Genomic DNA, 461,373 nt, shown 5'->3' on the forward strand with positions numbered 1-461,373 from the left:
CAGTTCATAGGTTGTCCCTTCAATTTCGAGATGCCCGTTTGCAATTCGGTTACCACATCTTCCAATAATGGCTCCAAAATAAGGGTAGCTGCTCAGATATTCATCACTTAAATATGTTTCAAGATCGTCGAATCCGCAAACAATATTTTCTATACTGCCATTTCTGTTGGGCATGTCTATGGAGGTAATTATGCCACCATAGTTGGTTATTTTAATGGTAATTGAATTATTCTCAAGTGTAAAAAGAAGCACTTCGGTTCCATTGTTCAGGTTCCCAAATTTAGTTGTTGTAATCTTCATCATTTATAAGGTTTTAACCGGAATAAATATATTCGTTTTGTATTGATAGAAATGTTAATTGACAAATTTGCAAAAAAAGCTTTTTAACTGGTAGGTACTGGTAGTGTTTTAAAGCATGTTTTTATACAGAAAAACTTCTATTTTTGCATTTCATAATTATAACCAATGGCTAGCAAACGTATTATTCGAATCGATTCCCGTTCGTCACGGCCGAAATACCGGCAGATTATTGATTCTATATACCAGGCCATTGAGAAGCGTTTAATCAAAAAGGGAGATAAAGTTCCCTCCATCAATGAAATATGCGCCGATTTTAACCTGAGCCGCGATACGGTTTTGGTCGCTTTCAACGAGTTAAAGGCCAAAGGGATTATACGTAGTCAGCCGGGAAAGGGGTATTATGTGGCCACCACTGAGGTACAGATTGAGGAAAAGGTATTTGTTCTTTTTGATGAATTAAATGCGTTTAAGGAAGACCTTTATAATTCCTTGTTTAATACGCTGAAAGGACGGGCCACCGTAGAAGTATATTTCCATCATTTTAATTACAAGGTTTTTAAAAACCTGATCGCAGAATGTATCGGAAATTATACTTCCTACATTATTATGCCGGCTACTTTCGACAATATAAGTCATCTTATTTCAAAGCTTCCGGCTGACAAGGTTTACATTCTTGACCGTTTAAAAAAGGACTTGAAAAATTACCCTGTGGTTTACCAGGATTTTGAACAGGATTTGTACGATTCCATGGTGGAGGGTAGCGCTTTACTGAAAAAGTACCGGAAGCTGATCTTTGTAAATCCGGGAGGAAAAGAACCGGCGGAGCGCGTTGCCGGCTTTGTGAAATACTGCACCGAGCGGAACATTGAACACGAAGTAATTAAATCGTTGACAGGTGTAAACCCATCTATGTACGAAGCCTATTTTTTGATTTCGGACCGCGACGTGGTGGAAATGGTAAAAATGGCCAAGAAATATAAATATAAACTGGGAAAACGGTTTGGGATTGTTTCGTTCAACGATACTACGCTGAAAGAAGTGGTGGCAGGAGGAATTACTACGATCTCTACTGATTTTAATGAAATGGGGAAGACCCTGGCACAGATGGTACTGACAAAAAGAACAGGACAGGTTCGTAATCCGGCGAAACTGATAGTCAGGCATAGTTTGTAAGTTGAATGAGAGGAAATTGAATAGAGAGAAAAAGAAAATCAATAAGGATAATTAACAAAAAAATTATGGCAAACATTAGCACGTTATTGGAAAAGATCAACGGGGGAAATAATCCTGTATTTCAGGAACTGTACGGAATCGATTCCAAGGTATTGAAAGAACAGGCCGACAGATATGCGGCCTTGATGAATGAATTTGTTAAAACATACGGAACGGAAGATCTGACTTTGTTTAGTTCGCCCGGTCGTACCGAAATTGGAGGTAACCATACCGACCACAATTACGGACGGGTTTTGGCCGGCGCGGTAAACCTTGATAACATTGCAGTGGCTGCGGTAAACGGAAGTGATACCATCCGTATCAAATCGGCAGGTTATCCCGAATTCCAGGTAGATCTTTCTGATTTAAGCATCGACGAATCAAAATTCTATACTTCAGGCGCACTGGTAAAAGGTATTTGTGCCAAAATGAAAAAGAACGGCTACGCAATCGGTGGTTTCGACGCTTGTATTGAAGGCCGTGTTCCCAAAGGTTCCGGGCTAAGTTCATCGGCTTCGTTCGAAGTTTTAATTGGTGCCATTATCAACGAGCTGTTTAACGACGGGAAAATGTCGGCAGTGGAGAATGCAATCATCGGCCAGTGGTCAGAAAATAATTACTTCGGAAAACCTTGTGGTTTGATGGACCAAACGGCGTGTTCGGTAGGTGGTTTAATCACCATCGATTTTGAAGATCCGGCCAACCCGATAGTAAAGGAAGTTGATTTTGATTTTGTTTCTACCGGGTTTGCATTGGTAATTACCGATGTGGGCGGCGGCCATGACGATCCGGCTTCGCAGGCAGAATATGCTTCGCTTCCAACCGAGATGAAATCGGTGGCAGCAGAGCTGGGAGCCAAAGTGTTGAGAGAAGTTACGCTGGAACAGATTGTCGAAAAAATGCCTGAGATCCGCAAGAAAACGGGTGACCGTGCTCTTTTGCGTGCTTACCACTTTCAGGGAGATAACCAACGCGTGGTGGATCAGGTTGCGGCACTAGAAAACAATGATTTTCAGTCGTTCCTGAAAATGGTGGTTGAATCGGGTTATAGTTCCTACATGTACAACCAGAATATTTTTGACGTGGTACATAAAGATGAGCAGGTAGTTTCTTTGGCACTGGCATTAAGCGAAATGATACTTAAAGGATCGGGTGCGTGGCGTGTTCACGGAGGTGGTTTTGGAGGTACTATCCAGGCATTTGTTCCGCAAGACAAACTGGACGAATATGTAAAAACGTTGGAACATGTTTACGGAGAAGGCGCTTGCCACAAGCTGTTTATTCGTTCAAAAGGATCGGTAAAACTTGACCTTTAAAATGTTTTATTGAAAACAAAAGGAGAATTACTGGTGTAGCTAAGAAGAGGATTTCACCACATTCGAAAATGCAGAGGGTGGTTAAAAGTCAATAGCAGTGCTACAACGACGTGAAAAAAAACAGTTGAAAAGTACGATGATTCGAATGTTATTTTAACTTTGGGGGCGAAAGACGATTTCGGTTCCTTTTGAGGATTATCGAGGTTGTTTTTCGACCTAAATTGACTAAAGCATATTTTACATGACTTTCGATTTACAAGACCAACCTTACCCAATGTGTTTCCTGCAAACAGTGAAGGCGTTTTGTTATTATGCTGCGTTGGTTTATTCTCCCGGATATTTTCAAGTTAAAATTCAAGTATATAATAAGAATCTATAACTACTTAAATCAATTTCATTTATTATGGAGACTAAAAAGCAAAATTTTGCATTGCCGATTTTTATGATGATCCTGCTTTTCGGTATGATCGCATTCGTAACGAATTTGGCAGCGCCAATGGGTATTGTATTGAAAGACCAATTTGGTGCGACCAACTTTCAGGGATTGTTAGGAAACATGGCAAACTTTATTGCCTATGCTGTAATGGGGATTCCCGGTGGTATTCTGTTGCAACGTGTTGGCTATAAGAAAACTGCTCTAATCGCTATTGCCGTAGGTTTTATTGGTATCGGCATTCAATACCTTTCAGGGTATGCCAGCCAGTCTTCTGCTTTTACTGTATATCTTTTGGGTGCTTTTGTAGCAGGTTTTTCAATGTGTCTGTTGAATATTGTTGTAAACCCAATGTTGAATACATTAGGCGGTGGCGGTAACAAAGGAAACCAGCTTATTCAGGTGGGTGGATCATTCAACTCAGTAATGGCTACTTTCACTCCTACTTTTGTAGGTATCCTGATTGGCGAAGCTACCAAAGCTCAGATTACTGACGTATTCCCGCTTATGTACAGCGCAATGGGAGTTTTTGCAGTTATCTTCTTTGTATTGATGGCCGTACGTATTCCAGAACCTCATGCTGAACAAGCAACTGAAAAACTGGGTGATTTAATGAGCGGTGCATTGAAATTCCGCCATTTTGTTTTAGGTGCCGTTGCCATTTTTGTATACGTAGGTGTTGAGGTTGGTACTCCAGGTGTTTTAAACCTGTGGCTTTCTGATAGCCCCGTAGGTAAAACAACTGCTGGATTTGTGGCTGGTACTTACTGGTTGCTAATGTTGGCCGGCCGTTTGGTTGGTGCTTCTGTTGGTAGCAAAGTGTCAAGTAAAATCATGTTGGGTGTTACTTCTTTCGTAGGCTTGATTTTCATCCTTGGTGCTATATTGGCGCCCACTTCAATTGAAGTTTCATTGCCTCTTTTCCAAAGGTCGGCTTCAGGTGCACTGTCTTTCGGATTGGCTGAAGTTCCGATCAACGCAATGTTCATTGTTTTGGTAGGTCTTTCTACTTCTATTATGTGGGGAAGTATCTTTAACCTGGCTGTTGAAGGTTTGGGTAGATATACAGCTGCTGCTTCGGGTATTTTTATGGTATTGGTTTGTGGTGGAGGAATCCTTCCTGCTATCCAGGGTAAAGTAGCCGACATTGCAGGTTATATCCCAAGTTACTGGGTAATCTTTATTGGTTTGGCTTACTTGCTGTATTACGCACTAATCGGTAGTAAAGTTCACCGTAGAGCTGACGACTTAGTTATCTAAGAAAATATAAAACTGATCTTGTAAAAGATTAGTTCGATCAATTCGGAATTATCCGATGAGCCATTTTGTCTTACGACAGAATGGCTTTTTTTATTTTTGCAGCTAGGCGTTTGCTCGGTTTTTATCAGGGTGAAAATTACTGTTTTAGGATGATGATTATTTATAAAAACGATGTTTTGTTTTAATAAATAAAAGTTATTTTTACGCTTAATAAAACTAAATTCAAACCATAAACGTGAAAGTATGAGCACTCTCGACTGGATTATTCTGGGCCTTTTTTTTCTAGGGCTAATCGGTATTATTGTATGGGTTCTTCTGCAAAAAGAAAAAGATACTTCCGACTATTTCCTGGCCGGTAGAGATGCTACATGGATTGCCATTGGCGCTTCAATTTTTGCGTCAAACATTGGTTCTGAACACCTCGTAGGTTTGGCCGGTGCAGGTGCCGAAAGTGGCATGGCAATGGCCCACTGGGAAATGCATGGTTGGATGATCTTAATGCTGGGATGGTTGTTTGTCCCGTTTTATGCCCGAAGCAAAGTGTTTACCATGCCCGAGTTCCTGGAACGACGTTATAATCCGCAAGCAAGATCTTTTCTTTCTATTATTTCCATTGTAAGTTATGTACTCACTAAAGTTGCCGTAACAGTTTACGCTGGAGGGGTGGTTTTTAAAGATGTTTTTAATATTGACTATGTTACTTTCTTTGGCTATAATATTGACTTTTTTTGGATTAGTGCTATCGGGCTTGTGTTGCTAACCGGGCTGTATACCACATTTGGTGGAATGAAAGCCGTGCTTTATACATCGGTGCTTCAAACTCCGATTTTATTGATCGGTTCCATTGCCATTCTGGTTCTGGGGCTTATCAAAGTAGGAGGGTGGAATGAATTGATGGAAATTACCCGAGCCAATGTAACCGTTCACGGCGATGAAATGACCAGCCTGATGCGCTCGCACAACGATCCGGATTTTCCGTGGACGGGAGTTATACTTGGATCCGCAATTATTGGCTTCTGGTATTGGTGTACCGATCAGTTTATTGTGCAACGCGTGTTGTCAGGCCGCGACATGAAACAGGCCCGACGCGGAGCCATTTTTGGTGCCTATCTGAAACTTACGCCTGTTTTTATTTTCCTGATACCGGGAATGATTGCCTATGCTTTAAATCAAAAAGGTATGATTACCCTGTCGTCGAACGATGCAGCATTTTCTACGCTCGTAACCGAATTGCTGCCCATTGGATTTAAAGGGATTGTTATCGGGGGAATTTTGGCCGCTCTAATGAGTTCGCTGGCTTCTTTGTTTAATTCATCGGCTATGTTGTTTACAATCGATTTTTATAAGAAATACAAACCCGAAGCATCGGAAAAACACTATGTGCTGGTGGGACGAATTGCTACCGTTGTTATTGTAATGCTTGGAATTCTTTGGATTCCGGTGATGAAGGGAATCGGGAAAGTGCTGTATGAATACCTGCAGGATGTTCAGTCGTTACTGGCACCGGGGATTGCGGCAGTTTTCCTGCTGGGAATACTATCCAAAAAGACAACACCGGCAGCCGGCTTGTGGGGATTGATCATCGGGTTTACGCTCGGAATGCTTCGACTGGGGCTAAATATCTTCTCCGGATCGATTGAAGAAACATCGTTTATTTATAAAATGATATTGTCGCACAACTGGCTGCATTACGAGATTTACCTGTTCTTCCTGGTAATTATTTCAATGGTTATTATCAGTTATTTTACCAAACCCAAGGATCCTCATTCCATTGTTGGGCTTACTATGGGATCGGCAACAGCAGCGCAAAGGGCCGAAACAAGAAGTTCGTATAATCATTGGGACGTAATAAATTCGGTTGTTATTATTTGCATCATACTTATTTTCTATGCCTATTTCTGGTAGAAATTAAGTGGTAAATTAATTGGGAAAGTAGCTGTTTGCTTAAGGCAGACAGCTACTTTTTTTTAAATTCGCCTTTCTATACTGAAGTAATATGTACGATATTATCGGAGATGTTCACGGACAGGCAGCTTTACTCAAAAAGTTGCTGCTGAAAATGGGGTACGAAAAAGCAAACGGCAGTTTCTCTCATCCCTGCCGGAAAGCCATTTTTGTGGGCGATTTTATCAATCGTGGTACCGAAATACGCAAAACCATTAAGATTATTCGATCGATGGTTGAAAGCGGAAATGCTTTTGCCATTCTTGGAAACCACGAGATCAATGCTATTATTTATCACCTGACAGATAACCAGGATTCATTATTTGTTAAAAGGCCCAACAGGTATTACCCTGCCTTGATCAAAACCATTAAAGAGTTTGGTTCTCCAAGGGAGGCGGAGTGGAAAGACAATCTAAACTGGATGCGTACTTTGCCATTATTTCTCGACTTTGGTGACATCAGAATTGTGCATGCCTGCTGGTCGGATGAGGCTGTGGCAATAGCAGCTTCGGTTTATGAAGAGGGGAGGATCAAGAAGAAAATCTTCCGCACCATTCATAAAAAAGCCGACGATGACATCACCAAAAGCGTTTGGTTGCTGACAAAGGGAATTTTGTTAAAAATGCCATCGGATTTGCACGTGGTAAATAATAAAGGGGTTGCTCCGCGTTCATTCAGGATGCGTTGGTGGGAAGAAACAGCGGGAATGACCTTTCGCGATCTGTCGTTTGAAAGCAAATATACCTTGCCTGATTATACTGTTCCGGTGCAGATAATTCCTGAAAATGAGCCATATCCGAATGATGCGCCCATTGTGTTCTTTGGGCATTACTGCAGGGGGAGAGGCCCGATTGTGGTAAAGCCTAATATCTGCTGTGTAGACTCCTGCGTTACAGGTAGTGGCGTACTAACAGCCTATCGTTGGAGCGGAGAAAAGCAACTGGATGTGGAGAATGTGGTGCAGGTGAAATGATTTCGGTATCTAATGCGTTGTTAGTCAGTTGTTTGTGAAAAATTTCAAAAAAATATTATTTTGTATTGCCGGAAAAAAAAGAAAGTATATATTTGCAACACCTTTGACAAGGGTAGTTCTTTAAAGAATATGATTAAAAATGGTGCGGTAGTTCAGTTGGTTAGAATATCGGCCTGTCACGCCGGGGGTCGCGGGTTCGAGTCCCGTCCGCACCGCATTTTTAGTCAAATCTTTACATAACATTTGGTGCGGTAGTTCAGTTGGTTAGAATATCGGCCTGTCACGCCGGGGGTCGCGGGTTCGAGTCCCGTCCGCACCGCAAAAAGCAGTTCAGAACAAGAGCTGCTTTTTTTGTTTCTGATGGCCTATTTTGTTTACATATTGCAAAGTGAGCAAGACAGAAGTTATTACATCGGTTTTACTTCGAACCTTGAGATCCGTCTGGAATACCACAACTCCGGGAAATCACGATATACCTCGCGAAAACTACCGTGGAGGATTGTTTACAGTGAAAGTTATGCAACCAAATCGGATGCGCTGAAACGTGAGAAATTTCTAAAGCAACAACGCAATCGTGCGTTTTATGAGCGATTGATAAAAAGCGATGAATAGATCGCGGGTTTCCCGAGTGCTCGGGATCCGCACCGCAAAAAGCAGTTCAGAACAAGAGCTGCTTTTTTTGTTTCTGATGGCCTATTTTGTTTACATATTGCAAAGTGAGCAAGACAGAAGTTATTACATCGGTTTTACTTCTAATCTTGAAAGTGATTGCCTACAAACTCATACTAATCAGGAAAGTGGCTGCGAAGGCAATAATGGCATATAATTCAGGAAATACGGCTAGCACCATGGTTTTTCCAAAAATATCATGGCCAGATCCAATGCCTGCAATTCCATTTGAAGTGACAGAACCCTGGTTGAGCGCTGAAAAAAAGCCGACTATCCCCAAAGTAAGGCCTGCAGCGAGTATGGCTACTCCCTGAAGCATGGTCATCTCAGCGGAGATTATTCCCTGGTTGATAATGATGAAAAATCCTGCAAATCCGTAAAGTCCCTGCGTTCCGGGCAAAGCACTTAAAAGCAGGTAACTTCCGAATTTTTCCGGTTCTTTCTTTAGTGCGCCAACCGTGGCATTCCCGCCTTTCGAAACACCGATGGCACTGCCAACACCTGAGAAAATAAGCATAATGGCCAGACCGATGTAAGCTAAAATTACTGCAGTTGTCATGATGATTTATTTTAATGTTTTGTTTTTCATATTTCAATCATTTGGTAAAGGGTTTGTATGCCCTGCCTCCGCCTTTAAATCCGGCATTTTTATAAAACTCCACAAAAGTCAGACGCATCGGATGAACAAACGAACCAAGCGAGGAGATCAGAATATTCAGTGTATGGCCGAGAATCAGGAAAATAACAAAGAATACCGGCCCCAGAGTTTTGGAGGAATCCAATATTTGCAAGGCAATGTCGTTAATCACAAAACCGAGAATGGCGCTCGACAGACCCAAGGCAAACAAACGGATGTAAGACAGCAAATCACCAAAAATGCCGGTAACCGTGGAATATACATCCCAGATTCCTTTACTGACACGCGCAAAAACATTGACTTGCGGATCGCTGAAGAAAAGAATAAAAAAGCCTCCAACAGAGATGATGGTGTATAAAATAGCGGCGTTATTCAGGATCACGCCCAGTTTTGCAAGAAGTGTATACACAAGTATACCTAAGATTATGATCAGCCAGCCGCAAGTCGATAATGCATAGCGGTACCCGAATTGTTTGATCTGGTTGGCCGCCTTCAGAAACAATCCGAGAATAATTTGTACGCCGCCCAGTGCCAGCGAAAGCTGAAACATTTTATTGGGATCGAGAAAAAGGTTTCTGAAATTTTGGGTGAGAGAAAATTCGGCTTCAATTAAATTGATGCCAAAGAAAGTGCCGGATACAATCCCGAACAGGAGGGTAGCAGCACCTAAAAACTGTAAAAGACTCAGGTAAGGCAAAAACTTTTTATCGGCAAAAGGTTTGTAAATACCGGCACCCACAAGGAATAATAAACCATAACCGGCATCGCCCAGGCAAAAGCCAAAGAACAGCATAAAAAAGGGGGCGAAAAAGACAGTTAGATCAATTTCTGCATAATTGGGTAAGGAAAACAGGGAGCCGATCGGTTCGAACAAGCTGCTGAACCGGTTATTTTTTAGTAACACCGGTATTTTATCTTTGGGTGTTCCCCTTCGTCGTACATAAAGAACTCCGATGTCTTCGATGTACAAATTAAAAATGTCTGATTTCGATCGGGGGATCCAACCTTCCAACAGCATTAGTTTATCGTCGGCATTTTTTTCGGTGGTTACTTTTATCTTTTCAAATTCGAGTTCATTGATGAAGTCCGCCATTTTTTGCTCCAGCCGTGCGAGTGAAAACTTAGCATATTCATCGAGCTTTTTATTAAGCTGATCAATTTCGGCCTTTGCAACTTCTGTTTGTTTCTCCAGTTCTGAAGCTGGAATCTCCGGCAAATTCAAAGGCTCTAAATCGAGATCAAATTCTATGTCCTTTGTTCGGATCAGCACGAAATAAATGCGGGAACTTTTTTCTGAAATCAAAATGACGGGAAGTCCGGTATTCTCGAGTTCGCGGAACTTTCTGGACGGTGCAGTGTAAAATTCGGGGAAGATATCTTCAGCTTTTAATTGTTGAAGCAATTGCGGTGAAAAGTTACCCCACAAACGGGCTTTTTCATAGGCTGCTTTCAGTTCTTCAAGCTTACTTTCAAAGTTCCCAATTCTTACTTCAGTATCGAGGATGGCTTCAGGGAGCTTCTCATCCTTCACAATTTGTTCCACGTTTTGTTCCGGAATATTCCTTTTTTTCAGTACCCGAATGGCCTTTTTATACGTTTTTATTTCATTGAATTTATCCTTTAATTCTTCGGTTAAATCGGCTTCTTTTTCAATAATGTGCAGTACACCAAGTTTTTGAATATCCTTGAGAAAAGCGTTGTATTCTTTGTAAAATACCAGAAATGAATATTTTATCATCGGAACAATCATAACTGCATTTCTTTTTGTTGTTGCTGCCGTTTTTTGACAAGTTTCTGAGCCGATTTCGAAAGATTTACTTCGTCTTCTAGGAAGCGTTTTATCTTACGAATCGCATCTTCGTAACCCGGGATCTGCACTTTTTCATAGAGATTCACTTTTTGGGTCGTTTTTCTCCGGGCATGATCGAGCAACATCATTTTTTGCTTTCCGAAATTAAGCCGTGTTACAATCAGCGCCACTTTTTTCAGAAAAGTCAACCCTTCAGGAAACCACTTGGGGCGTTCAAACAAGCTGAATTTCATTTCGCTAAAAAGAATCTCTTCCAACACCGGTATCGAAACTCCTGCCACCTTTCTTTCTGTTGTCCTCACTTCGGTGATGCTGAGCAATTCGGGCATGAATTCATTCCACAGATTCACCGAGTCGCTGTGCTGTGTAATTATTTCAGTCAGTTCATTTTCTGTTTCAAGCACTTTGTCTTTTGCCTTTTTTACTTCCAAACGTAGGGCCGATTCCTTGTTTTTTAACGTAGGAAGCGCCCTGGTCCGGATCTTCAGTTGTTTATCCAGGCGCTGAAGCTCCGTTTTGTTGTATTGAAAGCTGATAGCCAATGGTTAGGATTTAATGTTTTACACCGGAAATATCAGCATCGGAATCTTTTTGCTTGAAACCATGGCTTCTACAAGGTCGCTGTGAAACATTCTGTAAAAGGCCGAATGTTTCTGTTTGGATAATGAAATGAGATCGATATCGTGCGATTCCATAAAATCGTCCAGGCCTTTGGGCACACTTTCGCTTTCGGTTGAAACACAGGTAATGTCCACGTCCGGATAATCGCTTTTCAGGAATGTATTGAGCTCGTCAATTTTTTCCTGGTGGCTTAGATCCTTTTTTGTTGCAATGTGGACACAGTAGATTTTCTTGTCGTACGACTTAAGTATCTCCAACAGTTTATTAAGCGAAGAATTGTCCGACTCATAAAAGTCGGTGGCATACATTACATTGATTTTTGCTTTGCCTTTAAATTTGGCACCCTCGGGAACTCCAAGTACCGGATACTGAGTGTTCTCAATTACTTTCATCAATGTTTTTCCACAAAATTCTCCATTTCCTTCTTTATCCTGTCTTGTTCCCATTACCACAACATCGGGTTTATACCTTCTGCACGATTCAGTAATCACATTCACCGGTGTTCCCTTCAACATTCGGTAGTGAACTTTTACCGCACGCATCAGCTCTTTTGGAATGCGCTCTTTCAGTTCTTTGCTGAATTCAACCAGTTTTAACTGCGCCTTGTCAAAAGCTTCCTTTAGCTGCATGTTCACGATTTTCTCCCACGACGTGGTGCTTTTTTGCGAATCGGCGAACGTCGGATCGGGGTAGACATACAGGATTTTGACTTCTGCATTTTGTCTGCTCGCCAAACCAATGGCATACTCACACAAATCGAAACAACAGTCGCTTATTTTGACGGGAACCAAAATCTTTTTGAGCTGCTTTACTTCTCCCATATCCCGTATTTCATCGAGATCATACTCCTTGTGTAACTGCAGGAGTGTAGCGATGGCTTTTTCCGACTGCCCGGCTTTGACTTTTAATAAAACCTCCCTCGGATCGTACTTTTCGCCAAGTGTCAGACCTTCATTTGTAAAGAATACCTCGAATCCGTGTTCTTCGAGTTTATCTTTCACAAAACTGCCTAAATAGGCTGTTTTAATCCGTAATAATGTAATCAGTTGATTTTCCATGACGGTTAGTTTTTATGCTGATTGATGGTGCCGTATTTTTCTACCAATTCGGCTTTAATCCCTATTTCTGCATACGAGAAATATTTACCGAAAAGTTTCCAGGCCGTGTCGATCATCGTATCAATTTCAATATTTATGTCAATCGCCAGGAGCTTTTCCGAGTATTCGCGGGCAAAACTCATGGTTCTTTTGTCGTAATCGGTGAGGTCGAAACCATTTTCAATCTTTGTTTTCGCATTGGCGGCGTCGGCATAAAGTCGCACGGCCGTATTCATGACCTGCGGGTGGTCTTCCCGCGTTTTCTTTCCAATTACGAGTTGTCTTAGGCGGGAAAGGCTGCGGAACGGATCGACAATGACTTTCCCGATATCCGTGTCTTTTCTCAGGAATAACTGGCCTTCGGTTATATAACCGGTGTTATCGGGAATGGCATGCGTAATATCGCCCCCCGAAAGCGTTGTAACAGCTATGATAGTTATCGAACCTCCATCGGGAAACTGAACTGCTTTTTCGTACAGTTTGGCCAGGTCGCTGTATAAGGAACCGGGCATGCTGTCTTTCGACGGGATCTGGTCCATGCGGTTCGATACAATGCTCAGGGCATCGGCGTACAAGGTCATGTCGGTAAGCAAAACCAGTACCTTTTGTTTTTTTTCGACAGCAAAATATTCGGCGGCCGTGAGTGCCATATCGGGCACCAGCAGACGCTCTACAGGAGGAGCTTCGGTGGTATTCACAAAGCTGATGATACGGTCGGTAGCACCGGCATTTTCAAATACATTTTTGAAAAACAGGTAGTCATCGTTGGAGATTCCCATACCGCCTAAAATAATTTTATCGGCCTGGGCCCGAAGAGCTACCATGGCCATCACCTGGTTGTAGGGCTGGTCGGGATCGGCAAAAAACGGAATTTTCTGACCGGTTACAATCGTGTTGTTCAGGTCGATTCCTGCAATGCCGGTGGCAATTAGCTCCGAGGGTTGTTTTCTTCGCACCGGGTTTACCGAGGGACCACCAATTTCAACCAGTTGCCCTTCTACTTCCGGCCCGCCGTCAATTGGCTGTCCGTAAGCGTTGAAAAACCTTCCGCACAATTCTTCGCTCACAGATAACTGCGGTGCATGGCCCAGGAAAATCACTTCTGAATTGGTTGGAATTCCCTCGGTTCCTGAAAAGATCTGCAAGGTGACGAGGTCTCCTTCAATTTTGACAACCTGTGCCAAACGATCGTTTACCTGCGCCATTTCTTCGTTTCCTACACCGGTGGCATGCAACGAGCAGGTGGCTTTGGTTACCTGACTGACGCGCGTGTATATTTTTTGAAAAGCTATCGGTTCCATCTTTTTGATTTATACAGCTTGCTCTTCAGTTTTTCTTTTTTCGTTAATGATGCTTTTCAACTCTTCTTCATAGTTCCTGAACGGTTCAGATTGAAACTCTGAATAATTCATTTGTTTGAAAACGTTGATGATCCGCTTGAAATAGGGATTCACTTCCTCAAACTTGTTGAAAGTGAAAGCGGTATTGCATACTTCCAGTACTTTATCCATCATGTATTTCTGACGAGGAATGGGCGTGGAAGCGTCGATATTATCAAAAGCATCCTGCTGCAAAATGACAAAGTCGATCACCTCCGATTTCCAGAATATTTCGTGGTAATGAATCGGGACTCCGTCATCTCCAAGAATGTTGATCTGTTCGTAAGCTTCGTTTCCGCGGATCAGAATATTCTTGACTTCAAGTATCTGGTCGATCCAGTTGCTGCCAATCGATTGGGAAACGAATTCAATAAATTCGGGATATTCCAGGTATTTGGAATAACTGTCCACCGCATCGATGGCGGGATAGCGTTTGCTGTCGGCCCTGTTTTGCGAAAGGGAATAAAAACAACGCGCGGCTTTTTTAGTGGCTTCGGTCACGGGTTCTTTTAAGTTGCCACCGGCAGGTGAAACGGTCCCAATAAATGTGACGGATCCGGTTTTCCCGTTGTGCAGACGAACATAGCCGGCGCGTGCATAAAAGTTGGAAATAATAGCCGGTAAATCCATAGGGAAAGCATCGGGGCCGGGAAGCTCTTCCATTCGGTTCGACATTTCGCGCAAAGCCTGTGCCCAGCGTGAAGTAGAATCGGCCAGGAGGAGAATTTTTAAGCCCATTTGCCGGTAATATTCAGCAATGGTCATGGCGGTGTAAACCGAAGCTTCACGGGCCGCCACCGGCATATTCGACGTGTTGGCAATGATCGTGGTTCGCTCCATCAGTTTTCTTCCCGTTCGCGGGTCGTCCAGTTCCGGGAATTCAGAAAACAGTTCAACCACTTCGTTGGCGCGTTCTCCGCAGGCTGCCACAACTATCATATCGGCCTCCGCCTGTTTCGAAAGCGCGTGCTGCAACACTGTCTTACCAGTTCCAAAAGGTCCGGGGATAAAGCCGGTTCCTCCTTCCACAATCGGATTAATGCAGTCGATCACACGGATTCCGGTTTCCATAAAATTGAAAGGCCGGGGCTTTTCTCTGTAAGCTTTTATGGGGATTTTAATGGGCCATTTTTGCACCATCGTTACCCTATATTCTTCGCCTTTGCCATCTTTCAGTAAGGCAATGGTATCATCAATTTTGTAGCTTCCTTCGCTATTGATTTTTGAAACTTTGTATCGACCATCCAGTATAAAAGGGACCATAATTTTGTGAGGAATCCAGTTTTCAGCCACCTCACCCAGCCACGATCCGGCAACTACTGTTTCGCCCTTTTTGGCAAGCGGTTTAAAGTCCCATAGTTTGTCAGGTTCAAGCGGGTGTGTGTATTCGCCTTTCCGAAGGAAGATACCTTCCATTTTATTGAGGTCGTTTTGCAAACCATCGAAATTTTTCGACAAAATTCCCGGGCCGAGTGTTGCTTCGAGGAGGTGACCAGTAAATTCGACTTCGGTTCCTGTTTTTAGACCACGGGTGCTTTCAAATACCTGGAGGTAAGCATAAAACGCTCCAATGCGAATCACCTCGGCCATGAGTTTGACTCCGGCAAAGTGGATGTAGCAGATCTCGTTTTGAGAAACCGGTCCGTCAACCTTTACCATTACGAGGTTGGAAATAATACCCGCCACTTTACCTGTTGTTGCCATAAGTCGCTATGTCGTTTGACTTAAATCCACTGCTAACTCATCGGTCTTTGCAAAGTCGTCGATTAGTTTTTTCAGTAATTCTTCACCACTTTTTTTATCGAGTTTTGTCCATCGTTCCACCATTTTTAGTTTGAGGATATAACCCAAAATCTTTTCGATGGTGAAATAGTAGAAAAACGTATACTCGTCGAGGTAATCCCATTTCAATTTATCCAGTGCTTTTTCCCGCTCCATCCAACTCCGGGAGGATTCGGTTATTTTAAAAATTTCGCGATGGTAAGGGATTTCATCCTCGAACCATTCAGGTTTAAATTTTCTGCTTGCCAGTAGTAAGTACACATTTTTATTCCCATTTACCCGGATGAGGTGTTCTTCGGTGCTGTAATTGAATTGGATGCAATTCACTGCAGTTAGGATATTTTTCAGGTTAAGTTGAAAAAGAAACCAGTTTCTGAGAAACTCATTATTGGTTTGCAGAATGTATTCGTAATAAAGCTGTTGCAATATAATTTCTGCATTGAGATTGAGCTCTTTTTGCTCGGTTTCTTTTATCCATTCCAGGAATTGCAGCATGTATTCCGGTAACTCCGGCAACTCATTTTCGGGAGAAAGTTGCTGACTCAAATAGGATTCGGAGAAATTGCCTTTGGGATTGAAAGAAGCTTTTTTGCGGAGGAGAAGGTTTTGCAGATTTTCGTTGTCGGCTGTCAGGTAGATCAATTTTACGAGTTCATAATCCGACGGAGAAAGCTCCATCTTGAACTGGTGGTGCAGATCAACACTGTCTGTTACGAGTTTATTTTCGTTAAAAAACAAATCGGGTAATCCTGCCACCAAACAATGATATTTTCTTTTTAGCATGTCCGAAATTTACAGGTGAAACATTCTAAACCCGGCGTAACTAATGCATCGTTATGTCTTTATCACTACTCTTATCAGGTATTTTATCTTCGCTTTTTTCGAATGAATCGAAAAGTAGTTGCTGTGTACGTTCTCTCAGATAGCGTTTGAAATAATTTATAAAATCCTTGTCGGTGAAGCTGATGAAATAGGTGCCGTCTTTGGGGCTGATTCTGAATCCGGATTCGATCTGCGGATCAAACCGAACCTCCACGCTTTTATTCATCACTTCCATGGCTTTGGCATCAAAAAAGGCAGCGAGTTCCTTTCTTTTCTTTTCAGGAAGTAAAACCAGCAAGTCGGCATCGTCGTCCTGTTTCCAGTTTTGCACAGCGGTCAGTATCATTTCCTTTATGAAAGCCAGGTCTTTAAAATCTTCTTTTATCTGGTTTTCTGTCTGTTGGGTAGTAATCAGTCCGTTTATTTTTTGTTTCAACGCGCTGATGAACTGCCGTGCCGCAAGTTGCAACTCTACCTCGGTTTTCTTCTTTATTTCTTCCGCATTCTGTTGTGCCTTTCTGATCATCTCTGCTTCCTGTCTTTTGGCCTCATTTAAAATCTCTGTCGCTTTTGAAGTGGCTTCAGAAATGATTATCCGGGCGTCTTCTTTGGCTTTTACAACACCTTCATTATAAATTTTCTGCGTTATTTCTTCAATTCGGTCGGCCATGGCTGTGTGGAATAATTGAATGTCAAATAGAATGGATATCAAAATTCTGGGTTACACCGCCCACTGTAAATACAGGTACCGGGCAACCGTGTAGAATCCCCGAAACAAACTTTCCGATTTTTCTTCCCGAAAAACGAATCTCCTGGTGCGTCCTGATGATTACGAGGCCTGGTTTTTCCTCTTCGATATACTCCAGCACCGCGGTGTGAATCTCTTTGTCAAGTACTTTTATAATTCTTACTTCACTGGAAACACCTCTGGCCTCCAACATCGTTTTTAGGTTTTCCGCATTTTTGTAGGCCAGGCTTTTGGTTTCTTTGATATCGATGTTCAGTGCCGAAACGATCTGTATTTTTGCATGAAACTTTTTGGCAAAAAAAGTGGCCCAGTAAAGCCTTTTTTGGGTTCGTTGCGAAATATCGATCGGAATTACAATTTTATCGATACGATCAACCGGGTGGTCTTTGTCGATCAGAAGAACCGGGCAAAAAGATTTGCTTACGCAGCGGTCAACTTCAGCACGGGTAAGCCCTTCGGCATTCTTTCTCTCGCTTTTATCCAGCATCACAAATTCGTAGCCGCCCCGTTCCGATTCGCTAATCAGGGTTTTGACTACTTTCCCCCAACCGATGCGCGGGACAACATCGGACGGGATTTTCTTTTCCATCGCTTTCCCGATGAATTCAGTGAATTTGTTGAGTTCATTTTTATGCCTGAGTTGATTCTTTTGAGATTGCAGCCGGGGAGCAAAAAAGGTTCCTGTGCGGATGATATCCAGCAGGAAAATCCGCATTTCGAGCGCTTCTTTGAAGAAAAGAGCTTGTTTTAAAATATCGATACCAGCCGGAGTTTGAGGAATATGCGCCAAAATGCAGTTCGATCTGTATTGCATGACAATAAATCTAAAGGTAGCACATCGTTAACTGTACTTTACAGCTGATTTGAGTAATTGTATATACCCCAAAAAGAGGAATAGGTTTCACAAGCCTTCCTAAAACATATTCGGAAAGAATGTAAAATGATTGAACAGTATTTTACTGTTGGTGTGGGGCAGGGGAGAATATTTTATTACTGAACCGGAAGCTCACGTATCCGAAATGCATCGGCAGGAGCGCGGAAAAATAGCTGGAACAGATCGAACTGAGCGATACCTGCTTTTTCCATGGCCGGTATAAGGTATGTTTCGATGTCACTGTAACCTCTGAAATCGCCACCATCGGGTTGTCCCGGAGAGTACCAGCCGGCATCGTGCGAAAGTAAAACCTGCGGAAGCTGTCCGTGTTTTTTCATGTACAGAATAAAATCGAGGTATTCGTCCACTTTGTCGGGTTTGAAGCCATCGAATGCAATGAAAACGCCCATTCTTGCCGCCTCCAGTAGTTTTTCCCAGTCTTTTTCGTTGTTGGCGTGTGTCCAGATAAACGCAGAAGGATCTACACCATATTCCTTTAAAATTTCCAGCTGTTGCAAGGCAGGCAGCGCCGGGCCTGTGTGCGACATAATCACCAATCCGGTTGCCTTGTGGGCAATACAGGCGGCTTCCACTACTTTTCGGTTGAGTTCGCTCAATGGTCCACGTTCCACGGCTATTTTGATAAATCCCGGATAAACCCCGGTTCCTTCAATTCCGTTTCTGGCCTCGTCGATCCAGATGGCAGCAAGTTCTTCGGCCGTTTTCTTTTGCAGTTCCTCCGGAATGTATTTCCCTTCGTAAGCTGAATACAGCCCGGTATTGGTCACAAAATACATCCCGGTTTTTTCGGAAAGCATTTTTAACAGCACCGGATCGCGCCCCAGGAAAGCCGGAGTACATTCCATAATCGTTTTATACCCCAGATCACGGGCTTCTAAAAGGTAGGGCAGTACTTTTTTCACCACTTCGTCGCGGTTCCAGCGATGATAACCGGTACTGTCGGCACCGATAAAGTCAACCAAAATATGTTCGTGATGAAGCGTTTTTCCCATTTTTTTTATTGAAACAGGACCCGTGACAGTCATAATATCCGGTGGTTCCGGGCGACAGGAAACAAAGGCAATAAAAAGTACAACGAGAATGAAGTAAGAAGCTCTGATCATCTGGAAAAGTTTTGTTCCAAGGTAAACAAAATAAGTTGATCAGGGTTTAAGCGCCGACTCGTCTTTGTCTGAATTTTTACCTTAAAAACCACCAACATCGCAGGGGAAGAACAAGTAAATTCCGGCTTTGCATTTTGGAAAGAAAGGGGAGAATTTCACTTTGATTTTTTAGAGCAAACCTGGTTTGGGAGATAGCTTTGAATGAAAAGAGGCAGTCATTTGAACTGCCTCTTTATATCGCTACACTTTTGTTTTGTTGATCAAAACAAAAAATCGGTATCAGAAATTTCTAGTTGATCCACGGATCATTCATCGACTTTAACAAGGCTGCCAGTTCCTGTTCCATTTTTTGATCAAGGTCTTCGTCCTGTCCCCAGATATTTTTCATTTGGAAAGGATCAACCGCATCGTGATACAGGTAATAGTATTTCTCCCCGTTTTTATTTTTAACCACGGCAAAGGTGTATTCGTTGTTCCGGAAGCCTCTGGCGCCCGAAGACGGGTCGGAAGGTTCTGAGCCAAAATACAATTGTTTGTCGGGACGGTTAACCGCTTCGTTAAAAAGTACTTTTGAATAATCCTGTCCTTCCACCGACGAAGGGATTTTATCTTCCAGTCCCATTAAGCCCAGCAGGGTAGGCATAAAATCGGGAACATTGATCAGGAGGTCTTCTGTTTTTGCGCTAATCTTTTGGGGGAAGTGAACGATGAACGGAATCTCGTAGGCCTCGCGGAACCACACATTTTTGTGCATTAATCCCTGGCTGCCCAGCATTTCTCCGTGGTCGGCAGAAAAAACGATGATGGTGTTTTCATACAGACCCGATTTTTTCAGGGCTTCAATCACGCGGCCAATCTGGTCGTCCACTCCGTTGATACAGGCAAAGTAATCAGGTGCCTGGTCAATGCTTCTTTCCACACCTTTGTCGCCCCGTTTTAAATCATCTGGATACGTAAATTTAACATTTTCACGGTTTAGCAATGAATGGTAATCCTCGTCTTTGTAATGATTTCTGTATTTCTCCGGCACTTCTTTAAAAGGAGTATGGGGTGGATTTATGGACCAAAACATGGCAAAAGGAGCGTCTTTTTCCCGTTGATTGTGGTTGTTCTCCAGGTAGCTGATCAGGATGTCAGCTTCGTGTTCCGGCGACCATTTGTTGATCGTCGTTTTCTCATCTTTCCCGGCATTCGTCGTCCAGTAATAAGGATCGTTGTGCCGGTTGTGAGTGCCATAAGCGTACCAAAATGAAAAACCGTGGCGGTTTTCCGGTGGGCACCAGGCATCCCAGATAACTTCTTCGCCCGGAGCCGTTGGTTCGGGGCCGTCAAGATGCCATTTCCCCAAATACGCTGCACTGTAGCCGTTTTCAGCGAGCACATCCGAAAAGCATTCCTGTTCCGGTTTGAGAAAGTTCCCGTAAGCTGTACGGGCCGAATTACAATTGGCAATTACGCCGTTTGAGAGCGGATATTGCCCCGTCATCAACATTCCGCGATACGGGCTGCAAAGCGGGTGGTTGGCCACTGCCCGGCTGAAAAATACTCCATCAGAAGCCAGTTTGTCGATGTTGGGTGTAAGCACGGGGTCCTCATTCAAAAAGCCCAGTGCAGGCCGCCGGTATTGATCGGCAAAAATAAACAGCAGGTTGGGTTTTGTTTCTTCCTTTACCTTGCTTTTCTGCATGGAGCAGGAAGATAAAACCATGACAAGGAAGATCAGGTATATTTGTATAGCTTTCATATTTTATTTCTATTTGATTACGAGTCTGTTTCTTTTTTTCATGTGCTGGTATAGTTTATCCTGTAAATCCGTTACCAGCTCCTTGTTTTCTTGTTTCTCTGAAATATTTACGGTCTCTTCAGGATCGGTAACAAGGTTATAAAGCATCCGTGTGTATCCTTTCTCTTCTCCCTTTCTGAACCATTCGGTGTAGGTGTGGGTTTGCGTGATAACGGTTTCGCCGTCAATCCAACGGGAATACACCTCTTCTTTCCACGGCATTTCCGGGTTGTCAAGCAGCGGGACCATGCTTCTCCCCTGCAAATGAAAGGGTTTTTCGAGGCCGGCCAACTCACACAGCGTAGGATAAATATCTACATATTCTACCAAAGCATCGGTGTGTTGGGCGTTCTCTTTTCCCGGAGCTTTTAAGATCAAAGGAGTGTGTAACACTTTTTCGAAATTACAGTGTTTGCACCATAGGTCGTGTTCGCCTAGATGCCACCCGTGATCGCCCCATAAAATAACAATCGTATTTTCTGCCAGTCCCAGTCTCTCCAGCTCACTTAAAACTTTGCCAATCTGGGCATCGGTATAACTTACGCAGGCATAATACCCGTGAATAAGTTTTCGCATAAACTCCTTGTCCATTGGCCCTTTATCGGGGACATCGGTATAGTTTCTGAGCTCCCCAAACGGATGCATGCATGCGTCGGGTGCATCTTTGGGTTTATACATGTTATCCGGAAGTTGGATCTTCTCATGATCATACATATCCCAGTATTTTTTGGGAGCATTAAAAGGCAGGTGAGGTTTTAGAAAACCAAGCGCAAGAAAGAAGGGCTGTTGACTGGTTTTTAAGTCATTCAGCTTTTTGATGGCCTGTTGTGCGATCACTCCGTCGGGGTAGATGTGATCCGGACCCTCGGGGGCTTCAAAAGAAACACCGTTGATGCCAACCCCACCTTTTCTTGGTTCAATCTGTTTTTTAGCTTCCTCTGTAATGTAGGCTTGCCATCCTTCCCAATCTCCGCTTGGATACCAGGGCTGCTCCGACCAGCTTCCTTTTCCATCTTCCCGGTGATGATAGATTTTTCCCAACGAAAGGGTGCTATAGCCATTGTTTTTAAAATACATGGGCAAGCTAACCACGCCGGGCACATCTTTATCCTGCCAGCAACTGAAGTTTAAAAACCGTTGCCGGTCTGGCCTGATGCCGGATAACAAACTGGCCCGGGAGGCACCGCACACCGGAACATTACAGTAAGAGCGGTTAAAAACCATTCCTTCAGCAGCGAGCTGATCAATATGGGGCGATTTAATGTGTGAAGCTCCATAACATCCTAATTCGGGGCGTAAATCGTCCACCGCAATAAACAGAATATTGGGGCGCGCCTCGTCTTGTGCCTTTGCAAAAAGAACAAAAAGCAGTAAGCCAAAGAAACAGACGATTTTTTTCATTTGAGTCAGACTAAAACTTTTCACCTTTTTCCAGTTTTTCTTTGCGGTACATAGCTTCCAGCAGGTAATAATCGGCATACACCAACGGAACATCAATCTCAACGCCGTGCGGAATACTGCCAACACTATGGTTGAGGATGAAATACTTGTTTTTGCCGTGAACCGACAGGTAATCGGGACTAAGAAGCGACGCAACCATTTTATCGGCTTGTTCCGAATAACCTTTTTCCGGAACATAGATCGAAAGCTCGTACAAGGCCGAAGCTGTTACTGCTGCAGCCGAAGCATCGCGCGGTATCTCCGGATAATCAGCCGTGTCGTATTCCCATTCAGGCACAAAGCCTTCGTCTGCCACATTGTAATCCCAGTAAGGAATTAAGTCTTCGGGCAAGTTCTTGTGGTGAAGCATATACACGGCAATGTTTTCAGCAAAATCCAGAAATTTCTTGTCTTTTGTGTACCGGTAGCACAACACATAACCGTACAAACCCCAGGCTTGTCCGCGTGCCCAGGCCGATGCATCGGTGAAACCCTGGCAGGTTGCCTTGTCCAGAACGGCGCCGGTGATGGTATCGTAATCCACCACGTGGTAACAGGAATAATCGTCGCGGTAATGGTTTTTCATGGTGGTTTCGGCGTGTTGCACCGCAATGTCCCTGTATTTGTTGTTGCCGCTTAAAATACTGGCTTCAAACAACAGTTCCAGGTTCATCATGTTGTCGATGATCACCGGGAAGAACCACTCTGTTTTTTCGTCCCAGGCTTTGCGGTAATCCCACGATTCAATGGCCAGTGTTTTTTCGCTGTAACGCTTGCTCAGCGACTCCGCAGTTTGTACCAGGATATCTTTGTTGTCGAGCCCGGCAAACTTCATCCCGTTCCCATAGCTACAGTACATCATAAAACCAACGTCGTGGTTCCCGCTCCAGTACTGGATGGTATCCAGGGCTTCGGTCCACTTAATCGCCTCGGTTTTCCATTTGTCATCTTTGGTTAGTTCGTACATGTACCAAAGGTTTCCGGCAAAAAAGCCGCTGGTCCAGTTATAGATTCCTACGGTTTTCAGGTTACCGTTCTCATCAATGGTTCTGGGTATTTTTGTTGAATCACTTTCTGCCTGCAAAGTATTGTCGAACTTTTCAGCAATGAAAGCCATTGTGTCAAACTGATCTTTTTCATTCGTTTTTGTAGTGCAAGCCGATAAAATGGCAAGCACACAAATCATCCCAAGTAATTGTCTCATCGTTAAATCGTATTAGCGTTTCTGTATCGTAATTTTATAGTTATCTCTCAGTTTTTGTTTGCGGGCGTTCAAAGATAAACGATAGACCTGATTGCCCCATACTTTTGTTAGCCTCGGATCGGTAACTTCAACTGTTTCAACCCCGGGCTCGAATTGTTGCGGGTCGTATTTCAGCTGAATGCTTTTGCCATCTTTTTCAATGGTAATAATACCTGCCTTTTCTGTTTTGGGCAGTCCCCAGGTCATAAAAATGAGCTGATTGGCACCCTTAGTTTCTGAAAGCGAGAATTTATCTTCAAGCAGCAGTTTGTCATCTTGAAGACGGTAAGTTCTTCTCCAACTGTCAACTTCTGCTTCGTCGGGATAGGCGTTTGCCAAATCAACTGAAAAGCTGGATTTGCTTTCGTTTGCCTCTGTGTTTTTTGAACGATACCGGGCACCAAAAGCCTGCGCCTCGCCGTTGATCATTGGCAGGTTGTGGTAGTTGCCTTGCATGGTCCAGATCGAATACCTTTCGCTGCTAAAAGTCTGACGGGTATAGGTTCCCACACCAATATCAATAATCATGGGAGTATTGTCCACATAAAGCGAAAAAGTCCCCATGTCGTTGTGGTTGTGGCTCTCGTTGTTGTAACCACCTTTGGCGGCGAAAAAGAATCCCGAAGCATTTCGCATGTAGCAGAATTCGGTTTCCGGGTACCAGGTAAACGGCTCCTGCGGAATAGCCGGGCTGGTTTCCGACAATTCGTTGTATGACAAAAGATTCTCGAGAGTGCGGTACATGTCACGGCCAGACTGGTAGGCGTTTTTACCACCGTCGCGCTCAAATAAATAAGCTGCAAATTGCTTCATTTCAGTACTTTTTACAGCTTTTCCGTAGCGGAAAATCAATCCCGGTTGGCCACCTCCACGTGCAGAAGCATCGGCAAAGTTTACGACCCAGCCACTCCCAACGTAAGATTTGGCAATGTATTCCCCCATATTTTTGATCATGGGCTGATCAAAAACAGACACCTTGCCATTGGTTGCCTGACTGAGCAAAGCCAGGTAATCGTACATTTTCCCGGCTGCATGTCCCCAATACGAAGGGCCTTCTTCACAGGCACCGTCTTCATGCGTATAATTGATAAATTTATCTACCGATTCCATGGTTCGGTAAACAGCTTCTGCCAGTTTATCCGGATTGTTTTCCAGTAGCAGAAAACAGGTCAGAACATTAAAATTACACCACGGATTCCAGTTGTTGACCATGGTTTCTGGTGTTGCGTTGGTAGCCATCCACCAAAAGGTGCGGTTCATAAACGGATCGAGAATACGCGTCTGAAGATTCTCGCGAAGACGTTCGGGAATCAGCGGCTGAACTTTGGCCAGTTCATCTTTCAGAAAATAATAGGTCCAGGCAAAAAACGATCCCATGTCGCCGGCAGTCAGGTCAATGATATTTTCTTTATAGGAGGGTAGGGAAGTGTTTTCAGCCTGCTCGCGCGAAACATGGGCCGACAGCGCCCATGAAGTCATTTCGCAACTCAGCCATATTCCGTTGGAGATCTGGTCCAGAAAGCGTCCTTTTCCTTCTGCCAGTTCTGCCAGTACCAAATCAGCCAGTGCTAAATTATTCCGGCCAAAGGGGCTTTGCATAATATCGCGCGACCCGCTTCGCTCAAATTCCAGGTAATCTGTAGCCGATACAACTTCCCATTCGTGGCTTAGGGCCTGTTCGCCCCGCTCAATGATTTCTTCTTTGACACCCACGGTTAGTTTATCCCATCCCTGGCGGTCGTTGTAGGCCGGGTAGCTGACCCATTTCTGATGGTTGATCAAGCAGGATTTTAACTGAGCCAAATCTGCCTTTTTCTGAAGCAGGTTGCGTTCCTGCCATCCAAATCCGTTGAATGATAGCACAAGTAACAATAACAGAAGATAGTGTCTCATTGTGGTTTATTTGTTTTTAATTGGTTTATAAATATATACATACTCAGGTAATAAATGCTTTGTCAGATATCGTGGTAAACGGGTTTCATCCTGAAAACAGGTTTTTATTTCTACCTGTCGTCACGACGAAGATTGTTGCTTGTCAGTGTTGAATGATCATTTTTTGTGTTGCAATCTTTTTCCCATCATTTATTTGAAGAAAATAGTAACCGGAAGCAAAGCGACCTCCAAGATTTATCTCCAGTTGATTTTCACCCGGATGTACATTTGAAATCCACCTTTTCTTTGGTTGCCCCGATGCATCCAGAATATCAATTGTTATTTCTGAATTTTCCACTGAACGGTAGTTTATGTGCAGCAGATCTTTTACCGGGTTGGGGTAAAAATCAAAATTTCGGGCAGAGTTCCCTTGTGGGAATATGGGAATGGAAGTTACTTCCGAATCATCATATTCGATCAATAGCTTGGGCTGATCCAGCTGGTTGCTCTCTTCTTTGCTGTAAAAAGTTAAACTTGCTCCGCCGGCTGTCGACGAGTTTAACTGGAGGGAAATGGCTCCGTCAGCCAAATCGTTTTTCAGCTGAGTGGTAATGTCCCATTCCATTGTATGGCCGGAAGCCAGACCTTGGGCACTGGCAATTACTGTCCCAATTGATGGCTGATTATCCCATGTCAGGGATTCTTCTGTCCACGAGTCGTTGCTTACGTATTTTAAATCGAACGCAACCGATTCGGCTTCGGTATTGGAGCTTTGAACTTTCAGTTGCAGTTTGGCTGACTTAATATTGCCGCTAACAGTACTCATCCCAAACTTCAAATAAGCACGACGGACATAAGGTGTGGTAAGCCCTTCTTTAACTGTGATCTTTGTTTCGCTGCCGTGCGTTTTGGCGGTACCATTGTCAGCACCGTACACATAGCTGTCGTCCAGAGGCAGAATTGTAAGAAGTGTATCGGTTTGATTGTCTGGCAATCCAACACCTTCGTACACACGCACATAATCTACGTAAGCGGCGTTGGGGAAAGTGCCGGTATGGGCGTTACCATCGCCCCAGCTGGCTCCAGTTGATAAGATTATATATTCAAGTGCATCGGAAACACCTTCACCTGAATAAGTTGATTTAAGAACGCCATCGAAATAGAATTTGTAATAACCGGGTCCCCATTCAAGGCCATAGGTGTGGTAATTTCCATCATGTACCGAACCACCGGCGCTTTGTGCCCAGCTTTTGTGATCTGCGCCATATCCGTCCCAGTGTAGTGCAATGTTGTATTTATTGGTAATGTAGGCAGACTCCAGAATGTCGATTTCAGCACCATCGCTTCCGCCATTGCCAACATTGCCCATTGTTTTGCTTTGCAGCCAGAATGCGGTATGGCAACCATCGGCAGTCGGTGCTGTTTTTATCGATGCTTCGTAATAGCCGTACTTTCTTTCGAACAGGTTAATGGAAGTAACTGCCGCTGCCAGCACAGTATCTTTGCTTGTTGTTACGCGGGTGTTGGTTAAAACCAGTTTCCCATCTGCCAGAGAGACATTGTCGTCTTCGTAGCGCCAGTAAATGGTATAGCCATCGTGGTTTCGTGTTGTGCGGTATCCTTCTCCGCGCGAAGCCCATTTGGTCGCGTCAACAGTAGTTCCGTTAAATTCGTCCTGCCAGATTAACGACCAGTCTCCGGGAGGTACCTGGGCAGATGTAAAAATGCCTGCCAGAATAAAGGCGAATAAAACGCAATACTTCATTTGTTTGAATTTGTTAATTGATGAGGTAGCTGATTCTTTTCAGTAGAATTTGCCTGAAATACAATCGTTTTCCAGTTTGCTGACATATTTCATCTTACTTCTCTGAAGGAGTTATTCCGTTTTCAGGAATACCAGAGCCTGTTTTATATTCCAAATCAGGCGATGCTATTGGAGCACAGAATAGGAAAGTTAACGAAAGGCTTCCAATTGGAAGCCTTTCGAATAACGCCTTATTTAACCAGACTATTCCGGATAACCCGGGTTTTGTGTCAAATTCGGATTGATTTCTCTTTCCTGCTGTGGGATAGGCCACCATTTGTGGTAATCGAAATACTGGCAGGTAAGGATCGGTGAATCTGCAAAAGTACAGATGTCTCCGTTGGTTTTCATTCCCATCAACTTAAAGCCATCGTTTAGCTTCAGCCAGTCCCAACGTTTGAAACGGGCATACAACCAGCCTTCCATTGCCAGTTCACGAATGCTTTCGTTGCGTATGTTTTCGATCATTTCTTCTTTGGTAAGCGAACCAACTTCGTATAACGGAAGTTTGTCGGATGCTCTTGAACGAACCTCGTTGATGGCATCGTAAACCGAAGCATCGGTAATGGTTCCGCTAAGTGTTTCTGTTTTTGCCTCAGCATACATCAACAATACATCGGCTAAACGGAAAAGTATCCAGTTGTTGGGTGAGTCGTAAGCAATACCGCCATCGCCTTCGATAATGGTTTTACGAACGGTCATACCCGTGCGGCTGTGTGTGTATCCTGTAACTCCGTATGGATAAAGCATGTCTACATTGCCTTCACCGATAGTGTGGGCTCCCGGACGAATGATTGTCCAGTCCAAACGTGGGTCGCGGCCTTCGAAATAGTTGTAAACCTCCGGTTGAATGCGGGCATCTTCAATGGTATATTCCGGATTTTCATCGATGCGCTCGAATTTATCCACCAACCACAGCGATGGGTGAATCCAGGTCCATCCCCATGACGAGTGTGCACGGGTGGCATACATTTTATCAAAACAGTTACCGTCTTGCACAAACGAGATAAACTGGATATCGAAAATCACCTCTGAGTTGTTTTCATTCTGCATATTAAACACGTCAGGGAAACTGGGTTGCAAAGTATAAACATCGCTGTCGATAACGGCCTTTGCACTGATAGCAGCACCGGCAAAATCTTCTTCAAGCAGCTGAACTTTTGTTTTCAGCGTAAGGGCAGCACCTTTTGATGCGCGGGCAATGTCGCTTCCCGAATAGCTTTCAGGAAGTGAGTTGATGGCTACATCCAAGTCATCGTAAATTGCATTGATTATCTGCGCCTGCGGTGTACGTTCAACCATTGCTTCCGAAACGTCCTGGATCTCGAGGATAAGCGGGACATCTCCGAAAATTAGCGTTAGCTGGTAGTAGTATAAAGCCCTCAGAAAAGAAGCTTCGCCTTTCATCCGGCTTTTGCGTCCTGCTTCGTTGTCGGCAAACGGAATCTCGTCGATGTGCATCAGAAAATCGTTGCAACGAACAACGCCTCTGTAGGCTGACGCCCATACCTCGGCCACAACTGCATTACTGGGGTCGAAGGTGCCGCTGGCAATCTGAAATCTTCCGCCGTCACGTGCATGAGCCAACGGCGTAAAGCAATCCATCATTCCCCAAAGTTCGTAACTCAGGTTTTTGCTTGTTCCAACGCATTGCAGCGCATCGTAACAGGCTTGTATACCGGCTTCGGCATCGGCAGGCGAGAGCCAGAAAGTAGCTTCAGAGATTTTGTCCAGGGGTTGTTTGTCAAGCACATTTTCGCATGCCGCCAATAGCATTACTAAAACTGCCAATAGTGATATCTTGATCTTCATAGTTCTTTCCTCCCTTTGTTAAAATGTAATTTGTGTACCCAGTGAAATTGTTTTCTGCAGCGGATATTGTGTAATACCGGTTTCTGTTGCACTTCTCTCAGGATCGTAGCCATCGAATTTGGTGAATGTGAACAGGTTTTCGCCGCTTACATACAGGCGGATTCTGTCGACACCAAATGCCTTTGTGTTCGGAACGGTGTATCCCACTTGTACCGATTTTACACGCAGGAACGAAGCGTCCTGTTTCCAGAAAGTTGAGAATCTGTAGTTATCCTGGTGGCTGCCAATGTTTACGATACGTGGCAAGGTAGCTGTTTGCCAGGTTGACTGATCTTCGGGGATGTAGCGATCTGTAAGCCATTCGGATGGAATTTGCCCGCGGTCGCCGTTAACTCCCATCGGGAATATTCCAACGCCTTCGAGGTATGAATCGCGGCCGGCAACTCCCTGAAGAAGCGCATTGAAATCCAATCCTTTGTATGTCAAGCCCAGCGAAATTCCATAGGTGTATTTTGGAATGGTGTTCCCAATAATTTCGCGGTCGTTGCTGTCGATTACTCCGTTGCCATCCAGGTCTTTGTATTTTAAGTCGCCGGGACGGGTTTTGTTGGTAATGAAGTAAGCTTTGTCGTTACCCGATAATTCTCTGGCTTTGGCATTTAATGCATCCAGCTCTTCCTGCGTGCGGATGATGCCTTCAGAAACATAACCGTACATCGACTGGTAAGGGTGTCCTTCCCAGGTTACAAAATTACCTCCTGAGCGTACTTCGCCCTGGTATTTGGTTACTTCGTTGTTTACGTTACTGATGTTAAACCCAAGCGAGTAATTCAAATCGCCCAGGTTGTCCTGGTAGTTGGCGCTTAATTCCCATCCGTAGTTTTTCACCTCGGCCAGGTTTACCACCGGATTGGTTTTGTTACCCATAGTTTTGGGTATCTGCATACCGATCAGAATACCATCGGTTAAGCGGCTGTAGTATTCGGCTGTTACACTCAGTTTTCCAAACAGGGTGGCATCAACACCAATGTTGCTGGTGGTGGTGCTTTCCCATACAATGTCCGAATTTACAACCGCAGTGGATGCAATACCCGAAGTTACACTACCACCCATCGTATAGTTTTGCCCGAGCGAGTAAACTGTTTGATAAGGATAATAATTCGGATTACCACCCAGCATAATATTCTGGTTCCCCAGTTTTCCCCACGAAGCGCGAAGTTTCAGGTTGTCTAACCAGCTAATGTCGTTCATAAAATCTTCTTCTGAAATACGCCAGCCGGCAGAGAATGAAGGAAAAGCTCCCCATTTATTACCTTGTCTGAAACGTGAAGATCCATCGTAACGAATGTTGGCTTCAAATAAGTATTTGCCTTTGAAATCATAATTCAAACGACCGAACCACGACATCAGTGTCCATTCGCTGGCCGTACCGTTTACTTGCGGATTTTCCAGACCTGCGTCCAACACCTGCAATTCGTTGTTATGAAATTCCTGGATGCTTGCGCCAAACTTGTCAAGGCGGTAGTCTTCGTAACTAAAACCCGCCAGTAAATTCAGGTTGTGGTTTTCCTTAAAGGTATTGGTGTAATTCAGCGTGCTGTAATTGGTAACCGTAAAGTTTTCGTTGTTGCTGTTGTTGGCTGTTTCCGGATTTCCCAGTTTCCGCATTACCATGTTTTCGCTGAAGTTCCACAATTCAACTTCGCCCTGGAAAGTACGGTTTGACAGGTTGTTGTAGTTAATCGCTATGTTCTCAGAAAATGTTAGGCCTTCCAGAATTTCCCAGTTTGCATAGAATTTTCCGAGGTAACGAATCTGACGTTCGTAATCATTGCGGCTTTCCCACTGAGCTCTTGGGTTGTTTACCGTTCCGGCTCCCAAAGCCTGTGCATAACCATAGCGTCCGTCTTCGTTGCGTTCGTAAGGAATACCCGGCATTTGATGAAAAATCTCGGCCCAGTCAAGGTCTTCCAGGTCTTTCCACGAACCCGACATGTTGGTTCCCACTTTCAGGTTGTCGAAAATTGAACCTTCCCAGTTCATACGGAAATTGTAGCGTTTGGCCCATGTATCGGGTGTAATACCTTTCTGATCGAGGTAACCCAGCGAAAAGTTGTACCGTGTTTTTTCTGTTCCTCCCGAAAAACCAAGGTGATGTGACTGCAAAGCGGCAGGATCGCCAAACCAAACGTCCACCCAGTCAACATTGGGTGTTAAAACCGGATCGGGTGAGCTTCTCCACAGGTCGATTTCCGATTGGGCAAACAGAGGCGCCATGCCAACATTGGCATATGCTTCGTTCCCCAGTTCCATGTAGGTGGCAAAGTCTGTTACATAGTCTTTTTTCTTGGTCACCGACTGAACACCGTAATAACCGCTGTACGTAACTTTTAAGTGTCCCACCTGGCCTTTTTTTGACGTGATGAGGATAACCCCGTTAGCTGCCCTCGATCCGTAAATGGCTGATGAAGCAGCATCTTTCAGTACCGAAATACTTTCAACGTCGTTGGGGTTGATATCACCCATCGATGATTCGATTCCGTCAATCAAAACAAGCGGGTTGGAATCGTTCAATGTTCCTACACCGCGAATGCGTATGGTAGCGCCGTCTTTACCAGGCTGGGCATCGCCTTGCGATACGTAAACACCGGTAGCCAATCCAGAGAGTGCACCCGACATGTTGGTAATCGGACGGGCATCCAGTTCTTTTGCGGTTACATTGGAAATAGCACCGGTAAGGTTTACTTTCTTTTGAGTTCCGTAGCCAATGGCCACTACTTCTTCCAAACCGATGGCATCTTCCAGCAATTTCACATCAATTGTAGTTTGATTCCCGTGTACAATCTCCTGGGTTTTCATACCCACAAACGAGAATACTAAAACTGCTTCGGCAGGCACATCGGTAAGTACGTATTTTCCTTCAAAATCAGAAATGGTACCGGTTGTTGTTCCTTTGATTAGAACGGTAACCCCGGGAAGTGGCTGGCCTTCGTTATCGGTTACTGTACCCGATATTCTTGATTGCTGTAAGCCTTTAAGGTCAGCCTGTTTTCTTGAAATAGCAATGTACTTATCGATAATGCTGTAACTGTACCCGGTATTTTTCAGTATGTCGTCAAGGATATCCGAAATTTGTGCATCCTTGCATATTACATCTATTTTCTTGTCCAGAATGTCTTCGTCATAACGCAGCATGAAAAAGAACTCAGTTTTTGCTTCCACTTCTTCAATGAATTCTTCAAAAGTTATTCCCTCCATCGACAGGTTTAACTTGGTAGATTGTGCATAAGAACTCGCAAAGGATTGGAAAGTGAAAACAAAAAGAAGAATCGCCGTTATCTTCATAATCCTCAATAGTTTAATTTGCCCTTGCCTTTTCGTGGCAATGTTACTTTTTTTCATAAATTTGTTTTTGGTAAATGATTTGCTTGCGATAGCATTGTTTATCACGATTGGTTTGTGTTAGCGCACAAACCTCTTTGAGCAGACTGAAAATATAGCCAGTATTTTCGGTCTGTTTCTTTTAGGACGTATTCGTTTTGTTCATAAGCAGGTATTTTCGGTTTAATCAAATATTGTTTTTAGTTCCAGTATATCAATGTTGGTTGGTTGGCCCGGGGGATAATTTCGTATTCCAGCGAAGTGGTCAGTTTAAATACTTCGAGTATTTGGTCGATTGGTTTGTTTTTCAATATGGTTCCAAAATAGCGCTCCTGTTTCAGCTTTTCGTCACGAATCACAATCTCCACGTTGTACCAGCGCTCAAGTCTTTTGGCAATATCTTCCAGCTTTTCGCTTCTGAAAGTAATCAGCCCTTTTTTCCACGAAGTGTATATTTCGGTATTTACCTTTTTTATCACCAGCTGTTTATCCAGCTGGTTCATACTGGCGTTTTCTCCGGGTTTTAACATGCTTAGCTCGTCGCCGTGTTTATTTAAAATACTGACACTGCCTTCCACCAAAGTGGCGGAAAAGCTTTCATCGCCGGGGTACGCTTCAATGTTAAACGAGGTTCCGTATACTTTAATATCCAGAAGCGGTGCCTTTACCACAAAAGGGTACTCCTTGTCTTTCTGAACATCAAAAAAAGCTTCACCTTCCAGTGTAACTTCCCGGTTTCCGTAGCTAAAATTGCTTTTGTAGCTAATAGTACTTCCCGAGTTTAACACCACCATGGTACCATCGGGCAGTTCAAGGTTGGTCATTTGCCCAAGCGGAGCTTTTACGCTGTAGCTGGCGGCATATATTTCCTGTTCTTTTTCGGTGCTTTTCAGCAACTGAGAAGCAACGACACCCAGCCCGATTAAAACGATGACAGCAGCTGCCTGTTTAAACACCTTAAACAATTGTGTGCGTCTGTTCTTCCTGTTTTCGCTTTGCCGAAACTGTAAATAGGCCGAGTTTTCATCCTCTTTGCCTTTCTCGGTAAGTGCCCATATCTTTTTTAATTCGGCAAATTCTTTTTTGTTGGCCGGATCTTCTTCCAACCATGCAAAAAACTGCTGCTTTTCGTCGGCGGAAGCAAGTCCTTGTAAATATTTTATGATGGTATTGTAATCCATATTAATGGTCTGTGATTATTGTACACTCAAGTGGGTGTATACCCTGTATAGATTGATGATTTTTTTTCATTTAGTGCTATTTTTTATTGGTGAATGTTAGTTTTCAGTATTTTATGGAAGGGGAGATGGGAGCATTTTTATAAATGGAGCAACAAAGCAATCAGGATGGTGAGGTACTCTGAAAGGCTTTTTCGTAAAAACTTCAGGGCCCGCGTCATATTGGTTTCAACCGATTTAAGAGCGATGCCCAAGTCTTCCGCGATTTCACGGTTTTTCTTTCCTTCGAAGCGGCTTTTTATAAATACCTCCCTGCATCTTTCGGGCAGTTCTTCAATGGCTTTTTTTATGGCTTCTTCCAATTCCGAAAACTCCATTTCATTCAACTGAAAAGAATTTAAGATATCGTGTGAAAGAAGAAACTCTTTTTCTTCGATGCTCTTTTGGTGGTATTTGCCTTCGATGTTCTTGTGACGCAGGTAATTCAGGCACTCTGTCCGGGCAGCGGTATACAGAAAAGAATAAATGCCGTTCGCGGTTTCCACTTTTTCCCTGTTGAGCCAAAGTTTCAGAAACGACTCCTGGGCAATGCTTTTTGATTTGTCCAGATCGAAAATAAACTGGTTACAAAAGCCCGTGATTTTATTGTAATTGGATTTGAAAATTTTCTCAAACACCTGGGCATTTCCTGCTTTGAACAACAGGAATTCCAATGACTGAATATTTGAATTACTTTCAGGCAACTTTGGTTAGTTAGTTACTTCACTCACTTTTCTAAGACGAAACGCAAAACTGTACTTCGTACTTATTCAAGAGAATGAAATATTTTCGGTGCAAAGCTAATTTTTAAATTTTAATGACGAAGCCCTGTTTTTAGAACTTATTCGATATCAATGGATTTTTCGTAAAATATTTTTCGATGTTGGCTTTTAAAGTTCGGTCAGCCTGCTGCCTTTTTTACTGGGAAACAAACAAGAAAACATTAGATTCGTGGAGGATTTTGTTGATTCCAGCGGTTTCCGTTTCGGAATAAATTCACGTTATGCCTGGGAAGTAGTGATAGGGCACTTCAATCTAAAAACTTTTTAACTGGCCTTAACATTGCTGTTTTGTTTAGGTATTCTTTTGTTTCCTGTTTTCCGAACTACCAGAATGGCGCCGGTAAAGACAAGTACAACGCCTGCGAGTGTTATCATCGAGAAGCGTTCGGGGGCGATCCACGAAACATTTAGCTCTGTTAGAATTCCCATGGTTATAAACGTAATCATCGGGTTCAGAATCAGTATAATGCTTACTTTGTTGGCTTCGGTGTACTTGAGTGCATTGGCCACGCAGGTATAGGCAATAAAGGTATTCATCCCTAAAAATACCAGCAGCAGCCACCACGACCAGTGCAGGTGCATCAGCGAGTGAAAATCAACAAAAGGAATGTAAGCAATGGCCGGAAAACCGAACAAAAACAGGTTGAGCGCATCCACCGGATGGTTTACGACAAGCTTCTTTTGCAGAATAGCGTAAACCGACCACGCAACCGCGCCCGAAATGGTTAAAAGGATTCCGATCTGGTAATCTCCGCGGCTGTCGAAAAAAGCGCTTAGCTGATCGTGGTAAAAAAAGGAAAAGCCAGCCAAAGCAATGGCAAAGCCGACGATCTGGTTTCTGCTGACTTTTTCCCTGAACAATACAAAACCCGCCGTGGCCAGAATAAGCGGGCCACTTTGAATAAAAAGCTGGGCGTTGCTCGGCGTGGTATGATGGATACCGAGCATGTAGCCCATGTAGTTCCAGGACAAAGCCATGGCGGCTACAATCAACAGAACGGGAGGTTTCACCAGAATGCGGAACGAAGACCTGTTTTTGATCCCCAGCCATACCGCAAGCATGATAAAAGCGATCACAAAACGGAACCAAACAATGGTTGGCGGATCCACCTCGCGAACAGCAACCTTTAATGCGATGGCCAGAAAACCCCAGAAAAAGGCGGTGATCGACGCGTAGATAATTCCTTTGGTGTGGTTTTGCATATTCAGGATAGCTGGAGAATCTCCATTAGATTTTGATTCAACTGCCGGACGTAATTCGATTCCAGCTCACCTAATTTCCCAATGACAAGATCTTTGTCGATGGTGGCAAATTGACTGACCCTGATTAAGGAAGCTTTTTTTATGCCATTAGCGCGGGAGGGAGTTATTGCAATATTGTGCTTTTCTCTCCATTGAAATTGAGTGGTAATAAAACAGACCGTGATATCGAGCGGAGAGGAACATAGTATTAAGGCCGGTCGTAGTTTCTTTCCGGTTAAATCGGAAAACGGGAAAGGCATTAATACTATGTCACCCTTTTGCATGTTCCTTTATGTTTACTGAATGTTCTCTATTCCCGGAGTCGGGTAATCATTTGTATTTTTCTTTCAAATCTTCAACAGAGTACAGATTTTCTTCATGCTCTAAATACTTAAATGCTTTTGACTCCGAAGTTAATTTTTGCATTCCTTCAGTTAGCAGCGCATCATCTATTTTAGCAAGAAGAAAATCAATAAAATTTTCTACTTCCGGAAGTTTTTCATCCGGTAAACGGTTCAGTTTCTGAATCGTACTTTTTATGGTAAAATCTCTGTCTATCATTCTGAAACAAAGGTAACACCAATTTGCGATTAACGCAACGAGGCTCCCAACTCACGGTCGAATGCGGCGATCAAGCGCTGCATGGTTTTGTCGATCAGCTTGTCGTTCAGTGTTTTGTTGTTGTCGCGCAGGATGAAACTAACCGCGTATGATTTTTTCCCTTCCGGTACGCCTTTGCCTTCGTACACGTCAAACAGGTCGACCTGTTGTAACAACTGGCGTTCGGTTTTCAGCGCCACTTGTTTGATCTGGTCGAACTTTACCGATTTGTCGATCAGCAGTGCGAGGTCGCGACGAACAGCCGGGAACTTGGATAGCTCCTCAAACAGAACGGTGTGTTTTTTATGCGCATCGAAAACATGATCCCAGTTAAAATCGGCATAGTAAACCGGTGATTCAATGTCAAATTTCTTCAGGAACTGACGGGCAACAACACCCAATTCAAGTACTGTTTTATTGTTGTAACTGTATGTCAAACCATCCGAAAAAAGTTCGCTTTCCGAATCTTTTACGTCCAGGTTGCGGTTTAGCAAGCCCAGGCGTTTCAAAATGTTTTCGGCATAGGTTTTCAGCTCGTAAAACGAGGTGGTTTGTTCTTTGGCTGTCCAGTTTTCAACTTCCTTATTTCCGGTAACAAACAATGCCAGGTGGTTTTCTTCCCAGTAATTGTTGGCCGGCTGGTCTTTTAGCTGTGTACCTTTGTAAAAGTAACAGTTGCCAAATTCGTAAAAGCGCAGGTTTTTATTCTGGCGGTTGGCGTTGTAGGCAATCGCTTCCAGTCCTCCAAAGAGCAAAGTCTGGCGCATTCCGTTCAAATCGGCACTCAGCGGATTCAGAATCATTACGCTTTGCTCTGCCTTGAAATCTTTCAGATCGGTATAATAAGATGCCTTGGTCAGCGAGTTCGACCAGATTTCGTTAAAACCACGCGCCGTCAGCATTTCAGAAACCAGGTTTTTAACACCGTCAGGACTTGGTTTCTCCGCTGTTTGCAGCGAGGCATTTACCTGGGTTGGGATTTCAATATTGTTGTATCCGTAAATTCGCAGGATGTCCTCGATCACATCGGCTTCGCGTTTTACATCCACCCGGTAAGGCGGAACCAGCAACGAAAGGCCGTTTTCATTTTCGGTAGTGATTTTTATTTCCAGCGAAGTCAGTATCTTTTTGATGGTATCAGCGCCCAGGTCTTTCCCAATCAAACGGGTGACATTGGCATACGTGATATCCACTTTAAAATCTTCGATCGGTTGCGGATACACATCCACAATTTCAGAAGAGATAGTGCCACCGGCAATTTCCTTAATCAACATTGCCGCACGTTTCAGAACATAAACGGTATTGTTCGGATCCACACCGCGTTCGAAACGGAACGATGCGTCGGTGTTTAAGCCGTGACGACGAGCTGTTTTCCGAATATAAACCGGATCAAAATAAGCGCTTTCCAGGAAAATATTGCGTGTACTTTCTTTTACGCCCGATTGAATACCGCCGAAAACACCCCCGATACACATTCCGCCATCGGCGTTGCAAATCATCAGGTCGTTTTCATTCAGTTCGCGTTCTGCTTCGTCGAGCGTGGTAAACTTGGTGCCCTGTTGCAACGTTTGCACAATCACTTTTCCACCGGTAATGTCATCGGCATCGAAAGCGTGCAGCGGTTGCCCGGTTTCAAAAAGCACGTAGTTGGTAATGTCAACCACGTTGTTGATGGGAGAGAGGCCAATCATTTTCAAACGGTTCTGCAACCATTCGGGCGACGGCTTAATTTCCACTCCTTTTATGGTAACACCGGCGTAACGCGGACAAGCTTCCGGGTTGCGCACTTCCACCGGAATTTCCAGGTCGTGATTATCAACCTTGAATCCTTCCACGGAAGGTTTGGTGTATTGAATCTCTTGTGTTTTGCTTAGAAATGCAGCCAGGTCACGTGCCACACCAATGTGTGAACCACCATCAATCCGGTTGGGCGTCAGGTCTACCTCAATTACATAGTCCGACTCCACCTTGAAATAATCTTTGGCTGCCGTTCCCACTTTTGCAGAGGGATCAAGAATCATAATCCCGTCGTGGCTGGTGCCCAGGCCGATTTCATCTTCGGCACAGATCATCCCCATGGAAGTTTCGCCCCTGATCTTTGATTTTTTGATCGTAAACTCCTGGTCGCCGTCATACAATGTGGTCCCTACGGTAGCCACCACTACTTTTTGGCCGGCGGCAACGTTGGGTGCGCCACAAACAATCGGAAGTACCTCGCCGGTGCCCACGTTAACGGTGGTAAGGCTCAGATGGTCCGAATTCGGGTGTTTCTCACAGGTCAGCACTTCGCCAATTACAAGTCCCTGCAAACCGCCTTTTACGGTTTCCACTTCTTCCATGCTTCCTACTTCCAGCCCGGTTTGGGTCAGAATGTCACAAATTTCCTGTGGTGTTTGCTCCAGTTTGATGTAATCTTTTAGCCAGGAATACGATATATTCATTTTGAATGTTTTTTTGTCGTTTTTTAAACGCGACAAAAGTAAGGATTTTATCCGATGATGGGAAAGTTGTGGCTTTGAAAGTGTGCTTTGCCTCCATTTCTTAAAGCTTTATCAAATCATGGGCAATGATTGCAGGAAACCTTGAATTCTGTCATTAGTGGTTGTATGATTAATTTTTATCTTCGGCCTTCAAAATAAAACTGAAGTTGTATGAGAAAAAAACTGCTCTTAATTGTTGTTTTAGCTGGTTTGGCGGTTGTTTCGTGCCAAAACCAAAAAACAGAAAGTAAAACTGACATGGAAAATCCATTTTTTACCGAGTGGAACACGCCTTTTGGGGTTCCGCCGTTTGAAGCGATCAAAGTAGAACATTATGTGCCCGCTGTGGTGGCAGGTATCGATGAACAAAAAGCCGAAATTGAAGCATTGGTAGCCAATACCGATGAACCGACTTTTGAAAACACGATTCTGGCCCTGGATAAATCGGGCAGCTTGCTGAACAAGGTTACCGGGGTGTTTTACCCGCTTAGCAGCGCCAATACCAACGACGAAATGCAGGCTGCAGCCCGCGAAATTTCGCCAATGTTATCGAAAAACCGCGACGAGATTTCAATGAATCCCGAACTGTTCAAAAAAATCAAATCGATTTATGAGCGCCGGAATGAACTGGGACTGGATGACCAGCAAATTCGCGTGACTGAGAAATATTACCAGGATTTTGAGCGCAACGGTGCCAACCTTTCGCCCGAAAACCAGGAAGTGCTAAAAGGCATCAATGGTGAGTTGTCGATGTTGTATCTTCAGTTTGGTGAAAACCTTTTGAACGAAACCAATAAGAATTTCAAGCTTGTTATTGACAAGGAAGAAGATCTGGCCGGTTTACCGGAAGATGTAATTGCCGGTGCTGCGGCTGAAGCCGAAAAAGCAGGCGAAACAGGCAAATGGGTTTTCACGATGGCCAAACCAAGCTGGACACCTTTCCTTCAGTTCTCTGAAAAACGCGAACTGCGCGAAAAACTGTACCGCGGTTATTTTATGCGTGGTAACAACGACAATGAAAGCGATAACAAAGAGATCATCAAAAAAATTGTAAAGCTGCGCGACCAGAAAGCCAAACTGATGGGCTTTACCAATTTTGCGGCTTACAAGGCTGATGTAAACATGGCGAAAACACCCGAAAACATCACGAATTTCCTGATGGAACTTTGGGAACCTTCGCTGAAAATGGCCCAGGAAGACGTAAAAGCCATGCAGGCGATTGCCGACCGCGAGGGAGCTAACATCAAAATCGAATCGTGGGATTGGTGGTACTATGGCGAAAAACTGCGCAAAGAAAAATACGACCTGGATGAAGCTGAACTGAAACCTTATTTTAGCCTGGAAACGGTTAAGGAAGGAATTTTCTATGTAGTTGAAAACCTGTACGGATTGAAATTTGTAAAACGCGACGATATTCCGACCTATCATAAAGAAGCTGAAGCATACGAAGTGCTGGAAGCCGACGGTTCGCACCTGGCTGTATTGTACATGGACTTTCATCCGCGTGACGGAAAGAAAGTGGGCGCATGGTCAACCGGTTTCCGCGATGTTACTTACCGAGACGGCAAACGCATGCCTTATATTGGCGAAATTGTAATGAACTTTACACGCCCGGCAGGTGATGCACCGGCTTTGCTGAGTTTTGACGAAGTGGAAACTTTCTTCCACGAATTCGGACATGCCCTGCATTTTATGTTTGTGGATGGCAAATACGACCGCACCATTGGAAGCGTTCCGCGCGATTTTGTGGAATTGCCTTCGCAGATCATGGAAAACTGGGCGGCCGATCCGGAAGTGATCAAAGTATATGCCAAGCACTATCAAACGGGAGAAACCATTCCGGATGAGCTGCTGAACAAACTGGTGAAAGCCGGTACTTTTAACCAGGGCTTTGTAACTGGCGAATACGTAGCAGCTGCGCTGCTCGATATGGATTACCACACTACTGAAAATACGGATATTTCGGATGTGAATCAGTTTGAAAAAGAGGCGATGGATGCCATTGGCTTGATTCCGGAGTTTGTTCCCCGCTACCGCAGTACTTATTTCTCGCATATTTTCTCGGGCGATGGTTATTCGGCCGGTTACTATGTGTACATCTGGGCGGCAGTTCTCGACACCGATGCTTACGATGCATTCAAACAAAGCGGTGATATTTTCAACAAGGAATATGCGGCCAAATTCCGTACACTGCTCGAAACCAGCGGTGCCTACGATGGTATGGATGTGTATCGTACATTCCGCGGACAGGATCCTTCGAAAGAACCACTTTTGCGTAAACGCGGACTCTTGTAGCCGTTGTTTCAAAAAACGATATCAAAACGTCGTGTCTTTTCCGGGCACGACGTTTTTTTTGAAAAGCTGTGAGCTGAGCCACAAGCTTCAAGTCACAAGTAGACTACAGCAACACCGGACTACAAGCCATTGTCAAATTGCAGAGCGCATGGGGCAAAGGGCATGGAATTTCGAGCGACGAGCCCAACGCTGAACTTTGAACCCTGAACTCTAAACACTGTGACAGCAGCACCCCCTCCGTCATTCCTCAACACTCTCTTTTTGGAAACAACGATAACATCCGAAGAAATAAGCATTCACTAAATGGAAACAGCGATGACATCTGAAGAAATAAGCATTCGCTAAATGGAAACAACGATGTCATCTGTAGAAGTAAATATTCACTAAATGGAAAACTCGTAGCTTATTCTTGCATTAAAGCATTTATGCATTCAAGCATTTTTCGTTTCAGGATGCAGCTTTAGCTTTTCATTCCACTTTCGTGATTAAGAGAACCGCAGCTTTCTTTATCCTTTGGCCTCTGTATCTTCCTTTTTTACAATGGGGAAGGGTTTGGTAACCTCACCGGTGTAAAGCGTAACATGCGGGAACGGGATTTCAATACCTTCGCGGTCGAAAGTTTCTTTTACGTCCAGAAAAACGGAATTTTTAACCGCCTGGTAATTGGCTTTTTCAAACCAAACCCCCAGGTGTATGTTGATGCTGCTGGCGCCAAACTCTTTGAAAACGATCAGTGGCTCGGGTTCGTCGAGACACAATGGGTTTTGCCTCACAATTTGCTCCAGTAATTCTCTTACTCTTCTCAGGTCTTCCTTGTAAGCAACGCCGATGTTAAAATCGAGCCTTCGGATGGGGAATTTGGTAACGTTGATCACTTCTGAACTGATCACGGTTTGGTTGGGAATACGTAGCAACAGTCCGTCGAATGTCCTGATTTTTATGGACAAAAGGTCGATGCTGTAAACCACACCCGATTTGTCGCCGATTCTAACCACATCACCAATCTCGAATGATTTTTCCGATACCAGGAAAAAGCCGCTGACAATGTTGCCAATGCTGGTTTGTGAGGCCACACCGAGTACAATCCCGATAATCCCGGCAGCTCCGAAGAACGGCGTCAGGTTGATATTCATTTCAGCAATAACAACAAAGGCAAGGATTATGTAGCCCGTATAATTGATCAAACGGGTAACGATCATCTGCCGTTGTTTCGACATGGATTTGGGAAGCAGCCTTTTAACAACCGACCGGATAGCATAGATGATCACCGTGCCAATGGCGATAATTATCAGTGCAATGATCAGGCGTTCGAGGTTTTCGGCGTTAAAGTATTTTGACCAGTCAAAGTTCATTATTCAAATCTGTAAATATTTCTGATAAAGTGAAAGTTTGCCTTTAACAAACCTTTTAAGTCGTTTGTTCGCGGTTTGGCCACCGTTTCGGGGTTTTCTCCGTGGAATTGTTTCGCTGTTCCGTAGGCCACCGAACTTATGCTGTCCTGCCCCTTGTATTCGAGTTTTACCACGCCTGTCACCAGCTGGCTATTGTTTTTGTAAAGGGGCAGGTTATCTGTTTTTATGATCAGGCGCTGTACTTCCAGCGTTTGATTCCAGTCGTTGAAAATACTGATCGGGCAGATGGCTTCGAATTCCGAAACTTTCATATCAGAAAACGAAAGAAAGTACTCGTTGCCAATCGAGTAAGCCGGAACTCCGCTGTCGGGCTCTCCAAACCAGGTGTCCGATAAACGGGTGGAGGGGATTTCCTTTAACAGGTTTTCGGCCTGCACCTTTGAGAAATACACCTGTAGCACCAGCGGGATCTTAATAAAGAAAGTCATTCGCTGGTGGGGCGCAATCATCATTTTATTGCCTTTAAAAACCAGTGGCTTTGATGGAAGTGCCGGACTGATCACAAGGCTGTTCGATTTGCCCGACTGAAAATATTCTCCGGAGCTGATTTCTTCCGCTTGAACAGTATCGGAGGCTGTGTTTTCTTCAAATACGCGTAAAAACCAGCCTTCTTTTTCCCGTTTTACGCCTATCAGAAAATTGTTACAGGGTAGCAGTGCTGTATCCCCGGGTTGTATGCTTTGTTTTCGAAAGATTGTTTCTTTTTCCATGAATATGAATTGAAAACTAAATGTACAAAATTTTGAAAACAGAAGACTACCGGGCAAAAAAAATCCGGGATAGTTCCCGGATTCTTAATTATTCGCTTTAAAAAGGCTATTCAAACTTGTCTCCAACATCGATGTTTACGGCTTTGGTGATTTTGCCGATGTTCTCAGGATCGATGATCCCGCTGATGCTGATCAGGGCATTGTCGTCGCCACCAACCACCAGCAGCAGGTCGGAGATTTTCCCGTTGCCGGCGTCGCGTGCCAGAAAGCGTACCACTTCATTTTCTTCGGTTACTTCCATCAGCACTTCAAAGTCGTTGTTTTTAAAGAAACCATCGGCTTCCAATTCCTTGTAGAAATCTATTTTTTTGTTGAGTTCATCGTCTTCTACCGAAAGCACACGGATGCCTTTCAAACCGGATAGGAGATCCTTGGTGGTTTCATCGCCGGTTTCGATCTGAGCGGCAAAGCCCAGCAGTTTTCCGGAAATGTTAACCGTGGTAAATCCCTTTTGGTTGGCGTATTTGGAAAATAACTTGTCAACCGGGTCTTTTTGTGCGAACACTGCGAGCGGCAGTATTAATGCTAGTACTAATATTAACTTTTTCATGACGTTTTATTTTTTACTTGTTATTACTCTTTTATGTTTCCTCCTGCCGGCTGCTAGCTACCGGTTGGCAGGTATGTTTTATTGATTAATGCTTTTCTATTTTGTTTAACTCGTCGTAGAATTCCACTACGGGCTCTGTTCCTTTTTTTATCGGGTCTGAAGCCTTGTGCAACATGTCGAAATTGGATAGCTGGGCCAAACCTTTGCTGTATTTGCCTGAAACAAACTCCAACGTTTTGGTGGCGTAGGCGTAGGCTTCGTCCGGATCCTGGAACGTATCTTTAAAGGATTTCTGCTGCTCCTGGTAGAACAGGAATCCTCCCAAAACAATGATCACAGAAGCCGCAATCCCGGTTACTACCTTCCACATCGAACGGTACCGGGTCTTTTCGCGGTGCTCGTTCTCCAGGATGTAATCCATTACATCTTCTTCAATGGTCGGGTCGTCGGCTATGTGGGCCAACTCTGAAATTCCTCCAAAGAACTCGGCATATTCAGCTACTTCTTCCGCCACTTCTCCCGACTGGAAATAGGCTTCCAGCATTCTTTCGTCGGCATCGGTGCTTTCGCCGTCAAAGTAACGTTGCAATAAATTTTTTACTTCTTCGGTTCTCATTGTCATTCATTTTTAAAAATTCATCCCGTACTTTTTTTCGGGCTCTCGACAGGTTCACCCTGATCGCATTCACCTGTAATCCGGTAATATCAGCGATTTCGTCGTAACTCAACTGCTCAATGTCGCGCATGTGCATTACGTTGCGCTGCAGGTCGGGCAGCCGGTCGATCAGCCTCCGGATTTGTCCGGCTGATTCGCTTAATTCAACTTTTGAATGAACATCGACCGTTTCTTCTTTCAGTTTCCGGTCCGTGTCTGCATCGATCGGTACAACCCGGTTGGCTCTTACGATATCGATGCAGTGGTTGCGTGTCATCCGCATGGCAAAGGCCTCCATGTTTTCGATTTCAGCGAGCGTTTCCCTTTTCTGCCAGAGCTTCAGGAACACGTCCTGAACAACGTCGCGTGCCAGGTCCTCGTCTTTCAGGAAGTGGGTGGCAAAGCGCAGCAGTTTTTTGCTTACCGGTAATACACTCGTTTTAAAATCTCGGGCAACCATGCTTTTTTGTTTGCTTTTCTGCTTCTTGTTTGTTGTTTTCAAAGTTAAGACGTCGGCCCCCGAAAAGCATTACATCATGTCGTGAAATTTTTAAAAATGAATTACGTAATTATGGCAGAGGATAAATTGTTTTTCATAGAAAAGAACTTAATCAGCATATTCATAAATTTATACTTTGTTTATATTATCTGGAAATGTTAGATTCTTAGAAGAATAAGAATTTTGTCCCATATTGAAACAATTTGGGTTGTGTGTATTTTTTTTAACAAAGTTTAACATTTTTGATGCGAAATTATTGGTCTATAGCAGTACCAATTTGCAGGAATTTTTAATTTTGCGTAACATTTACTGATAAAAATCATGTCCTCCATGATCAACATTAACAAAAGAAAAAGTTTAGAGCTCTATCGTAAGCTTGTCGTTAATCACAAAAGAAATAATAACTTAGGTTCATTTAATAACGATGGGAAGGATTATGCATTGATTTTGATGGAAGAAATTTTCAATGCATGTAAAAAGGAAATCCTAATTTTTGCCAAAGGTTTAGGAGGAGAGCTTGCTTCTGAAATAAATTACGTAAAAGCATTAAAAAAATTTGTTGAAAAAGGAGGCAAGGTTAGTGTATTGGTTGAAAATAATTATTTCTTGTCAGACAAAAAGAGTGCATTATTTTATTTATTGCAAGAAAAGAATAGTGGAAATTCTAATGTATCCGTGCGCATATTAAAGGATGGTTATGCTAGAGAGGTATACTCTCATTTTAAATTTATTCATGAATGTAATTTTTTGGTTGGAGATGATAAAATAACCAGAATAGAACTAAAACCGAATAACTTTAAAGCGATTGCCAATTTCCATAACGTAACTAGAGCTAAAAAACTGGTTTCAATTTTTAATAAATATTTTGTTGACCAAACATCAGAAGTCTTGAATGCAGCCTGACAATTTTCTATCAGATAATTCATCTATTATTGCATTTTATCAATTAATAGCTGCTATCTTTTTGGGGGGATCTACTTTAATTTTTACAAAAAATGTAATTGTTGAAAAAGTTGAAGAACTTTTAACTCGTTTGGAAATTTTTTGGGTTACTATTGATAATGTACCAAATAAATATCCTATTGTTAGTACTCGTGATTATTTGTCAAAGCGCTTTATTTCATTTCAGTTTAAGATTTTTAAGATTGATTTTGCTAGATTCTTTTTGAATATTTGTTTTAATCGATTTGTTAAAAGGAGTTTTGTTTATAGATATTTGAATTTAGGGTTATTATGTTTATTTGCTCTTTTGTTTTTTTATTACGTGTTTGATGAATCAAACCTATTTTTGTTTTTTAACCTTATTGTATTTATTTCAATATTTCTAATTACAATTGAATTTTTTAATTCAGATTTTAGATCATTTTTGTTATCACCCATAACATTTTCAGTTTGTATACTTCTATTTATTTTTATTTTAATGATAGCGGAACAGAAGGATATTCACTTCTTTGAATTGAATCTTTCTGTCATGATTCTACATGTTACGTTTGTTTCTTTTCTCCTTATAATCCCAACAATACATTTTATTGTTTTAAGTTTTATTTATAGAATTGATTCTGGAAAAGATGATATTTTGAATAGGATACAACGAATAATTGATGGATTTGATGAAGAATTTGACGAAATGATTGTTGTTTGACGGAGAATCCCGGAGATAAGACACTAAATAAAAAATCCGGGATATTGCCCGGATTTATCACCTGTATTTGCTATATGTTTAGCTGAAAATCAGCTTAGTCTCAAAACCAATATGGTGTCAATTTTGTCTCTTTTTTCCTTCGGAATAGTAAGTAGTATGCCCTCTTCTGTCTTCTTAAACTGCACTTTTTCGCCGCCGTCAAAATAAACAGCCGATTTAATTTTACCCGGCAACGAAGGGATCAAAAGTTCTTCGTCCTGCATTTCCAGCACGTGGATATACACATTGCCGTCTTTGTCAAGCGTAGTGGCTCCCCATTCCTGCGGGCGAATCGGACCTCTGCGTGTGCCGTAAATGGTTTCGCCGTATTTGTCGAGCCACTGGCCCATCACCATCAAAGTGTCAATGTTTTCGGGCTGAATTTTACCGTTGGGCATCGGGCCGGTGTTTAACAGGAAATTAGCTCCGTAACCGGCTGCTTTTACCATGGTCTGGATCAGCTTTTGCGATGATTTGTATTTCTGATCCTGCAGGTTAAATCCCCACGAGCCGTTCATGGTTTCGCACATTTCCAGCGGAAGTTCTGAAATGGTTCCGGTTTGGTTGAAGCCCATGGTGTTTTCGCCGGGAAGATCGCGTTCAAACATCTGGAAATCTTCGCCGGCAATCGGGTCCAGGTGGTGGTTGCTGCCGACCAGGGTACCGGGTTGCAGTTTGTGAATGAGCGAGTAAGTCTCGTCCAGGTGCCAGTTCTCATCTTTCTTGTCCCACATGCCATCGAACCAAATTCCGCCCACTTCGCCATAGTTGGTCAGCAGTTCCGAAAGCTGTGTATTCATGTAGTCGATGTAGCTTTTCCAGTTTCCACTTTCGGGTCTGCCGGTATATTCCTGGCCGGTTCTGCCAAGTGGAAAATAATCGGGGTGATGCCAGTCGAGTTGCGAGTAATAGAAGAAAAGCTTTACTCCTTGTTTGTCACATTCTTCCTTCAGCATTTTCAACACATCTTTTTTGTATGGTGTGCTGTCTATTATGTCGTAATTGCTGACCTTGGAATCATACATCGCAAAACCGTCGTGGTGTTTGCTGGTGATGGTAATGTATTTCATCCCGGCTTTTTTGACCATTGCCACCCATTCCGCCGGATTAAAATCGGTTGGATTAAAAAAGGCCGGAAGCTTTTGGTACTGGCGGATCGGAATTTTTTGCTGGTTCATTACCCATTCCCCGTCTCCGAGTATGGAGTAAACGCCCCAATGAATAAATAAGCCAAATTTGGCATCCTGAAACCACTCACGGTTTTCAATATTTTTTTCGGTGGGTTGATAGGCAGACTGGGCAAATAAATTGCTTCCTGAAAGCAGAATAATCAGGAGTAGGCTGGTTAAGTTCTTCATGTGATAATTCGTTTTTTGTGAAAGTTATTGGTCGCAAAATACAAATTAATGCATTGCCGGAAAATATGTTTCGTGGCAAGGACAGCTTCAGCACAGTTGTTTGAAACAGTGATCTTTTTTGTTGGGTGAAATTACCGTGAGCCGTAACTGATGATCAGGATCCCCAGAAGGATTCCCAGCAGATAAATCCCTTTGCGTTTGATGTTGTGTTCTCGGAAAAGAATGGCTCCTACCGAAAAAGCAACCAGAACACCGCCGCGCCGCAAAGCCGAAACAATGGAGATCATCGAATCGGGGATACTGAGTGCGTAGAAATACATGTAGTCGGCAAAAAGCAGGAAAATAGCAATCAGTGGAATGCTCCAGCGCCACTCGAACGGAGGCCGTTCCTGTCGGGGGTTTCGCCAGCGAAAAAGGGCGATTGCGGGCAACATTACCACCACCTGGTAAAACGAAAACCAAGCCTGAACCGCCAGCCGGTCGATGCGCCGGAGGAGGTATTTGTCGAACAAACCGCTGGCTGCGCCCAAAAGTGTTGCGGTAATGATGCAAAATATCCAGACGTTTCGTTTGAAATTGATGCCTTCCAGTTTTCCTGCCGTAGAAAGCAGGTAAAAGAAAACGAGGGTAATGGCAACGCCCGTCCATTGAAGCAGGTTGAGGTGTTCGTGAAAAATAAGGATCGCCCCAATCAATGTCCAGATTGGGCCGGTGGCCCGAATGGGAGAGATGATGGTAATGGGCAGGTTTTTCATAGCGTAGAAAGCAAAAATCCAGCTGCCGACCACGATCACCGATTTTATAAAGATCAACAGATGCTCGTGTGCGCTTACCGGCGGAACATACATTTGGATGGATTGAAAAAAATCGGGAAAGAAAGCCGATCCAAACACAAACGGAGCAACGGTAACCGCAGCCGTAATGGTGGACAGAAACAGCACCGGCAAAACCGCGTTTCCGTTTAACGAAAGCTTTTTAAGTACATCGTATAAACCCAGTAATACCGCCGAAATTAATGCAAGCGCCACCCACATATGCTGAATTTTAGCGTAAAGCTATCTAAGTTGGAGCGAACACTTTACTTAGGTTGGCAATTGAAAGGAAAGCTTAATCTTTACATAAGAAGGGGATCGGGTGCACGAGAGATTTCCTTTTTGTGTCAGAATAAAAGAAATAGAAAAAACTCGGCAAACCTCTGTGAAAGACTTCGTGTTCTCTGTGGTTAAAGATCAAGGAAACCACAGAGCACCACAGAGATTTCGCAGTGAAGGAAATTTGGCATGCCCCCAGTAAGTCTGGAGAGTGTTAAATGCTCAGGAGTTCAGTATTTTGAGAGAAGAAGCCGGAACGAAATAGGCCCCGGCTTCCAGCTCTCTTATAATGAATATTATTCCTCTTTCAGTTATTTTATTGAAGATATTTTAATGTTCCTGAAATAGATATTTGCCTCTCCGTGTTTTCCCTGAAAGCCGATGTAGCCTTTGGTTGGGAGTTCTGCAAATGGTTTCGGCAGCCACGAAGGGATATCTGTTCCGTCAGGGTTTTTGGTGCCGCTGGTCCAAAGCGCCATGTCCATGTCGGCAGAAACTTCCCCGTTCAGGGTAACCGTGATCTGTTGCCCTTCGCACCGGATGTTCATATGGTTCCATTCTCCGGGTTGTTTTACTAATGAGGAGCTTGGCGCCAGGTGCCCGAATATTCCGCCACACATAAAAGTTGGGTTCCAGCCTTGGTCTTTAAAGTGCTGGTCGTCGCTGATTTGTACTTCCACCGAATTGGGAATCCAGTTTTCTCGGTCGGTACAATATACGATCACCCCGCTGTTTGTTCCGGTTTCATTTTTAAATTCTAGATCGACCACAAAATTCTCATATTCTGTGTTTGTGAATATACAAGCGTCTTCCGAAGCAGTAAGAATGCCTTCCTGAATAGACCACACACCGTTAACATCCAGGGCATTTGAAAGATCGTCGTTGAACAGGGGGTGCCATTTCGGCTGGCAACTGCAGAGCAGGCCGAGTACAAATAATACTACAATACTTTTGGTTTGCATACTTTGTTGGTTTAATAGTTAATGGATAAAACTGTATCCCAATAGCGGGATGTTCAAATATAACCGGAATTTACTTAGGTGGCAAATGATGTGGCTGTTCGACGGGAGAAATGATTCAGAGTACCTTTGGTAAGGGGGGATACGATATTAAACGGCTGATAAGATCAAGAGTTTTATTATCGAAGCAGACTTCTGATTTTATTCCGGTCGAGTTTGAAAGATGCATTGCGCGGCAATTCTTCCACATAGAAAATTTCTTTTGGCAGATGATGTTTGGGGAGTGTTCCTTTCAATTCCTCTAAAATACCGGACTGCGCAGCTGTCTTATCTTTTTGCTCCAGCACCAGTACCAGCTTCGATCCCAGTTTGGCATCAGGCATCCCGATAAAGGCGCCGCTTAACCCGGTTGTTTTTGAAAGGAGTGCTTCCAATTCTTCAGGAACAATCTTGACTCCACCCGAGTTGATGAGGTTATCAAAGCGGCCCAGCCAGCGGAAAGTGTGCGTGTCGATAAATTCAATGAGGTCGTTGGTAACGATTGGATTTTCCATGAAATCAGCATAAATTACGAGGCAGCCTCTTTCATCCACTTCAAAATGAACTCCCGGAATAGCAGTAAAGAGCGCGCTTTTTTCTGGACCGTTTACCCTGCGCAAGGCCACATGCGAACAGGTTTCGGCCATTCCATAGGTCGCATAAATGGCGTTGGGCAATTGACTCAGTTGTTTCTCCAGTTCGGTATTAATTTCGCCACCACCAATGATAAGCCGCTCTATTTTTGTTAATGAACCTCCGGTGTTCAGTAAATTGAAAACCTGTAAGGGAACCATGGCGGTGAATCCGATTTTGTCATACAAACTCAAGTCGGGAGTTCCTGTTGGATCGGCAATCAACAGATTGATGCCGCTAACAAAGGCACGAACGATCATCATCTTCCCGGCAATGTAGTCAACAGGTAAGCAAAGCAACCCGGTCTGTTCGGATGTGATCCCCAGAATATCACAGGTTTTCCGGGCGGACGCGACCATTGCTTCTTTGGAAAGATGAAATTCTTTTTTTTGCCCGGTTGTTCCGGAAGATGTTTGAACAATGAAAGGAGTATCGCTGATCCAGTCGAGGATAAAGGAATAAATCTTCTTTTCCCAATACTGAATCATAGCGTCTTGCAGCTGAGAATGACAGTATTTTTCAAGTTCTTCACCAATCAGGTGCCGACTATCAATCGTTATTTTAATTTCTTCCTTCAATTTCAGCGTTTTCCTTCAAATCGTTAGTTCAACAGACCTTTATAACACAAAGAACACGGAGAAGGCACAGAGAACCACGAAGTTCTTTTATTAAATGCGAAAATAAGCACAGAATGCAAGTAATAGCATTGGACATTGAATATTGATAGTTGGATATTAAAATTTTCAGTCCTTCGGTCCTTCAATTCTTCTGCTTTTTGGTCCTTTTTCAAACCAGTTCTTCCACTTCCCAGTGCCGCTCTGGCGAGTAATAAAGCCTTTCTCCCTCTAAATTTAGCGGCGATTGGATGTTGTTTTCAAACAAGGCGCCGGTACTTAATCCGTGCGGCATATCTTTTTGCAGGGTGTAGGTCCACTGTGCAATGGCGTTTAGTCCAATGTTGGTTTCGAGCGCAGAAGTGATCCACCAACCTATATTTCGTTGGTCGGCAGCTTCTATCCATTCTTCACTTAGCTCAGTTCCTCCCAGTAGTCCGGGTTTCAGAATGATGTATTGTGGCTGAATTTCGTTTAGTAACTGTTCTTTTTTCTCCCTCGGGAAAATACCCAACAGCTCTTCGTCCAATGCAATCGGGATGGGCGTTTCGGCACAGAGCTTTGCCATTTCTTCGATCTGTTTCTGCCGAATGGGTTGTTCAATGCTGTGAACGGTTAACTCAGACAGACGCTTTAATTTCTCCAACGCTTCTGCTGGAGCAAAGGCTCCGTTGGCATCAAGCCTGATTTCAAGATCAGATGCAGGGTATCGTTTGCGAAGTTGAGTCAGTACTTCAAATTCGTCTTCAAAGCCGATGGCTCCGATTTTCATTTTCACACAGCTAAAACCCTGTGAAAGCTTTTGATCGATCTGATTTTCCATATCGCGGCGGTCACCCATCCAGATGAGTCCGTTGATACGTATAAAATCTTCACCTCGTGTAAATGCCGATGGGAAAAGCAGTTTTGTTCCGTTTGCCTGTAAATCTTTTTGTGCTGTTTCCAGCGCAAATTGGATGGATGGAAACTCCAGAAGGGGAGTGGAAAAATCAAACGTTCCCCGGTTGATGGAATCTACCACTGTTTTCAGTGTCGGCTCAAAATCCTCGCGGTCATCGATGCTTAATCCGGGAAATAAGGAGCACTCGCCGATTCCTTTTATCTGTGGATGGTCTTCGTCAAACAGCAAAATGAACCAGACATTCTTTTGCGTGTAAGTGCCACGCGAAGTAGTTGCCGGCCGCCGGTAAATAAATTCTTTGTATCTGAGTTCAGCTTTGAGCATTACAACACCATTGCAAGTCCGAAAACGATGGAGAAAAGAAAGGTACTCAGCGATAACTTTTTAAGCTCGCTGTTGAGCGCCTGCGGCTCTGAGTTACCGGCAACAACCGCCAGGTTCCAGGCAAAAAGCGGAATTGTAAGCAGGTAAATCCATTGTTTTGCCGAGTTGCAAAAATGCAGTGTGTACGCTACGCTCAGCAAAATGGCCACAACTATCAACGCAAAGTGATAAGCTTTGGCTCGTTTTTGTCCCAGGCGAACCACCAGCGTATGTTTTCCACTCTCCGAATCGTTTTCGATGTCGCGCATGTTGTTCAGGTTTAAAACTCCCGAACTAAGCAACCCGATCGTCGAGGCGGGCAATAAAATCCATGCTGAAAACTCGTGTGTGTGCAGGTAGTAAGTTCCCGCAACACCGATCAACCCAAAAAAGATAAATACGAAGAGATCGCCAAAGCCGGCGTATCCATACGGATTTTTCCCGATGGTATATTTGATGGCGGCAATAATGGAAGCGATCCCAAACACGTAAAACAGTATGATTTGCGTGATGTTTTGCAGCCCAAGGAAAATCAACAGGGAGCCGGATACCAGCGAAAGAAAGGCAAAAACGCCAATGGCAATGCGCATTTCCTTCCGGCTGACCTTGCCTGATTGTGTTACCCGCTGCGGCCCCAGACGGTTTTCGTTGTCGACTCCGCTAACAGTGTCGCCGTAATCGTTGGCCAGGTTCGATAAAATTTGCAAAAACAGCGTGGTCGACACCGTCAGCAAAAATATGATCCACCTGAATTTATCCTGCGACAAAGCCAGCAAACTCCCCATTACCGAGCACGAAAGCGCCAGCGGGAGGGTTCGTAAACGAAAAGCACTGATCCAGACACGTAATTTCACGGGTGTTACGGCATTTTAGGATATTTCGAAAAATCGGGTTTGCGTTTTTCCAGGAATGCTTTCTTTCCTTCCTGGGCTTCTTCGGTCATGTAATACAACATGGTAGCGTTTCCGGCCAGTTCCTGGATTCCTGCCTGACCATCGAGTTCGGCATTCAACCCGGCTTTGATCATGCGGAGCGCCAGCGGACTGTGCATCATCATTCGTTGTGCCCAGCGAACGGTTTCGTTTTCCAGTTCATCAAAAGGAACCACTTTGTTGACAAGCCCCATTTCAAGTGCTTCCTGAGCTGAATACTGTTCACAAAGGAACCAGATTTCACGGGCTTTTTTCTGACCTACCACACGTGCCAGATACGACGATCCGAAACCGGCATCGAAGCTGCCCACTTTAGGGCCGGTTTGCCCGAAAATGGCATTTTCAGACGCAATTGATAGGTCGCAAACCACATGCAATACGTGGCCTCCACCAATCGCAAAACCGTTCACCATAGCGATTACCGGCTTGGGAATGGAACGGATGAGTTTCTGAAGATCCAGCACGTTCAAACGCGGAACACCGTCTTTCCCGATGTAACCGGCAGTGCTTTTAACGTTCTGGTCGCCACCGCTGCAAAAAGCTTTGTCGCCTTCGCCGGTGAAAACCACCACCGAAATATCCGGGTTTTCGCGGCAAATCACCATTGCTTCACACATTTCACGCGTTGTGTCGGGCGTGAAAGCATTGCGGTAACGCGGACGGTTAATCGTAATTTTGCCAATGCCCTCCCAGTATTCAAACTTGATTTCTTCAAATTCTTTGATGGTTTCCCAATTTCTTGTTGTCATATCTGTGTAATTTTTTTAGCTGTTATTCTTTCCAATAAGGCGAAAGAAAGCCTCTTTGTTTATATGCTGATCGGTTTTTATTTCAAGCAGGGCAGGCCTTTCCGAAACTTCAAAGAAAGGTTTTAACTGCTTGTTTAATGACGCCGGATCATTCGCACAAAAATAGTTCAAATGAAATGCTTCTGCCAATTTTTGTAGCTGCACAGGATGATGTGCGACAAAAAAATCGTTAAAAGCCGCTTGTGACGAAGGTCCGGGAATCAATCCAAACAAACCGCCACCTTCGTTATTAAAAACAACGATTTTCAGGTTGCCCGCTAGTTCGCGGTTCCAGAGTGCGTTGCTGTCGTACACAAAACTAAGGTCGCCCAAAATGGCGAGTGTCGGCTGCCTGGTAGTCAATGCGGTTCCTACGGCAGAGGATAAACAACCATCGATGCCTGAAACACCGCGGTTGGCGTACTGAATATGATTTTTTACTCCCGGTAAAAGTTGCGAATAACGAATGACGCTGCTGTTTCCGAGTTCCAGAATCGTTTCTTCCGGCAGATTGTTTAAAAGGATCTGTAATGCCGCAGGATCAGAAAATGAAAGTCCGGAACTGATCTTTACTGCTTTTTCCCGGGCATTTTTATAGGAACTCAGCCAGGTTTGTTTGAATTCATTGTCTGCTCCGGTTTGTATATTTTCTGCAAGTTGGGTGTAAGCATCCGCAGCACTTATTTTGGCAAACTGATTTTGCTGCGTAAAAGTATCCATCTCAAACAGATCGATGCCAACGCGCCAGGTGTTTTTGATCTTCCATTTCCGAATCAGCACTTTCAGCTGTTTGGAAACCACCTGACCACCGGCATAAATCAAAAGGTCGGGTGCCGGTAGGTTTTCTTTATCGCTGTGCCAGATCATTAACTCAGGCTGATCGATAAGAATGTCGTCTGAAAGATTGGATATGTTTTCTGCTATGGCAACCATGCGTTTGTCGCTTGCCAGTGCGCTAAATGTTTGTTGTAATTTTTTGTTTGGAAAATCCTGTCCGTGGATCAAAAGAATGCTTCCAGCTTTTTCCCACTGTTCTTTTAGTTCAGCAGGAATTTGTCCCGGTTCTTCTGAATTTTCAAATGCATTGAAAAGCATTTCTGATGGTGCCGGAAGTTCGCCGTACAACGGTTCGTCAAGCGGAACGTTGATGTGAACGGGGCCACTCATCGCTTTTGCCAATTCGATAATTTCGGCTATATCCAGATGCGTTTGCTGCAGCGTTTCAGCTGTGTATTCTTCGGGAAGTGACAGGCTTTTTACAATGAAATTCCGGTACACCTCCTGTTGACGAATCGTTTGATTGTCCTGCTGGTCGATCCATTTTGAAGGCCGGTCGGCAGTAACGACAATCAATGGAATGCGCTGGTAGTAGGCTTCTGCAATGGCCGGACTGTAATTTAAAACCGCAGTCCCTGAGGTCGAAATAATAACCACCGGTTTTTGCAGGTTGCGCGCCATGCCCAGCCCCACATAGGCGGCACTTCGTTCATCCACAATGCTGTGGCAGCCTTTGCCAAAAGCGGCAAAAAAGGTATTGGTAAGCGGTGCGTTGCGGGATCCGGGCGAAATAATGATTTGCTCGATTCCGGCTTTTTTGCAAAGCACGCTTAAATCGGTAATATGCTGATGACGCCGGATCATTTACTGAATCTGATGAAGTATGGACAAAAGGGTATCTGCCTTGATCTCGGTTTCTTCCCATTCATCTTCGGCTACCGAATCGGCTGTGATGCCTCCTCCCACGTATAAAGCCAACTGCCCCTCCAACACCTTCATGCAACGCAGGTTGACAAAAAGCCGGAGTTCCTTGTCGATGCCCACCGGACCAAGATAGCCGGCGTAATATTCACGGTGGTGCTTTTCCTTCGATTTAATAAACTGAAGCGATTTTTTCATCGGCATTCCACACACGGCAGAAGTCGGATGAAGCGAGTCGATCAGCGAGGGGATCTTTTTGCCAACTTCTTCCATCGGAATAGTAAAGTCGGTGCGTAAATGCAGCAAACGTCCTGCCCGTTTGGTGTAAGGACCGCTTTTCTTGTATTGCTGAATGTTGTGCCGTTTCAACACATCTTCCACGTAACGCGTTACGTATTCCTGTTCCATTCGCTCTTTTTTGTTCCAGTTGGCGATTTCGGCATTTTCAGCCGAATACGGACGGGTGCCTGCCAGCGAAACTGTATAGAGCTCGTTGTCGCGCGAACAAAGCAAGGGCTCGGGCGTAGCTCCCACCCAGCAATGTCCCTGCATGCGGAACAAATAAACAAAGGCATTGGGATAAGTGGCGCACAGTATATGGAAGATCTTTTTCAGCTCCGGGAAATATTCGCCGGGATGGATCTTCACGTGCGATAATACCACTTTATCGTATTCGCCGCTTTGAATGGCACCGATCGTATCGTTGAGCAGATCGATGTATTCGTCGTGCGAGGTTTCGGCTGGAGGAATGTGTTCCATCCCGTTCAGCCCGCTTGGCGATAAAGCTTCAATGTTGTTGAAAGTATCCTTGTCGAGGCTGTTCCGAACCACAAAATCAGGTCTTAAAAGATAGGTTTTCTGTCCGTTATCCTTGTCAAAAGGAGCAATCAGAAAACCGCCTTTAGCCGGAATGCCCGTTAGGTTATCTACTTGTTGTAAGTGGTGGTCTTTTTGTACCACCAACGATACGTCCTCTTCACCCGGTAAGCGGTAAATGGCAAAGGTGAGTTTTTTTTGTAAAGCTGTTTTTAAAGCATCGAAAACCGAATATGCTTTTTTAATAACCTGCTCCATTCAATCCCTCTTCTGTTTTTTTTCGATGATCATATTGGTAACACGCGCCACCGAAATAAGTTTTCCTTCACTGGAGGTAATTTTTACATCCCAGACATGCGTTTTATTTCCGCGATGAACGATTTCGGCACGGGCAAGCACAAATCCTTCGCTAATGGTCGAAATGTGATTTCCGCTTACCTGCAGCCCAAGTACGTTAAACTGAGTTGGATCCACCAACAACATCGATCCGCCACTGGCAACTGTTTCTGCCAATGCCAGCGATGCACCTCCGTGTAGCAGGCCCGCCGGTTGCCATTTTTTCTGATCTACCAGCATACGGGCTTCCACAAAATCTTCTCCGTAACTCAGAAATTCAATGTCCAAATGCCCGATGAGGGTATTTTGGCAAAGTTTGTTTATCTCTTCAATCGTCATCAGCCGCCTGTCAAAATTAATCGTCAAATATAGCAAAACCCTGAAATTGAAAAACTGAATATTTACAGGCTTCTTGTTCGTGTTAATGTTCTTTCATTCCCATATTAAACCGTTGAATGGCACCTAGGTTTTCTCGTGCAAAACAAAAAAGACAGTTAATGTCGGTTATGCAGGACGGATAAACGCCGAAGTCATGGTAAGTGAACCGCCAAGGGCTTTGTCGTTAAAAAGCGATATTTCATCTTTCGCTTCTTTCAGACCAAGCACATAAAGCAAGGGCAAAAAGTGATCAGGTGTGGGAATTGCCAGCTGAAAGGCCTTTCCTTGTTTCTGATAGTCGACCAGCGACTGATGGTCTCCCTCCATGATCCATGTATTCATTTTCGAGCGGGCTTCCAGTGCCCAGTCAAACGCAAAACCGGGTGTTTCGAGCTTGTCCCAGGCCACCATTCGCAGGTTGTGCACCAGGTTTCCGCTTCCGATGATCAACACTCCCTTGCGGCGCAATGCGGCCAGTTCTTTCCCAAGCTGGTAATGAAATTCCGGGCCTTTGGAGTAGTCGATGCTCATTTCGATGACCGGAACATCGGCATCGGGGTAGAGGTGTTTGATGACGCTCCAGGCTCCGTGATCCAATCCCCATTTTTCGGTGAGGCCCACTTCGGTCGATTGTATCAACTCCTTGGTCATTTCCGCCAGTTCAGGACTTCCCGGTGCCGGGTACTGCACATCAAACAGGGCTTTGGGAAATCCTCCAAAGTCGTGGATCGTTGGCGGTTGCTCCATGGCCGTAACAAAAGTTCCGCGGGTTTCCCAGTGTGCCGAAATACACAAAATAGCTTTGGGTTTTTCAAAACGCGTGCTGATATCGCGGAAACCTTTGGTAAACTCGTTCTCTTCAATGGCGTTCATGGGGCTGCCATGTCCCAGAAACAGCAGTGGCATGGCCTCCGTGTTCTCAAAGGACGATGTTATTCCGGTAAGTTCACTTAAATTCATAGCTGCTCCTGTTAACGGAAGTAAGGACAATGTTTTCAGAAATTGTTTCCGTTCCATGCTTCCTGTGATTTACGATGTTTGTTTTACAAACTGAACTTCGGCCTGGATTTTTACTTCTTCGCTTACCAGCACTCCTCCGGCTTCCAGTGCGGCATTCCAGTTTAGTCCCCAGTCTTTGCGGTTAATTTTTCCTGACAGTGAAAAACCGGCTTTTTCGTTTCCCCAGGGGTCTTTGTTTATGCCGCCAAACTCCACGTCAAACGTTACTTCTTTGCTTACGTTTTTGATGGTCAGCAATCCGGTGAGTTTGTATTCATCGTCATCCACTTTTTTAAGATTGGTGCCCGCAAATGTCAACTGCTTGTAGTTTTCAACGTCGAAGAAATCGGCGCTTTTCAGGTGATTGTCACGATCGTTGGCATTGGTAAATATCGATTCGGCGTCGATGGTCGCACTGATTGTTGATTTTTCAAAATCTTCGCCGTCAATGCTTGCTGTAAATGATTTGAATTCGCCACGTACGTTCGAGATCATCATGTGTTTTACTTTGAAAGTAATTTCGCTGTGCGATGGATCCAATGTCCAGGTTGTTTTTGTTGTTTCCATTTCCTTTGTTTTAATGTTGTAACTGTGTTCAATTTTAATGACACAAAGTTGCTACATTAACCAAAGTGGGGGGTATCACTTTTCGGAAATAGAGTTATAAATTCAGGAAATCAGTTTGCCCATTTCTTTTCTGAAATCGCTGGGAGTTTGTCCCGCTTTGCGCTTAAATACGCTGGTAAAATACGATTTCTCGTTGTAGCCCAGCTCAAACCCGATTTCTGCGATCGTTTTGTCGGTGGTGAGCAAAAGGTTTTTGGCTTCAATCAGTTTCCGGGTTTCAATAATCTCCGAAACGCTTTGCTGCAGAATATTCTGGCAAATGATGTTGAGGTTGCGGCTGCTCATGAACAGCTTCTCGGCATAAAACTCCACACCCTCGGGGCGGCGAAAATTATCTTCGAGCAGCAAAAGGAAGTTTTTGAAAGTAGAGCTTTGCGTATTGGCTAAAACGGAATGGTCGGGATGTTTTTTTTTACGCTCCGACTCAACCATGGTAAACAGTGCGCTTAGCAAATGGCGGATGATCGAATAATCCGGGTTTTCTTGCTTCGTTTCTTCCTGCATCAGCTCACAAATGGTTTCCATGCGTTTGAAACAACGGTCGGGAGGAAGCGGAATATTGGCGTTGTTGTGGTAATAGGCATATAACTGGAAAGTAGTTTCGGGGATGAACTCGCTTTTAAACCGAATGGCCCAGATGTTACATTCGCCGTCTTTTAAATAAGGCAGCACGCGGTGCACTTTCCCTTTGGTAATAAAGCTGACAAAAGGCGCATCCATTTGGGTAGATTCAAAATCGATGAAATGTTCCAAACGACCTTTTACGCCGATCAGCAGTTCTTCGTATTCGTGTGCATGCGGTTCATTTTCCGACGACTGTATGCGTTTTACATGTTCCGGGAAAAGCTGAAATATTCGAAATGTTTCCTTCATCGTATGTTATTTTCGCCCGTTATAAATATAGACCGAAATCCATCATCCTAAAAGCCGGAAAGGGGGTTTTTGTTCAGTGTTCGTTTTATTGTTGTTTGAATGCCTCGGGTGAGGCGGGTTTTATTGCTCGTGGTGGTTGGTGCGTTTGGATTCCCAAAATGGTTTTCGATACCGGAGGTATCACATGTTTGTAGTCAGGGAAAGAATATAGTCGTACGACTCCGGTCGGAGTCGTATTTTTTCTGTTCATCGTATTGTCTATCAACCTGTGAATCCTCCGGATTCAGGAATGTGGAGAAATGTACCGTTTGTTGCTACTTCAAGGCTTTAGTGGGTGGCGCGGTTTTAGAAGACTGTTTTGGTGTGGTTGTATATCTGAACTGGGCATCAACTTTTGCGGGTTGTGCTCCGGGTGTAAATTGGCGGGAGGGGGAGGGCAGTGCGGTCGTATTACCAAAATGGTTTTCGATACCGGAGGTATCACATGTTTGTAGCCTGGAAAGAAATACAGTGGTTCGACTCCGGCCGGAGTCGTATTTTTTCTGATCATCGATTGTCTATCAACCTGTGAATCCTCCGGATTCAGGAATGCCGGGAAAGGTACCGTTTGTTGCTATTTCAAGGCTTTAGTGGGTGGCGCGGTTTTAGAAGACTGTTTTGGTGCGGTTATATATCTGAACTGGGCATCAACTTTTGCGGGTTGTGCTCCGGGTGTAAATTGGCGGGAGGGGGAAAATCCGGTATCGCTAGAAATGAAAGAACCTGTTAAAAACGCGAAAAACAGCTTATTCCCCTTCGTAGTTTTAACAGGTACTTAAAAATTAGAGGGTTGTGCAACGACTACATGTGTTATAAGACGTTTTTTTATTTATTTATAGCTAGTTTTTCAATTCCAACTAAAACTCCTGGACTAAAAGAATTAAATTCCCAAGTTGGAAGTTGTCTTTTCCCTTCTTTAAACTCAGCGATTAATAATTTCAATTCATCTGGAGATTCAATATTTAGAATACACTTCATTTTATCAAAATACATTTTGGATTGAGCTCTAGCAAATATTTCCAAAGCATTATAAGAGCGACTTATGTAAACCAAAGTATAAGGCCACCAACCACTATATAAATCACCTTTTTTATTTAATTCTGCATTTAAAAAACAAACAAAATCAGCTTGCATAATGTACCTAAACTCCAAACCCGAGCTGTCGGTTCTTTCTTTTAACATGTCTGCTCTTACAGAAAGTCTACGCAGTGAAAGTCTATTGTTTCGATGTTCTAATGATTTTAAATAATTACGAAATACAGTGAAAGACTTTAGAGTTTCTCCATACATTGAATTTTGAGCAACATAATATTTTTGTGACAGCAGAAAACTTACACTTTGAAATTTTTCGAATTTTAATAAAACGGCAATTGTATTTAGGAAAAGCTCATGAATAATAAATCTAAAAGTGTCGAAATCCCAATCCGTGTATCTATCTGGTGTATTATCATCTTTTTCGAGATAATGTATCAAGGATTCAAAGAATCGATGGATTGTTGAAGTGTTCTCCTCATTAATACCATACTGACCAAAGTTTAAAAGAACTTGAAGGAATTCATTTTTATAGGGTTTGAAAGCATCTATGGTTTCAACTATTAAATCGTCATATTCCTTTTTCTGTGGCTGTTGAACACGAAATTTCTCAAGATTTTCGCCCAATAATGTTAGATATTCATTTAGTGCTCCACCGAGTATTTCTTTTTTTTCTTTAATTGCAACAACCAACCTTTTTTGAGCAAATGATGTTCCTAATTCGATGTTTTGCTTTTCATCTAAGAATGCTGGTTTTTTCCCCAATGGAGGTTTTATATGAATCGGTTTGTCAAAAATCCATCTTAACAGAGCTTCAAAATTCTCTGCATATTTCTCTGATTCACTTAAATCAATATATATTCTAGATTTATAATAAGTTGGAAGATATGGTTTGCCATTTTCATCTTTTTCAGCTACTACAGCGACAAATTTATCTTGCTTTACATTATCATAAATTTCTTTCGATATTATTTGAGTTTCTGTTCCAACTCCACCATCACGTCCATTTGCTTTTTTTGAATATATTTTATCAGAAACTATTATAACTTTTTTGATGTCAGGATTATTAACCATTTCCTCCATAAATGAAACCGAATCGTGGCCCTCTTTTAAGTCCCATTTATCAAGAATCACATCAACTCCGGAATTTCTCAATTCTGTTGCTAATTCTAAAACCCATTTTTCATGAGTTGAACTAGACCATGAATATGAAATAAATGTTTTCATTTGTTTGATTTAAAATGTTTTATAACGCATGCCTAACGCATCATTTATGCAATTTATATTTTCTATATGTAAAACAAAAAGTGTCGTTTCCAATAATATATACTTGTAAATGACACTTTCTATGGTTTACTAATTTCTCTCTGTTTTTATGTGATAAAGCGTATTCAACGGTTTTCGATCATTTGTCGGTTAAATATAAACAGAAATTCAACTAAGATTTTTCATAAAAGGGGTATTATTCAGCATAAATCTCAGTCCGAAGTTCGCGGTTCTAAGTAAAACCCTCGTTAAGCTCGCTTTTTACCCCGAAAGGCTTGAAAAAAGTGAGCTTGTTCTCGCTTAAACTTAGAATGTTCTCGTTTTTAGTGAGAAAGTTCTCACTTTTTACAAGGAAGTTCTTGTTAAAAGTTAGGATGTTCTCGCTTTTTGCCAGGATGTTCTTGTTTGAAGTGAGAAAGTTCTCGTTAAAAGGTAGCTTTATCTCGTTCGGAGCTAGCTTCGCAATAGCCTGAAGTTCGGTGTTGCTGTGTTGCTGTATTTTGCTCGAAGCATTTCTTCTTTGTCCCCATTTTCGAGGGGGACGAGGAATTCCGGAGGCTCAGACGACGGAATGACGGAGGGGGTGATTCAGTAGGAGAGTTCAAAGTTCAGGGGTCAGAGTTGAGCTCGTGGCTTGTAGCTCCATGCTCTTTGCTCCATGCTCTCTGCAATTTAGCAATGACTGTAATTCGGTGCTGCTGTGTTGCTGTTTTGTACTTGCAGCTCGTAGCTCGTAGCTCGTGGCTCGCAGCTCGTAGCTAATTTTGCATTGCCGCAAAAGTCTTAATTGTCAAAAAAAGTAACTACGCCGGTTTCGACACTGTAAAGACCGCCGGTGATGATGATGTCTCCTTTTTCTTCCAGGTCTTTGATGATGGGACTTTGTGCGCGAATTTGGCGGATGGTGTGTTTTACGTTGGCGGTACTTACTTTACTCACAAAATCAGGATTGCTGCCGGTCCGGTTGTTTGTTACCGTGGTTTCGCTTTCAACAGCGGGCTTTATTTTATTCAGCAGCGAAGTAAGGTGCCCAATTTCCAGGTTGTTGCACGCACTGATGACCGCCCCGCAGTTGGTGTGCCCCAAAACAACAATAATCTTCGATTTTGCCAGGCCGCAGGCATATTCCATACTCCCCAGGATATCGGTGTTCAGCACATTTCCGGCAATACGGATGCTGAAAATATCGCCCAGCCCCTGGTCGAAAATTAATTCGGCCGATGTGCGGGAGTCGATGCAACTGAGTATGGTGGCAAAGGGAAACTGGCCTTCTGATGTGAGGTTGACCTGTTTGAGCAGGTTTCTGTCGGTTTGCAGGTTGTTTACAAAACGAAGATTACCTTCCTTTAAGTAGCCCAGTGCTTCCCGGGGCGTCATTTTTTCCTGCGATTCCTTGGTATGTGTCCACATTTGCTTTTAGTTCGTATGATTATTGTATTGATAGGCGGCTTTCTTAACGCGATCCATTATTGCCATGCCTAACCCCTTTTCAACAACCGGTTCTATAAAAATGTTTTTCACATGGGCATCTTCTTCCATGGTATGCAGGGCTGCAAACAAATTGGCGGCCACTTCCACCATGTTTCCGGTTTGCGATGTGTAGATCACTTTGCCGGCTGTGTAAGCATTGTTTGTGGCACTGTGTAAAATGAGTCCCGATGCCTCGGGCAGGGATTTCCCCGCTTCGTTTAAAATGTACAAAGGCTTTTTGGGGGAATAATGACTTTTTAACAAGCCCGGCGAAACCAGTTTTTCAGGTTTCGACTGGTTGAAAACAAAGGTGCCGGGGAATGCCTGCTCAATGTCTTCCTGCGTAATAAAACCTGGACGCAGCAACTGGCAAGTATCGCCTTCGATGGAAACAATGGTCGATTCGATCCCCACCGAAGTAGCTCCACCATCGAGTACGTAATCCACATTGGGTAACTGTTTTTTTACATGCGAAGCGCTTACCGGGCTCAGTTGCCCGAATTTATTGGCACTTGGGGCCGCTATGGGGCAACCAGAACTTCTGATCAGTTCCAGTGCCGTTGGGTTGTCGGGCATGCGGATCCCAACCGTGGGCAGTCCGGAAGTTACAATGTCGGGTACTTTGTCGCTTTTGGGCAGAACAATGGTCAGAGGGCCGGGCCAGAAATGTTTGGCCAGACGCACTACATTTTCGCCTGTTCCGCTGGTTAGCTGTTCAAGGTCGTCGAACGACGCGATGTGTACAATCAGCGGATCGAACGAAGGCCGTTCCTTTAGCGCAAATATTTTAGCAACAGCATACGGATCGAGCGCATTGGCACCCAATCCATACACTGTTTCTGTAGGAAAAGCAACCAGACCACCCTCCCGGATGATTTGAGCTGCTTTGCTCATGTTGTTATTTGTCATGTGCCAGATTATTATCGGCCTCCTCCAGCTCTTTTCTTTTTTTCTCCTGAAAATCGACAATGGCTTTTTGAACTTTTGGGTTCGACAAACCTATGATCTTGGCCGCGGCGAGGGCTGCATTTTCAGGACTCAGCACGGTTAGCGGCGCAACGCCCGAAGGCATCCGGATGCTTGAGTACAAATCGGCCCCTGCAAACTTGTCGCTGTAAGGCGGACAAGCAATTACCGGACAATGTGTTTGTGCATCGGTAAAACCACTCAGCGCATTGCTCATACCGGCGATGGTGATAAACACCACGTTTTCTTTTTCGTATTCTTTGATCAGGTTGTAGCATTTCAAAGGCACTTTGTGTGCCGATGCTATTCTTAAAACAGAATCAATTTCCAGGTTTTGTAAAGCCGTGCTAATTTTCTGTGCCCATTCAAGGTCGGCTTTAGAACCCATTATTATTACTACTTTGCTCATAGTCTTCTATTTTATTAAATGAATATTCGTATTGGAAACTCATGGGAACAATGTCGTTGTATTCATCAATCGACGCGTTCGACAAACAGGCATCAATAATGCGTTTCCCTGTATGCAGCAAGTCGGACTTTAAGTATTTCTGCAATTCGGTTCTGAAAAACTCTTTGAGTATTTCGGCTCCGGCATCGTAGCCTTCGGTACCAACTTCCTGCTGGTTATATACTTTTAAGAACCTGGAAGGTATTTTAGAGCCCTCAAGGGTGAGGTAATTCAACTCGTATCCCAACAGCGGACAACGCGCCGGCTGGTATTGGTCGGTACGAAGCTGTGCCGCGCCTCTTCTGGTAAGGTATTCGCGCATGAGCAACTGGGGCTTAAACCCAACCTGCCACACTCCGATGTTCTGGTTCGGAACCAGCGTAAACGTAGTACGCGGCGTGTCAATTATTTGTTTAAGCAGCATGTTGGCGTGAATAACGCGTTTCCCGGTGGCAAAAGGCCAATAAGAGCCTACGCCCTCGCTTTGCATGCCTCCCGAGCTAACGATGCTTGGGTTGTTGTGCCCGCGCGGCGCAACAAGTCTCCACAACCAGGCCAAAGCCGGCGGAAGAACATGAAACAGGCCGATGATTCCGTACGACGGATTTTCTTTGGTGCAAACGGGTGTCCGTATCCCAAAGCTCCGTATGTCGACCGGTGCAGGTCTGTTTATAACGTTGGGAACCGATTTGCGCGGAATGATCACACGCGGGTTGGGGCACGCTTTTCCGGGTTCATCCTGAATGTGTTCCCAGATTAAGGCGGTAGCACCCGGGTTGGTTTCAATATTTAAAAACAAAAGCGGGCTCGATGGATTAATCGTCGTTTTTTCCAGCGAAGGATCGTCTCCGTATTGTTTTACGCTGTCGACGCGAACAAACCAGGCATTTTCGGCATCAATGATCCGAAGCTTGCCATCCTTTTTCTGAACCGAAGGGTGGCAAAAAGCCATATCGTCGGCCACTGCATTAAACGAACAGAAGCGCGGAATGGTAATAAATCGTTCTTCGGCACTTACTAGATTGCGGCCAATGAGCACGCGTCCGTCGGTTTCGCGGATGATGTGCTGGTGCATCTCGCTTTTTCCGCCACCGCTGGCGCCTTCGTGCATAAAGGTGGTAATATTGTCGTACGGACTGACGGATTGAACTGCAGAACAGTGCGCAATAATCCAGTCTTCCTTTTCAGCCTGTGTAAGCATTACACCGTACAGTCCTTTTTTTGCGCTTGGCCCCGGGTATAAATTGTAGGAATAAAGCTCGTGGATGGATTCGGTACGGTTGTGAACAACCACCTGTTTCCCATTAAAATGAGTGTGTCGGAAAACCGGCGCTACAAAAATTACCGATTTGAGTTCGGCGTTGTCTTTTAGCTCGTCAACTGCCACCATTTCCTGGAGCATGGATAGTCCCAGCGCAAAGAAGGCTGCGTTGGCCGGAGCAATCGCAATGCCCAGTGAGCCGATGTTGACCCTTCCGGCAAAGTAGAAGAAAACAGCCAGGTCTTGTCCTTTCAGCCACTCAAAGGTTTCATCCTGCAAGTTGGAGAAGGGGTAACCGTATTTGTCAGTAAAACGTTTTTTATCGGTTGGTTTGTCGTCGGCAATCACCATGGTTTCCGGATCGCGGCGGCGCATGTAGGACTCGGTGTAATTGGCCGAGATTCCGTTTTTTACCCGTTGAACAATGGCTTCCACATAAGGGCCTTTTCCGGGGACGTCGTATTCCACCTCAAATTCTGCGTTTTCTTTTCCGTTGGTAGAGGCCTCGGCCAACTCTTCAGTGGTATTGAATACTGTGTAGCTTTTGCACTCATTCAGTAGTTGGGCAATATTATCCGGAACGATAATGTTTTTGCTTTTTAAAACAGAAAGTAAGTCATTCATAATTGGGTATTTCTAAAAAGGTTATTCTGTAATTTTAAAACGCTTCCACACATTACCGGCTCATTTTTGATTTTTACGCATTGTTTAATTTGTTGGTAATTTGTGGTTGAATGGCCATGAAAAGTTGGAAAGTACTCCTGCGGCAAGGCTGGCTTTTCCGGCTCCGGAAAACCATACTTTTGAAGCGATGCTTGTTTAAGGTAAACTGCATCGTTTGCGAAGGAGTTATTTCGGTACGAAAAAAATGCAGAATGTTTTGCCATTGCTTTAATAATTACAGCGGCAAAGATAATTCTTTGCTACTTAATTAATGAAGCAGTGCTTAATTTGATAACGAAAAGTTAAAAATGGGGAGGTGATTGTATCCAAAGGATTTCGCTAATGCCATCGAAGTGGTTTATGGCGTTGAATTGCGACTTTGCATTGAAGTAAATATTGTCTCCGGGCTTTAGGATGAAACTCTTGCCGTCTAAATCGAATCGCACTTCGCCCGAAAGAACATATGAGAATATTTGTCCGAATGCATTGGCGAAAAAACCATCAATGGCCGATGCTTTTGAAAAACGCACAAGGTAGGTATCCATCTGTTTGCTGGTGTCGTGTTGCGACAAAAGATAGAACATGGCTCCCGACTTGTTTTGTTCTATAAATTTAATGTCGGCCTTGTGTACTACCGGGTTGTTGGCCAGCGAGTCGTTTTCGCCGATAAGTTCACCCACCGTAGTGTGGAGGTTTTCGGCTATGGCTTTTAGCGTAATAATGGAGGGAAATGACTTGGCCTTTTCGATTTGCGAAAGGGCGCTGGGGCTGATCCCAACTTTTTCGGCTAATTCGTTTAACTGAAAATTAAACTGCTCCCTTTTTCTCTTTATTCTTTCTCCTATTCTTTTCATCTGACTGATCGTTTACTTATCAGGTTTTATCTGTTTGTCAACCGACCGGTAATCGCTTTGCCTGGTATAGTCAGGATGAAATTAGGGCTGCTAATTTCATTCGACTTCAGGTAATCGCGACAAAGATATAATTTAATTAATGAAGTAATACTTCACTTTTGTGATTGATTGCTGCACTTGATTGCCGGTTGTTTATTGTGCGTTGCGGTAGTTTTGCTTTCGGTCTTTACTTTTGTTTGGTGTCATAATTTCATGAAAAATGTCAAAAAATCACTTTAAGAATGTTGGTTTATGTCATTCTTTCATAGTTAGTTATGTGGTGTTTTGAGAGTGTGTTTTTGTCGGTTTTTATAAGCAGTTGTGAATCAGAAAAATGAAGAAACAGGTCGGAAATTGGACGGTGGTCTGGCACCGGCTTTGTATTTATCGGGGTGTAAAAATTAATTGAATGTCTAATTAAAAGATGGAGGAATAAATTATGGCACTACCAAGATTATTCAACAGTGATTATTCATCGCTTCCTTCGTTCTTAGACAAGTTTTTTGAAGGAAACCTGATGGATTGGAATTCCCGGAATTTTGCAGGAACAGATTCGACCCTGCCTGCAGTAAACGTGGTGGAGAACAAAGACGAGTTCCAGATTGATGTCGCAGCTCCGGGGATGGATAAAAAGGACTTTAAACTAAATTATGACAATGGCCGGTTGACCATTTCTTCGGAAAAGAAAGATGAAAAAGAAGAGAAAGAAGGGAAGGTGGTAACACGCCGTGAGTTTAGTTATCAATCGTTTCAACGATCGTTTACTGTGCCGGAAAATGTGATTAATGCCGAAAAGATCTCGGCTAATTACGACAATGGTATCCTTCACGTGATATTGCCAAAACGCGAAGAAGTGAAGCCAAAGCCGGCCAGGGAAATTAAAATCTCATAAGGCAGGAGGGAGTGAGTTTTCACTCCCTTTTTTTTAGCTTGAAAAACGTTCAAAAAAGGATTTAAGCTTTCGGTGTACATGGCGAGATAAAATGCAACTGTTCTGAGAGCCCGAAAGATCAGGAGTATAGGCGGTTTGTTTTTTGTTTCGATAAACTTTCGGGTGTTTTATTTTTAGATGCTACCGCGATGGAATTTGGATACTCGTTTTTTGTAAGCCAAAGGCCATTGGATGGCAATTTGTAGGTTTTATGTTAAGCACATTTGTGCTTTTGGTGCTCCGAATGTTAAGTATCTTAATTATATGTTGAAGAACAGTTTCTTGAATTTTCAGAAAGCAAGTATCTGCATAACTGCATATGTTGCAGGAATTTATAAAAATAAATTGTGGACCGTTTTGCGATAACGGCTTTCAAAATGTAAGAAATAACTAAAGTTTGCTTTCATTTCATAATTGTATTTTGGACGCAATTCGTGAATAAGCATAAATTTGCGCCTTTCAATTTAATAAGAACCAAAATGACCGACGCAATACAATTAATGCTGACCGGCATGGGTACCGTGTTTTTTATCCTGATCATGGTAGTGGTACTCGGCAACGTTATCATCCGGGTTACCAATACTTTTGCTGTAGTTTCGAATCAGCCGGGAGAACCTTCGACTTCCGGAGGGATTGAACCTGCAAAACTGGCCGCCATCGTTTCGGCGGTCGACGTGGTTACCCGTGGCAAAGGCAAAGTTTCTTCGGTAGAGAAGATCGACGAATAACCCGAAATCCAATAAAAACCAAAATTTTGACTGTAATGAAGAGAGAGATTAAATTTAGTTTGCTGTACCGCGATATGTGGCAGTCATCGGGGAAATATGTTCCCCGGGTAGATCAGTTGGAAAAAGTAGCTCCGGCGATTATCGATATGGGATGTTTCGACAGGGTCGAAACCAATGGTGGTGGCTTTGAACAGATTAACCTGTTGTTTGGCGAAAACCCAAACGTGGCAAACCGCCGCTGGACACAGCCGTTCAACGATGCCGGTATTCAGACTCACATGCTTGAGCGTGCACTGAATGCCATCCGTATGAGCCCGGTTCCGGCAGATGTGCGAAAACTGATGTTTAAAGTAAAGAAACTGCAGGGAACCGATATTGCGCGTTCTTTCTGTGGATTGAACGACCCGCGCAACCTTGAAAATTCGATCAAATTTGCCAAGGAAGGCGGTATGATTGCCCAGGCTGCTTTAAGTCTGACCATTTCGGAAGTGCACACGGTGGAATATTACACCAAACTGGCCGACCAGCTGATTGAAATGGGCGCCGACGAGATTTGTGTGAAAGACATGGCGGGTATTGGCCGTCCGGCGTTTATTGGCAAGATCATCAAAAACATTAAATCGGCACATCCCAAAACCATTGTTCAGTACCACGGTCACTCGGGGCCCGGCTTCTCCATGGCAAGTATCCTGGAAGCTGCACGGGCAGGTGTTGATTATGTGGATGTGGCCATGGAACCACTTTCGTGGGGTACCGGCCATGCCGATGTGCTGGCAGTTCAGGGAATGTTGAAAGACGCCGGATATGCAGTAAAAGACATCAATATGAAAGCGTACATGGAAGTACGTTCGCTGACACAGGAGTTTATCGACGATTTTCTGGGGTATTACATCAACCCAAAAAACCGTCATATGAATTCGCTGCTGATCGGTTCGGGTCTTCCGGGCGGAATGATGGGAAGTTTGATGGCCGACCTGGGCAACAACCTCGAAAGCCTGAATAAATGGCTGAGCAAACGCAACCGACCAACGTTAACGCAAGACGATCTGCTGATCAAATTGTTTGACGAAGTGGAATACATTTGGCCTAAACTGGGCTATCCGCCACTGGTAACTCCTTTTAGCCAGTACGTGAAAAACCTCGCGTTGATGAATGTTATTCAGTTGATAAAAGGCCGCGAACGCTGGAGTATGATTGCCGACAACATCTGGGATATGATCGTTGGTAAATCGGGTCAGCTTCCGGGAGAACTGGATCCGGAGATTATTGAACTGGCCAAAGCCAACGGAAAAGAATTCTATACCGGCAATCCGCAGGATCTGTATCCGGATAACCTGGACGTTTTCAAACAGGAAATGAAAGAAAACAACTGGGATTTCGGACAAGACGACGAAGAACTGCTGGAATTGGCAATGCATCCGGAGCAGTACCGTGCGTACAAATCGGGAAAAGCCAAAGCAGATTTCGAAGCCGATCTGGCTGCACAGAAAGCTGCCAAAGAAGCAAAACCCGAAAAGGTGGAAGTACCGGTTGGTAATTGCGAGCCCAAGTCGATGATCATTGATATCAACGGCGAGAAATTTAAAGTAGGTGTTTCTTACGGCGACATTGTTGCTGAAACATCCACGAATGGCAACGGCAATGGTAAAAGTAAGATGGCTCCCGCGGCAAAAGAAGCTCCGGTAGCAACTGCTGTGGCCGAAGCATTTGACGTACTGGCACCGCTGGAGGGGAAATTCATGCTGACAAAAGATACATCGGAAACGCCGCTGAAAGTAGGGGATACCGTAAAAGAGGGAGATTTGGTTTGTTACATTGAATCGATGAAAACCTACAACGCCATTGTAGCCGAGAAAGACGGGCAAGTAGTTGGGATTATGAAATCCAACGGCGACACGGTTGAGGAAGACGATGTATTGATTCAACTGGCTTAAGCACGCATTCGTATGGAAATATTGAGAGAACTGTTTAACATGACAGCGCTGGGAGATATTACCTGGCAAACACTGATCATGTGGGCGATAGCTTTTGTTTTGTTGTACCTCGGAATTAAAAAAGGTTACGAACCTTTGTTGCTGGTTCCCATTGCTTTTGGGGTATTGCTGGCCAACTTTCCGGGTGGACAAATGGGGGTTGTGGATGCCCAATTGATTGAACTTGAAGGGCACCGCTATATGAACCTTTTTGAGATTGCGCATGAATACGGGATCATGAATTACCTGTATTATTCGTTGATCAAAACGGGTTTGCTGCCCCCCATTATTTTTATGGGCGTGGGAGTGCTGACTGATTTTGGACCGATGCTTCGTAACCTGAAACTGGCTTTGTTTGGAGCTGCCGCACAGATCGGGATTTTTTCGATTCTACTGGGGGCTGTGGCGGTTGGTTTTACTGCAAAAGAAGCGGCTTCGCTGGGGATTATCGGAGGTGCTGACGGACCTACGGCGATTTATACCACCATTAAACTGGCTCCGCATTTGCTCGGGCCGATTGCCATTGCCGCGTATTCGTACATGGCGCTGGTGCCGGTTATTATTCCGCTGGTGGCAAAATTATTTATCTCCAAAAAGGAGTTTGCGATCAACATGAAAGAGATGGATCGGAAATACCCGGCCAAATACGAGATCAAGAACCTGAAAGCAGCCAAGATCATTTTCCCGATCGCTTTGGGAACGCTGGCGGCTATTATGGTTCCGTCGTCGGTACCGTTGTTGGGGATGTTACTTTTTGGAAACCTGATCAAGGAAATTGGTTCATCTACCAGTCGATTGGCCGATGCGGCACAAGGACCGATTATGAACACAGCTACCATCTTTTTGGGACTGACCGTTGGCGCCACTATGACCTCGGAAGTATTCCTTTCGGCCAAAACCATTGGCATTGTGGTAGGTGGTTTTGTGGCCTTTGCCATTTCCATTGCCGGCGGAATTCTGGCGGTGAAAATTTACAATACCTTCTCTAAAAAGAAGATCAATCCGCTTGTGGGAGCAACCGGTTTAAGTGCCGTTCCGATGGCCTCACGTGTTGCCAATGAGCTGGCTTTGAAATACGATAAAAAGAACCACATTTTGCAGTATTGTATGGCAAGTAATATTTCGGGTGTGATTGGGTCTGCCGTTGCGGCCGGTGTTCTGATATCGTTTCTGCAATGAGCTTCATGCAGTTTATAGTTATAATAGAATGAAAAACGGGGGCATCGCAAGGTGTTCCCGCTTTTTTTGTGATAAGGCCGGCGACTCTGTATGAAATTTGCTTTTCGGAAATTTAAATCAAATAGAAGACTGACAACTCAGATTCTACTGATTTTTGCTGTTTGTCAGTGAGTATTTGTCAAAATCATTGTCATCAGCGTTCTGTTTTCATTAACTACATAACAGAAATGTCTCACTTTTGGGTAATACAATGCCTCATTGCCTGAAAGTATAGACACAAAAAATGGGACCACCGTCAGGCGATCCCATTTTTACTTTATTCAATAACTTAATAGAAACTATAAATTTGCTTTTGCTCCTATTTTATTCTACTGAAATTTCATCTACAAACAACCAGGCGGGTTTTCCTTCGCCGGCATGTCCTTGCGGGCAGGTGCCAAGGTTTTTAACGGTAACGCGAACAAACCTAGCTGAAGCCTTCTTCTTTACCATAATGTCTTTGATCTGATTCGCACCGTCCATGGCATTTACTTTGTTTTTCACTGAGCCCACTTTCCTGAAGGTAACGCCATCGTTTGAGCTTTCTACCGTAACTTCAATAGGGTAGAAGATCCATGCTCCGGCATTTTGCAGTGTGCCAATGGTAACTTTCGAGAAAGAGGTTTCCTTTCCAAGATCGAGGGTAGCTACCAGGTCGTCGCCGTTAAATCCTTTCCAGTGGCCGTCGCCATGGTTCGATGAGCCTTTAATCCCGTCAACCAGCGCATATTCTCCGGTGGAGTTGTAGTACTTGCTGTTCGGAAACTTCATGCTTACCGGGCAGGCAATGGCCTTGTGCATGTAAAAAGTGGAAGACAAAGGTTTGGACATGGTTTGCCCATTTTTAACCACCACTGCTTTTACCGTTGTCGTTTTTTGAATGTCAAACGGACCGGTATACTTTTCTGAATTTACTCCGGGCTCCGAACCATCCGTTGTATAGCGGATTTCGGGTTGCCATGCTTCGGTTGACAGCGTTACTTTTACCGAGCGGTTTTCCGGGTTTAACTCGGGAGAACCTTTTACTTGGAAAGCACTGGTGGCATAATTGGCACCTGCTTTCTCAAAGCGTTTGTACTGGCTTTCCATTCGTTTTGAAAAGCTGCCCCAGTCTTTGGCATCTTTGGGCGACCAGGCAACTTCTGAAAGAGCAGTCATTCGCGGCAGGATCATGTATTCTGCATGTTCCGGTGTTGGAATGTGTTCAGTCCATAAATTTGCCTGTACTCCTATAATATGCTTGCTTTCTTCTTCGTTGAGTTCCTGAGGAACGGGATCAAAGCCATAGACCTTTTTTAATGTAATACTTCCGCCAAAAGCTTTGGGTTCCAGCGAAGGATCGCCCTGGTAATAATCGAAATAACAATAACCGGTTGGCGACATTACCACGTCGTGCCCGGCTTTGGCTGCTTCAATACCGGGTGCGGTACCTCTCCACGACATAATGGTTGCCGAAGGATTCAAACCTCCCTCCAGGATTTCGTCCCAGCCAATGAGTTGTCTGCCGCAGCTGTTCAGAAATTTTTCGATGCGCTTGATAAAATAAGCTTGAAGTTCGTGTTCGTCGGCCAGATGTTCGTCTTTCATCCTTTTCTGGCAGAGTTCACATTTCTCCCATTCTGTTTTGGTGGCTTCGTCGCCGCCAATATGGATAAATGTGGACGGGAAAAGATCCATTACTTCTTTCAGAATATCTTCCAGAACGTTAAAGGTTTCTTCTTTTCCGGCACAAAAAATATGAGTGATGGGCCAAACACCGCCCGACGGAACCGGCTGGTATTCGCCGGTACACGATAACTCAGGATAAGCAGCCAGTGCAGCCATTGCATGCGCCGGCATTTCGATCTCGGGCACCACTGTAACATGTTTCTTGCGGGCATATTCCACTACCGAGTTAATTTGTTCCTGGGTGTAAAAGCCGCCGTACTGCGGTTCGTTTTCTTTCACCGGTGCTTTTCTTGAATTCCAGTCCAGGTCTTCGCGGTCAGCACGAAAGGCGCCAATCTCGGTCAGCTTCGGGTATTTTTTGATTTCGATTCGCCACCCCTGATCGTCTACCAAATGCCAGTGAAAAACATTCATTTTGTGCATGGCCAGGTAGTCGATGTAGCGGTAGATAAACTCCACCGGAAAATAGTGGCGCGATACATCCAGCATCATTCCACGCCAGCTGAGGCGGGGATAATCGGTGATGTCCACACAGGGAATGGTTTTTCCATCGCCGGCAGTGAGCATTTGCCAAAGCGTTTGCACACCATAATACAAACCGGCGGTAGTGTTGGCATTCAGAAATACGCGGTCTTTCTCTACTCTTAGCGAATAGCCTTCCGTACCCGTGAGGGCATTTAGCGGATTGTTAAGCTGAACCAGGATATTTCCCGGAATGGCAGGGCCCGATACGGAAACAGCTTCGGGTTTAAACCCGTTGGCATCCATGAGCAGGTCCTGTGCCTGCGCCACAAATTCTTTCCCTTCAGCATTGGTAATGTTGAAAAGAATTTTTGTGGAGGGCGTCAGCGTAAAATGGCCATCCTGCGCAACCACTTTTGCCGGTTGCGGAATTACATCAACTGTTTGGGCGGAAAGTCCCAGGCTGAAAACAGCCAGGAATAACAGTGATACGAGTTTCTTCATTTCTTTACTTGTTTTTACAATTGCTTTTCCTTCCCTAAAATTACTAAAAAACAGGCTGTATTGTAAAGCTGAATTCATAGTTCTGGGCAGGAATGCTGTACTTTTTCATCGGTTTGGCACCCCATGAGTTATCACCGGCTACTCCCATTTGCTTCAGGTCGGTGGTAATGAAAACACCGTCTTTCTTTACAATGTCGTTGGTGTGGCGGTAATCGTTTTTATCTTCCATGTCAAAATCCTCGATCGGATTGTGCAGGGTTGAGAAGCCAACTGTTGGTGCGCCGGTAATTTTCAGGCCCACGCCGTTTTCATTTTTCAGTTCAAACCAGCGGGCATCGGTTTTGTAGCCGTTTTCCTGCGGGCGCACGTATTTGAAATACTGATCGGCTACCTTGCTTTCGTAAATTCCTACAAAAGCGCTGCGGTTGCGGTCGATGTAGTTTTCGTTCGGACCACGGCCGTAATATTTCAGGTTGTCGAAGTTCACCGGCATTTCCCAGCGAACGCCAAAACGTGGCAGGTCAGGAAGTTCTTCACCCGATACATCAAGCGAGCTGTTCACTTCGATCATTCCGTTGGGATAAACCGTTTGCACCAATGTGAGAGCCGAATTTACTTTATCAAGTTGGTAGGTTGAGGTAACCTGTACTTTTCCGTCAGCCAGAACTGCGCTTACGTTGGCTGGTTTCGCTTCGCGTGAAACTTCGCGCCAAATACCAAGACGCCCCAGCATGTTGCTTCCCTTGTCGTTGTCGTTCAGGGGACGCCAGAAATTAATTTGCGGACCTTTCTGAATCAATGCAACACCGTTTACTTCATAAGAAGAAAGTGCGCCCGATACGCGGTCGAATTCAGCCACAAAATTTTCGCCTTCAACTTTAATTACCTGATCATTTTCAACTATGTTCAAAGTTCCGGCTTCAGCAGAAGCAGCAGGCTGTGCATATTCTCCTTCCATTTTAAACTGCTCGTGAGCCACTTCAAATCCGGCGGGGCGGAAAGGCTTGTCCACTTTCAGTTTTACTGAAAAATCAACAAAACGCTCAATGCCGGGAAGCAAAGCCATGGCGGGTACCGGGAAATTCAGGATTTGACTTTCACCGGGTTTCAGGTTGAGGTTCTCAAACGTTCCGCCAAATTTTTTGATCCCGTTGTCTGAAATAGTCCACGTGATTTCGTAGTCAGCCAGATCAATAAAATCATGATAGTTGGTAACCCGGTAGCCTTTTTCTGTTTTATCGAAAAGAACGTACTGGTACGCATATTTTACTTCCTGCATGGCAGGGTGAGGCGTGTAGTCGGCAGAAATAATACCGTTGCAAACAAAGTTGTAATCGGTTGGCATGTTTTCTCCGTAGTCGCCTCCGTAAGCCCAGAACTCAGTTCCGTCAGCAGCTTTTTTTACCAGTGCCTGATCGATCCAATCCCAGATGTAACCACCCTGAAGCTGGTCGTTGCGGTCTTCGTTGAATACATCCCACAGATCGGCCAGGTTACCGTTGCTATTACCCATGGCATGCGAGTATTCGCTGGAGATAAACGGCAGCGTTTGTTTTTTCTTTTTGTAGTTGATGAGCGACTGAACACCGGGGTACTGCGGACAGAAAATTTCGGTGTTGGGCCCCATAATTGCACGTTCGTAGTGGATCGGGCGTGAAGGGTCGCGTTCTTTGATGCTTTTGAATACTTCGGTAAAAACTTCACCGTCGCCGGCTTCATTACCCATCGACCAAACGATCACACTCGGATGGTTTTTATCGCGTTCTACCATGCGCATGTTACGGTCTACGTGGGCCGCAGTCCATTCCGGTTTTTTAGCCAGCGAATGTTCGCCGTAGTACATTCCGTGTGATTCGATGTTAGCTTCGTCGGTAATATACAAACCGTATTCGTCGCACAAATCGTAAAAACGTTCGTCGTGAGGATAGTGGCTGGTGCGAACCGCATTAATATTGTATTGTTTCATTAATGCAATTTCGCGGATCATCGCTTCTTCACTAATTACATGTCCTTTGTACTCTTCGTGTTCGTGACGGTTAACCCCTTTGATGGCTACTGAAACTCCGTTGATGTAAAAGATGGCATCTTTTATTTCGATTTTCCGGAAGCCAATTTTAGACGTTACCACTTCAACGGTTTTGTCCTCGCTGTTTTTTAAACTGATGACCAACGAATAAAGATTCGGCGTTTCTGCAGTCCATTTCAGCGGGTTTTCAATTTCTTTATTGAAGGTAAGCGACAGTTCTTGTTTGCGGTTGATCTTTGCTTCCGCTTCATCCGAAGCAATTTCATGGTTGTGGGTGTCAAAAATCTGGTAGCTCACCTTGTAGTTTCCTGAGCGAAGTTTGGGAACCTGGCTTTTCAGGTCCACGTCAAGACTGAACTTTCCGTTTTTGTAATCAGTGTCAAGATCAGCTTTGGCAAAAAAGTCGCGCACTCTTACCTGTGGGGTAGAGTATAAAAATACGTCGCGTTCAATGCCGCTGATGCGCCAGAAATCCTGGCATTCGAGGTAGGATCCGTCAGACCAGCGGTAAACTTCCAGCGCTACCACGTTTTCACCTTCTTTCAGGTAGTCGGTAATGTCCCATTCAGCAGGTGTTTTACTTCCCTGGCTGTAACCTACTTTTTCTCCGTTAATCCAGATATAGAAAGCTGATTTTACGGCTCCAAACTGGATGAAAACACGGCGACCGTCCCAACTTTCCGGAACTGTAAAAGTGCGGCGGTATGAGCCTACCGGGTTGTAATCGGTGGGCACCTGTCCGGGATTGGCCGGATAAAGATTGTCAATGAACTGTATTTCTTTCGAAACCGGGGCTTTGTGGTCAGCAAATTCATATTGGTGGTTTACGTAAATTGGAATTCCATAGCCCAATAATTCCCAATTCGACGGAACAGGAATGTCGTCCCAATCGGCAACGCTGTATTCCGGTTTGTAGAAATCAACAGGGCGGTCGGCAGGCTTCCTAACCCAGTTAAATTTCCAGGTTCCACTTAACGTCTGGTAATAAACAGACTGGTGTTTTTTTTGTGTCAATGCTTCGTCAACCGTGCGGAACGGCATTAGCGTGGCGTGCGGTTTTTCTTTGTTCTGATCAAACATGGCCGGATTTTCCCAGGCGGGAGTTTGCGCATGTGTGATGCCGGATAATGCAAGGATTGCTGTAACAACGGTAATTAAGATGAACTTCATTAGATTTGAAATTTTTTTAAAAGTAATTAGTTCTTGAATTAATTTTTCGCTAAGATACATATTCTAAAATTACACGAAGGTGTCATTAATGAAATTTTGACTGATCTGACTCCACATCCGGTAAATTATTGATCAAAAGTCAATAATGGGGATTTGTTTCATGAAATAAAACTTGTAATGTTTCGATGGGTTATGTAAAATTGTAAAAATAATTAAGCCAATACTACCCATGCCAAAAACAGTCCGGTTTTTCCTGTTGATCTTCATTTTTACAGGATGCTTCAACAGTAGTTTTTCCCAGGATCTTTCTGCTTCCATCGATTCATCATTTCAGTTTTTTGCCAAAAGGCCGCCGATGGAAAAACTATACCTTCACCTCGATCGGAATACCTATTTCACCGGGGGGACGATTTGGTTCAGAGCTTACCTGGTTAGAGCGAGTGGAAATATGCCGGATGTGTTAAGCAATTTTATTTACGTTGAATTATTTGATAAGGCAGACTCGCTGGTTAGCCGGATAAAGATTAAAAAGACAGACGGTGTGTTCAGCGGAAATATAAAACTGGCTCAGGACATGGCGGAGGGCAGTTACTTTATCAGGGCTTACTCTACCTGGATGTTAAATGCTGGCACCGATTATGCTTTTCACAAGGGCATTTATATCGGGAATTTGCAAACTCACCGGATAAGTTCAAAAATAGAGATTGGAGAACGGGAGGCTGGCAAAAAAACAGCCACTATTTATTTTGCCGATAAAAAAGGGGAGCCGGTGACCGACACCCGAATTAAGTGCACTTTGCATTTGGGGGGTTCTAAGGCGGAAGTTTTAACCCGAAAAACAGGTGAGGACGGGAAAGTGAGTTTTGATTTTGTCCCGGAAAAGGATGCTTACTCCCATCCGTTTATCGAAGTGGCTTTTGAAGGTAGCTCTGCGGAGTACAGTACAAAATTCTTTCTGGACAGAGAGCCGGAAGAAAAGCTGGATGTGAAGTTCTTCCCCGAAGGCGGAGACCTTATTGATGGGGTTGGAAACAGGGTAGCGTTCAAAGCCATCGGTGCCGATGGTCTTTCGAAAAACGTTTGGGGAATTGTTTTGAACAGTAAAAACGATACCGTCACCACCTTGTCAAGTCAGCATCTCGGCATGGGGGCGTTTTACCTGCTTCCGGAAACCGGCGAAGAATACCGCGCCGAAATTTGGGATGCAGACAACAATGTGGCAAATTTTAAGCTTCCCCGCCACCTGGAAAAAGGAGCGGCATTGTCGCTGGTAAACAACCGGAAAGCTATTCTCTTAAATGTAAGGCAGCAAAATATGGAGACTGTTGGCTCGTATTACATTATGGCACACGCAGGCGAAAAATTGATTTTTACACAAAAGCTGGAGGATACCTTTTACAAAATTCCAACAGCTATTTTCCCGGAAGGAATAGTAAACTTTGTGCTGCTTAATGAGAAAAAACAGGCCGTTTCGAGCCGGCTCGTATTTATTAAGAAAGGAATGAATGCAAATCTTTTGGTGCAGCCTGACAAAGAAAATTACAAAAGGCGCGAGTTGGTTTCGTTGGCTCTTTCGCTGCCACAGGAAGACACAATCGCGTACGAAGGCAGTTTTTCGCTGACAGTTACCGACGATTTGGTGGTAGATGTTGATTCTTTATACGATAATATTTATTCCAATTTACTGTTGACTTCCGATTTAAGCGGGTATGTCGAAAATCCGGGGGCTTATTTTTTGGACGATGCCAACAGTACAAATTTTAATCTCGATTTGCTGATGCTTACCCAAGGCTGGAAACGCTTTGATGTAAATGAGTTGTTGCAGCGCGGGCTTCCCCCGGCAAAGTACTTTCTGGAACTGGGACAAGCCATTTCGGGCAAGTACGAGAAAATGCTGATGCACAGAAATAAAACAACCGAAATCACGGCCTTGGCGGTTGATCCTTTTATTTCTGTCTCTGCTTATACCGATGAGAACAGCAGCTTCCTGTTTAATGAATTGGATTTTCCTGACAGTACGGTATTTACAGTGCAGGCGCAGCGTTTTACCAATATCAAACAGGAGCCGGCAGGATTGATCCAGTTTGATAAAGATACTTTCCCTTCTTTCCGGCATTGGGGGATTGTTCCTGAAGAAACGGAAGGTTTTAAAGGCACAGCACTGAAAAATGCTACCGAACGTGTGTATTATGAAGATGGCGGAAAAATGATTGTGCTGGATGAAATTAGTGTGGAAGCTACCGATAAAACAAAGCATGCTTTGGAAAAAGAATACGGCTTATCGGGCAGTGTTTTTGATGAAGAAAGAATTTCGAAGTTTTTCCCTACTCCACGATTGTTGGACGCGGTAATTCGCACACTTCCCGGAGTTTCGCGAATTGAAGGTAGCAATGTGTACCTGTCCAGGGGGAATGGACCTGCAGAAATTCAGGTGGATGGAATGGAGCAAAGTCTGGATGATTTAAGAGACCTGTATTCGGATAACATCGATCATATTGCTTTGATCGTGGGTGCCGGTGCAGCAGTATACAGCCGGAAAGGTGGCGGCGGTGGCGTTATTATCATCAATCTGAAAGTAGGGGGGGCATTTAAGTACGAGCTGAAAGGCGTAAAAAAGATTATGCCTTTGGGGTATCAGAAACCCGTGGAGTTTTATGTTCCCAGGTACGAGATCGATTCTGTCCGGCTGGCGAAACAACCCGATATGCGTTCTACGGTATACTGGAATCCGAACATCTCGGTGCAGGCCGGCGAGGAAACGCCTGTTCGTTTTTATACGGCTGATCCGTCAACAAGCTATACCTATATTATAGAGGGAGTGGGGGAAGACGGCCGTATTTACAGATCGGTCGGGAAGCTCAGGCGCGAAGAGGATTGATAAAATGGTAGTCGTTTTCGTTTAACCTAAGTCCATTGCTAAAAGCTTGGGTTGTTTATTTCCGGGTTTGAGCCTGCGCGGTTGTTACTTATTTTGTCTTTGGTTCATATTTTTAAACGCATTTATTGATAGATCACAAAGGTTAAAGTCCGGGATTGGTGTAGTCATATTTTTTTCATGAAATCATTTTGCGATCTTACTTTTTCTTGTTGGATTCAAAATATAATTCTATTTTCGTGCACGTACACGGAAACGAGATTTGGATCAGTAACGTATCAATCTAAACAGTAAAAATGGAACTTGGAAAATACAGTTTTGGAGTAGGAGACCGCTTCAATCACGAAGGAGAAGCGCAGCTAAGTGCGCTTATCATTGCCACTTCAGAGGGAATAGAAATTACCCCGGTATGGAATAAATCGAATCGCGAGCACAACATCGTTCACTCCGAACCGGAAGGAACAAGAAGAGAAGCCGACAGTGCCGTTAAAAATCAGGGATGGGAAGGCCCTTATTTTGTGGATGCCGACCACATCAACCTAAGTAATGTAGATCGTTTTATCAATCATTGTGATTTTTTTACGCTGGATGTGGCCATGTATATTGGCAATGAAAGTTCAGCGGAGGATATTGCCAGCTTCAAAAACTCATGTAGCGTTTTGGGCATCCAGGTAGAGATTCCGGGAATCGCAGAACCGATCGTTATCACGGATTCGTTACTGGATGAAGTAGCCGGAAAGTACCTGGCAGCGGTAAAAGAGGCAGGTGAAATTTACCGGCACATTGAATCCTTCAAAGGAAAAGGCAAATTTGTGACCGAAGTTTCGATGGATGAAGTGGAAACTCCGCAGACTCCGGTTGACATGTTTTTTATCTTGAAAATGATTGCTGACGAGAATATCCCGGCACAAACCATTGCCCCTAAGTTTACAGGACGATTTAATAAAGGTGTGGATTACGTGGGCAATGTTGATCAGTTTGCAAAAGAATTTGAGCAGGATGTGTTGGTGATTGATTATGCCGTGAAAGAGTTTGGATTGCCCGAAGACCTGAAACTCAGTGTGCATTCAGGTTCCGATAAATTTACCATTTACCCGGTTATGGCAGAGATCATCGCGAAATACGACAAAGGCATTCATGTAAAAACAGCCGGAACAACCTGGTTGGAAGAGGTGATTGGCTTGGCCATTTCGGGCGATGAGGGATTGGCAGCTGCAAAAGAAATTTATGCAAAGGCACTGGCCCGCAAGGATGAATTGTGTGCACCTTATGCCGATGTAATAGATATTGATGATAGCAAATTGCCGACGGTGGAGGAAGTGGAGAGCTGGACGGGAGAAAAATACGGTGATACTTTACGCCACATTCCCGGTCATCCGGATTACAACCCCAATTTCCGCCAGTTGATTCACGTGGGCTACAAAGTGGCAGCAGAAATGGGAGAGAGATATACCGATCTGCTCAAAAAACACAGCGAAGTAGTTGGAAGCTGCGTGGAGGAAAATATCTACGAAAGACATTTGAAAAGACTTTTCGATTTACAATAGTTATAATTTCGGACACCGGATGGCCGGTTTCCGACCAAAAAATATCCTATGAAACCATTTATGGATAAAGACTTTCTTTTGCAAAACGATGTGGCAAAAGAATTGTATCATAACCACGCGGCGAAAATGCCGGTTTTCGATTACCACTGTCACATCAACCCAAAGGAAATAGCCGAAGACAAGCAATTCAAAAATATAACCGAAATCTGGTTGGCGGGCGATCACTACAAATGGCGGGCTATGCGCACCAATGGAGTGGAAGAACGCTATTGTACAGGCGATGCCAGTGATTACGAAAAGTTTGAAAAATGGGCCGAAACGGTTCCTAATACCTTGCGGAATCCTTTGTACCACTGGACTCACCTGGAGTTAAGACGATTTTTCAATGAGGAACGTTTGCTGAGTCCAGACACCGCCAAAGAGATTTGGGAAGCATGCAATGCAAAATTGCAAACACCCGAATATTCGTGTCGGGGGATTATAAAAATGGCCAATGTACATACCATCTGTACCACCGATGATCCGGTGGATTCACTGGAATACCACCGGGCCATTAAAGCCGACGGCTTTGAAACGCAGGTTTTACCTGCCTGGCGCCCTGACAAGGCCATGGCCGTTGAGAATACAAAAGTTTACAACCAGTATCTCGATAAACTTGAGGAAGCAGCCGGTGAAAACATTCGTACTTTCTCTGATTTGATGGATGCATTAGATAACCGGCACCAGTTTTTTCACGACAATGGTTGCCGTTTAAGTGATCATGGAGTTGAAACGGTTTTGGCCGAAGACTATACCGAAGCGGAAATTGAAAAGATTTTTGGGAAAGTAAGAGCCGGAAACGATCTTACGAAAGAGGAGATACGTAAGTTTCAGTCAGCCATGTTGTATGAATTCGGAATCATGGATCATTCGCGTGGCTGGACACAACAGTTTCATATCGGGGCACTGCGCAACAACAATACCCGTCTTTTCAAACGTTTGGGAGCTGATGTGGGATTTGATTCGATCGGCGACCTTGAAATCGCCCGTCCTTTATCCCGCCTGCTCGATCGGTTGGACATGGAAAACAAACTCAGCCAAACGATTTTGTACAACCTGAATCCCAAAGACAACGAGATGATCGGGACCATGATCGGAAATTTTCAAGATGGCTCGGTACCCGGTAAAATGCAGTTTGGCTCGGGGTGGTGGTTCCTCGATCAGAAAGACGGTATGGAAAAACAGATGAATACACTTTCCAACCTTGGTTTGCTAAGTCGTTTTGTGGGAATGTTGACCGATTCCCGCAGCTTTTTGTCTTATACTCGTCACGAATATTTCCGCCGTACACTGTGTAATTTGCTTGGGAAAGACGTGGAGAACGGCGAGATTCCGTACGATATGGATTTGTTGGGGAAAATGGTGGAAAACATTTGCTTCAACAATGCGAAAGAATACTTTAAATTTTAGTGAAATAAGTATTTAGTAGAAGCAACTGAGTAGAATATTAGCGTGGATTGCTATCTTTGCAATCGATTGCATAAAAATATAAAAACTGAATCATGGCCAAAATGAACATTAAACCGAAATCAGAATGCACCTATGATTGCATTTCTCTTGGGGAAGTTATGCTAAGACTGGATCCGGGGGAAGGTCGCATACGTACCACCCGTCAATTCCAGGCTTGGGAAGGCGGTGGCGAATACAACGTATCGCGCGGCCTCAGAAGATGCTTTGGGAAGAAAACAGCTATTGTCACTGCATTGGCTGACAACGAGGTAGGTGCTTTAATTGAAGATTTTATGCTTCAGGGTGGACTGGATACCCAATTTGTAAAATGGGTGGATTACGATGGCTGTGGCCGTTCTGTTCGTAATGGATTGAATTTCACCGAAAGAGGTTTTGGGATCCGGGGAGCAAAAGGTGTTTCCGATCGTGGAAATACTGCGGCGTCTCAACTAAAACCGGGTGATATTGACTGGGAATACATTTTCGGAACGTTGGGAGTTCGCTGGATGCATACCGGTGGAATCTTCGCAGCGCTTTCCGAAACAGCAGCTGAAACGGTTATTGAAGCCGTAAAAATTGCCAAAAAGCACGGAACGATTGTTTCATACGACTTAAATTACCGCCCTTCGCTTTGGAAAGCCATTGGCGGAGAAGCCAAAGCACAGCAAGTAAACCGCGAAATTGCCAAATATGTGGATGTGATGATCGGTAACGAAGAAGATTTCACAGCCTGTTTGGGACTCGAAGTGGAAGGCAACGATGAAAACCTGAAAGAACTGGATTTATCGGGTTATAAAAGCATGATAAAAAATGCGATCGCCGAATTTCCAAATTTCAAGGTGATAGCCACCACATTACGTACCGTAAAATCAGCTACCGTAAACTCATGGGGTGCCATTTGCTATTCCGAAGGTGAGATTCACGAAGCTCAGCATCGCGAAGACTTGGAGATAATGGACCGTGTGGGTGGTGGCGATAGCTTTGCATCGGGTCTGATTTACGGTTTCCTTGAATTTAATGACGGAGCCAGGGCCGTTGAATACGGTGCGGCACACGGTGCATTGGCCATGACTACTCCGGGTGATACAACAATGGCTACTTTATCAGAAGTGGAAAAAATAATTGGTGGCGGAAGCGCACGTGTCGATCGCTAATATAGAATAGTATTCAGTCGCAGTTTACAGTAACTAGCATATCTTGCTTCAAACGAAAACTGAAAACTGCGGCTGTCAACTGAAAACTCAAAAAAATGGCAAGATTTTCAAGAATACAAGTCGCACTGACAATGAAAGAAACCGGGATGGTTCCGGTGTTCTATCATAAAGATGTGGAAGTTTGCAAACAAGTGGTAAAAGCCTGTTACGAAGGTGGAGTTCGTTTGTTCGAATTCACAAACCGGGGTGATTTTGCCACCCTTGTTTTTGCGGAACTTAACAAATGGGCTATCCAGGAGTGCCCGGAAATGATTATGGGTGTAGGTTCTATTGTGGATGAGGCAACTGCAGCCATGTACATTGCGCTGGGGACCAACTTTGTGGTAGCTCCATTGGTCGATGAGGGAACCGCAAAAGTATGTAACAAACGCAAAATTGCCTGGAGTCCAGGCTGCGGCTCGGTTACTGAAATTGGCCGTGCGCATGAACTCGGGGCTGAAGTAGTAAAAATCTTCCCCGGTTCGCAGGTAGGGGGACCGAGCTTTGTAAAAGCCGTTAAAGGGCCTATGCCATGGGCGAGCATCATGCCAACAGGCGGCGTTTCTCCCGACGAGGAAAACCTGAAACAGTGGTTTGATGCGGGAGTTACCTGCGTGGGAATGGGATCGCAGTTGTTCCCCAAAGAAGTGTTGGCCGAAGGAAATTATGCCTACATTACCGAAAAATGTGCAGAAGCGCTGCAAATCATTCAGCGTCTTAAATCATAGACAATACACTTTGATCGTAAAAAATCAGACTTAAACCAATAAAAATGAAACCTGTTAGAATAATTATTGCCTTACTTTCTTTGGGGATTGTTATGGGATGCAGTAATGCAAGCCATCACAAAGTGCTCAAACTGGCACATGGCCTCGATCCCACACACCCGGTGCACAAAGGAATGGAGTTTATGGCGCAGCGTTTGGCCGAAAAATCAAACGGACAGCTTACCATCGATATTTATCCCAGCGGACAGCTTGGTTCCGAACAGCAGTGTGTGGAATTGTTGCAGATTGGGAGCCTGGCTATCACCAAGGTTTCCGCAGCAGTAATGGAGAGCTTTACCCCAAAATTCAAAGTACTTGGATTGCCATATATTTTCAGATCAAAAGAACATTCCTTTAATGTTTTTGACGGAGAGATCGGAAAGGAATTGCTGCTGGGTACCGAAGAATACTGGATTCGCGGCTTATGTTTTTACGATGCAGGTTTCCGGAGTTTTTATACCATCGACAAACCGATTAAAACCCCGGATGATTTGAATGGATTGAAGATCAGGGTGATGAAAAGCCAAAGTGCCATGGAAATGGTAAAAGCGCTGGGAGGTTCTCCAACACCTATTTCGTGGGGTGAATTATATACCGCGCTGCAAAGTGGGGTGGTGGATGGAGCCGAAAATAACCCGCCCAGTTTGTATACTTCGCACCATTACGAGGTGTGTAAAGAATATTCGCTTGACGAACATACCTGTGTGCCCGATGTATTGATCATTAGTACCAAAGTATGGAACAGCCTTACCGAAGAGGAAAAGAAATGGATGCAGGAAGCGGCGGATGAATCGGTGCCGGTTGAACGGAAATACTGGGCCGAGTCGGTGGAAGAATCGCTGCGGGTTGTGCAGGAGGCCGGTGTAAAAATTCATTATCCTGATAAAAAGTTGTTTGCCGATAAAGTTCAGGGGCTTTTGAATAAATACAAGGAAGACAAAGTTTTGGGCGACCTGATCCGAAGAATTGAGGCTGTGGAAGACTAACCTTTAACCGTTCTAGACTATGAGACAAAAAATTGACAAGATTATAGAAATTGTTTTAGTGGCGCTGATGAGCATCCTGGTTATCGATGTTTTGTGGCAGGTGTTCAGTCGCTACGTTCTTTCGGCTCCCAGTTCGTTTACCGACGAGCTAGCCGGATTCCTTCTGATTTGGGTAGGCCTGCTCGGCTCTGCTTACGTGGCTGGTAAAAACGAACACCTGGCCATTGACTTACTGCTTCAGAAAATGAAGGGGATGAAAAAACGCAGGTTGCAAATCATCATCAACAGCATAGTAGGACTTTTTGCTCTTTTTGTGATGGTAGTTGGTGGAGTTTGGCTTGTTTACACCCGCTTTTACCTGGGAGTTAACTCCGCTGCACTGGCTTTGCCGCTTGGTTACGTTTACCTGGTGGTTCCTGTCAGTGGCCTGCTTATTATATACTATTCGATCGATAATTCACTTAACCTAAATATTGAAGACTAATGGAATTCCTAGGCGTAATTGTACTGGTAGTAAGTTTTATATTCTTATTGGTGATCGGTGTGCCAATAGCCTTTAGTATTGGTATTTCCGGTATTTTAACCATGTTGGTGACCATCATGCCTTTACCGGCGGCCACCACTTTTGCACAGCGAATGGCAACAGGGCTCGATAGTTTTGCCCTTTTGGCGATACCCTTTTTTATATTGGCCGGAAACATCATGAACAAGGGAGGAATAGCGATCCGGCTGATTGATTTTGCCCGTGTTCTGGTAGGACGCTGGCCTGCCGGTTTGGCTTTTGTAAACGTATTTGCCAATATGCTGTTTGGTGCCATTTCTGGTTCGGCAGCTGCCTCTGCTTCTGCCATCGGTAGTATTATGATGCCCGAGTTGAACAAAGAAGGCTACGACAAAAACTTCAGCGCAGCAGTAAACATCACTTCTGCTACCACGGGGCTTTCGATCCCGCCGAGTAATATACTGATCGTATATTCACTGGCCAGTGGCGGGGTTTCCATTACAGCCCTTTTCCTGGCGGGTTATGCGCCTGGTATTTTAACCGGGCTCGGAATTATGGGAATGGCGCTGGCCATGTTCTCTTACAAACATTTTGGGGTGAAGGGAATGGTTCGGAACGTTTCAAAATTCCTGGCGGTATTGGTTGGAATAGCCCTGGTTGCGGTGGGAATATACAAAGTGAAATCGCTGGTTTCTCCGGGAGCTGCAACGGCTATTTACGGCGGACTTGCTGCTGTTTTCCTCGCTGGTTTTGGATTTTATGCGAGCAAACACAAACAAGGAGCGAAGAATGCGTTAAAAACGTTTCTGAATGCTTTGCCCAGTTTAATGTTGCTGGTAATTGTGATCGGCGGTATTGTTGCCGGTTTCTTTACCGCTACCGAAGCCTCGGCTGTGGCAGTTCTTTACGCACTGATACTGGCCTTTGTGTACCGCGAATTGTCGTGGAAAGATTTGCCCGATGTAATTCTACGTTCGGTAAAAACCACCGCCTTTGTATTGTTGCTTGTTGCTACCTGTATCGGCCTTTCCTGGATCATGGCCTACGAAAATATTCCGCAAAATGTAAGTGAAGCGCTCCTGGCACTCAGCGACAACAAATTTGTGATTCTGCTGATCATCAACCTGATTCTGTTGTTTGTGGGCATATTTATGGATATGACTCCGGCGGTACTGATCTTCACTCCGATCTTTCTTCCGATTGTTACCAACCTGGGGCTCGACCCGATTCACTTCGGAATCATTATGGTGCTGAACTTAAGCGTTGGTTTGGGAACACCTCCTGTGGGCTCCCTGTTGTTTATCGGTTGTAGTGTCAGCGAAGTAAAAATTGAAACCGTGATCAAGCCCCTGTTACCCATGTTTGCGGTAATGATTGTTACTTTGTTGCTGGTTACTTATGTTCCCGAAATTTCACTTTGGTTGCCCAAAACATTGGGATTTTAAGAAAACATCTGTTGAGATACCAAGAATATTTAGCGATAGCTTCACCTTGTGTGGGGCTATCGTTTTTATGTTAACGATAAAAATCCTTGCGTTATCGAAAAAAGTGGCAGAAAGGTTTTTGGCTTTCTACCTTTGAGTCAAAATCAAAAACAAAAGTGTCATGAAGAAGAAAGTATATATTTTAACAGCGTTGATCGCTCTTTTCTTTTCGGGTTGTGTGGTGTTTTCGTTTTACCCGCTTTACACCGAAAAAGATCTTTTCCCAAACGATATTTTAACGGGCGAATGGTTTGAAAACGACGATCAGGTAGTGAAATTCAACGAGGGGGAAGATGTATGGAGTTTTGTACATCCGTACGTCGATAAGGAAATGACAGAAGTAGACAGTTGCAGCTACGTTTTAACATTGCATTCGGAAGAGAATGGAGAAGAAGTTTCATCCACTTTTCTTGTTCACATCGTTAAACTTGCCGGGCAGTATTTTCTCGATTTCTATTTAAAGGAATATCCCAATGATGGTGAATTCAGACTTTCTACTTTTCACGTTATTCCGGTTCATACCATTGCTAAATTAGAGGTGGAAAAAGATGTGTTGAAGATTCGCTGGTTTAACCCCGACTGGCTGTCAAAACTGATCCGAGAGAATAAAATCAGGATACATCATGAAGCAAACGACGAGTTTATTTTGCTCACCGCCAAACCACAGGAACTTCAGAAATTTGTAACAAAATATGTAAATTCGGAGGAGGCCTTTGAAGATGGACTGGAAGTGATTCTACATCGGAAAAACTAATATGTGGCAGAAACTAAAAATATATTTTAACCGGCTGATCAGGAACAGGTTTTTGCAACACCTGTTCTTCTGGTGTCTATCGTTTTTGGTTTTGATGAACGTGCTGAAAGTTTCAGCCGAGGTAAAAACAATCGACCTGATTTATGCGGCCATTTTTCATATTCCTATTGTAGCCGTGGTTTACATCAACCTGCGCCTGTTGTTCCCGTTCTTTCTCGAAAAAGGCAAGTACCTTTTGTATTCTTTGCTGATTTTATCGCTGATTGCCCTGGGCTCCGGTTTTTACCTGGTGCTTTTTAATAAATGGGTCGATTATTTTTTTGAAGGCTACTACTTTATTGCTTTTTACGGGTTTTGGGACATTTCGCTGTACTTTGCAGTTTACCTGGTAGCTACCAGTTTACTGCGGCTGGCGCGTGGCTGGTTCCGCCTGCAGGAAATAGAAACGGAACGTAACAAGGCCGAGTTGAAAGCACTTCGCTCGCAGATCAACCCACATTTTCTTTTTAATTCGTTGAACAGCATTTACAGCCTGTCCAGAAAAAACTCAAAAGAAGTTCCGGAGAAAATAGTTCAGCTAAGCGATTTGTTACGCCACATTATTTACGATTCGGACCGTGATTTTATCCCGCTGGAAAAAGAAATGGAGATGATCAGGAATTACATAACACTTCAAAACCTGCGAACCGATGAACAGCATAAAATTAACCTGCAGGTTGATGGCGAAGAGAAAGAGAAAATGATCGCCCCGATGATCATTCTTCCTTTTGTCGAGAACAGTTTTAAACACGGGCTAAAAGGAGGCTCCGACAATGCTTTTGTCAATATACTTTTAACCATTTCGGACCACAAACTGGATTTGGAGATTGCCAACAGTAAAGGGAAATCGGCTAACGATACGGATCTTCGTTACCAGGGAATCGGAATTGAAAACGTTCGGAAAAGGCTCGAAATGCTTTATCCGGGCAAGCATAAACTGAAGATTACGGAAACCGAACAAACTTTTACCGTAGATTTACAGATCGAAATCAACTGACGTATGATACTGAACTGCCTGATTATTGACGACGAGCCCTTATCGCGGGATGTGCTGACTGATTTTGCCGGCATGTGTCCGGAGCTGAATCTGCTGGGCACGTGCAACGATGCCCTCGAAGCCGGGCAGGTGCTTGCGAAGCAAAAAGTAGACCTGCTGTTTCTTGATATCAACATGCCCAAATTAAGCGGGATCAGTTTTGTAAAAAGCCTGAGAGAAAGTCCGTTGTTTATCCTGGTGACGGCTTATCCCGAATATGCGCTGGAAGGTTTTGAAATCGATGCTGTGGATTACCTTTTAAAGCCCGTTTCGTTTGAGCGTTTCCGAACAGCGGTTAACCGGGCGGCGGAAAGGTATTCTTCGAACTGGGAAAATACGCAGCCGGCACACATTATGCTTCGCGCCGATAAAAAGGACTACCGGATTGAATTGGAGCACATTCTTTACCTGGAAGCCCAAGGCGATTATGTGCGTTTTGTCACCGAAAAACAAAACCTCACTGTTCACGGCACGCTCAAGGAATTTATCGAGATGCTTTCGGCTGCCTGTTTTGAGCGTATTCACAAATCGTATGTTATTGCATTAAATAAAGTTGAATACCTCGAAGGAAACCTGGTAAAAGTAGGAGAATACAAACTGCCGGTAAGCCTTCATTTCAGAGAAAACCTGCTGGCAAAGTTGAAATTGTAATGACGCTTGTTTGCTTGCACTCAAAGCTTTTCTTCAGTATAAATCTTAATCACAATCAACCTGAACATTTCTTGTGCCCATTGGTTTTATTTGCTGAATATAAAACAAGGGCATTCGAAGGGGATCCCAATTTTAAGAAGACTAATACAATTTTGACGCTGATCGCTATAAAATGCAGGAGAGGGGATAACTCCTTTTTAAATTTCGTGACCTGTGTGGCAGTTTTTAGTTTTCTTTGCAAATTAGTCAGAGATATTCATGGAACAGAAGCAGACAGGAAAAAAAACGAAAGGTAGCGGCAGAATGGGAATGATCAAACTCCTGAAACCTTACAGGAAGATGATCCTTTTGCTGATTGGTTTTACGCTGATCGGGAACGCTGCCAACCTGGTAATTCCAAAAATCATTTCTTACGGCATCGATGCCTATTCAGCCGGAAATTATGTACTGAACACCATTTTGATTCAGTTTCTAATTGTGGTAGCTGTGATCTTTTTGTTTTCGGTGCTGCAAACCGTGGTACAAACTTACGCGTCTGAAAAAGTGGGTTTTGATCTTCGAAAGCAACTTTCCGACAAAATATCGAAACAGAGTTATGCTTTTGTACTAAAAGCCAACCCATCGAAACTGCTAACCAACCTCACTTCGGATATGGACGCCGTCAAAATGTTTGTTTCGAACGGTGTTTCATCCATTGTTTCCTCGCTTTTTATGATTGTGGGTACTTCTGTGTTTTTGCTGGTCATCAACTGGAAACTGGGTTTGCTGGTGCTTTTGCTGATTCCGTCGGTAGGTTTTAGTTTTTACTTCATTTTAAAGAAATTACGGGTGCAGTTTGTACGTAGCCGTGAGGTGGTCGACTGGCTCAACAAAGTAATCAACGAAAGCATCCTGGGGGCGGCCATTATTCGTGTGATCAATTCGCAGCAAACCGAATATCAGAAATTTCTGAAAGCCAGTGCCGAAGCCCGCGATGTGGGGATTTCGATTGTGACGCTTTTTGCAACACTGATTCCGTTGATCACCTTTTTTGCCAACCTGGCCACCCTGACGATCCTGGTTTTGGGAGGTCACCTGGTTATTTCAGGAAACCTTTCGCTGGGTGATTTTGCGGCGTTCAACAGTTATGTAACGCTTCTGGTGTTCCCCATCATTGTTATTGGTTTTATCAGCAACATGATGGCACAGGCTTCGGCTTCCTACGAACGGATTGAGTCGGTGTTGCTCGCCGAAGAGACCGCCGATACCGGAACCATCGAAAAAGTGCTTGACGGCGACATTGAGCTAAAAGATGTGTCTGTTTTTTACGACGATAAACCAGCCTTGAAAGAGGTTTCTTTCCGTGTAAAAGCGGGCTCGCGTACTGCCGTAATCGGGCCAACTGCTGCCGGGAAAACACAGCTTTTGTTCCTGTTAACCGGCCTGATAAAACCCAACGACGGGGAGATTTTATTTGATGGGACCGATGTAAATGAATACAACAAGGAGACCTTTCACAACCAGATAGGATTTGTATTTCAGGACAGCGTAATGTTTAATATGACCCTCAGGGAGAACATTGCATTTAGTGAAACAGTTACTGATGAGTCGCTGAGTAAAGCAATTGAAACGGCTGAGTTAAAGGACTTTATTGATACGCTGCCGGCCCGCCTGGATACCATGGTTTCGGAGCGGGGTACCAGTTTGTCGGGGGGGCAGAAACAGCGCATTATGCTGGCACGTGCATTGGCGCTTAATCCTAAAATTTTGTTGCTCGATGATTTTACCGCACGTGTTGATTCGCAAACCGAACAGCGAATCCTGAATAACGTTCAGCAGAATTACCCGGAGCTGACACTGATTTCGGTAACACAGAAAATAAGCCCGGTGCGCGATTTCGATCAGATTATTTTACTGATGGAAGGCGAGGTTGTGGCTTCCGGCAGGCACGAAACACTGCGGGCTACTTCGCCCGAGTATGTTCAGATTTACGAGTCGCAAAAAAGCACCAGCCATTATGAAGTAAGCCACGATGTAGAGGCTGGGTAATTAATATCCAATCAGTTATTGTACAAATGAATTACAATTTAAATACAGGAAACGAGGATAAGAAAAAGAAACGGCTGGGTTTTCAATCGGTCAAAAGCCTGGTGGGGCACATGGTGGAGGAGAAGAAAACGCTTCTGATCGCTTTTGTGGCCATGGTTATTACGGCAGTACTCAACCTGGTGGGCCCAATAATCATAGGTAATACGGTGGATAATTATATTCAGACCAGCTGGTTTCACGGGGTGCTTATCAACGGTGCCATTTTGCTGGGGGCTTATGTAATTGCCCTTTTTGCCGGTTATTTGCAAACGCGTTTAATGGGATCGGTGGGGCAGAGAATGTTGTTTACCCTGCGGAATTCAGTATTTCAGAAACTCCAGGAATTGCCCTACGACTTTTTCAACCAAAATAAAACCGGAGATCTGATATCTAGAATCAACAACGACACAGAAAAAATCAATCAGTTTTTTGCGCAGTCGCTGATGCAGTTTCTGCGGATTATTTTGATCATGATCGGATCGGCCATATTCCTGGTATCAATTCAGTGGGAACTGGGTGTGGCTGCACTTCTTCCGGCCTTGTTGATTTGGATATTCACCAAAATAACTTCGCCGTGGGTGAAGCGAAAAAATGCCGAGAGTTTAAAAACGGTGGGAAGTTTGAGCTCCGAAGTGCAGGAGAGCCTGAATAATTTCAAGGTGGTGGTAGCCTTTAATCGCCGCGATTATTTCAGAAAACGTTTTGGGCAGGTTAACCAGGAAAATTACAAGGCAGCGATAAAAGCAGGCATTGCCAACCACATGTTTTTGCCCGTGTATTCGTTGTTTTCCAATCTGGGTTTGCTGATTGTGCTCACGCTTGGAATATATTTTATCTCGATCGGTCAGTTTACGGTCGGGTTGCTGATTAGTTTTATTGCCTATGTAAACAGCTTTTACAATCCGCTGAGGCAAATGGCCTCGCTGTGGTCAACCTACCAAGTGGCGCTGGCAGCGTGGGAGCGTATTCGTAGAATCATCGAGTTGGAAAACAACATGCCCCAAACCGATTCGCAAGGTGTGGATGATTCGGCTACTTTGCTCTCGTTTCGCGATGTGTCGTTTGCCTATCCAAATGGGAACAACGTGCTACATCAAATCACCTTCAACTTGCAAAAGGGAAAAACCTATGCTTTTGTAGGACCAACCGGTGGCGGGAAAACAACCACTGCTTCACTGATTGCACGATTGTACGACCCAACCAAAGGGAGTGTGTTGCTCGATGCCCGGGACATCCGTTCATTCAGCTCCGAAGAACGGGTAAAACGCATCGGTTTTATACTTCAGGATCCGTTTCTGTTTAGCGGAACCATCCGGGAGAATATTTTATACGGAAACTACGAACTCAAAGAAATAAGTAATGAACGTTTAATGCAGATTTTCAAAGACACAGGGCTGGAAAGTTTGTTGCAACGTTTTGAAAACGGCCTGGATACAAAGGTGGATGTTTCGGGCGATGGAATCAGTTTGGGACAGAAACAACTGATTGCTTTTATGCGCGCGGTTCTTCGAAAACCTGATTTGCTGATTTTGGACGAGGCAACCGCCAACATTGATACGGTAACCGAACAATTGCTGGATGAGATCTTGCAGAAATTGCCGGAAACCACTACCAAAGTTATTATTGCACATCGTTTGAATACAATCGCCAACGCCGATGTTATTTATTTTGTAAATACCGGAAAAGTTACGCGTGCCGGATCGTTAAAGGAAGCGGTGGATATGTTGATGAAAGGGAAGATGGCCAGCTAGCAGGGCGAGAGGCTGTAGTTGGATTTAACGGTTCAACGAGTCGGGGAATAATTAATTTGGAAACCCCGGCTGGATGTCTATTTTTGTTGAAAAATTACAAATCGATGAACAAACTCTTTTCGACCTTATTAATTCTTCTGTTAACTGTAACTCATACCATTGCAAGCCCCAAAGACAACAAAAAATACTTCAAGGAGTCGTACATCAAAAAAACAATGAAAAAGGCGCTCGACTGGCAGCTAAAGCATCCGAAACACCAGTTGTACGACTGGACCAACGGCGCTTTTTATGCCGGTGTTTTTGCGGCTTATGAAACCACTCAATCGCCCAAAATATGGAAAGCCATGTACGAAATGGGGGAGGCCAACGAGTGGAAGCCGGGGCCGCGCCTTCATCATGCCGACGACCATGCGATTTGTCAGACATACATTGACATGTACCGTATTTCGGGCGAAAAGAAAATGATTGAACCTTTTCAGGAAACGTTTGAGAAGTTTATAAATACGCCGTACAAAGGCGAAGGAATGCATAAAATTACCTGGTGGTGGTGCGATGCGTTGTTTATGGCACCTCCCGCATTTGTAAAGATGGGTGTCACTTTTCAGGACGACAAGTATTTTGAATGGAACGACAAATTGTGGAAAGAGTGCTACGATTTGCTGTGGGACAAGGAACACCACCTGTATGCCCGCGACATGTCGTATAAATGGAACGAACCCGGCATTGAAGCCAAAAAGGAAGCCAACGGAAAGAAGATTTTCTGGTCGCGTGGCAATGGCTGGGTAATGGGAGGCTTGGTGCGCGTTCTTTCTGAACTTCCGGCCGACTATCCCAACCGCGACTTTTATGTGACAAACTTCCGGGAAATGGCCGAAAGTATATTGGCTTTGCAACAGGAAGACGGGCTGTGGCGGGCAAGTTTGCTCGATCCTGCTTCGTACCCGGGAGGAGAAGCCAGCGGTTCAGGCTTTTACACTTATGCACTGGCTTGGGGAATCAACAACGGCTTACTCGATCGTGAAAAGTATTTACCGGCAGTTGAAAAAGCCTGGATCGGTTTAAACAGCCTGATTCAGCCCGACGGACACGTTGGCTGGTGTCAGCCTATCGGAGCTGACCCTAAAAAGAACTTCAAGGCCGAAAGCTGGGAAGTATACGGCACCGGTGCATTTTTGCTGGCAGGCAGCGAAGTCATTAAATTAGACCGATAAGTAATAGAATATCACAATACGAAAGAGGGGATCCAAAAGTAAATTTCACGCGAAGTTTTAGTGCAAAGTAAGCCAAGATAGAAAGCAGCAATCAGGAGGTTGCAACTTTTGTATGTTTTACGCCTTTGCGAGAACTTGATTTTTGGATTCCTTCTCTTATTTTGTAGTTTTCCAAATAGAATTTCTTTGGTAAAAAGTCCAAATGATTTCGTCCATTTTTCCCAGGTATTCATTTTAATGTTAAAACTTGTTTTTTCCTTCTTACTTATTCAGCTGAATGCGTTTACTTTGGCACCAGAATTGTGTTCAGGATCAGGAAATGAAGAAATTAGTACAACTTATGCTGCTCGCTGCCATTGTAGCTGTAACAGCATGTTCGCCAGCAGAAACAGCCGATAAGGGTTTAAGAACCATTGTTTTAAAAGAATCGAAAGACATACTTCCGATCTCCAGTTTTGTGGAGAAGGTTGATTATGTTGAATTGAAAGTGATGGAAGCTGGTATCGACATCGGTGAGATGGAAGAGGTGAAGGAGATTGGAGGCGATTTTTTGATTAAGCGCCGAATGGCCGGGAAAAGCAGTATCATGCGTTTCTCAAAAAATGGTGATTTTATTATTGAACTGGCTGGCGGCGTTAACTCGAAGATTAAAGAACCACTTGACATCGTTGGTTACGGAAAAGGCTATGCGATTCTTGCTTCCAATGGAATTCACGAAGTAGGGAAGGACGGGAAATACCTGAAGCAACTGGACCGCTCAAACATCGAGGGAACCTCTTTTTTTGTGAACAATGGTCGGTTTGTGGTAGTGAATGAAACAGACCCCGTACATGTAGTAAGCATCTACCCATCGAAAAGTAAAGCGAGGATAGCTCGTGTTACAAACGACCGGTTACGCCGGATGCTGTATTCCAATGTTGTTTCGGTGGCAAAAGACCAGGAGCATATCTTCACAACAATAAACGACACTGTTTTCACATATACTAATTCTGAATTGATTCCGGCTTATGTATTTCAGGGCGACGCATTGCCAACATTTGCTCAAACGTGGGAAAAGATTGATACCTTGAAGGATACAGATGCACTGCGTTACATGCACGATACCGAGCACGTGGAAGTAAAGAATTACCAGGAAAGCCGAAATTTTATTTACCTCGACTACTGGGTGGGATCGGCGGCAACCACTGCTATCGTTAATAAAAATACCTGGGAAACACGCTATTTCTCGCATGGCGTGAACGACGTTGACGGAGGAATGTGGGATAAAGTGGAGTTCCTAACCGAAAAGGACGAGCTTCTGATTCCGATCAGTTCCTATAAAATTGGGGGGCATAAAATTTCGAACAAAAAAGTAAAAGGCTTCGACGAGCTTCAGAAACGAATTGCCGACAGTGAAAATCCTGTTTTGTTGCGTTGTAAGCTACGCGGTTTATAGGTTTTAGATAGGGCATTCTTTTTACAGAATGTCTTCTTTTTTTACTAATACAAATTTGTTGTTGTCCAATTCGGAATAGCCCTGGTCGTACACAAAATAGTAAATACGTCCGCTGCGTGTAGTATACAAATGAGTATGGTAATCAAAGTCAAAACCATGTTTCTCGAGTGTGCTGCGGAAAGCAGTGGTTTTATCCTCCGGATTCAGCTCCCGTAAAATGGCGTGGTTCTTTTTTAACAAGCGGTTTATTTTGCGCATGTAATTCGACGATTTGCCCAGTTTATTGTTGTTGTAGGCATTTCTGCACAGGTCGTTGCAAAATTTTTGATCGGCTCTTCCTCTTAAGGGCTCGCCACATTCCATGCATTTTCTTGCTTCCATAACCGTGTTGTTCAGGTTAAATGATTTCAAACTTCTGCGGGTCAAAGGCATCGTTTCTTTCAAATGAATGAATCATTTTGGGTTTTGAGCTTATTGACTGGCAGAAAACACCCGATTAATTTAAGCATTGTTTTTGAAACTACCTGATTTCAGAACATAAAAGGTATTGGTATAGCAGGAATAAAGGGAAAGAAACAAACACTTTAAAGCCAGGAAGTTCGTCTGGGAAAGATGATTGTAAAACAGGTGTCAAGCCTTGCTGGAGATAAGCTTGACAACCTGTGTTTTAATAATTCGAAAGAATTTATTAGCTTATTTTTGCTCGGAATTTATCTGCCAGATAGCCCCGTTTCTGGTCGTATATTTCTTTAAATTCCCATTGGCTGTCTGCTCATCCAACATTTTTTCGCTTTGGTTTCTGGGTGTATCTGTTAGTTCTGAAAATTCCCTAGCGGTTAAGGTCTGGTATTCAGAAAACACAAAATCGAGGTTTTTTTCGTAATTCGCTTTTTGTGCCGCCGGATGAAGTTTTAGCACCGCAGCTTCAAAAAAGGAATAAGGCCTTGATCCATAAACGGTTTCTGTTCTTCCGTTGGCATCGGTAAAAAACATCGTTGGGAAACCTCTGACCCCCAATTCCCGGCCTTTTTTCAAATCGTCATCGAATAACTCGCGGGCTCTTCCGTTGTAATCTGCTTTGAATTGCTCAATGTTTAAACCGGTATTCCTGGCAGCCGTTTCCAGGTGTTCCCATTTGGAAATGTTCTTTTTTTGCAGGAAGACCATTTCACGTATTTCACGCAAAAATGCCAGGGCTTTTTCTTGGTCTTGTAATTGCGCGGCTTTAAAAGCAATGGACGGAGGATAAGAAGACGACAACGGGTCTTCGAGCCATAGGTCGCCGTCAATGGGCATATCGTAGTAAATGCTTACTTCGTCCCAGTGAGAAGCCACGTCGGAAGGCTTGCTGATACCGCCGCTGTTGTAACTCCAGTCGGGCAACAAACCACCCATCCGGTATTCGATTTCGAGGCTGTTCCCGTATTCCAGTTTTAATTTTCGCAGCTGCGGTTCAATTCCCCAGCACGAAGAACAAATCGGATCGGTATAGTAAATAACTTTTACCGGTTTGTCTTTTGATTGAATGTTGCTGGTGCCGGCGGAGTCTTGAGAATTTGCGGGTATTTCACATACTCCGCTTTCTGGGTTGCAGAGCAAAGGATTGCTTTGTTCGTTCATATTATTTCTATTTTGAGATTGGCAGCTTGTAGCGCCCAATGTTAAGAATGTTATTAATACCAGATGAGTCAACTTCATTAGATGGCTGTATTGTGCAATTTTTAACTTTGCGCAAAGTTTGGAATAGTTTAAGTGTTGTGCAATAAGTCAGATTTTTATGACCATCAGAAAGAATACAGAAGATAGCGAAACGTGTCCGGCACAGGCAATGTTGAAGTTGTTGGCAGGGAAATGGAAACCAGAGATCTTTCGGCTGGCAACAGATGGACCGTTGCGTTTTAGCAGCTTACTTCGCGAGATTGAAGGAATAAATAAACAGACACTTTCCGTTGCTTTACGGGAACTGGAAGAAGCCGGGTTGCTGGAAAAAGTTGTGGTTAGGGAAAAACCTCTGCACATTGAATATTACCTCTCCGAAAGTGGAAAGTCGCTTGTTCCTGTATTCCGGCAGCTGGAAAAGCTGGCTTAGTATTGTTTTTCCAACAGTCCGATTAAAATGCTAACGTAATAGTTTCGCGGGTCTCCGGGGTAATAATACCGGGGCGACGCACCGTTAAACGAAGGGGCATTAACCGCCAGCATCGAGGCATAATGCACGTCAAAAACATTCTGAATTCCACCTTTGATTCCCAGTTTCAATCGGCCCGTTTTTCCCTGGTATTTGAGTTCGATCCCGGTAATGCCAAAGGCTTTTGAAAAAGCGGAATTGGCATCGTTTACGGGCATTTTCCCGGTGTACTGGTGCCAGGCATTGAACGAAATATTTTTCATTGGGTTTAGTTGAGCCGAAAACGATAGCAGTTGCCGGGCGGTTCCGGGGAGCAGTTTCCCGCTGTAGTCTTTATTCAGGTCCACAAAATCGGTAAAATGATAATCGGCCAGTGTGGCACTTCCCTGAAGGATCAGCAGGTTTTTTCCGTGAAATGTTATGGCGTTCCAGGTAATTTCGGCTTCCACACCGGGATGAACCGATTGCCCCGCATTAACTCCAATGTAAGCGTCCTCTCCGGTGCGACGGGCCACCAGCAGGTTGTTGATGTAAATGCGGTAGTAACTGGCCGAAAGCCGTAACCTGTTTTTAAACTGTGAACGAAAACCAATTTCAAAATTCCAGCCGGTCTCGGGTTTTATATCCGGATTTACTTCGCCTTCGGGCAATAACGTTTCCTGAAACGATGGGGTAGAAAAGCCATGACTGACATTTCCAAAAACCGAAAGCTCGTCTTTTAACAACACGTTGATGCCCAGACGCGGCGATAAAACTGGTTTGTAGTTCTGTTTTCCCGACTGGTCGCCGTTATCCGTATAACGATCGGTGTAGTTAAAACGGGTAAGGTTTCCGTTGATTCCGGTAGAAATAAACACCCGGTCGTAGATGTTTGATTCGAGTTGAACAAACAGGTTTTCGTATTGCCGTTTTTCGTTGTTATCGGAAAGCAGGCTGTGGGTATCGTTGTTATGTGTACTCCAGTTAAAACTTTCGCGAAACATTTCAATTCCGGTGGTAAGAACAAACCGGGCATTGGGAACAGCCACTACTTTTTGCATTTCGGCCCGCCAACCCAGGTAATCCGACGATTCTTCGAGTTTGTTAAAGGGTCTTAGCTCATCGAGGTTGCGGAAGCTACCAAAAGCAGCTACCGAAATTTTGCCGTCGCGCATGGTAAAGCGGTTTAATGAAACGCCAAACTGAGCCTTTGTGTATTTCTCGTATCCGGCTACTGCCAGCCAGTTGGCTGCGGCACTTTTGGGGGCTGTATTGAATGTTTCCAGATCGAGCGAACTTGGGATATGCCCTTTCATTTTTGTGACCCGGATCAGCGCCTGTAAGTGTGTTTTTTCAGAGAATTTGTACACTGAATTCAGAAACAAACTTCCGCGGTCGGTTTCGTTATTATCGCGGTAACCGTTGCTGTTTAGCAGCGAGCCAAGAGCAAAAATATTCAGCTTTCCATCATTTATTCCGGCCGACAAGGTATTTTTTGAGGTACCAAAAGAAGCGGTTGTGTTGTTGTATTGGACAAAATCTTTGACGACATTTTTGGGATGAAACAAAATAACCCCGGCCAATCCTGCGCCATACAAACTCGACGAGGGGCCTTTGATGATTTCCACTCGCTGAATGGACAGGTTCTCGAGGTCTTCGAGGGTCGTTTCGCCGTCTCCGGCCGTAAGCGGAATATCACCAAAGTAGGCTTTAATCTTATTGGTTCCGTAAGGCGTTCTCGATCCAATTCCCCGAATGGTTAAGCGGTTGGTATTGAGTGTTCCGTGGTGCATCAGAATTCCCGGAATGCGGTTTAAGGCATCAACCGGGGTGAGCGCATTCCCGGTTTCCAACTGTGTACTCAGAATCAGGTTGACCGGTGCCGGTGTATTAAAAACATTGTAGGGAGAACGAAAAGCCGTTATGGTGATCTCCTCAATTTCGTCGTTCATAATCGTGGTGTCCTGTTCGGAGGGCGAACTCTGTCCAAGAGATGTTAGAGGTAAGAAACATGCGATACCGAAGCATAAAGAAGCCAGGATATGCAAAATCGAATTCATGGGCTTTTAGGTTATTGGTTCCTTGATCAAAATTACAAAAAAAGGTTTATACTCTCAGGTATTTGACAAGCTGGAATAGTTTTATGCCCTAATTATCTCAGCATATTTTCTTTTACTCTGAATGCTACTATTCTTCTGATCAAATCGGTTGGGAGAGGTTCTTCGATCGGAAACTGAACCGAACCTTTGCCCTGTTTGTAAACCGAAAGTTCGCTGGCAAACTCTTGATGACCGCTTGGTGTGGCATAAAACCCGATGTGCCTGGCGTAAGCTGCAAAATAAACCAGCGGCTTTTTGTTGAGTTTGTACGCGGGCATCCCGTAGGCGATGCTTTCGACAGCTTCCGGAGCGGCTTCCCGAATGCAGTTTCGCATTTGGCTTAACAAAACCTGAACATTTTCAGGAAATCCGGCGATGTATTTGTCTACTTCATTCATGGGGGTAAATTAACAACAGTCTTTCTAAAAACAATAATAAATAGGTAGGAACTTCAAAGAGAAATTGCTTCTTTTTTGCAGCTTCTTGCTTTTAATGAATTCGTTGGAATGTGTCAGGGATTCTATTGCTTCAGAAAAAATGCCACTTCCGTCGGCTGACAGAAATGGCATTTCCTTATCGCTCAAAGCTCGAAGCTTGTAGCTTGCGGCTCAATTACATACTCTTGATTTCGCTTACCAGTTTGGTCATGGTACCTTTGGCGTCGCCAAACAGCATGCGGGTTTTGTCGTTAAAGAACAGGAAGTTCTCGATACCGGCATACCCTTTACCCATACCACGTTTCATGATAATGATGTTTTTTGCCAGGTGCGCATCGATGATCGGCATACCGTAGATCGGGCTGCCCGGGTCGTCGTATGCTGCGGGGTTCACCACGTCGTTGGCACCCACCACAATGGCAACGTCCACGTTCGGCATATCGGGGTTAATGTCGTCCATTTCCACCAACTGTTCGTAGGGTACATCGGCTTCGGCCAGCAATACGTTCATGTGGCCGGGCATACGGCCTGCGACCGGGTGAATGGCGTATTTTACTTCAACTCCCTTGCTTCCCAGCAGACTGTCGAGTTCGTGTGCAATGTGCTGCGCCTGGGCTACGGCCAAGCCGTATCCGGGAATAATTACCACTTTTTGCGAGTAGCTCAGCAAAACAGCTGCGTCGGTCAAGGTAATTTCCTTGATACTGCCCTGTACATCGGCATGGCTGGCTCCACCGCCTCCAAACGATCCGATGATCACATTGATCAGCGAACGGTTCATGGCCTTACACATCTGAAGTGTCAGAATTGTTCCAGCAGCGCCTACCAAAATACCGCCCAGGATCATGGCTTCGTTCTGGTAAATAAAACCGGCCATGGCAGCTGCGATACCCGTTAACGAGTTCAGCAACGAAATAACCACCGGCATATCGGCTCCGCCAATGGGCATTACAAAGCTTACACCGTAAACCAAACTAATAACCAGCAATCCGAAAACCAGGTAAGTACGGGTTTGTGCATCAAAGCCTCCGAACAATACCAGCACGATCACAGCAACAATCACTGCCATGAACATCAGGTTCACATAGGTCATGAATTTGGCAAAAATGTCGCCTACTTTGCCGTCGAGCTTTCCGTAGGCAATCATACTTCCACTGAAAGCGATACTACCCACTACCAGTCCCAGGAGGCCAACCAGCACTGCCTGGTCGGGGTTTTTGGTGTATTCGATCAGTGCCACAGCAGCAGAGGCAGCACCTCCGGTGGCGTTAAAGAAAGATACCATTTGCGGCATGGCGGTCATTTTCACCTTGCGTGCCATAATGGACCCCACCACTGTTCCGGCGGCAATAATCAGCAGAATGGCAATAACGTTCCCCATCCCGATTCCTTCGCCGGCGCCGTTGCGGTTTAATATTAAGGTGGTAATCATCGGAAGAATCATACCCGAAGCGGCCCAGAAGTTTCCTTTACGGGCGGTTTCGGGGTGGCTCTGAAGCTTCAGCCCGATTACAAACATAATGGCAGAAAGAAGATAACTGTATTCCAGGACAACTTGTCCGGGCATTAATGTATTTAGTATAATCATAGCATTCATCGTTATTTTTTCTTCTTTTTAAACATTTCGAGCATTCGGTCGGTAACTACAAAACCTCCGGCCACATTCAGTGTAGCCATAAAAAGCGCCAGCGAACCCAGCACCCATTCAAAGGTGGTGGAAGCATGTCCTACCAGGATAATGCCCCCGATAATAATAACCCCGCTGATGGCATTGGCTCCCGACATCAGGGGCGTGTGCAATACCGACGGTACATTTGAAATAACCTCGAAGCCCAGAAATACCGATAAAACAATAATGAATATCGCATCTTTATTCGCGGTTAAAAAAGTTAATACGTTTTCCATATCTGGTTCTTTTATTTGGTTTCGATGACTGATTTAACGCGTTCGTTGTAAAGTTCTTTTGCATGCGTAATACAGGTGCCCTTTACAATATCGTCTTCAAAATTCAGGTTCAGGGCGCCTTCTTCCGCAATGATCAGTTTCATGAAGTTCAACACGTTCTTTCCAAACATGCGGCTGGCATCAATCGGTTTTTTAGCCGGATAGTTCGACTGCCCGATAATGCTAACTCCGTTGTAAACCACTGTTTCGTTGTCTTTGGTGAGTTCGCAGTTTCCGCCTGTGGAGGCTGCCAGGTCGATAATCACCGAACCCGCCTTCATATTGTCAACGGCTTCTTTGGGAACCAGCAAAGGAGCTTTTCTGCCCGGTATCTGCGCGGTACAGATCACCACATTGGCTTTTGCAGCGTGGTCGTTAATCGCCTGTTGTTGTTTTTTCTTGAATTCTTCGGTCTGCTCTACTGCATAACCTCCGGCAGCTTTGTCTTCGGTAGCGCCTTCCACTTCCACAAACTTACCGCCCAAACTCATTACTTCTTCCTTCACTGCCGAGCGAACGTCGAACACCTGAACCTGCGCGCCCAGTTTTCGCGAGGTGGCAATGGCCTGCAATCCTGCAACTCCGGCACCCAGTATCAGCACATTGGCCGGACGAATGGTACCGGCGGCTGTCATAAACATAGGGAAGAAGGTGGGAAGGTTGGCCGCGGCTTCCAGCACTGCCTGGTAGCCTGAAACGGTTGCCATCGACGACAGAATGTCCATCGCCTGTGCACGGGTGGTACGCGGGATCATGTCGAGGCTGAAGGTAGTTAGCCCCTTGTCGAGGAATGTTTTTACCAACTCGGTTTCCCACAGCGGGTTAAAAGCACTGATCCATACCTGCGTGTCCTTGATCTTGTCGACATCGCCTTCAGCCGTTGGCTGAATTTGCAGCAAAACATCTGCTTTGCCAAAAACATCTGCTCTCGAAACTGCTTTGGCACCCACTGCTTCGTAATCGGCGTCGGTGGCACACGCATGTTCCCCTGCACCTTTTTCTACCAAAACTTCTACTTTCAGATCTGTAAAGCTTTTTACGGTTTCAGGCAACAACGCAACACGTGTTTCAGTTCCATACTCTTTTAATAAGCCAAGAATCATAAACTGTAATTTAGATTTTGTTGAAAGGGTAAAACTAACAAATAAAGTAAAGCGCATCTACTAACGAAAAATGAAATTAATTATGATTTAAAATGATTTTTGTTAGCATGGTGTCATTTTGAAACGAATCTGCCCAAATTTTGCTGTTATCTGCGCAGAATGTGAATTCCCGGTTGGTTTTTGTTACTGGGAATATTTGGTTGGCAGAATTGCTGTAAAATAAAGTAAAATTTTACTGCGACAAATATTTCAGCGAATCCATCAGGTTACTGATTTCGGCAAAAGGTTTATTGTTATGATTTTGATAAATTTTGTGGTGGAAACTATCGATTTCTTCGAGGAGAGGGGTCATTTTTTTCCATCGGTTATTGATGGCTAAAAAGAACATTTCATTTTCTTCGAGTATTCTTTTCGAGGTTTGCCCCAGCACTTCTTTTCCTCTTTCGGTAATGGCCAGTAACTTAACTCGTTTGTCTTCGGTGCTTTGCACTTCTTTTATAAATTCCTTCTTAATCAGGCGGTGAATGGTATCCATCCCGGTGGTATATTCCAACAGGTGGATATTAATGAGGTCAGTCTTTTTCACCAGGTCAGAACTTTCAACGGTTTGCAGAAACAGAAACTCGAGCCGGGTATTGATATCGAGGTCCTGCAAGGCTTTCCGAACGTAAAATTCGTGGTAGCGGGCAATGCGCGCCACGTATTCCAGGAACCGGGTTTCCTGCCTAAAGTTTTTGATAGCCAGTGGACTGTCAGTAGCTTCCGTGTTTTTCCGTTGCGAAGGGTAGGAGATGCTTTCTTTTGTTTCGGCACTGTACTTACCAACTAACCAGTAGGCAAAATCCAAAATGTCAGCGGGTTGTTCAAGCTGTTCATACTCTTCCAGTAAGTCAATTGTTTGCCTTAGCAAGCTATAATTCATCGGTATTGTACTTTTTATATGGAAAGTAATAAAATTAATTTATATATTTACATCGGATACGATATAAAAATATCGGATGCGATTTATAGATGAGAGAAAAAGTAAATATACAAGTGCTGGTTTCAGGCGATCGTCCACTGTCAGTGGAGGGTTACAGGATCTTCTTTCCTGTAGCTGCCGGAAACGTGACAAGCCTTGGTATTTGCCATTCAGCTAGCCGTTTTTCGCGCTAGGATTATCCCGTTTTATTTTTTTAGTTAAAATTTAATCTATTAGATGATGGAAGATATTATAAAAGTTACAAAATTGGATTATGTGAGGTTGAACGGCATTATCAGTTCAATTAAACAGTTTAATAAAGAAGCTTCAAAAGAAGTTAGCTTTCTGGAGACTGAGCTTACAAGGGCCAAAAAGATCGATTCAAAAAAAATCGGGGCCGAATTTGTTACGATGAATACGCAGGTGGAAATTGTGGATATGGACACCAACAAATCAATGACCATTCGCCTGGTATATCCCAAAGATGCCGATTTTAAGAAAGGTAACATTTCTATTTTATCGCCCCTCGGAAGTGCCTTGCTGGGGTATAAAACCGGCAGTGTAATATCGTTTAAAGTTCCCGGCGGGCTTAAAAAGATGAAGATCTGCAACATCGTGTTTCAACCCGAGGCAAACGGCGATTATACTACCTGAACTTCAGAAAGTAACAGGGGCCGTAAAGTGCTGTACGAATTATAATTTGAAATACCTGCTTCCGGATAACATAATTTAAACCATGAAGTCAATGACACAGGAGAATGAGATCATCTCGGTTTTGGATTTTGAGAGAATTATGCGGAGCATTGTAACCGCAGAGAAGGAGTACGCCGATCAGATTGTAAATCTGAAACAGCTTAAAAAAAGGGTATTGGCTGCACAAAAGGTACAGGTTGACGAAATTCCGCCTGATATTATTACCATGGGGTCGGTGATTGAAATAAAAACCGACGACGATAATTTTACTTTTAAACTTGAGTTGGTTTATCCCGAATTCGAAAATGTTAGAGAAAATAAGATCTCGGTGTTTTCAAACCTGGGCTCGGCCATCTTTCTTCGTAAAAGCAACGATGTAATTACCTACCAGGCATGGGGGAAAGAGCATCGCATAAAAGTATTAAGTATTCATTATCAGCCAGAAGCTGTTGGTGATTTTAATATATAAACCTGTTTCTTATCCTAGAGAAACTTCGTTTAGCGATTTTTTAATTCATTCCGTTTTTTTAGTTCAATGCAGGTAACTGCATTTGGCAGGAAGGTTAGTTGGCAGTTTACTGTCAACTAATCCTTCTTGCTTTTTAGTTTTTTTTCCGCGGTGCAAATACCGGGGAGAAGTTGTTTGAACGAGTTGCTGGCTGTTGTCAGTCAGTGCTTTATAATACAGTATAAAATTCAATGTTAGTAGTAATCTAAAATTAAATGCTATGGCAAAGAAAAGAGACGGGCAGAAAGAAGCCCAAAAGAGTATCAAGGAAAAACGACAAGAGAAGAAAGAAAAGAAGCAGGAAGAAAAAGTAAAAGTGAGAAAGAACAAAAGATAGACTTCTTGAAGTTTTTGAGATTTTATATTTAACGTTAGTTTTTTTGAGCGGGGGTGTATACTTCCGCTTTTTTTGTTTGAGAGCTTCTCTAAAATCAACAACAAAATAGAGTTCTGAATATTCAAATTCATCTTGATTGTTCCTCCGATACAATGGTTTCTTTCTGCACTTCTTTTTATGATTCGCATTTAATGCAGGACAATATTATTTCGTCCGGGATTACAGACCATCACGAAACAACTTTCTTCGCCGGACGAAACATGGATGCTTATTTACCCGGTGCAAAGCGCCGGGTTATTGATATTCGACACCTTCAGTGTCGATTTGATCACCCTGGAAGGGTGAAACAATAATAACCGCGGGTAAACGATCCGTCAGTTGACAGACGGAGAGTGCAACCCGGGGGAGTGATCCGAGCTGGCAACAGGCGCAATCTCTTGGTATTTCAGCGATTTGAAGTTCCGTGCGCCGCACAGCTATCGTCCATTCGAAATAATTACCAAAGAATACCCGTATCGGAGAGCTATCTCCGGAGAGTGAGGAGTGGGAGGGTTAAGTTCGAAATCAATAGTACTTATATTTCTGTTGGTGACTGACCTGAATCCTGATTTTCGTTTAAAAACAGCTGCCCGAAAGGCAGGCAAGCCCGCCCGAAATGCCATGGCTAAGTACCACTAATTTATATCTTTGTCTGAAATTGTTGAAAATCATTTTTTAGGAGCGTGATTTTGACTCCATTTACGAATTAATTACAAATACTTCTTATGTTGTGTAAAAACTGGACGGCAGTATTGCTGGGATTTCTTTTGGCCTTTCAGGTTTCGGCCAAAGAGGGAATGTGGGTTCCCATTTTTTTGGAAAAGTACAACCTGGCTGAAATGCAGGAAATGGGTTTTAAATTGACTGCGCAGGATATCTACGATGTAAACCATGCAAGCATGAAAGACGCCGTGGTTATTTTTGGCGGTGGCTGTACCGGTGAACTTATTTCCGACGAAGGCCTGTTAATTACCAACCACCACTGTGGCTACGGTGCCATTCAGGCACACAGTTCGGTTGAGCACGATTACCTCACCAACGGTTTCTGGGCCATGAACAAAAGCGAGGAACTCCCAAACCAGCGGCTTACTGTCAGCTTTTTGGAATACATGGAAGATGTAAGCGACAAGGTGATGGAAGGAACCGAGGGACTCGATGAAAACGCTCTTCGTGATAAGATCCGTTCCAACACGCAAACTATTCTGAAAAATGCAGAGCAGGAAGGGAAATTCTCCGCATCGGTAAAACCGCTTTTTTATGGCAACCAGTACTTTTTGTATGTGTACAAAGTTTTCCGCGATGTGCGTTTGGTAGGCGCTCCGCCGTCGGCCATCGGAAAATTTGGAGGCGATACCGATAACTGGATGTGGCCCCGTCATACCGGCGACTTTTCGCTGTTCAGGGTGTACGCCGGCAAAGACAACGAACCGGCAGATTATTCGCCCGACAATGTTCCGTACAAACCCAAAAAGTTCTTCCCCGTTTCGATGAAAGGTGTTCAGCAGGGCGATTTTACTATGGTATTTGGTAACCCGGGAACCACCATGGAATACTGGCCGCACCAGGCGGTGGATATTACCATGAATCAGCGGGACCCCGATCGCATCATGCTGCGCGATAAAAAACTGGAGATCATCGGTGCCGATATGGAATCTGATCCGGCCATACGCATTCAGTATGCAGCCAAGTACCAGAGCATAAGCAATGCCTGGAAAAAGTGGCAGGGCGAGATAAAAGGCCTCGAACGTTTGGATGCAGTGAATAAAAAACTGGCTTACGAACAGGACTTTAAAAACTGGGCCGTACAAAACGGAACCTGGGAAAGTACCTACAAACCTGTTTTTGACGAGTTTGAAAAGCAATACGAGGTGTATGCCAAATATGTAAAAGCGAGTGATTACTATTCGGAGGTTGTGCTTCGGGGAGTGGAGGTTTTCCGGCATGCACAGGCGGTAAGTTCCATCATTAATTTTTTCGAAGGGAAGCAGGAGGAAGTGGCAAAAGTAAGGCGTGCAGCTGCGGTGGCCGGTTTGGAAGGTTTCTACAAAAACTTCAACCAGCCGACCGATGAAAAGCTTTTTGCTGAATTGATGCCCCTGCTGGCAGAGGGCTTGTCGGATGAGTTTGTTCCGGCTGAACTAAAGGAAATGGTGCAGAAATACAGTGGCCGTGAACTGGTCGAAAAAGTGTATCGTAAATCGGTTTTGTCCAACCGCGAAAAACTGGAAAAGTTGCTGCGGGATGGTTCCGACAAACAATTGCTGAAGCTGCGTAAAGATCCGCTTGTGAATCTGTACAAACAAATCGATTACATCAACGAAACCGCTGTTAGCCCCAAAGTAAGAGAAGCCAGTGCAGCCATTGATGCAGCCATGAAAATTTACATGGCCGGTTTAATGGAGAAGAACGTAGGAAAAGCATTTTACCCGGATGCGAACCTCACGTTACGCGTTGCATACGGAAAAGTGGAAGGTTACGAGCCTGTGGATGGGGTGGAATACAAGTATTACACCACCTTAACCGGCATCATGGAAAAAGACAATCCGGAGATTTACGACTACGATGTGCCGGATCGTCTGAGGGAATTGTACGAAAGCAAAGATTTTGGCGCTTACGAAGTGGACGGAACGGTTCCGGTATGTTTTACCGCTTCCAATCACACAACCGGCGGAAACTCGGGAAGCCCCGTGGTAAATGCCAACGGCGAACTGATTGGCGTGAACTTCGACCGTTGCTGGGAAGGAACCATGAGTGATATTATGTACGACCCAAAAGTGTGCCGCAACATTTCGCTCGATATTCGTTATGTTCTGTTTATTGTCGACAAGTTTGCCGGTGCCGGTTATTTGCTCGACGAAATGGATATTGTGAAATAAGCCGTGAGCCGCTGGCTTTGAGCTACTAGCCCAAAAAGTGAAGGCATCTTTTAACGAGATGCCTTCACTTTTTTATTTGACTCCAATGGTGTTCTTTCCACGCCAGCAGGAGAGGGGCTCAATGAGAATTCCTTAGCGTTAACAGCTTATTTCTCAGAAATGTCCGAAACCTGATAAAAAGACCTTTGCCATTTTTTTTCAGATAGCCGGTTCCTTCAAAAAATCCTGCCACTAAGAGAAGAAAACCGGCCAGGGCCAAAGCGAATTCAGTCTCGTCACTTGCCATCCCGGTTTTTGCAAATAATTGCTTGGATAGTCCGAAAAAGAGAAGCAAGCAAATTAACAGTATCTTTTTCATTGTACCGATTTTCTGATTACCCGTAAAGTTATTTAAAATTTTCGCCAATCGCATCCAATAGTTAAGCTTTTCGGAATGTGTAACTTGCTGTGAGGGTGTAGCAATAGGTTAAAATCAGTCTTGTGGAATATCCGCAGAATCACGATCTTTTTAGAAATAACAGACACTGTTGAGGTGCAATGAGACATAGTGGTAAGGAAAGGAGCATAGACAACGCACACCACTGCACCGCAATGCCATTTGCAACTCCTATAGGGCGTTTTTCCATTCTTCTATTTTCTTATTTGCTTTCTCAATGTATTTGGGATTGGTCTTTGGTTTTTCATATTGAAGGCATTCATTCATAGAGGCAATGGCATCATGTGCGTGTCCCATTTGTTTACAATAGTGAGCGTAAATGTATAAGTTCTCAAAATCTTTATGTAAATCAACGCTTGTTTTTGCTAATGTGTATCCAAAATCAATTTCGGTTTTATCTACTTTTTCAGAATTGGCAAGTATTATCCACGCTGCTTTGTAGTAATTTTTCCAATCGTCATAACCATATGTATGATATTCATGTGCTTCTTTTATAAAATTTTTCAATTTAGATTTTGAGTCCTTTCGCCAACTTGCTCTCTCAATCCACACTTCCATATCGACCTGATGAATTACTCTTTCACAAAGGGGGTGTTTGGTTTCTCGTAGTTTTTTCTTCATTTTGTTTCGTTGGACATCGTTTGCCCACCAAGCTGACCATTGATTAACCATAAAAACCCAACGACTGATTAGAAAATCATCCACTTCTTTCGCTCCTACACTTCTTCTAAATTCATCCTCGTGGGTAAGAATATAATTAAAGAAGGGACTTTTATAATGTGTAGTATTTTCCTTGAGTAATAACCACGTTTCAGAAGAGAACAATTGGTCTTGGCTGCAATTTGCCAGGTAAATGTTAATTAAAGAATCTTTTTCTGGTACATACCCAAAACTGAAATATTTACGTAGGTTCTCTGAACTTAAATCTCCCTCACTAACTTTTTGATGATAATAATTAAAATTGTTCGATTCATTGAATGCGGTTTCTGCAATTTGAATAAACTCTTTCGGAGTTCTGTAACCTTGGTATTTGTGTTTTAAATTGCCATTGCTATCAAAATATAAATATGCGGGATAACCACCCGGTAGATATTCGGAACTGAAATACACCCCCAGACTGTCAGTGTGAATATCTAAAGAAAGAGATACAAATAAATTATTGTAATATTCTCCGACCTCGGTTGTATTCAAAACATTTTTATCCATTCTCACACAATGGGGACAACCTTTATAATGTAGATATACGAAAATGTTCTTATCCTCTCTGGCTGCTTCTTGTTTTAGATCTTCAAGATTTTCAAGTTCTCGAAATTTTATTGCTGATTCCTGTCCAAACAAAATGATTTGTAGTCCTAATAAGATATAGACTGTAATAAGAGATGTTTTCATTTTTGGCTTTTTAGATATGGACAAAGAAAAAACAATAATATGTTAAGCCGATTTAAAAGGATGAAAGCTTTGTTAAATGGTTTTCGTTTTCCAAATGCCCTATAACGGTTACCTGTGTTAGCTGTTGTTATCTTATTTTTTCATTTCTTATTGCTACTGAAATTAGTTTATACCCATTGTCAGTTCGTAAAAATTCGTAATGATTTTGCGAAAAATCCTTTTTGTTTTTATGTGATATAATGATTGTCATTGTTGGATAAATCCATTCTTTGGCTTCACCACAATTATTGAAATATTTATCAAATTCAACGCCGTCAAACATAAATGGATTTAATCCGTCTTTTGATATAAAATACTCACAGTTAGGTTGTAAAATTTCAAATAAACCATTTTTTAGAATTGAGAAATTGTCGGTTATGAATTTTTCTCTGCTTGTTTTATCCCAACCTTCTGCAGATTCCCAAGTAATCGTATCTAAAGATGCATTTATTAATTTCTCAGGTGTAAGGTTATTGTATAAATCCTTTTTAAGCCATTGAACAAATTCTTTTTCAAAGTCAACAAATGAGTAGTAGCTTTCATCTACTGCTAAAAAAGATTTTCTTATTATATCGGAATTTGGAGTCTCTGTCTTTTCAAGGGAAAAGAAGTTTAAATTATTGTTGAGCTTAAAGTCATCAATTAGCACATTGTTGTTAGTGTCAATAAGAAGTTCCTGACCACCTATCCAACTGTAATGCTCTTCACCATCCCAATATTTTTTTTCTGCACCTTTCAGTGCGATTATCATTCCATTCCTGACTCTTGTCAAGTCGTTATATTCTGCTGGAATTACTATATCCCCATTTTTGTTAAACATTCCTGCTTTGTCATTTTTTTTGTCTCTAAAACGAATAAATCCTTCGCTTTCACAGTCAGGAGTATTATCAAATATGTGTAAACTGTCTCTACCTATTATTTTACCTTGTTTAGTTAGATAGTAACTTTTCCATCTATCGTTACTTTTTTCTACAACTGCAATTATATTTTCAAATTTTCCTGCACTCGTAAAGCCGGTAAATTTTGGTTCTATTTTCACAACACCATTTTCGTCTTTGTAACCTATCAGTGTCGTGTCTTTATTCCAAAATGAAGTCCAAGTGACATTACTTTGTCCAAGTATAGTCAAGTTTGAGATTGCTGTAAGGAAAATCAATATGTATAATTTTATTGTCATTTGTAGTGTCGTTCTATAATAACAGCTAACGGTCACTTGCCAGTTGTCGTTGCAGATTTCGGAGTTCGTTCCTGTCCTACAGTACTGAACTGCGATTCGAGGATCCAGCCTACGACACAGCACGAACCCCGCAATGCAATTTACAGTTTGTTATGCGTTCGATTTTTATTTTTTTATAATCCATTTAATCATTTCAATGATAAGTTTTACGGTTGCCCGAACAATAAATACTCCTAAAATGCCAATAACCAAGAGTGCTACTTTTACTAAAAAAAAAGTCAATTCCAAACCGTATCCACATTATAAATATCGACATTATTACAAGCAAGCATATGAAAGCAATTAAAAGAGTAACTTCCGTATTTCTGAATGTGGATTTCATTTGGTATTTAATCAGTTCGGTTCTGTCAAAAAGTTAAACTCTAATTTGTCGGTGTATTTTGCATATTGTTTTTGTTTGCCTGAATTGCCCTCGGTGCATGCAAATCGGCGCCAGCAGACGGACAAGGAACTGCGAAACGATCCCGAAGCCTCGGGACGCAGTTGGCGTAACACCGAACCCCGCCCTGCAATATGTACATGTTAGCCATTGGTGATTTTATTTACAATCAATTTATTTAAGTATTTCTCAACTTTCCCAAATGTGGTATTAGAGTACAATACACTTCTTCCCTCAATAAGTTCTATCCGCTCCACGTCTTGATTTACTAATTCAGAATCATTGCCTGTATTGTCTGTAAACTGATTTATTTGCATTGGAACAACGTTACTAACACTAAATGTTTTAATTAATTCATCACAGAATCCGCTACTCTTATTAAATGTTTTTACCGGAATAACTAAGTTGTATAAATGTCCAACATGTCTATTTATTAATGTATTAATGTGGGTGGATGAATATTTTATTCCATCAAGTTCATTTTTATTAATCCACTGTAACAATAGCTGTGGAATAATATATTCTGGTTTAAATGCAACATCACTTTCTGGTACTTTTATAGAGCAAGCTGCAATTAAAGGCCATACCATCACATAGTATAGCAATTGCCAACCATGCGCTTCATTTCCTTTGATTAAATGGCCATTTTGATAAATATCATTGGCCAAATCAAGCAATCTCAATTCCCTGTTATTACAAAATCTCGATGCCTGAATGTAATTATCCGACGGTCTTCCGAGTTCTTCCCATGCAACAAATAATGAGTTTGCAAGATATAGCGACGGCAACCCGGGTATACTAAATCTTTGAGTTGCCACTCTCTCGCGCAAATTAAAAGGGATATGAAATATTTCTTTTACTGTTATCGGATAGTTACTATTAACTTTCCTTATTCGATAGAAATTTGAATTTTCAGGAAGGTTAAAATCTTTATTCAAATATTGAACAACTGCACTCTCTTTTAAAGTACGAGCAATTATTGTATACGCTTTATGCGGATTACCTTCATAATAGCCATCAATAGTTTTTTTTTATTCCTTCAACCAATATATGATTCCTTTTTTTGAATACTTCATGGTTAAATTCAATCCCATTGACATTTCCTGATAAATTATTTGACTCTTGTATAATTTTATCAAAGGAATTTAACTTTTCGAAGAGATATTCGCGAAAGTCGTCTCCAGGCTTCCTTATTAAAGGAAGATTAGTCAATCCGTGTTGTATTATTTCAGTAAAGGTCATCTTTTTTCACTTATGGCTAACCAGCGCATATCCTCACCAGTCATGTTATTTTCATTATCTCATTTTTTTCGGTGCTTTTGCCCAATCCATACCTCGGCAAGACCTGTATATAGCGTAAATCCGTGCCCCGCTCCGAAAAGCGGGGGATATAATTATACCGGAGCAAGTGATTGCACGGCTGGCGGTGTTGTTCCTGTGTGGGCTTTATTTGCGGGCGTGTAGTCAAAAGGTTTTGGTTTTTAGCTCAATAAATATAAACATAATACTGATACGTGGTCCTCTTTAGTGCTGTTTTTTAGCCCACTGTTATGCGGTTGTAACTTGCTCTGTAGGTGTTCTTTGTGCTAAGTGTCGTGTTCAATGTTTTCATCCCGGAGTTCAATGTTTTACCTTCATAGTCGTATGTTTTGGTGGCGGAGTTAAATGTTTTAACCGGGTCTGTCAATGTGTCGGGTCCGGTGTTTAATGTGTCAGGCTTCGGGTTAAATGTTTTCATCCTGTCCATCTGTGCGAAAGCTTTGGAGTTTAATGTTTTACTCCCGGACATCTTTGTTTTACTCGCCGGGTTAAATGTTTTAATCGCGGAGTCGTTTGTTTTTTACTCCGCGATATTTGTTTTAAAAATTTTGATCATTGATTGACTTTAATCCACAATTGTTCGTGCCCGTTCGTATTCGCTGTAAAATTCGGTGTTGCAGTGCTGCTGTATTTTGCTTGAAGCTTGTAGTTCAGTGTTGTGCTCTTTGCACTCCGCTCCATGCTCTTTGAAAGAGTTGGCTTCGGTCTCCGCTTGTCCGTCTGCTGACGGGCGGATCCCTCGCCATGACGTCAAGGAGGGGGTGTTCCGGCAGCGGACAGCAGATGACAATTTCCTGTTACGACACAATAGGTCCGCTGCCAAACGAAAACAAAAAAGAACGTCATTGCGATTCGTCCGGCAGCCGACGGACGGAGAAGCAATCAGAAGGAGGGGTGTTGCTGTGCAGCCGTATTGCCATGTTGCTGTTTTGTACCCGTAGCTCGTAGCCTGTAGTTTATAGTTCAAAGTCATGCTCTTTGCTCTTTGCTCTCCGCTCCATGCCCTATGCAATTTATCAGTTTAACAGTTTTGCAATTTGACAATTTAGCCCAGCTCACAGCACTTCCCATTTGTCCCCATTCAGGGGGACGAGGAATTCAGGCGGCTTCGACGAAGGAATGACAGAGGGGGTGGTGTAGTAGCAGAGTTTAAAGTTCAGAGTTCAGTGTTGTGCTCTTTGCACTCCGCTCCATGCTCTTTGAAAGAGTTGGCTTCGGTCTCCGCTTGTCCGTCTGCTGACGGGCGGATCCCTCGCCATGACGTCAAGGAGGGGGTGTTCCGGCAGCGGACAGCAGCTGACAATTCCCAGCTACGACTCTCTATGTCCGCTGCCAAACGAAAACAAAAACGGACGTCATTGCGATTCGTCCGGCAGCCGACGGACGGAGAAGCAATCAGAAGGAGGGGTGTTGCTGTGCAGCCGTATTGCCGTGTTACTGTTTTGTACTCGTAGCTCGTAGCCTGTAGTTTATAGTTCAGAGTTGTGCTCTTTGCTCTCCGCTCCATGCCCTTTGCAATTTAACCGTTTTACAATTTTACAACTTAGCCCAGCTCACAGCATTTCCCATTTGTCCTCATTCAGGGGGACGAGGAATTCCGGAGGCTTCGACGACGGAATGACGGAGGGGGTGTTGTAGTCGCAGTTTACAGTCTCAGTATTCAGTTGGGAAATGAATATCTGACAAACTTGAAGCTTGTAGCTCGAAGCTCGCAGCTTGTTTTCCAATTTAGCAATTGCTTACCGTTCGGTGTTGCCGTGTCGCTGGCCCCTCGCAGTACGAAGCACTCTGAACTTTAAACGCTGAACCCTGAACTCAGTCCCTCCATCCTTCAGTCCTTCAACTGATCACTCCCTCAGCCTTGTATGCCGATAAGTTCACGCTAAGGGATAGATGCTTACGTAAATAAAGGTTCATTAAGTTTTCTTAGTAATTGTTCACCACTCTTAATAATTGCTAACATAATAAGTCTCTACTTTTGACCCCGTAAGTTGAACCTTGATTCATAAAACAACTCAAAAAAATCTATGAAACAGTTTTACCTCTGTAACGCATTTGTGTTTTTTTTCTTTTTCTCAAATGCGCAGAAAGTTACGATTAGCGGTTATGTTACAGACCTGTCAACCGGCGAAGGTCTGATTAATGCCAATGTTTACGACCTTCAAAAAGAAACGGGGAATGTCAGCAACGTTTATGGTTTTTACAGTTTAACGGTGCCTGCCGGAAAAGCGCAGATTCAGTATTCATTTGTGGGATACGAAAAGCAGGTGCTGGAACTGGACCTGAAAAAAGACACGGTAATAAACATAAAACTTAAATTGATGGGCGAGCTGGACGAAGTAACGGTACGGGCCAACAAATCGAACGTGGAACGCAGCCAGATGAGTATGGTGGAATTACCCACCGAAAAACTGGATAAGCTGCCGCTGATGTTGGGCGAACCCGATGTGCTGAAAGTGATCCAGTTATTACCGGGAGTGCAGTCGGGGGCCGAAGGAACGAGCGGTATTTACGTGAGGGGAGGAGGACCCGATCAGAACCTCTTTTTGTTGGACGGTGTGCCGGTTTACAACGCAAGCCATTTGTTTGGTTTCTTTTCGGTTTTCAATCCGGCAGCCGTTAAAACGGTTACTTTGTACAAAGGCGGTTTCCCGGCGCGTTTCGGGGGGCGGCTTTCCTCGGTGGTCGATATCCGGATGAAAGAAGGAAACGACCAGGAGTTTAAAGGGGAATTTTCCATCGGGCTGATTTCTTCGCGCTTTTCCATTGAAGGACCGATCAAGAAAGACAAAACATCGTTTATTTTCTCCGGAAGAAGAACGTATGTTGATTTACTGGCCCGGCCTTTTATTATGCTTGCCAACAAAGAAGCTGACAACGAAAAGATAACCGGGGGGTATTATTTTTACGATCTCAACGCAAAAATCAACCATAAGTTTTCGGACAAAAGCAGGTTGTTTCTTTCTACCTATGCGGGGCTCGACAAGGCTTACGCAAAAGAGGATTCCCGCTATTCAGAGAATAACATCCGCTACCTGGATAAGTATGACATGGGAATTGGCTGGGGAAACATTACCTCGGCGCTTCGGTGGAATTATGTGTACAACCCAAAATTGTTCAGCAATGTTACGCTTACCTACAGCGATTACAAGTTTGACGTACGCGAAGAATACAAGCTTATCAATACCAATGACAATACTTTTGATGAAGATTATTTCAATTACCACTCGGGCATAAACGATTTAACGGCCAAAGTCGATTTCGATTACTACCCGGGAGGCGGGCACTCCATTAAATTTGGGGCCTCCAATATCTGGCATAAATTTAAACCCGGGGTGAATCATGAACGCACGACTGGAGATTATTCAGAATATCCTTCAGAAAAAAACGATACAATTTATGGAAACAAAAACATCTCAGCCATAGAATTCAATGCCTTTGTTGAAGATAATTACGACATTACGTCCAAACTAAGGGCCAATTTAGGCGTGCATTTTTCTTTGTTTAATGTTCAAAATACAACCTATACCTCGCTGGAGCCGCGTTTGTCGTTGCGCTATCTTTTCTCCGATAACCTTTCGTTGAAAGCGTCCTACACAAAAATGAGCCAGTACATTCATTTACTGAGTTCTTCCACCATTAGTTTGCCTACCGATTTGTGGCTTCCGGTAACCAAAGATGTGAAGCCGCAAAAATCGCATCAGATAGCTGTGGGGGCTGCCTTAAAAACAGGCAAGGGTTATGACCTGACAATTGAGGGATTCTATAAAACGATGGATAACCTGATTGAATACAAAGAAGGCGCTTCGTTCACCGGCGTTAGCAAAGACTGGGAATCGAAAATTGAAATGGGGAAGGGATGGTCGTATGGGGCCGAAGTAATGCTTGAAAAGAAAACCGGCAAAACTACGGGCTGGCTTGGTTACACACTTTCGTGGGCCGACCGCAAATTTGAGAACCTGAATTTTGGAAAGAAATTCCCGGCAAAATACGATCGCCGGCACGACGTCAGTTTGGTATTGATCCATGAATTTTCGAAGAAATTCGACATCGGAATGGTGTGGGTTTACGGTACCGGGAATGCGACTACTCTTGGAAAACAACGATACGACTCAATGCTTCCCGGAGAACGGCCGCGTTATTACAACCAGAATCTTGTTTATTACGGAGAACGTAATAGTGTTACCGCATGCCTTCTTACCACCGGATGGATGTGAGTATGAATTTTCATAAGCAAAAGAAACACGGTATTAGAACCTGGTCGCTTTCATTTTACAACGCTTACAGCCGGCAAAACCCATTCTACCTGTATTGGGGCAGCGAAAGCATGGGAGCGTACGACCAGAACGGAAAATATTACGAAACTTCCAAGCCAGCACTCAAGCAGGTGAGCCTTTTTCCCATCATTCCTTCCATTAGTTACACCTATAAATTCTAAACCCATGCAAAAACATATTTTAGTATTTACAGTACTTTGCGCAGCGTTGCTTTCTGCCTGCGAAAAAACCATTGATTTTAAGGGTGAAGACATTGATCCCAAAATTGTAGTGAATGGCCTGGTGACTCCCGGAAAACCGATAGAGGTTCGTATAACCCGGAGCGAAAACCTTTTGTCGGAAAGCTACGCTTCGACAATATTAAAAGATGCAGTCGCAGATTTGTATGTTGATGATGTGTTGACTGAAAAACTGAGTATTAACGCCCAGTCAGATGCATCAGAGACCTACAGCATTCCTGTTTTTAGTTCTCAAACAATTGCAGAGTCGGGTAAAACTTACCGCCTCGAAGTGAGTCACGAAGGCTTGAAACCGGTTACTTGTGAAACCACAGTTCCCACACCTGTTGACATTGAAGTTGATACACTTTCTACATTGCTGAGCGGGAGTTGGGGAACAGGACTATACATAATGGTAAATTTGAAATTTTCGGATAATGCTGAAACGAAGGATTACTATCGGGCGCAAATGGATTTAATGAGAGGAGTTAATAAAGCTTACTATGATTCTTACAACAAACCTGAGGATTTGTCGGACACTGTGCTGATTCGTTTTACTGCCAGTGGAGTTGACATTAGTGATCCAATATTTAAGGGAAGCGATCAGGCCGATGATATTGTAACAGGAACACCCGAAAACAGGTTTGCTCTTTTCGATGATTCGGACATCAATGGAAAAGAATACATTTTGAAACTGGGTTTTATGGCGAATCCTAATTATTCTGCTGAGATTGAGGAAGGGAGCGGCAACTTTATCGAGCAGCAGATAATCCTTAAAACATTAACCCCTGAGTATTACGAATACCTGAATTCTGTCAACAGTCATTTCTGGTATGGCGACGATTATTTCTCGGAACCTGTTCCTGTCTATTCCAATGTAAAAGGAGGATTAGGTATTTTTGCTTCCGAAGCGTCGGCAGTTTACACCATTATTTTTGGAAACTATCCATTGGACGATAAAGTCTATATTGAAAACTACGACTACGGCGGTTATGGTTATGATTACGGATATTAAGGATTCAAGATAAATTGACTACTTCCCAAAAACATAGATGAGTGATAGCTGTTGCTGGTTGTCGAAGGTATCCCAGTCGGCCACATGCATGGAAATATTGAATGTGCCGCTAACGTTTTTGTAATTGATAAAATACCAGATCAGGTCGGTACGCCAGTAATTTTCGGCCCGGTAATAGCTGTCGCCCATCGCAAAGTTATGACCTCCGCCCGCATTCAAAACCGATTTTACGCCAAAATTCCGGTAACGTCCTTTGGCTTCGGCAAAAAAGCTGGTGCTTGTGTCGTAGCCGTCGGTAACACCGCGCTCGCGGTAGGTCGAATTTAATACACCGGCTTTTATATACCCTGTAACGGTGGCTGTTTCTGCTGTTCGCAGTCCTGCCTGAACCGCAAAACCCAGGTAGTCTTTAATGTGCAGGGGCGGGTTGTTGTGCAGGGTGTGTGCATTGTGAAACATCAGCATGTAATTCTGTAAAAACAGGTTTTTATGAAAGATCTCACCCGAGAAGCCTGCCATAAATTGCTCGCGTTGGGTTTCGGTTTGGCGGCCCACCCAATCTACAAATCCGTTTTGGTGGCCCCAATCCCATTTAACGTTTCCAAACAGGCCTTCCACGTTGGGGCGGTAATACAAAAGCGTGTCGCTTAACATAGCCAGCGGAAAGTCAATTTTATCACGGCGGGGAAAGGCACCAAACACAAATTCTGTCCGGTCGTCGAGGTATTGATAATACATCGTCAATTTGGGTTTTTGCGCATCCATTTCGCTCCCGAGTTCAAACAAGTGGCTTAATCCGCCGCGCAAACGGTGGTTATCCATCGAAACACCCAGTTCAAAGGCGCCCCTCGTTCCGATAATGGTTTGTGGGTTGGCATAAGGCTGTGTAAACTCGCGGTTGTCGCCAATGCCTTCAAAAAGAACCTGGTATTCAAAATTCTGGGCTTTTACAATTACGGCGGAAAGGAGTAAAATCAATGTTAGTGTCTTCTTCATACGATTGGTATTTCGTCTCAAAAATAGCAAATAGTTTAGAGGGATATGGCCGGATGCCGTTTTTGCCGATGTTTTTTGATCACTTAAACCACCACTGTCCGGTTAAATCAATGAGACTCTGATTTCAGGAGTGATAGAGGACTGAAATTATGAAGTAGAACTGATCCCGATCCGCCGACTGACGGATCGGGATCTAATGAGGTCTATATTCCCCGCCCCTTGGTGCGAATTGAAAAATATCATGTCTTTGGGATATCCCGTCTGCTCTGCGGCGGGGGTGTTCATTTTATGCACGATATATATCTTTCCATTCTTGTTATTCCGGAATGTTCCGCCCCTATGGGGCTTCTTTTTTCTCATTTGGAATTTTCTATAAATAGGATCGCAACGCTGTCGCTCAAAAAAACAGCTGCGGAGCAGCAAAATATTTATAGACAAAGAGATGTGGAAAACCCCTAAGCTGCAGCGCAGCGAAATAAATTTGATTGTCAAAATAATTCCCTTTTCACCGGCAGCAATGAACCCAAATATGGAGCAGATAGATGCTATTTCGTACAAGCGCAAACGGCTGCAACTCGCCGTAATTAATCATCTGCAATTTATCCGTTTCTCAATTTGACCATTTGATAATCAGTCACACAAAATATAATTATCCCTTCGCGGGTTGATCACCATTACGGGCAATTTGCCGGCTTGTTTAACAATCTTTCTTTCGGGGAGGCCTATCAGGTAATCAAGCGGGGTAATGCTCGAACTCCCAAGCATCACAAACAGGTTGCAGTCGGATACAAGCGCCATTTCGAGTGCTTCAAATACATTGCGTAAACTGGATTTTCCACCCTTGTAAATTTTGTGTGTTATGCCAAATTCGCGGTAAAGTTTGGTGCTCAGCTTTACGTTCCGGGCCACATTTACTTTGCCTTCTTTCGACGAATCGCTGGCCGCAACCGCCACAATCTCAGCCTGGTTAAAACGTCCGAAATACGAACACCAAAGCGAGTTGTCGCTGTTTTCTTTGCGCAGGTCAAGGGTTTGAACAATCCTGTTATAGTCTTCAATCGTAGATTCGGGGTGAATAAACAACCACGGGATGGAGCTTTCTGTTACCGAGCCCGAATGTTTCCGGAACTTTTCCGAATTGGCAACAATGATAATGCCTTCGTGGTTTTCAGCCAGCACATCGGACAGCCTGGATGTATTTTCAGAGAGGAGCAGTGTGGAAACTTTCATGCCCGGGAGTTCCTGTTTTACCACCCGTGCGTAGTCGCTTACTTTTTCACGGTAAGCACCTTGGTTCTTGCTTCGTTTCGGAGCGTTAAATGTGAGGCACAACTCCTTTTTAAAAATATAGGCGATTTTAAGGCTGTGCCGGATCAGTGCCTGATCGTTGGCATTTAACTCCAGCAAAGCGATAATTTTCTGTTCCTTGTGTTCCGGCATGCGGTTTTTGTTTCAAATGTAAAAATTTCGTTGTGCAGAAGCGGCAGATGTTGAAAAAAATCAGGAACCATTCAAGGGCTTTTACCTACTTTTATCCAATCAATCTGTAACACGAATTCCTTTGGCGAAAGGAAAACGGTCTAAATTAAAACATTGAAAATGATTCATGAAAAACTATTGAGACCCCGGAGTATTGTTGTGGTGGGAGCTTCAAACAATGTAACCAAACCGGGCGGTAAGGTCATAAAAAACCTGCTTGATCATCAATACAAAGGCGACCTGTTTGCCGTTAACCCCAAAGAAAGCAGTATTCAGGGAATTCCTTCGTTTACAGATGTATCCGACCTGCCGGATATTGACCTGGCGATCCTGGCCATTCCTGCGCGGTTCTGCCTCCATGCCGTTACCGAACTCGCCGAAGAACACGACACGAAAGCTTTCATCATTATTTCTGCCGGTTTTGGTGAACAGGACGCCAAGGGCAAAGAACTGGAAAAGCAGATTGTGGAGGTGGTGAATAGAAACGGGGCGTGTTTGATTGGCCCCAACTGCATTGGGGTGATGACACCTTACCATGCCAGCGTATTTACCACGCCGGTTCCTCCGCTAACGCCCGAGGGCTGCGATTTCATCTCGGGCTCGGGAGCCACGGCTGTTTTTATTATTGAATCCGGTATTCCGAAAGGTCTTCGTTTTGCCAATATTTTCTCTGTGGGGAACAGTGCGCAAACCGGCGTGGAAGATGTGTTGGCTTATCTCGATGAAAATTACGAGGAAGGGGTAAGTTCGAAAGTGAAATTATTGTATGTCGAAAATATCAACGATCCCGATAAACTGTTGTTTCATGCCTCGTCGCTGATCAACAAAGGCTGTAAAATAGCGGCGATAAAAGCCGGTAGTTCTGATGCCGGAAGCCGGGCTGCTTCGTCGCACACGGGTGCACTGACCAGCTCTGATGCCGCTGTGGACGCGCTTTTCCGTAAAGCCGGGATTGTAAGGTGTTATGGCCGCGAGGAATTAACCACCGTGGCCAGTGTTTTTATGTGCAAACCGCTGACCGGGAGAAAACTGGCGATTGTTACACATGCCGGTGGACCCGGCGTAATGCTGACCGATGCACTGGAAGACGGAGGTTTGAAAATTCCGGCCATTGAAGATTCGCCCACCAAAGATGCTTTGTTGCAGAAGCTTTTCCCGGGCTCTTCGGTCGAGAACCCCATCGACTTTCTGGCAACAGGAACCGCCGAACAGTTGGGAGAGATCATCGACGCCTGCGAAAACGACTTTGATGTGGACGGGATGGCCGTTATTTTTGGTAGCCCGGGTTTGTTCCCAATTGGCGATGTGTACGATTTGCTTTCCGAAAAAATGAAGGTTTGCCAAAAGCCGATCTATCCGATTTTGCCTTCCATCATTAACGTGAAAGAAGATGTGGCGCATTTTATTGCACGTGGTAACGTGAATTTTCCTGACGAAGTTTTGCTGGGGCGGGCACTCACCAAAGTGATGCACACGTCGCCTCCGGCTGCAGTTTCTGCTACAAATCCGTATGTTGATCAGGCCAAAGTCAGAGAAATAATTGCGCAGACACACAATGGTTACCAGGCGCCTGAGGTGATTCATAATTTGTTTGACGTGGCCGGTATTCCACGAGTAAAAGAACTGGTGGCCACCAGCGAAACAGAAGCAGTGCTGGCGGCCATGAACATTGGTTTTCCGGTGGTGATGAAAGTGGTTGGACCCGTACATAAAACCGAAGTTGGGGGAGTGGTCTTAAACATCCGGAATGTGGGCGATGTGCGAAAAGAATTTCACCATTTGGCCGGAATTGAAGGAGCAGAAGGAGTGTTGATTGCACAAATGGCATCGGGAATGGAACTTTTCCTGGGGGCTACTTACGAAGATACATTCGGGCACGTGATTCTTTGCGGTATGGGAGGAATTTACGTGGAAGTAATGAAGGATGTTGCTTCGGGACTGGCGCCTTTAACACTTTCCGAAGCGCATTCGATGATCCGGAGTCTGAAATCGTACAAATTGCTGAAAGGCTATCGGAAACAACCGGGAATTGACATCGACCGGTATGCTGAAATCATTGTCCGCTTGTCGTGGTTACTGCGGTATGCCACTGAAATAAAGGAGATCGACATCAATCCGTTGCTGGGAAATGCCAGTGAGATTCTGGCAGTGGATGCACGTATCCGTATTGAGAAATAAGAAGAAAAGCTATTTCAATAGAATTGTCAAGGTTCTCGCAAAGCAACAAAGTAGCACAAAGACCGCAAATTTATACTTTACGGTCTTTGTGTGAATTTCTTATTGATGAATTCCGGGTTTTTACACCAACTCAATCCCCACGGGGCAATGGTCCGAACCCATAACCTGGTCGAGGATGAAGGCGTCTTTTACTTCAGGAAGGAAACTTTCGCTTACCAAAAAGTAATCGATTCTCCAGCCGATGTTCTTGCCACGTGCTCCGGCGCGGTAACTCCACCACGAATATTTATCGGTAACATCGGGGTAAAAATGCCGGAAAGTATCGGTCAGTCCGCCTTGTGTAAAACGGTCCATCCCGTCGATTTCTTCCTGCATGTAGCCGGCCGATTTGTTGTAGTTTTGTTTCGGGCGGGCGAGGTCAACGGCTTTGTGCGCCACGTTAAAATCGCCGCAAACAACCACCGGCTTGGTTTTCTCCAGGTTTTTCAGGTAATCAAAAAACGCTTTGTCCCAGTCCTGCCGGTAATCCAGGCGTTTTAATTCGCTGCCCGAGTTGGGAACATAAACCGTTACCAGGTAGAATTTTTCGTATTCCAGGCAAAGGATCCTGCCTTCCTGGTCGTGGTCGTCGATTCCCATATCGCGGGTTACGGCCAGCGGTTCTGTTTTACTTAAAATGGCTGTACCGGAATACCCTTTCTTTTCGGCCGAATTGGAATAAATGTGGTAATCGTTGATTCCGGCCAGGGTTTCAGCTACCTGGTCGTCCTGTGCTTTGGTTTCCTGAAGACACAATACGTCAGGATTCATAAGCTGGAGATCGTTGAAAAAGTTTTTCTGAGCTACGGCCCTGATGCCGTTTACATTCCAGGAGATAATCTTCATAGTGCTATTTATAAAACAATGTTATTACAACAGAAAACATGAACGGATGTTGACTGCCGGTCGGTAAAAACAAATGTAAATAAATAAAAAAAGTTTCGATGGGTTTACTGAATTTCTTCCTTCATTAAACCTTCTTTGTAGCGGTATGCCGCACTTTCGTAATAGGCAATTGTTAAATCAACCAGTTTTGTATCCTGGTTTTTTAGTTTGCTCATCTCCTTTTTATCGGCTAACCACGAGTATTGATTTGCGTTCTTTTTGTCGGTGAGTTCGGTAAAAACAGCGCCTTTTAACAAGCCAACGGTGCGGTAGTTTCCAATCAGCGATCTTTCCTCTTCAGGGGCCATTTCCGAAATGTCTTTCCCGTAAAGCGATGTGCTGTAGTCCCAGTTCAAATAACCAAAGAGAGTTGGCATCACATCGATTTGCGAGCACAGCTTGTCCACTTTTTGAGGTGCCACATGGGGCAGGTTGTAGATCAGCGCGGGAATGTGGTGTTTATCCACCGTAATCTCCCATTTTCCGGCACTGCTGGCACAATGGTCGGCCACCAACACAAAAACCGTATTGTCGAACCACGGCTTGCTTTGGGCCTGTTTTATGAATTCTCCCAATGCATAATCGGTATAAGTAACGGCAGCTTCGCGGGTTCCGTTGGGCAAATCAATTTTTCCCTCCGGAAATGAATAGGGGCGATGGTTGGAAGTAGTCATCAGAAACGAGAAGGTTCTCTTTCCTTTTTCATAATTTTCATCGGCTACTTTCATCAATTTATTGTACATATCGCCATCGCAAACTCCCCAGGCATTTTCAAAACTCACTTCGTCGTCGGTAATATTGTTACGGGTGGTTTCAATTTTTTCAGACAGAAGATTTCCGCGGTTGCGGTCGTAAATATTAAATCCCTGACCGCCAAAAAAGCTGTTCATATTGTCGAAGTAGCCATCGCCGCCGTAAAAGAAGTTGAGCTCGTAGTCTTTCTGTCTAAAAATGCTTGCAATCGAACTCAGGTGCTGGTTGTTGAGCCTTCGCACAATGCTGTGACCGGGAGTGGGAGGTACGCTCAAAACAAGGGCTTCCATTCCTCTGACAGTTCGTGTACCCGTGGCATACATATCGGTAAACAAAATGCTTTGCTGGCTGATTTGGTCAATGTTGGGCGTCAGCTGTTTCTCATTTCCGAAAATCCCCAGAAAATCAGCACTCAAGCTTTCCACGCAAACCAGTATTATGTTTGGCTCCTGCTCCTGGCCGCTCGAAAGCGTATTTCGTTCTAAACTATACTCATTGGCAGGCTCATCAAAAGTCTGGTTATCCTGTACCAATTCATTTTTGATAGTCTGAAATGATTCTTCAACCGGCAAGGTTTTATAGAAACGATCGTAATCCAGTTCATTGGATCGATAGGCTGCAAATAGCGAGTAAACGCCGTTTTTCGACAATTCGTTGACATAAGTGTTGTCGCTAAACTCGGCTTGTTTGTTGGTGATAAATCCGGTGAAAAAAAGTGGAATTCCCAGAAACAGGCTAAAGTAAACCAGTCTTGATTTAAACGCTGTCCTCCCCGAAAATGCTGCCTTGATGGCTCCCAGTTTGTAAAACAAAAAGAACAGGGCAGCCGACAATAACACCAATCCGCTTACCAGCAAGGGAAGGGGATAGGACTGGTTAATATTCTCTACCACTTCATAAGTATAGATGAGGTAGTCAACAGCGATAAAATTGTAGCGAGTATTGAATTCTTCCCAAAAAGGAAATTCGCCCAAGAAACCAAACAATGACAGAAAGATGGTGAGGGCCAAAATAAAATAAGTCAGCACTTTATCTGGCAACGAGCCGACTAACTTCTGGGGAACAAACAGAACGTACAAAACATAGGGAAAAATAAAAAAGAAGGCGGTTCCAAGGTCAAAGAACAACCCGAAGGCATATATTTTCAGCAGGTTGACAAGCGAAAAGTCGATGTCGTGCACCGATAAAATGTAAAAGATACTGCGGGTGACGAATGAAATGCATAAATAAATGGCAATAAATGCAAAGCCAAGTGCATAGCGGTTGTTTACCAGTGTTTTAATTTTATTTTCCCCCATCTTCGTTGTTTTAATTTTGTGCTTGTATTAGTTGGATCGTGTCCGAAATTCTGACATTAAGAATGGTATCTGTTTTAACCAGCGGCTCTCCGTCGGTGTGGAAAAGAGAATACCGGGTGTCAACCTTGATTGTATCGGTTTTGTAATACCGGATGTATTTGGAATTTTTGCCTTTCCTCGAAAGCAATTTAAGGGCAATGAACGGAATCAGTGCCTTGTGAAATTTCCGGATAACCACCACATCGATCAATCCGTCGTGAGGATCGGCTTTGGGGGCTATTACTGCGTTGTTGCCAAATTGCCTGGTATTGGCAAAGCAAATCATAAAATAGCTGCCTTCTTCTGTGGTATTGTTAACGGTTAAAACAGCATCTACTCCCTGGAAGTTCCTAAAACCTTTGATGGTTTCAACGACATAGGTTAGCAGGCCTCTTTTTGAATTCTCTTCAAATCGTTTGGCAATAAAACTGTCGAAGCCAATACCGGCCACATTGCAACAATAAGTGTCGTTCACTTTTAGCACATCAATTTCCTGGGTATTGCCTTTTTTTATCCGGTCGATCGTGAATGCAACATCTTTTTTGTAGCCCAGTTCCCGTGCAAATCCGTTTCCTGAACCATTGGGCAACACGGCAAACACAAGCCCCGAGTTTACCGCGTACTTTAGCACGCTGTTTATGGTCCCGTCTCCGCCGCAAATTACAAGTACCTTGTATTTTGGGTCAATGGTTTCCAGAAAGGTTTTCGTTTCTTCTTTGCTTCGGGTTATAAAATGGTCTATCGCATTATCGTATTGCTGAATGGCTTTAATAATACCGAGATAATCACCGTTTCCGGATGACGGATTGATCAGAAATATAATTTGGTCAGAATTGAATGACATTTCCCTTGTCCGAAAAAATTTGCGCAAAGATGATAAAACTTTTTTACCTAAAATGATTCATCCTATGTTGAATTTGAATCAGATCATTAACGACTGATCCTGTAAATGGTTCAAATAAAAACCCGGACCAATGCCCGGGTTTTCTTTTTACAGTTTTCACTGTAGTCGTATTTCTCAAGTACGTATTCTAAAACGAAAATCCAAGTTCCAGTTCCAGCTGATTCATTTCAACCTCAATGGTTTGTCCCTGAGCCATGGGATTGTCTCCTTTTACACTGCTGTTCATGGCGTAGTTAACGGCGAAATGAATTTTGTTTCCCTTGCTGCCAACTGCTTTGGAAAGACCAAGGGCAAGCTGGTTTTCGATCACTCCCGGAGCCAGGATGTTAAACATAACTTCCGATTCAGGCACCGGATTTTTTCCGAAGGAAGCTCCGCATCTGAATTCCCATGTGTCCAGCCCGGCATAGTTCAAGCCCACTTTGTAAATCATAATGTTTTCCCATCCAAAACCGGCACCTTCATCGTCTCCCAAAGGACCTTGCATCAGGTTGGGAAGCATGGGGTTGCCAATCGATTTTACTTCGTTGTAATGAATGGCTTTCGCATCGGCTATCAAAGTCAGGTCCGGAACAAATTCCCACGAAATACCGGCTGTCCAGCTCGACGGAATGTCGAAATCGCCTTGTTCGGCAAACAAACCGGCGTAGTCTTTAAATTCGCTCATATACACTTTCGACTGGTAAGTAAGACCGATGGCAAAGTTGTCGGTTAAATGTCCGAGGTAGCCAATTTTGAATCCATAACCAAGTCCGTTGTCTTTACCGTTTCCTGAAAGTGCGGTTGCATCCGACGAAAATCCGCTGAACGAAGCCAGACCTTTTGCTTCGAAATACTGGTACGAAATAACTCCGGTTACACCAATGCTGTGTTTTTCGCCCAACTTATGAGAATAGGTAATGTTTCCAAATAACTGTGCCAGGTTAACACCTGTTGATTTGGATGATGGATCGCCAAAAGTCATTGTGGGATAATCGGTGTTCATACCACCGTTGCCAAACAATGCTGCTGAAATACTTGACTTCTCGTTTAGCATCCAGTTGGCACCTGCTGAAGGAAGCAAAAACAATTTGCTGTCGCTTTTAATCGTTCCCGGAGCCAGGGGAAACATGGCATCTGCCGCAGGACTTCCTCCAATGGTGTATTGTCTGTTCGGATTAAAAAAATCGATTCCAACCTGGTATTGCTGCCCCAGGAAAACGGTTGCAGCCGGGTTGCCGTTAATCAAAGAGCCTTGGTAAAAGGCAACACCAGCTCCCGCAAAACCTTTGTTGATGGTTCCGTAACCGGTTGAAAAATAACCGTCGGTTGCATAAGAATATAGTGCCACAAGCTGAAATGCTAAAAGAAGGCTGAATAGCCTGTAAGTTGCTTTTTTCATCGTTAATTTATTATGGTTTTTCGGCTTGCTAAAGTAGAAAAAGAAGTCAAAAAGTTTTTTAATCAGTCGGTTAAATTTATTGATATATGTCAATAGCTAGATAATAGGTCTAAAGAAGATTCCGTTAAATCTTTAATTACGGGCATTTGCTTTTATCTATAATCGTTCTGAATTGTGTAATTTTAGTGTTTAAAGAACAAAGCTTATCCTGTAACGGGTTTTTGAAGCAGGTAAAAGTGTTCTTTTCCTTTAAGCCAGGAAGTAACAGATAGACAGAAAAACATGAATTTCAACAGAGTGAATAATCAGAAGAACATGTTCCTCGTTCGCCAACGGAAATTGTAAATTGACTGGTTTACAAGGTGTGAATAAGTAGTTAGGATAAATGTAAAATTAGAAATATGGAAAATTCTCAGTTTTTAAATAAATCACGGAAGCAGATTCTGCGCGACAGGCGCGACATGATTCAGTTCATCAATCTGCAACTGGCTTCGCTCGGACAGCCGGTGTTTAACGACGATTCTGACTCGGATAAAAAATACGCCAATGCCAAGTTTTTGGGGCTTACCGAAGGATTGATCAACAGCTTTCGTCAGAAATCGAGGTTGCTGAGCGGGCATCTTTCTCCGGTTGACACACGTATTCAGAATTTTATTGATGACTACCTGAAAGAGGTGGATTTCAATAAAAACAACCGTTTACCCAACGATACGCTGGTGCTGAACCAAAAGGGAATGGCGCGCGAGTTAAGTTTGCCGCCTGATGGCGAGGAGTTCAAAAGCTGCCTTTTGAGCTCGTACCGTTTAAAACAGGGGATTCTGAACAACCCGGCGCACGACAAACGTACCACCAAAGGTACTTTTCACATTGTAAGGGGCGGCCTGCCTGTTCCGCTCGATAAGAAAGAAGTTCCAAAAATTACTTTTGCGCACTTGTTGCACGCAGCTTTGAACCCTTCGGACGATTTGAAGGTGCTGCCTTTTACCTCGAGCCAGGAAAAACAGGCCAAAGTAATGGTGTCGTTGTTGCTGCGCCCGGTGGTTTGCCCCGAAGTAAAAGGGGTGATTAGCCGGAAAAGCATGGAGATTCGTTTTTTTGCCCCGGGTAGTCTGGTGAGTAACCTCGATTTTGTGGAAACCATTTTTGGCAATGCCGGCGACCACAACCTGGCGGTAAACGATGCGGCTTTGGATGTGGAGCACTGGACCGGAACAACCGGCTGTATTATTCTTGCTCCGCAGCTTATCACACTGAAGAAAAAAGATGTGGGACTGCCGCATTACGACGATGCTTCGGCGCGCCAACGCAGGGAAGGCATGTGCTGGAAAGATGAGAACGAACTATACAACGACGGGGGAGCGTTTAAAATTACCTGCCGCGACGACCGCGGGGTGGTGATTACGCTGATTGCCGATAACTATTACGGATATTCCAAAAAGGAGATCAAAACACAGATCAGCTACTCGGCCAACCTTTTCGGCCTGGTGGAAGAAGAACATGCAGGCGGCGCCATTGCGTTCCCGCGAGGAAACATGAGCGACAGCGTGTTTGGAACTAATTTCACCAAAAAATTCGACCAGCCTTATTCGTTTGACGAGGTTAAAAAACTGCTGGCTGACAGAATCGACCTGCAAAAAGGCAACTACGCCATCGACAAAAAATACCCCGATATTGTTTACATTCCGGAGAATGCGGACATAGAAGTGGAAAAAAGCTCGGTGAGTTGGAGCTACAAAAACCAGGATTACAGTTTAAAACTTTCTCCCGGAAAAGTATATGTGCATCCAACCGGGCATAAGTTCCAGCTGGTAAAACACCCAACCCAGGCCATGTGGCGCATCATCGACACTGCCCCGGAAGGAGTGTTCTGCCACAAGCCCAGCACGGTTTCGGGCGGTGGAAAATCCGAGATTTCCAAATCGATGCAAAACGCGATTAAATATGGATCTTTTTACATCGATAACCTGGAGGAAGCCGAAGATAAAGTGGATGAAATCATCAACTACAATTATTCCAACCGCTGGAAAAACATTCGTCCGGATGCTGCACCTTCAAGGTCTTTCCTCAGCAAGGAGCGCACCCTGGGATCGGCAGTGAAACTGCTTACTCCGTCGGATCAGTATAGCGACGAATACAACCGTTTTCTGACTGAAATTCCGGAACACGTACGCACCCTGGCTTTCTTTGTAAAAAGGCATTACCGCGGAAACGAAGAGCTGGATATTAAATGGCGCGAGCTGTTTAACGTAGAAATTGTGAACGGACGTCCGGGCAATGTGTTGCGTTACAAACACAACCCCATTACCGCCAGCTACGTTCGCATTGGTTTCAATCCCGAAGGAAGATGGTACTTGCATAAACTGCGTTCCGACTTTGTTCCGTCGATGAAAATTCAGACCGAAGACGATATTTCGGCTACGATTACGGTTCCGGCCGGCAGGTTGAGCAACCTGAACAAGGAATATTCGAACCACAGTGTGAAACTGGTGGCCAACTGCGAAAGTTACCTGTTCCAGCGCCCGGACGAAGCGGTTATTCGGGGGTACGACAAAGAAGCCGAGCGGGAAATTGTGGACAACAACACGTTCCTGACCAACTACGAGCCGCTTACCCGTCAGAATGCACAGGACCTGATCGATAACGCCATCAGCTTTGAAAAATATACCGAGCCGGTGAAAGAGTTTATTACATCGGTGGCCAACAGCGACAGCAGCCATTACTTTGTAACGCCTTCACATACCCGCATTGTAGATGGGGTGCCCACCAACAACCCGCGTTACCTGCAACGGAATATTTTCAAGGAAGAAACACAGGATTCGTACCTGGCCGATATCGGCGTTCGTTTGTTCCGTAAAATCCAGCCGCAGGATCCGGTACACTGGCCTGTGAACGCTGTTTTGCCGGGGAGAAGAAACAATCCGGCCGACAAAGCTTCGGGTATCCGCCCGCTTGCGGTGTACAACCCGATCCACTACCAGGAGTTGCCCGAGTTGTTTATGGACTTTATCGCCAGTATTACCGGAAAGTCGCCTTCAACAACCGGCGCAGGTCTGGAAGGAGCCCTCACCAAAGGGCCGTTCAACATGCTGGTGCCCACTACCGATTTGAACAACGCTTTGCTTTCATACATTCTGACCGAGTACAATGGTTTTAGCTCGGCTGCCGGTTATATTGGCACAGAAAACCGCTTCGACCACGACATCAGTATCCTGATTCCGGAGATTTGGGCACGTTTGGTACCCGAAGACCGCGATCCGAAAAAACTGATCGAGAACGGCTGTCTGGAAAAACTCGAAGATTTTGAGTACAACGGAAAAAAAGTACTGGCCAGTCGTTTGGGTTACCGTATTACGCCAAATTTTGCTTTCCGCTGTATGAACCGTTTGTTCGACGAGCCGCTGGCGGTATTCAACGAGCGCATGCTAAAACCCGAGTTACAGGGAATGGAGGAATATGTGGACGGTATTAACAACATCACAGAAGCTATGCAGCGTGCAGCGCTTCCGTATTTCGAAGACGGAAGTGTGGAAGCGGCTATTCCGCCGTTAAAAGTGCTGCTGCATGTAATGGCCTACGGAAACTACGAAGGAAAGGATATGAACGATCCGGAACTGCGGAAGTTATTTGAGCGCGAAGAAGTGCTGAACGCTGATTGGTACAAGGAGCGTTTGGCGCTGAAACAGCAAAAGGATGTGGCCTTCCACCGGTCGCAGATTGAATACCTGAAAGAATTTATCGCCGACGAGCAAAATGCACAGTTGGTAGACGAATTGAATGTTGTGGCACGCTTGAAGTATGCCGAGCAGATGCTGGCGCATGCCGAATCGAAACAATACCTTGCCGAGCTGGTGGGGACGATCGGTGCCGATCCGCTGTTTAAGAAATAGCAAGATTTTATTTAGCGAATACAGAAAGGTTCCATTTGTCGGATGACAGATGGAACTTTTTCTTTTAGGGGATAGGCTCTACCCATAATTTCTTATGCGTTAAGCGATGTCCATTCGCTAAGCGCTTATTTTTTTGGTAATCACCTCCCAATTCATTAACCATTGATAACCTACTTGTGGTCGGTTAAACAAAACAGGGCAAAATCAGGTTATGTATTCCACTCCTTTGTCATCCGTCAGTTGACGAATGACATCTTCCCTGAAACCCAGTGGAGAATGTAAGGAAACCCCGTGGCAGGCCACGAGGAATTATTTGATAAAACGTAACAGAAAAACCTTTGTATTATGAATGTACGACGTATCTCGATCATTACCGGTGTCAGCTACCTGATCATATTTTTTGTAGCCATTTTTGCCAACTTTTTTATGCTCGAATCGCTCAAACAAAACCCGCTGGAAACCATTGCGGAGCAAAACATGGTGGTGCGCTGGGGGATCATGGCCTTTTTAATTGCTGCTGTATTTGATGTGGTGGTGGCCTGGGGGCTTTTCGAATTGTACAGCGGACATCAGCTTACCCGCCTAAGCACCTATTTCCGGATAATACATGCCGTAATTATGGGAGGCGCTGTTTTTTCGCTGGTACTTACGCTGAACTCCGGGTCAGCACCCGAAATAGCAGGCCATGTGGATACTTTCAACATCATCTGGCTGATCGGATTGTTTTTCTTTGGCGTTCATCTGATCCTGCTGTCCACTATCATTCCGAAGCCCAAATGGATCGCCTTTTTCCTGCTGGTATCCGGAATCATGTACATGGTTGATACCACCGCCCATTTTGTATTGCCCGAGTATGACCGGTTGGCCGGAATTTTCCTGGCCCTGGTAGCCGTTCCCAGCATTCTGGGTGAAATGGCGTTCACGGTTTGGTTACTGGTAAAAGGGGGGAAGGAATAAAGGTCTAAATGTGCTACGGGTTATGAGGTGCCGGCTGTGAGCAATTGTTAAATTGTAAAATGGCTAAATTGTAGTATGAGCTGCCAGCCACAAGCTACGAGCTGCGAGCTTTTACTGCAACGCAGCAATACGGCAACACTGAACTACAAGCCATTGCTAAATTGTTAAACGGTTAGATTGTAAAGAGCATGGAACTTCGAGCGACGATCTCACCTCTGAACTCTGAACATTGAACTCTGCTACGGCCTGAAATCCTCGTCCCTCTAAATGGGTATAAACCATTGCGCGATGAGGCCCTGAATATGATCAAAAAAATTGAACGATACTGAGTTTTTTCTGAAATCGGGTTGTTTCGCCTCCCGGTTTTTAGCTTTTATAAAAGATACCCGGCGTGGACTCCTCCGAAGTGGGACGTTGGGCTTCAGAGAAACTAATTTGGACCTCAGAAGAACTAATTTGAGCCTCAGAGCCTCAAACGAGAGCCTTTTTGCCCCGAATTTTAACAATTGAGCCTCAAGCTTGAGCCTAAGAGCTCAAAATTTTAACAATTGAGGCCCGCGCTTGAGCCTCAGAGCCCCGGCTTTTAACAAAAAAGGCTAAAATTAGTTCCTCGGAGCCTCAACGTTGAGGCTCCGAGGTCCAAACGCGGGCCTCCGAAGTGGGGAGGGGTACTTCCGAAGTACCCCCCATCGGACTGAAAACTACTGCATAACATATTACCCGGGGTACGATTAATTCTTTTTATGTTTATTTTCGGAAACGAAAAAGAACCAGATACATTGAAAAACTCTTGCAAAAAACAAACACTTGAAATACCAAATTTCAAAATATAAAGCACACGGCAACAGTAAATTACATAACTAATGATTAATGGATATAAGATGCATTGCAACTTACTCATACGTTAGCACACATATTAATGAAAATGAAAGCGATATTAATAATTATACTATTTTGTTCTTCTTGCGCAATTTTGGTTGACAAAGTAAATTTTATCGAGTCACAGGACACAGATAGAATTAGATTTAATGGATACTATTTTTATTCACTTGGAATTCCAAAATATGAACAGGACAGTATTTCTAAAGACAATAAAACAAAGACTACTTATAATAATATTGTCCCAATAGTTTTTTATAAAAACGGACTTGTTTTCTACAAAAGAAGAGGTATTACAGAAAAACAGAAATATACTGACAAAGGGCCATATTCAAGCCTACCACATAATGAGTTGAATTTTTATTGGTCTTCTATTAATGAGCATTCTTGCAAAACAAAAAAGGATTTAGTTGGATGGGGAAATTATTATATAAAGGGAGATTCCCTGACAATAGATTATTACGAGTATAAATCTCAACATCCTGGGTGGACATCCAACAAATTGATTTTAAAAAGAGTTTATGGAGAAATTATTAATGACTCTATTATTCAAATTAACATTAATGAAAATTTAACTCATAAATTATATTTCGTAGAGAATTCTAATATTCCTGATTCTGAAAAGTTTAGAGATAAAATGGAATGAAATACGTGTGGTAACAATGTATATACCAAATAGGTGAAACAGTAGTAAATTCAGCGTTTGTAGTCCGCTTCAACTTCTCAACGGTTTGATAAGTTTGAAGCCCGCAATCGCCTACTTTGCAAATACTCACCATTAGCATTAATTATGAAAAAGACTCTGCTACTACTATTATTCTTATCATCTATTCGAGTAAATAGTCAAACTATTTTTGAATATGAAAGAGAAATAAATGGAAAAGAAAACTACAGTTTCCACGAAATCGAATTTGAGAACTCAGATGAAAACATTAAACTCTCAGGAACTTTAATTACTCCAAAAACAAATTTTGATAAGTTATTCGTAATCGTTGCAGGAAGTGGTAAAGATACCCGCTTTACTCACCCGAAGCTTACGGAAAAATTACTACAAAATAATATCGCAGTTTACCGCTTTGACGAGCGAGGTATTGGGAAATCAGAAGGAGAATATAGTCGAAATGTAAGTACCTTAAAAAATGACTTAAAATTTTGTATTCTACAACTTCGAAAAACACAACTAATAGAAAATAAAAAAATAGGTATTATAGGGCATAGCCTCGGAGGAATGGCTTCAATAGGAATACTCGAATTTTATCCACCAATAGATTACCTTATTCAAATGTCAACACCTGTAAATCCAGGGCAATCATTTAAAAGTAAAGTTTCGGGAATTGATATATTCCAGAACACGAGTAGATCAATCGCAGAAATTGAAAGTCTTATTGATACTTTCAACTATGTTATTAGAACGACTGATGACTTTAAGAAGATTAGAAAACAATGCTTTCGAATTTCTGAAAAACTAAATTTTCCTGAATTTATTCCTAAATCATATATAAATCCTCAATTTGTTGATATGATTAAACTCGACACAGAACATTACTACAAAAATGTTGACAACCCTCTTTTGTTCATTATTGGAGAAAAGGACAATCAAGTAGATGTCAATTATGGAGTTAAAAAACTAAAAGAGTTTGATAATAAGTTTATAACGATTAAGGTCCTCGATGACATGGACCATTATTTAACATACAATAATGGAGAATGGCTTACAACAAAAGAGAGCAAGAACAGAGAAATAGAGGACATTGCTGTTAACGAAATTATCGAGTGGATAACAAGAAATAACTAAGGCTAACACGTGGATTAAGGCATGGCTGGGGATGGCGCCCCCCGATAGTTATCGGAACCGCCACGACCTTATACCATCACCGTTAGCCTAATATTAAAAAACAAAGCGACACCTATGAAAAACCTGATTTTACTAACATTACTATTTGCTTGTTTAACAACATTCTCACAGAGCGATAAAAATATCGACTGGAGTGCTGATATAGAATATATGAAAGTTGAACTCCCCAAAAATCATTATGATTTGTATATGGTTAAAAGTGAACAAGACTTCTTCACTGGACTTGATGACATCTCTAAAATCCAACATCAACTATCCGATTTTGAAGTAGCCGTTAAATTGCAACAGTTGATTGCAAGCTTTGGAGATTCGCATACTACTTTAAATTTAAAGCCATTCTTTGATTACAATAAAATCCTTCCTGTTGGACTGATGTGGTTTAGCGATGGGCTATGGGTGCAATCAACAACAAAAAGCAATGAAACCATATTAGGGGCAAAACTCTTAGAAATAAATGGAAATTCAATCAGCGAAATAATAGATTCATTAAGTACTATTTCCGCCATAGATAATCTGGCTTCGATAAAAAAAAGTGCTCCTAAAATAATACCAGCAATACAGTATTTAGAGTATTTTGGGTTTGCTGCACAACCTGAAACGAAATTAACACTTGAAAAAGATGGAGAAACAATAGAGTATTTAATTCATCCTGAACAGATGAATAATAACAACATGGTTAGAGTTCTTCCCAATCCTATACCACTATGCTATCAAAATACAAGACTTCCTTTTTGGAGTAAGGTTTTAACAACGGACAATGTATTTTACATTCAGTATAATAAATGTTGGAGTAGAGAGTATCCTCCATCTGGTTTTAAAGGAGACATTCAAAAGCTTCCTTCATTCTCTGCTTTTCATAGAGCAATAGTGGATAGTATACAGCAAAACGATTTCGATAAAGTTGTTTTTGATATTCGTTTTAATGGCGGAGGTAATTCTTACCAGGGAACAAAATTAATTGAAGAATTATCAACGATTGATAAAATTAAAAGTGAAGGAAAACTTTATGTAATTACAGGACGAGATTCATATTCCTCGGCTATAATCAATATTATGGACTTTACGATTATGACTAATGCAATTTTGGTTGGTGAAGAAACTTCCGGGAAACCCAATCATCTTGGAGAAATAAGAAGTTTTAAACTACCATCTTCAGAGCTTAGCTTGCAATATTCGACCAAATATTTTAAAAGAACCGACAACGATTTACAAACGATCACTCCTGATAAAATTATAGAACCGAGTTTTACCGAGTTTAAGAATGGTAGTGACCCCGTATTTGAATGGATTCTGAAACAGTAAAATACTATGACCAACACGTGGTATAAAGCATGGATGGATTCGATTGTTTTGGTCGGACAGTCAGGCTTTCACTTGATTGTATTCCACATAGCTAAGCAAATAGTATTTGATGATATTGAAAAACACATAAGAAACCTAAATTATGAATACACGTGAAATTCACCTGTCTCCAGAGTTCAAAGCTCAGGCTACAAAGGCAATTTTAGCAATAAGCGTTTTTATAGCCACCTATTTAATAATTCTGGTATTCGCTGTCTTGCTAACCGCCTTATGCATTGCTGCAGGTATTTCCTTAATTGCATTTAAACCCATGCTTGCTACCATTGCATTAGGAATCGGTTTGGCCAGCTTGGGAGTATTGATTTTGATTTTTTTACTAAAATTTATTTTCAAATCGCATAAAATAGACCGTTCACATCTAACGGAAATAAAAGAACACCAGGAACCAGAACTGTTTAAAATGCTTAGGGAGATTGTACAGGATGTTGGAACAAACTTCCCTAAAAAAGTGTATTTGTCATCAGAAGTGAATGCTTCGGTGTTTTATGACTCCAGTTTTTGGAGTATGTTTTTACCTGTAAAAAAGAATTTGCTGATAGGATTGGGATTGGTAAATACTGTGACGAAACAGGAGTTAAAAGCTATATTATCGCACGAATTTGGCCATTTTTCTCAGCGAACAATGAAAGTCGGAAGCTATGTTTATAATGTAAACCAGGTAATTTTCAATATTCTGTTTGAAAATGATTCGTATGAAAACCTTGTGCAAAGATGGGCGAATGTCAGTGGCTATTTTTCAATCTTTGTGGTTATCGCCGGAAAGATAAACGAAGGAATTCAGTGGATTCTTAGAAAGTTGTATAACGTGGTAAACAAGAACTACCTGGGGCTTTCACGGGAAATGGAATTTCATGCTGATGAGATTGCTGCCAGTGTTACCGGCTATGAACCATTAAAAAAATCGTTGTTAAGAATGGCATTGGCAGATAATTCGTTGGACAATGTTCTGAATTTCTACAACGGGAAAATTTCGGATAATATAAAAAGCGATAATTTATACCGAGACCAATCGTGCGTTCTAAATTTTCTTGCCGAGTCAAATAGTCTTATTATAACCAATGGCCTTCCCGATATTTCTTTGGAAGAACAAAGCAAATACGATAAATCCAAGTTGGTTATTAAAAACCAATGGGCTTCTCATCCAACAATAGATGAAAGGATAGATAGATTGGAAAAGACGGGTTTTTCTACCGCGGATAATTCTGATTCTTCCGCGAATAATGTATTTTCTGACATTGATCAATTGCAAAAGCAAATAACAAGCAAGCTTTTTGAAACCGTGAGTTATCAGGGAGAGACAACAGTTATTACATCCGATATATTTTTTGAAGAATATAAAAAAGAAGCTTTATCCAATTCATTTTCCAAAACCTACAATGGTTATTATAACAGTAAAAATCCCGTAACCTTTGATTTGAATCTTAGTCAACCGCATAATGATAAAATCACTTTAGATGAATTGTTTTCGGATAAGAAAGTTGATTTGGTTTATTCTGCCATTGCACTGCAAAATGACATTCAAACTCTAAATTCTATTTCCAATAAAGAACTAGCTGTAAAAACATTCGATTACGATGGTGTTAAGTATGATCGTAAAAATGCGGGAAAACTGCTTGAAGAGCTAAAACCGGAACTGGATAGACTAAATGAGCTTATAAAATGGAATGATTGTGCAATATATGAGTTCTTTATAGAAGAAGAGAAGCAGCAAGGTAAGCCCAAAGAATTAGAGCAGCTTTATCGCGATTTTTTTGAGTTTGACAAAGTTTTCGATTCAAAATATGAACTTTATACCGGTCTTTTAACCGAATTGCAATTTGTAAATGTAACGACACCATTTGAACAAATCACAACTAACTTTAGTAAAATAAAGCCTACCGAAGAGTTATTGAAAAAGGAAATAAATTTGTTATTGTCAGAGGCTGTATTGCAAACAGAACTTCCGTTCGAAGTCAAGGAAAAGTTAGAGCAATATACTTCTAAAACTCATGAGTACTTTGGTGTAACTTCGTACTTTGACAATAACCTCAATATGCTATTTGTTGCCTTGCATAATTATGGCTATCTGCTATCAAGAAAGTACTTTCTGATGAAAAAGAATATTCTGGCATATCAGGAAGAGTTGATAAAAGAATACGCACAATCTGTGGTATATTCCGGATAGGTTTCTTTACATTGCAGATGGGAGGATAGTTAGATTGCAAAAAGTAATTATTACCACTCATTAAAAGAAAGCAAGATATGATACGACGAATGACATCAATCCTGGTTCTGATAACCACGCTTATTGTAACAACAGCATTTGGAAACGATCCGGTATTTTCGGAATACAAGACAAAGGAATTTACGTTTAAAGGACACGATGCAAAAATTGTTTTTCCGACGAAAAAGAACCCAAACAATTACTGGATTTGGAGGGCACGCTTCTGGGGGCACGAGCCGCAGGTGGACAAAGCATTGTTGGAAAAAGGGTTTCATGTGGTTTATGTGGACGTTTCTGATTTGTTTGGAAACCACGAAGCCGTAAAACTGTGGAATGACTTTTACGATTTTTGTGTGGCTGAATATGGGCTAAATCGTAAAGTTGTATTGGAAGGAATGAGCCGGGGAGGATTAATCGTTTACAACTGGGCTTCCAAAAACACCGATAAAGTATTTTGTATTTATGCGGATGCCCCTGTTTGCGATATTAAAAGTTGGCCCGGGGGAATGTATAATGGAAAGGGCAGTCCCGAAGCGTGGAAGGCTTGTTTGGAAGCATACAATCTGGACACCATTTCGGTTAAAACGTTTGAGGATATGCCGGTAAACAATTGTGTGCAGGTTGCAGAAGCCGGAATCCCGGTTATGCATGTATATGGCGATGCCGATGTGGTAGTTCCCTATGAAGAAAACACCGCATTGCTGGCCGAAAAATTCAGAAGTGCAGGAGGCTCGATTGAGCTAATCGGAAAAGAAGGAGTTGGGCATCATCCTCACTGTTTGAAAGATCCTTCTCCGATTGTGGATTTTATTTTGAATAGTGTGGAGTATAAGGAATAGCGGGTGAAATCTAGTGCTTGCCACATACGTGCCTGTTTGTATTAGTTACTTAAAAATGAAAACCAATGAGAACTTTTAAAAGAATAGCAATTCTGTTTGTTGCCTTGTTTATGTTGTCCTCCTCAACACAGGTAAAAAAAACTCAGCCCAATGTGATACTGATCATGGCCGATGATATGGGGTATGAATGTTTGGGGGCCTATGGTTCCACTTCGTATCACACGCCCAACATCGATAAAATGGCTTCGGAGGGAATTCTTTTCTCCAACTGTGTTTCCCAGCCTTTGTGTACACCCTCGCGGGTAAAGATCATGACAGGCAAGTACAACTACAGGAACTATGATTATTTCGGGCATTTGAGCCTTTCGGAATACACTTTTGGAAACCTTATGCAGGAGGCAGGGTACGAAACCTGTATTGCCGGGAAATGGCAGTTGAACGGGCTGGCTTACAAAGACAGCATTGAGGATTGGAACGACAACACGAGGCCTCATAAATTCGGATTCGAGGAATATTGCCTGTGGCAGCTGACCAAAACCGGACGGGAAGGCGAAAGGTATGCGGATCCGTTGATCGAAGAGAACGGAAAGGTACTGGAACGAAACAAGGACGAATATGGCCCGGATATTTTTTCTGACTTTGTATTGGATTTTATCGAGCGAAAAAAAGATAAACCCTTCTTTGTATACTACCCAATGGTGTTGGTTCACGATCCCTTTGTTCCTACGCCTGATTCGAGGGTGTGGGAGAATCCGGAATTAAGGTATAAAAAAGACAACGCGTATTTTAAGGACATGGTGGCGTACACCGATAAGATCGTTGGCAGGATCATTCAGAAACTCGAAGAACTCAACCTAGATGAAAACACCCTGGTGATTTTTACGGGCGATAACGGAACCAATATTTCCATTGGATCTCATATCGGTGAGGAGCTGATAGTTGGTGGAAAAGGAAAAACAACCGATGCAGGTACGCATGTTCCGCTGGTTGTACACTGGCCCGCTCAGATTAAAGAAAAACTTGTGTTCAACGAGTTGATCGAGTTTAGCGACTTTTTCCCCACATTGGCTGAATTAACTGAAACAGATATTGAATCGGACGGGAAAAGTTTTTATCCATTACTGACTGGCGATACCTATCAGCCAAGGAAAACCGCATTTGTACATTATGATCCGCGATGGGGTGATTATGTAAACCGGCACAGAAATCAGTTTGTAAGAACACTCGAATATAAACTATATCCTGACAGCCGTTTTTATAACCTGACAAGCGATAAATTGGAAAAGAATCCGTTGAATCCTGACTTACTTAGCAACGACGAACTTATTATACGGACTGCTTTGGAAAATGAATTTAAGAAGCATCCGAAATGGAAATAACGCGATACAGAAAAGTTGCATGTTGATACAGAACGCCGGCTTTACTTCTGGATTATTTGGGATAGCTACGACATTTATCCGAACTGTAACTTTCGTCTTAGCCTCAGCCTTAGCCTTGTTCCCCGTTTTTTCTAATACCCCGCCGCCTGTCCGTCTTTACGCGATTCGGAAGCGCCGTAGTACACCTTGTTTTTGCTGTCCCAAAGAATGGCCTGGTAACCACCGTACGGGCCAAAGTCGAAGCCAATTTTATGTCCCATTTGCATCAGTGCCCGAATGGTTTCGTATGAAATGCCACTTTCGAGCGTTATCTGTCCGCCATCGGTCATCAGTTCTCCACCTGTCGGATCGCTGGAGCCCGTGTGTTGGATGCGTGGTGCATCTCCGGCTTCCTGTATGTTCATCCCAAAATCGATGATGTTGCAAATGATCTGCACATGTCCTTGTGGTTGCATATCGCCGCCCATTACTCCGAAACTCAGGAAAGGTTTTCCATCCTTTGTTACAAATGCCGGGATGATGGTATGGAATGGCCGTTTGTGTGGTTCGTAAAGATTCATGTGGCCATCTTCGAGCGAAAACAGTTCGCCACGATCCTGCAGGATAAAACCAAGTTTCCCCGGTGTCATGCCCGAGCCCATTCCACGGAAATTACTCTGGATGAGCGAAACCATGTTTCCTTCTTCATCGGCAGTGGTCAGGTAAATGGTATTTCCGTGTTCCATGCCCCAGGCAGGGTAGCTGCGTGCAGCCCGCTTTGGATTGATCATGGCAGCCTGATTCTTTCCGTAGTCTTCCGAGATCAGCTCTTCTACGGGCAGATCGTTAAAATCGGGATCGGAGTAATATTTGGCGCGGTCCTCAAAGGCGAGTTTTTTTGCTTCTACAAAATAGTGGATGTATTCGGGCGATCCAAAACCCATCGAAGTCACATCGAAGTTTTTTAGGATGTTGAGCATTTCCAGCGCTGCGGTTCCCTGTCCGTTGGGCGGCAATTCCCACACATGGTACCCACGGTAATTCACCGAAATCGGCTCCACCCATTCTGAATGATGGTCTTCAAAATCTTTCATACTCAGAAAACCGCCCTGTTCACGAATATAACTTACAATCTTTTGCGCAATTTCACCTCTATAGAACTCATCGCGGCCTTTTTGTGCAACCAGCTTTAGTGTATTGGCGAGGTACGGGTTTTTAAAGATTTCTCCTTTTTCAGGCGCTTTTCCTCCCGGCATAAATATTTCTTCAAAACCGGGATATTTTTTCAAACTCTGCGCATTCCTGCCCCAGTAATAGGCAATCAACTCACTTAGCGGAAATCCTTTTTCAGCATACGAAATGGCCGGATTCAGGACTTCTTGCATTGTCAGCTTGCCAAACTTGTTGTGCAGTTCGAACCAGCCGTCCACACAACCGGGTACCGAAACTGGAAGCGGTCCCAGTGCCGGGATTTTAGAGTAGCCGTTTTCCTTGAAATAGTCAAGTGTCAGATCGTAGGGCGAGCGTCCGCTGGCATTTAACCCGTACAGCTTTTTTGTTTTGGCATCCCACACAATCGCAAACAGATCGCCACCCATTCCGTTTCCGGTGGGTTCAACCAAGCCAAGAATTGCGTTGGCTGCAATGGCTGCATCAATGGCATTTCCCCCAGCTTTTAAGATGTCGAGTGCTGCCTGTGTGGCCAGTGGCTGACTGGTACAGGCCATCCCGTGTTGGGCAATCACTTCGCTACGGGTAGCAAAACTTTTGCCTGTGATCCGGTCTTGAGAATAAGAAAGCTGAGAAAAAAGAGTCGCTGCAAGAATGAGTAAATATTTTTTCATGAGTCAGGATTTTTAATTTGTCAGGTTCAATAAAAGTAGAAAAAATCTGGCACCCATTTCTTGTTAATTCAAACGAAACTGTGAACTTTGAAAATTGAACTCTGAACTATCGTATGGAACGTTTTCTCTCGCAATGTGCGCAATACATTTATAAGAAGCATTCAGAAGAATTAAAGGATGTCTGTTTGGTTTTTCCTAACCGCAGGTCTGGTGTGTTTTTTACTGCTTATCTTCAGAAGTGCATCGAAACGCCGGTAATTGCGCCCAAGGTGATTACGGTAAACGAGTGGATGAGTACTTACTCTGAATGGCACACCGGCGACAAGTTGCAATTGATTTCGCTCTTGTACGACGTATTTTGCAAACACACCAAAACCACCGAAACTTTTGATGAGTTCTATTTTTGGGGTGAAATTCTGCTGTCGGATTTTAACGATATCGACCGCTACCTGGTAAATGCGAAAGATTTGTTTACCAATATTTCGGACCTGAAAGAAATTGAATCGATATTTGACTACCTCACGCCCGAGCAGAAAAAGGCACTGGAGCATTTCTGGGGGAGCATGGCCGTGGCGGATAAAAAGGGATTCAGGGAGAAATACATTTCCATCTGGGATAAGTTATACCCAGTGTATGTCGGTTTTAAACAGGAGTTGCAGAAACAGCAACTGGCTTTTCCCGGGATGATCGACAGGAGAGTGGTGGAGCGTTTAAAAGAGGAGATACTGGAATTCCCATTCAAGAAATACTATATCGTTGGACTGAATGCCTTGAATAAGTGTGAGATCGAGTTCTTTTCGCATCTTCAAAAGAAAGGGAAAGCCGCCTTTTTATGGGATTACGACGATGCTTATCTGAAAGATGAGAACAACGAAGCCGGATTTTTTATGCGTGAAAACCTGCGACGATTCCCGGCTCCCGAAGATTTTGAATTAAATCCGGAGTTATTCAATCATCGTAAAAATATGAAACTGGTAGCTGTTTCGTCGGTGTACGGACAGTCGCAGCAAATTCCAAATTTTCTAAAGGAAACCACTAACGATTATCGCCCGGTATTTGACAACACTGCAGTTGTGCTGGCCGACGAATCGCTGTTGTTTTCGGCCCTCGGAGCCATTCCTGATGAAATCGGGAAGGTGAACATTACCATGGGGTATCCGGTGCGTAATTCGGTGGTGTATGGTTTTCTGATGTTGCTGGTGGCATTGCTAAAGAACAAGCGAAAAGGGGAGAAGGGATTTTCGGCTTATCACCGTTATGTCACCGATATTCTGAACCACCAGTTACTGTGCGAAACCGAGCCCGCAAAAGCAAAGGCTTTTGTGGCTGATCTGAAACTCCGAAACCGGATTACGCTGGAATTGGCGGAAATTGATTTTTCGCCATTGCACAAAGAAATATTCATCCTGCCGAAGAAGACTGATGGATATAGCCCTTATTTTTTGCGGGTGTTGGGAATGTTCTATCAGCAATTTAAAAAGGCCGAAAATGCGGATTCCATGCTGCTGGAGTTGATTTATTCGATCTATCAGGCCATTGAAAAGCTGGGGGCAGTGGTGAAAAGTACGCTTGAAAATCAACAGCGCGAAATCAGCGAAGCAGTTTATTTCAGGCTATTCTCGCAGTATTTGGGACAGGTTTCGGTATCGTTTGAAGGAGAACCGCTGAGTGGACTTCAAGTGATGGGGATACTGGAAACACGCTGTTTGGACTTTGAAAACCTGATTATACTTGGGTTGAACGAAAACAAATGGCCGCGAAAATTTACGGCTCCTTCGTTTATTCCTTTTAATATTCGCCTCGGTTTTGGTTTGCCCGGCATCGACGAACAGGATGCGATGTATGCCTATTATTTTTACCGCCTGATGCAACGCGCGAAGAATGTAACAGCAACCTACAGCGTAGTAAAAGAAGGAATTAATACAGGTGAACTCAGTCGTTACGGTTATCAGCTGCAATACGACACGGTGCATAAACCCGAAATGCTAAACCTCGATTTTGCTTTTGCCAACGATCCGGTGGAAGGCATTCAGCTGGAAAGTTCGCCTGAAATTGCGCAGCGTTTGCTGGATAAGAATACAGAGGATCATCCACTTTCTCCAAGTGCCATCAATACTTACCTGAATTGCCGGTTAAAGTTTTATTTCCGGTATGTGGCAGGTTTACCTGAGCCCGATGAGGTGAAGGAAGAAATTGACGGGGTGGTTTTTGGAAACATTTTTCACGATACCATGGAGGCCCTGTATGCTCCCTTTGTGGGGAAGGTGATCGATAAACCGGACTTGGACCGGATTCTGGCCGACAAGGTAAATCTCAACAATGAAATTACACGGCAAATTGCTATTCACTACTTGAAATTAAGAGAGCCTTTGAAGGGACCGGTAAAGCTGGAAGGCACCACCTTGCTGATCTTTGAAAACATAAAAACCTATTTGCGGCAGTTAATAAGACGCGACAAGGAGATTGCTCCGTTTACAATTATCAGTTTGGAGACGAAATACAAGCGAACTCTTCAGGTGCAGGGGCGACCGGTTTGGGTGGGTGGAACCATCGACCGGGTAGATCAGCTGGAGGGTAAATACCGGGTGATCGATTATAAAACCGGAAAAGTGGAAAGCCTGGTTTTAAACGATGTGAACGAGCTTTTTGAACGCGATGCAAAAGATCCGAAAAAGGTGATTTTACAGGCATTGATTTATGTGTGGGGACTGGAAGGAAATGGGGCAGACAAAGAGGTTTATCCGGCGATTTACGGTTTGCATAAGATTTTTGAAGAAAATTTTTCTCCTGATATCACGCTAAAAAAGGACAAAGCGGTGGTTGCTTTTGATGAACTGAGAGAAGAGTTCGAAGACCAGTTGCAGGACCTTGTTGCCGAAATTTATTCGGAACAGAACGTATTTTACCAAACAGAACACTCCGAGAAATGCAAATATTGTCCGTATAACGGCATCTGCCGGCGACACTAAAATCCTAAGTCAGATTGGCCAGGTATTCCAACACGGGAAGCGTTCGAATATAGGCTTCTTCGTTGCTTTCTTCTTCGTCGAGCTCGAGCGTTATGGTTGGAATGTTTCTTTCCACTCCGCAATAGGTTCCAAAAGAGCCGGGAGTGGGGTAACCAATATCACCTAAAACTGGATACCCACAGAGTTCCGAAATCTTTTCTGCTATTTCCTGTGCCGGGCCATCGTAGTTCACCACCTTAAAAGGAGCATGGATGGTCATAATCACATCTGGTTGAATGCGTTCAAGGATTTGAACCATGTAACGGGTTTCCTCTTCGCTGGCCGCACTTTCTCCGGAGAAATATTCGTTTTGCTCGGTTTTTTCCCAGTTTTTAGTCGGGTAATTCCGGTTCAGATCCACTTTGTTGATATTCTGGCGTGTATTGAGGCTCTTCCCCGAATGATTCAGGCAGGGAATAAAATAGAGCACATTCTTAATATCACTAAAGTCGCCTTCTTCTAAATAGCGGTTGATGATGTATTCTCCCTGTTGCTCGTCGCCATGAAAAACGCCGATGATCAGAATTTTTTTTGAGTGAAGTTTTCTGGTTGATCGCTCAATGCATTCAATTTCCGGATAGGTATTTGCGTCCATTTTAGTGTTTGGTTTATTCGCCTAAATATTTTTTGTACAGATCGGGTCTCAGTTTTTTGGTGCGTTCTACTGCCTGTTCGTGTTTCCAGTCGTCCACCAGCTTGTCGTTTCCGCTGAGCAAAATTTCGGGCACTTTCATTCCCTTGTATTCGGCGGGGCGCGTGTAAATGGGCGGACTCAGCAGATAATCCTGGAAAGAATCGGTGAGGGCAGAGGTTTCATCAGAAAGCACCCCGGGAATCAGGCGAACGACACTATCGACAATAATGGCTGCGGCCAGTTCTCCTCCGGTAAGTACATAATCACCGACAGAAATTTCTTTGGTGATATAGGTATCGCGGATACGCTGGTCAATGCCTTTGTAATGCCCGCAAAGAATGATAATGTTTTCGTAAAGCGAGAGAGAATTAGCTTCGCGCTGATCCAGCAAATTTCCGTCGGGAGTGGTAAAAATAATCTCGTCGTATTCACGTTGAGCCTTCAGCGTTTCAATTGCTTTTTCGATGGGTTGAATGGCCATTACCATTCCGGCGCCTTTTCCAAACGAATAGTCATCCACACGGCGGTGTTTATCCTCGGAATAATCCCGCAGGTTGTGCAGGTGTATCTCGGCCAGTCCTTTTTCCTGCGCCCTTTTGATGATGGAATGACTGAATGGGCTTTCCAGAATTTCCGGCAAGACGGTTATGATGTCGATACGCATTTTTTCAAATTTTGCCCAAAGGTAAAAATAAAATCAGCGTCTCAATCGCTTAATAAATACATCCAGAAATCTAGATAGTATGACAATAAGGCATTGGTTTTTGTGCAAGCATGACTATGTGTCATTTGTTTTTTGATGATTTTGCCGGATTTGACTTGAAAATTGGCTTTGGAATAGGAGTTGATTTAAATAGGGCAGATTCGGTTATCGAACGGAAAACAAAAAATTAATTTAAAGAATAGGAGATTAAGTCATGAATTTAGTAAGATTTCAGAACCCACGTTACAGCACAAACAGAGTACTGGTTGACGAATTGTTCAACAACTTTTTCAAAAACGATTACCACGAAAACTATGTGAAAAATTGTGCTTCACCGGCTACCAACGTTTTTGAAACGGAAAAGGAATTCAAAATAGAAATTCAGTTACCGGGCTTCTCAAAAGAAGATTTGCAATTGAATTATCAGAATAACCTCTTATCCATCAAAGTGGAGAAAAAGGAAGAAAAAGAAACAAAGGAAGAGTATAAATACGCTCACCGCGAATTCGGAGCTTACAATTTCGAGAAACAGTACCGGGTACCAAAATCGGTTGATGCAGAGAAGATTTCGGCACGTTTCGAAAACGGAATTTTAGTAATTGGTCTTCCCAAAAAGGAAGAAGCGCTGGAAAAAACTCCGATCGAAATTAAGATTTCATAATAGGTTTATTTGGGATAGGTTGATTTAAGTAGGCCCGTTCATCATTGATGAACGGGTTTTTTGTTTTAAATCTGTAACCAATTACTTGAAATACTTAGCTGTAAACTTATTTCATACTTCATATGTAAGTGTTATATTTACGCTTAAGTTGACAAACTACCGATATTGATGAATAAAACTGAACTGTTATAAATGCTCACTACCTTCTGATTTCTGTTATCTTAGAAAGCTAAACGGAAACGTTTTTTCAGAGCGGTTGTGGAAGGCAACGGACAGGAAATAAAAAGGAGTTGATATGCTTGAAAAGTTAAAGGAAGAAGTATTTCAGGCAAATCTAGATCTGGTAAAGTACGGATTGGTGATTTTTACCTGGGGAAACGCAAGCGGAATCAGCCGTGAAAACGGGTTGGTTGTAATCAAGCCGAGTGGCATATCCTACGAAAAAATGAAACCAAAAGATATGGTCGTTCTGAACTTGTATGGCCAGGTGATGGAGGGAAACCTCAAACCATCAAGCGATGCTCCGACGCACCTGGTGCTTTACCGACAGTTTCAAAATATTGGAGGGGTAGTGCACACACATTCCGAATGGGCTACCAGCTGGGCACAGGCCGGGAAAGGCATTCCGGCGATTGGAACAACACATGCCGATTATTTTTACGGGGAAATTCCCTGCACGCGCAAAATGAGAAAAGAAGAAATTGAAAAAGAATATGAACTGGAAACCGGAAAAGTGATTGTTGAACGCTTCAACGGGCTTAATCCCGAATCCATTCCGGGAGTGTTGGTAAATAATCACGGGCCTTTCTCCTGGGGGACCGATGTGCACAACGCAGTTCATAATGCGGTAGTAATGGAAGAGGTCGCGAAAATGGCTTTCCGTAGTTTTGTTCTTAACCCGAAAACTACCATGGATAAGGTATTGCTCGATAAACACTTTCTTCGCAAACATGGAAAAGATGCTTATTACGGACAATAACTGAGACTTCGTTTAAAACACAAAAAATCAATAATAAAATCAAATTAAAACTCAATGGCAAAATACACTATTGGACTGGATTATGGCTCTGACTCGGTGCGATCGCTGATCGTAGATGTTGAAACGGGAGAAGAAGTGGCAAGTGTTGTTTTTAATTATCCGCGCTGGCAAAAGCAGGAATACTGTAATGCGCACGATAACCGCTTCCGTCAGCATCCGAAAGATTACCTGGAAGGATTGGAATACACGATTGTAGAAGCCCTGAAACAGGTACCTCAGGGAGTTGTCGAAAACATTGTGGGTATTTCGGTTGACACAACCGGATCTACCCCGGTGGCAGTGGATGAAAAAGGTACTCCTCTTTCTTTAACTCCGGGTTTTGAAGAGAATCCGAATGCCATGTTTGTGCTTTGGAAAGACCACACAGCTGTAAAAGAAGCCGATGAAATCAATAAACTGGCAAAAGAATGGGAAGTAGACTTTACCAAATACGAAGGTGGAATTTATTCTTCCGAATGGTTTTGGGCCAAATTGTTGCGCGTAATTCGCGAAGATGCAGGAGTTTACCGCGCAGCGTATTCCTGGGTGGAGCATTGCGACTGGATTCCGGCTTTGTTGACCGGTAATACCCATCCCAAAACGTTGAAACGAAGTCGTTGTGCAGCAGGGCACAAAGCCATGTGGCACGAGGCTTTTGGCGGACTTCCATCGGAAGAGTTCTTGGTGGCGCTCGACCCGATGCTGGCCGGTTTGCGAGATCGTCTGTACAAGGATACCTTTACTTGCGATGTTTCAGCGGGCACACTTACCAAAGAATGGGCTGAAAAGCTTGGGCTGTCAACCGATGTTGTAGTCGGTGTTGGCGCTTTTGATGCACACCTGGGGGCTGTTGGAGCTGAGATTGAACCTTATTACGTCTCGAAAGTGATGGGAACTTCCACCTGTGATATGTTGATTACACCCATGGATGAAGTCGGTAGCAAGGTGGTGGCTGGAATTTGCGGTCAGGTGGATGGATCGATTGTTCCCGGAATGCTGGGGCTCGAAGCCGGACAATCGGCGTTTGGTGATATTTATGCCTGGTTTAAACGTGTGCTGGAGTGGCCGCTGAAGAATATTTTGGCAGAAACTTCGCTGGTGGATGAAGCCACCAAACAAAAGCTGCTGGATGAGACTTCGAATAAGATCATCGCCAAGTTAAGCGAAGAAGCGGCAAAAGTCCCGATTGGTGAATGTGGGGTAGTTGCGCTGGATTGGATGAACGGCCGTCGTACACCGGATGCCAATCAGACCTTAAAAGGAGCGATCGCCGGGTTGAATCTCGGTTCGGATGCACCCCGCATTTTCAGGGCACTTGTGGAGGCAACTGCTTTTGGATCAAAAGCCATCAACGATCGCTTTATTTCGGAAGGAGTGCGTATTGATGGTGTTATTGCTTTGGGTGGAGTGGCTAAAAAATCGCCGTTGGTAATGCAAATTGTCGCCGATGTACTGAACATGCCAATTAAAGTGGCTCGTTCGGAACAGGCTTGTGCATTGGGATCGGCGATGGCTGCCGCAGTTGTTGCAGGTGTTTATGCGAGTACGGCTGAAGCTCAGAAAAAAATGGGAGGTGGAATTGAAACAGAATATCACCCTATTCCGGAAAATGTGGAGAAATACAAGGTGTTGTACGAAAAGTACAGGAAATTCGGAAAATTTATAGAGTTCGATTTTACAACATAAAAGAATGGGGTGTCTTTCGGCACCCCATTCTTTTTATATTCAAAATTCAGCAATTAACGACAGCCATTTGGTGGCTGAAGAATTCCAGACTTCTTTGTAGGTTGCCGTATTAAATTGTGGCCAGTAGGGGGTGTCTTCATTGAATTTCGATTGCATGCCAACCGGAATAGCTCCCACTGTTTCGCCCGGCAAAGCAGTATAAAGCTGCGGGTAGTTGCTTCCTTCGCCCCAAATAAGCGATTGCCCAAATGGATTTTTGCCGACAATCCAGAATAGTTGTTGTTCTGCAATGTCTATTAATTCCGGGTCGTTCAGAAATCGGCCACACAAAGCAGCAGCTTTGCCGGTAGATAAGTGAACCGCAGCATTTCCTTTAAACGAAAACCATACAGGAAAAGCTCGCAGGTAATGTTGTTCGTCCAGTTTTACGCCGTTTTCGAGTTGCTCTTTGTAATCTTTTGCAGCTCCTTTCGAAATACCCACCTGTATCTTGTAAAAATTAAGCGAATCTTTTACTTCGTCAATATGGTACACGCCGCTTGGGAGCATTCCGTACGGGGCAACATATTGCATGATAGTTTTCAGGTAATTGGCGTAAAGCTCGATCGATTCTTTCCATTTTTTATAATCCGGATGATTGGGTTGCGTTTCGCAAAGGGTTGTGAGGGCTTGCATATAAACATGATCGCGGGATTGATGGGTGTAATGTACAATCGATTTTTTATTAAGGTCGCGGTAAAAAAATCCACACAGTTTGTCTTTGTCGTTAATCGGAATGACTCGCTGGCAATCAAGTGTGTATTGAATGGATTTAGCCGCTTCGTTGGCATAATACTTATCTCCGGTTAAGCGATAAAGCTGGCTGGCGGTGTAGGAAATATTGGCCATGTACTGGCTGTTGGATGCCATTGCAGCATGATCTCCACCACCTCCTCCGCTGAGTTCTTCAAAACCCAGTTCGTCGAAACGTTTTTTTGCAAACGCGTAATCTTCAATGGCAACTTTCTGCAAGTGTTGTTTTAACATCGGGTCGTCATTAATCGCCATTGCAGCAGCTGCCTCGATTCCCGAAAACAGGAAATTCTCAAATGCGCGGTCATGCACGCGCACCCTTCGGCGTTTGGTAGAATCGTCTTTGGTATTGATAAAACCGTCGGTCCATAAATTGGTTCCCCAGGTTTGTGCACGGTAACCATCGCCAAACCGTGTTTTGAGGATAAAATCTATTCCCCATTCGGCTTCTTCCATCAGGCGCAGGTATAAATCGGTATTGTTTTTTTCTTTCGCAGTTTGAGCCATTTCAATGAGCGCGAGTGCCAATTCTCCCGACTGTAAAACCTGTTGCGACATATCAGCCGCATCGTGCCAGCCGCCGTTTATGGCAAAGAGTTGGCCATTGTGTGTGCCGTTAAGATCGGTGTGGCATACGCCGTGTTTCCCCGGAACAGGATAGCCACAGCGTTCACAAAATACAAAATTCAGCACCCGCCACGCTGAATCTTCCCAAATGTCAGGATTGATGTAAAAAGGCTGACTTTCAGTATTTCCTATCCGGATAAAATAGCGACCCGTTTGTTTGAAGTCACTAAAATCGAGGGTCTCAAAGTTTCCGGTTTTCGTTTTTTCCTTTTGAATGTCGCCTTCATAAACAACGCCTGATGTTTGGTTGTCGACAAGCTGAAAACGTCCGTTGTTGTTGTGTACGGTTGTAATGGCCTTTTTTTTGCTGTCGGGCCGGTAGCCGGTGGTGGAAAAGATGATTCTGTTGGGAGCGGGTTGCCAGCCACTTACTACTTCCGGATTTTCAACTGTTTCAAGCGCAACGGCATCAATGTCAAATTTCAGCGAATCGCCCATGGTACGTTCTTTCCCAAATACCTCTATCGCAAACGAAAGTTTGGTTACTTTGTCCCGGGGAAGTTCTGTCATTTCAACAAAACATTCGTTCCACTGACCATTAATCAGGTTCATTTCATGGTAGCCTTCACGGCCGTATTTGTCGGGAACTTTTACAATGCCATCATTTTCAACATAAAGATTCAGGTAAATACTTCGCGCACCTTCGCATTCGGGGTAAACATACACCTTAATCCGGTTGTATCTTTCCCAATTGACGCCTCCAACATCAAAACTGGCCAGCGAAGTTCCAAAGCCAAGCCCCCAGCCTAAAAATTGCGGATAAGTGGTGGGGGCAGCCAGGTGCATGCTGTGTGTGCCGCTGATAAACCGGTCATCGGTAATGGTCATGTTGCCAATTCCTTTGCGCGACCAGCCATCCAGGTTCTCCATATCGCAAAGCATATCAGATTGAAGCACTTTTTTGGTCAGGCCAAACGATTCGTATGATTTGCTGTAATCCAAAGGCAATGGACGATGAACGTAGCCTGTTTTGATTATGTCTTCTTTTAGTTGTTGGTCAACTTGGGCGTGAACAAAAAAGGAAGGGAACAGGATCAGAAACACAACGACGGTGGAAATAAGCTTATTCATGGTTTAGATGATTTAATTATGATGAAACTAAATTTACGAATAAGCTGAAGTTTTGTTTATGTTTAAGATCATCATTTTGAGAAAATTAAGCAGAGTGGTAATGATAACCTTCTGGAGGATATTAATCCGGATTTGAGAAGCTGAACCGAATTTTGGTGGCTTAAATTGTAATGAAGATAACCTATGTCGCTGGAGGAAGATTCTGGTTTCTGTTTTGTCCTTAATTTGAGAAGGATAAGTGCAGCCCGGCTTACCCGATCAACTTACTATATTGCTCCTGAAGTTTATTCCCATATGCTTTCAACGAATAGTTGTTTTGGATGATTGCTTTGTTTTTGGCTGTCACTGAGTCCGCAACTTTTTTAAACAGGGTACTGAGGATGGGATTTTGTTCGAACACCTGTTGCTTGGATAATCTTCCGGATTTCAGGTCGGAAATGATCTCCATCTGCATTTTCATGTTCAGGTCTTTGAAATCTACTTTGATACCCGGAATATTCAGCTTGTAGTACAATGCTGGAAATTCAAAACTATCTTCTTTAAAATCCCGGGTTATGTAGTCGATATCGCGGCCAATAACCGGGGTGTCAAGCAGCCAGGGCTCAAGATATACCATTCCGAAACTTTCCCGGTAACTGGTGGTAATGCAAAAATCACTTCCGGCCAGCAGGATTTCAAAATCCGTTTTCATTCCGGCTTCAAAAGTCACATCGATTTCATGATCGGCACAAAACGTTACCCACTGTTTGTACATTTCAATTTCTACCGGGTTTTGCGGAGCTTGTGTTACTGCAAAGCTGGCAATGTGGTCGAATAAAATGGAAAGCAAAATAAGCTCTCCAATATTTTTTCGCTGAATGACTTTTACCGGATACGTTACCAGCAGCTTGTTTTCATCCAGTTTCAGTGTTTGGCAGACGGTGCTTTTGGCTTCTGCTTTATCCAGATTCTCAGGTGATGTTTTTACATTCACCGGGTTGGGTAGCCAAACGATTCTTTCCTGATCCACTCCATACGAAACCAGACGTTCGAGATCGGCCGAATTGACAACTCCAAACTGGTAATTAGGCAGTTTGGGATACAGTACTTCATTTACATCCTGCAGAAAAATATTGGTCAGGATTTCCTTTAGAAAAGCAAGATTGGAAGGACGGTCTTCTGCGAAATCGTGGGCGTGGTTAAAAACTTTTACACCTTCTTTGGCGAGCAGGTAAACGGCATAGGTTACAATCGGGTTTTTGCCCAGGTTCAGATTATGAAAATGCAAAACGGTACCGGGTTCAATATGTTCTCTTATTTTTTGATGAACCAAGTGAAGCATTTGTCTGGCTTCGTGATCCGAATATTTTTTCTTTTCGAGATCAATCAATTCCTTGATGATGATGAGCTCTGCACCTTTTGAAGTAAACGTTTCAGGATCAGTGCATGCTCCAGTTATTATTTTTACCGTAGTTTTTTGAAGGGCCTCTGTTTGAGATTCAATGATCCTTGTAATTCTGCCCGGATTAAGTTGGCTGTGTGCAATGACTACCTGCATGCTGTTTGTTTGAAGTTAAAATTATGAATTCGTAGCTAAAGTTAAAGAAACAATTTATTTTTAATCTGGATTTAACTAAAACCTACTTTCAATGAAAAAGCTAATCCTAATTGCGTTTGTATTTTCATCATTTTTTGTTTCGGCGCAAGAACTTCCTTTCAGACTGGAAGAATTAACCGCGCCGGATTTCATAAAGGCAGTGGAAAAAAGCTCCAGAACGTGTGTCATTCCGATAGGCGTGATGGAAAAGCACGGACCGCATTTGCCATTGGGAACCGATCTTTTTTTGTCGCGCGAATACGCTCTTCGGGCGGCTGAAAAAGAATACGCCGTCGTTTTTCCCTGGTATTATTTCAGCCAGATAAACGAAGCGCGCCATCAGCCGGGAACTATTTCGTATTCTCCCGAATTGATTTGGCTTATGCTTCAGGAAACGCTGGACGAGTTAAATCGCAATGGTTTTGAGAAGATCATCATCGTAAACGGACATGGTGGAAACAATGCTTTTCTGAACTTTTTTGGAATGGCTCAACTATCTGAACCACGCAATTATTCACTTTACTGGTTTCGCCCCGAGCCGAATCGTGAAGTTGAAAAGAAGGCGGCAGATTTAACGCAGCATGATCCTTTTGATGCGCATGCCGGAAATGGCGAAACCTCGGAAATGGCGGCCGCACAACCTCAGCTCGCTTATGTCGACAGGGCAGGGCAGCAGTCGGGTGCGAATCTCGAGCGGATGAAAAACCTCCAATATGTTTACACCGGAATTTGGTGGTATGCCAGCTATCCGAACCATTACGGCGGCGATGGTTCAAAAGCCAATGCCGAGGCTGGCGAATTACTGATTGATGAAACCGTAAAACAGCTGGTAGAAATGATTCAGCTTGTAAAGGCCGATACAGTGGTTCCCGCTTTACAACAGGAATTTTTCAGGAAAGCAGAGCATCCATTGGATACAAAACAGTAATTCGAGCAGCAAGCTCCTGCAATGAGTAAGGGGCAGTTGCTTTGGGGCTGTGGTTATTCGGTGGAAATTAAGACCGGAATTGTTTTATTGATCTTATTGGGTTTGACTTGGGAATTTAACGAGAGAAGAAAGCCCGCAATAAATAAGAAGATTTATCATTGCGATTACTGTCTGAATTTGAGAGGGAAACGATAATTGAATATAGTAAAAGATTAATCTTTTACTTGAGTTTTCCAGATCTATAAATTCAAATAGAAGCTGATAAAGGAAAGGACTTTTTTATAGTTTTGCGCAGTTTTTTTTCGATAAATTATGAAAGCACTTTTGACCGTTGGATTACTGGTCCTTTCCAATACATTTATGACGTTTGCCTGGTACGGGCATTTGAAATTTGCTGAAATGAAATGGTTCAACAAATTGGGGATTGTATCCATCGTTTTGATCAGCTGGGGCATTGCGCTTTTCGAATACTTCTTCCAGGTGCCGGCCAACCGCATTGGTTTTAAAGATCACGGCGGTCCGTTTTCACTCATCGAGCTAAAAGTATTGCAGGAGGTGATAACACTGGTGGTGTTTTCCATTTTTACGTTGCTGCTTTTCCGTACCGAAACATTTCGCTGGAACCATCTAATTGGGTTTGTGTTTTTGATATTGGCCGTTTATTTCATTTTTAAGAAATAGGCAATGTAATTGTAAAACGTTTTACCAGTGATGGTCGTGTAACGTTCAGGAAAGGTTCTTTAACTGTGTTTCAATATTCCTGGCACTTTGCACTTACTACTCATAACTATTTTAATTCGGACAAAAAAATCGTTTACTTTGCAGCAAATTTTTGGACAATGAGCAAGAAAAGGGTAAATGTGGTTACGATGGGGTGTTCGAAAAACCTGGTAGATTCCGAGGTTTTGTTGAACCAGCTGGAGAAGGGAAAGTTTGAAGTGGTGCACGATTCCAACGAAACCGGTTTTGACGCGGTTTTTATTAACACCTGTGGTTTTATCCAGGATGCGAAGGAAGAATCTATTAATATGATTTTGGATTATGCCGAAGCCAAGAAACGGGGAGAGATCAGCAAATTGTATGTAATGGGTTGTCTCTCTGAGCGGTATCAGCACGATTTGGAGGAAGAACTTCCGGAAGTGGACCGGTACTTTGGCAAGTTCGATATGAAAGCCATGGTGGAAGAACTGAAAGTGGCCTACCATCCTGAATACATTTACGAACGTAAACTTACAACGCCTTCGCATTTTGCGTACCTGAAGATTTCGGAAGGTTGCAACCGCTCGTGCTCGTTTTGTGCCATTCCTAAAATGACCGGGCGTCATAAATCACGTACGATCGAAAGCCTTGTAATGGAAGCCAAATACCTTGCTAAACGTGGTGTTAAGGAGGTGTTACTGATTGCCCAGGACCTTTCATACTACGGAATTGATATTTATGGTAAAAACAGGTTAGCTGAATTGATTGAAGAAATTTCGAAAGTGGATGGCATTGAATGGATTCGCTTGCATTATTTGTATCCAACCAAATTCCCTATGGATATTTTACCGGTGATGCGCGAAAATCCGAAAGTCTGCAAATATCTTGATATGCCTTTGCAACACATTGCCAACCCGATTCTGAAAAATATGCTTCGGCATGTTTCGCGGGAGGAAACCGAAGCTTTGCTGGCTAAAATCAGGAAAGAAGTACCGGATGTGGTGATTCGTACCACGATGTTGGTTGGTTTTCCGGGAGAAACGGAAGATGATTTCGAGGAACTGAAGGAATTTATTGAAGAGCAGAAGTTCGGACGTTTAGGTGTTTTTGCTTATTCAAAAGAAGACGGTACTTACGCTGCAGAAAAATACAAAGACTCACTGGATGAGGAAACCAAACAAGAGCGTGCCGACGAGATCATGGAGATTCAGCAATACATTTCGGCGGAATTGAACCGTGAACGCGTTGGAAAAGAGTTCAAAGTGATTGTGGACCGCGAAGAAGGAGAGTTCTTTATTGGCAGAACAGAGTACGATTCACCCGAAGTGGATGGAGAAGTACTGATAACATCTGACCGGAAACTGAGTAAAGGAGAGTTTGTACAGGTGCGAGCCACAGGAGCGGAAGATTATGACTTGTACGCGGAGTTGATTCAGTGAATTAATTTCCGGCAATTGAGCACTTAGCGCCGCTAAAAATGTCGCAAAGACCGTAAGCTTGATGTAAGTCGCCTGCGATCTTTGCGATTTTTTATTGTTTACAGACTTCTAAGAACTTCTCTTCGTCGTTAGTTGGCCGGAGCAGTCTTTAGAAGAAAAATCCCAGGCTAAGCGCAGCCATTTTGTTGTTCAGATCCGTTTCGTTTTTGTAAACATTCAGAAAGCCCATGTCGTAATTGAGGCCTAGCTGTAACGAATTATTGGTGAATACCGGGAATTCAAAGCCAATTTCGAGTGAAAGCCCCAGGTCGAAGTCTTTGGTGTTGTCTTTCAGGTCAAAGTCAGTTCCATCTTTCTCTCCGTCAGCATCGAGCAGGTAGCTTACATAAGGACCGGCAGCAAAATAAATACGCTGCCCGTTTTTGAAGCCTGCTTTTTCGCCGGCCGAAAATTCGGCTCGCACCGGTAAATGCAGGTAATGCAGTTTTTCTGTCAGATCCAGGTTTGCTTCATCTATCTTACGCCCCTTTTGTGCGTACTCCAGCCCCGATTGTATGGCAAATCCATCACTTAACCGATACTTGGTATTAAATCCGAAGTTGTAGCTCAGCATAATGTTATTGTTGTCGGCCAGCTGAAGTAATTCAGACTGGCAGGTACCGCCAATCCCGGCTTTGATTCCATACTGAAATTGAGCGAGGCTGGTGTTGATGTTAACCAGGCTTAATGCGATGACCAGACCCAAAATTACCGGGTACTTTTTACCATTACGTGATTTGTTGGTAAGGGAGATGATCTGTTTTTCTGTTTTTCTTTTCATGATAATTGTTTTAATGTTTCTGAAATATTTGTTTGTTTCGACTATATATCTAAAATATTCGAACAGTAGGCCAAAAAAAATTAGGTGCAAATACCGTAGAACAGCATGTTGACGACATCGTTGATCTTTTGGTCAAACTCGGTCTCTGTTTCGGCATTTTTTAGTAAGGGCATTTCGAAGCCGATCATGGCAGTTAATACCGCATTGCTCATAAATTGAACATCTACCGGTTTAAACTCCTTCTGCTCTATTCCGGAACGAAGGATATTTCCCAGCGTTTCCAGTTCCCATTCCCGGTGCCGATCTCTGATTTTTTCGATAAAAGAGAAAGTATTCAGAAAGTTGTCTGTCAGGGCTTTGTACAGATTTCCGCGCTGTACGAACCGCCGCATTCTGATCAGTATGTATTTTCTCAACTTTTCAACTGAATGATCCGTCTTATTTAGCGCCTCGTAAATTTCCCGTTTCAAATGTTCGGCTTCGTGCCCCACAACCGCCTCAAACACCTCTTCTTTGTTTTTGAAATAATAATAAAGCGAACTTTTCCCTTTTCCTGCGGCATAGGCGATATCGTCCATGGTTGTTTTCTTAAAACCATATTTGTCGAAGGTCAAAGCTGCTGCCTCAATTATTTGTCGTTTTGATCTGTTGTTTGTCATTTTCGACGATTTTGGTTTAAAAGTACAAATTATTTGTTTTGGCTCTTCTTATTGCAGATGGATAAGTCGTAAAAGAAAATGAATTAACGTTAAGTTCAGGTTGCTCTGACGGTAGCTTTTGTATGTAACTTTGGTTGGCAAGTTTTTAGAACAAAGCATTTTGTCTAAGAATCTATTATACATTCAAAAAAATAAGATGAGTGGGAGAGCGGCATTGCGGAGATGTGTTGGGCTTCGATCTGTATTTTCTTATTTAATTTTTCATCCCGATTAAACCTTCTTAAACGGTCTTCGTCAAAGCACTCAGTAATAACGATTACAGTTGGTCTTTAAACGATAATCAAGAGTTAAGCATGAGAGCTAATATTACCGGACTAAGTAGTTAAAAGCTCTTGTAAATTCTGCCGGTTATTCGGAATTTATAAAACAAACAATTTTGATCACATGAAGAAATTAGGTTTACTATTGCTGTCGGTAATTGTATTTGCCGCGGTAACCATGGCCCAGGACAGAGGACCAAGAAATTTCGATCCGAAAGAAATGGCCAAACGTCAAACAGAAGAATTGACAAAAGCGCTGGATCTGAACAAGGATCAGGCCGCAAAAGTATTGGAGCTAAATACCAAAGTAGGTGAAAAAATGTCGTCGATGCGCGAGGAGATGAGAGATGGCGGTGGTGACCGCGAAGCCATGCGCGAAAAAATGACAAAAATACGTGAAGAGCAGAAAGTTGAAATGAAGAAAATTCTGACCGAAGCTCAGTACAAAAAATACGAAAAATACTTAGAGGAACGTCGCGCCCAAAGAGGCCAAGGCAGGCCCGGCGGACAACGTTAACGTTTCATACGGTTTAGTTTAATTAGGTAGAAAAGGGCCTGCAGATGTTGCAGGCCCTTCTTATTTGTATTCTTGCGAAGTTTCTTTTTAGAACGAACGTTGCAGTCCCACCATTTTGATGGCAGTAACGGCAGCTTCGTCGCCTTTGTTTCCATGTTTACCACCGGCTCTGTCCAAAGCCTGTTGCTCGTCGTTGGTGGTAAGTACGCCAAATATGAAAGGCTTGTTGTACTTCAGGTTTAGGTCTTTTGTGCCTTGAGTAACACCTTCGCATATGTAGTCGAAATGACGGGTTTCTCCCTGAATCACGCATCCTAACAGAATAACGGCATCCACATTGGCCATTTCGGCAAAAAACTGGCCTCCCAGCGGAAGTTCGAATGTTCCGGGAACGTATTTAACCGTAATGTTTTCTTCTGCTGCGCCGTGTTTTTTTAGGGTGTCGATCGCTCCCTCAGCCAGTGCCGAAGTTATTTCCCAGTTCCATTCTGCTACAACAATTCCGAAACTCATGTTTTCTGCTGATGGAACCGAATTGATATCGTAAGCTGATAAATCTTTTGTTGCCATAACTATTTAAAATAAAAAACCCCTCCGAAGAGGGGTCGAATTATCAATTTTTCGGTACTTAGTTCATTTTTATTTTTACGCGAGCAATGTAACGATCGGCGTTGGTTGCTTCTGCCGAAGTTGGGAATTGCTTTTTAATATCCTGGTAAAGTGCCAGCGCTTGTTCCAGTTCGTCTGAAGATTCCAGCAATTTTGCAGCTTTCATCATGTAAACCGGAGTTGTAAGCTCGTTTTTCGATTCGCTGTACGCTTTTTTGTATTGTTTCAACGCTTTGTCGCTGTCTCCCAATTCAAGGTAGGCATCGCCTTTGGCACCTTCTGCAACCGGGGCTAAAAGAAGATCGTCAGATTTGAAATCGTTCAAATAATCCAAAGCTTCTTCGTACTGTCCCAAATGCAAATAGGAAATTCCGGTGTAGTATTTGGCACGGTTGGCTGCTTTGGTAATGCCATAATCGTCGATGATATCAAGGAATCCCAGGTAGTTTCCGTCACCGTTGATGGCCAGGTTGAATGAATCTTTTTCGAAATAGTTTTCGGCCATAAAAATTTGCGAGTTGGCTTCTTTTTCCTGTGGTTGAACATAAAACTTTTTAAATCCAAGGAAAACAGCAACTACCAAAATAAGACCACCAACAACGTAACTGATGATTTTTTGATTATCCTCAATAAACTGTTCGGTTTTTGTTAACGCGCTTTCAAGTTCTTGTAAATTATCGACTTGTTCAGTTTTTTTCTTAGTCATCTTTTTCTATTTCAAAATTGTGGGGCAAAAATAGTTTTTTTTTCATAACAGATTAAGGTATCTCTCCATTATTTTGATGAATAATCAACAGTTGCTTGTTATTATCGGCTTTTTGCAAACAATTCAGGAAAATGCAGGCTTTTTTAATAGTTTTGTACATCCTTTATTAAAGAATTTGACGCATGCGAATTGAAGAAATTTCAATTGTAAATTTTAAAAATATTAACGAGGCTACGGTTGAATTTTCTCCCCGTTTGAACTGTTTTATAGGTAAAAACGGGGCCGGAAAAACCAACATGCTGGATGCCATTTATTATTTGTCGTTTTGCAAGAGTTTTTTCAATGCCAGTGATTTGTTAAACATAAATCACGAAGAAAGTTATTTCATGCTGAACGGAAGCTACGACCGTCTCGATTCTTCAGAAACCATCACCTGCGGCATTCAAAAAGGACAGAAAAAGCAATTTAAGCGGAATTCAAAAATCTATAAGAAACTGCAGGATCACATCGGTTTATTGCCGTTGGTTATGATCTCGCCTTCAGACGTTGAATTGATCCTGGGAGGAAGCGACGAACGCCGGAAATTCATGGACGGTGTTATTTCGCAATACAACCAGAATTACCTCGACGACCTGCTGAAATATAACCGGGCGGTGGTGCAGCGAAATAATTTGCTGAAGCATTTTGCTGCCGAACGCCGCTTCGATGCCGATTTATTATCGATCTGGGATGATCAGTTGGTGGAATACGGAACACGGATCCACCGTGAACGGACAGAGTTTGTGGAGAAACTGATACCTGTTTTTCAGCGTTACTATACCTTTATTTCGCAGGGAAACGAAGAGGTGGGGTTGGTTCATCAATCCGATTTGTATGAAAACGATTTTGGACAGTTACTCAAAGATTCGGTAATGAAAGATCGTGCCGCGCAATACACAACGGTTGGCGTTCATAAAGATGATCTTTTGTTGAAGTTAGGTGAATTCCCGATGAAAAAACTAGGCTCGCAGGGGCAGAAAAAAACCTACCTGGTGGCATTGAAACTGGCACAGTTTGACTTTATCAAAGAGATTTCGGGAATAAAACCCATATTGTTGCTCGATGATATTTTTGATAAGCTGGATCAGCACCGCGTCGAGCAAATTGTAACCACCGTAGCCGGTGAACAGTTCGGGCAGATTTTTATCACCGATACCGATCGCAGTCATTTGGACGCAATAATCCGGAAACTTGGAACCGATTTTCGTATTTTTAATGTTGAAACCGGAAAAGTGAAGCCAGTATCATGAGACGAAGCAATACACAGTCGCTTAGCGATGTTTTAAAGGAATACATTGAGCAAAACCGCATTGAGCGCAAGCTTAAAGAGGTGGACGTTGTGGAGGGCTGGGAGGCTTTGCTGGGAAAAACGATTGCCCATTACACCCGAAACATCTACATCCGCAACCGTATTTTGTACGTCGAAATCAGTTCGGCTGTAGTTAAAAACGAGCTTTTTCTGATGCGCGAAGAGATTTGCCGGCGAATCAACCAAAACGCCGGTGTCGAAATAATCGAACGGATCGTGTTCAAATAACTTAGTACCGCTCCAGTTGTGAAAAGAAAAAGTCGGCCTCAATAGCCGCATTTTCATCGCTGTCCGAGCCATGTACTGCATTTTCGGTCATGCTGGTGGCATAGCGTTTACGCACAGTGCCTTCTTCTGCTTTTTCCGGATTGGTAGCCCCGATAAAACTGCGGTAATCTTCCACTGCATTTTCTTTTTCGAGAATGGCTGCCACAATGGGGCCCGAGCACATAAAACTGACCAGGTTTTCGTAAAACGGTTTGCCTTTGTGCACGGCGTAAAACGCTGCTGCCCGCTCGGGTGAAAGCCGGGTGTATTTCATGGCCACAATTTTAAATCCGGCTTCGTTGATCATTTTTAGAATGTCGCCGATGTGATTGTTCTTAACCGCGGTAGGTTTGATCATCGTGAAAGTAAGGTTGCCTGTCATAATCAAAGTTTTTGTCCAGTTGCTTTTTACATAACACTTAACGAACATAAAATTTTTTCACCACATATCTTACTCTCTTGATTGAAAAAATTTTACGGGAGTTCGCAAACGGGTGAATGCACTTCCGAATGAAACCAGTGAGGATAGTATTTAGTTCAATAGAATAGTTCTGACTGAAGAAAAAATAGAATATTTTAACCTTTTCACCCGCCTAAGAATTAGTATATTTGTCCCTTCAAAAATTTTAGGTCTTGAAAAATACTGGAAAAGAGATATTTAGTGCCATTGGGGAAGTGTTGGGAAATGCAGGTAAAGTAAGCATTATTCCGCACGAAAATCCGGATGGAGATGCGATAGGAGCGGCACTTGGGTTGGGGCAAACACTTGCCAATAAAGGCTTGGAGGTGAAAGTGATTTCGGTAAATGATTACCCCGATTTTTTAAAATGGTTTTCTTCGGATGTTCCGATCACAATTTACGAGAAGGACAAGAAGGCCGCAAAAGAGTGGCTTTTTGACTCGGATGTGCTGATTTGTGTGGATTTTAACGAAGAAAAAAGGGCCGGGCACCTCGCAAAAATGATCGGCCGTTTTTCGAAAACAAAGATTTTAATCGACCACCATCCGTCTCCGGGCGACTTTTGTCACTATACGGTATCTGAAACCCAGTACAGTTCCTCGGCCGAGTTGGTCTATGACGTAATTGGGCAGTTAGGTTATACGGAGTATATCAATACCCAGGCTGCAGAAGCGCTTTTTACCGGAATACTGACCGATACCGGGGGTTTTAGCCACAACACGTCGCAAAATACATTTAAAACAGTGGCCGAATTGCTGAATTATGGAATTGATACTGATAAAATTCAATCGGCTGTGTTTCATAATTTTTCTGCCGACAGGATGCAACTGATGGGGTATTGTTTGTATGAAAAGATGAAAGTGTTTCCCGAATACAGGGCAGCTGTAATTTGCATAACAAAAGAGGAATTGGAAAGATTTAACTTTAAACCGGGCGATACAGAAGGTTTTGTAAACTATCCGCTTTCCATCAATAATATCGTATTCAGTGCTCTTTTTATTGAGAAAGAGAATTATGTGAAAGCATCGTTTCGCTCAAAAGGAAATTTTCCGGCCAACAAATTCTCCAGCGAGCATTTCAATGGCGGCGGGCATTTAAATGCTGCAGGCGGCGAGTCGATGTTAACTTTTGAAGAAACAATTGAAAGATTCACGCAACTTTTACCCGAGTATAAACATCTTCTGGAAGAAACAGTAATCTGAATGCGCTTTGAATACGCAGAGAATTATTCTGTTTTAATCAAAGGAGAAAGATAATTGGATAAGCTTTTTAACTTTGTAAGGTTTTCGAAATAACCAGTAACAAGAATTGATAACAATTAACAAGAATAAAGAAATGAAGAAAATACTAAATGGGATGTTCGTTCTTATTTCAGCAGTTGGATTTTTTGCCTGCAGCGATGGCATCGACTATGAAAAATTGAGAAGGAACGAACTGGCTCTTCTTGACGAGTATATTGCAGCCAAGCACCCGGGTGCCGAAGAAACAAAATCGGGACTTTATTATTTCAATGAACCCGGAACCGGCGAAGGCGATACCATAAAATTAGGAGACGAAGTACAGATCTTTTACGCAACCTGGGTTTTGAGGAGAAACGAGGACAAGGAACTGGATAGTGTTTTAGTGGATCAGTCGAGCGGTTACCTGAGCGGACACCGTTACGAGCCACTGGAATTTACTGCAGGTGCAGGTAGCACCATTGCCGGTTTGGAAGAAGGCGTGACCTATATGCAACCCGGAACAAAATCGAGATTGGTTATCAACTCTGAATTAGCTTATGGCCAAAGTGGATCAGGTTCGGTTGGAATGTTTCAAACGGTTTTGATGGAAGTTGAGATCCATAAAGTGATCCCGCTGGAAGTGCCGGAAGAAGAATAGGTTCAGCTCACCAAAATGAACAGGGCGCAACTGTTAAAGAAATTATTACCCGGTTTTATTCCTCTTTTTGTTTTTATCGCTGCCGATGAAATTTGGGGGACTAAAATCGGGCTTTTTGTGGCTATTGGCGTAGGTGTTGCCGAGATGATTTGGATAGCCGTAAAAGAAAAACGCTTTGAAAAATTTGTGCTATTCGATACGCTTTTGCTCGTAGCTCTCGGTGGCGTCTCCATTTTACTCGACAATGATATTTTCTTTAAGTTAAAACCCGGGCTTATCGAGCTGATTCTCCTTGTTGTGCTGGCAGTTTCTGCTTTTTCGCGCGTAAACATTATTGGCTTAATGGGCCAGCGTTACCTCAAAGGTGCTGAGTTCAACGATGCACAGATGGCGCAAATGCGCCGAAGTCTCAAAATTCTGTTTTACCTGTTTTCGGTTCATACCCTGCTGGTTTTTTACGCGGCTTTTTATATGAGCAAAGAGGCCTGGGCTTTTATCAGCGGAGGTTTGTTTTACATTATTTTTGCTGTTTTCTTCTTATATGAATGGCTGCGCCAGCGTAAAATTCAGCAAGGATTTAAGAACGAAGAGTGGGTGCCGCTGGTTGACGAGCAGGGAAAAGTTACCGGACAAGCTCCGCGAAGCCAGGTGCACAACGGGAGCAAGTTGCTGCATCCCGTGGTGCATTTACATGTGTTGAACCGCAATGGTTCCATATTGCTCCAAAAACGCCCGATGAATAAGCAGATCCAACCCGGGAAATGGGATACCGCAGTAGGTGGCCACATTTCGGCTGGAGAAAGCCTGGAAGCGGCGCTTAAAAAAGAAGCTTTTGAAGAGATTGGTCTAAAGGATTTCAGTGCCCGTTTGCAAAAGGTGTACAAGTGGGAATCGGACGTGGAAGCTGAACTCATTTATTTGTTTACTTCGCACGATTTCAAAAACATCGGGATACAGTCGGACGAAGTGGAAGAGTTACGTTTCTGGACCAAAAAGCAGATCGAAAGCGAAATCGGAAACGAAACTTTTACTCCCAACTTTGAGCACGAATATCGTATGCTTGCTCAACTCAAGTTAATATAGAAATTATCCCAGCAAAAATATTACAGGCTGTTTGTGTAAATCAGGCACTTTGCCTTTCCATTGCTGAACCGTTTTGGTTGCAATAAATTCGTTTTCGCCGGTAATGTTGGCGGCTATACACAAAAGGGTAGAAGGAGCACAACTCCTCAGTATTTCCTCCACCATGTGATTGTTTCGATAAGGCGTTTCAATAAAAATCTGGGTTTGTCCCGACGCTTTTATTTTTCTTTCGAGGTTGGCCAACTCCCGCGAGCGTTCGTTTGGTTTTACCGGCAGGTAGCCGCGGAAAGCAAAATTCTGCCCGTTCAATCCAGAGGCCATCAATGCCAGCAAAATAGAAGACGGACCAACAATGGGAACCACCTTAAACTCTTTTTGATGCGCCAGCCGAACCACATCGGCACCGGGATCGGCCACGCCCGGGCAGCCGGCTTCCGAAATTACGGCCACATCGTTTCCCTGTTCCAGTGGCTTTAAAAACCGCGGCAGGTCCTGTGGCTTTGTATGTTTGTTGATTTCATAAAAAGTACACGAATCAATATCGATGTCGCGGTTTACCTGCTTCATAAAACGGCGGGCCGTGCGGATATTTTCAACAATAAAAAATTTGGTAGAAGTAAGCACGCTAAAAACTGTAGCGGGCATAACCGACTGCCAGTCGCCTTCGGCCAAAACATTGGGAACAAGATAAAGTGAAGCCATCGTAAAAAGATTTGTGCAAAAATAGTCAATCTCGCCGTTTCACAGCTGCTTTTGCTAATTTTGCGATATGACTTCCATCAAAAACAATAAAATAACCGCCACTTTTCTGGGTACCGGAACTTCGCAGGGAGTGCCGGTAGTAGCGTGCGACTGCGATGTGTGCCGTTCGGATGATCCGCATGATAAGCGATTGCGCTCTTCGTTATTGCTGAACATAAACGGGCAAAACCTGGTGATTGATGCCGGGCCTGATTTCCGGCAGCAGATGTTGCGCGAAAGGGTGGGAACGCTTCGGGCCATTTTATTAACACACGAGCATGTGGACCATATTTTTGGGCTCGACGACATCCGGTCGTACAACTGGATCCAGCGTCATCCGATGGAGATTTATGCCGAGGAGCGGGTACAGGAAGCGATCCGCCGTATTTTTAGCTATGTTTTTGCTGAGTTTAAATACCCGGGAATCCCAAAGATGCACCTGAAGGATGTAAATGGTTTTCCCTTCGTTGTTGATGATGTTGAAATAATTCCAATTCGTTGTTTTCATCATAAACTGCCGGTTTATGGTTACCGGATTGGCGATTTGACTTACATCACAGACGCCAACTCAGTTCTGGAAGAAGAAATGGCAAAGCTTGAAGGGACCAAAATACTGATCATTAACACGCTGCGGAAAGAAAAGCATATTTCGCATTTTAACCTGGAAGAAGCGTTGGCTGTGATTGAAAAAGTGCAACCCGAAAAAGCTTACCTGACCCACATCAGCCATGGTCTTGGAAAATACCGCGAGATTGAAAAAGAGTTACCCGGGAACGTGTTTCTGGCTTACGACGGGCTGAAGCTGGAGCTTTAGTCCAATTCTTTTTCTGATCGCTGTTTTAACCAGGGGAGAACAATTAGAAGCGAACTGATCAGGTAGATAATTCCGGAGAGGAAAAGTGCCGCATCAAGGCTGATGTTATCGGTGATCCATCCCAGTAAGGGGCCGATTGCGGCAAAAGCAATCCGGATCACAAAATTTCGCACTGAAAGCATGGTGGCCCGCACTTCGCTTTCGGTGTACTGGTTGATGTAATTTTTGAAAATTGGCGTGGCAATTCCCCGAACCAGGTAAAACAGGAACAAAAAAGCAAGCCCCCAGTAGGAAATCGTAATTCCGGCAAAAACATAGCCAGCAGCCAGCAGTACAATCACTAGCAAAATCGACCATTTCCTACCCAAAAACAGTTCTACTTTATAGGCAAAAACCGACGAAACCCCTACCGTTAGGTTGAGCGCTGTCCAGAATATTCCAAACATTTCAACGGGCAGATCAATAGCTTTGAAAAATGGCTGAACAAACCACGCAAAAGTAAGTGTTGCGGTTCCGGTTACCGACGATAACAGGATGGAAATACGCAGATCGGGATTGGAAACAAACATGCTGCGGATGTTGCCAACCAGTTTTTTCATCGAATGAATGTGCTCTTTCGAATGTATACGCGGTTCAATTAAAGTTAGGGCAGCCGGAATGGCAATGGCGGCCACTCCAAACTGAAAATAAAACGGCGAGCGTAAGCTAATGGCTGCTAAAAATCCTCCAACCACACCGGCAATGGCTTCGGCAAAATTGCCCACCGAAGTAATGCGGCCTTCTTCCCGAACGTATTTATCGGTTTTATTGTCGGCTTTCAAACTATCGTACAACAGGGCAGAGTCGGCACCCGACACAAAGGAATGCCCGATGCCCAAAATAATTTCGGCGATTACAAAGGCCCAGAAACCGTACGAGAAACTGTACACCAGAAACCCGGCGCTTCCGAGTATACTTCCAAGAATCAGTGTTTTTTTTCGTCCCCAAACATCGGCCATCCAGCCCGAAGGAATTTCCATGGCAACAATGGCCACCGAGTAAATGGCTTTCAGCACAAAAATCTCGTGCATGCCCATGCCGTTGTCGGTGTAAAACAAAACCACCACCGGCATAACCATGTTAAACCACTTCGAAATTTTAATGAGGTATAAACGCGGAATATTTTTACTGAAAGGCGCCAAATTCAACTTTTGCACAAAAATAGTGGATTATTACATTATCCGCTTTATTCTGATTTACAAAGACGGTTTTTGTGAGAACCCGCATTCCTTAAAAATGCTTAATTAAATTTAGTTAAGTCCTTATCTATGCGGAGTTTAATATCTTTTTTACCTGAATGGTGAAACATTCGGGTTTTTTAACTGTTTGACTATCTGTAAAAAAATAACATCTCGTTACTACGAGAATGAAAAAATTGATAACCAACTTATTAGTGATTTTATGAATTCAGAAATAGTTGCAGACGCCGTGGAGACGGAGAACAGAATTCCCTCATTGTCAGATTTTTTGGACACGCTTAAATCAAAAATGAAAAGCGTATTTCACGAGAAAAATGATATCAATGAATTAAGTGTAAACAGAGGGCTTCCGGCTGAAGCTCTTCAGGAAATTATGTCGGCTAATCCGTTGTCGGTAGGGATTCCGAAAGAATATGGCGGACGCGGCGGACTGATGCACGAAAACATTGCCTTGCTGGCTGCGGCTTCCTACGAATCGTTGCCGCTTTCCTTAACATTTGGAATTAATTCGGCTTTGTTTCTACAGCCGGTGGCAAAATATGCGAAAGAAGAGGCTAAAGCTCCCGTTTTCAAACGTTTTCTTGAAAAACAAAATATGGGTGGTTTAATGATCACCGAACCCGATTATGGCAGCGACGCACTGAACATGCAAACATTTTATACCGAAAAAGAGAGCAGGTTTCATATTAAAGGGAAAAAACACTGGGCAGGATTAACCGGCCAGGCCGATTTTTGGCTGTTAACCGCACGGCAACAGGCCGATTCGGGTAATTTGCAGCGCGATATCGACTTTTTTATTTGCGATGTAAGTGCTCCGAACCAAAGCATTAAGGTGGAAGAATATTTCGAAAATCTTGGCCTTTACATGATTCCGTACGGCCGAAACCATATTGATGTAAAGGTGCCTTCGGTACAAAAGCTGGAACCTCATTCTACGGGGGTAAAAATGATGCTGGATTTGCTGCACCGTAGCCGAATGCAGTTTCCTGGAATGGCTATGGGCTTTATTAAGCGTATGCTCGACGAAGCCATTGTGCATTGTAAGCAACGGTTGGTAGGAGGGAAGAGCTTGTTTTCGTACGACCAGGTACAGGAGCGTTTGTCAAAGCTGCAGGCCAGTTATACCATTTGTTCGGCCATGTGTGCCAACAGCAGCAAGAAAGCAGGGATTGAAGTGGATCTGGTGCCTCACGGGTTGGAGGCCAACGCAGTTAAAAGTGTGGTAACCGATTTAATGCAGGAAGCAGCACAGTCGTTGGTGCAGCTGGTGGGCGCAAAAGCTTACAAGCTAACCCACATTGCGGGGCGAGGCATTACCGACAGCCGCCCGTTTCAGATTTTTGAAGGCTCGAACGATATCCTTTATGCACAAATTTCTGAAGGCCTTGTAAAGCTTATGAAACGTGCCAAAGAAAACAACCTGTTTCAGTTCCTGAAAGGTTTTGACCTGACCAGCAAAGCGGCCGGGTTTATTAAAGAGCAAACCAATTTCAATATCAATTTCCAGATGCCGCAACGTAATCTCGTTGATTTGGGAAAAATTGTGGGGCGGATTATCTCCCTCAATCAGGTTGTTGAGTTAATGGGAAATGGTTTCCGGAAAGACCTGGCCGAAGGTGGAATCAGCATGCTTCAGCAGGAAATTGCTGGATTACTGACCGTTTTTTCAATGAAAAACGAAACGCAGGTAGTGCAAGAGTATGAAGAAAATAGTTCGTGGCTAAATTTTGTAACTGCGTAGAAAACAAATTCTAACAACTTAATTCGTTTGAAATATTCTGCAGGTTAATGCTGATGCAGGCAAACTTCTTTTTTTTACTTTGAATGAATTTTGAAATCTATTCTTAAAAGTAAAAGTAGAATTATATTTTTGTGTTCAAACTGACGAAAAAGTTATAAAATAAAACAAGCGTGTTTTAGAAAAATGAAAAGCGGTTTGCCAAATGCCAGCCGCGAAGTCAGGTTTTATACAGTAGAAAACAGCTATTTTAAACAACATGAATTTATACATACCAAAAAACTACAAATCCGTACTGGATGTAAATCAGACTGAGCAGGCAATCAAGCAATTGAAAGATTTCTTTCAGTTGAATCTTTCTTCGGAGTTGCGCCTGCGAAGAATTACTGCGCCACTTTTTGTAAAAAAGGGAACAGGTATTAACGATGATTTGAATGGAATTGAAAGGCCGGTTTCGTTCCCGATAAAGGAGTTGGGCGATGAAATGGCTGAGATTGTGCAGTCGCTGGCCAAATGGAAAAGACTGGCCTTGGCCGATCTTCAGTTTCAGGATGGTTTTGGGATTTACACCGATATGAACGCGATACGTCCGGATGAAGAACTTACCAATATTCACTCGCTTTATGTGGATCAGTGGGACTGGGAGCGCGTAATTACAGCAGAAGAGCGAAACCTGGATTTTCTGAAATACATTGTTCGTAAAATTTATTCGGTATTGGTACGCACAGAGTATTTTATTACCGAGAATTATTTGGATTTGGACCCCCAACTTCCGGAGGAAATCACTTTTGTACATGCCGAAGAACTGGCTAAAAAATACCCGGGGTTGACTCCCCGCGAGCGTGAAAACGAAGAATCGAAGAAACACGGGGCTATTTTTGTGATCGGGATTGGCAGCGAAATGCCAAACGGTGAAGCCCACGATGGCCGTGCACCCGATTACGACGACTGGAGTACGCCTACTGTAAACGGTTACAAAGGACTAAATGGCGACATTATTTTATGGAACGATGTGTTGCAACGTTCGTTCGAAATTTCTTCGATGGGAATAAGGGTCGACAAACGCACTTTGCTGGAGCAACTCAGGATTAGCGGGCAGGAAGAGCGGAAAGAGCTGCTTTGGCACAAAATGTTGCTAAACGACGAATTGCCGTTAACCATTGGCGGTGGCATTGGCCAGTCGAGGTTGTGTATGTTCTTTTTAAGAAAGGCGCACATTGGTGAAATTCAGTCGAGCATTTGGCCCGATGAAATGATTGAAATCTGCAAAAACAGCGGAATTCACCTGTTGTAGCAGAGAAGAAGCGGCAAAAAGTGAACATTAAAACGACAAATTTTGAATTTTCTGATTTATTTGGAGTTTTGAATTTGGAGTTTGAAATTTGATTTATACTTTTGCAGCGCAAAATAAGGCTGCCTCGGTAGCTCAGTTGGATAGAGCAACTGCCTTCTAAGCAGTAGGTCATGGGTTCGAATCCCGTCCGGGGTACTTAAAATCAGTTAGTTACATTTTATGTGATTAGCTGATTTTTCTTTTATACACAGGTTTAACGGAGCAATGTAAACCAAGATGTAAACCATTTTACATCATGAATGCTTCAATTTCAGTCGTATGTTTTAAGTCAAAAACCCTTGCTAATGGCGAGAATCCGTTAATGTTGCAAGTAAACAAGAATGGTAAACGGAAATACAAAAGTCTGGGTATCTCTGTAAACCAAAATCACTGGGACTTTAAAAAGAACCGTCCAAAGCCCACTTGTCCTGATGGTGAGTACATTCAGCAAATTATTCTAAACAAGGTAACTGAGTTACAAAAACAAGTGTTAAACTATGGCGCAGACAATCAAAATTTTACTCTCAACAAACTTTTAAACGGTAGCAGCAATCAAGTAAAAGAAGTTAAAGTAGGAGAGTTCTTTAATAAACTAATAAGCGAATTTGGAAGCTCTGGAAAGGTTGGCAATAGGAGAGTTTACAAAGATGCTTTGAATACTGTTAAAGCTTTCTCTAAAGGAAATCTGAATTTTACATTTGCTGATATTGATGTTAACTGGCTCAATCGATTCGAAAATTGGATGAGAGCCAACAAGAACAAAGAAACTTCAATGAGTTTAAGATTGCGAACTTTAAGAAGTGCTTATAATAAAGCCATTGAAGAGAAAGCTGCCTATAAGATTAACTATCCTTTTAACGAATTTAAAATAAGTAAATTCAATACAAAAACGAGTAAACGAGCTATTACAAAAGCTGAAATCCAGAAAATTATTAAAGTCAATCTGAGTAAAGAAAAAGAATCTGTTCAGCTTGCAAGGGATATTTTCATTTTCAGTTACTTGTGTAGCGGAATCAATTTCACTGACATAGCAAACCTCCAACCTGATAATATTAGTGGAAATCAAATGCAATACATAAGGCAAAAAACAGGTAAGAAAATCAATGTCTTATTGATTCCTGATACAATTAAAATCATTGAAAAATACTCTATTGCAACGCCACAAACCGGACATATTTTTCCAATACTTGACAAACGAATACATAAAACAGCACAACAAAAGCGAAACAGAATACATAAAGTGTTAGGCCGCACTGGGAAAGGATTAAAACGGATTGCAGAACTATGCAAAATTACCACCAATTTATCGACCTATGTAGCCCGTCATAGCTTTGCAACAGTTCTGAAAAACTCAGGTGTAAGCATTGCTTTAATCAGTGAAGCACTGGGGCATTCCGCACTTTCAACAACTCAGATTTATCTAGATAGCTTTGAAAACAAACAGTTTAATGAGGCTATGAAACATTTGATTTAAACACTTGACAAAATATTGCTTGCATTATTATAATTGATAAATTTGTAACGGCTGAAACGTCAGCAATTTATTGATTATAACGTAAGCGTAAGGCATTATTCTTAGTCTCGAAAATCGCCAATTTTAGAAACAGCACAAGAATAATAGCAATAGCGCTCACGCTCATTTTATATGGGCGTGGGACTGTTGTCTATTTTTGTGTTGTGGGTGTTTGGCGATACCTCGGGACTGGATAGGCATTCAGTTCCCACGCTTTTCATTTTTTACGCCTAATGAGGGAGCGGTTAGGGCAAACACATTATTATGAAAAGAAGTCTTTTAATTTTCGCTCTCTTTGCTTTAGTTATTAGCTGTAAAAGCATTTACTACAGTGATCTAAGTCCGAAAGGACAAGTCTCAAACAAACTACCTGCTTTACAACCTCAGTACAATACTTACAATCTGGAAAATATTTACTCCAGAGGCAGTACAGTTTCTTCTACCTCTGGTGCTTATAACAGCTATTATATAGAAAAAACAGATAAAACATTAAACTCGGGGTACAGTACCACTACTTCAACATCCTATGCAGATGAAAGGATTCAAGATGTAATCACAATCTTTGAAAAGGATGTAATTGAAAACATTACAAATAATATTGGGCAAAAGAAAGGATATGCAAGGTTCAACATAAGAACCGGGGAAAGTTATTCTAAATTCAAGACCGGTAACTTTCTAATTGGCTGGTGTTTCTTATTTACTCCATACTTATTTGGCATGAATGCAAGTAAAGGAATAACCACGCTTGAAGTTGAAGTTGAGCTGTGTGATTTATCAGGGAATACGGTAGGTAGGTACAATGCTTTTTCTCATGTTGAAAAAACCGTCGCATTGTGGAGAGGATATAACAAAACAAATGCGGTAAGAATGTCAAACATTGAATGTGTAACAAATTGCCTCAATCAAATAAAAGAGAAAATTGACAATGATTCGCGAAGATTAAGAACCCTATTAAATTAACCCAAATGAAAAAATATTGTAAGGGCAGTCCGAAAAAACTGAAATCTATAATTTCGACCTTTACCCTTTTACTTATCGTACTTACAAATGTTTCAGGGCAGGACATCGATCTAACTTACAAGGTAACGAATTACGAAATCAACGGTGAAAATTACGATCAACTGGCATTAAAGGGAGATGTAGCACTATCATTTTATAAATGCACTAACGGTTCTTTATGCTTCGCAAATCAATGGAGAGCCTTTGACTCTCAATCTTATGGAGGTGTTCATTCATTTAAGAAAAGGGAGATCCCGGAAACGAAAACTACCTATCCCGGAGTTGAGATAAAGTTCACATGGGAATACTTCAATACTTATGACAGCGATAGAGGAACGGCAGCTGTAACCATAACACATTTCTTGGTAAGCGAAACATGGAAATTTAAAGCGGAAATTGTACTCATGGAAACAAACGATGTTCTAAAGTTTAAAGGTTTTTTGGAATAAGAACATATATATAAACACTTAGTGTCCCAATAATAAATACATCTATTAACAACTTAATCAGATAATTATGAATGGAATTATTCGTGCGCTAATTTCAGTAAGAATAGGCTATTTTATTTGGTTCACAACGATGAGAGCAGGTAAATCTTCTGGTAAAAAAACGTTGTCCTTGATATGGAAGTTATGGAATGAATCCTAACTGTGGATGCTCATTTACCCGGTGATTTTATTTTAAACAAGCTAACTAATTTAAATACAACAATAAAAAGATGAAATACTTAATTTATGTCTTGGGTTTTATATTTTTTTTAGGCTGTCAGAATTCAGATAAGCCCAGAATAAAGGATGTTGCTTATTTTGAATCATATCCATTGGTAAGTAAGTTTGGTGGGGAAACTATAATGGGAGACCCTGTTTTTGGAATAACCAACTATCTTGAAATTGAAGTTTGTTATCCGGGAGCATCCGAAACTAGAACCATTGAGAATAGATATACTCCATGGGTACTTGAAGAAAATGGGACATATAAAGTTGTAATACTCACAGACTCAGAAAATCCAGTTGTTAAAAAGAAAGGACCATTAGCAATTGCTTCACCCGATTCGAATGAATGGATTAAAAAATTAAGCAATTACGAAATTTATGACAAGGTGCTTTTTAGTGCAAAAGTGCCAATCCTTGTAAAAGATAAATATTATTCAAAGAAAGATGAAAACGATAAGTTAGTTTATTATAGAGAGGCATTTCAAAAGGAACCCAAAAATTGAAGAAATCAGTGAAAAATAAAAGTGACCTTTTTCAAATCTTGGTGGTAAAAAAAGAGAGTGCCCAATTGGACACTCTCTGATTAAATTAATTATCCGATTCTTATTGATGTTTTTTTGGCTTATACTGCTCCAAGTTCAGTTCTTCATCCGTGAAAACTTCAACATTCATTAAATCAAGTTTTTCAGGCTTAAAAACCGATCCTAATCCATATTTGAAAACTTCGTTCGTCTTCTTCTCACCACAAATCACAACATGTTGAGCTACGGCATTCTTGTTCAATTCGTGTTCCTCGCAAAAATTTACAAAATCTTCCATTCCTACAACTGCACTCACTCTATTCTTCAGGATCGCATAGAACATATACTCCTCAATATCTTTAATTTTCAGTTTGATCAGTTGCTTTAAAGTCTGTGGATCTTTATAAACTTGAGACTTAAGACTTCTGTTGGCAGCTCGCATAATTGCTCCAAATTTTTTTTCATCTGGATTTATTTTGCGTACTCGCTTGTAACTTTCAGCTCTATCAGCCTTTTTAGTTTCAATCTGTTTAAGCTGCACTCTAAGTTTTGCTAATTCTTGATTAGCTGCATATAAATCATCAAACAATTCCTGATTAATCGTAATAACATTATCTTTCATAATAATAGTCTTTAAAAATGTAAACATTAATTATCTAATTTGCTCCTTAAGACTATATTATGCTGTAACTGACCTTTGGCAAAACTCACAATATGTGTCGGTGTCCCGTTTGTTTTTTGGTTCTCGACTTACTCTTCTCCACACAGGTCAGTCCAAAATTCAATGAACGCTTATCGCCAATTTGAAAACGGAGCATTTCTTCTCCCTGACAACAATGATTTTTGCCGCAAACACTATACCATATCATTAAGTTAAAAGACTATACACATTATTTTTTATCATGTTCATGACTAAACAGATTAGATTACAAGCTGTGTTCTACTAATCGCAATAAATTACTAAACGCTTGATAACAAACAGATCTAATGCCACAAATTTTATATTGAGGTTATTTTTTGTCCCGCAGGTGAACTATCTTTGTAGCATAAATCATTCGGGAGTAATGCCATTGATTTTGAATCATTTATCACGTCTACAAGGATTCACGACTCAGTTACATTTTATCGGTTAATTTTTTGTTCATAACTGTTAAGCTGTCAAAATTTCTGACAGGTTGCATTTTGTGCTGAAATTTCAGTAATGAAAATTTTTGTCCCTCGTAGAAACCAACTCAGGAACAATTACTCCCCGAATTCTCGAAAAACAATCAGATAGTGAAGACGGATTTTTGAATTCCGAAATGGGAAAAACCTCTAAAAAGTAAAAGTGGGAAAAAATGCGTCCATCAAAATTACTAGATCAATTAAGTGTTTAACCTTTAATTTTTATTTATGGAGAAAGAAATAATACAAGCTCCAAAGACAGCAGCCTATTTAGCTGATTTTATGACGGAATTACCAGTTAATTGTCTATTCGACAAAGGTAGAACTGGTTGTGGTGGCACTACGATTGCCATAAAAAACAAATTAGATACAATTATTGCAATGCCTTATGTGAATGTGATTAAAAACAAGGAAGAACAGCACGATAACTTGCTTGGCATTTATCAAGGTGTTACAGAGGATGAAATCATAGATTATTTACATACCCAACAGATAAAAAAGATAGCGGTAACTTATGACAAACTGGAATATCTTATTGAACTACTAGAAGAACAGGGCTTTAATCCTTATAAAGATTTCCATTTACTTGTCGATGAGTGGCACATCCTTTTTAATAGTTATGCTTTCAGGAATGAAGCTGTAAAAAAGGTGTTGAGCCATAGTCGAAAGTTCGAACAGGTTATATATATGACAGCAACCCCGATTGAAGAAGAATTTATATTGGAAGAATTAAACGATTTACCTGTAAAAGAAATAGCATGGAGCAATACCGCCATTGTAGATATTAAGCCAATTATAACAGATCGACCAATTAATAAAGTTTGTGAGTTAATTTATATGGCTATAGATGGTAAGATGTTTGGCAACCTTCATTTCTTTGTAAATAGTGTTGAATTTATTTCAGATGCTATACAAAAAGCGGGATTACTACCGGAACAAGTTAGAATAATCTGTTCGGACAATAAGATCCTGGGGAGAGGGAGAAAGACCAACCAGAAGAAGTTGGGAGACAACTACAAAATTGCTTCATCTTTGGATGAAGTCAAACCGATTAATTTCTATACTGCTACCTGTTTTGAAGGTGTCGATCTTTACGATGAAAACGGTAGAACTTACATTGTAAGCGATAAAAATAAATCACACACTTTACTTGATATCTCTACGCTTGTTGTTCAAATATGTGGCAGAATCCGAAACTCAAAATACAAAACCGAGGTACATCACATTTATTCAGAAACCAGATACAAGAATTATATCTCTCTGGAAGAATTTAAAGCACATTCAGAAAAACAAATTCAAGAGACAAAAGAATGACTGAATGAACTCAATAATATGGGCGAAACCAACAGAAGAAAGACCATACAATTAATAGAAAAAGGCAACAAATCAGGATTAAATGAAATGTACATATTTAAACAAGATGACAAACTCAGCTTAGATGAGAACTTAATTAAACTGGATATTGTAAATTTTAAGATAACGAAACAGCTTTACAGTTCACGAGTTACACTATCAGATGAATATTCGAAGTACGGTTTTAATGTTACTGAAACACAAGAAATAATTTACTCAGACAAGTTGGTATCAAATCCGAAAGCCCGAATTTCATTTAAAGATATGTTTATCGAATATGCCAAACTAAAAAGTAAAATTCCAAAGTTTTTTCTTGGCAATATTGACGAACGAATCATCAAAATAGAGCAGGAAAAACCACTAATAAAAGAAGCATATGAGAAGCTAGGTGTTGAGCGTGTAGAATCACTCAAATATCGTGTTACTAATATTCGAAATGCAATACTTTCAGAATCTACTGATACTTCGACGGATAGTAAGATTGTTGAATTTTTAAAAACTAATGGAGTTGGTGTAGGTACAAGAAAAACTGCAAAAGAATGGAAAGAGTTATTGCAGGACGCTTACAATTTGCTAAATCTAAAACTTACGTACAATAGAATAAAAACAGCAAAAGCAACTGATTTAGAACAATGGTTTGAAGTAAAGAAAACGACTCCGAAAATTGACGGAAAAACAACATCCTGTTACACGATAATTAGGCAAAAAATAATCTTTGTTACATAAATTTTGCAGACTCCGTAATGAATTAAATATTACGGAGTTATTTTATTTTCAAATTATTGGAATAATTTATAAATTGCCTTCTTTTAACAATTACTCAACCTCTTCATTTAACAATATCATTTAATAACTGACAATCTAATGGGAACATTTAAAGACCTTCAAACTGAACTTAGGAATAAGGAACGAAAAATAAGAGATTTGATCCGTTTTATAAAAACAAGAAATGATCATAATCCTAATTATAGTCTACTTTTAGGTGCTGGATGTTCTATTACTTCTGACATAAGGTCTGCAAACACTCTAATCAGCCAATGGAAAAAGGACATCTTCCTTCAAGAAACGGAACAAAGCGAAGAAGAATACACAGAAATAGAAGCTAACAAGTTTCTTAGTAACCAAATGTGGTATGATAGTCGCAATCCATACTCTGCATTATTTGAGAAAAAATATGATCTGCCCCGTCAACGTCGAATGTTTGTAGAACAAGAAGTCAGAGACAAGCTACCTTCGATAGGATATTCATATTTAATCAAACTTGTTGAAAATAATTATTTTAAAACCCTGTTCACAACTAATTTTGATGATCTTTTAAATGAAGCTTTTTACCAATACTCTACTGAGAGACCACTTTTATGTGCGCATGATTCCTCAATAAACAGCATTACGATAACATCCAAAAGACCCAAAATAATTAAACTTCATGGAGACTACCTGTTTGATGATATAAAAAGCACTCTCAGAGAAACAGAGTCTCTTGAAGATAATATTAAGAATAAATTTATTGAATTTGCGAAAGACTATGGCTTAATCGTTATTGGATATGGTGGTAATGATAGGTCAATTATGGATATTTTATCTTATTTACTAAAAAATGAAGACTATTTCAAACATGGAATTTATTGGTGTCTAAGAGCGGATAGTGAAATAAGCGAAGATTTAAGAAAGTTATTATGGAAAGACAGAGTTTATTATGTCCAAATAGAAGGATTCGATGAGTTAATGGCAGAGTTAAATAGCAAATTAAATAAAAATGATATTCCTATAGATAGTTTTTTTCTGAATGAGAAAACAGAAAATCTAATCACCAAGATAATTACTAATCCACATCTTAAAAATACCTCATGCACATATATCAAAGAAGATTTTCATAAACTCAGGGACACAAAGGATCAAAACATAGTTGGAAAATTTATTGAATATATGTCTGAGTTAGATGACGAAAAGGAAAATGAAGAATTTGGATTCAAGCTATCAGATAATGAAAAATTAAATGATGATGAGGAAAAATATTTGTTGTCACTACAAAAGGAATTATACACAAGAAGATATAACAAAGCACTTGAAATGATTGAGGAACGACTTGTCGGCGTCAAGATAGACAGTCGTTTTTATAAAGATTTATTGGAATATAAGGGTTCATGCTTAATACGATTAAATAAGAATCTAGAAGCTGTTGAATGTTATGAGAAACTTATCAAACTAGATCCCCAAAAAAGTAGTTATTATAAAAAAGTCTTTCAACTAAAATCTTCCTTCGAAGAGAAATTAGATATTATTGAAGAAGCAATAAAAATTAATAAAACAGCAGATTTAGTGTGGGAGAAAGCAAGGCTAATTTTTTCTCATTACAATTTCCACTATGATAAAAACTCTTCAAAATATAATCTTCAATATATTGGAGACTGCGTCAATGAATGTCTAGCACTTGATCCATCAATTAGAAATCCTGCATGGAACTTGAAATTCAAATACATTAAAGAGAAATTTAATAATGAAGATGATCTTATTTTAGAATATGCAACTACTCTTGAAGAGTTGGGGAAGCAAAATATTGAACATGAAACTTATATTCTGAACAATATCAAATTGAAAAATCTTGAAAAAAAGTCAAATAGTGAGATATACAAATATCTAACAAATTCAATTAAAAAATCAAATGCGATTTCTACCATAAAATCACTTGAATTAACATTGTTAGAACAATATGCAAAAAATAATGATCTTGAAAAATTGGAAGAACGTTTTAAATTTATTGAAGAGCATTATACTATTGATGATCATTATCTTAATGTAAAGGCTGAATATTTATTAAAAAAATTCGACAAACTGGATGATGCGATTTCACTTTTAGAATCTGTAAAGAAAAAAAGTTACGACATCAATGAAAATCTTTTTGCATTATATATTTTTAAAGATGAATTAGACAAGGCAAAGGAGATATTTGATGCCGAATTAAAAGATAATATGGATCATGAAATAACCTTGTTAGAAAGTTCTGGAAAATATGATGAAGCCTTGGAATTATCTCTGAAACAGTTAGAAAAAGAACCATTTCATGTTGATAATATTGTTCAACACTCATACATTCTACTTTTAAAAGGTAACTATGAAGATGCATACCATTATTTAGAAAAAAAATTAAAAGCATCAAATTATACACAGCCATATCTATTGATTAATTACTATATCGCCACAAAACATTGGAAAAATTCACTTAAGGCTGATAAGGTTAAAGAAAAGCTTATAAATCTTAACAGTACACCTGAAATTGTAAAAGCCGGAGCATATTGTTTGATTGAAGATGAAAATAATGCTTTTTCATCATTGGCTCACAGCTTTAAAGAAGACTATTCTCTTAAATACAAAGCAAGAAAATATGTAGTTTTTAAGCCAATATTGAAAAAAGAAAGATTTAAGAGAATACTTGGCTTGACGGATTAAAAAGAAGATGAACTAAATAAAAAATTTTATTTTTTATTTTTCGCTCTGAGTAGTAGTCCCCTACATTACCCCGAGCCTAAAGGGCAGGGAAAACGAAAATCGATTTTAAATGCTTACAGAAATCCTGTTTAGTTGATTTATAAGACAAAAAATATTTTTTTATTTTGAACAATCACCAACAGTCCTACTAATACCCCCCATAGCTGTCTGCATGGAAAATTGATTTTGCCTAGAAAAAGGTCTGTAAAATTCTCTATTTAAAATCAAACAAAAATTGGCTAATCTAGAGAATTGAGAGTTAGTTGTGAGGCACAATTCAATTCCCATGATTTGAATGAGAAACAAAGCTTTGATAGCTTATTAAAAGGAAAACATTTTAGTAATTTCACAATATTATTAATCAATCTTGGAATACAGCGATGTAAACCGTAATGTAAACCAAAACGGAATGAAAATATTTCTAAGTTGGATTTTACAAAGTGTAAGTCTCGGTAGCTCAGTTGGATACGCGTTCGGAAGCGAAGCTTCTGAAGGCCTTGAGAGCAACTGCCTTCTAAGCAGTAGGTCATGGGTTCGAATCCCGTCCGGGGTACAAAAAGGTCTGTAAATACAGGCCTTTTTCTTTTTTATAATTTATTAGTTCTAATAGAAAAGAATCAGCCGATAGTTATTGAATTCAACAGGTCACATTTCTTATTCTTCTCTTTCCTGACGGGAAATGCTTTTGCCTCAGCTAAAAAAGATATTTTAAACAGCCTCCAATGAAAGGAAGATGCGGAACAGATCAGTTTCTCGATCCTCCAGATAGAATTTGCCAGTAGATAAATATTGAAGATTATAATAAGGAGCAGCAGTTGGCAATAGCTCCGACGAAAATATCATGTTCTTCGCAGACGCCGGGATTATTTCCGATGAGACATTCTTACCTTCAAGTTGGCTTCGGTTTTCGTTGCGTAAGTATCTTCTTCTGGTTAGATATATCCTTTGATTACGTTACTTGTTGTAGTGCGATTCCTATACAAGACACAACAAAAAAAGCCGCTTCCGAAAACGGAGAGCGGCCTTTTTATATAGTAAGGTTTTTTTTATGCCTCTACTTCAGCTTCTGGCTGCGAAAAATCCATGGCTGCCAGTCGTTTGTACGAGTTGTGACGCCATTTTGCGTTGTCTTCAGCTGCCGAGAAAAGTTCGTCGGCTACTGCCGGGAACGATTTTTTCAGTGAAGTATAACGTACTTCGCCATTCAGGAAGTCCTGGAATTTGTTCCAATCCGGCTCTTTTGAATCAAGCTGGAACGGGTTTTTACCTTCAGCTTCCAACAGCGGGTTGTAACGGTACAGCGACCAGTAACCTGCTTCTACTGCTTTTTTCTCTTCTTCCTGGGTACGTCCCATGCTGGCACGCAATCCGTGGTTGATACAAGGAGAATAAGCAATGATCAGCGATGGTCCGGGATAAGCTTCTGCTTCTCTCAGTGCTTTGAAGTACTGCGACTGGTTAGCGCCCATAGCTACTTGTGCTACGTACACATAACCATAGCTCATCATCATGGCACCCAGGTCTTTTTTGCGAACGCGTTTACCGGCAGCGGCAAATTTAGCCACAGCACCCACCGGAGTTGCTTTTGACGACTGTCCACCGGTGTTTGAATATACTTCGGTATCCATTACCAGTACGTTTACGTCTTCTCCGCTTGCCATCACATGGTCGAGACCACCGTAACCGATGTCGTAAGCCCAACCGTCGCCACCAAATACCCAGATTGATTTTTTAACCAGGTACTGTTTCAGTTTTTTGATTTCGCTTGCGTATTCGCTGTTGCTGTTTTCGATTACTTCGAGCACTTTTTTAGACGCAACTACCGAACCTTCACCATCATTCTTTTGAGCGATCCATTCAGCAAAAGCTTCTTTTTCTGCCTCTGAAGCACCGTTTGAAAGCGCAGTGTTCATGATGTCTTCAAGACGGTTGCGTTGAGCTGAAACACCTTCAGAAAAACCAAAACCGTATTCGGCGTTGTCTTCGAACAGTGAGTTTGCCCATGCCGGACCGTGACCCGATTCCTTGTGTTTACAGTAAGGAGTTGACGGAGCCGAACCACCATAGATAGAAGAACATCCGGTAGCGTTGGCCACCATCATGCGCTCGCCGTATAATTGGGTAATCAGTTTAATGTAGGGAGTTTCACCACAACCCGCACAAGCTCCCGAGAACTCGAACAATGGCTGTGCAAACTGTGAGTTTTTAACCGATTTGGTTTTGTCAACCACGTTTTCTTTTACGGTTACTTTGCCGTCCATGTAGTTCCAGCGTTCCACTTCGGCCTGCTGTGTTCCCAGCGGCTTCATGATCAAGGCTTTTTCTTTTGAAGGACAAACGTCGGCACAGTTACCACAACCTGTACAGTCAAGCGGTGATACCTGGATGCGGAAGTTCAGCCCGCCAAACATTTTTGAAGGAGTGGCCGTTTTTACTTCAGTACCTGCAGGCGCTGCGTCTACTTCTGCTTCATCCATCAGGAACGGACGAATAGCAGCGTGAGGACAAACGTACGCACACTGGTTACACTGGATACAGTTGTCAGCCTGCCATTCGGGTACGTTTACTGCGATACCGCGTTTTTCGAAAGCAGCTGTTCCGAGCGGGAACTGTCCGTCTTCCGAGCCAACAAAAGTAGAAACAGGAAGATCATCACCACGCTGACCGTTGATTACATCAACCACCTTGCGGATGTATGCCGGACGTACTGATTCTTCTTCTTCGCTTTTCAGCACAATGTCTTTCCATTCTGCCGGTACTTCTACCTGTACCACGTTTTTACCACCGGCGTCAACTGCGGCGTAGTTCATGTTTACAATGTGCTCGCCTTTTTTGCCGTATGATTTAACAATGGCCTTCTTCATTTCTTCCACCGCCATTTCGTAAGGAATTACACCGGTGATTTTGAAGAATGCCGACTGCATGATGGTATTGGTACGGGTTCCCAGGCCAAGTTCTTCACCCAGTTTGGTACCGTTGATGATGTAGAAGCTGATATCGTTGGCCGCCATGTATTTTTTCATACTGTCGGGCAGCTGATTTTTTGTTTCTTCTTCGTCCCAGATTGAGTTCAGCAGGAAAGAACCTCCTTTTTTCAAACCTTTCAGTACATCGTACAAATGCAGGTAAGCCGGAACGTGGCAGGCCACAAAGTCAGGAGTGGTTACCAGGTAAGTCGAGCGGATTGGTTTGTCGCCAAAACGCAGGTGCGAACAGGTAAAACCGCCTGATTTTTTTGAGTCGTACTGGAAGTATCCCTGGCACGATTTATCGGTGGCGTCGCCAATAATTTTGATCGAGTTTTTGTTGGCACCCACAGTACCGTCAGAACCCAAACCGTAGAATTTGGCCTGGTAAGTACCCGCAGGTGTAATATTGATTTCCTCTTTCATCGGGAGCGATGTAAAGGTAACATCGTCAACAATACCGATGGTGAAGGCGTTTTTGGGCTCCTTCATTTCCAGGTTTTCGTAAACCGAAAGAATCTGGGCCGGAGTGGTATCTTTTGATCCTAAACCGAAGCGTCCGCCAACGATTTCAGGAGCATTTTCTTTTCCGTAGAAATGTGAACGGATGTCGAGGTACAGCGGTTCGCCGGCAGCTCCCGGTTCTTTGGCACGGTCGAGAACAGCAATTCTCTTAACAGTTGAAGGAAGTGCTTCAACAAAATGCTTGGCCGAGAACGGACGGAACAAGTGAACCGAAACCAAACCAACTTTTTTGCCCTGAGAAGCCAGGTAGTCGATGGTTTCTTTGATGGTTTCTGTTACCGAACCCATAGCGATGATGATGTTTTCAGCATCCGGAGCTCCGTAATAAGTAAACGGACGGTATTTGCGACCTGTTAGTTCGCTGATTTGTTCCATGTAATCGGCTACGATATCCGGAACGGCATCGTAAAATTTGTTGGCCGATTCTTTTGCCTGGAAGAAAATATCCGGGTTCTGAGCTGTACCACGGGTTACCGGATTTTCAGGATTCAGTGCCCTGTTACGGAATTCCTGCAAAGCTGTTTGGTCAACCAGCGGAACGATGTCTTCCATTGCAATGGCTTCAATCTTCTGGATTTCGTGCGATGTGCGGAAACCGTCGAAGAAAGCCAGGAACGGAATTCTTGACTTGATGGTGGCCAGGTGGGCAACACCTGCAAGGTCCATTTCTTCCTGAACAGAACCTGCTCCCAACATTGCAAAACCGGTTTGACGGGTAGCGTAAATATCGCTGTGGTCGCCAAAGATTGACAATGCATGACCGGCAAGCGCACGGGCACTTACGTGGAATACGGTAGGCAGAAGCTCGCCCGCAATTTTATACATGTTCGGGATCATCAGCAGCAATCCCTGAGAAGCTGTATAAGTGGAAGTAAGCGCTCCCGACTGCAAAGAGCCGTGAACGGCACCTGCTGCACCTGCCTCACTCTGCATTTCTGCCAGGCGAACAGGACGTCCGAACATATTTTTCTTACCAAAAGCAGCCCATTCATCCACATACTCAGCCATAGTTGAAGACGGTGTAATAGGATAGATGCAGGCAACTTCACTAAACATGTAACTCATGTACGCCGCAGCGTAGTTACCGTCACATGTGATGAATTTTTTTTGTTTTGCCATTTTATTTGCGTTTTTAATCTATTTAATTATTTGATTTTTGATTCTCGTTATTTGATTCCGGATACTCGATGCTTGATGCTTGATGCTCGATCGTATTATGAATATTCTTCTTCTGGTTCTGTTACTATATTGTGTTTCTGTTGTACTGAGCGAATGAAGCTGTTTAATTTTCTTCCAAGTTTTTCTGTTAGCTCAAAAAGTTCTTTGTAAACTTGTTCTTCTTTTAGTGATTTGGTATTCCAAAGATTTTCAAGATGATCTGACGTTTCGTCATTTGATGCCTGTGCGTTGGTCAGAAACCGAAGAAAGTCCTGTTTGTAGGCCCGTCTTCCGTATCCTTCAACGATCAATGACTTTGCAGATTTTGATGAACGTCTTATCTGGCTCCCTTCTTCATACATTTCGAATGCAGGAAGAAGCTCAAGTGTCATCTTGTGTATTTTGATGACCAGTTCATTTGCTATCTGCCATATTTCAAGTCGTTTATAAGACATCCGTTATTATTGCTTTTTTAAATTCAATATCCAGTATCCAATATCTGGCATCTTGTATCCAGTATCGGGTATCTCGTATCTAATACAAAAATCCAAACAGCCAGAGTGGGATCTTTTTGCCTTGTCCGATTTCAATAACGTCAGACGCCGCGTAAATATCTCCTTCGGCTAGCAGTTTACGGCCACCCACGTTAAACTGGTATTTGCCATCGACACAAAAGTCGGCTATCGGCGATTTTGAAAGTTTTCGTTTGTACCCAACCTGGTTGTAAAAAAAGGTCTGGCGCATCGTCAGATTGTCGGTATTATCCGGCGCAATAGCGTGCAGCAGGTTGGTGTTGTGCATGTATACCTTGTCCGGTTTTTTCATCTGGTCGTCGTCGCCGCCACCGTTGGTATAAAGCAGGTTGATCAGTTTGGCATTTTTCAGGTACTTCAGGTAATTCATTACCGTGGCACGCGAAGTCTCGATCGAACCGGCCAGTTTGCTCACATTGGGTGTAAAGGGTGTTTCCGATGCCAGCAAATGCAACAGCTTCCTCAGTTTCGACAGGTATTTGAATTCGATCTGATTGATGTACGGAACATCAATTTCCAGGGCCAGATTTATATTTTTCAGTAAACGGTTTGTATAAAAGTTCGGATCATCCATGTAATAGGGGAAGTATCCGTTTTTCAAATATTCGTCGAAAAAAGCCAGCGGGCGAACCTCCGCAACAATCTCCTGTGCTATGGAAATATGATCTGATAGAATTTCCTCGAAGCTGTAGGTTCTAAAGCTTTTTCCTGCCAGGTGGTTCAGGTATTCGCGGAACGAAAGCCCTTCGAGGTGGTAGATTTTTGCAATCCCTTCCAAATCGGGGTTACCCTCGGTAATTCTTAAAACCGGCGACGATGAAAAAATGATCTGAATCTCCGGAATTTCATCCACACACTTTCTAAGATCTTCCGACCAGTCGGGGTATTTCTGAATTTGATCCAATACGAGGATTTTTCCGCCCCGTTTGGCAAACTCATCGGCAAACGAACTTATTTTCCGCTTGGTGAAATAAAAGTTGTTCAGGTTGATGTAAAGTACATCGTTGCTTTCGGGGTGGTATTTCCGGATGTAATCCAGCAGAAAAGTCGTTTTCCCAACTCCTCTGAATCCTTTGATACAGATGAGTCGCTGGCTCCAGTCGATTTGGTCCATCAACTCCCGCTTAATGGTCTCTTTCGGACTAATGAGCAATGATTTATGTATCTGCTGAAAAAATTCCAAGGTATTTACTTTTTTATGAGGTTGTTAAAATTGCTATCTATACATAGCAAAATTAGCATTTAAATGTCATTTAGAGAAGTTGAATTGATCAGTTTTCCTTTTTATTTATCTAATTAATGTAGATTTAAACTTATACCAAACCCGAGAATCCCATAAAGGCCATTGCCAGAATTCCGGCGGTTATCAAAGCGATAGGAGTGCCTTTTAATCCTTTGGGTACATTCTGCAAATCAAGGTGTTCGCGAATACCGGCAAAAATGATCAAAGCAAGTCCAAAACCGATGGCATTCGAGATCGCGTAAACTACCCCTTCCAGCAGGTTAAATTCTTTTTGTATGGTCAGAATCGCAACCCCCAGAATCGCACAGTTGGTAGTAATCAGCGGAAGAAATATACCCAATGCCTGGTAAAGCGGCGGGCTAACTTTTTTCAGAATAATTTCGACCAGCTGAACCAGGGAGGCTATTACCAGGATAAACGCAATGGTTTGTAAAAAGGCCAGCCCAAACTTGTTGAGTACGTAGTTTTGAATAAGGTAGGTAACAATGGTTGCCAAAACCATTACAAAAGCTACGGCACCTGTCATTCCGATTGCGGTGGAGATACGCTTGGAAACCCCCAGAAAAGGACAGATTCCCAAAAACTGCATTAACACAATGTTGTTAACCAGTATCGCGCCCAGTATAATTACAAAGTAACTCATATCCTTTCCTCCTTAATTCTTTTTAATGCGGTTAATAATGGCAATCAGGTAGCCCAAAACAATAAACGCTCCGGGTGCCAGAACAAACAGTAGTGTTACGAAATTCTCGGAATACAAAGTGATGTTGAAAAGCTTGCCGCTTCCCAGTACTTCGCGGATACCGCCCAGTAAAACAAGGGCAAAAGTAAATCCGAGTCCGATTCCAATTCCGTCGATGGCCGACGACAAAGGATTGTTTTTTGACGCAAAGGCTTCAGCACGGCCAAGTACGATACAGTTTACCACAATCAAGGGAATAAACAACCCCAGGCTTTTATACAGGGCAGGAACAAAAGCCTGCATCAGTAACTGAACAACGGTAACAAAAGCTGCAATGATCACAATAAAAGCCGGGATTCTTACTTTATCCGGAATAACGTCTTTTACCAATGAAATAACAATGTTCGACATAAGCAAAACAAAGGTGGTTGCCAAGCCCATTCCCAGGCCGTTTATGGCTGAAGAAGTAACCCCGAGAGTCGGACACATCCCAAGTACCAATACAAATACCGGGTTTTCTTTTATAAATCCTTTCGAAAAATTTTTCCACTGATTCATAAGTCGTCTTTATTGTCCGGAATCTCCGGTGTTTTTATTATTCGTTTCGTAAGCCGTATATCCTCTGCGCAAAGCATCGAGGAAAGCGCGTGAGGTGATGGTAGAAGCCGTGATGGCATCAATGTCACCACCGTCTTTTGATACGGTAAAGTTCGTGGTAGTCGGGTTTTTCCCGATTACATTCTGATTGGGTTTGGAAGCGTTGTTAAACCAGGTATCCATTTTGGATCCCAGCCCCGGAGTTTCAGCATGATCCAACACCGAATAACCGGAGATGTTTCCATCCTTGTCAATTCCGGCCATAATGGAAATGAAACCACTAAAACCAGTGCGGGTGTATGTTTTTATGGCAGTTCCGGCCAGTTCGCCGCCTTTAAATGCGGGAAACAACTCAATGCTGTCGCCACCTGCTTCGCTCGGAACTTTATAGCTGGTTCCCAGTTCATCAAATTCGGGAAGAACCTGGGTGATCGCTTCGGTTTGTGCTTTAATTTTTGCTGCCTCTATAGGGGCTTTGGTAAAATCGTACACAAAACCCAGTGCAGCTGCGGCAATTCCGGTAACCAAAACCAGGGTTGCCACCATACTTGTAAAAGTCGATTCTTTCTTTGCCATTTTATTGTCCTCCGAATCGTTTGGGTTTAATGTAATAGTTGAGTAAAGGTGTCACCGCATTCATAATCAGAATGGCGAATGAAATACCTTCGGGGTAAGCGCCAAACATACGAATGCTGATGGTTATCAAGCCAATTCCGATTCCGTAAATGATTTGCGCTTTCGGATTCATGGGGGAAGTCACCATATCGGTGGCCATAAAAATAGCCCCCAACATTAAACCCCCTGTCATAATGTGGAAAGCCGGGTTTACATACATTTCAGGATTGATTCCCCAGAAAATACCGGAGAATACCAGTACTGTTGCAAGAATGGAAACCGGAATATGCCAGGTAATAACTTTTTTCCAGATCATATAAATTCCGCCCAATACCAGCAGCAAGGCTGAAACTTCACCCAGCGAACCGGCATTCATCCCAATGGCCAGATCGCCCAACCCGGGAAGTCCCTCTATTTTGGCAATCGGCACACCGTTTTTCACGCTTTCCTTGATCAATGCCAGCGGAGTCGCCGTTGACACTGCATCAACCGCTGCCATTTTAATTCCGGGCCACGAAGTCATCTGAACCGGGAACGACAACAGCAAAAACACACGACCTACCAAAGCCGGGTTAAAAATGTTGCTTCCAAGGCCGCCAAATGAAAGTTTGCCAATTCCCATGGCTGCCATTGCACCGATTAGGATGATCCACCACGGCAGGTTCGACGGAACGTTAAACGCCAGTAATATACCTGTAATGATAGCAGAACCATCGGTAACCGACGGGGTAACTTTCATCAGGTATTTTTGAATAAGGTATTCGAAAGCCACACAAGCAGCAACCGCTATCAGGGTTACACGCAAGGCATCGATCCCGAACATAAACACCGACCAGATCAGTGCCGGAATCATGGCGTAAATCACCCGGTACATAATTTTCTGTGTCGAGTCGCTTGAATGTACGTGTGGCGAAGGCGAAACTGTTAATAATTTACTCATTATGCAGTTTTTGATTTATTTTTTTCTTGAACGAATGATTTGACCAACTTTTCCCTTTCCAAAGCGGATGTAGTCCAGCAATGGCCGGTTGGAGGGACAGGTATAACTGCACGAACCACATTCAATGCAATCCATCACCCTTTCACTTTCGGCGCGGTCATAAATTTGTTTTTCTCCCAAAGTCATAAGCAAGTAGGGTTCCAGGCCCATCGGACAAACCGATACACAACGGGAACAACGAATACAGGCGATTATTTCCTCCCGCTTCGATTCTTCTTCCTTCATCAGCAAAATGCCCGAGGTTCCTTTGGTAACCGGAATATCCAGCGAGCTGATGGCACGTCCCATCATCGGTCCGCCACTAATGATTTTGCCCGTGTTTTCCGGTAGTCCGCCTGCTGCTTCCACCAGTTCTGAAGTAGCCGTTCCTACTCTTACCAGAAAGTTCGAAGGCTTGGATACCCCTTTCCCGGTAACGGTAACTACACGCTCAAACAGTGGTTTATTTTTCTGAATGGCTTCGTAAACAGCAAAGGCAGTTCCCACGTTGCTCACTACGGCACCCACTGCAATGGGCAATGCGCCCGACGGAACTTCGTGGCCTGTAACTGCATTGATCAGCTGTTTTTCACCTCCCTGCGGGTATTGAACTTTCAGTGCAACCACACTAACTCCGGCAACTGTTTTGCATTTTTCAGAAAGAAGCTGAATGGCGTCCGGTTTATTGTTCTCGATGCCAATTACTGCCTTGTCAACATTCATCGCTTTCATCAGCAGCTGAATACCCACCAAAATCTCATCCGCTTTTTCCAGCATCAGCCGGTGGTCGGAAGTCAGGTAAGGCTCACATTCCACGCCGTTGATCAGCAGAACTTCGGCTTTCATGCCCTTTGGCGGAACCAGTTTTACATGCGTTGGGAAGGTAGCTCCTCCCAATCCTACAATTCCGCATTCCTGGATCTTTTTGACGATTTCAGCCCCGTCAACCGAAATATCTTTTACCAGTGTTTCGGAACGGTCGATGTCTTCCATCCACTCGTCGCCTTCCACATCAATAAAAATTCCTTGTTTGGGATAGCCCGAGCTATCGGCCGAGAAATCAACTTTTTTAACTGTTCCTGAAACGGAAGAATGAATGTTGGTGGAAACAAAACTGCTGCTTTGCGCAATTACTTGTCCCACTTTTACCTTGTCGCCTTTTTTAACAACCGGTGTTGACGGTGCTCCGATGTGCTGTGCCACCGGAATAAAAACAGCCGACGGAATCGAAAGTACTTCGATTTTCCGGTCTTTCGACAATTTATTTTCGGGAGGATGTACTCCGCCTATTTTGAACGTTTTTAACATCCTGAATTATTTAGCTATTGGTTTCAACTTCTACTTCGGGTTTCACTTTTCGCGGTGGAAAGTTCAGCTCGATAATGGCATTGGTCGGACACACCGGCGCACATTTACGACACAGTTTACATTTGTCTGAGTCGATGAAAGCCAGGTTGTTCTCGATGGTAATGGCGTCGAATTTACATTCTTTAAAACACTTGCTGCAACCAATACAAGCTACACTGCAAGCCTTTTTCGCCACACCGCCTTTGTCCATGTTCCGGCAGGCCACCACTACTTTGCGGTCTTTAGGCATGCGTTTGCGTAACTCAATCAGGTCTTTCGGACAAGCGTCCACACAGGCTCCGCACGCCACACATTTGTCGTCGAGGATAAGCGGAACGCCCATTCCGGCGCGCAGGTCGATGGCGTCGAATTCGCAGGCGTCGTAACAATCGCCATACCCCAAACAGCCGAACTGGCAGTCGGATTCGCCACTGTAAACAGACGAGGCGATGGCACAGGTTGTTGCGCCGTCGAACTGGCTTGTTTTCGGACGGTGGTCGCAGGTTCCGTTACAACGGATAAAGGCCACACGCGGGTCTTTTGCAACGGCTTCCAATCCTAAAATGGTTGCCACCTGTCCCATGGTGTCGTTTCCGCCTACCGGGCAGTTCAGATCGCCCAGGTCGGACGCTTTAACACATGCTTCGGCAAAGGCCCTGCAGCCTGCAAAGCCACATCCGCCACAGTTGGCTCCCGGAAGCGATCCTTCCACATCGTCGATGCGCGGGTCTTCCACGACCTTGAATTTTTGCGCCACAAAGTAGAGGATTACAGCCGCAGTTGCTCCAATCACTGCCAGTGTGACAATCGTATATACAACGGTGATACTCATTTGTTAATCAGTTTCTTCAAGTTCGAATTTGAATATTTTTTTTAATAGATGCCTAAAAAAATATAATGTTATATAGTATGGTATTAGAATCGCCAGCGATACCAGTCCCGATTGTAACTCGTTACCGGTGACCGACTGCATGACGATCAATGTCAGCAATACCAGTAAAAAGGGAACAACGTAGCCCCAAAGCAGCGCTGTAAAACCTTTTGATTCTTTAAAAAGAATGGTGACTTCCTGTCCGGGTTTGTAATCGCTTTTAAAATCGGTGATTTCAATTTCCTTGTCCTGGTAATCGGCCACCGTACAGGCTCCTTTTGCATGGCACGAAGAACATGCGGACTGGTTGATGATGGTAACAATCAGTGAGTTGTTGTTTACCTCCTTTACAAAACCTTTATGTCGGATATCTGTAGTCGTAGCTTTCAATTTTGCTATTTAGAGATTGCAAATGTAGGTATTGATTTGAATCTACAAATGACAAAAAAGCAATTTTTCTGAAATCCGGGAAATTTAGAAATAGTCTAATTTAGCTTTTGTAGTTCAGAGTTTAGTGTTCAAAGTTCAGAGTTGGGTTCGTGGAAGGGGATCCAATGTCGGGGTTCTGTAAATTCAGTGCTACCGGCTCCTGTATTCTTTCGGGGAGGAGAGAACGTTTTTCAATGTGGAGCGGAAGCTTTTCTATGAATATAAAATGAGTTTCGATGTGGATAGAACTTTCTTCGATAGGGATAAAACAAGCTTCAATGAAGATAGAATTGCTTTCAATGAAGATAGAATAGAATTCTGTGATGATAGAACCCGTTTCGAGCCTGACAGGTACAGTTTCGATGTTGATAGAATTCGTTTCGATGAGGATAAAACAGTTTTCGATGTTGTACAGGAAGGCTTCTAACTCAATAGATCTCAGACCTTGAAGGTTTTCAAAACCTTCAAGGTCTGGCAAACAGGTTTTTTATTCAACCGGTTCTTCGGGTTCCTGTGTTTTTTTACCACCGGCATTCATATTGGCCACTACGCGGCTAAAGGTAAACTGTGCTTTTAAAATTTCGTCGTGCTGGTAGTAGGCCGAGGCAATTTTGCAGATACCGATTATTTCGTTGTAGATTTCGTTAAGAGCGGCAACGGCCGCTTCCGACACCGATTTTGTTGTTGACTTTAAACTTTCCTGTGCCAGGTTTGCATCGCTGAGCTGGGTGGCGTATCCGATTATGTTGTCGATAAGTGCCGGGTTGGTGCCTTGGGCCACCATATCGTCTTTAAGCGCGTTGGTCATTCCTTTTTTGAAGGCAAACAGCAACTGGATCAATGCTTCCTGATCGCCGGCACGTGCCGCTTTCAGGTATTTGTCGTAGCCCAGTGTTTTAACGATTTCGTTGGCGTCTTTGCCAAAATCCACTTCAATCTGGGTTTTCAGAAATTGGAGGGCCTGCAAAGCGGGCGCCTGTATTTCGGTAAGGGCAGCCGTGGCATCGCGCAGGGCTTTCTTTTTGTCGAGGCCCAGGTAGTCTTCCATGGCAGTGTCGATTTTGGTGTGCAGGGCCTGGGCGTATTCGGGTGTCCAGTTGCTGCGCACCATCGAAAGATCGGGCAATTGGTTGCTTAGCGAGGTGGCAATTACTTTGCTTGCCATTAGCATGTCGCTGTCTTTGCTTGCGTAAACTCTTGTTTGTGTCATGGTTAAAAATTTAGGTTAATACTTATTGATAAAGGAACCGGAAGTTTGATCGGTTCCCGGAGTTTATTTATCGTTTTGTTTTTTGAATTTGTGTGTGGTATTCATGTAATAATTGAGTCCAACTCCTAAATTAAAATAGCCAATCGGTATTCGGTTTTCACGGTTCGTAAATTGATACATAGCTAATCCGCTGGCTTTTATATTGAATTTTAACCTGCCTTTCCCGAAACGTGCAAAAACAGTGGGTTGAAAAACAAAGCCATCATCAGTTTGAACAGGATAAATAAAGTCGGTATTTTCATAAGAGTAAATGTCAAAATAATCTTTGTCAGTAAATTTTGATCTCGCATAACCTGCTTTTACTCCCAGACCATAATCGGCATTTAAAAATCCGGTGTTGAGCTTTCCTATATTAAATTGGGTGAAATAGATTTGGTAATTTCCTTCAAGGTTGCCGGGATTAGAATCTTTGTAGGTGTAAGAACTTCCCGTTCCTGCTCCCAAGTACCATTCGGTAATTAAGTTCCGGTTACGGTTTTTGTATAGCCCGGCTGCAGTTTGCAGGTAATATTCGTTATCGGTACCGTAGCTGCCAAAGGCTTGCAGTGCAACTTTCTCACTTATTCCATACGATACGGTTGCATTTGCTGTTGGAATGGCTGAAACTCCTGCATCAATCCGTAAATCACCTTTTTCCTGGATAAGAGGGATATCGGTGGTGTGTGGAATTATTGTGCAGGATGCCAGTAGTATGAAAAGTATACACGTGATGTTTATCTGTTTCATTGCGTTGATTTTTGGGTGGCTCACAAAGATATTCGGGAGCTGTATTTAATGCTCTGAAAATAGTGATTTTCAACCAAAAAACCGTCTCTACGCAATAATATTCAGTATGTTATCGAACAGTTATGTATCGTTTTCGGAAGGCGTGTTTTGTTGCTTTTGCAGTGCTTCTTCTTTCAATGTATCCACATCCCAGGCACATTCCGATTCGTGGATCAGGTAGTCTTTCTCGGCCTGCAAAGTTTCTGAAACCTGTTCCGAGAAGCGTCGTGTTTCCTCGATAAACCGGTTGTGGTCTTCGAGCCAGTGCTCGTACAGCTCGTCGGTTATCTGGTTTTCGTGGTGTTTAAAGGTGCGTGCTGTGCGATAGGCTTCGTACCTGCTAAACCCGAGTTCGGTAAGGGCGGTGGCGCCCATTTCGTTGGCCGATTCAAACATCTCGCGCTGAACCGAGCGGACATTCAGTTTGTAAAATTCGAAGGTGTGAAAGATGTCTTTTGCGCGCGCCAGTATTTTTACATGCGGGTATTTTTCGCGTACGTATTTGGCAACTTCCAGTGCATGGTCGTATTCAGCCATGCTCAGGATCAGCATACGTGCATTCTGGATGCCGGCTTTTTCGAGCATTTGCGGCCGGGTTACATCGCCAAAATACAGTTTGAATCCGTATTTACGCAATACCTCCACGTTGGTGGGGTTGTTGTCGAGAATGGTGACTTTGATTTTGTTGGCCAGCAGCATACGCCCGATTACCAGCCCAAAGCGGCCAAAGCCCGCCAGGATCACGGGGTTTTCCGGTTCGTCCATCTCGTCGTATTCCGGTTTGTTGTAGCGGCGCGCCAGGATGGGAGTTACCGCTTTGTCATTAAAAATGAGTAGCAACGGCGAAACGGCCATCGAGAGGGTTACAATCAATAGCAGCATGGAAGAAGTTTTCTCGTCGAACAACTGGTTTTGTTTCGAGAAAGAGATCAGCACAAAACTAAATTCGCTGGACTGTGCCAGTAAAAAGGCAAACAGGAAATCGAAGCCTTTGCGCAGTCTGAAAATCCGCCCCAAAATCAGGAGAACTATAAATTTTATGACAATCAGTAAAAGCACAAAAAAGAAGATCATTCCGGGATTTTGGATCAGCAGGTTAAAGTTGATGCCCGCGCCCACCGATATAAAAAACAGTCCCAGCAGCAAGCCTTTAAACGGATCGATGGTGGTTTCCAGTTCGTGACGGTATTCGCTGTCGGCCAGCACCACACCGGCGATAAAGGTCCCGAGCGCAGGCGATAGGCCTAATTTATCCATTCCCAGCGCAATGCCAATAACCATTAGCAAAGCCAGTGCAACAAACACTTCGTGGAGGCCGGTTTCGGCAATCAGCCGGAACACGTAGCGCGCCATAAAACGGCCGATAAAAACCACTGCAGCTATTGCCCCGATGATGATCAGCAATTGAATCCATCCCGGAAGTTGGGCCATGCCGCCGATCTTGCTCAGGGTAGATTCGGATAAGGTGGCGGGTTGCCCAAGTGTGGCAATAAGGGGCAAAAGTGCTAAAATGGGGATGACCGCCATGTCCTGAAAAAGCAGTACCGAAAAGGCCGATTTCCCGGCAATGTTTCGCATCAGTCCTTTTTCCGAAAGTGTTTGAAGTACGATGGCAGTTGACGACAATGCAAATATCAGCCCGATGGCCAGGGCGCGGTTTATCTGGAACTTGAAAGCCAGCGCAACAAAGGTGATGACAATGGCAGTTATAAGAACCTGCAGACCGCCCAATCCGAAAATGGATCTTCGCATTTTCCACAGCAGGGAAGGCTCCAGCTCCAAACCGATGATAAAAAGCATGAGTACCACGCCAAACTCTGCAAAGTGCATTACTTCGCCGGCTTCTTTCCCGACAAGGCCCAGCACAAACGGCCCGATAAGAATTCCTGCCAGCAAGTAGCCCAAAACAGAGCCCAGCCCCAGTTTTTTGGCCAGTGGAACCGAAACAACCGTTGCTCCCAGGTAAATAAGCGCTTGTAAGAAAAAATCCTGATTATGCATTTGTCAGCGTTAAGTGGTTGGAATATTCGATGTTTTCAAAATCCTTCTCAGTGTACTTACCATCCCGCAGGCCGGTGATAAGCTCGCGGTAATGCGCTGCCTGCCTTTCTATTTCAGCTCGGGTGATGGTGTGTGCGCCATGTGTCACAAAAGGAGGCAGGTAACGCATGCGGCAAAGGGTGGCGGATTGGTTGAAAGGCGCCAGAAACTGATTTACGCTAAAGTGGTTGGCCCCGGTAGCGGTGTAAACTTCCTGCCGCCCGCCGGTTGAAACGGCCGACATGGCCCATTTTCCCTGCAGGGCAAACCCGTTTCTTCCGTACGCAAATCCATGCTGGAGAACCAGGTCCATCCACTCTTTTATAATGGCCGGGGCACTGTACCAGTAAAACGGGTGGTGCCACACAATTACATCGTGTTCCTGTAGCAGTTTCTTCTCTTTTTCCACATCAATGAAAAAGTCAGGGTAATTCTCGTACAATTCATTAATGGTAACATTTTCAAGTCCTCGTACAGCATCGAGCAAAGCCCGGTTGATAATCGATTTATGAAAAACCGGATGGGCAAATAAGATCAATATATTTCTCATAATTTATCGGTAGTATCTCGCGTTAAAGCATAAGACCAACTAATAATTGGTAAAATAATCATTTTGAAAAAGACCTCAACGCGATTCATTAAAAAGCTTAATTTTTTTTTGGAATTGAATTTGCAGACCGGGGGCAAGTCAAACAAATTAGCTAATTTTAAATGCCGAAAACTTAACAATAACATATAAAAAACAGCCTGTGTTTATCCCGGGCACGTTTTTCTCTCGAAATTCTAAAAAGAACAAACAATTATAGCCCAATGAAAAAGTTAATTTTCCCCATTGCCATTTTGTTTTTAATGGCTGTTTCATGTTCAAAAAGCGAAAAGAAAGCTGTTACCACCGACGTTGCTTTTGCGCGTTATGTTCAGGCCTTTACCAGCGGAGTGATCTCGAACGAATCCAGCATTTCGGTGTATATGACCCAGCCTGTTGAGGGCGAGGTAAATACGGACGAACTGTTTCGGTTTGAGCCAGAGGTGAAAGGAAAAACGGTGCTGGTGGGAGGCCGTGTGTTTGAATTCAGGCCCGAAAAACCGCTAAAGCCCGGAACCACCTACAAAGCCGTGTTTGCTCTCGGGAAGATACTAAAGGTTGACAGCAAACTTCAGGGTATGCCTTTTGAATTTGCCACGGTAAAACAAACGTATTCCATAACCGTTGAGGGTTTGAAAAACTACGAAGGGCTGAATTCGACCCAAATGCAGTTAACGGGGTATGTTTTAACGGCCGATGTAGCCGATTCGGAGCCAATTGAAAAAATTGTTACGGTTACGGCGAACGGAAAGGAACTGCCTGTGTTGTGGAACCACGACAGCGGACGCCGCAAACACTTTTTTACGGTCGACAGCCTTGCCCGTATGCAGGACGATGCCGGAAAGGTGATCGTAAAATGGGAGGGGAGTTCGCTCAATACCGATGTTGCGGGAACAAAGGAACTGGAAATACCGGCATTGAGTACTTTTAAAATTCTGGATGCCACGGTTGTTCAGCAACCCGAGCAATGCATTAATGTTCGTTTTTCCGATCCGCTGCTTAAAACGCAGGACCTGGAAGGTTTGATTGAACTGGACAATTCAAAAAACCTGCGCCTCGAAGTGGATGGCAACGTGGTGAAAGTATGGACCAGTAAGCGTGTGTCGGGCACACAAACCCTGCATGTTTACGAAGGAATAAAAAGCGCCAACTATGCACGTCTGAAATCGGGTGAGAATTTTCTGCTGCAATTTACGAATGCTGAGCCGGCACTTCGGCTGATCGGCAAAGGCGTGATTGTTCCGCAAACCGATCATCTTGAATTTCCTTTTGAAGCGATTAGCCTGAATGCAGTCGATGTTCGTTTAATTGAAATTTACAAAGACAATGTTGCGCAGTTTTTACAGGAAAACCGTTTGAGCGGAAGCTCCGACCTGAAACGTGTAGGAAGGCCGGTTTACGAAGGAAAAGTGGACCTGATTTCCACCAACCCGGTGAATTACAATCAATGGAACACTTTTAAAATAGACCTGGCCAAACTGGTGAAACTTCAGCAGGGGGCGGTTTATCGTGTCGAACTTCGTTTCCGGAAAGACTATTCGCTTTACATCTGCCCGGAGGATTCGGCCCAAACCGAAGTTCCCGATATTGATTTGTCAAGCGGTGAAGACTACAGCACCGAGTGGGACACGCCGGGCTGGTACAGCGATTATTATTATCCCGAAGGATACGAATGGGAGGAGCGCGATAATCCCTGTCATGTGGCGTATTACAACTCTGATCGTTTTGTGAGCCGGAACATTATGGCTTCGCAACTGGGGATTGTTGCCAAGGAAGGCCGCGACCAACGCATGTTGTTTGCCGTGTCGAACCTGGTTTCAACATTGCCGGAAGCCGATGTGGAACTTCAACTTTACAATTACCAGAACCAGCTGATTGAAACGATAAAAACCGATGCGCAGGGATTTGCACAGGTTGACCTGAAAAAGAAGCCTTTTCTGCTGGTTGCTAAAAAAGGCAGTCAGTTTGGCTACCTGCGGCTGGATGACGGAACTTCACTTTCGGTAAGTAATTTCAATGTGGCCGGACAGGAAATCACCGATGGAATGAAAGGTTTTATATATGGTGAACGCGACGTATGGCGCCCGGGCGACACTTTGTTTCTGAATTTCATTCTGGAAACAGCCTCGGATGATCCAGGGAATCACCCTGTCATTTTTAGCCTGATCAATCCAAAAGAACAGGTGGTTGAACGCCGTGTTGTAACCAGCAATGAAAACGGTTTTTACCTGCTTTCCACACAAACCAAAAAAGATGCCCCCACCGGAAACTGGAGGGCCCAGGTGCAGGTGGGCAACAGCTTTTTCTCGAAGCGGGTGAAAATAGAAACCATCAAACCCAATCGGTTGAAGATTGAACTTGGTTTGCCAAGCGATAAGTTACTGGGGATCGATGACAAGAGCTTGCCCATAAACGCCTCGTGGTTACATGGCAGTCCGGCAAAATCGTTAAAAGCAAAGGTGGAGGTGCTGTTTACAAAGAGCTCAACACAGTTTCCGAATTTCCAGGGCTATACATTTACCGATCCGGCTTCCCGTTTTTCGGGTAAGGAAGAAACCATTTTCGATGCGCAACTGGATGAAGCCGGAAAAGGAAGCATCCCTTTAAAACTGGAAGGTTTGGACAATGCGCCGGGAATGCTCAATGCCTGGTTTACGTCGCGTGTGTTCGAAACCGGTGGCGATTTCAGTACTTCCATTACGAAGGCCCGCTACTCGCCTTATTCTACTTATGTGGGGCTGCGTATGCCCGAGTCGGAAGATAATTGGTACAAAACCGATACGGACTATTTACCGGAAATTGTACTGGTGGATAAAAACGGGAAAGCTACATCGGGCAACGACCTGGAGGTTCGTCTCTACAAAGTAAACTGGCGCTGGTGGTGGGAATCGGGCTCTGAAAGCCTGGCTCATTACGTTTCCGGAAGCTATTACCAGCCGGTTGATTCGTGGGTAATTAACAAGGCTGAGCATAAATCGCAGATCCGTCTGAATGTAAAATACACCAACTGGCAAGACAATGGCCGTTATTTTCTGTGGGTAAAAGACAATACTTCGGGACATTCTTCGGGTATCACCTTTTACATGTCGAAATGGGGTGGCTGGCGTTCCGATGGAATGGCAGAAGGCGCTACGATGTTGAGTATTCGTACCGGAAAGGAAAAATACAATGTGGGGGAAGAAATTGAAGTGGTCATTCCTTCTTCCAAAACAGGAAAAGCTTTGGTGAGCCTCGAAAACGGAACCAAAGTGCTGGATATGTTTTGGGTGGAAACGGCCGATAAGCAAACCCGTTTTTCAATAAAGGCCAAACCGGAAATGGCGCCTAATTTCTACGTTCATGTTAGTTTGATTCAGCCTTTTGGGAGCACAGAAAATGATGCGCCGCTAAGGTTGTATGGCGTGATTCCGGTGGAAGTGGAAAATCCGGCAACCATTTTGAAACCCTTGATCAAAGCTCCGGCGGAGATTGAACCGGAAATGGATTATTCGGTAGAAATATCAGAAGCCAACAACCAAAAAATGACCTATACACTGGCCATTGTTGATGAAGGATTGTTGGGATTGACCAATTATTCAACACCCAATCCGCATGCTACTTTTTACCAGCGCGAAGCCTTGGGGGTAAAAACCTGGGATTTGTATGATTACGTGGCGGGTGCTTACGGTGCAAGGCTCGAAAAAGCTTTTGCGGTAGGAGGCGATGGCGAGATGGTAGATTCTGAAAAGAAAGAGGCCAACCGCTTTAAACCCGTGGTTCAGTTTGCCGGTCCCTTCACGCTCGAAGCCGGAAAGAAACAAAAGCACACCTTCAAAATGCCGAATTATGTGGGCGCTGTACGAATGATGGTGGTGGCCGGAAATCGGGGAGCTTACGGTGCTGAAGAAGTTTCTGTTCCCGTCAGGAAAGGCTTGATGTTGCTGGCAACCGTTCCGCGTGTGCTGGCGCCGCTGGAAACATTTGATTTGCCGGTGTCCGTTTTTGCCATGAAAGACAATGTAAAAGATGTTTCGATCACGGTAAAAGCCAACGAACTGTTTGAGGTTGTCGGAAGTACTGATAACAAACTTCAGTTTGCTGAAACCGGTGAGAAGATGAGTTATTTCAAGCTGAAGGTAAAAGCTCAGAGCGGTGTTGGCAAAATTGTGGTGGAAGCAAAATCGGGCAGGGAAACGGCCAGTTACGAAGTGGAAGTTCAGGTGCGCAACCCAAACCAGGCGGTAACGGTTCTGCAATCAAAACTGGTAAAAGGCGGCGAAAACTGGAACACCGAACTGCAGAACCCGGGAGAACCCGGCAGCAACGAGGCATGGGTGGAGATCTCAGGATTTCCTCCGCTAAACCTGGGCAAATACATCGATTATCTGATTCAATATCCGCACGGTTGTGTGGAACAGATTACGTCGGCTGTTTTTCCGCAATTGTTCCTGAAGAATCTGACGGAAGTTGATGCGGATCAGAAATTGGAGATCGAAACCAATGTTCGCCAGGCTTTGGTGAAATTGCAGGCGTACCAGTTGGGGAGCGGCGGATTTAGTTACTGGCCCGGATCGTCGTATGCCAACGAGTGGGGAACCAATTACGTTGGGCATTTCCTTGTTTGTGCTGAAAAAGCCGGTTATTCGTTGCCTTACGGAATGAAGGACAAGTGGGTGCGCTACCAGAAATCGGCCGCGCGAAACTGGAAGAAATCACAAAGCGATACCGATATTTATTATTACCGGAATTACGATCTGAACCAGGCGTATCGCTTGTACACACTGGCTTTGTCCGGAAATGCGGATTTGGGGGCCATGAACCGCCTGCGCGAGAAAACTACCAAATCGCAGGATGTGCTTTGGCGGCTGGCTTCGGCGTATGTGCTGGCAGGTAAAAAAGAAGTGGCGCAGCAACTGGTGGCCAATTTGTCGACAGAGGTGGAGGAATACAATGAATTCAGCGGAACATTTGGCTCTTCGTTGCGTGATAAGGCCATGATCCTGGAATCGTTGGTTTTGCTCGATGAGCAGGAGAACGCTTTCAGTATGCTACAGGAAATTTCTGAAGACATCAACAAAAATAGCTGGTTAAGCACGCAAACGGCGGCGTGGAGCTTGTTCTCGGCAGCTCAGTTTTCAGAGAAGTTCTATAAAAACGGTAACGAAACCGGTTATGAACTGACCGTGAACGGTGAAAAGGCTAGCACCCGTACCAAAATTCCGGTAGTTAAAGTGCCTGTAAAAAATAAAAATACCCGGCAGGTTGCATTGGAGTACAAAAACACAGGCGCAAATGCTACTTTTGTCAGGCTGGTTGCCCGGGGAGTTCCGGCGGATGTAGATTCCACTTCTGCTGCCAGTAATTTAGTGCTGGAGGTAAAATACCTTGATGCGGCTGGTAAAGCTATCGATCCTACTTCTGTTGCGCAGGGAACGGATATAAAAATGGAAGTAACAGTGAAGCATCCGGGCAAAAAAGTAAACTATGAAGAAATGGTGCTCTCGGTGCTGGTTCCTTCGGGTTGGGAAATCCTTAACAAGCGTTTAAGCGATGCGCCGCAAAATGATGCAAATTATGAATACCAGGACATTCGCGATGACCGGATTTACACCTATTTTGATCTGGACATGGGCAAGCAAAAGACATTCACTTTTTACCTGAATGCTGCCTACAAAGGGGAATTCTATCTCCCGCCGGTAAGTTGCGAAGCCATGTACGACAATAGTGTGAATGCCCGCAGGGGTGGAAAGATGGTGATGGTGAAGTAGAAGGATTATTTCTGTGCGTAAAAGGAAAATGGATATAAAAAAAGCAGGAAGAACAGTTTTGATCTTCTTGCTTTTATCGTTGGTATTGTTTTTTATCGGAGGCTGGCTGGTGCCACGTCCGCTTTTCGATACATCCTATTCTACTGTTTTGGAAAGCAGTGAAGGCGAGCTGCTGGGTGCCCGTATTTCGGACGATGAACAATGGCGCTTTCCTCCGGTGGATTCCGTTCCTGAGAAATATGAAAAATGCGTACTCAGTTTCGAAGACAAGTATTTCTATTATCATCCCGGAATCAATTTGTTTTCCATGGCCCGCGCTTTGGTCCAAAATATCAGGGCAGGGAGAATTGTGAGCGGAGGCAGTACGATTACCATGCAGGTGTGCCGTTTGGCTCGCAGCCAGAAAGAACGGTCACTAAAAAATAAGTTGATCGAAATGTTCTGGGCGCTTCATGTAGAACTTCGTTATTCAAAATCGGAAATTTTGGAGCTGTATGCTTCACATGCACCGTTTGGCGGAAACGTAGTGGGTCTGGATGCTGCTGCATGGCGCTATTTTGGCCGCGATCCCGGTCAGTTGTCTTGGGCCGAGGCGGCTACTTTGGCCGTTTTGCCCAATGCTCCTTCGCTGATTTATCCCGGAAGGCTTGATTTGCGGCTAAAACAAAAACGCGATTTTTTGCTGAATCAGTTGCTGCTTACCAACGAAATTGACAGCATCACTTACGAGCTGGCCATTTCAGAACCTTTGCCTGAAAAGGTAAATGCTTTGCCCGATATCGCTTTCCACATCACCGAGAAAGCCAATGCCGAAAAACACGGACAGCGTATTAACTCCACCATCCGGTATCAACTTCAGGAGCGGGCGAATGAAATTGTTGTCCGTCATCAGCAACGGTTGAAATCGAATTTTATCCATAATATGGCGGTGCTGGTCGTGGAAATTCCATCGAAAAAAGTGCTGGCGTATGTGGGAAATACCAATAGTGCAGACAGTACCGTTCATGGCAATCAGGTGGATATTGTGCAGGCTCCGCGAAGTTCGGGGAGTATATTGAAGCCGTTTCTGTATGGCAAAATGCTCGACGAAGGTTTGCTTCTTCCATCGATGCTGACACCTGATATTCCGATTCGTTTTGGTGGTTTTACCCCGATGAATTTTGATCGAGAATACAACGGCGCTGTTCCGGCAGAGGAAGCACTGGCGCGTTCGCTGAATATTCCGGCGGTGCATTTGCTGAAAGAGTACGGAGTGGGGCCTTTTTATTCTTTTCTGAAAAAGACAGGCATGACCACCCTGAATAAACAACCCGAACATTACGGACTGTCACTGATTTTGGGTGGCGCAGAAGTTAAACTGTGGGATCTGGCCGGAATGTATGCCTCGCTCGGAACCATCCTGAAACGCTACAACGAAGAGGATGGCTTTTATTCATCCCAACCTTTTAACCCGTTGGTGTGGGAAGAGGATGATGCGGAGCTTCCCGAAGAGGCCGGAACCCAAGCTTCTGTGCGGGCATCGGCGGTTTATGCTACACTTGATGCTTTATTAAAAGTGAAACGTCCGGAAAGCGAAGCCGGTTGGGAACATTTTGCTCACACTCGAAAAATTGCCTGGAAAACCGGGACCAGTTTTGGTTTCAGAGATGCCTGGGCGGTGGGAGTGACTTCGCAGTTTGTAGTGGCTGTTTGGGCCGGGAATGCCGATGGAGAAGGGCGTGCCGGCCTCACTGGCATATCGGCTGCAGCACCGGTAATGTTCGATGTGTTCTCCGTTCTTCCGTATTCCGGGTGGTTTCAAATTCCAACAGATGAAATGAGGAGTATTGAAGTTTGTTCGCAAAGTGGTTACCGCCCGGGAGAATTTTGCACTGAACGGAAAGAGATCATGGTTCCTGCCGGAAACAAAGTGGGAGTGTGTCCATATCACCGGCGCATTCATTTAAACAAAGAAGGAAGTTATCGTGTAAATGCCGCTTGTTACCCGGTTTCGGAAATGCAGCATCAAAATTGGCTGGTGCTCCCTCCTGCAATGGAATACTACTACAAACGTCAGAATGTTTTGTATGCCACTTTGCCGCCGCTTATGCCGGGTTGTTCCGAAACAGAACAACAACTGGAGTTTATTTACCCGCGTGAATGGAATCAGCTGTTTATCCCGGTTGACCTGGATGGAACACCGGGGAAGATTATTTTCGATCTGGTGCATCGTTCAAATAATGTTACGGTCTTCTGGTATCTCGATAATCGTTTTCTGGGCACAACCCAAAATGTACATCAGCTCGAATTACGCCCCGATGAGGGCTGGCACAGCATTACCGTGACGGATAATTTGGGAAATTCGATGACCAAACGCTTTAAGGTGGTAAACCGCTAAGCGCATCGATGCAAAATGATGTAAGTGTTATGTATAAGGCATCGGAACCCTGCTTCTAACTTAAATCATGAATTGATTTCGTAAAAGTTTGTAATTTTGCCCCTGATTTTACAGACAGGTATGACAGACATCAAGCTTAATACAATACCCGAAGCCATTGCTGCCATTAAAAAAGGCGAAATGATTATTGTGGTAGACGATGAAGACAGAGAGAATGAAGGGGATTTAATTGTCGCTTCGGAACTGATAACAACTGAGATCGTTAATTTCATGGCCAGTCAGGCAAGAGGCCTGATTTGCGTAGCGTTAACAGAGAAAAGATGTGACGAGTTAAGTCTCGATTTGATGGTGGGAAAAAACACATCGTCGAACGAAACCAATTTCACGGTGTCTGTGGATGCTATTCACCCGGAAGTAACAACCGGAATTTCTGCCGCCGACCGTGCCATCACCATTCAGATGCTGGTAGATGAAAAAACCAGGCCGGAACAATTAGGACGTCCCGGGCATATTTTCCCGTTAAAAGCTAAAGACCGTGGTGTGCTTCGCCGTAGCGGCCACACCGAAGCAGCGGTTGACCTGACTCGTTTGGCGGGTTTGAAACCTTCGGGAGTTTTGGTGGAAATAATGAACGAAGACGGTACAATGGCAAGGTTGCCGCAACTCTACGAATTTGCACAGAAACATAATCTGAAAATTGTTACCATAAAAGACCTGATTTCTTTCCTGTTTCAAAGCGAAAGCCTGATTGAGAGGGGAGAGGAAGTTGATTTGCCAACGCAATACGGCGATTTCAGGATCGTTCCGTTTCGCCAGAAATCAAATGGAGCAGAGCACATTGCATTGATAAAAGGCACCTGGGAACCCAACGAACCGATTTTGGCGCGGGTTCATTCGTCGTGTATGACTGGTGATATTTTTGGCTCGATGCGTTGCGAATGTGGCGACCAGTTGCACAAAGCCATGGAAATGATCGATAAAGCCGGGAAAGGAGTGATCGTTTACATGATGCAGGAAGGACGTGGAATTGGCCTGCTGAATAAAATTGCAGCCTATAAATTGCAGGACCAGGGACTGGATACGGTAGAAGCCAACCTTCATCTTGGTTTTAAAGCCGATGAACGTGATTACGGGGTAGGAGCACAAATTCTTTCCAATTTGGGAGTAACCAAAATGCGTTTGATGACTAATAACCCGGTAAAACGGGTTGGTTTGGAAGGCTACGGACTGGAAGTAACTGAAATTGTTCCGGTTGAAATTCCACCCAACGAACACAATCAGAGATACATGAAAACAAAGCGCGACAGAATGGGACATCACCTGAAAGGCTTTAATTACGACAAATAATCGCTTTATCACCCTTTGTTTCTTTACTAAAATTACCTGGAGGTCTTTTTTTGATTTCCATCTACATGGTTGAATTAGAATAGAGTATGCTTTAGGCCTGGTAAAAGGTATGTGGGAAAGTCGATTTCCCTTTTGTTAAATACCATTTTTATTGCGTACATTAGTCGAAATTTAAATCTCGAAACAATGGATGGAAAAACTAAAGCAATTGTAGCGCACATCTACTGGATTGGTTGGGTGATTGCTCTCATTTTAAATTCAAGTGACAAGGATGAACTTACGAGTTTCTATATTCGACAATTACTTGGATTGTTTCTACTTAGTTTAGTTTTAATGTTTATTCCAATTATTGGTTGGTTGGCCAATATTGTAATTTTTGTTTTTTGGATCATCAGCTTGATTGGTGCAATCAACGGAGAACAGAAACTTGTTCCTGTAGTTGGAAAATTATTTCAGGATTGGTTTAAAGGCCTGTAGTAACATTATAATCTGCTGATTTGATTGAAATAAATCAGCGGTTGTAGCAAAAAGGGTTAAAATCGGATTTTAACCCTTTTTAATTTTTGGGATTATGTTAATGGCATAATCTTTGACCGAACTCAAACTCATATGAATCATAAAACATCTTTAACCTATTCGTTATGATCCGCCGAATATCCATCATTACAATTTTAGTTGTATTGGCTGTAATCACGGTAGTGTTCGCACTTAAACCATCGCATGACGATGAAGTCATGTTGACAGCCACAGCTCAAAAAGGAAAATTTGAGTCAATGGTTTACTCCTCCGGACAACTGGAGTCGCAGGAAGCCGATTACATTACTGTTCCCACAGTGTTCAGAGACAACCGCTTACGAATTTGGGAAATAACCATTGCCGATATGATTGAAGAAGGCTCCCGCGTTGACTCCGGAGATTATGTGGCAACCATCGACCATTCAGCAGTTGATGAGCAGTACAAAACTGCCATGGACGAACTCGACCAACGCTTTACCGAGTACGAGGACAGCAAAATCGATTCGAACTTAACCCTCAGTAATCAACGCGACCAAATCGTAAATGCACAACTCGATCTGGAGGAAAGACAGATCATCATCAAAGAATCGGTTTACGAGGCTCCTTCAGTAAAAAGAAAAGCTGAAATGGATCTTGAAAAAGCTGAACGTAAATACGAGCAAATGAAACAGGCTTATGTGCTGAAACAACAGCAGGAAGCCAACAAAGTAGACAGAAGGTTTATTAATTATAAACAGGCAAAAGAGCGTGTCGATCTTTTACAATCCGTTTATGACGCGCTAACAATCCGCTCGCCCAAATCGGGTATTATCGGTTATTACCGTTACTCGGGCAGAGGAGCCGCAGTAAAGGCTAACTCTACAATTTCTACGCGTAGCCCCGCCATTGCTACTTTCCCAAAAATGAACACACTAATATCTACTACCTATATTAATGAAATTGATATTTCCCGGATTAAAGCTGGCCAGAAAGTAGCGATTGGAATTGATGCTTTTCCGGAGAAAATGCTGGAAGGCGAAGTCAGTTCGATTGCCAACGTAGGACAGTTGCTTCCGCGAAGCGATGCCAAAGTCTTTGAAGTGAAAATTAAAGTGATTGGTGACGACGAAGAGTTAAAGCCGTCGATGACCACCAGTAATGTTATTCAAACCGGTTATGCTGAAGAAGCTGTTTTTGTGCCTTTGGAGTCGGTTTTTACAAACGACAGTCTTAGTTATGTCTATTTGTCAGAAAAAGACGGGAGAAAAATTCAAAAGCAGGTGGTAGAGACCGGTATTCAGAATGAAAATTTTGTGGTGGCACTTCAGGGAATAAAGGAAGGAGACCGACTACTGCTCACAGAACCTGAAAATGCCGAATCACTGACATTGGAGGGGATGGATATTTATCAGTCGATAAAAGATAATGCGAATCAAGCTGCGGGGGATAATTCCAAAGAAGCAGCGTTGGTACAACGGAAACAGTTAACCTCCAAATAATAGGGTTTCATGTTTATAAAACGTTATCTACACGACATTAGCATTGCCGTAGAGGCGATTATTGCCAACAAGGTAAAGTCGATGCTTACGGCGCTCGGTATTATTTTCGGAGTAGCGGCGGTTATCAGTATGATGGCCATCGGAAACGGAGCCGAGCAGGAGATTCTGGACCAGATAAAACTGGTGGGCGTAAATAACATTATCATTACTCCAAGCACCTTAACCATTGAAGGTGGTGGCGGAGGAGAAGGCGGTGATGAAAAGGCCGGAGCCAATAAATTTTCGAAAGGCTTAACGCTTAAGGATGCAGAAGCCATTCGTAAAATTATTCCTTCTGTTCAGCAACTTTCGCCGGTAATATCATTTAATTATTCTGCCTTGCTCGATGCACACAGTAAACCAGTGGTGCTCGAAGGCGTCAATAACAGCTATTTCAACCTGTTTAATATTCAGCTGAGCGAAGGGTCGCTTTTTAGCGATCAGCAAAATGAAAATGGTTACCCGGTATGTATTATCGGTGACAATATTAAAACTGAATTCTTCAGGGGAAGAGAGGCAGTGGGCGAGCTGATTAAATGTGGTCAGATTTGGCTCAAGGTGATAGGAGTGGTGGAACGCCGCGATTTTACAGCCTCCGCTTCTGACGAATTGGGAATCAGCAGTTCCGACAACAAGATTTTTATCCCGGTACAAACCATGCTGCTGCGTTTTAAAAACCGTTCGCTGGTAAGAGCCGATGAGGTAGCAAAAGCCAATAAAGGGAATGGCCCCGGTGGAGGTGGCATGATGGTTTTCAGGATGGGAGAAGAACCTGCGCAGGAAGATTATGATGAAACGGATTCGAATCTGAACCAGCTCGACAAAATTGTTGTACAGGTGAAAGATACCGAGCAATTAAATGCTACTGCATCATTGATAAAGCGGATGCTTTTAAGGCGTCATTCTGAATTGTACGATTTTGAAGTAACGATTCCGGAGTTGCTTTTAAAACAGCAGCAGAAAACCCGTAACATCTTTAATATTGTACTGGGGGTTATTGCCGGTATTTCTCTGATTGTAGGCGGAATTGGTATCATGAATATTATGTTGGCTTCGGTGATGGAACGTATTCGTGAGATCGGTGTCAGACAGGCGGTTGGTGCCAAAAAGAAAGACATCATTGCGCAGTTTCTGGCCGAATCGACGCTTATCAGTCTTACGGGTGGATTAATTGGAATTATTCTGGGGATTGTTCTTTCGAAGATCATTACAGGAATGTTCGAGATTAAAACCATCGTTTCTTTTTTCAGTGTATTCATTGCCTTTGGAGTCTCGGTACTGGTGGGAGTTACCTTTGGGTATCTGCCGGCTAAACGTGCTTCCGACAATGACCCGGTTGAATCATTACGTCAGTAAAAAAACAAGCTTATGAGACATTTAATATTAATGCTGTTCATTGTTGGCAGTACAATCGTTCCCGGCTTTTCGCAGGGACCAACACTTCGTTTAACATTGCCTGAAGTGATCGATTTGGCAACACAACAGTCGATCGATGCTTTCAGAATTAAAAATATGTACCTGGCCCGTTACTGGGAGTTCCGGTATTACAAGGCCGAACGTTTACCTGGGCTGTCGCTTAGTTCGTCTCCGGTTGATTTTAACCGGTATAGCAGGAAGGAATACAATTTTGAAACCAATCAGGACGAATACCGCATGCGTGAGTATTTTAATTCCGATGTGTCGTTGTCGCTGGTTCAGAATGTCGCTCAAACAGGCGGGCAGATTTTTCTTCGATCGGGACTGGGTATGGTAAAAAACCTTGGTGATGATGGAAGCACATCTTATACCGCAACGCCTATTAGTATTGGTTATTCGCAGGAGTTGAACGGGTATAATGCCTTAAAATGGAAGGCGAAAATAGAACCGTTGAAATATGAAAAGGCAAAAAAGCAGTTGATTGAGAATAACGAAACGCTCAAGCAAAAAGCGGTTTCTGTATTTTTTAACCTGGCGCGTGCGCAAATCCAAAAATCGATTGCCGAAACCAACCATGCCAATGCGGATACCCTGTATAAAGTTGGGCAGGGACGCTACCAGGTCGGGACGGTTACGCAGGATGAATTACTGAAGCTGGAATTAAGTGTGCTGAATGCGAGTCAGGCGCTAAATCAGGCAAATGTAAATGTAAAACGCTTGCAGTCGTCGTTTAACTCATTTCTTGGTTTGGCAGAAGGAACAACAGTAGAATGCGTCATGCCGGATATTATTCCTGACTTTAAAGTGGAAGCCAATGATGCCATTTCTTTTGCTGTTGATAACAATCCGACCATCATTGATCATGAGCAGCGTGTTTTGGAAGCCGACCAGGCAGTGGCTTCAGCCAAGTCTGAAACCGGCCTAAATACAAGTGTTTTTGCTTTGTATGGATTGAATCAGGACTCAAAAGATTTTGCAGATGTTTATGGGAAGCAAAACAAAAGCCAGCGTTTAAATCTGGGCGTAAATATACCCATTGTAGATTGGGGGCGTAGAAAAGGACGTTTTGAGATGGCCAAATCCAACAGGGAAGTGTCTCTGGCCGAGATCAGGCAAGAACGCATCGATTTCGAACAAGAAGTTTACCAGCGTGTACTGGAATTCAACCTTCAGGGGGGACAAGTTTACAATGCCGCTAAAGCTGATACGGTGGCACAGATGGGTTACAATGTAACATTTCAGCGTTTTCTTATCGGAAAGATTGATGTGGTAGTATTGAATATTGCCAGCACTGATCAGGAGAACGCCCGTATGCAGTATGTGGATGCGCTAAACCAGTTTTGGACGAAATATTACCAGCTTAGAAGCTTGACACTGTTTGACTTTGAAAAGAAAGAAGAGCTTGTTGCAGAATACGATAAAATCCTCCAAAAACAATGATATGAGTAAAAAGCGAATTATTACAGCCGCCATTATACTGGTTGCCATAGTTGCGATAGCTCTGATTTTTAAAGAAGAGGTTGCCAGTGAGCCCAAAGGAATTTATACCGTACGAAGTGGCAGTTTTGAAGAAGTGATTAAATGTAAAGGTGAGATCAACAGTGCCGACGTAGTTGAAATCAGAATTCCTCAAACACTTGCCGACTATTCTTTACGGGTTTGGTCGTACCGTATTATGGATATTGTGGATGAAGGCAAGGAAGTGAAAAAAGGTGAATTTATTGCACAGTTAGACCAAAGCCAGCTAACAACCCGCATGCGTGAGGTGACGCAGGACCTGGAACGACTGACAGCAGATTTGAAAAACGCAGTCATCGATAGTACGGTAATTCTGACCCAGCTTCGGGAGGAGATCAAGGATGCACAACTTGATTTGGAATACAACAAAATCGACTTGGAACAATCGGTCTACGAGTCGGAAGCAGAGCAGCGAAAGATTCAAATGAAATATCAGAAAGCGGAGATCGGGATCGAGAATAAAAAGCGAAATTACCAGCTGGAAATCAACAAGCGTAAAGTAGGGATTATGCGTCTTGAAAATTATGTTAAAGACCGGAAGGAATCAGTGGAGAAAATTCAAAAGGCCATTGCTGCCTGCCGGATTACTTCTCCAGACAATGGAATTGTGATGCTGGCTAAAAGTCCTTTTGAAGGAAAGAAATACAAGCGAAACGATTATTGCTACCCTTACATGCCAGTTCTTGCGGTTCTTCCGAACCTGAACAAAGCCAATTCTGAAGTTTATGTAAAAGAAATTGATATTTCAAAAGTGGCTGTGGGCGACAGTGCCCGTGTTTCTTTTGATGCCCTGGAAGGCGTAACACTAAAAGGAAAGGTTGTTTGGGTGGCTTCGATGGGAGAAGACCATAAAGATTTTGACATGAAAGTTTTTAAGGTTTTTATTCGTTTAGAGGAAACAGATCCGGGCTTGAAACCGGCGATGACCAGTAACAGTGAAATTATTGTCAGCAACCTTGAAAATGTACTTTCAGTGCCTGTTCGCTCGGTATTTTCCGGCGACAGTGGAAAGTTTGTTTGGCTGAAACAGGGAAGTAAACTGGTGCAGCAGCCTGTTACGACGGGACCCGAAAACGAAGAATCGATCGTGATCACCCAGGGCATACAGGAAGGAGACCGGATTGCTATCGAGGCGCCTGCTGTTATGTAAAAGATATTATCTCAGACACACATGCACAAAAAAACCGGGGAGCTCCCCGGTTTTTTTATGTTTTTACAAAGCAGTTTTATTCCGATTAATTGGTCAGTTTGATTTCTCCGTAGCGGCTTCTTACAAATACTTTTCCACCTTCGCCTGAACCAACTTTTCCTTTTACTGTCTGCGAGTTGTTTTCGCGAATGCGGTTTCCTTCAAAACTTTCCTGCGGGTAAGAAATTCCGCAATAATCACAACTGGCATCGATCGAGTAATTGGCATTGTTTAAACCCAGCGATATTTGTCCGTAGCTGTTGGTAATATCAATAAAGTCGAAAGCCGGGTTAATGGTGCCCACTTTTACACCTCCATAGCCCGATTCAATTTTAATGCTTTTTGAAAGTTCATCGATACTTACCTGGCTGTATTTGGTTGTCGCAGTAACACTTTCTACCTTGCCAAAGCGGAATTTATCGTATTTCGATTCAATCTGGATATCCTTGCCTTCTCCCAATTCGAATGAGGAGTATTTTGATTCGAGTTTCAATGATTTCAGCGTTTCAACGGTCATAGGAGAGTAGGCTACCTGAACATTCATATTGGTGGCTTCTCCGATACTTGCGTTTCCGTATGCGAGGTTTACGTTTAAGCTGCCGCTTTCGGGAGTTAGCAGTTCGTTGGCGCTGAGGTTTCCGTATTTGATCTGAAAATCGCCGTTTGCTTCCAGTCGGTTCACCAAAGTGTTGCCGTATTTGTTCTCAATCATCAGGTTTTTATCCGAAGGGATATTTACCGTATAATCGATGCTAAAACGTTTCTGGCTTTTGAATTCATTCGCAATCTTAGTTTCAGCCTTAATGGTTTTGCCACTTTTTTGGAACTGTACGTCGATCAGGTCGAGCAACTCGTTTGTTTTTTTCTCGTTGGCGGCTTCTACCGTAACTTTTACTTCAATGGTAACTTCGCTGCCACCGTCGTTGTTGATTTTTATTTCACCAAATTTATTGATGATCTGCAGTGTTGAGACATCCGAAACCGCCCAGGATTCTTTGTACTCTTTTGATTTTTCTTCTGCTTTTGCTGTAATGCCGGCTGTCAATAGCCCGGCAAACAGACATACTGTTATCCATTTAAAGGTTTTCATAACTTGTATTTTTTTGTTGTTTTACTTCTTCTAGTTTGTTTACGATCATGTTGATCAAACTTAATTTTACCTGGTAATATTCGAGCATTGCATTAATTACTCTTTCATCGCTCGGATTGGCAGCTAAATCTTTTTGCAGGGTTTTATACCGCGACTCAAACTCATTGAGTTCTTCGTGCATCATGGTTTGTTCTTCTTCCGATACAAAGCCTTCGCGAGTAAGCTCGTCCCATTGGTTCAGCCCTGAGCGAATGGACGTTTGATAATAAAATTCGGTTTCTTCGTATTCCGGAGATACAGACGCCAGTGTAAATTCCGAATTTTCTCCTGTGTGGCGAATCAAGCCCTGCTGATTGGGTGAGAAATATATAAAGGCCTGATTGGTAGCCAGCAAGACAAATACAACAGCTGCCGCAACCTTCCCTACCAGTGACCAGCTAAAGCGATATTTGCTGTTTTGCTTTTTCAGCCTGGCTTCAAACCTGTTGAAGTGCCCGTCTTCGGGTTCGTTGTCATTCAACGCCTCCAGGTTTTTTATAATCAAATCTTCTATGTAATCTTTTTCTTTCATGGCTTTTTTAATTGTAAGAGAATACTTCTTTTCCTTTTAACAACTCGCGCAGCTTGTTTTTGGCCCTTAACAACTGTGTCCTCGACGATGAGTTCGAGATTCCGAGTATCTCGCTGATTTCTTCGTGGTCGTAGCCTTCTATCAGAAATAAACTGAGAACCACCCTGTATCCGTCCGGAAGTTGTTGAATAGCTTCTTGCAAAACCCTTACATCCACTTCGTGAGTGGGCATCTGATAATCGGCAATTTCGGTGGTGCGTTCGTTTACTTCTTCAAACTTCACCTTGTTCTTTTTTAAATAATCCAATGAACGGTTTACCACAATCTTTTTCAGCCAGGCTCCAAAACTTACTTCGCCTTTGTAAGTGTCCATCTTTCTGAATGCGCTTAAAAACGCTTCCTGCATCACATCTTCTGCTTCCATCGCATCGTTTACCATTCGCAGGCTCACACTGAACATGGCTTTGTAATAAAGCTTGTACAAGCTGAACTGTGCCTTTTGATCGCCTATCCGGCACCGGTCGATGAGTTCCTGATGGATGTTTTTGTACAGCGTATTCACACTCTTGTTTTTCTGATTCAATGACGAAAGCAAAAATGCAATGTTGCATCTGTCACAAAATTATTTTTCTCTTTTGAATAATTTATCAGAAAAAGGACAAAGATCCGGGTTAGAAAAACTTATTATTGGAATGTTACATTGTATTATGTGTTGATTTGGAGTTAGTTGTGTTTTTGATGGGGTTTATTTCTATTTTGGCAAAAGAGAATCACTCGGTTACTTATTCAAGAAGAAGATTGACTCAATTTACTGCTTTCTATCTTCAATCTTTACCGGGTAGTGTGTTTTTAATGAAAATGAAGGTTTTCCAAAAGATTATAAAAGCTACATCTATAGAGAAAGCCGCAGAATGTTACAGCGAGTTGTAATATTCTACCAGGGATTTCAGCTCATCGATTTTAGCAGGGCTTATTTTATTCTTTTTGACAAAAGCTTCCATCTCATTTTGATGGTCGGGGAATGCTTGAATCAAATCTTTCTTGTTATCGATTCGTTGAGCAGAAGCAGTTTCGATACGAATGTAAAATATATCGCTTCCGCGTTCAAACTTTGCAGGTTCCGGATCTTTGTATGGAACGGCTTCTGTAGCTTTTGTATAAATAACTTCCGGTTTGGCATACAAACTTGCTTTGCCTTTGGTGATAAGCAACATGTATCCTTTTCTTACTTTTTTTACATTCATGTAAGAAAGATATTCCATGGTGTAGTCTCCAAACGTAATTTTATCAATGGTTTCGGGTTGTGCAATGGCCAGTATTTTGTTTTCCGGTGTCTTAAATTCAATGTTGTCGTTGTAGATATTGTAGCGAAGCGGGATATCGGCATATTGAAACTTGGTGGTGGTATAAACCGAACCGTTTATGAACTCCTGGTTGAGGAAAGGCGAACCCTGGATATCTTTTTCAGTGAGTTCGCTGTAGTATTCTCCCGAGGCTATTTTGTAGGTTCTTACAAAGTCTACTGCCGAGCTAAGTTGGTAATTTACCTGTGCATAGGTTGTTCCGGCCATCAATAAAAGTGCGATGATAATTAATTTTTTCATTTTAGGAATTTACGTTAACAGAATGCTTATGAATGCTTCTCCGAAAGTTAGTTAAAATAGAAAAATAGCTTCAAAAATTGCACCATTAATTTAAAGTCATTTAAGAGGTTAACAAAAAAAAAGCAAGCCTTGTGAGCTTGCTTTTTATATTGCTTTTTGTTGACTTTTTATCCGTCGTTCATTGATGCGAGGAACTCTTCCAAACTTGCCGCACGCATAAGTCTGGTTTTCATGAATTCCATGGCTTCCAATGAGTTCATATCTCCCAGGTAATTGCGGAGGATCCACAGTTTGTCAAGCACATCTTTCGAGAACAATAAATCTTCCCGACGGGTACTTGAAGTAGGAATATCCACAGAAGGGAAAATACGTTTGTTCGATAGCTTCCGGTCGAGCTGAAGTTCCATGTTACCGGTACCTTTAAATTCTTCGAAGATCACCTCGTCCATTTTTGAACCGGTTTCGGTAAGTGCTGTTGCCAGAATGGTTAATGAGCCACCTTCCTCAATGTTACGGGCTGCTCCAAAGAAACGTTTGGGTTTGTGCAGTGCGTTGGCATCCACACCACCCGACAATACTTTACCCGAAGCTGGCTGAACTGTATTGTAAGCACGGGCCAAACGGGTAATTGAGTCGAGCAGGATCACTACATCGTGTCCGCATTCTACCAAACGTTTTGCTTTTTCCAGTACAATGTTGGCCACTTTTACGTGTTTTTCTGCCGGCTCATCAAATGTCGATGAAATTACTTCGGCATTAACGCTGCGTGCCATATCGGTCACCTCTTCGGGGCGTTCATCGATCAACAGAACGATCATGTACACTTCCGGGTGATTGGCTGCAATAGCGTTGGCTATTTCTTTTAACAAAACGGTTTTACCAGTTTTGGGCTGGGCAACAATCAAACCACGCTGGCCTTTTCCAATTGGAGCAAACATGTCCACTACACGAGTAGAGATGTTGTCGTGCCCGTTTCCGGTTAACTGGAATTTGGAATCAGGGAAAAGGGGTGTTAAATGGTCAAAAGGAACACGGTCACGTATATATTCCGGACTGCGTCCATTGATTTCCAGTACTTTAATCAGTGGGAAATATTTTTCTCCTTCTTTTGGCGGACGAACCGTACCTTTTACTGTATCGCCTGTTTTCAATCCAAACAATTTGATTTGTGATTGCGAAACATAAATATCATCCGGCGAGTTCAGGTAATTATAATCCGACGAACGAAGAAAACCATATCCATCCTGCAAAATTTCCAGCACACCTATGTTGGTAATGATTCCATCAAACTCAAATTGCTTTTGTTTCTGACGGATATTTTGGTTCTGGTTCTGATTTTGACCCTGGCTATAATTATCTGATTTTTGATGTCTTGGCTTATTGTCGTTTCTTGGTTGTTCCTGTTTTTGCTCAGCATCTTTACGCATAGGTTGGTTGGCCTGTTGCACATTTTGTTGCGGTGCATTTTGTTGCGGTGCGTTTTGCTGTGGAGCGTTTTGCTGTTGCCTTTCTTCTTTTGGCTGAGGTTTTACCTGAAATTCCTTTTTCTCAGCTACAGGTGCTTCCTGTTTTACATTTTCCTGTCTGACGGGAGCTGGCTGTTCTGCTGGTTTTTGAGCCGGTGCGGCAGGTGATTTTTCTTTGTTAAAACCTTTTATAATGGCTTTAATTTGTTCCTGGCGAGAGGAATTATCTGACTCTTGTTGTTTCGCAGGTTCTGCTTTTTTCTGATCACCTTTCTTTCTAGGTCCGGATCCTACTTTTTCCCGTTTCACTGTTTCAATTCTATGACGTGGTCGTTTACTCCGACGGTCGTCATCCTGTGCCGGTTCTTCCGGAGCAGGGGGCGGAGGCGATGATTTTTTCAGGAAGCCGCCCAAAATACCGCTTTTTTGTTCTTTAGGGGCAGGTTTGGTTTTCTTTTCTGCCTCCATTATGGCTTGCGTGTCAAGGATTTTATATATCAAATCCTGTTTCTTAAAAGACTCGACACGTTTGACGTTTAATTCTTTAGCTATCTCCTTCAGCTCAGGCAGAAGCTTTTTATTCAATTCTAAAATGTCGTACATAGACTGTGCTTAATTCGTTTTCCCGATTAATAATTGTTTGATAAAACTATTGGAACAATATACGAGGGGAGTGATTTCAACGGAAATCGTGTGCAATTATAAAGAATTACTGTTTACAAAACAAAATTCTATAACGCTTTTTTCAAATTTCCCCCTAATTCAAAAGTTTTTTAGTGTTTTCGTAAAGTAGGACTGCTATAATTACCTTTCTTCTAGTAATTTATTGACTCGTTTGCAACGTATAATGCTATACGTTTGAACAGGGCAAAAGGTTCATTTAATTTGCCGATCAGTTCCTTCGTATTTTTCAAACGTATGTCTGTCGCTGTTATTATTTCTCAGAAATTACTTTCTTCCAATTAAGCGAATTACTGATGCAAGTCCCTGATGAAACGGTCCTTCATCCAATAGAGTATCGGTTTCCTCCATGCGCAAGGATGAAAGATCCCGGAAATCATTTCTTAACTCTTCGGCGGAGAAAAGCATTTCCCGGTCTCTTGGGCCTCCTGATTTATGGTTGATTTGTTCTTTGCTGAATCCTTCGAGAATAATGGTTCCGCCCGGCTTTAAAAATTCCAATAGCTGTTGATGATTTTTCTGTCTTATGGCTGCAGGCATGTGAGCAAAAATCAAAACAATGCAATCAAAACTTTCCGGACGAAAGCTGATTTGTTCATAGCTTTCAATCCGATAATCGATTTTAACCTTGTGTTTTTCCGCCAGTTGCAGAGCTTTTTCGCGACCTTCAGTGCTGGTGTCAAACGCTTTTACCTGCCAGCCTAAAGTTGCAGCATAAACCGCATTTCGCCCTTCTCCTTCGGCCGGAAATAGTATGCTTCCCTGTTTTAGCTTCGAAATTTCTTCTTTAAAAAAGCGGTTGGGCTTTTCGCCGTATGCATATTCTTTTGTACTGTATCGTTCGTTCCAAAAATTATTCATGTTTTCTGAAAGTTTTAGAAAGAACATTTGGAACGCAAATTAGTTGAAGAATGTTTCAATTGCTTGTGTTGCAATACTGAACATTTAATTGAATTACATAGTAAGGGTAATGCGCTGTTGTGATAAAAAAATCACCATAGAGCTGTTCTAAGGGGCCTCGTTCCAATTCAGTTAACTGTCCTCCTGGTGTATCGCATCCGAAAAGGCTTGCAATGGGAGTATTGCCAAAAAACGACCAGTCCTGTGAAAAATTGAAAATGATTTTTCCTTCTTCGTAACGGACAGTGCCAATCAGCTCTTCATTATCAGCTACAATATGTTGAGTGTTTTCTTCCCGGGTATTGTCGAAATAGTAATTTCCGTTCGATTCCGGACCGCAAAATGCAAGATGGGGAAAACAACCGCCACCGCCTGTTGGGACACACGGATAGTACTCGGAATACGAAGTTCCACTTTTGGTATTCAACAGTTGTCCGTAACTCCATGCCGATTTTTTTTCTCCGGATTGCTTATCAATTGCTTCGGCATGGGCTACTACGTATAGTTTTTTCCCTTCCGGAAAATAATAATTAAGACCAATCTGATTTTGATCGATTACCAGGTGGTAGGCATTCATTTCTGCCATTTTGTAGGGAAATTGACCGGGCAGTGGCTGGCCGTTTCTGTTGGCCGGAAGCTGGGAAAGCTTGTTACCTGCCCATAGTTGTATGTTTTCAATTTCAAACTGATCATTTCCCTTTAATTCGATGAAAAGTTGTGATTGACTGTTTGAAAGAATCATTGCTCCAACTTCCAACTGATCTTTGTGAAGGAGTGGAATCCAGGATGGTTCGCACATCGATCCGGGAAGTATTTCGGCGCTCTTCAATCCTGTTACATTTGTTTGAAACACTTCCGATGATGCAAAAAGTTCTTCATTTTGAGGCAAGAAAAAATTATCGTAGTTACAGCTGGTGAAACAGCTTAACGAAACTACTAAAGTGGTGATTAACAAAATTGTCTTCATAATATCCCATTTAAGTTGTTATCCTGTAAACCGAATGACAGAAAACCATACGATTCACTTTTCTATTAATAATTTGTCAGGGAATGTAAAAGACATGCAATCTCTCCACGCATAGCTCTGATTTGGTTTCAAACCGGAGTCCCCAAGGAGCGCCTGAAAAGAGATCCAATAGACTTCTGCAATGAATTATTGATTTCTCTTCAAGATAAGCTATTTTTTAATGATTTGTATTACAGTGAAATGGAAAGTTTTTAACGACTAGCGATGTAAGCGGGTAGTAGGTTGTGGACAACTTTTGAGAATAATCTTTGACTGGTGGATTCGAACAAATCAACGACCGGCTGGAGCAAAGAAAAACCGGCAGCAAAAGTGCTGCCGGTTCAAACATGCTTTGATTTATTCTGTTCGCGCAAGAACAGTTTTGCTGCTCCGGTTTATTCTCTTTTGTAAATGAGTTTGCCGTTGAAAACTGTGTCTCCAACTTTCATTTTGTAGAAGTACATACCGCTCACCTGGTTTTCGGGTTTAAACTCGGCATTGTAAACCGTATTCTCTTCCACGAAGCCATCGTAAATGGTTTGAACCATCCGGCCTGCCATGTCGTAAACATCGATTCTGGCCTGCGTAGCTACCGGCGAAACAAATTCGAAACGTGCCTGTTCGCTAAACGGATTCGGGTAAACGCTCAACTGTGTTTCGGTAACGATGGTTTGACTGGTGGTGGCTATCTCTGCAGATTTGTTTTTACCCGGCTTGGGTGTACTTTCATCTGATGTTGTTCCATCTGTCTTAACTTCAATGTAATTATCTTCGCCGGGATCAAGTTCTTGTTCTTCAGTAATCTGGTTGCCATCTAGACTGTAGTTGCTAGAGAACCAGATACCGCCTGCGCTATTGAAGTATGTGATACCAATTGTCTCAGTGTCATCATCTACTTCGGGATCTGGATCGGTCATTGTAACATGAAGAGGAGAATTACCTTCAATACCAACGTAAACACCATCAATTTTTTCAGCAAGATTTGCTTTGGCATCGAAAATGGCTTGTCCGTTTGCTAAGGTAAGTTCATACCCTTCTTCTTCAGAGTTATATGTTTCTCCATTTCCCATCACCAATAAATTAATGGCGTTGGAAGTAATCTTATAAAAATGTATATGATCATCCAATGTGCCATCCGATTTGTACCAGCTTTGAATCCAAATAGTCATTTTCCCCTGAGGATTGGTTTTCTTTTTATTGTAAGTAACATTGAATTCAAATGAAGTTTTGTAATCTTTGGCTCCTCTGATCTGTCCATTCGAATCTTCATTTGTCATTAATCCAGATCCGGCAATCGATCCTCCCGGAACAGGTTTTGCAACGGTTACATAGGCATCAGGCAAATCATTAATATTGAAATTATTGGTATAGCCACCTGTGACTTCCACCCAAATCGGATATCTTTCCTGTTGCGTGTTTCCAATATCAAATTGAACATCGGCACTGGCAATTCCCACTGATCCATCAGTCATTTGAACAAGCCCCACGGGCAAGTCTTTAGCACTGGGTATGACTTTCATATTACCGTTTGCATCTTCCATCCAGAAGGTAACTTTGGCTCCTCTTAAATCTCCGGTTGGAGAGTTATTATCTTTAAGAACGGTTGCTAAAGTTATGGTTCCTGTACTTGAGTTAGGACCTGTTGTCCAGGCGAGAAGTGTGCCTGTATAGAATCCTTGAATGGCGTCGAATGCCTTGGCGTCTCGTGAGAAGACTTTGAAAGAAGTTGGCTCACTGGTGCTTCCGTCGTAGTAACTGGTGGATGGAGAGAATTTGGCAACAAGTTCATATTCTCCCGGCATTTCGGTGATTTTATGAATCAGTGTTGCCCTGAGTTTTGTAGGATAACCTTCTTCATTGTATGGAATTGGATAGGCCGGAGCCGAACCAACCGAAACATTATTCAGGAAGAATTCAACCTGACCGGCAAAATCATTTGATTGACAATTGGACTCTATTTCTGCATAGAAAGTGATGTCATCCATGTAGCGTGCCGATTCAGCACTGATTTTGGCAACGGTTGTTGTTGGTACATACACGGTTACTGTTGCAGTTGCACTGGCAGAATTGTCACATTCGTCGGTAACGGTTAAGGTGACAGTGTTTTCACCAATATTATCACAGCTAAATTCTGTTATATCTAATTCCATTAATGGATCAGAATCACAATTATCAGAAGAGCCATTGTCAATATCTTCTGGCGAAATGGTTACTGTTCCATCGGGGCCCAAACGAACTTCGATGTTTTGTGTTGTTACAGTTGGAGGAGTTTCGTCGCTTCCGCTAACCTTATAAACCTGACCGGCAAGTGGGTTCCCACATTTGTCCTGAACCTCAAAAGTATAAGTGATTGTCCAGTCGCAATCGTCTCCTGAAACTACAGCAGTTGATAAGAATACAGATAAATCACCTCCACAGTTGTCTGCATAACCACTGACGGCAAGGTCTGTATCAAATCCTGCGTCTGCTTCTTCCTGCGTGGGTTTGCAGTCGTTTACATCGCTTATGTCTGAAGGAGGAGTGCCTGTTGGTGCGGTTAAATCACCACCTTGGTGTTGGTATGTCAGGCCTTCCAGCGGATTGTTGCATTCATCGAATACCGTGTAATAATAGGTTACGGTCCAGTCACAATCATTTCCGGTGGTTTTTGTACTGTCAAGCGATGCTGAAACATCTTGTCCGCAATTATCCGAATAGCCAGTAATTGCACTGGCGTCATTCCATTCTGGAACTGTACTTTGGGCATCCGCCATACAGGCATCATATTCTGTAGGATCGTTGAATGGTGTGCCGGTTAGAGTAGGTGCGATTTGGTCGCTACCGTTGTGTTGATATATCAGGCCTTCCAGCGGATTGTTGCATTCGTCGAACACGGTGTAATAATAGGTTACGGTCCAGTCACAATCATTTCCGGTGGTTTTTGTACTATCAAGCGATGCTGAAACATCCTGCCCGCAATTATCCGAGTAGCCAGTAATTGCATTGGCTTCACTCCATTCCGGAACTGTACTTTGGGCATCCGCCATACATGCATTGTATTCAGTAGGATCGGAGAATGGTGTGCCGGTTAAAGTAGGTGCGGTCTGGTCGCTACCGTTGTGTTCGTATGTTTGTTCTGCTAACGGATTGTTGCATTCATCGAACACGGTGTAATAATAGGTTACGGTCCAGTAACAATCATTTCCTGTTGTTTTTGTACTGTCGAGCGATGCTGAAACATCCTGACCGCAATTGTCCGAGTAGCCGGTAATTGCATTGGCTTCATTCCATTCCGGAACTGTACTTTGGGCATTCGCCATACACGCATCGTATTCAGTAGCATCGCTGAATGGTGTTCCGCTTAGAGCAGGTGCCGTTTGGTCGCTACCGTTGTGTTCGTATGTTTGTTCTGCCAACGGATTGTTGCATTCATCGAACACGGTGTAATAATAGGTTACTGTCCAGTCACAATCATTTCCGGTGGTTTTTGTACTGTCAAGCGATGCTGAAACATCTTGTCCGCAATTGTCCGAGTAGCCGGTAATTGCATCGGCTTCACTCCATTCCGGAACTTCACTTTGGGCATCCGCCATACACGCATTGTATTCAGTAGGATCGGTGAATGGTGTTCCGCTTAAAGCAGGTGCGGTCTGGTCGCTACCGTTGTGTTCGTATGTTTGTTCTGCCAACGGATTGTTGCATTCATCGAACACGGTGTAATAATAGGTTACTGTCCAGTCACAATCACTACCGGTTGTTTTTGTACTGTCAAGCGATGCTGAAACATCCTGTTCGCAATTATCCGAGTAGCCAGTAATTGCATTGGCTTCATTCCATTCAGGAACTGTACTTTGAGCATTCGCCATACATGCATCGTATTCTTTAGGATCGGAGAATGGTGTTCCGCTTAAAGCAGGGGCGGTTTGGTCACTTCCAGAGTAAGAAACAATTGGCGATGGATCTACATGATTCCCCGCATCGTCATAAACATCGTAAGTATAGGTTACAGACCAGCCACAATTGTCGTTATCTGGGGCTTCCTGCGTGGTTTTGTCAACATTTACCACACCGCAGTTATCCGAGAAATAGGCTTTTATGTCGTCAGCTGTTGGGCCAGCCGGCATGTCAGAATAACAAAGATTCATATCGGATGCTCCGGATGGTAAAGAGCCGTTTGGAACGGGAGCGTCATCGTCGGTAACAGTTACGGTAAAACTGCAGGTTGCATCATCGCCTATGCCATTGCTGGCTGTAAGAGTAACGTAGGTAAGACCTTTTTCAAATATGGAACCGCTTCCATCGCCGCTTCCGCTTCCGCTTGTTGCACCTGTAAATTCATAGCTAATGTCAGGTGTTGGGTTTCCGTCAACAGCTACGGTGTAGGTTACCTGCGTATTGCAAGCATCTGTATCTGTTCCGGTTTGAATATTCCCGGGACATGTGGTAAACGAAGGGGGAATTCCCAACTGGAAAATTCCACTTGTGTTATCCGTAATATCACCTGTTGTGGCTAAACAGTCGTCGTCAGAATTCGGATACCAGGCACGTACACCAAAATAAACAGGATCTGTGCCCAATAATTCAGGATTGGTAACAGTTAGAGTCAGCTCTGTAGTTGTTTCATCTTCTCTTGTGCCAGGCGACCAGTTCATGTATGGAATAGCCGGATTGAATGAATAAGTCATCCCCGGATGCGAAAATATTGAATTTCCAATAGCTTCTTTTAGGCAGATTCCAATGTTTAGATTGCCTGAATTACCTGCTTCCTGCGACCTGTAAATTGTAATTTCGTATGTAACAGATCCTGTTTGTCCAGGCAAAACATATCCCTCCTGAGGACCAATCTCAACAGCGCCAATCTTGTCTTGGGCATCCGTAAAATCAGCATACGCCACCAGTCCACTACTTTGTCCTGTTGCAGTGAGAAGAAATATCTCTCCCAGATCTGATGGATTAATTATGTAACTTTCATCGTGAATATTACCATTTGCATCGGCAACAACATAAATATTTTCATCATAATGAGTGATGTAAAACATGTGCTCAATCAGAAGTTCAACGGTTTCGCCGGGAAGCCATCCACTTCCGTCAATAACGACCGTTTCTCCCGGGTAGTAGTCTGCTTTGTCAGTCATAACAATTGCTTCCTGGGCAAAGTTGTTTTTGGCCGACAGCAGCAAAAATCCCGCAAGCAGCAGTACAAGCGCCGTTCGGGACTTTTGTAAGGTCATGTAAATTTTTTTCATTTTTCGTTTGTTTTGAGTTAAGGTTTTTAATTTTCCCACATTCTTGTATTGAACGAAGTTGGTAGACATTGATAAATGCCTTGTAAAGAGTACTTATGAAAAGTGTTAGAATGTTTTCAATGAGTTGGTAAAATGTCAAATCATGAGGTTTGATTTAGAATGACAGCAAATGTTATTTGCACGCCACTTAGGAACGTGGTGCGGCTTAAATCCTTGTAACATTTGAATTACACCAAGGCTTACAATAATTCGACAGGAAAAACATTTGACGTATTTTTCCATTGGTTCTGCGTTTAAAAAGTAAGTGGTGTTAAAAGAAGAGAAACCCTTATTTTTTATCTTCAATTAACAGTACGTAAATTACGGAATTTTATAATGTGCTGTATTTCAGGTGTGTCCCAATATGGAAAAATAAATATTGTATTAAAAAGCCTGTTTTTACAATGTTTTGGGATTTTACTATTAGCAGAAAATGACGCAAAAAGCATTTAGTTTCTAATTTTGAGAATGTATAAAAATGGAACTAGTGACTTATTAAAGTCATATCCATTGTATTTTATATAAGGAAGTTTGGCTAGTGAGTTGATAGTCAGTGCTTGGTAGCTCTCGTGTAAAAATAGACCGACAGGCAATGCCTGCCAGTCTATTTTCCTCCGGACATAATAATGTAGTGTTAAAATTAATCTCCGAAGCCAGTGTAAAACTATTGCTTGATCTGTAATAGTTTTCCTGTAAGTTGTTTATCTCCTGTCCTGAATTTATAGATCAGGGTAGTAGATTGTTGTTTCGGCAGGCTCACTTCAAAAGTGTTAATGCCCGCGTTCAAATGCCCTTGATGTATGATTTTCACTTTTTGTCCCAGCATATTGAATAGTTCCAGACTTCCATTACTTTCTTCAGGAACGTTAACTTCAAATTTTACCTGATCACTGAAAGGATTTGGATAAGCTTTCACCGAGAATTTGGTATTTACACTCTCTCCAATAGCTACCGATTTTACCGTCTGGGCAATAGGTGCAGATTTAACAGCTTGTACAATAGTTGCTGATTTAGTAGATAATCCACAAGAATCGGCATTAAGAGAAATGCAATCACCGATTTGGATTGTTACCTTGTAGCCCGAACCGGCAGGGATATTGCTGAAAGATGTGTCACTCTCATTAACTGCAACGATAGAATTCCCGGGGAATACACCCGCAATATCATCTCCGTTCTTATCTTTTATCGTATATGTTGCACCCTTAACCACATTTGTAATTGTAACACTAAATGTTGAATCATCACAAGCAGGTGGATTGTAAGCAACTATTGGAGCCGCCGGAGCCGGGTTTATTATCAGTGTATCCGCAATCCGATACAGGCTTTTACAACCAGTCAGGTCATTTACAGCTTCTCCAAATAAAATAAGAGTATCAGCAACTGTGCTGACCAGGGAAGCAGGGTCTACAACATTGCCATTGGTCTGCGCGTCGTACCAGACAATTGAAACACCATCGGGAGCAGTGGCCGAAGCCGTTAAAGTTTGCTCTTCTCCTGTTTCACATTCCGTTACATTAACCGGATTGGTTGGGGCCGCCGGAGCCGGATTTATAATCAGGGTATCTGCAGTTCGATACAGGCTTTTGCAACCAGTCAGGTCATTTACAGCTTCTCCATATAATACAAGGGTATCAGCAACAATGCTGACCAGAGTAGCGGGATCTACAACATTGCCATTGGTCTCTGTATCGTACCAAACAATTGAAACACCATCAGGGACAGTAGCTGTAGCCGTCAAGGTTTGTTCTTCTCCTGTTTCACATTCCGTAACATTAACCGGGTTGGTTGGGGCCGCCGGAGCCGGATTTATTATCAGGGTATCCGCAGTCCGATACAGGCTTTTACAGCCAGTCTGATCTACAGCTTCTCCATATAAAATAAGGGTATCAGCAACTGTGCTGACGAGGGAAGCGGGGTCTACAACATTACCATTGGTCTCGGCATCGTACCAGACAATTGAAACACCATCAGGAACAGTGGCCGATGCGGTTAAAGTTTGTTCCTCTCCTGTTTCACATTCCGTAACATTAACCGGATTGGTTGGGGCCGCCGGAGCCGGATTTATAATCAGGGTATCCGCAGTACGATCAAGGCTGGTACATAGTGTTAATCTATTAACGGTCTCTCCATATAAAATAAGGGTATCCGCAACTGTGCTGACCAAGGTAGGTGGGTAGACTTCATCGCCACCGCTCGGTGCATTGTACCAAATAATAGTATCGCCATCGGGGACAGTAGCTGTAGCCGTCAAAGTTTGTTCTTCCCCTGTTTCACATTCCGTAACATTAATCGGATTGGTTGGGGCCGCCGGAGCCGGATTTATAATCAGGGTATCCGCAGTACGATCAAGGCTGGTACATAGCGTTAATTTATTGACGGTTTCTCCGTATAAAATAAGGGTATCTGCAACTGTGCTAACCAAAGCAGGTGGGTAGACTTCATCGCCACCGCTCGGTGCATTGTACCAAATAATAGTATCGCCATCTGGGACAGTAGCAGTTGCGGTCAAGGTTTGTTCTTCTCCGTTTTCACACACTGTAACTGGAACTGCATCAGTTGGCGCAACAGGGTTATCAAATACTTCAACGCTAACGGTATCATCTTCCACACAGCCATTGGTATCAGTAAATGTGTAAATCACTTCGAAAGTGCCGACTCCTGCAACTGACGGATCGAGGGTCGCTGTTCCGTCTCCTTTATCCGTAAAGCTTTCTGCAGGTGCATTTGTGCTGAATACTCCCGAAATACCTTCATTGGGTTTTGGTGAACCTTCAAACGACATCGTACTGCCATCAACACACACATCCAATGGATCTGTTAATGTAACTGTCGGGCTTGGATAAACAATTAAGGCAACAATAGCAACAGAAGAGGGATACGGTGGGATGGTGCTGGTGACCTTTGCGTATACATCTTCTTCAGCACTCTTGGTGGTATAACTTTCAGGATTACTAATTAGAGAATCTAATGCAGAATCTTTATACCATTCAATGGTTACATCGGTTGATTTTGTAACAAGAGTATCAAGACTTCTCAAATTAAAGGTGGCTGTGGTACCTCCCGGAACATCAGGACAGCTCTCATGAGAAAAATTTTTAGCCAATGGGATTTCAACAGCAATATAATCACCGCCAGGCAACGAAAAACATTTAGACGGGGTTTTGGGACATTGGAAAGCTTCACCTTCGCAAAAATTCTTATTTCCGGTTCCCCAGGCAATATAAACATCTGTTAGTGCAATTGCCGTTCCGCATGGCCAGGATAGCGTTTGATTAAATGTTACTCTATTCAAAGGTTGGTTTAGGGTGTCGCCAAAACACTGGCTCATAGAATCGAGTGTTCCACGGGGTACTCCAAGATCTAATTCTTTAATTTTAGTGTAAATCGAAACGCCTACGCGCGGGGTGTTGGTTGATAGCTCCAAAGTCAAATAAACGATAGCATCTTGGCCGTTTTCACAGACAAAATTTGAATCTAACGGATTTCCAAATTCATCCGATAAATAGGCATTCTCAATCTGTATGTCGTTGGAAGTACAGCCTGACACGCAATCAGCAGGCGTTGTTTGTGCATAAGTGGTCATGGAAGCCGCCATAAATAGTCCCGTAATCAACACTATTATTGCTGCGCGGGATGAACTAAAAATTTGGTAAATTTTTTTCATCTTGTTTGATTTTTTATTAAAAATGAAGTAAGATACCTAGAGCCCAAACACAGCTTTACCAGACTTTCTATTGGGTAGAGTCTTAAATTGCAGTCGTAAGAACACGGAGTTTGATAATATGAAAGAGGTTAATCTTAGATGCTCTCGACGTGCTTTGCCTTGGAATACACGTTGGATTTTTATGAAGTACGTTCCTGTAAGAAATTATTTACTGAATTTCTTATGCACCAGGTTCAAATAAAAGGTGGAGAATTGAGATGATACCCTATTTTTTTATCTTAATTCACCCTATTCAAGTTAAGAATATTTTTCTGTTTATTGAATGTTTACCAGTCCTAATTATAGAAAATGGCGAGGTAATGAATGAAAATACCATTAAAACGGCACAAATAATTCTTCTAGGTAGCCTAAAACAATCTCAGGCTGAACCGACCGTGGGCCAGCCTGAGATATTGAATTAACTTCAAATTATACCAGTGCCTCGTACAGCACTTCTACCGGGTGCAATGCTTTTTTGCCAGTGCCGTCTTTTATCTGGTGGCGGCACGAGGTCCCCGGTGCCGAAACAATGGTTTCTGCTTCAGCATTTCGGACGGCCGGAAACAATACCATTTCTCCAATTTTCATCGATAAGTCGTAATGTTCCTTTTCGTAGCCAAACGAACCGGCCATACCACAACATCCCGAAGGAATTTCCTCTACCGTGTAGTTGGTTGGCAGGGAAAGCATTCTTTTGGTTGGATCGGTTGAAGCAACGGCTTTTTGCTGACAGTGCCCGTGGATCAGGATTTTTCTTCCTTCTGTGGTAAAAGCAGTGCTGTCAATGTTCCCTTTTTCTGCTTCTTTTGCAATAAATTCCTCTAAAAGCAGTGAGTTTTCCCCCAGTTTCACTGCGTCTTTTTGTAAACCGTCTTTTACCAGTTCCGGGTATTCATCGCGGAAAGCAAGAATGGCAGAAGGTTCAATGCCGATAAGCGGTGTTTCCGAAGTAATAATGTCTTTTAGTAGCTTAACATTTTCGCTTGCAATCTTCTGTGCCGTTTTTACCAGTCCTTTCGACAAAAATGTTCGGCCCGATTCTTTGGTTACCGGAATTTTAACTTCATAACCAAGTCTGGTTAACAACAGGATCGCCTTGATACCGATATCACTTTCGTTGTAATTGGTAAACTCGTCGTTAAACAGGTAAACCTTTCCTTTGGATGCTGATTCGGGTTTGGGAAGTCCGTTTCCAACCCAGCGGTTCAGTGTAATTTTTGACAAGGACGGAACGCTTCTTTTGGTTGAAAATCCGATGGACTTTTTGAGCAGAGAAGTGTTCATCATTAGGTTGGATATAGGCCGGAAAACCATCGCCAAGCGGTTTAGCCTTGGTAGGTACGCAACGAGCTTCGACCGGAGTGGGATACCATGAATATCGTAATAATGTTGCAGGAATTCGGCTTTGAGTTTGGCCATGTCAACATTCGACGGGCACTCGCTTTTACAAGCCTTACAAGAGATGCAAAGATCCAGGATGTCATAAATTTCCCGGTGATCAAAGGCCTGCTCTTTTTCGTTGTTGTACAGGTACTCGCGAAGAATATTGGCACGGCCTCGCGTACTTTTGTCTTCGTCGCGGGTAGCCATAAAAGTAGGGCAGAGGGTTCCCCCGATTTTCGAAGATTTCCGGCAGTCGCCGGAGCCGTTGCACTTTTCTATACTTCTGAAATAGCCGCGGTTGTTTGAAAAATCGAAGCTGGTGTCGTAATCAGGAATGGCCTTTCCTGGAATTACCCGCAGGTTTTCGGTGATGGGCGGCGTATCCACAATCTTTCCGGGGTTAAAAATATTATCCGGGTCCCAGGCTTTTTTGACTGACTTGATCAGCTGGTAGTTTTTTTCACCCAGCATAAACGGAATAAATTTTCCGCGTGCCCTGCCGTCGCCATGTTCGCCACTCATCGATCCGCGGTATTTCTTTACCAAGGCCGCCACCTCGTTCATCAAAGTGTCGAACAGTTCCACGTCTTTCGGATCCTTGAAATTGATCAAAGGCCTGAAATGTATTTCGCCGGTGGCAATGTGAGCGTAGTAAATGCTGCTGAGCCCGAGTTTTTCCAGCACCTTTTTCAGGTCGGCAATGTATTCCGGTAAATACTCCGGGTGAACAGCGGTATCTTCAATTCCCGGAACACCCTTCCGGTCGCCCGGAACATTGGAAAGCAGTCCGAGGCCTGCCGTTCGCAGCGCCCAAACACGTTTTATGTTTTCAGCCTCGGTAATCAGCGGGTAATGATACCCAAGCCCGGCTTCTTTTAACTCGTTGGCAAGTTTTTCTGCCGTCGAAGTAAGTTCTTCTTCATGCTCGTACGAAAACTCGATCATCAGCATAGCGCCCGGATCTCCTTGCACAAACCAGCGGTTTTTTCGTTGTTCGATGTTTTGTTTGGCGGCTTGCATTACCGGATCGTCCATTAGTTCGATAGCCGTTGGCTTGTATTTTAGCGCAATCAGGTTCCCGTAAATCGATTCTTCCAGTGTCTCGAAATGTGCACATACCAAACCGCGATGCTTGGGTGGCAGCGGAATGACATTTAATTTGAGGCGGGTTGAAAAGGCCAGCGTTCCTTCCGATCCTGCCAGCAGTTTACAAAAATTGAAACGTTCTCCGTCTTCGCTAAACATTTCCGAATCCATCAAAACATCGATGGCATACCCCATGTTTCGCCGGGTAACCCGCGGATCCGGGAATTTCTCCCTGATTTCCTGCTGGTTTGCAGGATCAGCCAGCATTTCAAAGATATTGGTGTAAATGGCTTTTTCCAACGCATTGGGATTGCCGTTCATTTTTGCGCTGAATTCTTCTTTCGTCAGCGGTTTAAAAGTGGTTTCCGAGCCGTCCGACAAAATAGCATCCACCTCCAGGATGTGTTCGCGCACACTGCCGTACACCAGCGAATGCAGCCCGCAGGAATTGTTTCCAAGCATTCCTCCCACCACACAGCGGTTGGCGGTGGATGTTTCGGGGCCAAACTGCAACCCGTGCGGTGCCAAAAACTGGTTTAACTCGGCCAGTACCACGCCGGGTTCAATAACAACGTATTTTTCTTTTTCGTTGAATTCCAGGATGCGGTTCATGTATTTTGAGATGTCGACTACTATCCCCGGGCCAACTACTTGTCCGGCCAGCGAAGTACCTGCCCCCCTTGGAATAATGGATGTATTGTTTTCGCGTGCAAAGGCGATTATTTTTTTGATATCACTGGCCGTTTTTGGTTTGGTTACAGCCAGGGGCATTTCCTTGTACTGCGATGCATCGGTTGAATACAGAACACGTTGTACATTATCGATAAAAAGGTCGCCGTCGAGTTGGCCCTTTAGTTCGTTAAATTTAGCTGTAGTTGTCATCTCAAAGGTGTTTTGAATTGCAAATATATGTAAGATGTCATACAAGTCGCAATTCTTTTTCTGAATTTTAAAAATAGAAAATAAGCGGACAAGAATTTGTTGTGCTGATTCTTTTTTTATTCACCAATTGATGTTGAGTCCGAGGTTTTCCGTTCTCCTGCTCAAATGCTTATCTATATGGATAAAAATACATTTACGTCTACCAGAAATAAAGGAATAATCTGTCAGACTATTTCAGGAAAGGTCCCTCTGCACTGGTTCCGTAGTTCTTTGAAGTAACCTTGGAATGCTTTGCATTCCTCCTAGAGTTCTCTGAATGACTTTCGACGTTCAATGCGGCAGCTCCGATTATCAATGCGTTGTCCGTGGAGTTGAATGTTTTGAATCGGCTGATGAATTCTTAACATCGCGACATCTCCGAACAAACTCTGGTGACGAATTTGCAATCTTTGGATTACAATGTTCTTATCGTGGAGTTGATTGCGATGGGGCCGTTCGATTAATGCGATCGCTTTGATTTCATAGAGCTCTTTTCGTCAGTGAACCGGATAATCTCTATATTCGGATCGTTTTTCATTTGTAATAAAGTTTTATGGTTACAGTATTGGTGTTAATGACTATTGGTATTCTTCTGGGAAGGTTTTTGGGCCGTATTCCCGATTTACTGAAAGTGGTTGAAAAGTTAATTTCTTATGCCATTTTTCTGCTCTTGTTTTTGCTGGGGATTTCGGTAGGGGTAAACAAAACCATTATTGACAACCTGGATAAAATAGGAATCAAAGCGGTTTCCATAACGTTTGGGGCGGTGGCCGGAAGCGTACTGGTATTGTGGGTATTGTACAAAATGCTGTTTTCAACCGATACAAAGGAGGGGCAGGATGAAAAATAGTCTTATTATTCTGGCTTTTTTTTCGATAGGTGTTCTGGCGGGTGTTTTCAATTTTTTGCCCGGGTTTATTGTTCAAAACGATTACAGCATGTATGCCCTCTATGCCCTTATGTTTTTGGTGGGTATCAGTATTGGTGCCGATAGAAATTCGTGGAAGGTAATAAAACAGATGAATGTTAAAATTTTGCTGGTGCCTGTGGGGGTTGTGGTTGGTACGCTTGGGGGCGCTGCGTTAACCGGGCTTTTCCTTTCTGATTTGAGCATAAAAGAATCGATGGCTGTTGGTGCAGGCTTTGGTTATTACAGTTTGTCAAGCATTTTTATCACACAGATTCATGGAGAAACACTGGGGGTAATTGCCCTTTTATCAAATATTTTGCGCGAGATTTTTACTTTGCTGGCCACTCCGCTCTTGGTGGTGTATTTTGGGAAACTGGCTGGAATTGCATCGGGGGGCGCAACTTCGATGGATACTACCATGCCGATTATCGTTAAATATTCAGGAAAAGAGTGGGGGGTAATTGCTATTTTTAGTGGTGTGGTTTTAACGATAATCGTACCCTTTCTTGTGAGTTTTATTCTCGAAGTTCTATAGCTTTTTGTTACCTGTATCTTCTGAAAAACTGATCGAGTTCATTGCTAAGCCGGTCGTAAATGGGCCGGGTAAATTCAATAAACAGGTCCTGATGAGGAGGAAGAGGCATTGCCTTATTCTTTGTTAGCGCGAATTGTTGGTCGGTTAAAGCCTGTTTGTCGCCCACATAAATGGCGTAGCGGTTTTCCCAGGTAAACGAACCGGGGATAAGCTGGTCGCGCAGTAAGTTCCCGGTGTTAAAATCGATAATGCGATAATTCAACCTTCCGCCCGAAATCACTTTGTCGGAGAAGGTTTTGAGCTTTGCTTTGTACGTTTTGTATGTTACCCGGGTGGTATCTTTTGTTTCTACTTTTACTTTGTTAACCAGTTCCTCTTCTTTTTCTCCACGCACTAAATTCCCAACGGAAAAATCGAAAAACTCCATTTGTACGATAAAATCCGGATGTTTAATCTGATACTTTTCAGCTTGCTGAGGAGAATAGAAGTTGACAAAACTTCTTTCGGTATATTTGTTATTCAAATATTCAAATACCTGGTTGTAAAAGAACTCAGAACTCAGTTTATAGGTTCTGCTCTGAACCGTGGCAGCTTCTACCACAACTTTGTAAGTAGCCATGTCTTTGGCTGTTTCCATTTCCTGCAAAACATTTTGGTAGCCCGGAATTAGCTGGTCTGCCTTGAGAAAATGGTTGAATGCAGTTCGTGCTGCTTCGCGCGTATTTTGTTGCAGGAAATGAATTCCGGCCTGGTACCTCTCCTGTGCTGCTTTTTCGTAAGCCATATTCAGTTCCGAAGTGTACGTTTTCGGATCGGCAATCAATTTGCGTGTGGCCGGAGTGCTTCTTAGCTGTTCCGATAAATGGTTTACCTGGTGCATAATGTTAATGGCCCGTTCCCATTTGAAAGCAGCGTTCGACGAAAGTGCCAGATCCAGTTCTTCCTGCGACCACTCAATGGCCATTGGGTATCCTTCTTTTACAACGGTCGTTGCTTTTCCGTTATCCGGATCCGACTTTAATCGATCAACAGCTTGTACAATGGCCTGGTAATAGTTGCCCTTTTGCAGGGCTTTTTTGCCGGAGGAACACGAAACAAAAAACAAGACCAGAAGTAGCAGAAAGAGATTACGGTTGTTCATTTTCAATTGTAGAAGTTTGGCGCAAATATAACTTTTAAGGCCTTTGACTGAATGAAAGATCGCGAATAATCGATTGTAAGGTGTCCTTATTTTTTGTTTGCACCTTGCTATTTGTTGACAAACAAGCTCAAAAGTTTGCTACCGGCCATTTGGATTACTTTGTTTTTTGAGGAAGCAGGCCAGAAACGATGGCTTTAAAGATAAAGCAGTTTTCCCAGTTCGGTCATTATTTCGGCTGCATCGCCCTGTAAAAAGATATCGGTTATTTCGCGGGTGAAGTGTGTTGCTTCAATGTTGATTTCGATAATGGTGGCGCCGTGTTCTTTTGCCTTAACCGGAATATGAGCCGCAGGAAGTACTTCGGCGTTGGTGCCAATGATCAGAAAAACATCTGCTTTTGCGGCCTCTTCAAACGATCGCCGTTTCGCAAATGCAGGTATGGGCTCGTTAAAAAAAACTATGTCGGGTTTAAGAATTCCTTTGCAAACAAAACACGTCGGAGGTAAGTAGTTCAGGTCGGCAAAACTCATGTCGTATTCGGTGCTGCACGCGGTGCAAATCAGTTGAGTGTAAGTGCCGTGTAGTTCGTACACATGTTTGCTCCCGGCTTTTTGATGCAGGTGATCGATGTTTTGCGTAATAATCGATTCGAGGTACGAACGTTGCTGCATTTGGGCCAGTATCTTGTGGGCTTCGTTTGGGAGGGCATCGCCCAGCTTATCGTAAAATATCTCTTTGATCTTTAACCAGGATTGCAAGGGCTTTTTTTGGAAAAATTCGATTTCCAGAAAAATCGGATCAGTGGTATTCCACAATCCGTTTTCTCCGCGAAAAGGCGGAATTCCACTCGGTACCGAAATGCCTGCACCTGTAAATGCCACGGCATACCTGGCTTTCCGAATGGCCTCGGCCGCCTGTTTCACTTTTTCAATATCCATATTTTTGTTACCTGTGTACTAAACAAACCGTTTTCTACACATTTTGTTCCTCCTCTTCCAGATTTTTACTGACCGATACGGTGGTATCTTCGTTAAAGCGAATCTTAAAATTCAGTTTGCGGAAAACGGATATCATCGGTTTGTTGTCGCGGGTAGTTTCTGCCACCAGTTTTTTTATGCCGCGCCCTTTGGCAACATTCAGGCAATATTTTGTAAGCGTGTAGCCCAATTCTTTCTTTTGCCAGGCGTCGGTGATCAGAATAGCATATTCCATAATTTCCACATCGGGATCCGCAATCAGGCGGCCAACACCAATAATTTCCTTTGTGCCATCTTCTTTTTCGTGTTCGGCAACAATGGCAATTTCGCGGTCGTAATCGATAAAGCAAAACTGGGATGCCACTTCGTGCGAGTCAAAATAGAAATCGTACCTGAACCGGTGGTAAATCGATTCTTTGGAACAGCTTCCCAGCAACTGAAGCCACATGGGTTCGTCTTCGGGACGGATGGGACGCAGCAGCACCGGGGTTTCGTCTTTTAGATTGCATGCGCACATCAAACTTTCAGGATAAGGCCGCAGTACAAGATGAGAATATTCTTTCACCGGATTTTTCAGAATCTCTTCATCCACTACAATCCGGGCATCCAGTGCAATCGCGTCGTTGGGTGTAACAATCAGCGGGTTGATGTCCAACTCCTCGATCTCCGGGTAATCGGCAGCCAGGTACGACATACGGATCAGTACTTCAATCAGCTTGTCGATGTTTTTGGGGCTGTCGCCGCGCCATCCCTTCAGCAGCGGATAAATTTTTAGGGAACGAAGCATCTGGCGGGCCAGGTGTTCATTGAGCGGTGGAAATTCCAGCCGCTTGTCTTTGAACAATTCGGCGGTGGTTCCTCCCATTCCAACCAACATAACCGTGCCAAAAATGGGGTCTTTCTTCGTGCCGAGGATCAATTCAATTCCATCTTTCGAATCCACCATTCGTTGCACGGTTACCCCTTCAATTCTTGCATCCGGGCGTTTTTGGGTGGCCGTTTTTACCATGTTGCGAAAAGTGGCCCGCACCATTTCGGCATCTTTTATATTCAGCGCTACTCCGCCAACATCTGATTTATGCGTTATATCAGGCGAATAAATTTTCAGTACCACCGGGTAGCCTTTTTGTTCGGCTATCTGTACCGCTTCGTCTTCGGTGGCAGCCGGGGTGGGGTGGGTGGTATCAATGCCGTAATCGTTGATCAGCATTTTTGAATCGTCCTCGTTCAGGATTTTAGCTTTGGGGAAGACTTCACTCAGGTATTTTTTTCGGAGTTCATGCCGGTCGTATTGAAACGAAACGGGAACTTCCCGCGGTGTTTCATACAACATTTGCTGGTTTTCCGAATATTCCGAAAGTGTCATGAACGCCCTGATCGCTTGTTCCGGAGTTGCATAACTGGCAATTCCGGTCTGGTTAAAGATTTGAATTCCATCGCGCATGGCAGTTCCTCCCAGCCATCCGGCCATGATGGATTTAGTCGTTTTTACGGACATTTCAGCAATGGCGCGCGCAGTTGCCGTTGGATCTGTCATGGCCTGTGGTGTGAGAAGAACCAGCACAGCGTCCACTTTGCCATCTTCCAAAACAATTTCGGTTGCTCGTGCAAAACGCTCGGGCGTGGCATCTCCCAAAACATCCACCGGGTTACCGTGCGACCAGAACGGAGGCAAATAATCATTTAGCCGCTGCATGGTTTCATCCGAAAGTTTGACAAGTTTTCCTCCCATCGCGATCAGTGAGTCGGTAGCCATAACTCCCGGTCCGCCGGCATTGGTAACAATCGCCAGTCTGTTTCCTTTGGGAATTCGCTTTCTTCCCACCAGATCGGTAAAATCGAAAATATTACCAAAGTCAAAAACACGTGCAAGGCCAGCACGGCGGAACACTGCATCGTAAATAGAATCTTCGGATGCCATGGCACCAGTATGCGAGGCTGCTGCAGCCGCTGATTCAGGGAAACGCCCCGATTTGTAAACGATGATCGGTTTCTCGCGCGAGAATGCCCTGGCGGCCGACATAAATGTGCGCGCATCGGCAATCGATTCCACATAAAGAACAATCGATTTGGTATTCGGATCTTGTCCGAAATAATCGATGAGGTCGCCAAAACTGACATCCATGGAGTTACCGATGGACACAAAATTCGAAAAACCGATATTGGATTCGTAGGCCCAGTCGAGCACCGAGGTACACAGCGCCCCCGATTGCGAAATAAAAGCCACATGTCCTTTTTTCGGCATACCGGCAGCAAAGCTCACGTTCATATTCAAGCCCGGAACCAAAATGCCCAGACAGTTGGGACCAATGATGCGCATATCGGGAAATTTGGATTTTTCGGCTTTTACCTGCGCTTCCAGTTTTTTTCCTTCTTCGCCCGATTCCTTGAATCCGGCAGACATGATGATTAGGCCATGAATCCCGGCTTCGCCACATTCCCTGACCAGGTTGGGCACCCACTGAGCAGCCGTCATAATTACTGCCAGGTCGGGTGTTTTCGGAAGACTTTTAACATCGGGGTAGCACGGGATTCCAAAAACTGCTTCGCGTTTGGGGTTTACCGGGTACACAACTCCGTTAAAACCTCCTCCTACCAAGTTGCGGAGGGTAATTCCTCCAACACTGTCGGGATTGTTTGAAACACCAATTAACGCAATTCTTTTGGGCTTAAAAATGCTGTCGAGTTTCTTGATGGCCATGGTCTTAAGTTTTTGGTTGACGTGATTTGTCTTTCACCTGCTTTTGTATTGAACACAGTTGGTTATTCATTGCTATAAATTTCATCAAAAAAAATCATCTTTAAAAATGATCTTTTTTTTCTGGTTGATCTTCTGCTTTTGTTGTAATGGTTTTTTGTTCAGTACGTTAGAGGTGTTGGTGGGTTGAATTCGACAATCAGAATATGTTTAATAACAACCTGAAGTTCAGCTGTTTTATAGCACAAAAGCAGGGAAAATAAAAAGCATCCCGAATCAGGATGCTTTTTATTGGGAAAGGCTGTTGGCTATGAAACCGGCTTTTTGACAAAAATGATCATCAGTGTTCCGATTAAAACCGCAATCCCTGATACGGTAAAAGCCATGGAAAAATTGTTCAGATCACCCATTTTGCCGCCGAGGATGGGGCCGAGTATTCCTCCAACTCCATAAGCCAGGAATACAAAGGGATAGTTTTGCCCCACGTTACGCGCACCAAAAATATCGGCCGTTATGGTTGGGAAAAGGGCAAAGTTTCCGCCAAAATTGAATCCGATCAGTGTGGCGCCGATGTATAGCAATGCCACATTCCCGGCCATAAAAGAGAACAGGATTACGGTTACTCCCTGAATGGCTGTCATCAATGCGATGGATCGTTTCCTGCCAAATTTATCGCTGATCATTCCCCAGAGAATTCGGCCCAAACCATTGGCCAGGCAAAAGAAAACTGCCATGGCAGTGCCAGAAATGGCGCTTGCGGCTTCTTCTCTAATTCCCGATTCCATCAGCGCCTGCATGGGGTACAGTTTCATTAATCCGATGGACATCAATCCGGCTCCGGCGCTAAAAACAAAGGTCAGAAAAATAAGATAGAAGGAAGGATTTCGAAGCATTTCGCTGCTTGTAAACTCTTTTGATTCTTTTTCTCCGGAACTTTGCTGCATCTGTTTTTCCTGAAAACCCTCGGGCTTCCAGTCTTTGGGCGGAAACTTCATCCATAAACCTCCAACGATTACCATCAGGGCAAAGGCTATTCCGTAAATGGTAAAAGTATTGGAGAGCCCCAGGTTTTCGATTAAATGGCCCCACGAGCCGGCTAACTTGACCCACAACATGGCGCCAAAGCCAAACCCGGCCACGGCTAACCCGGTGATCATTCCTTTTTTATCCGGAAACCACCTCATACCAACGGCAATGGGGACTACATAGGCAAGGCCAATTCCGGCGCCTCCTACCAGGCCAATCAGCAACAGCAAGGCGGTAAAATTTGAACCACCTGTTAAACCTGCCAGCAGGTAGCCTGCACCTAAAATTATACCCCCCAGCCAGGTTAGCGTTTGAGGGCCCCAGGCTTTTAATCGTTTGCCGGCAAAGACCATGACAATAGCAAAGGAAGCCAGGCCAACGGCAAATACCCATTGGGTATTCTCGCTCGACCATCCTTCTGATTTTAGCGCGGGTGTAAAAACCGACCAGGCATAAATGGCGCCTAAAGCCAGTTGAATAAGTATGGCACCCAGGATCACATAACCACGGTTTAAAACTTTTGGGTTTTTCATTTGGTTGAATTTTTGGTTTTTTTAGGTCGTCCCGAAAAGCCGGGAAAATTCACAAATCCGTCAACTGACGGCTAATTATCATGTTGTAGTGGAAGAAAATGCTGCATGTGAAATTTGTTACTCATGCTCATTTTCGAAAGGTTGCGGTTGATTTTTTAAAAAGAAAAAAGACACCCTCAGGTGAAGGTGTCTTTTTGTATGTCGCTTAGCGTTTTACGGCTACTTTTGCTCCATCTATAATTGCTTCAACAACTCCGGGGTCGAGCAATGTAGAAGTGTCGCCAAGATTGGTGGCATCGCCTTCTCCAATCTTCCGGAGTATCCGGCGCATGATTTTGCCGGATCGGGTTTTGGGAAGGCCACTCACAATTTGTATTTGATCGGGTTTGGCAATGGGCCCGATAAATTTGTTTACGGTTGCACGGATTTCATCCTCTATGGACGCCAGCTCGGCATCGGTCATGTCTTCACAAATAACATAGGCATAAATTCCGGATCCTTTTATGGCGTGCGGATAACCTACTACTGCCGATTCTACCACTTTCGGGTGCTGGTTGATGGCATCTTCCACTTCGGCAGTGCCAATCCTGTGTCCCGAAACGTTGATCACATCATCAATACGGCCAATGATCCGGTAATAGCCTTCTTCGTCGCGCTTGGCACCGTCGCCGGTGAGGTAATACCCCCGGAAAGATGAAAAATAGGTTTGGTAGCACCGCTGGTGATCTCCCCAGGTTGTGCGAAGCATGCCAGGCCACGGGTATTTAATACACAGGATTCCTTCCACGCTGTTTCCTTTTAATTCATTTCCTTCGTGATCCAGCAACACAGGCTGGATTCCGGGCAATGGTAAAGTCGCCAACGAAGGTTTGGTGGGTGTAATTCCGGCAAGAGGAGAGATCATGATTCCGCCGGTTTCGGTTTGCCACCAGGTATCAACAATCGGGCATTTGGATTTTCCCACCAAATCATGGTACCAGCGCCAGGCTTCTTCGTTAATCGGTTCTCCAACTGTCCCTAAAACTTTCAATGAGCTAAGATCGTGTTTGGTAACCCATTGATCACCCTGGGCAACCAACGCGCGAATGGCAGTTGGGGCCGTATAGAACTGGTTGATTTTGTACTTGTCCACCACATCCCAGAAACGTCCGGCATCGGGCCAGGTCGGAACACCTTCGAACATTACCGAAGTGGCGCCGGCAAGTAAGGGGCCGTAAACAATGTACGAGTGCCCGGTAACCCAGCCAATGTCGGCGGTGCACCAGTAAATGTCGCCGTCGCTGTATTGGAATACGTTTTTAAAAGTATACTCAGTATACACCATGTAACCGCCGGTGGTATGCACTACTCCCTTGGGTTTTCCGGTTGAACCGGAAGTATAGAGAATAAACAGCACGTCTTCGGCATCCATGGTTTCGGCTTTGTTTTCGGTCGAAACGTCTTTGATCAGGTCGTGCCACCAAATATCCCGGCCATCCTCCCAGCTTACTTCCTCGCCGGTACGTTTAAAAACCACCGAATATTTTACTGAAGGGCAATTTGCCACCGCTTCATCAACAATACTTTTTAGCGGAATGGATTTGGCTCCCCTAAATCCTCCGTCGGAGGTGATAACCACCGAAGCTTCCGCGTCGATTACCCTGTCGGCCAGCGCCGTAGCTGAAAAACCTGCAAAAACGATCGAATGAATGGCGCCAATACGGGCACAGGCCAGCATGGCGATGGCAAGCTCCGGAATCATCGGAAGATACAAAGCCACCCTGTCGCCTTTTTTTACACCCAGCTTTTTCAAGCCATTGGCAAACTGTTTTACTTTTTCGAAAAGTTCTCCGTAAGTAAGCCGGACTTCTTTTTCTGCCGGGTCGTTGGGTTCCCAGATAATAGCCACCTGGTCTTTCCGGGTAAACAGGTTACGTTCAAAAATATTCTCCGTAATGTTCAGTTTCCCGTTTACAAACCAGTTTACATCGGGAGATCCTTCGCCTTCAAATTTGTATTGAAGTACCTGGTCCCATTTTTTCTGCCAGTAGTGGCTTTCAGCAATCTTTCCCCAAAAAGTATCAGGATCGGCCACGCTTTCCTGGTACTTTCTGAAGTATTCTGCTAAACTTGTAATTTTATTTACCATCGTTATAACTTTATAGTTTTTAATGATTTAATTGATTTATGAATACGCAAAATGTTCAGATTAAGATTTTCACATAATTCTTTACAGCAACCGGATAAATTGGAGAAATCAGGTACGTAAGTACCATTATCCGAGTTTTCGAAGAGAGTGGAAAAAAGTCGGTATGGTTGATCAAATCGAATCAAGTAGAAAAGGTTTCAGTTGCAACTTTTTTATACGGCTTATCAAGTTAGTACAAAAAATGTTTTCAGAAGAACTATCGGAGCATATTATAAAACAGCTGTTTGCTTTTGAACAATATATAGGGGGTTCTTTGTTGTAATCAGGTTTTGTTCGAAGCCCAAAAGCAAATTTTTCGAACGCATAGGTTAATTGTTCTTTTAAATGGAAGATCTGTTTTCAAAAAAAGTGATAAAAATTTCAAGATGCGATTAAAAATTTTTTGCCGGGAAAAGAAGCAAAATAAAACCAGATAGAGCGGATTTGATAATAATGTTTGCCAAAGCGAACTTTTGAAGTATCCATTTGAAAGCTGAAAGGATCAGTTCATGGTATAAAACATAAAAGAGAATGAGAAATACAGGTGCTTTGTGTCAGCGAATTGCACTAATTTTCGGGTAAAAATGGAGAAGATGCAAATACGTAATTTTGAGGATCTGATCAAAGCCGTACAAAAACAGGAAGCCAGAAGGGTGGTAGCTGTTAACGGTATCGACGAGAACACGCTCGAAGCAATGCAGGATGCGGTACAGCTCGGATTTGTAAAGCCCATTGTAACAGGCGATCGTGAAACCATTGAAAAATCGTGTAGCAAGCTGGGGATCGATGTCAGTTCTTACGAAATCATTCATGCATCCGATTTACAGGAAGCCACCGCGAAGGCTGTTGAGCTGATCCACGAAGGAAAAGCAGATATTCTGATGAAAGGCCTGATTTCGACCGATAAGTTTATGCGTGTCTTGCTTCGAAAAGAATACAACCTGATTCCATCGAAGGGAATGCTGAGTCACATCGCTGTTGTATCGAATCCGAACTACCACAAGCTGCTGTTGTTTAGTGATGCTGCGGTGTTGCCATACCCCGATCTTAAACAGAAACTATTAATTACCAATTACCTGATATGCGCTGCCCGAGCAATGGGAATAGAAAAACCGAAAGTAGCTGTGATCGCTCCAACCGAGCAAATTATTATCTCTATTCCATCGTGTATGGATGGTGCTACCATTGCAAAAATGTCGGAACACGGACAGATCGAACACGGAATGGTTGACGGCCCCATGGCGCTCGACGTAGCTATTAATAGTGACGCAGCTGCCATTAAAGGCTTTACTTCGCCGGTGGCGGGTGATGCCGATTGCTTGTTGTTCCCGAACATTGATGCGGCCAATGTGTTTTACAAAACCAATTCGAAACTGGCCAAAGCCGAAATGTCGGGGATTATTGCCGGGGCCAAAGTTCCGGTAGTTGTTTCATCGCGGGGCGATAGTAGAAAAACCAAGTTAAACTCTGTTGCGCTGGCATCGTTAATAAGTTAGAATGATTCGGATTCTTGCCATAAATCCAGGTTCAACCTCCACCAAATTTGCTGTTTATTTCGAGCGTGAATGTGTACTCAATAAAACCATTCGGCATTCGCTCGAACAGTTGATTCACTATAAAAATGTGGAAGACCAGTTTGAATTCCGAAAAGGATTGATCATCGATGCTTTGGTGGAAGAAAAGATCGATGTGGATTCCATCAAGTATATCATAGGTCGCGGTGGTTTAACCTATCCGCTGGAATCGGGAGTTTACCGGGTGAACAACCTGATGCTTCAGGATCTTCAGCAAGGAGTAATGGGGCACCATGCGAGTAACTTGGGGCCGATGCTGGCCGATTACATTGCACTTCAGATTCCGGGGGCGCAGGCTTTTATGGCCGATCCGGTTGTAACAGATGAGCTGCAGGACATCGCCCGCTTTTCAGGTCATCCGATGCTGGAACGGCGTTCTATTTTTCATGCACTGAATCAAAAAGCTACGGCACGGATTCACGCTAAAAAAGTGGGCCGGAATTACCGGGATTTAAACCTGATCGTTGCTCACCTCGGAGGGGGAATCTCGGTGGGAGCGCACAAAGGCGGTAGAGTAATTGACGTGAACAACGCATTGGATGGTGAAGGTTGTTTTAGTCCCGAACGTTCGGGAACTCTTCCGGCAGGGCAGTTGATCGATTTGTGTTTTAGCGGAAAACTCGAACGTGACCAGGTACGAAGAATGGTGCTGGGTGAAGGTGGCTATGTTGCCTATCTCGGAACCAACGATGCGCGGGAAGTCGAGAATCGTGCCAAGAGCGGTGACGAAAAAGCACGTATGGTACAGGAGGCACTTTTTTACCAACTCAGCAAAATGATTGGTGAAATGGCGGTTGTCCTCGAAGGAAATGTGGATGGAATCCTGCTTACAGGAGGCTTGGCCTACAGTAAAGATTTGGTTGAATATGTTCAGAAAAGAACAGCATTTATTGCAGATATTTTTGTTTATCCGGGAGAAGATGAACTTGATGCACTGGCCATGAATGCCTTGCTGGCTGCTCAGGGCGAAGTGGAAGTGAAGGAATATCAAGGCCGGAAATAGATGTATAAATACGGAAATAAGCGGCGAGTTACGAGCAGTTGAATCGTAAAGAATTGTAGACACAGGACAGAAAGCCACAAGCTTTTAGCTATAAGCCACAAGTGGCTAGTCATTGAATGACGCATTAAAGCATTCTCGCATTTCAATCCATCCATCTAATTCAATCCTTTGAACCCACTTCGTTTGTGGAGGGTATTTGTATTTTTCGGCATAGTTCACTAAATTGTATGACGTGATTTAACCGGGGTAAGGCAGTTTTACATTAAATCAACCATTATCATGTGCCCGGTTAACAAAACAAGACGCTTTGCATCTGTTGCAATTTGTATTCTGATTTTCGAGAACAGAATAGCTACACTTTCCGAAGTAAAAAACTTTAAACCCCTCGAGTTATGGCATCCATAAATCGTTTTGCCGACTTGCATTGTCATCCGCACATGCGGTCGTACAATTGGCTGCATAAAAACCGCAGGCCCGAATCAAAAAGTAAATACAATCCCTGGTGGATCATTCTGCCCAAAAGAAAAGCAGAAGAGAAGGGAAAACGCGCGGCCGCTTATACGCAATGTGATATGGCCAAGATCAACAACGGACATCTCAAACTGGCTTTTGTCTCGCTTTATCCGCTAGAAAAAGGTTGGGTGACCGGGCGTAAAGATTCAACGGAGGTAGTGGCTAAAAACCTTGAGAAATTCCTGGGTGATAATTTGCTGAATGAGGGAGTGAGTACTTTCCTAAACCGTTTTCTACAGTTCATCGGAAATGCGAAAGGAGGCAACCTGGCAGTCCGGGATTTTATTCAGGCCATCTACATGAAGATTCCGTTGCGAAGAATCAACTTTGTACAAAGCAGGAAGTACAATTATTTTGAAGAGTTAAAGCAGGAACGGGAGTTTCTGTTGAAAGCAAATGCGACGGAAAGCAGCACTAAATTATATATCCCGTTTTACAAGCGAATTCTTGTCAGTAAAAAGAAGATACTGCAAAAGGAACAGAAAAGCCTTTCGGCAACAGGCGCTTATTACCTGGCTTTGAACGGGAAAAACGTTGAAGAGATTATCGCACAGGACAAAACAGCATTTGTATTGACCATAGAGGGCGCCAATGTTTTTAATAGTCACGAAGATTTTGAGGCCATCAGAAAAAGGCTTGTAGAGATGAAGAGCTGGGAGCAGCCCGTGTTTTTTATCACTTTCACGCATCATTTCTTTAATTACCTGGCCGGGCATGCACATAGCATTCCCGATGCCGGCAACCTGTTGCTGGATCAATCGGAAGGAATTACAGAAGGGATTACCGAGAAAGGTATGAAAGTGATGAATTTCCTTCTGGCACTAAACGAAGAAGGGAAATATGATCCGGAGAAACTGGGGCGCAGGATTTTGATTGATGTAAAACACCTGAATGCCAAGGCACGAAAAGTTTACTACGAGAAGTTTGTAATCCCGAGTTTTGAAACAGACCATCCAATCCCGGTAATCGCGAGTCATGTGGCTTATTCGGGTGTTGAAACACTTGATCAGCATATCAAACGAATGACGCTCGAAACGAACGGTGACTTCTCGGAACGTTACGGGCATCCGTTCAACAACTGGAACATCAATATTTGTGACGAAGATGTGGTCACCATATTCAAATCGGGAGGTGTGATCGGAGTCAATTTCGATCAGCGTGTACTGGGACTTTCTAAATCGGATGCAGAAGATGAATCAACGCACGCTTACTACGTTTGGCAACACATCAAATGTATGATGAAGGCTGTGATACATTCAGCCGATGACAAGCTTCCTGCGAAGAAAGGCATTGTAAATACATTTTGTCTGGGGACCGATTTCGATGGTTTTATCGATCCGATCAACAGATACGCGACAGTGCTCGATTTTGGGCAACTTGCCAAAGACCTGGTCGGGGAGATAAGCAACGATCCTGAAAAAGAAGAGCTTCTGTTTGGTTTGTCTCCCGAAGAATTTGTGAGAAAAGTGTGCTTCGACAATGCTTACGATTTTGTCGTTCGGCACTTTCATTAGTCAACAGAGAATTCACTATTAACATAACTAATAAACATGGAACTATTTAAGAAACTTTTTGGAAAAGGGATCACCGAAGTAGTGAGTACTGTGGGTGATGTCGTAGATCGTTTTACATTAACGAAAGAAGAAAAACAGGAGTTTAAACTCGAGATGCAAAGCAGCTTAATGAAGCTGGAAGGTGAGCTGGAAGAGACGTACCGGAAGGAATTGGATGCGCGGCAGGAAATTATCAAAGCCGAGATGGCACAGGGCGATTTGTATACCAAACGGGCCCGACCCACTATTGTATATGCCGGCATGTTGTTCATCTTTTTTATTTATGTGCTGGTACCTGTAATTGCTTACATTGGAGGGGCGAAAGAAATGCCTGCCATTGAGCTTCCGGCGGAATTTTGGTGGGCGTGGGGAACCGTAGTAGGAGTGTATGGTGTTGGCCGAACTGCTGAGAAAATGGGCGTTACCAACAAACTGACCAATTTTATTACCGGCTCGGGTGCAAGCAATGTGACAGGCAAAGTAACAACCAACGTAAATGCAGAAGGATGATTACAATTGAACAACACAAACTGGTAGATACCGATGGAAAGATCAAGATTTCTTTCCAGGAAACACCCAATGTGTCGGGGCCTTTTAATGCGGGCCTGCCGGATACTATTGTGATTCATTACACAGCCGGAAGTTCATTAACTTCTTCTGCAAAATGGCTGCAAAATCCGGCTGCAAATGCGTCGGCTCATCTGGTACTTGGTAAAACGGGGGAAGTCATTCAGCTGGCGCCTTTTAATGTCAGAACCTGGCATGCCGGGCGAAGCACCTGGAAAGGACGATCCGGTCTCAATCAATACAGTATCGGAATTGAAATTGACAATGCCGGGCCGCTGACTCAGACGCCGGAAGGATACCTGACTCATTTTGGCAAGAAAGTCGAGAATAAAGATGTGGTACTGGCAAAGCATAAATTCGACAGCAGCGAACGGGGGTGGGAGGCTTATACTCCACAACAGCTCCAGGTAGTAGAGGAAATTTGTCAGGCTTTAAAAGCGGCTTATGGAATAAAGGAAATTCTGGGACACGATGACATTGCTCCATCACGGAAACGTGATCCCGGACCGGCATTCCCTTTGGAATCGCTTCAGGGCAGGGTGATGTTTGGCCGCAATGAAGATTTGCCCGACGAGACCGATGACGATGCTTTGATAGACGCCGCTGTGGTTTTTGCCGACAATCTGAATATACGATCCAATCCCAGTACGAATGCTTCAATGGTTTCGAACCCGCTTTCAAAGGGAACGAAAGTCAGAATTCTAAAATCGCAGGGAGGTTGGTCGTACGTAAAAGCCGATATCGAAGGCTGGGTGAGCAATCAATGGCTCCGAAACGTATAAAAAGCCTATTTCCATTCATAGCATAAAAGCACTTGTCCCGGTTTTCCGGGGTAGGTGCTTTTTTATACCAGGCTAAAAATTTTATTGACGATCAAACCCAGCAACTTGTTTTTCAACTCGTCGATTTTGATTTTAGCCAACCCAATATTTTTAAGGCCCACCATTTCAATCAGGTCTTTTTTTGCCATCACTAGCCATTCCAGATCACCTTTCGAAAGTTCTCCGTTCAGTACCATTAAAGTCCAGCTTTTTATGTCGGTTTGCAGCGAGTCGATCAGGTTAACGGCGTCTTCTTTTGCCTCGTTTTTAAACTCGTTTACCGTGTTGAGCGCGAGCGAAATTCCTTCGTCTTTTAACTCCTTTAAAAGTTTTTCTAAATCTGCCATTGTTCAAGTTTTAAATATCTGAAGGTTTAATTTTTTTACTTTCCAGTTGTGCTATCTGGTCAAACGCAGGGCCAATTATTTTTTTGGCTTCTTCAATAAATATTTTGCTTTGCTGTCCCTGTGTTTTCCATTTTAAAAGAAATCCACCCAAAAGATGGCCTTCTTCGTTGAGCATCTTTTCCCACATTTTTACTGTGATCTCGTTCTTCGGACGATTTTTCTCGTATTCATAAATCTTCTGAAGATTGGAAGTGAGCAGTAAAACCTCGTCTTTGTGCTGATCAAAATCATCGGTGGCAAGGTCCATCACGCTCAATGCATCCACTTTCAGCGATGTAGTTTGCACATACGCATATTGGTCGAATTGCGAAATGGTTGCGCAAGCCCAAAAAGCGATGAAAAAGCTGAGCAAGAGCAATTGCTTACTCATTCTGTTTAAATGACTTTTCTTTTGCATGTTGTTGATTATTAATTTGATTTAATGGATTCGCTATTCAATTTACGGAAAATAGCTTGGAAATCAATACTCAAATTTTGGGATGACCTCTATGGCTTTCAGACCACGAAAAATTTATGCGAAGGGAAAATAATCAGTTGTTGAATAATTCATTTCAGACGGGGCCTGAATCATCTGTTTTTATTTATGAATTTCATGGAATAAAAGGTATTTTAGCCATCCTCATAATATCTTGAACCATGAACAAACTTTATACATTAATTATGGCCGGAGGTTCCGGAACGCGGTTCTGGCCACGAAGCAAAATCATCCGTCCCAAACAATACCTGAATATTTTCGGAGATGATTCACTGTTGCAGGACACGATTGACCGTTTTGCGACCTTCACCGAAAAAGAGAATATTTACATCGTTTCGAGTGCTTCGCAGGCAGAGGTCCTGGAGAAACAGGCATCCATGCTTCCTAAAGCAAACCTGATTTATGAGCCCGTTGGGAAAAACACTTTACCCTGTATTGGATTGGCGGCGATGTATGCCGAGAAAGAAAATCCGGAGGGAATTATGGTGGTTTCACCTTCGGATCATCTGATTCAGAACAACGAGCTTTTTAAAGACACGGTAATGGCTGCCGTTAAAATTGCTGATGAACGCGACGGTATTGTCACGATTGGAATTACCCCTACTTATCCGGCAACCGGGTACGGTTATGTGCAAACAGCCGAAGACATTACGGGAGAAGAAACGATTCGCCAATTTAAAGTGGCACGCTTTGTTGAAAAACCCAACGAAGAGGTAGCTTCCGGTTACCTGAAACAAGGGGGCTTTTTCTGGAACAGTGGGTTGTTCGTATTTAAAGTTTCGGTGTTTCTGGCCGCCGTAGAAAAATTCGCACCGGCGCTTTATGCCGATTTACGAAAGATTCAGGCTGATCTTGGGAAACCGGAATATCCTCAAACCCTTGATACGATTTATCGTTCCGTGCAGAGTATCTCGGTGGATTACGGCATTATGGAGCATGCCCAAAACATTTACCTGGTGGAGGGAAATTTCGATTGGAATGACCTCGGCAGCTGGGAGTCGGTTTATTTAACGGATAAAAAAGATGAAAATGGAAATGCCGGAGCCGGCGAAGCGCTTCTGCTGGATACTAAAAACTCGTACGTATATTCCGATGAAGGATTGATTGCAGTAGTAGGCCTTGAAGATGTGATTGTGGTGAAGGATGGGAATACAACACTGGTTTGCAGGCGGGATAAAGCCGAAGATGTTAAAAAAATTGTGGAGCAGTTAAAAGCCACCGGAAAGGACGAATTCCTTTAAGGTGCGCTGCAAATATTCGAAAATTCGGAGAAGGCACAGGTTAGTACAGGTTAGTGTTTCGGCTTTGATTTTCAATATTTGTGCTACACAATGAACAAAAACCAATAAAACGATGAATGATCTGAAAAAGGTAGTGGTGGACAAAAAAATAATTGTCCCCTTTATTTTAATTACCAGTCTTTTTGCACTGTGGGGCTTTGCAAACGATATTACCAACCCCATGGTCGCCGCTTTCAAAACCGTGATGGAAATATCGAACGCCAAGGCGGCAATGGTTCAGTTTGCCTTTTACGGTGGATATGCAACCATGGCAATACCTGCAGCACTTATTATCAAGCGCTATTCTTATAAACTTGGTATTTTAATTGGCTTGGGTTTGTATGCCGTTGGCGCCTTGTTATTTTACCCGGCAGCCAGGTTCGAGATTTTCGGATTTTTCCTGGTTTCGCTGTACATTCTTACCTTTGGGCTTGCTTTTCTTGAAACGACTGCCAATCCGTATATTTTGTCGATGGGATCGCCCGAAACTGCCACGCGCCGTTTGAACCTGGCGCAGTCGTTTAACCCGGTTGGCTCATTAATGGGAATGATTGTGGCTTCACAGGTGGTTTTACCCAGCCTGAGATCGGATGCAAGAGATGCCGCTGGTAATCTGGTGTTTGAAAGCCTTAGCGTGGCAGAAAAGGCCGTTATTCGCACAGAAGATTTGGCAACCATCAGAAATCCATATGTGATTCTTGGCTTTGTGGTTATTCTGATGCTGGTTGTGATTGCCTTTTCAAAAATGCCGGTTCGACAAAGTGCCGATCACGAAATTCATGCAAAGGATTCTTTTAAACGTCTGGCTAAAAACAAAATATACCGGGAAGGTGTATTGGCGCAGGTTTTCTATGTAGGTGCCCAAATCATGTGCTGGACTTTCATCATTCAATATGCTGAAAATCTTGGCCTATCAAAAGCAGAGGCGCAGCGTTACAACATTATTGCGATGGTACTGTTTCTCTCCAGCCGTTTTATAAGTACCGCCTTAATGAAGTATTTAAATGCCCGTTTTATGCTGATGTTATTTGCCTTGGGAGGTATGTTTACGATAACAGGTGTTATTCTTATCCAGGGAATGCTGGGATTGTATCTGCTGGTAGCTACTTCAGCCTTTATGTCGCTTATGTTCCCAACCATCTATGGAATTGCGCTCGAAGATATTGGAGACGATGCAACATTGGGGGCGGCCGGTTTGGTGATGGCCATTGTTGGTGGTGCGTTGTTGCCCATTCTTCAGGCAAGAATTATCGATATTGGCGGAAACGGTTTTGCCGATTTTAAGCTGTTTGGGTTTATCCCGGAAGTAAATTTTTCGTTTATTCTGCCTTTTATATGCTTTGTAGTTATAGCTGTTTACGGTAGAAGAACCTACAAAGCACTGAGAAATTAAGGATTGCCTTTTTATGAAATCCAAAAGATACTGCAAAACACTGCAATTGGAGAATGATCCGCAGTCAATGGAGGCGTATAGAAAAGTACATGCTCCGGGGGCCGTCTGGCCAGAGATAACTCAGGGAATGCGCGAAGTGGGTATTATCGACATGGAAATTTATTTGCATGAGAATACGCTTTTTATGATCATGGAAACAGTTGTTGATTTTGATCACGAAACAGCAATGACTGAATTGGCCTCTAAGCCTCGACAGACAGAGTGGGAGGCCTACGTCTCACAATTCCAGAAAGCAAGCGGTAGTGCCAGTGCCGACGATAAGTGGAATGTAATGGAGAAGATCTACAAAATGGATCTTTAAGGCGGCAATGTCCGAATTCTATACTCAATGCAGATAGCTTTTGGGGAATTTTGACGAATTTATTTTTTTCTTTTTTAAGTCAAAATTTTCAGGCATAGCCATAGCTACGGTTTAAAATTTTGGTGTAGAAAAAGGGAAAAAGAACGAGTGAAAAAACCGAAAAGCTATTTGTTTTGGGGATATAAAAAGATTAATAAAAAAGGGGGTGAAAACACCCCCTTTCTGATTACCACTTAACTGAATTTTTGCCTAAAACCTGAATCCAAGCGTAAGCAAAATATTTTGATTTGTATTATCTCTTTTTACCTGGTAGTAGTTGGGTTGAACGCTGCCATCTGATATTTTTGACAGGCTGCTGGTATAGGCAACGTTTACTGAAAAAGCATTCACCGTGTAACCAAAACCACCCGAAATTACCGAGGTATTATCGGTTAAAGTAGACTGGTCATCCAAAGTGCTTTTAAACGGGTTGCCATAGTTCTCGTACCCGGCTCTTACCGCAAACTGATTGGTAAGTTTATACTCGGCACCAATTCGCAGGTTCATTACACTGTTAAAGTGGTTACTCATAACAGAGTTCAAATCATTGAAATTGTCCGATCCGCTACCACCTCTTCTGAAACGCATGGAACCGTAATCCATATATTCTGCGTCGACACTGATAAGGCCTCTTTTATTGAAAATAACAGCTCCACTCATGACTACTTTAAGAGGAGTATTGAAATCATAACTGTAACGGTTTACTCCATAATTCGAGTGATTTTCTTGCAGTTGTGATTCCATACTTAAGGTTGATTGTTCATCAATGTTGTAGAAAGTAGGAGAGTGGAAGGCAAGTCCTAAGCGAACGTTTTGTACCGGCTTGTAAATAGCACCAATTTTAAAGTTGAATCCACTGCCATCCATGTAATAATCATCCCAATAGCGGAAAGAATTATTGTCTAGTAATAATTCCTCATACATGGAATTACTTTCATACTGAATATCATGAAACCCGATGGTGGCCCCCAGGTAAAAATTATGATTGAAATTCAGACCCAGGTTAAAAACATATTCGTCGATGTGTCCTTCCTGCGAATAGGTTTTAAACTGGTCAACTTTTTCATCAGTATAAAGTATGCTTTGGTATTGACCATCAACTTTATTCCCTTCGTCGTCATACACGTAATCAATCAAATAAGTATCAAAAGCAAGTTTCGTTGTCCAGTCGCGGTAATCGATAGCTCCAATATCCTGTTCGAGATATGCGTTTCTTAATGCTTCATTATTGGCATAAGCATTAATATCATCTATCCAGGAAACTCCGGACTGACTAAAGTTGGCAAATGCATTATTATTGAAATTAGCCAAACGATTGTATCCAATACCATAGTTTACGCTAACAATTCCTGCTTCCGAACGGTTGGTTTTAAAGGTACCTATCGCTCCAACATTATTCAGGCTGAAGTTTTGGTCATTATCGGAGAAAGTATTTCCTCCCATTGTCATTTTCGACTTATTGATGTAGTACCCGGGAGTTATTACAAACTCGCCCGTTTGGTAAATGGCGCTTCCCGCAGGGTTAATACTCAGCGATGTGAAATCGCCACCCAGTGCACCAAATGCATTTCCCATACCAGCCGACCGTGCAGTACCCTGAATCTGGTTATACGACATGCGAAATGCATCGGCAAAATTCTGGGCCATCAGAAAACCTGGTAATACAAGTAAGATGGCTATTAAAACGGAATATCGTTTCATGGCATTAGTGTTTTTATGATTCTTTACTTCGAATTACGAGGATCGCTTATCTACGTCCTCCACTTCTGGAAGATGATCCTGAAGAACTTCTGCTGCCCGAGCTGCTGCTTCCTGATGATCTACTACTGCTTCCTGAACTGCCAGAAGAGTACGATGATCTGGAAGACGACGAACTGCTACTGCCTCGGTAACTACTGCTGCTGCTACTACGTGATGGCGTGCTGTAGCTGCTTGACTTTGTAGAACCGGAAGATGACGGAGCCCTGTAACTTCTTGAAGAAGTACCGCTGCTGGAACTTCTGTTGTACGTAGAACTGGATCTGTAAGTTCGGTTGTAAGAAGACGAAGAACGCGGAGTCGTATAGCTGTTACCGCTGTTGCCTGATTTAGTATTGCTTACTACTCTTGGTTTTGAATAGTCGCTTCTTACGCTTGAGCTTGAACTGGGTCTTGTATAAACCCTGTTTTGAGAAGAGCTGCCAGGACGGGTATAGCTTTGTGTACTGGAACTATTTCCACTTCGTACCGAGCTATTTGTATTACCTGTGCTTCTTCTTGTATACTCTGAAGATGTACCGCTTCTTCTTCCTTCAGTAAGAACTCCTGATGAGGAGCCAGACTTGAGGTCGCGTGTACCTGAATTTCTAACGTTTGTGCCGGTTGACCTTCTTCCATCAGTAGTGCCGCTTTTCAGATCGCCTGATGCAGTGGTTCGTCTGCTGCCTGAAACTGCAGAAGCATCGCGTGAGCCAACACTTCGGGCTACACTTGAACCTGTGGTTGTACGTCTTCCGTATCGGTAATTATCTCTATTGACTGATACTCCTCCAGGGTAATAACCATCATTCCAATGACCTCCGTGCCAATGGCCACCGCCCCAGTATCCACCTCCGTACCAGGGGTATCCCCAGCTGTAATAAGGAGAGTAATAACTCCATGGGCTATACCACCAACTGTTGAAGCCCCAGCCCCAACCCCAGTTCCAGGATAGAGACCAGGAAGGTCCGTAAGAATAATAAAAGGGATCGTAATAAAACGGGTCGTAATAAGCCCAGCTGTCCCAGTAAAACGGATCATAAAAATACGGGCGATGGAAACGACGGATACGGTAAGCATAATCGAGTTCTTCTCCGTCGTAATAATTGTTGATGACGTACTTCATTTCGTCATCGTTATAATACACGGTGGTGTCGCTGTCCTGCAACTCCATTTGATCCATGTTGTATCGCAATACGTCAGCATCTTTTTCGGTGCCGTCGAAAATGTAATTGTTCATTGTTGATTCATCGTCATTTCTTTCGATCTGACTAATGATCAAGGCATTTCCTGATTTTTCTGCCGGCTGAGCACTGGGCTCTTCCACTACACTTACCGGAGGAGGTACGTCGCCAGGAGTAAAGTAAATATCATCGGTGTAGGAACTGGAAACGTAACTCCCGGTGGTGCAAGCACCCAGGAAAAGTGCCAAAACCCCTGCTATTGTTAATCTTGATTTCATAACCTATCCTCCCTTTATTTAATGTCAATAATAATTACTTTCTTTGTAAGCTCAAAATTTAAATAACAAAAACAAAATCTGTACCAAAGATTTGATTATGGCTAAGGAACTTACTTCGCGGAGCGAAAATTATTCACAATGGTACCAGGATCTGGTGATAAAGGCGGATCTCGCAGAGAATTCGGCAGTTAGAGGGTGCATGGTAATAAAGCCTTATGGATACGCCATTTGGGAGAAGATGCAGGCTCAACTCGATAAAATGTTCAAAGATACAGGGCACGTGAATGCCTATTTCCCTCTGTTTATCCCAAAATCCTTTTTTAGCAAGGAGGCCGACCACGTGGAAGGCTTTGCAAAAGAGTGTGCCGTTGTAACGCATTATCGTTTAAAGAATGATGAAGAAAATGGTGGCGTTGTGGTAGACCCGGACGCCAAACTGGAAGAGGAACTAATTGTTCGTCCGACTTCGGAAACCATTATCTGGAATACGTACAAAAACTGGATTCAGTCGTACCGCGATCTTCCGATCCTGATCAACCAGTGGGCGAACGTAGTGCGCTGGGAAATGCGTACCCGCTTGTTTTTGCGTACAGCCGAGTTCCTGTGGCAGGAAGGTCACACGGCCCATGCTACCAAACTGGAAGCGATCGAGGAGACAGAGAAAATCATTAATGTATATGCCGAGTTTGCCGAGAAATACATGGCAGTTCCGGTTGTTAAAGGATTGAAATCAGCCAACGAGCGTTTTGCCGGTGCCCTGGAAACGTATTCGATTGAAGCGTTGATGCAGGACGGAAAGGCTTTGCAGTCGGGAACTTCTCACTTTCTTGGGCAGAATTTTGCCAAAGCTTTTGATGTTACTTTTGCAAACAAAGAAGGAAAAGAAGAGCATGTTTGGGCTACTTCATGGGGAGTTTCCACTCGTTTGATGGGGGCTTTGATTATGGCTCACTCTGATGACAACGGATTGGTATTGCCTCCGAAACTGGCGCCTTACCAGGTGGTGATTGTTCCGATCTACCGCCAACTGGAGCAACTTGCTACCATCAGCGAAAAAGTAGATGAGATCATTGACAAGCTGAAAGCAAAAGGCATTTCTGTAAAATACGATAACAGCGACAACCGGAAACCGGGCTGGAAATTTGCCGAGTATGAGTTGAAAGGCGTTCCGGTGCGTTTGGCACTTGGCCCGCGCGACCTGGAAAACGGGACCATCGAAGTGGCCCGTCGTGATACGCTGGAGAAAACTTCCGCACAGCTCGACGGAATCGAAGATTATGTTGAAAAGCTTCTGGAAGATATTCAGGCCAACATTTTCCAAAAAGCCTACGATTACCGTGAAGAGCACATCACCAAAGTTGATTCGTGGGAGGAGTTCAAGGACGTACTGCAAAACAAAGGTGGATTTATTTCTGCTCATTGGGACGGAACACCTGAAACCGAAGACCAGATCAAAGCCGAAACCAAGGCAACCATTCGTTGTATGCCTTTGGAATTCGAACCCGAAGAAGGAAAATGTGTTTACTCGGGTAAACCATCAGGCAGAAGGGTACTTTTTGCACTCGCATACTAAAAAAGAATATACTTCAAAAACATAGGAAAGCAGCTGAAAAGCTGCTTTCTTTTTTTGACTGCTTTTGCTACTTTTATCCGTCAAACAACAGGCAAACATGAAAGACAAAGAAATCAGAGCTTCGTTCCTGGAGGCGCTGGTAATTAAAACCAGTGTAAAACAGGAAGTATACAACAATACGGTAAACACTTTTACCATTATTAAAAAGGTTCTTTCGCAACTCGAAAGGGATTACCATAAGGCCGTTCAGGGGCGGGTGCCGCAGGCTTCTATGCCGTATTACAAAGACCGTGGCCCGTTTGAGGCAGAGTTTAAAGTAGCCGGAGACCTGTTGTTTTTCAGTATGCACTCCAATGTTTTTCAGTTTGACGATAAACATCCCGTGTGGAATACTCAATACCTGAAAGACGATCCGATGTGCTCGTACTGCGGGACCATCAATATTTATAATTTTCTGGCCGATTCATTCAAATACGACAGAATGAACGACATTGGCTACCTGGTGGCACGGATTTTTGTCAACAAAGACAACCACTTTTTTGTGGAAGGAAAGAACCAAACGGATGAAGTGGTCAAGGATTTTGCCATCGATACGATTTCCCCGGGAGTGCTGCGGCAAATCATCGAAACAGCCATTCAGTTCAGTATTGAGTTTGATCTTTTATTGCCACATTACGATCAGGTGAAAATGGCTACAGTAGAACAGATGAGACAAAAAATGAGTCACTCAAAAATGTCGACAGGAAAGCGGCTGGGCTTTACGTTTAGTTCCGACGATGTTTGAACATTTTAGCCAATTACCACTTGACTAAAGCGTAATTGAGGGGAACTTTCAGAATCGGTGTTTGTTGCTTTGTTATCGTGAAAAATAATCGAGCCTAAAACTCCGATAGTATTTTATCGATTGTAGTATTGATATCTTTCATATCGTTTTCGAAAGTTGTTCTGAAATTTTCCCAGTCTTCCTGCTTGATGTTTTTTATTTCATGCATTCGCTTATTGATCGAAGCTTGCTTGACTTCAAATTCATCCAAAGCTGTATTCTGGGCATCGGTTAACTTTTCTCCATTTTTAATTTTGTCATTCAAATCTCTTACTTTCCCGTTAATATTTGCAAGTTCTTCGTTTGCTTTGGCAAGCAAATCGCAGTGAGCCTGGTGAAGTTCTTCACTTATCGTATTTTCAATTGCATTCGACTGTTGATCGTTTTTCTTTTGGGAGTTGGTACTACAAGCCGAAAGTACGACGATACAAATCCCTGCGATAAAGATCCATTTTAGTTTTTTCATGGTTAATTGAATTTTAGTTGATTTTTATGTTAGCTATTACGTGCTTTTGCTGTGATGGTTGTGCTTTTTAATATGTTTTATAGTTAAGTTTTATAGCATTTTTTAATCAGTTTTAGGAAGTAGATCACCTTATCTTTTGGGAGTCTGGATTTGTCATATAGCACTTCATTTACTGATTGCAGTCAGCGCGGAAAAATAGCCGCTGGTGTTTTTAATTTGTATATTTGAAGCTTACAAAATTCAAGAAAAGATATTAGTGATATGGAAAAAGTAGTAGAACGATTTATCAACTATGCCCAACAATATACCACCTCTGATCCGGAAAGTAACTCTTACCCAAGTACCAACCGTCAGCTTGATTTCATGAAAAAGTTGGTGGAAGAACTAAAAGGAATCGGTTTGGAAGAAGTGGAGATGGATCAATACGGTTATGTAACGGCTACCATTCCGGCCAATGGTGTGGATGATTGTCGTGTGGTGGGTTTTATCTCACATGTAGATACCAGCCCTGATTTTGCCGGAGAAAATGTAAATCCGCAGATCATTGAGAAATACGATGGCTCGCCGGTGAAATTAAAGAACGGTGTGGTGATCGATCCCAAAGATTTTCCTGAAATCCTGAATTACAAGGGCCAGGACATTATAACTGCCGATGGAACCACCTTGCTGGGAGCTGACGACAAAGCTGGTGTGGCTGAAATTGTAACAGCTGCCGAAATCATCCGGAACACCAAAAGCTTTAAACACGGAAAGATCAGGATTGCGTTTACACCCGATGAAGAGATCGGAAAAGGAACCGACCATTTCGATGTGAAAAAGTTTGGAGCCGACTTTGCCTACACCCTGGATGGTGGGGAAATTGGTGAGTTAGAGTTTGAGAACTTCAATGCGGCTGGTGCCAAAATAACCATCAGCGGACGGAGCGTGCATCCCGGAGCGGCTAAAAATAAAATGGTGAATGCCTTGCTGGTGGCACACAAACTTGTGGGCATGTTACCGCCTACCCAGCGTCCGGAACATACCGAAAAATACGAAGGTTTCTTCCATTTACTGTCGTTGAACGGAAACGTGGAAAAAGCCGAATTACAGTATCTGATTCGTGATCACAGCTCTGAGAAATTTGAGGAAAAGAAAAAACTGCTGAAAGAAGTGGTTCAGCTGATTAACCTTGAATACGGAAAAGAAGTGGTGGCAATGAAACTGGCCGACCAGTATTACAACATGCGCCAGAAAATTGAGCCGGTAATGCACGTGATCGACATTGCGAAAGAAGCAATGAAACTGGCCGATGTAGAACCCAAGATTAAAGCCATTCGTGGTGGTACCGACGGGGCGCGTTTGTCGTACGATGGTTTGCCTTGTCCGAATGTATTTGCCGGCGGACACAATTTTCACGGGCCTTTTGAATTTGTTCCGGTCCCTTCGATGGTTAAAGCTGTGGAAGTGATTCTGAACATTGCACAATTGGTTGGAAAACACAAATAAGAAAAATAGATACGCAGTGCTAAAAAACTTTATTCAAAATATTAACGAGAAAGAACTGATTGTTTCAGGCGAGCGTGTGCTGCTGGCTGTTAGTGGCGGTATTGATAGCATGGTACTTTTGCACCTGTTTGAACAATCGGGTTTTGAATACGGAGTGGCGCACTGCAACTTTCAGCTGCGTGGTGACGAGTCGGACGGCGACGAACGCTTTGTAAGGGAATACGTGCAAATGCACGGAATTCCCTCGTTTTTCAAAGCCTTCGACACGGAGGAATATGCCCGGATCAGTGGTATTTCCATTGAAATGGCTGCCCGCGAGTTGCGTTATGCTTTTTTTGAACGAATCCGGCGGGAGAACAACTACGACAGAATTGTAACCGCCCATCACCAGGACGACCTGATTGAGACTTTTTTCCTGAACCTGTCGCGAAAAACGGGTATAAAAGGGTTGACCGGCATCAAGGAAAAGTCGGGTTACCTGATTCGCCCCCTCTTGCTGGCCGGAAGGGAAGAGATTGAACAATATGCTGCTCAAAATTACCTCGATTACCGCGAAGACTCCACCAACAACGAAGTGGTATACCAGCGCAACTTTTTGCGGCATAAAATTCTTCCTTTGTTTAACGAGTTGAATCCCGCTTTCAAAAAAAACCTGCTGGCCAGTATCGACAACCTGCGCGATGCCGAACAGGTGTACACTTCGGTGCTAAGCCGCGATAAGAAGGAAGTGGTGGAAGAAACAAACGATGAACTCCGGATCGACATTGAAAAGCTCCGCACCACAGAGTTTCCTCCCTTACTATTGTTGGAGGTGCTTTCTCCTTTGCATTTTAATCCGTCGGTGATTGATGAGGTGTTTCAAAGCCTGGAGGCCGAACCCGGCAAGCAGTTTTTTTCACCCACACACCGTTTGGTAAAAGACCGTGCGTTTTTGTTTGTTGCGCCCATTAAAGAGCCGGGCGAACAGCTTTTCTACATTGAGGAGGCCGATATGGAGTTGTTTGAACCTGTTCAGCTAAGTATTGAAAAAACAGCAGCGGCTGGTTTTAAGATCGTGAAATCTTCCGATGTGGCCTGTGTCGATCTGGATACGATCCAGTTTCCACTGCTGATACGGAAATGGAAACAGGGAGACTATTTTCAGCCGCTGGGAATGCAGGGCATGAAAAAGGTAAGCGACTTTTTTATCGATCAAAAAATTCCTTTACACGAAAAGGAAAACACCTGGTTGCTGTGCAGCGGGAAAAGAATTGTTTGGATCATGGGCCACCGCCTCGACGACCGCTTTAAGGTGACAAATAAAACTCAAAAGGTTCTGGTATTAAAAATGGACTAAATCAATTCCAGTCGGGTCGCAGGCAAATCTGCATTTGAAATATAATCGAATTTTTTTAGAATGTTTTTGAGAATCACATCGTTTGAGGGTGGATTGCCATTCATCATTAAGGTTGTATTATTGCTACTGTTTGGAACTTATCTTTTAGGCAAAAAACAAGGGGATATTGTATGTAAATTACAAAATCCCCTTGCTCAACGATCTTAAATTATGTCTAATTTTTCAATAAAAAACGTTTTGAACGGATTACAATTAAACTTCCAATAAGGAAGAATACAGCCAATATTGCCCAAATATTTACAGGCACAACCATAGGATTTAAAGAAGATGCATCTAAGGTAATTAAGCTACCTCCTCCGGCTCCGTTATGACTTATTTGTAACCATGTAAAGGGGCTTGTGGATGTTATGGTTATCTTGGCACCTACATCAGCAGAAGTGAAACTAATTGTATTACCCACGACATTATATGAACAGCCATTTGCTACAGATATTGATGGAGTCCCATCACTTGTGGTAACTGTAAATACTTCTCCGGCGTTAGATGCGGTAATATTATAAACAATGTTGTTTACCGGTGCCGAGAAAGTATTTGTAATACTACCTGATGAACCGGAACCAATCCATATAGAGGCTACTTTAGTGGTAACTCCACATGAGTTCCAGGCTGTACTGTAAGCACTAACACTGCCAGATGTTGTTAAGCTTACTGTAATTCCATTTAACGTGAACGGAAAATCGCTGGCTCCCTTTTCCAAAGGATCTACTGCGGTTGCTTGTGCAGACTTAAGCTCATTCGTTAGCAATGAAGGCGAATCAACAGGAGAATCCTGAGATTTGGCTGTTACTATACTGAATAGAAGAATAGATGTGAACAGGGTAAATCGAAAAGTAAATTTGTGTCCCATTGTTTTGTTATGAATTAAACTTAGGTGAATTGATAAAAAAAGATAAGACAATATTTTTTAAATGGCTAGTCAGGATCATGTGCATAACAAAAAAACGTCATAATCTTATTGTGCGAAAATTATCAATAGTACTGTTGCCCTGCTGTTTGGATAACATTTGGAAAATGTGAAAAACATGAAAAACTTTAGCTAACACCCTTGTTGATGACAGGTACAATGCCGGGCATGTAAACAATGATTACGTTACGAGCGCTCTGACCCCTCATTTTCATCCACGATAATCAACGGTAGCGACCATTTGTAGTAAACCGCGAGGATACGCAGTACAATGATCATCAAAACCGGAATAAGTTGAACCAGGATAAAATCGAAGCCCATTTTCCGTAGCAATAAATAGCAAATACCTCCCAGTACGGTTACGGTTGCATAAATTTCTTTTCTGAAAATAACAGGTACTTCGTTGGCAAAAATATCGCGGATAACCCCACCAAACGAACCGGTGATGGTACCGAGGATAATACAACTAACATCACTAAAGCCATGTTGTAGCGCAATTTCCACCCCGGCGATGGTAAAAAGTCCGAGGCCCGCACTGTCGAAAAGCATAATGGTTTTTCGCAGGTACGACAGTTTTTTCCGAAAGAGGATGGCAAAGATGGTGCCGGCTACAATCACATACAGGTATTCGAGTTCTACCAACCAAAAAGCAGTACGTTTTTCAATCAGCATATCGCGGATGGTACCACCGCCCACCGAAGTAACAAAGGCCAGAATCAGAATGCCAAACGGGTCAAGTTTCTTTTTCATGGCAGTTAGCGATCCCGAAATAGCAAAAGCAAAGGTTCCGGCAATGTTTATGTACTGAAGCAGTGTTTCCATATTTTCAACTATTCCATCATTTTTATCGGTACAATACTTCGTGTAAGTTACCGCGACAGACCTAAAAATCCAAAAAACGGCGAGCGGCAAAAATAATGCTTATTCCATACAATTTTCACCCTGGTGATTTTTCCAGTTTAAAGCAGGAAAATCATAACCATCAATTGACCTTACTTTCTTGCCAAGGAAGGAGAGAGGCTAAAAACTACGTCTTGTTATAGAGGAATGGAACTTTGTATATGACTTGAGGGTAGGTGGGGTAGGAAAAGAATAATGGAGAGAGTGCCTGACCTTCGTTAAGCGACGAAAGTCAGGCACAAATAACCGTTCAATCAACTATTTTGATGTTTCTTGCACTTCGGCTTTGGTGGCATCTGTCCAGTTGTCGGTACGGAACGAAGAGGCTGGTAGCATATTGGTATCGAACAAGGTGCCAACAAGCCAGTTACTCCAGCCGTAACGTACTTCAACCGGGTTAGGTACCTGGTCGCTGGATACCAGCACGTCTTTCCTGTTCACAATTTTGGCTTGGGCCGGATAGAACACTTTGTCGGGACCCGCAATTTCAAAGCCCACTAATTGGCTGGGGGTAAACAGCCCCATTTCAGCATGTTTAAAATGAAGCAGCACACCGCCGTCTTTTTCTTCTTTCGTGTCGTAAGCAGGTCCTGCACAATCAACGCTTTCGTAACCATAAGTCTGGTTTAACGCGAAGTAGAGCAAGCGTTCGGCCACCTCTGTTTTTTGGGGAGGGTGAATGCTATATTCTTTGCCAATATCGAGTGTGATTGCCATTCCTGAGTTAGGGATTAGGTCTGCAGATTTTAACTGCGCTTCGCGTATGAATGCGGAGTTTGCATTGGTTTCAAACGCTTTGTGATCGTTGTACCAATAAGGTGCAATCTGAACATAGTAGAACGGGAAATCGCCAATTCCCCAGCGAGTACGCCAGTCTTTCACCATGGCAGGGAAAAGTTCGGTATATTTCTCGGGTTCCATACGATTCGATTCACCCTGGTACCACAAAGCTCCTTTAATGGTGTAAGGAATCAAGGGGTGAATCATGGCGTTGTACAGGGCGGTGGGAATATGATTGGTTGATTTAGTAATATCTACCTGCTCTAGGTCAACTTCCTGGTATTTGCTGATCATTTCCTTACTGATCCAGGCCTGAACAGAGCTACCTCCCCACGAGGTATGGATCATACCCACCGGAACATTCAGTATCTCCTGAAGTTGTTTTCCAAAGAAGTAAGCAATGGCGCTGAAATCCCGAACATTGCCTGCATGGGCTTGTTCCCATCCGGTGTATTCTTCAAGATCGGAGAGAGGACTCTTTGAGCCTTTACGAGTGGCTGTAAATAGTCGTAAGTTAGGATTTTCTGCATGCATAATGGCTTTGTTTGCCTCAAAGGTTGGTTCGCCTGGATAGCCGTTGAGCGGCTGTTGCATGTTCGATTGTCCCGAGCAAAGCCAAACCTCCCCAAAGAGAACATTGTCGAGGGTGATGTTGGTATCCGAACTGCTTATTTTAATCACCTGGGGATCGGTTGAATCGTTGGTTTTTACTTCAATTTTCCAATTCCCTTCTTTATCGGCTGTTACTTGTAGCGGAGTTGTTAACCAGCTTGCATCTATACTCAGGTGTTGGTTGGCATCGGCCCAGCCCCACAATATCACGGTTGTATTGCGTTGCAATACCATGTTCGACGATACAATAGCCGGAAGCTTAACCTTGGCAGTTGCTGCCTGAAAAAACAGCACAGAGAATAAAACGGTTAAGGCTAGTTGGGTAATTTTTTTCATTCTTATTTAATGTTAAAGTTTTTAATTCAGGCCTTTAAGATCGTATATAAAATGCAATACTGCAAAACATAATAATAGATTGTTGAAAAGTAAGAGCTTGTTATCGCTCGCATTTGGGTGAGATTGAAAAATGCACACAGTTTTGATATCCCTTGTACTTGCGAGGGGAGTTCATTAATACTACAAAAAAGCCGTCGAGAATTTCCCGACGGCTTCATGAAAAGGTTCGATCTGAGGACTATAGTTTAACAAATGTTTTACTAATGCTTTTGTTAGCTGAAATAATCTGGATGTGATATGTTCCTGACTTCAGCGCTGTCACGTTGTAATCAAAAACGTCACTGGTTAAAGTATCCAGTTCCTGACTATAAACAATTGATCCCTGGCTATTGAAAACTCGGATCAACTGTTTTTGCTCGACAGTGCCTAAGCCACTAATATGGATTAGTTCTCTTGCCGGATTTGGGTAAACATTTACTTCCGTATTTTCATCCAAATCGTCAAGGCCGGTTACAGTATTACCTGATTTTAATACTTCCACTTTAATTTCGTGTAAGATGATGTTATTTCCGCCATCTTTAGTGGCAATATTAACTGTGAATTCGCCTTCCACATTTTCGTCGGGATTCATTTCCAGCACGATATCGTTTCCGTTCAACGATGCTGAAATAAAGTTAGGACCATCTGCTACATAGCTCTCCAATACGTCCCCTGATTTGGTTGAAGCAACATCGAATGATTCAGTAAAATCAGTTCCGGCTTCAATTACCATAGCGTTTGGATTCCATACATTCGGTACCCAGGTTTGTTTGCCAGGTTTTGTTGAAACAATAAAACCGGTTTCTGCTGTTTTGCCATAAATGTCGGTGGCCGTAATGTGTAACATGGTTTCCATGTGTTTTTCAACCGGAACAATAATCGCTTCCGGTCCCATGGTGAAAATTTCAACTACGCCATTGGTTTCAGTATAAATGGTGTAGGTCAGCGTATCGTTGTCCGGGTCAGCAAATAACTCACCAAAGTTAAAACGGTACTCGTAGTTAATGTGTAGTGTCTGCGTGCTTAAGTCGGTTACTACTTCAGGTGCACGGTTTGTGTTAACGACGGTTAGCTTACAGGAATATTCCTTGCTCGCGCCGTAAGTGTCAGTTACCCGGTAACCAAGTATATAATCACCTGAAGTGAAATAGTCAGGTGTTAGCGTAACAGTAAGTAATCCGTTTTGATAATGACTTTCAGTAAATGACAGTGAAGAAGTTTCTTCTACAGAGATTATTTCGTCGCCTTCCGGATCGGTAAGCGGGAGTTCAAGAACCTTCACTTCTCCTTCCGTTACAAGCAGCGTGTCGGGCAACTGTAGCACGGGAGCCGAATTAATCCGAAGCAGGACTGGCACGTTGGCGCTTTCCCGGAGCGGATCGTTGTGTGCGATATTCATACGAGCCTGGTAGGTTCTGGCTTCGAATAGCGACGCGTCAACAGTGATATCGATGTCCTGAGCAGCTCCTGCTTCAATCTCTCCGGTTCTTGGTTCAATGGTCAGCCATTGTCCGGGATGGGCTGAAAGTGCTCTTGTTTTTAAGGTGTATGTAAACGGAAGCTCTTCCCAAACTGCGCCATCATTATATGAAATCCAGTATTTTCCTTCGGTACTTGGCGAGTTGTAATCGAATCCGAACAAGGATTTCATTTCAACCGGAAAATCAATTTCAATGAAGAACTGGCTTCCCTGTTCAAAATAGAACGACTGTGACAGGGCAATGGTGTGCAGACCAAATTCCGACGATTCAGCATGATATTCTCCGGAGTAAAGGAGTTCTGCTGTTTCAAGGTCATTCCCTTTCATAACTTTCACAATGTAAGGTGCTTTAGTTGCTCCCGGCTTCAGGTAGTCTTTTACGTGTGTGAGTGTAAATCCTTCGGGTTGTGTAACGGTGAAGAGTGTAGCTGTTTTAACCTTTGTCACACCGTCTCCGCCAAATAATCCCATTGGATACTCAGGAATATCATAATTGAGTGAGTCGGCAAACACCTGGCCCGATTTGGCCGGTTTACCAATGCTACCGGTTCCCCAGCCCTGACGAAGGATTCCCATTGTTACAGAGTAGTCCAGTGCTTTTTCTTGACCTTGGTTTGCCAGTTGAATGCGGAAGTTGTTTTGCCCGTTTTCGTTGACGATCAGTTTCATTGTATCGTTTTCAGCGGTTTCAAGTAAGTCGTAGGCAAAAACCGGCGGCAGTACTGCATCTCCGGAAAGTTTAACTGAAAATTCGCGTTGGTCATCGAACACAAGAACCAGATCAGCCAGGTTGAGATCTGCATTTTTGGCCGAAAAAGAAACCTCGAATGCAATGGTGTCGAATGCAGGAACCATTGCATTTACTTCAAGATTGGTAGCAAAAAGTGCTGAGCCATAACCATTTATTTCAATAGATGCGACTGTGGCTGCTTTACTGCCGGTGTTGATTAAAAGAAGTGTTTCACTTACCGTACCTGGACTGGAAGGCAAGTACATTACGTCTTCGAAAGCAATCTCTTTTTTGCTGATGGCCAGATTCGATTCGCCACTTACATGCAATGCAACATGGGTGATGTTGGCCGAATTGTTAATATCGTTTGTTAGTACATTGACAGTTCCGCTGTGATCGCCAACAGCCATGTTTTCTGAAATGTATTGCAGTTGAATAATTTTCGATTCACCAACAGCAAGTTTTCCTGAAAGCGGAGGGTTGATCAGGATGGCTTTTCCTGAATATGCATCGTGTCCGGTTCGGTAGTCTTCACTTATTGTTACTCCGTAAATACCCTGTGGTCCTTCAAAACCAATGCGATAATACGGAAGATAATATTGCCCGGTGGTAAGCATTTCTTTGTACTGGTATTTTAGGTCACCATTTGCATACAATATCAACTGAAATGTGAAATCACCACCGTCTCCTCTGTAATAATATCCAACGTTATTCCATTGGATAACAACATACTCGTCGGTTTCATACACTAAAAGATCAGACTGTTCTCCTAAAAATGTTACGTTATTTCCCCAAAACGGTGCAATGACAGCATTTGCATAACTTGAGCCGGTGCTGCTGTTGGGAAGATCGTGCGACGATGTGCCGAAATAGCTGCCCGGTGAAGGATCGAAAGAAACCCAGCCCCCTTTGCCTATGGTAAGCGAAGAATAATCGTTGCCATAGTATCGGAAGATGAAGTCTTTGAAATCAATCAAAGTTGATTTTTGACTGGAGTTTAAAAAGTTCCCGGTTAAAGAGGTGCCTTTTCCCGTTATGTCAATCCATTCGTAGTCTGTATAATTGTAAGAATAGCCATAGCCATTGTCGAAACCATCGGCTTCCTTTTTCTTCCCTTCGATCGTAATAAATTCAGGAGCAGAAACTGACCAGTTAAGTGTCTTCTCGTTTCCGTCGTTGGTGATGGTTACGCTGGCAGATTTTCCAAGATTGTTGCCATAGGCCAGTGTGTCTTTGGCAAAGTCGTTTGTCCAACTGTAGGTTGCCAGTGGTGAGCTGTCGCCTTTTCCCAAAAGTTCAATCGGGAATGACTGGCTTACTGTACCGTTTTGTGCTGTCAGAAGATTAAAAACAATTTGATCTGCGTAGGTTTGAATGTCCTGAGGGGCAAAACTCACCGTAAATGTTTTGCTGCTTCCGGCCGATACCGAAGAGAAAGAACTTACGTAATCGCTGTTGGAAAACGGTGAAGATGGTTTCTCTAGTGAATAGTAGGCGTTTGCAGTTCCTGTATTTGTTACGGTAAATGTTTTTGAAAGCGAAACCCCGCTACCGGCAATCACGTTGCCAAAATCAAGCGAAGTATTGTCGATACTGATTTGCGGCTCACCTAAGATTTCAACTTTAAAAGGAATGCTCAATCGTTGGTTGCCATCGTAATTCACATTCAGAGTTGTATTTGAAGAGCTGGTCGCATATTTACCGTTGAGGTCAACAGTTAGCTGAATACTAATACTGTCGTTGGCCATAATAATACCCGATGCAGGTGTTATATTTTGGATATAGCTGTAAGCGGTAATGCTGTATGAAGCCGGATAATTACCAACATTTTTCAAAACAATTGCGGTGTCTATCACTTCACCTGATTGCCTTGCATTTTCGCCCAGCCATTCCATTGAAACAGGGCCTTCCAATACAGGACCTTCTATAAAATTGGCCAAAACCGGAATTTCCAAACTTCCGTCATCGCTTACTATTTTTAATAATCCCTGGTAGTTCAGTGCATTGTCCTGTTTCTTGGTAGTTAAAGTAATAACCGTTTTGTATCCGGCTTTTAGTTCTGCAATAGAAGAGGGAGAAACTGTGATTACATCGCTGTTTAGGTTTCCGAGCACAATGTTTTTCAGGTTTCCTTTTCCTGTGTTCTTGATCTCCAGTTGAATGCTCTCAGTGGTTCCGAAAAACTGGGTGCCAAAATCAACTGTGCTCATGCTGGCTTCCAGTTGCGGTGCCTGGCCTGATACATTCACTTTAACAAATTTCGATAAAGCTCCCTGTTTTGGGTCGTCGTGTCGCATGAATAGTTCCACCAGGTGGGTTCCGTTATCGAAGTAATTTCCGTTTACTTCGATGTCAATCTGCTGGACCGAATCGGGTTGAATATCGCCGGTTCTGGGAGTAAATTTTACAAGGCTGGAGTTTCTAACCGATTCGTAGGCACGAATCATCAGGTATTTACCAAAAACCTGTCCTATATCGGTCATGTAATTTTGTTCGGGAGCTACGCGGGCAAAGCTTTTATCTTTCCACTGATAACTGTATCCGGTTGCTTTTTTTGCACCGATTGGCAAATAAAGACCACGCGGAGCAGTAACAGTTACCCAAAAAATATCGCCTTGTTTTACTTCCACATCTCTTGAAAGGGTTGTTTTATACCAACCGCCATCACGATAATCGTAGATGTAGCTCCCGGTTGAAGCTACCGGTTCTCCTGCCGGATAATCCTCGCCTCCCACATGAATGGAGAAATGAAATTGACTGCCATCGTACATTTCGGTGGCAATGTATGCGCCTACGTGAGACAAAACCATATCATGCTCGGCTACAAATTTGTTGGCATACATCCAGCTTTCGTAAGTGATTTCCTGTGCATAACTGAGGCTTCCGGGGCCAACCATTTCATCGGGGACACTCAAATCCTCGTGTGCAACCGAATCGGTATAAGTATAGCTAGGAGTACCTTCGTTCCAACTGGGGCTGGCATACATTCCAATACTGATGTTGCCGCCACCGCTCAACAGTTGCATGGCCGTTCTAAACCCCAATGTTGAAGGTAGCTGACTGGCTGATTTGAGTGCCAGTGTTTCATAGCCTTTAACATTCCAGTCGTACCGTGAAAATGCTTCACCTTTATTTCTGAAATTATAGCTATCGTTGGCAAGATTGTTCTTACTAACGTCAATGTTCATTTCAAGTGTGTCATTCGACAAAAGCTCCAGCTGTGCTGCTTTCCAGGTAGTAGCCGAAAACAATTGCGACAAGCCAGAAGTGTTTCTAAACCGGTCTTTGGCCTGGATGGCAACAGTATAAGTGGTATTGGGCTCAAGATTCTCAATAAAGAATTGATCGAACGAATATTTTGCTGATGAATGGAAAGAGGTAGCAGTTGCTGCAGATTTGAAAAAAGTAGTATCGGTGATTTCGCCGGGCGCAACCAGAATTTCGTAATCGGTAATGGTGATACCCTGAATGTTTTTTACCAGCATCCATCCAATGTGGAAGGTATTTTCATCGATACTGTAAAATCCCCAGTCGCTAACAGCGGGAACTGAACCGGGATCGTCAACCAGTGCAGCGTAGGCATCAAGACGACCTTTCCCGAGGTAGCCGGTAAATGTAGGGTTGACATTGTAAATGTCTTTTGCTGTGCTTAACAAACGTTCGGTAATGTCATTTGGCGTGATGTGGTGAGCATATTTTGATGCGATTAGCGCCGCAACCCCAGTCACATGTGGTGAAGCCATTGAAGTTCCCCCCCAATGAGGGCCACCGTATTGATTTCCCGGCAGGGTAGAATAAATTTGATCGCCGGGAGCACAAATGTCAACGATTTCGCTAAAATAGGAGGAAGTTGATTTTTGGTCGTAGTGGTTAGTGTTGGCCACCGTTATGCCCAGACCGTAGGCCGAAGGGTAAGCAGCACGCGGCAGACCAATGTAATCACTGTAGCTGGAGAAGTTACCGGCAGCAAAAATTGGTAGTCCACCTTCTTGAACCGGCCCGGTTGAGTTACCGTTTTCGTCAATCCCGGCATTATCAATGTAGTACAGAATTGCATTTTTCATTGCCTGACTGGGAGCACCGCCACCCCACGAGTTGTTCGAGATGGTCGCACCATTGTCGGCAGCATAGATAAACGCTTCTTCGAAACCTCCGGCGTATTCGTCCGTCCCTCCCGGAAGCGTGCTGAATACCTGGCACGACATGAGGCGTACACCGTCGCCGTTTCCGCTACCACCGGCAACACCGGCAACACCTTTGTTGTTGTTATTTACCGCAGCAATGGTTCCGGCTACGTGTGTGCCGTGTTGGTGTGGAATAATTGTTGGAACCCCCATTACAAAGTTCCATCCGTAATAATCATCAATGTAACCATTGTTATCGTCATCAATTCCGTTTTCGGGAATTTCTTCTTCATTGGTCCACATGTTGGCTGCCAGGTCTTCGTGCTCATAATCAATACCTCCATCGATTACAGCCACCACTACTTCCGGATTCCCGGTTTCAAGTTTCCAGGCTTTCAGGAGGTTGATATCGGCTCCGGGTGTACCACCAGTCTGTCCTGTATTTTCATAGTGCCACTGTGCGTAGAACAGCGGATCATTCGGTTTTTCTGATAATGTGTTCGATGCTGTAGTTTCAACTTCTTCCATCTCAGCGTTGCCAAAACTGAAATAGTTAATTTTTGATTCAGCAAATTCAATGGCCTCTAAATTTCCGTATTTCGAAAGTGCATCGTTCAGATTAGCCGTACTGTCTATTGCAATTTCATACCAAAGATGCAGTCCGTATTTACGTTGGCGTTCTGCAAATTTTCCGGCTACATGAAAAACGGGTTTCATGCTTGTGGCCTTGTATTCTTTGTTCAGAACATTAAACCCGGGGATAGTAGTTTGAAGAGGATTTAATTCTAATACATCCGGCTGCTTCTGAATTTGCAGAGCAGCTTCCTGGGTCAATTTAACCCGGACAATTCCCTTAACAGGAGTACTTTCCGGATTTTGTGCCATTACATTTCCTGACAAAAAAATTACTGCCAGGAAAAGAAGTGTTGTTTTTAAAATAATGTAAAAATTTCGCATCGTTTGACTTGTTAGAATTTTTGAAATTGCAAAATTGAAAATGTAATTGGTTAATAAGGTATTACGCTCCCTAGAATATCCACTACCGTTTAGTAAAGTACCATAACAATACCACTCATACGTATTTTAGGGCGGTATAGATATGGTCATCATTTAATAAAAGCCTTTGTTTTAGGTAGCTTGGGGAGGTTGGCTGCTAAACGTGTAATGTTAGTTTCGTATCAACAAAATTTGTGTATTGCCTGGCAAAATATTTTAAACGGTCTTAGATTGAAATGATAGAATGGATGAATGATATTGATCAAGTCTATATAATCTGCTTTTCAATCGATTGTCAATCTTTTCTGGCTTGTCCTGGTTAGGAGAGGGGGGTTTCAAAGTTGAGCGAGGAAAGTGCTTAAATTGACATTTGTATTGGTCAGGTTTAATTTCTTACGCAATCTCGATCGGGCTACTTCAACACTTTTTACACTTTGTTGCGTGAGTTCTGCAATTTCTTTTGATGACATTCCCAGTCTTAGCAATGCCGATAATTTTTCTTCGGTTGGGGTGAGGAATGAAAACTGCTCCCTTAATTTCTCATAAAAACCTTCATGAACTTGTTGATAGCGTGTTTCAAATTCTTCCCATACCGATTTGTTCAAACTCGATTTAAGCAAGCTGATAGATTCTGCAATTATCTCATTTGAGACGGCATCGGCTTTTAACTGAACCTCTGAAAGTTGCTTGGTGACCTTTTTTAGGGTTTCATTTTTTTCAACCAGGTAAAGTTCTTTCATTACCAGCTCTCTTTCACGTAGTTCCAAATCTTTCTCCAGTGTTTGTTTGGTTAGGTATGCGCCTTTGTCCCGGCTTTTATTTAACAGGTAGTACAACACAAAAATTACCAGGCCCAGTAGTAATCCAAGTATGATAATGCCGTAAATAAATTTGATTCTTGAGTTTTGTATTTTAAACTGTTCTTCCTGTTTTTCAAACTGGTGTGTCATTTCAAGGCGGGTAATTTCCTTGATCGTTTTTTCGTTGAAAATACTGTCCTGGTAACTCGTATAATTTTTATAGTGGTTTAGGGCATTCAAATAATTTCCTTTTTGCTCTTCTATTTGATAAAGAAGATGATACGAGTCGCCTTTCAAAACATTGGAGCCGGCTTTTGTTGCCGCACTTAAGCTTTCGGTTGCATTGGCTAGTGCCTCTTTGTAAGAGTTTTGATCCAAAAAATATTTCGATAGTTGTTGTTTGGCTTTGGATAGTTCGATCATATCGTCGAAGTATTCACTGAATTCTATTGCCAGTCTAAGACACTGAAGGGCATTATCGGTTTGCTTTTGCTCAAAGTAATTTTCAGCCATTGAGTTGTAGATCGAGGCCAGTCTGTTTTTATAGTCGTATTTGGTCGCATTCTCAATGGCCATTTCAAAATATGATTGTGCTTTCTTTAGTTCCCCTCTTTTCTCACTGATAATACCCATGCTATTGTAGAAAACATGGAGTTGTGATAAATTCGAGGAGTCTCCTTTTGCCAGTAATGCGTTCTGTTTTTCAAAGAGTTCCTGGTACAAATCCCATGCTTTGTCGTACTCCTCCAATTGCAAAAGCACTCCGCAAATATTATTAATTTGTCCAATCAGTGCGTTGTAGTTCCTGTTGGTTTCATAGATCCTTTTGCTATCCAGAAAATGCTCCAGCGCCTGATCATATTCGCCAATGTGATAAAATATGATTCCCAGATTATTATGGGCAATGGCCATTAATTCAGGGCTCTCGGTACTTTCTGCGGTTTTCTGTGCCTGGCGGGCGTAACTCAAACTCTCAGAGAGATTTTGTGAGCGGGTTAATTTTGACAGTTCAATCAGCATTTCGGTTTTGACACTGTCATTCGAAGTCTCCTGAAGTTGCTGTGTTAAAAAACGAAAATGATCGGTATTTTGCGCATTCAGAGAAAATGAAAAAAGTATAATCGATGCCAGGTATATAATTTTATTCATTTTAGATCTCTTAGGTTTCACTTTCCCTTGAATGTTCGAAGAACATATTGCAAATATAGTTATATCGGCTTTTTTTGAATGAAGCCTATTGAATTGAAATGAAAAAAAATACCCACCGGATGGTCGGTGGGTATTTAGAAGTTCGTTTTTGTATTTTAATCCAAACTATTTAAAAACGCATCCCTTTCTTTCAGGAACTCAGAGAGGCGTTCGATCGGGTCGCGGGTGATGGCCACTCTTCCGGAGCGAATAAACTGCATCACGTGAAATTTGTTCAGCTCTTCAAACAGTGCCTGTGTATCCTCTTTGTGGCCGGTTTTTTCAACCACTACGTAATCTTTAGTGATCTCCAGAATACGAGCCCCGGCCTTACGAACAATTTTCTCGATGGCATCGCTCTCGTAAATGGGTTCGATCGGAACTTTGTACAACGCAATTTCCTGGTAAATCATTTCGTCGTTGGTATGGTAGAAGGCTTTTAGCACATCTATCAGTTTTTCCAGTTGGTTTACCACTTTTTGTGTTTGCGCTTCTGTTTCTTTTATAACAATTGTGAATTTGTAGATTCCCTGCAATGCCGATTCGGAAACAGTTAAGCTGTCGATGTTGATTTTTCTCCGGGTAAACACAATGGTGATACGTGTCAGCAAACCGATGTGGTTTTCAGAGAATATGGTTATTATGAACTCTTTTTTCATCTTATACAATTTTTGATTTAATTCCGCAGTACTCTTTCCCGAATCATGGTTCCAGGATAATATCCGAAACAGACGCTCCGGTTGGTACCATCGGAAATACGTTGTCTTCTTTTTCAATGGTAACTTCCAACAGGTAGGGACCGTCGTGATCCAACATTTGCTGAACGCCGTTTGCCAAATCTTCGCGTTTGTCTACCCTGTGACCTTCAATTCCAAATCCCTTTCCAATCATTATGAAATCAGGGTTTTGCAGCTCGGTGAAAGAATAGCGTTTTTCAAAGAACAGCTGTTGCCACTGACGTACCATGCCCAAAAAGTGGTTGTTCAGTACAATAATCTTAACCGGAAGTTTGTTTTGGGCAATGGTTCCCAGCTCCTGGATGGTCATTTGAAAACCACCGTCGCCAATTACTGCAATAACCGTTCTGTCGGGTGCTCCAAGTTGTGCTCCCATACTGGCAGGCAAACAAAATCCCATGGTTCCCAGCCCTCCGGAAGTAACATTGCTGCGCGAGTGTTTAAATTTGAAGTAGCGCTGCGCAACCATCTGGTGCTGGCCTACATCGGTCACCAAAATCGCGTCGTGGTTGGTTTTTTCCGAAGCCAGGCTGATTACTTCTCCCATGGTCAATCCCGGTTTGGTCGGGCGAAGGTCTTTGTTGATTACTTTCTCCTGCTCTACTTTCATGTGTTTGTGGAACTCTTCCATCCATTCCGGATGACTGTTTTCCTTTACATTTGCAGTAAGCATTTTTAACGCTTTCTTGGCATCTCCCAAAATTCTTACATCTGTTTTGATGATTTTATTGATTTCTGCAGGGTCAATCTCTATGTGAATGATCTTCGCTTTCCTGGCGTATTCACTTACTTTCCCGGTAACACGGTCGTCGAAACGCATTCCAACAGCGATGATCAGATCGGCCTCGTTGGTCAATACATTGGGGCCGTAATTGCCGTGCATGCCCAGCATTCCCACATTCAGCGGATGATCGGTAGGAAGTGCTGACAGACCCATGATGGTCCAGGCAGCCGGAATTCCTGCTTTTTCGATAAAGTCTTTAAGCTCTTGTTCTGCGCGGCCAATGATAATTCCGTGCCCAAAAAGGATCATCGGTTTTTTGGCTGCATCGATCAAATCAGCAGCTTCTTTTACTGCATGCGGGTCAACCGGTTTTTCCGGTACATACGACCGTATTTTTGTGCATTTTTTGTATTCAAAATCAAGTTCGCCGAACTGTGCATCCTTGGTCAGGTCGATAAGTACCGGTCCTGGCCGGCCACTGTTGGCAATGTAAAATGCCTGGGCGATGGCTTGCGGAATTTCTTCGGGCGAGGTTATTTGGTAGTTCCATTTTGTGACCGGAATCGACATACCCACGATGTCTGATTCCTGGAAGGCATCGGTTCCCAGTAGCGGAGAAGCCACCTGTCCGGTTATACACACCAAAGGAGTTGAGTCGATCATTGCATCGGCAATACCTGTCATTAGGTTGGTAGCACCCGGGCCTGATGTTGCGAAACAGATACCTGGTTTGCCAGTGACTCGTGCATAACCCTGTGCTCCGTGGATTGCTCCCTGTTCGTGACGTGTTAAAATGTGATTTACCCGTTTGTCGTAATCGTACAATGCGTCGTAAACGGGCATGATGGCACCTCCGGGATACCCGAATATGGTATCTACCCCTTCTTCCAATAACGAAAGAATCAGTGCTTCAGAACCGGTAACTCTTTTTGTTGTCATACTTTTTGCTTTTAGCGATGGTTGCTTTTCGGACAACCTATTTCGAAATATATAGTTTAATTATTTGTTAGATAAAGTATTGGTTACTTTGTCTTTTGTTTCGTTTTAGTCAATTAATCGAATGGCACCTAAATCAGCAGAGGAGACAAAACTTGCGTACGCTTTCAATGCTTTTGAAACATTGCGTTCTCTTTCTCCCGCCTGCCAGGCGTCTTTACCTTTGGCTTGTTCTGCTTTTCTGCGTTCGGCCAGTTCTTCTTCTGAAATCAGCAGATTGATGGAACGCCTGGTGATATTGATTTCAATGTCATCGTTGTCGCGAATCAGTCCGATGGCGCCGCCGCCCGCTGCTTCTGGTGAAACATGGCCGATCGACAATCCGGAAGTTCCTCCGGAAAAACGTCCGTCGGTGATTAGCGCACAATGTTTGTCGAGCTGCATCGATTTCAGGTACGAAGTAGGGTAGAGCATTTCCTGCATTCCCGGGCCGCCTTTGGGGCCTTCGTAACGAATAACGATTACGTCTCCTTTTTGAACGGCATCTCCCAGAATTCCGTTAACGGCCTCTTCCTGCGAGTTAAAAACCCGTGCTTTCCCTTTAAACTGAAAGATGGACGAATCTACACCGGCTGTTTTTACGATACAGCCTTTTTCAGCAATGTTGCCAAATAAAACTGCGAGCCCGCCGTCTTTGTTGTAGGCGTGTTCGATATTGCGGATACATCCTTTTTCACGATCGTCGTCGAGCACTTTAAATGTGCTTTCCTGAGATCCCATTACCAGGTTTCTTCCTCCGCCCGGTGCCGATTTAAATCGCCTGAAAGCATCTTCGGTTACGGTTTCACGTTTAATGTCGTACTCCGAAATAGCTTCGGCCAATGTTTTTCCGTCAATGCGGTTAACGTTGGTTTCCAACAGACCTCCACGTTCCATTTCTCCCATGATCGAAAGAATACCTCCGGCACGGTTTACATCCTGAATGTGGTAGTGAGAGTTGGGCGCCACTTTACACAGGTTCGGTGTTTGGCGCGAAAGCCGGTCGATGTCCGACATGGTGAAATCGACACCTGCTTCATGCGCAATAGCCAACAGGTGCAAAACAGTATTGGTCGATCCTCCCATTGCAATGTCAAGTTTCATGGCATTTAAAAAGGCATCGCGGGTTGCAATGCTCCGGGGAAGAACTTTGTCGTTTCCTTCGTAATAATAAGTTTGGGTGGCTGCAATAATTTTTTCAACGGCTTCTTCAAACAGCCTTTTGCGGTTGGCATGCGTAGCCACAATGGTTCCGTTACCGGGCAGCGCCAGTCCAATTGCTTCAGCCAAACAGTTCATCGAGTTGGCGGTAAACATCCCGGAACAGGATCCGCAGGTGGGGCAGGCATTTTCTTCCACTTTAGCCAGGTATTCATCGCTAATTTTGGAGTCGGCCGCCATTACCATGGCATCTACCAGGTCGAGGTGACGATCATCAACTTCGCCGGCTTCCATTGGTCCGCCCGAAACAAAAACTGCGGGGATATTTAAACGCATGGCAGCCATCAGCATTCCGGGGGTGATTTTGTCACAATTCGAAATGCAAATCATGGCATCTACCTTGTGGGCGTTGCACATGTATTCCACACTGTCGGCAATTACATCGCGCGAAGGGAGTGAGTACAACATTCCGTCGTGCCCCATGGCAATTCCGTCGTCGATGGCAATGGTGTTAAATTCGGCAGCAAAATAGCCTTGTTTTTCAATTAAGCCTTTAATGTGCTGGCCAATGTTGTGTAAATGTGCGTGACCGGGTACAAACTGCGTAAATGAGTTAACTACAGCAATCAGTGGCTTCCCGAAATGTTCTTCTTTCATTCCATTGGCTCGCCAAAGGCTTCTTGCGCCGGCCATTCTTCGTCCCTGGGTAGTGGTATTACTTCGTAACGGAATTTGCATACTTATTTGTCTTTATCTATCTGTTAAACATTAAAAAAGCCTTCCTCGTTTCTGAGAAAGGCCTGTAAATATCTTTTAAACTATCACATAATCTAGCCCCTCTCAGAAATTCCAAGAATGACAACGAGAATGACTAGAATGTTAATAGCTAAACGCATATCGCTTTTTTAAAGATGAAGCAAATGTAAAAATTTAAATCAATATCCAAAATGATTTGAAATTAAAATCGGTCATTTTAAATAAAAATTAAAATTTAACGATGCTTTTACTTCGAGATGGTAACTTATTTCGTGTTCAGTTTACAATTTGAAAAAATACGCTATCGATTTGGTTATTACGTATTTCTGTCTTGTATAGGACGTAAAAACACCTGTATGGATAGAATCCGATGGTATTATTCACGAACTGGTAAATAGAAGATTTTATTTGTTAAATTAACTTCTATTTATTTGTTAAAGTAGGATCGTTATTCTTAAAGAATACGATAAACACAAGCAGCAATAGCGCTGAGCTTAGGGTTATTATTCCCCAGATTGCATCCCAGTTATAGCCTTCAGCGGTTCTGAAAAGATCTATTATATGGGCGCAAATAAAATTACCAACCAATAAGCCAGCTCCAAAAGTTACCAGGAAAATAAAGCCTTGCGCCTGTGATTTTAATTGGGCAGGTGCTTTTTTGTCGATGTAGATTTGGCCTCCCACGTAAAAGAATCCAAAAATCAGCCCGTGTATTAAAATCCCGATATAGAACATCCAGCTTTGGTGAATAACACCGCCTGCCCAAAATGAAAAGTAACGAATGAACAATGCCACCAAACCCAGTATCATTACCTTTCGTAATCCGAATTTTTTGATGGCCGGTGTTACCAGGAGTAAGAATCCCATTTCGGCCAGTACTCCCCAGTTCATGGTCACAGAAATGTACTTGGTTTTAATGTTTAAGAGGAACTCTGAAAAGAACGAAAAATACATCGCAAAGGGTATCATGGATAAAAAGGAGAAGAGAATGAATATCGCAAAATTACGGTCTTTCATCAGTTCCATTGTGCGTAATCCGAAGGTGTCGATCAACGAGCCTTTTTGTCCCTTGGCGGGTGGAGGAGTATCAGGAAGTGCGAGGTTGGCGAAAATGGCAATCAAGCTAACAGCGGCCCCGCAATAAAAAGGAAGGTTAGTACCATCGAAATCAATGTTCAGCACGTTTATGAAAACGACGCTGAAAATTCCGGATGCCACCCAACCAATGGAGCCAAAAATCCGGACCTTGGGAAATTGTTCTGAATTGAGATGTGCCATTGCAATCGAGCTGGTGAGGCTCCAGCTAGGCATGTAGCCCAACATGGCAATCAACAAGCAGATAAACAGAATATCATGGTTATTGGTGCTTCCGGCCAGGAAGAGCATAACTGCGTTGATGGTGTTTAGAACTGCCAACACTTTTTGTCCGGCAAAAAAACGGTCGGCAAGCATTCCAACTACCGGTGAGAAAATACAGCCGATCGCCATGGAACTTAGAATCAGTGATTTTTCAAGGCTGCTAACCTCCAGGTTGGTCAGGTAGGCTGCAAGCGGAACCCACCAAACAGCATACATCATATACTGAAGAAACAGCATCAACGAAAGTTTGAGTCTTATTTTTTCCGTTTTTTCACGGGAGATAACCATGGTATTATCAGTCATAAGTAAGGTCTTTATAAAGTTGTGTTTAAAATTAAGGTCCTTGTATAAAAAAGGCAGGGCTTTTATTGCCCGCCTTTTTGTATAAAGTATTGTTAGTCATTCAATAGGACCTAAAATAAGAGGGTTAGGTATTATTCCCTACCAATACCTACCTGTTGTAAAACAGAATTAGGAGGAGTTGTATAATGTTGTTTTTGTATAAGGCGCTTGTTACTAGTGATATATGTCCTTGGTTTATCGCAGTCGAAATTCATCCGGTAGGGATGTGTTTTTTTGTGAACTGGAAAATGCAATCATACCTGTTACAATACATTTTAGTGTAACCGACTTATTTGGTTAGTGTTAATTGTCTGAAACCAATATGAGAAGATACTGTAATTGTGAAACTTTATGGTTTATATAAAAGCTTGATCAATACTGCTTAAACTCTCCGAATTGCAGAGAGCTTGAAAGTTTCTTTTAAATTTGCTGAGAGATAAACAAAGGCAATAGAAAATTCCAAAATCAGAAATAAACATGATTCGAATAAATTGTTATCTGCCCATCCATAACTACGAGAGTGCGGCAGGGCTAATCAGCGAATTGCAGACGAATGCAGTCATTCAAAATATTTATCTTCCCGAAGAAACAGCAACAAAAGCAGGTGGTAAAGCAAGGTCTTTTTTGTATGAGGGCTTTGGTAGTACCTCTTGGGTGAAAGCGTTAAAAGAAACGCTGGCCAGTGCAGACTATGCCGTATTGCTTACCAAAAGTACGACTCTTTCTTTGGGCCAGTTTTCCATCGAACGCATGGTTTCGGTTGCTGAGGCTATAAATGCCGCAAAAGTATATTCCGATTATTATGAAATAAAGGAAGGACAGCTTTCTGCACATCCGGTAATCGACTACCAGGAAGGCAGTTTGCGCGACGATTTTAACTTTGGACCTCTGGTGTTATACCGTACGAATGCCCTCCGAAAGGCCATTGATAAGATGACAATGGATTTTGACAGCGCCGGATTGTATTACCTGCGTTTGAAAATGTCACAACAGGGGGCGTTTGTTCGTATTCCTGAGTTCCTGTATACAATTGATGAAACCGATTTGCGAAAAAGCGGGCAGAAATTGTTTGACTATGTGGACCCCAAAAACCGGAGCGTACAAATTGAAATGGAACAGGCGGTTACCGAACATTTAAAAGATGTAGGCGCCTGGCTGGCACCTGAATCAGGCATGCTGGAATTTGACAACTCAGCGTTCGGTCAAAAAGCGTCAGTGGTGATTCCGGTGCGGAACCGGGAAAAAACAATTGCAGATGCGATTGAATCTGTTCTGGCGCAAAAAACAAGCTTTGCTTTTAACCTGATTATTGTGGATAATCACTCAACGGATAAGACAAGCGAAATTATCCGTTCGTATGCCGAAAAAGACAAGCGAATTGTACACATCATTCCCGGGCAAAACGATTTGGGAATTGGCGGCTGCTGGAACCTGGCCGTGCACGATGCGCGTTGCGGAATGTTTGCGGTTCAGCTTGATAGCGATGATATTTACAAGGACGAGAATACGCTGCAAAAAATAGTGGAGGTATTTGAACAGGAAAAATGCGCCATGGTGGTAGGAACCTACCAGTTGGTGAATTTCAAACTAGAAGAAATTCCTCCCGGCATTATCGATCACCGCGAATGGACGCCTGACAATGGTAAAAACAATGCTTTGCGCATAAACGGACTGGGAGCGCCGCGTGCATTTTATACGCCGGTTTTGCGCGACGTAAAAATCCCGAATGTGAGTTATGGCGAAGATTATGCCGTTGGATTGGCCATTTCGAGAGATTATTCGATCGGCAGGATTTACGAGAACCTTTACTTGTGCCGCCGTTGGGACGATAACTCCGATGCGGCACTCGACATTGTAAAAGTGAACGCACATAATACCTATAAAGACCGTATTCGTACCATCGAATTAAAAGCGCGTCAACGTAAAAATGCCTGATATGCAGCAGTATTCTGAACAGGTATTACGCTTGCTGACAGAGCAAAAAGAAGGATGGCCGCTTGCTGCCAAAAACTTTGCGGGGCTGGAGAAAGTACGCACGCGGGCTTTCAGCTTTGATGGAGTGGAGATTAAGGTACAGTTTAACCCGGAACGCATTGTGTCGTCGGCTGCAAAAGTGGATGCCAAATCCATTGAGGCCCGCCCGTGTTTTTTGTGCAGTAAAAATCGTCCGAAAGAACAGCAGGGAGTAAAGATTGGAGCGTATTCGGTGCTGGTTAATCCTTTCCCGATTTTTTCGCAGCATTTTACAATTGTGGGCGAAGAACACCTTCCGCAGCAAATAAAAGGGCGTTTGGGCGATATGCTGGATTTGGCCGCCTCGCTGCCCGGGTTTACGCTTTTTTACAATGGCCCTAAATGTGGAGCTTCGGCCCCCGATCATTTTCATTTTCAGGCCGGAAACAGGGGATTTATGCCACTGGAAAATGAACTGGAAAAACTGAAAGAGCAACACGGTATAAAGCTTCGTTCTTTTACTTCGGATGCCTGGGCGATAAAAGACGGATTGCGCAATTTTATTTTGCTGGAATCACCCGTAAAAGAATCTGTGGAAAAAGATTTCCTGAAAATTTACGACGCACTGGAAGTTTCGGATGAAGAACCGATGATGAACATTCTTGCGTTTTATGAAAACAACGCATGGAAAGTAGTCGTGTTTCCAAGAGCCCTTCATCGTCCTACACAATATTTTGAAGAAGGGGAGAAGAACATTTTGATCAGTCCGGCATCGGTGGATATGGGCGGTGTGTTGATCACTCCCTTGGAAAAGGATTTTGATAAGCTAAAACCAGAAGACATACATACGATTTTTGAGCAGGTACTGTATTCGGAGCCTGCTTTTAATCAATTCATACAAAACTTAGAACATGCATAAAATACCGACACTGGATGTGGGCATCATGAGTGCCGACCAAATACAATTTCGCTTCAATGGTGTGTTTCAGTTGAATAACAAGCTGCAACAACTGGAGGGGGAACAAACTGTAACGATTGAAAATGGAGTACTTCAATTAAGTGGTACCAATATTACTGCATCAGAGTTACTGTTTTCTCCGCTCGATTTTGATCAAGCTGCTTTTGTGCTGAAAGACGTTGTTATTGGGGTGAATTTTCATTGGGAACAAAAGGAGAACCAGCAATTTAAAGGTGCTTTGAAACTGATCATCGAAAATGAAAAGATAACTGCCATCAATATTTTGCCGCTCGAAAGTTATTTGATTTCGGTGATTTCGTCTGAAATGAGCGCCAACAGTTCACTCGAATTGTTAAAAGCGCACGCCATTATTTCCCGAAGCTGGCTGATCGCACAAATCGAAAAGCAGGAGCAACTTACCGAAACTACGGCAAAATATGAAAGCACCTTTATTTCTGAAAGCGAATACATAAAATGGTACGACCGCGAAGACCATGTGAATTTTCATGTGTGTGCCGACGACCATTGTCAGCGCTACCAAGGCGTCACCCGGGCGCATAATCCCAATGTGGTAACAGCAGTAAATGAAACGGCCGGAGTAATTCTTTCCTACGACGGGAAAGTGTGCGATGCCCGCTTTTCAAAATCCTGTGGCGGAATTGCCGAGCTTTTTGAAAATTGCTGGGAGCCGGTTCATCATCCTTACCTGACAGCTGTGGTGGATAATCCACAATTTCCGGCCGGTTTTGAACAGGACCTGACCATTGAAAAGAATGCCGAAAAATGGATCGCTGCTGAGCCCGAAGCTTTTTGCAATACGCACGATGAGGAGGTGCTGAAACAGGTGCTCAATGACTACGACTGGTCTGCCAAAGATTTTTACCGCTGGACAGTGGAATATTCACAGGCTGAGTTGAGCGATCTGATCCGGCGCCGTTCGGGAATCGATTTTGGCAATATCCTGGATTTGATCCCGGTGCAAAGGGGAACTTCCGGTCGGCTTGTTCGCCTGAAAATTGTAGGAACAAAACGTACAGTAACGGTTGGTAAGGAGCTGGAAATCCGTCGTTGGCTGAGTGAATCGCATTTGTATAGTTCGGCTTTTCTGGTAGAGAAAGTGCAGGGAGAAAACGGTCTGCCTGAAAGATTTGTATTGAAAGGAGCAGGCTGGGGGCACGGTGCTGGACTTTGCCAGATTGGCGCTGCGGTAATGGGCCACAAAGGATATAAATATGATGAAATTCTGACACATTATTTTAAAAACGCAAGCCTGGAAAAAAGATACTAAACCAATTTCAACATCAAACCATAAAAAATGACTAAAAAGCGTTCGCCCTGGTTTTGGGTTCCCACACTTTATTTTGCCGAAGGATTACCGTATGTGATGGTAATGACTCTCTCGGTGATCATGTACAAACGTCTCGGAATTTCAAATGCGCAATTTGCGCTTTACACAAGCTGGTTGTACCTGCCCTGGGTAATTAAGCCTTTGTGGAGCCCGGTTGTCGATCTTTTCAAAACCAAACGCTACTGGATCGTGATCATGCAATTGCTGATCGGTGCCGGTTTGGCGGGCGTGGCTTTTACCATTCCGGCCGATAATTTTTTCCGCTACACCATGGCTTTCTTTTGGCTGCTGGCTTTTAGCTCGGCTACCCACGACATTGCCGCCGATGGTTACTACATGCTGGAATTATCTTCGGGCGACCAAGCGTTTTTTGTGGGAATCAGAAGTACTTTTTACCGTTTTGCCATGTTAACCGGGCAGGGCCTCCTGGTAATTCTGGCGGGTACCCTGGAAACAGCCACCGGCTTGCCTCCGTTGAAAGTGGAGGTGGAGGCTCAACGAAACTCCATTGAGCAGGTCGATTTCAATCCATCCGGTTTTTCGGCTTTAAATGAAACGGGTGAAACCTATTTTGTTTCTCCCGAATCATTGACAATTCCTATCAGAAAAATTGCGACTGCCGATGCCGACTCGGTGTTTAAGTTGGTTGAAGAGTGGAACATCGGACAGGGATTTTATTCGAAAGAAGAGAAAATTTCAAAGGATAAGAAACCGGGACTTTGGAAAAAATACGTGGTAATTCCTTTGGAGACATCGTTGAAAAGGCTCTTTAATTCCGAAGAGAAAAAAGTAAGTGCCGAAGCCGGGAATTATGCGATACTGCCGATTCAGTTGTCCCAAAAACCGGATGCCGGAGACCGGCTGGTTTTGAATCTTGGTTTTGACAAAGGCGACAACAGCATTCGGCTGATTCACGAATACCGCTATGAGTTTAACGAAAGTAACTGGAATAAACCGGCTTTTGCGGTGGTTCAGCTCGATTCGAAATTGAGCAAACCCACGCAGGCCAGTTTTGTTGGCCGTTCGGGGAATATTCGTTTTGCGTGGCTGGTGGTTTTTGTTGTAATTGCTGCTCTTTTTGTGGTGTTTCATCTGTACCACCGTTTTATACTGCCCAGGCCAGCCAGCGATGTGGCAGCAAAATCAAACGGAAAGGGAGTCTGGGGCGAGTTTCTGGAGACTTTCGCCAGTTTCTTCCGGATGAAACAGCTTGGTGCTGCCTTGTTGTTTATGCTGCTTTACCGTTTGGCTGAATCGCAACTCGTAAAAATGGCTTCACCGTTTTTGCTGGACGCAAAAGAAGCAGGCGGTTTGGGACTTACCACAGGCGACCTGGGTCTTGTTTACGGCACGGCGGGAATGATTGCGCTTACCGTCGGGGGAATTCTCGGTGGGGTGGTGGCTTCCAGAAACGGCCTGAAATACTGGATTTGGTGGATGGCGCTGGCCATTAACCTGCCCAACCTGGGCTATCTTTTGTTATCGGCATTTACACCCGATTCGCTGTGGTATGTAATGGCAGCGGTAGTGGTCGAACAGTTTGGCTATGGTTTTGGGTTTACGGCCTACATGTTGTACCTGATTTACATTGCGCAGGGAAAATATCAGACTGCTCACTATGCCATTGCCACCGGATTTATGGCACTCGGAATGATGATTCCCGGGATGATGAGTGGCTGGTTGCAGGAGATTTTGGGGTATCAGCACTTTTTTATCTGGGTGATGATTTGCACACTGCCCATTTTTGCCGTGATCCCTTTCCTGAAAATTGACCGTAGTTTTGGGATCAGGGAGAACAAATAAACTGCTTCTCCGTGCCGGTGACAGGTAGATTTTGCCTAAAATATTTTACATTTAGCTTTTCATAAAATCAGTAAAACATGGAAGAATTAACCGTTGGAACAAGGGTGGAACACCCAAGATATGGCGAAGGAATTGTTAGCAAGGACAATATTACCGCTTACGAGATTTTTTTTGAGCGGGGCGGTAAAATTGAGATCACCAAACGAAATACCGATCTGAAGGTGCTAAACCTGAATCAAACAGGAGCCAAGTCGGGTTTGTCAATCAGGGATTTTGAAAAGGTGATGACTTATGTGTTGGATCAATACGGGGCATTGAGTGAAATTGTACCGCTGGGCGAAAAATGGCAGGGAGGAACTTTGCTAATGCAACCGGCAAATCCTGCACTTCAGCCAAAAGAAATCCCGATCGAAACTTTTTTTCACAAAATTGTGATGCTGCGCGACCGTTTGAGGGTGCTCGAACAAAACATCAACAGCAGCAATGTGCTTTCCGACGAGGAAAAAGTGAACCTCCAGCAATACATTACGCGTGTGTATGGCTCGCTGACGACTTTTAACGTTCTTTTTTCGGAAAAAGACCATTATTTTGTAGGAGTTAAATCGAAATAACAAAAGGCGGGAGGTGAAGAACCACCCGCTTTTTGCTTAAAACATAAACCAATGAGACCTATTTTATTATTTGTAATGACCATGTTAATTTGTGTGAGTGTTGATGCCCAAAACGAAGTATTGAAAGTTTGGCCCAACGGTGCGCCCAACGATAACGGGATGAGAGAGCCGGAAGAAAAATACGACGGAGTTCGGGTAAGGAATGTTTCTGAAGCCGAGATGTATGTTTTTCTCCCGGAAAAGGAAATCAATACCGGAGCAGCAGTTTTGATTTGCCCGGGTGGTGGATATAGCATTGAAGCGATGGACCACGAAGGGTACGATATGGCCCGTTTTTTCCAGGAAAAGGGGATTGCAGGAATTGTACTGAAATACCGTCTTCCGTATGGGCACGATGAGGTGCCGTCGAGCGATGCACGCCGTGCTATGCGTATTATCCGCGCCAATGCCGGGAAATGGGGGATCAATCCCGAAAAAGTGGGAATTGCCGGTTCGTCGGCGGGTGGTCACCTGGCTTCCACTGCCGGAACTGTTTTTGACGAAGGAAATGCTCAAAGCAATGACTCGGTAGAGAAAATGAGTTGCCGTCCCGATTTTATGCTGCTTTTATACCCGGTTATTACCATGGACGAAGAATTTACGCACATGGGATCAAGGAGAAACCTGATAGGTAGCGAGCATAATTTGAAGTTGGTTCGAAAATATTCCAATGAGTTGAATGTGAATGCACAAACGCCGCCCACATTTTTGATTTTGGCTGACGATGACAAATCAGTACTACCCCGAAATTCCATTGAGTTTTATTCGGCGCTAAAACGTTATAATGTTCCGGCCGAGATGCACATTTTTCAAAAAGGTGGTCACGGATTTGGAATACGGCAGGAAGGATTGCCGGCCAATAACTGGCCCGATTTATTTGTTGACTGGTTAAAAGCAAGAGATGTAATTGAATGATGATTGAAGATTTCAGAAGTTTATCTAATTAAGGGAAAATCTGTCGTCTGCATTCGTTAATCAACATTCTAAAATCAAATAAAAATGAGCACACATCCTCTAAAGGTTTTAAAATATTGTCCCAAATGCGGTTCTGAAAAGTTTGCGCCGTCGGGCGAACGATCGCTAAAATGCGGGAGCTGCGGTTTTCATTATTTTGTAAACTCAGCCGCTGCTGTGGCCGCACTGATTACCGACGACGAAGGGAAATTAATGCTGGTAACACGGGGCGTAGAGCCCGATTATGGCAAACTGGACCTGCCCGGTGGTTTTGTCGATCCGATGGAAACAGCCGAAGAAGCCGTAACAAGAGAGTTATCGGAAGAACTGGGATTGAAGGTTACAAGCCTGGAGTATTTGTTTTCGGCTCCGAATGAATACATCTTTTCCGAATTCAAGGTTTTTACGCTGGATCTTGCCTTTAAAGTGCGCGTAGAGTCGGTGGAAAATCTAAAGGCGATGGATGATATTCTGGCTTACCGTTTTTATGCTGAAGATGAGTTTGATTACAACGATATCCCGGCCCCGTCGATAAATGGCTTTGTCAGAAGGTATTTCGAAAAACAGAAAACAGAAAAAGGAAAAAGTTGATCAATAGAAAGCAGAAATAAATAAAACATGAAAGATACAATTCAGCAAAGACTAACAGCCCTCCGCACAGAAATGAGTAAAATAGGCGTTGCTGCCTGGTACATTTCGGGCACTGATCCTCACTCAAGCGAATACCTGCCCAAGCGGTGGGAAACCCGCGAATTTATTTCTGGCTTTACCGGTTCGTACGGTGTGGTGGCGGTTACGCAGAACAAAGCCACGTTGTGGACCGATTCACGGTATTTCCTGCAGGCAGCGGATGAATTGGAGGGAACGGGTATTGAAATGATGAAATTGCGCGTTCCGGCCGCTGTTCCTCCACCTGTGTGGCTGGCACAAAACCTGTCGGCTGGCAGCAAACTGGGAATTGACACGCAAACCGTAAGTGTCGCGGAGTTTCGGAATCTTCAAAAAACACTGGTTAAGCCAGGCATTGAACTGGTAGAAACACCCGATTTGCTGGAAGCAGTTTGGAATGACCGGCCTGCTATCCCTGGCGATAAAGCTTTTGAGTTGGAGCTTCAGTATGCAGGATTGCCGAGAGCCGAAAAGCAACAGGCTGTTGCGGGTGAACTGGCAAAAAAAGGAGCCGATTTTCAGGTTGTGTCAATGCTCGACGAACTGGCGTGGCTTTATAATCTGCGGGGTTCTGATGTTTCTTACAATCCGGTATTTACTGGTTTTGCGGTGGTTGGAGCCACCGAAAGCATCCTTTTTGTGGATGCCCAAAAGATCGATTCAGTGCTAAAATTAAAGCTCGAAGCCGATGGCGTTCAGGTAAAAGCTTATACCGACTTTTATGGTTTTCTTTCAGAAATAAATGGGAAAAAGATATTTGTAGATCCGGGAACGCTGAATTATGCTGCGTATAGCTCCATGGTCGAAAAGAATGAAGTGCTGGAAGGAACGTCGGTTGTGGCAGTGTTAAAAGCACAGAAAAATGCCACCGAAATTGAGGGTTTCCGAAAAGCGATGGTAAAAGACGGTGTTGCCCTGGTAGAATTTCTGCACTGGCTGAAAGAAACAGTGGGAGCGAAGCCTGTTAGTGACTACGATGCGGGGGTGAAACTTGCCGAATTTCGTTCGAAGCAAGAAGGTTTTAAGGGGGAAAGTTTTCCTCCGATTGTGGGATACAAAGGGCGGGGTGCAATCGTTCATCTACACATTGGCCCCAACGATGGCTTGCCGTTGGAAACCGACGGAGCTTTGCTTTTCGATTCGGGCGGGCAATATGTCGACGGGACCACAGATGTTACGCGAACCGTGGCACTCGGGCCGGTTTCTGATCAGTTTAAAACCGACTATACCCTGGTGTTAAATGGAATGATCGGTCTTACGCTGGCTAAGTTTCCGTATGGAACAAAAGGCTGTCATATCGATATTCTGGCTCGGCAGGCACTTTGGGAAAACGGGATGAATTACGGACACGGTACCGGTCATGGAGTAGGGCATTTTCTGAATGTGCACGAAGGTCCGATGTCCATTCGCCAGGAGTACAATGAAAATTCGATTCTTCCGGGCAATGTATTGTCGAACGAACCCGCATTTTACCGCGAAGGCCAGTATGGAATCCGTACCGAAAACATGATCGTATGTGTGGAACGCGAAGAAACCGAATACGGCCGTTTTCTTGGTTTTGATACGCTGACACTTTGCCCGATCGATACTTCGCTGATTCAGCCGGCTTTATTGAACGAGCGGGAGAAAAACTGGCTGAATGAATACCATGCCAATGTTAAACGCAAGCTTAAACCATTATTAAACGAAAGTCTGCATGCCTTTCTCGATGAGTTAACTGATGTAATTTAAGACTGGCTTATCGGCAAGGTGAAAAAGAATTTACTCCCGGAGTTCTGTTCGCTTTCCACGCGAATGGAACCTCCGTTTTTTTCCACAAATTCTTTGCAAAGAATCAATCCCAAACCGGTACCTTCTTCATTATCTGTTCCCGGACGTTTAACTTTCTCGGTAATTTTGAAAAGTTTGTCCCGGGTGTCTGTATCCATTCCAACGCCGTTATCTTCAACACTAAACTGATAATGTCCGTCAACAGCAGTAGCATTTACCTCAATTCGGCCTCCGTGGTTGGAAAATTTGATCGAGTTGGAAATAAGGTTTCTGAAAACGGTTGAAACCATGTTTGGATCGCCCAGGCAAATGGTAGATTCAGGAACAAAATTTTTCACAAGGATACATTTGTTGCCCGCTTGCTTTTTTAACACTCCGATTGTTTCTGTCACCACTTCCCTTGCATCCAAATTTATAGACTGAACGGAAAGTTGTCCGGTTTGGGATCTCGACCAATCCAACAGGTTTTGTAGCAGGTTAAAAGTGAGTTTTGATGAAGTTTGCAGGTCTTTTACAAGCTCAAGTTTGGTCGCTTCGTCAATATCCTGCCAATTATCGATCAGGAAATCAGTAAGGCCAAACAAGGCGTTGAACGGATTGCGGAGATCGTGTGCAATGATCGAAAAAAACTTGTCTTTTGACGCATTGGCAATTCTAAGCTCGGCAGTGCGTTCCTTTACTTTTTCTTCCAGAGAGGCATTTAGCAGAAGCAGCTCTTCGTTTTGTTTCCGGATTTTTATTTCCTGTAAAAAGCTTTTAATCGCTTCTCTTACAGTAAGAACAAGGTCGTCTTTGTCCCAGGGTTTGGCAATGTAACGGTACAACTTTGCATGGTTAATGGCATTGCTTATCCCTTCAATATCAGCATGGCCGGTAAGAAGGATTTTTAAAGATCCCGGTGAAAGGTTGTGAATTTCCTTCAGTACTTCGTCGCCTTTCATTCCGGGCATAATGTAATCCGAAATTACCACCGGAACATGTACACCCTCTTCTTTCAATTCCTTGAAAAATTCGATGGCATCAACTCCGCTGTCCGAAGTTTCAATTTCATATTCGTCACCAAAAATGTTAACGAGCTGTTCCTCCAGCGCCTGCAATATAATCTCTTCGTCGTCGATACATAAAATAACTTGTTTACCCATCTTTATCCCTATTTTTTATCTATGTTTGAAATCCCCGTTTTAATAATCTTTTCCAATTGTTCGCTTGTCCAGGGTTTGTGAATGCATGCAAACAGGTTTGCGTTTTGACGTGCGTTCTCAATGGCCGATTCATCAGCCTGTCCTGTGAGCATAACTTTTACAATGCCCGGGAACTTGTTATGAACTTCAATTAAAAATTCGTCGCCTTTTTTACCGGGCATCAGCCAGTCTGAAACAATCACCAGTACCTGTACTCCTTCTTCAGTCAACTCTTCCAGCACTTCCATCCCTTCTTCTGCATTTTCGGCATATTCGTACATGAATTGATTGCCAAAGAGGTTTTCAATCTGTTCTCCCAGACTGTCCAGGATGATGCTTTCATCGTCGACACACACTATTGCTTTTCTCATAATGCTTGTTTTTCTAGTTTACAGGAAGCAATACATGGAAGGTTGTTCCAACTCCGGTTTCACTTTCCAGTTCCAGTTTTGCCTGGTGCTTATCCAGGATTCGTTTTACAATGTCGAGTCCGATACCGGTACCTTCCCCCGACTTTTTAGTGGTAAAGAAAGGCAGAAAGATCTTCTCTTTCAATTCTTCCGGAATCCCGTGCCCGGAATCCTTAATGCTGACCCTGATGTGTGTGTGCTGATTTTTTATGCTGATTTTTAATGTTCCGGCGTAGTTCATTGCATGAAGGGCATTTGAAACCAGGTTGGTCCAAACCTGGATCAGCTCGTCCGGATAACAGGCAATCATTGGAACCGCTTCGTAATCTTTTATCACTTCAATGGACTGTTTTAACTGGTTGTGGTGGAGGATCAAAACGGTTTCAATATTCTCAATCAGATCAGCCTGATCTTTTTCCTCGTTTTGCTCGCGGTGTGCAAATTTCTTGAGGGCAAACACCATTTTAGAAGCTTTGTTAATGGCCAGTTTTATATTTTCAGTGTTCTTTCGTACCGAATAAATATCCTTTATCGACTTCAAAATAAACTCAGGATTGTCTACATCCAGCATTGAAATCACCTGGTCTGCCTTGTCGTACAGGTTGAGGTACATAATCAGATCCGCCAAAGAATGAACAGACGTGCATCCGGCATCTTCTAATTTTTGTTGCACATCTTTTTTGTACTGGCGTTTCTCTTTTGAGGTGAGCGCCGGTTTTGTTTTCTCCAGCATATCTATGATTCGGAGAAAAATAGTCAATTCCTTTTGGGTGAGTTTTGTAAACAGGTCAAAAAGGTTGCTCATGGAAGAATCGAGAGCGGCTGAAATATTGCTTATCGAAGCGTTAATTGCTCCAACCGGCGTATTGATTTCATGCGCAATTCCGGCAACCAGATTTCCCAGTGCACGCATTTTTTCCGATTGAACCAGTTCTGATTGGGTATCTTTTAGGTTCTGAAGCGTTTCTTTTAATTCATCAGTACGTGAGGTTAGTTCGGTATTTAGTTTTTTTAGTTCAATTTCGTTTTTTTTGATTTGGGAGATATCGACCTGGATGCCTAAAACTCCGGTACTGCCATCATTAAGTTTGAACGGCTTCATCCGGGTGCTTACTATTAGGCCGTCTTTTTTATTAAAGTCTCCTTCTTCGTATGAATGAGGATGACCACTATTTAAAATTTCATTTATTCGACTTAATTTTTCAGCGGCTTTTTCAGGAGAATAAAGGTCGGCATCCGATTTTCCAATTATTTGAGAGGTTGTGAGACCATAACCGGCAGCCGTGTTATTGTTCGCAAGAAGAAACTTTCCATTACGGTCTTTTAAGAAGATTTTTTCAGGGATTTCATTGATTATATTAATCAGCAACTGAGAACGATCTTCCAGCTCTTTTTTCAAATTGTCGATATTCTCATTTTTAACAATGAGTTCTTCCAGTTGTTTTCTCAACTTTTCATCCTGCCTTTTTAATTCCTCATTTTGCTGTTGTACGATCTGTTCATATTTGATGCGTTCTGTAATGTCGTGTGCTACTCCTTCCACCGAAATAACATTTCCCCTGTTGTCGTATAACGGAGACTCTGTAATTTCAATTACCTTGATTTCTCGCGACTTTGTATAAAGCTCAAATTCAAAAGTATGCTGTTTTTCTCCCGTGGCACTTTTCTTCAGCGTTTCAATGGTTTTTTTGTTGGCTTCGCTTTCGGTCATATGTTTTACCAAGCCCTGTTTGGCTTGCTCTACCGTATAGCCCAGTACTTTCTCCACCGATGGGCTCATGTAAAGGTATTGCCCGTTAAGGTTGTGTGAATAGAAAAAATACTCATTCTCCAGGCTCTCAATTAAGCGCTTGTATTTGGTGAAATCTTCCATCTTTTTTAGGTAGAATAAAAGTTCTTGGTTTCAATAATAAACGCCGAATGTAAAAAATTTTTTGTTAACCTGATGGTTTAACTTACAATTAGTTATCCAACTTCAGCGCTTGTTTTTAACCGAACCCGACTAAACAATAAGAAGGAATTAACGAGGTAGCTTAAAATGATAACGATGTTTCCTGTTAGCTGATAACCACTCAGGAAAATGATCTTTCCGGCAAGGGCGATAACACCCCCTAAAATCATGGAAAGAATAACATTGTTTTTGTTTACCTTGAGCCGAAGAAGCCCCGCCAAAGTAGGTACAACAAAAGCTCCAGAAAAGAAGGTGAGGGCCATAAGTAAGGCTTGAATGATGGAGGTTACAAACAAGGCAATGAGCAGACTGACGATTCCAAGTCCGACAATTAGGATACGCGTTAGCAGAAGAGAACTTTTTTGATTCAGGTTTCCGGTAACCAATTCGCTCAGAATAATCGAAGAGGTAAGCAAGGTTGTATCGGCCGACGACATAACCGCGGATAACAGGGCTGCCAGAAACAGTCCGTACGCCCAGGTAGGAAGCAAATGTTGTGCAAAGGAGACAATCGCTTCGCCTGAACCTTTCGAATAAATGCCCAGCCAGGTAAGAGCAAAAGAAACAGGTATTAAAATAAAAGCCACGATCATAACACTGCGGGCGGCTGTTTTTTCGTTTCGCGCACAAAATACGCGCGAGTAAATATCGGGCCCTACCACAAAAGTAACCGAGTAGGTAAGCAGCAGAATCAGGAGGTCGATCAGGTCAAAAGATTCATTAAACAAGGTCGATGGAGTCAGGGCTTCAAGTTGCATGCTTTCGGGGGCTGGTAAGGTAAAAATCAACAGAGCAATTATTCCCGCAAGTATCAGGATTGATTGCAGGGTATCCGTTTTTAAAATGCTCATTTGACCACCCAGCAAAGTGTAAACAATGAACACAATGCCCGATAAAACAGCGGCTTGCGGGTAATCAATCGAATTCAGCCCGGTAAGAATTTTGGCGGCTGCAATAATCTGTGCAGCAACAATTCCCAGCCACGCGATCGGAATAATCAGCGAGGCAATGGTTTCTGCTTTTCTCCCGTAAAAGGTACCGAGTAACTCGGGCAAGGTAAAATTCCCGAAGCGTTTAACGTATTTCGAAAGCGGTACGAGCACAAAGAGTCCAATGGCCGCGCTAAACAAAAACCACAGTGCTGCCCACCCGGTTTTCTGGCTTAATTCGATGGTGCCAAGCACGGCCGAACCACCCAGAATGGTTGCCAGCAAACTACCTGAAACAGGCAGCAGACCTGCCTTTTTTCCGGCCACATAGTAGTCTTCGGGCTTTTTTATCTTGAAGGCCGAGTAAACGCCAATTCCAACGATAAAAACAAAATACGCGATGATGATTCCTTCTACTAACATAATGTGATGACTGCAAATATCGAAAATCTGAAACAAATTGACTTACAATGCTTCGATAAAACTTTAGTTTGGGTATGCGTGGGGTTGAAGAGTGTCCCATAAAGAAATTCACCCGGTGACGATAAGTCATCGGGTGAATCTTTAAGTATAAACGTTAACCGGAAGCGGTTATGCTTTCAATTTTTTGTATTTAAAACGTTTCGGAGCTTCGGCGCCCAGGCGTTTTTTGCGGTTTTCTTCGTATTCAGAGAACGAACCTTCAAAAAAGTGAACGTGTCCTTCGCCCTCGAAAGCCAGAATATGTGTTGCGATACGGTCGAGGAACCAGCGGTCGTGCGAAATAACAACGGCACAGCCAGCAAAGCTTTCCAGACCTTCTTCCAGCGCACGAAGGGTATTTACGTCAATATCGTTAGTAGGCTCATCGAGCAGCAACAGGTTTCCTTCCGATTTTAGTGCCAGTGCCAGGTGCAGACGGTTGCGTTCTCCACCCGAAAGTATACCGCATTTTTTCTCCTGGTCAGACCCCGAGAAATTAAAGCGGGAAACATAGGCACGTGCATTGGCTTGCTTGTTTCCAAGCATAATGGTTTCGGTTCCCCCGGAAATCACTTCGTACACTGATTTGTTCGGATCGATGGCTTTGTGAGTCTGGTCGACATAACTTACTTTCACGGTTTCGCCAATTGCAATGCTACCGGTATCGGCATCTAACTGTTTCATGATGAGTTTGAAGAGTGTGGTTTTTCCCGCACCGTTCGGGCCAATCACTCCGATAATCCCGGCCGGAGGCAGTTTGAAACTCAGGTCTTCGAACAGGATGCGATCGCCAAAGCCTTTTTTAACGCCTTCCATTTCCACGACTTTGTCACCGAGGCGCGGACCGTTCGGAATATAAATCTCCAGTCGTTCCTCTTTCTGGCGGCTGTCTTCGTTCAGCATTTTATCGTAGGCGCTCAAACGGGCTTTGCTTTTCGCGTGACGCGCTTTGGGCGCCATCCGAACCCATTCAAGCTCTCTTTCCAACGTTTTCTTGCGTTTCTGGCTTCCTTTTTCTTCCTGTTCCAAACGGGCCGCTTTTTGTTCCAGCCACGAGCTGTAGTTGCCTTTCCACGGAATGCCCATGCCTCGGTCCAGTTCCAATATCCAGCCAGCTACATTATCGAGGAAGTAGCGGTCGTGCGTGATACAGATTACGGTTCCCTTGTATTGATCAAGGTGTGCTTCCAGCCACTGGATACTTTCCGCATCGAGGTGGTTGGTAGGCTCGTCGAGCAGCAGCACATCGGGTTCCTGAAGTAACAGGCGGCACAAAGCAACGCGGCGGCGTTCACCCCCCGAAAGTTCGCTGATGGGCTGATCATCCGGCGGACATTGTAGCGCGTCCATCGCACGTTCCAGTTTGCTGTCGAGGTTCCAGGTATCCAGAGCATCCATTTTTTCCTGAAGCTGTGCCTGTTCGCTCATCAACTCATCCATTTTATCCGGATTTTCATATACCTCGGGCAGACCAAACAGTTGGTTGATTTCTTCATAGCGGTTCAGCACATCCACTGTTTCCTGCATGCCTTCTTTCACCACTTCAATCACGGTTTTGTTTTCATCGAGCTTTGGCTCCTGATCAAGCAAGCCCACTGAATAGCCCGGTGCAAAAACCAACTCGCCGTTAAACGACTTGTCCTGGCCGGCAATGATCTTCAGCAACGTTGATTTTCCTGATCCGTTTAACCCGATGATACCGATCTTGGCACCCAGGAAAAACGAAAGTGAAATGTCTTTAATCACTGTTTTATTTGGTGGGTAAACCTTACTCACCTTATACATCGAAAAAATTATCTTCTTGTCGTCGCTCATTTTGCAAAATTTAATTCCGCGGCTAAAATACAACAGAAAGCGGTATTAAAGAATGGAAACGCCGGAAATAGTTGAAGGGTGAATCGATGGTGAGTTTTAGGGTTCAAAGTTCAGAGTTCAGTCACAGTTCTTAGGGACTGATGGATTGAAGGATTGATGAGATTGAAGGACTGGAAAAGCAGAATTTCCAATATTCAATGTTTATTTGCCAATGGCTCGAGACTCGCAGCTGGCGGCTCGTAGCTTATTCTTGCATTCAAGCATTCAATCCTTCAAAATAAAACAGCAACATACACTTTCTTCTGAAAAAATGCAGAACAGTTTGCTAAGGCACGTCAGCAGTTCTTTTGCGCATCAAAATAGTTGTTGCGGATCGACTCTGGTTCGCACTCTCCGCCGGCAATTTTCAGGATGGTCTCCCATTGGTCATTGCTAAGCAGTGGCCTCAGGACTTGTTCCTGCCGTTGAATTTTAAGAAAAGCTTTTTTCAGCGTATTGTCCCATTGTCTGTGGTATTTCAGCAGGTCGTCGGGATAAACGGTTTTCCGTCGTGTACCTTCGTCGCTTGGACGAAATGGTTCGATGATGTTCAGAAAACCGTAATCATTGGTGAGTTGTTCACCCGGTTTAATATCCGAAACAGCTATTTCAAAACCATAGGCAGTAGCCATGCTGTTGGGGCGGAAACTGTGGTTGGTATAGCGCGCAATGTCCCAGCAAAGCACATAATTTCCCTTGTTGTTGCGGTAGGTATAGGTTTCAACCAAGGGGCGGCAAATGGGGGCCAGGTTTTCAATATCGGCAGGACTTAATTCCCTGTCGAGCGGGTCTTTCACCCATGTAATGGTTCCGGCTGGTATTAATTGAGTGGCAAAAACTCCGTAGCCGATTTCGGCACTGATAAATTTTAATTCGGTATGTGGATGTATCATTTTGGCTTTTAGATTGAAATGATTGAATGGATGGATGAGATTGAATTAATCTGCAACTTGCTTTTCGTTCCGGTATTTAAGAACAAAAATGATCATTAATAAAGTAGCCAGCAGCGCCATTGCCGATCCAAAGTAGAAGGGCGCGTTGGCATTAATTCTATCGTACATAATGCCGGCTATTAAACTCGCAGGGAGTAAAGTAATCCCCAGTACTGCATGATATAATCCATAACCTGTTCCTTTCAAATCGTTACTCACAATGTCCGATACCAGTGCTTTCTGGGCAGTGTCGGTCAGGGCACTGTAAAGGCCGTACAAAATGAATAAAAAAATGAATACGTTGATGCTGTTGAAGCGGCCAAACAGAAAATAAACTATGGCGTATATCAGAAAGCCCGGAATGATTAATCGTTCGCGTCCGATTTTGTCTGAAATTTTGCCGACCGGAACTGCCAGAAACACGGAAACCGTATTAAAAACCATATAGACAAACGGCACATACGACGGATCAATACCCGTTTCGGCAGTTTTCACCAAAAGCAATGCATCTGCGGAGTTTCCCAAAGTAAAAACAAAAATGATGAGCAGGAAAAAGTAGAATTTTTTGGGAAGCAGGTTTAGGTGAAATTTCTTTCTGACCGCAGTAGGGCGTGCCCTGGCATCTTTGATAAAAACAATAATTGCCAGAACTCCCAAAACCGCAGGGATGGTGGCCAGCAGGAAAATGTATTTGTAATTAAGTGGAAAAACCGACAAAAGAATAAACGCACCGAGCGGCCCGATAATGGCTCCGCTGTTGTCCATGGCTTTGTGGAAGCCAAAGTTCTTTCCTGCCTGGTTTTTGGGCGCCGAACCACTGATCAGGCTGTCGCGCGGTGCCGTACGAAGCCCTTTCCCGATGCGTTCGAAAAAACGAAGTAACAGCACTTGCAGTGGTGTTGTAACTGCGGCATAAACCGGAGTGACGAGCGCCGTTATTCCGTAACCAAAAATCATAAAAGGCTTGTTTTTCCCAATTCTGTCGCTCCAGTAACCCGAAAATGCTTTGAACAGCGAAGCCGTACTTTCGGCGATCCCCTCGATGAGCGAGATGGAGGTTTTGGAGGCCCCGATCGAAAGCAGAAACAGTGGCATTACACTGTAAACCATTTTTGAGGAAGTATCGGTGAGAAAGCTCGTTAGTCCGATGTAGAAAACATTTTTATCCAGTCCGAATATTTTCTTTTTGCTCATTCAACCAGAGATTTCAGATTTTGTGAGAAAACGGATTCATACTTATCCCAATGAAATTTTAAAGATAAACAGTTCCGGGGTGTTTTTGATCAGTAGAAAATTAATTTGTTGAATGATAACCGGAAAGCAGCGTTGGCGTAAAGTTCTATCCGACTACTATTTGATAGTCAAGTTTGGGCTCTGTGCAGATTTTATATTGGCTAAGTACAGTAATTGACTGGTTTACATTTTCGGGAATGTTGTCGATGATAAGCGGAGTGGTTAAGCCACTTTCATTTAAGTTGATTCTTTCGTTGCAGAACACTTTAATTTCAGTAAGAAGAACCAGTTGACTGTAATCTTTCAAGACATGTTTTTCCAGCGTAAGACTGTTTTCCGGAAAGATGATTTCTCCGGGTGCTGTTTCTTTCGATTGCAGAACAAGGTGCAAGGCTTCTTTACTGACTTCAAAAACGGTATCAACTTTTTTGTACTGTTCGAGGAAGGGGAACTCCAATAAATCGCCGTCTTTTTGGAGACCGATCGATAATTCAATTTTTTCGGGAATAAAGACCGTATCCGGCTTAGCCTGTTTCATCAGGTGAATAAAAATGGGTACCTGTTGTTCTTTTGCCAGCGCATTTTGCATGGTTTCGCTTACAATTATGTCCGGAGTATCGCTTGACAGCTGGTATTGAGTGGCATCGGCACAGATAACTTCCAGCTTGTACTCCTGAAGTTCAAGGCGCGCAATCAATCGGTTCAGAATTTCCAGGCTAAAAGGGTTGATATCCAGTAAGGTGTATTTTACCCTTTCTTTGGGATGCCGAAGAATAAGCGGAAGAATGAGAGTGGCAAAGGGCCCCGAACCGGCGTAAAGCACGTGGATGGAATCATTGTGTTGCCGCTTTTCCCGAATGGCCTGATCGATGCCGCGGATAAATTGCCGGGTTCGGATAAAATCATCGATGCAAAGCGCCGCCCAAAAAGTTCCCAAAGCTTTTCCGCTGGAAAGCTGAATATCGCTTCGTCCGGTTTCATTGTCCAGTTCGCAACTGCACAGTTGGTACAGAAAGGTTTTGTATTCTTCTGCGGCTTTTCGCAGTTTTTGGTAGTCAATGTTATCTGTCAGAAATTCTTCCGTAATCCGGATGAGGTCTTTTTGTTCCTGCATATCAGTTTCGGAGACTTTTTATGTTCCGTTGTTGTTTTCAAACAAAGCAAACTTGGCTTGGTTTTACACTTCCATGTAATAAATCGATTTGTAGTCAAGTTTTCGGGTGCCAACTTTCTCGTAAAACTCAATGGCGCTTGTATTCCGGTTGTTGACGTACCAATCAACAGTTTTGGCTCCTTCTTTTTGGGCAAAAGCTTTGATGTACATGAGCAGTTTTAACCCGACTCCAAGTTTTCGGTATTCGGGAAAAACAAACAGGTCTTCGATGTGGTAATTGGTGCTGGCTCTAAACGTAGAGAAAGTTTTAAAAATAAGGGTGAACCCGCATATTTTCTTTTCGTCGGTTTCGGCCACAAAAACTTTTACATGGCTGCCGGGTTCAAACACCGATTCGCGGATGTCCTGTTCGGTAGCTGTTACCATTTCCAGTTGGTTCACATGTACTGCCAGTCCGCGGATGCATTCCATAATTATCGCGCTGTCATCTATTCTTGCCTCTCTTATGGTAATCTCCATTTTTCTGTTTTTAGTCGTTTTTGATGCTGATTGGGTGGTTTAGGACTTCCTGTATTCCGAATCGTTGAGCGGAATAAAGAATTCCACTTTCCCGCATTTGGGGCACATGTACAAGTCGAAGCGTTCAGAGTTTACAAAAAGTTCGAACAGGTTTCCCCAGGCACCCAATCTGGCTCCTTCGTGAAAATCGTAGCGTCCCGAAAAAATCAGCGGAATATCGCATCTCAGGCAATTAACTTCCCTGTTTCCTTCCTGGATGGTGTAATCTTTTATTTCAATTACTTTTTGTTCGGAAAAACTGTAATTGCAGTTCCAGCACAATTCGAAAACTTCTTCCACATCGGCTGAGCAGTTGGGACATTTTTTCATCTTAATAATCTATTTTTTTATTCAAAATAACACACCAAAGGCATATGATCACTTATTGCTAGCCACTTGTCAACTTGTCCAACTTCAAGACATTTAAGCCTTTTACAGAACTCTTGAGAACCAAAAATATAATCAATGTGATAAGTTTTTTCGAGTTTGCGTTGAAAATACAATGTATGACTGGTTTCTTCACCTTGTTGCTCATCCATAAATTTGTGGTAAAGGCTTTCAATTCCAATTCCATCTAATTCTTCTACAACATCAGAATGGTTCCACCATCTGTCCCATTGATCCCAGATTTTGTTACTGTTAAAATCCCCTGCGATTATGGTATGATTCAAGTTGTTTTTATTGATTTGGAGGTATTTCCATAATTGTCCAATGTATCCGAAATTCGGTGAATTGTTTTGATGAGTCCAAACGGCTAGAAGATCAAACTCATTATTTACAGTACAAGGCAAAAAATGCTTGACATAATGGTCTCTATACTTATTGGACCAATCCAACTTTTTTAAATCAATATCAGGTCTGGCAAAGATGGCAAGTCCTCTGTTTTTAGAGTCACCAATCCAATGGTAATTGCAAGCCCATTCCTTGTATTTTTTATGCTGAGACTCTATTGGATTTTCACATTCCTGAATTATGTAAATGTCAGCATTATAGTCAATAATATTTTCAAATTTATTTCTAAATGCTCCATTGCAATTCCAAGTTACGATTTTCACCCTTATTGTTTTAGCGCTTCTTAAAAATAGCAATCTTTTGTAAAGAAAGAGAAGGCTGGGCGAAATATAAAATTTAATTCAGCTGCAGCGATTGCTGGATTTCAAAGTCAATTTCGTTCAATTTAAAGGGTTTGCTGAAATATTTTCGGATGAGGCCTTGTTGCTGTGCTTCCTGAATTTCAGCGTTAAAGTCGAAACCGGTAACAATAAAGTAAGAACTTTGGGGGGAGATATCAGTGGCCTGCCTGATAAATTCGATGCCACTCATGTAGGGCATTTTCATATCGCTCAGAACTACCCTGATGTCGTGGTTGTTTTTTAATATTTCCAAACCACTGGGGCCATCGGGAGCAGTTAAAACTTCGTATTGCTTTGAGAAATTGACCTTTAACAACATAAGGTTTAGCGGTTCGTCGTCAACGTACAAGATTTTTGGCTTACTCATAATGTGTGTTTTTTTACTGGTAATTCAACGGTTACAGTGGTGCCTTTTCCCGGAACGGAGCTAAAACGCAACTCACCGTTGTGTTCTTTGACGATGCTGTAAGTGATCGACAGCCCCAGGCCGGTACCTTTCCCGGGGTCTTTGGTGGTATAAAATGGTTGTGTAATTTTTGTCAGGTCTACTTCTTCAATGCCACAACCGGTGTCGGTGATCTCGGTAATAACGCTGGAGCCACTGTTGGTGGTGCGGATGCTTATTTCCCCTTCGCCGCCTATCGACTGGCTGGCATTCATCAGAATATTGAGGAAAATCTGGTGCATTTTACCCACATTTCCCGGGATGATAATGGCATGATCGGCGTAACTCTCTTCCACCTTCACCCGGTACTTTAATTCGTTGCTTAATATCATCAGGCAATTCCCGATAATCTCGTGCAGATCGCAATTCTCGTCGTACGTGGTGTTGGTACGGCTCATCTGGTTGAGGCCCGAAACAATGGCGTTAATCCGCTCAATACCGGTGCGAATGCCTTTCAGAAAAAGGTCGGTATTTTCATGCTGAAGTTTGTTCTCCTCGAAGTAATGCTCCAGGCCGGTAAGTCCTCCCAGCATGTAATTCAGCGGGTTGTTTATTTCGTGTGCAATTCCGGCGGTGAGCACGCCAAGCGAAGCCATTTTCTCGGCCTGAAACAATTGGGCCTGCATTTTATTCAGGTTTTCCAGCACGTGTCTCAGGTCCTCGTTTTGCCGGTTAATGGTTTCGTTTTTTAGCGAAAGCTCCTCAACCACTTTATCCAGTTTGCGGGTTTTTTCCACTACCATTTCGTGCAGATTGTCACGGTGTTGCTGAACTTCTGTTTCTGTATCCCGAAGCTTCTTCAGGTGTTTTCGAAGGATCAGGAAAAAAAAGATACCGGTAACACCCACATAAAACCAACCTTTGTAGGTTTGGATTTGTGTCATTACTTCCGGATCGGAAATTACGCTGTTCAGAAAACGGTCAGAAAAAATGATCCAAAGTCCTCCGGCCAGTAAGTAAGCCGCTGTCAGACTGTGTTCAAACCTTATTTTTTTTATCATTTTGTTCGGATGTGTCTGTTTTCGCTACAAAAATACTACTAATTGTTCAAATGTGCATATCTCGTCATAGATGCAGTCGTTTGTTACTCTGTCATTAACAAATAAATAGTGGTGTTTTGTTTATCCTGAATATGAATTAATGTGCAAAAAATGATTTGAGGCAGAGTAGTGGCCTGTATTCCTTAAAAGTTGTGTGTTTCGACTTTCGGGAGGCGTCGGTCTTTGCAAAAGAATACGAGACTTTAGGCCGGGGAAATAAATGGCAGGTAAACCACAGTTGAAATTACCTTATAGCAATTTTGCGGACCAGGAGCCAGAAACTTTACTCGCCTGCCGGACTTGTGCTACATCCGGCCCGGATAAATTGTACCCTTGTTGCAGTTGTGCTACACCCGACCAGGTTTAATTATACCCTTGTTACGAAGCTGCGAAGGGGGTGTCCCTGAAATTTTTTGCCACTTGCAGAATTGCAGGGAGGCAGCCAGAACAACTATTCTTAATAACACTGCTGCAGGAGGGGTCTCACAACATTTTTTTGCCATTTGCAGAACTGCGGGAAGCAATCAATACAATTTTTTGCCCTTTACAGGTTTGCGGCAAGCCTCTAAAAAAGTTTGCCGGTCAATTACACGGCTGCAGGGAGGCTTTTAGTTAGCTGGCTAGGGCTTTGCTGTAAAGCGGGATTATTGCTGGAATCAGCGGCTGGCGGGAGCTGACGTTAATTGATTGAATCAAATCATTCCCCGAGACTTTCATTTTGCCCCTCCAAACCTCTCCGTCAGCTGACGGAAGGCTTAAGGCTTAAAGTCCCCTTTAGGGGATTTAGGGGTGAAAAACCTGGTGGTTACTTACAAATTGTAAGTTCAATCTAACACAAAAGAACTTTTTAGACAACTTGATCATTCTCTGCGAAAATCTGCGTTATCTGTGTGCCGTTCGATGTTTTTTTAGCGTGGTTGTTTAGTCCACCGTTGTTTCTTTCTGGTTTTTCGCTGGTGTTTTTTGCGATGAATTGTCGGAATTGCCCCGGGTACTGCCCACACGCGATTTATAGCGCTCAAAACGGGTGGGCTGTTTCCGTTCGGGCCAAAAGTTGTTGTCCATGTCGCAGTCGGCCGTTTCGTGGTACGGATCCAGAATGATCTGCTTTACCTCTTTGTTGAAGACGAACACCTTCGAAACCTCTTCGTTGTTGCGGCGCCATATTTCTGCCGGAATTCGCTGCACTTCCTCGGTGCCGTCGCTAAACTCAAATTTCAAAATAACCGGCATTATCAGCCCGCCAAGGTTTTTAAAATCGATCTGACAGAAATGGACATTTTCGCCCAAAATTTTCCTTTCTTCCTTTGAAAGTGTGGACAGAAAACGATCGTATTCCCTTTTTTCTTCTTCGGTAACCGAGAATTGGTCCGAAAACGAAGTAAAGTCATCGGGGCCGGAGTTTTTGACCAAGCGTATTTCTGCATCTTTTGAATCGGGGTGGTACCATCTTACAGCTTCCATCGAAATATCGCAATGGTCGGTGGTATAAAACCAGCCGCGCCAAAACCAGTCGAGGTCAACACCCGACGCATCTTCCATGGTGCGGAAAAAGTCGGCAGGAGTGGGGTGTTTAAACATCCAGCGTTGCGCATATTCTTTGAGCGCGTGATCAAAAAGTTCGGGTCCCATCACTGTTTCCCGCAAAATGTTGAGCGCCACCGCAGGTTTGTAGTAAGCGTTGCTTCCTATTTGCCACACCGACTCCGAATTGGTCATAATGGGAGAGATGTATTTCTTGTTGCCCCGCATGTACGGAACAATGCTTGACGGCCTGATCTTCCGCGACGGAAAAGTGGGATCCCAGGCCTGCTCTGTCAAAGATTCAAGAAAAGTATTCAGGCCTTCGTCCATCCAGGTCCACTGGCGTTCGTCGGAGTTAACGATCATCGGGAAAAAATTGTGCCCGATTTCGTGCACAATTACACCAATCATGTCGTACTTGGTGCGTTCGCTGTAATTGCCTTCTTTGTTGGGACGTTCCCCGTTGAAACTGATCATCGGGTATTCCATGCCAATCCGGTCGGTATGCACCGAAATCGCCACGGGGTAGGGATAGTCAAACGTGTATTTTGAATAGCTTTTAAGCGTGTGCGCAACTACCCGGGTCGAATACTGCTCCCACAGCGGGTTTCCTTCTTTGGGGTAATACGACATGGCCAGAACGGTACGTTCGCCAAACGGAACTGCCATTGCATCCCAAATAAATTTACGCGAAGACGCAAAGGCAAAATCACGTACGTTGGTGGCTTTGAAAATCCATGTTTTTTCGTCCCTCGATTTTCGCTTTTCCGCTTTCTCAGCCTCGGCTTGTGTTGCGATGATAAGAGGCTCTTTCGATTTTTTGGCTGCTTCGAAACGACTGATTTGCTCTGCTGTTAAAACTGCTTCCGGGTTTTGTAATTCGCCGGTGGCTGCCACAATGTGGTCGGAAGGTACTGTGATTTGCACCTCAAAATCTCCAAACGGAAGTGCAAACTCCCCAGCACCCAAAAACTGCTTGTGCTGCCAGCCTTCTACTTCGTTGTAAACCGCCATTCGCGGGTAAAACTGGGCAATTGCATAAATGTAATTGTCATCGTCGGCAAAATATTCATAACCCGAACGCCCTCCGTCTGTCATCCGGTTGTTGATGTTGTACCACCACTTTACCGAGAAGGTAAACGAGTTGCCGGGTTGCAGAGGCTCGGGCAGATCAATACGCATCATGGTTTTGTTAACGGTAGCCGGGAGGTCTTTCCCGGCACCGTCTTTTACATGCTCAAGTTTGAATCCGCCGTCAAAATCCTGTACCAGACTTTCAAGCTGCGAATAACTTACGCGCTTGTTCATGTCCATGGCGGTTGTTTTGTAGGTATCCGATTCTTTTGCCCGTATGTTTTGATCGAGTTGCAACCACAGGTAATTCAGCACATCGGGCGACAGGTTGTGGTAAGTAATGCTTTCTTCCCCCATTATCTTTTGGCTTTTGTCGTCGAGCCTGATGCTGATTTTGTAATCCGCCTTTTGTTGCCAGTATTCGTGTCCGGGCGCTCCCGAAGCCGTCCGGTAAACATTGGGCGTGGCAAGCTCTTGTTTTAACTGACGGAATTTATTCAGGTTGGTGTTTTCCTGGCTAAATAACGACCAGGTGGTAGCTGTTAAAAGAAATAAGAGCGCACAATTTTTTTTCATTTTGAATACAGTATGACGAAATATTTAACCAATTGGCTGCACATTTTTCAATGTAACAATCTTTTACAGCGTATTGTTATTCTTACCAGAATTTATTTTGTATCAGCAATATCAGTGCAATTCCAAATCCGGCACCCGAAACATAAAGCCTCCAAAAGTCGTGGCGGGCTTTCATCAGGTTAACCGTTAGCAAAAGAAGCAGAGCATAAACGCTGATAATTACGATTTGCCCGATTTCGAAGCCAACCGTAAATCCCAGCAAAGGCATGAACACATTGGATGCTCTTGCTATCGTATTTTCAACATAATTGGAAACCCCCAGTCCGTGTATAAGCCCGAAAAACACCGTAATGATGTAAATAACGCGGTGGTTTCCTCTTTTCAGCGGCAACACATTGGCAACGGCAGTCACTAAAATGGTGACCGGAATTAAAAAGGCTACCGTGCGCGAAGGTATGCTTACGATGTTGAGTGTGGACAGGGCCAAAGTTACCGAATGCCCAATGGTAAAAGCAGTAACCAGAATCAGCACCCTGACAAATTCTTTTGATGTGTACGCGGCGCAAAGTACCAGTACAAAAACAAAGGGGGCGTAGTTGTGGAAGTTAATGATGTGCTGGAAACCCAACCGCAGGTATGTCTCAAATGTGCTCATATTTTAATCGTTTTGCTGAATAAATTCTGAAGTGAAACGATCATTCAAATTCAGTATTTCTGTTTGTATGAACCGGAAATGTAGAATTTTGTATGTGTTGCACCTGTTGTTCTAAAAGCTGCAAATTTAGACGAATGAAAATAATTAGAAAATAGCAGATCGTGTAATTGTTCTTCAATAATAGGAAGCCGCCTGCTTTCCGAAGCTGGGGAGAGGCAACTTTTGCAGATTCCAATTCTGAGGGAAAATAAACCGCCAAAACCTCCTGTTGAACAAAAGAAATGTTTTGAGAATACCGTCTTTTTCAAAATTGCTATTTTGTATGAACGTGAGGAAGCTTATCTTTGCTTATAGAGGGTAAAAATTACACATGGATCCAATCATCCTGGTTATTGCTTTTATTATGACACTTGCATTCCTAGCTTTTGGAATCGGTAGTGTTACGCTTGAACGTTTCCGAATTATCGGAACTTTGGTGCTTGTGTTTTTGAGCATAGGATTTTTGTTTAATGCCACTGCTCTTTTGGTCATGATCCTGTTTTTCCCTAATTCCCTGCTATCAACCAACGGGCTGATTATGTTTAGCTCGTTTACGATTATGCTGGTTGATACCGTGTGGGCCTGGAGCAGATACCTGAAAAACGGTATTGATTCGCGGGTGAGCCTGGCGTTGGTACGTTATACCAAAATTGCTTTTTTTGTGTGGGTGATCAATTACCTTTGGGGAATTGTTTTATTAATTTGGATTTAAGTTATGGCAAACGATTGGAAAGAACGTCTGGGAGTGGTTTTCTCCACCAATCCCGATTTTCAATATGAAAAAGGACAGGAAGAAGAAGCAACAACGCTGCCTCCGCAACAGCAGAACCTGAAAGTGTTACTCGACCGGAAACAGCGCAAAGGAAAATCGGTAACCCTTGTAACGGGGTTTGTAGGGACGGAAGACGATTTGAAAGAACTGGGCAAGTTGCTGAAATCGAAGTGTGGCGTGGGCGGCACCGTAAAAGATGGCGAGATACTGATCCAGGGCGATTTTTGCACAAGGGTGATGGATATTCTGAAAAACGAAGGATACAAAGTAAAACGCTCAGGCGGTTGATCGACTGGCCTTTGTCGTTTTTTTGAACTCCCGGGCAGAGTAATACCTGATTTTACTTTCTTTAGGATAAAAACCATAGATCATACCAATCCGGATGACACATTTTAAAATACAACTTGGAATTATGGCACTTCTGCTACTGGTGGGATGCGCAGGTTGTATTTCTTCCGAAGACCGGAGCGGAACCAATGAATCGCTCTCCATCGGTTTTGAACAACATAAAACCGGGCAATATTCCGAAAGGCGACTAAAAAGCGAATGGCGCGGAACTCATATTGTTTGCGGCAAAAAAGACTATGTTTTTTACAAGCTGGGCGTCACACCTTATCCCTTAACCATTGGCGAAGAACAAGGTAATAACTATTTGTCGGTGCAGATCGACAAAGGGCGTTTTTATCCGATTGTTGGAGCACAATGGAGTACGCCGCTTGCTGGCAGCGACTCTTTTTATCTGTCGTACCGGGTTCAATTTGCCGGTGATTTTGATTTCCGGCGGGGAGGAAAGTTACCGGGTTTGGCCGGCGGAACTGCCAACTCGGGTGGAAATATCCCCAACGGGACCGATGGCTGGAGTGCGCGGATGATGTTTTGGGAAAACGGAAAACTGAGTTTTTACCTGTACTATCCCGATCAACCCGGCGAATATGGTGACCCGCTGTTTTGGCGCCATGCTGATGGTGAAATCGTGAAAGCAGAAGCCGGAAAATGGTACACGATCCAACAGTATATTCAAATGAATGATCCCGGACAAAAGAACGGGATTGTGAAAGGCTGGCTTGACGGGGAACTGGTGTGCAACGCAGATACCATTCGTTTTCGCGATACCGAAACATTGAAAGTTGACCAGGTATTTTTTAGCGTGTTTATGGGAGGCGGCGATCTAAGCTGGGCTCCTGAGAAAGACCAGCAGATTTGGTTCGACGATTTTCAGGCATTTAACCCCTTAAAAAAGAACTGAAAATGCTGTTTAACTCCGTTGGATTCATAGGGTTTCTTACACTGGTATTTTTTCTTTACTGGGGCTTTTTTGCCCGGAACATCATGCGGCGAAACCTGTTTTTGCTTGCGGTAAGTTATTTCTTTTATAGTTGCTGGGATGTTCGTTTTTTGGGGCTGATTGTGTTGAGTTCGATCGTAGATTATAACTGCGGGCTTCAGATTGACCAAACCGACGACCGGAAAAAGAAAAAGCGCTTTCTGTTGATCAGCATCCTGGTCAATCTCGGTATTTTAGGCTTTTTCAAATACTTTGGATTTTTTGCCGAAGAACTGAGTTTACTGGTGCAACAATTCGGGTATACATTGCACCCGCTTACGCTGAACATTATTCTGCCGGTGGGAATCAGCTTCTATACTTTTCAGACTTTAAGCTATACGATCGATATTTACAAAGGCAAAATCCCCGCGACCCGCGACCTTGTCTCATTTTTTGCTTTTGTGGCATTTTTCCCGCAGCTGGTGGCCGGCCCCATTGAACGGGCTTCACATTTGCTACCTCAATTTCACGAAAGGAAAGTGTTCGATTACTCGGCCGCCGCGGATGGATTCCGAAGAATTCTCTGGGGATTGTTTGCCAAAGTGGCCGTGGCCGATACAGTGGCGCCACTGGTCGACCAGATCTTCAGTCATTCGGCGTCGGCAGGGTGGGGAACCTTGTTGCTGGGGGCCTTTCTTTTTGCGATTCAGATTTACGGCGACTTTTCGGGGTATTCGAATATCGCCATTGGGAGCGCTGCCTTGCTGGGCTTTCGCCTGATGGATAACTTCCGGCATCCGTATTTTTCACGGAACCTGCAGGAATTCTGGTCGCGCTGGCACATCAGTCTTTCCACGTGGTTTCGCGATTATGTGTACATTCCTTTGGGAGGTAACCGCTGCAGCAAAAAACGGCACGTGGTAAACATATTGATAACGTTTGGGGTAAGCGGCCTTTGGCACGGTGCCAACTGGACTTTTATCGTCTGGGGTATTTTGCACGGCATCACTTACCTGGTTTCAAAACCTGCGATCGGTGCAAGGAAAAACACAAGTGTTCGGCTAAAAGATATGCTTTCCGTGGCTGTCACTTTTCTGGTAGTGAGTTTATTGTTTGTGATATTCAGGGCCGAAAATATCGGAGTGGCTTTTCATTACCTGGCGAACATGGTTTCATTGAAAGCCGGAAGTGTGGGGCCTTTTGAGCTGGCCGGAACAAAACAATGGCTCGAAGCTGCGTTTTTTACCTTTGTATTGATCCTGTCCGAATGGAAACAGCGAGAGAAAGCTTTTGCCTTAGATATTTCAGGATGGCCGGTAGTGCTAAGGATAGCCGGTTATTATTTTCTTTTGTTTTCGGTGTTGTACGCGTTTAGCAGCGACCGGCTGTTTATTTATTTTCAGTTTTGATATGAAGAAAAGCTTGTTCAAAATAGGGTTGATAATCGTGTTTCCGTTGGTTCTGATCGGAATGATTAACTACGGAATTGATCCCGACTATCAATTGAACCGAAGCTATATAAAACCGCTGGTGAGTGCTTTGCTGGAGGGGAAAAACATTGCCGGTCCGGTGAATCTCAACTCGCGCGTTTTAAAAAAGGAATGGATGGCGGAGAGGGAAGTGTCTGAAGTGTTGGTGTTAGGCTCCAGCCGTACCCTGAACTTAAGCCATGAAGTTTTCCGCGGGAAAACCTTTTTCAATGCGTCAGTTACCAGTGGAAGTGTTGAGGACATGCTGGGATTCCTGGGAATTATTCTTGATAAGGGAAAATTTCCGGAAGAGATTATTGTTTGTGCCGACCAGTGGCTTTTCGGAGACCGGTTCAACGATCAGGCGTGGCTCGGGCTGCGAAACGAAATTCATCGTTTTTGCGATGCTGCCGGAATGAAAGGGCTCGCAAGCCCGTGGCAAATGAAAAACGATTACCTAAAGGATCGGGTTGTAAAGATCTTTTCCGGGAGATACACCTTGCGCGCCATGCGTTTGCGGGGGAAAAGCGAACCTTTTGTTGTAAGCGACTCGCTTCTGGCTGGTAAAATGATGATTTTGCCGGATGGTGCCCGTAAACTTCCGGCCAAAATTGAGAATACTCCGTTGTACGAAAGCGAAGAACTGGCCTTGCAATATTGCTACGGTAGCGCCGATGAAAACTTTAGCGATGTGCAGCCAGAAAAAATACAACAGCTGAGCAACATGCTGCACTTTCTAAAACAGCAAGGTTGCCGGGTAAGCGTGTTTATTCCGCCGTATCATCCCAAAGCGTTTGATTATTACCAAAAGTTGCCTGGCTACGAAGGTGTTTTCAAAGCAGAAGAAGCGGTGGCAGAAGTGGCCGCTCAATACCGGTTTCGCGTTATCGGTTCTTCTGATCCAAGCCAACTTTCTTTAAGCGGCAATGATTTCTACGACGGTGTTCATCTTAAGAAAGAAGCCATCAGCCGCTTGTTTAAAAGCAAAAATTGGTAGACAGTTTTTCCCTGATTAATGATTAAACCCTATAACTTGATTGTATCTACTTTTTTCTCGATAAATATTTAATGCGAATATGAGTACATAGATGTGATTCCCAAAGATCTAAAGTTTTTCTTACTTCCCTTATTTCGCTACTCATTACTCAAATCTCATGACTCGAGTCTAAATCTTTTTTTGAATTTCATTCGTATTAAACCCTATGTATTTCGAATGAATAGAGGCTATCTCTTTTTATCCTTTTTCTTGAAAATGCCTTTGATTTTCTTCCAAAGCTGACCTTCGTCTTTGTCTTTTGCCTCGCGTTGACGGGTTTTTTCCAAATCCGATGGTTTCTCGTTTCGTTTGAAAATATCAGCCAGGTTGAAATCGTGTTTGGGCATATCAAGCACCTCCTTGTAACCTGGTTCGCTGAGCATGGCCAGCATTTCTTCACCAGGCAAGCCAAACGAACTGTTTTTCAGGCTGGAATATTTGCTGTCGCGGTAAGTTTTGTAAAAAAATTTTCCAACAATGGGCAGCGCCATGTAGGCTCCCTGTCCGTAGGTGGTGGTTCTGAAATGCACCCGCGGATCGTCGGCACCCACCCAGCAGCCGGTAACCAGTCTTGGAGTAAGCCCGATAAACCAGCCATCGGAGTTATTTTGTGTAGTACCCGTTTTTCCGGCAAACTCGCCGGGAATATTGTAAACCGTGCGAATGGTCCGGCCCGTACCTTCGTCAATTACCGCTTCCATCATTTTAATAATCGCGCGGCAATTCTCGGGTGCTACCACCGGCGATCTTGAAATATTGGGTTCGAAGGTCTTCAGCACTTTCCCGTTTTTATCGGCGATCTGAACCAGGTAGTTGGCTTTTACCGGAATCCCGTCGTTAACAAGGCCGGCAAAGGCTTCCACAATTTCTTTTAACGAAATGGAGGCTACGCCCAATGCCAGCGAAGGATATTCCGGCAGATCGGCTGAAATGCCAAGATCCCGCGCAATTTCAATGGTTTCATCAATTCCGGCTTCAAGCAAAACATCCACCGAGATGGTATTGATCGACTTGGCCAAGGCACCTTTCATGTTGTAATAGCCTTCGTAGTGGTCGTGCGAATTTCGCGGGGTCCAGTCGTCGTATTCCTTGTACACCTTTAGCTGATTGGGGAAATACGTATCGGGCGGAATATTTTCTTCGAGGGCCGCCAGGTACACAAACGGTTTAAAGGTTGACCCGGTTTGCCGCGGAGCTTTTACATGGTCGTATTTAAAAAAGCGGTAATCGATACCGCCCACCCAGGCTTTTAATGTGGCTTCCTGCGGATCGATGGCAATAAAACCGGCGTTAAGCATTTTCAGGTAATGCTTTAGCGAATCGAGCCGGGTTACTTCTTTTGATTCCAAACCATCCCAGGTGAAAAGGGTAGTGTGCGTTTTGGCATTGTAGCTTGCCAGTTCTTCCTGGTAGCTTCTTCCACTGGTGTTCTGGTTTTGTATGGCACTTTTCAGAATGGCGGGATCGGCTTTAAACATGTCGCGATCTTTCCAGTGGTTGTCAAAAACCTTCTGAAGGTCTTTCATGTATTCTTTTACCGACTGTTGCGCATAAACCTGCAGGTTGTAATCGAGGGTGGTTGTGATCTTTAAGCCATCAGTATAAAGGTTGTAATTTTCGCCTTTTTCGTTTTGATTATTGGAGCACCACTCCATCAACTCGGGCTTAAGCATTTCCACAAAATACGGCGCCGGTCCCTGGTTGTACGAAATCATCCGGTAGCGCACTCCCAGTGGTTTCTCTTTGTAAAATACGGCTTCTTCGGCACTCAGGTAGTTGTTTTTCAGCATCTGGTCGATTACCACATTGCGCCGTCCCAAAGCCCGTTCGGGGTGAAGCCGGGGATTGTAGTAATTGTTGGCCTTTAGCATTCCCACCAAAACTGCGGCTTCGTGCACATCGAGTTTGGCAGGCGCTTTCGAAAAGAAACGTTCAGCGGCTACTTCAATTCCAAAAGTGTTTTCAGCAAAAGGAACCGTATTCAGGTACAAAGCCAGAATTTCATTTTTTGAATAAATCCGCTCCAGCCGGTAAGCGATGATGGCTTCGCGCAGCTTGTTTACGGGCATCGATAAAGGGCCGTAGTTTACTCTGGGGAAAAGGTTTTTGGCGATTTGCTGACTGATGGTACTTCCGCCACCCGAATGATCGTTACGCAGCACAACCGACTTTACCAGAACACGTAATAATGCAATTTCGTCGATGCCGCGGTGTTCGTAAAAACGGGCATCTTCGGTGGCTACCAGTGCATTGATCACATTGGGCGAAATTTCTTCAAACGAAGCATAACTGCGGTTTTCCACGTAGTAACGCCCCAGTATTTGTCCGTCGGCAGAATATACTTCCGATGCCAGCGGGTTGTTGATGATCTGTAACTGGTCTTTTGAAGGAACGGGCCCAAGCACGCCTAAAAATACCAGGATAAAAAACAAACAACCCAGTAAAAAGAATACAATGGCTGCTTTGCCGATCCACCTTAGAACAGGATATTTTTTTCCTGACTTTTTCGATTTCCCTTTTGATGATTTTTTGGGTTTGCCGGTTGGTTTGTTGCCGGCAGAACTGCTATGTGTATTTTTTTTTGCCACGCGACAAAAATAGTTTTAAATGGATGATTCTAAGTATAAAACTCACAATCAAAAATATTTATTATAAACTTTAAGATGTTTATTGTGAGAAAATAGTGTGAAAGATATTTCGTGGCGGATTGAAAGGGAGCGGATTCTTAATTATTTGTTACCACAAAAGCCCCGGAATTTCATTTTTGATACAATTCAGAGTTCGTGCTGAGAACAGATTCAATATGTTTGTAGCTTTGAATGCTTTTAGCCGGAAATCATGGAAAACAGTTTGAAATTATTGGGTGCAATTCTACTGGTTGCAGTTTATAGTTTCGGAATCAGTTCGGGTTCCGGATCGTATACTGCCGGTGCGTATTTGCCTGCCGATGATGTTCAGAGTGAAGTTTACTGGTCGGACGTTTCAAACAAGCTTTCTTTTCATTTTTCTGAATCGGAAAAACTGGTTTCAGATATTCGAACCGGTTCTCCGCTTACCTTCAAAACATCGTTTGCCCAGTTTCTTGCTTTTGTCCAAACTTCGGGGCAGTTACTGGAATGCGGGTTTACTCAATACAAAAGAATTTCAGAAAACCTTCTGATACGCTACCGAAAAGCGGATATCATTTTTCCCTTTCATTATTTCTGGTAATCCATAAGAATTCATACGGAAATTTTTTGTGTGTTTTATGTGCATTGCAACAGGTGGTTGCAGTGTGGTTTATTAATCATTAATAAATACAATTATGGATTCAGGAACTGCTATCGTAGGACTGGTATTGGTCGCGATATCTGTTTTGCCCATTATCATATTAAACGGGAGAAGGGCTAAAAAAGGACGAGGAATGTTACAGTTACTAACAAATGTGGCCAGTGAGCACAACTGTAAAATTTCGGAACATGAGTTTTGCGGTGATTACTGCGTTGGAATGGACAAAACAAATGGTTTTGTTTTTTTCGCAAAAGAAAAAGACGGACCAAGCGATGTTAAACATATAAATCTGGCTCAGGTAAAGACGTGCAAAGTCAACAATACGGGCCGGATCGTTACTTTTAAGAAACAGAACAACAAGATAATTGAACGCCTGTGCCTGGATTTTTACCCGAAAGAAAAGAATAAACCCGGCGTGGCATGGGAGTTTTACAATGCGGAAGAAAATCCGCAACTCAACGGAGAACTACAATCGGTTGAGAAGTGGGAACATGAAATTAATCGGTATCTGAAAGGATAAAAAAGAAAAAGCGCTGTGGAATTCCACGGTGCTTTTCTGCTTTTGCTATGTTCTGTAAGCCATTCGATTGAAATATTTTACGTGAAAAACACCTTGATAAAATGCCAGGTCATTAACCCGGAAGCAATGAGTTTCAAAAGGGTTCCGAGCAAGAAACCCATAAAAGAACCAAAGCCTGATTTCAAAGCAGAGCCATGATCTTTTCCGGCCGTCAGTTCGCCAATTACCGCCCCCAGAAAAGGGCCAATAATAATTCCGAAAGGCGGGAAAAAGAACAACCCGATTACAAGTCCGATAAGACTACCCCAAACACCTCTTTTACTGCCGCCAAAGCGCTTGGTTCCCCAAACCGGTATGAGATAGTCGATCACATACACCACCACGGTAACAATTCCCCAAATAACCAGAAAGGTGGTGGAAAACTGGTAACGCGTTGTAAAGTGCAGCATCAGCAAGCCAATGTAACTCAGCGGAGGGCCCGGAATTACAGGTAAAACACAGCCTGCAATACCGGCTATCATAAACAGAGCTCCAAAAAAAACGAGTAGAAAATCCATGATCTCAATTTAATTGTTCGGGTTTAAAGATAGAGTTTTGATTTCGCTTGCTCGGAAATAATCGGTGAACTCACGATAATTTTCGGTTTTTGCGTAACCACGGAATGCTTGTGAGGATCATCAGTAAAACCGATAATCCGATAATCAGTCCGCTTTGGTAAAGCAACTGTTCTTTTTCCTGCAGATAGATCGGATGCTCCCTTATTTGCTGCCAGTAGGTTACCGAAAGAAGCACCAGCGTATTGTTGATCGAGTGCCCGATAATGGCGACCAGAATGTTGTTGGTTCGCAGCATGAGCCAGCCAAGCAAAAGTCCCAGCACAAAGGTTGCCGGCATTTGCCACGGGTTGAGATGGAACAGTGAAAAGAGTAAAGCCGACATAAAAACAGCCACAAAACCATTGTAGTTTCGGCGGAATCCGTTCAGTAGCAATCCTCTGAAAATCAGTTCTTCGACAACGGGGGCAATAACCGATACTTTCATAAACGCACCCATAAAGCCATAGTCGCCTTCAAAAATGCGGTTAAACAGCTCCCAAAACCACGGTGGTGGTGGCAGTAGTTGTTCCACTTTTGCATTTGCCACATCCAAAAAATTATGGGCGCCCCACAGAAATGCAACGATCGGCAGAAAAATAAGCGGGTTAAACAGTTTGAAGGGGAAGATCTGTAAAACCGGGGATTTGGATTTGCGGATTCCGTACAAAAGAATAAACACCACCGAGCCAACTCCCAGCGCAATTTTCTTGATAGGGTTGTACAAATATTCCGAGCCGGTGTAATAATCGATCAATGCCAGCGGAAAATCAACAATGGTTTGGATGAAAATATACAGAATTACCAGGTGAATGCCCTGTAATATCGTGGGATAATATTTTTGACGCGCCTCTTCCATAGGTCAACTAAGATACGTATTTCGGAAAAAGAACATTGTTCGACCACCAAAAAATTATGAGTTGCCTCTTGCAGCCAGTTGCATGTTTGCCGTGCGGAAACTAAAATACCGCTGGGCTACGTAACTGTATATAACAACCAGCAAAGTAGTTATGAGTTTTGAAATGGGTGCGTACAGTTTGCAGTACTCCACAAAAAACTTCAGAAATACATAATTCAGAAAAATGGAGCCGGCCACTGTAACCAGGTAACGGAAGAGCTGAATACGTCCTTTTAACTCGGAGGCGGTAAACGTAACGTATTTTGCCAGCAGGAAGCCGGTTGTAAAAGTGATGGGAAAAACCATCAAAAATGCGGCAATGTGTGCACTTATGGCAACAAAGCCCAGTTCTACCACCTGCATGTCGAGTATGTACTGGTAGAAAATAAAGTAAAGGAGAAGATCGAACAGGGTGTTGGCCCCGCCGGTGGCCGCATACCGAAAAATTTCGGGGGGAATAAACTGCAGAAAAGGAAAATAAAACCAGTCGATAATTCTGGTTATGAACTCCCCGATAGACTCAAATAATTTCCTCATGCAATAACGTTGAATAGTGCAGTTTGACTACAAAGAAAAGAAAAGTATTGAAAAAACTTGTGTTTGGAAGAATGAAACTACTGCTAAGCCAGAGCTAAAGAAATGTTCGGAACCTACATTTCAGGCCGTCTGCGCATGTTCTTTTTCTCTGAATGTTGCTTTTTGCTTTCCACGCGTTTTATGCGCGAAGCAAGCGTAGGTTTGGTTTTGAATCTTTTCTTTGGCGGGGTAAGAGCTTTTTCAACCAGTTCGTAAAACAGCGCAGTAACTTTGGCCCGGTTGCGCAACTGGCTGCGTTCCACTTCTGAAACTAAAATCAGTTCACCTTCCGAGTTGATACGGTTTTTTAGTTTTTTGAAAAGAAGGTTTTTCTCATCGACAGAGAGTAGCTGTGAGTGTTCAACCGAAAAACGTAGCTCAACCCGTGTATTTACTTTGTTTACGTTTTGTCCGCCGGGGCCACTGCTACGGCTGGCCGAAAAAGTACACTCGGCTTCCAGTTGTTTTTTTATTTCTTCGGAGAGCTGCATTTTATCCGTTTCTGCTGATCACTTCCAACTTGGCTGAGTCGGTAATGTCAATATTTTTGCCGTCGAGGTGGATGATTTCTTCTTTCTCAAACTCCTTCAGAAATTTAATGGCACTTTCGGGCGAAATAGAGGCGAAATCAGCCAAATCCTGGCGGGTAAGAAAAGAAAAGATGTCCTCTCTCAGAAAGTCTTCGTGCGAAAGGTAAAGCAGAGCTGAAGCCAGTTTGCCGCGCATTTGCTTGTACGACACATTTTTGATGATCTCCAGCAGATGGCGTTCGGTGCGGTAATTTTTCGAAGTCACTTCCAACGCAAAGGATGGGTTGTCGAGCAAAATCTGTTTCAGGCTTTCTTTTTCGATCATACAAATTTCGGTGTTGGTAATGGCCTGCGTGGAATAGGTGTGCACCGGTTCTCCAAAAATGGCAGCAAAAGCCAGAAAGTCGCCCGGTTTGGCCACCCCGATATTGATTTGCTTGTCGAAACCTGTCTGGAGGTAAATTTTTACCAATCCTTGCACCACATTAATTACATACGGTGCAAAGGCGCCTTGTTTGAAAATGTTTTCGCCTTTCAGGTACTGCACCCGTGTTTTGTGCTCGTGCAGGGCGCTGATTTCTTCAAAACGATGCGCCGGTTTTCTGTCTGAGTTGTTTGTGCTCATATTTGGTATGCTTAACGCTGCAAACAAAAATATCAAATCTGCCTGTAAAATCAGGACTTTGCGTATAATTCTATCGTATGACAGGAAAAAAACTGTTAAAGTTCAGTTTCCATCCTGTTGCCCCACTGCCCGTTTTTCTGGTGCGGAATTCTGGTTCAAAATATCTTTGTAACGTAATTAAAATTGAAATGAGACGGGTAGCAATTCCAATCGAAAATAGTGTTTTGAGCGAGTACTTCGGCGGCTGTCATTATTACGAAATTTTTGAGATCGAAAATGATGACATCCGGAAAACAACCTTTGAAATACCGGAGGTGGAGGCCGTCAACGAACTGCCCGATTGGTTGGAAAAAAGAGGGATTACCGATGTGATTGCTTACAAGGTGAAAAAAGAGATCATTCGTCTTTTTGCTTCCCGGAAAATCAACCTGTTTGTGGGAGTGCCGCAAGAAGACCCGGCCCGGATTATTGAAGCTTACTTAAACGGAAAGCTGGAGTCGGACAAACGAATCATTGAAGAGTTAACGAATTAAGTATAGAAATTAATCATTTAAAGTAAAACGATATGAAACTATTAAGCACAGGTTTACACGAGATTGAAACAGCAGCAGAATTGGAAAAATTCATCAACGAAAACGAAAATGTAATGGTATGCTGTGGCCGGATGGGCCCGATGTGTTTACCGGTTTACGATATAATGGAAGAGCTGGAAGAAGAGCGTGACAACATAAAATTTGCCGTAATGGCATTTGATAACCCGGAGGCAGGAGTGATAAGAAGTGCTCCTGAATGCCGCGGGTTTATGGGACTGCCGTTTACCATGTACTACAAAAACGGGGCAGTTGCGCACGCCACCAGCAGCATTCAAAACATGCAACAGGTGACAGGGATTTTGGACAAGCAATTTGGAGCTTAGTTGATTGGGGGGAAATGACAAGTCGTTCCCGGTTTTTCGGGAGCGGCTTTTTTCAAAAAAACAGAATCAGAAATCATGGATGAAATTTTCGATGCCATCATTGTTGGGGCAGGGGCGGCCGGGTTAACTGCCGGAATTTATGCTTCGAGGGCCAAACTTTCGACATTAATCTTGAATGAAGGCGCCGTGGGAGGACAGATGGTGCTAACCGAAGAAATTGCCAATTACCCGGGTGTTCCAACAACGAAAGGTTATATGCTGGCCAACAACATGAAAATGCAGGCCAAAAGTTTTGGATGTAAAATCAAATCGAATGTGAAAATTGCCAAATACGAACTGGAAGGTGATGTAAAAACGATCGCGCTGGAAGATGGTCGTACTTTTCAAGGGAAAACAGTAATACTGACTCCCGGAGGAAGACCACGGTCGTTAAATATCGAAGGCGAAGATCAGTTTAAGGGAAAAGGAATTTCGTACTGTGCCACTTGCGACGGTGACTTTTTTACCGGAAAAGAAGTGGTAGTGGTTGGCGGAGGAAACTCGGCATTGGAAGAGGCCGTAGCACTTACCAATTTTGCCACTAAAGTAACCATCGTTCATCAGTTCGATCATTTTCAGGCTTTTCAGCACGCCATCGACGAAGCGAAGAATAATCCAAAGATCGAATTTATTATGGAGTCTGAACTTCGCGGGTTTTACGGAAACGGTCAGTTACAAAAAGTGAGTATTGAGCATCTGCCTTCCGGAAATCTTTCGGCTTTGAAAACGGATGGTACTTTCATATTTATCGGGTACCAGCCAAATACCGAAGACCTGAACTGTATTGTTCCGCTTAACGAGCGAAATGAAATTGTGGTAGATTCCGGCATGAAAACAAAGGTGCCGGGTGTTTTTGCTGCCGGCGATTGCATCAATAAGCGTTACCGGCAGGTGACTACTGCTGTAGCCGATGGAACCATTGCTGCACTGAGCGTTTCGGAATACCTAAGGGGATGATATTGACAAAGCATTAATTTTGCATTTTAGAATAAACACTACAGATAAAATAGAAATATGTCGAAACAACAAGTAAAAATAAACTGGTTAGAGAAAATGGCTTTCGAGGCCGAAGTAAACGGGCACAAATTAATTCTGGATGCAGCCGAAGAAGTAGGGGGCGAAAACCGTGGACCTCGTCCAAAACCATTGTTATTAACCGCTTTGGCCGGATGCACGGGAATGGATGTAGTGTCGATCCTGAAAAAAATGAGGGTGGAATTGGATAACTTCGATGTGATAGTTGAAGGAGACCTTACTGAAGAGCACCCGAAGCAGTTTTATAAAATGAACGTTATATATGAGTTCACGGGAAAAGACCTTCCATTGGAAAAACTGAAAAAAGCCGTTAGTTTGTCGGAAGAAAGATATTGTGGGGTAAGTGCCATGTTTAAAAAGGCCATCGAAATTACCTCAGAAATAAGAATTATTGAATCATAAATTATGTCAGTAACACTCATTGTAATTTTAGTAATTGTAGTTGCCTTGGTAGGGATGATCACGTATACCTACTTCAAAATGAAAAATGCGAAACCGGTAAGTAACAGTAAAAACATACTGGTGCTGAACAACAAAAACTTTAAAACAGCCACCAAAAAAGGTGTTTTACTGGTTGACTTTTGGGCAGCATGGTGTGCCCCGTGCAAAATTATTGCTCCCACATTAAATGAAATTGCCGACACGCAAAACGATTTCAGAGTGGCTAAAGTGAATGTGGATCACAACCAGCAACTGGCGCAGCGTTACAACGTACGAAACATTCCTACCATGCTGATTTTTCGTGATGGGAAGGAAGCCGGTCGTATCGTTGGCGTAAAAACAAAACGCGCCATACTAAAAGAAGTGGAAGCAGTTCTGGCAAGTTGATACGCAATAAAAACCAAAACCGAGATATTTTAATTTCTCAGAAGGAGGCAGTAGCCTCCTTTTTTTATGCCTAAAATATTGGTTTTAAGGAATATTAAAATAAAAGACTTGCTTGTCTTAAATGGAAGTGTTAACTTGATTAGGTTTTAAAAACTCCTGCAATATTCCCCCGAAACCTTTGTAAATAATTCCAGAGTCCAGTCAAAAAGTTTGAATTGTGCAAAAGAAAACAGATGGATCTTTTGCCGGTATTGAAAGAAAATAAAGCTAACTGGAAAAAACAAAAAGATGGAAAATTTAAAAGTGTGTCTGAGCTCGGGAGAACTATCAGAACTGGATGTGACTAAACTCGATGAATTAAAAAGTAGATTAAAGGGCGAGTTGATAACGCCTACGGATAGTAGTTATAACGAAATTCGTAAGGTGTATAACGGTATGATCGATAAAAAGCCTGGATTTATTGTAAAATGTGCCGATGTTGCTGACGTTATTTATTCGGTAAACTTCGGAAGGGAAAATAACCTATTAACAGCCGTTCGTGGAGGTGGTCACAATGCCGGGGGACTTGGTTCTTGTAATGACGGTATGGTGATCGATCTTTCGGGGATCAAATTTGTCAAGGTAAATACAGCCGATAATACGGTTTTTGTGGGTGGTGGAAATACTTTAAATGAACTGGATCATGCGACCCACCCGTTTGGATTAGCTGTTCCCGGCGGAATTCTTTCGACCACGGGTATTGGAGGCTTAACACTTGGAGGTGGAGTAGGGTATCTGTCGCGTAAATATGGACTGACCATCGACAACTTACTGGAGGCCGATATGGTTTTGGCAGATGGCAGTTTTGTTACTGTAAATGAAAAACAAAATGCTGATCTGTATTGGGCAATCCGTGGTGGTGGTGGAAACTTCGGTGTTGTAACTTCTTTTAAATTTCAGGCCCATCCTGTAAAAATGATTTACGGTGGACCAACATTTTGGCCACTCGAGAAAACAGAAGAAATCATGGATTGGTACCATGAATTTATTCATAATGCGTCAGAAGATTTAAACGGATTTGTTGCTACCCTGGAAATACCCGGTCCGCCGTTCCCGCCAAATCTGCACAACGAGAAACTTTGCGCGGTTGTATGGTGCTATACGGGTGATTTAAAAAATGCGGAGGAAGTTTTCAAGCCTGTCAGGGATAAGAATCCGATATTTGAACTTTTAGGCGAAATGCCATTTCCGGCGATACAAAGCTTATTCGACGGACTAATGCCACCTGGTTTGCAATGGTATTGGAAAGCCGACTTTTTTAACGATATTCCAAAGGAAGCTGCAACTCTTCATAAAAAGTTTGGCTCCGAAATTCCTACTCCTCTCTCTCAAATGCATCTTTATCCCATTAGTGGTGCCGCCGGCCGGGTTGGAAAAAATGATACCCCATGGGTTTATCGCCACGCAAAATACGCGGGTGTATTTGTAGGTATTGATCCGGATCCTGCCAATGCAGGTAAAATTACCCAATGGGCAAAAGATTATTGGGAGGCTCTTCATCCCTATTCTTCAGGGGGAGCATATCTTAATTTCATAATGGATGAAGGGCAGGAACGTATTAAAGCAAGCTACGGTGAAAATTATGAGCGATTGGTTCAGATCAAAAGAAAATATGATCCGGACAACTTCTTTAAAGTCAATCAGAACATTAAACCTTAGTCGTGCTGCGGGTTCTTTTTAATAATGCACTTAACAAAGTGAATACTCTACAAACAAATTTAATAGATTGATTATCTGATGGAATGAGAACATTTTTAGATTATTATCTAATTGTTTTGCTATTTTCTTTGGAGAGTTGCAGCATGGGTAATAAAGAGAAAAAGCAATTAAGTTATACCGGGGCCATATGTGCCCCGGCACCTCTTACCACCGATGCCGATTGGTACCAAACAGATAAAAAGGCACCTTTGTTTGACAACCTGGGAACGTATTTTTTTCCTGTTACAACCCGGAACGATTTGGCACAGAAGTATTTCAACCAGGGATTAATTTTGTCATACGGGTTTAACCATGCCGAGGCGGCGCGATCGTTTTATTATGCCACTAAACTCGATCCTGATTGTGCCATGGCCTACTGGGGCTATGCCTATGTATTGGGCCCCAATTACAATGCCGGCATGGAAAGTGATAACTATGCCCGTGCTTACAATGCGATTCAAAAAGCAATATCCTTGTCGAAGGATGTTACACCGAAGGAAAAAGGTTTAATTTGGGCTATGTCCACACGCTATTCAAAAGAAGTCCCGATGGATCGCAGCTCGTTGGATCAGGCATATTCTGACGCAATGAACAGGCTGTTTGCTGATTATCCTGATGACCCTGATATCGGAACAATTTATGCCGAATCGATGATGAATCTTCATCCGTGGGATTTGTATGAGTTTGATGGTACGCCAAAGCTCTGGACCGCAGAAATCGTTTCAACGCTGGAACGGGTTATTGAAATGGCTCCCACACATCCGGGAGCCCATCATTTTTACATTCATGCGGTAGAGGCATCGAGCACTCCCGATAGGGGATTGCCGTCAGCCCGGTTGTATGACGAAGGCCTGGTTCCGGGAGCCGGGCATTTGGTGCACATGCCCTCGCACATTTATATTCGCACGGGGCACTACCACAAAGGTACACAGGCCAACATAAATGCGGTGAAAATGGATAGTTTATACACTACAGCCTGTCATGCGCAGGGAGTGTATCCACTTGCCTATTACCCGCATAATTATCATTTTCTGGCCGCAACGGCTACTTTGGAAGGAAACAGTTACTGGGGAATTTTGGCTGCCGAGAAAATGTCAAAACAAATCAGTCTTCAGCTGATGCAGGAGCCGGTATGGGGGACCTTGCAACACTATTACACCATTCCCTACTATGTGTATGTAAAATTTGGCAAGTGGGATAAAATACTGACAATGCCCGACGAAGTTCCTTCTTTAACCTATCCGGCTGCCGTTAGGGCCTATGCCCGTGGTATGGCCTTTCTGGGAAAAGGCGATTTGGCAAAAGCCTCCAACGAATTGGCTCAGCTGGAAATGCTTTCAACCGACGAAAGTTTAAAGGAACTTACCATTTGGGAAATAAATTCGACATACGACCTGGTGCAGATCGCTAAAAAAGTTTTGGCCGCAGAAATTATGGCCTTTGAAAAAGACTATGATAAGGCGATTGTAACTTTGCTGAGTGCCATAGAAATTGAGGATAATCTGAACTACAACGAACCTCCCGACTGGTTTTTCTCGCTTCGTCATAACCTGGGGGCAGTACAAATTGAGGCAGGGAAATACGAGGATGCCATAAAAACGTACCAGCAAGATTTAATGACATTACCGCGGAATGGCTGGGCTTTGCACGGAATGGAACTGGCTTACAACAGCATGGGGGCAACAGATAAAGCTGCTGAGATTGCAGGGCTTTTGTCAGAGGTTTGGGCAACAGCCGACACTCCGATAAAAAGCTCGCGTATAAAATGACCGCTTAAACCGGATATGCATCAAAGAGAGAAGCTCTGCGCAGTAAAAAGGTCCGCTGCAGTTTGGATCTTTTTAATGCTGCGTTTTTCGATTACTTATTTCCCTACACAATAGATATTTTTAACTCCTTTAAAAATATATGCATCATTTGTGGCGGCTATGGATGACCAGAATTTGTCATCTATTGAATGAGTGCCCAAAACTTCAAAAGTACGACCAGGTTTTAATACATAGGTAAGGCCTTTTTCATCGTAGAAATAAAGCCGGTCATTGTAGATCCAGGGAGAAGCCCAGCAAGCGGCCGATTTTCCTGCACTCTCTTTGTATAGTTTTTTTCCACTGGTTGCATCAAAACACGAGATTTCACCTCCGCGATCGGAAAGCACGTAAAGCAAGCCGTTGTACAGAAGGGGCGAAGGATAGCAAAGGCCTGCCAGAGAATCGGACCAGGCAACAAATTTGCTGGTGCTTTCTCCCGGTGCCGGAGAGATGTTGCCTTCGGCTCCCGCCTTAACCGCGTAAAGCGTGCCTATGTCGCGCGGTCCGCCCGATAGCCCCAGGTATATCTTTTCCTTGTCAAAAACGGGCGAAGCTACGGCTCTGCCTTTTTCAAAGGCCAATTCCCAAATCTGATCTCCGTTTTCCGGATTGTACGAACGCGCCAGCGACCCTAGGGTGACCAGTTCTGTTCTGAAATTATTTTCCCAGATAACTGGTGTAGAATAAGTTGTTTTCTCATCGCGGGCAACTTTCCACTTTTCTTCACCTGTAAGTGCGTCCAAAGCCACCAGAAAAGAACTTTCTTCGTTGTCGACCAAAACAAACAAAAGCTGCTTGTAAAGCACAGGCGAAGACCCGGTTCCCCAGCCCCTTTGTGTTTCATAGGCACCCAGGTCTTTTTCCCAGACAAGTGCTCCGTTTAAATCATAACAATATACTCCGTGCATACCAAAGTAAACATAAACATGCTTTCCGTCGGTAACGGGTGTTTCGCAGGCGTAGGTGCTTCCGGCATGTTTCTTTGTCCGCGGATTTCCCTCGCGCGCAACAGCGATCCACAGGTTTTTGCCGGTTTTTACATCAAGACAAGTCAATTGCCACTTGTACACATCTTGCGATAGAGAGGGTGATGTTTCGCTCTCTGTCAGAGGTGCTTTGTCTACCAGCACAGCTGACGAGTAAAAAACTTTGTCGCCCCAAACGAGGGGAGACGACCAGCTTTCCCCGTTCATTGCTTGTGTCCAGCGGATGTTTAAACTGTCGTTCCATTCGGTTGGCAGGTTTTTTCCGGTAACGATCATATCTGCTCCTGCACCCCTGAATTGGTGCCATTCATTAGTAGTACATGCTGAAAGCAAAAGTAAAGCTCCCGTTATTATGACTAAAATAGTTTCGGGAAGTAGTTGGCGATTTCTTTTCATAGTTCTCGGTTAAGTGGATGGTTTTGTGTATAAATTTATCAAAAAAACAAAAGCTTGCAATAGAGGATTGGTTTTGGAAATAACATTGCATTTTGATACATTGGTTAACTAAAAAGAATAATATGAAAACAATATTGTTTGCAGGTATTTTATTGCTGATCGGCTTGGTAGCATGTCAAACGAAACCGGGTATTTCGCCTGAATTTTATCATAAATTTCAAAAGGAAGGGGATGCGATTACTTCGCAGGTGCAGGGAGTTTTGCTTTCGAATGTTGCCGGCGCTATTCAAAAAGGAGGAACCGAACACGCTGTTGAATTTTGCAACGTCAAAGCCACCTCTTTGGTGGATAGCTTGAGCCAGGCTTTTTCCTGTAACATCTCACGGGTTTCTGACAAGAATCGAAATCCGGAAAATGCTTTGAATAAAACCGAAGCCGAACTCTGGAAACTGTTTGCAAAGAATACTCAGGCTGATACTTTGCTGGAAATCAATAATAAAATCACTTACTACAAACGCATTAATACTGCCATGCCTGCCTGTTTAAAGTGCCACGGTGATCCGGCAAATGACATCAATGGTGCTACTTTGGAAAAGATTCAAACTTTGTATCCCCAAGATCTGGCGACAGGATATAAACTGAATGATTTCAGGGGATTGTGGAAAGTGGTATTTACGGATTAGCATTTGCCGCACCTGGTTTAGGTTCTAAAAACATTTCAGGAGGAGAAGTATGAAGTTGTGCTAAGAAGTCGAACTTCTAGGTAGGTTTTCCTTTTTCTTGGGCTGTCCGGATATCAAAAAGATGATTAAAAGGTATCACTGACAGATAGCACAGGATGCAAAGTACATTTGTATTTAATTTCTTGTTATAGCTTATGACAGAATTACTCCTGTAGTTATTCGGAGTGGCAATGTTACATGATAAATTAGATTCTGTGAACGACAGTAAGGTATCGAGATGTGTGGGGAAGCAGTTTTTATCGTAACAATTGATTCTAAAATGCTTAGATACGTAACGTTGGGCATGTTAAAACTGCGATTGTCGTTTGATATTAAACTAAGGCTACTGAATTAAATAACGAACATTATACTAATCAAACAAGCATGAAAAACAGGGGTACTTTTATTGGAAAAGCAATGGCATTGCTTATTGTTTTTGGGTGTGTATTTTCAGCGCATTCGCAGCAAAAGAAAGAAACGGCGCAAAGCGATTATTACGTGGCGGCCTATGTTTGGCCTTCGTGTCATGACGATCCGTTGGGAAGGGAAAAGTTATGGTTAGAAGGTATTGGCGAGTGGGAAGTGATAAAAAAAGGGAATCCGCGGTACGAAGGGCATTACCAACCCCGCCAGCCGCTGTGGGGCTACGAGATGGATAATGACCCAGAAGTAGTGGAGCGCTGGATTGATGTTGCCACCGACCACGGAGTAAATGTGTTTGTTTACGACTGGTACTGGTACGAAGAGGGGCCATACCTGGAAAGTGCACTCAATGATGGTTTTCTGAAAGCAAAAAACAATTCGAAAATGCAGTTTTACATTATGTGGGCGAATCACGATGTAAAACATAATTACTGGAATTATCACCGCTATGGCGACGATGCTTCCATTCTTTGGGATGCCAAGGTAGATCGTAAAAACTTTGAAATTATTGTTGACCGGGTGATCAACCAGTATTTCAAGCAGCCCAACTATTTCAAAATTAATGGCGAACCGGTATTCTCTGTGTTCAGTATTCATAAATTGATGGAAAGCTTTGGCGGCAGCGTGGAAGAAACTCGCAAAGCCCTCGACTATTTTCGTGACGAAGTAAAGAAAGCAGGTTTTCCCGGTTTGCATATTCAGTGGAACCAGGGCGGCGGTTCAATTATGTCGGACGAAAAAGCCAAAGAATTTCGTAAAAATGTAGATGCCATGGGATTCAACAGTGTAGCCATGTACAATATGGGTGGAATGAATGAAGATTACCTTGTGTATGGTACCAATTCCGTTAAAATCAGGGAACAGATGGACGAAATATTGGATGTGCCGGTTTTCCCTTGTGTGTCAATAGGCTGGGACGATACGCCACGCTTTCCGGCCAAAGGAATAAAGGACGTGGTACATTATCACAACACTCCCGAAAGTTTTGCCGCCTTACTCTCCAAAGCAAAAAAATATGCTGACAAGTATCCGGACCAGCCCAAACTGATTACCATAAATGCTTGGAACGAATGGGTGGAAGGAAGCTACTTGCTGCCCGATATGCTGAACGGTTTTGACTATCTCGAAGCAGTAAAAGAGGTGATGGTTGATGGCAAATACGATAAATATTAGCTTATTCGGTTAAACTATAAAATCCAATAAAAGGACTAGCAGGAGGCTGCGGATTTCTCTGGGACATGGTCGGGGAAATTATTGAGGTTTGGTTTACGACGCTTTCCCGATGATGAGGAAGATCTGGGTGGTGTAAAACGGGCATGATGTGTATAGTAGGTTGTAGTCATCAACAGGTAAGACTCTGTTTTTGATGAATACAAATCGCTTGTTGGTATTCAAAATAGGAACCAAATAGTAAAACGCATTTCTGAACAATAAAAAATAAACAAACAAATAGATAGCGCTTGTCTTTCTTTACCGAATGTCTTTGGTGGCGTTAAATGAACAGGTCAGGTAGTAAATCCTAATTTATTGATATTCTTTCTCTATCGAACTCATGTTTTGAAAAAAAGTGAGCAATTCATTTAGGCATAATCTTTCGGGGAAACCCCAAATTGTTTTTTAAATGATTTTGAGAAATATGGATAATGGTTGAAGCCAGTATTGTTTGCAACATCAATTAAACTTAGCTTTTGTTCTCTAATTAGTTCTGCAGCACGTTTGAGTCGATAGGTTCTAATAAAATCATTCGGAGACATATCACTGAGTCCTTTTATTTTTCGGTAGAACCCGGTTCTACTAAAGCCTAGTTCTCTGGCAATAGAATCAATATTCAGATCGGGGTTTGCTAAGTCTTTTTGAATGATTTGAATTAGTTTATCCATGAAATTCTGATCGTGAGGGCTTAATAACGGAGGAGGTGTATCAACTTTTGAATTGGAAGGTTCTGAATAGTATTTTTTGATATTATTGCGGCTGGTGAATATGTTTTTAATCGTCAGTAACAAATAATCAAGGTTAAAAGGTTTGCAGATGTAGGCATCCGCTCCCAGTTCTAAGCCTTCTAACTGTTCACCGACCGAAGTTTTTGCCGTCAGCAATATGATTGGAATATGACTGAATTCGGGGTGGCGTTTGACCGAATTGCACAAATCATAACCGGATAATCCGGGCATTAGCACATCACTAATGATTAGATCGGGAGAGTTACTTTGAATCAATGACCATGCAATGAGCCCATCTGGCGCTTCAATAAGTTCATAATGATCACTTAATATGCTTCGAACAAAATTTCTCAACTCAGTATTGTCTTCCACAAGCAATATTGTGTAGTCTTTATTTTTTTTATCTGTAATCTTTTCTTCAGGCTTAATAGGTATAATCTCTTGTATTTCTTTTTCTTCAGTAATTTTATTAGATTCAGGGTAAATATCTCCCATCGGAAGGATGAACGAGAACTGCATACCTCCTTCCTGACAATTCAAGGCTTTGATTTTTCCATTGTGAGCTTCTACCAATCTTTTGGAAAAATTTAAACCGATCCCGCTTCCATGGTTCTCGGGGGTATTATCTGTTAATTCGTTTATTTGGCGATACCTGATAAAGAGTTCATTAAGTTTGTCGTTGGGTATTCCAGGACCGGTATCTTTTACTGTAATTTCGATAAAAGAATATGAAAGAGCCTGATAGTGTTGTTTTGCTTCATTGGGGGACAATATGTTAATGCTTATCTGAACTATGCCGCCCCGTGGAGTGAATTTTATAGCATTAGATAACAAATTGTATATAATTTTCTCAACCTTATCTATGTCAATCCAAAGGAACAAACTAGGGGTGAGATGTGTAAAGTTTAAAGTAATTTGTTTCCGATTGGCAGTATCCCAAAAAATTGAATGAATATTTTTTATGAATTGTATAATATCGGTTTGTTGGACCTTCAGATTAAACATTCCGTTTTCCATTTTATTGAAGTCAAGCAGTTGGTTGATTAACCGTAACATGCTTTGCACATTTTTGGATATTATTTTTAGCAAATGATTATCTTTTTCTGAAAAGCTGTTTGAAGTCGATAATTGCTGCAATGGGGCCGAAATCAGAGTTAAAGGGGTTCTTATTTCATGAGAAATGTTCGTAAAGAAATTTACTTTCATATTTGAAATCTGCCTTTCTCTTTCGCGTTCTTTTTGTTCTGCCTCCAGTTGATGTTGGTTTATTCTGGTTTTTAGGATTAATTTAAAAAGTATGTATATAAGACCTGACATTGAGAATATGTAAACAACCCATGCAGGCCATGAAAACCAAGGTGCCGGTTTAATGTTGATTTTAAGAGTCGCAGGAGCCAAACACGCTTGTCCTTCATCGTTAAAACCTTTTACTTTAAAAAGGTATTTGCCCGGTTTTAAATTTGAATAAGTGGCCCGTCTGTAGTTTCCAACATAATTCCATTCTTGTTCGAATCCTTCCAGTTTATAGGCATAAGTTAGTTTGGTGGGGAATAAAAAATCAATCCCGGTGTAGTCAATAGAGAATACGGTCTGGCGGTGGTTAAGGGTTATCTGTTTTACAAATGAGATACTTTGCGGCAAACCCGAACTGTCTGACGGTTTTATGCTTTGGTTTAGTATTTTGAAATCTGTTAGTTGGACTACCGGAGATTTTTTGGGAGGCAAATTAAACATTGGGTTGAAAAATGTCAGTCCATGATTTCCTGCAAAAAATATACGCCCATCAGAATGTTTTAGCTTTGCCTTTTCATGAAATTGGTTTCCCAAAGTTCCATCGCAGCTAAAGTAATTTACAATGGAGGTGTCACTTACATTCATTTTGGAAATGCCAAAGGAAGTACTCATCCAAACGTATCCGTGGTTGTCTTGTTCGAAAGATAAGATATCGTTGCTGGGTAATCCTTGTTGCTTATTAAGAATCTGATGGTGTTTGAAATCGGGCGAAATGCGAAGAGCCCCGTTCCCATAACTGCCCAACCAGGTATATTCCTGCTTGTCCTGATAGATTGTTATGCAATTCTTTATTATTCTTTTTGCCAGTGATGAAAGAGCTTCTACAGGAGTAATGTCGTTGTTTTGATCAGGCTTGAGAAAGTATACCCCATCATTAAAAGAAGAAAAGAGAAGACTGTCATCGTTAATAATAAATATTTCCGGGATATTTCCCGAAAAAATTAGTTGAGGGGCAAGTGAAATATCTCCCTTTTTTATCTTGTACAAACCCGATGTTGAGCCTATCCAAATATTGCCCGATAAGTCGGCTTTTATTGCTCCTGCCATTTTTATATTTTTCCTGGCAATTATATTGAGCAAGCCATCTTTTGATATACTGGCTACAATCAACTGATCGGTTAAGCCAATCCATAATCGGTTTTTGGAATCAATAAATAAGGACTCGATCAAACAGTTACTGCTCGAAAACAAGTTGGAGTTATTGGAATTATAATTGGTTAACTTTCCTGAACCGGAATAATGGAAGAGCCCGTGATATCGGGTGCTGACCCATAAATTTCTATAATTGTCTTCAACAAGCTGTGTGACAAATTTGTCTTTAAAAGTATTGCTTAAATCTTGTTCCGAATTAAAGAAGTTAAGGTAGTCGTTCCATACCTTAAATCCTTTGTCAAACGACCCAATCCATATATTCTTGTCCTTGTCAACAGTACAGGAAAGAAGATGCGAAGATTGCAGGTTTGCCAATGTTTGAGGAAGATTGTGTGTTAATGATTGTGAAAGAATGTCGTATTGAAAAAAACCTTGCGATGCTGTGCCTATCAAGAGTTTTAAAGGACCTATTTCCTGTATAAAATTTATTTGAGAATGGCAGAGCAATGTGTTTTCTTTTAGTGATTGGGGAAGGTCTTTGAATTGCCTGAGTACTGGGTCGAAAAGTATGATGCCTGTATCTGTACCTAACCACCAAAAGCCTTGTGGATCGTTGTATTTACAGAATACTTTTTTGTTGTCAGGAAGCGAAAAGAGTTCCCATTCTCCGTTTGTATGGCGCGTTGCAAGTCCTGCCGGGTGACTCATGCCCATCCATAACCTTTTCGATTCGTCTTCCCAAATCAGATTGGGACTTAAAGGAACCGCAGTAGGCTCTGTAATCACCTGTTTTTTTATAGAATCAATATACGCAGGACCTACTTGTGTTGCTATCCATATATTCTTTTTGAGGTCTTCATAAAAGGAAAGAGCATATGGAATTCTGTTTGTCGATAGGGGATAGTGTTCAAATTTCTCTGTTTTAAAATTGAAGCAATTCACCCCGCTAACTGTCCCTGCCCATAGCCGATGAGAAGAATCTAGATAAAGAGAAAGAACAAAATCGTTGTCAATCGTACTTGAGTCTTTGGGATCGTGAAAGTATTGGACAAATTCATAACCGTTGAACCGGTTCAATCCCCGGGGGGTGGCCATCCACATGTACCCGAGTGAATCCTGGCAAAATGATTTGATATTTAAATTCGATATGTGTGTCGACTTTTGTTCAAAAGGCTCTTGTGAAAAACTGTTTGGGCGATAAGCATCTAATACGAAAAAGTTAAGGTTGATTAGGATAAATAAAAAAATTGCATGCATATCTCTGCCTTCATTAATGGCTCGTAAATGTATAGATTTTGATTACACGATTAACCTCTGAAAACTACATTGAACAGATAGTGTAAGAAATTGAACAGAAAATGCAACTCAAAAGATAATAGACCAAATAGAGTATTTAATTGGGATAATTGCGCTACAGAAGTATGGGGGCAAAAATTATTATTGCACGATACTAAAACTAAAATATTGTATGTATGAAAAAATGTAAATTGATTGTGGCATACGTCATGCAGAGGATCCTGATTCCTGCGTGCCTATGCCTTTCAGTCTTCATGTCATGTAATGATGATGGTGCGGGTTTTGAGAAAAAACCTTTTGATCCGTCGAAGCAAATTGAAATTAGCGGATTTTATCCCGATTCAGGAGGAATTTCAACCCCTATTATCATTGACGGACACAATTTCGGAGGTGACACAACCGGACTTCGGGTGTTTTTTAAAGATTCCTTGGGAGTACATCACAGGGCAGGGGTAGTCGGCTCTAACGGCGACAAGATATATGCCATGGTTCCCAAACTAACATTTTTGCGCAAGCTAAATATCATTGTGGAGCGGACCGAAAATGGAAAAATCTTTTCGGGTACCGCGGACGATCTTTTTGTTTATAAAACACAAACTACAGTAAGTACGGTGGTCGGGAAACCAGAACCCGACAACAATTCGATGCCTACGGTTGGTGGCGATTTTTCTTCGGCAACGCTTTCTGCTCCATTCGCTATTGTATTGGATGATGAAGACAATATCTTTATTACAGAACGGAGTTTTAACCTGCAAGGTATATATATAGGACAACCATCGCGAAATGAAAAAGGGGAAGGCGTTTCGAGTAATCTTGTTATTGCCGATACTAAAAGCCAATCTTCTACAGTAATTCTCTATAATGCCAATTATACCAATGCACCTACTTTTTCGGGCGAAGCGGGAAACGAATCGGTTTATATGCCTGAAGACGATGGCCTATACTACTATCAGTTGCTCAAAAGTTTAAGTTATGCACCGCGTCGTCGTTCTTTGATTACCGGTACTGAAACCAAAGATGTGATCGAAGGTAACTGGAAATATTCATTTGTAGCCAACAAGGTTGACAACATGATTTACTCAGTGATGTGGAAGGGACAATTGGTTCGTTTTAATCCTACCACACGTAACGTGGAGGTATTACTTGAGAACGTACTTCCTAATATCCCGAATGCAAGAGGACAGTCAGGCGGTAATACTTACTGCATTTTTTCTCCGCTGGAACCCAATATGCTCTATTTCTGCATGGAAGACTACAACATGATTGGCCGGGTAGATGTATCAAAACTGGCAGGTAAAGACCGTGCTACCTATAAAGGGGAAAGTTATGCAGGAAGAGCGTTTGTTGATGGCCCTGTAAATGGCCGGGGTTGGGAAGACGGCTTGCTCGAAAACGCACGTTTTTTTGGTCCCAAACAGGTTTGTTTTACAGCTGATGGAAAACTTTATATTGCCGACACCGGAAATCATTGCATTCGTGTAATTGATACTACCGCACCTAAAGACAAGGCTACTGTAAGTACCGCGATAGGATTGCCACAAAGCCCCGGTTTTAAAGACGGAGGCCCTGAAATTGCCAAATTTTATTATCCAACCGGGGTCGCAGTAAACAGTGACGGGAGCATTGTATATGTAGCCGATCACAAGAATAAAGTAATCCGTAAACTCTCCATTGAATAATTTTAGATACAAATGATATGAAAAAACTAATATATTTCATCTTGCTGCTGGCAGGAATATATTCCCAAGTAAGCTACGGTCAGAATACGGCAAAAAGACAGCTGGAAGTGTCAGGTGTTGTGTCTGATGCCCAGGGAATTCCACTTCCGGGAGTATCCATATACATCAAAAATGTTCCGGGTGTGGGAACAACCTCCGATATCGACGGAAAGTTTTCTCTAAAAGCAAACCTTAGAGAAACGGTAGTTTTCCAGATGATTGGTATGACAACGTTTGAACATTTTGTTGAGAAAAGTAAAAACGATTTGAAAATTGTACTGGAAGACGATGCCCAGAAACTGGACGAAGTGGTTGTAACCGGGTTAACTTCTCAGAAAAAGGTATCGATCGTTGGTGCCATAACAAGTATTGATGTGGGGGAGCTAAAAACTCCGGCCGCTTCTATTAACAACATGCTGGGTGGCCGGGTAGCCGGTGTAATGTCTATGACAACATCGGGTGAGCCTGGAAAAAATATCTCAAACTTTTGGATTAGGGGTATCGGAACCTTTGGTGCTAATTCAGGAGCATTGGTGTTAATCGACGGTCTTGAAGGACGACTTCAGGATGTAGATCCCGATGACGTTGAATCATTTCAAATACTCAAAGATGCTGCTGCTACGGCCGTTTACGGGGTACGTGGCGCTAACGGAGTAGTTATCGTAACAACCAAACGCGGGGGAAAGGGAAAATTACAAATTACCGGTCGGGCTACCTTGCAAGTAAACCAATTGAAACGGATGCCCGAATATTTGGGAGCTTATGAATATGCAAAACTGGCCAACGAAGCCAGGGCCATGTCTGGCGACCCTGATCTGTATACCCGTCTTGATTTGGATGTTATCAAGTCAGGACTTGATCCTGAACTGTACCCTGACGTCAACTGGATTGATGAAATTATGAAAAAGACCTCGTTGCAACACCGTTACTACATAAACGCAAAAGGAGGAGGAGACCTTGCGAATTATTTCCTGTCGGTGGGAGCACAGCAGGAGTACGCGGCCTATAAACAGGAGGATTCGAAATTCAAAAAACCGGTAGCTTATAACAAAATAACCTATCGTGCCAATATTGACATGAACCTGACCCCATTCACTAAACTTTATTTTGGAGTGGACGGAAACATTATAGATCATACCTTACCGGGATCTCAGAATACCAATACGCTATGGCATGCAGTCCGTATGCTTACACCGGTTATGTTTCCGGTGAAGTATGCTGATGGCACGCTGCCAACTTATGGTACCTACGACCTGTCATCGCCTTACACCGCGCTTAACTATACGGGCTACACACGAAATAATAATTCGCGTAATTTAATCACACTGAGCCTTACACAGCAGGTAAAAGGTTTTTTTGAAGGACTGACCTTATCTGCACAGGTGATGGCCGATTACGAAACTTATTTCACCGAACACCGTCGTTTATGGCCAAACATGTATCGTGCCTCAGGAAGAGATTCGCAAGGAAACCTCATTAAATCGCTTCGAATTACTGAATCAGCTCTTATGTACGGTAGTTCCACCGATTTGTGGCGAAAATACTACGGCGAGGCGAAAGCCAATTGGGCGCGTTCTTTTGGCAACCACGATCTGGGTGCTCTCTTGTATTATTACATGGAAACAATTTCGGATACCCGATGGAGAAAACGTTATTATGACGATTTAGGCATCCATGCTATTCCTTCCCGGCGCCAGAACGTTTCAGGGCGGCTTTCTTACGGGTATAACAACACTTATTTTATCGATGGTAACTTCGGCTACACGGGTTCATCGCAATTTGAAGCAGGACAGCGTTTTGGCTTTTTCCCTTCCATTGCCCTTGGATGGGTTGTTACTTCCTATGAGTGGGTTCAAAACAATTTCCCGGCGCTATCGTTCCTGAAGCTTCGCGGATCATACGGTTTGGCAGGAAATGACCAGATTGAGGGAGCTGCCCGTTTCCCCTATCTTACACTTATCGATAACCGCGCCGGAAGCTATTGGGGATACCGGGGCGCTGGTATTACCGAAATGCAGGAGGGGGCCGATAACCTGATGTGGGAAGTGGCTAAAAAAGCAAACTTTGGTGTTGAAGCCAATTTTTTCGACGATAAACTAAAGTTTGTTGTTGATGTATTTCGTGATCAGCGTGATAATATTTTTATGCCACGCGTTACCCTTCCTGAGTATCTTGGGTTGGTAACTGTTCCCCAGTCAAATGTGGGAAGTATGCACAGCTTTGGCTCTGACGGTAATGTTTCCTATTTCCATTCTATCAATAAGGATATGGATTTCAGTTTACGGGCCAATTACACTTTCTCTCAGAATATTATCGACTATTTCGAAGAGAACAAGTTGCCCTACGATTACATGAGTGTTACGGGTAAACCTTACGGGATTATTCGTGGCTACATTGCGGAAGGACTTTTCAAAGACCGCGAAGAAATCGAGACCAGGCCCGACCAGAGTAGTTTTGGAAGAGTGCGCCCGGGAGATATAAAATACCGCGATGTAAACGGCGACGGAACCATCAATGAAGACGACAAAGTTCCACTCTCGTATGGTAACCAGGTTCCACGTATGATGTACGGTTTTGGTGCTGATTTCCGTTGCAAAAAACTAACGTTAGCGATCTTGTTTAAAGGTGCTGCAAAGGTGGAGTATTACCGTGCAGGAATGTTTATCGATAATTTCGGATTAAATGCCCCCGGATGGATTCCTTTTTACAACGGAGAACTGGGTAATGTTATCAAGCTGGCCAACAATCCAGCCAACAGATGGACCCCGGCGTGGTACTCAGGTACAACCGAAACAGAAAATCCTAATGCTGAATTTCCCCGTCTTTCTTACGGTGAAAATACAAACAATTCACAGCTTTCTTCCTTCTGGAAACGCAATGGCTCCTACCTTCGTCTGCAAGAGGTGAGCGCAAGGTATAAAATGGATAACTATTCCTGGATGAGCAGACTTGGATTGCAATCCATCGATTTGGAATTTGTGGCAAACAACCTGTTCACTATCGACAAGGTAAAATACTTCGACCCTGAACAAGCAACCTTTAACGGAGGAGCATATCCTATACCTGCATCCTATACATTTCAAATCTACCTGAACTTTTAATTATTACTGTATATGAAAAGTATATTTAAAATATTGATAGCAGTGGCAGCCATCTCAAGCATGGCGCTTAGTTCCTGCAATTTTTTGGATGTAGATAGCTATTTTGAAGATACATTCAGACAAGACTCAATTTTTAGCAGCATGCAAAATGCGGAAGGATACCTGTGGAATACACCAAAAGACTTTCCTGATCCGGGGGCTATTTGGGGTAATTCATGGAACCTTGGGCAGATGGCATCCGATGAGATTACAACACGATGGAGAACCGGTGAATTCCCGGGTGTTTTGTTTACGGTTGGTGAAATAAACGAACGAAATGTTCCCACGAGTATGAATATTTGGTATCGAATGTACCGGGTAATTCGTCGTTGCAACACCATGCTTGCCAACGTGGATGATGTAAGCGATATGTCAACAAACGAAAGACAGCGCTACATGGGATATGTCCATTTTTTGCGCGGTTATGCATATTACCATTTATTGATGAACTGGGGGCCTTGCCTGATTATTGGTGATGAGGTGCTCTCTAATTCAGAATCAGCAGAGTTTTACAACAAGGAACGTTCGACTTATGATGAGTCTGTTGACTACATCTGTAACGAATTTGCGTCGGCAGCGCAGGTATTGCCTACCGCCGCACAACAATCCATCAGCATATCCGACCGCCCTACCAAGGGAGCAGCGTTGGCTCTGATAGCACGGCTGCGTCTGTATCAGGCTTCCCCTTTGTTCAATGGAGGAGATGCGGCGCGCAGAAGTTTTGGTACGTGGACAAGAAAAAGTGACGGAGCTTATTATGTGAATCAGGAATACGAGCCTCGGCGCTGGGCTGTTGCCGCCGCTGCTGCCAAAGCAGTTATTAACATGAATTATTATCAGTTACATACTGTTGATGCCGATCCTCAGAATCCTTATCCGCTGGCTTCGAATGTACCTACCGATCCCTTCCCCGAAGGTGCCGGAGGAATTGATCCGCTTCATTCTTATCATGACATGTTCAATGGTGAAGGCATTATCCAAACCAACAAAGAATTTATCTGGGCAATGGCTTCTTCAAATGTGACCAATTATACCCGTCACTCATTTCCGGTGTATTTTGGAGGCTGGGGAGGAATGGCCGTTCCTCAGCGTGTGGTCGACAGTTACCTGATGGCCGATGGGCGTACCATTCATGATGCATCTGCAGAGTATCCTTATGATCCGGTATTAACAAACACCATTGGTGGAAGTGGTAAAACATTAGGTTCCTATATCTTAAAACCTAATGTCCCTAAAATGTATGACAACCGGGAGGCACGCTTTTATGCATGTATCGGATTTCCTGGCTCTTACTGGGCAATGAATTCAGCGTCGCAGGACCCTTCCTATACCAAAAGACAATTCTGGTTTTCGTACGACGATGTATCGGGTATTACCGGTACCGGTAATAATATCAACGACTACAACGTAAGCGGTTATTCTCCGATTAAATATATCCATCCTGATGACTCGTGGGCCAATGGCAAAGGAAACGTAAAGTCGGCTTTTGTAACCGGTCCAAAACCATTCCCTATTCTTCGTTATGCTGAAGTTTTGCTGGAGTATGTAGAAGCCTTGAATAACGTAGAAGGGACAGAAACTGTGGAGACAATAGACATTGTTGGAAACGAAACAATAGAAATTACGGTTACGCGCGACATGGCAGAGATGGCCAGGTATTTTAACATGATTCGCTATCGTGCCGGACTTCCGGGCGTAACAGAAGCCCAGCTGACAAGCAGAGAAGAGTTTCAGAAAATAATCATGAATGAACGTCAGGTTGAATTGTTTAACGAAGGATATCGCTTTTTTGATACTCGCCGTTGGGGAATCTACCTTGATGAAGATGCCAACTCCTCGAACTGGAAAGGTCTCAACGTAGAGAGAGACAGAACTAACAGCAACAACAATGAAGGGTTCTTTGAAATTGTTACCATAAACACGCAAAACATTCGTGACCGTGTAGCTCTTCCCAAAATGGTTTTGCTGCCTATACCTCACAACGAATTGCTAAAGGTTCCTGCTATTGATCAGAACCCAGGTTGGGATAGATAATGGTTGGAATTAAAAAGTATTAAGCAGATTTAAATGATACGAACATGAAAAACAGGATAAAAGTTATTTATTGTACATTGCTGGGACTTACTTTAGGTGCCTGTAACTCCTATGATTTCGAACAGGAGCAATACCGGAACGAAATCAACCTTCTCAGTAATTCTCAATTGATCTATGACAAACAGGTGGCGGATTTAAGTAAAAGTAACGATACCATATACCTGGTAGCAGGATTAAGCGGTACGCAAAATGCCGACAAATCCTACAGGGTAGCCCTCATGGAAGCCGATTCTTTGCTCAAAGCTTATAATAAATCGAATTACGACATCGATGTCAGCCGTTATGCGCGCTTGCTCCCTGAAGCGTGTTATACAATTCCCTATTTGGAGGGGAATATTCCCGCAGGTGAAACACAATTGAGAATTCCCGTTTATCTGCAGAACCTGGAAAAATTATCCCCTGATTCAATTTATTTTCTGGATTATCAGATAGACCCGTCGGGAACGGATGCATTCAATCCTAAAAAGAAAGAAGTATTGCTGCGAATATTCAAAGAGAACGAGTTCTCTTCCACGAAACAGAATGTTTACTACAACTATACTTCTTCATACATAACTACACTGGATTTGAACAATCCTTTAGTACGGCGTCCAACCAGTTCCAACCAGGTATTTCCGTTGGGAGGCAATTCGGTAAGGATGATGGCAGGCGACGAAGAGCTTGGCGAGTATAAAACCGGATATGACCGAATAAACGAGAAGAGTATTGTTGTAACAATAGGTGGACAAACATCTAAAAATCCCTTGGCGCGTAAGGTAACCATTGAGCCATACAAAACCATTGATGTGGTTCAAATGACTCCTTTTGAGATGTACGACAATACCTTTTTGATCAATATTATCTCAACTCCCGACGGTAGGGCTACCTACTACAAAGAGTTTCGTCTTCACTACAAATACAGGCTAAACGAAGCAGATCCGTACAAAGAGGTGAAAGCAATTTTACGTATGGAATACAGCCCGAGGGCCGACTTATTGTAATGTTCAGCCAAGTTGAAATAATAATAAAAGAATCATATGAAAAAGAATATATTATTGTTCGGATTAATCGGGATCCTATTAAGCGGCGTATTTTCGTGTGCCCCTGATTACGAAACGGAGTTCGAGGTAAAATCACTGGTTGTTCCCGATAACAGCTTAGCTCCCATCTCTTTCCCTTTGGAAGGTGGAGAAGCGCAAGCTCTGGTAGAAACAAACGTTGAGCTGGCTAATTGGTCGGCTTCATCGAATGCCGAATGGCTATCGGTTAGCAAAAAAGAGGGCAGTGTAACCATTTCGGCCGGAAGCAACAATACCTATGCTCCCCGTATTGCCCGTGTAACCATTGAATACGGCCATCAGGCGTACTATATAAATGTTACACAAAAAGGTAATACTCCTTTTCTTCTGGCCGACGGGCTCAGGAATGGTGCCATTAAATCGGTTAGTGCAGGAAAAACAACTTTTTCGGTCCTGGTGAAATCAAATCTGAATGTCGATCATTTTCTGATACCGGATACTGCCAACTTTGTTCACTTAGATGCCATTACCGCTGTTGAAGGGAAGCCTGATGAAAAAACGGTTACTTTTAAGGTTGACCAAAACATGAGCAGAAATGCCCGCTCCAGTACCATAACATTGCAATCATCAGATAATTATGACTACACAGCATCGTTTGTTGTTGTTCAGAGCGGAATCGTATTTACAGAAATTCCTTTAAGGGCAGATATGCTTTCTTCCAACGCGCAGGAAGTATATGAAGGGCCTAGCTCTAATCTGTTGGACGGAGATCCTGGTACGTTCTTCCATTCTGCCTGGTCGTTTTCTATCGGAGAGGCTCATTATATTCAGGTTAAATTGGATGAGCCAATTTCTGGTTGTATTTTCTGGTACAAAAACAGGAACAACGGAAATGGGAAACCAACAGATGTGTCGATAATGGTTAGTGCCGATGGAGAAACGTGGAGTGAAATGGTACACATTACTTCCGGGTTACCAACAGGTGCATCAGAAACATATGAATCAAACTATTATTCTTCGGAAACACCGTTTACCTATTTCCGGTTTGTGGTGAATAAGACAAACGATGGGGTCGCTCCTACATTCTTTAATATGGCAGAATTGCGAATGTATTACATTCAGTAATTAACCAGGGTAATAGAAAAATAGAATTATTTAGTAAAGACTTGTTATTCCATTAAGTAAAACACGAAAGTAATTATGGTTAAGGCAGCTATATTGGCTGCCTTAACTTAAAACTCATCGTGACTCATTTTTGATTTTGGAATAAAAAGCATGGATGATGAATGCAAAACAAGCTTTATAACGATAGGAATAGGACAAAATGCCTTTCACTTTTCTGTTGTTCCCGTTAATGGCAACAGCTATATAACTTTCGGGATTATCCTGATTTTTATGAGTGTTGGCTTCGATGTTGTAAAAATAGAAAATTTTAAACCCTACTTATAAATATCCCTATAGGTATCCAAAATTGGAACGAAGTATTGAAAAATATTTCTGAACAATAGAAAACAAAATGAGAAAAATTGATATTAGCAAATGGACAGCGTTTATCTTATTTGCGCTGACTTCTTTACAAATAAATGTTTCCTGGGGGCAGGAAAACCAACCACTGATTCCCAAACCTGTATCAGAGTTTAAACGTTCAGGTCAGTTTATTCTTTCCGGAAAAACAAAAATTCTGATTCCTGCCGATAATACAGAATTACAAACAATTGCCGATCTGTTTATTGGCGACATTACAGAACTTTCCGGAATTTCGATTGAGAAAGGGGAGAGAAAGGCAAAAAGTACCATTGAGTTTAGGTTAAACACTGTGGCCGATTCGTTGCTGGGCACCGAAGGATATAAAATGAAAATTGCTTCCGGGCATGTTCTTATTCAGGCCAATCAACCTCAAGGGATTTTTTACGGGGTACAAACATTTTTGCAAAAGATTCCGGCAAAAAGTGCAGCTCAGGTGCCTGTTGCTTGTGCCGATATTACCGATTATCCGCGTTTCGGATGGCGCGGCTTGATGCTGGATGTAAGTCGTCATTTTTTTACCAAAGATGAAGTGAAACGGTACATCGATCAAATGGCAAAGTACAAATACAATGTGTTCCATTGGCATTTGACCGATGATCCGGGGTGGCGGATTGAAATAAAAAGTTTGCCTGAATTAACTTCTGTGGGATCATGGCGGGTTCCACGAACCGGAAATTTTGGACATTTTCAACCTCCTTTCCCGGGAGAGGAGGCTACCGATGGCGGTTTTTATACCCAGGAAGACATTCGTGAAGTAGTAAAGTATGCACAGGAACGCTTTGTTACCATTGTTCCCGAAATCGATGTGCCGGGGCACAGTCTGGCGTTAATCGCTTCCTATCCCGACGCTTCGTGTACTCAAGTGAAATATCCGGTAAATGCAGGTTTTGCAATGCCTGTCGACCGTGTTCTTTGTGCCGGAAACGAAGATAATTTCAAAAAACTTGAACTTATTTTTTCTGAAGTCGCTTCGCTTTTCCCAGGAGAATACGTTCATATTGGTGGCGATGAAGCGGAAAAGGAATATTGGAGAAATTGCCCGAAATGCCAACAGCGAATGAAAACCGAAGGGCTGAAAACAGAAGAAGAACTACAGAGTTACTTCATAAAAAGGGTAAGCAAAATACTGGATGCAAACGGAAAGAAACTGATTGGATGGGACGAGATTCTTGAAGGGGGACTGGCTCCCGATGCAACGGTGATGTCGTGGCGGGGAACCGAAGGAGGAGCTGCTGCTGCAAAAGCGGGGCATCCGGTAATTATGACCCCGAACGAGTTTTGTTATCTCGACCATACTCAGGGTGAAAATGTAATCGAACGTTTTGGCATTCTTTTCTGTTGTTTTATGCGGATGCGCGAAGTGTATAAATTTAATCCCAACGAAGGCGTAGCCGATTCATCTTTTGTGTTGGGGGCACAGGGAAACCTTTGGACAGAGGTGGTTCCGAATTACCGCAGGGCTGAGTATATGACCTGGCCCCGTGGAATGGCTTTATCTGAAATAATGTGGTCGCCAACAGGAAACCGTAATTGGGACGAATTTGTGCTGCGTATTGAAAACCATTTCCCCCGGTTCGAACAAGCCGAAGTGAACTATTCTCCGGCAATTTATGACCCGGATATTGAAATGGTGGAAACAGATGCCGGTGAATATCAGATTGTTTTTACTCCGGAAATTAAAGGGCTGGATATTTATTATACATTTGATATGACTTTCCCCGATAAGTTTTATCCCAAATACAAAAACGAACCTATTTCTATTCCGTCGGGAGCTACCGAAATATGGGCCATTACCTACCGGGACGGGAAACCCCTTGGTCGTTTGTTGGTGATAACTCTGGATGAGTTAAAGAATCGTTTGGAAAAGAAAAAGTAATCAGATTTGGTTTTTCCTGTTGTTATTGTGAATGAGGGAATAACCATTGTAAAAAGAAAAAACAATTTATCAGAAATGACCAAAAATAACCTATTGAAAATTGTATTTGTATTACTGTTTTGTTATGCCAGATCGGGCATGGCACAGCCTGTAGTTAGCGACCAATGGGCTGCCACCGATGCATTGGGCCGCAAACTGTGCGAATTCTATCAGGCAGGAAATAAAAAACAGGATAAGTTTGTAGCAATATTCTATTGGACCTGGCACCAGGGAGATGACGATACAACTTACCAGGTAAAAAACATCACAGAAATAGTCCGCCAGCATCCCGAGGCGATGAAAGACTTCCATCATCCGGCGTGGGGAACCAAACAACCCGGCTTTTTTTTCTGGGAACAACCGCTGCTGGGATATTACAAAACCACTGATCCTTGGGTGCTTCGGAAGCATGCAGAAATGCTGGCCGATGCCGGAGTAGATGCCGTTTTCTTCGATTGCACCAACGGCAGCCTTACCTGGGAAGATTCGTACGAAGCTTTGATGAAATCATGGGCCCAGGCGCAGAAAGACGGCGTGAATGTTCCGAAAATAGCCTACATGTTGCCGTTCGGACCGGTTCCTCATTCGCTGGTTTCACTCCGTCAACTTTACCGCGATGTATACAAACCCGGCCGTTATAAAAACCTTTGGTTTATGTGGAAAGGAAAACCCTGCATTATGGGCTATCCCGATAATCTGACCGATTCGGAAGAAGACCGTGAGATTGCCGAATTTTTCACTTTTCGGCCCGGACAACCTGATTATGTGAATGGCCCTACGCGAAACGATCAGTGGGGCTGGCTCGAAAACTACCCGCAGCACGGTTATGTGAAAGGAGAGACCGGAACCTTTGAACAAGTGACGGTAGGTGTGGCTCAAAATGCCAGTCCTGAAACCAACGGGCATTGCAGTGCTTTTAACCTACCCGGGGCACAAGGACGCCATTTCAGCAAACAAAAGGGCTTTGACCCGCGCGTTGATGGATACTTGTATGGATGGAATTTTCAGGAACAGTGGGACCGCGCCTTTGAATTGGATCCGGAACTGGTTTTTGTTACCGGTTGGAACGAATTTATCGCCGGACAGTGGTTGCCTGAACATGGCTGGACAGGTGATCCTTTTTCTTTTGTCGATCAGTATGACTGGGAACACAGCCGCGATATCGAACCCAACAAAGGCTGGGGCGACAGGGGAGATGTGTACTATCTTCAGTTGATTGATCAGGTGCGTAAATTTAAAGGAATGACACCGCCAGAAAAGGTTTCCGTGGCTAAAACAATAAAGATCGGAAAAGCAGATGGATGGAAGGATGTGCGGCCATATTATGCCCATTACAAGGGAAACACGGAGCATCGAGACCACAAGGGACGTTATGATCAATACTATATAAACAATACCGGACGGAATGATATTGTGGGAGCAAAAGTAGCCCACGATGCCCAAAACATTTATTTCTATGTTGAAACGGCAGAAAAGCTAACCCCAAAAACCGACCGTAACTGGATGATGTTGCTGATCGACTCGGACCGTGATAAATCAACCGGATGGAATGGTTACGACTTTATTGTCAACCGGGTTGCGCCGGATAAAAAGGCAACAGTAGAAAAAAACATTGGAAACCGTTGGGAGTGGGAGAAAGTTACCGGAACAAATTATGCGGTTAGCGGAAATAAACTGGAATTGGAAATTCCCCGTAATGTATTGTACTTGAGCGGTAAAAGCGTTGACATTGAATTCAAATGGAACGATAACATGCAGGAGAACGGGAACATTATGGATTTTTATGTAAACGGAGACACGGCCCCAGGCGGGCGTTTCAATTTTGTATATACTGAATAGACAAGCAGTAAAAATTGTTCAAACCAACTAATAATAATTTACCATGAAATCTATTTTACAGATAATTTTCTGTTTCATTGTTGGATCGATGCTCTTTGTCAATTGCGAACAGCGGGCCAGTGTTGAACCGGCAAAGGAAATGGAAACTGTTTTTGTGAATCCGCCCGACTCCATTCAAACCAGTTGTTACTGGTACTGGATTTCGGATAATATTTCGAAAGAAGGGGTGGAGAAGGACCTGGAATCGATGAAAGAAGCCGGTATTAACCGGGCTTTTATTGGTTACATCGGGCAGGATAACGTGCCGTACGGAAAAGTGAAAATCTTTAGCGAAGAATGGTGGACTATTCTTCATGCTGCACTCAAAAAGGCTACCGAGTTAAATATCGAAATTGGGATCTTCAACTCGCCGGGTTGGAGTCAATCGGGTGGCCCTTGGGTCGAAGCCAACGAGGCAATGCGCTACCTCGCTAGCTCGGAATTACACGTAAAAGGCCCGAAAAAATTAAGTCAGAAACTGGAAGCGCCGCTTGAGCCTTTTCAGGATGTGAGTGTGATTGCCTATCCCGAACCTAAATATTACGGACAGATTTTTGATTCCAATGCAGGTAGCATTACTTCGTTGCCTAAGGTAGCCGGTTTGTCAAAAATAACCGATAAAAAGACTGCTACAGGAATTAACTTTCCGGAAAACGGCGATTTCATCATCGATTTTGAAGCCAGGGTACCTTTTACGGCACGCAGTCTCTCTGTTACTTCCACCGCTAGTTCCATTAACAACCCCGCTGTCCTCCAAGCAAAGGAAAGTGACGGCTGCTATCGCACGATTTCCGAATTTAACATTGATCGTTACAATGCAGCCTTAAACGTTGGCTTTGATCCGTATGCGCCGATAGTGGTGTCTTTCCCGGCTGTAACTGCAACTTCCTTCCGGGTTGTAGTGAAGAATGTACATCCGGGTATTGGCTTGGCCGAAATTGAATTGTCGTCGGCTCCACGGGTAGAACGTTACCCCGAAAAAACACTGGCAAAAATGTATCAGACTCCGCTGCCTTACTGGAAAGAATACCAGTGGCGGGAGCAAGCGGAAGCCAACGATGAAGAGACGGTGATTGATGCATCGCAAGTAATTGATCTTACTCCTATGATGAGTGCCGATGGCACTTTGAACTGGGAGGTGCCCGAAGGAAACTGGGTGATACTTAGAACCGGAATGACTCCTACCGGGGTGACGAATGCTCCTGCTTCGCCTGAAGCGACCGGGCTGGAGATCGATAAAATGAGCAAGAAACATGTGGAAAAGCACTTCTACTCTTACATTGGCGAGATTCTAAAACGAATTCCGGAGGCTGACCGAAAAACATTTAAAGTGGTTGTTCAGGATAGTTATGAAACCGGAGGCCAGAATTTTACTGATGATTTTCTGATTGAGTTTAAAGAAAGATACGGGTATGATCCGCTTCCTTTTTTGCCGGTTTACAATGGTTTTGTGGTAAACAGCCAGCTGGAATCCGATCGCTTTTTGTGGGACATGCGACGCATGGTGGCCGATAAAGTGGCCTACGATTATGTGGGAGGTTTGCGCGATGTAAGTCATAAACACGGCCTGCGTACTTGGCTCGAAAACTACGGACACTGGGGATTTCCCGGCGAATTTTTGATGTACGGAGGCCAGTCGGACGAGATTGGCGGTGAGTTCTGGAGCGAAGGAGAACTGGGGGATATCGAAAACCGTGCAGCTACTTCCTGTGGGCATATATACGGGAAGACAAAAATTTCTGCCGAATCGAATACGGTTGCCGGTGGTTCTTTCAGCCGGTATCCTGCCAGGTTCAAACAGCGCACCGATCGGTTTTTTGCAGAAGGGATCAACAATACACTCTTGCATGTTTATATTTCGCAACCTTACGAAGATAAAACGCCGGGAGTAAATGCCTGGTTTGGAAACGAATTCAACCGGAAAAATACCTGGTTCCGGCAACTGGATGTGTTTATTGACTACCTGAAACGCTCGAATTATATGCTTCAGCAAGGTTTGAATGTAGCTGATGCTGCTTATTTTATTGGGGAAGATGCCCCAAAAATGACGGGCATAACAGATCCTGAACTTCCGGTAGGTTACCAGTTCGATTACATGAATGCCGAAGTAATCGAAAAACACATGACAGTACAAGACGGCTTGATCACACTTCCGCACGGAACGCAATATCGTATTTTGGTTTTACCCAAGCTGGAAACCATGCGCCCTGAATTACTGGCAAAGATCAGCCAGTTGGTTAACGAGGGAGCTGTTGTTCTTGGACCTGCGCCGAAACGTTCACCCAGCCAGCAAAACCAGCCCGAAGCCGATTTGCAGGTAGCGGAAATGGCTGCCGAATTGTGGGGCGATGTTGACGGCGAAAATGTAAAATCGCGCAAAGTGGGTGAGGGGCTCATCATGAGTGGATTGTCGATGGAAGAGGCGTTTGCCCTGATCGGCTGTGTGCCCGATTGTAAACTTCCGGAGGACCAAAGTATTCACTTTGGCCATCGTACCACAAAAGATGCGGAAGTTTATTTTGTTAGCAACCAAACCGGCGAAACCAAACTGGTGACGCCTGAATTTAGGGTAAATGGATATCTGCCTGAGCTTTGGGATGCAACGACTGGTTCGGTACGCAAACTTCCGGCTTATGAACAACTGGGAAATACAACTTCGGTTCCTCTAAAACTGGCTCCGTACGAAAGTGTATTTATTGTATTCCGCCAGAAAGCGGGAAAAGCAAGCACGCAGGGGGTGGAAGCCAATTATCCGGTGCAGGTTGTTTTGGCAGATTTCGCACAGGCATGGAAAGTACAATTCGACGCTTCGCAGCGTGGCCCTGAGGAACCCGTGATCTTTGATAAGTTACAGGATTGGGCGCAATCGACCGACGAGAGAATCAGGTACTATTCAGGAACGGCTTCCTATTCACAAAACTTTAGAGTGGAAGCTTTACCCGACGGAGATAATATTTTGCTTGGGCTGGGCAATTTAACAGCCATGGCAAAGGTGTATGTCAACGATAAATATGCAGGAGGCGTTTGGACACCTCCGTATCAACTCGATATTACGAATTTTGTAACCCAGGGTGAAAACACGCTTCGGATCGAGGTGGTTAACACCTGGGTAAACCGGCTTATCGGTGATTGGAACCTGCCCGAAGACCAACGGAAAACATGGTGCCCAATAAATAGGTATAATGCCAATAGTCCTTTACAAGCCTCCGGTTTGTTTGGGCCGGTTGCTGTTTATGGTATAAGATATTAGGCTGTAAGTAATAAAACAGAATTTGCCTTTTCCCGGAAAGGGAGTGGTGAGTTTGATTTTAAAATATTTTTTCATGAAAATAATAGGATTCTTATTTTGTCTCTTATTCGTACTTAGTTTCTGTGCCGGTGCACAAACCGTTATTCCGCTTTACGAGGGGGCTATTCCGGGAGAAAAACAACACGAGAACAAAGAGCACGATGATAACGGAATCTATTCTTTCGTTTCAAAACCCGATCTGACCATTTATCTTCCGGAAGTTGAAACCAAAGTAAAAACAGCGGTCGTAATTTGTCCCGGAGGTGGTTACCACGTGGTTTGTGCCAGCTACGAAGGGCACAAAATTGCAAAGGAAATGAATAAAAAGGGAGTGGCTGCTTTTGTGCTTAAATACCGTCTGCCCAATGACAATACCTGTGAAAATAAATCGATAGCGCCTTTACAGGATGCGCAGCAAGCCATTAAGATTGTTCGTGATAACGCCGAAAAATGGAGGATCGATCCGAACCAAATCGGAATTATGGGTTTTTCAGCCGGAGGGCACCTGGCCGCAACTGCCGGTACTCACTTTTCAAGGAGTTACATCGAAAATAAAGAAGAAACCAGTTTGCGACCTGATTTTATGGTACTTGTTTACCCGGTAATTTCCATGCAGCCGGAATTAACCCACGGAGGCTCGCGTGATAACTTGCTGGGGAAAAACGCCTCTTCTGAATTATTGGAGCTTTTTTCCAACGAAAAACAGGTTACAGAAAATACACCGCGCACATTTTTAACCCATGCGCAGGATGATGACGTGGTTTCGGTAGAGAACAGCCTTCGTTTTTACGAAGCATTAAAGGCAAAGAACGTTTCAGCAGATATGCACTTGTTCTCGAAAGGCAAACACGGGTATCCGCTCGAACCGGCTGCTTCCAACTGGTTGGACTACGTTTTCAAATGGATGAAAGAGCAGGAATTAGTTGATTAAACAGCAAAGATTTACATAACATAGAAACATTAACTTTTACTATATGAACACCAAGGTTTTATTTATTTTATTATTTCTCGGTATTTCGAACGGAGCCTACAGTCAGGTTCCGGCGGTAGTGGAGGCTTCCAACCAGTCAGTTCGCTCTACTGTCTTAACGCAAAAATTTCTAGCTCCAACACGCATTGTCTGGAAATCAGATGAAACAGGTAAGCAGGTATTGAATGCCGAAAGTATTCTGAAGCCGGGTATCGGACAAGCTGATTTAAACCAGGGAAAATATCTGACACTTATAAACGATCAGGATTCGAAAGCAGGATTGATTCTCGATTTTGGCTGTGAAATACAGGGTGGAATTGAGATCGTTACCACGATCAACAATTCAAACCCGGCGGGATATGTTCGTGTTCGTTTGGGAGAATCCGTAAGTGAGACGATGAGTGATGTAGCTGTCGAAGGTGCAACAAACGATCACGCGATGCGCGATTTTACTGTTCAATTGCCGTGGCTGGGACGCCTGCTTGTTGGGGAATCGGGTTTTCGTTTTGTGAGAATTGATCTGCTGGATCCGAATACAAAAGTTGAGATCAAGGAGATCAGCGCTTCATTCAGGTACCGTGACATTCCTTATCTCGGGGCGTTTTCGTGTAATGATGAACGTTTGAATAAAATATGGATGACCGGCGCTTACACGGTCCACCTGAATATGCAGGATTACCTGTGGGATGGAATAAAACGCGACCGCCTGGTGTGGGTGGGCGATCTTCACCCGGAAGTGATGACGGTTAGTTCGGTTTTTGGCAACAACGAGGTAGTTCCGAAAAGTCTCGATTTGGCCCGTGACCTTACGCCCCTGCCCAACTGGATGAACGGAATCAGTTCGTATTCGATGTGGTGGCTTTTGATTCATCGCGACTGGTATTATTACCACGGCGATTTGGCTTACCTGAAGCAGCAGCAAAATTACATGGTTGATTTGCTAAACCTGTTGTCCACTAAAATAGATGCCAATGGTAAAGAAACACTGGATGGAAACCGTTTTCTCGACTGGCCTTCCAGTGAAAACCAGGAGGCGGTTCATACCGGCTTGCAATCGATGATGGTGATGACCTTTGAGGCCGGGGCCGATTTGTGTGAAATCATGGGCGACAAGGAAACTGCTAAACTTTGTCACGCATCAGTTGAAAAATTAAAGAAACACGTTCCCGGTATGGCTGAATCAAAACAGGCTGCTGCTTTGCTTGCCATGTCTGGATTAGTGACGCCTGCGCAGGGAAACAATGACGTTCTTGCCCGGGATGGAGTGCATAAAATGTCGACTTTCTATGGGTATTATATGCTAATTGCACGTGCTATGGCTGGCGATTACCAAGGCGCTCTTGATAATATTCGTGATTACTGGGGCGCTATGCTCGATCTGGGAGCAACCACTTTCTGGGAAGACTTTGATATTGACTGGACAAAAAATGCAGCCCGTATTGATGAGCTTGTTCCTGAAGGCAAAGTTGATATTCATAAAACATACGGAGGTTATTGTTACAAGCAATTCCGTCACAGTTTTTGTCACGGGTGGGCATCGGGGCCCACGAGCTGGCTTTCTCAATATGTGCTGGGAGTGAACGTTTTGGAACCCGGTTGTAAAACGATTAAACTGGAACCTCACCTGGGCGATTTGCGGTGGGTAAAAGGAAGCTTTCCTACGCCACACGGCGTGCTTGAAATAGAACACCGAAAACTGGAGTACGGAGAAGTAAAAACTACTTATAAGGCTCCCAAAGGGGTGAAAATTGTAAGATGATAAATCTAAACTGAGTTTGATCATTTTGATCCGGCAAAAGAGTTAATCCAAATAAAATAATATAATTGATTAATTTTTAAGTTATTATAAATATGAAGAATAAAAAAGAGAGAGGAGATGCTTTGTGCAGGGGAGTTGAAAATAAGCTTGTGGCTTCATCTTTCAGGCAGTTTTATGCCATGGTTTTGTTATTATTTGTTATGTCTCCATTCGTGGTTCAGGCGGCTGATATTCGTATTCTTCCCGAACCTTGCAGTGTAGTGGATCTTCAAAAGGAGGTTTCGTTAGCTCAAAATTTGAAAGTGTATATCGATAAAAAGTCGTCACTGGATGAAGATTATGTAAAGCAAGTACTGACGGAGGAGGGATTTGATATTCGGGTGGTAAGTTCAGAAAAAGCTGCTGACCTTGTTTTTCAAATGGACGGTAAGGTTGTACCCGAACAAGATGGCTATCATTTGAGGGTGTACAGTCCGGAACGAAAAAAACAGATTTATGCAGTTGGAAATTCAAGAAATGGTTTGCTTTATGCGTTGCAAACCTTTAGACAACTTATTGTTAACGATGGTGTTCACAAAAAAATCCCATCCTGTGAAATAACAGATTATCCTGCATTTATGTGGCGCTCATACATGTTGGACGAATCGAGGCATTTTCATGGAAAAGAGGTGGTAAAGAAATTATTGGATGAGATGGTCCGGCTAAAAATGAATGTTTTTCACTGGCATTTAGTTGATGACCCGGGGTGGCGTTTGGAGATAAAAAAATATCCGCTTTTAACCGAGATAGGAGCCAAAGGAAACTATACCATGATGCGCGATGGAATTACTCCATTGGATTCAGCAAGTTTAAGTTTAACGGATCGTTGGTATTATACACAGGATGAGATTCGGGAAATTGTGGCTTATGCCGATGCGCGTGGTATTAGTATTATGCCGGAGATTGAAATTCCGGGTCATGTCACGGCTTCCCTTTATGCATATCCCTGGCTGGGTGCTTCAAGTAAGCAACATGGGAAAACTGTTGCTGGCGATCTTTACGATGTTACTGATCCCAATATGGAGCAGTTCTTTTATGATGTCTTGGACGAGGTTACGGCTTTGTTTCCTGCCCGGATTGTGCACATTGGCGGAGATGAGGCTAATTACGTGCATTGGCAAAACTCACTGGCCATTAATACTTTTATGCAGGAAAACAATATTCCTACGTATACCGATCTGCAAGTGTGGGCCATTAACCGGGTTTCAAAATACCTGTCTTCAAATGATATACGAATGATGGGGTGGAATGAAATAACCGGGGAAAATATCCGCAACGATGCCCATATTCAAAAAAGTGAGTCTGAGACACTGGCACCCGGAACCGTGGTTCAATTCTGGGATGGCGAAGTTTCGCTTATTAATAAAGCCATTGACAAAGGCTATGATGTGGTAAATTCCAACCGGGTTTATACCTACCTGGATTATGACTACGGAACAATTCCGTTGGAAAAGGCTTACAGTTTTATGCCTGTTCCTGAAGGGATTGCAGACAAGGATAAGGGAAAGATATTAGGTATTGGTTGCCAGATGTGGGGCGAATTTATCCCAACAACCGCACGTTTATATTATCAAACTTTTCCGCGTATTGCAGCCTATGCCGAGGTTGGATGGGTGGCTCCGGAGCGCAAAGGCTCTTACTCGTTTTTTAGAGAGCGACTAAAGTCGTTGGAAACCATCTGGGAGAAGCTGGGGTATTTGAATGATCAAAAGGATAAGTATTAGAGGGGATCATCGCGAACTGGCATTCCTTTGATTCATTGTTAGTTAAGTTGAGTTGAAAAGAAAGACATGCAACCATTTAAATTCTTTCTGATAAAATTGAGTTCACTTAGTGATAAAAGGACCATTCCTCTTTTTTCAGTAGTAAAAGTATGTTTGGTTACATCATTTTTGCTGATTGCCTTGTGCAGTTGTGGCTCCAATAGTGGCGAAACTTCTGATGTTCCCGATACCCCGGGCATTGAAAATGAAGAGGTGAAAGGTCTCGATATTACAGGGATGAATGATGTGGTAAGCATTTGTTACAGTGTTTGGTTTAACAATGTTTACCGGCCATCGTTTTATAATATTACTGAAATTTTAAAAAACAGGCCCCAGGATCCGCAGTGGGGGTCTGTTAATACCTTTCATTATTGGGCTGAGCCGGCTTTAGGATATTACAACTCTGACAATGTAGAAGTGATAAAGACTCATTTACATCAACTGAATGCAGCCAAGGTTGACTTCATTATTCTTGATTTTACAAATGGATTGGCTGAAATGCTTCTGGAGGATACAGAGGTGCTTTGCAATACTGCATTGGACTTGCGTAAAGCCGGGGAAGACACCCCGGGAATTGTGTTTTGGTGTCAGAACAGTGAGTCGGACCGATCGTCCAACGGGAAAAAGATATATGATCTGTTTTACAAATCCGGAAAATACGATGAGTTGTTTGTTTATTGGTCGGGAAAACCTTTCCTGATTACGACGAAAGAACCAACTGATTCTACTGATGAGTCACTTACAGATTATTTTACATGTCGCCAGATGTGGGGGCTGCAAACTTCACTTGCTTCGCGGGAATGGTCGTTTCTTCAGGATGAACCTCAGAATGTAGCCATGAGCGGGAGCAGGGCAGAGTAAATATCGGTTTCTGTTGCACACCAGGAAACATATATTTCGTACGCTACAGCAACCACCAGAAATAAAGGAAAAACTTTTCAGGAGCAATGGAAAAGGGCTTTTTCTCTCAGGCCCAAAGTGGTGACAATAACCTGGTGGAATGAGTGGATGGCTCAACGCTTTGTTGATGAAAATGGCGGAACACGTTTTGTCGACAATTATACGCGGGAAGCCAGCCGTGATATTGAGCCAATGAAAGGCGGACATGGTGATTTGTATTATCAGTTTATGAAAACGTACATTGAGGCCTACAAATCGCATGCTGATTTCCCTGAAGGTTTATTGGAAACCAAGGATTATGATTAATTCATCGATAGATGGCTGCTAAACTATGTTTCTATTTTTAGCAGGATATTCTTAAATTCAACGAAAAAGAAATAACTGTAATATAACCTGCTATGAATATAAATTACGCTTTGATATCTCGTTTTTTTGTACTGGCATTTTTTATTGTGACAGCTTGTTCTTCAGGTGAGAAGGCAAGCCCAAAACAGCCGCCCAATATTATTTTCCTTTTAACCGATGATCAGCGGTGGAATGCGATGGGGGCGATGGGAAACAGCATTATCAAAACACCGAATATGGATGAACTGGCCGATAACGGAGTTTTATTTACTAATACCCACGTAACCACTTCTATTTGTTGTTGCAGCCGTGCCAGCATTTTATCTGGGCAATATGTTTCCAGACACGGAATCAATGGATTCAGTACACCTTTTTCAGAAGAAGCTGTTCAAGAAACCTATCCTTTGCTTTTAAAGAAAAATGGATATTCAATCGGCTTTATTGGAAAATACGGGATTGGTAATCCTGCTCAGTTTCCGGATACACTATATGATTACTGGGCTTGCGATGCCAAACATCAACCCAATTATGAGAATAAAGATGAAAACGGAAATTTTATTCATTACACGGATGTTGTAAACAAACGCATTATGGATTTTCTCGATTCCTACGGAAAGGAGGAAAGACCGTTTTGCTTGTCGGTAAGCTTTAAAGCACCGCATTGCGAGGATGGTGATCCGCGTCAGTTTATTTATGCCGAGCGGTATAAAGATTTGTATGCCGATGTGGAAATTCCCTTGCCCGAAACCGCCGATTCTTCTTTCTATAATTTCTTCCCCGAAGATTTTAGAAACCCGGTAAAGAACGGAACTACCTTTCTGAACGAAGGCCGGAAACGTTGGGAGTTGAGGTTCCCGAACGAAGAGAAGTACCAGGAGTCGGTGCGGTCGTATTACCGGCTGATTACCGGCGTGGACGATGTAATCGGAAATTTAAGACAGAAACTGGAAGAAACAGGACAGGCAGCAAACACGGTCATAATTTTTATGGGCGACAATGGTTTTTATCTCGGAGAGCACGGGCTTGCCGGAAAATGGTATGCACACCGCGAATCGGTAAAAGTGCCGTTTTTTATTTACGATCCAAGATTTGATGATCAGTTCCGGGGGCAAAAAGTGAATGAATTTGCGCTGAATATCGATGTGGCTCCTACCATTCTTGCGCTGGCCGGTGTTGACATTCCTGAAGGTGTGCAGGGAGTCAATGCCTTGGATTTAGTGACAAAAAATGCCTCGGAACGAAAAGAGTTTTTCTACGAACATAAAGTTGATATCCCTACAATACCCAAGTCGGAAGCTGTAATATCTCAAAAATTCAAATACATAAACTATCCTGAGTTAAGCACTCCGTTTGAAGAATTGTACGACCTTGAGCGCGATCCGCTGGAAAAAACAAACCTGGCAGGTAACGAGGTTTATATGAATGTGCTGAATGAGTACAGGCAAAAACTAGCAACATTGGCGGAGAAGGCAAAGTGATTGTAGAATAAGGTAGTTGGTACTGAATTACATTTTCAATATTCTGTAGAATGTTGTGTGGTTCTTTCAGGAATTAAATAATTTTTCTATTTTCGTGCACGTACACGGAGCTGGGATTTAAATCGGTAACGAATCAGTCGAAGTAGTAAGAATGGCGCTTTGGAAATACGATTTTTGAGTAGGCCACCGCTTCAGTACCGAAGGAGATTCACATTCTGATTATAACTAAAGAATCAACGAGCCAGTCTTTTACAATCATGATCTGAAGAATCATAGAATCTAAATAGTGAACAAATGAAACAACTAACAAAATTTACCACCTTGCTGATCCTTGCCGGATTTCTGGTAAGTGCAAAAGCTGACAGAGAAAACACCTGGACCGACCTTTTTAACGGAAAAAATCTGAAGGGCTGGAAAGTATTAAACGGAACAGCCGAATACAAGGTAGAGAATGGTGAGATAATCGGGACCAGTAAAACCGGCACTCCCAACACCTTTTTGGCCACGGAAAAGAACTACGGAGATTTTATTCTTGAGTATGAAATGAAAATGGAGTCCGGTCTTAATTCCGGGGTGCAGATCAGAAGCAACAGTTTAAAAGACTACAAAGATGGCCGCGTGCATGGTTACCAGGTAGAGTGCGACGATTCGGAAAGAAAGTGGTCGGGCGGAATTTACGATGAGGCACGCCGCGGCTGGCTTTACTCGCTGGAATACAACCAGCCGGCTAAAGGAGCTTTTAAAAACGGCGAGTGGAATAAATACCGTGTGGAAGCCATTGGCAACAGTATACGTACCTGGATCAACGGTCAGCCGGTGGCAAACCTGGTTGACGATCTTACCGCCGAAGGTTTCATCGGTCTGCAGGTACATTCCATTGGGAATAATGAGAAACACGAGGGCAAAACCATTCGCTGGAAAAATATCCGGATCATGACAGAAAACCTGGAGAGTGCCCGTATGAAGATGCCCGACGATGTGCGGGAAGTAAGCTATTTAACCAATACGCTTACCGAAAACGAAAAGAATGATGGATGGAAGCTGCTTTGGGACGGAAAAACCACCAACGGTTGGAAAGGAGCAAAAGCAGAGTCGTTCCCGGCCAAAGGATGGCATATTGCAGACGGAACATTGGTAGTTGAAAAAGCCGATGGTGCAGAGTCGGGAAACGGTGGTGATATCATTACCGAGAAGCGCTATAAAAACTTTGTGTTGGAGGTGGATTTCAATATGACAGAAGGCGCCAACAGCGGCATCAAGTATTTTGTGCAGGCAGATCTGAACAAAGGCGAAGGATCAGCCATTGGTTGTGAATTTCAGATACTCGACGACAAGAATCACCCCGACGCAAAAAATGGATTGCAGGGCAATCGCACGCTGGCTTCGCTGTATGACTTGATTCCGGCCAACGGAAAGTTTTTCAATCCCTTTCTTCAGGAAAAACGATTTAACGGAGTAAACAGTTGGAACCGTGCACGGATTGAAGTAAACGGAAACCATGTTGCTCATTACTTAAACGGTAGTAAAGTGGTGGAATACGAACGAAATACCCAGGAGTGGCAGGCATTGGTGAACTACAGTAAATACCAGAAATGGGAAAACTTTGGAAATTTCGAAGATGGCCACATTCTTCTTCAGGATCATGGGGACAAAGTGCAATTTAAAAACATAAAAATCAAAGAACTGAATTAATAAACCAAGACCTTTTTAACGATAAACCAATTAAAGATGCAAACAAACAGACGAAAGTTTATTCGGAATTCGATGCTGGGGCTGGGAGCGATGACAATTGTTCCGGGGCACGTTGTGTTCGGAAAGCCGGGCCGGGTTATGCCCAGTGATAAAGTAAATGTGGCTTTCTGCGGAATCGGAAACCGTGGTGGGCAGATACTGAAAGATATTATGCGAACCGGCTTGGCCAACAACGCGGCCATGTGCGATACCGATATGGGAGCCAAGCACACGCTCGATTCGATCAAGGAATTTCCGGATGTAAAACAATTCCAGGATTTCAGGGTGATGTTCGACAAAGCCGGGAAAACCTTTGATGCTGTAGTTGTAGGCACGCCCGATTTCTCACATTTCCCGATCACCATTCTGGCCATGTCGCAGGGGAAAGGTGTGTACGTCGAAAAACCTTTGACCCGTACCTTTCAGGAATCTGATTTATTGATGAAGGCGGCGGAAAAATACAAGGTGGTCACCCAAATGGGAAACCAGGGGCATTCGGATGGTAATTACTTTCAGTTTAAAACCTGGGTGGAAAAAGGCATTATAAAAGACGTAACAAAAGTGGTAGCCCATATGAACAGTGCGCGCAGATGGCACGGTTGGGACACTGGTATGAAGTCTTTCCCAAAGGCAGAACCAATGCCGGAAACACTGGATTGGGATACTTGGCTGGGAACGGCTCAGCATCACGATTACAACAAGGATTTTGTTAACGGACAGTGGCGCTGCTGGTACGATTTCGGCATGGGCGCACTCGGTGACTGGGGAGCGCATCTGATTGATACGGTTCATGAGTTTTTGGAGCTGGGTTTGCCCTACGAGGTTGACCCTGTAAAGATCGAAGGACACAATCCGTTGTTTTATCCGCAAGCCACCACACTCGATTTTAAATTCCCAAAAAGAAAGGGGATGCCGGCGCTTACCATCAGTTGGTACGACGGGGTGGATAATCTTCCGGAATTACCCGAAGGTTATGGTGAGTCGGAACTGGCTTCCAACATTCCCGCTGCCAGTACGGGCCAGATTGAAAAGCGAAAACTCAATCCTGGTAAGATAATTTATAGCAAAGACTTGATCTTCAAAGGAGGTTCACACGGAAGTACGCTATCGATTCTGCCATCAAAGAATGCTGAAAAGGTGATGAAAAATCTACCGGAAGTACCGGAAAGTACATCCAACCATTTTAAGAATTTCTTGCTGGCGTGTAAAGGCGAAGAAAAGACCCGGTCTCCGTTTGAAGTTTCGGGGCCATTGAGCCAGGTGTTTGTATTAGGTACGCTGGCACAGCGTTTAAATACAAAACTAACTTTCGACCGTGCCACGCAACAGATAACCAACAATGCGGTTGCCAACGAATTGTTGCAGGGACCGCCACCACGAAAAGGCTGGGAAGAATTTTACCGGTTATAACCAATAAAAGAGCGCTTACATTAAGCGCTTTTTTGTTTTATGTGCTTTGTCATTTACTCAATGCGACTCTGATTCTGTGCTTCAAAATCATTTGGCCGAAGTTTTGCCTGTCCGGTGAGGTGGGGATCCTGATCCGCCCAGCAAACAGCATGACGCTCAAGTTCTCCTGCCCATTACAAACCCTGTTTATGCAAGTCCTCATAATCTTCAAATTTGTTTCTTAAAATATTTGCAACATTGTTGCATTTGATATATGTTTGCAACAATGAATCCAAAGGAAATTCTGAATAGTCATAATCTGAAGCGTACCAGTTGTCGCGAAGGCATAATTGAAGTGATTATGTCATCAGATAAAGCATTGTCAGAAAATGAGATACGCGACCGATTGTTTGGGAATTATGACCGGACAACTTTTTACCGTTCGTTTAAAACCCTGGTTGAAAGCAGCATTGTTCACAAAATAGTGGTGGATAACAACCTGGTGAAATATGCGCTCGATAACCAGCTTACCCATAAGAATGAACACGCACACTTTTATTGCAACGAATGTAATTCGGTGGTTTGCCTGGAATCGGTAACCATCGAAAAGCCGGCATTGCCCGAAGGATTCAGCAGCTCAGAGATTGATTTTGTAATAAAGGGAACCTGCAAACTGTGTAAGGAGAAAGCCGAATAGATTGACAAAACACATTCGACATATAGCCTGGGTTTTATGGGTGGTTTTTGCGTTTCCAATAACGTACCAGCCCCTTCACATCGTCTGGCATCATGGCCATCGCGAATCAGCTGTTTGTTGCCACGAAGCACATGTTTGTCACATTGCTTACCGGGAAAATCAATCGGGCGAGAAACTTGTCGAAAAAGAAGATCAGTGCCCGGTTTGTGATTTCCAGTTTTCAGTAAACAGTGTTCCGGTTCATATTGTGGCCGAGAGCTACGTGCCGACAGTGAGAATAGCTAGGAACGAGGCGGTTACAGAAAAGTTTGTTCCCTGTATTGTACTCATCAAATCGCCCCGCGCGCCGCCATCTGTAGTGTAACATTCTTCCCCCATATTTTTTAGAATTATACGAACTCAATTTTATTGAAATGAGGAAAATACTCGTGTTGCTGAGCATGAGCGTTGTGTGGTGTGCTGTTTCGGCTCAAAATACTTTTGTGCTTTCCGGCAAGATCACTGACGAGAAAAACAAAGAACTTCCGGGGGCTGCCATTGTGGTAAGCCCGGGAGAAAAGGGAGTTGTTTCCGATGCGCGTGGCAATTACCGGATCGACGGAATAACTGAAGGAAAATACCAGGTTCGGGTATCTTTTATCGGGTACCGGGAGTTTACGGATTCTGTACAGGTCAGCTCGAACACAACATTTAACTGTAAGCTGAAGTTTGTGCCGCTCAACCTGCAGGAAGTAGTGGTTACCGATAATTATGCTGAAACACGTAAAAAGGAAGAAACCCTGAATGTGGAAGTGGTAAACGATGATTTTCTGCGCCAAAACGCGGGAGGAAGCCTGATGAAATCGCTGGAGCGGCTTCCGGGAGTTTCTACCATCGACATTGGTTCCGGACATTCAAAACCTGTCATTCGCGGACTGGGTTTTAACCGGGTAGTGGTGGTTGAAAACGGCGTAAAACACGAAGGACAGCAATGGGGGGCCGATCACGGACTGGAAATTGACCAGTATTCTGTTGATAACGTAGAAGTGATCAAAGGTCCGGCATCGCTGATGTTTGGCTCCGATGCCGTTGGTGGTGTTATCGATATCAAACAATATCACCTGCCGGCCGAACACTCGATAAACGGTATGGTAAACCTGGTGGGAAAGACCAACAACAATCTGCTGGGGACTTCGGTGGAGGTTGCCGGAAGAAAGGACTGGTTTTTTGCAAGGTTACAGGCAACCGTTCTTGATTACGGCGATTATAAAGTGCCTGCCGACAGCGTTGATATATATTCGTACCGTGTGCCGCTTTACAAAAATCACTTGCGAAATACTGCGGGTTACGAACGCAACTGGCATTTATCGTTCGGCATTGTAAAACCGCGGTTTCAAAGCCGTTTTTTTGCCAGCAATATCAGTAGCAAAAGTGGCTTTTTCGCCAATGCACATGGTTTGGAGCCGCGAAATGTTGACACCGAACTACACGATAAATCGAAGCGCGATATTTTGTATCCCTTTCAGCAGGTCGATCATTTTAAGCTGGTTAATAAAAGTTGGTGGAAAATGGGGAAAGCCACTTTTAATGCAGACTTGGGGTTTCAGCGAAATTTCAGACAGGAAAAAAGCAACTACACAAGTCACGGATACATGCCACCCGTTTTCCCGGATACGATGAGCTTTGCAGCCGATTTGGAACGCGAATTTGATAAATACGTGTATTCCGGAACTTTAAAAGCCAGTTTGGAGCAAAATACCCAAACGACTTATACGGCCGGAGTAAGCAGCGAATACCAGGAGAACCGCATTGATGGGCGGGGATTTATTATTCCGGCTTTTCAGCAATTTACACTGGGAGGATTTCTGGTTGCGAAACATTCTTTTTCTGAAAAAAGCTTGTTGCAATTCGGTTTGCGTTTCGATTACGGTACGATTAAAACAGAGGCTTATTACGACTGGTTTTCGTCGCCAACAGAAAATGGCAACGCGTATTTGCAACGGGCACAAGACTTAGACCGAAGTTTCTCCAATGTTTCGTGGTCGGCAGGGTATAGCTACTCCCCCGAGCATTGGCTCCTTAAAGTAAATGTTGGAAAAAGCTTTCGAATGCCCATTGCCAAAGAGCTGGCAGCAAACGGGGTGAACTATCATCATTTTAGTTACGAGGTGGGAAATCCTGATTTATCGGCCGAAGTTTCGTATCAGTTGGATGGCGGTGTAGAATACCATTCGCAAAAACTGACGGTGGGAATAACGCCGTTTCTGAATTACTTTCCGAATTACATTTACCTGAACCCGACCTCGGAGCACGATCGTTTGTATGGAAACGGGAACCAGGTTTATATCTATCAGCAAAGCGAAGTTTTTCGGCTGGGGGGCGAGTTGCATGCACATTACCAGCTTTTGAAATCACTACAGATAGGTGTAATCGGAGAGTACGTTTATTCGGAACAGTTATCGGGAGAAAAGAAGGGCTTTACGCTACCGTTTTCTCCACCGGCTTCGGCCATAATCAACCTGAAGTACCGGAAAGAAAAGTTCCTGTTTTTTCAGCATGCTTACACCTCGGTGGATTATCGCTTAACAGCCGCTCAAAACAACATTGTTCCTCCCGAAGAAACAACAGATGCTTATCAGACAGTTAACCTCGGAATGGGAGGAGAAGTGAAAATCAGACAGCAAAACCTGAAACTGTCGTTACAGGTACAAAACCTGTTTAATACCAGATACTTTAGTCATACCAGCTACTACAGGCTGATTAATTTACCCGAATCGGGACGGAATTTTATACTGAATGTTTCCATTCCTTTTTCGGGCGAAATAAAATAAACAATTATTATGAAAACAAATTTGAGATTATTACTGCCTCAGGCGAAAACAATTATTTATCTATTATCAATTCCCTCTGTATTTTATTTAACCAGTTGTGACGATGATGGCGATACACAGAAACCGCTTGTCACAAACCTCGAAGTGGGGCACGGTGATACGATTCACATTGGTGAGGGAATTCACCTGGAATTTGATGCAGAAGACGATGGCTTGCTGGATTATTACCGCATCCAGATTCATCCTGAAAACGGGCACGACAAAAGTGCTTTGGGAGAACTGGCCTGGGATTACGACAGCACCTTTACAGAGATTTCGGGCTTGCACAATCATACTGTGCACCATCACAACATTATGGTGCCTGTAGAAACAGCTGAAGGTGCGTATCATTTTCACCTGATGGTTGCCGACAAAGCCGGAAACGTGACGGCCATTGAGCGGGAACTTGTGGCTACTCACGAGGACGGTGAACATACCGACGAAGATTAATTTATTTCTGGAAATGCAGAGAAGAGCCAGCGACAGATACTTGCCGGCTCTCTCTCTGCAAGTACTTAATTATTAAAATATTGAAATGATGAAGACACAAAATAAAATTCTGTTATTACTAATGCTGGCAGTTACTGCGTTTGCCTGTTCCGAAACCGACGACAAAGACGATCAGAAACCTGTAATAAGTATGTCCGGAACTGAAGTATTTCCGAATAACTGTGATACGCTCTATTTTGGGGAAGCTTTCACTTTCCGGATTCACTTTTCGGATAATCAGGAACTTGGTTCTTTCAGCATTGCCATGCACAATAATTTCGATCATCATTCGCACAGCACCGAAGTTACAGAGTGCGTATTCGGACCCGTAAAGACTGCGGTTAACGCGTTTACTTTTATTGAAGATTACCCGATTCCGGAAGGAGACAAAGAATACGAAGTAAACATGAGTGTTGAAATTCCGTCGGGAGAAGGAACTACTCCTTTTGATGAAGGCGATTATCACTTTTTTATCAGTTTAACTGACAAGGCTGGTTGGTCGACACAAAAGGGGCTAAGTATAAAAATTCTGCACCGTTAAGCGCTAAATGAATTTTGCCGTGTTTTATTGACGAGGTGATGAATTCTCCATATATTACACCTCAACTTTAGACAGCTTTCAACATGAATTACGTATTTATAGCTCAGAGTATTGACGGATATATTGCCGACAAAAAAGGTGGTGTTGAATGGCTGGAGAGCGTACCCAATCCCGATCAGATTGACATGGGGTACAAGGCTTTTATGGAAAGGGTGGATGCCATTGTGATGGGGCGGGCTACTTTTGAAACCGTTTTGGGATTTGGCATTCCGTGGCCTTACGAAAAGCCGGTTTTTGTACTCAGTAACTCGTTGAAAACGGTTCCTGATGCATTGCATGGGAAGGTTGAGCTAACAGCCGGTTCGCCGGATGAAATATGCACCGCTTTGCAAGACAAAGGTTACGAGAATCTGTACATCGACGGAGGCAAGACCATTCAGTATTTTCTGGCGGAAGATTTAATCGATGAAATGATTATCACCACCATTCCGGTGGTTCTTGGCGGAGGTATTTCTTTGTTTGGAGAACTTCCGACCCTGCTGGAATTCAGCCGGTTGAAAACCGAAGTTTACCTGGACGAGGTGGTCCAAACCAGGTATATCCGAAAAAATACTTAGGAAAACGGAAATCAGAAAGTAAAAGCCATTCCTAGGCCCATTTGCTCGCCGTTGTAATAAGGCACAATACAACCAGAAATATTGTCGCTTCCTTTAAACAGCGTATTCCGGATGAAGGGGTGAACCCAGTAGGCAATTTTTGTACTGAGCATCCCAATTCCGGCACCGGTGGCAACATCGGTTAACCAGTGACGGTTGTTGTACATGCGGAAAAAACCGGTTCCGGCGGCCACCAGATAACCCGAAATACCGTACCAAACAGATACGTCTTTGTACTCCTGGTACAGAAATTCGGCGCCCATAAAAGCGGTTGCTGTATGCCCCGAAGGAAACGAATTCTGCGAGGAACCATCGGGGCGAAGAATGTTGGTCGAGTTTTTCAGAATCGTTACCGTACTTCCCATCAGCAAATAGGCGGTGGCCAAAATCGTTGTCCGGTCTCTGAAATTATGTTTCCCTTCCACTCCGGCAAGGTTTAAGGCATACACCGACACAAAAGGAGCATATTGCGAAAAATCATCTATGGTGAATCGTTTATCGATGTGTTCGGTTATTTCTTCGCTTACTTCAGAATTGAGGTCTTTTATAAAATCACTTTCCAGTCCAATAACCCCGAAAGTGATCAGTGCGGAGGAAACAGCAAGTGCAGCCGGCTTAAATTTCAACTCCTGATTTGTTCGTAAGGTGTCTTTCCGGCTGGTATTTCCCAATAGAGCAAGCTGCCCAAAAACAAGGGCTAAAAGGAGTAAAATAGTCTTCACTTGTTGAATGTTTTGAGTTGTAAATCATAAAGTAAACTCAATATTATACAAATTGTTTGGGAATTACAATAGCCGGTTGATTGTCTGTGGTTTACTTGATGATTCCCCGCTGATAAGCAGCAAGCGCCCGTTGGCGGGCAAAAGTATGTTCCACCATGGGAGTTGGGTAGCTGAATGAATCCAGTTCAGGAATCCAGCGTTTTATGTACCCCAGGTTTTTATCAAATTTCTTTTGTTGTTCGGATGGATTGAAAATTCTGAAATAAGGAGCTGCATCGCAACCGGTACCCGCTGCCCACTGCCAGTTGCCATTGTTCGACGACAATTCGTAATCCAAAAGCTTTTTAGCAAAGTAAGCTTCTCCCCAACGCCAGTCGATGAGCAGGTGCTTGCACAGAAAGCTTGCAGTAACCATCCGAACGCGGTTATGCATGTACCCGGTTTCGTTTAATTCGCGCATGCCGGCATCTACCATCGGATAACCGGTTTCGCCCCGGCACCAGCGTTCAAATTCCTTTTCGTTGTTTCGCCACTGAATTCCGTCGTATTTTGCCCGAAAATTATGATGAACCACCCGGGGATAATGAAAAAGGATCTGCATAAAGAATTCCCTCCAAATGAGTTCACTCAAAAATACCGGGAATTTATCGTTGATCTTGCGAACAACTTCCCGGATGCTGATGGTGCCAAAACGAAGATGAACACTTAGGTTGGATGTGCCTTCCAAAGCTGGTAAATTCCGGGTTTGCTCATAATTACCGAGCACCGAGAAGTTGGCCTCTTTTACGGGTATTGGATTTTCTGAAAAGCCAATTGTCTCAAGGGGAGGAAAGTCAAAGATTTTGTTTTCAAGATTTTCCCATTTTGTGTTTGGAAAAGCGGGCAATCCTTGTGTTTGCAGTTGTTGCAGCCATTTGTTTTTATACGGAGTAAAGACAGTGTAGCATTCTCCATCCGGTTTCATTACCTCACTTTCTTCAAATACAACCTGATCTTTCAACAAAAAAACAGGGATGTTGGCAGCCGCCAAAAGCATTTTTACCTGCTCATCGCGCCGGATGGCATAAGGCTCGTAATCCTTGTTAAAGTAAACCTCTTTAATCGGAAATTGCTGAATCATTTCTTTCCAAACCTCTTGCGGATCGCCGTGTTTGATCAGCAGACCCGATCCAAATTTTCGGAGTTCAGCATTTATCTTTTGCAATTGCCGGTAAATAAACGTAAGCCTTGCATCGTCGGGGGGGAGCTCATCCAGAATATTTGTGTCGAATATAAAAAGCGGGATCACCTTTAGTGTTCCGGAAAGCACTTTTGCGAGTGCGGTGTTATCCTCCAGCCGGAGGTCTCTTCGAAACCAGAAAACAGCATTCATTTTTCTAATTATTAGCCAAAATATAGGCGTTTAACGAAGTTGCCAGTACCAACCATATAAAATACGGTACTACAAATATCGTTTTCCAGTTTAATCCTGATATGTATTTAAACATAAATAATCCCACCACTAACGTGAGGGCAACGATAATGATCAATGCCGAAAGAATGAGATGAAAACGAAAGAATACCGGCGACCAGCCAACGTTTAAAACCAACTGGAGCACAAACAAGAGCAATAATGTTGTTTTATTGGATTCCTGCTTCCATAAAAAAGCCATGAAAACCGAGAAACAGATCATAATGGCGGTCCAGGCAAGGCCAAACATCCAACCCGGTGGTGTCCACGGTGCTTTGTTGAGTTGCAGATACCATTCAGAACCGGGGCCATTGTTCATAAGGTAACTACCCAATCCCAGGGCTGAAAGATTGACAATCAAAAAAAGGAGCGCTATTCCTGCAAAATGTGTATTTATTGTTTTAAGCATAAGCTACCTGTTTATTTTTTAGACGAAAGATTGCTATTCAAATTTCTCTCAATAACAGGTGATGGACATGTTTTGTTTATTTTTTATTTAAGAAAAGTAAACAGAAATTACAGGGCTTCCAACTCTTCGCGATAGTCGAATTGAAGATCTTCGTGTAAGTCGGAAATGGCCTTTTGAATACGTTTTACCTGGTTCAGGTAGAGATTAAAAACCACACGGTTGGCTTTGTAATTCAATTTAGACTGCTTCAGTTTTTTACAGAAGTAAAGCAACAGTTCAATTTCCGTTTCCTTTTTGCCCGAGTAGCGGATGTACTTGGTGGTGGTTTTTAAAACTTTCCGAATTGTTTTTTTGGCCAGGTAGTAACTGCTGCGGTTCATACTCAGAAATTCCAGGTCGATTTCTTCCTTTACCTGCCGAACATATTCTTCTTCGTTGCTTGCTTCAAACAAAAGGTAGCTAAGCAGTTCTTTGTTTTCTTTTTTAAACCTCGCCAACCTGAGGACAAGTTCCTGTAAGGCTTCTGGTGGCAGGTTTGTAAGTTCTTTTCTGATATGACTGACAGAAGCTGTTTCCATATAAATACAAAGAAAACCAATAAAAACAGATCCTCAAAGGGACGTGCCTTATCGTGCCCGATTATTTTGCGGGTTTCTTCCAATACCGGGTCTTCCTGTCCGATTTGGGTGGTTTTATCTGCAAAGAAGCGACGAACGACAAAGATTTACCATTATTAATCGATAATCACCGTGAATGAAGTTTGCAGGAAAAAATAACCCGTTCGTAGTTGTTTTTTTGCAGGTTGCTGAATTAACCGACGCCGCATCAATGTGTTACGTAAATTTGGGTCAATGAAACAATTTAAACAGCAACATCATGAAAGCAAAACTGGTTCTTTTCGCAATTTGTGCCGCCCTTCTTAGCATAAATGTAAATGCAAAAATTAAGGATGGACAGGCAATGACAGGCAATTCACTGAGTGAGTTTGGTAAATATACCATAACAAATTCTGAATCACCAATGGTTTATCAAAACAAAGTTCTTGAAACGTATGATCTGAATTACGAAAACACTTCCAATCCGGTAAGAATTGGCGTACTTCAGGAAAAGAAATGCAGAACTTTTATTGTTCGTAACGACGAGTTTGAAATCCAGTACACCTGCAATAGCGGCGTATTTGGAGTGAAAAAGATCGAAAAACGTTTCCAGGAAATCCCAAAGGAAGAAATGGAAATGAAACTGAATAAGGTAGGTTATTATGCACAACGCGTAATTTGTCAGAATCAGAAATCGACAGATGATTTACTCGGATTGATCGCATGCTACTTCCCTGACCTGGTGAATGACGAATATTCAGCCAGCTTTTAACAAGACTTAAACAGCGCAATTTTTTTCATAGAAGTATGAAATTACAGAACCCCGCCAGAGGGCGGGGTTTTTCTATCGAAAGAAAGGATGGGTAATAGAATAGCAGATTGAGTAGATTCTCAATTCCGGAAAACCCTGTGTATTTAGTGCACAGGGTTTTTAGTTATCTGCTTTTTGTGGCTGGTGAATGAGCTTTGTCAAGTGTTGGTTTTCAATAACTTTTTATCTTTATTCGGTGGATAATTGGTAAGAGAGAGTTTGCAAATCAAACAAAAACCGGAGCTGCAATGAACAAGTTGCTGTATGATAACAGTTTATGGTACAGAGGGAGCAGACATTTGCTGTTCTTTGTAACCATGTTGTTGTTGTTCTCGTTGATACTGCGCAGCCAACATCCGCACGAATCTTATTTAAATTTGCTAAAGGTTACCCTGGTTAATGCACTCTTTTTCTTTTCGTACGCTTACATTACCATTTTTTTGCTTATTCCTGAGTACCTGTTAAAACAGAAGGTGTTGTATTTCATCCTCTTTTTTGTGCTGGTGGGAATTGCCTTATCCACACTGAAGTTGGTGGTTTCCGAAACCATCTTTTATGCGTCTATTTCACCGGGAATCGTACCTGAATCAGGCATCATGAACCTTCGTTTTATTGTGGTAAATGCAAAGGACATGACCTTTATTGTGGCTGTTCTCAGCATTGCCAAATACGTGAAAGATTACCTTTTTGCAGAGCGTTTGCGGAAAAAACTGGAAGAGCAGGAAAAACAGGCGCAACAAAAACTGATGCAATCTCAGTTTGATCCTCATTTCCTGTTTAATACCATTAACAACCTGTATGCTCTATCGTTGCTGAATCCTGAGAAAACCAAGGAAGTAATTCACCGGATAAAAGTGGTACTGAAGTACATAATTGACGAGAGCCAGAAAACTTCCGTATTTCTTTCCGACGAAATTACGTTGATTGAAAACTACATTCAGCTGGAAAAGCTTCGCTACGGCAAACGGCTGAAAGTGGCCCTGCTTACCGAAGGAAACCTGGAGGAAGTTCGCATACCGCCCATGATCCTGTTTCTGTTGGTTGAAAACTGTTTTAAACACGGGAGCAGTCTCGATGCAGGCATTCCGTGGATTGATATAAAGGTGGAAGTAGACGAGGAAAAAGTGTTGCTAACGACCGAAAACAGCAAGCCCAAAACAATTGCGAGTCTTGAAATGAAACGCAATGCCGGACACGGATTAAAAAGCCTGGAAAAAAGACTTACGTTGTTGTACCATAAAGACGGGTATAGCCTGAATATTCACAGCGAAGACCGTCTGTTTCGTGTAAAATTGGAATTGAAAAAGAACCTTGAAGTCAGTTTTAGCACATATCGATAGAAAAGAGGTGATTCTGCATTGCCTTTTTTGGCTGGCCTGGATTGTTTCATTTGTATTCATCCAAAGCTTGGGGTTGCCGTCGCGCGAATACTTTGTGTGGTTTATGTATTACGTGATCACCCTGCCGGTATTTGTGTGTCATACCTATCTTATTGCTTATTGGTTGGTGCCTAATTATTTCTTCAAAGGAAAATATTTATTGTTTTTGCTGATCGGATTTGCATTGCTGGTAATCTTCTCCATTATAGAATTGGTGGTTAGCAACAACCTGGTGTTTAACGTTTTCGACCCTTCAAAAGTATTTCCACCCGACTACTTAAATCTTAAAAATATTTTGATCAGCGGACTGGGCAACCACTACATTATTTTTGTATTTCTGGCCATAAAAGCGGGCCGTTCCTGGTATTTGTCAGAAAGAAGAAAAGAAGAACTACTGATATCAAAAACCGAAACTGATCTGGAAATTTACCAGTACCAACTGCAACCCAAGCTGATTTATTCGCTGATCAGCGAAGTGGAAAACACTGTTTCTGAAACCCCCGAGAAAGCGCCTGACTTAATCATCAAGTTATCCGGCTTTCTGAACCGTTTTCTGTTTGAGGGGAAAGAAACCATGATTCCCTTGCAACTGGAAGTGAAGCTGATCGAGGAGTTTTTGGATATTCACCGCTTTGCATTAAGCGAGCGGCTGAAAATTAATTGTGTGGTTACCGGGAACCTAAAACCCTTTGTGGTTCCTCCGCTTTTGCTGCTACCCTTCATCAACGATTTGTTAAAAATTGTTTACGAGTGTAACAATTTGTTCGAAACAACAGTCCTTATAAAAGCGGAACGAAAGTACCTGTTGTTTTCTTTTACCATTTGGAGCGAAAACAGTTTCCGTTTGAGCGACAACGACAACATGGAGATTACAAAACAACGGTTGAATTACAGGTTTCGGGGCAAACATCGCCTGATTGAAAATATAGACGACAACTTCAGGGAGATAAGCCTCGAAATTTATTCTTAGAACCTGTAACATTTTTTAGAGAATAACTACTTATTCGTTAGCAGAAAACAGAAAACAAAAGCTATTCGTAATTACCATGAAAACTAAATGCCTCATTGTCGATGATGAGCCCCTCGCACGTGATTTGATGCGAAGCCACATCGAAAAACTAGAAAATTTTCAGATTGTAGCCGAATGTGGCGATGCCATGAAAGCGCTTCGGGAACTCCACAACCACAGCGTTGATCTGATGTTTATGGATATTCAAATGCCGCAGATTACGGGCATTGAGTTTTTAAGAACGCTAAAAAATCCTCCGAAAGTTATTATTACCACTGCCTATCGTGAGTATGCGATTGATGGTTTTGAACTGGATGTGGTGGATTTTCTTTTAAAGCCGATCACTTTTGAGCGCTTCCTGAAATCGGTCAACAAATATTACCAAATTAACCTCGAAGATAACCAGAATGTAAAACCGGTAGCGGTAAATAACACAATGGACGAGGCGTTTATTTATGTGAAAGAAAACAAGAAAGTGCTAAAAGTACACCTGAGTGATATTTTATATGTGGAAGGATTAAGTGAGTATGTTCAGATATACACCGACAGCCGCAAGATCATTACCAAATGCAGTATGAACCACATGGCTGATAAACTTCCGGACTCCAATTTTATGCGGATTCATAAGTCATACATTGTTTCGTTGTCACGAATCGAAGCCTTTACTTCCAGCAGTATCGAAGTGCCCGGAAAAGAACTTCCGATCGGACGGAGCTACAAGAATTCGGTTATCGAAGCATTGCAGATTCAGGGATGAAATTCGGTTGTATCACCGCCTTCAAATAGATTCCAAAGCCTCAGTATGCCTGAATTGGCCGGATGCAGCGATTGGAGAGGGGAGAGGCCAAGTATTTCTGTCCGTATTTTGTTTACAACCAGCAGGTTCGTGGCGGCTGATTCGCTTTTGGCAGTTGAAGTAGCGACTAAGGCCAGCACCGTTTTTAAGGTGGTGGCTCTTACTCGGATGGTATGCTTCGAAAATTTGGCCGGATGAAGATGAATGTAGCGTTCTTCCTGGTCACCTTTTTTGATCAGCCAGTCAGAATTGTCCGACAACTTGATTTTCTTCCAGGCCGATTTGCCCAGCCACGCGCAAAATGTGCTTTGATCCGCAATATTCTGCTTTTCAAAGTAGGCTTTACATTCGTTGCCGATGCTTGAAACACTCAGTTCTCCCAGATAAAAATCAGTTAGGTTATTTCCGATTGAAAGCAGCTTTTCATTGATTTGTTCCGGCGTGTTCCATGTCTTTACTTCATCCAGCAAAAAGCGAAAATGATGTTTGTAGGGATTAAAAGTTATCGGTGGTGGAATTTCTGCCTGCATCTCGAACGCTTTGGAAACAATTCAATAAATTTACAGAAAACACAAAAATGGCTCTTTCACCAATTCATAAATTTTTTATTCTGAATGGTGAACTAAAGACCAACGATCAGTTCCAACCGGCAGAAAATGAAGGCGGAGTGTACGAAGTCATCCGGATAGTGGATGGGAAACCGCTTTTTTTAGAAGAACACCTGGCGCGTTTTAAACGGTCGGCTGAAATAGCTGGTCGGGAGATCCAATATTCTGAAACGGATATCAGCAGTTACTTGCAGGATTTGATCCGGCAAAATAAAGTATACAACGGAAATGTGCTGGTTTCCTGTAAAGTGAATCTGAAGGCTTTTTTTATTGCTCATTCTTATCCGACTAAAGAGCAATATCAGTGGGGAGTTGAGTGCGGGCTTTTACATGCAGAGCGGGAAAATCCGAATGCCAAGGTTTTTCAAACCACGGTTCGCGGGCGTGCCAATCAAATAATGGCTGAAAAGGGATATTACGAGGTTTTGCTGGTCGATCACGACGGAAATATTACGGAAGGAAGTCGCAGCAATGCATTTTTTATAAAGGGGAGTCAGCTGATTACACCGCCTTCAGAAAAAGTATTGTTGGGGGTTACGCGGCAAAAAGTTATCCAATGTGCCCGGGGTTTGGGCATTGACGTGAAAGAACAAGAAGTTTCGCTTACGCGTTTAGCCGGTTTTAATGCAGTATTTATTACCGGAACCTCCCCGAATATTCTTCCGGTTTCTAAAATTGGTGAAACAGACTTTGATGAGCAAAACCCCTTGCTCCGGAAGCTGATGAAGCAATTTGATGTATGTATTGAACAATACCTACAGGACTATTGATAAAAAGCGAAGGTGAACTAAGAAATAGATCACCTTCAAGATATTTATCATATTACAAACGGTCCTTTAAAATGGCTTCCACTGTTTGGTAGTCGATGTCGCGTTGTTCGCCAAACTTTATCCCGCTTTCTTTAAAACGAAAGGTGATCTTGTCGATGGTTTCCGCCGGTACGTCATATTCGGGCAGGGTAGTGGGCACTCCCAACGATTCAAAAAAGGCAATGGTTCTGGCAATGCTGGCATCAATTCTTTCATCGGCCGAACCTTCTGTAATACCCCAGATCCGTTCTCCGTATTGCAGAATTTTGTCTTTTTTACCGGCTCTTTTCAGGCTCATCATTCCGGGCAAAACAATGGCTAGCGTCCGCCCGTGATCAATGCCATGGAAAGCAGTCAGTTCGTGGCCAATCAGGTGAGTACCCCAGTCTTGCGGAACACCCACAGCAATTAGTCCATTGAGTGCCATGGTGGCACACCACATAAAATTGGCAGCGGCCTGGTAATCATTGCGGTCAGCCAGAACTTTTGGGCCTTCTTCAATAAGTGTAGTAAGAATGGCCTCTGCCAAACGGTCCTGCAGCGGCGCGTTTACATCAAAAGTAAGGTACTGTTCCATCACATGCACAAAGGCATCCACCACTCCGTTGGCTACCTGCCGGTTGGGCAGGGTAAACACGCATTCCGGGTCAAGAATCGAGAATTGGGGCATAACCAATGCCGAGCCAAACGCTTTTTTCTCCAGTGTTGCCGCGCGGGTGATTACCGCATTTCCGTTCATTTCGGAACCCGTAGCCGGAAGTGTGAGAACTGCCCCCAAAGGCAGCGCTGCTTTTACCTGCGTGGTAGCTGGTTTGTCCAGAATATCCCACGGATCGCTGCCTTCAAACAAAACGGCAGCAGCAATAAATTTTGTGGCATCAAGCACCGATCCGCCTCCTACTGAAAGCAGGTAGTCAACTTTTTCTTTTCGGATCAACTCCACTGCCCGCATACAGGTTTCGTAATGAGGATTGGGTTCTATGCCTCCAAATTCCAGCAAATCGAAATCTTTCAATGCCGTTTTTACCTGGTCGTAAACGCCGGTGCGTTTGATGCTTCCGCCTCCGTAGGTCATCAACACTTTTTTATTTTTCGGAATTTCATTCACAACATTTGGAATGGTTCCTTTTCCAAAAACTATTTTTACCGGATTTTTGTATTCAAAATTGTACATGACTTTTATTTTTATAGTTCAGTTTGAACTCGTTTAAACCTAAAACAAGTGCTTCAAAGTTTTAAAATATTACGCGGAAAATCAAGAAAGAAAGATACTGATTTTCGGGAATCGATACCGGAGGCCAGCAACGAGAAAATTATACAAATTCTGAAAAAGAGAAGCTACTACATTCCGGAGGCGGCCGAGTTGGCTATCCAGGAAGCGATCAAACGCGGAATCATACATTCGGAACAGGATCTGTTTGCTGCGGAGTACAAGGAAGAAGAGCTGTCGTTTACATGGTTTCCCCGTATTCACGATCTTTTTACGCGGGCGAAGGTCCGCAAAAGTATTGCCAGAAGTTTGGTGATCGCCGGTGTAATTCCACTGGTTTATGGCATGTTGGAAATGAACCGGGGAGTGCGCTGGGAAGGCAGCCTGATTCTTGTGTTTGGACTTTTGTGGATGTTCTTAGCCGCTCAACTCAACAAACACTATCATAAACACTTTGTGTGGGGGCTTTTGTGTTGCGATGTTATTGGAGCAGCTTATGTTTTCCTCAGGATTTTCCGGCACGCCGAAAAACTGTTTCTGGATTTATTTATTGCCGGGGCAATCTTTGTGCTGATAACTTACGGGCTTTTTTACCTGGTACTGATGCGACGCTCCAACAAGTAGCTCCTGATTCTTTCTTCCTGCTCATTCTTCCGTTCGTCCGCCATTTTCAACAATTCATCGAAATAAAAGTGTTGCTTTGCGGGCATTGTTTTAGCTTTGACCCTGTAACAATTTAAGCCATGAAGATTTTATCATCCATTTTTTTCCTATTGATTTTTGCAACAGTGTCGGTTCATGCGCAGGAAGACAGCGACTGGAGTTCGAAAGAATACTCCGTGAAGGATTTCTCAAGCGTGTACCTGAAAGGCGGTTTTAAGGTTTACCTGATGCAGGATTCGAAAGCTGGTTTGGTAATAAAAACCCGGGATGCCGATGTGCTGGATAAAATTGACGTGGACAATTGGGGTGATGAACTCAGAATTGAGGTGACGCGTGAATATTTGCCGTACGAAAGAATCCGTTTGTACATCACTTTTGACAAGTTGCGCGAACTTACAATGGAAGGTGGCTTAAATGTTTATTCTGAAGGATATCTCGATTTAAACGATTTGCTGCTGCATGTAAAAGGTGGCGCCAAAGTGGATCTGCGGATGAAGGCCGACGATGTGAAAGTGATTGGCGAGGGCGGTGTGATGATCGACCTGAACGGAGTGGCCCAAAGTCTTTCGGTTGAACTCTCGGGTGCCGGGCATGTAGATGCCGATGAGTTAAAAGCAAAACACGTTGATTTTAGGATAGAAGGAGTAGGTACCGGAAGTGTGTTTGCCACCGAAACGCTTAATGCAAGGATTGAAGGAGTAGGGAAAATTCGGTACAGAGGAGAGCCGCGTGTGACCCAAAACATCGAAGGGCTGGGCTCTGTATCAAGAGATTAAAGAAATTTGCAATACTACAAACCGGTATTCATAGGCCGGTTATTCTTAGGTTTGGTTTAGGTTTTATTAAAGGCTGCTGTTGAGCAGCCTTTTTTCGTTTTACTCTACTCTTATAATTTTGATTTCTTTTCCCTGAAACTGTACTTCGTCCCCCGCTTTTTTGCCTGCCAGTAATTTCCCGACAGGTGAAACAGGGGAGAGGCAAAAGATAACTTCCTTGTCGAGCACTATTTTCCCGTGGGCAATGGAAAAGAAATAAGTGCCTTGACTGGTTACTACCAGGCTGCCAAACTCAATGCTTGTAAATCTTGAGTTCGGATCGATCCTGGAAAGACTGGTTTTCAGGTTTTCTGTTTGTGCCAGCTGGGCCTGGCTTTTCTCCAGTTCCATTTGCACCATGGCCCGCCCGGTTTCGTATTTGTCGCCAACGCTGCTTTTGGTCTCGTTATCGCGCGATTCTTTGGCCGCTTTAATGGTCTGTTCCAGCAGGTCTGTCTTCTCCCGGATTATCTTATTCAGTTCTTCCAGAATAAGTGCTTTTATATTTTCAGGCTGTTGCATTCGAATTTTTCTGCAAAATAGCAAAAGTTATGCGTTCACTTACCCCGAATATGATTGCTCTTATTACCAGCAGCAAAGATGGAGTTAATAATAATGAAAGTATTAAACAGGATAATCAGTTTTTTCATTTTGCAAAATTAAGCCCTTGCTGCACCTGCTTTTCAATAAGTGTTTTCAATCTTTAGCTCTTTGATTACCGTATCTTGAAGAATCTTCAACTCCTTGGTGTAGTTGATGTTTGCTTCATCAGTTTTCTTTAATGTGGATAAAACCTCAAAAACAAATTTGTCTTCTCCAAATTGATTCCAATCTTTTTGTAACTCCGTGTTTCTGTGGCTTCCAAATTTAAGTTCCATTTTATGGCGACTCCACTTCGATTCCATGTCAACGCTGTTGTCTACCAGGCATTTCTCGTTTACAGAGCATTTTACCTGGAAAACACCCATTGGAAACTTCATTTGTTTGTATTCGTCCTTCAGTTCTTTCTTTGTCTTCATTTATATAAATCTTAGTTGTTTCATAACTGTTTTTCTGTCGAAAATCTGCGTATGTCCGTTTATCAAATTGTCCTTAAAGTGATAGACGGTAATTCCTGTTGTATTAATGGTCCTTTTTGTTGGGGGATGTTCCCCGATCTTTCCAAGATTTGTCCCTGTTAAAATCCAGGTTACCGCCACATAATCTTCTTCCTCAATTGCGGAAGTTATTTCAAAATGTATGTCCGGAAATGGTTCAAAAGAACCTGATTCCAATCGATTCTTAAATTCTGAACGGGATAGTGTCTTCCCTTCCCAGGGATCGCCTGGATCGAGATGGATGGTGTACTGATTATGGATATACTTTTCAATTTTCTCCAAATTCTTTTTATTCCAGACTTCGTGCATAAACTCCCGCAGGAAAGATTCTTTGTTTATTGTGTTCATTTTTGTTCTTTGATTCTAAGCTTGATAAATGTTGTTGGAGTGATCCTGACGTCTCTGGACGCTGATGGAGCACCACCAGACCATGCTGTGCAATATGCACTGTTAATGCCAGATTTTAATTTGTTTTTTTATATCCATATCCAATTGTGTCATTATAGTAAAGAGTAAATTTGTTGTTATCTTTTATAATTTTCTTTCCGTAAAACTTTTCATCGTATATGAAAATGTTTTTATCGTCTTGGATTATACTATAACGCAGGTAGTCTCCCTTTTTGTTAATGCTATATATTTGAATAATATCTCCATTCTGATTTTGTGTAATTTTATATCTGTCATCAAGAATAATGGCCTTGTCAAGCAGTTTATATTCATCAACTCTTTTTCTATGTTTTTGATAATAAAAATTTTTGTCTTTTTTTTGAATTCGGTCATGAAGCCCCTTTACAGTCTTTAGTTCGGTAAGTGAATCACTTGTTACAATTGAATAACGATGTTTATTTCTATATGAAATACTTAAACTGTCTTTGAAATCATCAATCTGAAGTAAATCGTAATTCTTTTTGTTCGGGTACCCAATCGAAAATTTTCCTTGTTGGCTTTTGTAATTTCTATTCCATTTACTTTTAGAATATATTTTCTCTATTTCAAAATCCTTCTTTGTGTCAATATTTAATAAATAATCTACACGTAAAGAAAGATTATCATTCAAATCATAGAATAATCCATTTCCCAAATTAAATCCAAGAACGTTATAAGGAACAACTTCATTTATTGTTGTCGAGTCATTTAACCAGAGATCGGTTGTTTGTCTGTTAATATCTATTCGGAAATTATAAAGCTCAACATCTGGCTGAATTGAAAGGCTATCAAATCTGATCTTTGATAGCTCTTTAATTTCAGAAATATTTGAAGTTGTTGAACATCCAAAAACTATCAAAATCAATACAAGGAATATGTAGTTATTTTTTTTCATTTAATTTGGCGTTAACTTACGCGTCATTTCATTTCTTTCGCTATTCGAACCATTCTACAGACGTAATTGAAAGAGCCTTTAAAAGCATCAACAACCAGAAATTATCCGTTATTCATTCAAGGGTGGCAAAAATCTCTCGCTGCTGTTCGTCTCGGGTGTCACCTGTGCTTGCGGGAACTAATTTAACAAAAGTTTTTGCGGATACAACAAGATAGTGACCAGTATTCAGTGTTCAGTTTGCAGAGAAGAAAGGATTGAAGGAAAAGTGATCAGTGTTCAGTCGCAGTGTTCAGTGAGGAAGGGATTGAACTTCAATTATCAATCTTCAATAATCAATATACAATTGCCAATGACTTGCAGCTTGTGGCTAGCGACTTGCTGCTTATTCTTGCATTAAAGCATTTATGCATTCACGCATTACCGTACTGCAGAAAAGCTAGTGGCTCGCAGCTTGTAGCTCACAGCTAATAATTAAATACTACCTTTGCCGCAAAAGCAGGAAACCATGCTACACCGGTATTTTTTACAATTGAGTTACAACGGAACGCGCTATCATGGCTGGCAGGTGCAGCCCAATGCGGTGTCGGTGCAGGAAACAATCGAAAAGGCGCTGTCGACGCTTTTGCGTGAGCCTGTGTCGGTTGTTGGCGCAGGGCGTACCGATACGGGGGTGCATGCTTCGTACTTCATCCTGCATTTCGATTTGCAAAAGCCGGTGGCTGCCGGGTACGACCTGGTGTACAAACTCAACAGTTATCTGCCGAACGACATTGCCGTACAGAAATGCTGGCCCGTAAGTGGAGAAGCGCACGCACGTTTTAGCGCCACTTCGCGTACTTATCATTATTTTATTACCACCGAGAAAGACCCATTCTCGAGCGAAACGGCCTACCGCTACACGCTTCCGCTGGATGTGGAGAAAATGAACGAAGCAGCGCAAATGCTTTTCAATTACGAGGATTTTACCAGTTTCAGCCGTCTTCATACCGATGTAAAAACCAACAACTGCAAAATTTACCAGGCCGAATGGAAAAGAGAAGGGGCTCGGCTGGTGTTTGTGGTCAAGGCCGACCGTTTTTTGCGGAACATGGTGCGCGCCATTGTGGGTACCCTGCTCGAAGTAGGTAAGGGAAAGCTTTCGGTTGCGGAATTCTGTGCAATCATTGAACGGCAAGACCGTGGCGCCGCCGGAGCTTCAGCACCCGCGCACGGACTGTTTTTGGTGGATATTGAATACCCGGAGGCAATTACTCATTCAAAAATGTAAGAATAGCTGCAAGCTACAAGTCGCAAGCTTTGAGCCAAGAGCAACGAGCTGCGAGCAACGAGCAAAACACAGCGATACGGCTTTACAGCAGAACTGTAACACAGATGATTGCCAAATTGCTAAACTGTTAAGTTAGAAAGGGCAAAGGGCATGGAGCAAAGAGCAAAAAGAAAGTAACGAGTAATAAGTATAGAATAGTGAGCTTCGAGCTACAAGCTTCCAACTTCCTACTTCTCGCATTAATGCGGGAATAAGTCATGAGCTGCGAGCTTTTACTGCATCACAGCTACACAGCAACACGACAGAACGGCAACACAACCATTTCAGGTTAGCCTACTTTTACGCCAAACAAATAACCAACGATGGCGGTCATTCCCATGGCGGCAGTTCCCCAAAAGGTTATGCGAACAATGGCTTTCCATATTTTTGATCCGCCTGTTCGGGCCGATAGAGCACCCATGACGGCCAGGAATACTATCGAAAAGACGTAGAGCGAATACTCCATGTATTTTAAGGGAAAAAAGATGGCGACCAGCAAAGGCAATATGCCACCTGCCATAAACGAAAGGGCAGAAGCAAGTGCGGCCTGAACCGGGTTAGCCTGGTTGAGCTCGTGTATGCCAAGTTCGTCGCGCACATGGGCCGCGAGCGCATCTTTTTCGGTCATTTCGGTAGCTACGAGCAGGGCGGTTTCTTTTTTTAGGCCCCGTTTTTCATAAATAGCAGCCAGGTATTTTAATTCACCTTCGGGGTCTTCTTCCAGTTCCTGTTTCTCGCGTTCAATGTCTGCTTTTTCGAGGTCGGTTTGCGAACTTACTGAAACATATTCGCCGGCGGCCATCGATAAAGCTCCGGCAACCAAGCCGGCTACTGCCGCCAATACAACCGGTTCGCGGGTGCTGCTGGCAGCGGCCACCCCAATAGCGATACTGGCTGTTGATAAAATGCCGTCGTTGGCTCCCAACACTGCTGCTCTGAGCCAATTGCTCCGGTGTACAAAATGTGGTGATAAATATTCTTCCAGGTCCAGTTTAAAGTATGTCATTTTCTTTCAGTCTTTGAGAGACCAAAAGTGCAAATATTTTTTGTTCTACAATCGAACCGGAAGGAGGAACCGGGTTTTGTTAACAAAGACAATCATTCATTTTAAGAACTTTACCGGTGGTTCGGAACAAGGTTGTGTTTAAATCAGTGAGACTATGATTTTGTTTTTCAGAATCATTTAGCCGAACTGATCCCGAGCGACAGACGAGGGATCTCATGGGTTATATTTCCCGCACCTAGGTGCGAGTAAAAATAAGATTATCCAATGTGATACCTCGTCAGCTTGCTGCGAGGAGTTTCATTTTTAGCAGAAAGAAGGACGTCGACTTGCATAAATAAAAAGTTCGTGACTATCTTTGCCTGCGAATTTTGGTTCGAATGTTCATGGATCATGAACACGATGAAAAGGGAATCCGGTGATCCGTCAGTTGACAGAAAATCCGGAGCTGTACCCGCAGCTGTGAATCCCATCCGTCAGCTGACGGATTGTGTTGTTGAACTGCAAGCCACTGTTCGTCACCCGACGGATGGGAAGGCTCAACAACCGGGATAAGCCAGAAGACCTGCCACAATTCGTACTTATTAATTAAGCTTCGGGATAAAAGCTTGAGAAATATTCGACAAGTATTTTTCACTGGTTTATCCAAAGCTCCTTAAAAATTATTGACATGAGGAGGTTTGTATTTTTGTTTCTGTCATTGATTTCAGTTACTGTTTTTTCGCAGGAAGTGAAGCGGGTGGTTTCGCTCGCCCCGTCGGTTACCGACAATATTTATCTGCTTGGCGGCAACCACCGCCTGGTAGGTTGCACCAGCTACTGTTTGCGGGCAGTAGATGACGGTGTGGCACAGGTGGGCTCGGCCGTTCAGGTGAACGTAGAGAAAGTGTTTGCACTGCGCCCCGACCTGGTGATAACCATGCAGCTAACCAAGCCGCAAGATATCGAGAGCCTGCGAAAACTGGGCATTCGGGTGGAAGTGATGCATACACCCAAAAGTTTTGAAGAGATTTGCGAGCAGACCATGACCATCGCACAATTGATTGGCTTAAGCGATAAGGCAGAAGAGATTGTAAACAATGCGAAACAACGGGTGGCCGAAATAAGGCAGCTATCGCGCTCCTTACCTTCGGGCAAAGTGTTTTTTCAGATTGGTGCCAGTCCCATTTATACGGTACTGCAGAATACTTATATGAACGACTATATTACTTCCTGCGGGGCCACCAATATTGCCGAAGGTTTGAAGGTTGGCACTTTGTCGCGCGAAAGTGTGGTGTTGAAAAAGCCAGATGTGATCATTATTGCCGAAATGGGAGGCTACGGTAAAAACGAAAAGGAAGTTTGGGAAACGTATGGTTCCATTCCCGCGGTGAAAAACGGAAAGGTTTTTCTGATTTCTTCTGAAACTTCGTGTAGCCCGAGTCCCGTAAACTTTGTAAGTGCGCTCGAAGATGTTTACCGGTTCATCAAAAACTAAACAAATGGAAAAGGGATTGGTACACATTTACACCGGCGACGGAAAAGGAAAAACAAGTGCAGCGGTTGGTTTGGCTATTCGAGCCTACGGACACGATTTAAAGGTTGCTTATGCTTGTTTTATGAAACGACCTGGTTTATACGGTTATAACGAAATAAATGTCCTGCGAAAACTTGGTGCAATGGTATTTGTTTTTACCGAAGGACATCCGTTTTTTAACCGGAGTATTAACCTGGAAAAGTTAAAAAAGGACATTGAAATTGCCCTGCAACAGCTTCAATTGCTTATTCATTCAGAAAAGATTGACTTGCTGATTATGGATGAAATACTGATTGCAGTGAGGGACGGCTTCCTGGAGGAACAAAGACTCGTCGATTTTATCGGGGATAAACCCGAGGTCTGTGAACTGGTGCTTACCGGAAGGGGAGCCACCGCCGGATTAAAGGAACTGGCGGATTATGTGACAAATTTAACCAAGGAGAAACATCCCTTCGACCGGGGAATTCGCAGCCGGGAAGGAATAGAGTACTGATTGATTTTCAGTGCAAAAGAAAGTGTCGGGCTGGTTTGGTTTTTCTCTTTCAGGTTGAGTTTTTCCGCAATAAAACATTGTTAACAAAAGAAGGAAACAATCAACAATGCTTGCACAGTAGAAAAGTTTGTGTTTATCTTTGTCAGCGAATTTTGGTTCGAATGTTCATACATCATGAACACGATGAAAAGGGAATCCGGTGTAAAACCGGAGCTGTACCCGCAGCTGTAAGTTCTAGTTTTTCTTAAGATTTGTGAGTGTTACAAACAAATTTTTAGAAAAGCAGAATCCCGAAAAAAATCAAACGAAGTGATGGTTTTCGAGGGATCTGTAACAAACTGACTTTTCTTACACCATTATCTGTCGGTTGACAGATGAGAAGGTCTAAGTCAGAGAACAAGCCAGAAGACCTGCCACAATTCCTGTTAAATAATTAAGCTTCGGGATAAAAAGCTTGAGAAATATTCAAAAGTATTTTTCACTGATATCCAAAGCTCCTTAAAAAAGTTTAGATGAGGAGGTTTGTAATTTTTGGGATGTTCATGTTGGCTGCAGTGTGTGCTGCTGGCCAGGAATACAGTTCTGTTTTTGATACCATCAGTATTGATGAGATAACTACCTATGGAAACTATAAAAAATTCCAGGCCGGATCGAAAATAGAAGCCCTGTCTGCAGAGCAAATATCTTCTGTTCAGGAAGGTGGTATAGAGCAACTATTAATGCGTTTCACTCCCATCTATGTGAAATCGAATGCCGGAGGTCTGGCTACCGTGCATATTCGGGGAACTGCTGCCGATCATACCAGTGTTATGTTTGGCGGAATAAATATTAATTCCTTGACACTCGGGCATTCTGACCTTTCTGGAATCACCTCCTTTTTGTTTGATAAACTGGAACTCCAGTATGGGAGTTCTGCCGCCTTGAATGGCTCAGGCGCCATTGGTGGTGCTATTTACCTGGGCACACAAAACAACTGGACGGATGGGGTGAGAGTGAATGCCAAATACTCGTTCGGGTCGTTTGGAGAACGTTTATACGGAGCCAAAGTTTATTTGGGAAATGGCAAATGGGAATCGGTGACAAAGCTGTTAAAATACAAAACTGATAATGATTTCCCGTATATCAATTATTCCGGCTTTGGCAACCAAAATGGAACAAAAGAGATACAAGATGGCGCTGCCATTGACAACAAAGGAATTATTCAGGAATTTAATTATTTGTTTGGCCCCGATGAGTATTTCAAATCAATGGTTTGGATTGCCGATAACTGGCATGAAATACAGCCAGAGATAGGGGAGACAGCCGGAACCGTCACCGAACTGAAAGATAACAATATCCGCTTTTGGGGGGAATACCGCAATGAAAACCATCTACTGAAATTCAACCTGGGGGCAGGATATGTGCGGGATAATCAGGTTTATAATAATGACGCTGCCCAGCGAATTAAAACCGACAGGTTGATCGGCGATTTTAATGTAAAGCACCAGTTGTGCGATAATTTAGAATACAAAGTAGGTGTGAAATACAAACTTATTGTTCCAGATGTTTATTCCTATTCCGACACAGTCAATTTTAACGAGCACAATGCTGACCTTTACCTTACCTGGTTTTATCAGCCATTTGACAATTTTAAAACAACCATTAACCTGCGGCAGCAGTTGGTCAGTAATTTTACCGCACCTTTTACTCCCGCTTTGGGGGGAGAATATACCTGGATAAAAAGCTCGGGAACAGTCTTATCTTCGTTATTTAATGTTTCGAGAAGTTATCGGATTCCGACGTTAAATGATCGTTTTTGGCCAACTTCGGCCAACCCGCTCGGAACACCTGGTTTAAAACCTGAGGAAGGGTTTACCGCTGAAGTAGGTATAGATTACAAATACCAAAAATCAGGATTTAAGTCGCAGGTAAAACTGAACTTTTTCTACCTCAATATAAAAAATTGGCTGGAATGGCGTAACAGCAATGGCCCGATCCCGGTAAATCTGGAAAAAGTAATCAGCAAAGGAATTGAGTTACACGCGCATGCCACACAAAATTGGGGGGAATTTACTTCAACACTTTCAGGTAATTATACCTATAACCCGTCAACGAAAGTGGAAAAAGGCAAGCCCGACCAGCAGTTGATTTATATTCCGGTTAATATGTTCAATGTATATTACCAGCTTAAGTATAACAAGTGGTTGCTGATGATCGATGGGAGTTACACCGGAGAACGTTACTATCATTACATTTCCAAATCAACGCAAGTGCGAAAATCTCTTGAGCCCTATTTTCTTACAAACGGTGTAATTCAATATTCTTTTAAAATAAAAGAACAAGATTTTGCCACAAACTTTTCAGTAAACAACATTTTTGATCTAAGCTATCAGAATCAACGAAATTATGCCATGCCAGGAATCAATTTCAGGGTAGGAATAACGATGAATATCAACATGTAAAATATTAAAATTTAGGATTATGAAACGACTTTTTAACTATCTGCTGCTTTGTACTGTAACCGCATTATTGTTTACAGCCTGTAGTAAGGACGATGATGGCCCGGATTTGCCTGTTTCCGACGAAATTTCCGGTTTTTATTTCTTTAACTATGGCGGAAGCAGCCAGGGAACTGTAACGAAATATGATTACAACAAGGATTCTGTTGTAAACTATTATTACGAGGCACAAAACGGTGTTGAGTTAAATTCGAATATACAGTATGCCTATGAATACAACGATAAGATTTACTTGATGGGAAACGGTGTTGATCAGGTAATCGTTGTAGGACACGATTTTGTACAGACAGGAGAAGGAATTTCTGATAGTATCATTAGCCCTCGCTATTGTATCGCTAATGGAGATTATCTGTATATTTCCTGTTGGGGAGGAGACGTATGGAACGATGAAAGTGTTTCATACATTGCAAAGATGAACATTAAGACTCAAACTGTTGAAAAGAAGATTCGCATAGCAGGTGGCCCGGAAGGATTGGCAATTGCCAACGGAAATCTTTATGCTGCGTTAAACTACAAAGATAGTGTGGCCGTTACGAGTTTGAGCAACAATGCAGTTTCTTATATCGCAACACCTGCAGTTACTTCTTACTTTGTAAAAGATAAAAACGATAATCTGTATGTGTCTCTTCTAAGTACATACAATGATTACTCTTCTTCAACAGGACTTGGGTACATCAATACGAGCAACAATACCTTGCAAGCAACCTATGCACTCGGAGGGGTAAGCAGCGGGTACAGTTCCATTCTTGCCCCCAACCGTGATTTGTCTGTAATTTATGTTCTTGCAACCTCTTGGGGTGAGCCGGCATCGATATATGCTTTTGATACCACAACCAAAGAGTTTACTCCGTTTATTGAAAACCTTACCGGAACCAATGGAATGTTTGTGGATCCTCGGGATAATGAGGATAAGATCTATGTTTTTGGGGCTGAAAGTTATTCTGAACCCGGAACCGTAGATATTTATACAACCGAAGGAACTTACGTTAGCCAGTTCGACTGTGGAATATCTCCCTATTGGGCTATTTTTCTGAAAAAAGAATAAAAGCTGTCAGAATAAACATCTTCATGTATTATAGTTCATTTTGAAAATCGTAAAAAACCGGGATAGTTTGGCTGTTCAGGCCGCTTCCGGTTTTTTAATCGAAAAGCCTTGAGACAAAATTCAAAATATGATTGCTTAAGTTTGGTACTGAAAAGTACCGGATTGTAGAATGGCCCCCGACAGAGGTTGGGGGTTTTTTAATTGAACAGAATGGCTGAAATCATTTTTATAACAGGCGGGCAACGCTCGGGAAAAAGCCGCTACGCACAAAGCCTGGCCGAACAACTTTCGGATGCCCCGGTTTACCTGGCAACCGCTCATATCTGGGACAACGACTTTCAGAAGCGGGTGGATCGTCATAAATCGGACCGAGGAGAGCAGTGGACCACGCTCGAAGAAGAAGTAAACATCAGTAAATTGGAGCTTACCGGAAAGGTAGTGCTGGTGGATTGCATCACGCTGTGGCTCACCAATATTTTTTACCAAAACAACAGCGATGTAGACCTCAGTCTGGCGCAGGCAAAAAACGAATGGAACGCGTTTATCCAACAGTATTTTACCGCCATTGTTGTAAGCAACGAACTGGGAATGGGGGTTCATCCCGAAAATGAACTGGCCCGGAAATTTGCCGACCTGCAAGGCTGGATGAACCAATACATTGCCTCACTGGCCAACGAAGTAGTTCTGATGGTTTCAGGAATACCGGTAAAAATAAAATGAATATCGAATGATGATTAACGATTTCAGATTTCAGCAGGAATATGCAGTAGGCAAAAAACAACAGGCAGAATGTACTGTGTTCTAAGTGCCTGTTGTGGTTCAAAATTAATTCGCGAAATCTGCGAGAAACAAAAATAAAAAACCAATAACAATGACAATTAAAGAACAACTTCAACACAAAATAAACAACAAAACCAAACCTCTTGGATCGCTGGGCTTATTGGAAGAACTGGCTTTACAAATAGGGGAGGTGCAGAATACTTTATCGCCAAAAATTGAAAAACCTGCGCACCTGGTTTTTGCTGCCGACCATGGTTTGGCCGACGAGGGAATCAGTCCGTATCCAAAAGACGTTACCTGGCAAATGGTGATGAATTTTTGCGGAGGTGGCGCAGCAATTAATGTGTTTTGTAATCAGAACGACATTAGCCTGAAGGTGTACGATGTTGGTGTAGACTACGATTTCCCGGCCGAATTGCCCATTGAGAAAACTAAAGTGGCCTACGGAAGCCGTAACATGAGAGTTGAACCTGCCATGACACCGGAAGAATGCCGCGCCGCAATGAAAGCAGGTGCTGATGCAGTCCGGAAAGAGGCAGAGAACGGAAGTAACACCATTGCTTGTGGCGAAATGGGAATTGGAAACACTTCGGCATCGTCGCTGTTAATGCACCGGTTTATCGGAGGCACTATTGAAGAGTGTACCGGGCCGGGGGCAGGATTAAATAACAGCCAGGTTCAGCATAAAATTAATGTGCTGAAAGAAGTTGCCGGAAAGTATAACCCGGAAACTCCGGAAGAAATTCTTGCTACATTTGGCGGAATTGAGATTGCCGCAATGGTGGGGGCATATCTGGAAGCTAAAAAGCAAAATATGCTGATACTGATTGATGGTTTTATTTCTACGGCCGCAGTAATTACGGCTATTCAAATGGATGCTTCGGTTAAAAACAATTGTATTTTCTGTCACAGTTCCGATGAAAAAGGACACAAAATAATGCTGGAGTATTTGGGTGTGAAACCATTGCTGCATCTGGGAATGCGTTTGGGTGAGGGAACAGGCGCCGCAGTTGCCATGCCACTGGTGAAATCGGCTGTAAACTTTTTAAACCAAATGAGCAGCATGGAAGATGCGGGCGTTTCTAATAAAGAATAGGCGGTGTTGTATTAAATAAAACAACCTGCAAAACGGGGCCGGACTGGTGCAAATAAGCAAAGACATTTTACAAATAGACACAGGGTTTATTCGATGGAGCATCTTGATTGTTCAAAAGAGCATTCTAATTTATCGATAAAGCATCTTGGTTGTTCAAAAGAGCATTCTGATTCATCGATAGAGCATCTTGGTTGTTCGAAAGAGCATTCTGATTCATCGATAAAGCATCCTGACCGACCGAAAAAGTAGTTGAAATAAACAAATAGGTTTCTGTATATTAGAAAATGACAGAAGACACAGCAGGGAGATGATTAACTTTAAAAAAAATTACAAAGTAAGTTCAAATAAACAGGAATTAGTAAGACAAACGGGGTACACATGGAAGCTTTTGGAGATTGCAGATAACAAGCAATTCGCCGTATAAATTGTAAAAATAACCATGGTAAAAATAGCATGTACAAAAATGATCATATAGCAGCATGCCTGTCTTGTATCAAGTATCCGGAATCCTGTATCTAAATTCAGAAAATGAAAAACGAATTTAAAATATTTCTGACAGCGCTGATGTTTTATTCGCGGGTTCCCGTAGGCAACATTGTTGGATGGAACGAGGAAATGCTGAATAAAGCAACCCGCTACTTTCCGCTGGTAGGATGGTTGGTGGGAGCTTTTGGAGCGTTAATCTTTTGGGCGCTGTCGGTGTTTCTCCCGTTATCTTTGGCGGTTTTACTAAGCATAGTGGCAACAATTCTGTTTACGGGTGCTTTTCACGAAGATGGTTTTGCTGATTTCTGCGACGGCTTTGGTGGCGGCTACACTCCCGAACGCATCCTCGAAATAATGAAGGACTCACGTATCGGCACGTACGGAACCATCGGTTTGTTGATGATGCTGGCCACAAAATTTCTGGCATTGTCTCACATCGATGCGATACGGATTCCTTTTATTTTGATGGCCGGGCATGCCGTGAGCCGTATTTTTCCTGTGTTGATGATTTATTCATCGGTATACGCCCGTTTGGATGCAACCAGTAAAACCAAACCCGTCGGGAAAGCTGATTCCACCTATTCGCTGGTTGTTGCGATAGCTTTTGGCGCACTGTCTCTGGTGTTTTTACACTTGGAAGAAGTTGTAGTAGTTTTCGCATTGCTTTTATTGCTAACCTGGTTTTTTCGGAAATATATTACCCGGAAACTGGGAGGTTACACAGGCGATGTGCTCGGGGCACTGCAGCAACTGTGCGAAGTATTTTTTTACCTGGCAGTTTTAGCCATTCAGTATTACTAATGAAACTATACGCGATTCGTCATACAAGTGTGGATGTGAAGCCCGGAATTTGCTACGGACAAAGCGATGTGGATGTGGCTGAATCATTTCACAGGGAAAGGAAAGCAGTGAAAGAAGAACTGTCCGGCCTTCATTTTGATAAGATTGTCAGCAGCCCATTGCAACGGTGCCGGAAACTCGCTGAATATCTTTTCCCGGCTCAGAATATTCTTTTTGAGGAACGTATAAAGGAACTTGATTTTGGCGACTGGGAACTAAAAAGCTGGGACGATATTTATGAGTCAGGGGAAGGGAAGAACTGGATGGACAATTACCAAAACTTACCGACCCTAAACGGCGAAGCTTATCCGCAAATGCAGGATCGGATTGCCGCGTGGCTGCAAGAACTGAAAGAAAGCGGAACTGAAGCAGCGGCTGTAATCACACACGCAGGTGTAATTCGAATTGTAAAACATTTAGCAGAAGGACAGCCAATGAGCGAGTTGTTTGCTGAGTTTAAACCTTCGTACGGAAGTGTTACCATTTTCGACTTCAATGAAAACAATGAGAAATAAAAAGCGATACCGCCCGATTATGTTTGTGGGCACCGGCTCTGATGTGGGAAAAAGCGTGATCAATGCCGGATTTTGCCGCATTTTTAAACAGGACGGGTTACAACCGGCTCCTTTTAAGGCGCAAAACATGTCGCTGAACAGTTTCCCGACTCCCGATGGTTTGGAAATTGGCCGGGCGCAGGCAGTGCAGGCCGAAGCCTGCGGAATTCCCTGCAGTGTTGAAATGAACCCCGTTCTTTTGAAACCCACGGGATACATGGATTCGCAGATTGTTTTAAACGGAAAACCCTGGGCAAACAAATCGGCCAAAGCTTATTTTAATGAAACCGACCGCGATTTTCTCTTCAACGAGGCGATGAAGGCTTTTTCGAAGTTGGAAGCCGAATTTAACCCGGTGGTGGTGGAAGGTGCGGGCAGTATTTCCGAAGTAAATCTGTGGAAAAAAGACATTACCAATATGCGCGTGGCGGTGGAAAAAAATGCAGCCACTTACCTGATTGCCGACATTGATAAAGGCGGCGTTTTTGGTAGCGTTTACGGAACCATGATGTTACTTCCTGAGAATGAGCGAAAACTGATCAAAGGAGTTATAATTAATAAATTCAGGGGGGATATTTCACTGTTTGAAGACGGCGCGCGTAAACTAGAGGAGCTTTGCGGAGTGCCGGTTGTCGGAATTATTCCGCATTTCCGCGACATCTATATCGACGATGAAGATTCAGTGGTGGTGGATAAAAAGCGCTTTGCTTCGGTGGAAGGGAAGATTAATATGGCAGTTGTGCTTTTGCGGCACATGTCGAACTTCACGGATTTCAATTTACTGGAACAAATTCCTGAAGTCAACCTGTTTTACGCGGCTACTCCCGAAGACCTCGCTCAGGCTGATATCATTATTCTTCCCGGATCAAAAAATACGATTTCTGATCTTCTGTTTTTGCAAAAGCAGGGCATGGCTACTGCCATTAAAAAAGCGCACGAACAGGGAAAGGCGGTTTACGGAATCTGCGGAGGTTTCCAGATGATGGGGAAGTGGGTGCGCGATCCGCTTCAGATCGAAGGGGCAGTGGAAGCTGTTCCGGGGCTGGGGATTTTGCCGGTGGAAACAACCATTACCAACGAAAAAGTAACCGAGCAGTGTTCCTTTACATTTCAGAACACAAACATTGAAGGAACCGGCTATGAAATTCATATGGGGGAGACAAATGCGGAAAACGATCGTCCGCTTTGTATCATTGATGGGAAAAAGAAGGACGGCTATTATTTAAATGACCGTGCGTGGGGAACCTATGTTCATGGTATTTTCGACAACAGCGAGATCATAAAAAGTGTGTTAGATTCCAATGGAAAGAAGCTTGCTTCGGAGATAGATTTTAAACGCTTCAAAGAAGAACAATACGATAAACTGGCCGCCTTGATCCGCGAAAATGTGGACATGGAGTACATCTATAAAAGCATTCAACTTGACTGACTTCCCCGAGATAGTATATCCTTTGCTGGTGGGGTTTGTACTCGATTTGTTGATCGGTGATCCGCACTGGTTGCCGCATCCGGTTCGTTGGTTTGGCTGGCTGATTTCCAAAGGCGAAACGCTGCTAAACAAAGGCGGCGGGAGAAGATGGAAAGGCGCTTTTTTAACGCTTGTATTGGTTCTCTTTGTGTTTTTTCTGCTTTGGTGGGGACTGAAGTTGTTACCCGATAAATCAATCGCTTTTTATGTAATTGCTTCGGTTTTTGTTTTTTACGGGCTGGCCAATCGTTCACTTATTTACGAATCGTTGCTGGTTATTAGCCGCTTAAAACAGGAAGGTATCGTAGCTGGACGAAAACAACTGAGTATGATCGTTGGGCGCGACACCACAAATCTCGATGAACAGCAAGTAAGAGCTGCTGTACTGGAAACTCTGGCTGAAAATTTAAGCGACGGGGTAATTGCCCCGCTTTTTTATTATGCGCTGGGAGGTATTCCCGGTATATTGACGTACAAAATGGTTAATACCCTTGATTCGATGATTGGCTACAAAAGTGAAAGATACCGCGAATTTGGCTTTTTTGCCGCCCGGCTTGATGATGTACTGAATTTTATTCCGGCGCGTTTAACGGCTTTTCTAATGGTGCTGGTAACGTTCAGCCGAAGAGGTTTTCTCTACATATTTCGCTTTGGAAAACAACACAGCAGTCCCAACGCCGGCTATCCGGAGGCTGCTTTGGCCGGCATTCTTAATGCCCGGTTTGGCGGCCCAAATGTGTATCACGGAAAGTGGGTGAACAAGCCTTTTATCGGAGAGAATCCACGCAAGTTGACCGACAGCGACATCTATAAAAGTTGCCGAATAAATTTCATGGTTGTTGGCTTATTTGTTTTGACCATTTGCACATTTTATGTCTCGATCTTCCGGATACTCTGATTTTCTGCATATCTTTCGTATCTCAATTAGGTTCGTGCTTGATTGCAAAGAAGCAAGAATTTTATGAATGCATATCTTTTTATAATAGGACTCTGTGTCATTATTATCATTTCGTTTTTCACCAATATTCTTTCAAAACGGACCAATGTGCCAAGCGTACTGGTGCTTATCCTGATGGGGATAGGAATTAACCAGCTTCTGCTTTCATTAAAGATTGTTCCCGGCTTTTTTAGTTCGCTCGAAATACTCGGAATTGTCGGGTTGATTATGATTGTGCTGGAGGCGGCTCTGGACCTGGAGCTGACCCGCGAAAAATGGCCGATTATCTGGAAATCGTTTACCATTGCTGCACTCTCGCTGGTGCTGACTTCGTTTACCTTGGCTTTTCTGCTGAAGTTTTACATGCCTGATAAAAGCTTTATGCGGGTGCTGGTGTATGCGCTGCCTTTGTCGATCATGAGCAGCGCCATCATTATTCCCAGTGTGGGGAACCTGGTAAAATACAAAAAGGAGTTTCTGATTTACGAGGGGACATTCTCCGATATCCTGGGTATCATGTTTTTTTACATGATGGTTGAAAATGCAGACGTAGAAGGAATGCGGCAACTCAGCTTTGTTGTAATCGGGAATATTTTGCTCACGCTTTCCGTTTCGGTGGTTTTAAGCTATGTACTGCTATACATAATTCAGAACATTAGGGGAGAGGCGAAGTTTTTCTTGTTTTTGGCGGTGCTGATCATGCTTTATTCGGTGGGTAAGCTTTTTCATTTGTCGTCGCTGTTGATTATTTTAATGTTTGGCTTGCTGTTGCGAAACCACAAGCATCTGCTTTTCTGGAAGCTGGAAGAATGGCTGAGAGACGACCGTATTGAGCGCCTCTACGATCAGTTTAAAATGATAACCATTGAGACATCTTTTGTGGTGCGTACCTTTTTCTTTGTGGTTTTTGGAATGACACTTCCTTTGGAAACACTGTTGAGTGGAAGGGTTTGGTTGATTAGTGCGGTGTTTTTACTGGTTACCTATGCATTGCGTTTCGCTTTGTTCAAAGCCATCGAAAAGAAAGATATTCTTCCGCAGGCCCTGATCTCTCCACGTGGCCTGATTTCAATACTCTTGTTTTTTGCCATTCCGGATTCGCTTAAAATCGAGAGTTTTGAAAACGGTATCTTGTTTCTCGTGATTATTGCCACCAGCATTATTATGGCCTCTGCATTAATTGCTTATCGGAAAAAAGAAAGCAGGGTGCTTGAAGGAGGTGTTGCTACTGTGTCTGGCGGAATAGTAGAGGCAGAGGAATAAGCGATTTAAGGGCATTAAAAAAGGTTGCCAAGCTTGACAACCTTTTTTCAAAATTTTTATCCCAGATATGTTTTTAGTAATTTGCTTCGCGATGTATGTCTTAATCGTCTGATAGCTTTTTCTTTTATCTGTCGAACCCTTTCCCGGGTTAATCCAAATCGTTCACCGATTTCTTCCAATGTCATTTCCTGGCACCCTATGCCAAAAAACAGTCTGATGATATCGCTTTCACGTTCTGTCAATGTCGCTAGCGCGCGATGAATTTCTTTCGACAATGATTCCATGATAAGGCTGCGGTCGGCATTTGGCGAATCGTTGTTTACCAAAACGTCGAGCAGGCTGTTGTCTTCTCCGTCAACAAACGGCGCGTCAACAGACACATGACGTCCGGAAACACGCAATGTGTCAGCCACCTTATCGGCAGGTAGTTCCAGTGAATCGGCCAACTCTTCGGGCGATGGTTTGCGCTCGTGTTCTTGCTCAAATTTCGAATAAGCCTTGTTGATCTTATTCAGCGAACCTACCTGGTTCAAAGGCAAACGAACGATACGCGATTGCTCAGCAAGAGCCTGAAGAATGGATTGGCGGATCCACCATACTGCGTAAGAAATAAATTTAAAACCGCGGGTTTCATCGAATTTTTCTGCTGCTTTGATCAAACCGAGGTTTCCTTCGTTGATAAGGTCCGGTAGGCTAAGTCCCTGATTCTGGTACTGTTTTGCCACCGAAACCACAAAGCGAAGGTTCGCCCTGGTTAATTTTTCCAAAGCAGCCTGATCTCCTTTTTTAATCCGCTGTGCTAACTCTACTTCTTCTTCGACAGTAATTAGTTCTTCCTTACCAATTTCCTGCAAATACTTGTCTAAAGAGGCACTCTCACGGTTAGTGATTGACTTTGTGATCTTTAGCTGTCTCATATAACTTTCTTAAAAAATCGTGCAAATATAGAACATAAATTATTACCGGTCAAGGAGAAACAAATGATCTATTTGTTGTTAATACAAACTTAATGATTTGTCTTGTTATTTACTCACTCCAAAAACAAAATAAGCCGGTTCTCCATTTGGATACACTCCTTCTACCAAAATTCCTCCTCTCGCGTTTCCAATCTCTCTCTTAAAATCATTGACCTCGTAAATCGGTTTTTTGTTCACGCTGGTGATAACAAATCCTTTTTCAAGTCCGGCGTCTTTCAGCTTTCCTTTATCAAGTTTTGAAACCATTATTCCATGGTCAATGTCTAATTTTTCCTTCAATTCGTTATCAATTGTAACAAACTCAGCTCCCAAAACACTTACGTTATCCCTTACAATCTGAGTGTCGCCATGTCTGTTACGCAAAGTAACGGTAAATTGTTTCCTTTCATTGTTCCGCAGAACATCAACTTTTACATCATCGCCTGGGCGGTACTGACTTATTTTTTCCTGCAACTCGGCTGATGTCTTCACTTTTTCTCCTCCAACGGCGATAATAACATCTTCAGCTTTAATTCCGGCTTCTTTTGCTGCCCCGTTTTCGGTAACCGCTCCTACATAGACTCCTTCAACACGCTCAAGGTTTAATTTGTTCGCAATTTCTGCATTAACATCACCAATATTTACTCCAAGCAAGGCACGTTGTACTTCGCCGTATTTCTTCAAGTCTTCCACAACCTTTTTTACAATGGTTACCGGAATGGCAAATGAATACCCTGAGTATGAGCCTGTTCTGGATGCAATGGCAGCATTGATTCCCACCAGATTCCCCTGTTGATTTACCAGTGCACCACCACTGTTTCCCGGGTTAACGGCCGCATCGGTTTGTATAAAAGATTCAATTGAATAAGTGTCTTCGTTAATTCCGAGGTTACGGGCGCGGGCGCTCACAATACCGGCAGTTACCGTTGAGGTAAGATTAAACGGGTTTCCAACAGCCAGTACCCATTCGCCTAATTTTAAGTTTTCCGAGTTTCCGTAAGTAAGGTAAGGTAAATCTTTTCCTTCAACCTTTAGCAAAGCCAAATCGGTTGAAGGATCGGCGCCGACCAAACGCGCTTCAAATTCGCGCTTGTCATTCAGGATCACCTTAATTTTCTGAGCATCTTCAATAACGTGGTTATTGGTAACAATATAACCGTCTTCCGAAAGGATCACCCCCGAGCCAAAGCCTTGGCGCACCTGAGGTTCACTTCTTCTTAAACCAAAAAACTCGTCGATAAATGGATTTCCGCTCGACCACTGTCCGGTGCGTACGGATTGAGTGGCAATGTGTACCACGGTATGTATCGATTTTTCTGCGGCAAAGGTCAAATCGGGTAGCGTTTGCTCACTGTCGGCCGGTAAGCTGGCATATCGGATAGCTGATTCTTCTTTTACTGTTACAACTTGTGGTTCATTGAAGAAGGTGCTGTAAGCCCAAACAGCAATAAATGCACCTGCAATCACAAGTAAAAATGTGAATGATATTCTCCCAAACTTCTTCATGATAGTAAAATTTAATTCATTAAATAATTGCACTCCATGCAATCAAATTTACTGCCAGTATGTCGTGATGACACTATGCTTTTGTTCTATTTTGCATAATTTAACAACAGAACCACGTGTTTGTTAAAAATATACAACCGATTTAGGTGCGGGCTGTAAAAATGTCAGGACGCAAACTTTCTCGGTTTTTATCCTATCTGACATGATTTTAGGCAAAGAATTACAGTTTTGTTTTTATTTCTCGGGGACAACAAACCATTTCGAGTCCAACTCAATTTCTTTATAGTTGGTAATGTGGTTCAGAGCATCTTCCGAATCTTTGGCTACGTAATACAATTCCCTGTAAACAGGTTTGGCAAACTGTTCGGTGTAGGAAATTTCAAATTGTTTGAAAAGGTGGTCGAAGAAGCCGTTGGTGTTGATAAACACAATGGGCTTGTGGTGATAGGAAAGCTGGCGTAGGGTAATTACTTCGAGGATTTCTTCGAGGGTCCCGAATCCGCCTGGTAAGGCGATGAATGCATGCGATAGTTCGCGCATGTGAGCTTTGCGTTCCATCATGTCTTTGGTTACAATCACCTCGTGCGAGTTGTCAGATGCCAGCGACCGGTGTATCATCTTTTCAGGGATAATACCGATTGTTTTGGCTCCTGCCTTGCTGGCAGCAATTGTAACCGCTTCCATTAGTCCGACATTGGCTCCACCGTTGATTAACGAGTGATTGTTTTGCCCGATGAGTGTACCCAGTTGTTGGGCTTCCTGGAAATAGACATCGGAAATGGCATTACTGGAAGAACAAAAAACGCAAATATTCATCAACTTGATTTTAGATACTGTGATATTGGATACTGAAAAGAAAACCGGGAAGTTCCCGGTTTTCTGCATATTTTAAATGAAATTTTCAGGTCGAAAGTGGATTGTTTCACTTCAGTTCTAAAAATTTCAATTCCGAATTACGCATCAATTTTGGCGTAAGTAGCATGGTCTTCAATGAATTTCCGTCGTGGCGGAACATCATCACCCATGAGCATCGAGAAAATATGGTCGGCTTCTGCCGCATTTTCAATGGTTACCTGCTGAAGCGTACGGTTTTCCGGGTTCATGGTGGTATCCCATAATTGTTCGGCGTTCATCTCTCCCAAACCTTTGTAGCGCTGCACGTGAACACTGCTTTCGTTTCCATCCGCCCATTCCTGGATTATAGCCAGACGTTGTTGTTCGTTCCATGCATAGGCTTCTCTTTTTCCTTTTTTCAGCAGGTAGAGTGGAGGAGCTGCAATGTATAAATATCCGCTTTTGATCAGTTCGTTCATGTACCGGAAGAAGAAAGTCATGATCAGGGTTGCAATGTGGCTTCCGTCCACGTCGGCATCGGTCATGATCACCACCTTGTGGTAGCGCAGTTTCTCCATGTTCAGCGCTTTGGAATCTTCTTCTGTTCCGATGGTAACTCCCAGCGCGGTAAAGATATTTTTGATCTCTTCGTTTTCGAAGATCTTGTGTTGCATGGCTTTTTCCACGTTCAGGATCTTACCGCGGAGTGGCAAAATTGCCTGTGTGCGCCGGTCGCGACCTTGTTTAGCCGTACCACCTGCCGAATCACCCTCAACCAGGAAAACCTCGCATTTGGCCGGATCTTTTTCTGAGCAGTCACTCAGTTTTCCAGGGAGTCCGCCACCAGAAAGTGCGTTTTTACGTTGCACCATCTCGCGGGCTTTGCGAGCCGCATGGCGGGCCTGTGCTGCTAAAATCACTTTGTTTACGATCTGGCGGGCTGCCTTTGGATTTTCTTCCAGGTAATATTGCAGCGCTTCGCTGGTCGCTTGGTCAACCGACAAACTCACTTCGGAGTTTCCAAGTTTTGTTTTGGTCTGGCCTTCAAACTGTGGTTCGGCAACTTTCACCGAAATAATGGCAGTCAAGCCTTCGCGGAAGTCATCTCCACTGATGTCAAATTTCAGCTTAGACAACATGCCCGACTGATCGGCATAATTTTTCAGCGTACGGGTCAAACCTCTGCGGAAACCGGTAAGGTGGGTCCCGCCTTCAATCGTGTTGATGTTGTTCACATACGAATGAATGTTTTCCGAGAAGGATGTGTTGTATTGCAAGGCAATTTCCACCGGAATTCCGTTTTTCTCGGTGGTGATGTGAACCACTTCATCGATCAGTTTTTCACGTGTTCCATCCAGATAATTCACAAACTCCTTCAAACCTTCTTCCGAATAGAAAGTTTCGGCTTTATTGGAACCGTCTTCTTCCTGCTGACGCTCGTCGGTAAGGTTCAGCCGGATTCCTGCATTCAGGAATGCCAACTCCCGCAAACGGGCTGCCAGAATTTCGTATTTGTATACCGTTGACAGGAAAATGCTTGTGTCGGGTTGGAACGTTACAATGGTTCCTGTAATATCGGTTTCACCAATAATTTTTGCATCGTAAAGAGGCTTTCCGATACTGTATTCCTGTACCCATACATTTCCATCGCGGTGAATTTCTGCTCTCAGGTGAGTAGAAAGTGCATTCACACACGAAACACCCACACCGTGCAAACCTCCGGAAACTTTGTAAGAGTCTTTGTCGAATTTACCACCAGCATGCAAGACGGTCATTACCACTTCCAGTGCCGATTTGTTTTCTTTCGTGTGTCTTTCCGTCGGAATTCCCCTTCCGTCGTCTTTTACGGTTATTGAATTATTTGTATGAATGATAACATCAATGTTGCTACAATAACCGGCAAGTGCTTCATCAATTGAATTGTCCACCACCTCGTAAACCAAATGGTGTAAACCTTTTTCGTTTACGTCGCCAATATACATGGCCGGTCTTTTTCGTACAGCCTCCAGACCCTCGAGCACCTGGATACTATCAGCTGAATAGTTTCCGTTACCGTTGCCGTTGTTCCGGACTTCTTTTTTTTCAATTTCGCTCATCTCTTCTGTTTAAATATTTGATCCATTTAAGGATGCTTTAAAATAAAATAGTTTCCCGGCAGACTAATTGGATAGCTACTAAAGGAAACTAGTTGATTTTCAAGTTCTTGTCTTGTGTGGAAAAAGATTTTGAAATCACCCGTCAAAGATAAAAAAAATAGCCGGAATACCGCTTGTTTTGATGGTATTTGCAGGTGTATTTGTTAACAACTTATTAACGTGAAAATGAGTGGAATAAAGTCTGGGAAAAGAGTAATAAAAAAGGGAGCTTTAAGCTCCCTTGTATGACTGTTTTGTTTTAAAATGCATAACTTATTCCCGCCAGCCCATTGAGGCTTTGCACGGGATAACCCAGCCATCTTTCGTACTGCTGGAACCCAAAGTTATTCAACTGTGCAAATACTGAAAACTTGCTGGTGATCTGGTAATTGGCCTTCAGGTTCAGGTCGAAGGCTGATTTGAGTTTGTTGACTTTGTACACGGCATCTTCGGTCCTTCCGGGGATGGCCGGATCAAAATCCTGGCTTTGCAGAATCAGTGCGCTTCTTTCGCCCATCAAATAAACATCGGTTGAAACGCTCAGTTGTTCCGTTATTTTGTAGCCCAACGAAAAGGTAGCATCCCAGTCGGGAAGGTTCCAGGCTTCTTCTTGCTTGTCGGTTTTGTACTTGTAATAATTTACTGAAAGTGCGAGGTCCAGTTTATCCGAGGACGCATGGAAGATCTCTGCATTTAGTTTTAAACGGTCGATATCGTCGTAAAGCACCGCAAAAGTATTGTCAACTATCAGCGGGTTTGGATTGATCTCCGTGCTTGGATAATATGTTTGGTTCAGGTAATAAAGCGGCTGGTCTCCGGTAATGGAATACTCGGCTGAAAATTTAAAGGCCGTTTTACGCGAAAATTTACCATCAAAGCCACCGTAAAAACGAATCTTCTCCATCGAGCTTTTTAGGTCGTGGTCCGGATTTACAAACGGATTTTCGTAGGCTACTTTAGAATAGTAATTGTTGATGAAATTACCGTCGATTCCGGCGTACAGATTGATGATTTCTTTAACCGGAACCCAGTTGGCACGAACAACGGGCGCTATCTTGGCTTGTGTGTCCGTGGTATTGTCCATGATGAACCAAAGATTGACTCCCAGTTTCAGGTTGGCAGTTTCGTTTCCGATGTACCAGGCCGGTTTGGCAAACAATACGGTCATTGAATGTTTGTTCAGTGTGGTGTCTGACGGAACAAAGATATTGCTGGCCTGTGTGTATTCAAGTCCTGCATCCAGCATCCCGATTCCCACCTGCAGCGGGGCGCGTACATTGGCTGTAAAATTGGCAAAATGTTCTTTTTGTTCGGTTTTGGTGCCAAAATAATGGTAGTCGAACGAAAAGCCGAATTCCTGCTCATCGATGTCGGCGTTTATGTCATCCAAGTCAATGTGAAAGCTTCCTTTGGTAAAGGCTTGTTTGGTGCCAAAATAGTTGATCTGCTGATCGTCGCGTAAAAGTAATTCGGGCACTTCCACAACCGGGTAACCGTAATAGTTGAACCCATCGTTTCTGATGTTGGCATTTACGGATAGAACCGAGCTCTGAACGGAGTGTTTTACAAAAAGCTCCAGTTCGTTGTTCATAAACGGCGCATCCACCTTATTACCGCCGGGAAGTTCAATATCTCCGTAAGATGAAAGGTGTTTTCCGTGGATTCCGAAAACAGTATTTTTTGAATTCAGGTTGTTAAAGAAAACTTCGGCGTAAGGTTTATAGTAACTTCCAAAACCGGCCCGAACCAATCCGTATCCCCGTTGTGTATGGGGTGTTGTTTCAATGGTAGCGGCTTTTAGCGGTGTTACCGAAAAAGTGCTGAAAACCGGTTGGCTCTGAATGGAATATTGAAAGGTTGGCTTTTCAGCCTGCTCTTCATCTATTTTTGGCATGCTGTTTAGCTTGTTGGCATCCGAAATGGTGGGAACGTATGCCCGCGTAACTTCCACTTCGCGCCTCAGTGTGTCGGTTTGCGTTTGCGCCTGCGCCGAAATACCTGCTCCGGCAATAATGGAAAGTAAAATATATTGGAATCTTCTGTACATGTCTTCAGCTTTTAGTTTTGTTTGATTTCCATTTGAAACGAACTGTCAACAGCATTTTGCTGCTGGCGGGCTTCTTTTTCCTGGATGGCTGCCAGTCGGCGGTTGGCTTCTGCTTTTACGCCGTCATCGTCTTCGTTGTAATTTTCTGACAAACTTTTTAGCGTATGTTTTGCCTGGAACGGGTCGCCCTTGTCTTCATAAATGCTAGCCAAAAGCAGGAATGACTTTCCGAGCCAGTAAGTGTAGGGTGTTCCTTTTTCAACAAAGTCAATGATTGTTTCTTCTGATTTTGCGAGATTCTTGTTTTTGTAATAAATCTCGGCCAGCAGGTATTTGGCTTCCGCTCCCTGTTCCAGTTGCGTGTTTTTCGCCACATCGTTCAACGGATCAATCGAAGAGCTGAGGTTACCCAGTTCGTAGTTGGATTTTCCGATGGCATAATCGGCTTCGTATTTCAATGCATCGCTGGTAATGTCTTGTTTCTTCACTTTTTTAGCGGCTTCGATGGCTTGCTGGTATTGGTTGGCGAGCAAGTAACACCTCATTTGGCCAATGTTGGCTTTCAGGATGTTCCATTTGCTGTTTGCCACTTTTTCCAGGCGGTTGAACATGGTAAGCGCAGCTTCGTAGTTTTCTGACTTAAACTGCATTTCGGAAGCTTTTGAAAGCGCCGGCTCGCTAAACAGGTTATCGGGTTGGTTAGCCACCCAGGTATAGTGCTCGTTTGCTTCGCTGTAAGCGCCATCCTTGTATAGCATTTCAGCCAGGTAAAAATGTGCATTTAGCTGATATGCTCCGTTGGGGAACTGTTCGAGGTAATGACGCAGCTGTGTTCCGGCTTCCGGTTTTCCATCCATGTAAAGACGTTCGGCAGCCATGTAGGTCAGCTGGTCCTGCTCGGTGGCGCTAACCGTAGCTCCACCTCCCAAGCGACGGATGTAGGCAAAATATTCATCCACATTGTTCTGTTCAACATAGCAGTTTTTGATTCCCAGAAGTGCCGATTCGGCCTCGGGCGTGCCCCGGTAGTTTTCGGCTACTTCCTTGTATTGCTGCAGGGCTTTGTTGTAGTCGCCGTTGTTGTAGTTGATCAAACCAAGTTGCAACAAGGCTTTCCTGTAATAAGAACTTTCAGGATAAGTGGCAACCAGTTTCTGGTATTGTTGCACCGCATCGAAGTTCTTACCCAAACGCTCGTTGGCACGGCCCAGTTCGTAGAGTGCATCATCGGCATATTCCGATTGCGGAAAATCGCCGAGCAGCTGGTTAAGGTTATCTATCTTTTCGGTATGTTTTCTTTGCAATCCCTGACAGAAAGCGATTTGCAGCAGTGCATAATCGGCTTCGAAAATACGCATGTTATAGGCTTGCTGGTAGTTTTCCACCGCCTGGTCGTATTTCATTTTCTGGAAATAGTAATCTCCCAGACGATTGTAGGCGTCGGCCAGATTTGGTGCATTACTACCCTTGTTTTTTGAAACAAATTTGCTGAAATGGCGGAAAGCAGCTTCCGTGTCATCCATTTTCATGTAAGCATATCCCAGGTTGTAATCGGCAGTGCCCGACTCGGCAGTTGTTGTTGCTCCGGGAGTTTGTTCAAAACGGTTGTAAGCCAATACCGCAGCATTGTAATCGCCCGAGCGGTAGAGTGCTTCTGATTTCCAGTATTGGGCGCGTGCATTTAAATCGCGGCTGTATTTACCGTTGTCAAGCGACAGGTTGAAATACTCGATCGCCTGCCCGAAATCACCCGCATTAAATAATTCCAGACCACGGTAAAAAGTTACCCGTTGATAGGCTTTTAGCACATCGGGTGTTTTGTTCCGGATCTTTTCGATTGACTCGATGGCGTCTTTGTAGTTGCGTGTTACCATGTAAACATCTACAAGAATCCGGTAAGCTTCCGCGTTTCTGTCCGAATTCGGATACTCGCTGATGTAGCGGTCGAAAGCTTTGATGGTTTCATTAAACGGTGAGTACGAAAGCTCGTACGTTAGTTTTGCATAGCTAAACAAAGCGTCTTCCTTGATTTTTGGATTGAAATCAAACTCGGAAGCGGCATTAAAAGCGGTTTTTGCTTTTTCTTTCTGATCAAGTTTTATATAGCAGTCGGCCAGGTGGTAACAGGCGTTTTGTGTCAGCTCGTCTTCTCCGGTAGTGGCTTTTTCAAGCAGGGGAGCAGCCTCCGCGTATTTCCCCGCCTGGTAATAACAAAACCCCAGAATATAGTTTTCTTCCCGCGTTTTTGGGGCCGAGGTTTTGAAATAGGTTTCCAGGTAAGGAATGGCTTTGTCGTAGTCTCTTAAATGAAAATAAGAATCCCCAACAATCCTTGAAAGCTCGGTTTTGTGTTCATCCTGAACATCGTCCATGATGGGAACGGTATAGTTTACCACTTCGCTGTATTTGGCCTGCTTGTAGTAAATGTGGCTTACGTAAATGGGAATTACCTGCGAATAGGCTGGATCGTTATTTAGTTCTGAAAATCCCTGCAGGGCCGCATCGTAGTTACCATTCAGGTACTGAATATGTGCCCAGTAGTAACCCGCCGGTTTACTGTAAAGATTGTTGCTTTTTCTTACTATTTCGAACTCTGCCAGCGCGGCTTCGTTGTTTTCCTGCATCAGGTTTGAGTAGCCATTTTGGTACTGAATTTCTGTCCGGTCGTTTTCCGAAAGGTCGCTTCTGTCAACATGCTCAAAACTTCGGATTGCTTTGGCATACTGGCGTTTTTCAAACTGAACTTTTCCAATCTCGAACCACGCGGTGTTGATGTATGGGCTTTCGGGGTAAGCCGCAATGAAATTATCCATCATTTGGTCACCCGAACGGTAGCCTGCGTGCAAGGCACAGGCGGCTTTAAAAAACTCTGCTTCGGAATAAAACTCCGATTTGTCCTCCACCTCTTCTTGTATTTTTTCAAACTCGCGAAATGCCGAAACAAATTTATTTTGTTCGTAAAGTTGTTTGGCCACGGCAATTTTTTGCTCAAGCTGAGTATAAAAAGCCGTTTGCTGGGCATTTGCAAAGGGTTGAAAAATAAGGATGAGCGCGAAGGATAAAATCAATGGTATTGTCTTCATGCTTTATAGTCTCATTATTAGTGAATTAATCGACTGTGGAAGTGTTTCTGATTTTCCAGTTGTCGCTATTTTATTGAAAATCTAAGATAGTCAATCTCAATTTGGCCCTTGTTTACTAATTGTTCTAATTCTTAACAAGAAACTGTTTATTTCTTTTGTTTATTATACCTTCGGACAAATATTTTCCGTTTAAATTGGTACGTCAATCATTCTGAATGGACAAGAAAATAGTCATACAACTGGAGCAGGCCGCTGTCTATCAACGGGAAAATCTCATTCTTTTGGATGTGGATCTTGAGGTAAAAGCAGGCGAGTTTATTTATGTGATCGGAAAGGTGGGAACCGGTAAGTCGAGTCTGATTAAAACACTGAATGCCGAATTGCCCTTATTTCAGGGAAAAGGTGAGGTACTGGGGTTTCAGCTGGCAGGCATTAAAAGCCGGGCAGTTTCTCAGCTGCGGCGAAAAATGGGCGTGGTTTTCCAGGATTTTCGCTTACTGACCGATCGCAATGTTTTTCAGAATTTGTCTTTTGTTTTGCAGTCCACCGGTTGGAAGCAAAAAACAGCCATTATGGAGCGCGTAATCGAGGTGCTGAATGTGGTTGGGATGCTTCAGAAAAAAGACAAAATGCCTTACGAACTGAGTGGGGGAGAGCAACAACGCGTGGTCATCGCAAGGGCTATTCTGAATAATCCTGAAATTATACTGGCCGACGAACCCACGGGTAATCTCGATCCGGAAACCTCGGAAGAAATACTTGATCTTTTTATCCGGCTGAATGAAGAAGGAAAAACGATTTTGATGGCTACCCACGACTATGCGGTGATTGCCAAGAAACCCGCGCGAACCTTGGTGTGTGCCCATGGGAAATTGTCGGATTCGGATACAATAAAGGAAGAAATAGCCTTTGAGAATTTACTTGAAGAAAACGGGTAATTTATAGAAAACGGGTGAAAATCTCTTTAAGAACCTGTTCTTCTTTTTCCCAAATAAGATCAGCTGCAGCATTTGGCAGGTAAGTCTTCCATTCTTTTCTTTTCACCTGATCGTTCAAGGCATCCTGAATGTTTTGTGCCAACACTTCCGGCTCCAGCGAACGGGTAATAGCTCCCACCTTGTAATGGTTGACAATGGCGGCCATCTCAGGCAAATCGGTCACCAAAACCGGTACTAAAGCCTGGATGTAATCAAAAAGTTTATTGGGAAGTGCATAGCGGTAATTCAGACCAAGATCTTCTTCAATCGAAAGTCCCAAATCAGCCTGGGCGGTAAGTTTTGCCAGTTCTTCCAACGGTAGCCGCCCTTTGAATTCAACTTTGTTTTCAAGCTTCTCGTTGACAACCAGCACCTGTAGTTGTATCCGGATGTCGCCATCTCCGGCAATTACCAGCTTCGCATCATCAATGTGGTGCATCGCCCGGATTGCCTGTTCAAGGCCACGACCCATATTGACAGCCCCTTGGTATAAAATCATTTTCGAACCGGAGGAAGCAGCCGATGCTTGTGGTTCCTTTGAAAGAGGAAGGTTTCGAACCACTTTAAAATCGACGCCGTATTTTTCACGGTAGACATTTGCAATTGAATCGCAAACGGTGTAGGCATGCTTTACTTTCGGGAGAATCATTCGTTCAATGCGCTCCCATATTTTCTGAACCCGCGGGCGGTTGATCAGCTCCGGAACCTGTGTGAAATATTCGTGGCTGTCGTACACCAGGGTTTTTCCTTTGCAGCGTGAAGCAAGGTAGTTGGCAGGTAGAGAATCCAGATCGTTGGCAAGTAATATGTCGCACTTCGCAAAGAGCAGGTACACAAAAAGCCTGAAGTTGTATTCTGAATAAAAACGGGGCCCTTTCCTGAAAAAGAGTTTCATCCTTTTGGTTGAATAATCTCTTTTTACGTCCAGGCTGTGAGGCAATTTCCGTCCAAGCAGCAGCACATCGAAGCCCGTTTTTTTCAGGCTGGAGCAAACCTTGTGCACCCGGTTATCTGAAACCAGGTCGTTGGTTACTGAAACAATGATTCGTTTTTTTGCTGTTTTCAATTAGCGGACGGATTTGGAACTGTAAATATAGAACTTTTGCATCGTCAGAATATTTTTCGGCGTGGCATTTTAGAAACTGCTTTTGCACAAATCCAAAGAAGGAACCTGCTTTGGGCAGGCATGTTTTGTGAATTCACCTATCTTAGCGCAAAAATTTTGAAATGATCCGCTTTTTTGAAAACTATTCACTGAAAGACCACAATACATTTGGGATTGACGCCAAAGCCAAATACTTTTTTGAATTTACCGAGGTAGAAGATCTGGCCGTTTTTTTTCGCAGCAATAAAAGCTGGCGCGAAGAAAAACTGATTGTGCTGGGGGAGGGCAGCAACATTCTTTTTATGAATGATTTTGACGGTTTGGTGATCCATCCCAAAGTACCGGGGATTTTTCCGGTGTACGAAGACCGTCAGAACCAATGGATCGAGGCCGGAGCCGGAGAAAGCTGGGACGATTTGGTTGATTATTGTGTGACTTACGGACTGGGAGGCGTTGAAAATCTTTCGTTGATTCCCGGAAAAGTGGGGGCCGCGCCGGTTCAAAACATTGGCGCCTACGGACAGGAAGTTTGTGCAGTTGTGGAGAAAGTAAAAGGTTTTGATCTCGAGAAAGAGGAAATTGCGGAGTTTTCGGCCAGTGAATGTCGCTTTGCTTACCGCGACAGTATTTTCAAAAGCTATTTGAAGAACAGGTTTATCATCACTTCGGTGATTTTCCGGCTGGAAAAATTTCCGGAGTTTAAGCTGGGATACGGCGATCTGGAAGCAAAAGTGAAGGGAAAAGGCGATGTTAATTTGCATACCATTCGCGAGGCGGTGATTGAAATTCGTTCTTCGAAATTACCCGATGTTAAAGAGTTTGGAAATGCCGGTAGTTTCTTTAAAAATCCGGTGGTAGATGGTTCGCTGGCTGAACGTTTAAAAGCAGAATTTGAAACGCTTCCTGTGTATCCGGCAGGGGAGGGAAAGGCAAAGCTGGCGGCGGGTTGGCTGATTGAACAGGCCGGCTGGAAAGGTGTGCGCGAAGGCAATGTGGGTGTTCATGAAAAACAGGCGCTCGTGCTGGTAAATTATGGCAATGCCACCGGAAAAGAAGTCTGGGACTTTTCAGAAAAAATAAAATGTTCGGTGCTTGAAAAATTTGATGTTGAACTGGAACGGGAAGTAAACTGTATCTGATCGCTTGCTGACTGTTTTTAGTTTCTAATTGGCGGTTTATTTGGAAGCACAAGTTGGTATAAACACTCAGCCATTTCTTCCAGGTTTAGTTTGAGGTCGGGTTGAACTGCTTTTAAGGCAAATCGCGGCATTACCGGCGAAGTAGCCTTGCACGGATTCTGAATGATGGTTTTTCCTCCAAATTGTTTGATGGTTTTCAGGCCATTGGTTCCATCCGAATTGGCTCCGGTGAGCACGATCCCGATCACTTGGTTTTTGTAGGCCCAAGCAGCTGTTTCAAAAAGAATGTCAATGGATGGCCTGGAGAAATTCAGTTTTTTCTCAGCAGATAGGGAGAAACTGTAATCGTCTTCAATTTGGAGGTGGTAGCCGGGAGGGGCAAAATAAACAAACCCGGGAAGTATGGGTTCGTTGGCTTCTGCTTCTTTTACTTCCAGTTCGCAAATCGCATTCAGGTGGCGAATAAAAATGTCGTTGCTGTGCTCGCCTATATGCAATACAATGACCACAGGAACCGGGAAATCCTTTTTCAGTTCCGGCAAAATTATATTCAAAGCTTCCAGCCCGCCGTAAGAGGTGCCAATTACAACCGCCCGATACATCAGATTATTTTCTTTTTAAAAATTTTCAGCCGTTGATCGATGGTATCAAATTTATCCTCCACACTGGTAAATCTCAAACTTTCTTTGGTTCCGAGGCACAGTACTCCCGAAGGTGTCAGACTTTCATGAAACAGATTCAGGACTTTATCCTGCAACTGTTTTTCGAAATAGATCAGTACGTTTCGGCACAAAATCAGGTTTACTTCCGCAAAAACACTGTCGGTTACCAGGTTGTGGTCCGAGAAGACAATGCGGTTCGAAAGCATTTTGTCGAACATAACAGACCCGTACATTGACTTGTAATAGTCGTCCAGTTTTTTCTTCCCGCCTGCTTTGAGGTAGTTGCTTTCGTATTGTTGCATATCCGACTTTTGGTAAACTCCTTCTTTGGCTATCTTGAGCACCTTGCGGTTAAAGTCAGTGGCATAGATCTGGCAGCGGTCCAGCAATCCCTCTTCCTGAAGAAGAATGGCCAGGGAATAAACCTCCTCGCCGGTAGCGCACCCGGCATGCCATATTTTGAAAAATGTATAGGTCTTTAGTTTCGGGACAATGTTTTCGCGAAACGACAGGTAGAAATCGGGATCGCGGAACATTTCTGTAACATTGATCGACAGTTCATCCAGTAATTCCCTGAAAAAGTCGGGTTCTCTCAGTACCCTGTTTTGCAGGTCTGTAACTGTTTTCAGATCATTTAGTCCGAGAAAGTTGAGTACCCTGCGCCGAACATGAGCTTTGCTGTAATTTCTGAAGTCATAACCGTATTTCAGGTAAATGCCCTCAAAAAGCAATTTTAGCTCAATGGCCAGTAATTCGGTATTTGAATCATAGTAGTTATTCATATTTCAGCGAATACCCGTTTGCTTTTACTTTGAATCCTTCCTGCAATACCGTTATAAGCTCTTTTTCCGAAAATGGTTTACTTAAAAAGTTATTCATTCCCGCACTGAGGCAATCATTTTTATCCTTGTTTAATGAATTGGCAGTAACTGCAGCAATGTATGTAAGCGGGAAATTCTCATTTTCCTGTTCGTATTCACGGATCATAGAAGTTGCCTGCAGACCGTCTGTTCCGGGCATTTGCATGTCCATAAATATAATGTCGTATGGATCGGCTATGTGCATATCAAAGGCTTCCTGTCCGTTTTGTGCAATATCGCTGTTGTAACCCAGTTGTTTAAGCGACAATTTAAACACTTTTTGGTTGATGAGATTATCTTCAGCGACCAAAATCCGTATATCTTCCGGAAGCTGGTACTGTAGTTCTTTTTCTCTTTCTTCTAAGGTAGATTTTTTTAGCGGTAGTCGAAAATAAAACTCAGTGCCCTTGCCTTCGGTGCTGATCACATTGATTTCGCCATTCATCAGGTTCACCAGGTTTTTGGAGATAGCCAGCCCAAGACCGGTTCCTCCGTATCTTCTTGACATGGATGATTCGGTTTGCTGAAATTCTTTGAAAAGCATCTGCTTGCCTTCTTCTGAAATGCCGATCCCTGTATCGATAACTCTAAAAAGAATTCGCGAGGATTGCTCGTATTCATCCACTAATTCAACGCGGATTTCGACTTTCCCATGAGGAGTGAATTTAATGGCATTGTTAACCAGGTTCATGAGTATCTGGTTGATCCGCAAAGGGTCGCCACAAAGAACCGACGGAACATTTTCATCAATGGTATAGCTAAAGCTGATGCCCTTTTCCTCGGCTTTGAAACGTAGCAACTGGTATACGTTTTTTACCATTTCTCTCAGCTGGAAACTGATAGACTCGAATTGAACCTGGCCGGATTCAATCTTGGAGAAATCAAGAATGTCGTTGATGATCAGCATTAGGTTTTCACCGGATTTGGCGATGATGTTGATCAGGTCCTGCTGTTCGACGTTCAATTCCGATTTTTGCAAGAGCCGGGAAATTCCAATTACACCATTTAACGGCGTGCGAATCTCATGCGACATATTGGCCAGAAACATTGACTTTACACGCGTGGCTTCTTCTGCTTTGTCCTTCGCAATTTTGAGATTCAAATTGGCTTCTTCCATGTCTCTGAGCAGGCGGTCGAGTCTTACCCGCTGATTGTAAAGATCCAGGAAGATTTTTACCTTGCCCCGCAATATGTCCGGAATAACCGGTTTGGGAATAAAATCTACCGCGCCTGTTTCAATACCTTTTATTATATGTAGATCGCTCTGGTGAATGGCCGAAACAAAAATAACCGGCAGGTACCTTGTTTTTTTGCGTTGCCGCATCAACTCCAGGGTTTCGTATCCGTTCATTTCGGGCATTTGCACATCCAGTATCACCAGCGCAAATTCTTCTTTCATGGTAAGCTTTAAAGCTTCTGTCCCTGATGTGGCCCGTACAATCCGGATATCAAAATCTTCCAGAATGGATTCCAGACTGATCAGGTTTTCGGGGAGGTCATCAACAATAAGAATTTGGGGTTTGTTTGCGTCCTTCATTTGTTTTTCTTTTTCAATACTAATTCTTGTACAGCCATATCTTCAGCATCGAGAATAATTTCTCTTCGTCCAGAGGTTTGGCCAGGTAGTCGTTTGCCCCGTTTTTCAGAGCGTTTTCATGGTCTTCTTTCATTGCTTTGGCGGTTAAACAAATAATCGGGATGTTTTTAATCTCCTTGGTCTGGCGAATAATCTGCATGGCTTCGTAACCATCCATAACCGGCATCATTACATCCATCAGTATGAGGTCGAAGTCGTGGTTGTGTTTTAAAATGTCGAGTGCCGATTGTCCGTTGTCGGCTTCCGAAACAATTATTTCGCGTTCTTCGAGCATTTGACCCAAGGCAAAAACGTTACGAATATCGTCGTCCACCACCAATACCTTTTTGCCTTTGAAAATCAGGTCGTCATTGGCAAGCGTTGTTTTGGTTTTGATGCCGGGAATATTTTGTGATACCTGGTGCAAAAAGAGCGTCACTTCGTCCATCAGGCGTTCATCCGATTTTATTCCTTTTAAAATGATCGTATTCGTATAGCTTTCCAGTTCCTTTATTTCCTGTTGACTCATTTCCTTGCCCGTGTATACAATTACTTTCGGGATGGGAATGTTGCTCGATTTCAGCTTCTCCAACAATTCTTTGCCTGAATAATCGGGCAATCCCAAATCAAGGATGATACAATCGAACGAATCATTTTTCATTAACTGATAGGCTTGTTCGGCCAGTCCTGCTTCGATAATGGTTAGGTCGAAGTCAAACAGCAAAGTTTTGATCAGTTCCCTGGTTTGAAGGTTGTCTTCAATGATCAACATCTTCTTTAGTGAACTGTCAAAATGTTTTTCCAGCGATTTCAGTGCGTCGGCAAACTCGATGGTTTCCAGTGTTTTTAATTCGGACTGCTCTTTTTCCAGGTCGTGTTCGATGGGGCTGATAACATGAACAGGTAACTTGCCCAGCAGTTTGTGGTTCTTTAGTTTAAGATAATCCTGGCGGTTACCGGTGGCCAGTTCAACAGCCAGCATTACCGCTTTGGGCCTGTATTTTTCGGCCAGTGCTATCCCGTCGCGGATGGTGGGAGAAACAATAACCTTGTATTTCTTCTCGCGGGCCTGTTGCATCAGTTTTTGTGCCTGTTCTTTGGCCGGATGAATGACCAGAACAGTTTGTTCGTTGCCGGTTTCGTTCCTGTCGTCTTCGAGGTAAGGAAGCAGGGTGGCTTGCCCGTTGTCAGCAACAATTTCCTTTTCAACCTTTTTTACTTCTTCTTTTTTGGCCGGTTTACTGCCAGCTTCAATTGTCTGAACTTGTTGTGATTTTTCAACCGGAAGATAAACATAGAAGGACGATCCTTGGTTAACAACGCTTTCCAGTTGGATTTCGCCACCCAGTATTTTTATTAATTCGCGTGAAATGGAAAGTCCCAGCCCCGTTCCTCCAAATTTCCGGGAGATGCTACCATCTGCCTGCTGGAAAGCTTCAAAAATGGATTCCAGCTTTTCCTGGGGGATCCCAACTCCTGTATCCGAGATTTTGATACAACAGGTGTTTTCGGTCGTCAAACCCGTCGATCTGAATTTGGTTGTAACAGGTGTTGGCAGAAAATCAACAGCTACCTTGCCTTTGCTGGTAAATTTAAATGCGTTTGATACCAGGTTTTTTACCACCTGCATTAAACGGTAACGGTCGGTAAGCAGTTTTTGCGGGAAAGCAGAATCAATCGTCACTTCAAAGGCCAGATCTTTATCGTCAGCCAATGCATTAAAGTTCATCAGAATCTCGTCCTGCAGATCGGAAGAAAGAACATCCAAAAACTCAATGCTCATTTTTCCTGCTTCAATTTTTGATAAATCAAGAATTTCGTTGATCAAATGAAGCAGATCAGAGCCGCTTTTGTAAATGATTTTTGCCGATCGGACCTGGTCTTCGGTCAGGTTTCCTTTTTTGTTGCTGCTTAGTAAATTTGATAAGATGAGCAAGCTGTTCAAAGGTGTCCGAAGTTCGTGAGACATGTTCGCCAGAAACTCCGATTTGTACTGGCTGGCCTGCTGTAATTCGTGGGCTTTATTTTCGAGTTGTTCGTGGGTGGCAGTAAGTTCCTGGTTTTTTATGCTGATGTCTTCTTTCTGTACTTCCAGTTGGCGGGTACGCTCCTCCAGTTCTTCATTGGCCACACGCAATTCTTCTTGCTGAACCTGTAATTTCTTTTCATTCTCGGTCAGCACTTTTGCATGTTCTGTCAGCTCTTCGTTGGCCACGCGCAGTTCTTCCTGCTGAACCTGTAATTCGCTGGCCTGATCTTGTGTTTCTTTTAGCAGCTCATCTGTTTTTATTCTGCTTGCAGCCGAGTTGAGTTTTATAGCAATGATTTCCGAAACCGGGCGCAAAAACTCCAATTCGATATCGGTGTAGGCGTAAATAGATGATAATTCAATCGCGCCAATCAATAAGTTGTTAAAAATCAAGGGAACAATAACTACTTGCTTGGGTTTGTAATTACCTGTGGCCGAAAAAGTAGCGTACAAATCTTCCGGTATATCAACAAGCGTTTTTATTTGTTTTGAATTTGCCACCTGGCCAACAATTCCCTCATTTAGTTTTATGAACTTATTCGCTTTCCCGGAATCTATTCCCAGGTAACTCAATAGTTCAAGGTGTTGTGTGTCCTTGTTGAAATAATAAATTCCACCCAGTTGAGAATGCAATCGTTCCGTTAAAAAAAGAATGGATTGCCGGGCGATCTCCTGCAGCGTATCGTTGCTGTTGAGTTTGTCATTGATAGTATTGAGGCCCGCCCGGTACCAGGTATCCTGTGTGACCTTTTCATGAGATTCTTTCAGGTTTTGTGCCATCTGATTCAGAGCGATGCTTAATTCATCCTCTTCTGACCGGGGTGTTATCTGGCTGCTGTAATCGCCACCTGCCACTTTTTTTGTGTAATCGATCACTTCGCGGAACCCGTGTTGCAGTTTGCGAAAAGACCGGGCTAACTCTCCAATTTCATTTTTCGAATCAAAAACAAGTTCTGTTTTAATATTCCCTTTTGCGATAAGATCGAATTGTTTTACCATTTCCCGAACCGGGAGGTTAATCGACCGGGAGATGTAAAGGGAAACGGAGCCAATGCTGAATATAAGTAGCAGAACGATCAGGATAATTCCGAGGAACAATAATCGGTTGACTGAATCAATCAAATCATTGATGGAAGTAGCAAAGTCATTGTAAAACAGTCGCATCTGGTCTAGCTTAGCGCCTAATGATGCTTCCATTTCAGTGTTGTCGATTTGGGAGTTAATGATCAGCTCCTGAATTTCTTTGCCTAGATGATAGCCCTTTTGAGCAATTTGCTGTGCCTGTGCGAGTTCGTCGGTTTTTACAATGCTCAGCAGTTTAAGCCTTCCTGCCATCAATTCTGCATTCGATCGTTTATAGTCGTAAGCCTCCTTGTAATGATAGTACAACGTGTCGATGAATTCTTTCTTTGGAAGCCCGGTTAATTGATCGAGGGTCCCAAAAGTGTACGACATATCGTTGGCCCGGCGAATTCTGTCCATGGCTTGTTCAAGCATTGCTTCGTCCCGGAACATATGATAGCGATAATAATCTTCAATGCCTTCCTGAAACGTAAGATTATGGATTCGTTCGGCATTGATAACTATACTCAGCGTTTTGCCCGTGTTGTAAAAATAATTGGAGATGGCTCCGAGGAGGATCAGCCCCAGAAACGGAAAAATGCTTAAAATCCGGAGTTTGTGGCGGATTTTAAGATCATTAAATGTAAGCATAAAATAAATGGTTGATTTTGGCGCAAAAATATACAATGATCCCACATTCCGACCTACAGATACAAGCTAGTTTTAACAATTTATTGTTTATTATTTAACTATCAGGTTGGAACGACCGTACCAGCACTCTTGAATCGGCTTTTTGACAAAACAATAGTTATAAGCAATTCTGTTATTTGTAAATCCTGTTCTTATCGAGTGCCGTCCGGTATTTGGCAGCGTTGCGGTTGTGTTGCGCCAGTGTTTTGGCAAAGTTGTGGTAGCCCGAAAAATCTTCCTTCGCACACATGTAAATAAAGTCGTGTTTCTCGTAGTTCAGCACGGCATCAATCGAGCTAACCGAAGGGAAACAAATGGGACCCGGAGGCAAGCCTGCATATTTATAAGTATTGTAAGGCGAATCAATTTCGAGGTGTTTGTTGAGGATTCGGCGAAGAGAAAAATCACCCACTGCGTATTTGATGGTTGGATCGGCCTGTAGCGGGATATTTCGACGCAACCGGTTGATGTAAAGACCCGCAACCCATTTCAGCTCATCGGCTTTGGCGGTTTCTGATTCAACCACCGAAGCCAGAATGGAAACCTGCACAGGAGTCAGCTCCAGTGTTTTTGCCTTGTTTTTTCGGTCTTCGTTCCAGAAACGTTCGTATTCGCGGTACATGCGGGTGCCAAATTCTTCTGCATCGGTAGTCCAGTACATCTCGTAAGTGTTCGGAATAAACATGGTCCGGTAGGTTTCTGCATCAAAGCCTCTTTCGCTGATTTCCTGCTCGTTGGCGAAAAGCTGCAAAATCGACAAAGAATCAGCCCACAGGTACTTACTTACTTTGCCTGCGAGATCTTCTTTTATGCGAATGTTGTTGAAAGTTACGTCCACCGGGTCTTGGTTGCCGCTCCTGAGTTTATTCACCAGCGCATTGGTGGTCATATTGGTTTTCAGGATATAACGCCCCGGTTTTACATTCGAAGGGTAACTTTTTTTATCGGAAACCCATCTAAAAGCTTTGTTGTCGACCAATACTGCGGCCTTTTCCAGTTCTTTGTAAACCGCCTCAAAATCCTGGTTTTCCCCGATCAGCAAAACATAGTCGGTTTTTACGTTGGCGTCAAAAGTGTAATGATAGAGTTTGTAGGCACGCGCTCCCACGATTACAACGGCTATGGCAAAGAAAATAATGATGAACTTCCCGATTTTTGGAAACGTCATAGCCCTGCTTTTTTGTTCGATCGTCATAAATTATGATAGTTTACCGTTCAAAGATAAAATTTAATTCACACCTGACCGACGTGCTAACTTACACTTAACGCATATTCTAAATAACCCCTGTAGATAATTTTTTACTGGTTGATCAGTCTAAATTCATTAATTTTGGCCGAAAATTCTGAAAAACTGAAAATTATGTTACAAGTTAATCTTGCCGAGGATATCTATTACCTGGGTTTTAACGACCGCCGGACCCATCTGTTTGAGAATATCTGGCCCATTCCGCACGGAGTTTCGTACAACAGTTACCTGATTGTTGACGAAAAAGTGGCTTTGGTTGATACCGTTGAACGTGCGTTTATTGATGATTACCTGGATTCGATCGAGGAAATTATCGGCGACCGCGAGGTAGATTACCTGATCATTAACCACATGGAACCCGATCATTCGGGAGCTTTGAAGGCGATTGTTCACCGTTATCCGGGAGTTACGCTGGTGGGAAACAAGAAGACTTTTGATTATGTGGAAAGTTATTACCTGAAGCCAAACCACACCTTGATCGTTCACGACGATTCGGTACTGGATCTTGGAAAACACAAACTTCAGTTTCAAACCATCCCAATGGTACACTGGCCCGAAACAATGGTTACTTACGAAGAAACCAATAAAATTCTGTTTTCGGGCGATGCCTTTGGTAGCTACGGAACACTTGACGGTGGTATTTTTGACGACGAGATCAATCTCGAGTTTTATGAAGTGGAAGTGATGCGCTATTTCACCAACATTGTTGGAAAATACTGTGCCCACACACAACGTGCGATTAAAAAACTGGCGCCGCTTGATATTAAAATGATTGCCGCCACTCACGGTCCAATCTGGCGCAGTGACCTGAACTGGATTTTGACCCGCTACAACAAGTGGAGTTCTTATGACCTCGACTGCGGGGTGGTAATTGTTTACGGTTCGATGTACGGAAATACAAAGAAAATGGCCGAGACCATTGCCCGTCAGCTGGCAGTTCGCGGTATCAAAAACATCCGGGTTTACGATGCTTCAAAAACCCACTCGTCATACATCATCAACGATATATTCAAATACAAAGGTTTTATTGTTGGTAGTGCTGCTTACAACAACGCAATGTTCCCGAATGTGGAAACGCTGCTGACTACCGTAGAGCACATGGCTCCGAAAAATCATTACCTCGGAATTTTTGGAAACTACTCGTGGAATGGCGGCGGTGTGAAGAACCTGAAAACTTTTGCTGAGAACATTAAATGGGATTTGGTGTACGACCCGATTGAAGAAAAAGGGAACATGAAACCCAACACCAGCGAAGAACTGATCAAACTTGCCAATGCAATGGCCGATAAGTTGCTGGAATCAACGCAGGATGAAAAATAGAAAGTCATTCAGTTAATGGCTGAAACGATATTAAAAGAGCTGTCCATGTGGGCAGCTCTTTTTTTTAGTATCGATGATTCAATTTTCTATGAAATGAGTGTTTTATTCAGTCAGTCTGTTTTTCTGCGTTTTACTTTTTGTAAACTTTTACATAATCAACGAGAAAGGTATCCGGCGCGCAGGCATTCTTAATTCCTTCAAGAGTTGATGGGATTTCCATACTCAGGATCATGTACTGATCGATGTGTGACAGACCTTCGCTCAGTTCATGAAATTTCAGCCCGTCGATGTAAAACGCATATTTTTCAGGTGTCCACTCCAAGGCAAAAGTATGAAAGCCTTTCGACAACCCTTCCAAGGTGCTGTTCATAGCTCCCGAACTTTTCTGGTTAGGGCCGTACGCCCAATGTATGCAGTGGGTGAGGTGGTCGTCTCCCAGTCCTTTAAAATATTCGAAAATGTCGATTTCGGCACCAAAAGTCGCGGGGTCTTCACCTTGCGATATTTGTGGAGACTGCATCCAGAAAGCTGCCCAGGGACCACTGCCTTTTTGCAAACGGGCACGGCATTCAAAATAACCGTAAGTGGTATTAAAGGTTTCGTAGGTACCTACGGCGCTGCCCATAATGCTGTCTTTTCTGATATCGTACATCAGGTGCAGATGCCCGTTATTAACCTTTACCATCGACGGATCGTTGTAGCCGATACGACGCGGGCCGGTTCCTCTTATTTTCCACTTTGTTTCATCCAGCTCCGAACCGTCAAACTGATCTTCCCAGAATAAGGTATATCCTTCTTTTTCAGGGCTGAAAACCTCTTGGGATAGTGCGGTGTTGGCAGGGGCTGCTTTTTCTTCTGCTTTTTTTACGGAAACCTGGCAGGCGGATAGTGCAACTGCTGACAGGGCAAGAGCTGCCAGTAAGCGGGCTACTTCTTTCGTTATCATAATCTTATTTATTAGGTTGATTGCTCGTGGATAACAGCCACAAACTTTCTGTCTAAATTAATAGATTATAAGGTGTTTCAAAACCAAATTGAGGATATAAATTCTAATTTGTGTTGTGTTTGGAAGATCATTTTATGTTCAGTCTGATTTTGCCCGGATTTTTTCTACTTTTATCAGATTCAAAAAATATAAACTTTAACCAATATGAATCTTTCAAGAAGAAATTTTCTGCTGAAATCGAGTGCAGGAGCAGCCGCTTTAGCGAGTATTCCGGGTATTGTATCGGCTGCCATACCGGGTGAGAAAAAGGCAGGTTTGTTTAAAAAGGATGATGTTGTTTTGTTTCAGGGCGATTCAATAACTGATGCCGGCCGTGAGAAAGCAAAGGAATTGCCCAATAATGGTAGTTCGTTTGGAGGCGGGTATGCTTTTTTAACCGCTTCGTACTTATTAAACGCCATGCCCGAAAACAACCTTACTATATACAACCGGGGAATTAGCGGGAACAAAGTTTTTCAGTTGGCCGATCGCTGGGACAAAGACTGCGTGGATTTAAAACCCAATGTGTTGAGTATTTTAATCGGTGTGAACGATTACTGGCACAAGCGAAACGGTCATTACGACGGTACTGTGGAGATTTACGAAAATGACTACAGAAAATTGCTGGAGAGAACAAAAGCAGCCTTGCCCGGTGTGAAGCTTGTTTTGTGCGAGCCATTTTACGTGCTGGAAACTACCGCTGTGGATGAAACGTGGGTAGAACCGATGAAGCAATACCAGGCAGCGGCAAAACGCGTGTCTGATGCCTTTGATACGCTTTGGGTTCCTTTCCAGAAAGTATATGACGAGGCAATTAAACATGCCCCCGGAGCTTATTGGACCGGTGATGGTGTGCATCCTTCGATGGCCGGAGCTCAACTGATGGCCGAGGCCTGGTTGAAAACAGTAGGCTTAAAGTAAAGGTTTCAGTATCGCTTTTTTGTACAAAATGGTTTGAACCAAACCGCGAAAAAGCATAAACAGCAGCATTCCGAGCCAAAGTGCATGGTTTCCCCACAAGGGAGCCAGAAAATAATACACCGGCGCAAACACCGCAAAGGTTGAAATAAGCAGGGTATTACGCATGGCACGGGATGCTGTTGCTCCGATATAGATTCCGTCCCAGATAAAAGATGCAAAACTGGCGATCGGTACTAAAACGATCCACGGAAGAAAAGGCCGGGCACTTTCGATTACTTCTGTTTGCGAAGTCAGTATCCGTAAAATCAAACTTACTCCCGGAAGGTACAAAAGCGTAAATCCCAGCGCAAGTGCGGCTCCCCAGTAAAATAACAGCTTTACTACTTTTTTTAGTTCTGTCAGCTTCCTGGCTCCGATGTATTTTCCGGTAAGCGCTTCGCCTGCAAAGGCAAAGCCATCAATAAAAAACGAAAAGAACAACAACAGTTGAATCAAAAGTGAATTGACTGCTAAAATGGTGTTGTTCATACTGGCCGATTTAGAAGTGAAAAAAGTGAAAACAGCAATAATGCAGAAAGTCCGGATAAAAATATCGGTGTTTACTTTAAAAAACCGGGTGAGTACCTTTAGGTCCATTATCCCTTTCCGCGAGACAAAAACAGTCAGGTGCCGGTAGTGTTTGAAAAAGAAAATAGCTGCGATCAACAGTCCGGCATATTGCGATATGGCAGTTCCCAGTGCAACGCCGCTTGAATTCATGTGCAGTACAAACACGAAAAATGCACTGAGCAAGATATTAATAACATTTACCGAAATAGCGACGATCATCGGAATTCGTGCGTTTTGCATGCCTAGAAACCAGCCGTTAAAAACAAACAAGCTCAAAGCGGCAGGCGCTCCCCACACCCGAATGCTAAAATATGTTTTTGCCAGGCTTTCTACTTCCGGACTGCCGCCTATTATTTTAAAACTGGCCCAGGCAATCGGAGCCTGAAACAAGAGGATCAGAACACTGACAATAGCCACCAGCAAAAGCGCACGGGCCAGAATGGTAATTGTTTCTACTGTGTTTTTTTCGCCATAAGCCTGGGCGGTAAAGCCGGTAGTGCTCATTCGCAGAAAACTAAAGCCCCAGTAAATAAAGTTGAAAATCACACCGCCAATGGCAATGGCGCCAATGTAAATCTCCGAATCGAGATGCCCCACCAATGCCAAATCTACCAAACCCAGTAAGGGAACGGTAATGTTGCTGACAATATTGGGAACGGCAAGCCTGAGAATTTTCTGATTCATCCGGTGTTCTTAAATAAGCGGCAAAGGTAGATGTTTTTAAATCAGTGAGACTATGATTTTGTTTTTCAAAATTATTTAGTTGAACTGATCCCGAGCTATTGTCGAGGGATTTTATGGAGTACATTCCCCGCATTTTGCTGCTAGGAGTTGATTTATTCGCCTTTTTAACGGAAGTGTTAAGTCAAGAAAATCATGAATAAGCTGTTTCTTTTAGCTAACATAACGTTACTAATCAGCGTGTTTTGAAAATTTATTTGCGGAGTCTATGAACAATAAAAGATTTCGATGTGTTTTATTAGTCGTTGTGTTTGGAATAATTCTAAATAGCCTTTATTTTTGTAAACGAGAATTAAATATGTTTTAATCTTTTAAGAATATACGACATGGCATTTGAATTAGGAAAATTAGGATACAGTTTTGACGCGTTGGAACCATATATCGACGCAAAAACAATGGAAATTCACCACGATAAACATCATGGTGGTTACACAACAAATCTGAATGCAGCAGTAGCAGGAACAGAATTGGAAGGCAAAAGCGTTGAAGAATTGCTTGCCGGAGTTTCGGGCCTGTCAGCAGCAGTAAGAAATAACGGGGGAGGTTTTTACAACCACAACTTATACTGGGATATTATTGCTCCCGGTGGTGCACCTGCTCCGGAAGGCGTTTTACTGGATGCAGTAAAAGAATCCTTCGAATCATTTGAGAAATTTCAGGAAGCCTTCACCAAGGCAGCTTTGACTCGCTTTGGGTCAGGTTGGGCATGGTTGATTCTTCAAAATAATAAACTGGTGATTTCGTCTACGCCCAATCAAGATAATCCGCTGATGGATGTGGCCGAAGTTCAGGGAACCCCGATTCTCGGGATTGATGTGTGGGAACACGCATATTATCTGAACTACCAAAACAGACGTCCGGATTATGTGAAAGCATTCTGGAATCTCATCAACTGGGATGAAGTCGCCAGGCGGTTTAAAGGTTAGTTGATTTTTGGTTTTTTCCCCGGGGCAGAGGGCTCCGGGGTTTTTATTTTTTAGAAGGCCGAAGACATCTTTTTAATTTTGTGTACCTCCGCAAGTTTATTAAACTGCTCCTGAATACATTTCATCAAATCCAGGTTCATGCCCTCCGCAAAAACACGAATAAATTCTTTCACCGCTCCGTCCATTATAAATTTTCCCTGAACAGCATCAAACAGCTTACAGGAACTGTTGTTTCGAATGGTTGTCAGCACCGTCTCAAATTTTTGTGCAGGTATTCTGTGGTTGTGCAGAAAGTAGCCTTTGTTGGTTTCCTGCCGGTCAAAATAAAAGCCGGGTTCCACTTCTTCCAGATCAAATAATTTATGAATACGGGCATGTACATTTCCGGAGATATCGGTGCCGGTTAAAAACTCCATTCCCTCGTTTTGAAGACAGCTTTGCAGATTGGCCAGTTGATTGTAATCAGGAAAAAACTTTATCCGAACAGCCGGAATTTGTTTTCCGTTAAAATTCAGAATCGCTGTTGCAAAGTTGATTTTATCCAGCAGGCATTTCTCGACGCTTTGTGACAGTGCCAATATTTCTTCCAGAAAGTAAAACTTCTTTACCAGTAAGAAAATGGAATTGGGCTGTGCATTTTTCTGAGGCAACTGGCCATAATAGTGAGCGTATGGCAACGTGGCTTCTGCAACGCAGGTGTTTGCCTGTATATGGCTTTTTAGCGGACTCAGCATCTCAACTTTTGTGATGGAGCCACAGACTTTTAAAAGTGCTTTCATGACAGTAGGATTAGTGTTGATTCTTTTGTATTGAAAACGATAAAATCAACGCGAAAGTTACGACTGCTTCAGAAATTTATTGTTAACGAATGTTCGTATTATGCAGATGTGGGGTTGGGGATATTATCCCAAAGAAAATGATCATATGCTGAGTGGTAAAATGATTTTATTTTGTAAAATTAAGCTTCAGATTTAATCTTGAAAACCCTGAATTGTAATAATTTAATTGAAACGGCATTTTGAAATAAATGAGCGGGCAATTTAAACCTAACTGATAATTATTCGTCAACAAGTAGAGATCTGAAACAATTTTATCGGGCTAAGACTGTTTTATACATTACCATTGAAAATAAACTAATCTGATTTTTCATGAAAAAAATTACTGCTTTGTTACTCCTCTTTTTTGCTTGTAATGCTTTATTTGCTCAAGTCGAGGAACAAAAGGGGCTGGAGGCCATTACCATCGAATCGATTAAAGGACAGTTGGGATTTTTGGCATCGGACTGGACCGAAGGGCGTGCTGTAGGAACCAAAGGAGCTTACATGGCGGCAGATTATATTGCAGCCATGTTTCAGACATACGGTGTAAAGCCATTTGGCGACCAGGTTTATTCAAGACCCACACGTGCCGAGCTCATGGCAGGAATCAGACCAACGGCTTCGAAAAGTTATTTTCAGAGTTTTAGCCTGATTGAGTACGAGCCCGGGGATGAACAACAGCTTTCAGTAATAAGCGGCAAGCCGGGGAGTGAAAGTTCGATCGAGTTTAACTTCAAAACTGACTTTTATGTAAATACGGGTTCTGTCGGACAATCTGGCAAAGCAGGATTGGTTTTCGTTGGTTATGGCTTTCAGGATGAAGAAAAGGGCTACGACGATCTGAAGAAAGTTGACCTTAAAGGAAAAATAGCGGTTGTGCTGAGCGGATTTCCGGGGCACCGGGATTCTGCTTCGGTAGCATACAAAAAATTTGTACCGATGGATCGGTATGCTGTTTCCCGGGTAAGAGGCAGTAGATATGGGAATCTTGAAAAAGCCGGTGCAATTGCCATAATACGGGTTAGGCTTGACATAGATCCGACGCTGACTTGGGCTAGCAACCAGATTTATCCGGTGAAAGGAAATTATTACGAAGCCGACCAAGCCTTAAACAACTACTACAGTACCCGGATGATGATGCCCGGAAAAGAAGTGGGAGTTAATCTTCCGGTCTTTTCTATAACACAGCGTGTTGCTAATGCAATAATTGCCGGTACCAATGTTGATTTTGAAAAATTTGAAGAGGAGGCGGCGGCTAATCCCGTTCCAAAATCGGTGGAATTGAGCGGGAAATCAATTGCTTTTAAGACTACGGTAAAGTCTAAGATTGTAAAAGCCAGAAATGTGGTGGGGTTTATCGAAGGCGAGAAAAAGGATGAATTTATTGTGGTGGGTGGACATTATGATCATTTGGGGAAACACGATGGCTGGATCTGGAACGGAGCTGATGACAATGCTTCAGGAACGGTTGGGGTAATGACCCTTGCCAAAGCTTTTATGGCCACCGGCAAGAAACCGGAACGTTCGGTTATTTTCGCTGCCTGGACAGCCGAGGAAAGAGGTTTGTATGGCTCAAAATATTTTGTTGAAAAGGCAAAAGAAAACGCCATGAATGTGGTCCTTAACCTCAATTACGATATGATTAGCCGCGATACTGAGTCGGACTCAGCAAAAAACAAGGCTGGGATGAGTTATACCAAGGCAAACCATCGGATAGAAGAAACAACAAAGCAATTTATTGAAAAATACAACCTAAATCTGGATGTAAGTTACCGGGCTTCCGACCGTCCGAGGGGTGGGAGCGACCATGCTCCTTTTGCGGCTGAAAATATCCCGGTTTTCTACTTTATGGCTGCCATGCACCCCGATTATCATCAACCTTCTGATGAGCTTAACAATATCAACTGGGAAAAGATGCTGAATATTATTAAGATCGGATTTTTGAATACCTGGCAATTTGCCAATTCGGATGATTGGATGAAAACTGATGCCGAAGCCGAAAAGTAAAAGGTTTGACAATGCAACCAAATGAAATAGAAGACCGGTTAAATCAGTGAGACTCTGATTTCAGGAGCGATAGTGAACTGAAATTATGAAGTCGAACTGATCCCGAGGCATAGCCATCGGGATCTAATGGGGTCTATTCCCCGCCCTTTGGAGCGAACTAAGGAATATCATGCCTTTGGTATACCCCGTCTGCTCTGCGGCGGGGGAGTTGATTTTCTTTCCGGTCTTTTTTTGTGAAATTTTTTCATCCAGCGAAGTAAATTATGTGGTAAAAAAATTTTATGTTCGTTTGATTATCTAATCTAAAAACCAAAAGGATGAAGAAAGCACTTTGCCTGTTAGTCACCATTTTGACCGTTTTTTCCACCTATGCGCAGGACCAGCTTACCAAGCAGGGGTGGAATTTTGGCGCCTTGCCAACCGTTACTTTTGATTCCGACCTGGGGTTTCAGTACGGTGGATTGATCAATCTCTTTCATTACGGCGATGGAAGTCGTTATCCTAAGTACGATCACTCGCTGTATCTCGAAGTTTCGCGTTATACAAAGGGAAGCGGAATTAACCGCCTGTATTACGATTCGGATCAGCTGATTGATGGATTGCAAACATCGCTTGACATCAGTTATTTGTCAGACCGTGCGTACGATTTCTTTGGTTTTAACGGGTACGATGCTGTGGTGAACAAAGATTGGTTTGACGACTCTAAAATTGATGAAGGATATCGGACAAGAATGTTTTATAAATACGACCGGAAATTGTTCCGCTTCAAGGTAGATTTAATCGGAAAACTTCACGGCGAAAAACTAAAATGGGTTGGAGGGATCAATTTGCTGAATTTTAAGCTGGGGCTTGTTGATGTTGAAAAACTGAACAAGGGCAAAGACGAAGCAGACAAACTTCCATCGCACGAAACGGAACCCGGTTTATTTCAGAAATATCAGGACTGGGGAATTATTTCTTCGGAAGAAGCTAACGGAGGCTTTGTGCCAACAGTAAAAGCAGGATTGGTGTACGACAGCCGCGACAACAAACCGAACCCAATGAAGGGGATCTGGACCGAGGCTGTTATTCTTGGGGCGCCAGAATTCCTTGGGGGCGAACAAAGTTTTGCCAAGCTGAGCCTGATTCACCGCCAGTATTTCACCATTATTCCCAACGACCTTTCGTTGGCATATCGCTTGGACTATCAAACCACTTTGGGCGGGAATGCGCCTTTTTACTACCAAACGCAACTGATTACTTCGGTGCTAAAAGGTGCTACTTCAGAAGGACTTGGAGGCGCATCTTCGTTGAGAGGTGTTTTGCGTAACCGGGTTGTTGGCGACGGTGTTTTTCTGGGGAATTTGGAAGCCCGCTGGAAATTTACCCGTTTTAGCTTTATCAATAATAATTTCTATTTAGGGCTGAATGGATTTCTTGATTTTGGTCAGGTAACAAAAAAGATTGACGTTAATACGGCCGGATTAATTAATGACGAAATCAACAATGAGTTCCCGGGGAGCTATTTTGAAAATGACGCTGAAAAAATGCACTATTCTTATGGGCTGGGCTTGCGTGTGGTTATGAATGAAAACTTTATTGTTCGCTGTGATTACGGCGTGGCAGCCAACGAACGCGACGGTGATTCCGGTCTTTATATCGGTTTAAATTATTTATTTTAGTTAACTGAACTATCTGAAACTAAACTAGAAACAAGCGATGAAGAAGATAATTTGTTTTTTGGGTGCGATATGCACAATTGGATTTTTGCTGGTTTCCTGTAACACCGCAAGTCAGCAACCAGGTTCTGATAATCCCGGGATTTCAAAAGATTCGCTGGAAATAGCCTGTGGAAAATTGCAAGGATATATCGATGAAGGTAAACTCGCGGGTATTTCGGCAATGGTGGTTAAAGACAATCAAACCGTATTGAAAAGAAATTTCGGATTTGCCGATATTGAAAATCAGAAACCTATAGAAGACAACACGATATTCAGAATATATTCGATGACAAAGCCGATAACGGCAGTTGCTTTAATGACTTTGTACGACGAAGGTAAATTTAAACTCGATGACGAAGTTTCGAAATTTATTCCCGAGTTTGAAAATACACCTGTTTACAATGCGGAAACCAAAGAGCTTGAATCGCAGATCAATAAAATGACCATCCGTCACTTGCTAACGCATACTTCGGGTTTAACATATGGTTGGGATCAAAAAGCATATGTCGACTCGTTGTACCGGGTAAACGGGGCGAGTGGCTGGGATGCTTCGCTGGGTGAAAAAGTGAAAATTCTGGCTGGAATTCCATTGAAATACCAGCCGGGAACAACCTGGGAATACGGAGTTTCCATCGACGTTGCAGGCTATATCTGCGAAGTATTGTCGGGAATGCCCTTGGACGAATTTTTTAAAACCCGGGTTTTAGAGCCTTTGAAAATGGAAGATTCCGGTTTTTTTGTACCCGAAAACAAACACTCCCGTTTTACGGTGCTTTATCATTTGGACGAAAACGGTGAATTAAAAGGCGGAGATAATCCGGAAGGCAATTTTAAAAGTAAACCTGTGCTTTTTTCGGGTGGTGGTGGAATGGTTTCAACCATCGATGATTATTCGAGATTTGGCCGGATGTTAATAAACGGCGGCGAACTGGATGGCGTGAGGATACTGCAGGAATCAACAGTGAAAATGATCATGACGAACCAGTTACCCGAAGGAGTTGATTACAACAATGGCGGCCAGTACGGACTTGGTGGTTCAGTAGATTCGAAAACAGGCAGATATGGATGGAGCGGTGCCGCTTCAACGCACTTTGTTGCTGATCCTGAAAATAAAATGGTTATCCTGGCATTAACGCAGTTTATGCCTTTCAATATCAGCTATGCCACTCAGTTTGTTGACGATGTAGAAAATGCGATCGAAAAATAGTTGAATTCCGTTCAACCCATTTTCTCTTTTTCTGAAATCCTCTTTTTTGATGAGAACATAGCATCGAGTCGAAGGCGTAGGCATTGTTTTTCATTTGTTTACCAAAGTGTTTACGCTTGCAACTTCATATTTATGTGAAGATCCCTCAAAAAGCAAATAAGGATTTTTGAAGGTTTTAATCGGGTTTTTGGAATTTCATTTTCAGCTTATTCGCTTCTCAATTCAGTTTTATATTTTATGTAAAATATCAAGAGGAACTTATTTTTGTTAGTGAAATGCAAAATTTCATTATTACAACAAGTTCTTTTTACAACAATTGGGCCCAATTAACTTAAATAATGTGTGGCAATCCCTGAGGCATGAGGGATTGCTTACGGCAACTTAATTGGCCTTGGGGTTATTTTAAATTCTGTAAAAAAAGGAGTGTCGGTACCGATACTCCTTTTTCATTTATACTATCAAATATAGATTTATTGTTTAATAAATTTCGTTGTAAAGTTATCGTCCTGGGTTTTTATATGCAGGAAATAGATGCCATCCGACAAATTTCTAATATCGATTTGAACCGGAGCATCAAGATATTTTTTTTGGAATACTATAACTCCGTTTGACTGATAGATTGATATCTCGGAAGGAATCGTACTTTGACTTTGGATGTTAAGTACCAAATGGGCCGGATTGGGATAGATCAGCCAGTTATCAGTGGTTTCGTCCAGAACCGGAGAAATAATGCCACTTTTATTTGTTGCAATGGAAACACTGTAGTCTTCCACCTCTCCGCGATCAAATGTTTCGCACGCAGTCGGAAAGGCATTGGCTTTCATGGCGACCCTCATTCGGGTGGTTCCGGGCAATGCATCTGCCGGAATTTGAATATTTCCCACTACGGTTGATTTGAAGTTAGCCATTGAAAAAACTTCTTCATTGGCATCATCAAAGTCTGAATCCTGGTTGAAATCGATCCAAACTTTCACGAATTCCCGCTGGCTCTTGCCCGAGAAGCCCGGTGTTAACGAAATGCTGTTACTTGACCCGGTAATCAGAGAAGTCTCTATGCTTGTAAAGTCGGAATAGACACTACTTCCCGATGCATTGCTAATGGTACTCAACACTACTTCTGCTATCCATTCTTTACTTGATGATAAACTTTGGGATTCGCAATAGGTATTTATTGGAGGATCGGTTACTGTGATGTAATTAAATGCAACAATTGAATCACCGCCAACCGAGTTGCGTGCAAAAAATAGTACATCATAGGTTCCTGCTGAACTGTATGTGGTAATTGGGTTTTGTTGATTGCTATAATTAATATCTGCTCCGTATATTATCCATTCCCACCACGTAGGGTTGTTTGACGATTCATCGTAAAACTGCACGGATTCGCCAACAGTGATGGTTGTTTTATCCGAACTAAATGCTGCTACTGCTGGTTGTGGCTCCGCAGTGGTGATGATAATTTTGTAATCCTCCACTTCGCCGTTCCCAACTGATCCGCAGGAAGATGGGCTTCCACTTTCGTTCATGGCAACTCTCATTCGGGTTTCTGTTGAAAGCCCGGTTGGGATAGAAACTGACCCACTAACAGCAGCTCTTTTCCTGTCGGCGGAAAATACCAGCTCGTCGTTGGTAAACTCGCCGTCCTGGTTGGTGTCGATCCAAATCCGCCAATACAGGAAAGTTGCCTTGTTGGCAAATTCGGGTGTTAAAACAATGGTATTAACAGAACCGGCTTCAACTTCAAATGCAAAGGACTCAGTAAAATCAACATATCCTTCCTTTCCCGAAGTGTTTGTTTGGTTGTTGATAGACACTGACCGGATCCATTCGTTCACCGGATTACCAGAGGATTCGCAGTACGTCACCGGTTTGGGGAGAATACTAAATGTGGTGGAGGTTTGCGCCGTGTTTCCACAGGAGTCGTTTATGGTCCAGACATAAGTTACTTCGTATCCATTTTCGTCTTCAGTATATGGTAAAACAGTGGTGCTTAATTCGGGCATCCCGCAATTGTCATCATATTCAAGAGTTTCGAATGCCGGAAAGCTACTGCCAAATTCAATGGCAGGTATTGCCTGTGGCTGGGTGATAAAAAATGGAGCTGTTGTATCAACCACCGTGAGTAGATGTTGCCAGGTGCCCGTGTTGCCACAGCTGTCTTTCACTTCGTAAATACGTTTTATTTGCGTTGGGCATGTGCCAGTTGAAGTTTGGCTGACAAATCGGAACGTAGAATGATTTACATAGCAGTTATCATCGATTTGACCTCCGGCGCTAACAAAATCGAAATAGTTAAAAGGTGCCGGAACATCAGAGTGGCATTCATACATCTGAGCCGGTATTCCTGATATCGTTGGCGCCATAGTATCTATAACGTAAATATTCTGGCTGAAATAAGTGATATTGTCGCAGTTGTCCGCAATTTGGTATTCGCGTTGTATTGTTTTGGAACAGGACGAGCCGGTAATTGTTTCCCTGTAAAGACTAAATGATTCTTCTTCTAAACCACAATCATCTGTCATTAACCCGCCGGCAGTGATAAACTCGTCGTAGTTGGCATACGCCGGTGGAATATCACCGCTGCATTCCACATAAATATCTGGTGCCAGTACAACCGCTGGTGGATACTCGTCAAGAATAATTATTACCTGCTCTGCGGTAGCCGAATTTCTGCAGGTATCTTGTATTTCATAGGTACGGGTGACGGTTTGCGGGCATGTGCCATCTCTGGTTTCGTTGATCAGTTGGAAGGATTGCTTCTTTAGGATGCAATTATCCGAAATGCTTCCTCCGGCTTGTACAAATTCTGCAATTGTTGAAAAAGGCTCCGGTAGCTGGTCAATGCACGAGAGAACGGTATCGATTGGGGCAGTTAAAACCGGAGGTTCAATATCTTCGAGTATGATCTGTTGTTCCATGTGTATAGGAAATCCGCTTGGGGTGTGAATCATAAAACTTCTGATAAAACTATAGGGACAGGTTTGGTTGTAGTTGGGGTAATCACTGTACTGTATATAATATTGATCCTGATTTACGCAACAATCTTTGAACGATCCGCCGGCGGCTATAAATTGTTCTTTAGTTATATCGGTGGAGTAATAGTAATTGTAATAGGGAAGTCCCGTTAATGCTTCAATGTCATCTGTTGTACAGGCAGAATTACTGTATACATTCTTTGGAATTTCAACTGTCGGTTCAAAGAAATACGCGTCTTCATATTCTTCGTAGTTTCCGCAATTGTCTTCAACATAGTAAAAATTGCTGATAACAAATTTATTCCAAAATTCATCATAGTATGAGTTTTGTGAACTGGTAAATGAACTCTCGTTTATACCACACTCTGATTTTATAAGACCTCCTAAATCAACAAACTCCTGATAATTGGATATCCAGGGAACTATCGGATTGTGACATTCATCAAAACCAAAGCTATTGGGAGGTAAAATGGTTATAGTCTGAGCGGGCGAATAAGGATTATTCAAATCAATGTATTGGTTCATCTCATAGAAAAGACCGTTTATCGGATCAAATACCTGAAACGTTCGGGTAAAACGTTCCGGAAGCCCGTTTCCATCATAATAGGTATCCCTATCCGTATATTGCAGCTCCGGATAGCCCAAATCGCAGATATCTGTTACAATACCACCCGCATTTATAAACTGCTTGGTAGTTATGGGCGAATAATAGGGTGAATACGGTAAGCCGGTAATGGACTCTATTTCGGGCAACGAATCAATTTGTTCAACCACATTAATATCATACGGAGTAAAAGCCGTTGGACGAAACAGATAGTGATCAGTACATTCCATTGTGTTGCCACAGGAATCTTCAATAAGGTAAACGGTTTCGATGGTTACTTTTTTAAAAAAATCATCATAATAGGTATTGAAATAGGAATACAAGCTATTTTCCTTTATTCCGCATTCCGAATAAGCGTACCCTCCGTAAAAAATAAATTCGTTGTAATCGAAAGTTGGAAGTGGCATTAAAACACCACATTCATCAGTGGTCCAGGTTTGCGGTGCTCTGAAATTAGGATTATTTTCCTGCGAGAACAAATGGCTGAAAGATAGTGACAGCAAAAGTGTGCTTAACAAAAGTCGGGTTTTCATGATGTTGTAATTTTGGTTTAATTTGAGGTATACAATATAAAGGTAAATGATTGAATAAGAAAGAATACCGAGTCCCAAAATGAAAAAAAGGAGGACCTGGTAACCAAGTCCTCCTTAACAAAAACTAAACAGCATTTATAGTGTAACAGACGTGTTCACATTTTTTGCTTTTGTTGAAATGTAATCAAAATTTACTTTACCCTTGCCTTCTATGATAAATTCATATTCGGCAATACTGTTGCCCGGCATGGCAAAAAACTGTATTTCCGGTTTTACTTCTTTATACGACACCTGGTCCAAACGATAGTTGCTGATTTTTCCACCTGCGATTACTTTTCCGCCTGTAACTTTCAGGTGATCGATGGAATAAAGTTTGTCTTTCACAGCTTGTGCGGTCATCGATGCCAGGCCTTTTTCATTTTTAAGACGTACCCGCACCTTGTGCAGATCTTTTCCCATGTTCTTTACCTCAAAAACTTCCATCGATATTTCCGGGGTATTATCGGCAGCCAGCAGCACAACCGATGCATTGCGGTGTACCAATTCGGGCAACATAAAGGGGTGGGGAAGCCGCGAACTCATTTTTACCCAGCCACCTATCTCGATATCGCCGTACACCGGATGTTTAAAAGGCTTCCAGTCTTTGTACAGCTCGCCCTGGGTAACATTGTCGCTGAATTTGAGTTGTTCTCGTTCCTGCTCGTTGCGGTTATCACGCCCGCCTTGGGCTTGTTCGCCTGTGGCAGGAGTCTTTTTTGCTTCTGAATAGGTTTGTGTTTCGTTTTGGAATAACTCCCCAACCAACGCATACGATCCAAAAACAAAGAAGAACTGGCCATCCGTATCTCCGTAAGTTGGGTACAAATCATGGGAAGGCATATACACGTAGCCGGGAGTAATTTTTATGGCTTCCTTTCCAATCACGTCGTACGAAGCAATGTCCGATGCCGGAATCTGGATGGATTTTTCGGAAGGCACACGCAGCCACATTCCTCCCGAGTTATGGAAGGCAAAATTCATAATGATATTCGGATGTTTTGCCACGTAATCGTTGGTGGCTTTTAGTCCAACTCCTGACAAGGGAAAATTGCCTGCACCCCGTTGTACGTAAGGAGGCATCCAGTGATATCCCCAGTTGCGGTTCGGATCAAGATAACCTTCTGCGTCTTCATTAAAACGGCCATCGCCGTCGTTGTCGATTCCTTCCGATCCCAAAAGAGTGTATTCTCCCTTTTCGCCGGGTTTAACACGGACAAGAATTCGGGGATCTTCCGGATCAGCTTTGTAGGCGCCATTCGGATCCTTGATGCGCATCTGGCAGATGTTTCTGTCTCCGTCAAGATCGTCGGGAGCATCTTCATCAAACAGTCCATCGTTGTCATCGTCTTTGGGAACGCGGATACTTCGGCTCGAACTGGGCGTGTGGGCATCTTCAAAAAAGTGAGCACGGCCGTCGACATTTACCACCGGAACAATGTAATGCACGTTCCGGTCAACCACTTTAGTGATTTTTTCGTTGGTTCCGTATTTCGTGAGTAACATATTGGCGTAATACAAACAAACTTCTCCTGCCTGTATTTCATTTCCATGAATGTTTCCATCTACCCAAACACCCGGTTTTTCAAGTTCTGCCCCGGTTTTTGAATTGTTGATCTTCAGTACATAGATCTTGCGTCCTTCCTCGCTTTCTCCCAACGACTCCAGTTGGGTTAAATGGGGGTAGGCCGCATGTAAAACTTCCATTGCTTTTACAACTTCCTCGTAATTGTAGTACCTGTCGAATCGCAGCGGAACTTCAATTTTTCCTTCGCCGGTAGCCCATACTGAAAGTGCCAGTGAGAAAATTGCGATGATTGAGAATATGCTTCGTTTCATGATTAACCTCCGATATTAAATTGTTTGACAACATCTGTAAACACTGCCGATTCAAGGCTTGCAGTTACTTTCTGGTTTCTATCGGCCTTTACCAGCCAGGTAAATTTCTTCACCTGATTGGCTCCGATCGGCCCGATGGGTGTACGTTTTTTGCCTTCCAGCAGTTCAATCTCACCGGCCAAAATAAGAACAACCGGTGCGGGTTGGCTGTTGCGTACTCCGATTGATATTGGGTAAGGAAGCTTACCGTTGTTGGCTACAACGATCTCCAGTTTGTAAATGCCGGCACCTAAATCTGTAATTTTTTCCGATTCGATGGCGATCTTGGGTATTTGCCGGGTTAGTTGCAGCAACCAGGGAAGCTGGGTTTTTGCAAGAGAGTCAATCAACTCCGCTTTTGGGGTGGTTTCGATATACGGCGCAAAACCGCCTACTTCCACTTCCCCCAGTGTGGGATGATCTACCTTGCTCCAGTTAACAAAGCCCTTTCCTCCGAGCTCTTTGTCAGAATAGGCAAGCAACGTTTTATCCTTTTCGCTGGGTTTTCCTTCTTTTTCTTTTTTAGGTGACTTTTTTAGCATTTCCACCATTTGTTTGGGTGTGAAATCGCCCCCTTCCATCATCTTGATGATTCGTTCAGCATTTAACTTTTCAGGCGCATTGTTGGCTTTCAGAAAGCCATTGATCTTTTCCTGTCCGACAGCGATAAAATCCTCACTGCTCATTTTTTCCACTTCGTCCGTTGAAAGCACATCGCCTTTTTCCGCTTTTTCTTCTTTTATTTTTGGAACAGAGAAGAGGTTCATACTGAATGAAGGCACTCCCAGGTGGTAGTATGCCCACAATTCAAAAGATCCGTCTTTGGCCGGAGTTGGATCAAGCGTTTCCGTGCTGAAATTTTTGCTTTTCAGGTATTCTTTGTAATCATCGGATAAGGCGTTGTAAAAAACAAGGTCCTCTTCCAGCGGATTTACAGCGGCTCCCAGTCCCAGCATTCCGGCTACCATGGAAGGTGTTAGCTCAGCTCCGGGCATCTGTTCTTTGATTATTGCCATTACTTCGTCCATGGTGTAGGTTTTCGAAGGATCGGCATTCAGCATGCGCGCATAACGGCCCGGTATGCGAATACTTTGCAGGTTGGCGCCCCCTTTTCTTCCTCCTTTGGGCGGAACCAGGCAAAAGTTGGAAGTGCCCAGGGTGTAAACCATGGCAATTTCTGGACGGTCGAAAATAAAGCGCAAAATGCCGTATACTTCCGGAGTTTCTCCTGAATATCGTCCGGCTTCGGCATTGTTGTATGGGAAAAGATGAGGAAAGGCGATTCCTACATTGATTCCGCCGGTTCCGTCTTCATTGTATGCACCGTCTTTATCGTTATCAATACCCTCGGTGTACAGCTTGTAGATTCCGCGTTCTCCTATATTTGCATCCGCTTTTTCCAGAATACGCGGGTCGTTCGAGGATACCACGTATTCACCTTCCGGATCTTTTACTCGCATCTGAGTGATCAATCCGTCGCCGTTCAGGTCTTCGGGCCCGTCCTCGCCGGTGGCTTCATCGGCATCGTTGTTCACCGGATAAAGATTGGTTGCAGCTCCTGTTTTGATCACAGCAAAATAATCTTTTGAAGCATCGGGATTGGGTTGCGGCATGATGTACCACTTCAGGTTTTGAGTGTACTGCGTTGAATCCAGCAACATTTGAGCTAGGTAGAGCGCTCCCTCGGTAGCAAGCGGAACATTTCCCTCGAAATTGGCTCCAACAAAAACAGCCGGCGCGTCGTCAAGGTTTGTCCCGATTTCGAGAACAGAGACGGACGCTCTGCCCGGACTTACCGCAATTTGATGCAGCTTTGTATTTGCCAAACCCGATAGTTGAGTCAGCAATTGCTGTACTTCACTGGGAGTGTGATACTTCTCAAATGAGGCAGCAGTTTGTGCCGTTAAATGCCTGCCCGGATACAACAGGCAAACCGAAAGCAACAAATAGAACAGTTTCTTGTGCATAATTTGTGTTTTTTCAAGTAATGAATCGTAAAACAAAAATTGATTTATTAGGATCTTATAAGTTCAATTAGTGATCAGAACAGATTGTTAAGTTACATTTTTTTCAAAAACAGTAAATCCATGCTATCCTTTTTTCTGAGAATCTTCCTGAAAATGAATGGATATTGGCCCCGTCCGGGCATTTTTTGCTGAACAGTGCAGGTATTGCGAGAAGCGATCGAAATTAGGAGAGTCATAAGTTGCTTGTCCTCGCGAGAAAAGATATATTTAACCTTCGAAATGATCTAAACCAAAAACTAATAGCATGAGCCTGAAATCTTTTATCAGAAGAAACTTTCTGATTCTTTGCTTGAGTTGTTTTTCGCTGTTGTTAGTCGCCAAAACTACGGTAGTGAACAAAACGTGTGAATACCACGTGAATCCGATTGGGATCGATATTGTGCAACCTCGTTTGAGCTGGCAGTTACAGTCCGACGGGCAGAACATTATGCAGTCGGCCTACGAAATACGCGTAGCTGCTTCGGAGAGCGCATTAAACAGCACGGGAAAACTTATCTGGACTTCAGGAAAAGTAATTTCCACCAAATCGGTAAATGTGGTTTACGAAGGACCTGCTCTTGCATCCATGCAACGCGTTTACTGGAAAGTTCGCATTTGGGACCAGGATGGAAAAGCAAGTGCCTGGAGCCAGCCTGCATTTTGGGAAACCGGTATTCTTCAACCTTCGGAATGGGAAGCTGAATGGATTACCCTGCCCAATGAGCCTGAAAACAAAACTTCACTCCCTGTGCATTATTACCGGAAAGAATTTTCAGCGTCGAAGAAGGTGAAGTCGGCAAGGATTTATGCTACTTCGCACGGATTGTATGAGTTATTCCTGAACGGCGAGAAAGTGGGCGACCAGCTTTTCACTCCTGGATGGACGAGCTACAAAAATCGCCTGCAATACCAGACTTATGATGTTACGGATAGGCTGGGCAAGAGCAATGCCATTGGGGCACTTTTGGGAGACGGGTGGTATCGCGGATACATTGGCTTTAGTGGGCAACGAAGTTATTATGGAGACAAAACATCGCTGCTTGTGATGCTCAAAATCGATTATACCGATGGAAGCAGCGAAGTGATTTCGAGCAACGACAGCTGGAAAGTGACAACGGGGGCTATTCTTGCTTCGGATATATACAACGGTGAGATGTACGATGCCAATCTGGAAATGCCCGGTTGGAAATCAAGCAATTTTGACGATTCTTTGTGGAAGCAGGCGGCGGTTGTAGCGCTTTCAAAAGATATGCTGGTAGCGCAGGAAGGTGTGCCGGTGAGGGCCGTTGAAACGCTTCAGCCCATTAAAAAGATGAATACTCCTGCGGGAGAACTGGTTTACGACATGGGCCAAAACATGGTGGGAAATATCCGGATCAGCCTTAAAGGCAACAAAGGAGATAAAGTAGTGATGCAATATGCCGAAGTGTTGGATAAAGACGGAAATTTCTACACTGCCAACCTGCGCGCTGCCCAATGTACTGACACCTATATTTTTGCCGGGGACGGGGAAGTGGTTTACGAACCTCATTTTACCTTTCACGGTTTTCGTTTTGTAAAAATCAGCGGAGTTAGCAAAGAGCCAACTCTGGAGGATATCAAAGGAGTTGTGATTCACTCGGATATGCCTGCGACGGGTACTTTTGAATGCAGCAACGAACTGATCAACCTGTTGCAGCACAATATTCAGTGGGGACAAAAAGGAAATTTCCTGGATGTGCCAACCGACTGTCCGCAACGCGACGAACGCCTGGGATGGACCGGCGATGCACAGGTTTTTAGTATGACCGCAGGCTACAATTTCAACGTGGCCGGTTTTTATACCAAATGGATGAAAGATGTGGAAAGCGACCAACTGGAAGACGGAAAAGTTCCGCATGTGATTCCGGATGTTCTGAACAAACAAGGCGGGGCAACCGGTTGGGCCGATGCCGTGGCTGTTATTCCCTGGACGGTTTACAAAATTTATGGTGACACCCGCATTTTGGAAGAAAGCTACCCGGCGGTTACCAAATGGGTAGGGTACATGCAAAGCCGTGCCGGTGATGATTACCTGTGGACCGGCGACAATCATTTTGGCGATTGGCTGGCATTTGCCACCACTCGTTCCGACTATCCGGGAGCTACCACCGAAAAAGACCTGCTGGCCACCGCTTATTTTTATTATACTACCACGCTGACTGCAAAAATGGCTGGTATTCTGGGGAAAACCGAAGATCAGAAAAAATACGGGGAGTTGGCAGCCAACATCAAAGAGGCTTTTACAAAAGAGTTTGTAACGCCCAACGGACGCCTGGTTTCGCACACGCAAACGGCTTATGTGCTTGCGTTGTCGTTTGGATTGATTCCTGACGAACGGATGGAAAATGCTGCTGCTTACCTGGCGCAGGATGTCAGCAAGTTTGGCCATCTTACTACCGGATTTCTGGGAACTCCCTTGCTCTGTCATACGCTCTCGGGAATCGGGCGCGATGACCTGGCTTTTATGTTGCTAAACCGCAAAAAATACCCGTCGTGGTTGTACCCGGTAACACAGGGGGCGACCACCATTTGGGAGCGCTGGGACGGACAAAAGCCCGACGGAACTTTTCAGGATGTGGGCATGAACAGCTTTAACCATTATGCATACGGAGCCATTGGTGAATGGCTGTACAGCTGGGTGGCCGGAATCAGCATCGATGAGGCCCATCCAGGGTACAAGCATTTTACGCTGGCTCCCCATCCGGGAGGTGAACTTACCTATGTGAACGCAAGTTTTGAGTCGGTGCACGGACGTATTTCTTCCAACTGGAAACTGAAAGAAGGCACTTTTGTTTACGATGTTGAAATTCCGGCCAACACAAGTGCGCAGGTAGTTTTACCCAATGCCGGACTGGAAGCCGTAAAAGCGCAGCTGACTGATACGGTAAAAGAAGTAAAACAAATAGGAGATGATGTGGTGGTAGAGCTCGGTTCCGGGAAATACCACTTCAGCTATCCGCTAAAGAAATAAAATAAATCTTTTGATAGTTTTGTGATGGGGTGATGAGAAAGGACGTAGAACGGAATTATCAAATACAAAAAATTAAGAGTATGTCTGATAGAAGAGAATTTTTAAAGAAAATGTCAGTAGGGGCAGCCGGTGTGGCCATAGGTGGCAGCGCGGTGGGCATGTCGGCAAAGAGTTACAACAGGATCATCGGTGCCAACGATAAGCTAAACCTTGCAATTTTGGGGTTGGGGCGTCGTTTGGGGGCTTTCACCGAACCGATTGCGCGTAAGGAAAGCAATGTGGAGCTGCTTTATTTGTGCGATGTAATGGAACATCAGCGTACCAATGCCGCAACCCGTTTTGCTAAAGTGTTGGATTACCAGCCCAAACTGGAAAACGATTTCAGAAAAATTCTGGAAGATCCGAAAGTAGATGCGATCATTAATGCCACGCCCGATCACTGGCACACACCCGGATCGATTATGGCCATGCAGGCCGGCAAGCATGTGTATGTTGAAAAGCCCTGCAGCCACAACATGCGTGAAAATGAAATGATTGTTACGGCTTCCAAAAAATACGATAAGGTGGTGCAAATGGGAAACCAGCAGCGTTCTTCGGGGCATACTATTCAGATTATTAAGGACATTCACGCCGGAGCGATTGGGGTGCCATATCGTGCGGTTGCTTTTTACCTCAACACAAGGGGAGAAGTGCCTGTGCAGAAAAAAGCAGCTGTTCCGTCAGGTTTGGACTGGGAAATCTGGCAGGGGCCTGCCATCCACCGCGATTATACCTCGGAAACATGGGATTACAACTGGCACTGGTACGGATGGAACTACGGTACCGGAGAGCTGGGAAACAACGCCACACACGAGCTTGACGTGGCACGCTGGGCTCTGCAGGTAGATTATCCGAACAATGTGTTTGTGGAAGCCGGAAAACGCCACTTCTTTGAAGATGGCTGGGAAATGTACGATTCTATGTATGCAACCTTTAAGTTCGACAACGATAAAGTGATCAACTGGGATGGAAGAAGCCGCTCGGGCCAGGATACTTATGGTTTTGGGGGCCGCGGAACGCTCATTTTTGGTAGCGAGGGATCAGTGTTTGTTGACCGGGGAAAATACATTTTGTACGACCGTGCCGGAAAAGTGGTTCGTGAATCCGGCGGTTCATCCAGTGAAGCCGGAACTGCCTTGGGTGGCGGTGGAGACACTTCCACCGATCACGTAGCAAACTGGCTGGAAGGAATCCGCGGAAACCAGACACTGAACGCACCGATTGCAGATGCAACCGTAAGCCAGGCCATGGTTCACCATGCCAACGTTGCCTATCGTATCGGTCATGGTTTTGATATCTGTACCAAAACCGGTTTGATGTTCGATCGCGAAGCCATGCAGCTTTGGGGGCGCGAATACGATCCTGCCTGGGAACCGAAATTGTAAAAACTGATTTGATATAAACAGAACGAAAGGGCCTTCTCGCGGAGGTCCTTTCTTTTGTTACGGGCATTTTGATAGTTTTTGTCAGAGAGATTCTTAATTTTACCGGCAATGCAATAAACCAATAAAACAGTACTTATGTCAGAGCCTACTATTTACAGTGATACTTTCGGCCTGTTTGGGGTAAACACCGATGTGGTGCTGGTGGGAGTGGAGGAAGACCACGCCCGAAGAGTCACTGACTTATTAAAAGCCGAACTGGAACAACTCGAACGCGAAATAAGCCGTTCCAATCCTTCTTCCTTTGTCCTGAAAACGGATCATTCACCCAAAGATAAATGGATCAAATGCTCGCCCGACTTTTTCGATGTGTTGCTGCTTTGTTCCGATTTTTATGAAATGAGCAACGGAGCCTTCGACATTACAATGGGGCCGCTTGCTGCATTATGGAGTTCTTCAGAAGAGGTGTCGGAAGAAGAAGTACTGGCGGTTAAACAATGCTGCGGCTTTGACAAAGTAGAGCTCGATCCCGAACATTTGCGTTTTCGCTTTCTGGAGGAGGGGATGCAGCTCGATTTTTCCTTTATTGAACTGGCGTATGCCCTCGATTTGCTAAAACCCTTGCTCAAAGATGAAGGCGTGGAAAATGCCATCGTTAATTTTGAAGAAAGGGCTGTGCTGGCACTGGGGCATCATCCGGTGGGAGAGGCCTGGCCGATTGGGATTCGGAACATGCAGGACCCGCACGAATTTTTGCAGTTTTTTGAGATGAAAGACAGTGCCTGCATCAGCGACGGAACCGTTTTTCTTCGGGAAGATGCCGAAGGAATGCAGGAAAGAGTGCTTGTGAATCCCGAAAGTGGTGACGTGTTGGAGGGTGTAAAAACGGTTTCGGTGAAAACCGGTGCGGCCACCATGGGAGCATTTTTGGCAAGGGTGTGGCTCATCCTTCCTGAAAATGACAAATCGATTTTAGCCGATCAGTTGCGCGATATTGAAATATTTGAAGCGGAATACCTGGAAGATGACATCCGGACCAAACTAACGATATTAAACGGAGAGGAGGAAGATGAGTAAAGTTATCCTGCTGTCCTTTGTTGTTTTCTGGTGGGGGATAACCGCTGTTTCGGCGCAGTTATCCATGCAGAAAACCGGCGAAGGAATCCTGATCACCGAAAATAAGAAAGAGGTTTTGCTGTATCGTACCACTCCCAAAAGCATGAACGGCGAGTACGAACGCACCAATTATATTCACCCTTTGTATAGTTTGAACGGAAAGGTGCTGACCGAGGATTTTCCTTCTGATCATCCGCACCACCGGGGCATATTTTGGGCCTGGCACCAGGTGTGGATCGGCGAACAAAGAATAAGCGACGGGTGGGAGCTCAAAGACTTTGAGCAAACGCTCACTGAAGTTGAGTTTATGAAAAATTCCTCCGGGATTGTGGAGATAAAAACCGAGGTGGAGTGGAAATCCGAAAAATGGAAAAAGAAGGGGGAGAAAGTTCCTTATCTGCAGGAAAAAGCCTCAATCACGGTTCATCCGACTACCGGAAATGTACGGAAAATTGATTTTGAAATCCGCTTACTGGCCCTTGAAGAAGGATTGAAGTTGGGCGGAGCGGAAAATGAAAAAGGCTACGGAGGCTTTTCTGTTCGGCTCGATTTACCAGAAGATGTTGCTTTCTCTGGTTCCGAGGGTAAAATTGAACCGCAGGAAACAGCTGTTCAGTCAAACGGGTATGTACAGGTGTCGGGCAGTTTTGATCCGGAAAAGAAAGAAAGCGGAGTGGTCATGGTCGATCGTTCCGAAAATCCCGGATATCCGCAGCCCTGGATTCTTCGTGCAAAAAACAGCATGCAGAACGTGGTTTGGCCCGGTAGGGAAGCGGTGGCTGTTTCTACTGACAAGCCGGTAGTACTGAAATATTCACTTCTGGTATACCAGGAAAAACTGAACAGAAATAAAATTGAAAAGGTCATGGGGCGGAATTGTCCGTAAAGTGGCTTTCAATGCGTAAATAAAATGTTATTCAAGGTGAATCGGTCAAGCGGTTTGCCGGGATTTCTTCAGATTTAGCTTATTTTTAAGGGCAATATCCAATAAACCTAAATTTCGTGGTCTGTCATCGTAAAGTTATTTTCAGTAAGCAGGCCGCAGAAATCAGAAAAATATCAGACATGAGTTCTAACAGAAGAGAATTTATCCGGAATTCGGCCATTGCAGCCGCGGCTGTAAGTGTTGCTCCTACTATTTTGAATGCCTGTGCTTCTCCGGCTGAGAAGATAAATGTGGCATTGATCGGTTGCCGGTCGATGGGTTTTAGCGACCTGAAAAGTTTTTTGCGCACCGAAAACAACGTGGACTGTGTGGCCCTTTGCGATGTGGATGCCAAGGTGTTGGAGAGCAAGGCGGCAGAGGTGGAGAAAATGACTTCGAAGCGTCCGGCAGAATACAAGGATTTCCGGCAGGTGCTCGAAAACCCGGAAGTGGATGCAGTGATCATTGGTACACCCGATCACTGGCACGCCAACATGATGATACAGGCTTTGCAGGCCGGAAAACATGTGTACGTTGAAAAACCGATGGGACACAGCATTGAGGAGTGCAATGCCATGGTGGCGGCACAGGCAAAATACCCCGACGTAAAAGTACAGGTAGGGATGTGGCAGCGGAGTTCCAAACATTGGTTCGAGGCGGCTGAAATTGTAAAATCGGGTGAGCTGGGCAATGTACACCTGGTAAAAGCCTGGATCTATAAAGGCTACGACGAACCCTATCCCTACATCGCTGATTCGGAAGCACCCGATTATGTGGATTATGATATGTGGCTTGGTCCGGCTCCCAAACGGCCGTTCAATATGAACCGTTTTCACTACAATTTCCGTTGGTGGTGGGATTATGCGGGTGGAGCAATGACCGACTGGGGGGTTCACCTGCTCGATTTTGCATTGTATGCGATGGATGCAGATATGCCAACGTCTGTTTCTCCGGGCGGTGGTATTTTCTACCACGAAAAAGGAGCCATTGAAACACCCGATATTCAGCAGGCAATTTATGCCTATCCCGATCATACGCTGATTTGGGAGTGTGGCCTGAACCCGGGAATTGGTCCTTACCAACGGGCACACGGTGTAGCTTACGTGGGGCAAAAAGGAACGCTGGTAGTGAGCCGTAACGGCTACGAGTTGATCCCCGACCGGAGCAACGAACTCAAAGGACCGTTCTTTGAAGCCCGTTCACAAAAAGAATATGGCGATGGCTTGGATGAGCATGTGGCAAATTTCCTGGCAGCCATTCGCAAGGGCGATACTTTGAATGCCCCGGTGGAAGTAGGTGCCAAAACCGCGATCGTTTCCGAGATGGGGAACATTGCTTACCGCGTCGGACAGCGCATTCACTGGGACAATGCCAGCCAATCGTTCCGGGAAGACGCAGCCAACCAACTGGCCAAACTGAATTACAATCCCGACTGGCCTTTGCCACGGGTATAGTTTTTCGGGATATATTAACCAATACTTTTTTGCGTATTTGGTTAGTCAAAAGACCCGTTCTTTATGAGTTATAACCATAGAGAACGGGTCTCTTTTGTAATACTGAAAATAGGTGAATCCTTTTTCCCGATGGTTGTGCGGGAGAGAGGGATTTTCCGTTGCCGGCTAAGCGATGGACGGCCAAAATTCCGGATATACAGCCTGCGTATAAGAAACTTTTGTTAATTTAGTGGCTTACCAAAAGGAGACACCCGAGCCGCTTAACAGCAAGAAAATTTTCACCCCGGGAGATGTAAAAAGCGTTTATTACCGTTAGTGCGGTAATACAGAAGCATACATATCAACGTTCCGGCAAGCTTTGGCGATTTTCCACAGGTAAAAAATAAAAGACAAGCGTATATGGATGATTTTTTATTATAAATAACAGGTTATGAATAAGTTTAAGTTTTTGTTTTTTTTAGTTGGATTTCTTGTGATTGCTTCATGTTCAAAAGATGAATTTAAAACCGAGGGAGAGTTAATGGGAGAAAAAGTTCAGCAACTTGCAAATCGTGAAGATATTAGTTCTGTTGTAGCATATCTGGCAGATCTTAATGGAGGTTATACAACCTACCGGAAGAGTGATGAGGCAAGATTTTTTAAGATTGAAGGGCAAGTAATACTCGTTGGCAGGTCGTACTATAACTTAGGTAAACTGGTGAAATACAAGATTGTGTACGATAACACAAAGAGTAAGATTTTAGAATTGTACTTCGAAGGATATCAATAATGCATTTCTCCGACGCTCAGGTGCATGCGCCGGGTTTGGTTGGCAAGTAGTTTTTACCAAAAATTAACCCGGCTCAATGTAAAATCTTGAGCCGGGTTAATGTATCTGAATGTAAGGTCAGAATTTATTCCGATTTGGAAATCGAACAAATCTTCACCTTCTATTCTGTTTTGTTTTTAGGCAGCCAGTTGCCTTTTTCTGAAACGAATTACTGCAAGCAATCCAATGGACAGAAACACAAGAGCAATGGCCCAGTAAGGAACAGGAACAAAAATGGTATTAGGGCTACCGGTACCACCTACCACAAAGGTTGAGCCTATGCTGGCATTCATGGCTGCAATTCCGTCACTGTTTATGGTAATGTCTTCGTAACTACTCGATGGCACTGTTTTATCCAAGGCAACATTGGCATAAATTATTCCATTTCCCAGGTCGTTGTGAATGGCGATTCCGGTGGTATTCGATGGACTGTAATGCTGATTTATGGTCTCATAACTGTTGCTCGCAGCACACAATGTAAAATCAAAAGTTCCGGAAGCCGGCTCTGATAAATATCTTTTTATATGCAGCACAGCACTGGTTATGGGGGGGGTAATGCCATAACTGCTTAAATTGCGTAAATCAACGGCAAAAAAGTTATTATACACAGTGTTGTTATAATCACCACAAATATAATTTGTATTTCCAGCTTGATGTTCACCGGTCTTTTTATACCAGCCACTGTTTAACAGGGGAACCGTAATGCCGTTAATGATAAATGCATTATTGACATCAGAGCTGGAAGAGGAAAAAACAACATTGGGAGTAGCACTTGTAATGGTAGCAGAGCGCAAAACAGGAAGTCCGTCGGGCGTTGTGGTCCCGGTTTGGGCAAAAACAGTTACTCCTGCCATGACATTCAGAATAAGTATGGCAACGAAAATCTTAAGGGAAAGAAAGCATTTTTTCATTATTACATTAAATTTTTGATGAGTTAAAGTGGAATCTATTATGTTCAAATATAGGACATGCAGGTGTTTTTATTGTCATGTGTTTCAATTTTTTTTTGATTTTTTTTTCAATTTTCCATTCAAAGAAAAGCAAGGTTAAGCAGAAGAAACTTCGCATCGGATAAGTTTTCTGCCTCCCGATCGCTTGTGTAAAGTGCTTAATTGTCAGGGAGGTTGAGACGGTGACGAGAGCAGAGGAACGGTTCCTTTTTTAATCCGGATATTCAATAAAACCTATTCTGGCTGACATGGGTTGTTCGGGTAGGCGAGGTGTTTCTGCTTTTAGTGTCTTTTGACTTATTGGCCGTGGTACGATTGCATCTGTGGTAATTCTGCCTTTTCGAGCACCTGTCATTGCGGCGCAGAATAAAAGTATTACGCTTAGCGCCTGTTTCCTGTCGATAACCAGTGAAGTAGGGAACCGTTCTTTTTTTGAGAGGATGGTTCCTTCAAATCGATTCAGGGCTTTTCCCGAGTCTAAAAGTGTCGAATATCAATAACCGGGTTCAACGCGCGGGTTTGGTTGGCAAGTGGTTTTACCAAAAATTAACCCGGCTCAATGTAAAGTCTTGAGCCGGGTTAATGTATGATCACAATTTATTCCGATTTGGGAATAGAGCAGATCTTCACCTTCTATTCTGTTTTGCTATTAGGCAGCAAACTGTCTTCTTCTGAAACGAATCACTACAAGCAATCCAATGGCCAGAAACACAAGCGCAATGGCCCAGTAAGGAACAGGAACAACAATAGCATTCGGGCTACCGGTACCACCTACCACAAAGGTTGAGCCTATGGCGGCATTCATGGCTGCAATTCCGGCACTGTTTAGGGGAATGTCGATGTAGGTATTATTGGGCATTGTTTTGTCCAACACGACATCGGCATACATTGTTCCATTTCCCAAGTCGTTGTGAATCGCTATTCCGGTAGCATCCGAAGGATTGTAATCCTGATTTATGGTTGCATAACTGTTGGTTACATTAAACAATTTATAATCAAAAGTTCCGGAAGCCGGCACTGATTCATATCTGTTCACATGCAACACGACGCTGGTTATCGGTGGGGTAATGCCATGACTGCTTAAGTTGCTTAAATCAACGGCAAAAAAGTTATTAAAAATAGTGCCATACTCAAAACCACAAACATAATTTTGATTTGTGGCTGAATGTTGCCCTGCATTATTAAACCAGCCACTGTTTAACAGGGGAACCGTAATGCCGTTAATAATAAATGCATTATTACCATCGTAGTTAGAATAGCCAAAAACAACATCGAGAGTAGGACTAGAAATGGTAGCAGAGCGTAAAACAGGAAGACCGTTGAACGTTGTGCTACCGGTTTGGGCAAAAGCGCTTACGCCGGCCACGACATTCAAAATAAATACGAAAGCGATGGCCTTCACGGATAGAATTGGTTTTTTCATTATTACATTAATTTATTGTATGGTTTAAAGAAGGATTTATTATGTTCAAATATAGTGCTTTGTTGATGTTTTTTTTAATCATATGTTTCTTTTTCTGATTTATTTTTAATTTTTTCCATTCAAAGAATAACAAGGCTGAGCAGAAGAACGGTTCCTTCAAATCGATTCAGTGCTTTCCCGACGCTGAAAGTGTCGGGTTAGGTGCGATGAACGTCCCTCGTCTGGCGGGATGGGTGGTTAAAAGCGCATTTCGCGGTTCCGGACGAAAGATTGGTGCATCTGCCAAATGTTGAGACAGACTTTCGGAAGGAAGTAGGGAACCGTTCTTTTTTTAGAGAATGGTTCCTTAAAATCGATTCAGGGCTTTTCCTGAGGCTAAAAGTGTCGGGTTAGACTTCATAAAAAAGACCTTCAAGGTATTCGAAACCTTGAAGGTCTGTGTGCACTCGCAGTCATCGTATAACCCCTCCCGCTATTCCATTACCGGTTCTTCGTCTTTTTTGCGGCGTTTTTTTACCACTTCGTTGTTGGCGCTGATTAGTTCGGCCACCAGCCGGGCAAAGGCGCCATAGGTAGGCTCGTCGAGCTGGGTCATTACATTCAGGTAAGGCACCAGCTGGTTGTTGATTCGGTTCACCACCTCTTGTTTAATTTTCGAGGCATTTTCAAGGGTGCCTTCTTCGGCCTGCGCCGACTCAAAAGCCAAACGACTGGCCTCGAAGGTATCGTGCGCCTGTTGCAAAGCCGCAATGTATTCGGCACACTGAGGCACCAGCGCAATGTCGGCCAGTGCTTTGGGCTTGTTTAAATCGGCCAGCAGCGAGTTAAGCAGCGAACTCTCACGCGTAAAGCTTTCTTCTTTTATTTCGAGGCCGTAGTGGTTAAAAATATCGAGCAGGTTGAGCGCCGCCTGGCGGATCAGTGCATCGGGGTGATGCGAAAAACTCACCAGCAGAAAATAAAAGCCGCTTATTTTTTCGTCGCGGATTTCGTCGTTGGTTTTTTGTTCGCTTTTCTCTTTCATCCGCTTAATGGCCGAGGCAAACATTAGCGAATCGTCCTTTAGCGGGTTCATTATTTTCTCCAGGTTGGCATCGGTGTTGAGCGTGGTGCCATCGTAGCCCCGGATAAGTTGCGCCGCGGTGCCGTCAACTTCGGTGTTGCGGCTTGTAAGCATTAATAAAGGAATCATAGTAATAAATTTTAGTTTGACATTGGTTAACCAGTTGCTCCTGTTTGAATGAATTACATGTGGGCAGATGCTTGTGGTTTAATTTCCAACAATTTACGATAATTAGCAGGAAAAGTCCAAATAAAAGAAGAACTAAGATTCATAATACCAGCAACTTGCCTTTTTTATTGCGTTAGCCCGCCAAAGGATGAAAGACTGATTTTTCACCTCGTGTCCATCAGACAAAGGATGAAAAACTGTTCGGTCAGCCCGTGTCTGTCAGACAAAGCATGAAAAAGTGATCTGTCACCTCTCGTCAGCCAGACAAGTCGTGAAAAATTGATTTTTCACCTCGTGTCTATCAGACGCGGCTCCCGCGCGAGTCCCCCCGCGTGGTTGTTTGTTTGGGGAGCTATTCCAGCGTGTATTTTTCCCCCAAAGCGCAATCGAAACAATTCTTTTGTTAAATTAGTGCCTGAACTTTAAGGTGACACCCGAGACGAACAGCAGCGAGAGATTTGCCACCCTTACTTTGAATTCATAGACTGATAACGTTTATAACGCTTACAATTATTTAAAAACGGATACTTAGCTGAATACCTGCGCACAAAGCAAGTAAAGCTAATAGCGAAATAAATGTAATACACATATATATACGTTAGGCACAATATTAAAATGAAAATGGGGACCTGGAAAAATATAGCGATACTAACACCAATAATAATAACAGCAGGATTATTAAAATACATAATCTACTATGCTTTTTTTCATGTGCCAATAGTTCAATTTATTGAATTGAATGAGATTATTGTTCTATTCTCTGAAGATATTATTCATATTCTTGGACTCTTCATTTTACTTGGATTTATCAGCTTTTTAGGGTCAACGACCAAAACAAAAATGAAAACACTTCGATTCCAGATAAAATATTATAAGGAACCTGAGATTGAAATACGAATATGGAAATACCTACGACTGAATTATGTAAATATCATAATTCTTTTAGGGTTGGCTATTTTTATTTGGACGAACATTTCTCATAAACAAGAATTAAAAATTACCACTCAAATACTAATTGCAATTGACACAATATTTTTTGTTATAAGATTCATTGTACTTGAGTTAAAAAGAGAATTATTTCTTAAAAATAAGTTGGAAAAGAAAAATCAAAAAATTGAAACATTTTTTGGAATATTTATTCTTGCATTAAATCTTATTTTAATCTTTAGTGTGAATGAATTTGACAATGTTAAATATGACGGCAAATACTCACATGTTGTTATAACATTAAACGATGAGACCTTAAAATCCGATAGCACATCATTCTATATAGGCAAAACCAAAAATTTTGTTTTCTATTATAATACAGACAGTAATACCACAAGAGTTATTCCTTGTAGCAGAGTGTTAGAGATGGAGTTTGGAAGGAAGATATTACCTGAGACTCAAATAATAAAAGAACATGACAATAAAGATAGTACTGAAATAAATAATGAAAATAAAATCGACATAAACGATACTGTTAACAATAAAAATACTGTGCCTAACAATTAAGCGTTCTGCCAGTGCGCAGCACAGTGGCAGAACGCGGTGTTGACGTAAACCGCGATTGACAACCCCCGCTCCCGCGCGAGTCCCCTCGCGTGGTTGTTTGGAAAACAACATCGAACATTGCGGCCAACAAGCCAATAAACTATGATTAAACTTAATACCGAAAACTATCAGCTGGATTTGCACGCTGCTCAACAGATAAAAGACAAGGTTGCGGAGGAAACGTGCAAAACCAATGTAAACCCTCAGTTGATTTTTAAACAGAGTTACACCGGCTACACCGTAAAAACCTTTGTCGGAAACTGGACCCAAAATGGATTCTGGCTGTCGAAATACCGGAAACAGCTGTTTCAGCTACGCCCGGATATAATCGCAAAGTTCCGATTCGAACAGGAAGCGGATAAAATCCACCTTTCAGTCAGGTATTCCATCGGATTTTCGAGTGTGTTTACAGGGCTGGTAATAATCCTTTTATTTTCGACTGCATTTCTCCCGTTGGGAGCCACCGCATACCTGGTCGGACTTGTTGTCATGACCGCATTGTATGTGCTGCTTGCCTTTGTTGAACAGGGCAGGCTGGAACAGGCAGTAAAAGATAAAATCCTATAGTTTCAACTCTTCCAGCATATCAATATATTGCTGGATTCCTTTTAAAATTTCGCTTTTGTAAATGTACTCATCGGCGGTGTGTGAGCGCGCCGAGTCGCCGGGGCCCATTTTCACCGAAGGCGTCGACATAATCGCCTGGTCCGATGTAGTGGGGGAGCCGTAAATGCGAATTCCCCTGCGTTTGGCAATCTGTGCAAAAGGATGTTCCTCGCTGATTCCCGAAGAGTTCAGCCGCACCGAGCGCGGTTTTACTTCCGACTCAATCAGCTGGTTAATGATACGGGCCGCTTCCTTGTTCGAATAAAACTCGTTGGTACGCACATCGGCCACAAAATGGCAGATATCGGGCACCACGTTGTGCTGCGTACCGGCTTCGATCTGTGTTACCGACATTTTTACTTTTCCCAGTACCTTGGAAACTTTCTCGAACTCGTAGCTCTGAAGTATCTGGATGTCCTTGATGGCTTTGTAAAGCGCGTTTTCGCCTTCTTCGCGCGCTGCATGCCCCGATTTTCCGCGGGCGTAACAGTCGAGCACCAGCAGGCCTTTTTCGGCAATGGCCAGTTCCATGCGTGTGGGTTCGCCCACAATGGCAAACTGGATCGGCACAATTTCGGGTAGAACAATTTCCAGTCCGCGGCGCCCCGAAATCTCTTCTTCGGCCGTGGCGGCATAGATCAGGTTGAATGGCAGATCTTCGCGTTCGTAAAAATGTACAAACACCGCCAGCAGCGCCACCAGTGGTCCGCCGGCATCGTTACTTCCCAGTCCGTATAGAATGTCACCTTCCTCAATCGGTGCAAAAGGGTCCAATGTATAACCTTTGGCAGGGCGTACCGTGTCGATGTGGGAGTTGAGTAAAACGGTTGGTTTGTGTTTGTCGAAATGTTTGCAAAGCGCCCAGGTATTGTTTTCCTTGGTGTGATACAGAACGCCTTCCTTTTCCAGAAATGCGCGCATTATATCAGCCGCTTTTGCTTCCTCTTTGCTGAACGAAGGTGTCGCGATCAGCGTCTTTAATAAATCAATGTAACGATTCATACAAATTATCCATTCAGGGTGCAAATGTGATAAAAAAAACCATATCTGCGCCCATTCTCTTTTTTTTTCATTTTTCTGACATCGCTTTCCCCCGAACAAACAAGGCCCGCAGGCTGTGTTTTGTCTGTCGGAGTATGCTTTGTGGCTTCAAAAACGAACATAAAGCTTTTCATTACATATTTCAAACAAACGGGTGAAAAAAGTTACTCAGAAACGGGAGCCAAGGGGTGAACACTTGCTTCTGTCCTGGAAATTTTGCCGGTTTTTATTCAAAATTTAGTTCTTTTACAGGCGAAAAATTAAGCATATGCACGAATTTCTGTTTTGGCTCATTATTGCGATCCTGGCGGTCGATTTTCTTTTTGAAAAATACCTCGATTACCTGAATACCACCAAATGGAGCGATACCCTGCCCGAAGAAGTGAAGGGAATTTACGACGAGGAAAAGTACCGCAAACAGCAGGCTTACCAGCGCGAAAACCATCGCTTTGGGATGCTGACAGGGAGTTTCAGCATGGTACTGACACTGGGAATGTTTTTGTTTTTTGGTTTTGCACTGGTCGACAGCTGGGCGTGGAGCCTTACATCGAGCGCCATTTTAGCAGCCCTGGTCTTTTTCGGGATTCTGATGTTTGCTTCCGACCTTATTCATTTGCCCTTTTCGGTGTATGCGGTTTTTAAGATCGAAGAGAAATACGGGTTCAATAAAACCACTCCTAAAATTTTTGTCCTCGACAAAATAAAAGGCTGGCTGGTGAGCGGTATCATTGGCGGCGGTTTGCTGGCGCTGATCGTTTTTATTTACCAAAAAACGGGAACCGGGTTCTGGTTTTATGCCTGGGTGGTGGTGTCGGTATTCTCCATTTTTATGGCCATGTTTTATTCCAACCTGATCGTGCCGCTTTTCAACAAGCAAACGCCGCTCGAAGATGGTGAACTGCGCGATGCCATCAGCGATTTTTCGAAAAAAGTAGGTTTTAAGCTCGATAATATTTTTGTGATCGACGGATCGAAGCGCTCCACCAAAGCCAATGCTTATTTCACCGGGCTGGGTTCCAAAAAGCGAATTGTGTTGTACGATACGCTTATCAAGGACATGACTACCGAAGAGATTGTTTCGGTGCTGGCACACGAGATCGGCCATAACAAAAAGAAGCACGTGGTACAGGGGCTGATCATTGGTTTGCTGCAAACCGGTATTGTGCTGTTTATTCTGGGGCTGCTGATCAACAATCCGCACCTGAGCCGTGCGCTGGGAGTGGAAGAGCCCAACTTTCACATCGGGCTGGTGGCTTTTGGCGTGCTTTATACGCCCATTTCGTTTTTTACCGGGATTTTTATGAACATCCTGTCGCGCCGCAACGAATACCAGGCCGACCGTTTTGCGGCCGAAAACTACAGTGCAGAGGCTTTGGCTTCGGCTTTGAAAAAGCTGTCGGTAAATAACCTTAGCAACCTTACGCCACACAAGGCGTATGTGTTTTTTCACTACTCGCACCCAACGCTTTTGCAACGCCTCGATCATTTGAAACAGTATGAGAAATAAGCCGGGCTGTTTTTTTTTTAATGCTGTGCAACCTAAAAACAGCGGCTGAAAAATTAGTTGTAACTTGGGTGAAATTCAACGAACATGAAGATTGAAGCTCATTCGCCCGAAGAATACATCGCTCAGGTTCCGGAAGAACGAAAAGCAGCATTGCATAAGTTGCGGCAGGTGATCCGCGAAAATTTGCCGGAAGGTTTTCAGGAAACCATTAGTTACGGAATGATTGGCTTTGTGGTGCCTCATTCGCTTTACCCGGCGGGTTACCATGTAAATCCGGCTGAGCCACTACCTTTTATAAGTCTTGCTTCGCAAAAGAATTTTATGGCCGTGTACCACTTTGCCATGTATGCCGATCCCGGAATTTACGACTGGTTTGTGGGGGAATATCCAAAGCATTCGAAAACAAAGTTGGATATGGGCAAAAGTTGTATTCGCTTTAAAAAGCCCGGGCAGATTCCGTTTGATTTGCTTGGTGAACTGGCAGGTAAACTCAGTCCTGAACAATGGATAGAGCTTTATGAATCGAAGTTGAAGAAATAAATTGTTTCACTTTAACCCGATAAAACCTATGACCAACTTTCTGACTAAAACATGGCTGACGTTTTTTTTAGTCGCAGCCATTTCCCAGGCAGTTTATGCGCAGCAGGCGGCTCGTCCGAACGTTGTTTTGATCATCACGGATGATCAGGGCTACGGCGATTTGGGATGCACCGGAAATCCGCATGTAAAAACGCCCGTACTCGACCGTTTTGCCGAAGAGAACATTCGCTTTACTAATTTTTATGTGTCGCCGGTTTGTGCACCCACCCGCTCCAGCCTGATGACTGGGCGTTACAGCCTGAGAACCGGGGTGAGAGACACCTACAACGGCGGATCAATAATGGCCGCCTCGGAAACTACCATTGCTGAAATGCTGAAAAACGAGGGATACAATACCGGAATTTTTGGCAAGTGGCATTTGGGCGATTGTTATCCTTCGCGGCCGATGGACCAGGGCTTTGACGAATCGCTCGTCCATCTTTCGGGGGGAATGGGACAGGTGGGAGATATCACGACCTGGTTCAAGGGGGACAGCAGTTATTTTGATCCGGTGCTTTGGCACAACGGGAAACCGGAGCCTTACACCGGGTATTGCAGCGATATTTTTGCGGAAGAAGCCATGCGGTTTATTGAGTTGAATAAAGAGAAACCTTTCTTTTGCTACCTGTCTTTTAATGCTCCGCACACACCACTACAGGTGCCTGCGAAGTATTATGAAATGTACAGGGATATCGGTCCTTCTTCCGGTTTTGAAACGGATCCCAGGCCTTTCCCGGAAATGAGTGAAAAAGACAAGGAAGATGCCCGGAAAGTTTACGGAATGGTGACCAACATCGATGATAACATTGGAAAACTTTTACAACGCCTGGATGATTTGCAACTGAGTGAAAACACCGTTGTCATTTTTATGACCGATAACGGCCCGCAGCAGCCGAGGTATGTTGCCGGAATGCGCGGACGAAAGGGGAGTGTGTACCGCGGCGGAGTCAGGGTGCCCTTTTTTATGCGTTATCCCGGTACGAAAAACAAGGAGGTAAATGCCACAACGGCGCATATCGACGTGTTGCCAACCATTGCTGAAATTTGCAGTGTCCAATTACTTGCTGAGCGTGTGATTGATGGCAAAAGTTTGTTTTCGCTCATTACAAAAGACAATTACGACTGGCAGGAACGCTCTCTGTTTTTTTACTGGACGCGTCGTTATCCGGAGTTGTACAACAACATGGCTTTGTACAAAGGCGATTATAAACTGGTTGGTTTTACTTCGTTTGATACCGGAATCGGCGATTTCGAACTGTACAATATCAAGGACGATCCATATGAGCAGGAGAACATCCTTCCGAAAAATACGGACCTTGCGAAAAAGCTAAAGAAGGAACTGGATCTGACATACCGCGATTTAATTAGCTCTGAAAACATCGTTCACCAGCCCTTGATTGAGATTGGAAATAAAAATGAAAATCCGATCATCCTGAATCGTAATGAGGCCGATGGAGAGCGCGGTATCTGGGCGCAGGAAGAAGTTTTTGGAAAATGGAATGTAAAAGTCAATCCCGGGAAATACACTGTCAAATTCAAATTTGTTCGGGCGATTGATGGAGGCGGTACATTGCTGCTGGAAACAAACGGGGTGGTGAACAGGCTGCTAAATTCAGAAAATACGGACGTACTGGAAATGAGAAATGTGGATCTCCCGGGATACGAAGGAGAGTTGATGGCAAATTATTTCTCGTCCGGCAAAAAGATTCTTCCGTTTTGGATTGAATTGGAGAAGGTGGATTAATTTTCTTTTAAACTGATTCCCGCTGTATTATCTGTTAAGATCAGTTTCATCAGCATTTCATATCGCCCAAAGAATGTTAATTTTGGCTTCGGAAAGAAAACATTGTGATGAAGGCAGAGATTATTACCATAGGCGACGAAATTCTGATCGGTCAGATCGTCGATACCAATTCGGCCTGGATCGGCCAGCAATTCAGTTTAAACGGCATCGAAATTTACCAGGTTACTTCGGTTCACGACGACCGCGAGCACATTCTGGAAGCCATTCGAAAGGCCGAGGAAAAAGTGGACCTCGTGGTGATTACCGGAGGTTTGGGACCCACCAAAGATGATATTACCAAGCGGGTGCTTTGCGAGTATTTCGATACGCAGCTGGTTTTTCACGAGCCCACGCTCGAAGCCATAAAAGTGCGTTTTGCCAACCGTGGCATCGATGTGAACCGTTTGAACCAGGACCAGGCGATGCTGCCCGAATCCTGCACGATTCTGCCCAACAAACTGGGAACTGCCCCGGGAATGTGGTTCGAAAGAAACGACACCATTTTTGTCTCGATGCCTGGCGTACCTTTTGAAATGCAATACCT

General features: G+C 43.4%; 355 protein-coding genes, 4 tRNA genes, 1 pseudogene and 2 riboswitches (2 of these 362 running past the window's edge). Of the genes and pseudogenes, 180 read left to right on the forward strand and 180 right to left on the reverse strand.

The genetic code is table 11. The features are described 5' to 3' along the window. Positions 1-303, reverse strand: partial view of an aldose epimerase family protein gene (locus tag INQ51_RS12145; protein ID WP_233378236.1) — the start only. 738 nt of this gene lie to the left of the window's left edge; 303 of the gene's 1,041 nt are visible here — the first part of the coding sequence; it begins with the start codon at positions 301-303; its stop codon lies off the left edge, out of view. A 162-nt stretch (positions 304-465) separates the two neighbouring features. Between INQ51_RS12145 and INQ51_RS12150 the strand changes: the two genes are divergently transcribed. The 8 genes from INQ51_RS12150 to INQ51_RS22745 all read left to right on the forward strand — a co-directional run bounded on the left by INQ51_RS12150 (position 466) and on the right by INQ51_RS22745 (position 8,050). Then, positions 466-1,473 carry a GntR family transcriptional regulator gene (locus INQ51_RS12150; RefSeq protein WP_233378237.1) on the forward strand — a complete coding sequence of 336 codons (1,008 nt, stop codon included), beginning with the start codon at positions 466-468 and terminating at the stop codon, positions 1,471-1,473. Between the two features lie 65 nt (positions 1,474-1,538). Beyond that, positions 1,539-2,828, forward strand: a complete 1,290-nt coding sequence (locus INQ51_RS12155; RefSeq protein ID WP_233378238.1) for a galactokinase — start codon at positions 1,539-1,541, stop codon at positions 2,826-2,828. Between the two features lie 403 nt (positions 2,829-3,231). After that, on the forward strand, positions 3,232-4,521 hold the full coding sequence (locus INQ51_RS12160) for an MFS transporter (protein ID WP_233378239.1): 1,290 nt from the start codon (positions 3,232-3,234) through the stop codon (positions 4,519-4,521). Between the two features lie 243 nt (positions 4,522-4,764). Continuing rightward, positions 4,765-6,426, forward strand: coding sequence for a sodium:solute symporter (locus INQ51_RS12165; protein ID WP_233378240.1), 1,662 nt, complete (start codon positions 4,765-4,767; stop codon positions 6,424-6,426). Positions 6,427-6,517: 91 nt separating this feature from the next. Next, positions 6,518-7,438, forward strand: a complete 921-nt coding sequence (locus INQ51_RS12170) for a metallophosphoesterase (protein ID WP_233378241.1) — start codon at positions 6,518-6,520, stop codon at positions 7,436-7,438. A 141-nt stretch (positions 7,439-7,579) separates the two neighbouring features. Beyond that, positions 7,580-7,653 (forward strand) — tRNA-Asp (locus INQ51_RS12175). 30 nt (positions 7,654-7,683) lie between these two features. Next, a tRNA-Asp gene (locus INQ51_RS12180) sits at positions 7,684-7,757 on the forward strand. 41 nt (positions 7,758-7,798) lie between these two features. Next, the gene (locus tag INQ51_RS22745; protein WP_410796303.1) at positions 7,799-8,050 is read left to right on the forward strand and encodes a GIY-YIG nuclease family protein; all 252 of its coding nucleotides are present in this window, start codon (positions 7,799-7,801) and stop codon (positions 8,048-8,050) included. 160 nt (positions 8,051-8,210) lie between these two features. Here the strand turns inward: INQ51_RS22745 and INQ51_RS12185 are convergent, their stop codons facing one another. The 23 genes from INQ51_RS12185 to pheT all read right to left on the reverse strand — a co-directional run bounded on the left by INQ51_RS12185 (position 8,211) and on the right by pheT (position 38,654). Next, positions 8,211-8,666, reverse strand: coding sequence for a V-type ATP synthase subunit K (locus INQ51_RS12185; RefSeq protein WP_233378242.1), 456 nt, complete (start codon positions 8,664-8,666; stop codon positions 8,211-8,213). A gap of 37 nt (positions 8,667-8,703) precedes the next feature. Beyond that, positions 8,704-10,494 (reverse strand): V-type ATP synthase subunit I, encoded by a 1,791-nt coding sequence (locus INQ51_RS12190; protein WP_233378243.1) that lies wholly within the window; start codon positions 10,492-10,494, stop codon positions 8,704-8,706. After that, positions 10,491-11,096 (reverse strand): V-type ATP synthase subunit D, encoded by a 606-nt coding sequence (locus INQ51_RS12195; RefSeq protein ID WP_233378244.1) that lies wholly within the window; start codon positions 11,094-11,096, stop codon positions 10,491-10,493. Before INQ51_RS12195 ends, INQ51_RS12190 begins: the two co-directional genes overlap by 4 nt. A gap of 18 nt (positions 11,097-11,114) precedes the next feature. Continuing rightward, positions 11,115-12,233, reverse strand: coding sequence for a universal stress protein (locus INQ51_RS12200; protein WP_233378245.1), 1,119 nt, complete (start codon positions 12,231-12,233; stop codon positions 11,115-11,117). A gap of 5 nt (positions 12,234-12,238) precedes the next feature. Next, positions 12,239-13,573, reverse strand: a complete 1,335-nt coding sequence (locus tag INQ51_RS12205) for a V-type ATP synthase subunit B (protein ID WP_233378246.1) — start codon at positions 13,571-13,573, stop codon at positions 12,239-12,241. Positions 13,574-13,582: 9 nt separating this feature from the next. Further along, positions 13,583-15,355, reverse strand: coding sequence for a V-type ATP synthase subunit A (locus INQ51_RS12210; RefSeq protein ID WP_233378247.1), 1,773 nt, complete (start codon positions 15,353-15,355; stop codon positions 13,583-13,585). Positions 15,356-15,361: 6 nt separating this feature from the next. Beyond that, positions 15,362-16,216, reverse strand: coding sequence for a DUF2764 family protein (locus tag INQ51_RS12215; RefSeq protein WP_233378248.1), 855 nt, complete (start codon positions 16,214-16,216; stop codon positions 15,362-15,364). A gap of 40 nt (positions 16,217-16,256) precedes the next feature. Then, positions 16,257-16,925, reverse strand: a complete 669-nt coding sequence (locus INQ51_RS12220; RefSeq protein WP_233378249.1) for a V-type ATP synthase subunit E — start codon at positions 16,923-16,925, stop codon at positions 16,257-16,259. A 22-nt stretch (positions 16,926-16,947) separates the two neighbouring features. Beyond that, positions 16,948-17,817: a universal stress protein gene (locus INQ51_RS12225; RefSeq protein ID WP_233378250.1), complete on the reverse strand. Its 870-nt coding sequence runs from the start codon at positions 17,815-17,817 to the stop codon at positions 16,948-16,950. A 176-nt stretch (positions 17,818-17,993) separates the two neighbouring features. Next, positions 17,994-19,001 (reverse strand): phosphotriesterase, encoded by a 1,008-nt coding sequence (locus INQ51_RS12230; RefSeq protein WP_317207960.1) that lies wholly within the window; start codon positions 18,999-19,001, stop codon positions 17,994-17,996. A gap of 289 nt (positions 19,002-19,290) precedes the next feature. Next, complete coding sequence (locus INQ51_RS12235; protein ID WP_233378252.1) at positions 19,291-20,745, reverse strand: sulfatase; 1,455 nt, start codon at positions 20,743-20,745, stop codon at positions 19,291-19,293. A 9-nt stretch (positions 20,746-20,754) separates the two neighbouring features. After that, positions 20,755-22,185 carry a sulfatase gene (locus INQ51_RS12240; RefSeq protein WP_233378253.1) on the reverse strand — a complete coding sequence of 477 codons (1,431 nt, stop codon included), beginning with the start codon at positions 22,183-22,185 and terminating at the stop codon, positions 20,755-20,757. A 10-nt stretch (positions 22,186-22,195) separates the two neighbouring features. Further along, positions 22,196-23,428, reverse strand: coding sequence for a glycoside hydrolase family 88 protein (locus INQ51_RS12245; protein ID WP_233378254.1), 1,233 nt, complete (start codon positions 23,426-23,428; stop codon positions 22,196-22,198). A 12-nt stretch (positions 23,429-23,440) separates the two neighbouring features. Then, positions 23,441-25,360 carry a heparinase II/III family protein gene (locus INQ51_RS12250; RefSeq protein ID WP_233378255.1) on the reverse strand — a complete coding sequence of 640 codons (1,920 nt, stop codon included), beginning with the start codon at positions 25,358-25,360 and terminating at the stop codon, positions 23,441-23,443. Between the two features lie 142 nt (positions 25,361-25,502). Further along, entirely contained in the window at positions 25,503-27,104 is a 1,602-nt protein-coding gene (locus INQ51_RS12255; RefSeq protein ID WP_233378256.1) for a DNRLRE domain-containing protein, read from the reverse strand. 243 nt (positions 27,105-27,347) lie between these two features. Further along, positions 27,348-28,955, reverse strand: coding sequence for a RagB/SusD family nutrient uptake outer membrane protein (locus INQ51_RS12260; protein ID WP_233378257.1), 1,608 nt, complete (start codon positions 28,953-28,955; stop codon positions 27,348-27,350). An 18-nt stretch (positions 28,956-28,973) separates the two neighbouring features. After that, on the reverse strand, positions 28,974-32,300 hold the full coding sequence (locus INQ51_RS12265; protein WP_233378258.1) for a TonB-dependent receptor: 3,327 nt from the start codon (positions 32,298-32,300) through the stop codon (positions 28,974-28,976). Between the two features lie 236 nt (positions 32,301-32,536). Then, positions 32,537-33,517, reverse strand: coding sequence for a FecR domain-containing protein (locus INQ51_RS12270; protein ID WP_233378259.1), 981 nt, complete (start codon positions 33,515-33,517; stop codon positions 32,537-32,539). Between the two features lie 137 nt (positions 33,518-33,654). After that, entirely contained in the window at positions 33,655-34,227 is a 573-nt protein-coding gene (locus INQ51_RS12275) for an RNA polymerase sigma-70 factor (RefSeq protein WP_233378260.1), read from the reverse strand. A 372-nt stretch (positions 34,228-34,599) separates the two neighbouring features. Beyond that, positions 34,600-35,538 carry a DMT family transporter gene (locus INQ51_RS12280; RefSeq protein ID WP_233378261.1) on the reverse strand — a complete coding sequence of 313 codons (939 nt, stop codon included), beginning with the start codon at positions 35,536-35,538 and terminating at the stop codon, positions 34,600-34,602. 2 nt (positions 35,539-35,540) lie between these two features. Beyond that, positions 35,541-35,861: a type II toxin-antitoxin system PemK/MazF family toxin gene (locus INQ51_RS22750; RefSeq protein ID WP_410796305.1), complete on the reverse strand. Its 321-nt coding sequence runs from the start codon at positions 35,859-35,861 to the stop codon at positions 35,541-35,543. 46 nt (positions 35,862-35,907) lie between these two features. Further along, on the reverse strand, positions 35,908-36,138 hold the full coding sequence (locus tag INQ51_RS12285) for a hypothetical protein (protein ID WP_233378262.1): 231 nt from the start codon (positions 36,136-36,138) through the stop codon (positions 35,908-35,910). Positions 36,139-36,167: 29 nt separating this feature from the next. Beyond that, entirely contained in the window at positions 36,168-38,654 is a 2,487-nt protein-coding gene (gene pheT / locus INQ51_RS12290) for a phenylalanine--tRNA ligase subunit beta (RefSeq protein ID WP_410796306.1), read from the reverse strand. A 174-nt stretch (positions 38,655-38,828) separates the two neighbouring features. On the opposite strand from pheT, the gene INQ51_RS12295 reads away from it, so the two are divergent. Next, positions 38,829-40,952: a M3 family metallopeptidase gene (locus tag INQ51_RS12295; RefSeq protein WP_233378264.1), complete on the forward strand. Its 2,124-nt coding sequence runs from the start codon at positions 38,829-38,831 to the stop codon at positions 40,950-40,952. A gap of 506 nt (positions 40,953-41,458) precedes the next feature. Here the strand turns inward: INQ51_RS12295 and INQ51_RS12300 are convergent. From INQ51_RS12300 to INQ51_RS12320, 5 genes are all read right to left on the reverse strand, one after another. Beyond that, positions 41,459-42,304 carry a mechanosensitive ion channel family protein gene (locus tag INQ51_RS12300; RefSeq protein ID WP_233378265.1) on the reverse strand — a complete coding sequence of 282 codons (846 nt, stop codon included), beginning with the start codon at positions 42,302-42,304 and terminating at the stop codon, positions 41,459-41,461. Then, the gene (locus tag INQ51_RS12305; protein ID WP_233378266.1) at positions 42,304-43,074 is read right to left on the reverse strand and encodes a DUF432 domain-containing protein; all 771 of its coding nucleotides are present in this window, start codon (positions 43,072-43,074) and stop codon (positions 42,304-42,306) included. Before INQ51_RS12305 ends, INQ51_RS12300 begins: the two co-directional genes overlap by 1 nt. Positions 43,075-43,180: 106 nt before the next feature. Beyond that, entirely contained in the window at positions 43,181-43,684 is a 504-nt protein-coding gene (locus INQ51_RS12310) for a DUF4252 domain-containing protein (RefSeq protein ID WP_233378267.1), read from the reverse strand. Positions 43,685-43,769: 85 nt separating this feature from the next. Beyond that, on the reverse strand, positions 43,770-44,300 hold the full coding sequence (locus INQ51_RS12315; protein ID WP_233378268.1) for an anti-sigma factor family protein: 531 nt from the start codon (positions 44,298-44,300) through the stop codon (positions 43,770-43,772). Next, positions 44,257-44,799: an RNA polymerase sigma factor gene (locus INQ51_RS12320; RefSeq protein ID WP_233378269.1), complete on the reverse strand. Its 543-nt coding sequence runs from the start codon at positions 44,797-44,799 to the stop codon at positions 44,257-44,259. Before INQ51_RS12320 ends, INQ51_RS12315 begins: the two co-directional genes overlap by 44 nt. Positions 44,800-45,168: 369 nt before the next feature. Here INQ51_RS12320 and INQ51_RS12325 point away from each other — a divergent pair, with 369 nt between their 5' ends. Both INQ51_RS12325 and INQ51_RS12330 read left to right on the forward strand, forming a co-directional pair. Continuing rightward, positions 45,169-45,741, forward strand: coding sequence for a hypothetical protein (locus INQ51_RS12325; protein WP_233378270.1), 573 nt, complete (start codon positions 45,169-45,171; stop codon positions 45,739-45,741). Next, entirely contained in the window at positions 45,731-46,480 is a 750-nt protein-coding gene (locus INQ51_RS12330; RefSeq protein ID WP_233378271.1) for a hypothetical protein, read from the forward strand. Before INQ51_RS12325 ends, INQ51_RS12330 begins: the two co-directional genes overlap by 11 nt. Before the next feature lie 89 nt (positions 46,481-46,569). Here INQ51_RS12330 and INQ51_RS12335 read toward each other — a convergent pair whose 3' ends face one another. The 19 genes from INQ51_RS12335 to INQ51_RS12425 form a co-directional block, all read right to left on the reverse strand. Beyond that, positions 46,570-47,877 (reverse strand): alpha-L-fucosidase, encoded by a 1,308-nt coding sequence (locus INQ51_RS12335; protein ID WP_233378272.1) that lies wholly within the window; start codon positions 47,875-47,877, stop codon positions 46,570-46,572. Positions 47,878-48,008: 131 nt separating this feature from the next. Beyond that, entirely contained in the window at positions 48,009-48,911 is a 903-nt protein-coding gene (locus INQ51_RS12340; RefSeq protein ID WP_233378273.1) for an EamA family transporter, read from the reverse strand. A 368-nt stretch (positions 48,912-49,279) separates the two neighbouring features. Beyond that, positions 49,280-49,930: a DUF1080 domain-containing protein gene (locus tag INQ51_RS12345; RefSeq protein WP_233378274.1), complete on the reverse strand. Its 651-nt coding sequence runs from the start codon at positions 49,928-49,930 to the stop codon at positions 49,280-49,282. 176 nt (positions 49,931-50,106) lie between these two features. Further along, positions 50,107-51,177, reverse strand: a complete 1,071-nt coding sequence (locus INQ51_RS12350; RefSeq protein ID WP_233378275.1) for an AMP-binding protein — start codon at positions 51,175-51,177, stop codon at positions 50,107-50,109. A 208-nt stretch (positions 51,178-51,385) separates the two neighbouring features. Continuing rightward, the gene (locus INQ51_RS12355; protein ID WP_233378276.1) at positions 51,386-52,438 is read right to left on the reverse strand and encodes an o-succinylbenzoate synthase; all 1,053 of its coding nucleotides are present in this window, start codon (positions 52,436-52,438) and stop codon (positions 51,386-51,388) included. Next, positions 52,438-53,331: a 1,4-dihydroxy-2-naphthoate polyprenyltransferase gene (locus INQ51_RS12360; RefSeq protein ID WP_233378277.1), complete on the reverse strand. Its 894-nt coding sequence runs from the start codon at positions 53,329-53,331 to the stop codon at positions 52,438-52,440. The genes INQ51_RS12355 and INQ51_RS12360 overlap by 1 nt, the downstream gene beginning before the upstream one ends. Before the next feature lie 5 nt (positions 53,332-53,336). Further along, positions 53,337-54,158 carry a 1,4-dihydroxy-2-naphthoyl-CoA synthase gene (gene menB, locus INQ51_RS12365; RefSeq protein ID WP_233378278.1) on the reverse strand — a complete coding sequence of 274 codons (822 nt, stop codon included), beginning with the start codon at positions 54,156-54,158 and terminating at the stop codon, positions 53,337-53,339. 15 nt (positions 54,159-54,173) lie between these two features. After that, positions 54,174-55,838 carry a 2-succinyl-5-enolpyruvyl-6-hydroxy-3-cyclohexene-1-carboxylic-acid synthase gene (gene menD / locus INQ51_RS12370; RefSeq protein WP_233378279.1) on the reverse strand — a complete coding sequence of 555 codons (1,665 nt, stop codon included), beginning with the start codon at positions 55,836-55,838 and terminating at the stop codon, positions 54,174-54,176. Next, positions 55,839-56,969 carry a chorismate-binding protein gene (locus INQ51_RS12375; protein WP_233378280.1) on the reverse strand — a complete coding sequence of 377 codons (1,131 nt, stop codon included), beginning with the start codon at positions 56,967-56,969 and terminating at the stop codon, positions 55,839-55,841. It lies immediately after the preceding gene. Continuing rightward, on the reverse strand, positions 56,970-57,386 hold the full coding sequence (locus tag INQ51_RS12380) for a PaaI family thioesterase (protein WP_233378281.1): 417 nt from the start codon (positions 57,384-57,386) through the stop codon (positions 56,970-56,972). Between the two features lie 165 nt (positions 57,387-57,551). Continuing rightward, a complete protein-coding gene (gene ygiD / locus INQ51_RS12385) occupies positions 57,552-58,442 on the reverse strand; it encodes a 4,5-DOPA dioxygenase extradiol (RefSeq protein ID WP_233378282.1) in 891 nt (296 codons plus the stop codon). A gap of 12 nt (positions 58,443-58,454) precedes the next feature. After that, a complete protein-coding gene (locus INQ51_RS12390; protein ID WP_233378283.1) occupies positions 58,455-58,991 on the reverse strand; it encodes a YceI family protein in 537 nt (178 codons plus the stop codon). Positions 58,992-59,093: 102 nt separating this feature from the next. Continuing rightward, the gene (locus tag INQ51_RS12395) at positions 59,094-59,924 is read right to left on the reverse strand and encodes an AraC family transcriptional regulator (RefSeq protein WP_233378284.1); all 831 of its coding nucleotides are present in this window, start codon (positions 59,922-59,924) and stop codon (positions 59,094-59,096) included. Between the two features lie 864 nt (positions 59,925-60,788). Then, complete coding sequence (locus tag INQ51_RS12400; RefSeq protein WP_233378285.1) at positions 60,789-62,222, reverse strand: SEFIR domain-containing protein; 1,434 nt, start codon at positions 62,220-62,222, stop codon at positions 60,789-60,791. 822 nt (positions 62,223-63,044) lie between these two features. Further along, positions 63,045-63,671 carry a carbonic anhydrase family protein gene (locus tag INQ51_RS12405; protein WP_233378286.1) on the reverse strand — a complete coding sequence of 209 codons (627 nt, stop codon included), beginning with the start codon at positions 63,669-63,671 and terminating at the stop codon, positions 63,045-63,047. Positions 63,672-63,677: 6 nt separating this feature from the next. After that, the gene (locus INQ51_RS12410; RefSeq protein WP_233378287.1) at positions 63,678-64,640 is read right to left on the reverse strand and encodes an L-threonylcarbamoyladenylate synthase; all 963 of its coding nucleotides are present in this window, start codon (positions 64,638-64,640) and stop codon (positions 63,678-63,680) included. After that, positions 64,630-65,106 (reverse strand): AIR carboxylase family protein, encoded by a 477-nt coding sequence (locus INQ51_RS12415; RefSeq protein ID WP_233378288.1) that lies wholly within the window; start codon positions 65,104-65,106, stop codon positions 64,630-64,632. The genes INQ51_RS12410 and INQ51_RS12415 overlap by 11 nt, the downstream gene beginning before the upstream one ends. Beyond that, positions 65,075-67,030 (reverse strand): DUF4914 family protein, encoded by a 1,956-nt coding sequence (locus INQ51_RS12420; RefSeq protein ID WP_233378289.1) that lies wholly within the window; start codon positions 67,028-67,030, stop codon positions 65,075-65,077. The genes INQ51_RS12415 and INQ51_RS12420 overlap by 32 nt, the downstream gene beginning before the upstream one ends. A gap of 341 nt (positions 67,031-67,371) precedes the next feature. Continuing rightward, positions 67,372-67,923 (reverse strand): helix-turn-helix domain-containing protein, encoded by a 552-nt coding sequence (locus INQ51_RS12425; protein ID WP_162304555.1) that lies wholly within the window; start codon positions 67,921-67,923, stop codon positions 67,372-67,374. A 478-nt stretch (positions 67,924-68,401) separates the two neighbouring features. On the opposite strand from INQ51_RS12425, the gene INQ51_RS12430 reads away from it, so the two are divergent. The 4 genes from INQ51_RS12430 to INQ51_RS12445 all read left to right on the forward strand — a co-directional run bounded on the left by INQ51_RS12430 (position 68,402) and on the right by INQ51_RS12445 (position 72,773). Further along, complete coding sequence (locus INQ51_RS12430; RefSeq protein WP_233378290.1) at positions 68,402-68,854, forward strand: Hsp20/alpha crystallin family protein; 453 nt, start codon at positions 68,402-68,404, stop codon at positions 68,852-68,854. Between the two features lie 518 nt (positions 68,855-69,372). Beyond that, positions 69,373-69,621: an OadG family protein gene (locus INQ51_RS12435; protein WP_233378291.1), complete on the forward strand. Its 249-nt coding sequence runs from the start codon at positions 69,373-69,375 to the stop codon at positions 69,619-69,621. 35 nt (positions 69,622-69,656) lie between these two features. Beyond that, positions 69,657-71,555: a biotin/lipoyl-containing protein gene (locus INQ51_RS12440; protein ID WP_233378292.1), complete on the forward strand. Its 1,899-nt coding sequence runs from the start codon at positions 69,657-69,659 to the stop codon at positions 71,553-71,555. A 12-nt stretch (positions 71,556-71,567) separates the two neighbouring features. Beyond that, complete coding sequence (locus tag INQ51_RS12445) at positions 71,568-72,773, forward strand: sodium ion-translocating decarboxylase subunit beta (protein WP_233378293.1); 1,206 nt, start codon at positions 71,568-71,570, stop codon at positions 72,771-72,773. A gap of 363 nt (positions 72,774-73,136) precedes the next feature. On the opposite strand, the gene INQ51_RS12450 is transcribed toward INQ51_RS12445, so the two are convergent. Together INQ51_RS12450 and INQ51_RS12455 are read right to left on the reverse strand one after the other, a co-directional pair. Beyond that, positions 73,137-75,446 carry a family 20 glycosylhydrolase gene (locus INQ51_RS12450; RefSeq protein ID WP_233378294.1) on the reverse strand — a complete coding sequence of 770 codons (2,310 nt, stop codon included), beginning with the start codon at positions 75,444-75,446 and terminating at the stop codon, positions 73,137-73,139. Between the two features lie 43 nt (positions 75,447-75,489). After that, on the reverse strand, positions 75,490-78,642 hold the full coding sequence (locus tag INQ51_RS12455; protein WP_233378295.1) for a glycoside hydrolase family 2 TIM barrel-domain containing protein: 3,153 nt from the start codon (positions 78,640-78,642) through the stop codon (positions 75,490-75,492). A gap of 355 nt (positions 78,643-78,997) precedes the next feature. Here INQ51_RS12455 and INQ51_RS12460 point away from each other — a divergent pair, with 355 nt between their 5' ends. The 15 genes from INQ51_RS12460 (at position 78,998) to INQ51_RS12530 (ending at position 98,428) form a co-directional block, all read left to right on the forward strand. After that, positions 78,998-81,520, forward strand: coding sequence for a Plug domain-containing protein (locus INQ51_RS12460; RefSeq protein WP_233378296.1), 2,523 nt, complete (start codon positions 78,998-79,000; stop codon positions 81,518-81,520). A 293-nt stretch (positions 81,521-81,813) separates the two neighbouring features. After that, positions 81,814-83,064: a tagaturonate epimerase family protein gene (locus INQ51_RS12465; protein ID WP_233378297.1), complete on the forward strand. Its 1,251-nt coding sequence runs from the start codon at positions 81,814-81,816 to the stop codon at positions 83,062-83,064. 48 nt (positions 83,065-83,112) lie between these two features. Next, the gene (gene uxaC / locus INQ51_RS12470; protein WP_233378298.1) at positions 83,113-84,513 is read left to right on the forward strand and encodes a glucuronate isomerase; all 1,401 of its coding nucleotides are present in this window, start codon (positions 83,113-83,115) and stop codon (positions 84,511-84,513) included. Positions 84,514-84,614: 101 nt separating this feature from the next. After that, positions 84,615-85,706: a sugar kinase gene (locus INQ51_RS12475; protein ID WP_233378299.1), complete on the forward strand. Its 1,092-nt coding sequence runs from the start codon at positions 84,615-84,617 to the stop codon at positions 85,704-85,706. Between the two features lie 95 nt (positions 85,707-85,801). Continuing rightward, positions 85,802-86,473, forward strand: a complete 672-nt coding sequence (locus INQ51_RS12480; RefSeq protein ID WP_233378300.1) for a bifunctional 4-hydroxy-2-oxoglutarate aldolase/2-dehydro-3-deoxy-phosphogluconate aldolase — start codon at positions 85,802-85,804, stop codon at positions 86,471-86,473. Between the two features lie 44 nt (positions 86,474-86,517). Continuing rightward, a complete protein-coding gene (locus tag INQ51_RS12485) occupies positions 86,518-87,498 on the forward strand; it encodes a TRAP transporter substrate-binding protein (protein WP_233378301.1) in 981 nt (326 codons plus the stop codon). Between the two features lie 19 nt (positions 87,499-87,517). Continuing rightward, positions 87,518-87,982 carry a TRAP transporter small permease gene (locus INQ51_RS12490; protein ID WP_233378302.1) on the forward strand — a complete coding sequence of 155 codons (465 nt, stop codon included), beginning with the start codon at positions 87,518-87,520 and terminating at the stop codon, positions 87,980-87,982. After that, the gene (locus tag INQ51_RS12495) at positions 87,982-89,445 is read left to right on the forward strand and encodes a TRAP transporter large permease (RefSeq protein ID WP_233378303.1); all 1,464 of its coding nucleotides are present in this window, start codon (positions 87,982-87,984) and stop codon (positions 89,443-89,445) included. The genes INQ51_RS12490 and INQ51_RS12495 overlap by 1 nt, the downstream gene beginning before the upstream one ends. 160 nt (positions 89,446-89,605) lie before the next feature. Then, positions 89,606-90,238: a hypothetical protein gene (locus INQ51_RS12500; RefSeq protein ID WP_233378304.1), complete on the forward strand. Its 633-nt coding sequence runs from the start codon at positions 89,606-89,608 to the stop codon at positions 90,236-90,238. A 1-nt stretch (position 90,239) separates the two neighbouring features. Continuing rightward, positions 90,240-91,274, forward strand: a complete 1,035-nt coding sequence (locus INQ51_RS12505) for a sensor histidine kinase (RefSeq protein WP_233378305.1) — start codon at positions 90,240-90,242, stop codon at positions 91,272-91,274. Between the two features lie 3 nt (positions 91,275-91,277). Further along, positions 91,278-91,964 carry a LytR/AlgR family response regulator transcription factor gene (locus tag INQ51_RS12510; RefSeq protein ID WP_233378306.1) on the forward strand — a complete coding sequence of 229 codons (687 nt, stop codon included), beginning with the start codon at positions 91,278-91,280 and terminating at the stop codon, positions 91,962-91,964. Between the two features lie 258 nt (positions 91,965-92,222). Beyond that, entirely contained in the window at positions 92,223-93,992 is a 1,770-nt protein-coding gene (locus tag INQ51_RS12515) for an ABC transporter ATP-binding protein (protein WP_233378307.1), read from the forward strand. 26 nt (positions 93,993-94,018) lie between these two features. Further along, positions 94,019-95,782 carry an ABC transporter ATP-binding protein gene (locus tag INQ51_RS12520; protein WP_233378308.1) on the forward strand — a complete coding sequence of 588 codons (1,764 nt, stop codon included), beginning with the start codon at positions 94,019-94,021 and terminating at the stop codon, positions 95,780-95,782. A 104-nt stretch (positions 95,783-95,886) separates the two neighbouring features. After that, positions 95,887-96,993, forward strand: coding sequence for a glycoside hydrolase family 105 protein (locus INQ51_RS12525; protein WP_233378309.1), 1,107 nt, complete (start codon positions 95,887-95,889; stop codon positions 96,991-96,993). A gap of 319 nt (positions 96,994-97,312) precedes the next feature. After that, complete coding sequence (locus INQ51_RS12530) at positions 97,313-98,428, forward strand: 6-bladed beta-propeller (RefSeq protein WP_233378310.1); 1,116 nt, start codon at positions 97,313-97,315, stop codon at positions 98,426-98,428. A 21-nt stretch (positions 98,429-98,449) separates the two neighbouring features. Here the strand turns inward: INQ51_RS12530 and INQ51_RS12535 are convergent, their stop codons facing one another. After that, positions 98,450-98,809 (reverse strand): hypothetical protein, encoded by a 360-nt coding sequence (locus tag INQ51_RS12535; RefSeq protein ID WP_233378311.1) that lies wholly within the window; start codon positions 98,807-98,809, stop codon positions 98,450-98,452. Positions 98,810-99,121: 312 nt separating this feature from the next. Continuing rightward, complete coding sequence (locus tag INQ51_RS12540; protein WP_233378312.1) at positions 99,122-100,048, reverse strand: ClpXP adapter SpxH family protein; 927 nt, start codon at positions 100,046-100,048, stop codon at positions 99,122-99,124. A 157-nt stretch (positions 100,049-100,205) separates the two neighbouring features. On the opposite strand from INQ51_RS12540, the gene INQ51_RS12545 reads away from it, so the two are divergent. Then, positions 100,206-100,517, forward strand: coding sequence for a winged helix-turn-helix transcriptional regulator (locus INQ51_RS12545; RefSeq protein WP_119439358.1), 312 nt, complete (start codon positions 100,206-100,208; stop codon positions 100,515-100,517). Here INQ51_RS12545 and INQ51_RS12550 read toward each other — a convergent pair. The 6 genes from INQ51_RS12550 to INQ51_RS12575 form a co-directional block, all read right to left on the reverse strand. Continuing rightward, positions 100,514-102,487, reverse strand: a complete 1,974-nt coding sequence (locus INQ51_RS12550) for a TonB-dependent receptor (protein ID WP_233378313.1) — start codon at positions 102,485-102,487, stop codon at positions 100,514-100,516. The genes INQ51_RS12545 and INQ51_RS12550 overlap by 4 nt on opposite strands. 200 nt (positions 102,488-102,687) lie before the next feature. Further along, on the reverse strand, positions 102,688-103,032 hold the full coding sequence (locus INQ51_RS12555; protein WP_233378314.1) for an iron chaperone: 345 nt from the start codon (positions 103,030-103,032) through the stop codon (positions 102,688-102,690). A gap of 214 nt (positions 103,033-103,246) precedes the next feature. Next, on the reverse strand, positions 103,247-104,659 hold the full coding sequence (locus INQ51_RS12560) for an NAD(P)(+) transhydrogenase (Re/Si-specific) subunit beta (protein WP_233378315.1): 1,413 nt from the start codon (positions 104,657-104,659) through the stop codon (positions 103,247-103,249). An 11-nt stretch (positions 104,660-104,670) separates the two neighbouring features. After that, positions 104,671-104,976, reverse strand: coding sequence for an NAD(P) transhydrogenase subunit alpha (locus tag INQ51_RS12565; RefSeq protein ID WP_119439355.1), 306 nt, complete (start codon positions 104,974-104,976; stop codon positions 104,671-104,673). Between the two features lie 11 nt (positions 104,977-104,987). Continuing rightward, positions 104,988-106,118, reverse strand: a complete 1,131-nt coding sequence (locus tag INQ51_RS12570; protein ID WP_233378316.1) for an NAD(P) transhydrogenase subunit alpha — start codon at positions 106,116-106,118, stop codon at positions 104,988-104,990. A 232-nt stretch (positions 106,119-106,350) separates the two neighbouring features. Beyond that, a complete protein-coding gene (locus tag INQ51_RS12575; protein WP_233378317.1) occupies positions 106,351-107,040 on the reverse strand; it encodes a MarR family winged helix-turn-helix transcriptional regulator in 690 nt (229 codons plus the stop codon). Positions 107,041-107,316: 276 nt separating this feature from the next. On the opposite strand from INQ51_RS12575, the gene INQ51_RS12580 reads away from it, so the two are divergent. The 3 genes from INQ51_RS12580 to INQ51_RS12590 all read left to right on the forward strand — a co-directional run bounded on the left by INQ51_RS12580 (position 107,317) and on the right by INQ51_RS12590 (position 111,532). Then, positions 107,317-107,733 carry a GreA/GreB family elongation factor gene (locus tag INQ51_RS12580; RefSeq protein ID WP_233378318.1) on the forward strand — a complete coding sequence of 139 codons (417 nt, stop codon included), beginning with the start codon at positions 107,317-107,319 and terminating at the stop codon, positions 107,731-107,733. Between the two features lie 91 nt (positions 107,734-107,824). Then, the gene (locus INQ51_RS12585) at positions 107,825-108,241 is read left to right on the forward strand and encodes a GreA/GreB family elongation factor (protein WP_233378319.1); all 417 of its coding nucleotides are present in this window, start codon (positions 107,825-107,827) and stop codon (positions 108,239-108,241) included. A 1,140-nt stretch (positions 108,242-109,381) separates the two neighbouring features. Next, positions 109,382-111,532, forward strand: coding sequence for a S46 family peptidase (locus INQ51_RS12590; RefSeq protein ID WP_233378320.1), 2,151 nt, complete (start codon positions 109,382-109,384; stop codon positions 111,530-111,532). Between the two features lie 607 nt (positions 111,533-112,139). Here INQ51_RS12590 and INQ51_RS12595 read toward each other — a convergent pair. From INQ51_RS12595 to INQ51_RS12610, 4 genes are all read right to left on the reverse strand, one after another. Continuing rightward, positions 112,140-113,357 carry a thioredoxin family protein gene (locus INQ51_RS12595; RefSeq protein WP_233378321.1) on the reverse strand — a complete coding sequence of 406 codons (1,218 nt, stop codon included), beginning with the start codon at positions 113,355-113,357 and terminating at the stop codon, positions 112,140-112,142. Positions 113,358-113,484: 127 nt separating this feature from the next. Then, positions 113,485-114,573 carry a WG repeat-containing protein gene (locus tag INQ51_RS12600; RefSeq protein ID WP_233378322.1) on the reverse strand — a complete coding sequence of 363 codons (1,089 nt, stop codon included), beginning with the start codon at positions 114,571-114,573 and terminating at the stop codon, positions 113,485-113,487. A gap of 582 nt (positions 114,574-115,155) precedes the next feature. Next, positions 115,156-115,950, reverse strand: coding sequence for an RES domain-containing protein (locus INQ51_RS12605; RefSeq protein ID WP_233378323.1), 795 nt, complete (start codon positions 115,948-115,950; stop codon positions 115,156-115,158). 599 nt (positions 115,951-116,549) lie between these two features. After that, positions 116,550-116,759, reverse strand: a complete 210-nt coding sequence (locus INQ51_RS12610; protein WP_233378324.1) for a hypothetical protein — start codon at positions 116,757-116,759, stop codon at positions 116,550-116,552. A gap of 1,600 nt (positions 116,760-118,359) precedes the next feature. On the opposite strand from INQ51_RS12610, the gene INQ51_RS12615 reads away from it, so the two are divergent. From INQ51_RS12615 to INQ51_RS12625, 3 genes are read left to right on the forward strand one after another with little or no spacing between them, the layout of a single operon-like run. Continuing rightward, entirely contained in the window at positions 118,360-120,549 is a 2,190-nt protein-coding gene (locus INQ51_RS12615) for a TonB-dependent receptor (RefSeq protein WP_233378325.1), read from the forward strand. After that, a complete protein-coding gene (locus INQ51_RS12620; protein WP_233378326.1) occupies positions 120,522-120,770 on the forward strand; it encodes a hypothetical protein in 249 nt (82 codons plus the stop codon). The genes INQ51_RS12615 and INQ51_RS12620 overlap by 28 nt, the downstream gene beginning before the upstream one ends. Positions 120,771-120,774: 4 nt before the next feature. Next, positions 120,775-121,842: a DUF4249 domain-containing protein gene (locus INQ51_RS12625; protein WP_233378327.1), complete on the forward strand. Its 1,068-nt coding sequence runs from the start codon at positions 120,775-120,777 to the stop codon at positions 121,840-121,842. Positions 121,843-121,860: 18 nt separating this feature from the next. On the opposite strand, the gene INQ51_RS12630 is transcribed toward INQ51_RS12625, so the two are convergent. Next, the gene (locus INQ51_RS12630; protein ID WP_233378328.1) at positions 121,861-122,838 is read right to left on the reverse strand and encodes a hypothetical protein; all 978 of its coding nucleotides are present in this window, start codon (positions 122,836-122,838) and stop codon (positions 121,861-121,863) included. Between the two features lie 630 nt (positions 122,839-123,468). Beyond that, on the reverse strand, positions 123,469-124,278 hold the full coding sequence (locus INQ51_RS12635; protein WP_233378329.1) for a hypothetical protein: 810 nt from the start codon (positions 124,276-124,278) through the stop codon (positions 123,469-123,471). A gap of 159 nt (positions 124,279-124,437) precedes the next feature. On the opposite strand from INQ51_RS12635, the gene INQ51_RS12640 reads away from it, so the two are divergent. Beyond that, positions 124,438-126,495 carry an acetate--CoA ligase family protein gene (locus INQ51_RS12640; protein ID WP_233378330.1) on the forward strand — a complete coding sequence of 686 codons (2,058 nt, stop codon included), beginning with the start codon at positions 124,438-124,440 and terminating at the stop codon, positions 126,493-126,495. 120 nt (positions 126,496-126,615) lie between these two features. On the opposite strand, the gene INQ51_RS12645 is transcribed toward INQ51_RS12640, so the two are convergent. The 4 genes from INQ51_RS12645 to INQ51_RS12660 all read right to left on the reverse strand — a co-directional run bounded on the left by INQ51_RS12645 (position 126,616) and on the right by INQ51_RS12660 (position 131,794). Next, a complete protein-coding gene (locus INQ51_RS12645) occupies positions 126,616-127,380 on the reverse strand; it encodes an exodeoxyribonuclease III (RefSeq protein ID WP_233378331.1) in 765 nt (254 codons plus the stop codon). 104 nt (positions 127,381-127,484) lie between these two features. After that, a complete protein-coding gene (locus INQ51_RS12650) occupies positions 127,485-129,470 on the reverse strand; it encodes an LTA synthase family protein (protein ID WP_233378332.1) in 1,986 nt (661 codons plus the stop codon). Between the two features lie 10 nt (positions 129,471-129,480). Beyond that, a complete protein-coding gene (locus tag INQ51_RS12655; RefSeq protein WP_233378333.1) occupies positions 129,481-130,353 on the reverse strand; it encodes a diacylglycerol/lipid kinase family protein in 873 nt (290 codons plus the stop codon). Positions 130,354-130,540: 187 nt separating this feature from the next. Next, the gene (locus INQ51_RS12660; protein WP_233378334.1) at positions 130,541-131,794 is read right to left on the reverse strand and encodes an OmpP1/FadL family transporter; all 1,254 of its coding nucleotides are present in this window, start codon (positions 131,792-131,794) and stop codon (positions 130,541-130,543) included. 401 nt (positions 131,795-132,195) lie between these two features. On the opposite strand from INQ51_RS12660, the gene INQ51_RS12665 reads away from it, so the two are divergent. From INQ51_RS12665 to INQ51_RS12700, 8 genes are all read left to right on the forward strand, one after another. Further along, positions 132,196-135,681, forward strand: coding sequence for a hypothetical protein (locus INQ51_RS12665; RefSeq protein ID WP_233378335.1), 3,486 nt, complete (start codon positions 132,196-132,198; stop codon positions 135,679-135,681). 345 nt (positions 135,682-136,026) lie between these two features. Next, positions 136,027-136,638, forward strand: a complete 612-nt coding sequence (locus INQ51_RS12670; protein WP_233378336.1) for a DUF4386 domain-containing protein — start codon at positions 136,027-136,029, stop codon at positions 136,636-136,638. A 925-nt stretch (positions 136,639-137,563) separates the two neighbouring features. Continuing rightward, positions 137,564-138,163 carry a hypothetical protein gene (locus tag INQ51_RS12675; protein ID WP_233378337.1) on the forward strand — a complete coding sequence of 200 codons (600 nt, stop codon included), beginning with the start codon at positions 137,564-137,566 and terminating at the stop codon, positions 138,161-138,163. Positions 138,164-138,307: 144 nt separating this feature from the next. Continuing rightward, positions 138,308-139,312, forward strand: coding sequence for an alpha/beta hydrolase (locus INQ51_RS12680; protein WP_233378338.1), 1,005 nt, complete (start codon positions 138,308-138,310; stop codon positions 139,310-139,312). Between the two features lie 114 nt (positions 139,313-139,426). Further along, positions 139,427-140,674, forward strand: coding sequence for a S41 family peptidase (locus INQ51_RS12685; protein ID WP_233378339.1), 1,248 nt, complete (start codon positions 139,427-139,429; stop codon positions 140,672-140,674). A gap of 142 nt (positions 140,675-140,816) precedes the next feature. Continuing rightward, positions 140,817-142,898 carry a M48 family metalloprotease gene (locus INQ51_RS12690; protein ID WP_233378340.1) on the forward strand — a complete coding sequence of 694 codons (2,082 nt, stop codon included), beginning with the start codon at positions 140,817-140,819 and terminating at the stop codon, positions 142,896-142,898. Between the two features lie 77 nt (positions 142,899-142,975). Further along, complete coding sequence (locus tag INQ51_RS12695) at positions 142,976-143,776, forward strand: alpha/beta hydrolase family protein (RefSeq protein WP_233378341.1); 801 nt, start codon at positions 142,976-142,978, stop codon at positions 143,774-143,776. 65 nt (positions 143,777-143,841) lie between these two features. Then, complete coding sequence (locus tag INQ51_RS12700) at positions 143,842-145,155, forward strand: sulfatase-like hydrolase/transferase (protein ID WP_233378342.1); 1,314 nt, start codon at positions 143,842-143,844, stop codon at positions 145,153-145,155. Between the two features lie 131 nt (positions 145,156-145,286). On the opposite strand, the gene ggt is transcribed toward INQ51_RS12700, so the two are convergent. Beyond that, entirely contained in the window at positions 145,287-146,978 is a 1,692-nt protein-coding gene (gene ggt, locus INQ51_RS12705) for a gamma-glutamyltransferase (protein ID WP_233378343.1), read from the reverse strand. A gap of 113 nt (positions 146,979-147,091) precedes the next feature. Between ggt and INQ51_RS12710 the strand changes: the two genes are divergently transcribed. Next, positions 147,092-149,947 carry a PD-(D/E)XK nuclease family protein gene (locus INQ51_RS12710; RefSeq protein ID WP_233378344.1) on the forward strand — a complete coding sequence of 952 codons (2,856 nt, stop codon included), beginning with the start codon at positions 147,092-147,094 and terminating at the stop codon, positions 149,945-149,947. Positions 149,948-149,951: 4 nt separating this feature from the next. Here INQ51_RS12710 and INQ51_RS12715 read toward each other — a convergent pair whose 3' ends face one another. Further along, positions 149,952-150,581, reverse strand: a complete 630-nt coding sequence (locus INQ51_RS12715; RefSeq protein ID WP_233378345.1) for a M14 family zinc carboxypeptidase — start codon at positions 150,579-150,581, stop codon at positions 149,952-149,954. A 13-nt stretch (positions 150,582-150,594) separates the two neighbouring features. Beyond that, positions 150,595-151,284 carry a tRNA (guanosine(37)-N1)-methyltransferase TrmD gene (gene trmD, locus INQ51_RS12720; protein ID WP_233378346.1) on the reverse strand — a complete coding sequence of 230 codons (690 nt, stop codon included), beginning with the start codon at positions 151,282-151,284 and terminating at the stop codon, positions 150,595-150,597. Positions 151,285-151,537: 253 nt separating this feature from the next. Between trmD and INQ51_RS12725 the strand changes: the two genes are divergently transcribed. From INQ51_RS12725 to INQ51_RS12735, 3 genes are all read left to right on the forward strand, one after another. Continuing rightward, the gene (locus INQ51_RS12725; RefSeq protein ID WP_233378347.1) at positions 151,538-151,984 is read left to right on the forward strand and encodes an Hsp20/alpha crystallin family protein; all 447 of its coding nucleotides are present in this window, start codon (positions 151,538-151,540) and stop codon (positions 151,982-151,984) included. A gap of 295 nt (positions 151,985-152,279) precedes the next feature. Further along, entirely contained in the window at positions 152,280-152,963 is a 684-nt protein-coding gene (gene araD / locus INQ51_RS12730) for an L-ribulose-5-phosphate 4-epimerase (RefSeq protein WP_233378348.1), read from the forward strand. A 54-nt stretch (positions 152,964-153,017) separates the two neighbouring features. Continuing rightward, positions 153,018-154,688, forward strand: coding sequence for a ribulokinase (locus INQ51_RS12735; protein WP_233378349.1), 1,671 nt, complete (start codon positions 153,018-153,020; stop codon positions 154,686-154,688). Positions 154,689-154,727: 39 nt separating this feature from the next. Here the strand turns inward: INQ51_RS12735 and INQ51_RS12740 are convergent, their stop codons facing one another. Continuing rightward, the gene (locus INQ51_RS12740) at positions 154,728-157,178 is read right to left on the reverse strand and encodes a glycoside hydrolase family 9 protein (protein ID WP_233378350.1); all 2,451 of its coding nucleotides are present in this window, start codon (positions 157,176-157,178) and stop codon (positions 154,728-154,730) included. A gap of 250 nt (positions 157,179-157,428) precedes the next feature. Then, a complete protein-coding gene (locus INQ51_RS12745; RefSeq protein WP_233378351.1) occupies positions 157,429-158,715 on the reverse strand; it encodes a hypothetical protein in 1,287 nt (428 codons plus the stop codon). 91 nt (positions 158,716-158,806) lie between these two features. Here INQ51_RS12745 and INQ51_RS12750 point away from each other — a divergent pair, with 91 nt between their 5' ends. From INQ51_RS12750 to rimO, 3 genes are all read left to right on the forward strand, one after another. Continuing rightward, positions 158,807-159,682, forward strand: a complete 876-nt coding sequence (locus INQ51_RS12750) for a creatininase family protein (RefSeq protein ID WP_233378352.1) — start codon at positions 158,807-158,809, stop codon at positions 159,680-159,682. Positions 159,683-159,994: 312 nt separating this feature from the next. Further along, positions 159,995-160,363, forward strand: coding sequence for a DMT family protein (locus tag INQ51_RS12755; RefSeq protein ID WP_233378353.1), 369 nt, complete (start codon positions 159,995-159,997; stop codon positions 160,361-160,363). A gap of 158 nt (positions 160,364-160,521) precedes the next feature. Beyond that, positions 160,522-161,820, forward strand: a complete 1,299-nt coding sequence (rimO, locus tag INQ51_RS12760) for a 30S ribosomal protein S12 methylthiotransferase RimO (protein WP_233378354.1) — start codon at positions 160,522-160,524, stop codon at positions 161,818-161,820. Between the two features lie 148 nt (positions 161,821-161,968). On the opposite strand, the gene INQ51_RS12765 is transcribed toward rimO, so the two are convergent. After that, positions 161,969-162,640, reverse strand: coding sequence for a porin family protein (locus tag INQ51_RS12765; protein ID WP_233378355.1), 672 nt, complete (start codon positions 162,638-162,640; stop codon positions 161,969-161,971). Positions 162,641-162,720: 80 nt separating this feature from the next. Next, positions 162,721-163,299, reverse strand: a complete 579-nt coding sequence (locus INQ51_RS12770; protein WP_233378356.1) for a TetR/AcrR family transcriptional regulator — start codon at positions 163,297-163,299, stop codon at positions 162,721-162,723. A gap of 444 nt (positions 163,300-163,743) precedes the next feature. Here INQ51_RS12770 and INQ51_RS12775 point away from each other — a divergent pair, with 444 nt between their 5' ends. Beyond that, entirely contained in the window at positions 163,744-164,136 is a 393-nt protein-coding gene (locus tag INQ51_RS12775) for a DUF4890 domain-containing protein (RefSeq protein WP_233378357.1), read from the forward strand. 87 nt (positions 164,137-164,223) lie between these two features. On the opposite strand, the gene ribH is transcribed toward INQ51_RS12775, so the two are convergent. After that, the gene (gene ribH, locus INQ51_RS12780; RefSeq protein ID WP_317207961.1) at positions 164,224-164,706 is read right to left on the reverse strand and encodes a 6,7-dimethyl-8-ribityllumazine synthase; all 483 of its coding nucleotides are present in this window, start codon (positions 164,704-164,706) and stop codon (positions 164,224-164,226) included. Between the two features lie 58 nt (positions 164,707-164,764). Next, positions 164,765-165,451 (reverse strand): tetratricopeptide repeat protein, encoded by a 687-nt coding sequence (locus tag INQ51_RS12785; RefSeq protein ID WP_233378358.1) that lies wholly within the window; start codon positions 165,449-165,451, stop codon positions 164,765-164,767. A gap of 182 nt (positions 165,452-165,633) precedes the next feature. On the opposite strand from INQ51_RS12785, the gene recF reads away from it, so the two are divergent. Both recF and INQ51_RS12795 read left to right on the forward strand, forming a co-directional pair. After that, complete coding sequence (gene recF, locus INQ51_RS12790; RefSeq protein WP_233378359.1) at positions 165,634-166,740, forward strand: DNA replication/repair protein RecF; 1,107 nt, start codon at positions 165,634-165,636, stop codon at positions 166,738-166,740. Further along, positions 166,737-167,027 carry a DUF721 domain-containing protein gene (locus INQ51_RS12795; RefSeq protein WP_233378360.1) on the forward strand — a complete coding sequence of 97 codons (291 nt, stop codon included), beginning with the start codon at positions 166,737-166,739 and terminating at the stop codon, positions 167,025-167,027. Before recF ends, INQ51_RS12795 begins: the two co-directional genes overlap by 4 nt. A gap of 1 nt (position 167,028) precedes the next feature. Here INQ51_RS12795 and INQ51_RS12800 read toward each other — a convergent pair whose 3' ends face one another. After that, positions 167,029-167,448: a nucleoside-diphosphate kinase gene (locus INQ51_RS12800; RefSeq protein WP_233378361.1), complete on the reverse strand. Its 420-nt coding sequence runs from the start codon at positions 167,446-167,448 to the stop codon at positions 167,029-167,031. 251 nt (positions 167,449-167,699) lie between these two features. Here INQ51_RS12800 and INQ51_RS12805 point away from each other — a divergent pair, with 251 nt between their 5' ends. The 3 genes from INQ51_RS12805 (at position 167,700) to INQ51_RS12815 (ending at position 170,487) form a co-directional block, all read left to right on the forward strand. Beyond that, complete coding sequence (locus INQ51_RS12805; RefSeq protein WP_233378362.1) at positions 167,700-168,728, forward strand: DHH family phosphoesterase; 1,029 nt, start codon at positions 167,700-167,702, stop codon at positions 168,726-168,728. Between the two features lie 133 nt (positions 168,729-168,861). Next, a complete protein-coding gene (locus INQ51_RS12810) occupies positions 168,862-169,404 on the forward strand; it encodes an FKBP-type peptidyl-prolyl cis-trans isomerase (RefSeq protein WP_233378363.1) in 543 nt (180 codons plus the stop codon). 15 nt (positions 169,405-169,419) lie between these two features. Continuing rightward, positions 169,420-170,487 (forward strand): NUDIX domain-containing protein, encoded by a 1,068-nt coding sequence (locus tag INQ51_RS12815; RefSeq protein ID WP_233378364.1) that lies wholly within the window; start codon positions 169,420-169,422, stop codon positions 170,485-170,487. A 3-nt stretch (positions 170,488-170,490) separates the two neighbouring features. Here the strand turns inward: INQ51_RS12815 and INQ51_RS12820 are convergent, their stop codons facing one another. Continuing rightward, the gene (locus tag INQ51_RS12820) at positions 170,491-171,189 is read right to left on the reverse strand and encodes an SAM-dependent methyltransferase (RefSeq protein ID WP_233378365.1); all 699 of its coding nucleotides are present in this window, start codon (positions 171,187-171,189) and stop codon (positions 170,491-170,493) included. Positions 171,190-171,256: 67 nt separating this feature from the next. Here INQ51_RS12820 and INQ51_RS12825 point away from each other — a divergent pair, with 67 nt between their 5' ends. Further along, positions 171,257-172,042: an MBL fold metallo-hydrolase gene (locus tag INQ51_RS12825; protein WP_233378366.1), complete on the forward strand. Its 786-nt coding sequence runs from the start codon at positions 171,257-171,259 to the stop codon at positions 172,040-172,042. On the opposite strand, the gene INQ51_RS12830 is transcribed toward INQ51_RS12825, so the two are convergent. After that, positions 172,039-173,238, reverse strand: a complete 1,200-nt coding sequence (locus INQ51_RS12830; protein ID WP_233378367.1) for an MFS transporter — start codon at positions 173,236-173,238, stop codon at positions 172,039-172,041. The two genes, INQ51_RS12825 and INQ51_RS12830, sit on opposite strands and share 4 nt — an antisense overlap. Before the next feature lie 331 nt (positions 173,239-173,569). Between INQ51_RS12830 and INQ51_RS12835 the strand changes: the two genes are divergently transcribed. From INQ51_RS12835 to INQ51_RS12865, 7 genes are all read left to right on the forward strand, one after another. Continuing rightward, positions 173,570-175,021: an acyl-CoA dehydrogenase family protein gene (locus INQ51_RS12835; RefSeq protein WP_233378368.1), complete on the forward strand. Its 1,452-nt coding sequence runs from the start codon at positions 173,570-173,572 to the stop codon at positions 175,019-175,021. 256 nt (positions 175,022-175,277) lie between these two features. After that, positions 175,278-176,312: an aspartate--ammonia ligase gene (gene asnA, locus INQ51_RS12840; RefSeq protein ID WP_233378369.1), complete on the forward strand. Its 1,035-nt coding sequence runs from the start codon at positions 175,278-175,280 to the stop codon at positions 176,310-176,312. Between the two features lie 121 nt (positions 176,313-176,433). After that, positions 176,434-176,507 (forward strand) — tRNA-Arg (locus tag INQ51_RS12845). A 100-nt stretch (positions 176,508-176,607) separates the two neighbouring features. Continuing rightward, positions 176,608-177,825, forward strand: a complete 1,218-nt coding sequence (locus INQ51_RS12850) for a site-specific integrase (protein WP_233378370.1) — start codon at positions 176,608-176,610, stop codon at positions 177,823-177,825. A gap of 303 nt (positions 177,826-178,128) precedes the next feature. Beyond that, positions 178,129-178,824 (forward strand): hypothetical protein, encoded by a 696-nt coding sequence (locus INQ51_RS12855; RefSeq protein ID WP_233378371.1) that lies wholly within the window; start codon positions 178,129-178,131, stop codon positions 178,822-178,824. 5 nt (positions 178,825-178,829) lie between these two features. Next, positions 178,830-179,312 (forward strand): hypothetical protein, encoded by a 483-nt coding sequence (locus INQ51_RS12860; protein WP_233378372.1) that lies wholly within the window; start codon positions 178,830-178,832, stop codon positions 179,310-179,312. Positions 179,313-179,581: 269 nt separating this feature from the next. After that, positions 179,582-180,079, forward strand: a complete 498-nt coding sequence (locus INQ51_RS12865; RefSeq protein ID WP_233378373.1) for a hypothetical protein — start codon at positions 179,582-179,584, stop codon at positions 180,077-180,079. A 100-nt stretch (positions 180,080-180,179) separates the two neighbouring features. On the opposite strand, the gene INQ51_RS12870 is transcribed toward INQ51_RS12865, so the two are convergent. Continuing rightward, a complete protein-coding gene (locus INQ51_RS12870) occupies positions 180,180-180,719 on the reverse strand; it encodes a hypothetical protein (RefSeq protein WP_233378374.1) in 540 nt (179 codons plus the stop codon). 770 nt (positions 180,720-181,489) lie between these two features. Between INQ51_RS12870 and INQ51_RS12875 the strand changes: the two genes are divergently transcribed. The 4 genes from INQ51_RS12875 to INQ51_RS12890 all read left to right on the forward strand — a co-directional run bounded on the left by INQ51_RS12875 (position 181,490) and on the right by INQ51_RS12890 (position 186,653). Then, positions 181,490-182,575 carry a hypothetical protein gene (locus tag INQ51_RS12875; RefSeq protein WP_233378375.1) on the forward strand — a complete coding sequence of 362 codons (1,086 nt, stop codon included), beginning with the start codon at positions 181,490-181,492 and terminating at the stop codon, positions 182,573-182,575. 18 nt (positions 182,576-182,593) lie between these two features. Continuing rightward, the gene (locus INQ51_RS12880; RefSeq protein WP_233378376.1) at positions 182,594-183,340 is read left to right on the forward strand and encodes a hypothetical protein; all 747 of its coding nucleotides are present in this window, start codon (positions 182,594-182,596) and stop codon (positions 183,338-183,340) included. Positions 183,341-183,478: 138 nt separating this feature from the next. Then, on the forward strand, positions 183,479-186,061 hold the full coding sequence (locus INQ51_RS12885; protein ID WP_233378377.1) for an SIR2 family protein: 2,583 nt from the start codon (positions 183,479-183,481) through the stop codon (positions 186,059-186,061). Between the two features lie 485 nt (positions 186,062-186,546). Then, positions 186,547-186,653: transfer RNA gene (locus INQ51_RS12890), tRNA-Arg, on the forward strand. A 493-nt stretch (positions 186,654-187,146) separates the two neighbouring features. On the opposite strand, the gene nifJ is transcribed toward INQ51_RS12890, so the two are convergent. The 10 genes from nifJ to INQ51_RS12940 all read right to left on the reverse strand — a co-directional run bounded on the left by nifJ (position 187,147) and on the right by INQ51_RS12940 (position 198,006). Beyond that, complete coding sequence (nifJ, locus tag INQ51_RS12895; RefSeq protein WP_233378378.1) at positions 187,147-190,710, reverse strand: pyruvate:ferredoxin (flavodoxin) oxidoreductase; 3,564 nt, start codon at positions 190,708-190,710, stop codon at positions 187,147-187,149. Positions 190,711-190,805: 95 nt separating this feature from the next. Then, the gene (locus INQ51_RS12900; RefSeq protein ID WP_233378379.1) at positions 190,806-191,204 is read right to left on the reverse strand and encodes a four helix bundle protein; all 399 of its coding nucleotides are present in this window, start codon (positions 191,202-191,204) and stop codon (positions 190,806-190,808) included. Positions 191,205-191,283: 79 nt separating this feature from the next. Further along, the gene (locus tag INQ51_RS12905; RefSeq protein WP_233378380.1) at positions 191,284-192,465 is read right to left on the reverse strand and encodes an ATP-binding protein; all 1,182 of its coding nucleotides are present in this window, start codon (positions 192,463-192,465) and stop codon (positions 191,284-191,286) included. 130 nt (positions 192,466-192,595) lie between these two features. Continuing rightward, a complete protein-coding gene (rsxA, locus tag INQ51_RS12910) occupies positions 192,596-193,168 on the reverse strand; it encodes an electron transport complex subunit RsxA (RefSeq protein WP_119438951.1) in 573 nt (190 codons plus the stop codon). 12 nt (positions 193,169-193,180) lie between these two features. Continuing rightward, on the reverse strand, positions 193,181-193,765 hold the full coding sequence (gene rsxE / locus INQ51_RS12915; RefSeq protein WP_119438950.1) for an electron transport complex subunit RsxE: 585 nt from the start codon (positions 193,763-193,765) through the stop codon (positions 193,181-193,183). Positions 193,766-193,774: 9 nt separating this feature from the next. Continuing rightward, complete coding sequence (locus INQ51_RS12920) at positions 193,775-194,380, reverse strand: RnfABCDGE type electron transport complex subunit G (protein WP_233378381.1); 606 nt, start codon at positions 194,378-194,380, stop codon at positions 193,775-193,777. A 1-nt stretch (position 194,381) separates the two neighbouring features. After that, positions 194,382-195,359: an RnfABCDGE type electron transport complex subunit D gene (locus tag INQ51_RS12925; protein ID WP_233378382.1), complete on the reverse strand. Its 978-nt coding sequence runs from the start codon at positions 195,357-195,359 to the stop codon at positions 194,382-194,384. A gap of 15 nt (positions 195,360-195,374) precedes the next feature. After that, on the reverse strand, positions 195,375-196,706 hold the full coding sequence (rsxC, locus tag INQ51_RS12930) for an electron transport complex subunit RsxC (protein WP_233378383.1): 1,332 nt from the start codon (positions 196,704-196,706) through the stop codon (positions 195,375-195,377). A 10-nt stretch (positions 196,707-196,716) separates the two neighbouring features. Beyond that, positions 196,717-197,577, reverse strand: coding sequence for an RnfABCDGE type electron transport complex subunit B (locus tag INQ51_RS12935; RefSeq protein WP_233378384.1), 861 nt, complete (start codon positions 197,575-197,577; stop codon positions 196,717-196,719). A gap of 3 nt (positions 197,578-197,580) precedes the next feature. After that, entirely contained in the window at positions 197,581-198,006 is a 426-nt protein-coding gene (locus INQ51_RS12940; protein WP_233378385.1) for a SoxR reducing system RseC family protein, read from the reverse strand. A gap of 277 nt (positions 198,007-198,283) precedes the next feature. Between INQ51_RS12940 and INQ51_RS12945 the strand changes: the two genes are divergently transcribed. Then, positions 198,284-198,472, forward strand: a complete 189-nt coding sequence (locus tag INQ51_RS12945) for a hypothetical protein (protein WP_233378386.1) — start codon at positions 198,284-198,286, stop codon at positions 198,470-198,472. Positions 198,473-198,532: 60 nt separating this feature from the next. On the opposite strand, the gene INQ51_RS12950 is transcribed toward INQ51_RS12945, so the two are convergent. From INQ51_RS12950 to INQ51_RS12965, 4 genes are all read right to left on the reverse strand, one after another. Next, positions 198,533-199,255 carry a hypothetical protein gene (locus INQ51_RS12950; protein WP_233378387.1) on the reverse strand — a complete coding sequence of 241 codons (723 nt, stop codon included), beginning with the start codon at positions 199,253-199,255 and terminating at the stop codon, positions 198,533-198,535. A gap of 63 nt (positions 199,256-199,318) precedes the next feature. Next, complete coding sequence (locus tag INQ51_RS12955) at positions 199,319-200,041, reverse strand: hypothetical protein (protein ID WP_233378388.1); 723 nt, start codon at positions 200,039-200,041, stop codon at positions 199,319-199,321. A 120-nt stretch (positions 200,042-200,161) separates the two neighbouring features. Beyond that, a complete protein-coding gene (locus tag INQ51_RS12960; protein WP_233378389.1) occupies positions 200,162-202,081 on the reverse strand; it encodes a monovalent cation:proton antiporter-2 (CPA2) family protein in 1,920 nt (639 codons plus the stop codon). Continuing rightward, positions 202,074-202,670 carry an NAD(P)H-dependent oxidoreductase gene (locus tag INQ51_RS12965; RefSeq protein WP_233378390.1) on the reverse strand — a complete coding sequence of 199 codons (597 nt, stop codon included), beginning with the start codon at positions 202,668-202,670 and terminating at the stop codon, positions 202,074-202,076. Before INQ51_RS12965 ends, INQ51_RS12960 begins: the two co-directional genes overlap by 8 nt. Positions 202,671-202,930: 260 nt before the next feature. On the opposite strand from INQ51_RS12965, the gene INQ51_RS12970 reads away from it, so the two are divergent. From INQ51_RS12970 to INQ51_RS13005, 8 genes are all read left to right on the forward strand, one after another. Next, positions 202,931-208,453, forward strand: coding sequence for an alpha-2-macroglobulin family protein (locus INQ51_RS12970; RefSeq protein ID WP_233378391.1), 5,523 nt, complete (start codon positions 202,931-202,933; stop codon positions 208,451-208,453). Positions 208,454-208,481: 28 nt separating this feature from the next. Further along, positions 208,482-210,830, forward strand: a complete 2,349-nt coding sequence (gene pbpC, locus INQ51_RS12975) for a penicillin-binding protein 1C (RefSeq protein WP_233378392.1) — start codon at positions 208,482-208,484, stop codon at positions 210,828-210,830. Between the two features lie 120 nt (positions 210,831-210,950). Further along, positions 210,951-212,177 carry a bifunctional 3,4-dihydroxy-2-butanone-4-phosphate synthase/GTP cyclohydrolase II gene (locus INQ51_RS12980; RefSeq protein WP_119438936.1) on the forward strand — a complete coding sequence of 409 codons (1,227 nt, stop codon included), beginning with the start codon at positions 210,951-210,953 and terminating at the stop codon, positions 212,175-212,177. A 186-nt stretch (positions 212,178-212,363) separates the two neighbouring features. Then, positions 212,364-212,654 (forward strand): hypothetical protein, encoded by a 291-nt coding sequence (locus tag INQ51_RS12985; protein ID WP_233378393.1) that lies wholly within the window; start codon positions 212,364-212,366, stop codon positions 212,652-212,654. A 164-nt stretch (positions 212,655-212,818) separates the two neighbouring features. Next, positions 212,819-214,171 carry an efflux RND transporter periplasmic adaptor subunit gene (locus INQ51_RS12990; RefSeq protein ID WP_233378394.1) on the forward strand — a complete coding sequence of 451 codons (1,353 nt, stop codon included), beginning with the start codon at positions 212,819-212,821 and terminating at the stop codon, positions 214,169-214,171. 9 nt (positions 214,172-214,180) lie between these two features. Next, the gene (locus INQ51_RS12995) at positions 214,181-215,566 is read left to right on the forward strand and encodes an ABC transporter permease (protein ID WP_233378395.1); all 1,386 of its coding nucleotides are present in this window, start codon (positions 214,181-214,183) and stop codon (positions 215,564-215,566) included. Between the two features lie 12 nt (positions 215,567-215,578). Next, entirely contained in the window at positions 215,579-217,066 is a 1,488-nt protein-coding gene (locus INQ51_RS13000) for a TolC family protein (RefSeq protein WP_233378396.1), read from the forward strand. 1 nt (position 217,067) lies between these two features. Beyond that, positions 217,068-218,294, forward strand: a complete 1,227-nt coding sequence (locus tag INQ51_RS13005; protein ID WP_233378397.1) for an efflux RND transporter periplasmic adaptor subunit — start codon at positions 217,068-217,070, stop codon at positions 218,292-218,294. Positions 218,295-218,379: 85 nt separating this feature from the next. On the opposite strand, the gene INQ51_RS13010 is transcribed toward INQ51_RS13005, so the two are convergent. From INQ51_RS13010 to INQ51_RS13055, 10 genes are all read right to left on the reverse strand, one after another. Beyond that, positions 218,380-219,423, reverse strand: coding sequence for a hypothetical protein (locus INQ51_RS13010; RefSeq protein WP_233378398.1), 1,044 nt, complete (start codon positions 219,421-219,423; stop codon positions 218,380-218,382). Then, positions 219,410-219,994 (reverse strand): hypothetical protein, encoded by a 585-nt coding sequence (locus tag INQ51_RS13015; protein ID WP_233378399.1) that lies wholly within the window; start codon positions 219,992-219,994, stop codon positions 219,410-219,412. Before INQ51_RS13015 ends, INQ51_RS13010 begins: the two co-directional genes overlap by 14 nt. A gap of 7 nt (positions 219,995-220,001) precedes the next feature. Continuing rightward, positions 220,002-220,556 (reverse strand): RNA polymerase sigma factor, encoded by a 555-nt coding sequence (locus tag INQ51_RS13020; RefSeq protein WP_233378400.1) that lies wholly within the window; start codon positions 220,554-220,556, stop codon positions 220,002-220,004. A 352-nt stretch (positions 220,557-220,908) separates the two neighbouring features. Continuing rightward, positions 220,909-221,598 (reverse strand): hypothetical protein, encoded by a 690-nt coding sequence (locus tag INQ51_RS13025; RefSeq protein WP_233378401.1) that lies wholly within the window; start codon positions 221,596-221,598, stop codon positions 220,909-220,911. Between the two features lie 167 nt (positions 221,599-221,765). Then, on the reverse strand, positions 221,766-223,667 hold the full coding sequence (rho, locus tag INQ51_RS13030) for a transcription termination factor Rho (RefSeq protein ID WP_233378402.1): 1,902 nt from the start codon (positions 223,665-223,667) through the stop codon (positions 221,766-221,768). A 345-nt stretch (positions 223,668-224,012) separates the two neighbouring features. Beyond that, entirely contained in the window at positions 224,013-224,606 is a 594-nt protein-coding gene (locus tag INQ51_RS13035) for a class I SAM-dependent methyltransferase (RefSeq protein WP_233378403.1), read from the reverse strand. Positions 224,607-224,661: 55 nt separating this feature from the next. Beyond that, on the reverse strand, positions 224,662-225,612 hold the full coding sequence (locus INQ51_RS13040; protein WP_233378404.1) for a hypothetical protein: 951 nt from the start codon (positions 225,610-225,612) through the stop codon (positions 224,662-224,664). A 434-nt stretch (positions 225,613-226,046) separates the two neighbouring features. After that, positions 226,047-230,876 carry a T9SS type A sorting domain-containing protein gene (locus tag INQ51_RS13045; RefSeq protein ID WP_233378405.1) on the reverse strand — a complete coding sequence of 1,610 codons (4,830 nt, stop codon included), beginning with the start codon at positions 230,874-230,876 and terminating at the stop codon, positions 226,047-226,049. Between the two features lie 703 nt (positions 230,877-231,579). Further along, entirely contained in the window at positions 231,580-234,579 is a 3,000-nt protein-coding gene (locus INQ51_RS13050; protein WP_233378406.1) for a T9SS type A sorting domain-containing protein, read from the reverse strand. A 468-nt stretch (positions 234,580-235,047) separates the two neighbouring features. Beyond that, the gene (locus INQ51_RS13055; RefSeq protein ID WP_233378407.1) at positions 235,048-237,969 is read right to left on the reverse strand and encodes an FAD-binding and (Fe-S)-binding domain-containing protein; all 2,922 of its coding nucleotides are present in this window, start codon (positions 237,967-237,969) and stop codon (positions 235,048-235,050) included. A 592-nt stretch (positions 237,970-238,561) separates the two neighbouring features. Between INQ51_RS13055 and INQ51_RS13060 the strand changes: the two genes are divergently transcribed. Then, entirely contained in the window at positions 238,562-238,858 is a 297-nt protein-coding gene (locus INQ51_RS13060; RefSeq protein WP_233378408.1) for a LysO family transporter, read from the forward strand. Next, positions 238,848-239,453 carry a lysine exporter LysO family protein gene (locus INQ51_RS13065; protein ID WP_233378409.1) on the forward strand — a complete coding sequence of 202 codons (606 nt, stop codon included), beginning with the start codon at positions 238,848-238,850 and terminating at the stop codon, positions 239,451-239,453. Before INQ51_RS13060 ends, INQ51_RS13065 begins: the two co-directional genes overlap by 11 nt. 7 nt (positions 239,454-239,460) lie before the next feature. Here the strand turns inward: INQ51_RS13065 and INQ51_RS13070 are convergent, their stop codons facing one another. The 5 genes from INQ51_RS13070 to acs all read right to left on the reverse strand — a co-directional run bounded on the left by INQ51_RS13070 (position 239,461) and on the right by acs (position 247,956). After that, on the reverse strand, positions 239,461-240,594 hold the full coding sequence (locus tag INQ51_RS13070) for a hypothetical protein (RefSeq protein ID WP_233378410.1): 1,134 nt from the start codon (positions 240,592-240,594) through the stop codon (positions 239,461-239,463). 194 nt (positions 240,595-240,788) lie between these two features. Then, entirely contained in the window at positions 240,789-241,532 is a 744-nt protein-coding gene (locus tag INQ51_RS13075; RefSeq protein ID WP_233378411.1) for an SIR2 family NAD-dependent protein deacylase, read from the reverse strand. 34 nt (positions 241,533-241,566) lie between these two features. Beyond that, positions 241,567-244,272 carry a bifunctional acetate--CoA ligase family protein/GNAT family N-acetyltransferase gene (locus tag INQ51_RS13080; protein ID WP_233378412.1) on the reverse strand — a complete coding sequence of 902 codons (2,706 nt, stop codon included), beginning with the start codon at positions 244,270-244,272 and terminating at the stop codon, positions 241,567-241,569. Between the two features lie 305 nt (positions 244,273-244,577). Next, complete coding sequence (locus INQ51_RS13085; protein WP_233378413.1) at positions 244,578-245,828, reverse strand: OFA family MFS transporter; 1,251 nt, start codon at positions 245,826-245,828, stop codon at positions 244,578-244,580. A 205-nt stretch (positions 245,829-246,033) separates the two neighbouring features. Then, positions 246,034-247,956: an acetate--CoA ligase gene (acs, locus tag INQ51_RS13090; RefSeq protein WP_233378414.1), complete on the reverse strand. Its 1,923-nt coding sequence runs from the start codon at positions 247,954-247,956 to the stop codon at positions 246,034-246,036. A 632-nt stretch (positions 247,957-248,588) separates the two neighbouring features. On the opposite strand from acs, the gene INQ51_RS13095 reads away from it, so the two are divergent. The 5 genes from INQ51_RS13095 (at position 248,589) to INQ51_RS13115 (ending at position 253,987) form a co-directional block, all read left to right on the forward strand. Further along, positions 248,589-249,491: a phosphate acyltransferase gene (locus INQ51_RS13095; protein ID WP_233378415.1), complete on the forward strand. Its 903-nt coding sequence runs from the start codon at positions 248,589-248,591 to the stop codon at positions 249,489-249,491. Position 249,492: 1 nt separating this feature from the next. Further along, entirely contained in the window at positions 249,493-250,572 is a 1,080-nt protein-coding gene (buk, locus tag INQ51_RS13100; RefSeq protein ID WP_233378416.1) for a butyrate kinase, read from the forward strand. Between the two features lie 392 nt (positions 250,573-250,964). Then, a complete protein-coding gene (locus INQ51_RS13105) occupies positions 250,965-252,599 on the forward strand; it encodes a dipeptidase (RefSeq protein WP_233378417.1) in 1,635 nt (544 codons plus the stop codon). 36 nt (positions 252,600-252,635) lie between these two features. Then, positions 252,636-253,148 carry a holin family protein gene (locus tag INQ51_RS13110; RefSeq protein ID WP_233378418.1) on the forward strand — a complete coding sequence of 171 codons (513 nt, stop codon included), beginning with the start codon at positions 252,636-252,638 and terminating at the stop codon, positions 253,146-253,148. Continuing rightward, positions 253,145-253,987 (forward strand): N-acetylmuramoyl-L-alanine amidase, encoded by an 843-nt coding sequence (locus tag INQ51_RS13115; RefSeq protein WP_233378419.1) that lies wholly within the window; start codon positions 253,145-253,147, stop codon positions 253,985-253,987. Before INQ51_RS13110 ends, INQ51_RS13115 begins: the two co-directional genes overlap by 4 nt. Positions 253,988-254,049: 62 nt before the next feature. Here the strand turns inward: INQ51_RS13115 and INQ51_RS13120 are convergent, their stop codons facing one another. Together INQ51_RS13120 and INQ51_RS13125 are read right to left on the reverse strand one after the other, a co-directional pair. Then, positions 254,050-254,373: a hypothetical protein gene (locus INQ51_RS13120; RefSeq protein WP_233378420.1), complete on the reverse strand. Its 324-nt coding sequence runs from the start codon at positions 254,371-254,373 to the stop codon at positions 254,050-254,052. Positions 254,374-254,383: 10 nt separating this feature from the next. Then, positions 254,384-254,803 (reverse strand): hypothetical protein, encoded by a 420-nt coding sequence (locus INQ51_RS13125; RefSeq protein WP_233378421.1) that lies wholly within the window; start codon positions 254,801-254,803, stop codon positions 254,384-254,386. A gap of 266 nt (positions 254,804-255,069) precedes the next feature. Here INQ51_RS13125 and INQ51_RS13130 point away from each other — a divergent pair, with 266 nt between their 5' ends. From INQ51_RS13130 to INQ51_RS13140, 3 genes are all read left to right on the forward strand, one after another. Further along, complete coding sequence (locus INQ51_RS13130; RefSeq protein WP_233378422.1) at positions 255,070-256,149, forward strand: mannose-1-phosphate guanylyltransferase; 1,080 nt, start codon at positions 255,070-255,072, stop codon at positions 256,147-256,149. Positions 256,150-256,261: 112 nt separating this feature from the next. After that, entirely contained in the window at positions 256,262-257,581 is a 1,320-nt protein-coding gene (gene fucP, locus INQ51_RS13135; RefSeq protein ID WP_233378423.1) for an L-fucose:H+ symporter permease, read from the forward strand. A gap of 13 nt (positions 257,582-257,594) precedes the next feature. After that, entirely contained in the window at positions 257,595-257,942 is a 348-nt protein-coding gene (locus INQ51_RS13140) for an L-rhamnose mutarotase (RefSeq protein ID WP_233378424.1), read from the forward strand. Positions 257,943-258,191: 249 nt separating this feature from the next. On the opposite strand, the gene INQ51_RS13145 is transcribed toward INQ51_RS13140, so the two are convergent. Both INQ51_RS13145 and INQ51_RS13150 read right to left on the reverse strand, forming a co-directional pair. After that, on the reverse strand, positions 258,192-259,682 hold the full coding sequence (locus tag INQ51_RS13145; RefSeq protein WP_233378425.1) for an OmpP1/FadL family transporter: 1,491 nt from the start codon (positions 259,680-259,682) through the stop codon (positions 258,192-258,194). Positions 259,683-259,728: 46 nt separating this feature from the next. Beyond that, positions 259,729-261,180, reverse strand: coding sequence for a hypothetical protein (locus INQ51_RS13150; protein WP_233378426.1), 1,452 nt, complete (start codon positions 261,178-261,180; stop codon positions 259,729-259,731). A gap of 97 nt (positions 261,181-261,277) precedes the next feature. Here INQ51_RS13150 and proS point away from each other — a divergent pair, with 97 nt between their 5' ends. Together proS and INQ51_RS13160 are read left to right on the forward strand one after the other, a co-directional pair. Beyond that, positions 261,278-262,753: a proline--tRNA ligase gene (proS, locus tag INQ51_RS13155; RefSeq protein ID WP_233378427.1), complete on the forward strand. Its 1,476-nt coding sequence runs from the start codon at positions 261,278-261,280 to the stop codon at positions 262,751-262,753. Between the two features lie 97 nt (positions 262,754-262,850). Beyond that, positions 262,851-263,537, forward strand: a complete 687-nt coding sequence (locus tag INQ51_RS13160; protein WP_233378428.1) for a hypothetical protein — start codon at positions 262,851-262,853, stop codon at positions 263,535-263,537. A gap of 94 nt (positions 263,538-263,631) precedes the next feature. Here INQ51_RS13160 and INQ51_RS13165 read toward each other — a convergent pair whose 3' ends face one another. Continuing rightward, the gene (locus INQ51_RS13165; RefSeq protein ID WP_233378429.1) at positions 263,632-264,042 is read right to left on the reverse strand and encodes a hypothetical protein; all 411 of its coding nucleotides are present in this window, start codon (positions 264,040-264,042) and stop codon (positions 263,632-263,634) included. Positions 264,043-264,303: 261 nt separating this feature from the next. Here INQ51_RS13165 and pepT point away from each other — a divergent pair, with 261 nt between their 5' ends. Beyond that, complete coding sequence (gene pepT / locus INQ51_RS13170) at positions 264,304-265,527, forward strand: peptidase T (RefSeq protein WP_233378430.1); 1,224 nt, start codon at positions 264,304-264,306, stop codon at positions 265,525-265,527. 16 nt (positions 265,528-265,543) lie between these two features. Beyond that, positions 265,544-266,863, forward strand: a complete 1,320-nt coding sequence (gene tilS / locus INQ51_RS13175; protein ID WP_233378431.1) for a tRNA lysidine(34) synthetase TilS — start codon at positions 265,544-265,546, stop codon at positions 266,861-266,863. A 214-nt stretch (positions 266,864-267,077) separates the two neighbouring features. Here tilS and INQ51_RS13180 read toward each other — a convergent pair whose 3' ends face one another. The 9 genes from INQ51_RS13180 to INQ51_RS13220 form a co-directional block, all read right to left on the reverse strand. Next, positions 267,078-267,770, reverse strand: a complete 693-nt coding sequence (locus INQ51_RS13180; protein ID WP_233378432.1) for a hypothetical protein — start codon at positions 267,768-267,770, stop codon at positions 267,078-267,080. A 243-nt stretch (positions 267,771-268,013) separates the two neighbouring features. Further along, complete coding sequence (locus INQ51_RS13185) at positions 268,014-268,649, reverse strand: trimeric intracellular cation channel family protein (protein ID WP_233378433.1); 636 nt, start codon at positions 268,647-268,649, stop codon at positions 268,014-268,016. Positions 268,650-268,985: 336 nt separating this feature from the next. Next, on the reverse strand, positions 268,986-270,455 hold the full coding sequence (locus INQ51_RS13190) for a sialate O-acetylesterase (RefSeq protein WP_233378434.1): 1,470 nt from the start codon (positions 270,453-270,455) through the stop codon (positions 268,986-268,988). 238 nt (positions 270,456-270,693) lie between these two features. Further along, complete coding sequence (locus INQ51_RS13195; RefSeq protein ID WP_233378435.1) at positions 270,694-277,785, reverse strand: S8 family serine peptidase; 7,092 nt, start codon at positions 277,783-277,785, stop codon at positions 270,694-270,696. A 374-nt stretch (positions 277,786-278,159) separates the two neighbouring features. Continuing rightward, complete coding sequence (locus INQ51_RS13200) at positions 278,160-279,773, reverse strand: tetratricopeptide repeat protein (protein WP_233378436.1); 1,614 nt, start codon at positions 279,771-279,773, stop codon at positions 278,160-278,162. A 155-nt stretch (positions 279,774-279,928) separates the two neighbouring features. Further along, positions 279,929-280,471 (reverse strand): acetolactate synthase small subunit, encoded by a 543-nt coding sequence (ilvN, locus tag INQ51_RS13205; RefSeq protein WP_233378437.1) that lies wholly within the window; start codon positions 280,469-280,471, stop codon positions 279,929-279,931. Between the two features lie 43 nt (positions 280,472-280,514). Continuing rightward, positions 280,515-282,212: a biosynthetic-type acetolactate synthase large subunit gene (gene ilvB, locus INQ51_RS13210; protein ID WP_233378438.1), complete on the reverse strand. Its 1,698-nt coding sequence runs from the start codon at positions 282,210-282,212 to the stop codon at positions 280,515-280,517. 105 nt (positions 282,213-282,317) lie between these two features. Further along, a complete protein-coding gene (ilvD, locus tag INQ51_RS13215; RefSeq protein ID WP_262909919.1) occupies positions 282,318-284,147 on the reverse strand; it encodes a dihydroxy-acid dehydratase in 1,830 nt (609 codons plus the stop codon). A gap of 441 nt (positions 284,148-284,588) precedes the next feature. After that, positions 284,589-285,827: an MFS transporter gene (locus tag INQ51_RS13220; RefSeq protein ID WP_233378439.1), complete on the reverse strand. Its 1,239-nt coding sequence runs from the start codon at positions 285,825-285,827 to the stop codon at positions 284,589-284,591. A gap of 516 nt (positions 285,828-286,343) precedes the next feature. Between INQ51_RS13220 and INQ51_RS13225 the strand changes: the two genes are divergently transcribed. The 8 genes from INQ51_RS13225 (at position 286,344) to INQ51_RS13260 (ending at position 295,932) form a co-directional block, all read left to right on the forward strand. Next, a complete protein-coding gene (locus INQ51_RS13225; protein ID WP_233378440.1) occupies positions 286,344-287,801 on the forward strand; it encodes a glycosyltransferase family 2 protein in 1,458 nt (485 codons plus the stop codon). Between the two features lies 1 nt (position 287,802). Beyond that, on the forward strand, positions 287,803-288,738 hold the full coding sequence (locus tag INQ51_RS13230) for a DUF4922 domain-containing protein (protein WP_233378441.1): 936 nt from the start codon (positions 287,803-287,805) through the stop codon (positions 288,736-288,738). Further along, positions 288,731-290,065: a SpoIID/LytB domain-containing protein gene (locus tag INQ51_RS13235; protein WP_233378442.1), complete on the forward strand. Its 1,335-nt coding sequence runs from the start codon at positions 288,731-288,733 to the stop codon at positions 290,063-290,065. The genes INQ51_RS13230 and INQ51_RS13235 overlap by 8 nt, the downstream gene beginning before the upstream one ends. A gap of 27 nt (positions 290,066-290,092) precedes the next feature. Beyond that, positions 290,093-291,928, forward strand: a complete 1,836-nt coding sequence (locus INQ51_RS13240) for an MFS transporter (protein ID WP_233378443.1) — start codon at positions 290,093-290,095, stop codon at positions 291,926-291,928. Positions 291,929-292,005: 77 nt separating this feature from the next. Next, entirely contained in the window at positions 292,006-292,539 is a 534-nt protein-coding gene (locus tag INQ51_RS13245) for a hypothetical protein (protein WP_119436204.1), read from the forward strand. Positions 292,540-292,590: 51 nt separating this feature from the next. Further along, positions 292,591-293,493 carry an alpha/beta hydrolase gene (locus INQ51_RS13250; RefSeq protein ID WP_233378444.1) on the forward strand — a complete coding sequence of 301 codons (903 nt, stop codon included), beginning with the start codon at positions 292,591-292,593 and terminating at the stop codon, positions 293,491-293,493. An 84-nt stretch (positions 293,494-293,577) separates the two neighbouring features. Then, positions 293,578-294,123, forward strand: coding sequence for an NUDIX domain-containing protein (locus INQ51_RS13255; protein WP_233378445.1), 546 nt, complete (start codon positions 293,578-293,580; stop codon positions 294,121-294,123). Positions 294,124-294,150: 27 nt separating this feature from the next. Further along, positions 294,151-295,932, forward strand: coding sequence for an aminopeptidase P family protein (locus INQ51_RS13260; RefSeq protein WP_233378446.1), 1,782 nt, complete (start codon positions 294,151-294,153; stop codon positions 295,930-295,932). On the opposite strand, the gene INQ51_RS13265 is transcribed toward INQ51_RS13260, so the two are convergent. The 15 genes from INQ51_RS13265 to INQ51_RS13335 form a co-directional block, all read right to left on the reverse strand. Then, positions 295,929-297,113 (reverse strand): hybrid sensor histidine kinase/response regulator, encoded by a 1,185-nt coding sequence (locus tag INQ51_RS13265; RefSeq protein ID WP_233378447.1) that lies wholly within the window; start codon positions 297,111-297,113, stop codon positions 295,929-295,931. The genes INQ51_RS13260 and INQ51_RS13265 overlap by 4 nt on opposite strands. Positions 297,114-297,121: 8 nt before the next feature. Then, entirely contained in the window at positions 297,122-297,523 is a 402-nt protein-coding gene (locus INQ51_RS13270; protein WP_233378448.1) for a response regulator, read from the reverse strand. Positions 297,524-297,536: 13 nt separating this feature from the next. After that, positions 297,537-299,435, reverse strand: a complete 1,899-nt coding sequence (locus INQ51_RS13275; RefSeq protein ID WP_233378449.1) for a PAS domain S-box protein — start codon at positions 299,433-299,435, stop codon at positions 297,537-297,539. 92 nt (positions 299,436-299,527) lie between these two features. Then, positions 299,528-300,865 (reverse strand): sodium:solute symporter, encoded by a 1,338-nt coding sequence (locus INQ51_RS13280; RefSeq protein WP_233378450.1) that lies wholly within the window; start codon positions 300,863-300,865, stop codon positions 299,528-299,530. Positions 300,866-301,033: 168 nt separating this feature from the next. Beyond that, positions 301,034-302,719: an energy-dependent translational throttle protein EttA gene (gene ettA, locus INQ51_RS13285; protein ID WP_233378451.1), complete on the reverse strand. Its 1,686-nt coding sequence runs from the start codon at positions 302,717-302,719 to the stop codon at positions 301,034-301,036. Between the two features lie 335 nt (positions 302,720-303,054). Beyond that, a complete protein-coding gene (locus INQ51_RS13290; protein WP_233378452.1) occupies positions 303,055-303,651 on the reverse strand; it encodes an SET domain-containing protein in 597 nt (198 codons plus the stop codon). A 45-nt stretch (positions 303,652-303,696) separates the two neighbouring features. Next, positions 303,697-304,884, reverse strand: coding sequence for an MFS transporter (locus tag INQ51_RS13295; RefSeq protein ID WP_233378453.1), 1,188 nt, complete (start codon positions 304,882-304,884; stop codon positions 303,697-303,699). A 145-nt stretch (positions 304,885-305,029) separates the two neighbouring features. Beyond that, positions 305,030-306,037: a hypothetical protein gene (locus tag INQ51_RS13300; RefSeq protein ID WP_233378454.1), complete on the reverse strand. Its 1,008-nt coding sequence runs from the start codon at positions 306,035-306,037 to the stop codon at positions 305,030-305,032. 63 nt (positions 306,038-306,100) lie between these two features. Then, on the reverse strand, positions 306,101-306,556 hold the full coding sequence (locus tag INQ51_RS13305; RefSeq protein ID WP_233378455.1) for a GNAT family N-acetyltransferase: 456 nt from the start codon (positions 306,554-306,556) through the stop codon (positions 306,101-306,103). 39 nt (positions 306,557-306,595) lie between these two features. Then, positions 306,596-306,925, reverse strand: a complete 330-nt coding sequence (locus INQ51_RS13310) for a hypothetical protein (protein ID WP_233378456.1) — start codon at positions 306,923-306,925, stop codon at positions 306,596-306,598. A 17-nt stretch (positions 306,926-306,942) separates the two neighbouring features. Beyond that, positions 306,943-307,650 carry an endonuclease/exonuclease/phosphatase family protein gene (locus tag INQ51_RS13315; RefSeq protein ID WP_233378457.1) on the reverse strand — a complete coding sequence of 236 codons (708 nt, stop codon included), beginning with the start codon at positions 307,648-307,650 and terminating at the stop codon, positions 306,943-306,945. A 73-nt stretch (positions 307,651-307,723) separates the two neighbouring features. After that, a complete protein-coding gene (locus tag INQ51_RS13320; protein WP_233378458.1) occupies positions 307,724-308,095 on the reverse strand; it encodes a response regulator in 372 nt (123 codons plus the stop codon). After that, positions 308,092-309,174: an ATP-binding protein gene (locus INQ51_RS13325; protein ID WP_233378459.1), complete on the reverse strand. Its 1,083-nt coding sequence runs from the start codon at positions 309,172-309,174 to the stop codon at positions 308,092-308,094. Before INQ51_RS13325 ends, INQ51_RS13320 begins: the two co-directional genes overlap by 4 nt. 960 nt (positions 309,175-310,134) lie before the next feature. Next, a complete protein-coding gene (locus INQ51_RS13330) occupies positions 310,135-312,387 on the reverse strand; it encodes a M1 family metallopeptidase (RefSeq protein WP_233378460.1) in 2,253 nt (750 codons plus the stop codon). 82 nt (positions 312,388-312,469) lie between these two features. After that, positions 312,470-313,042 carry a HupE/UreJ family protein gene (locus INQ51_RS13335; protein ID WP_233378461.1) on the reverse strand — a complete coding sequence of 191 codons (573 nt, stop codon included), beginning with the start codon at positions 313,040-313,042 and terminating at the stop codon, positions 312,470-312,472. 370 nt (positions 313,043-313,412) lie between these two features. Between INQ51_RS13335 and INQ51_RS13340 the strand changes: the two genes are divergently transcribed. The 5 genes from INQ51_RS13340 (at position 313,413) to INQ51_RS13360 (ending at position 317,583) form a co-directional block, all read left to right on the forward strand. Further along, complete coding sequence (locus tag INQ51_RS13340) at positions 313,413-313,793, forward strand: hypothetical protein (RefSeq protein ID WP_233378462.1); 381 nt, start codon at positions 313,413-313,415, stop codon at positions 313,791-313,793. 3 nt (positions 313,794-313,796) lie between these two features. Then, entirely contained in the window at positions 313,797-314,141 is a 345-nt protein-coding gene (locus INQ51_RS13345) for a translation initiation factor (RefSeq protein ID WP_233378463.1), read from the forward strand. Between the two features lie 124 nt (positions 314,142-314,265). Beyond that, positions 314,266-315,099, forward strand: coding sequence for a polysaccharide lyase (locus INQ51_RS13350; protein WP_233378464.1), 834 nt, complete (start codon positions 314,266-314,268; stop codon positions 315,097-315,099). A 2-nt stretch (positions 315,100-315,101) separates the two neighbouring features. Further along, the gene (locus INQ51_RS13355; protein ID WP_233378465.1) at positions 315,102-316,526 is read left to right on the forward strand and encodes an MBOAT family O-acyltransferase; all 1,425 of its coding nucleotides are present in this window, start codon (positions 315,102-315,104) and stop codon (positions 316,524-316,526) included. Between the two features lies 1 nt (position 316,527). Further along, the gene (locus tag INQ51_RS13360) at positions 316,528-317,583 is read left to right on the forward strand and encodes a hypothetical protein (protein ID WP_233378466.1); all 1,056 of its coding nucleotides are present in this window, start codon (positions 316,528-316,530) and stop codon (positions 317,581-317,583) included. Between the two features lie 227 nt (positions 317,584-317,810). Here INQ51_RS13360 and INQ51_RS13365 read toward each other — a convergent pair whose 3' ends face one another. After that, positions 317,811-320,210: a penicillin-binding protein 1A gene (locus INQ51_RS13365; RefSeq protein ID WP_233378467.1), complete on the reverse strand. Its 2,400-nt coding sequence runs from the start codon at positions 320,208-320,210 to the stop codon at positions 317,811-317,813. Between the two features lie 250 nt (positions 320,211-320,460). Between INQ51_RS13365 and INQ51_RS13370 the strand changes: the two genes are divergently transcribed. Further along, positions 320,461-320,832: a hypothetical protein gene (locus INQ51_RS13370; RefSeq protein WP_233378468.1), complete on the forward strand. Its 372-nt coding sequence runs from the start codon at positions 320,461-320,463 to the stop codon at positions 320,830-320,832. Positions 320,833-320,926: 94 nt separating this feature from the next. After that, positions 320,927-321,412: a hypothetical protein gene (locus INQ51_RS13375; RefSeq protein ID WP_233378469.1), complete on the forward strand. Its 486-nt coding sequence runs from the start codon at positions 320,927-320,929 to the stop codon at positions 321,410-321,412. A gap of 77 nt (positions 321,413-321,489) precedes the next feature. Here the strand turns inward: INQ51_RS13375 and INQ51_RS13380 are convergent, their stop codons facing one another. The 5 genes from INQ51_RS13380 to INQ51_RS13400 all read right to left on the reverse strand — a co-directional run bounded on the left by INQ51_RS13380 (position 321,490) and on the right by INQ51_RS13400 (position 324,634). Then, positions 321,490-321,969 carry a DUF456 domain-containing protein gene (locus tag INQ51_RS13380; RefSeq protein WP_119436231.1) on the reverse strand — a complete coding sequence of 160 codons (480 nt, stop codon included), beginning with the start codon at positions 321,967-321,969 and terminating at the stop codon, positions 321,490-321,492. Positions 321,970-322,039: 70 nt separating this feature from the next. Then, complete coding sequence (locus INQ51_RS13385; RefSeq protein ID WP_233378470.1) at positions 322,040-322,864, reverse strand: CPBP family intramembrane glutamic endopeptidase; 825 nt, start codon at positions 322,862-322,864, stop codon at positions 322,040-322,042. A gap of 54 nt (positions 322,865-322,918) precedes the next feature. Beyond that, positions 322,919-323,440, reverse strand: a complete 522-nt coding sequence (locus INQ51_RS13390; RefSeq protein WP_233378471.1) for a GtrA family protein — start codon at positions 323,438-323,440, stop codon at positions 322,919-322,921. A gap of 113 nt (positions 323,441-323,553) precedes the next feature. After that, positions 323,554-323,970, reverse strand: coding sequence for an alternative ribosome rescue aminoacyl-tRNA hydrolase ArfB (gene arfB / locus INQ51_RS13395; protein ID WP_233378472.1), 417 nt, complete (start codon positions 323,968-323,970; stop codon positions 323,554-323,556). Position 323,971: 1 nt separating this feature from the next. Next, positions 323,972-324,634 (reverse strand): Crp/Fnr family transcriptional regulator, encoded by a 663-nt coding sequence (locus INQ51_RS13400; RefSeq protein ID WP_233378473.1) that lies wholly within the window; start codon positions 324,632-324,634, stop codon positions 323,972-323,974. Between the two features lie 188 nt (positions 324,635-324,822). On the opposite strand from INQ51_RS13400, the gene INQ51_RS13405 reads away from it, so the two are divergent. The 7 genes from INQ51_RS13405 (at position 324,823) to INQ51_RS13435 (ending at position 330,958) form a co-directional block, all read left to right on the forward strand. Beyond that, complete coding sequence (locus INQ51_RS13405) at positions 324,823-325,167, forward strand: NifB/NifX family molybdenum-iron cluster-binding protein (protein WP_233378474.1); 345 nt, start codon at positions 324,823-324,825, stop codon at positions 325,165-325,167. A 32-nt stretch (positions 325,168-325,199) separates the two neighbouring features. Beyond that, a complete protein-coding gene (locus INQ51_RS13410) occupies positions 325,200-325,550 on the forward strand; it encodes a thioredoxin family protein (protein WP_233378475.1) in 351 nt (116 codons plus the stop codon). A gap of 75 nt (positions 325,551-325,625) precedes the next feature. After that, complete coding sequence (locus tag INQ51_RS13415) at positions 325,626-326,546, forward strand: NAD(P)/FAD-dependent oxidoreductase (protein ID WP_233378476.1); 921 nt, start codon at positions 325,626-325,628, stop codon at positions 326,544-326,546. 57 nt (positions 326,547-326,603) lie between these two features. Further along, positions 326,604-327,026, forward strand: a complete 423-nt coding sequence (locus INQ51_RS13420; RefSeq protein WP_233378477.1) for an OsmC family protein — start codon at positions 326,604-326,606, stop codon at positions 327,024-327,026. Positions 327,027-327,029: 3 nt separating this feature from the next. Further along, positions 327,030-327,452 carry a thioredoxin gene (trxA, locus tag INQ51_RS13425; RefSeq protein ID WP_233378478.1) on the forward strand — a complete coding sequence of 141 codons (423 nt, stop codon included), beginning with the start codon at positions 327,030-327,032 and terminating at the stop codon, positions 327,450-327,452. A 288-nt stretch (positions 327,453-327,740) separates the two neighbouring features. Further along, positions 327,741-329,150, forward strand: coding sequence for an FAD-binding oxidoreductase (locus tag INQ51_RS13430; protein WP_233378479.1), 1,410 nt, complete (start codon positions 327,741-327,743; stop codon positions 329,148-329,150). An 83-nt stretch (positions 329,151-329,233) separates the two neighbouring features. Next, the gene (locus INQ51_RS13435) at positions 329,234-330,958 is read left to right on the forward strand and encodes a hypothetical protein (RefSeq protein ID WP_233378480.1); all 1,725 of its coding nucleotides are present in this window, start codon (positions 329,234-329,236) and stop codon (positions 330,956-330,958) included. A gap of 95 nt (positions 330,959-331,053) precedes the next feature. On the opposite strand, the gene INQ51_RS13440 is transcribed toward INQ51_RS13435, so the two are convergent. Further along, positions 331,054-332,379 carry a PQQ-binding-like beta-propeller repeat protein gene (locus INQ51_RS13440; protein WP_233378481.1) on the reverse strand — a complete coding sequence of 442 codons (1,326 nt, stop codon included), beginning with the start codon at positions 332,377-332,379 and terminating at the stop codon, positions 331,054-331,056. A 122-nt stretch (positions 332,380-332,501) separates the two neighbouring features. Here INQ51_RS13440 and INQ51_RS13445 point away from each other — a divergent pair, with 122 nt between their 5' ends. Together INQ51_RS13445 and INQ51_RS13450 are read left to right on the forward strand one after the other, a co-directional pair. Beyond that, the gene (locus INQ51_RS13445) at positions 332,502-333,062 is read left to right on the forward strand and encodes a DUF3365 domain-containing protein (protein WP_233378482.1); all 561 of its coding nucleotides are present in this window, start codon (positions 332,502-332,504) and stop codon (positions 333,060-333,062) included. 423 nt (positions 333,063-333,485) lie between these two features. Then, entirely contained in the window at positions 333,486-334,697 is a 1,212-nt protein-coding gene (locus INQ51_RS13450) for a glycoside hydrolase family 99-like domain-containing protein (RefSeq protein WP_233378483.1), read from the forward strand. 407 nt (positions 334,698-335,104) lie between these two features. Here the strand turns inward: INQ51_RS13450 and INQ51_RS13455 are convergent, their stop codons facing one another. Beyond that, positions 335,105-339,106 (reverse strand): hybrid sensor histidine kinase/response regulator transcription factor, encoded by a 4,002-nt coding sequence (locus tag INQ51_RS13455; RefSeq protein WP_233378484.1) that lies wholly within the window; start codon positions 339,104-339,106, stop codon positions 335,105-335,107. Between the two features lie 215 nt (positions 339,107-339,321). Between INQ51_RS13455 and INQ51_RS13460 the strand changes: the two genes are divergently transcribed. From INQ51_RS13460 to INQ51_RS13565, 23 genes and pseudogenes are all read left to right on the forward strand, one after another. Further along, positions 339,322-340,824 carry an IPT/TIG domain-containing protein gene (locus INQ51_RS13460; protein ID WP_233378485.1) on the forward strand — a complete coding sequence of 501 codons (1,503 nt, stop codon included), beginning with the start codon at positions 339,322-339,324 and terminating at the stop codon, positions 340,822-340,824. Between the two features lie 17 nt (positions 340,825-340,841). After that, positions 340,842-343,964 carry a SusC/RagA family TonB-linked outer membrane protein gene (locus INQ51_RS13465; protein WP_233378486.1) on the forward strand — a complete coding sequence of 1,041 codons (3,123 nt, stop codon included), beginning with the start codon at positions 340,842-340,844 and terminating at the stop codon, positions 343,962-343,964. Between the two features lie 12 nt (positions 343,965-343,976). Beyond that, entirely contained in the window at positions 343,977-346,037 is a 2,061-nt protein-coding gene (locus tag INQ51_RS13470; protein WP_233378487.1) for a RagB/SusD family nutrient uptake outer membrane protein, read from the forward strand. A gap of 44 nt (positions 346,038-346,081) precedes the next feature. Continuing rightward, a complete protein-coding gene (locus INQ51_RS13475) occupies positions 346,082-347,077 on the forward strand; it encodes a BT_3044 domain-containing protein (RefSeq protein WP_233378488.1) in 996 nt (331 codons plus the stop codon). 36 nt (positions 347,078-347,113) lie between these two features. Beyond that, positions 347,114-348,220, forward strand: coding sequence for a BACON domain-containing protein (locus tag INQ51_RS13480; protein ID WP_233378489.1), 1,107 nt, complete (start codon positions 347,114-347,116; stop codon positions 348,218-348,220). 391 nt (positions 348,221-348,611) lie between these two features. Further along, positions 348,612-350,498, forward strand: coding sequence for a beta-N-acetylhexosaminidase (locus tag INQ51_RS13485; RefSeq protein WP_233378490.1), 1,887 nt, complete (start codon positions 348,612-348,614; stop codon positions 350,496-350,498). Between the two features lie 93 nt (positions 350,499-350,591). Then, complete coding sequence (locus tag INQ51_RS13490) at positions 350,592-352,376, forward strand: hypothetical protein (RefSeq protein ID WP_233378491.1); 1,785 nt, start codon at positions 350,592-350,594, stop codon at positions 352,374-352,376. A 43-nt stretch (positions 352,377-352,419) separates the two neighbouring features. Further along, entirely contained in the window at positions 352,420-355,665 is a 3,246-nt protein-coding gene (locus tag INQ51_RS13495; RefSeq protein ID WP_233378492.1) for a glycosyl hydrolase, read from the forward strand. A gap of 73 nt (positions 355,666-355,738) precedes the next feature. Beyond that, positions 355,739-356,635, forward strand: a complete 897-nt coding sequence (locus tag INQ51_RS13500) for an alpha/beta hydrolase (RefSeq protein ID WP_233378493.1) — start codon at positions 355,739-355,741, stop codon at positions 356,633-356,635. Between the two features lie 43 nt (positions 356,636-356,678). After that, complete coding sequence (locus INQ51_RS13505; protein ID WP_233378494.1) at positions 356,679-358,433, forward strand: alpha-L-rhamnosidase C-terminal domain-containing protein; 1,755 nt, start codon at positions 356,679-356,681, stop codon at positions 358,431-358,433. A gap of 92 nt (positions 358,434-358,525) precedes the next feature. Continuing rightward, a complete protein-coding gene (locus tag INQ51_RS13510; protein ID WP_233378495.1) occupies positions 358,526-360,196 on the forward strand; it encodes a beta-N-acetylhexosaminidase in 1,671 nt (556 codons plus the stop codon). Positions 360,197-360,262: 66 nt separating this feature from the next. Continuing rightward, entirely contained in the window at positions 360,263-361,096 is an 834-nt protein-coding gene (locus INQ51_RS13515; protein WP_233378496.1) for a hypothetical protein, read from the forward strand. 117 nt (positions 361,097-361,213) lie between these two features. Further along, a complete protein-coding gene (locus INQ51_RS13520; RefSeq protein WP_233378497.1) occupies positions 361,214-361,441 on the forward strand; it encodes a hypothetical protein in 228 nt (75 codons plus the stop codon). Positions 361,442-361,533: 92 nt separating this feature from the next. After that, positions 361,534-362,958 carry a sulfatase gene (locus INQ51_RS13525; RefSeq protein WP_233378498.1) on the forward strand — a complete coding sequence of 475 codons (1,425 nt, stop codon included), beginning with the start codon at positions 361,534-361,536 and terminating at the stop codon, positions 362,956-362,958. 294 nt (positions 362,959-363,252) lie between these two features. Then, positions 363,253-364,650 carry a DUF1080 domain-containing protein gene (locus INQ51_RS13530; protein WP_233378499.1) on the forward strand — a complete coding sequence of 466 codons (1,398 nt, stop codon included), beginning with the start codon at positions 363,253-363,255 and terminating at the stop codon, positions 364,648-364,650. A 138-nt stretch (positions 364,651-364,788) separates the two neighbouring features. Next, positions 364,789-365,160 (forward strand): annotated as a pseudogene (locus INQ51_RS22755) (Gfo/Idh/MocA family protein); the annotation flags it as partial. A gap of 6 nt (positions 365,161-365,166) precedes the next feature. Further along, on the forward strand, positions 365,167-366,099 hold the full coding sequence (locus INQ51_RS13535) for a hypothetical protein (RefSeq protein ID WP_410796351.1): 933 nt from the start codon (positions 365,167-365,169) through the stop codon (positions 366,097-366,099). Between the two features lie 265 nt (positions 366,100-366,364). Beyond that, positions 366,365-366,775, forward strand: a complete 411-nt coding sequence (locus INQ51_RS13540) for a Fur family transcriptional regulator (protein WP_233378501.1) — start codon at positions 366,365-366,367, stop codon at positions 366,773-366,775. Between the two features lies 1 nt (position 366,776). Beyond that, positions 366,777-367,139 carry a hypothetical protein gene (locus INQ51_RS13545; RefSeq protein WP_233378502.1) on the forward strand — a complete coding sequence of 121 codons (363 nt, stop codon included), beginning with the start codon at positions 366,777-366,779 and terminating at the stop codon, positions 367,137-367,139. A 49-nt stretch (positions 367,140-367,188) separates the two neighbouring features. Continuing rightward, positions 367,189-369,585 (forward strand): TonB-dependent receptor, encoded by a 2,397-nt coding sequence (locus INQ51_RS13550; RefSeq protein ID WP_233378503.1) that lies wholly within the window; start codon positions 367,189-367,191, stop codon positions 369,583-369,585. Between the two features lie 9 nt (positions 369,586-369,594). Beyond that, the gene (locus tag INQ51_RS13555) at positions 369,595-370,074 is read left to right on the forward strand and encodes a DUF4625 domain-containing protein (RefSeq protein ID WP_233378504.1); all 480 of its coding nucleotides are present in this window, start codon (positions 369,595-369,597) and stop codon (positions 370,072-370,074) included. Positions 370,075-370,162: 88 nt separating this feature from the next. Continuing rightward, entirely contained in the window at positions 370,163-370,654 is a 492-nt protein-coding gene (locus INQ51_RS13560; RefSeq protein WP_233378505.1) for a DUF4625 domain-containing protein, read from the forward strand. Between the two features lie 83 nt (positions 370,655-370,737). Next, a complete protein-coding gene (locus INQ51_RS13565; protein ID WP_233378506.1) occupies positions 370,738-371,271 on the forward strand; it encodes a dihydrofolate reductase family protein in 534 nt (177 codons plus the stop codon). A gap of 11 nt (positions 371,272-371,282) precedes the next feature. On the opposite strand, the gene INQ51_RS13570 is transcribed toward INQ51_RS13565, so the two are convergent. The 4 genes from INQ51_RS13570 to INQ51_RS13585 all read right to left on the reverse strand — a co-directional run bounded on the left by INQ51_RS13570 (position 371,283) and on the right by INQ51_RS13585 (position 374,388). Further along, on the reverse strand, positions 371,283-372,032 hold the full coding sequence (locus tag INQ51_RS13570; protein WP_233378507.1) for a phosphatase PAP2 family protein: 750 nt from the start codon (positions 372,030-372,032) through the stop codon (positions 371,283-371,285). Between the two features lie 91 nt (positions 372,033-372,123). Continuing rightward, a complete protein-coding gene (locus tag INQ51_RS13575) occupies positions 372,124-373,404 on the reverse strand; it encodes a cryptochrome/photolyase family protein (RefSeq protein WP_233378508.1) in 1,281 nt (426 codons plus the stop codon). Positions 373,405-373,408: 4 nt separating this feature from the next. Next, on the reverse strand, positions 373,409-373,891 hold the full coding sequence (locus INQ51_RS13580) for a TspO/MBR family protein (RefSeq protein WP_233378509.1): 483 nt from the start codon (positions 373,889-373,891) through the stop codon (positions 373,409-373,411). A 107-nt stretch (positions 373,892-373,998) separates the two neighbouring features. After that, positions 373,999-374,388: a hypothetical protein gene (locus INQ51_RS13585; protein ID WP_233378510.1), complete on the reverse strand. Its 390-nt coding sequence runs from the start codon at positions 374,386-374,388 to the stop codon at positions 373,999-374,001. A 379-nt stretch (positions 374,389-374,767) separates the two neighbouring features. On the opposite strand from INQ51_RS13585, the gene INQ51_RS13590 reads away from it, so the two are divergent. From INQ51_RS13590 to INQ51_RS13605, 4 genes are all read left to right on the forward strand, one after another. Beyond that, the gene (locus INQ51_RS13590; RefSeq protein ID WP_233378511.1) at positions 374,768-375,259 is read left to right on the forward strand and encodes a hypothetical protein; all 492 of its coding nucleotides are present in this window, start codon (positions 374,768-374,770) and stop codon (positions 375,257-375,259) included. Between the two features lie 287 nt (positions 375,260-375,546). After that, positions 375,547-376,638, forward strand: coding sequence for a sensor histidine kinase (locus INQ51_RS13595; protein ID WP_233378512.1), 1,092 nt, complete (start codon positions 375,547-375,549; stop codon positions 376,636-376,638). Beyond that, entirely contained in the window at positions 376,610-377,647 is a 1,038-nt protein-coding gene (locus INQ51_RS13600; protein ID WP_233378513.1) for a histidine kinase, read from the forward strand. The genes INQ51_RS13595 and INQ51_RS13600 overlap by 29 nt, the downstream gene beginning before the upstream one ends. Positions 377,648-377,723: 76 nt before the next feature. After that, positions 377,724-378,443 carry a LytR/AlgR family response regulator transcription factor gene (locus INQ51_RS13605; protein WP_233378514.1) on the forward strand — a complete coding sequence of 240 codons (720 nt, stop codon included), beginning with the start codon at positions 377,724-377,726 and terminating at the stop codon, positions 378,441-378,443. Here the strand turns inward: INQ51_RS13605 and INQ51_RS13610 are convergent. Then, complete coding sequence (locus INQ51_RS13610) at positions 378,434-379,012, reverse strand: hypothetical protein (RefSeq protein ID WP_233378515.1); 579 nt, start codon at positions 379,010-379,012, stop codon at positions 378,434-378,436. The genes INQ51_RS13605 and INQ51_RS13610 overlap by 10 nt on opposite strands. A 47-nt stretch (positions 379,013-379,059) precedes the next feature. Between INQ51_RS13610 and INQ51_RS13615 the strand changes: the two genes are divergently transcribed. Next, positions 379,060-379,860: an aminotransferase class IV gene (locus INQ51_RS13615; protein ID WP_233378516.1), complete on the forward strand. Its 801-nt coding sequence runs from the start codon at positions 379,060-379,062 to the stop codon at positions 379,858-379,860. Positions 379,861-379,912: 52 nt separating this feature from the next. On the opposite strand, the gene INQ51_RS13620 is transcribed toward INQ51_RS13615, so the two are convergent. Then, entirely contained in the window at positions 379,913-381,073 is a 1,161-nt protein-coding gene (locus INQ51_RS13620) for an iron-containing alcohol dehydrogenase (protein ID WP_233378517.1), read from the reverse strand. A 48-nt stretch (positions 381,074-381,121) separates the two neighbouring features. On the opposite strand from INQ51_RS13620, the gene INQ51_RS13625 reads away from it, so the two are divergent. Together INQ51_RS13625 and INQ51_RS13630 are read left to right on the forward strand one after the other, a co-directional pair. Further along, positions 381,122-381,733: a hypothetical protein gene (locus tag INQ51_RS13625; RefSeq protein ID WP_233378518.1), complete on the forward strand. Its 612-nt coding sequence runs from the start codon at positions 381,122-381,124 to the stop codon at positions 381,731-381,733. Between the two features lie 119 nt (positions 381,734-381,852). Further along, positions 381,853-382,548, forward strand: a complete 696-nt coding sequence (locus tag INQ51_RS13630; RefSeq protein WP_233378519.1) for a head GIN domain-containing protein — start codon at positions 381,853-381,855, stop codon at positions 382,546-382,548. 99 nt (positions 382,549-382,647) lie between these two features. Here the strand turns inward: INQ51_RS13630 and INQ51_RS13635 are convergent, their stop codons facing one another. The 4 genes from INQ51_RS13635 to INQ51_RS13650 form a co-directional block, all read right to left on the reverse strand. Continuing rightward, positions 382,648-383,109, reverse strand: coding sequence for a hypothetical protein (locus tag INQ51_RS13635; protein WP_233378520.1), 462 nt, complete (start codon positions 383,107-383,109; stop codon positions 382,648-382,650). Between the two features lie 161 nt (positions 383,110-383,270). Then, complete coding sequence (locus INQ51_RS13640) at positions 383,271-383,606, reverse strand: GIY-YIG nuclease family protein (protein WP_233378521.1); 336 nt, start codon at positions 383,604-383,606, stop codon at positions 383,271-383,273. Then, positions 383,607-384,032, reverse strand: coding sequence for an ester cyclase (locus INQ51_RS13645; RefSeq protein ID WP_233378522.1), 426 nt, complete (start codon positions 384,030-384,032; stop codon positions 383,607-383,609). Positions 384,033-384,147: 115 nt separating this feature from the next. Beyond that, positions 384,148-385,005 carry a hypothetical protein gene (locus tag INQ51_RS13650; protein ID WP_233378523.1) on the reverse strand — a complete coding sequence of 286 codons (858 nt, stop codon included), beginning with the start codon at positions 385,003-385,005 and terminating at the stop codon, positions 384,148-384,150. A 505-nt stretch (positions 385,006-385,510) separates the two neighbouring features. On the opposite strand from INQ51_RS13650, the gene truA reads away from it, so the two are divergent. Continuing rightward, the gene (gene truA / locus INQ51_RS13655; protein WP_233378524.1) at positions 385,511-386,272 is read left to right on the forward strand and encodes a tRNA pseudouridine(38-40) synthase TruA; all 762 of its coding nucleotides are present in this window, start codon (positions 385,511-385,513) and stop codon (positions 386,270-386,272) included. 328 nt (positions 386,273-386,600) lie between these two features. Here the strand turns inward: truA and INQ51_RS13660 are convergent, their stop codons facing one another. Then, complete coding sequence (locus tag INQ51_RS13660) at positions 386,601-387,317, reverse strand: VIT family protein (RefSeq protein WP_233378525.1); 717 nt, start codon at positions 387,315-387,317, stop codon at positions 386,601-386,603. Positions 387,318-387,669: 352 nt separating this feature from the next. Continuing rightward, positions 387,670-387,902: riboswitch (cobalamin riboswitch) on the forward strand. Positions 387,903-387,984: 82 nt separating this feature from the next. Between INQ51_RS13660 and INQ51_RS13665 the strand changes: the two genes are divergently transcribed. The 11 genes from INQ51_RS13665 (at position 387,985) to INQ51_RS13715 (ending at position 400,290) form a co-directional block, all read left to right on the forward strand. Continuing rightward, positions 387,985-388,791, forward strand: coding sequence for an ABC transporter substrate-binding protein (locus INQ51_RS13665; protein WP_233378526.1), 807 nt, complete (start codon positions 387,985-387,987; stop codon positions 388,789-388,791). 4 nt (positions 388,792-388,795) lie between these two features. Further along, positions 388,796-389,323 (forward strand): cob(I)yrinic acid a,c-diamide adenosyltransferase, encoded by a 528-nt coding sequence (locus INQ51_RS13670; RefSeq protein ID WP_233378527.1) that lies wholly within the window; start codon positions 388,796-388,798, stop codon positions 389,321-389,323. Positions 389,324-389,459: 136 nt separating this feature from the next. Beyond that, positions 389,460-389,756: riboswitch (cobalamin riboswitch) on the forward strand. A gap of 79 nt (positions 389,757-389,835) precedes the next feature. Next, entirely contained in the window at positions 389,836-391,764 is a 1,929-nt protein-coding gene (locus tag INQ51_RS13675) for a TonB-dependent receptor plug domain-containing protein (protein WP_233378528.1), read from the forward strand. 19 nt (positions 391,765-391,783) lie between these two features. After that, a complete protein-coding gene (locus INQ51_RS13680; RefSeq protein WP_233378529.1) occupies positions 391,784-392,866 on the forward strand; it encodes a hypothetical protein in 1,083 nt (360 codons plus the stop codon). Positions 392,867-393,076: 210 nt separating this feature from the next. Continuing rightward, positions 393,077-393,586, forward strand: a complete 510-nt coding sequence (cobU, locus tag INQ51_RS13685; protein ID WP_233378530.1) for a bifunctional adenosylcobinamide kinase/adenosylcobinamide-phosphate guanylyltransferase — start codon at positions 393,077-393,079, stop codon at positions 393,584-393,586. Between the two features lie 151 nt (positions 393,587-393,737). Then, positions 393,738-394,742: a nicotinate-nucleotide--dimethylbenzimidazole phosphoribosyltransferase gene (cobT, locus tag INQ51_RS13690; protein ID WP_233378531.1), complete on the forward strand. Its 1,005-nt coding sequence runs from the start codon at positions 393,738-393,740 to the stop codon at positions 394,740-394,742. A gap of 528 nt (positions 394,743-395,270) precedes the next feature. Beyond that, positions 395,271-396,029, forward strand: coding sequence for an adenosylcobinamide-GDP ribazoletransferase (locus INQ51_RS13695; RefSeq protein ID WP_233378532.1), 759 nt, complete (start codon positions 395,271-395,273; stop codon positions 396,027-396,029). After that, a complete protein-coding gene (gene cobC / locus INQ51_RS13700; protein WP_233378533.1) occupies positions 396,029-396,583 on the forward strand; it encodes an alpha-ribazole phosphatase in 555 nt (184 codons plus the stop codon). Before INQ51_RS13695 ends, cobC begins: the two co-directional genes overlap by 1 nt. Further along, complete coding sequence (locus tag INQ51_RS13705; protein WP_233378534.1) at positions 396,573-398,051, forward strand: cobyric acid synthase; 1,479 nt, start codon at positions 396,573-396,575, stop codon at positions 398,049-398,051. Before cobC ends, INQ51_RS13705 begins: the two co-directional genes overlap by 11 nt. Beyond that, the gene (gene cbiB, locus INQ51_RS13710; RefSeq protein ID WP_233378535.1) at positions 398,044-398,988 is read left to right on the forward strand and encodes an adenosylcobinamide-phosphate synthase CbiB; all 945 of its coding nucleotides are present in this window, start codon (positions 398,044-398,046) and stop codon (positions 398,986-398,988) included. The genes INQ51_RS13705 and cbiB overlap by 8 nt, the downstream gene beginning before the upstream one ends. Before the next feature lie 63 nt (positions 398,989-399,051). Then, positions 399,052-400,290 (forward strand): cation:proton antiporter, encoded by a 1,239-nt coding sequence (locus INQ51_RS13715; RefSeq protein ID WP_233378536.1) that lies wholly within the window; start codon positions 399,052-399,054, stop codon positions 400,288-400,290. A 56-nt stretch (positions 400,291-400,346) separates the two neighbouring features. Here the strand turns inward: INQ51_RS13715 and INQ51_RS13720 are convergent, their stop codons facing one another. The 6 genes from INQ51_RS13720 to INQ51_RS13745 all read right to left on the reverse strand — a co-directional run bounded on the left by INQ51_RS13720 (position 400,347) and on the right by INQ51_RS13745 (position 410,851). Continuing rightward, positions 400,347-401,207, reverse strand: a complete 861-nt coding sequence (locus INQ51_RS13720; RefSeq protein ID WP_119438287.1) for an RNA polymerase sigma factor RpoD/SigA — start codon at positions 401,205-401,207, stop codon at positions 400,347-400,349. A gap of 105 nt (positions 401,208-401,312) precedes the next feature. Continuing rightward, complete coding sequence (locus INQ51_RS13725; protein WP_233378537.1) at positions 401,313-402,752, reverse strand: Do family serine endopeptidase; 1,440 nt, start codon at positions 402,750-402,752, stop codon at positions 401,313-401,315. 234 nt (positions 402,753-402,986) lie between these two features. Next, a complete protein-coding gene (locus INQ51_RS13730) occupies positions 402,987-403,568 on the reverse strand; it encodes a TIGR00730 family Rossman fold protein (RefSeq protein WP_233378538.1) in 582 nt (193 codons plus the stop codon). A gap of 137 nt (positions 403,569-403,705) precedes the next feature. Next, positions 403,706-405,682, reverse strand: a complete 1,977-nt coding sequence (gene gyrB, locus INQ51_RS13735; RefSeq protein WP_233378539.1) for a DNA topoisomerase (ATP-hydrolyzing) subunit B — start codon at positions 405,680-405,682, stop codon at positions 403,706-403,708. A 298-nt stretch (positions 405,683-405,980) separates the two neighbouring features. Beyond that, entirely contained in the window at positions 405,981-407,768 is a 1,788-nt protein-coding gene (locus INQ51_RS13740; RefSeq protein ID WP_233378540.1) for a hypothetical protein, read from the reverse strand. A gap of 11 nt (positions 407,769-407,779) precedes the next feature. Then, positions 407,780-410,851, reverse strand: a complete 3,072-nt coding sequence (locus tag INQ51_RS13745) for a tetratricopeptide repeat protein (protein WP_233378541.1) — start codon at positions 410,849-410,851, stop codon at positions 407,780-407,782. A gap of 215 nt (positions 410,852-411,066) precedes the next feature. On the opposite strand from INQ51_RS13745, the gene INQ51_RS13750 reads away from it, so the two are divergent. After that, a complete protein-coding gene (locus INQ51_RS13750) occupies positions 411,067-411,789 on the forward strand; it encodes a cell division ATP-binding protein FtsE (RefSeq protein WP_233378542.1) in 723 nt (240 codons plus the stop codon). Position 411,790: 1 nt separating this feature from the next. On the opposite strand, the gene INQ51_RS13755 is transcribed toward INQ51_RS13750, so the two are convergent. Next, positions 411,791-412,894 carry a glycosyltransferase gene (locus INQ51_RS13755; RefSeq protein ID WP_233378543.1) on the reverse strand — a complete coding sequence of 368 codons (1,104 nt, stop codon included), beginning with the start codon at positions 412,892-412,894 and terminating at the stop codon, positions 411,791-411,793. 161 nt (positions 412,895-413,055) lie between these two features. Here INQ51_RS13755 and murB point away from each other — a divergent pair, with 161 nt between their 5' ends. Beyond that, the gene (gene murB, locus INQ51_RS13760; protein WP_233378544.1) at positions 413,056-414,072 is read left to right on the forward strand and encodes a UDP-N-acetylmuramate dehydrogenase; all 1,017 of its coding nucleotides are present in this window, start codon (positions 413,056-413,058) and stop codon (positions 414,070-414,072) included. 17 nt (positions 414,073-414,089) lie between these two features. On the opposite strand, the gene INQ51_RS13765 is transcribed toward murB, so the two are convergent. The 5 genes from INQ51_RS13765 to mltG all read right to left on the reverse strand — a co-directional run bounded on the left by INQ51_RS13765 (position 414,090) and on the right by mltG (position 422,119). After that, entirely contained in the window at positions 414,090-414,674 is a 585-nt protein-coding gene (locus tag INQ51_RS13765; RefSeq protein ID WP_233378545.1) for a chemotaxis protein CheB, read from the reverse strand. Then, positions 414,674-415,516, reverse strand: a complete 843-nt coding sequence (locus INQ51_RS13770) for a CheR family methyltransferase (RefSeq protein WP_233378546.1) — start codon at positions 415,514-415,516, stop codon at positions 414,674-414,676. Before INQ51_RS13770 ends, INQ51_RS13765 begins: the two co-directional genes overlap by 1 nt. After that, positions 415,509-417,131: a response regulator gene (locus INQ51_RS13775; RefSeq protein WP_233378547.1), complete on the reverse strand. Its 1,623-nt coding sequence runs from the start codon at positions 417,129-417,131 to the stop codon at positions 415,509-415,511. Before INQ51_RS13775 ends, INQ51_RS13770 begins: the two co-directional genes overlap by 8 nt. A 19-nt stretch (positions 417,132-417,150) precedes the next feature. Next, on the reverse strand, positions 417,151-420,912 hold the full coding sequence (locus INQ51_RS13780; protein ID WP_233378548.1) for a response regulator: 3,762 nt from the start codon (positions 420,910-420,912) through the stop codon (positions 417,151-417,153). Between the two features lie 172 nt (positions 420,913-421,084). After that, entirely contained in the window at positions 421,085-422,119 is a 1,035-nt protein-coding gene (gene mltG / locus INQ51_RS13785) for an endolytic transglycosylase MltG (RefSeq protein WP_233378549.1), read from the reverse strand. Between the two features lie 192 nt (positions 422,120-422,311). Here mltG and INQ51_RS13790 point away from each other — a divergent pair, with 192 nt between their 5' ends. Then, positions 422,312-423,517 (forward strand): FprA family A-type flavoprotein, encoded by a 1,206-nt coding sequence (locus INQ51_RS13790; protein WP_233378550.1) that lies wholly within the window; start codon positions 422,312-422,314, stop codon positions 423,515-423,517. 130 nt (positions 423,518-423,647) lie between these two features. Here INQ51_RS13790 and INQ51_RS13795 read toward each other — a convergent pair whose 3' ends face one another. Then, entirely contained in the window at positions 423,648-424,463 is an 816-nt protein-coding gene (locus INQ51_RS13795) for a family 16 glycosylhydrolase (protein WP_233378551.1), read from the reverse strand. Between the two features lie 204 nt (positions 424,464-424,667). On the opposite strand from INQ51_RS13795, the gene INQ51_RS13800 reads away from it, so the two are divergent. Beyond that, the gene (locus INQ51_RS13800; protein ID WP_233378552.1) at positions 424,668-425,423 is read left to right on the forward strand and encodes an SGNH/GDSL hydrolase family protein; all 756 of its coding nucleotides are present in this window, start codon (positions 424,668-424,670) and stop codon (positions 425,421-425,423) included. Here INQ51_RS13800 and INQ51_RS13805 read toward each other — a convergent pair. Next, positions 425,415-426,716: an MATE family efflux transporter gene (locus tag INQ51_RS13805; RefSeq protein WP_233378553.1), complete on the reverse strand. Its 1,302-nt coding sequence runs from the start codon at positions 426,714-426,716 to the stop codon at positions 425,415-425,417. The genes INQ51_RS13800 and INQ51_RS13805 overlap by 9 nt on opposite strands. A 383-nt stretch (positions 426,717-427,099) precedes the next feature. Here INQ51_RS13805 and INQ51_RS13810 point away from each other — a divergent pair, with 383 nt between their 5' ends. Continuing rightward, positions 427,100-427,699 (forward strand): superoxide dismutase, encoded by a 600-nt coding sequence (locus INQ51_RS13810; protein WP_233378554.1) that lies wholly within the window; start codon positions 427,100-427,102, stop codon positions 427,697-427,699. A 50-nt stretch (positions 427,700-427,749) separates the two neighbouring features. Here INQ51_RS13810 and INQ51_RS13815 read toward each other — a convergent pair whose 3' ends face one another. Further along, on the reverse strand, positions 427,750-428,478 hold the full coding sequence (locus INQ51_RS13815) for a hypothetical protein (protein ID WP_233378555.1): 729 nt from the start codon (positions 428,476-428,478) through the stop codon (positions 427,750-427,752). Between the two features lie 369 nt (positions 428,479-428,847). Between INQ51_RS13815 and INQ51_RS13820 the strand changes: the two genes are divergently transcribed. From INQ51_RS13820 to INQ51_RS13830, 3 genes are all read left to right on the forward strand, one after another. After that, positions 428,848-430,524: a M20/M25/M40 family metallo-hydrolase gene (locus INQ51_RS13820; RefSeq protein ID WP_233378556.1), complete on the forward strand. Its 1,677-nt coding sequence runs from the start codon at positions 428,848-428,850 to the stop codon at positions 430,522-430,524. Between the two features lie 317 nt (positions 430,525-430,841). Next, the gene (gene omp85, locus INQ51_RS13825; protein ID WP_233378557.1) at positions 430,842-432,185 is read left to right on the forward strand and encodes an Omp85 family outer membrane protein; all 1,344 of its coding nucleotides are present in this window, start codon (positions 430,842-430,844) and stop codon (positions 432,183-432,185) included. A 37-nt stretch (positions 432,186-432,222) separates the two neighbouring features. Next, positions 432,223-433,431 carry a serine hydrolase domain-containing protein gene (locus INQ51_RS13830; protein ID WP_233378558.1) on the forward strand — a complete coding sequence of 403 codons (1,209 nt, stop codon included), beginning with the start codon at positions 432,223-432,225 and terminating at the stop codon, positions 433,429-433,431. Between the two features lie 470 nt (positions 433,432-433,901). On the opposite strand, the gene INQ51_RS13835 is transcribed toward INQ51_RS13830, so the two are convergent. The 3 genes from INQ51_RS13835 to INQ51_RS13845 all read right to left on the reverse strand — a co-directional run bounded on the left by INQ51_RS13835 (position 433,902) and on the right by INQ51_RS13845 (position 441,421). Next, a complete protein-coding gene (locus INQ51_RS13835) occupies positions 433,902-437,540 on the reverse strand; it encodes a GEVED domain-containing protein (RefSeq protein ID WP_233378559.1) in 3,639 nt (1,212 codons plus the stop codon). Between the two features lie 135 nt (positions 437,541-437,675). Further along, complete coding sequence (locus INQ51_RS13840; protein WP_233378560.1) at positions 437,676-439,415, reverse strand: M14 family metallopeptidase; 1,740 nt, start codon at positions 439,413-439,415, stop codon at positions 437,676-437,678. Between the two features lie 2 nt (positions 439,416-439,417). Further along, the gene (locus INQ51_RS13845; RefSeq protein ID WP_233378561.1) at positions 439,418-441,421 is read right to left on the reverse strand and encodes a M14 family metallopeptidase; all 2,004 of its coding nucleotides are present in this window, start codon (positions 441,419-441,421) and stop codon (positions 439,418-439,420) included. A 304-nt stretch (positions 441,422-441,725) separates the two neighbouring features. Between INQ51_RS13845 and INQ51_RS13850 the strand changes: the two genes are divergently transcribed. The 6 genes from INQ51_RS13850 to INQ51_RS13875 all read left to right on the forward strand — a co-directional run bounded on the left by INQ51_RS13850 (position 441,726) and on the right by INQ51_RS13875 (position 450,137). Next, complete coding sequence (locus INQ51_RS13850) at positions 441,726-444,452, forward strand: glycoside hydrolase family 78 protein (protein ID WP_233378562.1); 2,727 nt, start codon at positions 441,726-441,728, stop codon at positions 444,450-444,452. An 80-nt stretch (positions 444,453-444,532) separates the two neighbouring features. Further along, on the forward strand, positions 444,533-445,876 hold the full coding sequence (locus INQ51_RS13855; protein ID WP_233378563.1) for a Gfo/Idh/MocA family protein: 1,344 nt from the start codon (positions 444,533-444,535) through the stop codon (positions 445,874-445,876). A gap of 135 nt (positions 445,877-446,011) precedes the next feature. Beyond that, complete coding sequence (locus INQ51_RS13860) at positions 446,012-446,950, forward strand: FAD:protein FMN transferase (RefSeq protein WP_233378564.1); 939 nt, start codon at positions 446,012-446,014, stop codon at positions 446,948-446,950. After that, positions 446,943-447,875 carry a DUF6807 family protein gene (locus tag INQ51_RS13865; protein ID WP_233378565.1) on the forward strand — a complete coding sequence of 311 codons (933 nt, stop codon included), beginning with the start codon at positions 446,943-446,945 and terminating at the stop codon, positions 447,873-447,875. The genes INQ51_RS13860 and INQ51_RS13865 overlap by 8 nt, the downstream gene beginning before the upstream one ends. Before the next feature lie 179 nt (positions 447,876-448,054). Then, positions 448,055-449,368 (forward strand): Gfo/Idh/MocA family protein, encoded by a 1,314-nt coding sequence (locus INQ51_RS13870; protein WP_233378566.1) that lies wholly within the window; start codon positions 448,055-448,057, stop codon positions 449,366-449,368. A 430-nt stretch (positions 449,369-449,798) separates the two neighbouring features. After that, positions 449,799-450,137, forward strand: a complete 339-nt coding sequence (locus INQ51_RS13875; RefSeq protein WP_233378567.1) for a hypothetical protein — start codon at positions 449,799-449,801, stop codon at positions 450,135-450,137. A gap of 176 nt (positions 450,138-450,313) precedes the next feature. Here the strand turns inward: INQ51_RS13875 and INQ51_RS13880 are convergent, their stop codons facing one another. The 3 genes from INQ51_RS13880 to INQ51_RS13890 form a co-directional block, all read right to left on the reverse strand. After that, positions 450,314-451,030, reverse strand: a complete 717-nt coding sequence (locus tag INQ51_RS13880; protein WP_233378568.1) for a hypothetical protein — start codon at positions 451,028-451,030, stop codon at positions 450,314-450,316. Positions 451,031-451,775: 745 nt separating this feature from the next. Beyond that, positions 451,776-452,549 carry a hypothetical protein gene (locus INQ51_RS13885; RefSeq protein WP_233378569.1) on the reverse strand — a complete coding sequence of 258 codons (774 nt, stop codon included), beginning with the start codon at positions 452,547-452,549 and terminating at the stop codon, positions 451,776-451,778. A 472-nt stretch (positions 452,550-453,021) separates the two neighbouring features. Beyond that, positions 453,022-453,741 carry a DUF6261 family protein gene (locus INQ51_RS13890; RefSeq protein ID WP_233378570.1) on the reverse strand — a complete coding sequence of 240 codons (720 nt, stop codon included), beginning with the start codon at positions 453,739-453,741 and terminating at the stop codon, positions 453,022-453,024. Between the two features lie 660 nt (positions 453,742-454,401). Here INQ51_RS13890 and INQ51_RS13895 point away from each other — a divergent pair. Together INQ51_RS13895 and INQ51_RS13900 are read left to right on the forward strand one after the other, a co-directional pair. Beyond that, positions 454,402-455,274, forward strand: a complete 873-nt coding sequence (locus INQ51_RS13895) for a hypothetical protein (RefSeq protein ID WP_233378571.1) — start codon at positions 454,402-454,404, stop codon at positions 455,272-455,274. A gap of 141 nt (positions 455,275-455,415) precedes the next feature. Further along, complete coding sequence (locus INQ51_RS13900; RefSeq protein WP_233378572.1) at positions 455,416-455,880, forward strand: hypothetical protein; 465 nt, start codon at positions 455,416-455,418, stop codon at positions 455,878-455,880. Here the strand turns inward: INQ51_RS13900 and INQ51_RS13905 are convergent. Further along, positions 455,875-456,921 carry a M20 family metallo-hydrolase gene (locus INQ51_RS13905; protein ID WP_119438404.1) on the reverse strand — a complete coding sequence of 349 codons (1,047 nt, stop codon included), beginning with the start codon at positions 456,919-456,921 and terminating at the stop codon, positions 455,875-455,877. The two genes, INQ51_RS13900 and INQ51_RS13905, sit on opposite strands and share 6 nt — an antisense overlap. A gap of 307 nt (positions 456,922-457,228) precedes the next feature. Between INQ51_RS13905 and INQ51_RS13910 the strand changes: the two genes are divergently transcribed. The 4 genes from INQ51_RS13910 to INQ51_RS13925 form a co-directional block, all read left to right on the forward strand. Continuing rightward, entirely contained in the window at positions 457,229-458,467 is a 1,239-nt protein-coding gene (locus tag INQ51_RS13910) for a M48 family metallopeptidase (protein WP_233378573.1), read from the forward strand. A gap of 84 nt (positions 458,468-458,551) precedes the next feature. Next, positions 458,552-459,007, forward strand: a complete 456-nt coding sequence (locus tag INQ51_RS13915; RefSeq protein ID WP_233378574.1) for a DUF1801 domain-containing protein — start codon at positions 458,552-458,554, stop codon at positions 459,005-459,007. Positions 459,008-459,035: 28 nt separating this feature from the next. Further along, the gene (locus INQ51_RS13920; RefSeq protein WP_233378575.1) at positions 459,036-460,790 is read left to right on the forward strand and encodes an arylsulfatase; all 1,755 of its coding nucleotides are present in this window, start codon (positions 459,036-459,038) and stop codon (positions 460,788-460,790) included. 107 nt (positions 460,791-460,897) lie between these two features. Continuing rightward, positions 460,898-461,373, forward strand: the 5' portion of a protein-coding gene (locus tag INQ51_RS13925) for a competence/damage-inducible protein A (RefSeq protein ID WP_233378576.1). It continues 778 nt past the right edge of the window; 476 of the gene's 1,254 nt are visible here — the first part of the coding sequence; it begins with the start codon at positions 460,898-460,900; its stop codon lies off the right edge, out of view.

The organism is Maribellus sp. CM-23, assembly GCF_021354595.1.
In the GTDB taxonomy this organism is placed as follows: domain Bacteria; phylum Bacteroidota; class Bacteroidia; order Bacteroidales; family Prolixibacteraceae; genus Draconibacterium.

Coding starts and splice junctions, on each gene's coding strand:
- INQ51_RS12150 (WP_233378237.1), top strand. CDS start 466: ATGGCTAGCAAACGTATTATTCGAATCGATTCCCGTTCGTCACGGCCG.
- INQ51_RS12155 (WP_233378238.1), top strand. CDS start 1,539: ATGGCAAACATTAGCACGTTATTGGAAAAGATCAACGGGGGAAATAAT.
- INQ51_RS12160 (WP_233378239.1), top strand. CDS start 3,232: ATGGAGACTAAAAAGCAAAATTTTGCATTGCCGATTTTTATGATGATC.
- INQ51_RS12165 (WP_233378240.1), top strand. CDS start 4,765: ATGAGCACTCTCGACTGGATTATTCTGGGCCTTTTTTTTCTAGGGCTA.
- INQ51_RS12170 (WP_233378241.1), top strand. CDS start 6,518: ATGTACGATATTATCGGAGATGTTCACGGACAGGCAGCTTTACTCAAA.
- INQ51_RS22745 (WP_410796303.1), top strand. CDS start 7,799: ATGGCCTATTTTGTTTACATATTGCAAAGTGAGCAAGACAGAAGTTAT.
- INQ51_RS12185 (WP_233378242.1), bottom strand. CDS start 8,666: ATGACAACTGCAGTAATTTTAGCTTACATCGGTCTGGCCATTATGCTT.
- INQ51_RS12190 (WP_233378243.1), bottom strand. CDS start 10,494: ATGATTGTTCCGATGATAAAATATTCATTTCTGGTATTTTACAAAGAA.
- INQ51_RS12200 (WP_233378245.1), bottom strand. CDS start 12,233: ATGGAAAATCAACTGATTACATTATTACGGATTAAAACAGCCTATTTA.
- INQ51_RS12205 (WP_233378246.1), bottom strand. CDS start 13,573: ATGGAACCGATAGCTTTTCAAAAAATATACACGCGCGTCAGTCAGGTA.
- INQ51_RS12210 (WP_233378247.1), bottom strand. CDS start 15,355: ATGGCAACAACAGGTAAAGTGGCGGGTATTATTTCCAACCTCGTAATG.
- INQ51_RS12215 (WP_233378248.1), bottom strand. CDS start 16,216: ATGCTAAAAAGAAAATATCATTGTTTGGTGGCAGGATTACCCGATTTG.
- INQ51_RS12220 (WP_233378249.1), bottom strand. CDS start 16,925: ATGGCCGACCGAATTGAAGAAATAACGCAGAAAATTTATAATGAAGGT.
- INQ51_RS12225 (WP_233378250.1), bottom strand. CDS start 17,817: ATGCAATACAGATCGAACTGCATTTTGGCGCATATTCCTCAAACTCCG.
- INQ51_RS12230 (WP_317207960.1), bottom strand. CDS start 19,001: ATGATCAGAGCTTCTTACTTCATTCTCGTTGTACTTTTTATTGCCTTT.
- INQ51_RS12235 (WP_233378252.1), bottom strand. CDS start 20,745: ATGAAAGCTATACAAATATACCTGATCTTCCTTGTCATGGTTTTATCT.
- INQ51_RS12240 (WP_233378253.1), bottom strand. CDS start 22,185: ATGAAAAAAATCGTCTGTTTCTTTGGCTTACTGCTTTTTGTTCTTTTT.
- INQ51_RS12245 (WP_233378254.1), bottom strand. CDS start 23,428: ATGAGACAATTACTTGGGATGATTTGTGTGCTTGCCATTTTATCGGCT.
- INQ51_RS12250 (WP_233378255.1), bottom strand. CDS start 25,360: ATGAGACACTATCTTCTGTTATTGTTACTTGTGCTATCATTCAACGGA.
- INQ51_RS12255 (WP_233378256.1), bottom strand. CDS start 27,104: ATGAAGTATTGCGTTTTATTCGCCTTTATTCTGGCAGGCATTTTTACA.
- INQ51_RS12260 (WP_233378257.1), bottom strand. CDS start 28,955: ATGAAGATCAAGATATCACTATTGGCAGTTTTAGTAATGCTATTGGCG.
- INQ51_RS12265 (WP_233378258.1), bottom strand. CDS start 32,300: ATGAAGATAACGGCGATTCTTCTTTTTGTTTTCACTTTCCAATCCTTT.
- INQ51_RS12270 (WP_233378259.1), bottom strand. CDS start 33,517: ATGGATTACAATACCATCATAAAATATTTACAAGGACTTGCTTCCGCC.
- INQ51_RS12280 (WP_233378261.1), bottom strand. CDS start 35,538: ATGCAAAACCACACCAAAGGAATTATCTACGCGTCGATCACCGCCTTT.
- INQ51_RS22750 (WP_410796305.1), bottom strand. CDS start 35,861: ATGCAAAAGGGTGACATAGTATTAATGCCTTTCCCGTTTTCCGATTTA.
- INQ51_RS12285 (WP_233378262.1), bottom strand. CDS start 36,138: ATGATAGACAGAGATTTTACCATAAAAAGTACGATTCAGAAACTGAAC.
- INQ51_RS12295 (WP_233378264.1), top strand. CDS start 38,829: ATGAGAAAAAAACTGCTCTTAATTGTTGTTTTAGCTGGTTTGGCGGTT.
- INQ51_RS12300 (WP_233378265.1), bottom strand. CDS start 42,304: ATGAACTTTGACTGGTCAAAATACTTTAACGCCGAAAACCTCGAACGC.
- INQ51_RS12305 (WP_233378266.1), bottom strand. CDS start 43,074: ATGGAAAAAGAAACAATCTTTCGAAAACAAAGCATACAACCCGGGGAT.
- INQ51_RS12310 (WP_233378267.1), bottom strand. CDS start 43,684: ATGAAAAAGTTAATATTAGTACTAGCATTAATACTGCCGCTCGCAGTG.
- INQ51_RS12315 (WP_233378268.1), bottom strand. CDS start 44,300: ATGAGAACCGAAGAAGTAAAAAATTTATTGCAACGTTACTTTGACGGC.
- INQ51_RS12320 (WP_233378269.1), bottom strand. CDS start 44,799: ATGGTTGCCCGAGATTTTAAAACGAGTGTATTACCGGTAAGCAAAAAA.
- INQ51_RS12325 (WP_233378270.1), top strand. CDS start 45,169: ATGATCAACATTAACAAAAGAAAAAGTTTAGAGCTCTATCGTAAGCTT.
- INQ51_RS12330 (WP_233378271.1), top strand. CDS start 45,731: ATGCAGCCTGACAATTTTCTATCAGATAATTCATCTATTATTGCATTT.
- INQ51_RS12335 (WP_233378272.1), bottom strand. CDS start 47,877: ATGAAGAACTTAACCAGCCTACTCCTGATTATTCTGCTTTCAGGAAGC.
- INQ51_RS12340 (WP_233378273.1), bottom strand. CDS start 48,911: ATGTGGGTGGCGCTTGCATTAATTTCGGCGGTATTACTGGGTTTATAC.
- INQ51_RS12345 (WP_233378274.1), bottom strand. CDS start 49,930: ATGCAAACCAAAAGTATTGTAGTATTATTTGTACTCGGCCTGCTCTGC.
- INQ51_RS12355 (WP_233378276.1), bottom strand. CDS start 52,438: ATGCTCAAAGCTGAACTCAGATACAAAGAATTTATTTACCGGCGGCCG.
- menB (WP_233378278.1), bottom strand. CDS start 54,158: ATGACAACAAGAAATTGGGAAACCATCAAAGAATTTGAAGAAATCAAG.
- menD (WP_233378279.1), bottom strand. CDS start 55,838: ATGATCCGGCGTCATCAGCATATTACCGATTTAAGCGTGCTTTGCAAA.
- INQ51_RS12375 (WP_233378280.1), bottom strand. CDS start 56,969: ATGGAGCAGGTTATTAAAAAAGCATATTCGGTTTTCGATGCTTTAAAA.
- INQ51_RS12380 (WP_233378281.1), bottom strand. CDS start 57,386: ATGACGATTGAAGAGATAAACAAACTTTGCCAAAATACCCTCATCGGG.
- ygiD (WP_233378282.1), bottom strand. CDS start 58,442: ATGGAACGGAAACAATTTCTGAAAACATTGTCCTTACTTCCGTTAACA.
- INQ51_RS12390 (WP_233378283.1), bottom strand. CDS start 58,991: ATGGAAACAACAAAAACAACCTGGACATTGGATCCATCGCACAGCGAA.
- INQ51_RS12395 (WP_233378284.1), bottom strand. CDS start 59,924: ATGAAGGAAACATTTCGAATATTTCAGCTTTTCCCGGAACATGTAAAA.
- INQ51_RS12400 (WP_233378285.1), bottom strand. CDS start 62,222: ATGAAAACATTTATTTCATATTCATGGTCTAGTTCAACTCATGAAAAA.
- INQ51_RS12405 (WP_233378286.1), bottom strand. CDS start 63,671: ATGTGGACACATACCAAGGAATCGCAGGAAAAAATGACGCCCCGGGAA.
- INQ51_RS12410 (WP_233378287.1), bottom strand. CDS start 64,640: ATGACAAATAACAACATGAGCAAAGCAGCTCAAATCATCCGGGAGGGT.
- INQ51_RS12415 (WP_233378288.1), bottom strand. CDS start 65,106: ATGAGCAAAGTAGTAATAATAATGGGTTCTAAAGCCGACCTTGAATGG.
- INQ51_RS12420 (WP_233378289.1), bottom strand. CDS start 67,030: ATGAATGACTTACTTTCTGTTTTAAAAAGCAAAAACATTATCGTTCCG.
- INQ51_RS12425 (WP_162304555.1), bottom strand. CDS start 67,923: ATGAAAAGAATAGGAGAAAGAATAAAGAGAAAAAGGGAGCAGTTTAAT.
- INQ51_RS12430 (WP_233378290.1), top strand. CDS start 68,402: ATGGCACTACCAAGATTATTCAACAGTGATTATTCATCGCTTCCTTCG.
- INQ51_RS12435 (WP_233378291.1), top strand. CDS start 69,373: ATGACCGACGCAATACAATTAATGCTGACCGGCATGGGTACCGTGTTT.
- INQ51_RS12440 (WP_233378292.1), top strand. CDS start 69,657: ATGAAGAGAGAGATTAAATTTAGTTTGCTGTACCGCGATATGTGGCAG.
- INQ51_RS12445 (WP_233378293.1), top strand. CDS start 71,568: ATGGAAATATTGAGAGAACTGTTTAACATGACAGCGCTGGGAGATATT.
- INQ51_RS12450 (WP_233378294.1), bottom strand. CDS start 75,446: ATGAAGAAACTCGTATCACTGTTATTCCTGGCTGTTTTCAGCCTGGGA.
- INQ51_RS12455 (WP_233378295.1), bottom strand. CDS start 78,642: ATGAAGTTCATCTTAATTACCGTTGTTACAGCAATCCTTGCATTATCC.
- INQ51_RS12460 (WP_233378296.1), top strand. CDS start 78,998: ATGGAAAAACTATACCTTCACCTCGATCGGAATACCTATTTCACCGGG.
- INQ51_RS12465 (WP_233378297.1), top strand. CDS start 81,814: ATGGAACTTGGAAAATACAGTTTTGGAGTAGGAGACCGCTTCAATCAC.
- uxaC (WP_233378298.1), top strand. CDS start 83,113: ATGAAACCATTTATGGATAAAGACTTTCTTTTGCAAAACGATGTGGCA.
- INQ51_RS12475 (WP_233378299.1), top strand. CDS start 84,615: ATGAACATTAAACCGAAATCAGAATGCACCTATGATTGCATTTCTCTT.
- INQ51_RS12480 (WP_233378300.1), top strand. CDS start 85,802: ATGGCAAGATTTTCAAGAATACAAGTCGCACTGACAATGAAAGAAACC.
- INQ51_RS12485 (WP_233378301.1), top strand. CDS start 86,518: ATGAAACCTGTTAGAATAATTATTGCCTTACTTTCTTTGGGGATTGTT.
- INQ51_RS12490 (WP_233378302.1), top strand. CDS start 87,518: ATGAGACAAAAAATTGACAAGATTATAGAAATTGTTTTAGTGGCGCTG.
- INQ51_RS12495 (WP_233378303.1), top strand. CDS start 87,982: ATGGAATTCCTAGGCGTAATTGTACTGGTAGTAAGTTTTATATTCTTA.
- INQ51_RS12500 (WP_233378304.1), top strand. CDS start 89,606: ATGAAGAAGAAAGTATATATTTTAACAGCGTTGATCGCTCTTTTCTTT.
- INQ51_RS12505 (WP_233378305.1), top strand. CDS start 90,240: ATGTGGCAGAAACTAAAAATATATTTTAACCGGCTGATCAGGAACAGG.
- INQ51_RS12510 (WP_233378306.1), top strand. CDS start 91,278: ATGATACTGAACTGCCTGATTATTGACGACGAGCCCTTATCGCGGGAT.
- INQ51_RS12515 (WP_233378307.1), top strand. CDS start 92,223: ATGGAACAGAAGCAGACAGGAAAAAAAACGAAAGGTAGCGGCAGAATG.
- INQ51_RS12520 (WP_233378308.1), top strand. CDS start 94,019: ATGAATTACAATTTAAATACAGGAAACGAGGATAAGAAAAAGAAACGG.
- INQ51_RS12525 (WP_233378309.1), top strand. CDS start 95,887: ATGAACAAACTCTTTTCGACCTTATTAATTCTTCTGTTAACTGTAACT.
- INQ51_RS12530 (WP_233378310.1), top strand. CDS start 97,313: ATGAAGAAATTAGTACAACTTATGCTGCTCGCTGCCATTGTAGCTGTA.
- INQ51_RS12535 (WP_233378311.1), bottom strand. CDS start 98,809: ATGGAAGCAAGAAAATGCATGGAATGTGGCGAGCCCTTAAGAGGAAGA.
- INQ51_RS12540 (WP_233378312.1), bottom strand. CDS start 100,048: ATGAACGAACAAAGCAATCCTTTGCTCTGCAACCCAGAAAGCGGAGTA.
- INQ51_RS12545 (WP_119439358.1), top strand. CDS start 100,206: ATGACCATCAGAAAGAATACAGAAGATAGCGAAACGTGTCCGGCACAG.
- INQ51_RS12550 (WP_233378313.1), bottom strand. CDS start 102,487: ATGAACGACGAAATTGAGGAGATCACCATAACGGCTTTTCGTTCTCCC.
- INQ51_RS12555 (WP_233378314.1), bottom strand. CDS start 103,032: ATGAATGAAGTAGACAAATACATCGCCGGATTTCCTGAAAATGTTCAG.
- INQ51_RS12560 (WP_233378315.1), bottom strand. CDS start 104,659: ATGATTATACTAAATACATTAATGCCCGGACAAGTTGTCCTGGAATAC.
- INQ51_RS12565 (WP_119439355.1), bottom strand. CDS start 104,976: ATGGAAAACGTATTAACTTTTTTAACCGCGAATAAAGATGCGATATTC.
- INQ51_RS12570 (WP_233378316.1), bottom strand. CDS start 106,118: ATGATTCTTGGCTTATTAAAAGAGTATGGAACTGAAACACGTGTTGCG.
- INQ51_RS12575 (WP_233378317.1), bottom strand. CDS start 107,040: ATGAATTATAGCTTGCTAAGGCAAACAATTGACTTACTGGAAGAGTAT.
- INQ51_RS12580 (WP_233378318.1), top strand. CDS start 107,317: ATGATGGAAGATATTATAAAAGTTACAAAATTGGATTATGTGAGGTTG.
- INQ51_RS12585 (WP_233378319.1), top strand. CDS start 107,825: ATGACACAGGAGAATGAGATCATCTCGGTTTTGGATTTTGAGAGAATT.
- INQ51_RS12590 (WP_233378320.1), top strand. CDS start 109,382: ATGTTGTGTAAAAACTGGACGGCAGTATTGCTGGGATTTCTTTTGGCC.
- INQ51_RS12595 (WP_233378321.1), bottom strand. CDS start 113,357: ATGAAAACATCTCTTATTACAGTCTATATCTTATTAGGACTACAAATC.
- INQ51_RS12600 (WP_233378322.1), bottom strand. CDS start 114,573: ATGACAATAAAATTATACATATTGATTTTCCTTACAGCAATCTCAAAC.
- INQ51_RS12610 (WP_233378324.1), bottom strand. CDS start 116,759: ATGGACAGGATGAAAACATTTAACCCGAAGCCTGACACATTAAACACC.
- INQ51_RS12615 (WP_233378325.1), top strand. CDS start 118,360: ATGAAACAGTTTTACCTCTGTAACGCATTTGTGTTTTTTTTCTTTTTC.
- INQ51_RS12620 (WP_233378326.1), top strand. CDS start 120,522: ATGCCTTCTTACCACCGGATGGATGTGAGTATGAATTTTCATAAGCAA.
- INQ51_RS12625 (WP_233378327.1), top strand. CDS start 120,775: ATGCAAAAACATATTTTAGTATTTACAGTACTTTGCGCAGCGTTGCTT.
- INQ51_RS12630 (WP_233378328.1), bottom strand. CDS start 122,838: ATGAAGAAGACACTAACATTGATTTTACTCCTTTCCGCCGTAATTGTA.
- INQ51_RS12635 (WP_233378329.1), bottom strand. CDS start 124,278: ATGCCGGAACACAAGGAACAGAAAATTATCGCTTTGCTGGAGTTAAAT.
- INQ51_RS12640 (WP_233378330.1), top strand. CDS start 124,438: ATGATTCATGAAAAACTATTGAGACCCCGGAGTATTGTTGTGGTGGGA.
- INQ51_RS12645 (WP_233378331.1), bottom strand. CDS start 127,380: ATGAAGATTATCTCCTGGAATGTAAACGGCATCAGGGCCGTAGCTCAG.
- INQ51_RS12650 (WP_233378332.1), bottom strand. CDS start 129,470: ATGGGGGAAAATAAAATTAAAACACTGGTAAACAACCGCTATGCACTT.
- INQ51_RS12655 (WP_233378333.1), bottom strand. CDS start 130,353: ATGTCATTCAATTCTGACCAAATTATATTTCTGATCAATCCGTCATCC.
- INQ51_RS12660 (WP_233378334.1), bottom strand. CDS start 131,794: ATGAAAAAAGCAACTTACAGGCTATTCAGCCTTCTTTTAGCATTTCAG.
- INQ51_RS12665 (WP_233378335.1), top strand. CDS start 132,196: ATGGAAAATTCTCAGTTTTTAAATAAATCACGGAAGCAGATTCTGCGC.
- INQ51_RS12670 (WP_233378336.1), top strand. CDS start 136,027: ATGAATGTACGACGTATCTCGATCATTACCGGTGTCAGCTACCTGATC.
- INQ51_RS12675 (WP_233378337.1), top strand. CDS start 137,564: ATGAAAGCGATATTAATAATTATACTATTTTGTTCTTCTTGCGCAATT.
- INQ51_RS12680 (WP_233378338.1), top strand. CDS start 138,308: ATGAAAAAGACTCTGCTACTACTATTATTCTTATCATCTATTCGAGTA.
- INQ51_RS12685 (WP_233378339.1), top strand. CDS start 139,427: ATGAAAAACCTGATTTTACTAACATTACTATTTGCTTGTTTAACAACA.
- INQ51_RS12690 (WP_233378340.1), top strand. CDS start 140,817: ATGAATACACGTGAAATTCACCTGTCTCCAGAGTTCAAAGCTCAGGCT.
- INQ51_RS12695 (WP_233378341.1), top strand. CDS start 142,976: ATGATACGACGAATGACATCAATCCTGGTTCTGATAACCACGCTTATT.
- INQ51_RS12700 (WP_233378342.1), top strand. CDS start 143,842: ATGAGAACTTTTAAAAGAATAGCAATTCTGTTTGTTGCCTTGTTTATG.
- ggt (WP_233378343.1), bottom strand. CDS start 146,978: ATGAAAAAATATTTACTCATTCTTGCAGCGACTCTTTTTTCTCAGCTT.
- INQ51_RS12710 (WP_233378344.1), top strand. CDS start 147,092: ATGGAACGTTTTCTCTCGCAATGTGCGCAATACATTTATAAGAAGCAT.
- INQ51_RS12715 (WP_233378345.1), bottom strand. CDS start 150,581: ATGGACGCAAATACCTATCCGGAAATTGAATGCATTGAGCGATCAACC.
- trmD (WP_233378346.1), bottom strand. CDS start 151,284: ATGCGTATCGACATCATAACCGTCTTGCCGGAAATTCTGGAAAGCCCA.
- INQ51_RS12725 (WP_233378347.1), top strand. CDS start 151,538: ATGAATTTAGTAAGATTTCAGAACCCACGTTACAGCACAAACAGAGTA.
- araD (WP_233378348.1), top strand. CDS start 152,280: ATGCTTGAAAAGTTAAAGGAAGAAGTATTTCAGGCAAATCTAGATCTG.
- INQ51_RS12735 (WP_233378349.1), top strand. CDS start 153,018: ATGGCAAAATACACTATTGGACTGGATTATGGCTCTGACTCGGTGCGA.
- INQ51_RS12740 (WP_233378350.1), bottom strand. CDS start 157,178: ATGAATAAGCTTATTTCCACCGTCGTTGTGTTTCTGATCCTGTTCCCT.
- INQ51_RS12745 (WP_233378351.1), bottom strand. CDS start 158,715: ATGCAGGTAGTCATTGCACACAGCCAACTTAATCCGGGCAGAATTACA.
- INQ51_RS12750 (WP_233378352.1), top strand. CDS start 158,807: ATGAAAAAGCTAATCCTAATTGCGTTTGTATTTTCATCATTTTTTGTT.
- INQ51_RS12755 (WP_233378353.1), top strand. CDS start 159,995: ATGAAAGCACTTTTGACCGTTGGATTACTGGTCCTTTCCAATACATTT.
- rimO (WP_233378354.1), top strand. CDS start 160,522: ATGAGCAAGAAAAGGGTAAATGTGGTTACGATGGGGTGTTCGAAAAAC.
- INQ51_RS12765 (WP_233378355.1), bottom strand. CDS start 162,640: ATGAAAAGAAAAACAGAAAAACAGATCATCTCCCTTACCAACAAATCA.
- INQ51_RS12770 (WP_233378356.1), bottom strand. CDS start 163,299: ATGACAAACAACAGATCAAAACGACAAATAATTGAGGCAGCAGCTTTG.
- INQ51_RS12775 (WP_233378357.1), top strand. CDS start 163,744: ATGAAGAAATTAGGTTTACTATTGCTGTCGGTAATTGTATTTGCCGCG.
- ribH (WP_317207961.1), bottom strand. CDS start 164,706: ATGGCAACAAAAGATTTATCAGCTTACGATATCAATTCGGTTCCATCA.
- INQ51_RS12785 (WP_233378358.1), bottom strand. CDS start 165,451: ATGACTAAGAAAAAAACTGAACAAGTCGATAATTTACAAGAACTTGAA.
- recF (WP_233378359.1), top strand. CDS start 165,634: ATGCGAATTGAAGAAATTTCAATTGTAAATTTTAAAAATATTAACGAG.
- INQ51_RS12795 (WP_233378360.1), top strand. CDS start 166,737: ATGAGACGAAGCAATACACAGTCGCTTAGCGATGTTTTAAAGGAATAC.
- INQ51_RS12800 (WP_233378361.1), bottom strand. CDS start 167,448: ATGACAGGCAACCTTACTTTCACGATGATCAAACCTACCGCGGTTAAG.
- INQ51_RS12810 (WP_233378363.1), top strand. CDS start 168,862: ATGAAGAAAATACTAAATGGGATGTTCGTTCTTATTTCAGCAGTTGGA.
- INQ51_RS12815 (WP_233378364.1), top strand. CDS start 169,420: ATGAACAGGGCGCAACTGTTAAAGAAATTATTACCCGGTTTTATTCCT.
- INQ51_RS12820 (WP_233378365.1), bottom strand. CDS start 171,189: ATGGCTTCACTTTATCTTGTTCCCAATGTTTTGGCCGAAGGCGACTGG.
- INQ51_RS12825 (WP_233378366.1), top strand. CDS start 171,257: ATGACTTCCATCAAAAACAATAAAATAACCGCCACTTTTCTGGGTACC.
- INQ51_RS12835 (WP_233378368.1), top strand. CDS start 173,570: ATGAAAAGCGTATTTCACGAGAAAAATGATATCAATGAATTAAGTGTA.
- asnA (WP_233378369.1), top strand. CDS start 175,278: ATGAATTTATACATACCAAAAAACTACAAATCCGTACTGGATGTAAAT.
- INQ51_RS12850 (WP_233378370.1), top strand. CDS start 176,608: ATGAATGCTTCAATTTCAGTCGTATGTTTTAAGTCAAAAACCCTTGCT.
- INQ51_RS12855 (WP_233378371.1), top strand. CDS start 178,129: ATGAAAAGAAGTCTTTTAATTTTCGCTCTCTTTGCTTTAGTTATTAGC.
- INQ51_RS12860 (WP_233378372.1), top strand. CDS start 178,830: ATGAAAAAATATTGTAAGGGCAGTCCGAAAAAACTGAAATCTATAATT.
- INQ51_RS12865 (WP_233378373.1), top strand. CDS start 179,582: ATGAAATACTTAATTTATGTCTTGGGTTTTATATTTTTTTTAGGCTGT.
- INQ51_RS12870 (WP_233378374.1), bottom strand. CDS start 180,719: ATGAAAGATAATGTTATTACGATTAATCAGGAATTGTTTGATGATTTA.
- INQ51_RS12875 (WP_233378375.1), top strand. CDS start 181,490: ATGGAGAAAGAAATAATACAAGCTCCAAAGACAGCAGCCTATTTAGCT.
- INQ51_RS12880 (WP_233378376.1), top strand. CDS start 182,594: ATGGGCGAAACCAACAGAAGAAAGACCATACAATTAATAGAAAAAGGC.
- INQ51_RS12885 (WP_233378377.1), top strand. CDS start 183,479: ATGGGAACATTTAAAGACCTTCAAACTGAACTTAGGAATAAGGAACGA.
- nifJ (WP_233378378.1), bottom strand. CDS start 190,710: ATGGCAAAACAAAAAAAATTCATCACATGTGACGGTAACTACGCTGCG.
- INQ51_RS12900 (WP_233378379.1), bottom strand. CDS start 191,204: ATGTCTTATAAACGACTTGAAATATGGCAGATAGCAAATGAACTGGTC.
- rsxA (WP_119438951.1), bottom strand. CDS start 193,168: ATGAGTTACTTTGTAATTATACTGGGCGCGATACTGGTTAACAACATT.
- rsxE (WP_119438950.1), bottom strand. CDS start 193,765: ATGAATCAGTGGAAAAATTTTTCGAAAGGATTTATAAAAGAAAACCCG.
- INQ51_RS12920 (WP_233378381.1), bottom strand. CDS start 194,380: ATGGCAAAGAAAGAATCGACTTTTACAAGTATGGTGGCAACCCTGGTT.
- INQ51_RS12925 (WP_233378382.1), bottom strand. CDS start 195,359: ATGAGTAAATTATTAACAGTTTCGCCTTCGCCACACGTACATTCAAGC.
- rsxC (WP_233378383.1), bottom strand. CDS start 196,706: ATGTTAAAAACGTTCAAAATAGGCGGAGTACATCCTCCCGAAAATAAA.
- INQ51_RS12935 (WP_233378384.1), bottom strand. CDS start 197,577: ATGAGTATCACCGTTGTATATACGATTGTCACACTGGCAGTGATTGGA.
- INQ51_RS12950 (WP_233378387.1), bottom strand. CDS start 199,255: ATGACACAAACAAGAGTTTACGCAAGCAAAGACAGCGACATGCTAATG.
- INQ51_RS12955 (WP_233378388.1), bottom strand. CDS start 200,041: ATGAAACAGATAAACATCACGTGTATACTTTTCATACTACTGGCATCC.
- INQ51_RS12960 (WP_233378389.1), bottom strand. CDS start 202,081: ATGCATAATCAGGATTTTTTCTTACAAGCGCTTATTTACCTGGGAGCA.
- INQ51_RS12965 (WP_233378390.1), bottom strand. CDS start 202,670: ATGAGAAATATATTGATCTTATTTGCCCATCCGGTTTTTCATAAATCG.
- INQ51_RS12970 (WP_233378391.1), top strand. CDS start 202,931: ATGAAAAAGTTAATTTTCCCCATTGCCATTTTGTTTTTAATGGCTGTT.
- pbpC (WP_233378392.1), top strand. CDS start 208,482: ATGGATATAAAAAAAGCAGGAAGAACAGTTTTGATCTTCTTGCTTTTA.
- INQ51_RS12980 (WP_119438936.1), top strand. CDS start 210,951: ATGACAGACATCAAGCTTAATACAATACCCGAAGCCATTGCTGCCATT.
- INQ51_RS12985 (WP_233378393.1), top strand. CDS start 212,364: ATGGATGGAAAAACTAAAGCAATTGTAGCGCACATCTACTGGATTGGT.
- INQ51_RS12990 (WP_233378394.1), top strand. CDS start 212,819: ATGATCCGCCGAATATCCATCATTACAATTTTAGTTGTATTGGCTGTA.
- INQ51_RS12995 (WP_233378395.1), top strand. CDS start 214,181: ATGTTTATAAAACGTTATCTACACGACATTAGCATTGCCGTAGAGGCG.
- INQ51_RS13000 (WP_233378396.1), top strand. CDS start 215,579: ATGAGACATTTAATATTAATGCTGTTCATTGTTGGCAGTACAATCGTT.
- INQ51_RS13005 (WP_233378397.1), top strand. CDS start 217,068: ATGAGTAAAAAGCGAATTATTACAGCCGCCATTATACTGGTTGCCATA.
- INQ51_RS13010 (WP_233378398.1), bottom strand. CDS start 219,423: ATGAAAACCTTTAAATGGATAACAGTATGTCTGTTTGCCGGGCTATTG.
- INQ51_RS13015 (WP_233378399.1), bottom strand. CDS start 219,994: ATGAAAGAAAAAGATTACATAGAAGATTTGATTATAAAAAACCTGGAG.
- INQ51_RS13025 (WP_233378401.1), bottom strand. CDS start 221,598: ATGAAAAAATTAATTATCATCGCACTTTTATTGATGGCCGGAACAACC.
- rho (WP_233378402.1), bottom strand. CDS start 223,667: ATGTACGACATTTTAGAATTGAATAAAAAGCTTCTGCCTGAGCTGAAG.
- INQ51_RS13035 (WP_233378403.1), bottom strand. CDS start 224,606: ATGAATAATTTTTGGAACGAACGATACAGTACAAAAGAATATGCATAC.
- INQ51_RS13040 (WP_233378404.1), bottom strand. CDS start 225,612: ATGAAGACAATTTTGTTAATCACCACTTTAGTAGTTTCGTTAAGCTGT.
- INQ51_RS13045 (WP_233378405.1), bottom strand. CDS start 230,876: ATGAAAAAAATTTACATGACCTTACAAAAGTCCCGAACGGCGCTTGTA.
- INQ51_RS13050 (WP_233378406.1), bottom strand. CDS start 234,579: ATGAAAAAAATTTACCAAATTTTTAGTTCATCCCGCGCAGCAATAATA.
- INQ51_RS13055 (WP_233378407.1), bottom strand. CDS start 237,969: ATGACAACTACAGCTAAATTTAACGAACTAAAGGGCCAACTCGACGGC.
- INQ51_RS13060 (WP_233378408.1), top strand. CDS start 238,562: ATGGTTACAGTATTGGTGTTAATGACTATTGGTATTCTTCTGGGAAGG.
- INQ51_RS13065 (WP_233378409.1), top strand. CDS start 238,848: ATGAAAAATAGTCTTATTATTCTGGCTTTTTTTTCGATAGGTGTTCTG.
- INQ51_RS13070 (WP_233378410.1), bottom strand. CDS start 240,594: ATGAACAACCGTAATCTCTTTCTGCTACTTCTGGTCTTGTTTTTTGTT.
- INQ51_RS13075 (WP_233378411.1), bottom strand. CDS start 241,532: ATGGATATTGAAAAAGTGAAACAGGCGGCCGAGGCCATTCGGAAAGCC.
- INQ51_RS13080 (WP_233378412.1), bottom strand. CDS start 244,272: ATGGCCATCAAGAAACTCGACAGCATTTTTAAGCCCAAAAGAATTGCG.
- INQ51_RS13085 (WP_233378413.1), bottom strand. CDS start 245,828: ATGAAAAACCCAAAAGTTTTAAACCGTGGTTATGTGATCCTGGGTGCC.
- acs (WP_233378414.1), bottom strand. CDS start 247,956: ATGGTAAATAAAATTACAAGTTTAGCAGAATACTTCAGAAAGTACCAG.
- INQ51_RS13095 (WP_233378415.1), top strand. CDS start 248,589: ATGCAAATACGTAATTTTGAGGATCTGATCAAAGCCGTACAAAAACAG.
- buk (WP_233378416.1), top strand. CDS start 249,493: ATGATTCGGATTCTTGCCATAAATCCAGGTTCAACCTCCACCAAATTT.
- INQ51_RS13105 (WP_233378417.1), top strand. CDS start 250,965: ATGGCATCCATAAATCGTTTTGCCGACTTGCATTGTCATCCGCACATG.
- INQ51_RS13110 (WP_233378418.1), top strand. CDS start 252,636: ATGGAACTATTTAAGAAACTTTTTGGAAAAGGGATCACCGAAGTAGTG.
- INQ51_RS13115 (WP_233378419.1), top strand. CDS start 253,145: ATGATTACAATTGAACAACACAAACTGGTAGATACCGATGGAAAGATC.
- INQ51_RS13120 (WP_233378420.1), bottom strand. CDS start 254,373: ATGGCAGATTTAGAAAAACTTTTAAAGGAGTTAAAAGACGAAGGAATT.
- INQ51_RS13125 (WP_233378421.1), bottom strand. CDS start 254,803: ATGAGTAAGCAATTGCTCTTGCTCAGCTTTTTCATCGCTTTTTGGGCT.
- INQ51_RS13130 (WP_233378422.1), top strand. CDS start 255,070: ATGAACAAACTTTATACATTAATTATGGCCGGAGGTTCCGGAACGCGG.
- fucP (WP_233378423.1), top strand. CDS start 256,262: ATGAATGATCTGAAAAAGGTAGTGGTGGACAAAAAAATAATTGTCCCC.
- INQ51_RS13140 (WP_233378424.1), top strand. CDS start 257,595: ATGAAATCCAAAAGATACTGCAAAACACTGCAATTGGAGAATGATCCG.
- INQ51_RS13145 (WP_233378425.1), bottom strand. CDS start 259,682: ATGAAACGATATTCCGTTTTAATAGCCATCTTACTTGTATTACCAGGT.
- INQ51_RS13150 (WP_233378426.1), bottom strand. CDS start 261,180: ATGAAATCAAGATTAACAATAGCAGGGGTTTTGGCACTTTTCCTGGGT.
- proS (WP_233378427.1), top strand. CDS start 261,278: ATGGCTAAGGAACTTACTTCGCGGAGCGAAAATTATTCACAATGGTAC.
- INQ51_RS13160 (WP_233378428.1), top strand. CDS start 262,851: ATGAAAGACAAAGAAATCAGAGCTTCGTTCCTGGAGGCGCTGGTAATT.
- INQ51_RS13165 (WP_233378429.1), bottom strand. CDS start 264,042: ATGAAAAAACTAAAATGGATCTTTATCGCAGGGATTTGTATCGTCGTA.
- pepT (WP_233378430.1), top strand. CDS start 264,304: ATGGAAAAAGTAGTAGAACGATTTATCAACTATGCCCAACAATATACC.
- INQ51_RS13180 (WP_233378432.1), bottom strand. CDS start 267,770: ATGGGACACAAATTTACTTTTCGATTTACCCTGTTCACATCTATTCTT.
- INQ51_RS13185 (WP_233378433.1), bottom strand. CDS start 268,649: ATGGAAACACTGCTTCAGTACATAAACATTGCCGGAACCTTTGCTTTT.
- INQ51_RS13190 (WP_233378434.1), bottom strand. CDS start 270,455: ATGAAAAAAATTACCCAACTAGCCTTAACCGTTTTATTCTCTGTGCTG.
- INQ51_RS13195 (WP_233378435.1), bottom strand. CDS start 277,785: ATGCGAAATTTTTACATTATTTTAAAAACAACACTTCTTTTCCTGGCA.
- INQ51_RS13200 (WP_233378436.1), bottom strand. CDS start 279,773: ATGAATAAAATTATATACCTGGCATCGATTATACTTTTTTCATTTTCT.
- ilvN (WP_233378437.1), bottom strand. CDS start 280,471: ATGAAAAAAGAGTTCATAATAACCATATTCTCTGAAAACCACATCGGT.
- ilvB (WP_233378438.1), bottom strand. CDS start 282,212: ATGACAACAAAAAGAGTTACCGGTTCTGAAGCACTGATTCTTTCGTTA.
- ilvD (WP_262909919.1), bottom strand. CDS start 284,147: ATGCAAATTCCGTTACGAAGTAATACCACTACCCAGGGACGAAGAATG.
- INQ51_RS13220 (WP_233378439.1), bottom strand. CDS start 285,827: ATGACTGATAATACCATGGTTATCTCCCGTGAAAAAACGGAAAAAATA.
- INQ51_RS13225 (WP_233378440.1), top strand. CDS start 286,344: ATGATTCGAATAAATTGTTATCTGCCCATCCATAACTACGAGAGTGCG.
- INQ51_RS13230 (WP_233378441.1), top strand. CDS start 287,803: ATGCAGCAGTATTCTGAACAGGTATTACGCTTGCTGACAGAGCAAAAA.
- INQ51_RS13235 (WP_233378442.1), top strand. CDS start 288,731: ATGCATAAAATACCGACACTGGATGTGGGCATCATGAGTGCCGACCAA.
- INQ51_RS13240 (WP_233378443.1), top strand. CDS start 290,093: ATGACTAAAAAGCGTTCGCCCTGGTTTTGGGTTCCCACACTTTATTTT.
- INQ51_RS13245 (WP_119436204.1), top strand. CDS start 292,006: ATGGAAGAATTAACCGTTGGAACAAGGGTGGAACACCCAAGATATGGC.
- INQ51_RS13250 (WP_233378444.1), top strand. CDS start 292,591: ATGAGACCTATTTTATTATTTGTAATGACCATGTTAATTTGTGTGAGT.
- INQ51_RS13255 (WP_233378445.1), top strand. CDS start 293,578: ATGAGCACACATCCTCTAAAGGTTTTAAAATATTGTCCCAAATGCGGT.
- INQ51_RS13260 (WP_233378446.1), top strand. CDS start 294,151: ATGAAAGATACAATTCAGCAAAGACTAACAGCCCTCCGCACAGAAATG.
- INQ51_RS13265 (WP_233378447.1), bottom strand. CDS start 297,113: ATGGGTAAACAAGTTATTTTATGTATCGACGACGAAGAGATTATATTG.
- INQ51_RS13270 (WP_233378448.1), bottom strand. CDS start 297,523: ATGAGAAAAGCAATAGTGTGTGTCGACGATGAAAGCATCATCCTGGAC.
- INQ51_RS13275 (WP_233378449.1), bottom strand. CDS start 299,435: ATGGAAGATTTCACCAAATACAAGCGCTTAATTGAGAGCCTGGAGAAT.
- INQ51_RS13280 (WP_233378450.1), bottom strand. CDS start 300,865: ATGTTAGTAGAAGGAATCATCATCGCGTATTTTGTTTTTATCGTTGGA.
- ettA (WP_233378451.1), bottom strand. CDS start 302,719: ATGAGCGACGACAAGAAGATAATTTTTTCGATGTATAAGGTGAGTAAG.
- INQ51_RS13290 (WP_233378452.1), bottom strand. CDS start 303,651: ATGATACATCCACATACCGAATTAAAATTTATCAGTGCCGAAATCGGC.
- INQ51_RS13295 (WP_233378453.1), bottom strand. CDS start 304,884: ATGAGCAAAAAGAAAATATTCGGACTGGATAAAAATGTTTTCTACATC.
- INQ51_RS13300 (WP_233378454.1), bottom strand. CDS start 306,037: ATGCAGGAACAAAAAGACCTCATCCGGATTACGGAAGAATTTCTGACA.
- INQ51_RS13305 (WP_233378455.1), bottom strand. CDS start 306,556: ATGGAGATTACCATAAGAGAGGCAAGAATAGATGACAGCGCGATAATT.
- INQ51_RS13310 (WP_233378456.1), bottom strand. CDS start 306,925: ATGAAAAAATGTCCCAACTGCTCAGCCGATGTGGAAGAAGTTTTCGAA.
- INQ51_RS13320 (WP_233378458.1), bottom strand. CDS start 308,095: ATGAGTAAGCCAAAAATCTTGTACGTTGACGACGAACCGCTAAACCTT.
- INQ51_RS13325 (WP_233378459.1), bottom strand. CDS start 309,174: ATGATAAAAAAAATAAGGTTTGAACACAGTCTGACAGCGGCTTACTTA.
- INQ51_RS13330 (WP_233378460.1), bottom strand. CDS start 312,387: ATGAAAAAAAATTGTGCGCTCTTATTTCTTTTAACAGCTACCACCTGG.
- INQ51_RS13335 (WP_233378461.1), bottom strand. CDS start 313,042: ATGAGCACATTTGAGACATACCTGCGGTTGGGTTTCCAGCACATCATT.
- INQ51_RS13340 (WP_233378462.1), top strand. CDS start 313,413: ATGGATCCAATCATCCTGGTTATTGCTTTTATTATGACACTTGCATTC.
- INQ51_RS13345 (WP_233378463.1), top strand. CDS start 313,797: ATGGCAAACGATTGGAAAGAACGTCTGGGAGTGGTTTTCTCCACCAAT.
- INQ51_RS13350 (WP_233378464.1), top strand. CDS start 314,266: ATGGCACTTCTGCTACTGGTGGGATGCGCAGGTTGTATTTCTTCCGAA.
- INQ51_RS13355 (WP_233378465.1), top strand. CDS start 315,102: ATGCTGTTTAACTCCGTTGGATTCATAGGGTTTCTTACACTGGTATTT.
- INQ51_RS13360 (WP_233378466.1), top strand. CDS start 316,528: ATGAAGAAAAGCTTGTTCAAAATAGGGTTGATAATCGTGTTTCCGTTG.
- INQ51_RS13370 (WP_233378468.1), top strand. CDS start 320,461: ATGGAAAACAGTTTGAAATTATTGGGTGCAATTCTACTGGTTGCAGTT.
- INQ51_RS13375 (WP_233378469.1), top strand. CDS start 320,927: ATGGATTCAGGAACTGCTATCGTAGGACTGGTATTGGTCGCGATATCT.
- INQ51_RS13380 (WP_119436231.1), bottom strand. CDS start 321,969: ATGGATTTTCTACTCGTTTTTTTTGGAGCTCTGTTTATGATAGCCGGT.
- INQ51_RS13385 (WP_233378470.1), bottom strand. CDS start 322,864: ATGGAAGAGGCGCGTCAAAAATATTATCCCACGATATTACAGGGCATT.
- INQ51_RS13390 (WP_233378471.1), bottom strand. CDS start 323,440: ATGAGGAAATTATTTGAGTCTATCGGGGAGTTCATAACCAGAATTATC.
- arfB (WP_233378472.1), bottom strand. CDS start 323,970: ATGCAGCTCTCCGAAGAAATAAAAAAACAACTGGAAGCCGAGTGTACT.
- INQ51_RS13400 (WP_233378473.1), bottom strand. CDS start 324,634: ATGAGCACAAACAACTCAGACAGAAAACCGGCGCATCGTTTTGAAGAA.
- INQ51_RS13405 (WP_233378474.1), top strand. CDS start 324,823: ATGAGACGGGTAGCAATTCCAATCGAAAATAGTGTTTTGAGCGAGTAC.
- INQ51_RS13410 (WP_233378475.1), top strand. CDS start 325,200: ATGAAACTATTAAGCACAGGTTTACACGAGATTGAAACAGCAGCAGAA.
- INQ51_RS13415 (WP_233378476.1), top strand. CDS start 325,626: ATGGATGAAATTTTCGATGCCATCATTGTTGGGGCAGGGGCGGCCGGG.
- INQ51_RS13420 (WP_233378477.1), top strand. CDS start 326,604: ATGTCGAAACAACAAGTAAAAATAAACTGGTTAGAGAAAATGGCTTTC.
- trxA (WP_233378478.1), top strand. CDS start 327,030: ATGTCAGTAACACTCATTGTAATTTTAGTAATTGTAGTTGCCTTGGTA.
- INQ51_RS13430 (WP_233378479.1), top strand. CDS start 327,741: ATGGAAAATTTAAAAGTGTGTCTGAGCTCGGGAGAACTATCAGAACTG.
- INQ51_RS13435 (WP_233378480.1), top strand. CDS start 329,234: ATGAGAACATTTTTAGATTATTATCTAATTGTTTTGCTATTTTCTTTG.
- INQ51_RS13440 (WP_233378481.1), bottom strand. CDS start 332,379: ATGAAAAGAAATCGCCAACTACTTCCCGAAACTATTTTAGTCATAATA.
- INQ51_RS13445 (WP_233378482.1), top strand. CDS start 332,502: ATGAAAACAATATTGTTTGCAGGTATTTTATTGCTGATCGGCTTGGTA.
- INQ51_RS13450 (WP_233378483.1), top strand. CDS start 333,486: ATGAAAAACAGGGGTACTTTTATTGGAAAAGCAATGGCATTGCTTATT.
- INQ51_RS13455 (WP_233378484.1), bottom strand. CDS start 339,106: ATGCATGCAATTTTTTTATTTATCCTAATCAACCTTAACTTTTTCGTA.
- INQ51_RS13460 (WP_233378485.1), top strand. CDS start 339,322: ATGAAAAAATGTAAATTGATTGTGGCATACGTCATGCAGAGGATCCTG.
- INQ51_RS13465 (WP_233378486.1), top strand. CDS start 340,842: ATGAAAAAACTAATATATTTCATCTTGCTGCTGGCAGGAATATATTCC.
- INQ51_RS13470 (WP_233378487.1), top strand. CDS start 343,977: ATGAAAAGTATATTTAAAATATTGATAGCAGTGGCAGCCATCTCAAGC.
- INQ51_RS13475 (WP_233378488.1), top strand. CDS start 346,082: ATGAAAAACAGGATAAAAGTTATTTATTGTACATTGCTGGGACTTACT.
- INQ51_RS13480 (WP_233378489.1), top strand. CDS start 347,114: ATGAAAAAGAATATATTATTGTTCGGATTAATCGGGATCCTATTAAGC.
- INQ51_RS13485 (WP_233378490.1), top strand. CDS start 348,612: ATGAGAAAAATTGATATTAGCAAATGGACAGCGTTTATCTTATTTGCG.
- INQ51_RS13495 (WP_233378492.1), top strand. CDS start 352,420: ATGAAATCTATTTTACAGATAATTTTCTGTTTCATTGTTGGATCGATG.
- INQ51_RS13500 (WP_233378493.1), top strand. CDS start 355,739: ATGAAAATAATAGGATTCTTATTTTGTCTCTTATTCGTACTTAGTTTC.
- INQ51_RS13505 (WP_233378494.1), top strand. CDS start 356,679: ATGAACACCAAGGTTTTATTTATTTTATTATTTCTCGGTATTTCGAAC.
- INQ51_RS13510 (WP_233378495.1), top strand. CDS start 358,526: ATGAAGAATAAAAAAGAGAGAGGAGATGCTTTGTGCAGGGGAGTTGAA.
- INQ51_RS13515 (WP_233378496.1), top strand. CDS start 360,263: ATGCAACCATTTAAATTCTTTCTGATAAAATTGAGTTCACTTAGTGAT.
- INQ51_RS13525 (WP_233378498.1), top strand. CDS start 361,534: ATGAATATAAATTACGCTTTGATATCTCGTTTTTTTGTACTGGCATTT.
- INQ51_RS13530 (WP_233378499.1), top strand. CDS start 363,253: ATGAAACAACTAACAAAATTTACCACCTTGCTGATCCTTGCCGGATTT.
- INQ51_RS13535 (WP_410796351.1), top strand. CDS start 365,167: ATGGGAAACCAGGGGCATTCGGATGGTAATTACTTTCAGTTTAAAACC.
- INQ51_RS13540 (WP_233378501.1), top strand. CDS start 366,365: ATGAATCCAAAGGAAATTCTGAATAGTCATAATCTGAAGCGTACCAGT.
- INQ51_RS13550 (WP_233378503.1), top strand. CDS start 367,189: ATGAGGAAAATACTCGTGTTGCTGAGCATGAGCGTTGTGTGGTGTGCT.
- INQ51_RS13555 (WP_233378504.1), top strand. CDS start 369,595: ATGAAAACAAATTTGAGATTATTACTGCCTCAGGCGAAAACAATTATT.
- INQ51_RS13560 (WP_233378505.1), top strand. CDS start 370,163: ATGAAGACACAAAATAAAATTCTGTTATTACTAATGCTGGCAGTTACT.
- INQ51_RS13565 (WP_233378506.1), top strand. CDS start 370,738: ATGAATTACGTATTTATAGCTCAGAGTATTGACGGATATATTGCCGAC.
- INQ51_RS13575 (WP_233378508.1), bottom strand. CDS start 373,404: ATGAATGCTGTTTTCTGGTTTCGAAGAGACCTCCGGCTGGAGGATAAC.
- INQ51_RS13580 (WP_233378509.1), bottom strand. CDS start 373,891: ATGCTTAAAACAATAAATACACATTTTGCAGGAATAGCGCTCCTTTTT.
- INQ51_RS13590 (WP_233378511.1), top strand. CDS start 374,768: ATGAAAGCAAAACTGGTTCTTTTCGCAATTTGTGCCGCCCTTCTTAGC.
- INQ51_RS13595 (WP_233378512.1), top strand. CDS start 375,547: ATGAACAAGTTGCTGTATGATAACAGTTTATGGTACAGAGGGAGCAGA.
- INQ51_RS13605 (WP_233378514.1), top strand. CDS start 377,724: ATGAAAACTAAATGCCTCATTGTCGATGATGAGCCCCTCGCACGTGAT.
- INQ51_RS13610 (WP_233378515.1), bottom strand. CDS start 379,012: ATGCAGGCAGAAATTCCACCACCGATAACTTTTAATCCCTACAAACAT.
- INQ51_RS13615 (WP_233378516.1), top strand. CDS start 379,060: ATGGCTCTTTCACCAATTCATAAATTTTTTATTCTGAATGGTGAACTA.
- INQ51_RS13620 (WP_233378517.1), bottom strand. CDS start 381,073: ATGTACAATTTTGAATACAAAAATCCGGTAAAAATAGTTTTTGGAAAA.
- INQ51_RS13630 (WP_233378519.1), top strand. CDS start 381,853: ATGAAGATTTTATCATCCATTTTTTTCCTATTGATTTTTGCAACAGTG.
- INQ51_RS13635 (WP_233378520.1), bottom strand. CDS start 383,109: ATGCAACAGCCTGAAAATATAAAAGCACTTATTCTGGAAGAACTGAAT.
- INQ51_RS13640 (WP_233378521.1), bottom strand. CDS start 383,606: ATGAAGACAAAGAAAGAACTGAAGGACGAATACAAACAAATGAAGTTT.
- INQ51_RS13645 (WP_233378522.1), bottom strand. CDS start 384,032: ATGAACACAATAAACAAAGAATCTTTCCTGCGGGAGTTTATGCACGAA.
- INQ51_RS13650 (WP_233378523.1), bottom strand. CDS start 385,005: ATGAAAAAAAATAACTACATATTCCTTGTATTGATTTTGATAGTTTTT.
- truA (WP_233378524.1), top strand. CDS start 385,511: ATGCTACACCGGTATTTTTTACAATTGAGTTACAACGGAACGCGCTAT.
- INQ51_RS13660 (WP_233378525.1), bottom strand. CDS start 387,317: ATGACATACTTTAAACTGGACCTGGAAGAATATTTATCACCACATTTT.
- INQ51_RS13665 (WP_233378526.1), top strand. CDS start 387,985: ATGAGGAGGTTTGTATTTTTGTTTCTGTCATTGATTTCAGTTACTGTT.
- INQ51_RS13670 (WP_233378527.1), top strand. CDS start 388,796: ATGGAAAAGGGATTGGTACACATTTACACCGGCGACGGAAAAGGAAAA.
- INQ51_RS13675 (WP_233378528.1), top strand. CDS start 389,836: ATGAGGAGGTTTGTAATTTTTGGGATGTTCATGTTGGCTGCAGTGTGT.
- INQ51_RS13680 (WP_233378529.1), top strand. CDS start 391,784: ATGAAACGACTTTTTAACTATCTGCTGCTTTGTACTGTAACCGCATTA.
- cobU (WP_233378530.1), top strand. CDS start 393,077: ATGGCTGAAATCATTTTTATAACAGGCGGGCAACGCTCGGGAAAAAGC.
- cobT (WP_233378531.1), top strand. CDS start 393,738: ATGACAATTAAAGAACAACTTCAACACAAAATAAACAACAAAACCAAA.
- INQ51_RS13695 (WP_233378532.1), top strand. CDS start 395,271: ATGAAAAACGAATTTAAAATATTTCTGACAGCGCTGATGTTTTATTCG.
- cobC (WP_233378533.1), top strand. CDS start 396,029: ATGAAACTATACGCGATTCGTCATACAAGTGTGGATGTGAAGCCCGGA.
- INQ51_RS13705 (WP_233378534.1), top strand. CDS start 396,573: ATGAGAAATAAAAAGCGATACCGCCCGATTATGTTTGTGGGCACCGGC.
- INQ51_RS13715 (WP_233378536.1), top strand. CDS start 399,052: ATGAATGCATATCTTTTTATAATAGGACTCTGTGTCATTATTATCATT.
- INQ51_RS13720 (WP_119438287.1), bottom strand. CDS start 401,207: ATGAGACAGCTAAAGATCACAAAGTCAATCACTAACCGTGAGAGTGCC.
- INQ51_RS13725 (WP_233378537.1), bottom strand. CDS start 402,752: ATGAAGAAGTTTGGGAGAATATCATTCACATTTTTACTTGTGATTGCA.
- INQ51_RS13730 (WP_233378538.1), bottom strand. CDS start 403,568: ATGAATATTTGCGTTTTTTGTTCTTCCAGTAATGCCATTTCCGATGTC.
- gyrB (WP_233378539.1), bottom strand. CDS start 405,682: ATGAGCGAAATTGAAAAAAAAGAAGTCCGGAACAACGGCAACGGTAAC.
- INQ51_RS13740 (WP_233378540.1), bottom strand. CDS start 407,768: ATGTACAGAAGATTCCAATATATTTTACTTTCCATTATTGCCGGAGCA.
- INQ51_RS13745 (WP_233378541.1), bottom strand. CDS start 410,851: ATGAAGACAATACCATTGATTTTATCCTTCGCGCTCATCCTTATTTTT.
- INQ51_RS13750 (WP_233378542.1), top strand. CDS start 411,067: ATGGACAAGAAAATAGTCATACAACTGGAGCAGGCCGCTGTCTATCAA.
- murB (WP_233378544.1), top strand. CDS start 413,056: ATGATCCGCTTTTTTGAAAACTATTCACTGAAAGACCACAATACATTT.
- INQ51_RS13765 (WP_233378545.1), bottom strand. CDS start 414,674: ATGTATCGGGCGGTTGTAATTGGCACCTCTTACGGCGGGCTGGAAGCT.
- INQ51_RS13770 (WP_233378546.1), bottom strand. CDS start 415,516: ATGAATAACTACTATGATTCAAATACCGAATTACTGGCCATTGAGCTA.
- INQ51_RS13775 (WP_233378547.1), bottom strand. CDS start 417,131: ATGAAGGACGCAAACAAACCCCAAATTCTTATTGTTGATGACCTCCCC.
- INQ51_RS13780 (WP_233378548.1), bottom strand. CDS start 420,912: ATGCTTACATTTAATGATCTTAAAATCCGCCACAAACTCCGGATTTTA.
- mltG (WP_233378549.1), bottom strand. CDS start 422,119: ATGACGTTTCCAAAAATCGGGAAGTTCATCATTATTTTCTTTGCCATA.
- INQ51_RS13790 (WP_233378550.1), top strand. CDS start 422,312: ATGTTACAAGTTAATCTTGCCGAGGATATCTATTACCTGGGTTTTAAC.
- INQ51_RS13795 (WP_233378551.1), bottom strand. CDS start 424,463: ATGATAACGAAAGAAGTAGCCCGCTTACTGGCAGCTCTTGCCCTGTCA.
- INQ51_RS13800 (WP_233378552.1), top strand. CDS start 424,668: ATGAATCTTTCAAGAAGAAATTTTCTGCTGAAATCGAGTGCAGGAGCA.
- INQ51_RS13805 (WP_233378553.1), bottom strand. CDS start 426,716: ATGAATCAGAAAATTCTCAGGCTTGCCGTTCCCAATATTGTCAGCAAC.
- INQ51_RS13810 (WP_233378554.1), top strand. CDS start 427,100: ATGGCATTTGAATTAGGAAAATTAGGATACAGTTTTGACGCGTTGGAA.
- INQ51_RS13815 (WP_233378555.1), bottom strand. CDS start 428,478: ATGAAAGCACTTTTAAAAGTCTGTGGCTCCATCACAAAAGTTGAGATG.
- INQ51_RS13820 (WP_233378556.1), top strand. CDS start 428,848: ATGAAAAAAATTACTGCTTTGTTACTCCTCTTTTTTGCTTGTAATGCT.
- omp85 (WP_233378557.1), top strand. CDS start 430,842: ATGAAGAAAGCACTTTGCCTGTTAGTCACCATTTTGACCGTTTTTTCC.
- INQ51_RS13830 (WP_233378558.1), top strand. CDS start 432,223: ATGAAGAAGATAATTTGTTTTTTGGGTGCGATATGCACAATTGGATTT.
- INQ51_RS13835 (WP_233378559.1), bottom strand. CDS start 437,540: ATGAAAACCCGACTTTTGTTAAGCACACTTTTGCTGTCACTATCTTTC.
- INQ51_RS13840 (WP_233378560.1), bottom strand. CDS start 439,415: ATGAAACGAAGCATATTCTCAATCATCGCAATTTTCTCACTGGCACTT.
- INQ51_RS13845 (WP_233378561.1), bottom strand. CDS start 441,421: ATGCACAAGAAACTGTTCTATTTGTTGCTTTCGGTTTGCCTGTTGTAT.
- INQ51_RS13850 (WP_233378562.1), top strand. CDS start 441,726: ATGAGCCTGAAATCTTTTATCAGAAGAAACTTTCTGATTCTTTGCTTG.
- INQ51_RS13855 (WP_233378563.1), top strand. CDS start 444,533: ATGTCTGATAGAAGAGAATTTTTAAAGAAAATGTCAGTAGGGGCAGCC.
- INQ51_RS13860 (WP_233378564.1), top strand. CDS start 446,012: ATGTCAGAGCCTACTATTTACAGTGATACTTTCGGCCTGTTTGGGGTA.
- INQ51_RS13865 (WP_233378565.1), top strand. CDS start 446,943: ATGAGTAAAGTTATCCTGCTGTCCTTTGTTGTTTTCTGGTGGGGGATA.
- INQ51_RS13870 (WP_233378566.1), top strand. CDS start 448,055: ATGAGTTCTAACAGAAGAGAATTTATCCGGAATTCGGCCATTGCAGCC.
- INQ51_RS13875 (WP_233378567.1), top strand. CDS start 449,799: ATGAATAAGTTTAAGTTTTTGTTTTTTTTAGTTGGATTTCTTGTGATT.
- INQ51_RS13880 (WP_233378568.1), bottom strand. CDS start 451,030: ATGGCAGGAGTAACTGTTTTTGCCCAAACCGGGACCACAACGCCCGAC.
- INQ51_RS13885 (WP_233378569.1), bottom strand. CDS start 452,549: ATGAAAAAACCAATTCTATCCGTGAAGGCCATCGCTTTCGTATTTATT.
- INQ51_RS13890 (WP_233378570.1), bottom strand. CDS start 453,741: ATGATTCCTTTATTAATGCTTACAAGCCGCAACACCGAAGTTGACGGC.
- INQ51_RS13895 (WP_233378571.1), top strand. CDS start 454,402: ATGGGGACCTGGAAAAATATAGCGATACTAACACCAATAATAATAACA.
- INQ51_RS13900 (WP_233378572.1), top strand. CDS start 455,416: ATGATTAAACTTAATACCGAAAACTATCAGCTGGATTTGCACGCTGCT.
- INQ51_RS13905 (WP_119438404.1), bottom strand. CDS start 456,921: ATGAATCGTTACATTGATTTATTAAAGACGCTGATCGCGACACCTTCG.
- INQ51_RS13910 (WP_233378573.1), top strand. CDS start 457,229: ATGCACGAATTTCTGTTTTGGCTCATTATTGCGATCCTGGCGGTCGAT.
- INQ51_RS13915 (WP_233378574.1), top strand. CDS start 458,552: ATGAAGATTGAAGCTCATTCGCCCGAAGAATACATCGCTCAGGTTCCG.
- INQ51_RS13920 (WP_233378575.1), top strand. CDS start 459,036: ATGACCAACTTTCTGACTAAAACATGGCTGACGTTTTTTTTAGTCGCA.